The sequence below is a fragment of the Chryseotalea sanaruensis genome, assembly GCF_003990915.1.
GTDB lineage: Bacteria > Bacteroidota > Bacteroidia > Cytophagales > Cyclobacteriaceae > Chryseotalea > Chryseotalea sanaruensis.
In genome coordinates this window covers 229,383-643,474 of sequence record NZ_BHXQ01000003.1, presented here as the reverse complement: position 1 = coordinate 643,474, position 414,092 = coordinate 229,383, and the positions used below count along the sequence as shown (strand labels likewise).

357 protein-coding genes, 5 tRNA genes and 2 other RNA genes (1 of these 364 only partly in view) are annotated in these 414,092 nt (G+C 38.8%); 162 read left to right on the top strand and 202 right to left on the bottom strand.

Translation table 11 applies throughout. The features are described from left to right. The 6 genes from SanaruYs_RS10795 to SanaruYs_RS10770 form a co-directional block, all read right to left on the bottom strand. Positions 1–256, bottom strand: a 256-nt coding sequence (locus SanaruYs_RS10795) for a GIY-YIG nuclease family protein (RefSeq protein ID WP_127122554.1), incomplete at its 3' end; no start/stop codon positions are given. A 122-nt stretch (positions 257–378) separates the two neighbouring features. Beyond that, complete coding sequence (locus tag SanaruYs_RS10790) at positions 379–639, bottom strand: GIY-YIG nuclease family protein (protein WP_127122553.1); 261 nt, start codon at positions 637–639, stop codon at positions 379–381. 36 nt (positions 640–675) lie between these two features. Next, positions 676–753: transfer RNA gene (locus SanaruYs_RS10785), tRNA-Pro, on the bottom strand. A 113-nt stretch (positions 754–866) separates the two neighbouring features. Beyond that, a tRNA-Ala gene (locus SanaruYs_RS10780) sits at positions 867–940 on the bottom strand. Between the two features lie 211 nt (positions 941–1,151). After that, positions 1,152–1,721: a redoxin domain-containing protein gene (locus SanaruYs_RS10775; RefSeq protein ID WP_160118638.1), complete on the bottom strand. Its 570-nt coding sequence runs from the start codon at positions 1,719–1,721 to the stop codon at positions 1,152–1,154. A 13-nt stretch (positions 1,722–1,734) separates the two neighbouring features. Further along, complete coding sequence (locus SanaruYs_RS10770) at positions 1,735–2,355, bottom strand: 4'-phosphopantetheinyl transferase family protein (protein ID WP_127122551.1); 621 nt, start codon at positions 2,353–2,355, stop codon at positions 1,735–1,737. A gap of 97 nt (positions 2,356–2,452) precedes the next feature. Between SanaruYs_RS10770 and SanaruYs_RS10765 the strand changes: the two genes are divergently transcribed. The 3 genes from SanaruYs_RS10765 (at position 2,453) to folB (ending at position 4,538) form a co-directional block, all read left to right on the top strand. Continuing rightward, a complete protein-coding gene (locus SanaruYs_RS10765; protein ID WP_127122550.1) occupies positions 2,453–3,364 on the top strand; it encodes a WD40 repeat domain-containing protein in 912 nt (303 codons plus the stop codon). 92 nt (positions 3,365–3,456) lie between these two features. Next, positions 3,457–4,179, top strand: a complete 723-nt coding sequence (locus SanaruYs_RS10760) for a DivIVA domain-containing protein (RefSeq protein WP_127122549.1) — start codon at positions 3,457–3,459, stop codon at positions 4,177–4,179. Beyond that, positions 4,176–4,538 (top strand): dihydroneopterin aldolase, encoded by a 363-nt coding sequence (gene folB / locus SanaruYs_RS10755; RefSeq protein WP_127122548.1) that lies wholly within the window; start codon positions 4,176–4,178, stop codon positions 4,536–4,538. Before SanaruYs_RS10760 ends, folB begins: the two co-directional genes overlap by 4 nt. On the opposite strand, the gene SanaruYs_RS10750 is transcribed toward folB, so the two are convergent. Continuing rightward, positions 4,535–5,131 (bottom strand): TIGR04282 family arsenosugar biosynthesis glycosyltransferase, encoded by a 597-nt coding sequence (locus tag SanaruYs_RS10750; RefSeq protein WP_174842768.1) that lies wholly within the window; start codon positions 5,129–5,131, stop codon positions 4,535–4,537. The two genes, folB and SanaruYs_RS10750, sit on opposite strands and share 4 nt — an antisense overlap. A gap of 51 nt (positions 5,132–5,182) precedes the next feature. On the opposite strand from SanaruYs_RS10750, the gene SanaruYs_RS10745 reads away from it, so the two are divergent. Continuing rightward, on the top strand, positions 5,183–6,760 hold the full coding sequence (locus SanaruYs_RS10745; RefSeq protein WP_127122547.1) for a GAF domain-containing protein: 1,578 nt from the start codon (positions 5,183–5,185) through the stop codon (positions 6,758–6,760). Between the two features lie 198 nt (positions 6,761–6,958). Then, positions 6,959–7,741, top strand: a complete 783-nt coding sequence (locus tag SanaruYs_RS10740; protein ID WP_218022417.1) for a carboxylesterase family protein — start codon at positions 6,959–6,961, stop codon at positions 7,739–7,741. 121 nt (positions 7,742–7,862) lie between these two features. On the opposite strand, the gene clpB is transcribed toward SanaruYs_RS10740, so the two are convergent. Continuing rightward, complete coding sequence (clpB, locus tag SanaruYs_RS10735; protein WP_127122546.1) at positions 7,863–10,472, bottom strand: ATP-dependent chaperone ClpB; 2,610 nt, start codon at positions 10,470–10,472, stop codon at positions 7,863–7,865. A 185-nt stretch (positions 10,473–10,657) separates the two neighbouring features. Between clpB and SanaruYs_RS10730 the strand changes: the two genes are divergently transcribed. Beyond that, positions 10,658–14,632, top strand: coding sequence for an AAA domain-containing protein (locus SanaruYs_RS10730; protein WP_127122545.1), 3,975 nt, complete (start codon positions 10,658–10,660; stop codon positions 14,630–14,632). Between the two features lie 300 nt (positions 14,633–14,932). Here the strand turns inward: SanaruYs_RS10730 and SanaruYs_RS10725 are convergent, their stop codons facing one another. Next, on the bottom strand, positions 14,933–16,243 hold the full coding sequence (locus SanaruYs_RS10725) for an ammonium transporter (protein WP_127122544.1): 1,311 nt from the start codon (positions 16,241–16,243) through the stop codon (positions 14,933–14,935). A 218-nt stretch (positions 16,244–16,461) separates the two neighbouring features. Between SanaruYs_RS10725 and SanaruYs_RS10720 the strand changes: the two genes are divergently transcribed. Together SanaruYs_RS10720 and SanaruYs_RS10715 are read left to right on the top strand one after the other, a co-directional pair. Continuing rightward, positions 16,462–18,423: an ATP-binding protein gene (locus SanaruYs_RS10720; protein ID WP_127122543.1), complete on the top strand. Its 1,962-nt coding sequence runs from the start codon at positions 16,462–16,464 to the stop codon at positions 18,421–18,423. A 130-nt stretch (positions 18,424–18,553) separates the two neighbouring features. After that, positions 18,554–19,231, top strand: a complete 678-nt coding sequence (locus SanaruYs_RS10715) for a response regulator (RefSeq protein WP_127122542.1) — start codon at positions 18,554–18,556, stop codon at positions 19,229–19,231. A gap of 209 nt (positions 19,232–19,440) precedes the next feature. Here SanaruYs_RS10715 and SanaruYs_RS10710 read toward each other — a convergent pair whose 3' ends face one another. After that, the gene (locus SanaruYs_RS10710; RefSeq protein WP_127122541.1) at positions 19,441–20,865 is read right to left on the bottom strand and encodes a DUF4403 family protein; all 1,425 of its coding nucleotides are present in this window, start codon (positions 20,863–20,865) and stop codon (positions 19,441–19,443) included. Positions 20,866–20,907: 42 nt separating this feature from the next. On the opposite strand from SanaruYs_RS10710, the gene SanaruYs_RS10705 reads away from it, so the two are divergent. The 3 genes from SanaruYs_RS10705 to SanaruYs_RS10695 all read left to right on the top strand — a co-directional run bounded on the left by SanaruYs_RS10705 (position 20,908) and on the right by SanaruYs_RS10695 (position 25,151). Beyond that, complete coding sequence (locus tag SanaruYs_RS10705) at positions 20,908–22,494, top strand: amidohydrolase family protein (protein ID WP_127122540.1); 1,587 nt, start codon at positions 20,908–20,910, stop codon at positions 22,492–22,494. Position 22,495: 1 nt separating this feature from the next. Then, the gene (locus tag SanaruYs_RS10700) at positions 22,496–23,419 is read left to right on the top strand and encodes a tetratricopeptide repeat protein (protein ID WP_127122539.1); all 924 of its coding nucleotides are present in this window, start codon (positions 22,496–22,498) and stop codon (positions 23,417–23,419) included. A gap of 73 nt (positions 23,420–23,492) precedes the next feature. Beyond that, entirely contained in the window at positions 23,493–25,151 is a 1,659-nt protein-coding gene (locus tag SanaruYs_RS10695; RefSeq protein WP_127122538.1) for a glutamine--tRNA ligase/YqeY domain fusion protein, read from the top strand. Between the two features lie 180 nt (positions 25,152–25,331). Here SanaruYs_RS10695 and SanaruYs_RS10690 read toward each other — a convergent pair whose 3' ends face one another. The 10 genes from SanaruYs_RS10690 to SanaruYs_RS10645 form a co-directional block, all read right to left on the bottom strand. Then, a complete protein-coding gene (locus SanaruYs_RS10690) occupies positions 25,332–25,898 on the bottom strand; it encodes a DUF4256 domain-containing protein (RefSeq protein WP_218022424.1) in 567 nt (188 codons plus the stop codon). Between the two features lie 5 nt (positions 25,899–25,903). Continuing rightward, complete coding sequence (locus SanaruYs_RS10685) at positions 25,904–26,401, bottom strand: SRPBCC domain-containing protein (protein ID WP_246011889.1); 498 nt, start codon at positions 26,399–26,401, stop codon at positions 25,904–25,906. 17 nt (positions 26,402–26,418) lie between these two features. Beyond that, complete coding sequence (locus SanaruYs_RS10680) at positions 26,419–26,802, bottom strand: DoxX family protein (RefSeq protein ID WP_127122536.1); 384 nt, start codon at positions 26,800–26,802, stop codon at positions 26,419–26,421. A gap of 6 nt (positions 26,803–26,808) precedes the next feature. Further along, entirely contained in the window at positions 26,809–27,276 is a 468-nt protein-coding gene (locus tag SanaruYs_RS10675; protein WP_127122535.1) for an SRPBCC family protein, read from the bottom strand. A 1-nt stretch (position 27,277) separates the two neighbouring features. Further along, positions 27,278–27,601 carry an ArsR/SmtB family transcription factor gene (locus SanaruYs_RS10670; RefSeq protein WP_127122534.1) on the bottom strand — a complete coding sequence of 108 codons (324 nt, stop codon included), beginning with the start codon at positions 27,599–27,601 and terminating at the stop codon, positions 27,278–27,280. Between the two features lie 234 nt (positions 27,602–27,835). Beyond that, positions 27,836–28,576, bottom strand: a complete 741-nt coding sequence (locus tag SanaruYs_RS10665; protein WP_127122533.1) for a Dph6-related ATP pyrophosphatase — start codon at positions 28,574–28,576, stop codon at positions 27,836–27,838. Between the two features lie 195 nt (positions 28,577–28,771). Further along, positions 28,772–30,982 carry a sensor histidine kinase gene (locus tag SanaruYs_RS10660; protein ID WP_127122532.1) on the bottom strand — a complete coding sequence of 737 codons (2,211 nt, stop codon included), beginning with the start codon at positions 30,980–30,982 and terminating at the stop codon, positions 28,772–28,774. Between the two features lie 203 nt (positions 30,983–31,185). Continuing rightward, positions 31,186–32,466 carry a DUF5690 family protein gene (locus tag SanaruYs_RS10655; RefSeq protein ID WP_218022415.1) on the bottom strand — a complete coding sequence of 427 codons (1,281 nt, stop codon included), beginning with the start codon at positions 32,464–32,466 and terminating at the stop codon, positions 31,186–31,188. A gap of 109 nt (positions 32,467–32,575) precedes the next feature. Further along, complete coding sequence (locus tag SanaruYs_RS10650; protein WP_127122531.1) at positions 32,576–33,043, bottom strand: hypothetical protein; 468 nt, start codon at positions 33,041–33,043, stop codon at positions 32,576–32,578. Between the two features lie 231 nt (positions 33,044–33,274). Then, complete coding sequence (locus SanaruYs_RS10645) at positions 33,275–34,729, bottom strand: TlpA family protein disulfide reductase (RefSeq protein ID WP_127122530.1); 1,455 nt, start codon at positions 34,727–34,729, stop codon at positions 33,275–33,277. Positions 34,730–34,992: 263 nt separating this feature from the next. Here SanaruYs_RS10645 and gldA point away from each other — a divergent pair, with 263 nt between their 5' ends. From gldA to dnaN, 5 genes are all read left to right on the top strand, one after another. After that, on the top strand, positions 34,993–35,931 hold the full coding sequence (gldA, locus tag SanaruYs_RS10640; RefSeq protein WP_127122529.1) for a gliding motility-associated ABC transporter ATP-binding subunit GldA: 939 nt from the start codon (positions 34,993–34,995) through the stop codon (positions 35,929–35,931). Next, positions 35,928–36,656: a gliding motility-associated ABC transporter permease subunit GldF gene (gldF, locus tag SanaruYs_RS10635; protein ID WP_127122528.1), complete on the top strand. Its 729-nt coding sequence runs from the start codon at positions 35,928–35,930 to the stop codon at positions 36,654–36,656. The genes gldA and gldF overlap by 4 nt, the downstream gene beginning before the upstream one ends. Beyond that, complete coding sequence (gldG, locus tag SanaruYs_RS10630; protein WP_127122527.1) at positions 36,650–38,341, top strand: gliding motility-associated ABC transporter substrate-binding protein GldG; 1,692 nt, start codon at positions 36,650–36,652, stop codon at positions 38,339–38,341. The genes gldF and gldG overlap by 7 nt, the downstream gene beginning before the upstream one ends. 12 nt (positions 38,342–38,353) lie before the next feature. Beyond that, entirely contained in the window at positions 38,354–39,271 is a 918-nt protein-coding gene (locus tag SanaruYs_RS10625) for a DUF4340 domain-containing protein (RefSeq protein ID WP_127122526.1), read from the top strand. A 76-nt stretch (positions 39,272–39,347) separates the two neighbouring features. Beyond that, complete coding sequence (dnaN, locus tag SanaruYs_RS10620) at positions 39,348–40,472, top strand: DNA polymerase III subunit beta (protein WP_127122525.1); 1,125 nt, start codon at positions 39,348–39,350, stop codon at positions 40,470–40,472. Positions 40,473–40,524: 52 nt separating this feature from the next. Here dnaN and SanaruYs_RS10615 read toward each other — a convergent pair whose 3' ends face one another. The 9 genes from SanaruYs_RS10615 to rpsT all read right to left on the bottom strand — a co-directional run bounded on the left by SanaruYs_RS10615 (position 40,525) and on the right by rpsT (position 48,709). Continuing rightward, a complete protein-coding gene (locus SanaruYs_RS10615) occupies positions 40,525–40,809 on the bottom strand; it encodes a GNAT family N-acetyltransferase (RefSeq protein ID WP_127122524.1) in 285 nt (94 codons plus the stop codon). 148 nt (positions 40,810–40,957) lie between these two features. After that, on the bottom strand, positions 40,958–42,529 hold the full coding sequence (gene rny, locus SanaruYs_RS10610) for a ribonuclease Y (RefSeq protein WP_127122523.1): 1,572 nt from the start codon (positions 42,527–42,529) through the stop codon (positions 40,958–40,960). A 56-nt stretch (positions 42,530–42,585) separates the two neighbouring features. Continuing rightward, positions 42,586–42,873, bottom strand: a complete 288-nt coding sequence (locus SanaruYs_RS10605; protein ID WP_127122577.1) for a cell division protein ZapA — start codon at positions 42,871–42,873, stop codon at positions 42,586–42,588. 14 nt (positions 42,874–42,887) lie between these two features. Then, positions 42,888–43,184, bottom strand: a complete 297-nt coding sequence (locus tag SanaruYs_RS10600) for a hypothetical protein (protein WP_127122522.1) — start codon at positions 43,182–43,184, stop codon at positions 42,888–42,890. A 48-nt stretch (positions 43,185–43,232) separates the two neighbouring features. Then, positions 43,233–45,647: a phenylalanine--tRNA ligase subunit beta gene (gene pheT / locus SanaruYs_RS10595; RefSeq protein ID WP_127122521.1), complete on the bottom strand. Its 2,415-nt coding sequence runs from the start codon at positions 45,645–45,647 to the stop codon at positions 43,233–43,235. Between the two features lie 87 nt (positions 45,648–45,734). Continuing rightward, entirely contained in the window at positions 45,735–46,352 is a 618-nt protein-coding gene (locus SanaruYs_RS10590) for a DUF1684 domain-containing protein (protein ID WP_127122520.1), read from the bottom strand. A gap of 46 nt (positions 46,353–46,398) precedes the next feature. Beyond that, positions 46,399–47,643 (bottom strand): serine hydrolase domain-containing protein, encoded by a 1,245-nt coding sequence (locus tag SanaruYs_RS10585; RefSeq protein WP_127122519.1) that lies wholly within the window; start codon positions 47,641–47,643, stop codon positions 46,399–46,401. Continuing rightward, positions 47,640–48,341 (bottom strand): RadC family protein, encoded by a 702-nt coding sequence (gene radC / locus SanaruYs_RS10580; RefSeq protein WP_127122518.1) that lies wholly within the window; start codon positions 48,339–48,341, stop codon positions 47,640–47,642. The genes SanaruYs_RS10585 and radC overlap by 4 nt, the downstream gene beginning before the upstream one ends. A 113-nt stretch (positions 48,342–48,454) precedes the next feature. After that, a complete protein-coding gene (gene rpsT / locus SanaruYs_RS10575) occupies positions 48,455–48,709 on the bottom strand; it encodes a 30S ribosomal protein S20 (protein ID WP_127122517.1) in 255 nt (84 codons plus the stop codon). A 91-nt stretch (positions 48,710–48,800) separates the two neighbouring features. Between rpsT and SanaruYs_RS10570 the strand changes: the two genes are divergently transcribed. Next, positions 48,801–49,766: a zinc dependent phospholipase C family protein gene (locus tag SanaruYs_RS10570; RefSeq protein WP_127122516.1), complete on the top strand. Its 966-nt coding sequence runs from the start codon at positions 48,801–48,803 to the stop codon at positions 49,764–49,766. Positions 49,767–49,911: 145 nt separating this feature from the next. Here SanaruYs_RS10570 and SanaruYs_RS10565 read toward each other — a convergent pair whose 3' ends face one another. Both SanaruYs_RS10565 and SanaruYs_RS10560 read right to left on the bottom strand, forming a co-directional pair. Beyond that, a complete protein-coding gene (locus tag SanaruYs_RS10565) occupies positions 49,912–51,324 on the bottom strand; it encodes an inorganic phosphate transporter (RefSeq protein ID WP_127122515.1) in 1,413 nt (470 codons plus the stop codon). A 136-nt stretch (positions 51,325–51,460) separates the two neighbouring features. Continuing rightward, positions 51,461–52,660, bottom strand: a complete 1,200-nt coding sequence (locus tag SanaruYs_RS10560) for a porin (RefSeq protein WP_127122514.1) — start codon at positions 52,658–52,660, stop codon at positions 51,461–51,463. Positions 52,661–52,749: 89 nt separating this feature from the next. Here SanaruYs_RS10560 and pdeM point away from each other — a divergent pair, with 89 nt between their 5' ends. Continuing rightward, positions 52,750–53,406, top strand: a complete 657-nt coding sequence (pdeM, locus tag SanaruYs_RS10555) for a ligase-associated DNA damage response endonuclease PdeM (RefSeq protein ID WP_127122513.1) — start codon at positions 52,750–52,752, stop codon at positions 53,404–53,406. Positions 53,407–53,480: 74 nt separating this feature from the next. Further along, positions 53,481–54,815, top strand: a complete 1,335-nt coding sequence (locus tag SanaruYs_RS10550) for a CapA family protein (RefSeq protein ID WP_218022414.1) — start codon at positions 53,481–53,483, stop codon at positions 54,813–54,815. Between the two features lie 64 nt (positions 54,816–54,879). On the opposite strand, the gene SanaruYs_RS10545 is transcribed toward SanaruYs_RS10550, so the two are convergent. From SanaruYs_RS10545 to SanaruYs_RS10470, 16 genes are all read right to left on the bottom strand, one after another. Further along, complete coding sequence (locus SanaruYs_RS10545) at positions 54,880–57,042, bottom strand: glutamine synthetase III family protein (protein ID WP_127122512.1); 2,163 nt, start codon at positions 57,040–57,042, stop codon at positions 54,880–54,882. Positions 57,043–57,352: 310 nt separating this feature from the next. Further along, positions 57,353–58,009, bottom strand: a complete 657-nt coding sequence (locus SanaruYs_RS10540) for a 3-oxoacid CoA-transferase subunit B (protein WP_127122511.1) — start codon at positions 58,007–58,009, stop codon at positions 57,353–57,355. Positions 58,010–58,059: 50 nt separating this feature from the next. After that, the gene (locus SanaruYs_RS10535) at positions 58,060–58,476 is read right to left on the bottom strand and encodes a four helix bundle protein (protein ID WP_246011888.1); all 417 of its coding nucleotides are present in this window, start codon (positions 58,474–58,476) and stop codon (positions 58,060–58,062) included. Positions 58,477–58,560: 84 nt separating this feature from the next. Beyond that, the gene (locus SanaruYs_RS10530) at positions 58,561–59,259 is read right to left on the bottom strand and encodes a CoA transferase subunit A (RefSeq protein ID WP_127122510.1); all 699 of its coding nucleotides are present in this window, start codon (positions 59,257–59,259) and stop codon (positions 58,561–58,563) included. A 19-nt stretch (positions 59,260–59,278) separates the two neighbouring features. Continuing rightward, a complete protein-coding gene (locus tag SanaruYs_RS10525) occupies positions 59,279–60,205 on the bottom strand; it encodes a bifunctional riboflavin kinase/FAD synthetase (protein WP_127122509.1) in 927 nt (308 codons plus the stop codon). A gap of 12 nt (positions 60,206–60,217) precedes the next feature. Then, positions 60,218–60,898 carry a tRNA pseudouridine(55) synthase TruB gene (truB, locus tag SanaruYs_RS10520; RefSeq protein ID WP_127122508.1) on the bottom strand — a complete coding sequence of 227 codons (681 nt, stop codon included), beginning with the start codon at positions 60,896–60,898 and terminating at the stop codon, positions 60,218–60,220. Beyond that, positions 60,898–61,689 (bottom strand): undecaprenyl-diphosphate phosphatase, encoded by a 792-nt coding sequence (locus tag SanaruYs_RS10515; RefSeq protein ID WP_127122507.1) that lies wholly within the window; start codon positions 61,687–61,689, stop codon positions 60,898–60,900. Before SanaruYs_RS10515 ends, truB begins: the two co-directional genes overlap by 1 nt. Before the next feature lie 36 nt (positions 61,690–61,725). Further along, positions 61,726–61,935, bottom strand: coding sequence for a DUF3098 domain-containing protein (locus SanaruYs_RS10510; RefSeq protein WP_246011887.1), 210 nt, complete (start codon positions 61,933–61,935; stop codon positions 61,726–61,728). 22 nt (positions 61,936–61,957) lie between these two features. Further along, on the bottom strand, positions 61,958–62,842 hold the full coding sequence (locus tag SanaruYs_RS10505; protein WP_170177233.1) for a cell division protein FtsX: 885 nt from the start codon (positions 62,840–62,842) through the stop codon (positions 61,958–61,960). Between the two features lie 148 nt (positions 62,843–62,990). Further along, complete coding sequence (locus SanaruYs_RS10500; RefSeq protein WP_127122505.1) at positions 62,991–63,866, bottom strand: anti-sigma factor; 876 nt, start codon at positions 63,864–63,866, stop codon at positions 62,991–62,993. 4 nt (positions 63,867–63,870) lie between these two features. Then, positions 63,871–64,431, bottom strand: a complete 561-nt coding sequence (locus SanaruYs_RS10495) for an RNA polymerase sigma factor (protein WP_306307931.1) — start codon at positions 64,429–64,431, stop codon at positions 63,871–63,873. Between the two features lie 55 nt (positions 64,432–64,486). Next, positions 64,487–64,909, bottom strand: coding sequence for a DUF2147 domain-containing protein (locus SanaruYs_RS10490; protein WP_127122504.1), 423 nt, complete (start codon positions 64,907–64,909; stop codon positions 64,487–64,489). An 83-nt stretch (positions 64,910–64,992) separates the two neighbouring features. Continuing rightward, positions 64,993–67,308, bottom strand: a complete 2,316-nt coding sequence (locus SanaruYs_RS10485) for a sodium-translocating pyrophosphatase (RefSeq protein WP_127122503.1) — start codon at positions 67,306–67,308, stop codon at positions 64,993–64,995. Between the two features lie 170 nt (positions 67,309–67,478). Then, complete coding sequence (locus tag SanaruYs_RS10480; RefSeq protein WP_127122502.1) at positions 67,479–67,853, bottom strand: hypothetical protein; 375 nt, start codon at positions 67,851–67,853, stop codon at positions 67,479–67,481. A 2-nt stretch (positions 67,854–67,855) separates the two neighbouring features. Next, the gene (locus SanaruYs_RS10475) at positions 67,856–68,383 is read right to left on the bottom strand and encodes an acyl-CoA thioesterase (protein ID WP_127122501.1); all 528 of its coding nucleotides are present in this window, start codon (positions 68,381–68,383) and stop codon (positions 67,856–67,858) included. A gap of 129 nt (positions 68,384–68,512) precedes the next feature. After that, positions 68,513–69,163 carry a protein-L-isoaspartate(D-aspartate) O-methyltransferase gene (locus SanaruYs_RS10470; RefSeq protein WP_127122500.1) on the bottom strand — a complete coding sequence of 217 codons (651 nt, stop codon included), beginning with the start codon at positions 69,161–69,163 and terminating at the stop codon, positions 68,513–68,515. 66 nt (positions 69,164–69,229) lie between these two features. On the opposite strand from SanaruYs_RS10470, the gene SanaruYs_RS20545 reads away from it, so the two are divergent. The 3 genes from SanaruYs_RS20545 to SanaruYs_RS10455 all read left to right on the top strand — a co-directional run bounded on the left by SanaruYs_RS20545 (position 69,230) and on the right by SanaruYs_RS10455 (position 72,551). Further along, on the top strand, positions 69,230–69,685 hold the full coding sequence (locus SanaruYs_RS20545) for an HYC_CC_PP family protein (RefSeq protein ID WP_502697142.1): 456 nt from the start codon (positions 69,230–69,232) through the stop codon (positions 69,683–69,685). A gap of 156 nt (positions 69,686–69,841) precedes the next feature. Next, positions 69,842–70,207, top strand: coding sequence for a heavy-metal-associated domain-containing protein (locus SanaruYs_RS10460; protein WP_127122498.1), 366 nt, complete (start codon positions 69,842–69,844; stop codon positions 70,205–70,207). A gap of 10 nt (positions 70,208–70,217) precedes the next feature. Continuing rightward, positions 70,218–72,551, top strand: coding sequence for a TonB-dependent receptor (locus tag SanaruYs_RS10455; protein WP_127122497.1), 2,334 nt, complete (start codon positions 70,218–70,220; stop codon positions 72,549–72,551). Between the two features lie 48 nt (positions 72,552–72,599). On the opposite strand, the gene argH is transcribed toward SanaruYs_RS10455, so the two are convergent. From argH to SanaruYs_RS10410, 9 genes are all read right to left on the bottom strand, one after another. Beyond that, positions 72,600–73,931, bottom strand: coding sequence for an argininosuccinate lyase (gene argH / locus SanaruYs_RS10450; RefSeq protein ID WP_127122496.1), 1,332 nt, complete (start codon positions 73,929–73,931; stop codon positions 72,600–72,602). Positions 73,932–74,157: 226 nt separating this feature from the next. Beyond that, positions 74,158–75,213, bottom strand: a complete 1,056-nt coding sequence (locus SanaruYs_RS10445) for a M20 family metallo-hydrolase (RefSeq protein WP_127122495.1) — start codon at positions 75,211–75,213, stop codon at positions 74,158–74,160. A gap of 11 nt (positions 75,214–75,224) precedes the next feature. Further along, a complete protein-coding gene (argB, locus tag SanaruYs_RS10440) occupies positions 75,225–76,013 on the bottom strand; it encodes an acetylglutamate kinase (RefSeq protein ID WP_127122494.1) in 789 nt (262 codons plus the stop codon). A 9-nt stretch (positions 76,014–76,022) separates the two neighbouring features. Further along, positions 76,023–76,976 carry an N-acetylornithine carbamoyltransferase gene (locus tag SanaruYs_RS10435; protein ID WP_127122493.1) on the bottom strand — a complete coding sequence of 318 codons (954 nt, stop codon included), beginning with the start codon at positions 76,974–76,976 and terminating at the stop codon, positions 76,023–76,025. Further along, positions 76,973–78,094, bottom strand: coding sequence for an aspartate aminotransferase family protein (locus SanaruYs_RS10430; protein ID WP_127122492.1), 1,122 nt, complete (start codon positions 78,092–78,094; stop codon positions 76,973–76,975). The genes SanaruYs_RS10435 and SanaruYs_RS10430 overlap by 4 nt, the downstream gene beginning before the upstream one ends. Positions 78,095–78,154: 60 nt before the next feature. Continuing rightward, positions 78,155–79,132, bottom strand: a complete 978-nt coding sequence (argC, locus tag SanaruYs_RS10425) for an N-acetyl-gamma-glutamyl-phosphate reductase (protein WP_127122491.1) — start codon at positions 79,130–79,132, stop codon at positions 78,155–78,157. 36 nt (positions 79,133–79,168) lie between these two features. Continuing rightward, positions 79,169–80,365 (bottom strand): argininosuccinate synthase, encoded by a 1,197-nt coding sequence (argG, locus tag SanaruYs_RS10420; RefSeq protein ID WP_127122490.1) that lies wholly within the window; start codon positions 80,363–80,365, stop codon positions 79,169–79,171. Between the two features lie 4 nt (positions 80,366–80,369). Then, complete coding sequence (locus tag SanaruYs_RS10415; protein WP_127122489.1) at positions 80,370–81,140, bottom strand: GNAT family N-acetyltransferase; 771 nt, start codon at positions 81,138–81,140, stop codon at positions 80,370–80,372. A gap of 452 nt (positions 81,141–81,592) precedes the next feature. Then, complete coding sequence (locus SanaruYs_RS10410; RefSeq protein ID WP_127122488.1) at positions 81,593–81,994, bottom strand: TerB family tellurite resistance protein; 402 nt, start codon at positions 81,992–81,994, stop codon at positions 81,593–81,595. Positions 81,995–82,140: 146 nt separating this feature from the next. On the opposite strand from SanaruYs_RS10410, the gene SanaruYs_RS10405 reads away from it, so the two are divergent. After that, positions 82,141–82,821 carry a head GIN domain-containing protein gene (locus SanaruYs_RS10405; protein WP_127122487.1) on the top strand — a complete coding sequence of 227 codons (681 nt, stop codon included), beginning with the start codon at positions 82,141–82,143 and terminating at the stop codon, positions 82,819–82,821. A gap of 11 nt (positions 82,822–82,832) precedes the next feature. Here the strand turns inward: SanaruYs_RS10405 and SanaruYs_RS10400 are convergent, their stop codons facing one another. Then, complete coding sequence (locus SanaruYs_RS10400) at positions 82,833–83,798, bottom strand: hypothetical protein (protein ID WP_127122486.1); 966 nt, start codon at positions 83,796–83,798, stop codon at positions 82,833–82,835. Between the two features lie 33 nt (positions 83,799–83,831). Here SanaruYs_RS10400 and SanaruYs_RS10395 point away from each other — a divergent pair, with 33 nt between their 5' ends. Both SanaruYs_RS10395 and SanaruYs_RS20100 read left to right on the top strand, forming a co-directional pair. Then, positions 83,832–84,821 (top strand): LuxE/PaaK family acyltransferase, encoded by a 990-nt coding sequence (locus SanaruYs_RS10395; RefSeq protein ID WP_127122485.1) that lies wholly within the window; start codon positions 83,832–83,834, stop codon positions 84,819–84,821. Positions 84,822–84,911: 90 nt separating this feature from the next. Further along, on the top strand, positions 84,912–85,028 hold the full coding sequence (locus SanaruYs_RS20100; RefSeq protein ID WP_160118636.1) for a lipoprotein: 117 nt from the start codon (positions 84,912–84,914) through the stop codon (positions 85,026–85,028). 8 nt (positions 85,029–85,036) lie between these two features. Here SanaruYs_RS20100 and SanaruYs_RS10390 read toward each other — a convergent pair whose 3' ends face one another. The 17 genes from SanaruYs_RS10390 to SanaruYs_RS10310 form a co-directional block, all read right to left on the bottom strand. Beyond that, the gene (locus SanaruYs_RS10390; protein ID WP_127122484.1) at positions 85,037–86,188 is read right to left on the bottom strand and encodes a sigma-54-dependent transcriptional regulator; all 1,152 of its coding nucleotides are present in this window, start codon (positions 86,186–86,188) and stop codon (positions 85,037–85,039) included. A gap of 77 nt (positions 86,189–86,265) precedes the next feature. Beyond that, positions 86,266–86,650: RNase P RNA component class A (gene rnpB / locus SanaruYs_RS10385), an RNA gene on the bottom strand. Between the two features lie 18 nt (positions 86,651–86,668). Continuing rightward, positions 86,669–87,085, bottom strand: coding sequence for a YybH family protein (locus SanaruYs_RS10380; RefSeq protein WP_127122483.1), 417 nt, complete (start codon positions 87,083–87,085; stop codon positions 86,669–86,671). A gap of 185 nt (positions 87,086–87,270) precedes the next feature. After that, the gene (locus tag SanaruYs_RS10375; protein ID WP_127122482.1) at positions 87,271–89,946 is read right to left on the bottom strand and encodes a CHAT domain-containing protein; all 2,676 of its coding nucleotides are present in this window, start codon (positions 89,944–89,946) and stop codon (positions 87,271–87,273) included. 2 nt (positions 89,947–89,948) lie between these two features. Further along, complete coding sequence (locus tag SanaruYs_RS10370) at positions 89,949–90,896, bottom strand: hypothetical protein (RefSeq protein WP_127122481.1); 948 nt, start codon at positions 90,894–90,896, stop codon at positions 89,949–89,951. A 171-nt stretch (positions 90,897–91,067) separates the two neighbouring features. Beyond that, positions 91,068–92,048 carry a M23 family metallopeptidase gene (locus tag SanaruYs_RS10365; protein ID WP_127122480.1) on the bottom strand — a complete coding sequence of 327 codons (981 nt, stop codon included), beginning with the start codon at positions 92,046–92,048 and terminating at the stop codon, positions 91,068–91,070. 18 nt (positions 92,049–92,066) lie between these two features. Next, positions 92,067–93,122 (bottom strand): oxygen-dependent tRNA uridine(34) hydroxylase TrhO, encoded by a 1,056-nt coding sequence (gene trhO, locus SanaruYs_RS10360; RefSeq protein ID WP_127122479.1) that lies wholly within the window; start codon positions 93,120–93,122, stop codon positions 92,067–92,069. Positions 93,123–93,811: 689 nt separating this feature from the next. Continuing rightward, positions 93,812–95,275: a TolC family protein gene (locus SanaruYs_RS10355; protein WP_127122478.1), complete on the bottom strand. Its 1,464-nt coding sequence runs from the start codon at positions 95,273–95,275 to the stop codon at positions 93,812–93,814. Beyond that, a complete protein-coding gene (locus tag SanaruYs_RS10350) occupies positions 95,268–96,647 on the bottom strand; it encodes an ABC transporter permease (protein ID WP_246011886.1) in 1,380 nt (459 codons plus the stop codon). The genes SanaruYs_RS10355 and SanaruYs_RS10350 overlap by 8 nt, the downstream gene beginning before the upstream one ends. A 1-nt stretch (position 96,648) precedes the next feature. Continuing rightward, positions 96,649–97,971 (bottom strand): efflux RND transporter periplasmic adaptor subunit, encoded by a 1,323-nt coding sequence (locus tag SanaruYs_RS10345; protein ID WP_127122477.1) that lies wholly within the window; start codon positions 97,969–97,971, stop codon positions 96,649–96,651. A gap of 333 nt (positions 97,972–98,304) precedes the next feature. Then, positions 98,305–98,646 (bottom strand): DHCW motif cupin fold protein, encoded by a 342-nt coding sequence (locus tag SanaruYs_RS10340; RefSeq protein ID WP_127122476.1) that lies wholly within the window; start codon positions 98,644–98,646, stop codon positions 98,305–98,307. 223 nt (positions 98,647–98,869) lie between these two features. Next, complete coding sequence (locus tag SanaruYs_RS10335; RefSeq protein ID WP_127122475.1) at positions 98,870–99,322, bottom strand: DUF6438 domain-containing protein; 453 nt, start codon at positions 99,320–99,322, stop codon at positions 98,870–98,872. A 42-nt stretch (positions 99,323–99,364) separates the two neighbouring features. After that, positions 99,365–100,204 carry a substrate-binding periplasmic protein gene (locus SanaruYs_RS10330; protein ID WP_127122474.1) on the bottom strand — a complete coding sequence of 280 codons (840 nt, stop codon included), beginning with the start codon at positions 100,202–100,204 and terminating at the stop codon, positions 99,365–99,367. Positions 100,205–100,305: 101 nt separating this feature from the next. Beyond that, positions 100,306–100,923: a hypothetical protein gene (locus SanaruYs_RS20095; protein WP_160118635.1), complete on the bottom strand. Its 618-nt coding sequence runs from the start codon at positions 100,921–100,923 to the stop codon at positions 100,306–100,308. A 2-nt stretch (positions 100,924–100,925) separates the two neighbouring features. Then, positions 100,926–101,933 carry an amidohydrolase family protein gene (locus SanaruYs_RS10320; protein ID WP_127122473.1) on the bottom strand — a complete coding sequence of 336 codons (1,008 nt, stop codon included), beginning with the start codon at positions 101,931–101,933 and terminating at the stop codon, positions 100,926–100,928. A gap of 89 nt (positions 101,934–102,022) precedes the next feature. After that, positions 102,023–102,316 carry a putative quinol monooxygenase gene (locus SanaruYs_RS10315; RefSeq protein ID WP_127122472.1) on the bottom strand — a complete coding sequence of 98 codons (294 nt, stop codon included), beginning with the start codon at positions 102,314–102,316 and terminating at the stop codon, positions 102,023–102,025. A gap of 201 nt (positions 102,317–102,517) precedes the next feature. Beyond that, a complete protein-coding gene (locus SanaruYs_RS10310; RefSeq protein ID WP_127122471.1) occupies positions 102,518–103,291 on the bottom strand; it encodes an SAM hydrolase/SAM-dependent halogenase family protein in 774 nt (257 codons plus the stop codon). 89 nt (positions 103,292–103,380) lie between these two features. On the opposite strand from SanaruYs_RS10310, the gene SanaruYs_RS10305 reads away from it, so the two are divergent. The 12 genes from SanaruYs_RS10305 to SanaruYs_RS10250 all read left to right on the top strand — a co-directional run bounded on the left by SanaruYs_RS10305 (position 103,381) and on the right by SanaruYs_RS10250 (position 117,491). Then, positions 103,381–104,334: a PhoH family protein gene (locus SanaruYs_RS10305; RefSeq protein WP_127122470.1), complete on the top strand. Its 954-nt coding sequence runs from the start codon at positions 103,381–103,383 to the stop codon at positions 104,332–104,334. A gap of 245 nt (positions 104,335–104,579) precedes the next feature. Beyond that, positions 104,580–106,610 carry a ComEC/Rec2 family competence protein gene (locus SanaruYs_RS10300; RefSeq protein ID WP_160118634.1) on the top strand — a complete coding sequence of 677 codons (2,031 nt, stop codon included), beginning with the start codon at positions 104,580–104,582 and terminating at the stop codon, positions 106,608–106,610. Continuing rightward, positions 106,607–107,380: an enoyl-CoA hydratase/isomerase family protein gene (locus SanaruYs_RS10295; protein ID WP_127122468.1), complete on the top strand. Its 774-nt coding sequence runs from the start codon at positions 106,607–106,609 to the stop codon at positions 107,378–107,380. The genes SanaruYs_RS10300 and SanaruYs_RS10295 overlap by 4 nt, the downstream gene beginning before the upstream one ends. Before the next feature lie 88 nt (positions 107,381–107,468). Further along, positions 107,469–108,326, top strand: coding sequence for a substrate-binding periplasmic protein (locus SanaruYs_RS10290; RefSeq protein WP_127122467.1), 858 nt, complete (start codon positions 107,469–107,471; stop codon positions 108,324–108,326). Positions 108,327–108,875: 549 nt separating this feature from the next. After that, positions 108,876–110,789: a RecQ family ATP-dependent DNA helicase gene (locus SanaruYs_RS10285; RefSeq protein WP_127122466.1), complete on the top strand. Its 1,914-nt coding sequence runs from the start codon at positions 108,876–108,878 to the stop codon at positions 110,787–110,789. Positions 110,790–110,973: 184 nt separating this feature from the next. Then, positions 110,974–111,756, top strand: a complete 783-nt coding sequence (locus SanaruYs_RS10280) for an abortive infection system antitoxin AbiGi family protein (protein WP_127122465.1) — start codon at positions 110,974–110,976, stop codon at positions 111,754–111,756. 124 nt (positions 111,757–111,880) lie between these two features. After that, on the top strand, positions 111,881–112,345 hold the full coding sequence (locus SanaruYs_RS10275) for an RDD family protein (protein WP_127122464.1): 465 nt from the start codon (positions 111,881–111,883) through the stop codon (positions 112,343–112,345). Between the two features lie 199 nt (positions 112,346–112,544). Beyond that, positions 112,545–113,087 (top strand): hypothetical protein, encoded by a 543-nt coding sequence (locus SanaruYs_RS10270; RefSeq protein WP_127122463.1) that lies wholly within the window; start codon positions 112,545–112,547, stop codon positions 113,085–113,087. Between the two features lie 158 nt (positions 113,088–113,245). Further along, positions 113,246–113,869, top strand: coding sequence for a hypothetical protein (locus SanaruYs_RS10265; RefSeq protein WP_127122462.1), 624 nt, complete (start codon positions 113,246–113,248; stop codon positions 113,867–113,869). Positions 113,870–114,086: 217 nt separating this feature from the next. Beyond that, on the top strand, positions 114,087–114,641 hold the full coding sequence (locus SanaruYs_RS10260; protein ID WP_127122461.1) for an REP-associated tyrosine transposase: 555 nt from the start codon (positions 114,087–114,089) through the stop codon (positions 114,639–114,641). Between the two features lie 118 nt (positions 114,642–114,759). Beyond that, positions 114,760–115,830 (top strand): fatty acid desaturase family protein, encoded by a 1,071-nt coding sequence (locus SanaruYs_RS10255; protein WP_127122460.1) that lies wholly within the window; start codon positions 114,760–114,762, stop codon positions 115,828–115,830. A gap of 455 nt (positions 115,831–116,285) precedes the next feature. Then, entirely contained in the window at positions 116,286–117,491 is a 1,206-nt protein-coding gene (locus tag SanaruYs_RS10250; protein ID WP_127122459.1) for a TPR end-of-group domain-containing protein, read from the top strand. 384 nt (positions 117,492–117,875) lie between these two features. Here the strand turns inward: SanaruYs_RS10250 and recN are convergent, their stop codons facing one another. The 4 genes from recN to SanaruYs_RS10230 all read right to left on the bottom strand — a co-directional run bounded on the left by recN (position 117,876) and on the right by SanaruYs_RS10230 (position 121,968). Further along, positions 117,876–119,528 (bottom strand): DNA repair protein RecN, encoded by a 1,653-nt coding sequence (recN, locus tag SanaruYs_RS10245; protein ID WP_127122458.1) that lies wholly within the window; start codon positions 119,526–119,528, stop codon positions 117,876–117,878. Between the two features lie 90 nt (positions 119,529–119,618). Then, entirely contained in the window at positions 119,619–120,347 is a 729-nt protein-coding gene (rnc, locus tag SanaruYs_RS10240; protein ID WP_127122457.1) for a ribonuclease III, read from the bottom strand. 88 nt (positions 120,348–120,435) lie between these two features. Beyond that, the gene (gene fabF / locus SanaruYs_RS10235; protein ID WP_127122456.1) at positions 120,436–121,689 is read right to left on the bottom strand and encodes a beta-ketoacyl-ACP synthase II; all 1,254 of its coding nucleotides are present in this window, start codon (positions 121,687–121,689) and stop codon (positions 120,436–120,438) included. 39 nt (positions 121,690–121,728) lie between these two features. Beyond that, complete coding sequence (locus tag SanaruYs_RS10230; RefSeq protein ID WP_127122455.1) at positions 121,729–121,968, bottom strand: acyl carrier protein; 240 nt, start codon at positions 121,966–121,968, stop codon at positions 121,729–121,731. A 107-nt stretch (positions 121,969–122,075) separates the two neighbouring features. On the opposite strand from SanaruYs_RS10230, the gene SanaruYs_RS10225 reads away from it, so the two are divergent. Further along, a complete protein-coding gene (locus SanaruYs_RS10225) occupies positions 122,076–122,498 on the top strand; it encodes an IPExxxVDY family protein (RefSeq protein ID WP_127122454.1) in 423 nt (140 codons plus the stop codon). Between the two features lie 5 nt (positions 122,499–122,503). Beyond that, positions 122,504–123,934 carry a pyruvate kinase gene (pyk, locus tag SanaruYs_RS10220; protein WP_127122453.1) on the top strand — a complete coding sequence of 477 codons (1,431 nt, stop codon included), beginning with the start codon at positions 122,504–122,506 and terminating at the stop codon, positions 123,932–123,934. Between the two features lie 739 nt (positions 123,935–124,673). Here pyk and SanaruYs_RS10215 read toward each other — a convergent pair. From SanaruYs_RS10215 to SanaruYs_RS10205, 3 genes are all read right to left on the bottom strand, one after another. Further along, the gene (locus SanaruYs_RS10215) at positions 124,674–126,233 is read right to left on the bottom strand and encodes an NFACT RNA binding domain-containing protein (RefSeq protein ID WP_127122452.1); all 1,560 of its coding nucleotides are present in this window, start codon (positions 126,231–126,233) and stop codon (positions 124,674–124,676) included. Positions 126,234–126,318: 85 nt separating this feature from the next. After that, the gene (locus tag SanaruYs_RS10210; protein WP_127122451.1) at positions 126,319–127,080 is read right to left on the bottom strand and encodes an MBL fold metallo-hydrolase; all 762 of its coding nucleotides are present in this window, start codon (positions 127,078–127,080) and stop codon (positions 126,319–126,321) included. Next, complete coding sequence (locus SanaruYs_RS10205; RefSeq protein WP_127122450.1) at positions 127,077–127,349, bottom strand: hypothetical protein; 273 nt, start codon at positions 127,347–127,349, stop codon at positions 127,077–127,079. The genes SanaruYs_RS10210 and SanaruYs_RS10205 overlap by 4 nt, the downstream gene beginning before the upstream one ends. Before the next feature lie 117 nt (positions 127,350–127,466). Between SanaruYs_RS10205 and miaA the strand changes: the two genes are divergently transcribed. Further along, on the top strand, positions 127,467–128,378 hold the full coding sequence (gene miaA, locus SanaruYs_RS10200; protein ID WP_127122449.1) for a tRNA (adenosine(37)-N6)-dimethylallyltransferase MiaA: 912 nt from the start codon (positions 127,467–127,469) through the stop codon (positions 128,376–128,378). Between the two features lie 46 nt (positions 128,379–128,424). On the opposite strand, the gene SanaruYs_RS10195 is transcribed toward miaA, so the two are convergent. From SanaruYs_RS10195 to SanaruYs_RS10185, 3 genes are all read right to left on the bottom strand, one after another. Next, on the bottom strand, positions 128,425–128,703 hold the full coding sequence (locus tag SanaruYs_RS10195) for a hypothetical protein (RefSeq protein ID WP_127122448.1): 279 nt from the start codon (positions 128,701–128,703) through the stop codon (positions 128,425–128,427). 334 nt (positions 128,704–129,037) lie between these two features. Next, complete coding sequence (locus SanaruYs_RS10190; RefSeq protein WP_160118632.1) at positions 129,038–129,622, bottom strand: OmpA family protein; 585 nt, start codon at positions 129,620–129,622, stop codon at positions 129,038–129,040. 337 nt (positions 129,623–129,959) lie between these two features. Further along, the gene (locus SanaruYs_RS10185) at positions 129,960–130,397 is read right to left on the bottom strand and encodes a hypothetical protein (protein WP_127122446.1); all 438 of its coding nucleotides are present in this window, start codon (positions 130,395–130,397) and stop codon (positions 129,960–129,962) included. A 74-nt stretch (positions 130,398–130,471) separates the two neighbouring features. Here SanaruYs_RS10185 and SanaruYs_RS10180 point away from each other — a divergent pair, with 74 nt between their 5' ends. Next, entirely contained in the window at positions 130,472–131,413 is a 942-nt protein-coding gene (locus tag SanaruYs_RS10180; protein ID WP_127122445.1) for a DM13 domain-containing protein, read from the top strand. 2 nt (positions 131,414–131,415) lie between these two features. Then, positions 131,416–132,255 (top strand): hypothetical protein, encoded by an 840-nt coding sequence (locus SanaruYs_RS10175; RefSeq protein ID WP_127122444.1) that lies wholly within the window; start codon positions 131,416–131,418, stop codon positions 132,253–132,255. Between the two features lie 31 nt (positions 132,256–132,286). Here SanaruYs_RS10175 and SanaruYs_RS20455 read toward each other — a convergent pair whose 3' ends face one another. Together SanaruYs_RS20455 and gap are read right to left on the bottom strand one after the other, a co-directional pair. Continuing rightward, positions 132,287–133,486, bottom strand: coding sequence for a J domain-containing protein (locus SanaruYs_RS20455; RefSeq protein ID WP_127122443.1), 1,200 nt, complete (start codon positions 133,484–133,486; stop codon positions 132,287–132,289). Between the two features lie 174 nt (positions 133,487–133,660). Further along, the gene (gap, locus tag SanaruYs_RS10165; RefSeq protein ID WP_127122442.1) at positions 133,661–134,659 is read right to left on the bottom strand and encodes a type I glyceraldehyde-3-phosphate dehydrogenase; all 999 of its coding nucleotides are present in this window, start codon (positions 134,657–134,659) and stop codon (positions 133,661–133,663) included. Positions 134,660–134,952: 293 nt separating this feature from the next. Here gap and fabF (SanaruYs_RS10160) point away from each other — a divergent pair, with 293 nt between their 5' ends. From fabF (SanaruYs_RS10160) to SanaruYs_RS10145, 4 genes are all read left to right on the top strand, one after another. Continuing rightward, positions 134,953–136,197 (top strand): beta-ketoacyl-ACP synthase II, encoded by a 1,245-nt coding sequence (fabF, locus tag SanaruYs_RS10160; protein WP_127122441.1) that lies wholly within the window; start codon positions 134,953–134,955, stop codon positions 136,195–136,197. A gap of 17 nt (positions 136,198–136,214) precedes the next feature. Beyond that, positions 136,215–136,445, top strand: a complete 231-nt coding sequence (locus SanaruYs_RS10155) for a hypothetical protein (RefSeq protein ID WP_127122440.1) — start codon at positions 136,215–136,217, stop codon at positions 136,443–136,445. 122 nt (positions 136,446–136,567) lie between these two features. Next, positions 136,568–136,804 (top strand): hypothetical protein, encoded by a 237-nt coding sequence (locus SanaruYs_RS10150; protein WP_148115042.1) that lies wholly within the window; start codon positions 136,568–136,570, stop codon positions 136,802–136,804. Positions 136,805–136,838: 34 nt separating this feature from the next. After that, the gene (locus tag SanaruYs_RS10145) at positions 136,839–137,468 is read left to right on the top strand and encodes a hypothetical protein (RefSeq protein WP_127122438.1); all 630 of its coding nucleotides are present in this window, start codon (positions 136,839–136,841) and stop codon (positions 137,466–137,468) included. Positions 137,469–137,499: 31 nt separating this feature from the next. On the opposite strand, the gene bamJ is transcribed toward SanaruYs_RS10145, so the two are convergent. Further along, entirely contained in the window at positions 137,500–138,231 is a 732-nt protein-coding gene (gene bamJ / locus SanaruYs_RS10140; RefSeq protein WP_218022412.1) for a BamJ family beta-barrel-assembly machinery protein, read from the bottom strand. Between the two features lie 287 nt (positions 138,232–138,518). Between bamJ and SanaruYs_RS10135 the strand changes: the two genes are divergently transcribed. After that, positions 138,519–138,827 (top strand): hypothetical protein, encoded by a 309-nt coding sequence (locus tag SanaruYs_RS10135; RefSeq protein ID WP_127122437.1) that lies wholly within the window; start codon positions 138,519–138,521, stop codon positions 138,825–138,827. Between the two features lie 130 nt (positions 138,828–138,957). On the opposite strand, the gene SanaruYs_RS10130 is transcribed toward SanaruYs_RS10135, so the two are convergent. Further along, entirely contained in the window at positions 138,958–140,301 is a 1,344-nt protein-coding gene (locus SanaruYs_RS10130; protein WP_127122436.1) for a sensor histidine kinase, read from the bottom strand. A gap of 83 nt (positions 140,302–140,384) precedes the next feature. Then, a complete protein-coding gene (locus SanaruYs_RS10125; RefSeq protein ID WP_127122435.1) occupies positions 140,385–141,770 on the bottom strand; it encodes a sigma-54-dependent transcriptional regulator in 1,386 nt (461 codons plus the stop codon). Between the two features lie 373 nt (positions 141,771–142,143). Between SanaruYs_RS10125 and SanaruYs_RS10120 the strand changes: the two genes are divergently transcribed. The 6 genes from SanaruYs_RS10120 (at position 142,144) to SanaruYs_RS10095 (ending at position 152,423) form a co-directional block, all read left to right on the top strand. Beyond that, the gene (locus SanaruYs_RS10120) at positions 142,144–143,391 is read left to right on the top strand and encodes an efflux RND transporter periplasmic adaptor subunit (protein ID WP_127122434.1); all 1,248 of its coding nucleotides are present in this window, start codon (positions 142,144–142,146) and stop codon (positions 143,389–143,391) included. Between the two features lie 162 nt (positions 143,392–143,553). Then, positions 143,554–144,243: an ABC transporter ATP-binding protein gene (locus tag SanaruYs_RS10115; RefSeq protein WP_127122433.1), complete on the top strand. Its 690-nt coding sequence runs from the start codon at positions 143,554–143,556 to the stop codon at positions 144,241–144,243. A 237-nt stretch (positions 144,244–144,480) separates the two neighbouring features. Further along, entirely contained in the window at positions 144,481–146,886 is a 2,406-nt protein-coding gene (locus SanaruYs_RS10110; RefSeq protein ID WP_127122432.1) for an ABC transporter permease, read from the top strand. A 157-nt stretch (positions 146,887–147,043) separates the two neighbouring features. Further along, positions 147,044–149,473: an ABC transporter permease gene (locus tag SanaruYs_RS10105; protein WP_127122431.1), complete on the top strand. Its 2,430-nt coding sequence runs from the start codon at positions 147,044–147,046 to the stop codon at positions 149,471–149,473. A 174-nt stretch (positions 149,474–149,647) separates the two neighbouring features. Beyond that, positions 149,648–152,065, top strand: a complete 2,418-nt coding sequence (locus SanaruYs_RS10100) for an ABC transporter permease (protein WP_127122430.1) — start codon at positions 149,648–149,650, stop codon at positions 152,063–152,065. Positions 152,066–152,147: 82 nt separating this feature from the next. Then, positions 152,148–152,423, top strand: a complete 276-nt coding sequence (locus SanaruYs_RS10095) for a hypothetical protein (protein ID WP_127122429.1) — start codon at positions 152,148–152,150, stop codon at positions 152,421–152,423. 41 nt (positions 152,424–152,464) lie between these two features. Here the strand turns inward: SanaruYs_RS10095 and SanaruYs_RS10090 are convergent, their stop codons facing one another. Genes SanaruYs_RS10090 through SanaruYs_RS10070 form a run of 5 tightly spaced genes read right to left on the bottom strand, consistent with a single transcriptional unit; the run spans position 152,465 to position 156,749 of the window. Beyond that, a complete protein-coding gene (locus SanaruYs_RS10090; protein ID WP_127122428.1) occupies positions 152,465–153,163 on the bottom strand; it encodes a lycopene cyclase domain-containing protein in 699 nt (232 codons plus the stop codon). Between the two features lie 11 nt (positions 153,164–153,174). Continuing rightward, positions 153,175–153,669 carry a sterol desaturase family protein gene (locus SanaruYs_RS10085; RefSeq protein ID WP_127122427.1) on the bottom strand — a complete coding sequence of 165 codons (495 nt, stop codon included), beginning with the start codon at positions 153,667–153,669 and terminating at the stop codon, positions 153,175–153,177. Position 153,670: 1 nt separating this feature from the next. Continuing rightward, positions 153,671–154,228: an SRPBCC family protein gene (locus tag SanaruYs_RS10080; RefSeq protein ID WP_306307930.1), complete on the bottom strand. Its 558-nt coding sequence runs from the start codon at positions 154,226–154,228 to the stop codon at positions 153,671–153,673. Beyond that, positions 154,191–154,901 carry a hypothetical protein gene (locus SanaruYs_RS10075; protein WP_127122426.1) on the bottom strand — a complete coding sequence of 237 codons (711 nt, stop codon included), beginning with the start codon at positions 154,899–154,901 and terminating at the stop codon, positions 154,191–154,193. The genes SanaruYs_RS10080 and SanaruYs_RS10075 overlap by 38 nt, the downstream gene beginning before the upstream one ends. A 21-nt stretch (positions 154,902–154,922) precedes the next feature. After that, on the bottom strand, positions 154,923–156,749 hold the full coding sequence (locus tag SanaruYs_RS10070; RefSeq protein ID WP_160118631.1) for an LTA synthase family protein: 1,827 nt from the start codon (positions 156,747–156,749) through the stop codon (positions 154,923–154,925). 371 nt (positions 156,750–157,120) lie between these two features. On the opposite strand from SanaruYs_RS10070, the gene SanaruYs_RS10065 reads away from it, so the two are divergent. Beyond that, positions 157,121–158,827, top strand: coding sequence for an amidohydrolase (locus tag SanaruYs_RS10065; protein WP_127122424.1), 1,707 nt, complete (start codon positions 157,121–157,123; stop codon positions 158,825–158,827). Between the two features lie 62 nt (positions 158,828–158,889). On the opposite strand, the gene SanaruYs_RS10060 is transcribed toward SanaruYs_RS10065, so the two are convergent. The 16 genes from SanaruYs_RS10060 to SanaruYs_RS09985 form a co-directional block, all read right to left on the bottom strand. After that, on the bottom strand, positions 158,890–159,480 hold the full coding sequence (locus SanaruYs_RS10060; RefSeq protein WP_127122423.1) for a YdeI/OmpD-associated family protein: 591 nt from the start codon (positions 159,478–159,480) through the stop codon (positions 158,890–158,892). 33 nt (positions 159,481–159,513) lie between these two features. Next, positions 159,514–159,861, bottom strand: coding sequence for a hypothetical protein (locus SanaruYs_RS10055; RefSeq protein WP_127122422.1), 348 nt, complete (start codon positions 159,859–159,861; stop codon positions 159,514–159,516). A gap of 150 nt (positions 159,862–160,011) precedes the next feature. Beyond that, positions 160,012–161,106 carry a DUF6544 family protein gene (locus SanaruYs_RS10050; RefSeq protein WP_127122421.1) on the bottom strand — a complete coding sequence of 365 codons (1,095 nt, stop codon included), beginning with the start codon at positions 161,104–161,106 and terminating at the stop codon, positions 160,012–160,014. Next, entirely contained in the window at positions 161,103–161,573 is a 471-nt protein-coding gene (locus tag SanaruYs_RS10045) for a hypothetical protein (protein ID WP_148115041.1), read from the bottom strand. Before SanaruYs_RS10045 ends, SanaruYs_RS10050 begins: the two co-directional genes overlap by 4 nt. 164 nt (positions 161,574–161,737) lie before the next feature. Continuing rightward, positions 161,738–162,613: an SRPBCC family protein gene (locus SanaruYs_RS20090; RefSeq protein WP_160118630.1), complete on the bottom strand. Its 876-nt coding sequence runs from the start codon at positions 162,611–162,613 to the stop codon at positions 161,738–161,740. Continuing rightward, positions 162,610–162,939, bottom strand: a complete 330-nt coding sequence (locus SanaruYs_RS10035) for an ArsR/SmtB family transcription factor (RefSeq protein ID WP_127122419.1) — start codon at positions 162,937–162,939, stop codon at positions 162,610–162,612. The genes SanaruYs_RS20090 and SanaruYs_RS10035 overlap by 4 nt, the downstream gene beginning before the upstream one ends. A gap of 168 nt (positions 162,940–163,107) precedes the next feature. Then, positions 163,108–163,683 (bottom strand): protein-disulfide reductase DsbD domain-containing protein, encoded by a 576-nt coding sequence (locus SanaruYs_RS10030; RefSeq protein ID WP_127122418.1) that lies wholly within the window; start codon positions 163,681–163,683, stop codon positions 163,108–163,110. Between the two features lie 373 nt (positions 163,684–164,056). Further along, positions 164,057–164,485, bottom strand: a complete 429-nt coding sequence (locus tag SanaruYs_RS10025; protein WP_127122417.1) for a DUF6326 family protein — start codon at positions 164,483–164,485, stop codon at positions 164,057–164,059. A 149-nt stretch (positions 164,486–164,634) separates the two neighbouring features. Next, positions 164,635–165,258, bottom strand: coding sequence for a hypothetical protein (locus tag SanaruYs_RS10020; protein WP_127122416.1), 624 nt, complete (start codon positions 165,256–165,258; stop codon positions 164,635–164,637). A 190-nt stretch (positions 165,259–165,448) separates the two neighbouring features. Beyond that, positions 165,449–166,366 (bottom strand): NAD(P)-dependent alcohol dehydrogenase, encoded by a 918-nt coding sequence (locus tag SanaruYs_RS10015; RefSeq protein WP_127122415.1) that lies wholly within the window; start codon positions 166,364–166,366, stop codon positions 165,449–165,451. 15 nt (positions 166,367–166,381) lie between these two features. Continuing rightward, positions 166,382–166,999 carry a hypothetical protein gene (locus tag SanaruYs_RS10010; RefSeq protein WP_127122414.1) on the bottom strand — a complete coding sequence of 206 codons (618 nt, stop codon included), beginning with the start codon at positions 166,997–166,999 and terminating at the stop codon, positions 166,382–166,384. Positions 167,000–167,113: 114 nt separating this feature from the next. Beyond that, positions 167,114–167,602 carry a hypothetical protein gene (locus SanaruYs_RS10005; RefSeq protein ID WP_127122413.1) on the bottom strand — a complete coding sequence of 163 codons (489 nt, stop codon included), beginning with the start codon at positions 167,600–167,602 and terminating at the stop codon, positions 167,114–167,116. A gap of 106 nt (positions 167,603–167,708) precedes the next feature. Further along, positions 167,709–168,521 (bottom strand): SDR family NAD(P)-dependent oxidoreductase, encoded by an 813-nt coding sequence (locus SanaruYs_RS10000; protein ID WP_127122412.1) that lies wholly within the window; start codon positions 168,519–168,521, stop codon positions 167,709–167,711. 2 nt (positions 168,522–168,523) lie between these two features. Beyond that, a complete protein-coding gene (locus tag SanaruYs_RS09995) occupies positions 168,524–169,102 on the bottom strand; it encodes an SRPBCC family protein (protein WP_127122411.1) in 579 nt (192 codons plus the stop codon). A 67-nt stretch (positions 169,103–169,169) separates the two neighbouring features. Then, the gene (locus SanaruYs_RS09990) at positions 169,170–169,739 is read right to left on the bottom strand and encodes a Crp/Fnr family transcriptional regulator (protein WP_127122410.1); all 570 of its coding nucleotides are present in this window, start codon (positions 169,737–169,739) and stop codon (positions 169,170–169,172) included. Between the two features lie 21 nt (positions 169,740–169,760). Further along, the gene (locus SanaruYs_RS09985; protein WP_127122409.1) at positions 169,761–170,933 is read right to left on the bottom strand and encodes an MFS transporter; all 1,173 of its coding nucleotides are present in this window, start codon (positions 170,931–170,933) and stop codon (positions 169,761–169,763) included. A 190-nt stretch (positions 170,934–171,123) separates the two neighbouring features. Here SanaruYs_RS09985 and SanaruYs_RS09980 point away from each other — a divergent pair, with 190 nt between their 5' ends. From SanaruYs_RS09980 to SanaruYs_RS09945, 8 genes are all read left to right on the top strand, one after another. Continuing rightward, the gene (locus SanaruYs_RS09980; RefSeq protein WP_127122408.1) at positions 171,124–171,330 is read left to right on the top strand and encodes a hypothetical protein; all 207 of its coding nucleotides are present in this window, start codon (positions 171,124–171,126) and stop codon (positions 171,328–171,330) included. A 272-nt stretch (positions 171,331–171,602) separates the two neighbouring features. Continuing rightward, on the top strand, positions 171,603–172,652 hold the full coding sequence (locus SanaruYs_RS09975) for a sensor histidine kinase (protein WP_127122407.1): 1,050 nt from the start codon (positions 171,603–171,605) through the stop codon (positions 172,650–172,652). Then, entirely contained in the window at positions 172,642–173,358 is a 717-nt protein-coding gene (locus SanaruYs_RS09970; RefSeq protein ID WP_127122406.1) for a LytR/AlgR family response regulator transcription factor, read from the top strand. Before SanaruYs_RS09975 ends, SanaruYs_RS09970 begins: the two co-directional genes overlap by 11 nt. Next, positions 173,358–174,452 (top strand): serine hydrolase domain-containing protein, encoded by a 1,095-nt coding sequence (locus SanaruYs_RS09965; RefSeq protein ID WP_127122405.1) that lies wholly within the window; start codon positions 173,358–173,360, stop codon positions 174,450–174,452. The genes SanaruYs_RS09970 and SanaruYs_RS09965 overlap by 1 nt, the downstream gene beginning before the upstream one ends. Before the next feature lie 239 nt (positions 174,453–174,691). After that, entirely contained in the window at positions 174,692–175,189 is a 498-nt protein-coding gene (locus SanaruYs_RS09960) for a hypothetical protein (protein WP_127122404.1), read from the top strand. Positions 175,190–175,244: 55 nt separating this feature from the next. Then, complete coding sequence (locus tag SanaruYs_RS09955) at positions 175,245–175,814, top strand: Crp/Fnr family transcriptional regulator (RefSeq protein WP_127122403.1); 570 nt, start codon at positions 175,245–175,247, stop codon at positions 175,812–175,814. Positions 175,815–175,890: 76 nt separating this feature from the next. After that, positions 175,891–176,238 (top strand): YciI family protein, encoded by a 348-nt coding sequence (locus SanaruYs_RS09950; RefSeq protein WP_127122402.1) that lies wholly within the window; start codon positions 175,891–175,893, stop codon positions 176,236–176,238. 4 nt (positions 176,239–176,242) lie between these two features. Continuing rightward, positions 176,243–176,668 (top strand): hypothetical protein, encoded by a 426-nt coding sequence (locus SanaruYs_RS09945; RefSeq protein ID WP_127122401.1) that lies wholly within the window; start codon positions 176,243–176,245, stop codon positions 176,666–176,668. A gap of 151 nt (positions 176,669–176,819) precedes the next feature. Here SanaruYs_RS09945 and SanaruYs_RS09940 read toward each other — a convergent pair whose 3' ends face one another. The 5 genes from SanaruYs_RS09940 to SanaruYs_RS09920 all read right to left on the bottom strand — a co-directional run bounded on the left by SanaruYs_RS09940 (position 176,820) and on the right by SanaruYs_RS09920 (position 181,986). Continuing rightward, complete coding sequence (locus SanaruYs_RS09940) at positions 176,820–179,303, bottom strand: cation-translocating P-type ATPase (RefSeq protein ID WP_127122400.1); 2,484 nt, start codon at positions 179,301–179,303, stop codon at positions 176,820–176,822. Positions 179,304–179,544: 241 nt separating this feature from the next. Then, positions 179,545–179,994, bottom strand: a complete 450-nt coding sequence (locus SanaruYs_RS09935) for a hypothetical protein (RefSeq protein WP_127122399.1) — start codon at positions 179,992–179,994, stop codon at positions 179,545–179,547. Between the two features lie 2 nt (positions 179,995–179,996). Then, entirely contained in the window at positions 179,997–180,425 is a 429-nt protein-coding gene (locus SanaruYs_RS09930; RefSeq protein WP_127122398.1) for a helix-turn-helix domain-containing protein, read from the bottom strand. Beyond that, on the bottom strand, positions 180,422–180,901 hold the full coding sequence (locus tag SanaruYs_RS09925; protein ID WP_127122397.1) for a hypothetical protein: 480 nt from the start codon (positions 180,899–180,901) through the stop codon (positions 180,422–180,424). Before SanaruYs_RS09925 ends, SanaruYs_RS09930 begins: the two co-directional genes overlap by 4 nt. Before the next feature lie 296 nt (positions 180,902–181,197). Continuing rightward, a complete protein-coding gene (locus tag SanaruYs_RS09920) occupies positions 181,198–181,986 on the bottom strand; it encodes a hypothetical protein (protein ID WP_127122396.1) in 789 nt (262 codons plus the stop codon). A 113-nt stretch (positions 181,987–182,099) separates the two neighbouring features. Here SanaruYs_RS09920 and SanaruYs_RS09915 point away from each other — a divergent pair, with 113 nt between their 5' ends. Beyond that, entirely contained in the window at positions 182,100–182,930 is an 831-nt protein-coding gene (locus tag SanaruYs_RS09915) for a hypothetical protein (protein ID WP_127122395.1), read from the top strand. A gap of 134 nt (positions 182,931–183,064) precedes the next feature. On the opposite strand, the gene ssrA is transcribed toward SanaruYs_RS09915, so the two are convergent. Both ssrA and SanaruYs_RS09905 read right to left on the bottom strand, forming a co-directional pair. Next, positions 183,065–183,457, bottom strand: a transfer-messenger RNA (tmRNA) gene (gene ssrA, locus SanaruYs_RS09910). Between the two features lie 88 nt (positions 183,458–183,545). Then, on the bottom strand, positions 183,546–186,782 hold the full coding sequence (locus SanaruYs_RS09905) for a sensor histidine kinase (RefSeq protein WP_127122394.1): 3,237 nt from the start codon (positions 186,780–186,782) through the stop codon (positions 183,546–183,548). A gap of 147 nt (positions 186,783–186,929) precedes the next feature. Here SanaruYs_RS09905 and dnaX point away from each other — a divergent pair, with 147 nt between their 5' ends. Beyond that, entirely contained in the window at positions 186,930–188,042 is a 1,113-nt protein-coding gene (dnaX, locus tag SanaruYs_RS09900; protein ID WP_127122393.1) for a DNA polymerase III subunit gamma/tau, read from the top strand. Positions 188,043–188,305: 263 nt separating this feature from the next. Continuing rightward, complete coding sequence (locus SanaruYs_RS09895; RefSeq protein ID WP_127122392.1) at positions 188,306–188,641, top strand: DUF8439 domain-containing protein; 336 nt, start codon at positions 188,306–188,308, stop codon at positions 188,639–188,641. 137 nt (positions 188,642–188,778) lie between these two features. Here SanaruYs_RS09895 and porD read toward each other — a convergent pair whose 3' ends face one another. The 7 genes from porD to SanaruYs_RS09860 all read right to left on the bottom strand — a co-directional run bounded on the left by porD (position 188,779) and on the right by SanaruYs_RS09860 (position 196,460). Next, a complete protein-coding gene (gene porD, locus SanaruYs_RS09890; RefSeq protein ID WP_127122391.1) occupies positions 188,779–189,708 on the bottom strand; it encodes a type IX secretion system protein PorD in 930 nt (309 codons plus the stop codon). Further along, positions 189,701–190,900: a bifunctional phosphopantothenoylcysteine decarboxylase/phosphopantothenate--cysteine ligase CoaBC gene (gene coaBC / locus SanaruYs_RS09885; protein WP_127122390.1), complete on the bottom strand. Its 1,200-nt coding sequence runs from the start codon at positions 190,898–190,900 to the stop codon at positions 189,701–189,703. The genes porD and coaBC overlap by 8 nt, the downstream gene beginning before the upstream one ends. An 87-nt stretch (positions 190,901–190,987) precedes the next feature. After that, entirely contained in the window at positions 190,988–191,311 is a 324-nt protein-coding gene (locus tag SanaruYs_RS09880; protein ID WP_127122389.1) for a DNA-directed RNA polymerase subunit omega, read from the bottom strand. 4 nt (positions 191,312–191,315) lie between these two features. Continuing rightward, a complete protein-coding gene (locus SanaruYs_RS09875) occupies positions 191,316–192,128 on the bottom strand; it encodes an outer membrane protein assembly factor BamD (RefSeq protein ID WP_127122388.1) in 813 nt (270 codons plus the stop codon). Positions 192,129–192,455: 327 nt separating this feature from the next. Continuing rightward, on the bottom strand, positions 192,456–193,148 hold the full coding sequence (locus SanaruYs_RS09870; protein WP_127122387.1) for a T9SS type A sorting domain-containing protein: 693 nt from the start codon (positions 193,146–193,148) through the stop codon (positions 192,456–192,458). Between the two features lie 137 nt (positions 193,149–193,285). Then, positions 193,286–194,794, bottom strand: coding sequence for a M20/M25/M40 family metallo-hydrolase (locus tag SanaruYs_RS09865; RefSeq protein ID WP_127122386.1), 1,509 nt, complete (start codon positions 194,792–194,794; stop codon positions 193,286–193,288). Between the two features lie 88 nt (positions 194,795–194,882). Further along, complete coding sequence (locus SanaruYs_RS09860; protein ID WP_160118629.1) at positions 194,883–196,460, bottom strand: OstA-like protein; 1,578 nt, start codon at positions 196,458–196,460, stop codon at positions 194,883–194,885. Between the two features lie 49 nt (positions 196,461–196,509). On the opposite strand from SanaruYs_RS09860, the gene tilS reads away from it, so the two are divergent. Both tilS and mdh read left to right on the top strand, forming a co-directional pair. Continuing rightward, a complete protein-coding gene (gene tilS, locus SanaruYs_RS09855; RefSeq protein WP_160118628.1) occupies positions 196,510–197,835 on the top strand; it encodes a tRNA lysidine(34) synthetase TilS in 1,326 nt (441 codons plus the stop codon). A 121-nt stretch (positions 197,836–197,956) separates the two neighbouring features. Next, positions 197,957–198,886 carry a malate dehydrogenase gene (gene mdh / locus SanaruYs_RS09850; protein WP_127122383.1) on the top strand — a complete coding sequence of 310 codons (930 nt, stop codon included), beginning with the start codon at positions 197,957–197,959 and terminating at the stop codon, positions 198,884–198,886. Between the two features lie 111 nt (positions 198,887–198,997). On the opposite strand, the gene SanaruYs_RS09845 is transcribed toward mdh, so the two are convergent. After that, a complete protein-coding gene (locus SanaruYs_RS09845; protein ID WP_127122382.1) occupies positions 198,998–199,393 on the bottom strand; it encodes a DoxX family protein in 396 nt (131 codons plus the stop codon). Positions 199,394–199,615: 222 nt separating this feature from the next. On the opposite strand from SanaruYs_RS09845, the gene SanaruYs_RS09840 reads away from it, so the two are divergent. Beyond that, positions 199,616–200,122: a GNAT family N-acetyltransferase gene (locus tag SanaruYs_RS09840; RefSeq protein ID WP_246011885.1), complete on the top strand. Its 507-nt coding sequence runs from the start codon at positions 199,616–199,618 to the stop codon at positions 200,120–200,122. 277 nt (positions 200,123–200,399) lie between these two features. Then, positions 200,400–202,106, top strand: a complete 1,707-nt coding sequence (locus SanaruYs_RS09835) for a TonB-dependent receptor (protein WP_127122380.1) — start codon at positions 200,400–200,402, stop codon at positions 202,104–202,106. 17 nt (positions 202,107–202,123) lie between these two features. On the opposite strand, the gene SanaruYs_RS09830 is transcribed toward SanaruYs_RS09835, so the two are convergent. From SanaruYs_RS09830 to asnS, 4 genes are all read right to left on the bottom strand, one after another. Next, positions 202,124–202,738: an FISUMP domain-containing protein gene (locus tag SanaruYs_RS09830; RefSeq protein WP_127122379.1), complete on the bottom strand. Its 615-nt coding sequence runs from the start codon at positions 202,736–202,738 to the stop codon at positions 202,124–202,126. Positions 202,739–202,937: 199 nt separating this feature from the next. Further along, positions 202,938–203,402, bottom strand: a complete 465-nt coding sequence (locus SanaruYs_RS09825) for a GNAT family N-acetyltransferase (protein WP_127122378.1) — start codon at positions 203,400–203,402, stop codon at positions 202,938–202,940. A 149-nt stretch (positions 203,403–203,551) separates the two neighbouring features. Further along, complete coding sequence (locus SanaruYs_RS09820) at positions 203,552–204,526, bottom strand: peptidoglycan DD-metalloendopeptidase family protein (RefSeq protein WP_127122377.1); 975 nt, start codon at positions 204,524–204,526, stop codon at positions 203,552–203,554. A gap of 245 nt (positions 204,527–204,771) precedes the next feature. After that, positions 204,772–206,205 carry an asparagine--tRNA ligase gene (gene asnS / locus SanaruYs_RS09815; RefSeq protein ID WP_127122376.1) on the bottom strand — a complete coding sequence of 478 codons (1,434 nt, stop codon included), beginning with the start codon at positions 206,203–206,205 and terminating at the stop codon, positions 204,772–204,774. 569 nt (positions 206,206–206,774) lie between these two features. Between asnS and rpoN the strand changes: the two genes are divergently transcribed. The 4 genes from rpoN (at position 206,775) to SanaruYs_RS09795 (ending at position 210,681) form a co-directional block, all read left to right on the top strand. Next, entirely contained in the window at positions 206,775–208,280 is a 1,506-nt protein-coding gene (gene rpoN, locus SanaruYs_RS09810) for an RNA polymerase factor sigma-54 (RefSeq protein ID WP_127122375.1), read from the top strand. Between the two features lie 40 nt (positions 208,281–208,320). Further along, positions 208,321–208,944 carry a hypothetical protein gene (locus SanaruYs_RS09805; RefSeq protein ID WP_127122374.1) on the top strand — a complete coding sequence of 208 codons (624 nt, stop codon included), beginning with the start codon at positions 208,321–208,323 and terminating at the stop codon, positions 208,942–208,944. A gap of 9 nt (positions 208,945–208,953) precedes the next feature. Next, on the top strand, positions 208,954–209,736 hold the full coding sequence (locus SanaruYs_RS09800) for an enoyl-CoA hydratase-related protein (protein ID WP_127122373.1): 783 nt from the start codon (positions 208,954–208,956) through the stop codon (positions 209,734–209,736). 66 nt (positions 209,737–209,802) lie between these two features. Continuing rightward, entirely contained in the window at positions 209,803–210,681 is an 879-nt protein-coding gene (locus SanaruYs_RS09795; protein ID WP_127122372.1) for a patatin-like phospholipase family protein, read from the top strand. On the opposite strand, the gene SanaruYs_RS09790 is transcribed toward SanaruYs_RS09795, so the two are convergent. Both SanaruYs_RS09790 and SanaruYs_RS09785 read right to left on the bottom strand, forming a co-directional pair. Next, positions 210,647–210,913: a hypothetical protein gene (locus SanaruYs_RS09790; protein ID WP_127122371.1), complete on the bottom strand. Its 267-nt coding sequence runs from the start codon at positions 210,911–210,913 to the stop codon at positions 210,647–210,649. The genes SanaruYs_RS09795 and SanaruYs_RS09790 overlap by 35 nt on opposite strands. Then, entirely contained in the window at positions 210,900–211,466 is a 567-nt protein-coding gene (locus SanaruYs_RS09785) for an RNA polymerase sigma factor (RefSeq protein WP_127122370.1), read from the bottom strand. Before SanaruYs_RS09785 ends, SanaruYs_RS09790 begins: the two co-directional genes overlap by 14 nt. A 112-nt stretch (positions 211,467–211,578) precedes the next feature. Here SanaruYs_RS09785 and SanaruYs_RS09780 point away from each other — a divergent pair, with 112 nt between their 5' ends. The 7 genes from SanaruYs_RS09780 to SanaruYs_RS09750 all read left to right on the top strand — a co-directional run bounded on the left by SanaruYs_RS09780 (position 211,579) and on the right by SanaruYs_RS09750 (position 225,462). After that, positions 211,579–212,085, top strand: coding sequence for a hypothetical protein (locus SanaruYs_RS09780; RefSeq protein WP_127122369.1), 507 nt, complete (start codon positions 211,579–211,581; stop codon positions 212,083–212,085). A gap of 479 nt (positions 212,086–212,564) precedes the next feature. Beyond that, positions 212,565–215,531, top strand: coding sequence for a ligand-binding sensor domain-containing protein (locus SanaruYs_RS09775; protein WP_127122368.1), 2,967 nt, complete (start codon positions 212,565–212,567; stop codon positions 215,529–215,531). Further along, positions 215,515–216,147, top strand: coding sequence for a response regulator transcription factor (locus SanaruYs_RS09770; RefSeq protein WP_127122367.1), 633 nt, complete (start codon positions 215,515–215,517; stop codon positions 216,145–216,147). Before SanaruYs_RS09775 ends, SanaruYs_RS09770 begins: the two co-directional genes overlap by 17 nt. Positions 216,148–216,427: 280 nt before the next feature. Further along, positions 216,428–219,250 carry a TonB-dependent receptor domain-containing protein gene (locus SanaruYs_RS09765; RefSeq protein ID WP_160118627.1) on the top strand — a complete coding sequence of 941 codons (2,823 nt, stop codon included), beginning with the start codon at positions 216,428–216,430 and terminating at the stop codon, positions 219,248–219,250. Positions 219,251–219,277: 27 nt separating this feature from the next. Continuing rightward, the gene (locus SanaruYs_RS09760; RefSeq protein WP_127122365.1) at positions 219,278–220,726 is read left to right on the top strand and encodes a hypothetical protein; all 1,449 of its coding nucleotides are present in this window, start codon (positions 219,278–219,280) and stop codon (positions 220,724–220,726) included. 130 nt (positions 220,727–220,856) lie between these two features. After that, complete coding sequence (locus SanaruYs_RS09755; RefSeq protein WP_127122364.1) at positions 220,857–223,322, top strand: zinc-dependent metalloprotease; 2,466 nt, start codon at positions 220,857–220,859, stop codon at positions 223,320–223,322. Between the two features lie 208 nt (positions 223,323–223,530). Beyond that, complete coding sequence (locus SanaruYs_RS09750; protein WP_127122363.1) at positions 223,531–225,462, top strand: tetratricopeptide repeat-containing sensor histidine kinase; 1,932 nt, start codon at positions 223,531–223,533, stop codon at positions 225,460–225,462. A gap of 101 nt (positions 225,463–225,563) precedes the next feature. On the opposite strand, the gene SanaruYs_RS09745 is transcribed toward SanaruYs_RS09750, so the two are convergent. Together SanaruYs_RS09745 and SanaruYs_RS09740 are read right to left on the bottom strand one after the other, a co-directional pair. Continuing rightward, positions 225,564–226,685 (bottom strand): DUF2911 domain-containing protein, encoded by a 1,122-nt coding sequence (locus tag SanaruYs_RS09745; RefSeq protein ID WP_127122362.1) that lies wholly within the window; start codon positions 226,683–226,685, stop codon positions 225,564–225,566. A gap of 81 nt (positions 226,686–226,766) precedes the next feature. Then, positions 226,767–227,663: a diacylglycerol/lipid kinase family protein gene (locus SanaruYs_RS09740; protein ID WP_127122361.1), complete on the bottom strand. Its 897-nt coding sequence runs from the start codon at positions 227,661–227,663 to the stop codon at positions 226,767–226,769. 161 nt (positions 227,664–227,824) lie between these two features. Here SanaruYs_RS09740 and SanaruYs_RS09735 point away from each other — a divergent pair, with 161 nt between their 5' ends. Beyond that, the gene (locus SanaruYs_RS09735) at positions 227,825–228,157 is read left to right on the top strand and encodes a YopX family protein (RefSeq protein WP_127122360.1); all 333 of its coding nucleotides are present in this window, start codon (positions 227,825–227,827) and stop codon (positions 228,155–228,157) included. Between the two features lie 7 nt (positions 228,158–228,164). Here the strand turns inward: SanaruYs_RS09735 and SanaruYs_RS09730 are convergent, their stop codons facing one another. From SanaruYs_RS09730 to SanaruYs_RS09695, 8 genes are all read right to left on the bottom strand, one after another. Further along, complete coding sequence (locus tag SanaruYs_RS09730; RefSeq protein WP_127122359.1) at positions 228,165–228,401, bottom strand: acyl carrier protein; 237 nt, start codon at positions 228,399–228,401, stop codon at positions 228,165–228,167. A gap of 92 nt (positions 228,402–228,493) precedes the next feature. Beyond that, on the bottom strand, positions 228,494–229,207 hold the full coding sequence (locus SanaruYs_RS09725; RefSeq protein ID WP_127122358.1) for a head GIN domain-containing protein: 714 nt from the start codon (positions 229,205–229,207) through the stop codon (positions 228,494–228,496). A gap of 69 nt (positions 229,208–229,276) precedes the next feature. After that, a complete protein-coding gene (locus tag SanaruYs_RS09720; protein WP_127122357.1) occupies positions 229,277–230,626 on the bottom strand; it encodes a sensor histidine kinase in 1,350 nt (449 codons plus the stop codon). Further along, positions 230,616–231,962 carry a sigma-54-dependent transcriptional regulator gene (locus tag SanaruYs_RS09715; RefSeq protein ID WP_127122568.1) on the bottom strand — a complete coding sequence of 449 codons (1,347 nt, stop codon included), beginning with the start codon at positions 231,960–231,962 and terminating at the stop codon, positions 230,616–230,618. Before SanaruYs_RS09715 ends, SanaruYs_RS09720 begins: the two co-directional genes overlap by 11 nt. 160 nt (positions 231,963–232,122) lie before the next feature. Further along, complete coding sequence (locus SanaruYs_RS09710) at positions 232,123–232,908, bottom strand: hypothetical protein (RefSeq protein ID WP_127122356.1); 786 nt, start codon at positions 232,906–232,908, stop codon at positions 232,123–232,125. Next, on the bottom strand, positions 232,908–233,669 hold the full coding sequence (locus SanaruYs_RS09705) for a UDP-2,3-diacylglucosamine diphosphatase (RefSeq protein ID WP_127122355.1): 762 nt from the start codon (positions 233,667–233,669) through the stop codon (positions 232,908–232,910). Before SanaruYs_RS09705 ends, SanaruYs_RS09710 begins: the two co-directional genes overlap by 1 nt. A gap of 193 nt (positions 233,670–233,862) precedes the next feature. Further along, entirely contained in the window at positions 233,863–235,776 is a 1,914-nt protein-coding gene (acs, locus tag SanaruYs_RS09700; RefSeq protein ID WP_127122354.1) for an acetate--CoA ligase, read from the bottom strand. Between the two features lie 185 nt (positions 235,777–235,961). Continuing rightward, entirely contained in the window at positions 235,962–237,344 is a 1,383-nt protein-coding gene (locus SanaruYs_RS09695) for a sodium-dependent transporter (protein WP_127122353.1), read from the bottom strand. A 160-nt stretch (positions 237,345–237,504) separates the two neighbouring features. Here SanaruYs_RS09695 and SanaruYs_RS09690 point away from each other — a divergent pair, with 160 nt between their 5' ends. Further along, positions 237,505–238,932 (top strand): TonB-dependent receptor, encoded by a 1,428-nt coding sequence (locus SanaruYs_RS09690; RefSeq protein WP_127122352.1) that lies wholly within the window; start codon positions 237,505–237,507, stop codon positions 238,930–238,932. A gap of 3 nt (positions 238,933–238,935) precedes the next feature. Here SanaruYs_RS09690 and ruvC read toward each other — a convergent pair whose 3' ends face one another. Continuing rightward, positions 238,936–239,496, bottom strand: a complete 561-nt coding sequence (ruvC, locus tag SanaruYs_RS09685) for a crossover junction endodeoxyribonuclease RuvC (RefSeq protein WP_127122351.1) — start codon at positions 239,494–239,496, stop codon at positions 238,936–238,938. A 26-nt stretch (positions 239,497–239,522) separates the two neighbouring features. Here ruvC and SanaruYs_RS09680 point away from each other — a divergent pair, with 26 nt between their 5' ends. From SanaruYs_RS09680 to SanaruYs_RS09655, 6 genes are all read left to right on the top strand, one after another. Further along, positions 239,523–240,650, top strand: coding sequence for a glycosyltransferase (locus tag SanaruYs_RS09680; RefSeq protein WP_127122350.1), 1,128 nt, complete (start codon positions 239,523–239,525; stop codon positions 240,648–240,650). A gap of 15 nt (positions 240,651–240,665) precedes the next feature. Then, positions 240,666–241,886, top strand: a complete 1,221-nt coding sequence (locus SanaruYs_RS09675; protein ID WP_127122349.1) for a GAF domain-containing SpoIIE family protein phosphatase — start codon at positions 240,666–240,668, stop codon at positions 241,884–241,886. A gap of 192 nt (positions 241,887–242,078) precedes the next feature. Then, the gene (locus tag SanaruYs_RS09670) at positions 242,079–242,708 is read left to right on the top strand and encodes a polysaccharide deacetylase family protein (protein WP_174842767.1); all 630 of its coding nucleotides are present in this window, start codon (positions 242,079–242,081) and stop codon (positions 242,706–242,708) included. Then, positions 242,701–243,762, top strand: coding sequence for a glycosyltransferase (locus tag SanaruYs_RS09665; RefSeq protein ID WP_127122348.1), 1,062 nt, complete (start codon positions 242,701–242,703; stop codon positions 243,760–243,762). Before SanaruYs_RS09670 ends, SanaruYs_RS09665 begins: the two co-directional genes overlap by 8 nt. Positions 243,763–244,119: 357 nt before the next feature. Further along, positions 244,120–244,881, top strand: a complete 762-nt coding sequence (locus SanaruYs_RS09660) for a TatD family hydrolase (RefSeq protein ID WP_127122347.1) — start codon at positions 244,120–244,122, stop codon at positions 244,879–244,881. Next, positions 244,878–245,939: an asparaginase gene (locus tag SanaruYs_RS09655; RefSeq protein ID WP_127122346.1), complete on the top strand. Its 1,062-nt coding sequence runs from the start codon at positions 244,878–244,880 to the stop codon at positions 245,937–245,939. The genes SanaruYs_RS09660 and SanaruYs_RS09655 overlap by 4 nt, the downstream gene beginning before the upstream one ends. 35 nt (positions 245,940–245,974) lie before the next feature. Here SanaruYs_RS09655 and SanaruYs_RS09650 read toward each other — a convergent pair. Then, positions 245,975–246,061, bottom strand: a tRNA-Ser gene (locus SanaruYs_RS09650). 244 nt (positions 246,062–246,305) lie between these two features. On the opposite strand from SanaruYs_RS09650, the gene SanaruYs_RS09645 reads away from it, so the two are divergent. From SanaruYs_RS09645 to SanaruYs_RS09625, 5 genes are all read left to right on the top strand, one after another. Then, positions 246,306–247,118, top strand: coding sequence for a MotA/TolQ/ExbB proton channel family protein (locus tag SanaruYs_RS09645; protein WP_127122345.1), 813 nt, complete (start codon positions 246,306–246,308; stop codon positions 247,116–247,118). Between the two features lie 6 nt (positions 247,119–247,124). Next, positions 247,125–247,442 carry a hypothetical protein gene (locus tag SanaruYs_RS09640; RefSeq protein WP_127122344.1) on the top strand — a complete coding sequence of 106 codons (318 nt, stop codon included), beginning with the start codon at positions 247,125–247,127 and terminating at the stop codon, positions 247,440–247,442. Next, positions 247,442–247,996, top strand: a complete 555-nt coding sequence (locus SanaruYs_RS09635; protein WP_127122343.1) for an ExbD/TolR family protein — start codon at positions 247,442–247,444, stop codon at positions 247,994–247,996. Before SanaruYs_RS09640 ends, SanaruYs_RS09635 begins: the two co-directional genes overlap by 1 nt. 1 nt (position 247,997) lies before the next feature. Then, positions 247,998–248,459: an ExbD/TolR family protein gene (locus tag SanaruYs_RS09630; RefSeq protein WP_127122342.1), complete on the top strand. Its 462-nt coding sequence runs from the start codon at positions 247,998–248,000 to the stop codon at positions 248,457–248,459. 227 nt (positions 248,460–248,686) lie between these two features. Beyond that, the gene (locus SanaruYs_RS09625; protein WP_127122341.1) at positions 248,687–249,994 is read left to right on the top strand and encodes an MFS transporter; all 1,308 of its coding nucleotides are present in this window, start codon (positions 248,687–248,689) and stop codon (positions 249,992–249,994) included. Positions 249,995–250,090: 96 nt separating this feature from the next. Here the strand turns inward: SanaruYs_RS09625 and SanaruYs_RS09620 are convergent, their stop codons facing one another. Next, positions 250,091–250,861, bottom strand: coding sequence for an AMP nucleosidase (locus SanaruYs_RS09620; RefSeq protein WP_127122340.1), 771 nt, complete (start codon positions 250,859–250,861; stop codon positions 250,091–250,093). 22 nt (positions 250,862–250,883) lie between these two features. On the opposite strand from SanaruYs_RS09620, the gene SanaruYs_RS09615 reads away from it, so the two are divergent. Continuing rightward, positions 250,884–251,327: a type I restriction enzyme HsdR N-terminal domain-containing protein gene (locus SanaruYs_RS09615; protein ID WP_127122339.1), complete on the top strand. Its 444-nt coding sequence runs from the start codon at positions 250,884–250,886 to the stop codon at positions 251,325–251,327. Between the two features lie 510 nt (positions 251,328–251,837). Here the strand turns inward: SanaruYs_RS09615 and ald are convergent. Continuing rightward, a complete protein-coding gene (gene ald / locus SanaruYs_RS09610; RefSeq protein WP_127122338.1) occupies positions 251,838–252,950 on the bottom strand; it encodes an alanine dehydrogenase in 1,113 nt (370 codons plus the stop codon). 143 nt (positions 252,951–253,093) lie between these two features. Between ald and SanaruYs_RS09605 the strand changes: the two genes are divergently transcribed. From SanaruYs_RS09605 to SanaruYs_RS09595, 3 genes are all read left to right on the top strand, one after another. After that, on the top strand, positions 253,094–255,502 hold the full coding sequence (locus tag SanaruYs_RS09605; RefSeq protein ID WP_246011884.1) for an alpha-ketoacid dehydrogenase subunit alpha/beta: 2,409 nt from the start codon (positions 253,094–253,096) through the stop codon (positions 255,500–255,502). 358 nt (positions 255,503–255,860) lie between these two features. Beyond that, positions 255,861–257,507 (top strand): S41 family peptidase, encoded by a 1,647-nt coding sequence (locus tag SanaruYs_RS09600; RefSeq protein WP_127122337.1) that lies wholly within the window; start codon positions 255,861–255,863, stop codon positions 257,505–257,507. 43 nt (positions 257,508–257,550) lie between these two features. Next, positions 257,551–258,438 (top strand): alpha/beta fold hydrolase, encoded by an 888-nt coding sequence (locus SanaruYs_RS09595; RefSeq protein WP_127122336.1) that lies wholly within the window; start codon positions 257,551–257,553, stop codon positions 258,436–258,438. Here the strand turns inward: SanaruYs_RS09595 and pyrE are convergent, their stop codons facing one another. Then, the gene (pyrE, locus tag SanaruYs_RS09590) at positions 258,439–259,080 is read right to left on the bottom strand and encodes an orotate phosphoribosyltransferase (protein WP_127122335.1); all 642 of its coding nucleotides are present in this window, start codon (positions 259,078–259,080) and stop codon (positions 258,439–258,441) included. It lies immediately after the preceding gene. Positions 259,081–259,180: 100 nt separating this feature from the next. Between pyrE and SanaruYs_RS09585 the strand changes: the two genes are divergently transcribed. Beyond that, a complete protein-coding gene (locus SanaruYs_RS09585) occupies positions 259,181–259,861 on the top strand; it encodes an NUDIX hydrolase (protein WP_127122334.1) in 681 nt (226 codons plus the stop codon). 189 nt (positions 259,862–260,050) lie between these two features. Here SanaruYs_RS09585 and SanaruYs_RS09580 read toward each other — a convergent pair whose 3' ends face one another. The 3 genes from SanaruYs_RS09580 to SanaruYs_RS09570 all read right to left on the bottom strand — a co-directional run bounded on the left by SanaruYs_RS09580 (position 260,051) and on the right by SanaruYs_RS09570 (position 263,771). Beyond that, positions 260,051–262,606 carry an aconitate hydratase gene (locus tag SanaruYs_RS09580; RefSeq protein WP_170177232.1) on the bottom strand — a complete coding sequence of 852 codons (2,556 nt, stop codon included), beginning with the start codon at positions 262,604–262,606 and terminating at the stop codon, positions 260,051–260,053. 105 nt (positions 262,607–262,711) lie between these two features. Next, complete coding sequence (folE, locus tag SanaruYs_RS09575) at positions 262,712–263,401, bottom strand: GTP cyclohydrolase I FolE (RefSeq protein WP_127122333.1); 690 nt, start codon at positions 263,399–263,401, stop codon at positions 262,712–262,714. After that, positions 263,361–263,771 carry a 6-pyruvoyl trahydropterin synthase family protein gene (locus SanaruYs_RS09570; RefSeq protein ID WP_127122332.1) on the bottom strand — a complete coding sequence of 137 codons (411 nt, stop codon included), beginning with the start codon at positions 263,769–263,771 and terminating at the stop codon, positions 263,361–263,363. The genes folE and SanaruYs_RS09570 overlap by 41 nt, the downstream gene beginning before the upstream one ends. A gap of 160 nt (positions 263,772–263,931) precedes the next feature. On the opposite strand from SanaruYs_RS09570, the gene SanaruYs_RS09565 reads away from it, so the two are divergent. Then, the gene (locus tag SanaruYs_RS09565; RefSeq protein ID WP_127122331.1) at positions 263,932–265,515 is read left to right on the top strand and encodes a Na+/H+ antiporter; all 1,584 of its coding nucleotides are present in this window, start codon (positions 263,932–263,934) and stop codon (positions 265,513–265,515) included. On the opposite strand, the gene SanaruYs_RS09560 is transcribed toward SanaruYs_RS09565, so the two are convergent. From SanaruYs_RS09560 to ffh, 8 genes are all read right to left on the bottom strand, one after another. Further along, a complete protein-coding gene (locus tag SanaruYs_RS09560; protein WP_127122330.1) occupies positions 265,516–266,475 on the bottom strand; it encodes a succinylglutamate desuccinylase/aspartoacylase family protein in 960 nt (319 codons plus the stop codon). It abuts the gene before it with no gap. 151 nt (positions 266,476–266,626) lie between these two features. Further along, positions 266,627–267,091 carry a hypothetical protein gene (locus SanaruYs_RS09555; RefSeq protein WP_127122329.1) on the bottom strand — a complete coding sequence of 155 codons (465 nt, stop codon included), beginning with the start codon at positions 267,089–267,091 and terminating at the stop codon, positions 266,627–266,629. Between the two features lie 49 nt (positions 267,092–267,140). Then, positions 267,141–268,049, bottom strand: coding sequence for a 30S ribosomal protein S6--L-glutamate ligase (gene rimK, locus SanaruYs_RS09550; RefSeq protein ID WP_127122328.1), 909 nt, complete (start codon positions 268,047–268,049; stop codon positions 267,141–267,143). A gap of 16 nt (positions 268,050–268,065) precedes the next feature. Further along, positions 268,066–268,518: an ATP-dependent zinc protease family protein gene (locus SanaruYs_RS09545; RefSeq protein ID WP_127122327.1), complete on the bottom strand. Its 453-nt coding sequence runs from the start codon at positions 268,516–268,518 to the stop codon at positions 268,066–268,068. 163 nt (positions 268,519–268,681) lie between these two features. After that, positions 268,682–269,062 (bottom strand): DUF2911 domain-containing protein, encoded by a 381-nt coding sequence (locus SanaruYs_RS09540; protein ID WP_246011890.1) that lies wholly within the window; start codon positions 269,060–269,062, stop codon positions 268,682–268,684. Continuing rightward, positions 269,023–269,193: a hypothetical protein gene (locus SanaruYs_RS20335; RefSeq protein WP_160118626.1), complete on the bottom strand. Its 171-nt coding sequence runs from the start codon at positions 269,191–269,193 to the stop codon at positions 269,023–269,025. The genes SanaruYs_RS09540 and SanaruYs_RS20335 overlap by 40 nt, the downstream gene beginning before the upstream one ends. A 151-nt stretch (positions 269,194–269,344) precedes the next feature. Continuing rightward, entirely contained in the window at positions 269,345–269,893 is a 549-nt protein-coding gene (locus tag SanaruYs_RS09535; RefSeq protein WP_127122325.1) for a PepSY-associated TM helix domain-containing protein, read from the bottom strand. 24 nt (positions 269,894–269,917) lie between these two features. Then, a complete protein-coding gene (gene ffh / locus SanaruYs_RS09530; protein WP_127122324.1) occupies positions 269,918–271,249 on the bottom strand; it encodes a signal recognition particle protein in 1,332 nt (443 codons plus the stop codon). Positions 271,250–271,531: 282 nt separating this feature from the next. Between ffh and SanaruYs_RS09525 the strand changes: the two genes are divergently transcribed. From SanaruYs_RS09525 to SanaruYs_RS09515, 3 genes are all read left to right on the top strand, one after another. Then, positions 271,532–272,323 carry an ion transporter gene (locus SanaruYs_RS09525; RefSeq protein ID WP_127122323.1) on the top strand — a complete coding sequence of 264 codons (792 nt, stop codon included), beginning with the start codon at positions 271,532–271,534 and terminating at the stop codon, positions 272,321–272,323. Between the two features lie 187 nt (positions 272,324–272,510). Beyond that, positions 272,511–274,958 carry an ABC transporter permease gene (locus SanaruYs_RS09520; RefSeq protein WP_127122322.1) on the top strand — a complete coding sequence of 816 codons (2,448 nt, stop codon included), beginning with the start codon at positions 272,511–272,513 and terminating at the stop codon, positions 274,956–274,958. A gap of 85 nt (positions 274,959–275,043) precedes the next feature. Beyond that, a complete protein-coding gene (locus SanaruYs_RS09515) occupies positions 275,044–277,410 on the top strand; it encodes an ABC transporter permease (protein WP_127122321.1) in 2,367 nt (788 codons plus the stop codon). 185 nt (positions 277,411–277,595) lie between these two features. Here SanaruYs_RS09515 and SanaruYs_RS09510 read toward each other — a convergent pair whose 3' ends face one another. The 7 genes from SanaruYs_RS09510 to SanaruYs_RS09480 form a co-directional block, all read right to left on the bottom strand. Continuing rightward, positions 277,596–278,966, bottom strand: a complete 1,371-nt coding sequence (locus SanaruYs_RS09510) for an alpha-amylase family glycosyl hydrolase (RefSeq protein WP_127122320.1) — start codon at positions 278,964–278,966, stop codon at positions 277,596–277,598. Positions 278,967–279,408: 442 nt separating this feature from the next. Beyond that, positions 279,409–280,107, bottom strand: coding sequence for a potassium channel family protein (locus SanaruYs_RS09505; RefSeq protein WP_127122319.1), 699 nt, complete (start codon positions 280,105–280,107; stop codon positions 279,409–279,411). 10 nt (positions 280,108–280,117) lie between these two features. Then, the gene (locus SanaruYs_RS09500) at positions 280,118–281,866 is read right to left on the bottom strand and encodes a TrkH family potassium uptake protein (protein WP_127122318.1); all 1,749 of its coding nucleotides are present in this window, start codon (positions 281,864–281,866) and stop codon (positions 280,118–280,120) included. 384 nt (positions 281,867–282,250) lie between these two features. Beyond that, positions 282,251–283,102, bottom strand: coding sequence for a helix-hairpin-helix domain-containing protein (locus tag SanaruYs_RS09495; protein WP_127122317.1), 852 nt, complete (start codon positions 283,100–283,102; stop codon positions 282,251–282,253). Further along, positions 283,095–283,472, bottom strand: coding sequence for a VOC family protein (locus tag SanaruYs_RS09490; RefSeq protein ID WP_127122316.1), 378 nt, complete (start codon positions 283,470–283,472; stop codon positions 283,095–283,097). Before SanaruYs_RS09490 ends, SanaruYs_RS09495 begins: the two co-directional genes overlap by 8 nt. Before the next feature lie 174 nt (positions 283,473–283,646). After that, positions 283,647–284,039: a hypothetical protein gene (locus SanaruYs_RS09485; protein WP_127122315.1), complete on the bottom strand. Its 393-nt coding sequence runs from the start codon at positions 284,037–284,039 to the stop codon at positions 283,647–283,649. 215 nt (positions 284,040–284,254) lie between these two features. Next, entirely contained in the window at positions 284,255–284,452 is a 198-nt protein-coding gene (locus SanaruYs_RS09480) for a helix-turn-helix domain-containing protein (protein ID WP_127122314.1), read from the bottom strand. 98 nt (positions 284,453–284,550) lie between these two features. On the opposite strand from SanaruYs_RS09480, the gene SanaruYs_RS09475 reads away from it, so the two are divergent. Continuing rightward, positions 284,551–284,844 carry a hypothetical protein gene (locus tag SanaruYs_RS09475; protein ID WP_127122313.1) on the top strand — a complete coding sequence of 98 codons (294 nt, stop codon included), beginning with the start codon at positions 284,551–284,553 and terminating at the stop codon, positions 284,842–284,844. 181 nt (positions 284,845–285,025) lie between these two features. Here the strand turns inward: SanaruYs_RS09475 and SanaruYs_RS09470 are convergent, their stop codons facing one another. The 6 genes from SanaruYs_RS09470 to SanaruYs_RS09445 all read right to left on the bottom strand — a co-directional run bounded on the left by SanaruYs_RS09470 (position 285,026) and on the right by SanaruYs_RS09445 (position 296,950). Beyond that, positions 285,026–286,543 (bottom strand): ATP-dependent nuclease, encoded by a 1,518-nt coding sequence (locus tag SanaruYs_RS09470; RefSeq protein WP_127122312.1) that lies wholly within the window; start codon positions 286,541–286,543, stop codon positions 285,026–285,028. 346 nt (positions 286,544–286,889) lie between these two features. After that, positions 286,890–289,934, bottom strand: coding sequence for a TrlF family AAA-like ATPase (locus SanaruYs_RS09465; protein WP_127122311.1), 3,045 nt, complete (start codon positions 289,932–289,934; stop codon positions 286,890–286,892). Between the two features lie 572 nt (positions 289,935–290,506). Next, positions 290,507–292,825, bottom strand: coding sequence for a TonB-dependent receptor (locus tag SanaruYs_RS09460; RefSeq protein WP_127122310.1), 2,319 nt, complete (start codon positions 292,823–292,825; stop codon positions 290,507–290,509). Positions 292,826–292,964: 139 nt separating this feature from the next. Next, complete coding sequence (locus tag SanaruYs_RS09455) at positions 292,965–293,654, bottom strand: nitroreductase family protein (protein ID WP_127122309.1); 690 nt, start codon at positions 293,652–293,654, stop codon at positions 292,965–292,967. 140 nt (positions 293,655–293,794) lie between these two features. Then, the gene (lolA1, locus tag SanaruYs_RS09450) at positions 293,795–294,436 is read right to left on the bottom strand and encodes an outer membrane lipoprotein periplasmic chaperone LolA1 (RefSeq protein ID WP_127122308.1); all 642 of its coding nucleotides are present in this window, start codon (positions 294,434–294,436) and stop codon (positions 293,795–293,797) included. A gap of 33 nt (positions 294,437–294,469) precedes the next feature. Next, the gene (locus SanaruYs_RS09445) at positions 294,470–296,950 is read right to left on the bottom strand and encodes an FtsK/SpoIIIE family DNA translocase (RefSeq protein WP_127122307.1); all 2,481 of its coding nucleotides are present in this window, start codon (positions 296,948–296,950) and stop codon (positions 294,470–294,472) included. A 52-nt stretch (positions 296,951–297,002) separates the two neighbouring features. Here SanaruYs_RS09445 and SanaruYs_RS09440 point away from each other — a divergent pair, with 52 nt between their 5' ends. The 11 genes from SanaruYs_RS09440 to SanaruYs_RS09390 all read left to right on the top strand — a co-directional run bounded on the left by SanaruYs_RS09440 (position 297,003) and on the right by SanaruYs_RS09390 (position 315,560). After that, the gene (locus SanaruYs_RS09440) at positions 297,003–297,803 is read left to right on the top strand and encodes a helix-turn-helix domain-containing protein (RefSeq protein WP_127122306.1); all 801 of its coding nucleotides are present in this window, start codon (positions 297,003–297,005) and stop codon (positions 297,801–297,803) included. An 87-nt stretch (positions 297,804–297,890) separates the two neighbouring features. Further along, on the top strand, positions 297,891–299,924 hold the full coding sequence (locus SanaruYs_RS09435) for a tetratricopeptide repeat-containing sensor histidine kinase (RefSeq protein ID WP_127122305.1): 2,034 nt from the start codon (positions 297,891–297,893) through the stop codon (positions 299,922–299,924). Between the two features lie 50 nt (positions 299,925–299,974). Further along, on the top strand, positions 299,975–300,607 hold the full coding sequence (locus SanaruYs_RS09430; protein ID WP_127122304.1) for a response regulator: 633 nt from the start codon (positions 299,975–299,977) through the stop codon (positions 300,605–300,607). A gap of 239 nt (positions 300,608–300,846) precedes the next feature. Continuing rightward, the gene (locus SanaruYs_RS09425) at positions 300,847–302,028 is read left to right on the top strand and encodes a glycosyltransferase family 4 protein (RefSeq protein ID WP_127122303.1); all 1,182 of its coding nucleotides are present in this window, start codon (positions 300,847–300,849) and stop codon (positions 302,026–302,028) included. Continuing rightward, positions 302,021–303,082, top strand: a complete 1,062-nt coding sequence (locus SanaruYs_RS09420; protein WP_127122302.1) for a hypothetical protein — start codon at positions 302,021–302,023, stop codon at positions 303,080–303,082. Before SanaruYs_RS09425 ends, SanaruYs_RS09420 begins: the two co-directional genes overlap by 8 nt. 8 nt (positions 303,083–303,090) lie before the next feature. Further along, the gene (locus tag SanaruYs_RS09415; protein WP_127122301.1) at positions 303,091–304,233 is read left to right on the top strand and encodes a glycosyltransferase family 4 protein; all 1,143 of its coding nucleotides are present in this window, start codon (positions 303,091–303,093) and stop codon (positions 304,231–304,233) included. Beyond that, the gene (locus tag SanaruYs_RS09410; protein ID WP_127122300.1) at positions 304,166–304,735 is read left to right on the top strand and encodes a hypothetical protein; all 570 of its coding nucleotides are present in this window, start codon (positions 304,166–304,168) and stop codon (positions 304,733–304,735) included. The genes SanaruYs_RS09415 and SanaruYs_RS09410 overlap by 68 nt, the downstream gene beginning before the upstream one ends. Further along, complete coding sequence (locus SanaruYs_RS09405; RefSeq protein WP_127122299.1) at positions 304,732–305,559, top strand: hypothetical protein; 828 nt, start codon at positions 304,732–304,734, stop codon at positions 305,557–305,559. Before SanaruYs_RS09410 ends, SanaruYs_RS09405 begins: the two co-directional genes overlap by 4 nt. Positions 305,560–305,709: 150 nt before the next feature. Then, positions 305,710–306,612: a PorP/SprF family type IX secretion system membrane protein gene (locus SanaruYs_RS09400; protein WP_160118625.1), complete on the top strand. Its 903-nt coding sequence runs from the start codon at positions 305,710–305,712 to the stop codon at positions 306,610–306,612. 60 nt (positions 306,613–306,672) lie between these two features. Next, positions 306,673–313,332 carry an Ig-like domain-containing protein gene (locus tag SanaruYs_RS09395; protein ID WP_127122297.1) on the top strand — a complete coding sequence of 2,220 codons (6,660 nt, stop codon included), beginning with the start codon at positions 306,673–306,675 and terminating at the stop codon, positions 313,330–313,332. A gap of 59 nt (positions 313,333–313,391) precedes the next feature. Then, positions 313,392–315,560 (top strand): S9 family peptidase, encoded by a 2,169-nt coding sequence (locus tag SanaruYs_RS09390; RefSeq protein ID WP_127122296.1) that lies wholly within the window; start codon positions 313,392–313,394, stop codon positions 315,558–315,560. Positions 315,561–315,816: 256 nt separating this feature from the next. Here the strand turns inward: SanaruYs_RS09390 and SanaruYs_RS09385 are convergent, their stop codons facing one another. After that, positions 315,817–319,920 (bottom strand): hybrid sensor histidine kinase/response regulator transcription factor, encoded by a 4,104-nt coding sequence (locus SanaruYs_RS09385; protein ID WP_160118624.1) that lies wholly within the window; start codon positions 319,918–319,920, stop codon positions 315,817–315,819. A gap of 232 nt (positions 319,921–320,152) precedes the next feature. Between SanaruYs_RS09385 and SanaruYs_RS09380 the strand changes: the two genes are divergently transcribed. The 12 genes from SanaruYs_RS09380 to SanaruYs_RS09325 all read left to right on the top strand — a co-directional run bounded on the left by SanaruYs_RS09380 (position 320,153) and on the right by SanaruYs_RS09325 (position 337,423). After that, entirely contained in the window at positions 320,153–321,199 is a 1,047-nt protein-coding gene (locus SanaruYs_RS09380; protein ID WP_127122294.1) for a glycoside hydrolase family 130 protein, read from the top strand. A 2-nt stretch (positions 321,200–321,201) separates the two neighbouring features. Beyond that, a complete protein-coding gene (locus SanaruYs_RS09375; protein WP_218022410.1) occupies positions 321,202–322,524 on the top strand; it encodes an MFS transporter in 1,323 nt (440 codons plus the stop codon). Then, positions 322,521–324,251: a hypothetical protein gene (locus tag SanaruYs_RS09370; protein ID WP_127122293.1), complete on the top strand. Its 1,731-nt coding sequence runs from the start codon at positions 322,521–322,523 to the stop codon at positions 324,249–324,251. Before SanaruYs_RS09375 ends, SanaruYs_RS09370 begins: the two co-directional genes overlap by 4 nt. 21 nt (positions 324,252–324,272) lie before the next feature. Beyond that, entirely contained in the window at positions 324,273–327,332 is a 3,060-nt protein-coding gene (locus SanaruYs_RS09365; RefSeq protein ID WP_127122292.1) for a SusC/RagA family TonB-linked outer membrane protein, read from the top strand. 11 nt (positions 327,333–327,343) lie between these two features. Next, on the top strand, positions 327,344–328,825 hold the full coding sequence (locus tag SanaruYs_RS09360; RefSeq protein ID WP_127122291.1) for a RagB/SusD family nutrient uptake outer membrane protein: 1,482 nt from the start codon (positions 327,344–327,346) through the stop codon (positions 328,823–328,825). Positions 328,826–328,870: 45 nt separating this feature from the next. Further along, complete coding sequence (locus tag SanaruYs_RS09355; RefSeq protein WP_127122290.1) at positions 328,871–329,941, top strand: LamG-like jellyroll fold domain-containing protein; 1,071 nt, start codon at positions 328,871–328,873, stop codon at positions 329,939–329,941. A gap of 81 nt (positions 329,942–330,022) precedes the next feature. Continuing rightward, complete coding sequence (locus SanaruYs_RS09350) at positions 330,023–333,112, top strand: LamG-like jellyroll fold domain-containing protein (protein ID WP_160118623.1); 3,090 nt, start codon at positions 330,023–330,025, stop codon at positions 333,110–333,112. A 5-nt stretch (positions 333,113–333,117) separates the two neighbouring features. Further along, complete coding sequence (locus SanaruYs_RS09345) at positions 333,118–333,984, top strand: ROK family protein (RefSeq protein WP_127122288.1); 867 nt, start codon at positions 333,118–333,120, stop codon at positions 333,982–333,984. Positions 333,985–334,001: 17 nt separating this feature from the next. Beyond that, positions 334,002–334,517, top strand: coding sequence for a cupin domain-containing protein (locus SanaruYs_RS09340; RefSeq protein WP_127122287.1), 516 nt, complete (start codon positions 334,002–334,004; stop codon positions 334,515–334,517). A 100-nt stretch (positions 334,518–334,617) separates the two neighbouring features. Further along, a tRNA-Arg gene (locus SanaruYs_RS09335) sits at positions 334,618–334,689 on the top strand. A gap of 247 nt (positions 334,690–334,936) precedes the next feature. After that, positions 334,937–336,364 (top strand): ATP-binding protein, encoded by a 1,428-nt coding sequence (locus SanaruYs_RS09330; protein WP_127122286.1) that lies wholly within the window; start codon positions 334,937–334,939, stop codon positions 336,362–336,364. A 423-nt stretch (positions 336,365–336,787) separates the two neighbouring features. Further along, a complete protein-coding gene (locus SanaruYs_RS09325) occupies positions 336,788–337,423 on the top strand; it encodes a hypothetical protein (RefSeq protein WP_127122285.1) in 636 nt (211 codons plus the stop codon). Positions 337,424–337,661: 238 nt separating this feature from the next. Here SanaruYs_RS09325 and SanaruYs_RS09320 read toward each other — a convergent pair whose 3' ends face one another. Continuing rightward, positions 337,662–338,129, bottom strand: a complete 468-nt coding sequence (locus tag SanaruYs_RS09320; RefSeq protein WP_127122284.1) for a RidA family protein — start codon at positions 338,127–338,129, stop codon at positions 337,662–337,664. A gap of 128 nt (positions 338,130–338,257) precedes the next feature. On the opposite strand from SanaruYs_RS09320, the gene SanaruYs_RS09315 reads away from it, so the two are divergent. From SanaruYs_RS09315 to SanaruYs_RS09305, 3 genes are all read left to right on the top strand, one after another. Further along, positions 338,258–338,734 carry a hypothetical protein gene (locus tag SanaruYs_RS09315; protein ID WP_127122283.1) on the top strand — a complete coding sequence of 159 codons (477 nt, stop codon included), beginning with the start codon at positions 338,258–338,260 and terminating at the stop codon, positions 338,732–338,734. 116 nt (positions 338,735–338,850) lie between these two features. Continuing rightward, positions 338,851–339,681 (top strand): outer membrane beta-barrel protein, encoded by an 831-nt coding sequence (locus tag SanaruYs_RS09310; RefSeq protein ID WP_127122282.1) that lies wholly within the window; start codon positions 338,851–338,853, stop codon positions 339,679–339,681. A gap of 106 nt (positions 339,682–339,787) precedes the next feature. Further along, positions 339,788–340,693, top strand: a complete 906-nt coding sequence (locus SanaruYs_RS09305; protein WP_127122281.1) for an EamA family transporter — start codon at positions 339,788–339,790, stop codon at positions 340,691–340,693. A 77-nt stretch (positions 340,694–340,770) separates the two neighbouring features. Here SanaruYs_RS09305 and SanaruYs_RS09300 read toward each other — a convergent pair whose 3' ends face one another. The 4 genes from SanaruYs_RS09300 to SanaruYs_RS20410 form a co-directional block, all read right to left on the bottom strand. After that, the gene (locus tag SanaruYs_RS09300; protein WP_127122280.1) at positions 340,771–341,577 is read right to left on the bottom strand and encodes a glutaminyl-peptide cyclotransferase; all 807 of its coding nucleotides are present in this window, start codon (positions 341,575–341,577) and stop codon (positions 340,771–340,773) included. 333 nt (positions 341,578–341,910) lie between these two features. Continuing rightward, positions 341,911–342,633: a head GIN domain-containing protein gene (locus SanaruYs_RS09295; RefSeq protein ID WP_160118622.1), complete on the bottom strand. Its 723-nt coding sequence runs from the start codon at positions 342,631–342,633 to the stop codon at positions 341,911–341,913. 166 nt (positions 342,634–342,799) lie between these two features. Beyond that, a complete protein-coding gene (locus tag SanaruYs_RS09290) occupies positions 342,800–343,450 on the bottom strand; it encodes a pyridoxamine 5'-phosphate oxidase family protein (protein WP_127122278.1) in 651 nt (216 codons plus the stop codon). A gap of 176 nt (positions 343,451–343,626) precedes the next feature. After that, on the bottom strand, positions 343,627–343,758 hold the full coding sequence (locus SanaruYs_RS20410; RefSeq protein WP_262708675.1) for a hypothetical protein: 132 nt from the start codon (positions 343,756–343,758) through the stop codon (positions 343,627–343,629). A gap of 479 nt (positions 343,759–344,237) precedes the next feature. Here SanaruYs_RS20410 and SanaruYs_RS09285 point away from each other — a divergent pair, with 479 nt between their 5' ends. Beyond that, the gene (locus SanaruYs_RS09285; RefSeq protein ID WP_127122277.1) at positions 344,238–345,110 is read left to right on the top strand and encodes a glycosyltransferase family protein; all 873 of its coding nucleotides are present in this window, start codon (positions 344,238–344,240) and stop codon (positions 345,108–345,110) included. A gap of 79 nt (positions 345,111–345,189) precedes the next feature. Here the strand turns inward: SanaruYs_RS09285 and SanaruYs_RS09280 are convergent, their stop codons facing one another. The 6 genes from SanaruYs_RS09280 to SanaruYs_RS09255 are packed head-to-tail and all read right to left on the bottom strand — an operon-like array spanning position 345,190 to position 350,098. Then, the gene (locus SanaruYs_RS09280; RefSeq protein ID WP_127122276.1) at positions 345,190–346,260 is read right to left on the bottom strand and encodes a branched-chain amino acid aminotransferase; all 1,071 of its coding nucleotides are present in this window, start codon (positions 346,258–346,260) and stop codon (positions 345,190–345,192) included. A 54-nt stretch (positions 346,261–346,314) separates the two neighbouring features. Further along, positions 346,315–347,706: a pyridoxal phosphate-dependent decarboxylase family protein gene (locus tag SanaruYs_RS09275; protein ID WP_127122275.1), complete on the bottom strand. Its 1,392-nt coding sequence runs from the start codon at positions 347,704–347,706 to the stop codon at positions 346,315–346,317. Between the two features lies 1 nt (position 347,707). Next, positions 347,708–348,157 carry a DUF1572 family protein gene (locus SanaruYs_RS09270; protein WP_127122274.1) on the bottom strand — a complete coding sequence of 150 codons (450 nt, stop codon included), beginning with the start codon at positions 348,155–348,157 and terminating at the stop codon, positions 347,708–347,710. A 30-nt stretch (positions 348,158–348,187) separates the two neighbouring features. Further along, positions 348,188–348,739 (bottom strand): GNAT family N-acetyltransferase, encoded by a 552-nt coding sequence (locus SanaruYs_RS09265; RefSeq protein WP_127122273.1) that lies wholly within the window; start codon positions 348,737–348,739, stop codon positions 348,188–348,190. Continuing rightward, on the bottom strand, positions 348,696–349,208 hold the full coding sequence (locus SanaruYs_RS09260) for a GNAT family N-acetyltransferase (protein WP_127122272.1): 513 nt from the start codon (positions 349,206–349,208) through the stop codon (positions 348,696–348,698). Before SanaruYs_RS09260 ends, SanaruYs_RS09265 begins: the two co-directional genes overlap by 44 nt. Further along, a complete protein-coding gene (locus tag SanaruYs_RS09255; RefSeq protein WP_127122271.1) occupies positions 349,184–350,098 on the bottom strand; it encodes a DMT family transporter in 915 nt (304 codons plus the stop codon). The genes SanaruYs_RS09260 and SanaruYs_RS09255 overlap by 25 nt, the downstream gene beginning before the upstream one ends. Positions 350,099–350,205: 107 nt before the next feature. On the opposite strand from SanaruYs_RS09255, the gene SanaruYs_RS09250 reads away from it, so the two are divergent. The 6 genes from SanaruYs_RS09250 to treF all read left to right on the top strand — a co-directional run bounded on the left by SanaruYs_RS09250 (position 350,206) and on the right by treF (position 359,139). Then, positions 350,206–351,642 (top strand): aminotransferase-like domain-containing protein, encoded by a 1,437-nt coding sequence (locus SanaruYs_RS09250; protein WP_127122270.1) that lies wholly within the window; start codon positions 350,206–350,208, stop codon positions 351,640–351,642. Positions 351,643–351,856: 214 nt separating this feature from the next. After that, on the top strand, positions 351,857–353,188 hold the full coding sequence (locus SanaruYs_RS09245) for a M24 family metallopeptidase (RefSeq protein ID WP_246011883.1): 1,332 nt from the start codon (positions 351,857–351,859) through the stop codon (positions 353,186–353,188). A 137-nt stretch (positions 353,189–353,325) separates the two neighbouring features. Then, a complete protein-coding gene (locus SanaruYs_RS09240) occupies positions 353,326–354,051 on the top strand; it encodes a lysophospholipid acyltransferase family protein (RefSeq protein ID WP_127122268.1) in 726 nt (241 codons plus the stop codon). Next, positions 354,041–354,328 carry an Asp-tRNA(Asn)/Glu-tRNA(Gln) amidotransferase subunit GatC gene (gene gatC, locus SanaruYs_RS09235; protein WP_127122267.1) on the top strand — a complete coding sequence of 96 codons (288 nt, stop codon included), beginning with the start codon at positions 354,041–354,043 and terminating at the stop codon, positions 354,326–354,328. Before SanaruYs_RS09240 ends, gatC begins: the two co-directional genes overlap by 11 nt. Before the next feature lie 66 nt (positions 354,329–354,394). After that, positions 354,395–357,337, top strand: a complete 2,943-nt coding sequence (locus SanaruYs_RS09230) for a hypothetical protein (RefSeq protein WP_127122266.1) — start codon at positions 354,395–354,397, stop codon at positions 357,335–357,337. Between the two features lie 194 nt (positions 357,338–357,531). Continuing rightward, the gene (treF, locus tag SanaruYs_RS09225; protein ID WP_127122265.1) at positions 357,532–359,139 is read left to right on the top strand and encodes an alpha,alpha-trehalase TreF; all 1,608 of its coding nucleotides are present in this window, start codon (positions 357,532–357,534) and stop codon (positions 359,137–359,139) included. Positions 359,140–359,234: 95 nt separating this feature from the next. Here treF and SanaruYs_RS09220 read toward each other — a convergent pair whose 3' ends face one another. After that, complete coding sequence (locus SanaruYs_RS09220) at positions 359,235–359,738, bottom strand: SET domain-containing protein (RefSeq protein WP_127122264.1); 504 nt, start codon at positions 359,736–359,738, stop codon at positions 359,235–359,237. A gap of 94 nt (positions 359,739–359,832) precedes the next feature. Beyond that, positions 359,833–360,264 (bottom strand): RrF2 family transcriptional regulator, encoded by a 432-nt coding sequence (locus SanaruYs_RS09215; RefSeq protein ID WP_127122263.1) that lies wholly within the window; start codon positions 360,262–360,264, stop codon positions 359,833–359,835. 450 nt (positions 360,265–360,714) lie between these two features. Here SanaruYs_RS09215 and SanaruYs_RS09210 point away from each other — a divergent pair, with 450 nt between their 5' ends. The 4 genes from SanaruYs_RS09210 to SanaruYs_RS09195 all read left to right on the top strand — a co-directional run bounded on the left by SanaruYs_RS09210 (position 360,715) and on the right by SanaruYs_RS09195 (position 362,926). Next, on the top strand, positions 360,715–360,966 hold the full coding sequence (locus SanaruYs_RS09210; protein ID WP_127122262.1) for a GIY-YIG nuclease family protein: 252 nt from the start codon (positions 360,715–360,717) through the stop codon (positions 360,964–360,966). Further along, a tRNA-Leu gene (locus tag SanaruYs_RS09205) sits at positions 360,954–361,035 on the top strand. The genes SanaruYs_RS09210 and SanaruYs_RS09205 overlap by 13 nt, the downstream gene beginning before the upstream one ends. Before the next feature lie 158 nt (positions 361,036–361,193). Then, positions 361,194–361,826, top strand: coding sequence for an ABC transporter ATP-binding protein (locus SanaruYs_RS09200; RefSeq protein ID WP_127122261.1), 633 nt, complete (start codon positions 361,194–361,196; stop codon positions 361,824–361,826). Then, complete coding sequence (locus SanaruYs_RS09195) at positions 361,823–362,926, top strand: hypothetical protein (protein ID WP_127122260.1); 1,104 nt, start codon at positions 361,823–361,825, stop codon at positions 362,924–362,926. The genes SanaruYs_RS09200 and SanaruYs_RS09195 overlap by 4 nt, the downstream gene beginning before the upstream one ends. A gap of 100 nt (positions 362,927–363,026) precedes the next feature. Here the strand turns inward: SanaruYs_RS09195 and SanaruYs_RS09190 are convergent, their stop codons facing one another. The 3 genes from SanaruYs_RS09190 to SanaruYs_RS09180 all read right to left on the bottom strand — a co-directional run bounded on the left by SanaruYs_RS09190 (position 363,027) and on the right by SanaruYs_RS09180 (position 367,484). Then, entirely contained in the window at positions 363,027–363,980 is a 954-nt protein-coding gene (locus SanaruYs_RS09190) for a hypothetical protein (RefSeq protein ID WP_127122259.1), read from the bottom strand. An 83-nt stretch (positions 363,981–364,063) separates the two neighbouring features. Then, the gene (locus tag SanaruYs_RS09185; protein WP_127122258.1) at positions 364,064–364,612 is read right to left on the bottom strand and encodes a helix-turn-helix domain-containing protein; all 549 of its coding nucleotides are present in this window, start codon (positions 364,610–364,612) and stop codon (positions 364,064–364,066) included. A 31-nt stretch (positions 364,613–364,643) separates the two neighbouring features. Next, on the bottom strand, positions 364,644–367,484 hold the full coding sequence (locus SanaruYs_RS09180) for a CHAT domain-containing tetratricopeptide repeat protein (protein ID WP_160118620.1): 2,841 nt from the start codon (positions 367,482–367,484) through the stop codon (positions 364,644–364,646). A 69-nt stretch (positions 367,485–367,553) separates the two neighbouring features. On the opposite strand from SanaruYs_RS09180, the gene SanaruYs_RS09175 reads away from it, so the two are divergent. From SanaruYs_RS09175 to SanaruYs_RS09130, 10 genes are all read left to right on the top strand, one after another. Further along, positions 367,554–368,744, top strand: coding sequence for an RsmB/NOP family class I SAM-dependent RNA methyltransferase (locus SanaruYs_RS09175; RefSeq protein WP_127122256.1), 1,191 nt, complete (start codon positions 367,554–367,556; stop codon positions 368,742–368,744). A 497-nt stretch (positions 368,745–369,241) separates the two neighbouring features. Further along, complete coding sequence (locus SanaruYs_RS09170; protein ID WP_127122255.1) at positions 369,242–371,677, top strand: ABC transporter permease; 2,436 nt, start codon at positions 369,242–369,244, stop codon at positions 371,675–371,677. A 320-nt stretch (positions 371,678–371,997) separates the two neighbouring features. Next, positions 371,998–372,747 (top strand): hypothetical protein, encoded by a 750-nt coding sequence (locus tag SanaruYs_RS09165; protein WP_127122254.1) that lies wholly within the window; start codon positions 371,998–372,000, stop codon positions 372,745–372,747. A gap of 128 nt (positions 372,748–372,875) precedes the next feature. Next, positions 372,876–373,436, top strand: a complete 561-nt coding sequence (locus SanaruYs_RS09160; RefSeq protein ID WP_127122253.1) for a hypothetical protein — start codon at positions 372,876–372,878, stop codon at positions 373,434–373,436. Between the two features lie 146 nt (positions 373,437–373,582). Further along, the gene (locus SanaruYs_RS09155; RefSeq protein ID WP_127122252.1) at positions 373,583–374,134 is read left to right on the top strand and encodes a hypothetical protein; all 552 of its coding nucleotides are present in this window, start codon (positions 373,583–373,585) and stop codon (positions 374,132–374,134) included. Positions 374,135–374,934: 800 nt separating this feature from the next. Continuing rightward, entirely contained in the window at positions 374,935–375,192 is a 258-nt protein-coding gene (locus SanaruYs_RS09150) for a hypothetical protein (protein ID WP_127122251.1), read from the top strand. An 87-nt stretch (positions 375,193–375,279) separates the two neighbouring features. Next, positions 375,280–376,101, top strand: a complete 822-nt coding sequence (locus SanaruYs_RS09145) for an AraC family transcriptional regulator (RefSeq protein WP_127122250.1) — start codon at positions 375,280–375,282, stop codon at positions 376,099–376,101. A 74-nt stretch (positions 376,102–376,175) separates the two neighbouring features. Next, positions 376,176–376,667, top strand: a complete 492-nt coding sequence (locus tag SanaruYs_RS09140) for a VOC family protein (protein ID WP_127122249.1) — start codon at positions 376,176–376,178, stop codon at positions 376,665–376,667. A 216-nt stretch (positions 376,668–376,883) separates the two neighbouring features. Then, positions 376,884–377,405 (top strand): MepB family protein, encoded by a 522-nt coding sequence (locus SanaruYs_RS09135; protein WP_218022408.1) that lies wholly within the window; start codon positions 376,884–376,886, stop codon positions 377,403–377,405. 100 nt (positions 377,406–377,505) lie between these two features. Then, positions 377,506–378,024 carry a pentapeptide repeat-containing protein gene (locus SanaruYs_RS09130; protein WP_246011882.1) on the top strand — a complete coding sequence of 173 codons (519 nt, stop codon included), beginning with the start codon at positions 377,506–377,508 and terminating at the stop codon, positions 378,022–378,024. A gap of 194 nt (positions 378,025–378,218) precedes the next feature. Here SanaruYs_RS09130 and SanaruYs_RS09125 read toward each other — a convergent pair whose 3' ends face one another. The 7 genes from SanaruYs_RS09125 to SanaruYs_RS09095 all read right to left on the bottom strand — a co-directional run bounded on the left by SanaruYs_RS09125 (position 378,219) and on the right by SanaruYs_RS09095 (position 389,193). Beyond that, positions 378,219–381,164, bottom strand: a complete 2,946-nt coding sequence (locus SanaruYs_RS09125; RefSeq protein WP_127122246.1) for a GH92 family glycosyl hydrolase — start codon at positions 381,162–381,164, stop codon at positions 378,219–378,221. Beyond that, entirely contained in the window at positions 381,154–383,667 is a 2,514-nt protein-coding gene (locus SanaruYs_RS09120; protein WP_127122245.1) for a beta-mannosidase, read from the bottom strand. Before SanaruYs_RS09120 ends, SanaruYs_RS09125 begins: the two co-directional genes overlap by 11 nt. Before the next feature lie 4 nt (positions 383,668–383,671). Continuing rightward, entirely contained in the window at positions 383,672–385,273 is a 1,602-nt protein-coding gene (locus SanaruYs_RS09115) for a beta-N-acetylhexosaminidase (RefSeq protein ID WP_127122244.1), read from the bottom strand. A gap of 43 nt (positions 385,274–385,316) precedes the next feature. Then, on the bottom strand, positions 385,317–386,240 hold the full coding sequence (locus tag SanaruYs_RS09110) for an ROK family protein (RefSeq protein WP_127122243.1): 924 nt from the start codon (positions 386,238–386,240) through the stop codon (positions 385,317–385,319). Beyond that, on the bottom strand, positions 386,209–387,666 hold the full coding sequence (locus SanaruYs_RS09105; RefSeq protein WP_127122242.1) for an MFS transporter: 1,458 nt from the start codon (positions 387,664–387,666) through the stop codon (positions 386,209–386,211). Before SanaruYs_RS09105 ends, SanaruYs_RS09110 begins: the two co-directional genes overlap by 32 nt. 206 nt (positions 387,667–387,872) lie before the next feature. After that, positions 387,873–388,835, bottom strand: a complete 963-nt coding sequence (locus SanaruYs_RS09100; RefSeq protein ID WP_127122564.1) for a sodium-dependent bicarbonate transport family permease — start codon at positions 388,833–388,835, stop codon at positions 387,873–387,875. Between the two features lie 40 nt (positions 388,836–388,875). Beyond that, entirely contained in the window at positions 388,876–389,193 is a 318-nt protein-coding gene (locus SanaruYs_RS09095) for a hypothetical protein (RefSeq protein WP_127122241.1), read from the bottom strand. 91 nt (positions 389,194–389,284) lie between these two features. Here SanaruYs_RS09095 and SanaruYs_RS09090 point away from each other — a divergent pair, with 91 nt between their 5' ends. Further along, positions 389,285–390,208 carry a LysR family transcriptional regulator gene (locus SanaruYs_RS09090; RefSeq protein ID WP_127122240.1) on the top strand — a complete coding sequence of 308 codons (924 nt, stop codon included), beginning with the start codon at positions 389,285–389,287 and terminating at the stop codon, positions 390,206–390,208. 25 nt (positions 390,209–390,233) lie between these two features. On the opposite strand, the gene SanaruYs_RS09085 is transcribed toward SanaruYs_RS09090, so the two are convergent. Together SanaruYs_RS09085 and SanaruYs_RS09080 are read right to left on the bottom strand one after the other, a co-directional pair. Then, complete coding sequence (locus tag SanaruYs_RS09085) at positions 390,234–390,590, bottom strand: endonuclease domain-containing protein (protein WP_127122239.1); 357 nt, start codon at positions 390,588–390,590, stop codon at positions 390,234–390,236. 196 nt (positions 390,591–390,786) lie between these two features. Beyond that, complete coding sequence (locus SanaruYs_RS09080; protein WP_127122238.1) at positions 390,787–393,411, bottom strand: valine--tRNA ligase; 2,625 nt, start codon at positions 393,409–393,411, stop codon at positions 390,787–390,789. Positions 393,412–393,541: 130 nt separating this feature from the next. Between SanaruYs_RS09080 and SanaruYs_RS09075 the strand changes: the two genes are divergently transcribed. After that, positions 393,542–394,663, top strand: coding sequence for an MFS transporter (locus tag SanaruYs_RS09075; RefSeq protein WP_127122237.1), 1,122 nt, complete (start codon positions 393,542–393,544; stop codon positions 394,661–394,663). A gap of 166 nt (positions 394,664–394,829) precedes the next feature. Here the strand turns inward: SanaruYs_RS09075 and SanaruYs_RS09070 are convergent, their stop codons facing one another. Further along, positions 394,830–396,203, bottom strand: a complete 1,374-nt coding sequence (locus SanaruYs_RS09070; protein WP_127122236.1) for a methyltransferase RsmF C-terminal domain-like protein — start codon at positions 396,201–396,203, stop codon at positions 394,830–394,832. A 344-nt stretch (positions 396,204–396,547) separates the two neighbouring features. On the opposite strand from SanaruYs_RS09070, the gene fahA reads away from it, so the two are divergent. Continuing rightward, positions 396,548–397,813, top strand: a complete 1,266-nt coding sequence (gene fahA / locus SanaruYs_RS09065) for a fumarylacetoacetase (RefSeq protein WP_127122235.1) — start codon at positions 396,548–396,550, stop codon at positions 397,811–397,813. Positions 397,814–397,887: 74 nt separating this feature from the next. After that, on the top strand, positions 397,888–398,709 hold the full coding sequence (locus SanaruYs_RS09060; protein ID WP_127122234.1) for a flavin reductase family protein: 822 nt from the start codon (positions 397,888–397,890) through the stop codon (positions 398,707–398,709). A gap of 149 nt (positions 398,710–398,858) precedes the next feature. Here SanaruYs_RS09060 and SanaruYs_RS09055 read toward each other — a convergent pair whose 3' ends face one another. From SanaruYs_RS09055 to gldC, 3 genes are all read right to left on the bottom strand, one after another. Continuing rightward, on the bottom strand, positions 398,859–400,400 hold the full coding sequence (locus SanaruYs_RS09055) for an SGNH/GDSL hydrolase family protein (RefSeq protein ID WP_127122233.1): 1,542 nt from the start codon (positions 400,398–400,400) through the stop codon (positions 398,859–398,861). Between the two features lie 19 nt (positions 400,401–400,419). Beyond that, positions 400,420–403,413 (bottom strand): TonB-dependent receptor, encoded by a 2,994-nt coding sequence (locus SanaruYs_RS09050; protein WP_127122232.1) that lies wholly within the window; start codon positions 403,411–403,413, stop codon positions 400,420–400,422. 152 nt (positions 403,414–403,565) lie between these two features. Beyond that, positions 403,566–403,904 (bottom strand): gliding motility protein GldC, encoded by a 339-nt coding sequence (gldC, locus tag SanaruYs_RS09045; protein WP_127122231.1) that lies wholly within the window; start codon positions 403,902–403,904, stop codon positions 403,566–403,568. 546 nt (positions 403,905–404,450) lie between these two features. Between gldC and SanaruYs_RS09040 the strand changes: the two genes are divergently transcribed. From SanaruYs_RS09040 to SanaruYs_RS09025, 4 genes are all read left to right on the top strand, one after another. Next, entirely contained in the window at positions 404,451–405,137 is a 687-nt protein-coding gene (locus SanaruYs_RS09040) for an SIR2 family NAD-dependent protein deacylase (protein ID WP_127122230.1), read from the top strand. 95 nt (positions 405,138–405,232) lie between these two features. Further along, on the top strand, positions 405,233–405,673 hold the full coding sequence (locus SanaruYs_RS09035; protein WP_127122229.1) for a hypothetical protein: 441 nt from the start codon (positions 405,233–405,235) through the stop codon (positions 405,671–405,673). Positions 405,674–405,751: 78 nt separating this feature from the next. Continuing rightward, complete coding sequence (gene xerD / locus SanaruYs_RS09030) at positions 405,752–406,657, top strand: site-specific tyrosine recombinase XerD (protein WP_127122228.1); 906 nt, start codon at positions 405,752–405,754, stop codon at positions 406,655–406,657. A gap of 58 nt (positions 406,658–406,715) precedes the next feature. Then, complete coding sequence (locus SanaruYs_RS09025) at positions 406,716–407,750, top strand: quinone-dependent dihydroorotate dehydrogenase (RefSeq protein WP_127122227.1); 1,035 nt, start codon at positions 406,716–406,718, stop codon at positions 407,748–407,750. 221 nt (positions 407,751–407,971) lie between these two features. On the opposite strand, the gene SanaruYs_RS09020 is transcribed toward SanaruYs_RS09025, so the two are convergent. Then, positions 407,972–408,658, bottom strand: a complete 687-nt coding sequence (locus SanaruYs_RS09020) for a MarR family winged helix-turn-helix transcriptional regulator (RefSeq protein ID WP_127122226.1) — start codon at positions 408,656–408,658, stop codon at positions 407,972–407,974. Between the two features lie 125 nt (positions 408,659–408,783). On the opposite strand from SanaruYs_RS09020, the gene SanaruYs_RS09015 reads away from it, so the two are divergent. Both SanaruYs_RS09015 and SanaruYs_RS20330 read left to right on the top strand, forming a co-directional pair. Further along, positions 408,784–411,225: a TonB-dependent receptor gene (locus tag SanaruYs_RS09015; protein ID WP_127122225.1), complete on the top strand. Its 2,442-nt coding sequence runs from the start codon at positions 408,784–408,786 to the stop codon at positions 411,223–411,225. Between the two features lie 398 nt (positions 411,226–411,623). Further along, positions 411,624–412,082, top strand: a complete 459-nt coding sequence (locus tag SanaruYs_RS20330) for a cold-shock protein (RefSeq protein ID WP_127122224.1) — start codon at positions 411,624–411,626, stop codon at positions 412,080–412,082. Between the two features lie 130 nt (positions 412,083–412,212). Here the strand turns inward: SanaruYs_RS20330 and SanaruYs_RS09005 are convergent, their stop codons facing one another. Beyond that, positions 412,213–413,277, bottom strand: a complete 1,065-nt coding sequence (locus SanaruYs_RS09005; protein ID WP_127122223.1) for a 3-oxoacyl-ACP synthase III family protein — start codon at positions 413,275–413,277, stop codon at positions 412,213–412,215. Between the two features lie 393 nt (positions 413,278–413,670). Between SanaruYs_RS09005 and SanaruYs_RS20405 the strand changes: the two genes are divergently transcribed. Together SanaruYs_RS20405 and SanaruYs_RS08995 are read left to right on the top strand one after the other, a co-directional pair. Beyond that, on the top strand, positions 413,671–413,829 hold the full coding sequence (locus tag SanaruYs_RS20405; RefSeq protein ID WP_218022406.1) for a PhnA domain-containing protein: 159 nt from the start codon (positions 413,671–413,673) through the stop codon (positions 413,827–413,829). Between the two features lie 7 nt (positions 413,830–413,836). Next, a protein-coding gene (locus SanaruYs_RS08995) for a DUF3817 domain-containing protein (RefSeq protein ID WP_127122222.1) crosses the window boundary here: on the top strand, positions 413,837–414,092 show its 5' portion. It continues 56 nt past the right edge of the window; only the first 256 of its 312 coding nucleotides appear in the window; it begins with the start codon at positions 413,837–413,839; its stop codon lies off the right edge, out of view.

The window sequence follows — 414,092 nt, the reverse complement described above, 5'->3', positions numbered from 1 at the left end:
GAAAAATAAAGTAATCTTTAAATTTTTCCTTTATGAATTCTTTGTTGCGTATGGTTTTAAGGTGTTTCTCAAAACGCAATGCTCCTGTTTTATCAAGAAACTCACGTTTAAAAATCAACTTCCAGGGACCTTTGAATCTGGTATACTTAGAACGGTTAGATTGATGATCTTTAATTCGTTGATCCAGGTCTTCAGTGAAATCATAGTACCATTTGCCACTGGACTCCGATTCAATAATATAAACGTAGGAAATCATTGGTTAAAAAAAGAGGTTGTCAGTAACAACCTCTTGTGGTCGAGGTGAGATGATTCGAACATCCGACCCTCCCGACTCTGTCGGGATGCGTTAGCGGGGCTGGGCAAGATTCTGTACGAGGGTTAGTGAAAAATAAAGTAATCTTTAAATTTTTCCTTTATGAATTCTTTGTTGCGTATGGTTTTAAGGTGTTTCTCAAAACGCAATGCTCCTGTTTTATCAAGAAACTCACGTTTAAAAATCAACTTCCAGGGGCCTTTGAATCTGGTATACTTAGAACGGTTAGATTGATGATCTTTAATTCGTTGATCCAGGTCTTCAGTGAAACCATAGTACCATTTGCCACTGGACTCCGATTCAATAATATAAACGTAGGAAATCATTGGTTAAAAAAAGAGGTTGTCAGTAACAACCTCTTGTGGTCGAGGTGAGATGATTCGAACATCCGACCCCCACGTCCCTAACGTGGTGCGCTAACCGGGCTGCGCTACACCTCGAAATTTTCCAGTTAATTTTTTACTTCTCAGTTGAATCAAATGTAAAATCTCCATCTGACCCTCCCGACTCTGTCGGGATGCGCTAACCGGGCTGCGCTACACCTCGGAAAAAGTGGAGAATATCGGAGTCGAACCGATGACCTCTTCCATGCCATGGAAGCGCTCTAGCCAGCTGAGCTAATCCCCCTTTCCTAACCAAATAAGCATTTTTCTTATCCGGGCTGCAATTATACAAACTTAGTTTTGAATCCCAAAAGTCATTGAGCCCGATCTACAGCACTGAAATCAGGTTTGTTCATCTAGAAAGAGTCTGGACGGTGGGGTACTCGAATCATTTCACTTTGACCAAAAGCACTGAAAAATCAGAGCTTTTTTCGGTTGCTATAAGGGCGTGAAAATCACTTCTTCCTTATATAGCAACCAACAGGTCTGGCACTGGGCTGAACTATATTTTTACCACTCAATAAATTCACAATAGCATCCTTCAGATAGGTTTGTTTCACACCAGTTTCAGCCTGGGCATTATCATCAATAGCACCATGATAGGCAACAGTAAACTGACCGTTGGTATTTTTTAAAACAAAAGCTTCAGGACTTCTTTGCGCATTCAATTGTGTCATTAAGACCTGATCTTTATCACTTAAGTAAGGCAGTGTAAGTCCATTGGCTTGAGCAGTTTTAAGCATCCACTCTTCAGCCTCTGGCGCTTCTGTGTAAGAATTCACCAAAAGTATGGGGAGTTTTCCACTATACTCATTTTGTAATTCCTTTAATCTGTTACCATAATAGCCATCGAAGGGGCAGGCTACGCTGGTAAATATGATAACAAGACCAGGTGCAGAAGAATAATCTTTTAATGAGATCTGCTTGGCGTCAACTACATTCTTCAAGTTAAAATCGGTCAGTGTTTGTCCTTGAGTAACAGAAACAAAAGAAACCAGAGCGAATAGAAGAATAATCTTTTTCATAATTGCATCATTATTAATTGTGTACCAAAACAAAATCCTCATGTACAAGATAGTGTAAAGCATAATATTTTTCATGTCCAATTCTACTTATTCTACCTGTGAAATTGCCTTTCGTATGAAAGGAGAAAGGATCTATTGTAATTTCCTCTTTCAGCTTAAGGTCTTTTTTGCCATATAATTTTATAAGTGTCTCTTTTGCACACCAATAAACACATAATTTCTTCAAGTCATTTCCTGTTTGCGCCAGCTCGGCTGAGTTAAATACGCGAGGAGCCACAATGGCAAGGTTTTTCTTAGGTTGTTCAATATCTATACCAACATTCGCTTCAGCTGAAATAATAACAGCCACATAAGGAAACGAGTGACTTTGACTAAGGTGAAATGAGGAATTTTTAAGAAAGGGTTTGCCATGTTCATTCTTTATAACACCTTCATAAGTATGACCAAACTCTTTTAGTAAAAGTGCTGTTGTAACTTTACCAGCAAGTACCTCCGATCTTTTATTAGGGTGAGTAATAGAAGCTGGAATGGGGTCATGAATGGTGAGTAAATTTAAAAGTTGATCTTCCTGCTCTTCGATTTTCCAAATGGCAACAGCAGATTGGTTATCTTTGGTAAGGCTAAGTAATGGCATTGGAAACAAAGCTAAAGCTTTACGCTTTTAAACACTATTCAGGTTACTTTTTTTGGATTTAAGTTTAGTCATTTTTTGCAACCGATAATTAAGATTCATGCCCATTGCCGTACAAAAACTGGCGAGTTATCGCGGTCATAACGATTGTGTTTACACACTTGCCCATGGCGACCAGCCCAATTTTTTTTTCTCAGCAGCTGGTGATGGAATGATTGTGCAGTGGGACTTAACCAAACCTGATGAGGGACAGCTTATTGCAACGCTTCCTAAATCAGTGTATACGTTGCATCGACATGAAGACAGTAACTTGTTAATAGCAGGACATAATTACAGCGGCATACACATAATTAACTGGCAAGAGAAACGAGAGATAGCTTCGTTACAATTAACAGATGCGGCCATATTTGACATTACCTCAATCGACAACTTATTGCTGGTGGGTACAGGTGATGGTTCTTTAATTAGTGTAAACCTAAAAACAGCACAGATTGTAGACCAAATCCGCGTAAGTGAGAAAAGTATTAGAACCATTGTTGTTAACCGAATTTCGAATGAGGTTGCGGTTGGTTATAGTGACAATTTTATCAGGATTTTTGATTTGCACGACCTTACATTAAAATATGCATTTGAGGCACATACTAATTCAGTTTTCACCCTTCAATTCACAAAAGATGGCCATTACTTAATGAGTGGCTCGCGCGATGCTCGCTTAAAAGTATGGGATGTGAGAGGAGGATATAAACTGGTAAACGAAGTAGTGGCACATTTATTTGCCATAAATGACCTGGTTATAAGTCCGGATGGCAAGTATTTTGCTACTGCCAGTATGGACAAATCAATTAAGGTTTGGGATGCAGAAAGTCAACAACTATTGAAGGTTATTGACAAATCGAGGCATGCCGGGCATGGCACCTCAGTAAACAAATTATTGTGGTCAAGCCATGAAAATCAGGTAATTAGCGCAAGCGATGATAGGACAATATCAATTTGGAGTATTATATTTGAATGAAATTGCAACAACAGCCTTAAAACCGGAGTTGTATTCTAAGTTGGAGGGCGGTGAAATTCCGTTCTATATTTTTACCACTTAATCGAAAAAACATGAGAGTCACACCACTGGATATCCGCCAGAAGTCGTTCGAAAAGAATTTTCGAGGCTACGACAAAGATGAAGTCAATGCCTTTTTGCTTACTCTTTCACAAGAGTGGCAGCGCACCCTCGATGAGGTGAAAGAAATGAAGCTTAAGCTTGAAGGTGCTGAAAAAGAAGTGGCTAAACTACGCGAAGTAGAGAGTTCACTTTACAAGACACTTAAAACAGCCGAGGATACTGGTGCGAATGTAATAGAACAAGCCAGACAAGCGGCAGACCTGCACTTACGCGAATCTAATATGCGTGCAGAGGCCATGTTGAGTGAAGCCAAGAGCAAAGCGAAAGATACTATTGAAGAGTCAGATATGAAGGCTAAAGAAATTTTAGCCGAAATGGAAGATCGCCTTAAGCTAATGGTTGAAAACTATAAGCGATTGGAGACTTCACGCGAAGACTTGATGGCAGACATGAAACGTATTGCCAATGATGCAATCGAGCGGGTTGAAAGAGCTAGGGCTCAAACAAAATCATTTGATGCAGACCAACATCTAAAAGTAGTGCGTAGTCAGCTGAAGAAACAAAACGTACCAATGGCTGAAACGAAACCTGAGATCATATCGCAAGAGGTTAAAGAAACACTTATTCATAAAGAGGTAGTTGTTGAACAAAGCACAGTTTCTATGGCAGGTGCTAAGCCAGTGTTCAAATCATTTTTTGACGAAATCGGATGAAAGGAAAAATAGCACTGGAAGGCCTGGAGTTTCATGCCTTCCATGGTGTTTACCCGCATGAACGTGAGTCGGGCAATTACTTTACTGTAGACATTTCAGTTGAAGCAGATTTTTCGAGAGGTGCATCCTTAGATGATTTAGAGGGCACCGTTAATTATGAAGTACTTTTCCAGATTGTAAAAACCGAAATGGAGAAACCTTCTAAGCTACTAGAATATGTAGCAGATAAAATTATGCAAGAGGTATTTGTTCAATTACCCTCCGTTGATCAAGTTGAAATAAAAATTGCTAAGCAGAACCCACCCATTGGAGGTAAATGCAAGAGAGCAGTAGTTAGTGTTTCGCGCAAGCGCGCTTAAAGCAATTGGCCTTTCAGGTCTTCTTCAACATCCACATCACTTAACAACGGAAGTAGGTGTACGGATGCTTTAAGATGCAAAGTATCCAGCAGAGTGTCGTGCATAACCGTTTGGGTACTCCAGTTTTTGTTACTGAAAAAATCTGAGTGTGCTTTTTTCATTCCTAACAGGTAATAACCACCATCTTTTGCAGGGCCAATAACTACATCTTGTTGGTCCAATGCTTCAAAGGCACTCTCAATTATGGAAGTGTTAAGTTCAAGGCAATCTGTACCGATAATGCATATGTGATTGTAGCCTTGATCGAAGCCATATTGAAAGGCATTTAACATTCTCTCGCCTAAATCCTTACCTGCTTGTGGAGCTTTCTTAAACTTTTCATTTAACCAATGATCCTGATTTTCTACTGTATCTGAATAGAAAACCACCTTATCTGCCTTTAGACCTTCCGTTATGTTTAGGGTGTGCGCTGCTAGCTTTAAATAAATAGAAAGTGCCTTTTCGTTGCCTAACGTGGATGCTAGCCTGGTTTTAACTTTTCCTAATTTAGGGTTTCTATAAAAAATGAGAAGAAGATTACTGTTCACGGTCATTTTGTTCTGATTGTTTTTAGGTTAAATTTATCAACTGTTTTAGTCTGGCTCATGTTACCTACCGAGGTATTTGCTTCTTTTCTATCTAAACGCATTGGGGAGCTTTCGGCCGAAAGTTACCGAAGGGCAAGTTTACTTGCTACTGCCTTACTATTAGCTATTTTATTCTCTGTCGTTTACATTGGAATTACCTTTATAACTGGTTTTTTGGCAGCTCGCTATACCATGATGGCTTCTCTCATTGTGCTGGGTTACTTTTTGTGGATACTCAACGCTAAAAACTGGAAACTGATAGCACATGGTTATGTGTTGATAGCCTTTTCTCTAACGACTCTACTCATATATTTTTCGGGATCAGCATTTTTTGCCATGTTACCCTGGCTCGGTTTAACACCACTTTTGTCGTTACTTATACTTGATCATAAATGGCAGCGGGTGTGGACAGTTTTTTCTATTTTATGTGTCGCTGCATTTTTTTATTGGCCTATCCCTGTAACCATTTGGACCTATACTGCCGGCTCATCAGCTTTTTATCAAGCGAGCTTAATTATTGGTTTTATTTTGTTAGTCTATTGGATTTCAAATGCTTTTAAAACACAGCAATATCAATCATTAGAGAAGTCTGAATTGCAAAACGAAGAATTACGAGCAGCCGAAGAGGAACTGCGTCAGAGTATGGAAGAATTATCGGCTACACAGGATGCGCTGAGTGAGCAAAATGCGATTATCGATAAGCAGCGAAAGAAAAACGAGCACTTTTTAAATGTGCTGATCAACCTTGCTATGTGCCGTGGCATACTGGAAGGTAATAAGGCAATGTCCTATGTGGAAATTTTGTCTGTTACCGCAAAAGCATTAGCTACCTCTCGTGTAAGTATTTGGCATTATCATGAAAATCAAAACTGTATAGAATGTATTGCGCAATACAACAATGGTAATGTTGAATTGCAACCGAGCATTAAACTTTATCAGGCCGACTATGCACCTTACTTCGAGGCTATATTGGAAGAAAAAGTAATCGTAGCACATGATGCCCGCATGCATCCTGCCACATCGATATTTACAAAGTCTTACTTAAAACCATTAGATATTTATTCCTTGCTAGATGTGCCTTACATTGAGAATGGCAGATTTCAAGGAGTGATTTGTTGCGAGCAACAAGGAGAAATGAAAATGTGGGATCAGGAAGATGTGGTATTTGTTAAATCAGTTGCTGATTTAGTTTGTATGGCTATTAACTCTGCACAACGAAAGGTGGCTGAGCAGGAAATAATAGAACAGAGAGAGCAGATTCTTGAACAAAACCAACAACTTACTCGCTATGCGAATGAAATAAAAGGTATTAATGAATCGCTGGAAAACAGGGTGCAGGAAAGAACCGCTGCGCTCAATGAACAAAATATCAGATTGACAGAATATGCGTTTGTAAATGCCCACTTATTACGTGGGCCGCTCAGCAGAATTTTAGGGCTGGTGGAGTTAATAAGAATGACTAAGCAGTTAGATGAACTAATGACCTATATTGAGCTACTAGACCAGTCCACTAAAGAACTTGACAAAGTAGTTCATAAAATTACAGACATTTTGCATGAGGGCAGAACATTGGACAGGGGTACCTTAAGTGAATAAAAAAACCCCGGGGAACCACCCCGGGGCATCCAACCAAACCCTCCTTACCAACACATCTCTCTGTTACAAGAGAATCACCAATCCTTAAACCATTATAATAACAACGATGCAGCCTCAGTGGTTCTGGTTATCTGCAATTTTTTTATTTTTAGTTTTAAATTTTGTTCAACGACCAAGCTATTGTTAAAACCCTTTTAGATGAAAAAAATACCGCTTATACTCTTGATGATATTAGTACAGATTAATACTTTTTCGCAGACACCTGGGGAATTTCTGCCCCACACTTACATAAACGAAAAAGCAGATACTTTATTGTACCAGTTGCTAAGTCCGCAGGTTACGAATGGAGGCCGAAAACTGCCATTGATTATTTTTTTACATGGTGCAGGCGAAAGAGGTTCTGATAATACGAAGCAGTTAACACACGGGGCTTCAATATTTTTAAAAGAAGAAAATCAAAAGCAGTTTCCTGCCTATGTTCTTTTTCCCCAATGCCCTGAAGATGATTATTGGGCTTCTGTTAAGGTAGACCGATCACAAATGCCCTTACTCCTGGATTTTAATTACAACAGACCTTTAACTAAATCATTAGCACTAGTGGTATCGCTTATTAAAAAGTTAAAGCAAGAAAAACCAATTGATGCCAATCGAATTTATGTTGTTGGGTTGAGTATGGGTGGCATGGGCACTTTTGAAATTATCCATCATTATCCAGAGTTATTTGCAGCAGCAATGCCCATCTGTGGAGGAGGAGATGAATTACAGTTTAACAGGAAGGCCGCAAAACTACCCCTGTGGTTATTTCATGGCGATGCAGATGGTGTTGTAGAAGTTGACTATTCAAGAGCAATGTTAAATCGAATACAGAAATTCAATAAAAATGTACGTTATACAGAGTACAAAGGGGTGAACCACAATAGTTGGGAATATGCATTTAAGGAGCCTGAATTTTTAAGCTGGCTCTTCGATAAGCGGAAGTAGTAGTATTTAAGGGATTAAATGTATTTACATTCAAATAAATACGCCACAGATTTTACAAATATTCACAGATAACAAAATTTTACCTCTGTGTGAATCTGTGAAATCTGTGGCGTTCAAACTTTTACACCACTACTGCTGCCTGAATATTCTCAAACACGAAATCAGTATGATTTTTTAGATCAACGTAAATCACTTCGTCTTTTTTTACCCTTCCTGCCAACAGCTGCTTAGATAATTCATTCAGAATTTCACGTTGAAAAACTCGCTTCAAGGGTCTTGCGCCAAATTGTGGATCAAAACCTAGTACAGCTAATCGTTCTCTGGCATCAGAAGATATTTCCAACTTCACACCATTTTCTTCAAGCCTTTTTATAATCAAGTCAGATTGAATATCAACTACCTGACGAATGTCTTTTTTAGACAAAGGCTGAAACATAATGATCTCATCAATACGGTTTACAAACTCAGGACGAACTGATTTTCTTAACAAGGCAATTACTTCATCTTTTGTTTGTTCTACCACATCGAAATAATTGGCCTCAGTAAGTTTTTCAAAATTCTCTTGTATAATCTGAGAACCAATATTGGTTGTCATGATGATGATCGTATTCTTGAAGTTAGCCACTCTTCCTTTGTTATCTGTAAGTCGTCCATCATCTAACACCTGTAGTAAAATATTAAATACATCAGGGTGTGCCTTTTCAATTTCATCAAGTAAAATTACTGCATATGGTTTTCTGCGCACGGCTTCTGTCAATTGGCCACCCTCATCATAACCAACATAACCTGGAGGGGCGCCAATCAATCTGCTTACGCTGTGCCTTTCCTGATACTCACTCATATCGATGCGAACCATTGCGTTTTCATCGTTGAATAAGTAATCTGCTAATGCTTTTGATAGTTCGGTTTTACCTACACCGGTAGTTCCCATAAAGATGAAAGAACCTATCGGACGTTTTGGATCTTGCAAACCCGCACGACTTCTACGAACTGCATCAGACAAAGCCTTTATGGCTTCCTGTTGGCCAGCCACACGTTTGCTTAATTCATCTTCCAATGAAAGAAGCTTCTCTCTTTCACTTTGCATCATTTTGGAAATGGGTATGCCCGTCCATTTGGCCACAACTTCAGCAATGTCTTCACTATCTACTTCTTCTTTTACAAGTGATTGTCCGTTAAGCGATTTGACATTGAGCTGAAATTCATTCAGACGTTTTTCGGCTTCAGTAATTTTTCCATAGCGTATCTCCGCTACTTTTCCATAATCACCTGCTTTTTCAGCCTGCTCAGCTTCAAACTTAAGTTTGTCGATATTCTCTTTTTCTTTTTGTATACCGTGAACAATGTTTTTCTCGCTATCCCATTGTGCTTTAAGCGTATCTCTCTGTTCACTTAAATCAGCAATTTCTCTGCTTAATATTTTTTCTTTTTCCGAATCCTTTTCTCTGCGAATTGCCTCACGCTCAATTTCCAATTGCATGATTTTCCTATTCATTTCATCCAACTCTTCTGGAAGTGAATCCATTTCAATGCGCAATTTAGAAGCAGCCTCATCCATTAAGTCAATGGCTTTATCTGGCAGAAAGCGATCACTGATATAACGGCTGGATAGTTCAACGGCTGCGATAACAGCATCGTCTTTTATACGTACACCATGGTGCAACTCATACTTATCCTTTATGCCACGTAAAATTGAAACAGAATCTTCAACAGAAGGTTCATCAACCATTACAGCCTGAAAACGTCTTTCGAGTGCCTTATCTTTTTCAATGTACTTTTGGTATTCTTTTAAAGTTGTGGCACCGATGGCATGAAGTTCACCACGTGCTAGCGCAGGTTTTAACAAGTTGGCTGCATCCATGGCGCCTTCTCCACCACCTGCACCTACCAAGGTGTGTATTTCGTCAATGAATAAAATAATCTGACCGTTAGCATCTATTACTTCTTTGATAACGGCTTTTAATCTTTCTTCAAACTCACCTTTATATTTTGCACCGGCTACGAGTAAACCCATGTCAAGTGACACTAATATTTTTTCTTTCAGGTTTTCGGGCACATCGCCATTAACGATTCGCTGTGCCAAACCTTCAACAATAGCAGTCTTACCTACACCAGGCTCACCTATTAAGATAGGATTGTTTTTTGTTCTGCGCGAAAGTATCTGAAGTACCCTCCGGATTTCTTCATCACGACCAATTACAGGATCTATCTTACCTAACTTTGCTAACTCATTTAAGTTTTTAGAGTAACGCTCTAGCGATTTGTATTTAGCTTCTGCATTTTGGTCAGTAACACGCGCATTACCTCTCAACTCCTTGATAGCCTTAATCAAGTTTTGTTTTTCGAGCCCGGCATCTTTTAATAGTTGTGAAGCCTTGTCTTTTGTAGACAAAAATGAAAGCAATAGGTGTTCAACGGCAATAAACTCATCATTGAATTCCTTTAACTCCTTTTCAGATTGTTGTAGTAAGCTGTTGGAGGACGTAGACAAGTATGCCTGCGAACCGATAACCTTAGGGTAGGAGGCAACTAGTTCTTCCAGCTTGGGTTTAAGCAAGTTCTGATTTACATCCAGCTTTTTAAACAGAAAAGAAGCCACGTTTTCATCAGTTTCTAATAGCGCCTTGAGCATGTGCCCCGGTTCTATTGCCTGCTGCTGATTCGCTTGGGCGATCTCTGCGGACTTTTGCAGAACCTCCTGCGCCTTTATGGTGAATTTCTCAAAGTTCATAATAATTTTCTCTATTACCTTCGTTCATCAAACAGCAATCCAGCTTAATAAGATCACTTTTTTAGGAAATTTTGGCAGTTGAATATCGTGATTTTAATCATTAATTGGACAGAATGACCTATAATCTGTAAAATAGACACAATAGAAATGTTTAGAATTCAACTAGCTTTCGGATTGATTTGAACATGCAATTAACAAGCACCCTTCAGCATTTTTTACGCAGGCTTACAAACCTTAGCGGCAGCAACCGCTCGCTTTTTTTGCCGCGACTGCATGCCGAACAACTTTTAGATTTCCAGGCTTTTAGTTTTTTAAAAGGGTACAAATCCTTTTCAATAATTGAAGCGATGATAGCGGGTAAATCAATTGCGCTAGGCCAGGTGCTTGATAGCCGCATGGAAAGTAACAACGTGATGAGCGAACGCATAAAACGTTTGCAACGTGTGGATCATTTTTTATTCGAAGAGAGGGGTTCAACTGATCTTCATATTGGCTGGCCCTTTGTGCAGGGCAAATTTAAAGATGGCACTTTGGTGCGTTGCCCATTACTATTTTTTCCGGTAAGTATTGCACAAGTCAATAACGATTGGATGTTGGGCTTGCGTGAGGATGCAGGTGTCACTTTCAACAAATCGTTTCTTTTGGCCTATGCGTATTTTAACCAAATAACATTAGACGAAGACTTACTTGATTTTTCTTTCGAAGATTGGGATAGTGATAGCACAGTTTTCAGAACTCAATTGTATCAGTTGTTAAAAGATAAGCTTGAGCTTAATTTTAATACTGAATTATTCATAGATGAACTTGTTGCATTTAAAGAATACAAAAAAAGTGAGTTTGATGAAGCACATCAGCAAGGCGCATTAAAGTTATATTCAGAGGCCGTATTAGGTATTTTTCCGCAAGCTGGTTCTCAATTATTGCCCGATTATACAGCCCTTATAAAACAGGGTAGCTACAACAACCTTGAACACTTATTTACCAGTAAATTAAATCTTGAGGACAACCAGCGGCAGGTAAGGGAAGAAAATACTTTTACGCCTTTGGCCATAGACGAATGGCAGGAGCATGCTGTACAAAAACTTAAACTTGGCAATTCAATTGTAATACAAGGTCCTCCGGGCACAGGCAAGTCGCAACTGATTAGTAATGTAATTAGTGATGCGATTGCAACTGGTAAAAAAGTACTTTTGGTTTGCCAGAAAAGAGTTGCGTTGGATGTAGTGCATGAACGATTAAGTCAGTTAGGGCTTAAAAATTTTATAGGTCTGGTTCATGATTTTCGTAATGATAGAAAAACCATCTATACCACCATTGCAGCACAGGTAGATGCGATACAGGATTTTAAAAATCAGAATAGAGGTATTGATGCCATACAAGTAGAGCGATCATTTAATCAGTTAAGCAGAACAATAGAAACACTTTCAGACACTTTAGAGGAATATAGAACAGCGCTTTTTCACGATGAAGAATGTGGTTTGAGTGCAAAGGAGCTCTACCTGACGAGCAGCCCAAAGATGGAGAGCATTAACGTAAAACAGGAATACGCTTTTTTTGATTTCAAGGTACTGCCTGCTTTTGCAACAATTTTGAAACGCTATGTACGCTATGCCAATCGTTTTGAAGATGACACTTATGCCTGGAAAAACAGGAACTCATTTGCACACCTGAGTTTCCCTTACCTTAAAATTATTCATGATTGCATTGATGAACTTATTGAGTTTAAGAAGCAATTTGAAAAGGAATCGCATGCAACATTAGGTACTGTCATGAAGGTTGAGACAGCCGAAACCTTGCTGGAATCGGTTGGTATGTTAGATGAGATGCGAAGACAGCTGAGTTCTGATGACGTTTATCATTTCTTCAATCATATGCTGGCAGAGCGTGATGATGATACAAGTTTACTATGGCTGGATAATTTGCGTTTACGTTGTATGAACTGTTTTGATGGTGATGGTGTGGAGCATTCACTTCCATCTGATCAGTTAGCTAAATTTCAGGCAGTACTATACAAGCGAATGGAGGCACGTAAGCGAAGCTTTATTCGTTTACTTCAGTGGGAGTGGTTTTCGGAGGATAAGTTTTGGTTGAAGCGTGTAATGGTTGCCAATGAACTCGATTATAACCGGAAGGGTTTTCAACGTTTGGAAGCCCGACTTGATAACCGACTTAATCTTGAACATCATTTAACAGCATTACGTGCTGCAAGTTGGTTAAAAAATACACCAACAGCCATTGACTCAACGCTATTGCTGAATTGGTTTGAAAGCCAGAAAAGTGCTATCCGAACAAAGTTGCTTTTCAACTCGGTACGAGAATTAAAAAGCTATGCTAATCCATCAAAAATATCGCGCTACGAATTTTTTCAGTGGATGGATCAGCTCAAAGAGATGCTTCAAAAAATTCCTGTCAGACGTCATCAATGGGAACAGCATCTTTCAGGATCTCAAGTCAGAAATTTACTTAGTGATGAATCGCAGGCTGCTTTGCTAAAGGAAACTTTGCAGCATGATTTTGAAGACTTAGTAGCTTTTGATGCTTTAAAAAATTCCTTATCAGTAAATGAGAAGGCTGTAATCGAAAAATTGTGGCAAGCTGTAGAACAGTGGGATGTTGCAAAATTTGAGGCGCTGCTTCAAAATAGTTTACGCCTTGAATGGCTCAATCATTTAGAAACGAAATATCCGGTGCTGCGATTAATCTCAACACAACAATTTGCCGATATGGAGCATGAGTTGATGGAGGCCGTAACTGAAAAGCAAAAATTATCGAAGCAGCTTTTAATAGTGCGCGCCAGAGAACGGGTATATGAACACATAGAATTTAATAGACTGAATAATCCAATTACCTATCGGGATCTTGAGCATCAGGTGACTAAGAAAAAGAAAATATGGCCGTTGCGAAAAGTGATATCCACATTTCATCACGAATTATTTGATTTGATGCCTTGTTGGATGGCATCTCCGGAATCTGTTTCAGCAATATTTCCATTAGAAGAAATTTTTGATCTGGTTATTTTCGATGAAGCTTCGCAATGTTTTGCCGAACGCGGTATACCAGCACTAGCGCGAGGTAAACAAGTTATGGTGGCTGGGGATGCACAACAATTGCAGCCAAGCGATTTATACCAAACACGATGGGATTGGGAAAGTGATTTGCCCGACACAGAAGTAGCCTCTTTATTAGATTTGGCAGGAAGATACTTGCCATCCATTCATCTTCAAGGACATTATAGAAGTAAGTCGAATGATTTGATAGAGTTTTCGAATAAGCACTTTTATAAAGGCAGACTAAAAATGCTGCCTGACTTTAATGACCTTGCAAATGATGAGCCCGCAATAGAAGTTGTGCCTGTAAACGGCATATGGGAACAACAAACTAACCTTGCTGAGGCAGAAATGGTTGTAGAGCGTGTTTTAGTATTGCAGAAAACAAAACCAGAGAAAAGTTTAGCAGTGATTACGTTCAATGCAACACAGCAACAATTGATTTATGACAAACTAGAGAAGGCTTTTGCGGATGAAAAAATTACATGGCCACATCATTTACTGGTTAAAAATATTGAGAATGTTCAAGGAGATGAGCGAGATATAGTCATCTTCTCTATCGCGTATGCACCCGATAAGAAAGGCATTATGCATTTACAGTTTGGTAGTTTAAGCCAGGCAGGAGGTGAAAACAGATTAAATGTTGCCATAACCCGTGCGAGGGAAAGGATTGTTATCGTAACTAGTATTGAGCCTGAAATGCTACAGGTCGATGAGGTTAAAAACGAGGGGCCACGTTTGTTACGTAAATACCTTGAGTATGCTGGCATGGTGGCATCCCGTCAGCAACGTATTGCACTTGAGGATGCTCAGACTGAACATGCCCGTGAGTGGTATTTAAGCGCGAAGCTTCATTCAGAATTTGTGCGCACAACACCTTTTCCGTTTTCAGATATGGTAGTTACCCACCTCGATCAAAGAAAAGCTTTGGTGCTCACCGATGATGAGTTTTATAGGAATGCTTTATCAGCTAAAGCGGCACATGTTTATCAACCCTTGTTATTAGAGAAAAAGGGTTGGCGTTTTATTCGTTTATTCAGTAGGAATTATTGGCTGGATAAGAATAAGGTTTTGTTTGATTTGCAAAAATTAGCAAATCATAAAGCTAGCTGAGTGTTGTCAACCTGATGATCTGGTAAAAAGTGAAAATTTACTTGCTCCTTTAATTGCTGTGCATTTCTAGAATGCCCTAATGTCGACAAGCTCGTAGCTGGTGGCGAGCAATTAAAACAACTTATTGTGTCCAATGGTCGTCTCCGAAGGGGCGATGGTTTACTTATATTTCACTTCATCCTTGTTAAACTATTGATGAGATGAAAACATAGTCTTTATTAAATGTATCCATTCCGCCAATGTCTAGAGGCTCGTAGCTAGAAGCTAAAGGCTAAAACAACTATTCATTAGATCCTAACATTAACCCACTCTTGTCTCCATAGTTTCTGCATGCTGACTGAGGTCAAGCCCAATCGATTCTTCCTCTTTAGAAACCCGCAGGCTGGTTATACTGCCAACAATTTTAAAAATAATCCAGGATCCACCGAAGGTGAATACACCTACAATTACTAAAGTGAGTAAATGATATTGAAGGGTTTCAAAATTACCACTCATGGCGCCAACATCTTTAGCAAATACAGCGGTGAGTATCATACCTACAATTCCACCTACACCATGGCATGGGAAAACATCCAGGGTGTCATCCAATGAAGTTTTGTTTTTATAATATACAGCAAGGTTGCTAATCATGGCGGCTGCAAATCCGATAAAAACACTTTGTCCGATACTTACAAAACCTGCTGCTGGTGTAATGGCTACCAAACCTACAACGGCACCTATGCAGGCACCCATCGCAGAAATTCTTCTGCCAACTAATCCGTCAAACAACACCCAGGTAATCATGGCGGATGCCGAGGCCATATTAGTAGTCGCGAATGCCTGCACCGCTAAACCATTTGCGGCCAGTGCCGACCCTGCATTAAATCCAAACCAACCGAACCACAACATACCAGTACCTAAAATAATAAAAGGTATGTTGGCAGGTTGGTGCACTTTGTTTTCTCTTTTACCCAATACATAAGCCCCGGCCAAAGCAGCAAAACCAGCTGACATGTGTACAACTGTGCCCCCGGCAAAATCGAGTACACCCCATTGTCTTAAAAAACCTTCAGGATGCCAGGTCCAGTGGGCTAATGGACAATAAATAAAAAGAGAGAAAAGCACCATGAAGAGTAAGTAGGAGGTGAACTTAACACGCTCTGCAAAACTTCCCGTAATCAAGGCAGGAGTAATAATGGCAAACTTCAATTGGAACAATGCAAAAATCAGAAATGGTATAGTAGGTGAAAAGTCAGCGTGAGGTGCAAGTCCTACGTTTTTAAAGCTGAAGAAAGTTAACGGATTACCAATAAGACCGTGGTAGCTATCGCCAAAAGCAAGACTAAAACCTACCAGATACCAAAGCAGACTGATAACGCCCAGCGCAATAAAACTTTGTAGCATAGTCGATATAACATTGCGCCAGCTGACCATACCGCCATAGAAAAATGAAAGCCCGGGTGTCATAAAAAGCACAAAAGCTGTGGCCACAATCATCCAGGCCGTATCCGCTTTATCAATACCGGCAGCATCATCAACCGAAAAGGAAGAGGATGAGGTGAAAGCAGATATAAGTTGCAGAACAACAAGTATTAAAAAAATGACAATCCAGCGTGTTTTTGGTTTCCCCATAACCCTATTATCGAATATTTTGACTCAATTTTATAAAAATAGCATCAAAAAATACCATAATATCAAAATATTATTAACTAAATCGATTTAATTGCTCTAAAATTGATCTGATACTTAAGCAGTTTATAAAAATCATTCTAAAGTTGGCTGGTATTCTATTCAACTTTACGTGTGCTGCACTTTAAGAAAGCATTATATTGTGTCTACCTAATCTGTCTATGAGAGCCCTCCCTGCATTATTGTGCCTTTTTTGCTATTCGCTACTTTCAGCGCAACCACAAGATAGTCTTGAGTTATTACTGCCTGGAACCAGTGGAGTTGAAAGGGCTAAGTTGTACTATCAGCTTATTTCTTTCTACCAGCGAAGTAATTTAGAGAAGGTTAGTCGCTATGCTAAAGAAGCAGAAAGTTATGCTAAAGAAAATCCAGAACCTCTAATTAAAGCTTATGCAAACATTTGCTTAGGTAGTTACTATAGTTCAACAGGCAAAATAGATAGTGCAATTTTATTATTCGAGAAGGGCTATGCCGAAGCAGAAGTAGCTAAGGATACAGTTGTCTTGATAAAAATTGTTGGCAGTTTAGGGCGCACCCTGATTAGTGCCGGTAGAGCTAAAGATGCACTGGAGTATCTTTATACGAGTTTGCGTTGGTTGGAGCGTTATCCGGATGATGCAACCAATTTTAGAATCAGAACAAATATTACCTGGGCGAACCTTGAACTGAAAAGGTATAAAGAAGCGATTTCATTCGGACGAAAAAGTCTGACCTTAATGGAAAATGAACAGTGGGAGTGGATAGCAGCCTACACGTATAACAATCTTGCAATCTGTTATGGTGTCACTGGCAATCTTGATTCAGCCAGGTATTTTGTTGATAAATCGCTAATTGTAACAGAGAAGAGTGGCGATAATTCACTAAAAGCAAATGCCTATTTTATTCTGGGTAAAATTTATTCAGAATCGGGGAAATTGGAATTAGCTCTTGAACAATATCAATTTGCAAGAGCGCTGCGAGAAAAGATAGGCAATCCATTTTTTATTGTTTCAGACCTTTATGTAATCGCGGATTTATATTACCAACTTGGTGATTATAAAAAGGGAATAGAGGCAGGGACGGAGGCCTTAACGCTTGCAGAAAAACATGACTTACTACTTAAGTTTGACGGCACATATTTGACATTAGCTAAAAATTTTGAAGGGCTAAAAGATTTTAAAAATGCTTCCAAATATTATTATCTCTGGGCAATAACAAAAGATAGTTTATATCAGCAATCCCAGGCTGAAGCTATTGCAGAAATGAGCACTAAGTATGAAACAGAAAAAAAAGAACAACAATTGGTACTACAACAATCTCAACTTGATCAGCAACAATCTCAACTGACTAAAACTTACGTTGTCGTGGTGGCACTGGTAATTATTATAGCGTTGATAATTGTTATTCTGTATCTTGTTAGTAACAGACATAAAAAGCAACAACAGCTGGCTGATAAAAAGAGGCAATTAGAAGTAAGGGAAGCTTACATAAATGCCACCATACAATCACAGGAAAGTGAACGAAAACGAGTTGCACAAGATCTTCACGATGGCATGGGTCAACTTATTTCTGCATTGAGTATGTATATGAGTAAGTTAAGTCCTAACACACCTCAAGAGGAACGCGTTACTGTAGTGGAGGAAGCTGAAACGATACTTAAAGATATGCATAGAGAAGTAAGGGCTGTGGCTTTTAATTTAATGCCACAAACTTTAATTCAGCACGGATTAGTAGCGGCTTTGCAGGAGATGGCCTATCGCCTTAATGAATCTGGAAAAATTAAAGTTGAGATTACCAGTTTTCAGATTCCTGAACGGATGACTGAAGTTAAAGAGATTTCATTGTATAGAATTTTACAAGAATGGGTTACTAACATTATCAAGTATGCAAAGGCTACAAAGGTTGCCATCAACTTGGTTGACAATGAAGATGAAATAAGTGTTACTGTTGAGGATAATGGTGAAGGCTTTAATGTTGCAGAACTTGATAAAGGAAGTGGAAACGGTTGGAAAAATATACAGTCAAGACTTAACCTGCTTAAAGGAAACATAGAGATTGACTCCAAAATAGGAAGAAACGGAACTACACTTGTTTTAGGTATACCGAAAGAGCATGAACTGGTTGTGTCTGAAACAATCAAGTAATTTACTTTAACGTTAGCGATTACTTTTATAAAGTCATTAACGGTATGTTAGTAACTATACCGCGCTGTCGTCAGCTAAATACCCATCAGTACGGATTATTTGTATTGGGCATTAACCATAATTTAATGCCATGCTTTTCAATAGGATTCCCTATCTTTTCCGAAACAATCAACAAAAGTCAGATAGGCGCATGCGCATTGTTTTAGTAGACGATCACGGGATCATTATAGACGGAGTTAAGAGTATCCTTTCGAAAGAAAGTGAATTAGAGGTTGTGTTTACAGCTAATAAAGCCTCAGATATTCTCGATTATTTAAAACAACATACTTGTGATATGTTGATTACGGATTTCAGCATGCCTGAAATGGATGGGTTATCACTGATACGCACAGTGAAGCGCATATTGCCCGGTGTTAAAATTATTGTATTAAGTATGCATGACGAGGTTCATTTGGCTAAAGAAATTCTGAAAGGTGGCGTAGATGGATATGTACTTAAGAAGGACACACAACAAGAATTACTTAAAGCCATTCAGGAAGTTAGAGCAGGCAGGGTTTATCTGAGTAGCGATATCAATAAGCTGCTGATTATGAATCTGGATAATCCGGATGAAGGTAGATTGCTCACTGAGAGAGAGCGGGAAATTGTAAAGCTAATAGCCAAGGAGTACAGCAATAAACTGATTGCAGAAGCACTGTTTATCAGCGAAAGAACTGTAGAAACACACAGAAAAAACATTTTCAGGAAAACAGGCACCAATTCCTTAGTGGGATTAATAAAATTTGCCTATGCCAACAACCTCATTTAAGCGGAATATATCCGTGTTAGCGGGTATGGAAAATACGTAAATACTGGTATTGTTCACACGTTCTAGGGGTTGTAGATTTGGTAAAGTAAAACAGTACTTTAGTTAATTACCAAGATATAGGTATTGTTTAGTTAGGTATCAATGGCCTAATTGCACGTAAATGCCCCGTTGGTCGATCAGCATACAGCTTGGGGAGTATGTCTGTGAGGTCAACGGGTTTTTTGTTTCTTTTTAGCAAAAACTTCTTTTTGCAAACCAATCACAGCTTTACCTTTTACCTTTAATAGTAGCTGAACATTATTTTTAGTTAATAGTAATTGTTGTGGTTGCACATCCAGCGAAGTAAGGAATAATTCAAGCTTGTCTGCCGATTTCCCTTTTTCCGTTGCATTTTGAATCACCTCAGGAAGTGCTGCCAGGATCGGTGAAAGATTTAAACTGAATTCTTCTTCCACAAACTTTAGGGCATCTTCATGCAATAACCAATCTGCTGAGTGCAATAGCGCGTTTTCAGAATCAACATCAAAATCAAAATCTTTTATGCTAAGTGTTGCATTTAGAGTGTCATAACTTGGTCGTCCCCGCATGTAAATGCTGCCATCTGCATCTCCACGAACATCTAGCTTTACAGCCAATCCATCATCAGTAGCATAAGTATTTACTCCTTTAATTGTGGTGGAGTAACCATTACTACTAATAACTTTGCCTTTCAACTCTTCATTTAAAATTCTGTTGATAAGATCAAATGAAGTGCTTGCCAGTAAGAAAATTTCTATGCTATCCTTTTTTTCACTCAAGTGCTGGTAGGGTGGTAGTATCTGAGTGGTAGCAGGCATATCAATGCTGTCAGCAACAACTCTTACGTTTGTGAGGAGCCGTACATCTAAACCCAAATATTTTCCATCCTGCAAGAGATTAACCGCTAAATCCTGAGCACTATGCTTAAGCCATACAACTTGCTTGATATTGTTGATGATGATAGGTTTCTGAATATCCAGCCATAGTTTTTCAAGGATGGCCTTTGTGTCTATAACATTGCTTATTTCACGATCAACAATGCTTGTTAAAACGCCATTATTCTCTTCTAAAAATTTATCTAATCTTTTACGCAGGTTAATATTGATAAATGCTACTCTTAATACAGGCTCTTTTTTCCAGATAACCTGTTTTAGTTTGGTTGAAGAATTTAAACTCCAATCATTGGCAAAAGAAAGTTGTGTTACCATATCCAATACAACCTCTAATGCTACTGGTGTTTCATTTTTAAGTCTGATATTTTTACCAATATGTTTTATAAACTTACCCTCCAAGTGTAGTGGAAAGCTGTAGTGCAGAGAGTTATTAATCCATCTTATTTTAATCTTACTCTTTTTAGTTAATTCAATGTAAAGACTATCATGATTTTCATTCACTTCAATCCATTGTTTTACAAAAGTTCCGGTAATTTTATTGTTAATGATTTCTTCCAGACTATCCACATGGTAGCGTATTGGGATTATTAGCGATGAAAGAGGCACATGAAGTGCCGAATCAAGTGCCGTGGGTTTTGGAGGCACGGGTCTCACTCGCTCACAACCAAAAATGGCCATCAGTATGTATAAAAAGCAGCCTATGGATGTGATGGTGAATTTCACGATGATTTGTAGTATTGTTGTATATAACCTATAGCTAAAAATATGAAGAAGTTGTTTATTTCCATCATTGTACTTGGCTTTACTGCCACTTGGGCATTTGCTCAAGATCGTGTACTTCGTGCCCCAGAGGTAAAAGAAGGTGATGGACCCCACACGCAGCTCATCATTCGTGGTATTACTTTAATTGATGGTACGGGGGCACCGCCCATTGGTCCCATCGATATTGAAATAAGAGGAAATAGAATTACAAAAATTCAAACTGTAGGTTATCCTGGAGTGGCCATTAATGCTGATGGCAGACCTAAACTTGAAACTGGCGGCAAAGAATTGAATTGTGAAGGAATGTATGCCATGCCTGGTTTTGTAGATATGCATGGACACATTGGTGGAAGTCAGGCCCCCATGGCAGAATATGTATTCAAGTTGTGGATGGGACATGGTATTACGACCGTGCGCGATCCTTCAGCGGGTAATGGCCTGGAGTGGGTGCTTGATCAAAAACAAAAGAGTGCTAAAAATCTGATCACAGCACCACGCATTCATGCTTACACTGCTTTTGGAATGGGCTCGAAGGAGAAAATAACCACAGCAGAACAAGCTCGAGCCTGGGTAAATGAAAATAAAGCTAAAGGTGCTGATGGTATAAAGTTTTTTGGAGCCTCACCCGTGGTGATGGACGCTGCCCTGCGCGAGAACAAACGTTTAGGGCTACGTTCTGCCTGCCACCATGCACAAATGGATGTAGCCAGATGGAATGTTGTAAAATCTGCTGAAGCAGGATTGACTTCTATGGAGCATTGGTATGGTTTACCAGAAGCCATGTTTACCAACCAAACTATTCAGAATTATCCCCTTGATTACAATTATCAGAATGAACAGCATCGTTTTGAAAATGCCGGTAAACTCTGGCAGCAAGCGGCAGCACCTTATTCTGAAAAGTGGAACCAGGTAATGGATCAACTCCTGAAGCTGGATTTCACACTTGATCCTACTTTCAACATCTACGAAGCCAGTCGCGATTTACATAAGGCCAGAAGAGCAGAGTGGCATGAAGAGTATACAATTCCTCAGCTATGGACTTTCTTTCAACCCAATAAAAAAGCGCATGGCTCATATTGGTTCAACTGGGGTACTGAACAAGAGGTAGAGTGGAAAAAGAATTATCAGTTATGGATGACTTTCGTGAATGAATATAAAAACAGAGGAGGCCGCGTGACCACTGGTTCAGACTCCGGTTTCATTTTTCAAACCTATGGTTTTGCTTATATCCGCGAAATGGAATTATTGCGCGAATGTGGTTTTCATCCTTTAGAGATTATTCGCTCAGCAACACTGTATGGCGCACAGGCTTTAGGCGTTGATAAGGATTTAGGGTCTGTTGAAGTAGGTAAGCTGGCCGATTTAGTAATTATTGACCAGAATCCATTGGCAAACATACAAGTACTTTATGGTACAGGTGCTGTTAAACTATCAGATGATAACACCGTGCAACGTGTGGGTGGTGTTAAGTATACAGTAAAAGATGGCATTGTATACGATGCTAAAAAATTATTAGCTGATGTTCGTAAACTCGTGGCAGACGAAAAAGCAAAAACAGGTTTTGAAATTAAACAACCAGGAATAAAATAAGATGATAAAATACCTCCCCAGTATTTTTTGTCTGACCATATTATTGGCAGGCTGTAAAGAAAATCCTAAACCAGTAGTAATAGGATTGGATGGTCGTGAATTTTTTGAACCGGAACGCTCACCTGAACAACAATTTAAACTTGAAAAGGAACTTGAAGAAGCCAGGCACGACTTCGATAATGATGCTACAGAAAATAACTACATCTGGTACGGAAGGCGTGAAGCATATTTGATGCACTTCGATAAAGCCCTTGAGATTTTCTCTGAAGGAATCGAACGTTATCCGGAATCTTTCAGTTTGTACCGGCACAGGGGGCATCGCTATATTACCATTCGGAAATTTGACATGGCCATTGCCGATTTCAGAACTGCCGTTAAGCTAATGGATGGAGCACCGGTACTGAGTGAAGAAGATGGCATACCCAATAAACTGAATATACCCGTTTCAACAGTTCAGTTTAATGTTTGGTATCACCTGGGGCTTGCGCACTATCTAAAAGGCGAGTATGAAGATGCAGCCAAAGCCTATGAAACCTGCTTAACCTATTGTGATAATGACGACTTGCTTATTGCCACTGCCGACTGGCTATTTATTACCTACAACCGTCTTCAGCGCAAAGAAGATGCTGTTGCTGCATTAAATAAAGTTCCTGAAAAGGTTACCATTATCGAAAACGAAACTTATCTGAAGCGCTTGAATATGTACAAGGGTTTAAATCCACCCGAACTACTCTTAGCTGTTGAGGAAGGTTCTGAAAGCGCAGACCTGGCTTTTGCCACGCAGGGTTATGGCGTTGGTAACTGGTATCTTATCCAGGGTGACACAACAAGGGCTAAAGATGTTTTTAAGCGTGTGGTTGAGGGACCCTATTTCAGTGCTTTCGGTTTTATTGCAGCCGAAGCTGAGCTACTCAAATTAAAATAAATACAGGCGTCCGGGGCTTTTTCCTGTAATGCAGGCTGTTTACCTTTGCTGCTTGTATTAAAGGTAATCTGCTATGTCAGAAGAGAAGAGTTTAAATTTTATCGAGGAAATAATTGAAAAGGATTTGAAGGAAGGCAAGCACACTACCATTGCCACCCGTTTTCCTCCTGAACCCAATGGTTACCTTCATATAGGTCATGCTAAGAGTATAGCATTAAACTTCGGTCTGGCCCTGAAGTATGGTGGAAAAACCAACCTTCGCTTTGACGATACAAATCCTGTAACAGAAGAAACCGAATATGTTGAAAGCATAAAAGGTGATGTAAAATGGCTTGGTTTTAACTGGGCTGAAGAGTTATATGCTTCTGATTACTTTGATCAGTTATACCATTTTGCTGTAAAGCTTATTCAGAAAGGTTTGGCGTATGTAGATGACAGTACAAGCGAAGAAATAGCCGCTCAGAAAGGTACACCTACACAACCGGGCACAAACAGTAAATTCAGAAACAGAAGTATAGATGAAAACTTACAGCTTTTCAGTGATATGAAAGCGGGTAAGTATAAGGATGGTGAAAAAGTATTACGAGGAAAAATTGACATGGCGCACCTCAATATGTTAATGCGCGATCCTGTTTTGTACCGCATTAAACATGCACATCATCATCGTACAGGAGATGCGTGGTGTATTTATCCGATGTATGATTTTGCTCACGGACAAAGTGATGCGATTGAACAAATAACACATAGCATTTGTACGCTTGAGTTTGTGCCGCACCGTGAGTTATATAATTGGTTTATTGAAAAACTGGAGATTTATCCTTCACGTCAGTACGAATTTGCACGCCTTAACATGACGTACACCATGATGAGCAAGCGCAAGCTTCTGCAATTGGTTAACGATAAGCATGTAAGCGGTTGGGACGATCCGCGTATGCCAACTTTAAGTGGTGTGCGCAGAAGAGGTTATACACCCGAAGCGATTCGCGATTTCTGCGAACGCATTGGCGTAGCTAAACGCGATAACCTGATCGACATCAGTCTGCTGGAATTTTGTGTGCGCGATCACCTTAACAAAATTGCTGACAGACGTATGGTTGTTTTCGATCCACTGAAAGTAATAATTACCAATTACGAGGAAGGCAAAACGGAAGAACTACCCAGTGAAAATAACCCTGAAGCACCTGAACGTGGAGTTCGTAGCATGCCTTTTGGCAGAGAGCTGTGGATAGAGCAGGAAGATTTTATGGAAGTACCACCTAAAAAGTATTTCCGTCTGGCGCCAGGCCAGATGGTGCGACTAAAGAGTGCTTACATCATTAAGTGCGAGGAGGTAGTAAAAGATGCTACTGGTAAGGTGGCTGAATTGCGCTGTACCTATGTACCGGAGAGCAAGAGCGGATCGGATGTTTCAGGCATACATGTGAAAGGTGTTATCCACTGGGTAAATGCCAAAACAGCTCTGCCAGTTGAGGTAAGGCTATACGATCGCTTGTTTACAACGGAGGACATGGGTGCAATTGAAGATGATTTCACCAATCATTTAAATACGAATTCGCTTGAAGTGAAAACAGTATTTGCTGAGCCTTCATTGACTACTGCACAGGTAGGTGAGCATTTTCAGTTTTTACGTATGGGGTACTTTTGTTTAGATCCCGATTCCGCTGCTACTAAACTCATCTTTAACCGTGCCGTTACGCTTAAAGACATGTGGGCAAAGGAGATGAAAAAATAAGTTAATGAGTTGATATGCTGATTCGTTGATTTGATAATTTGAAGATTTGAAAATTAGTAAGTGTTGCGAGGAATGAAGTGTGTGCTCTATAATTACGAAGTACTCTGTTATGATTCATTATAATTTCATAATATCACAATCCAGCTTCAAACCTCCAACCTCTGACCTCTGACTTCAAGACTAAACAAACAAAATACCACGGAATGCTCTTGCCCCATAATAGGACTCCGCACCATTATGGTAAGTAAAAACATGTCCGAAACGGAAATCGCAAAAGATAGCACCGCCAAGTTTTCGAATGTCTGTAGGCGTTTTCACCCAACTGGAAGTCTTTGCATCAAAGGCTCCAAGTTTCTGCAGTTCGCGGTATTGTTCTTCAGTTAATAAGGCAATACCCATATCCTCAGCCATCTGCACTGCACTATTCCCTGGTTTATGCTCTTTTCTGGATTCTAATGCTTCATGATCGTAACAGATACTTCTGCGCCCCTTCGGACTTTCAGCAGCGCAATCCACAAACATGTATTCACCACTTTTTTTATCGAAGCCGACAACATCAGGCTCACCACCTGTTTTTTCCATTTCAGCAAGAGACCAAAGTTTCTCTGCATTTTTATCAAGTCTGGCTTCCACCTTGGCCCATTCTATGCCTTTGTGGCGCTTCATATTTTTATCGAAACGCGTTTTCAAAATCTCCAGTAACTCTTCGCGTTGCTCTTTCGATATTTTCTTTTTGGCACTGCTCATTTTGCTCATACTGTTCGTTTTAAATAATTTTCAAGCTTTTCTACATTTTGATACAAGCCTTCATCGGCTTTAAATACTTTAACTACAGTTTCAAATAGTTGATGTGTTTCAAACACCATTGACCAATCTATTAATGTTTGATCTCCTTCAGAAGTAAAAATAATAGTGGCTATGTAATTGGGATTAAAGTGCTCAAACACAATTTTTTCGTGATGAATGATTTCCAGAAACTTACTTCTGTTCGGATATGTTTTTCCATCAGGCCCATGCATAGTCAAACGCCACTCGCCTTCAGGCATTACTTCCATGGTGTGGATGGTATTGGTAAAGCCATCGGGGCCCCACCAGTCTGCAATTTGTTCGGCTTTTGTCCAGGCATCCCAAACCAAGGCAAGGGGAGCAGATAATACTTTTGTAATGCGTATTCCCTGCTTTGTTACTTCATTGTTCAGACTTTCCATATCAGATTGATAATACTTGTAGTTCAATATACAGATCATCATGCAAAAACTCTTTGCAATTATGAATGAGCAAGCATAATTTTTCTTTCAGCCGGCCTGAAATACCAGGATATTATTGTCAACACCAGTAACAAGGAAGAGCCGAAAAATTCCGCTGGAGCGCTATTGCTGGCAAAATGTGAAAAGAGGGCGCCAGACATAGCAAAGAAAAAACCCGCGTAAGCCCACTCTTTAAGTAATTGTAATTTAGGAATAAGTATAGCCACTACACCCAGAATTTTCCAGACGCCCAGTATGATTAAAAAGTATTCCGGGTAACCCAATTGTGTTATAAAAGCTGTTTCTTCTTTCATGTTAAGCAATTGTACAATGCCAGTGGAAGTCATGCCTAAGGCAAGCCACAAGGTTGCAATCCAATAAATGATTTTGTTTCTTTTTGTCATGGTGAGTTATTTTAATTTTGTTACAATGTCTTGAAGTCGGTTGTGTGCCATGTTAAGACCTTGTGCAAAAGGCAGCTTAAGCATTTGATCCCTAAGCGCTACTGATCGATAAATGATCTGCATAGTTAGTTTGCTTGTGTCGGCTGTGAGCGCTTCAAAGTCAAGAAATTCCAGCTGTGCATCAAAGCCTGTATTTTCGATTTGGAAAGTCCGGATAATCTGGCGCTCGGGAATAAAATCATGGATAGTACCATTTGCTTTAAATACCACATTTCCCTTTGGATCAGACGTTTCAAACTGCCAGCTGCCGTGTTTTTTATTTTCCAACTTCAACACTTTTGTTCCCATCCATTGCTCAACAATATCTGCCTCAACATAGGCTTTAAAAAGTAAAGCCAATGGTAAATCAAATTCTCTGGTAATAACTATTTCCTGTTTGCCGTCTTCGGCATGGACTTTTGTTTTTGCTTCCATTTTATTTGCTTTTATATTTTTTCATAATGCTTTCTAACTTGTTAAAGCGCTCTTCCCACATGTTGCGGAATGGCTCAATAAAATCTGCCACCTCTTTCATTTTTTTTGCATTAATATGGTAATAGATTTCTCTGCCATTCTGCTCCTGTTTAAGTAATGAGCATTCAGTAAGTATTTGCAAGTGTTTTGAAACCGTAGGTCGGGCCGTGTCGAAGTTTGATGCAATAGCACCAGCTGTCATGGAGTGCGAAGTGGCTAATAGTAGCAAAATTGCCCTTCTGGTGGGGTCTGCAATGGCTTGAAAAACATCTCTGCGTAAATTCATTGTGTAGCTATTTGACTACAAATATATGCGTAGTCATTTAACTACGCAAATTTTATTGTAAAATTTTAAGATTGAATTACCACGATTTGAGTGGGAATAGTAGGCTTGAAAGTGAGGCCAGGTAAAAGAATTAATTTTCAACTGTTAATCAAAACCAATATTAACTTAGGTTATTGTTTTTGATTTTACAATGATATTTAAGCTAATACTTTTTTGAAGATGAGATAGTGTAACTCACAACAGATCGCAATACCAAAAGCCATTGTCAAAGGGATTATCTGCATGGTTTTTATAATCAATATCTTCATCGTTCGAATCTTTAATTTGAACTGAAGAAGTATATTTCCGGTAAACGATCTCCCCCTTCTCGAATGAAATAGGTGTTTTAAAGATGGGGCCATCGAATACAAAAGTGTGAAATTCACCATTTTCCCCACAAGGGTCAACATGAGGAGGTAAATCTTTTATGAAATCAGAATCAATGATGCGGCCAACAAAACTTTTATCCAAGTACTTGTCATTGACACAAACAGTAATGGTTTTAAATCCAGCATCAATAAATTCATGAATAAGTTCTTTAGTGGATATTTTCCACAAGGGGAAATATCCAGTCATATTTAATTCAGAGAGTTTATCTTCTCTGTATTTTCTCAGGTCTTCTAAAAATATATCACCAAATACAGAAATGTTGGCACCTTTGTTTTTTAAATCAATTAAAATATTTCTCATGGCTTCTTCATAAACCTGTATGGTAGGCATATCGGGAATTTCAATTTTGAATAAGGGTAAGCCAATACTTTTGGCCTGAGCTTCTAATAAATCAACCCTGACACCATGCATGGAAACTCTCTGATATTGTGCACTAACACTGGTCAACAAACACATCACTTCATACTTCTCTGATAGCAGTATTTTATGCAAAGCTAAAGCGGAGTCTTTGCCACCACTCCAGTTAAAAATTATTCTTTCTTTCAATAGAATTATGATTTTGATTAATTTACACTCTTGTTAACTATTCTCTTTATGATATTGGATTGTCAAGTAAGTAACAAACAAAAATGGAATTGTTGAAAAAAACATTTTTATAGTTTATGCTTATTGTGCCAATTATAAAAATAGAGAATAGTGTAATTGGTGGATTTGAAATGGAGGAGACTATTTTAAAGAAGACTATTCATTTTCAATCTTGTTGAGTTGATCGTCAGTTTTAAACACGTGGCCTGAATTCTTTTTGGGATTTTTTATATCAGGTAATTGAATAGTAATATTTATCCCCATATTCGGCTTACTCCGTAGATTAATTTCACCACCCATTGCTCTTATTTGACTTTTAATAAGGAACAATCCTAATCCTTTGCCATCTGAGTTTGAGTGAAACTTTTGAAATGGCTCAAAAATCTTATCTTCATAATTAGCGCTTTCAAAACCAACGCCTTTATCCTTATAATTAATTACAACATTATTTTCATTTTTTTCTATGGTAATAGAGATTTTATTGTCCGTATCAAAACTCCTGTATTTTAAGGAATTTGAAATCAAATTAATAAATATATTATCAAAATATTCAGGTATTACATTTATTGTTTCTGCAGAAATATTGAATTCAAGGATAAAATTTTCTTTCTTTAATTCATTCTGGAACTGTTTAAGTATTTTTTGAATTGACTCCTCAGGATTAATTCTTTTGTAATTTTTGTCATTTTGTGATTGTATATCTAACACAAGGATAAGATCATGAATTATAATATCAAGCTCTCTAGTTGAGTATTTAAGTTTTTCAATAATCTCATAATTGATGCTATCTTTAATTGGTTCTTCCTTTTCTACAAGCATGCATAGACCTAAAATTCTGGCAACTGGCCCTCTAAGATTATGCGCAGCGATGAAATTGAATCTTTCAATTTTTCTTAAATTATTTTTTAATTCTTGATTTGAATCAGCAAGTTCAATAGTTCGTTTGTTTACTGCTGACTCCAGATTTTGATTTTGTCTTAGGACCAACTCCCTTAGTTTTTCATATGCCCTGTTTTGAGATTCAAGTCTTTCATTTTGTATCTGTATCTGATCCTGGTTTTTTATTAGTGCCTCATTTTGTGCAAGTATCTCTTCGGTGCGCTCTGATACCATTTGTTCTAATATTAATTTTTGATTCTCAATAATATTTAGATTTTCATCCTGAACTGAAATGATTTGTTGCTTAATTAAATTATAGCGATAGCCAAGCGCAAGCGAAAAAATGACAACCTCCCATGCAAGACAAACTTCTACACCATGCAAACCAAAAATTTCTGTGTATTTAATAAAACCAACTGTCATTATTGAGTTAAACACAGTAACAATAAGCATAGGGGTCCATCCTAGTAAGAAGATATAGATTATTTTCTCCTTTAGTTTTGCTAGTCTTAAGATTAGGAATACATAATACAAGGGAAGAATTATCGCAAAACTGAAGATTAAAATTGAGCTCAACGTAATATTTGTAAATGAGGTGATCAGTATAATCAGACTTATGCTTATAAAGCTCATACATATCTTTCTAACCTTTGGCAGAAAAGTATTTATTCGAAGCATTTGGCTAATAAACACCAATTGGGTGATAAAATAAATCGCCATTGGCCACGGGTATTTGTTATAATTCGGATTATTAGGCCAAAACCATTCGAACAATAACCCATTAAACCAGGCCACTATTAAAATAGAAGAAGTTAAATATCCGCTATAGTAGAAATAGAGTCTGTCTCTGGTAACAGTAAATAAACTTGCATTGTAAAAAAGCATGACAAGTAATATGCCAAGTATGGTCATTGTTAATGACTCATGAAATCTATTATAATTTAGAACTGATTTTAAATCACCAAGCTCCCCTCGTACAAATGTAGGAGCACTTTCATCTATTTTAATGGCACACATTACAAGGTGTTTTCCTGTAATATTGGAGCTGGGAATTTCAATGATATAGCCACCCGAGCGAAAATCTTTTGTGTGGAAGGGGAGGGAAGCACCTGTTACCTTACTTGATTGTATTTGATTATTTACTTTTGTATAAACAGTAATTTTTTGAAGAAAGAAATTTCTGAAGTTTAGATATAAAGATGAATTTGTCGTATTTTCGATTTCTATAGCTAGCCAAACTGTTCCAATACTATGGGTGAAATTTAGATTTTCTGTGGTTAGTTGCTTAAAATCATAAGCCCTATATTTATCAAAGGCTTGAATAGCATCCATTTTTGAGTAATCGTCAAAGTAAAATTTGCTATAATCTTCAATGGCATATTTTTCTTCACCTGTTTTAATAACTATCTGCCTAGATTCGTTTTGCCCTATAACCTCTTGGGCTTGACATATCACTATTAATAAGAATATAGTTTTTAATATATTCACAATTACTGTTGAGAATGAGTTTCTGGCATACTCTTTTTAGTTAAAGCTGATTGATAACTGGTTGGTGAAATCAGCGCTGCTGCTTTTTTTTTATACGGTTACCAACTTATCTATAAAGTTATCTATACCTTACTTTTAAGGCATTAAAATTTAGTCCAAATGGTGTGCTTATTGGCTCTAGCTTAGATTGAGGTCTAACAAACTCAAGTTTGAAGACTTTTAAACTTGTTTCTGAAATAGAAAAGTGACAGGATGATAAGTAAGCTGCCCGCAACCGAAACGAAATAGCCGCCTGCCATAAAAAATTCAAGCCAGCTTAATTGTTTCTGTCCAAACTCCCTGTAAAAGAGTACTGAAGCACTTCCCAGATAGCCAATTGAATCGGCCAGGTAGATTAAGAATCCAACAGTACTTACATATTTAAAGGTTGCTATTAGCCTGTCAAAAAATATACTGTTAAATTGAATGTAACCGAAGTACAAGCCCATACCAATCAATACCATCCATGTTGGCGCATTAATCCATTTTTCCTGAAAGGCATAAGTACTTAATCCAACAGTAATAAAACCAATAAGAACTATAATATGATTGACGATAAGTGCTTTGTAATTGTTTTTGATCACCATTAGACTAGCAATGACAATAAGCACAACAATGGTTACAGGTATTTCTGTAGAACTAAAAATGGATGGTTTGTCGCCATAGCCGAGTGATATCCATATTTCGGAAGAGAAATTATCTCGAAAATCGCGATACACCGTTAGAAGGGTATATGCCAGAATCAATAAGATTAGGCCGGGGAGAAAAGTTATTGCAAAGCGAATTCTCTCTTGTCGCGACATAGGTGCCCGCTTGGTGCGAAGTGCTTCGTCTTCTGCTGTAGGCGGTGGAATTTTATTGAGCAACCAGAGAAATACAAGCAATGGAATAAAGAATATACAGACTGATACAAAGGGCATCCAAAATTCAGAAATGCCAGCCTGAAGAATTAATCCACCAACTGTTTTCGCAAAGCCTGATGAGAAAATGAAACTGACTGATAAGCTTGCACCAAGTACTTCAGTAAACTTGCGACCTTCTAAATAGCCAAAGACCATACCCCACACCATGCCGAGTGGTAAACCATTGAAGAAAAGAAAAATTAAATTATAGGGTGTAGGTGTGATGGCGAAGAATAACCAGGAAATTCCGGCAATACTTACCATAATTAAAATGCCCTTTGCGCGTGCATGTGCCCCTAGTTCAGATACGACTTTTATGCCGATGAACTTGGAGAGCATATAGCCTATCAGTTGGAATATGACCATCCACACTTTAAAGTCAACACCAGCGACAACATTATCTTCGTATGTTGCTACACCAAAAGTTTTACGTAAGGCAAAAATGCAGGTGTATAAGCAAAAAGCAGTAATTGCGGTGTAGCATGAAAACCAAAAGCCGTTTGTTCTACTAAGCCATTGTGTAATTGGAGAAACTGCTTTCAAGTTGCATAGGTTTGCTTAAAGGTATCATTTATCTCCTGTATCAAAAAGAAAAACCCTTTCGTACCGTCTGCAGAAAGGGTCATTCAAACCTAAACCTATGAAAGGTATCTTATAGAATTACACGACTACGCCCGGCCTCAAGCACGGCATAATCTTTCCAATTTTTAAATGTAGATGAGTCGAGCACTTCATTTGCAGAACCTGATTGTTCAGGAGTAAAATTACCCTGACTTTCCCACCATTTTTGTGCACGTGTTCTTGCTTCTTTCATATCTACACTTTCCTCAAACAAATTCATGCAAGAATCTGAAACCATCCAGGGTTTTTCCATTGATGAGTATTTCTCGAATATGATAGTGCGCATATGAGTGCCGCTGCTTTGATTTTTGAAATGAGAGACAGTGTAGGACATCGTCTCTGGCTCTGTCATTACCATATCCCAATATTTTTTGGAAGAAATAACTTCTGCTGTGGTCAGCATATAGCCATAACCAGCGTCAATGCTCTCTTTTGTGATTGGACATTGTGCTTTTAAAGCAGGTTTTTTCTTTGCGAATAGGGTGTCTAGGAATGCCATACAAAACAATTTACTTCTTAGATACTCCTAGAAGGGTAAATAGTTGCATGTAAAGCCAAAAAAAATGAAAAAAAATGATGAAACGGGACTTTCGTGTGATGAAACGGGTGTTAGGGTACCGCTGAGCTTCAATTGTGTTTGGAGAGGAGATTACTAATATTCTAATGAAAAAGCCCTACATACCTGAATTACAGTTATGTAGGGCTAATGTTAAATTTGTATAGATTAACCTTACGGAGATGTTTTGCTTGAAGCAGCTTTAGCTTTTACTTCTTGAAACTTCTCATATCGTTCTAGGAACGGCCCAATTTCCTCTGCAGCAGGAATTTTTCTACCTATAATTTTTTTCTCTTTATCGAGTATATAAATGGTAGGTGTTGTTTCGGCATCATATAAATCGCGATAAAGTCCTACAGCACTGTAGTAGAAGCATGTGTTAACAAACTTCTCCATTTTCATTTCTTTCACATACTTCTGTGTTTTGGTCATAGAAGTATCGACTGAAACTGTGTAAACACCGACATCGAGTTTAGTAGTATTTTTGAAATCGACCAGCTTGGGTGTTTCTTTCTTGCAATGTCCGCAATCTGGATCATAGATGAAGAGCACTGTATACTTATTGGCCATGCTGTGCAGCGAGCGCATGTTGCCGTTAATATCTTTAAGAATTAGGTTATTTGATTTTTTACCTAAAGCACTGGAGCGAATACGATCCGCTTGATCCTTTAAATTTTTCTTAAGCTGATCATTAACCCAAAAATTCATTTCGCCAGATGCAAAATATTTATCGAAGAGATTAACATACACCTGGTCAAGTCCCATATACTTAGGTTGCTGGTATTTCAATAAGCAAATCCAGGTCAGGTATTTGTAAGCCTCCTGATTCTTCTTTGTCTTGGCAATAAGTTTGTTGATGGCCGCGGTTATAGTGTCTGCCTCCGGCACAAATAACTTGTCAAGGTATTCGTCTACTTTTTCTTTGTAAATATTTCGTGGCAAGCGGATTAACGCTTCATCACTTAAATCGAAATTATCGAAGTAGTGATCTCTATAGTAGCGTAACTGAAAGGTAGAGTCAATACTGCCATCTGCTCGTTTAGGCGGCTCTGGCACATCAATCTTTTTGGTGGTCTTAAAAAGCTTGGCAGTAAATGATTCAGGATATTTGGCTATGATGCCGTCCTGATAAGCGATTACTTTATCGTTTATTTTAGTGAGTGCTTCTCGTGCTGTTTTCTTAGCTTCTTCACCAGCGGTGGTGTCTTGCATCACCTTAACATATGGTTCAGCCTCAATATTTCTCTCAACATTGAAGCGCATGTTTTCAAAAAACAATTGGTTATCATAATCGCCAGTTACTTTCATGTTGGCAACATAATCCTTGGTGGAAGTTGTCATCTGAAACTGCTGATTATTACCAATTAAAAGCTCGAATAGCTTGATTTTACCCTTGATAATAAAGTAAACTCCCGGAGGAAGTGTTTTTTTGCCATCAAAGCTAAAAACACCATTCACCGATTTGGCGGTGTCTTTGGCATAAGTGCTTTCGCTGTAGTAATGCCCCAGCAACAAGGTGGTATCGTTAAGCCCATCAATTTTGAAGTCGAGCTTATAGGCAGGAGCTTGAGCAAAAGTGGCTACGGTAGTTGAAATTGCGATAATGACTGAAAAGAAAAACCGTTTCATAAGTTTGGTTATAATAACGAGTTAATTTAATGGCAATAAATAGGCCATACGGTGCGAAGGTAATCGAAAAATGAAAAATGAGTGTAATAATGGGCTCACTTAACACTATTTAACAGAAATTTGAAGTGATTTAGTTTTGAAGGCGGCATTAAAATTTGATCCTTAAACCGCCATCTTTGCAACTTGTTGCTGTATAAAATTGATGCATGGTTATCTTTACGTATAGCAGTATAATTTTGATAGTTTTGTGCGTTTAAACAGCCATGTCCCTCTCAGTAAATCAGCTTACTAAAATCTATGGCGCCCAACACGCCCTCAACAATATCTCCTTCTCGGTGAATGAGGGGGAAATTTTGGGTTTTTTAGGGCCAAATGGAGCCGGCAAGTCAACTACTTTTAAGATTAGCACGGGATTGATTCCGCCATCTGAAGGTACTGTACATGTTGCAGGCTTTTCGGTTTCAGAACAACCCCTTGAGGTAAAAAAGTTAATTGGCTATCTGCCAGAACACAACCCACTCTATCTCGACATGTTTGTGCATGAATACCTGCAATTTATGGGGAGTCTTCATGGTTTAAAAGGCGCGAACCTGAAGCTGAAGGTGGGGGAGATGGTAGAAAAATGCGGATTGATAAAAGAGCAAAACAAAAAAATAGAAACTTTATCGAAAGGGTATAGACAAAGGGTTGGTTTGGCACAAGCACTTTTACACGACCCTAAGGTTTTATTATTAGATGAACCAACCTCGGGGCTGGATCCTAATCAATTAATAGAGATAAGAAAACTGATCAAGGAAGTAAGCCATAACAAAACCGTAATTTTTTCAACACACATTATGCAGGAAGTAGAGGCTTTGTGCGAACGTGTTGTAATTATTAACAAGGGAGAGATTGTAACAGACTCGCTATTGAAGGACTTACTCGATAAAAAAGATGGCAATATTTATACAGTCGAATTTGAGGGTGACGTTGAGGAAGCATTACTAAATACTATTGCCGGAATAAAAATGGTGCGTAAAATTTCAGCACCAGCTGAAGCCACCATTAAGTTTAGAGTAGAAAGTGAGCCTGGTGTTGATGTGCGCTCAGCTTTATTCAGAATAGCAGCAGACAAAAACTTATCATTGCTCAGCCTTAAACAAGAGCAACAAAACCTTGAACATATTTTTCAGGAACTTACTAAACAGACTATTGAAACATGAGATCAGTATTTGTTAAAGAGTTCCGTTCCTTCCTAAATTCACTAATCGCTTACCTGGTAATGGTTGTTTTCTTAACCGCCATGGGTTTGCTGGTGTGGGTTTTCCCTGACACTTCTGTGCTCAATTATGGTTTTGCAGACATGCTCACGCTTTTCTCATTAGCACCTTATGTTTTTATTTTTTTAATACCCGCCATCACCATGCGCTGTTTTGCTGAAGAACGGAGAAATGGCACGCTCGATTTACTCTTTACAAAGCCCTTGGGCGAATGGGAAATTATTTTTGGAAAATTTCTGGCCTCGTTAACATTAGTATTCATTACCCTGATGCCAACTGTTATCTATTATTTTTCGATTAGTGCGCTGGGGAATCCAACAGGCAATATTGATGCTTCGGCAGTGACAGGATCTTACATAGGGCTTCTGCTACTGAGTAGTGTTTTTTGTGCTATCGGTCTTTTGGCTTCATCTGTTACAACTAATCAGATTGTTGCCTTTATAGTCGCGGCTTTTCTCTGTTTTATCTTTTTCAGCGGATTTCATTCTGCCGCTTCCCTCGCTTCATCTGCAAATATTTCATTGCTTATTAAGCAGGCAGGTATTTTGTATCATTACGAAACATTAAGCCGGGGCTTGATTGATAGTCGTGATGTTCTGTATTTTATCAGTCTCTCGTTTTTTATGTTACTGATTACTAAAACCATTTTATCCTCACGTTCATGGTAAATTGGAAAAGTAAACAACTGGGTGATGTATTGTTATTGGCCAACGGCTTTGTGCTGTTGTTGCTCGTCAATTTATTGGCATCCTATTATTTTGTAAGACTTGATCTTACTGAGGAGAAGCGCTTTAGTATTAAAGCACCAACCAAAGCATTGCTTGAAAAACTTGAAGCCCCAGTTTACATAGAAGTATTTTTAGCAGGAGATTTAAACCCAAGCTTCACCCGCTTTCAGCGTTCGATTAAAGAAATTCTGGAAGAGTTTCGTGTCTACTCAAATGGCAAGGTGCGTTTTGTGTTTACCGACCCGGGCACTGCTCTTGGAGAAAAAGCACGTAATGAATTCATGCAAGACCTGGCTTCCCGTGGTATTCAACCCAGAAATGTTATTGACAACAGAGATGGTCAGCGACTTGAAAAAATCATTTTCCCTGGCGCACTTATTTCTTATGATGGTTTTGAAACTGGAGTAAATCTGCTAAAAGGCAATAGCGCAGAAGGTGGTTCTGAAGGTGTAATCAACCAAGCTATAGAGGGAGTTGAGTACGAATTAGCCAACGCGATTTATAAGTTGAGTAACACAGAGCGCAAACAAATTGGATTGGTGAAAGGCCATGCTGAGCTTAGTGGAGCAGCCATCAGCAGTTTAACCAGTGCTTTGCAGGATAAATTTGATGTTGAAGAAGCGTTATTGAATGATACAAAGGTTCTTGATGCTTTTGATGCTTTGATTATTGCCAAACCTCAACAAAGGTTTACTGAACAGGAGAAATTTTTATTAGATCAATACTTGATGAAGGGTGGCAATCTGATGTTCCTTATTGACAAACTGGAAGCTTCAGCAGACAGTGCTTCCCGCGATGACTACTTTGCTTTCCCTTATGATCTTAATTTGGATGATCAATTATTTAAATATGGTTTCCGCATAAACCTGGATTTAATACAAGACCGTGCAGCAGCTTTATTTCCAGTAGTAACAGGTATGGCGGGTAACAAGCCTCAAATTCAGTTAGTGGATTGGCCATTTTTTCCGTTAGTCAATCGCTATGCCGAACATGAAATTACTCGTAACATAGATGCTGTGCTTACAAGATTTGTCAGCAGTATCGACACTGTTAATGTAGCTAACGTAAAGCGTACGCCTATTTTATTTAGCTCGCAATATGCCAGAACATTGACAGCACCCGTTCGGGTAAGTATAAACGACATTAGAAATAATTTAAAGGCACAAGATTTTCAGCAATCCTATTTACCGATTGCTTATCTGGCGGAAGGTTCTTTCCCTTCTTTATTTAAAAATCGTTTTATTCCCGAAGGTATTGATGAAAGCACAACGATACTTGAAAGTAGTAAGCCAGCCAGAATGATTTTGATTTCAGATGGGGATTTGGCATGCAACGATGTTAATCCACGTACGGGTCAAGCGCAAACATTAGGCTTCGACCGTTTCTCTAATTACACTTTTGCTAATTTAGATTTACTGGTAAATGCAGTGTCGTGGTTAGTAGAAGATAATGGTTTGCTAACTGCTAGAACCAAAGAAGTTAAAATACGACCGTTGAATAAAGAGAAAGTAAATCAAGAAAAATTGTATTGGCAAATGTTAAATGTGGCAGGGCCAATTGTATTAATTGTATTATTTGGTATTGCCTGGGCATTTGTTAGAAAGAAAAAATTTGCCAGCTTTTAATCATTAACTGAGATGCAAGAGAAAAGAAATAAACTGTTGTTTGCCGTACTGTTGGTTTCAGTTGCCATTACAACAGTTATTTATTTTTTGGGTAATGAAACTAGTAGCGAAGTAAAAAATAAAGATCTGTTTCAGGTAACTGAAAGTAAAGTAATTAACCGTGTTGAGTTAGCATCAGCTTCGGGAAAAGTCACATTATCCTTTAACGGAACGCGTTGGATGGTGAATGAAACAGAAGCCGCTGACCGCGATATGATTGATGTTTTGTTTGCAACCGCATTGCAGGCAGAAGTGAAACGACCAGTAGCTGAAAATAGAAATGATTCTGTTGCGGTAGAAGTAAAAGCAACCGGGGTTAATGTTAAATTTTTTGAAGGTGATGTGCTACGCAAAAACTTTACAGCCGGTGGCAACAATAAGAAAACTGAAGCCTACTTTATTGATGAAACCGGTAAGGCTTACTTAATGAACATTCCCGGCTACCGTGTCTATGTTTCTGGTGTTTTCGAGCTAACAGAAAAGCAATGGTGGGATAAATATGTGTTTCCTTTCAATTGGTCGAACGTCAGGGATTTGGCTGTAATGTATCCGAATAAGGTTGACAATAATTTTACAATAAGCCTGCAGGAAGAAAACTTTGCCATCGACAATCTGCCTACCGATACGACCAAGCTCAACGATTTCCTGTTTGCAGTTTCTCTATTAACCGTGGATGAGTTTATAGAAATAGATAGTTTGAAGGATGTTGAGCCTGTTCTCACTGTTCAGGTAAGCGACATCGCAAACCGTATTTATACTCTTTCAATTTTGCCGTATGTACAGGCTGGTAAAACAGCCTGTCTGGTAAAACAAAATCACCTGGCCTGGATTGACAACCGCAAGTTAGCTCGCCTTGTAAAAAACCGCGAATTTTTCCGAAAAAAGGCCTAAGGGGTTTTTAAAAGCAAGTTTTAAAATTGCCATTTCTTTCTAACTTTACGCCCTCTAAAACTTTAACCAACTCAGCATGAAGTTTATTGTTAACTCGGCTTATCTGCTTAAGCAGCTTTCTAATATTAACGGGGTAATTACCACTAACCCGGTAGTGCCTATCCTTGAAAATTTTCTTTTCGAATTGGAAAAAGGAAGCCTGACGGTGACTGCTTCTGACTTGCAGACCTCCATGATTACGGAGTTGCAGGTTGAGTCTAAGGAAAAGGGCAATATTGCCGTTCCTGCTAAAATTCTTTTGGAAACATTAAAGAACCTGCCAGAGCAGCCTGTAACCTTCTCTATTGATGAGTCTACCTACAGCGTTGAAATTATCTCTGATAATGGTCGCTATAAGCTTTCAGGTGAAAACGCAACAGATTTCCCTAAAGTACCTACTGTATCGAATGACTTCTCAGCTGAGATTTCTTCGGAAGTAATGTCTCGAGCGGTTAACAATACCATTTTTGCTACCAGCAACGATGAGTTACGCCCTGCCATGACGGGTGTTTACGTTAACTTGGGTGAAAAGAACACCACTTTTGTAGCTACTGACGGTCACCGTTTGGTTCGCTACCGCAGAAATGACATCACTTCTGATAATGGTAATGCCATCATCATCCCACGCAAGGCTTTAAACTTATTGAAGGCAACATTGCCATCAGAGAACATGCCGGTAAGTATCGACTTTAACATGTCAAACGCTTATTTCAAGTTCGGTAACATTAAAATGATTTGCCGCTTGATTGACGAGCGCTACCCTGATTACGAAAATGTAATTCCAAGTGTTAACAACATTAAGATGACCATTGGTCGTACGGACTTGTTAAGTGCTTTGAGACGTATATCTATTTACGCCAATAAGACCACCCATCAGGTGCGTTTAAAAATTACAGGCAGTGAATTACAAATTTCTGCTGAAGATTTGGACTTCTCTAACGAAGCGAATGAGCGTCTGTCATGCGAACATGAAGGTGAAGACATCGAAATCGGCTTCAATGCCAAGTTCATTATTGAGATGTTGAACAATATTGATACAGATCAGATTAAATTAACCATGTCGGCACCTAATAAGGCCGGTGTAATTTTGCCTGTAGAAAAAGATAAGAATGAAGATATATTGATGTTGGTAATGCCTGTGATGTTGAACCAATACGTTTAACTCTTAGCTAACCAATAATAAAAAAGCCATCGAGAGATGGCTTTTTTATTGGCTACGCATTCAGTACGTCTTTGTACTCAGGTGTTTTGTCGAATACCGATTTAGCGAAGGGGCAAAGCGGTAATATTTTGATTTGATGTTGACGGGCGTAATCCACAGCAGTCTGTAATAATTGTTTGCCTGCACTTTTACCTTTTAGTTTTTCACTTACTTCTGTATGGTCTATGATGATGAGTTTATCTCCGGCTTTACTATAACTCATCTCCGCCAGTTTCTCATTATCGATTTCTATATAGAATAAGCCTTTGGATCCGATTTCTCTGTGTTTTACTTCCATACTTTAAGTTAAAGACTAATTTGATTATAAGGCATTTTGAATAATAAAAAAAGCCTCGTTTTACGAGGCTTAGTCTATTTAAAAATCCGCGTAACGAAATGTCCAAGATCTTTTTACTACCGTAAAAAGATCTTGGACATTTAAAAGTCTATTTCGCGTAAGCAACAGCTCTCTTCTCGCGAATTACTGTTACTTTAATCTGACCAGGGTATTGCATGTCGCGTTCAATCTTTTGAGAGATATCGAAGCTTAACTGGCCTGCACGCTCGTCTGTTACATTCTCAGCATCTACCAATACACGTAATTCACGACCAGCCTGTATTGCATAGCATTTTTCTACACCATCAAAACTTAAACCTAAGTCTTCTAACTCTCTAAGGCGTTTGATGTATTGTTCCATCACCTCGCGTCTGGCACCTGGTCTTGCACCGCTAATGGCATCGCAAGCCTGAATGATAGGCGAAATGATGTGTGTCATTTCTATTTCATCGTGGTGGGCACCAATGGCGTTACAAATGGCAGGATGTTCTTTGTATTTCATGGCCAGCTCCATGCCTACAATCGCGTGAGGCTTTTCCAATTCTTCTGGCCATACTTTACCAATATCATGGAGTAAACCTGCACGTTTTGCCTGCTTTACATTTAGGCCAAGTTCGGTGGCCATTATCGAGCAGAGGTTAGCTACTTCGCGTGAGTGCTGTAACAGGTTTTGTCCATAGGATGAACGGAAGCGCATGCGTCCAACCATCTTCACAAGTTCAGGGTGCAAACCGTGAATGCCTAAATCTATAACAGTACGCTCACCTGTTTCAATAATTTCATCATCAATGTTTTTAGCTGTCTTGGCAACAATCTCTTCAATGCGGGCAGGATGAATGCGTCCGTCTTGTACTAATCTGTGTAACGACAAGCGGGCAATCTCTCTTCTTACCGGATCGAAACCAGAAATGATAATGGCTTCAGGCGTATCGTCTACAATAATCTCTACCCCGGTTGCAGCTTCCAGCGCACGGATGTTACGGCCTTCACGACCAATGATTTTACCTTTAATATCATCGCTTTCAATATTGAAAACGCTTACACAGTTTTCAATGGCGTGTTCAGTAGCCGTACGTTGAATGGTATCGATAACGATTTTCTTAGCATCTTTTGTGGCTGTAAGTTTGGCTTGTTCTACAATGTCTTTAATGTAAGAAGATGCTTTAGTCTGGGCTTCATCACGTAGGGAGGTAATAAGTTGTTCACGGGCATCATCAGCGGTAAGCTTAGAAATGTCTTCCAGAATTTTGATTTTTTGCTGGTTGAATTTCTCCAGTTCTTCTCTTCGTTTCTTAATTACTTCACCTTGCTGAAGCAAATCCTGCTTTAGCTCATCAATTTCAGTCTCTTTGCGCTTTAGGTTCTCCAGTTCTTTGCTAATGGTTTGCTCGCGCTGCTTAATCTTTTGTTCGTTGGCGATAATGATGTTTTTCTTCTTATTAGCCTCTTCTTCGAATTCTGTTTTCATTTTCAGAATTTTCTCTTTGGCTTCCAGAATTTTGTCTCTCTTGAGGTTTTCAGCTTCGATTTCTGCTTCCTTCAAGGTTAGGCTTGCACGTTCCTCTACCGCTCGCTGCTTTTTGGCAAATTTGCGCTTGTAAAGTAAAGTGCCTATTATCAGGCTAAGGCCAATAGTGGCAATAGCGCAGATAAGTATGGTTATTATAGTAGTTGCCGACATAAGAATATTAATTAGGGTTTATATGTCCCTAACGGCAGCAACAGAATTGAAAAAGATTAAAGTATAGACTGGGAAACCAGTTGATTAAGTTGATGCACCTTTTCGAAAACAGTTTGATCTATTTCCTGATGGCTCTCTTCGACTGTCATTTTATCAACAAGACAATCGAAAGCAACCATCGCGAGCAGGTCTTGCTTATCGTCAATACCGAATTGCTCTTTGTAAGTCTTCAGTTTTTCGTTAATCAACCTTCCGGCAGTACGGACACGCTCTTCATCGTGTCTTTTTACCTTCATCGGATACTCACGGTCGGCAATTTTGATTTTTATTGAAAGATCCTCCATCAACACACTTACAATTATCGGCTCAAATACGCTATACATCTATCCACTTCGCGGATATACTCTTCTACCTTCTTCTTTAATTCCGAAGAACTACCGTCTTCCGGGTTTAAATTATCTACAATTTTAGAGATTTTTATCTGATTTTTAAAATTGAGCAATTGCTCATCACGGCTTCTCAGCCCTGATTTAAGTTCCTGATTCTCTTGTTTTAACAGAGTAACCTGTTCTTTTAGATTTCTATGCTCTCCTACCAGTATCTGCAGTTTGCGCTCTAGACCTTGCAGGTTGTTTTTTAGAGTATCCTGATTCATTTATACTGTTTTCTAAGGGTAAGCTTGGTTAGCCCTTCAATTTATCAATTATTTTCTAATTACAGCTCCGATTTTTGTTTCGTAAGCCTTAATAAGGTTATTCATTACATTTTCAATCTCTACATCTGTAAGGGTTTTCTGCTCATCCTGCAAAGCAAAAGACAGTGCATAGGCCTTTTTACCAGCTTGTAGCTTATCTCCTTCATACACATCAAACAGGTTTACATTTTTCAACAATGCTTTAGTCGTTTGGTGTGCTATAGTCTCAACGGTATCGAAAGTAATATTTTTATCGATAACAAGCGAGAGGTCTCTGCGTACTTCAGGGAACTTAGGCACCTCTTTAAGGCTAATAACCGGATTCGATCTATCGAAAAGGGATGCATAGCTTAGATCGGCATAGAAAACCTCTTGCTTTATGCCCATATCGCGTTGCAAGGTTGTTTTTACTTTGCCTATTCTACCAATCTCCTTTTTGCCACTATTAACACTTACTGCAAAATCGAAAAGTGGATCTTCAATTTTTTCAAGGTTAACATTGGTAATAGCGCTTCTTTGTAAGATCCCATTTACAATTTGTGCCAGGTCGTGGTAATTGAGGCTTTGCAATTTGTGCTGCCAGCTCTCTGCTTCACTATTGCCCGACATATAAATGGCAAGACGCTCGGTCTCTTCGTATTTACCATTCCTGTTTGTGTACACTTTACCAAACTCAAAAAGCTTCAGGTCTTTTTGCTTGCGGTTAATGTTATAGGCACAAACTTCCAAACCTGTAAAAAGCATAGTTTGACGTAAAATGCCTTGCTCTTCGCTCAGCTTATTAAGCATTTCAACAGCTTCACCTTCAAAAGAGATGTTGTGCTTCTGTTGGTAGGCTGCGTTGGTAAGTGAGTTGGTAAGGATTTCATAAAAACCATTAGCCACAAGTTGTTGACCAAGTGTATTTCTAAACTTGTTAATATCTTTTGCTGGGAATGAAGAAATAAAATCTGATCCTGCGAATTCTCTCAGCTCAATGTTGTTAAAACCATAAATGCGAAGAATTTCTTCGATCACATCAGCTTCCTGCATTACATCCACTCTGTATGGTGGAACGGAAACAGTGTATTCGTCACTTTTACTGTCGATTACTTTAATATCAAGCCTTTCCAGTATTCCTGTAGCCTCATCGCGTGTAAGCGCTTTACCGATCAGGCGATTTACATTCTTGTCTTTTACGCGAATAATTCTGTCTTCAACCTTAACAGGATAAACGTCAACAATATCAGAGCTGATGCCACCGCCAGCCACTTCTTTAATCAGCAAGGCTGCGCGCTTCAATGCGTATACAGTGATGTTGGGATCGGTGCCACGCTCGAAGCGGAAAGAAGAATCTGTTTTAATACTGTGATGCAAAGAAGTTTTACGCACAGCATCCGGTGCGAAACAGGCACTTTCTAAAAATATTGAAGTAGTAGCATTGCTAATACCTGAATCGGCTCCACCAAAGACACCGGCAATGCACATGCCTTTACTTGCGTTACAGATCATTAGATCCGTGCTTTGCAGTTCACGTTCTTTTCCGTCAAGCGTAGTAAATTTTGTTCCTTTTGGAAGTGTCTTCACCACAACTTTGTTACCTTCAATTTTAGTAGCATCAAAAGCGTGCATGGGTTGCCCCAGTTCATGGCAAATAAAATTAGTGATGTCTACAATGTTGTTGATTGGTGAAATGCCGATGGCCAGCAATTTATGTTTAAGCCAGTCAGGAGAATCTTTTACCGTAAGGCCCGTCATGCTCAAGCCAGAATAACGCAGGCAAGCTTCTTTATTCTCAATGTTTACTGAGATATTCAGGTTATTGTTGTCAACCTTAAATGCATCTACCGCAGGTAATTTTAATTCTCTTTTTTGCGATGCTTTAATATCGCGGGCCACACCAATATGCGAGGCAGCATCAACACGGTTGGGTGTTAGACCAATTTCAATTACGTAGTCGCTTTGGATATTGAAGAATGAAGATGCAGGTGTACCATTTGGTACATTGGTTTGCAGCACAATAATACCTGCATGACTTTCACCTAAACCAATTTCATCTTCAGCGCAAATCATGCCTTCGCTTACTTCGCCTCTTATCTTAGCTGATTTGATGGTGAAAGGTTCGCCCTTGCTCGGATATAAAGTGGCACCAGGCAAAGCAACCACCACTTTTTGTCCGGCAGCAACGTTAGCAGCACCACAAACGATGGGATGAATTTTTCCGTTGCCTACATCAACTGTGGTTAGCGATAATTTATCGGCATTGGGATGTTTGGCACAAGTAAGTACTTCACCAATGACAATGTCTTTTAATCCGCCTTTAACCGTTTCAAAATGCTCGACACTTTCAACTTCTAAGCCGGTTGAGGTTAAAACCTTTCCGATTTCTTCTGCACTTTCGATTATGCTAATATATTCTTTAAGCCAGTTGTAAGAGATTTTCATAAACTAAATCAGGTGATCTACCCAACGCACTATTTTATTGAAAGGATGGGTGATGATTATCTTTCAAAAATAAGGCTTTTACCTGAATTATTGATAGGTCTTTTCGCCCGCCCGTATAGCTACGTTGAGGATATTTTCTTTAGGTGGAAATGGGCATGAGAAACTGTCGTTATAAGCGCAATAAGGGTTATATGCTTTATTAAAGTCAAGTGTAATGGAGGTGCTGCCTGGTACTTTATTGATGTCCAGGTAGCGACCGGCTCCGTAGGTTTCGTTGGCACTGGTAGCATCTGCAAAGGCCAGAAATAAAGTGCCGCGTGTTGGTCCCATGTCCATAATTTCGAGTATGAGTAGTCGGCAAGCTTCTCCGTCAAAACTAAATTCAGCATGGGCGTATTCTAAATACCTTGTTTCGAGGCCATCACTGGTGGGTAAGAGTACGGTTTTTTTATCCTTAACGGGAATGAGGTTAGCGGAAATTCGGAAGCGCTCATCAGGTTCAAAATAGGAGAGACCTTTGAATGTGGCTACGCTGTCTGCAAAAGGTGATTCAGAATTATTACGCATGTAATCATCACGATCTTTGCGTGCTGAGGTGATTTGTTTTTTATATTCTTCGCTAGTGCCTGCGGGTTGCATAGCATAGAAAACGATTATTAATCCTACGACAACCAACAGAATAAGTAGTATATTTTTTTGCTTCATGATAATCTTTTATAGTGATGCTCAGTCTTTGTGCTTGAGGGGTAATTTAATTTTTAATTTCTGGTTTCCATTCTTTTATGGCTTCTCTATGCTTATCAAAAATCTGAAAGAAAATGGGGAGACTTGTATCGGCAACCCTTCCTGGTGCATTGGTAAGAACACAAATAGCAATTTTTTCAGATGGAAGTAAAGCTACTTCACTTCGATAACCGGTAACATAACCACCGTGGTAAACCATGGTGTCATTGGTGAAATTAATAATGCGCCAACCTAAACCATAGTGTGCTTTTCTCACCCTTTGCCATTTATAAAAATTTCTGTTTCTTGAGTTGGCTAGTACTTGTGGCGTAAAAAGTGAATCGATGGTGCTTTTTTTAATGATTTGTTCTCTGTGACCCAATAAAGCTTTCAACCATTGCGCCATATCGTTAATGCTCGCATTAACACCGCCAGCAGGGGCAACGTTGTAATATGTGTCTCTGATAGCAGTGGATCGAAATTTCCCACGATTGAAAATGTGGGGTTGGGCTATGTTATCGTTATTAACAAAACTCAGGTAATCAGTAGAGGCATCGATCATGCCTAAAGGTGTAAAAACCTTTTCTTGCAATTGTGTCTCGTAGCTTTTGCCAGTAGCTTCACTCACTACTTTACCTATCAGGCTATAACCAACATTTTGATAACTATACAAAGTACCCGGTTCGCTAATTAATTTTATGTCGCGCAGATAACTTAAAAGTGTATCAAAAGGCAACGCCTCTTCAATCATGTTAGTGTAAGTGTGATAAGGTAAACCTGTTGAGTGTGAAAGTACGTGACGAATGGTTACGGCTTTTGTGTAGTCAGAGGATTTTAGTTTGAAGCCGGGCCAATGTTGCAATACTGTTTGATTCCAGTCTAGTATTTGATCTTCGACAAGAATGCCCGTTAAGAATGATGCAAAGGGTTTTGATACAGACGCTAGTCTGTATGCGGTGTGCACATTTATACTATCAGTGGTGCCAACTTCTTTAAAGCCGTACCCTTTTAGTAAAATAATGACAGAATCATAAACAACAGCAACAGACGCACCTGGTTGATGATGTTTATTCATCAGTAACTGAAAAGCAGAATCAAACTCATTAGCTAACGCTACCAGATGTGGATTGGTGGGAGCATCAACGCTAAGCCTATTGGTTTTAGTTGATGTATCTTTTTTTACACTTTCGAATTTATTGTTCAGTAATGTGTACAATACAAAAAGTGCAACCGCAGAGATAATGAGAACAATAATCTTTCTTTTTAACTTCATAGCATACCCTCATCTGCAAAGCTAAAATATCTTTTGCCTGCGACAATGATATGGTCAAGTAGTTGTATTTCCAGCAGAACACCTGCTTCTTTTATTTTTTTGGTCAATGCAATATCAGCCTGGCTTGCATTTAAGTTACCAGACGGATGATTATGAGCCAGGATCAAGCCACTTGCTAACTCAGCCACAGCTAATTTGAAAATCATTTTAGGGTCTGCCACTGTACCTGCCACACCTCCAGAGCTTATTTGTTGTTTTTTAACAATGCGATTTGCCCTGTTAGTAAGTATTATCCAAAATTCTTCATGAGGTAGATCCATCAAATCGGCACTTACTTGATGAAAGGCATCCTTTGAGGAGGTTATTCTGGGTTTTTCAATGATTGAAAGTTCTTTTCTTCTGCGCCCAAGTTCTAAAGCAGCCACTATTGTAATGGCCTTGGCTTCACCTATTCCTTTTGTTTTGATTAAATCTGTGATGTTCAACCTTGCGAGTTCATCAAGGTTGTTACCGGTAGTCTGAAGTACCTTTTTGGCTAGGTCTAATGCGCTGAGTGAAGCAGTGCCAGTACCAAGTAGAATGGCAATTAATTCTGCATCCGTAAGTGAGGCTTTCCCTTTTAAAAGAAGCTTTTCGCGTGGTCGGTCTTCGGCTGCCCAATTCTTGATCCCCAGCGCTTTATCTTGAATTTCCTGCATCCTTTAAAGTTAAGGATCATAGGATTTTCTGAATATGCTTAAAAGCTCAGGTTTAGATAATAAAAAATCCTTTCTGACTGTATCAGAAAGGATTTTGCATATTAAACCAGGTATTAAGCCAGTTTATTTACTTGCTTAGCCAGTCTTGACTTCTGGTTAGCTGCTTTTTTCCAATGAATGACGTTTTTCTTTGCAAGCTTATCAATCATTGCGGAAACCTCTTTTAAAAGACCTTCAGCTTCTGCCTTAGTCTTAGCTGCACGAAGACCTTTCACCGCAGTACGGGTGGTCTTATGCTGATAGCGGTTTCTTAAACGTTTTGTTTCGTTTGCACGAATTCTTTTCTCTGCTGATTTGTGGTTTGCCATATCTTTTAGCAATAAGGAGTGCAAAGGTAAGGTCTTTTGTGGGAATTGCAAAAGTAGTGGAGAAAATTGCTGAAATTCCTACCTTAACCATATGAAAAGATGGGCTCTTTTACTCGTATCAGGCATTTTATGTGCTTTTTCAGCAAATTTTTGGGGTTTTTATGGACATCCTAAAATTAACAGGCAGGCGGTTTTCTCATTACCACCCGATATGGTGGGCTTTTATAAGGCGAATATTCAATATTTGGCTGAGGCTTCGGTAAATCCCGACAGGAGAAGACTTGCAGTGGTGGATGAAGCGGCACGACATTACATTGACTTGGATCACTATGGCGATAGTGCTTGGTTCAGTATGCCACGTTATTGGAAGCAGGCGGTTGAAAAATTTTCTGAGGATACATTAAAGGAATATGGCATTGTGCCATGGCATGTCAATACCATGTATTACCGACTTAAGGATGCTTTTATGATACAGGATCCATCGGCAGTGCTAAAAATATCTGCCGAACTCGGCCATTATATTGCGGATGCGAATGTGCCTTTGCACACTACCGAAAATTATAATGGTCAGTTAACTAATCAATATGGAATACATGGTTTTTGGGAATCACGGTTACCCGAATTATTTGCTAATGAATATAATTTTTTTGTAGGGAGAGCAGCATACTTAGATAAACCTCAGCAAACTATTTGGGACGGTATTGCCGGTGCGCATTTGAAAGTTGATAGTGTTTTAAGTATTGAGCGCAATTTGTCAGCCTCTTTCGGTGACAGAAAGTATTCCTTTGAAACAAGGGGTAAGCAAACCATTAAAGTTTACTCACAGGAGTTTTCGAAAGCATACCACGCAGCGCTTAATAAAATGGTTGAACGGCAGTTGCGTATTGCTATTAAAATGATTGCGGATTTTTGGTACACGGCTTGGGTAGATGCCGGCCAGCCTGATTTGAGAAAGTGGATTAATTATAAACCCACAGAACAGGAATTAGCCATGAGAAAGGAAGAATTGAAAACATGGAAAATAGAGCAGTTAAAAGTAAGGTCTCATGACGAGTGACACCATGGACTAATATCCAAAGATTTTAAAGTTTAAAAACACCTATGAAGCCTGTAAGTGTTTTAAAGCGCTAAGGCATTTGATAGAAAATCAAAAACTCAAAATGATAAACCAGCTTTTCACTTTTACTATGAAATACAAATCATCAAAGCAGTAATCTGAATAAAAAGAATAATGTCCCTGACAGGATTAAGACAACAGGCAACGTTAAGAACCAAGCGATTAAAATATTCCTTACAGTATCACCCTGAAGATTTTTGATGCCCTTGCTGGCCACCATAGATCCTGCAATACCTGATGACAATACGTGTGTTGTACTTACAGGTAAGCCTAAACCCGAAGACAAACCAATAGTAGCGGCAGCTACCAATTCTGCTGAAGCACCTTGTGCATAGGTAAGATGCTCTTTGCCGATCTTTTCACCTATCGTTTTTACAATACGTTTCCAGCCAATCATAGTACCAAGACCTAGAGAGAAAGAGACCATTAACACAACCCATTGAGGAGCAAAATCAGTGATAGTTCGAACAGATTTCAGTTCACTTTTTAAGATTGCCTTGTCTTTGTCGCTTAACCGTAATTCTTCTTTTTTCAGCATACTTTCAAGATTGCGGTTCATTACCATTATATCTTTTCTAATAGCAAAACGCTCACTTTTCGGAATTACTGCAACAGATGGAGTGCTACTGAGTTTGTTAACCAGACGTGCATGCATCGCTTTAGTGTCGGCAAGGATAACTCTATCGGGTGCAGACAATGTAGAAGAATCCATCACCCCCATAACTTGCTCAATCTTAACGAAGGACCCATTTAAAGATTCAGGTGAAACTGATTCGCTTAACGCAAAATAGCCTGGGACGATACCAATCAAAATAAGCATGATTAAGCCAACACCTTTTTGGCCGTCATTAGAACCATGAAAGAAGCTTACACCGGTACAAGTAGCAATAAGAACAGAACGTATCCACAATGGAGGTGGAGCATTTTTCTTAGGTTCTTTGAAAAGGCTGTCTCCATACTTGGTCTTTTTCGTAAAGGATCTGAGTAAGAACATCAAGACTATAGTCATTGAAAAACCAAAAAGCGGAGAAACTAATAAAGACATTCCAATTTCTTTGGCTTTGCCCCAATTAACTGCTGCTGCGTTTACATCTGGCAATAAAGAATAGGCAATACCAACGCCTAAAATGGAAGCAATAAGTGTATGAGAGCTGGAGCAGGGAATGCCCAGGTACCAAGTAATTAAATTCCATGATATAGCACTAATAAGAAGTGCCATTACCATGGCTATACTCTGCCCCATGCTTTGGTCTACGAGCGATTCTACTGGCAACAAATAAACAATACCCATGGCCACGCTAATGCCGCCAAAAAGTACGCCTATAAAGTTCCAAATACCTGACCAGATTACGGCAATCCATGGCTTTAAAGAGTTTGTATAGATTACAGTTGCTACTGCGTTGGCAGTGTCGTGAAAGCCATTGACAAACTCAAAACCGCAGGCGGCTAAAAGACAAATGACTAGGAGAATGGAGTAAGATAACTCTAATTCAAACATATAATTGAATTGGCGCGCAATCTACGGTTTAATGCTTTTGACAATGTTAACCGAATGTTAAGCTTTTTTTTATGAAAGAAGCCATATAAATTTTAACTATCTGAAAAACAAGTGTTTAAAAAACAAGATAATCAAATTAAATTCCGGCCTCAACCTGAAACCGTACCTGCCAGTTTTTGCTATCAGGTTGTATATCACTCAGCCACTTTCTGTGTTCCAAAGTTACATCGCATTGGAGCTTAACTCTATGTCCTTTCATGTATTTTGTGGTACCAATTGTGTACTGTTTAATATAAGGTGTAAAATCAGCCAGTTCCATATCGGGTTTAACTTCAGAAAAGCGGCTTACCAGTTCCAAGTTATTTTTGAACAAGTAACTGCCCTGAAGATTGAAGCCATGTCCTTTGTAGATAAATGCGTAATCGGATTCAATGGGATCAATAAGAATCAAAGGGTCAATTGTAGACCTGTTTAAATATTCTGATGCCAGCGCCCATCCATTATACTTAAGCAAAAAATCAACCATACCTGTTTCTATATCTCTTTGTTCACCCGGGGGCAAAAATACACCAAGTTGCCCGCCTGTTCGGGTAGCATTTTCGTTATCGGAATAAGTAAGTCCCACCGACACCTTTGGTTTCGGTTCACGGCTCAAATCACCTTCAAAGTAATCACCTCCGTTAGTAAAATAGCCAAAGGGAAGTAATTCAAGCCTACCTGTATAAGCCAGACCACGATCAGACTTGGTAACGTTTCTTCCTTCGCCAGAAGTGATGGCTCCCCTGACCACGTAAGTCATGAAACCAATCTTGTTGTTGTAATAAAATTGTAAACCAAAATCACGATCTACATTAAAGGTAGAGTTTACAATTGAGCGATCTGGTAGTTGTAAGTCACCAGAAGAGTTTACCCTTTGTCTGTTGCCAGGAAGTTTGGTTTGCCCCAGTCCGATGGTGAAGTGTTCATTAACACTGTATAAAACAATGGCGTCACGCACTACATTAGGAAAACCAGTATCATCAAAATCCATGTCTCCTCTGGAGAAAGAAAGTTGAATAACATAGGTGAGTTTCGGATTGTAAATAAAGCCATCAAAACGAAGTCGCAACCTGCGCACCCTGGCTTCAACTTCTTTGATGTCCAGGTCTTCTAAACTTTCGGTAGCAAAAGCAAAGCGGTTTTGTATGCGAAAACGAATATTGAGCATGAAAAGGCTGTCGGGTGAGGTGATGCCAAGCCCTTTACCATATGAAAAGTAAGGGGCAATCGCATTTTGTGCTTGCAAATTTGTACTCATCACGAAAGTCAGGATAAATACAGACAGGAGCTTCTTCATAACTTGAATTTGGGCGCAAGGTAAAAATATACCTTTCAGCTTGTACACCTGTGCACAGGTTTCAGGCTCTTTATTACCTTGCCGGATCAATGAAAAGCCTTAGTCAGTCAGTTTCTTTTACCATAGCCAATGAGTTGCTTCATCTATGGCCTCAACGAGCCCTTTTCTGGCCTGCCAGAGAAACCTTACTACTGGCCGATTTGCACCTGGGCAAGATCAACCACTTCAGAAAATCCGGTGTACCGGTTCCTGTTAAAGCGGATGAAAAAAATCTTGAGCAGTTACTTGAGTTAATTCAGAAAACACAAGCAAAACGGATTATTTTTCTTGGCGATTTATTTCATAGCCATTACAATGATGCTTGGGAGGAGTTTGGACAGCTAATTAAGCATTTCAGAGAAAAAACTTTCGAGTTGGTGTTGGGTAATCATGACATTTTAAGTAACCATCAATACGAAAAGCATGGTATTGTACTTCATGAAAAATTAGTATTGGAACCATTCTTGCTCACACATCATCCTATAGAAAATTACGAGGGCGAATTGTATAACATGGCCGGACATATTCATCCGGGTGCACACATGGTGGGAAAGGGGAAACAAAGATTAACCCTACCCTGCTTTTATTTTGGCAGTAAGCAATGTTTATTACCGGCTTTTGGTGCCTTTACAGGATTGGCGCGCATTACACCAAAGGAAAATGATCAGGTTTTTGTAATCATTGAAAATAAAATTTTGAGAGTTTAATTAAGATAAAAGTATCTGCTTACTGCGATACAAAGAGTATGGTAAAGATAGTTAACAATAAGCATTGTAAAATTTTGAAACTAGTTTTTGTATTGCTAATTATTGGTTTGAATGCGGCTGCGCAGGACACAACGCGCTTGTCTTTATTATTTACTGGCGATGTAATGGGACACGATTCACAAATTGCAGCAGCCTATAATGCAAGTACTGGCAGTTACGATTATACAAGTTGTTTTCAATTTGTAAAACCCTATATCGCTGCTGCGGATTTAGCAATAGGAAATCTGGAGGTTACGCTTGCGGGTGCTCCATATAAGGGGTATCCGGCATTCAGCTCACCAGATGCACTTGCAGTTGATTTACAGGATGTTGGTTTCGATGTATTGGTTACAGCCAATAACCACTCCTGCGATAAGGGTAAACGTGGTATTGAGCGTACTATTGAAATGCTGGATAGTTTTAAGATTGTACATACAGGTACTTTTACAGATGAAGCTAGCCGATTGAATGACTATCCACTCATACTTGAAAAAAATGGTTTTAAACTGGCACTACTTAATTATACTTATGGAACCAATGGCATACCTGTGCCCAAACCGACCATTGTAAACGCAATTGATACCGCACAAATCAGAAAGGATATAACACAGGCAAAACTACCAAACCCAGATTATATCATTGCTTTTATGCACTGGGGCAGCGAGTATCAGTCCCAACCTAATGCCTATCAAAAAGTATTGACTAAGTATTTATTTGATTCTGGTGTTCAATTGGTGATTGGTGCACACCCACATGTATTGCAACCGATGCAATTCAATAAAGAGAATCAGCAGTTAGTAGTTTATTCGCTGGGAAATTTTGTTTCCGGACAACGTGACCGCTATAAAAATGGTGGCGCTATGGTGCGGATTGATCTTTCTAAAATTCGTAACGACTCTGTTATCACCAAACATATCGATTCAGTCAACTATATCTTGCAATATGTACATCGCGATGCACAAAAAAAATATGTGGTACTTCCTGTGCCTACTTTTGAGAATGATACCACCGGTTTTATAAAAGATGAGCTTTCGAAGCAAAATTTTAAAACTTTTATCACCGACTCCAGACTACTCTTTAGCAAGTACAACGCAAATGTTAATGAAAGCAGACTTCTGCATTTCGATTCAACAAGTTATAGCATCAAATTATTTACGGTTGAAAAAACAAATAGCAGGGTGCCGGTACCACCTTTGGATACTTTCTATGGCTTGCATACAAATGAGACAAAAGATGGGAAGGTTGATTATTATTTAGGCTTTTTCAAAAGCCGGGAAGAGGCGGAACGTATTCTGGAAAATGTTAAAAAAAGTATGCCTTATCACGATTCTTCAATAGCTATTTTTTATAACAGTAAACCTGCTGAATAGCCTAAAAACAGAAAAGGCGATATCGATTGCTCGATATCACCTTTTCATAGGTTTAGGTTTAGGTTTAACGAAGGAACAAAAGTTCTCTGTATTTTACAAGTGGCCAGTCCTCATCATTTACTAAAAGTTCTAAATCATCAACTGCTTCACGGATAATTTCGAAGTATTTCTCCTTCACATCCTCACAATAAGCAGTTGCTTTTTCATGGGCATCAGTCATTTTATTAATTCGCTTACGCTCCTCAATCATGTTGTGCACATTGGTTTTAATGGTTTCAATGTGTCCGCTGATCTCCTGAATGGTTTTTACCACTGCTTTATTGTCGATACCTAAGCCTTTCAAGCCATTAGCATTGTCTATTAACTTACTCTGGTAAGCGATAGCAGTAGGAATAATATGATTGATAGCCAGATCTCCCATAACACGAGATTCTATTTGCACACGTTTAATGTAAGATTCCAATTTAATCTCTTGACGTGCTTCAACCTCTTTATGGTTATAGATGCCGTGGCGTTCAAATAACTCAATTGATTTTTTAGTCAAATAAGCCTTAACCGCTGCTGGCATGTTTTTGTGGTTAGACAAACCGCGTTTTGCAGCTTCTTTAACCCACTCATCACTATAACCATCGCCTTCAAAACGAATAGTTTTGGATTCTTTAATATAACGTCTTAATACGTTTACGATCGCTAATCTTTTTTCAGTTCCCTTTTCAATATCTTGGCTTACTTCCTCATGCAGTTTTTCTAACTGATCAGCTACAATTACATTCAAGGCCGTCATAGCTGTGGCGCAATTGTCGCTTGAACCAACTGCACGAAACTCAAACTTATTACCAGTAAAGGCAAAAGGCGAAGTACGGTTACGATCTGTATTGTCAAGTATAATTTCAGGTATATGATCAATACCCAACTTCATATACATGTTATCACCTTTCTCAATTTTAACGTTACCCTTGCTTTCTAATTCATCAAGCACAGCACTCATTTGCGAACCCAAGAATGTAGACATGATAGCCGGAGGTGCTTCATTGGCACCCAAACGGAAATCATTCGCTGCTGTGGCAATACTTGCTCTTAATAGATCAGCATGTTCATGCACTGCTTTTACAGTGGTAACAAAGAAAGTGAGGAACATGAGATTATCACGTGCGCTACTGCTAGGGGCAAACAAGTTAACGCCAGTGTCAGTAATCAAAGACCAGTTGTTATGCTTACCACTACCATTTACCCCTGCAAAAGGTTTTTCATGGAATAACACGCGTAGATTATGTTTCTCTGCAACACGCCCCATCACATCCATTAATAATTGGTTGTGGTCGTTGGCTACGTTTACTTCTTCAAACATAGGGGCTACTTCAAATTGGCTAGGAGCCACTTCGTTGTGGCGCGTGCGCAATGGAATACCAAGTTTCCAGGCTTCAACTTCAAATTCTTTCATGAAGTCGTAAGCACGTGCAGGGATAGAACCAAAATAGTGATCCTCTAACTGCTGACCACGTGCAGGTGCATGACCAAATACTGAACGACCAGCCATTACCAAGTCAGGACGAGCCATATATAAAGCTTCATCTACAAGGAAGTACTCTTGCTCAATACCCAATGATGCAGTAACCTTTGTAATCTCACGGTCAAATAACTGAGCAACTTTAGTGGCAGCTTTATCAACAACTTTTATTGCTTTTAATAATGATGCTTTTGTGTCTAATGTTTCACCTGTGTAAGAAACAAAGATGGTAGGGATACATAAAGTCTTTCCATACAGAAACATTGGTGAGGAAGGATCCCAGGCTGTATAACCACGGGCTTCGAAAGTGCTACGGATACCACCACTGGGGAAAGAAGAAGCATCAGGTTCTTGTTGAACTAATTCACTTCCTTTAAATTTTTCAATTCCAGAGGTGCCATCAAAGAAGCTATCATGTTTTTCAGCGGTACCACCTGTTAGGGGTTGGAACCAGTGTGTAAAATGGGTAGCACCTTTAGTAATAGCCCAGCTTTTGGCTGCTGAAGCTACTGCATCTGCAGTCACTTCATCAATTTTTTCACCATTGCGGATGGCTTGACTTACTTTTTTAAAGACAGCTGGAGCTAAAGTCGCTCTCATTTCTTCAATAGTGAAAACACTCTCACCAAAGAAGTCGGAGATCTTAGCAGAAGGCAATTCAACATTAATTTTAGGCCTGGTGGCCAATTGGTCAAGGGCTTTGAAGCGCAAATGTGCCATAAGTGGTATGTTTTTTAAGCAGTTTCGGCTGCAAAAGTATGCATTTAATCAAAGATGGGTTAAAAATGAGGCTATTTTTATTTTGGATTGATAAATTCTGATGAAAAAGCGTATAAAATAAGCCTTTAAGCGATACGAAAGGTGAATTTTGAACTGATTGAGGGCTTTATCTAAATATATTGCTCCATTCCTCGGACTGTGTCCTCACAGACCGAAATGTGATGGAATCGATTTGAAAATTTGATGAGTTTTTGCTGTTCTTTGAAGACACAGACCAGGGATTTAGGATGACAAAGACAAGTGATTATTTCTAGATACTCATTTCTTTAACATCACCCTCTATGATAAGTCGTCCTGCTGTTGCATTTTTTATTTGCTCAACAGAAACACCTGGAGCACGTTCTAACAACTTAAAACCGCCTACAGGTAATACATCCAACACAGCCAGATCACTCACTATTTTTTTCACGCATCTGATACCTGTTATCGGAAGCGAACATTCTTTCAACAGTTTGGATGCGCCATCTTTACTACAATGCTGCATGGCTACAATGATGTGTTTGGCCGAAGCAACTAAGTCCATAGCACCGCCCATGCCCTTCACCATTTTGCCAGGTACTTTCCAGTTAGCAATATCTCCCCGCTCAGATACTTCCATGGCACCGAGAATAGTTAAATCAACATGACCACCACGTATCATGGCGAAACTTTCGGCAGAATTGAAAAGTGCCGAGCCAGGCATCATGGTAATGGTTTGCTTACCCGCATTAATCAAATCTGGATCGACTTTGTCTTCAGTAGGGAAGGGGCCGATACCTAGCAATCCATTTTCTGATTGCAGTACAACATTAAGGTCTGCAGGAATGTAATTAGCCACAAGTGTAGGAATACCAATACCTAAGTTGATATACATACCATCTCTAACTTCTTGTGCGATACGTTTTGCTATTCCGATTTTGTCTAACATAAATCTAATTTGTTGATGTGCTTATGTGTTGATATGATGATTCGTTGATTTTAGTTGGGCTTTGCCTTAGAAGATGATATTATTTTTGATAACACTTTTTTAATGCTGAGTATTTGTGAAAGTAGCTCATCACAATTTGGATAGGATTCAGTTTCATGACAAATCTCTAACCAATATTCGGTTTCGTCCGCTTCTTTCGCTGCTAGTTTAATTTTGTGAATAAAATCAGCTCTTGATTCTGCATTTTGAGCCTCACGAACATTTGCGCCAATTGAAGTTCCAGATCGAATTAACTGATTAGCTACGGCAAACTTTCTATTGCTCTCAAGTATTTCAGCAAATTTTACAATAGCCAATGCAAATTGAAAGGTAAGAGATACAATTAGATTCTCTTTTAGTTCAGGGTTATATTTCTTAGTTACCTCCATATAAAAAGGACTTTTGAATAAATCACTTAATACGTTCATCAGTAAGCTGTGTTTAACACGAGAATTTCTTTCTTATCAACGAATCACCACATCACCGAATCATATCTTCAAATCCTTTAATCCTTAAATCTTGGTTATGGTCCTCTGCTCAATCCTTTTCTCATAATCTTTACCCTGAAAAATACGTTGAACATAAATTCCTGGTGTGTGAATATTATTAGGATCTAATTCGCCTAGGGGAACAAGTTCTTCTACTTCTGCTACTGTAATTTTTCCTGCGGCTGCCATCATCGGATTAAAGTTGCGTGCAGTACCTCTGTAAACAAGATTACCTGCAGTATCACCCTTCCAGGCTTTTACAATAGAATAATCAGCGCGTAGCCAACGCTCCATCAAATACATCTTGCCATCGAATTCTCTTGTTTCTTTTCCTAGCGCAACTTCGGTACCATAGCCTGCTGGTGTAAAGAAAGCCGGAATACCAGCTCCACCTGCTCTTACTCTTTCAGCCAATGTACCTTGCGGGATCAGCTCTACTTCTAATTCTCCTGAGAGCAACTGACGTTCAAACTCTGCATTTTCACCAACATAAGAAGAAATCATTTTCTTTACTTGTCTGGTCTTGAGTAACAAGCCAATACCAAAATCATCGACACCCGCATTATTAGAAATACAGGTTAAACCTTTCACACCTTTTTTCAGTATGGCCGAAATACAATTTTCTGGTATACCGCTAAGTCCGAAGCCCCCTAACATCAATACAGCATTATCACTCATGTCGCGTAAGGCTTCGTCTGCATCTTTAACAACTTTGTTGATCATAGCATTTATCTTAATATCATTAATTTAATAAGCGAAGCGCATCGATTTTATCTAATGCCAATTGTTTGCTGAGTCCTTCTAAATCACTGAACTTGCTGTCGTTTCTGATCAGGTGGTGGAAGGAGATGGTCAAGGTATCACCATAAACATCCTGATTGAAATCAAAAATATTCACTTCAATATTTCTTTTAATACCATTTACTGTTGGTCTGTTGCCAATATAGAGCATGCCTTTATAGACTATATTTTGGTAATGAACCATAACTGCGTAAATGCCATCAGCGGGTACTAATTTAAACTTAGTGTCCATCTCGATGTTGGCGGTAGGAAATCCCAACAGTCGGCCTAATTTATCACCAGGCACAACACGTCCTGTCAGTTGGTAGTTGCTGCCTAAAAAATGATTAGCGGTTGCAATGTCACCAGCTTCTAATGCTTTTCTGATTTTAGTAGAGCTGACGCCTACATTGTCGACATCTTGTCGAGATATCTCCTCTACTTCAAAGCCGTAGCGTGGTGCATTCTCTTTCAACTGTTCAAAACTGCCCTCACGATTTTTGCCAAAATGATGATCGTAACCAATGACAAGTTTTTTCGTACCGATTTTTTTAACAAGAATTTCTGTGATAAATTCTTCAGAACTCATTTGTGAAAATTCTTTGGTAAAAGGAATACGTATCAGGTGTTTAACACCATGTTGACTCAACAACTCAGCTTTCTCCTCAAAAGTATTTAGCAATTTCAATGAATCGTCTTCAGGGTGCAACACGAGGCGTGGATGTGGCCAAAACGTGATAACCACTGTTTCGGCTTTGTGTTGTTGTGATACTTCCGATAAGCGATTTAAAATCTTTTGATGACCTATATGAACACCATCAAAAGTACCACTGGTGACTACTGCAAAAGGCAGCGTTGAGAAATCAGCTATACCGTGGTAAATCTTCATGCGTAAATGTATCTATTCTGAAGTTAGCGTCTGCGGTGGAGGTAATACTTCTTCTACTTGTAATGCATCTTCTAATTTGAAAGTGCCAATACGTGTTCGGCATAAGGCAGATAAATAAGCCCCTACGCCAAGTGATTCACCAACATCGCGTGCCAGACTTCTAATGTAAGTACCTTTGGAGCATACAACGCGAAAGTCTATGCGTGGTAAGTCAATTGCGACTATTTCAAATTCTTTTATCTCTACTTCACGTTTTTTTAACTCAGCCGCTTCACCGGCACGTGCCAGTTCATAAGCACGTTTGCCATTTACTTTTATAGCAGAATGTAGAGGAGGTGTCTGTTGTATTAAGCCGATAAAGCTTTTTACCACATTTTGAACAGTCCCTTCGTTGATGTGTGTTATATCGACAGGATCAGTAGGGGTTGTTTCTAAATCATAAGAGGCTGTGGTTTGCCCAATGACTAAACTACCTGTATACTCTTTCTCCATGCCCATAAAGTCGTTGATGCTTTTGGTCATTTTACCGCTGCAAACAATGAGGAGGCCCGTGGCTAATGGATCAAGCGTTCCGGCATGCCCAATCTTTTTGATTTTTAGTTTGTATCGTAGTTTTTTAACAACATCGAACGAAGTCCAATGAAGCGGTTTATTAATAAGTAATACTTGCCCCGGTTGCTGAATTGTTTCCATTAAACAATAGATAGTTCTACACCACTGTACAAGAGAATTAAAAGAATAACACCAAGGATAATGCGGTAATAACCAAATACTTTAAAGCCATGCTTTGTTAAAAAACTTATGAAGGAACGAATGGCCAGTAGCGCGACTACAAAAGCCACAACATTACCAATAACTAATAAGGTGATTTCGGAGCTTCCAAAAGTGGCGCCACTGTCGAAGTACTTATACATCTTGTACAATGTAGCAGCAAACATGGTGGGTACAGCCAGGAAGAAGGAAAACTCTGCTGCTGTTTTTTTATTTAAGCCTTGGGATAATCCTCCAATGATTGTGGCTGCTGATCTGGAAACACCCGGCAACATGGCAATTACCTGAAAGAAGCCAATGCGGATGGCCATAAAATGATTGATGGATTTTTCCTTCTTTTCATTTTCTTCAAAAATTTTATCGATAAAAAGAAAGATAACACCACCTGCAATAAGCATATAGGCAACAATATCAACACGTTCCAGTAATTGATCGATGTAACCGTTGAACCAATAACCAATAATGGCTGCAGGTAAAAAAGCCACAAAAAGTTTTACATAAAAATCGATGGTTTGAAAGAATCTTTTCCAATACAAAACAATTACGGATAAGATTGCACCAAACTGTATAGCTACTGTAAACATTTTAGTAAATGGATCTGAAGCAATACCCATTAGCGAAGAGCCGATAATCATGTGCCCGGTTGATGAAACCGGCAGGAATTCTGTTAGCCCTTCAATAATGGCTAGTATAATAGCATGAAAAATCTCCATGTTGAATTTTTTTACAAAAGAAAAAACAGAAGAAGTTTATGAAGGCTTCTTTGGTGAATAAAGAATAGCAACGATACCCATGATAAACCCAGCCATCACTACGATTGGTCCTAGGGTGATGCCAAGGAACCCAAAACCAAATGGTTCCGAATCAATAGACATAATGATAAAACCCGTTACCAGTGTGATGAGACCTGCAATCATCAATTGATAGTTTTTTTTGCTGAAAGGAAGTTTTGAATCCACGGTTTGATGATTTAGTTAATAACTAGAATAATTCGTCTAAAGATAAATGCAAATATTTGCGAATCGAGAAGAAGGAACTGATCACTGAGATGAGTATACCAGTTAAAGCCATACTTCCACCCAGAATAAGAAAATGTTCCTGATTGTGTAACAATACTAAATCTTCGATTTCGGATTGTGCGTAATTGATTACTGAAAATAGCAGTGCAATAGCGAATATGGAACCAATAAGACCAAGCATAGCGGCTCTAAGCAAGAATGGTCTTTGAATAAAACTTTGTCGAGCACCCACTAGTTGCATACTGCGAATTAAAAAACGTTGAGAGAACAGCGCGATGCGCATGGTATTATTAATCAGGAGTATTACTGTGACTAGCAATAGACTTACCAACCCTAGCAGTATTAATCCTATTTTTCGTATGTTTTGGTTAATAGATTCGATAAGCCCCTCCACATAAGAGGCTTCAAACACCCCGTTTATTTTTTCAATGTCTTTCTTTATTTTTTCGATCTCCGTTTTTGAATGGTATCCCGGATCGATGCTAATGAGGAAAGCATCCTTTAAAGGATTGTCGCCAATGAATTGGGTGAAATCTTCTCCTGTTTCGCCAATAAACTTTTTAGCTGCCTCTTCTTTAGATATGTAAGCTATCCCTTTATTGTCTCCGTTTTTGTTTACGAAGTTCATGGAAATGATTTTATTCTCTATCTGCAGTCTTTGTGTTTCTGTAAGATTGCCATTTAAGTAAACCTGCATTTTCACATTTTCTCTCACTACCTTTTCTAATTGTACTGAGTATATGATAAGCAAACCAAACAAGCCAACAACGAATAGCGCCAGTGTAATGCTTACGATTACACCTATAGTGGGGTAGCTGCCTAGTTTTTTGCGCGAAGTATACTTCATGACTTCCAAAGGTATAGTTTTTAGAAGCATGCCCAAGCGGGGGTGGTAAAAAAATAGAAGGAATCAAGGCTGTACGCCTTGAATAACAGGTTATTCTGTTGCGAAACTATTTAATAAAAGGAGTATTCGCGCTTTTTGACTGAACTGCCTAGTTCTTGGTTCTGTATTTCCTTAGTTTGTTAAGCAGGGCAGGGTCTTGTACCGGGGTAAGCGCTAATGTCTTGTCTGTCTCCTTTAGGAAGTAGTAAGAGTTTTTATAGTATAAGAAGGCAGTTCGTTTATTATCGCTTATGAATTCGAGAATTTCAAAAAGATTTTTCTCGAATGGGCCATACAGCAACAAAGCATCTTCTTCCAGTTTGTAATGGAAATTATGTCTACGACTGGTAGAGTCAACGGTCACCAATATGCTAGGCTCAAATGTTGAAGGAATATCATCATTTGTAAGAATCTCCGATTCGTGAGGTTCATTAGAGCCGTCCTCTAATTCAGCGGTAGGATCGAACACCTCAATTTGAGGGTCGGCAACGGGTGCTGGGGGCACCTCTTTTCTTGCCTTTTTCTTGCCGTTTAATGGTTGTGATTTTTTATTATCCTCTTCTTCGATAATTAAAGGTTGCTCAGTTCCAGGCTGCGGTTCCTCTTTACCTGGAGCAGGATTTTCGTCAGGGACCTCTGCCACTTCCCTTTGACTTGGCTTAACTACTTCTTGTTTTGTTGGCTGATTAAGGAAGTAGTAAATAGAAGTTCCTATTAATGTGCTAATGGCTATACCTGCTACTACCTTAATAATTACAGTGCTGTTGCTGGCGGGTAGATTGTTGACAGGTACATTATTGAGCATGTTCTTTAGCTCAGCCATGCGTGCATTGCGCAGAGAGGCTACAACGTTGTTTTGTAGCTTTATTTCTTTTTGAAGCGCTGGTTCATTTTCAATTCTTTTTTCAAAGGCAACACGCTCCTCTACCGGCATTCTGTTTGCTAGGTAATCATCCATCAATTCTAAATCCCTTTCTATTGCCATGACATCAATCCAGAAAATCTTGCTCGCTGTATTGTGATTTCACTAATTCATCAAGCTTTTGTTTACACTTATATTTTTTAGTCTTTGCCGTATCTGTGTTAGCGAAGCCAAGCTTGTCTGCTATTTCCTGCATTGAAAGTTCATCGAAATAATAATACATCAATACTTTCTTACAAGTTTCGCCTAACTGATCAATACAACGCGCTATAATCTTTTCTCGTTCAGCCGATTCTGTGTCAATAGCCACCGGCAGATCTTTTTCTTCGTTAGAGAGTCGCTTTTTTCTTTCCAGCTCTTTTCTCCACAGATTTTGACAAATGCTATAGATATAAGTGCTGATTTTAGAAGTCATCACCAAGTTGCCGGATGTACACTTTTGCCAGAATACAATCAGCGCGTCTTGATAGATGTCGCGAGCCTCATCTTCAGTACCACTGTTCGTGATAACCATTTTGGTCATCATGCGGTAGTACTTTTTATAGAGAAACTCCAGAGCTTTTTCATCACCGCCTTTTATACGGTCAAAAATCTCTGTTTCGCTCATCTCAGTCGACTTAGATGCCATGTCCGGATTAATTGTAACCAGCCTCGTTATTTAATTGTTGAATTTATCTTTGAATCTACTTGAAAGGCAGCCAGGTTTGCGTTCTGTAGAATGGACCTAAATATCCTCTTACCTTTAATTCACTTCCTTCTAACCATATTCTGCATCGGTAAACCTTGCCATTGTTGGGATCAAGAATAGTTCCTTCGGAAAATTCAGTTCCGTCCTTTTTCATATCTCTTATGATCTCCATCCCAATAATTTTCTTTTTGAAGCGGTCATCCTCTTCATCACATTCCAGACAAACAGGATCCTGATCTTCGTTTTTATTACGGAAAAGCCTGGTTATTTTACCATATACCTTTCCTCCTTTTTCGAAAATCTCTACAACCGATTTTTCCTTATTAGTCTCATCATCAATGGTTTTCCATTTACCCAAAACAGAAGTCTGTGCATAACCAGACGCAGAAATGAACAAAAGTGCCAGTAATAATCTCATAAAATCTTTATTCAGTTGATCAAAAATAGCAAAAGCCCCGACAATTGCTTGTCAGGGCTTCCGGATAACGTATAAGAGAATGTTTATTGCTGCTCTGTAGCGCCTTCAACGCCCTCAGAAACTTCTTCAGCGGGCGTTTGGCTAACCACCTCAATAGCAGGCTTTACTATCTCAGTAGTTTTAGGTTCTTTGTCAAGGGCGATTAGTGGAGCTATAACAAGAGCCACCACCGACATTAACTTTAATAAAATGTTCAATGAAGGTCCAGAAGTATCTTTAAAAGGATCTCCTACAGTATCTCCAACTACGGCTGCCTTATGTGGTTCAGATTTCTTGTAGTACATCTGACCATTAATTTCAACACCTTCTTCAAAGCTCTTCTTGGCATTATCCCATGCACCACCAGCGTTAGATTGGAAAATTGCCATCAATACACCCGAAACAGTTACACCGGCTAACATACCACCCAAAGACTCAACTCCGAACCCAGGTAAGAATGCAATAATAACCGGAACAACTACTGCCATTAAACCTGGTAATACCATTTCGCGGATCGCAGCTTTGGTAGAGATGTCAACACATTTCGCGTATTCTGCTTTGCCATCGGCATCCTGGAAAGTCTTCTGATCTTCAGCCGACCAGTCTTTCATTTCCTTGTCACCGTTTTTACGCATGGCTGCCAAGGCAGCCTTTAGTTCAGGAATTGAAGCAAATTGTCTTCTTACTTCTTCAATCATACTCATGGCCGCACGACCTACTGCACCCATAGCCATAGCTGAGAATACAAAAGGCAACATACCACCAATGAACAAACCAGCCATTACATTAGCCTTAGATACGTCAATAGTGGTAAGGTTGGCCGTAGTCATGAATGCACCAAACAAAGCAAGGGCTGTGAGCGCTGCTGAAGCAATGGCGAAACCCTTACCGATTGCGGCAGTAGTGTTACCTACAGCATCCAACTTATCGGTACGTTGACGAACTTCTTTAGGGAGCTCAGACATTTCAGCAATACCACCGGCATTATCAGAAATAGGACCGTAAGCATCTACTGCTAATTGAATGCCAAGGTTTGAAAGCATACCTACCGCTGCAATAGCGATACCATATAAGCCACCAAAATGGAAGGCACCAATGATAGATAGCGCGATAATGATAATAGGAAGTGCTGTTGACATCATACCCACGCCTAAACCAGCGATGATATTTGTTGCAGCACCTGTAGAAGATTGACGAACAATTGAAAGTACAGGCTTCTTGCCCATGGCAGTGTAGTATTCCGTAATAAGACCTACTAACAAGCCGCCAATCAAACCAATTACAGTAGCCCAGAAAATACCAAGTGCTGTATAATGATTACCTAATTCAGGATTTTCCCAAGCATACAATGGATCTTTAAACCACCATTCTGCAGGAAGCATATTAGTGATGATGAAATAAGAGGCTGCAATCATTAAGGCAGATGAGATGAATTCACCTCTGTTTAAGGCTGCTTGAGGATCGCCACCTTCTTTTACTTTAACGAAGAAAGTGCCTAAGAATGACATAACGATACCCACACCTGCTAGTACAAGGGGAAGTAGTACAGATGAAAGTCCGTTGAAGTTATCTACAAAACCAGGTACCATAAAAGCAGCACCTAATACCATAGTACCCACAATTGAGCCTACATAAGATTCGAATAAGTCAGCACCCATACCAGCTACATCGCCCACGTTGTCACCAACGTTATCAGCAATAGTTGCAGGGTTCAAAGGATGATCTTCTGGGATACCCGCTTCTACTTTACCAACAAGGTCGGCACCTACGTCAGCAGCTTTGGTATAAATACCACCACCTACGCGAGCAAATAGCGCAATTGAAGAAGCGCCAAAAGAAAATCCGGTTAATACTGTAATCACCTGCGTAAGGTTGGCTTGTGTATCGATACCGAAAACCTGAGAATAGATTATGAATAAAGTACTTAAGCCTAGTACACCAAGACCAACAACACCCATACCCATTACAGAACCACCTGTAAAGGCAACTTCTAAGGCTTTACCCAATGAAGTGCGGGCAGCATTGGTCGTGCGAACGTTAGCTTTAGTAGCTACACGCATACCAATAAAACCTGCTAAGGCCGAAGTGAAAGCACCCAACACGAAGGATACAGCAACAAGCGGAGAAGAGGTTTCGCTGCTGGCAGTTAAGCCTAATAAAACTGCTACACAGGCAACGAAGATGACGAGTATTTTATACTCAGCTTTTAAAAAGGCCATAGCACCATCTGCTATGTGTCCGGCAATTTTTTTCATTTTATCAGTGCCGGCATCCTGTTTAGCGATCCAGGCGCTCTTCCATATTACGAAGAGAAGACCCAGCGCCCCGAAAACAGGCAAAGAGTACAGAACATTTTCCATGATACGTTAGGTTTTCAGTTTATGTTAAAACCACCCTCCCGATGTAATCGAGAGTAAAGTGGTCTTTTTAAAGCGTGGCAAAGATAGGAGAACTGACAAAACAGACAAATGCGTTTTTATATCACTTATAAAGTTGATAATCAGCTTTATGCAAATTAAGAAAGCAATGATCAGGTAAACATCTGCTTCAGAGCACCCCAAAGATTCTTTTTCTTTACATCATCCAATGCAGATAAGGTATCTGAGGTAATGAAGGAGGTATTGCCTTGCTTTTGATTCTTATAAGGAGCTTCACTTTCGGAGATTATGGTTCCAAAGGCGATTATCCTCGAAGGATTATACTGGCTTAACTCTGTGAGACTTATTTTACCAGCCTCAAGAATTGTTACTTGTTCGATGGAAATTTTAACGGAGCCAAGAATTTTGCTTAGTAAGACCTTGTCAGCTTCACTTATTGTTGTCCAAGATTGATCAATCAAGATTATTGTAGCATCCGTGGCCTGATAAAGATCTTCCTGGTATAAGAATTCATATGCATTACTCATGCTTAAACTTCTTTAATATCGAAGAGTGATTTTAATTCGTTGGCCTCGCTTGGTTTCATACGACCCGCCAGGATAAGGCGAAGTTGTCGTCTGCGTAAGGCACCATTGTAATATTCTTTTTCGAGTTCGTTTTCTGGCTCTATCTCTGGTACATCTATAGGTCTTCCACTTTGATCTACCGCAACAAAAGTAAAGTAGGCACTATTGCTTTCTACTTTTTGATTGGCTGGTATATCTTCGGCATCTACATCGATTCGTACTTCCATAGAAGAATTGAAGGCGCGAGTCACTCTTGCTTTCAACGTTACAACATTGCCAAGGCGAATGGGATGTTTAAAAGAAATATTGTCGACCGAGGCCGTTACCACAATTCTATTAGAGTGCTTTTGCGCGGAAATGGCCGATACAATATCCATCCAATGCATTAGTCGTCCACCCATTAAATTATTAAGTGTATTGGTATCGTTAGGCAGCACAAGTTCAGTCATGCTTACAAAGGATTCGCTGGGGGTCTTTTTCTTTTTTGCCATTTTAAAAATCAGATAGGTTCTATTCGCTTCAGAATATTAAAATTCAATATTCAAGGTTCAAAATTGCATTAAAATGTGCACCTACCGTAATTATTTCAAATTTTGAATCTGAATTTTGGAATTAAACCTTCATTTATTCCAACCCTGTTCACCTAATAAAGGAACAAAGGCAAAATAGTCATAATCCTCCTGGATTAGTTTGCCATTCTTTTTACGAATGCGCACCATCTTCTGCTTATCCTTGTCGCCTATGGGTATTATCAAAATGCCACCCTCAGCCAACTGATCAGTCAATGCATCGGGTAGGACAGGAGCCCCGGCTGTCACTATAATTTTGTCAAAAGGTGCTTTGGCGGGTAAACCTTTGGAGCCATCGCCATGAAAAAAGTATGGCTTATATCCCAATTCGGGAAGAAATTTTTTAGTCCTCTCAAACAGTACTTTATTATACTCAATTGTATAAACAATGGCTCCTAATTCAACTAAAATGCAGGCTTGATAGCCCGAACCGGTGCCAATTTCCAAAACCTTGTCTTTTGGCTTTATTTCCAACTTCTCACTTTGAAAAGCCACCGTATAGGGCTGAGAGATGGTTTGGCCTTCGCCAATCGGAAAGGCCTTGTCTTGGTAGGCATGTTCCAATAAAGCGTTCTCAAAAAAAACGTGTCGGGGGACTTTTGCGATGGCTTGTAATACGCGTAAATCTGTAATCCCCTTATTTTCAAGGACTTTCACTAATTTGTTGCGTAAACCGCGTGTTTTATAGGTATCTGGAGCCATGCTATTTTGGCACGAAAAAAGCCAATTTTTCCGCTTTAACAAAGTTTCTAAAATTCTTTAGGAAAAGTGAAACCTACCCCGTTATTTTATGGTTCTCTCCACACAGTGATAAAGCTTTTTGCCATAGCGTTCACATGTGTTTACCTGCACCTGTCAGTAGGAGTGGTTAAAACCACCCACTACTGCATGGGCAGGGAGAGTTCCTCTATTTTCTATACTTTCGAGGCTAAACGATGCGGTTGCAGCCTGTTTCTCTCAAATTTGGAAAAAAATTCATGCTGTCACGATGTGTCTGAACTCATTGTGATAGACAATGACCAAACTGCAACTTCTGCACTTTCATTAACAGCACCTGTTTACTTTCCAATCGCAGAACTTTACAATACAGGTTTGCAAATAACCTCCTCATTGGCTAACAATGAGTCAGATTTTCACCTGAATAATAATTTACCCCCACCTAAAGAGCCACTGTACAAAATATTCTGTGCTTATACCCTTTACGAAGAGGAGTTGACGTCTTAAACATCAGTTAATATACTGATATGCCTTTGGCACATTTTTTACTTATAAAACAATTAGACTAATTCGATTTCGTACAATACATGCTTCTGCCAGTTCAATACGCTCTCAGACGCATACAGAAGTTAGAATTAGTAGATAAACGTTAACTTAGCATTTATGAAAAATACATTCATTCTTATATTCTCCTTATTGTTATCCCTAACATCTTTTGGCCAGTCCTCTAAGGTTGTTAAAACTGAAATTAAAGTTTATGGCAATTGCGGTATGTGCAAAGCACGCATCCAAAAGGCTTTAGATCGAACCGGTATTAAGACAGCAAGTTGGGATGCAAAAACCAAAAATCTTTCTGTCGTTTATAATTCTGATAAACTAACGGAACTCGAAATACATAAGTTTATTGCAGAGGTTGGGCATGATACCGACAAAGCCAAGGCAAAAGATGAAGTGTATGCTAAGCTTCCATTCTGCTGCTTATACCGCGACCACGATCATAGTGGTATGGAAGATGGCGACCACCGTTAATTTATAATCCATGCGATATCAATGGATAAAATCCATTCCCGTTTTGATGGGGATGGTATTGCTCATTTCCCTGGAGGGTAATGCGCAAAAATTAATGGGATTGGTAACAGAGAAAAATGCCAGTGGCGTAGATCAGGCATTACCTGGTGCTAATGTGTATTGGCTGGGTACAAGCAAAGGCACCAATACCGGAGAGAATGGTGTTTTCATGATCGACCTTGTTGAGGGTTCCACAAAATTGGTCATCAGTTTTGTGGGTTATAAAAGCGATACACTTACCATTACCAGCCAAACAAGTATAAAGGTAGTACTCGCTTCCGATCAGGTGTTGGATGAGGTTACTGTACAAGGTTGGCGCTCCTCAAGTGGACTTGATCAATTGAAGCCTATCAATACCGTTGTGATGACAGAGAAAGAACTGTTTAAAGCTGCTTGTTGCAATCTTTCAGAAAGCTTTGAAACAAATCCTTCTGTTGATGTAGCTTTTACTGATGCCATTACTGGAACACGACAAATTCAAATGTTAGGCCTGGCAGGGCCAAACACGATGATCTCTATCGAGAATATGCCGGGGGTACGTGGTCTGGCTGGAAGTCAGGGTATACAATTTATACCAGGTACCTGGATTAATTCCATTCAGGTAACGAAAGGTGTAGGTTCTGTCGTGAATGGTTATGAAAGCATTGCAGGACAAATAAACGTTGAACTGAAGAAGCCTGAAGAGAGTGAAACTTTTTACCTGAATGGTTATGTAAATGAATCAGGGAGGAGTGAGCTGAATGCGAACGTGACAGCGCACCCCAGTAAGAAGTGGGCAACAACTTTGTTGCTTCATGGTAGCACGCGCCCTTTTGAAATGGATCAGAATAAAGATGGCTTCCTTGATTTTCCTACAGGCTCGCAAATCAATTTTATTAACCGATGGGTGTACAGCAGTGGCACTGGCTGGTTAGGTCAGTTTGGTGTAAAAGCTTTACGCGATACCAAGCAAGGTGGGCAGACTGATTTTACGGATGAAGACAAGTTCACCACAAATCGGTATGGCTTTGAAATCAATACAGATCGCTACGAAGCCTGGGGAAAGGTCGGCTATCAATTTAAAGGTCAGCCTTACAAGAGTGTAGGCTTGCAATTGTCAGCCACACAACATCAGCATGACAGTTACTTTGGTTTTAACATTCACGAAGCCGAGGAACGTTCTGCCTATGCGAATTTGATTTACCAATCAATCATTGGTAATAACTCGCATAAGTTTAAAACCGGACTTAGCTTTTTATACGATGATTATGATGAACAGTTTGCTGTAAATACAGTTAACCCTGCATCATTCATTATTATTGAAAACCAGGATGGCAGCACGGATGTAACACAAGAAGTTGATTTCGGCAGAACGGAAAATGTAGCGGGTGCATTTTTTGAATATGATTATGACAACCATAAAAATATTCAAGTAATTGCCGGCATGCGTGTTGATTACCATAATTTATTGGGTACTCTTTTTACACCACGTGTGCATACACGTTTCTTGTTAACAGAAACTACAGCACTGCGTGCATCTGCAGGTCGTGGCATTCGCTTGGCGAATTTGTTAACAGAGAATACAGGTGTGCTGGCTTCAGCACGCCAATTGGTTTTCACAAAGCTGCAATCTGATTATGCCTATGGGTTTAAACCAGATATGGCCTGGAACTATGGTTTGAATTTCTCACAGGATTTTACCCTTGATTACCGTTCGGGTAATATCGTGATCGATTATTTCTATACTGACTTTGAAAATCAGGCAGTGGTTGATTTTGATAGGTCTACAAGACAGGCTAATTTCTTTGGTTTAACAGATAGATCGTTTTCACACAGCTTACAATTTCAAGTTGACTACGAATTGATACGCAGGTTAGATATTCGATTAGCCTACCGTTGGCTGGATGTGCAAACTGATTATCTGGATGGCAGATTGCAGAGACCGCTCATTCCTAAACACCGGGCATTTGTAAACCTGGGTTATGAAACACGCAATGGCTGGAAGTTTGATTATACTGTTCAGTGGTTAGGTGAGCAACGTATACCTGATACTTCTTTGAACGAAGTACAGAATCAATTGCCCTCTGTTTCTCCTTCCTATGTGCTGATGAGTAGTCAGGTGACTAAGGATTTTAAAAAACCCTGGAGTGTTTATTTAGGCGTTGAGAATTTGAGTGACTATACTTTGGATAGCCCGATAGTAGGGGCTAATGATCCCTTTAACGCAAACAATAATTTTGACACGTCAATGGTGTGGGGTCCTATTTTTGGAAGAATGTTTTATGCAGGATTCCGCTATAGAATAGGCGAAGCACATCAGGATTAATAATTACATGAGTCTTTAGTGTGTAGTGCACTAAAGACTCATGTTGTTTTAACTCACCAACTTGTTGATGGCTTCATTTGTTTTCCTGAAATTAAATTCAGCCACAGCTTTCTCCATCAGCGTCTTAATTTCTTCGGTGCAAAGGTTACCAAGACTACCTTCATGGGTATGGTTAATATTTTTGGCGGGATTATATTGATTGCTCTCTATATCCTGACCAACTTTTTTATAGGCATCTCTGAAGGGCATGCCGCCAAGTACTAATTTATTAACCTCCTCTACACTGAAAAGAAATTTATATTTCTCGTCCTCCAGAATATTTTCCTTGATGACTACATTAGCTAACATCAGCTGAATCATCTGTAAACAATCTTTGAGGTTTTGGATGGCTGGGAAAAGCAATTCCTTGATCAATTGTAAATCGCGATGATAACCTGAAGGAAGATTTGCAGTCATCAGGGCAATCTCATTTGGCAATGCCATTAACTGATTGCACCTGGCCCTTACGAGTTCAAAAACATCCGGATTTTTTTTGTGGGGCATGATGCTGGAGCCGGTAGTCAGTTCATCAGGAAAAGAAATGAATCCGAAATTTTGATTCATGAATAAACAAGCGTCCATCGAAAGCTTGGCCAAAGTCGCTGCTACATTTGAAAAAGCGGATGCAACAATACGTTCGGTTTTCCCTCTTCCCATTTGCGCATACACTACATTATAGTTTAGGTCTTCAAAGCCCAGCAATTGAGTGGTTAGTGTTCTGTTGAGCGGAAAGGAAGATCCATAGCCTGCAGCCGAACCCAAAGGATTTTTATTGGCGACTTTGTAAGCACTTTGTAGCACCAACACATCGTCCACCAGACTTTCGGCATAAGCACCAAACCACAAGCCAAAGGAGGAGGGCATGGCCAATTGTAAATGTGTATAGCCAGGAAGTAAGTGCACCTTATTTTTTTCACTTTGCTCCAATAGAAGCGAAAAAAGTCTTTGAATTTCAACGACTATCGTTTCTATTTCAGATCTGAGGTAAAGTTTGATGTCAACCAGGACCTGATCGTTCCGTGATCTGCCGCTGTGAATTTTTTTTCCAACATTGCCCAATATTTTGGTGAGTTCAAACTCAACTTGTGAGTGTATGTCTTCAATTCCCTCTTCAACTGTGAATTTCCCAGCTTTAATCTGTTTATAAATACCTTTGAGTGCATCAGTCAGCATGTTCAACTCTGATTGATTGAGCAATCCGACTTGTTCCAGCATCTGGATGTGCGCCAACGAACCGAGTACATCGAAAGGGGCAAGAAACATGTCCATTTCCTGATCTTTACCGATGGTAAATTTTTCGACAGCCTTCAATGCGGTTTTATCTTTTTGCCAGAGCTTCATTTGTTTATAATTTTTAATGTGAGGATAACTAGATATCCCAATAATGATTAATGCTAATTTGTGTCTTTACCTAAAATCCGTCTGACCGCTGTTTACATCCGCATTCAGCGGTCTGACGGATTGCCTGATGGTTAAATTCATGTTGTTTTAAAACCTAGTGGTTTCAAAACAGATTAACATTTAACAAATAGCTACGCTTGTCTCATAGATTTTATTATCCATTTCATTATATGATTTCGTTTAGCAACTTGATGTAGGTTTCAATGCCCTGTTGTATTTCTTTTACATAGATAAACTCATCTGCACTATGCGAGCGGGCGGAATCACCAGGGCCTATTTTTACTGAGGGTGTCGGTATTAATGCCTGGTCGGAAGTAGTGGGTGAACCGTAAAGGTTAATATTAAATTTTTTAGCAGCCACTACTAAAGGATGATTGAGTGCAATACCAGATGGTTTCAGCCTTATCGAACGTGGTTTGATTTCACTTTTACAATGCTTTTGAATTGTTGCGAGTACTTCTTCCATACTGTAAGCATCGGTTAGTCGTACATCAACGGTGAAACGACATTCAGCAGGCACTACGTTGTGCTGTTGCCCGGCCTGTATAATGGTTACACTCATTTTAACAGGGCCAAGCGTTGTAGACACTTTAGGAAATTGATAAGACTTAAACCAGTTAATATCCTCGATGGCTTCATAGATGGCATTGATGCCCTCTTCTCTTGCTGCATGTCCGGCTTTTCCGTGTGCAATGCAATCGAGTACCATCAAACCTTTTTCAGCAATAGCCATTTCGCATAAGGTGGGCTCACCGACAATAGCAAAATCTATAGCGGGCAATAATGTCCAGATACTTTCTATGCCTTCGGTTCCTGAAATTTCTTCTTCGGCAGTAGCAGCCACTACTATATTGTACTTCAAATTTTCCTTGTTATAGAAATGAAGAAAGGTGGCAATGAGTGATACTAAAGGCCCTCCGGCATCATTGCTGCCTAAGCCATACAGTTTTTCTCCCGCAATGCTTGCTTCAAAAGGATCTCTGGTGTACTGAGAATTGGGCTTAACGGTATCGTGATGTGAATTAAGTAAGATGCTGGGTTTTGAAGCATCAAAGTGTTTGTTCAGTGCCCACACATTATTTCCTTTCCTTTGTGCAGGAATTCCTTCCTGTTCAAAAAAAACTTCCAGGGCTGCAGCAGTATTGTGTTCCTCCCTGCTAAATGAGGGTATAGTAATGAATTGCCTCAAAAGTTCAATTGCTTTGCCGCTCAATTCTTTCATAAATGATCTTGTCAAAGCGTGATAAGTGTACCTTCTGTTACCTGGCCGGTGTTTTTAAGCAGGTCGTTAGCTTCACCAATCAATACTTCTTTCACGCCTGATTTAATAGCTGAAAAAGCATTTTCTAATTTAGGAAGAATTCCGTCCTTCAATACATTTTGTTGAAGCAAACTGGTATAAGTATTTTGTGTGATGTGCCGGATTACAGAATTTTCATCTTCAACATGATGGAGCACGCCCTTCTTTTCGAAACAGAAAATTAACCTGATATCGAAATGTTTGCTGAGGGCAATTGACAAAACAGAAGCAATGGTATCAGCATTGGTGTTCAACATCTTGCCGTCAGCATGGGTAAGTGGCGCAAAAACCGGAATGGTATTTTGTTTTAGTAATACATGGAGCAGGGGTGTATTAACATCTCCCGGCTTGATATCACCCACAAATCCGTAATCAATATCTTTTACGGGGCGCTTCACCGCTTTAATCATGTTACCATCGGCACCGGTAATACCAATAGCATTGCAGTGCAGTTGCTGGAGTGTGGCAACAATTTTTTTATTAACTAAGCCACCGTACACCATTGTTACCAGATCAAGCGTGTGCTCATCAGTTATTCGCCTGCCATTAACGTAGTTAGATGCTATACCCAACTGGTTGCCTATATGTGTTGCGATTTTCCCACCACCATGAATGAGAATTTTGGGCTCACGAATTGAAGCGAAATCTTTTAGAAAGGAATTGAGCTGCTCAGGATTGTCGAGCACATTACCACCAATTTTTATAATAAATAACTTATTCATAATCTATTATTACTTCGCTTTTAATAATTCTGCCAACACGGTTTGAGCGGCCCATACTCTGTTCCCCGCTTGTTGTGTAACAATACTACAAGCACTGTCTAACACCTCATCGCTCAATTCGACATTTCTTCTTACCGGAAGACAATGCATAACTTTAGCCTGCTTGGTAGTCGCAAGTTTGGATCGTGTTAACATCCAGTTTTTATCTTCACTGAGTATTTTTCCGTATTCCTGATAAGCGCTCCAGTTTTTGACATAGATGAAGTCCGCATCTTTCAGGGCTGTATCCTGATTATATTCTATGTTGGCACCTTTTGTAAATTGTTCATCTAATTCATAACCAGCAGGGTGACTGATGACAAAATCTGCTTTACCCCAGGCATTGATCCACTGTGCAAAACTATTGGCGACACATTGCGGTAAGGCTTTTACGTGCGGTGCCCAGGTAAGCACAACTTTTGGTTTGCGCTTCTCTCTAAATAATTCTTCTATGGTAACAATGTCTGCCAGACTTTGCAATGGATGCAGCGTAGCACTCTCGAGACTGAGTATTGGAATGCCCGCGTACTTGATAAATTGCTGCAAATAGAATTCACTGTAGTCAGCTTCCTTGTCTTTTAAGCCAGGAAATGTTCTGACACCAAGGATATCAAAGTAGGTGCCAAGAATAGGAGCCGCGTCTTTGATGTGTTCCACACTGCTTCCTTCCATGATCGCGCCTTCTTCAAACTCAAGCATCCAGCCGTCCTGATTCACATTTAACACAATGGCTTTCATGCCAAGGTTTTCAGCAGCGATCTGTGTGCTCAGCCTGGTACGCATACTGGGATTAAGAAAAACTAAACCTATTCTTTTGCCTGCACCTATTTGCTGACTTACAAGTGGGTTCATTTTAAATTGTAATGCCTTATTTACTAAAGCATCAATGTCTTCAACATCGTTAACGGATAGGAAGTGTTTCATGCTACTTCTTTTTCTAATGCGTGTAGGAAAATATCTGCTTCTGCTTTTGTAACTGTGAGGGAAGGCAACAAACGAATGGTATTGGGTTTAGCTTCACCAGTAAAAATCTTATAGGCTTTAAGCAGGTTTGTTCTCACGGATTTTTTGTCGTCTGGTAAGTCAATACCAATCATCAACCCTTTGCCCCTGATTTCCAGTAGACCTTTTATCTGTCCGAGTTTTTCCAATAGATAGTCACCAACAATAGATGCATTGTCCATCAACTTTTCTTTTTCCATAACATCAAGCACAGCGATAGCTGCAGCACAGGCCAGATAATTGCCGCCAAAAGTTGTTCCCAACATACCACTCCAGGGCTTGATATCCGGATGAATCAAAACACTACCAATAGGGAAGCCGTTGCCCATACCCTTGGCAGTGGTAATCACATGTGGGTGAATATTTGCGAATTGATGCGCAAAGAATTTTCCGGTACGACCGTAACCACTTTGTATTTCATCGAGTATCAACAAGGTATTGTGTTGCTTGCATTTCTTCTCAATGTATTGCAGAAAGGAGTCTGTTGGCAACTGAATGCCACCTACACCCTGTATACCTTCAATGATAACAGCAGCAACATCTCCATCCATGACATCATCAAAAGCTTTCTCATCGTTAAGGGGTACGAAAGTGATGTTATGTCCGGCATTGAAAGGTGCTACTATTTTAGGATTATCAGTTGCCGCCACGGCTCCTGACGTACGGCCGTGAAATGCTTTTTGAAAAGCGACAATTTTTTTTCTACCTGTAACGAATGAAGCAATCTTCAAAGCATTTTCATTGGCTTCCGCCCCAGAGTTACATAAGAAAAGATTGTAGTCGGTGTATCCGGATAGCGCGCCTAATTTTTCTGCCAGTTGTACCTGTAATTTATTTTGAACACTGTTGGAGTAAAAACCAATGTTATTCAGTTGATCAGTAATAGCTTTTACATAATGTGGATGCGAATGACCAATGGAGATTACGGCATGGCCTCCGTAAAGATCAAGATACTTCTCACCTTTTTCGCACCACAGCCAGGAGCCCTGTGCCTTAACCGGATTGATATCAAAAAGCGGATATACATCAAAGAGATTCATCTGAAAATATTTTTAATGACAGTCAAACTGTCTTATGAATTTTGTTATGTTTTTTTTGTGTTAGAAGACAATGCTTTTAAGTTTAAGACCCGTGGTTTCGTTAAAACCAAACATCAGGTTCATATTCTGAACAGCTTGCCCGCTGGCACCTTTTAATAGGTTATCGATAGCTGTGTGGATGACAACTTTGTTTCCATCTTTCTCAATACCGATGATGCACTTGTTTGTGTTGACTACCTGCTTAAGATCAATTGTATCATCAGATACAACAGTAAAGGGATGTTGCGCATAGTAGTCAGCGAATAAATTTTGAATCTGTTTAAGTGTTAAATCTGTACTTATGACAGAGCTAACAAAAATACCTCTTGGGAAATCTCCCCGCCATGGAATAAAATTAATCGGTGCTGAGAAATGCTGTTGAAGTTGAGTCAGCGATTTTTTTATTTCTCCCAAATGTTGGTGAACAAGTGTTTTGTAAGCAGAGATGTTATTGGCACGCCAGGTAAAGTGTGTAGTGTCTTGCAATTTCTGTCCTGCACCTGTTGACCCGGTAATGCCGGTTGTGTAAACTTCACTTAATAATCCTGCATTCGCCAAAGGCAGTAACCCGAGTTGGATAGCGGTAGCAAAGCATCCCGGATTGGCAATTGATTTCGCCTGGGTAATGTTTTGCTTATTCAATTCAGGTAAGCCGTAAACAAATGATCTGTCACTAAAATTTCCATCGAGTCTGAAATCCTGACTCAGGTCTATGATATTTGTGATTGCAGAAATAGGATTCTCTTCCAGAAACTTCTTACTCTCACCGTGTCCTAGGCAAAGGAATAGTACATCGGCTTGCTCAAGCTTGTCCGTGAATGTCAATTCACTTTCGCCAAGCAAGTCACGATGAATGGCATGTATTTTTTTTCCGGCATTGCTTCTGCTGTGAATGAAGCTTATCTCAACCAGGGGATGATTCAGTAATAAGCGGATTGTTTCTCCACCGGTATATCCTGCTCCGCCAATAATGCCTGCTTTTATCTTTACTTCTCCCATAATTTTAAATTTTAAATTTGAAATTTAAAATTGCCGTTAATCCTTTACGGCTTCTTTTACCTGGTGGTAGATGGCAGTCTGGTTGCCAAATATTTTAGTAAAGCCTTTCACGTCATCACCTGTCCATCCCAGATTCATTTCACCATACTTGCCAAATTTGGACGACATCAGGTCGAAAGGTGATTCAATACCAAGAATTACAAACCTGTAGGGGAGTAGTTGTATATGTACATCACCAGTTACCTGTTGTTGTGTACTTTGTAAATAAGCTTCAATATCGCGCATGACAGGATCGAGGTATTGACCTTCATGCAGCCATGTACCATAAAATTGAGCCAACTGTTCTTTCCAGTTTAATTGCCATTTAGTAAGTACATGTTTTTCGAGGGCATGGTGTGCCTTGATGATCAGCATCGGTGCAGCTGCTTCAAAACCGACACGACCCTTAATACCAATAATCGTATCACCGACATGAATATCTCTTCCAATACCAAAAGGTGCAGCGATGTTCTGTAAATGTTGTATTGCCTCACTCGGATGTGCAAAAGGTTGGCCATTGACTTTAATCAGTTCACCTTGTTTGAAGGTCAGTGAAATTTGTTCACTCTCAGTTTTGCTGATAGGCGTAGGCCAGGCTTCTTCTGGCAGCATTCCCAGCGACTTCAGGGTTTCTTTTCCGCCCACAGAGGTTCCCCACAAACCTTTGTTAATGGAGTAAAGTGCTTTTTCAAAATTGAATTGTACACCTTTTGATTTCAGATAATCAATTTCGGCTTCTCTTGACAACTTCAGTTCGCGGATCGGGGTAATGATTTCCACGCCAGGCACTAATATGTTTAGCACCATATCGAAACGAACCTGATCGTTACCGGCACCGGTGCTGCCGTGTGCTACCGCATCGGCTTTTATTTTTTTTGCATAATTGGCTACAGCCAATGCCTGCGACATGCGTTCCGCGCTTACACTTAGCGGGTAGGTATTATTCTTTAACACATTTCCATAAATAAGGAAACGGATAACGGTGTCGTAATAATTTTTGGTTTCATCCACTGTTTGGTGGGAGGCCACACCGAGTGCTTTTGCCCTTGCCTCAATTTCCCCAATTTCTTTTGCATCGAAACCACCTGTGTTAACAGTAAGGGTATGCACTTCATAACCTTTGTCTTCACTTAAATACTTTACGCAGAAGGAGGTATCCAGACCTCCGCTAAATGCTAAAACAACTTTCTTCATGATGCTACCAGAATAGTGTTAGAAATGATTTCTTTTCAATGTTTGAGTTTTCGTTCTTCTTGCGAAGTGACTTAAGCAATACAAATTGCTTGAAGCGAATCCAGCGATCGAATAATTTAAAGTTACCCTTGAATTTCCTTCTGGGTTCTTGTGCGTCTTTTGCCAGTTGAGCAATCAATTCAGGCTTGCGTGAACTCTCTGCTTTACGCAACAATTCTGCAGCCATTATTTTTGCTTCTGCCGGATCAAACAACATACCTGTACAGATGCAATTCTTACGGCCTTTGCTCATGAGTATATCGTAATTCACGCAGCTTTGACAGCCCTTCCAGAATTCATCATCACTGGTAAGCTCTGAATAGGTTACGGGTTCGTAACCCAACTCTGAGTTTATCTTCATTACAGCCAAACCAGTGGTGAGGCCAAATATTTTGGCTTGTGGGTATTTCTGTCGCGACAACTCGAAAATCTTTCGCTTGATCTCAGTGGCTACACCGCTTTTTCTAAAAGCAGGAGCTACGATCAAACCAGAGTTGGCTACATATTTTTCGTGTTGCCAGGCTTCGATGTAACAGAAGCCTACCCACGTACCCTCGGTGGTTACGGCAATAACAGACTTACCTTCTTGCATCTTTTTTTCGATGTAAGCAGGCGAGCGTTTGGCGATACCTGTGCCACGCGCTTTGGCTGATTCTTCCATTTCGTTAGTAATGGTTTCGGAATAGCGGATGTCGTCAGCTGTTGCCAGTCTGACAATTATGGGTTGATTCTCCAATGTTGTATGAACAAAAGTGAAAGTAAATGATACTAGTGTGCAGCGCGAAGCATGCAAAAACACAAAGACACTACATCCTTGAGGCAGTGTGGTTAACTTAATAAGTAGTTAAAATGGTATCAGATACGCGCAAAGCGAGTCGCGCTTGGTCGCCTGGTCACCGTGCAGGCTTCTTTTAGGAACTGAGATGTTCTGCTAAAGGTTGGAGTAGTCGTAACTACTGTTGAGATGGTGATCGATGTTTTCAATTTCTTTCTAATGGTTAAGTAAAAAGCTAGATAAAAGGCATAATTGGTTTTTTAGTCCGGTACAAAGGTATAGTAAAATTATTTTTCCTAACGTAATTTTTTTATTGTTCAGGCGAACAACAGTTAGGTTCTTTGTTGGCAATGGTATAAAACAAAAAATCCGGCTTTGAGACCGGATCTTTTTCATCAAATCTTAAATGATGCTTATTTGAAAAACTTAGAAGCTTTTTTCCAAAGCATATCACGATCACTTGTAATAGATGGATCACTGTAAATGTTTGCAGACAATTCAGACACGACACCTTTTTTGAAGCCAAGTTTTTCAGCCATTTGCTCGCAGAAAATTATTTCACTTCTGAAAACCTGACCGTCCATTTTCATAAGTTGGATTAGGTAGTAAAGGTGCTCAAACTTTTCTTCCTGAGTCATACCATTGACATTGTGAATGGGCTTAGGGCTTTTGATCATCGACTCTACTTCTTCTTTGCTGATCCCGTTAGCCTTGGCAATGGTGTGGATAAGCTTGGCTTCTTTCTCTTCTACTTTGTTGTCGCTGGCAGCCAGGTTTATAAGGATGTTTAACTCTGATTTCTTATCGAATGTCATAACGTATAGTTGGTTTTGAGGGGCAATTTTGTTAATAAGGTTTAGAAATTTAATGAAATTTACACGGATTTTGTACATCCGAAGTAAAAAAATGAAAATATTGTGCAACCTAAGCCATAGCTTACTGTCTTTTAGAAAAATGAATTATGAAAAAGATTTTTTTCACCATATGTATAGGGCTTTTTAGTCTTGCAACCTTGGCTCAGGAATCTGAAACCAGAAAGCTTTCATCTTTTAGTGGCGTTAAGGTATCGGAGGGAATAGATGCCTACCTGAAAAAGGGGGGTAAAGAGGAGGTCAGGGTAGAGGCCACTGGTACAGAACTATCTAATGTAATTACCGAAGTATCTGGAGATTACCTTAAAATTCACATGGAAGAGGGTGTCTTTAGAAATCGAACCGTAAAGGTATATGTTACCTATGTTTCTATTAATAGTATTGGAGCCAGCTCAGGAGCGAATGTTTTTCATGAAGGTATTTTAAAGACGGATGACCTTACCCTAAAAGCCTCCAGTGCTGGTACGATTGAGTTGAAAACGGAGTCTAAAACCATAGATGCTGGCGCAAGTAGCGCAGGTGAAATTGTAGTTGAGGGAAGTGCAGGTACCGTAGAGTTAGATGCAAGTAGTGCAGGTGAAATAGATGCCTATAACCTTACATGCGATAAAGCTGAGGCAGAGGCAAGCAGTGGTGCTTCTGTTAAATTAATGGTAGTTAAAGATCTTGAGGCACGCGCCAGTAGTGGGGGAAACATACGTTACAGGGGTAATCCTGAACGCTCAAATACAAACTCGAGCAGTGGTGGGTCAGTTAGAAAATCAAACTAAAATGACAGATGCTAATTCAACAGAATTTCATTCGTAAATATCTCATTACTCTTGTTCAATTTCCGGTCTTTAATTGATACTTTAAGTTTAATTCTTTTGACACCAAATATTGTTTTGAAACCTGTTGAGGTCATATTGTAAGTAAGTATACCATCTAATGGTGTTGAAGAATCGCTTAGCTGAGGGAAACGTCCATCGTAAGTTGTACAAAACTCCTCACGCCAATTGTATTCTCTAAAATCATTGTCATTGCCATTAGCAAATTCTTTTACAAAAAAGTCTACTTCAATGTTGTAATGATTCGGGTTGATTTGAAAGTAAAATGTATCTTTTAAATGTAGGAATTGATTCCTGAATGCATCTACTATAGTGTCTTTAATAGGGTAACGTTCATCTACAATTTGTGCGTCTCCGCTGAAACCATAGTAATTTCGTAAATCATATTGATCATTTTGATTGCCCTGATTTAGGTTACCTATAAAAATGAAAAGATCGCGTACGGTAAAATCAAAACACTCTATTCGAGTATTATCAAATGTTGGAAGTTTAGTATAGTTTGCATAGTTTCTGTAGGTAATGAGCTTCCCATTATTATTTCTCCGGCTAATTACTTGAAGTGGAACAAACTCGGCTCTGCCATTTTGTAAAGTATCGGTGTAGAAAGTAACAGTTCCAACTTCTTTTTCTAATTCTCCACCCTCAGACAAATAAAAGTTTGTGTCATGGAAGGGATCATCAACATTGGTAATGAAATCACCCCCTGGAGTAACAATAGTACCTATACCTAAATCTCCGTCACCATCTTTGAACCTGATTTTCAAAATCAGGGAGTCAGGGTCAGAAAAGCCACCAAATTCTACAAATTCAAGGCTCTCAAATTCGATCGTAGGTGTCTCAGGAAACACAGGAGGATCAAAACAACTGCTAGTGGCAGAAATTATGAGTATGCTACCTAAAAATTTATGAGCTAATTTCACGGGCTATTATTAAACGGTTAAGATACAGAACGCTTGGATACTTTTAAAAGTTTTGAATTGCTTCTATCTTCTCTAAACGCACAAAGTTTGGATGAAATTGCCTTGCGCTTGTTTAGGTTTCAGGCCAGTGAAAATCTTGTTTACAGCCGATATTTAGAAGCTTTGCGTGTTAATCCTAATAAAATTGATAGGATTGAGGATATACCATTTTTACCCATTCGTTTTTTTAAAGACCAGACAATAAAAACGGGAAATTGGACTGAAAAGCTGTTTTTCGAAAGTAGCGGTACAACAGGCATCCAAACCAGTAGACACAGTATTAAAAATATTGAAGACTACTTGAGTCATGCTGAACATATTTTCGAGAAAAACTTTGGTTCACTAACTAACTATCATCTACTGGCATTGTTACCTTCTTATTTTGAAAAGGGTAATTCGTCTTTGGTTGCCATGATCGATCATTTCATAAAAAAAACAGGCTCGGATCACTCAGGTTTCTACCGCAATAATTATGAAAAACTGGTTGAAGATGTTGCTCGACTCAAGGCATCATCAAAAAAAATAATTGTGTGGGGTGTTACCTATGCATTACTGGATGTTGCAGATTTATACAAACCTGACTGGCGGGATGTATTGGTATTTGAAACAGGAGGAATGAAGGGACGCAGAAGAGAAATTACGCGCGATGAATTGCACTATCAATTGAAGGCCAACCTGAAGTTGGATAAAGTTTATTCTGAATATGGCATGACCGAATTGCTTAGTCAGGCTTATACACAAGGAGCTCACCTTTTCTACCCGTCCCACAGTATGAAAGTAATTATTCGTGAAATCACGGATCCGTTCAGAAAGGGGCTGATTGATGAAACCGGTGGAATTAATGTGATAGACTTGGCTAATATTTACTCTTTGGCTTTTATTGAGACGGAAGATTTAGGAAAAGTCAATAAATACGGGAATTTCGAGGTTTTGGGCCGTTCTGATAACAGTGATGTGCGTGGTTGTAACCTAATGGTTGAGTAGTCGTATTTTACGTTAAGATGAATTATCTGGCCTTGAATTTGTTTTATAGAAGCTTAAGTTTAAATTTGTTCTTCCCTAAAAACCACTAGAATGAAGAAATTAGTTGTAGTTATCGTAGCAGTTATCTTTTTAGCTTCTTGTAGCCAGTACACTTGCCCTACTTACAGCAAGGCTCCGGCACCTAAAAAAGTAGAGAATAAGATCTAATTACCTCTTTAAAGGTATTTTTTTACATCCTCTGCTGTAATGGTCTCATCGGCCATTATTACCAGTCGCTCCACAACATTTCTTAACTCACGTATATTTCCTGTCCAGGAATGCGTCTTTAATAGGCCTAAGGCAGTTTTGTCAATAGCTTTAGCCTTAGTTCCGTAGTCTTCCGCTATATCATTCAAGAATTTCGGCACCAGTAAACTGATGTCTTCCTTCCTTTCATCCAGAGCAGGTACTTTTATAAGAATAACGCTCAATCGGTGATACAAATCTTCGCGAAAGCGATTCTCCTCGATCTCTTTTTTTAAGTCTTTATTGGTAGCAGCCACAACCCTTACTTTCACCGGTATTTCTTTATCGCCACCTACCCTTGTTATTTTATTTTCCTGTAGGGCTCTGAGTACTTTAGCCTGAGCCGACAAACTCATGTCCCCGATTTCATCCAGAAAAAGTGTTCCCGCTTCTGCCAGTTCGAATTTGCCAAGCCTTTGTTTGATGGCAGAAGTGAATGCACCTTTCTCATGACCAAACAATTCACTCTCGATTAACTCTGAGGGTATGGCTGCACAGTTTACTTCTATTAAAGGGCCACCAGACCGCTTGCTTAGCTCATGTAATTGACGCGCTACTAATTCCTTACCCGAACCATTGGGGCCTGTAATTAATACACGAGCATCAGTAGGCGCCACTTTCTCAATCATTTCTTTTACGGCCTGTATGGCAGCACTCTCACCTACAATTTCAGTTCGCTTTTGTACTTTTTTGCGAAGCACTTTAGTTTCTTCCACAAGCGTGGTTCTTTCTAAAGCATTTCGAACGGTGATCTCGAGGCGACTCAGATCAAAAGGTTTGGAAAGAAAATCAAAGGCGCCTTTTTTAACTGCCTCAACAGCCACATCAATGGTGCCGTGAGCAGAGATGATAATAAAGTTAGTAGGGATACCATTGTTCATGGCTTTGCTCAGTACTTCCATGCCATCCATCTTTGGCATTTTAATATCGCTGAGGCAAAGCTGATATTCTCCAGTTTCTAGTTTTTTATATCCTTCAACACCATCAGGCGCTTCATCAACCTGATGTCCTTTCTCTGCCAGGATTTCTTTTAAACTGTTTCGAATTTTTTGATCGTCTTCAATGATCAGAATTTTAGCCATGGTAAAAGAATTGAACTGTAATGATAGGAATAAAATGAGTAAAGCCGCTTACCTGTTCGGTTCAGCGGCTTTATGTTTAAAAATGCAAGTCTATAAGCCAGGTTCTGTATCCCCCGACCGATCAGTCAGGGGACTTCTACCATTTATCTAAGCGATCTACCCATTCCGATACTTCGACAAGTCGAAGGTTGGTTCAAGCACCCAAAATCGGAACTTATTTGATCTTACAACCCGCAAGGTTTGCCATGCAGCCGATGTTACCATCAAGCACGGTGGGCTCTTACCCCACCTTTTCACCTTTTCCCTGATCTCGACAAGTCGAGTTGGGGTAGTTTGTTTTCTGTGGCACTGTCTGGCTTCCGTGTTAGCGGAATCCCCTCCTTTCAAAGGGTGCGGTGCTCTTAGTTGCCCGGACTTTCCTCCCTCCCGATAAATCGAGACAGCGGTAGAACAACTTGCGACACAAAGGTAAACATAAAATCAACTCGTATGATCAGCCACAATAACCCATCGACCATCTATTTTCTTCCAGAGGAGTGTAAAATGTCCTTGTGGCTCGTCTTTAGTTCTTAGTAAATGCCATTTGCCTATTACCATGGCCGATTCATCCGAAAGTTTTTCTATGCTGATGATGGTAAAGGTAAGTTTACCCATTGCTTCCGTTGTTGGGTAGCCTTTTTTGTAGCCATCAAGCGTAGCTTGCCAGCCATAATTGATACCTCGGCTGCTGATAAATTTTAAACTATCAGATTTCCAATAACCCTGCATGAATGATTCGAGCTTACCACTATTCCAATCTTGCTGCTGTTGTGCCAAGACCTTACGTATGGCGGTAAAGTCTTGATCTTGTGCAGCAAGAAATGAGTAAGAGAAAAGGAAGAGTATTACAATTTTCATATACCGTATATTTAGGTAATCACTAACTGCCACAGATTACGCAGATTTGCACAGAATTAATGCGAGTTATCTGTGAACGTTTGTGAAATCTGTGGTAAATAACTTTTTATAACGTAAGTCCTGCCAGACCAAAGAATATCATAGTGCCTTGCCTGAGTATGCTAAAATGAAGCATAAGACATCCATTAAAACCCAATTAAAACAAAAGGTGCCCAGTAGTATGGTGAGTTGTATACCTTACTGTTAAGCATTTTTATTTTAACCTGTTGCAGCGATTGTGTGAATGTGCTCTTTGTTTGTAGTTTGTTCGTGTAAAAATCTTCCATTAGTAAGGCAGTAGACTCATCTGCAACACTCCAGAACGACACCATTATATTTTTTGCGCCAGCGTATATCAATGCTCTTGATAAACCAATTACACCTTCGCCTTTAGCTATTTTTCCTAAACCGGTTTGGCAGGCAGAAAGCGTTACTAATTGAGCATTAAGTTTAAGGTTATAAATTTCTCCACTGTACAAATAGCCATCTTCACCATTACTTGCCTTTAAAAATATTTTGGATAGCTCAGGATTTAATTCATCCACAATACCATGGGTAGCCAAATGAACGATATCAAATTTTTCAAGTTCATCAGATTTTATCCTTCCCTCACTGGCTTGTTCATTGGTTGCAATTGTGGCCTTAGCCAATGCCTGATTAAATAGTGTACCTATATTTTTCACCTCTTCATTAGTTCCCGGAAGTGAAGTAAGGTTATCGATTTCATTAAATGTTATTGGCGCACAAAGTAAAATGGATTGAATCGCTTTTTTATCAGCACCATGTTTTTGTAACGCTAATGATGCCGAGAATTCATAGCGAACTGCATATTGCTTAATAAGATAAGAAGGACTTGAAGTCTCATCTTTTACAGGCTTACTAATAAGTGCTTCGAATGGTATAACACCTAAACGACCTGTAGGAAAAATGACCAGGCTGTTTATATTTTTTGGCAGAGCCGGAACGAGCAGTTTGTATAGTTTATGAGCTACGGTATTAAGGGTTCTATTTTCGTTGTAATAAAGCGCGTTTCTGAATCCAGTCAGGTATTTATCGAAGGTAGCATCTAGTGTATGTGTTACAATGCTTAATTTCTTTTGTGTAATTACGAAAATGTAGAGACGTTTAGAGCTGTTTACTTTACTATCATCAATAAAATAACTCAACAGTGCAGTCTCATGATCAGTAATTTTTTGCAGATCGCTACCAGATGGTGTCTTTGTATTAAACTTCAGGTTATAGTAATCTGGATATTGTTGTTCCAGGGACTTAGTGAATTCAAGGTACTGCTTATTTAATGCATAAAGTGACTCACGCAAATACACTTCTTCTTCGGCAGTTGGCTTTTGTGCTAGTTTTTGTGTGCAAAGTGTTATGGCAGATTTAATATTTTCTTCATCCTCAAGGAGATTAGCCGGTATTCCTGCAAATGATTTTGCGTTTACATCGGAGATGGCTTCCAGCAATACTGCAGACTTACTTTTTTCTGAAAAGTAAAATGCTTTTTCTCTATAATCATCGCGATCACCAAAAGCCACATCGCTCATGGTTACCGCAATACGCACAGCATCAGCATAAACTTCGTTGGCTACCGCACCAAGTGTAATTTTATCTGCTTCATTATTACTTTGCTGGCGCAGCTCATCTATCAGCGAATCACACGCCATGAGGTATTGAAGTCCTGTACGTAGATCTGAAAATTTTAAAGTCTTACCAAAATAACGCGCTTCAAAAGTCTGCGCTTTGTACATCATAGAGTATAGCAGGTATTTTCCATTATAGAATTCTACTGCTTTAGGAATGTTGTTTACGTCAGGATTTGAATAGTTTTTTAAATTACTGATTAACGCACCATGAAAGTAAGTAAGTGCTTGCGGGTAATTGTCTTTCAGTCGTTCAAGATTACCCAATGCATTTAATACAGATGCGATATCCGGATGTTTTTCGCCATAACTTCTTCTGTACTCTTCTAGTGCTTTCAAATAATAGACCTCAGCATTTTCATTGTTTTTCATTTGCTGATAAGTGTAGCCAAGCTGAAAAAGAACAAAGGCCTTTCTTGGGCTAGGTATTTTTATAAGCGTATTCCAGACATTAAGTGCTTCTTCTAAATTATTTATGGCGTCACCATATAATTCAAGGTTACTGTAAATAACACCTGTGTTGGTATTGTTGATAGCAATTTTCGCATGTTCTTTTCCATGCAATGCTAAATAGATTGGTAATGCTTTTTCATAGTATGTTAATGCCTTGTCAGGATCGCTTTGACTGTAAACCAAACCAAGGTCGTTATACGAAGCAGCAATTAGTTCATGATTTTGGGGAAGTATTTTTGAGCGGATCGATAATGCCATAAGCAAGTGCTCTTCGGCTTGTTTTAATTTGGCATCGTTATAATAGGCTAGTCCTAGTCCTGTTAATATTTTTGCCATGGCTAAACCTGATGCCTGCCCTTCCTTAGTCAATATTTGTTCTGCTTCCACTAAAACTTTTTCAGCTTGTTCATTCTTTCCCTGGTAGAGTAGGAGGTATCCTTCCATTGATTTTAATTCAGCCGACAGTAATCCTGTTGCACCGTCTTGCTTAACAAGTTCAATTAATGCTTGTGCTTTATCGTATTGCTGAAGCGATAACCATGACTCTGCCATCTTGAGCTGCAGATAGGGCTTATCGTTAATGCTTGCTGCAGGTAAGGTTTCATTAAGCAGTTTAATAGCTTCTTCACCTTTGCCATCCAACAAGAGCGAATCAACTTTGGTGAGGCTACCTTGTGCCAGCGCAAAATGATTTATTACTAATAGAAGAAGTGTGACGAGTCTCATGGTTAGAATCTGTAATTGTAACTAAAAGTTGTCACCATCACTCTTGTTAATCCGTCAGGGTTGCGATCGCGTTGCACAATTTTATGACCGACTAATAATCTAATTGAGTTTCTAACATTTAGATTATAGCCCGCGGTAACAATTCCAGATAAAGCTAATCCTCTTGCACCTTCTGGTTTTACTCGTGTGCCGTTAGCATCTGTAATTTCATCGTTTGTAATTCTGTAAATGGGTAGTAATCCTGCAGAAAAATTGAATTGCGAGAATCTGAAATTCCTTTCAGCGCGCAACATAACATCAATACCACGTCTTAATTCTCTTGCTTGGCTATATTTTTCTAAATAAGACTGGTCAGGGTAGTCGTTCCATTCTTCCCACAAAAATTGATTGTTGTTTTGGTTTAAAGGAATTTGAATACCTGTAGCAAACAACCAGTTTTTTGTTAGTACAGAAATACCAGAGATTGCATCGTAAGTACCCAGACTTGTTTGATAGTACATGGGTAAAGGTTTGCCTTCAAATCTTCCCTTGGCCTTTAAGTTTGAATCATTGCTAGGTATTTTGGTGCCAATAGAAAGATTTATATCAAAACGCTCGGAGGTAAAAAGACTTCTTGTTAAGCAAAGCGAGATATCGCCCAAGCCACCAGTTTGGTCGAAAGTGCCACTCTGAACCGTCTGATAAGGTAATTTAATTTGAAAAGAATTTTTACTGTTTAGGCTAAAGCTCATATCGGCATTGGCAACGTAAACAATGGGTGTGGCAGTGGTAGTGCCTCTGTAGAAACTGATTTCCATTGACCTAAGTCTTACCTTTAATTTTTTATTAAAGGGTTGATCTGGTTTCATGGCACCCATGGTACAAAAGCCAGCATCGCTGCAACCTTGGGCATTACCCTCTATAATGACGAGCAAAAGAAAAACAGGTAGTAAAAATCGGGTAGTGCACATATTGGGGATTTAGCTTACCAAATTTATAAGAAAAATGGAATCTATCTTAATAGAAGATATTGGAGACTACGATTTGGATTAAATGAGGAGCTATAAAAAGACTTTTAGCCTTCAATTGACCATGTATAATGGTCAATAGTCATCTGTTTGTTAATAATGTCTCCTTATAATTTACATTCCTAGCGATTGATTCTCTACAGACGCTAATTCAATAATCTTCTCGTACTCTGCGGCAGACAAGTCGTTAAAGAAATAATGCACTGGATTGATGTGTGAGCCATTAAGCATTACTTCATAGTGTAAATGCGGGGCAGTAGATAAGCCAGTATTTCCTACATAACCGATTAAATCTCCTCGTTTTACGTTTTGCCCTTGGCGAACAGCGAAACCATGCATGTGCGCATACCGCGTACGGTAACCGAAGCCATGATCGATTTCCACCATTTTGCCATAACCGCTAAATCGTACACTAACCTCAACCACTTTACCATCAGCAGTTGCATAAATAGGTGTGCCGATAGAAGCAGCAAAGTCAATGCCGGTGTGCATTTTCTTTACTTTATAAATAGGATGCACACGTGGTCCAAAACCAGAAGCTAAAGCAATCAACTGTTTGTTGGCAACAGGTTGTATAGCAGGTACTGCGGCTAATTGCTTTTCTTTATTTTCTGCAAGATTCACTACTTCGTCTTGCGACTTTGATTCTATGTAAAGCTTTCTGCGCAGCATATCTACTTTTTCATGCAGCTCAAGGATTAAGTCTTTTTGAACAATGTTCTTCTCTTTAATATCGGTATAACGGTCTGCACCACCGACACCCGCATCTCTTACCGATTTATCAATAGGTTCAGCACCCAGCACTACACGGTAAATGTTATCGTCTCTGTGTTCTATATTTCCCAGAATTTTTCGAAGTTGCTCAACTTCCACATTTAAGTTGTTATAATAGAACTCAAGTTCTTGCACCTGATTTTTCAGCATTACCTCCTTGGGGGATGCAAAGTAATTGCTATACAAAATGAGCAAGCCAACGGCAAGAGAAAGCGTAAGTGATACGATACCAAGCGTATTTAAAACAATATCACTGTTCTTGGTTCTTACCCTTTCGTACTTACAAGTTTCTGTGTCGTAATAGTATTTTATGCGTGCCATGTTGTGGACTAAATTTCTTTACAGTATTGTGGATGATTGATGATTAACTTTTCTAAAAGCAATTTTTTCTGAACGTCCTTTTCTAAAAACCTGACGCCCTTTATTAATACCCTTCCTTAATTCTTTCTGAGCTTCAGCAGGCATTGCTATAATTTCCTTGCATTCGTCAGAGCAGCATCCGTTAAAGTGTCCAGCGCATTCTTCACATTGTATAAACAGTAAATGACAGCCATCATTTTTGCAATTGGTATGTGTGTCACAAGCTTTGCCACACTGATGGCAAACACTTACTATATCTTCAGAAATGCGTTCACCAAGGCGTTCGTCAAACACAAAGTTTTTGCCAATAAATTTGTTTTCAAGACCTTCGTTTTTTACTTGTCTGGTGTATTCAATTATGCCACCATTCAATTGAAATACATTGTTGAAACCCTTATGACGCATCCATGCACTTGCTTTTTCGCAGCGTATACCCCCGGTGCAATACATTAATAAGTTCTTGTCTTTATTATCTTTAAGAAGGTCTTCAGCAATTTGAAGTTCCTCACGGAAGGTATCAACATCAGGCAGTACAGCACCTTTGAAATGTCCGACTTCACTCTCATAATGATTGCGCATGTCGATGATGATAGTGTTGGGATTTTCCGCCAGTTTGTTGAAATCAGCTGCGTTAACGTGTTGGCCGGTCTGCGTTACATCGAATGATGTATCATCCAAGCCATCGGCTACTATTTTTTTACGAACTAATATTTTTAATTTAAAAAACGATTTTCCATTATCATCCACTGCAATATTCAGACGCACACCATTGAGAAAATCGATGGAGTATAATTTTTCTCTGAAGATGTCCAGGTTGGCTTTGGGCGCACTTATTTGTGCATTGATACCTTCATGGGCTACGTAAATTCTACCCATTACACCTAGCTGATCGAGCAGCGTGTATAACTCATCGCGAAAAGCTTTGGGCTCGGCAAGCTGGTGGTATTTGTAAAAGGAGATCGTGATGCGCTCTTCACTGGAGTGTTGCATCTTTTCTTTTAAAATCCGCTTATCGATTCTATTGTGCAGGGCCATGGTCTATGTACTTGAAAATCAACCCACAAAGATAAGAAAAAAGCCTGGAAATACCGAATCATTAACCGGGGTCAACAATCACAATTTATTGTAAAGTCATTTTTTTGCCGACTAGAATCATGGAATTTCGAACGAAAGTCATTGCACAGTTTAATCTTTGGCTTTAAGAGACTTTAGCGCTACCAATTCATTGAAAAATTGATGCTATGAGTATTCGTAAACATTGCTTTGAAAAGGAATACAATACCAATAGAAAATTGGTAGTCATATCTAAGATAAAATTGTGCAATGAAAAACGCCCTGTTTATTTTTCTTGATGTTTGGTAGTACAATGCTTGTGAATGCTCAAGAAGAGCATGTTCAACTTGAAGGACTCTACGACTTATTCATTGAAGACTTATTGAAATTGTTCGTGGCCTCTCCGTACCGCTGTTTGGCCCTAATGCTGTGACAGGTGTTATTAACATTCTTACAAGAAAATTTACAGAACCAAGGCAATCTCTTTTCTTAGCCAAAGTATAAGGAGCACATTTGACAATTGTAAATAATTTTCTCAATATGCTCGATTGATTTATATGTAGTACTAATCACCGATAATTGTCATGATAAAAGAGTAGACATTGTAAAGGAGTCTGCCTTCAACAATAAATCAAGAGACCATTCTCTTCCGTTTATAACTGAAAAGCGTTTTACTCTGCGGTATACAACAATTGCTTCACTACGAAATCGTAAAGGGTTAATCTTCTCAACTCATAGAATGAAGTCCAGAATGATTTGAGCGCCTGCACGTAACTTCTTTTGGCATTGTCTTTCTCAGTAAGTGCAATGTTAAGATTGGTAATGTCAATTTTACCAATCAGATAGCGATTTTGAGCAACCTTGTATCGTTCTTGTGCTACCTCGTCTGCTTTTTTAGTGATCTCAATTTGTAAGCGAAGCATTTCGAATTGACTCACCTTGGTAATAATTTCTTGCTCGAAGTTTACTTCATCTTGCGCTATCACATAATCGTTCAATTTTTTATTGGCAATGGCTGTTTGCATGCGCGATTTGTTACGGCCCCAATCGATTATCGGTACACTTAGCGATAGGTTAAATTGCTGTTGGGGCAGTTGTGGATTTTGATACACTTCATTAATAACTGTTCCGTCATTATTGAGACCAAACGAGGCTACCAGGTTACTTTGAAAGCGTTGTCCGCGCGCTTGTGCTACCTCTCGCTCTGCTTCTGTACGCCTGCGCTCGAAAGCGAGATAATCAGCCCGGTTATTACGGGCATGTAACAGTGCGTCATCAATTGATATTTCAAAGGAGGGTATTGATTCTGGTAATACTAGTTGGAGTGCTTCATTCTGTTGCAACCCAATGTAAGAGCGCAACTGAAGACTGGCTGTTTGCAGATTTAAACGTGCCTGTGCCACATCTTGTCTGGAACGAAGTAGCTGCAACTCAACCTGTAGTAATTTGTCTTGAGAAGTCGTACCGATGTTGTACCGTCCCTGCTCAATCTTATAAATGGTATCATTATTGGCAATATTGAAGTTAGCGATCTGCTGGTTGATTTGTGCTTCCAGTACATTAAAGAACAAGCCAACCGATTCTTGTGAGATGGCTTCCATCTGTTCTACATACTCACGTCTCGATTCCTCGTAGCGAATAGGTTCAGTTTTTTTATTCCAGCGTAGTGGATTAAAAGCGAATAGAGGCTGACTGAGTTGTACGTTTACCATGGTGCCACGCCATTGTTCATTGGGGGTACCAGGATTGAGATTATTGTAGTTGTTAATGTAGCCTAATAAAGAATTAACAGACAATGAGCCGTTAGTCCAGGGGATGGGTTGTGATAATGAAAGCCCCATATTGCTGTTCAGCTGATTAATGCCTGTGTTCACAAACGTTCCATCATTTTGTTCTATGGGTGAAACTATTTTATTGTATGGCAGGTTTCCGCTCAATCTTAATTGAGGGTTATAATCGCTTTTATAAAATCTATACTGCCAATACCTATTTTCTTTTCGAGTCTCTGCCTGTTTGGACGCGGGTGACTGCGATTTTGATCTGGCAATCAGTTCATCAATGGTAAGGGTTGTTTGTCCGAAGCTAGTCAGCGAGATCAGGATGAAGGCCATCCCACACATAATTTTTTTATTCATAACGTAATGAGGCTATTGGATCCTGACTTGCAGCTCTTCTGGCAGGGGCAATTCCGAAGATAAGCCCTACAGTAGCAGCAACACCAAAGGATAGTAAAATTGAAGTGAAGGTTATTATGGTAGGAATGCCAGCTACAGCCGACACAATGAATGCTAGTGAGACACCAAGGATTACTCCAATCAAGCCACCACCGATGCTGATCATCATGGCTTCGAAAAGAAACTGCTGTATTACGTCTGTTTTTTGTGCACCAATGGCAAGTCTGAGTCCGATTTCTTTGATGCGCTCCAGTACCGAAGCAAGCATGATGTTCATAATACCAATACCACCTACCAGCAGAGAGATTCCGGCAATAGCGCCCAACACATAATTAAAAATATCGTTAGTTCGTTGTTGTTGTTTTAAAAGGAGTTCGGGGATTTCAATTTCAAAGTCAATTACATCGTAGTGTTTACGTGCTAATAATCTTGATAGAATTTCGGCAGTTGATTGAAGTTTTTCTGTTTCTGATACTTGTATAACGAGTCTGTCGAGCTGATGATAGTTCTTACTATCGGTATCTTCTTCTTGATTACTGTTCCCATCAATAAACACCATTCCTCTACTGCGCATGGCTGCTTTACGTAAGGCTTCAGCTGTTATAAGATCTCTATTTTCATAGCGTATCAAAACGCTTTGCAAGGGTGCATAAACATCCATGTTAAAGTCGCGGATACCGAGTTTACTGATACTGGCTTGCGACACGGTTCGCTCACGCAGTACACCTATAATGGTTAGCCAGTGACTACCTACTTTAATACTTTTCCCGATAGGATTCTCTGTAGGGAAGAAGCGGCTTTTAATTCCGTAACCAATAACACAAACAGCGGCACCAAGTTTTCTTTGCTCATCATTAAACATTTGCCCTTCAAAAAGTTGAAAATCATAGATCTCGAAGTAGGTTGGTTCTACACCCACCAGTTTAGCGGAGCGCCTTATACCATTTCGGATTATATTGGTGTTCAATAAAATCTCAGGACTGACCGTAGTAAGACCTGGAATGGTGGATTGAATACTGGTAACATCGCGTACTGTTAGTCCAGGTGAAAATTTTTTCTTATCAGTTTTTCCACCAGTCTCTTCTAGTTTTTCTTCCTTCTGCTCAATGATGGGCTTGATAACAATGTTATTGACGCCCACCAGCTTGATTTGATTTAGGATTTCCTGCTGTGCACCGTTGCCAATGGCCAGCATGGCAATAACAGCGGCCACTCCGAAAATGATACCAAGCGCAGTGAGTAGCGAACGAACTTTATTTGCAAGCACGGCATCAATGGCCAATAGCAGGTTTGCCAGCAAGCGGGGAGAGAAAAAAGCAGACAAGAACTTCACGTTACTGGTTTACGGATTTAACTAAACTGGCGGTAACTTGAGCATCTTCCTTGTCTTTACTTCGCTTGCCATTCATCTCGGGCAATAGCTCAACAGATTTATTTTCCAAACCTGAGGGTACAGAAAGATAAAGTTTATCATCGGTAGTTAAGCCACTGGTGATAATGGCGTCATTGGCATTAGTCTCACCTACGACTACTTCTTTCTTAATAATGTCTAATCCTTTTTTTAAGAACACATATGTAATGGTGTCAGATTGGCTATGCAGGCTTTCGAGGGGAACAAAAATGGCATCATTAATAACGTTAGCAATAATTTTATTACTGGTGGTCATAGATGGGCGCAAGGTGGGGTCTGTTCCGTTTATTTCAACATTTACTTCAAATACTTTAGCATCTGAATTGGGACGTTGTTCGCCTACGTTCGCAACATTTGTTACAACCCCAGTAAGTTTCTTGTCAGGATATGCGTCTAATCCTACTTCTACCACTTGCCCTGCTTTTACCTTGCGGACGTCTACTTCGTTTACGTAGGTCTTCGACATCATTTTAGTAAGGTCGGGTAACGTAGCAACAGTAGGCTCCCACATTTGTATCTGTGATCCGGCTTTAATAGGTTTACCGTCCCAGCCTTTTTCATAAATTACCATTCCGTCTTCTGGCGCTAATACATTGAACGACTCCATTACTTTTATCATGCCGTCAAACTCCGCCTGCACTTTGCGAAGTTCGGCCGCCACTTCACGCATCTTTTCAATGTTCTGCTTCTTTTTGATCTTATTGTTTTCTACAGCTTGTTCATATGCGCGTTTGGATTTATCGAGATTGATTTCTGCTTGCTTAATGCTGGCAGGTGGTTCAAATTTGGATTGTTCTAATACAATCCGGGATTCATCTACCGAGTAGGCAAGGTTGATGAGTTCATCGCGGGATTGACGCATCGTAAGTGTCGTGTCTAGCTGTGTTTGGTTAAACTTGGAGGTGGCCTTGTCCAGCTCAATCTGCTTGGCGGTATATTTATTTTGAAACTCTGATCGGTCTAAGGTGGCAATCCAGTCACCCTTTTTTACAACAGTTCCTTCATTTATAATGTCCTGGATGGTAACCTGCCAAATCTGAAAGTTTCGGAGCGATTGAGGCCCCATAATCTTTACAGAGTTTTTAGCTTCTAATTCGCCTGTTGTCTCAATCTCTATGCGGAATTCGCCCTTATTAACAGATGACAAAATGGAGGCTGTTTCGCCATCGTTGCTCTTTATTATAAAGAAATAGACTAAAATTGATACGAGAGCCACTGATGAGCCAATGAGGATTTTCCGTTTCATGCTGCGGTAGAGGTAGGTTTATATTGACGGTTTTTAGTTATGCTTACCAATCTTAATTCAATAGGTTACAAAAAAGACACAATTCTTTAGATTAAGTTACCCACAAAATAGTTTTAGTGTTACTCTTAATATTTTGTGTATACCTGAGTAAAGTTAATGTTTGTTGAGTTTACACTGCAAGCTTAACGAACTTCATAGGATTTTGATATATCATCACCAAGGGTTTTACACTTTTTTACAGTTTAACAGCCAATAAGTCGTGGGAAAGAATAGTTGACATAATTGACTTTTTTAAAGCGTTCAATTATTTACCAACTTTTAATTAACAGTGTTTTAACTTTTTAAGAAATCGCCATCAACGATGAAAAGTTTTGCGCCATTTTCGGAAAATGCCCGGTGTGAGCTTAGGTCATCAGATACTACAAAACTCATACCTTGACTGAAAGTTATTTTCTCCATATTCCCTAACTCTATTATAAATTCTCCCTGCAAGCAATGCACGATATGGCCCTTCTCGCACCAATGATCTGCTAAGTAACCCTTTTTATACGCTACAATTCTCAATCTTAGTCCTTCAAATTGCATAGTCTGGGCAAATGATGTTCCATGTTCGCCTGGGTATTCTATTTTAGGAATGGTACTCCAATTGAGTGTCTGAAATAAAATATGACTCATTATTGTAGTAGTTTAACTTATTGTTTTAGTGTTTTTAGTTTTTACGCTCGATTTTTCCAGCGTTACTTAATTCCCATGAGCCTTCAGGTGTTCCCTGTCTGTTTACTTATTGCGCGAAAAGTTCTTGTGCTTCTTTTTGAAGAGTTTCATTACAACACTATTTGCAAAGAATGCCATGATTGCCTCAATTATAAATTCTATTATATGCATGTTATCAACTTCTCTATCTAATCTCTAATTCGAACTTTCTTAAAATGGACGACACACTTTTCAATTCGTCAGGTTGCTTGTTACGCATGTTTATAACTTTTACTTTACCATTAACTTTGATGGTTAAGGTAATATTTGAACCATCTAACACATTCATATCTGCATAATTATCTTTAAGCCTGAATATTTTGGCGTCACGTACTGCATCATACAACCTTTGTACGCCATAAGTGCTTAGGGTAAGTTTACGAATTGTGTTGTCGTAATTTCGAATAAGTTCAAATTGACCTTTACTTGCTGTTTGCCTGATCATCAAGGAGTAATTTCCGCCTCCCCCTGGCTGAATGGGTGAATTCTCTATTAGCACTTGAAAGTCTTCGGGTATTTGTTTGGGTAGTTGGGTGCAACCAATAGTAAATAGTGAAATAATTATTTGAAGGCTTGACTTGACTATCGGGACTCGCATAAATCTAATTACTAATTATTTGAAGTACAGATTAAAGACACATTACATCTCTACTAACGATAGAAAACTCGAACCCAGGTTATTAACTATGTGCTTTCGGTATTTTATAGATTGTTTGTATTCTGGTGTAAGAAATTCTTTCCAGGGCATTTGCCAGTCGTTATTTAGCTGCATAGCGAAGCCTAGCTCCTCATTTTTTTCAGTGATCTTAACAGCATGTCTTTTAAGCGGTAATTTTGAACGTACAGCATAGATATATTCAGTCAGATCAATTATTCCAAACGATTTTGGGTTTTTAGTCATCTCATCCATTACCTCTAAACCAGAACTGATTTTTTTTACAGCTAAGGTTGGGAAATATTTTTTTTTAATGGAAGCCATATACAGTTCATGTGTACTTTGGCCAATAACCAATGCGGTATAATCCTTAAACTTTTCTGAACACTGATCTAGTGCTGTAATGTCAGGAGCGCTTTTGTGACTGAGTAAAATAACAGGATTAGTCAGGTAAGACTCTGTAAACTGAATAAACTTTTTTCTTTCTGGAGTAATAGTAATGTTACCTAGGCCAACAATGTTTGGTGTGGTTTTGATTTTTTCCAGAAACGAACTAAAAACAGGCTCTTCGGCAACGTATTTAATGGTTATTTTCTTGCCGTATTTTTTATGAACAAAGTCAGCAAAGTCGTTAAGAATGGCAATACATAAGCCACTGAGTTCCCCTGTATTGTCTTTCTGAATTAATCCTGGCTGTTGATAATAGATAATGCCAAGTGTTCCTTCTTCTTTTTTAAGTACCTCGCTCCAACTTTCCTGACATACGGCTTCTGATGATAAAATAGTAAGCAATGTGCTTACAAGTAGCAGAATTGACTTTTTCATTTTTTCACTTAGTATTTGCTTGAATAGCAATTAGCTAAGTAGAACGCAAAAGAAATGCTTTAAATAGCCTAATGAATACCTAATTTAGCTCATAGAGTTCCTTATTGTTCAGCCAACTCACCTCTGATTAGTTTATTGTAGTTTTCGCATGTTAGCAAACCATGCTTGTCGCAGAAATTACAGGTTTTGTAGGAGTTACCAAAGATACCTGCTTTAACAATTACAGTGGTGCCCTTGCAAACCGGACATATTACTTTGCCACTTGGCCCACAATCAATATCATAGTTTTGTGAGAATACTTCTTCAAGTTGTGCTGTTTCTGTTTTTCGTTGCGCCATTAAGTCATTTTCTGCTTTTTGAAGCACTGCAATGGCATCTTGATAATATTGACCTGATGTACCCTTTAGTTGTACGTACTTGGTTAGCCAGTCAACACTTTGCTTGTATTTGCCAATGAAGTAAGAATTTTTCCCAAAGAAATACGCAAGCTCTGAAGGAACACTTTTTATGTTGTCAAGCGCATACTTTAATTTTTTGTCGGCTAGTTCGTATTCACCGATTTCCATATAGTATTTACCTGAATCGATTTCTCTCAATAATATTGTTTTACGGTATTGCTCTTCTTGTATTTGGTATTCCCTTGCTTTTTCTGAAGGTGTTTGAGCCAACAAAATGCAGGGTAAGTAAATAAAACTGAATAGAATAAGACAATACTTCATACTCACAAAAATCTTTCTTTTGGTAAATCAAGCCACGCTAACGTTGAGTTGTGAAAAATATCTTCTTTCACCGATTTATCCAGTGGCATGTCTTCAATAAACTTGCCAATTTCTAAATCACCAAGCGGAAAAGGATAATCCGAACCCAAAGTTATTTTTTTTGACCCTACCATTTTTAAAACATACTCAAGCATAGGCGCATCGTGTGTTATACTATCCACCCAAAATTGACCTATATATTTTTTTGGTGCTATCGGATTATCAATGGCAACCAGATCGGGGCGACACTCAAAGCCGTGTTGTATACGTCCAATAGTTGGTAAAAATGAACCACCAGCGTGCGCAAAGTTTACTCTTAATTTAGGAAGACGCTCGAAGATGCCACCAAAAATCATGGAGCAAACTGCACGCGAAGTTTCTGCGGGCATGCCTACCAACCACGGAAGCCAATAGCGCTGCATATCTTTTTGCCCCATCATATTCCACGGATGAACAAGTACAGCCATATTTAATCGCTGACATGCTTCAAAAATCGGAAAGAAGCGGTCTTCATTTAAATTCTCATCGTTAATGTTGGAGCCTATTTGAATTCCAACCAAGCCAATTTTTTTACAACGTTCTAATTCCTGAATGGCAAGATCTGCATCCTGCATGGGTACCGTTGCGAGCCCTATATAATTTTTAGGATACTTCGCTACAAGTTCAGCAATATGATCGTTAAGAAATTTTGAAACCTCCAGACAATCATTGGGTTTGGCCCAATATGAAAACATTACAGGAATGGTGCAGACAACTTGTACCTGCGTGTTAAAATTTGCGTATTCTTCAATCCGTATGTCTGGATCCCAGCAGTTATCTTTTATTTCTCTAAAGAATTGGTTGCCACGCATCATTTTAGCATATCCTGCTTTATGGTGTTGCAGGTAAATAAAATCTCCATAGCCAAACTTTTCACTCCAGTTCGGCAGGTCTTTAGGAATAATATGGGTATGCGAGTCTATTTTAAGCATTTCGGAAAATGGCAATCCCGAAATATCGTTGTTTTACATGAGTAAGTAAAATGCAGTTTCACAAGGCAACTGCTGTTGGTGTACATGCATTATAGTTCAATGTATTTTTCCAGCGAAAATGCCTGCGATCTTTCAGAAAATAAGGTTTTTACCTGCCCCCACACAGTACCAAAAAGTTCTGATTTTCTATAATTATTCAGGCATGCTTCATTTTGCCAATGGCTTAGGGTTGCAAAAGTATTGGGCTCATTAGCATCGCGCAAAAGTTGTAAATGGCTGCAGCCTTCAAAATTGCGGATGTCTTCTTTATTATTATTAAATATTTCCAGAAACTCGTGTACACCAGCTTCTGTAAAATGCATACGTACAACTCGGATTAACATAGGTTTGGGTGTTAGTTGGCTATTATTGGTTGTTGGTTGTTGGTTGATGGTTGTTCGTTGTTCGTTGTGGGTTGATGGTTATTTGTTTTATAAGTGTTAAGGTAACATAATACTATACCAAAGTAATTTGGTTGAGCCTTCTATTTGTCTCTGTTTAAAGAAAAGTATGTAAGCCTAACCATCAACCAACAACCAGTATCCCTATTCATCAAAAAGTATGCTTACCACACTGTCATATTCAAGGCCGAATAGTTCGGAAGCGTTGCCGCGATTAACGCCAATTTCTAATAATCCCAAACTATTAAAAAGAATAAAACAATCACCTTCTTCTACTTCCTGATAGGTAGTGTTGATGCGTCTGAATTTTTCCCCGCCAAATTGTATTGTAAAAACTTTCCCCTTACTTAGAATATCAAATGCTTCTTTTGGAATATTTGTGATAAGGTTTCCATAAGAATCCACTCGCACCACACTACCGGTAATTTGTCTTTTGGTGGCCTTAACCTGGCGATCGATCATTCGCTTAAAAGTGCCTAATGGTTTGCCCAAGTCGGTGAGTGAAACACCGCTGGCTAATTTTGCTGCGGCAGGAGCGAAAATATCCTTTTCGGGAAAAGTGGTATTTATTGGATTAATCGTATTGAGTTCTGCGATCTGTTGATGCGGTTTTTCGGTAATAAGCCCGAATAAACCATTATCTACACCTATAAAATAATGATCTTCCAGCTGCATAGCTATGGGAGCATCGCCCTTTTTGCCGATGGCGTCTACTGCAACAAGATGTATGGTGCCTTTGGGGAAGTCGCGAAACACTGATTTTAAAACAAAAGCAGCATGCCCGATATCGCAGGATGCTATTTTATGACTAATGTCTACGATTTTTATGCTCGGATTCGTGCTGAGTATCTTAGCTTTAATGGCTGCTACGTAGTGATCTTGTTCGCCCGAATCTGTTAGCAAGGTGACGATGGCCATGGTTGACGCTGCCAGTGATATTCTTTACTTTTGGCGAAGCAAAGTAAACATTTTTAACGCAGATTGTTTAAGATATAAATCATATACACTTGATAGAAAGAATCGTAGATCTCGACATAGTATCGTTGGTGGATTTTCTGGGAGAGGAGAATAAAAACATCCACACGCTGGCAGAAGCCTTTCCAAAAGCCAGACTAGTTTCCCGTGGTGACCAGATTATAATTAAGGGCAGCGCTTCGGAAGTAGATCAAATTGAAGAAATTTTGAATGAACTGATTGATCATTACCATGAATTTGGCAGGGTTACTCAGGAAAATGTAAAATCAAGGATTGGCAGAGAGGAAGAAGGTTTTTTGCCGGATGGGCCAACACCTCCAATTGGCGATGATGTGCTCCTTTTCGGAACGAGGGGAAATCCGATTAAACCCAAAACAGTTAACCAGTTAAAACTAGTGCAGATGGTTCGCGAGAACGACCTTGTATTTGCACTAGGGCCTGCAGGAACGGGTAAAACTTATATATCTGTGGCTATGGCGGTTAAAGCGCTTAAAGATAAGGTCGTAAAAAAAATCATTATAACGCGACCGGCTGTAGAGGCAGGAGAGAACCTTGGCTTTCTGCCGGGCGATTTGAAAGAGAAAATCGATCCGTATTTGCGCCCCATTTATGATGCGCTTAATGATATGATCCCTTTTGAAAAGCTGCGTTACTATATGGAACGTGAAGTAATTGAGATCGCACCACTCGCTTACATGCGCGGTCGCACACTCAACAACGCGTTTATTTTATTAGATGAAGCGCAAAACACTACACCCATGCAAATGAAAATGTTTTTAACACGCATGGGGCCTGAATCTAAAATGGTGGTGACGGGCGATGCTTCTCAAATTGACTTACCGCATAATCAAAAGTCGGGGTTAAAAGAAGCGTCAAGAATTTTAGAAGGTGTTAAGGGTATTGGTTTTGTTGAGCTGAATGAAAAAGATGTAGTAAGGCACAAACTTGTTCGCGATATCATTGAGGCTTACCAGAAATCTGTTTAGTTGAAATTTTTACTTGCCAAGGTTGGTATTGACACCAAGTTTTTTTTGCCACAGAGATCACAAATCAACACAGATAGATTCACTACTTCTGTGGAAATCTGTGATATCTGTGGCGCTTGTATCCTGTTGATCTTTATAGAATGATTTTAGGCCTGAGTTTTATTGCGGATTAGATCCAGCAAATTGTAATTGTGCCCATGTTCAGATGGGTTCCTTATGTGTTTGTAAGGTTTGCAATTTTCTTTATGGCTGGCATACTGCTGGCTATTTATTTGCCTGATAGTATTAATGAAAACTTCACCTTCTGGCTGTTATTCAGTGCAATCTTTTGCTATTTTTTTCTTTATGCTATAGCATTAATTAGAAATGTAAAGTTTAATACTGGCTTTGTTGGTCTTGTCATTATCTTTTTTGCTGGCTATTTGCTTGTGTTGCAAAAGACTGAAACCAGGAATAATCAGCATCTAATCCATTTTAAAGATACGATTTCACACTTCAAGGTAGTAGTAATCAGTCATGCGCAGGACAAAGCGAAGTCGTGGAAGATGGAAGCTCGTATTCAAAAAGTAAACACTAACAAGCAATGGTTGACTGTACAAGGAAAAGTACTATTGTATTTCTCTAAAGAATATTTCACAGAAGCTTTTCAGTATGGCGATGTACTGTTGATAGAAGGAAGTCCACAATTGCTAACGGCACCGGCCAATCCAGGAGAATTTGATTACAAGCGATTTCTCAGCTTTAAAAATATTCATCATCAGGTTTTTATAAGAGCAAATAATGTTTACCAAATTAATCATGAACCCGAATCGCGCATACTGGCTTATTCTATTAAGATTAGAGACTGGGCAGAAAAATCATTAAAGCAACATGTCAGAGGCGATCAGGAGCAAGCCATTGCTACAGCTTTGGTGCTTGGGATAACCGATGGACTTGATAATGATATCATGCATGCTTATTCTGCTTCAGGCGCTTTGCATGTATTAGCTGTATCAGGTTTACATGTGGGTATTATTTATAGCATTCTTCTTTTAATGCTAAAGCCTTTTAGTAAAAGACCTGGTGGTAAATGGGTAATCGCTGTAGTTGGTTTAATAGTGTTATGGATTTACGCTTTGGTTACTGGGTTGTCACCCTCTGTTTTACGGGCAGTTACTATGTTTTCATTTGTAGCATTTGCCAGGCCCTTGGGTTGGTCCACTAATATTTACAATACTTTAGCTGCTTCAGCTTTTTGTTTATTGCTGCAAGATCCTTTTCTGATTATGTCTGTAGGCTTTCAGCTTTCCTACTCTGCTGTTTTGGGTATTGTGTATTTGCAACGCCCTATCTATTTACTGTGGTATGCTCCTGGCTATTGGGCTGATAAGGTGTGGCAGATTTCAACGGTATCCTTAGCAGCACAGCTATCTACAGTTTCTTTAGGTTTACTGTACTTTCATCAGTTTCCGGTTTATTTTCTTTTCTCCAATCTTTTTGTAATACCTATTTCTTTTGCCGTACTCGTTTTGGGCTTGGCAGTATTGGCACTTAGTTGGTTAACTCCATTGGCATCTTTAGCAGGGTGGCTGTTAACAAAATGTATTCAGGCCATGAATGGTTCAGTGCTTTTGGTAGAAAGTCTTCCTTTTAGTTTATTAGATAATTTGTACATCACCACCACGCAATCATGGCTTATCATGTTTAGCCTGGGTTCATTGCTGTTGCTCTTTCAGTATAAACAATTCGCATATCTTAAAGTTGCTTTTGGTTTTGTGTTGTTGCTTGCTGTCAGTATGTGGTATCATTATCATGAGGCGGTAAACAAACATGAATGGATTGTTTATAAAGTGCCAGGATCCTCGGCTATGGATTTTATCAGTAGTGGTCGCTCCATCTTTGTGGCAGATTCGGCTTTGTTAAACGATGCTGCAAGAATTCGATTTCATATTCGACCTAATCGTTTAATCAATGAAGTAAAGGAGGTTGAGACGGTGGCTATAGTAAGTGGTGATGATTCTGTAAATGGTTGTAAATTGCTTCAGTTTCGAAATAAACGTGTTTTAATAATTAACGAAAACGTTACTAACCTACCTGAGATGTCGGTAGATTTTGTGGTGATTAGTCATAATGCTATAACAATAGAAAAGCTGGTAGAGAAGATTAATTTCGATCAGGTGATACTAGATAGCAGTAACTCTTTTTACTTTGCCGAACGAATGCTTGCTGAAGCTACGCAATTGAATAGAAATGCATTTTCAGTTTTGCATACCGGATATTTTAAACATACGATATGAATTATTTAAAGTACGAGGTAATCAACAGAATTGCCTTTATTACACTTAATAGGCCGGAGAAACGAAATGCATTAAGCCATGAATTGGTATCAGAACTCATGGAGGCTTTTGATGCTGCCTCAATTGACGAAGCAGCAAAAATTGTGGTATTGTGCGCTGAAGGAGAGGCCTTTTGTGCAGGAGCAGATTTAGCTTATTTACAAAAACTGCAGTCGTTTTCTTACGAAGAGAATGTTGCTGATTCTAATCATTTAAAGGATCTGTTTTTAAAAATATACACACTTAATAAAGTTGTAATCGCACAGATACAAGGTCATGCTTTGGCAGGCGGATGCGGACTAGCAGCAGTTTGTGATTTTTCTTTTACAGTACCTGAAGCAAAGTTTGGTTATACCGAAGTAAGAATTGGTTTTATACCAGCCATAGTAATGGTGTTTTTGTTAAGAAGAATTGGAGAGGGAAAAAGTAAGCAACTTTTGTTGAGTGGCGATTTGATCAGCGCAGAAGAAGCGTGTAACCTTGGACTAGTTAATTACTTAAGCACAGTTGAAAGTCTGGAACAAGATGTATTAGATTTTGCCAATAAATTAATTCGTTCTAACTCAGCTCAATCGATGGCTGCCACCAAGCAGATGGTTGCAGCAGTACAATCTATGCCTCTAACAGAAGCCCTCAATTATGCTTCATCGATGAACGCCAAGGCAAGAGGTAGCGAAGATTGTCAAAGAGGAATTGCGGCCTTTTTAAATAAAGAAAAGCTGATTTGGTAGAAATCTTACATAAAAAGTACTTCAATATTACTTTTTGGCCGAATAATTGGGGTTAATCCTTTAATATTAAATGATTAACGATTGACCAATGAAAACAATTAAACTTATTCCCCTCTTATTTTTGATTAGTACGGTTGGCCTGTTTGCCCAGGGTTATACGGGTGATACGTGGGCTCAGGTGAAAGCTACGGGCAAAGGCACAGTTAGTATGGCCTATGTTGAGACCCCCAGTTTTGTATATAAAGATGCCAGCGGAAAACTTACCGGTATCTGTGTAGATATTATGACGGACTTTGTAAAATGGACAAGTGAGAATAAAAAAGTTAGTCTTACTTCAAAATTTGTTGGTGATGGCAGTAGCTTCCGCGGCATGTACGACAAAACAAAAGCTTCTGTTGGTGGTGTGTTTGGTTTAGGTAATATCACCATTACAGATGAACGTAAGAAAGAAGTTAAATTCAGTCCGCCTTTCATTACCAATTTTGCCATTTTAATTACGCAAAACAGTGTGCCTACCTTGGCCAAATTTGAAGACTTGCCAAACACTTTTGGTAAACTAACAGGTTACACCGCAAAAGGCACATTAAATGAAAAGAGAATTCTGGAACTAAAGAAAACATACTTTCCAGCGATGAAGATTGCGTACACTGCCACTAGCCAGGAAACGCTTGAGAAGGTAATGGCTGATCCCAATGGTTTTGCTTATTTGGATCTGGGATTTTACCTGGAAGCTGTTAATATGAAAAAAAGCATAAAGCGACATCCAATTGCTGATAAAGCTGCAGAACAATTTGGTTTTGTGCTGCCACTAAATAGCGACTGGTATCCTGTTCTTGAGGAGTTTTTTAATTCAGGTGGTGGTTATTTAAACTCAGCGCAATACAGAAAAATTTTAGTCAAGCATCTGGGCGAAACCGGTGTTAAACTATTACAAAGCGCCAAGTAGTAATTGAATTACAATTGTAAAAACTGCTAATGCGCGTCTTTACCTAACATCCGTCAGATCGCTGTTTGCTTTCGCATTCAGCGGTCTGACGGATGTTTTTTTTCTCTTCCACTCATCTTCTCCGAAGGGACGATGAGGTTACCTCACGTTGAAGGTTGCGTATGGTAATTTTTTAACGTAATAAGTCTTTAAAAGCGTATCGTCCCCAACCGGGAGACGATACTTGACAGATAAAATCTTAGTAATAATTCTTTTAAAAATAGCCACCCTGAATAGAATGCGATTTTCTTGTGCTTACTTACAGCATGCTCAGACAAGGCATTATGCTATCTTTGGTCTGGCAGGGTATGTGCGCCTGCCTGCCGGTAGGCAGGGATAGCATACAGCCTTGAATGAGTATGCGAGGCCCAGCGGCCTGAGAGCGAATCACAATGGTTGCTACTTATTCGAAGTACTTTGAAAATATTCTCTTTTTCAGTTTAATCAACGAACATTACATTCTTTTATTTTCTAGCAATTCTCGTTGTATCTTAGTCGCTTTCCCATTGCGTGTCAACAGCCTTATCCATATTACAGCAGTATTGGAAGCATAGTCAGTTTCGACCTTTGCAGCAGGATATTATTGATGCTGTTGTGAATGGCCACGACACTTTAGCCCTCTTACCAACGGGTGGTGGTAAATCCATTTGCTTTCAGGTGCCGGCATTAATGATGGAAGGCGTTTGCATTGTTATCTCCCCGCTGATTGCCTTGATGAAAGATCAGGTAGAGCAGCTAAAGAAACGCGACATTCTTGCTGTAGCTGTTCATTCGGGCATGAATCGTTATGAAATAGATTTACACCTGAACAATGCCTTGTATGGTGGAATGAAATTCCTTTACGTTTCACCTGAGCGTCTGCAAACTGATATCTTCATTGAACGCTTTAAGCAAATGAAAGTCGCGCTGATAGCTGTTGACGAAGCACATTGTATTTCACAATGGGGTTACGATTTCAGGCCTCCGTATTTACAGATTGCTGAATTGCGCACCTGGCATCCTAAGGTACCGATCATTGCATTAACAGCTTCAGCAACACCACAGGTGTGCACAGACATTATCCAGAAGCTATCTTTTCAACCAAGTCATAAAATATTTCAAAAGAGTTTCGCAAGGGAAAATCTTTCTTTTGTAGTGCGAAAAAATGAAAGCAAGGAGAGAAAATTATTAGAAATTTTAACAAAAGTAAAAGGCACAGCCATTGTATATGTTCGTTCGCGGAAAGCCACCGAAGCGGTATCCAACATGCTTAACAGAAGTGGTATTGCTTCAACTTATTACCATGCAGGGCTCTCGCATGCCGTGCGGAGTAAACTGCAAGACGATTGGATTGCCAACAAAGTAAGGGTAATTGTGGCAACCAATGCTTTTGGTATGGGCATAGATAAACCGGATGTGCGTGTAGTAGTGCACCTGGATTTACCAGAAAACCTGGAAGCTTATTATCAGGAAGCGGGTCGCGCGGGACGTGACGGTATTCGTTCCTTTGCCGCTATACTTTTTCAGGAGGCTGATGCACAGGATTTGCAAACAAAGGTTGAGCAATCGCAGCCAGCTTTTGAATTTTTGCAAAAAATATATCAGGCCTTATGTAATCACTTTCAATTGGCAATGGGCAGCAGTGGGGGAGAGAGTTACGATTTTGACTTACAACATTTCTGTGACCGCTTTCAGTTTTTCCCCGGTGAAGTTTACCATGCTTTGCGTAAACTGGAGGAATCAGGCCTAATAACTTTTAATGAAAGTTTTTATGCACCCTCCCGCATTCATATGAGTATGGATAAAGGGGCTCTTTATCAGTTTCAGGTAGCTAATGAAAAATTTGATCCGCTGATTAAAATGATTTTGCGTTTGTATGGTGGTGAAGTGTTTGCAGATTTTACATCAATTGCCGAATCGTATTTAGCAGAAGGCTTAAAGACTTCTGCTAAAGTAATTAAAGAACAACTTACCCATCTTGATAAATTACAGGTACTTGCTTATCTACCACTGAAAGAGCAACCGCAACTCACTTTTGTATTACCACGACAAGACAGCCAGTACCTACCGGTAGATAAAAAACTACTTAAAGAAAGACGTGATTTGATTATCGGTAAGATGCAAGCCATGCTCAACTACGCTTCACAAGATCACCGTTGCCGTATGCAGGTAATTCAGGAATATTTTGGTGAAGAAACTTTTGATCAATGTAGTTTATGCGATGTGTGTGTTGATAAACGCAAAAAAGAAAATACACAATCTGTTGTTGAGCTAAGAGAAGAAATTATACGACTAGTAAAAAATCAACTTTTTACTGTTGATGAACTTGAGACAAGAATAGCCCCAGCGGATACTGAATTATTTGTTGAGGTAGTACGTGAACTGGTGGAGGAGGGGAGGATAAAGTATGATGAGGTTTGGAGGTTGGTGCCGGGGAAAGTATAATTAGTGTATAAGGAAAAGCTGTTTTAGTTGCTAGCTACGAGCCTCTAACCTCGAGCATCGAGTTATATTTGATCATTTTTCTTGCAGATATGTACAAAACCAGCCGATATTAGAGACTAATACAACAGTATGGGCTCGGGGTATTATATAGGCATGCGTTGGCTGCCATACGGTTCAAAAAAATATGGACAACCTAATTACATCTGACGAACTTTTTCACTTCACAAAATTTGAACACCTACTTGGGATTGCTGAGAATGGCTTTTATCCGAGATACAGATTTGAACACACAACATTGAGTGACCTTTTTCCAAGACCGGCAACTGTTTCGCTAATTCCAATGGTTTGCTTCTGTGACCTTCCAATTAACTTGACTGAAAAGCACTCGCAAAAGTATTCTCCATGTGCAATTGGACTTTCTAAGAACTGGGGTTATAAGAGAGGCTTGAATCCGGTAATTTATATTTCAGATAATTCGGCATTAGGTGACGCAATTGGAGCGCTTATTAATAGTTTTTCAAATTACCATTCATCGAAAGTGAAGTGCCTTGAAAGTAACACGGAGGTTGTTTCAATGATCTCTCAAGCAATGAAAGGTTTTATTCATCTTTCGACTTACGTTAAGCAATATGAGAACAATAGTGAAAGTATATTCTTAAATAAACGAGGACAGGCTATTGACATAGGGCGATTTTATGATGAACGAGAATGGAGATTTGTTCCAGTTGACAAATCGGGACTTCCCCCTGTCTTGATTCCCCACGAGGACTTTCAAGATGGACAAAAAATGAAAGAACATAATAAAGAACTGGAGAAATATAAACTTGAATTCGAGTTGGACGACATCAAGTTGTTTGTTGTTGAGAATGACGGACAAAAGAACGAATTAGAAAAAATAATTGCAAGTAGATTTAAAATATCAATAGGGGACATAGAAAGACACTTTCATATAAAGGTGTTGGTGTAGAACAGCAAGGGAGCCAACAGCGGCTATAAAGCATTGCTTTTGTTTAACTATTTTTTAAGGATAAAAGTAACGATTCAGAGCCAAGCGTTATCGTAAGCATTAACTAAGCCATAAAATAATAAAAATGCAAAATCAGAATGATGTCATTGATTACGAAGTAATTCATAATTCGAACAAAGAAATTAATGTGGAATTACTTCAATTTCCCTCACTATTATCAAGAGTAAAAGCGTTAATTTTAGATTCATTAGTAATACTTTTTGTATTTTCAATAGTGTCAGTTTTAATAAACTTACTAGGTGATATACCAAGCTTCCTAAAGGGTTTTATCTTGATATTTATGTTTTATTTGTATGATCCATTGCTCACATCCTTTTTTGGAGCAACTTTAGGACATCGAATTATGAGCTTAACAGTTCGTAAATACAATAACCATGATTTGAAAATTTCATTAGGAAAAGCATTGTTAAGATTTTTTCTAAAACTTTTCTTAGGATGGATTTCATTCTTGACAGTAACAAGTAGTAAGCAAAAAAGAGCAATTCATGATATAGTAAGTGGCTCAATCGTAATATACAAGAACAAATAATGCCTATTACTAACTAGGTGTATGCACTATTGCTTTCTCTATCTCGCCCTCGTCTGTAACGAGGGTGATCGAGATATGCGATTGCATCGCTTTTGATTTCGCATTGCAGCTGTGAAAACAGTAATGCACTAAAAGTGCTAAATTCGTACTTCTCATTGCAAACTAGGATGAGTGCTGGGCACAATTGTACTTTAAATTTATGAGATACGTTTTGACTATTTTTTTTAGTTTCTCCTTCTTAACAGGCCAAGGACAGACGATTGTTTCAAATGATACTCTTCAATGGAGAGAATCTCGGCCCATAACATGGGACGACTTTAAGGGCGAGCCAATGGAAGGACTGGGACTAGCAGGAGAAATATTTTGTATGAATCTTGCAAATTTCGAAAGACCTAATGCCTTTCAGAAAACAAAATTCAAGGTGGTGGCAATATTTGACAGAACAAAATCCTGGATTGATAGTAATGCAAGGACAGAAACAGGACTAATTTATTTTCTAGTAATGTTCAATATTTACGAGGTACATGCACGAAGCTTGAGAAGAGATTTAGCCACAAGTAAGTTTGGCTATGACCCAACACCTTTATTTCAAGAAAAGTATAATAATTCAATGACCAATTTGGCTAATGAGTTCAACCAGTTCAGACGTGAGACCAAAATGGGTGCTGACGTTAGTGCACTGATGACATGGAAGAAAAGGGTAGAAGAAGAATTAATTACATTGGAAGAATTCAGGCGTTAGAGCGACTAAGGCAAAATAAATTATTATAGTACGACTACTCCAACTTGCCCTGGTTTGCAACGAGGGTGAGAGAGGTACGAGTAGAAGCGATAGCGTGCATTTAGCGACAGATAATGAAGAGATTGATTATTATATTATCCCTGATAAACCTGCCAGCAATGGCTCAGGAAAGAATAATAACGAAGGACTACATAATTAGCGAATCAGAGATTATTTCGAGAAAGCTTCATAACCTGGAAAATGAATCCAATGACATAATTTATAGAATTTGGATTGAGCCAGACTTAATAATAGAAATTGGAAATAATGTGATTTTGACTTTGTACATCACTAATTACGATAAGAAAAAGAAACAAAGTGTTGTTGAAAATGTAGAAAATATAAGTCTGGATATTAATCCCAAACTACTGTTAAATCATTTTGATAGTTTAAAGCTAGATAAATGGAGGGACGCAAAAAGTCGTATTGATAATAAAGCTGTTTCAGAAATACACGATGGCCACCGAATATTGATTGAATTTTCATCAAAAGAAGAGTATAGAATTTTTAGCCTTTATGGACCTTTAACTGACAAGTCACAGAATTCGCGTAAGACTTTAGATTTGTTAAACTTTATTTCAGACTCAATAAATCCAGATATGCATAGAATGGAGTATTACCAAAGATTGTCAATGACAAATAAGAAAGTCAAACGGAGGCTTAAAGATATAATCGAGTATAAAGATTTTTTTAAAAAACAGATTGAAGATAATATATTCCCAAAAATGTGGGGTGATTTCTAATCACACCCCACTCGCCTTTCCTTGTAACGGATGTTAACCTAGTAAAATTTAATAGCTCATCGTGCCCCCCACTCGCCCTCGTTTGTAACGAGGGTGTGCGAGGTGTGCGATTGCATCGCACTTAAAGCTCAATTAATCTTCTTAAAAGTTTAATAAGCCTTAGCCATTGATTTACCAGTTGTCTTGTTGTGGGAAAAATCCAGATATTGAATTATAAATGTCAGGCGATAGATACTTTGTTAACGACCAGCATTCGCGATATTTTCTTACACTCACAGTTATTCATTGGATTGATCTTTTTACAAGAAAAGAATATCGAGATGTACTTGTCGATTCTTTAAAATATTGCCAGGCTGCCAAAGGCCTTGAGATTTACTCCTGGGTTATAATGTCTAATCATGTTCATTTAGTTGCGGCTTGTCACATGCCACACCGCATGTCTGATTTTCTAAGGGATTTTAAGAAATTCACTTCAAAGAAGATAATAAGTGTTATGGAAGAAATTAATGAAAGCAGAAGGGAATGGTTGTTAGATAAATTTGCTTTTGAAGCCAGGCGTACACAGAGAGCTAAAGATTTTAAAATATGGACAGACGATAATCATGCCATTGATTTAGATCAAATGAAGATTGATATGCTGAATAAAATAGATTATGTTCACAATAATCCTGTTGAAGCGGGGCTTGTTTATCGAGCAGAGGATTATGTTTATAGTAGTGCATTAGATTATTCGAGAAAAGGGAAGGGGCTTTTAAAAGTAACCGTACTATAGGCGAAATGGCACTGCAAGTGCCAACCTCAGGCGTCCTCGTTGCAAACGAGGACGAGTAGAGCTCATAAGCCGGGCATCATTTTTGTTAACCTGAATACAATTAAAATTCAAGGAAGACATGAAGATAAAATTCAAAAAGAAATCCTCGGAATTCTATCAGGAGTTGATTATGGAAACTAATTCTATATTAACGGAAACGGAATTAAAAAAAGCTAAATGGCTGCTTCAATTTAAATTTGTGTTTTATTTTCTGGTGTTTATTGCCTTATACATTAACCTATTCAACGCACTAATTATTCAGCATTGGGCATTGATTTATCTCAATTATATCTTTTTAGGGCTATTTGGTATTTTATTGGCATTTAATAGTTCTCATGATTGTGTCCATCACACTTTCTCCAATAATAAAAGGCTAAATCAACTCATTTATTACGTTACTTTTAACCTTCAAGGGGTTAATTCCAGGCTTTGGAAAAAGCGACATATTGCGTCACATCACATATTTCCAAATGTAGACGGCTGTGATGCAGATATAGATAATAATCCATTTATTCGATTATCGGAAAGTCATGAAAAAAAGGTGTTACACAAATATCAACACATTTACGCAACAGTCCTTTATTGTTTATACACTTTGCATTGGATCTTTGTGAAGGACATTATTTATTTATCAAAAAGTGAATTAGCAAACCTTAAAAATCAAACCTATTCCTTTTCCTTTATTGTTGAATTGATACTGTTGAAAGTTTTTTATTTATCTTATTTAATCGTTATTCCATATTTACTGTCGGACATTCCCTTGATTACGATCATCACTGCATTTCTGTTGATGCATTTTGTTATTTCAATATTTTTTGTGCTCACCTTGATCATTTCACACTTAACAACAGAAACTGAATTTCCTAAAACAGATAGGCATGGGTTTTTACCTTATGATTACTATGAACACCAACTTGCAGTTTCCCTGGATTACCATCCAGGGAGTAAATTAGCTAACTGGATTTTTGGCGGATTTAACTCTCATGCTGCGCATCATTTATTCCCGAAATTGCCACATACTACGTATAACTTAATTTCACCAACAATTAAATCACTAGCCATAAAATATAGATTACCGTATAATGAGATGAGTTTAATTGACGCTATATTTTCTCATTATAAATATTTAAAAAAATTAGGACAGCAGTAAGTAAGGTTTATACTGGTCTTTAGATTGCTTACACAGTGACTAAACAGGAATAACTTTACGAGGGGAGGCGCTCAGAGTTCGCCCCCTGGTCGTGGCGTCTCGCTACGACCCTTGAAAAGGCTAGCCTAAATTATTATTTTTATGTGTGGAATTTAGAAGACATGGTCAGATAGTATTTGTTCATGATAATCAGTAGCTTTATTTTATAACATTTATCGTCATTCCTTAGATCAAGGCTTTTATTCGGGAAGAATGCAAAGGCGTTCTGTACGACAAATAAAGAATAACTACGCAATTGTGCAGGTGTTTATTATGGAAGTAGAAAGAACGAAAGTGAATTGGTGTTTGTATAAACATGGAAAAGGTCGTAGCGAGACGCTACGACCAGTGAGGGAAACTCCCTCGGGTGACTCGACTGTGAACACATCTAGATCATAGAAAAAACTCTTTGACTTATGAGAAAAATAAGAAAACTAAGTATCATAATTTTTTGTCTCTCGTTCATTACGATATCTTTTGCGCAGGACAAGCTTCAAAGTTATTATACATTAGTTAATACCGCTAGTAAATACTATAAAGAAGGTGATTACAAAAAATCATTACAAGCTTATCAATCCGCATTTAGCATAAAAAGAGACAATGCCTCTGATTTCTATAATGCTGCCTGTAGCGCCTCATTAGCTGGCAAAAAGAGTGTGGCGTTTAATTTTCTCGATACATCATTATCTCTTGGTTGGAGTAATTCCGATCATTTGGAAAAGGACCAAGATCTTTATAATCTTCACGGGTCATCACAATGGAAAGACATTATTGTGAAGGCTAGACAAAATTCTGAAAATTTTTCTTTAAAATCTGTTATATCTCGAGTTGAATCTTTGATTCAATCAAGGAATACTAAAGATTTGCTAGGAATGTTAAAAATTGATTCAAATTTAGTTGACAAAATTGATTTCAAAAATAAAATAGAATTCGTTGAAGATTTTCTTGGAAATAACAGAATTAAAAGGTTGGATAATTTGGCAAAAGGCTCAAGTAATTCTTCTACATTAAAGGATGGAACATTAATTGAAAGGCATCAAAAGATTTATAATCTTATACCTAATTTTTTCGGTAAGCATACGTCTCAACTGTTTTTTAATCCATTGTGCTTTGAAGTTCAAATCATACTTGAAAAAATTAATGGGAAATGGAAACTTTATAATATTGAATTACTAGATAAGCGTTTTAAACAAGAGTACAACTTGGAGGGCGATATTGGGGATTTTTTGAATAAAACTGATTCTGTTTCTTTTAGATTTTTCGTGGGCAATGACACTAGGCAAATTGCCGGAGGTGGTACGATTAGTCTTTCAAATCTTGAATTTCTAAAAGGCAACCATGAACTAGTACGTCTAAATTTTGAGAAAATTGTTAACTACGAAGACAATTCCAACAACTACATAAGCTTAGTATTGATAAAGAATGGCCCTAAAAACAATTTGCCATTTCCGGATTTTTTTAATCAATCTAAACCAGTAATTAACAAACTCGAGTTTGTTTTCAGTCGGACAAATATGAAAGTGTGCTGGATTTCGAATGGGATAGGATATGACTTCTACGAAACAAATTTAACAACAGAAATTGAGAAATTTGTTAAATTGGAATTGTCTTCAATCAAGTAATGATAAATGACCCTAAGGCAATTTTTTAAACGACAACTAACGCACCAGCTACAACAAGGTGGACAAGTGATAGGCTTAACATTTATTGAGTATCAAAAATTATAATCTTGTTAATCCTCAGATCCTGACCATCCTGATACGGACAATTTTGTTTATCGGGCAGAGAATTTGTTTATAGCAGTGCATTGAATTATTTAAGAAAAGGCAAGGACTTTTAGCAGTAATTGCATTATAGACAAGATGGCACTGAAAGTGCTAACCTCAGGCATCCTCGTTGCACACGAGGACGAGGAGTGCGTAGTTAGCTTTTGGTGAATAGGATTTTAGCTTCTAACCTCTAACTTCTAGCATCGAGCTTCTAACTTCCAGCCTCGTTAATAACATTTAAAGCTTCATCAACTCTTTCGCGCTGTCCAATGCAGTTTTAGAAGGCTTGGCACCGCCAATCATTTCAGCAATTTTTTCGATGCGTTCTTTTTCATCGAGTTCTTTAATGATACTGATTGTTTTTGAAGATGAATTATCCTTATACACATAAAAGTGTGCATCACCTTTCGCGGCAATTTGTGGTAGGTGACTGATGGTAATGAGCTGATGTTTTTTGGCCATCTTCTTCATCATGTCACCCAACTTCAAGGCAATCTCACCGGAAACACCGGTATCAATTTCGTCAAGCACCAAAGTAGGCATAGCTTGTTTTTCCGCCATTACTTGCTTAATGCAAAACATGAGGCGTGCAAATTCACCACCAGACGCAACTTGTGCCAAGGGTCTTGGACTAATCCCTTTATTGGCACTAAATAATATATCAATTTTATCGGTACCAGTGGCGCCAGGGGCTATGCTGGTACTTTCAAATTCTATTACCGCAGTGGGTATGCCCAATTCCTTTAAGGGACTTGTAATTTCTTTAGCCAGTGCAGTAAAAACTTTATGTCTTGAGTCGCTTAGTTTTTTAGCAAGGGCTTTTAATTCTTTCTCTGCCTGTTCGTATGCTTTTTTCCGATTGGCGAGTGCTTCATCTACATTGTCAGTGATGTTTGCTTTTTCCTGCAGTTCTTCCTGTAGGGCAATTAAAGCAGCAACATCATTCAGTCTGTGTTTTTTAAGCAGGCGATATAATACGTTGATACGCTCTTTTACAAATTCTGCACGTTCAGCATCAAAATCAATGGAAGATTCTTCACGCTCTAATTCGTCAATAATGTCATCCAGCTCAATCAGAAGACTATCCACACGTGTGAAAAGTGTATTATACTTTTCAGCATAAGCATTTACCTGTTGTATAAGGCTGCGTGCTTCGCTGATGGAGTTACGAGAAGCATATTCACCATCCTGCAAAATGGCAAGCGATGCGCGAAAGCGTTGCTTTATCTCTTCAGCATGCTCCATTATTTTTGCTTCCGATTCCAACTTGGCCTGGTCCAGGTCATGCAAATCAGCCTTCACCAATTCATCTAACTGAAAGCGGATATAGTCCGATTCGGCCTTCAGTGTTTCAGCTTCTGCTTTTAGAGTTTCGTATTCTTTTTTGGTCGCCAGATAGGTCTTCCAGGCAAGGGCATACTCAATGCGTAAATTTTCATTCTCTGCAAAGGCATCTACCAAAGCCAGCTGAAAAGATTGTTGCCCGAGCAATAAGGTTTCGTGCTGTGAGTGAACATCCAGCAAGAGGCTGCTGATTTTCTTCATCACCTCCAGTGTAACCGGAGTATCGTTGATAAAGGCCCTCGACTTACCACCGGGACTAATCTCGCGTCTGATCACCGTGTTATTATCGTAATCAAGATCTTCTGATTTGAATACATCCTTTAACTTGTAACCCTTGATATCGAAGATAGCCTCAGTGACACATTTCTCATCGGCATTCCAAAGCACTTTGGTGTCGGCACGATTGCCCATGAGCAAACCTAGTGCACCCAGCATAATAGATTTACCTGCACCGGTTTCACCGGTAACAACTGATAAAGAATCTGAAGGTTTTAACTCTAGTTCTTTAATAAGGGCGTAATTCTTTATGGTAAGATGCTTAAGCATCGTATTGGTTTATTGGACAGTAAAAAAACAATAATTCTAGTGAAGATACTTAAGTCCGATAAAAAAATATTGACAATCAATGACAAAGTACTACTCAGTGTTTTGGATTTGCAGCAACTCGATGGTTTTAAAGGCTGCGTCTTGTTCGGCTTTCTTTTTGTTATTGCCATAGCCGGTTCCTTTTGCCTCATTATCAATCATTACCTGGGCGGTAAACTCTTTTCGGTTTTTAGACTTTTTCACCTCAACAATTTCAAAGCGAATGATTTTCCCCTCCCGTTGCGACCATTCTATGAGCTTGCTCTTATGGTTTGAGTTGGAGTTGACTATTTCATCCAAATCGTAATTAGGCGCAATCAGTTTATCTATTACAAATTTTTTGCAACGCAGATAGCCCTTATCCAGATAAACAGCCCCGACAATGGCTTCAAGGGTATTACCCAAAATTACTTGTTGCAGATGCAGGTTTTTATTGTCGAATTGCACAATGTTACCAATGCCAATTTTACGTGCCAGTAAGTTAAGTGCTTCTCTGTTAACAATACGCGATCGTATCTCTGTTAAGAAGCCTTCATCTTTGTAAGGAAATTTTTTGAAAAGGTAATCGGCAACAGCAGCACCTAAAATAGCATCGCCCAGGTATTCTAAACGTTCATTAGAGTCTTTTAATCCTTTGCTGTTTGGCTTTGCAATTGAGCTATGCAAAGTTGCTAGTCGGTATAGCTCTAAATTAGAAGGTGTAAAACCTGCAAAATTCCGGATAGCAGCTATAAGCTTTGTATCTGATTCCGATTTACTTCTGAGAATTTTCCAGACCAAACACTAATGCATTAGGTAAAACATCTTTTGCCAAGTCATAAACTTACACAAAGGATTTGAACGGTAAAAATGTGATTTTGAGGACTGCTTAACCTTTGTACTTCTTAAGGATAATTGAGAAGTTGTGTCCTCCAAAGCCGAAGGTGTTGCTTAAGGCAACATTCACTTCGCGTTTTTGGGCAATGTTAAAGGTTAAATTCAGATTTGGATCAAGCCCATCGTCATCCGTAAAATGATTAATGGTAGGTGGAATTACGGAATCGTTAATAGCCATAATACAAGCCAGGGCTTCAATTGCTCCTGCGGCTCCAAGTAAATGACCTGTCATGGATTTGGTAGAACTGATATTTACCTTGTAGGCATGTTCACCGAATACACGCTGAATGGCTTTGATTTCACCTATATCACCAAGTGGTGTAGAGGTTCCGTGCGTGTTTATGTAATCGACATCAGCCACGGTAAGCCCTGCTTCTTCCAAAGCAATTTGCATAACACGTGTAATGCCTAAACCTTCCGGATGTGGCGCAGTAATATGGTAAGCATCGGCAGTCATGCCTCCACCTACTACCTCTGCATAAATTTTAGCACCGCGTTTTTTTGCGTGCTCGTACTCTTCTAGAATGAGGGCCCCGGCACCTTCACCCAATACGAAACCATCGCGGTCTTTGTCGTAAGGGCGGGAGGCTGTTTCCGGAGAATCATTTCTTTCAGATAATGCTTTCATGGCATTAAAACCACCCACACCTGCTTCCGCTACTGCAGCTTCCGAACCACCCGTTACCATAACATCAGCCTTACCCAAACGAATGTAGGTGAAGGCATCATAAATGGCATTGGTAGAAGAAGCACAGGCAGAAACCGTAGAGAAGTTTGGACCACGGAAGCCATACTTGATAGAAATGTGGCCGGCACTTAAGTCGGCAATCATTTTAGGAATAAAGAAAGGATTGAAACGGGGCGTACCGTCTCCCTTCGCAAAAGATTTAACTTCTTCAGAAAAAGTAATCAACCCTCCGATGCCAGAGCCCCAAATTACCCCAACACGGTCGGGGTTGAGTTCTTGCAGCGGAAGGTTTGAGTCTTTAACGGCCTCATCGGCAGAAACCATCGCATACTGCGCAAAAAGGTCGAGTTTACGCGCCTCTTTACGGTCCATGAAATTGCCTATTTCGAAGTTTTTAACCTCGCAGGCAAATTTTGTTTTAAACAGTGTTGTATCAAATTTAGTAATGGGCGCAGCGCCACTTTTCCCCTCCTTCAGACCTTTCCAGTATTCCTGGTAAGTATTGCCGATTGGGGTAAGCGCACCTAGTCCTGTAACTACAACTCGTTTAAATGTCATGGTTTGCGGGATGAAATGGTCAAGCCTGGGCTTGAAAAATTATTTCTTTGCGTTTTGCTCTAGGTAAGAGATAGCCTGACCTACGGTAGCGATGTTTTCTGCTTGATCATCTGGAATAGAAATGTTGAATTCTTTCTCAAATTCCATGATTAATTCAACAGTGTCAAGAGAGTCAGCGCCAAGATCGTTAGTGAAGCTAGCCTCAGGAGTAACTTCAGATTCTTCTACGCCAAGCTTTTCGATAATGATCTGCTTTACTTTTTGTGCAATTTCAGACATGTTTGTAAGGTTTTGGATTTTAAAATCTGTGCAAAGAAAGAGATTTACCTCATAATTGTCAAATCTGAATATTTTAACTGTAAAATTGTTGCGGAGCCCCTTTTTGTATGAAAAAAACTAAGCTGGTTGTTGATTATGATTATGATTTTGTGCTGTTGGGCCTTGCCAGTAGTTTTAAAGGATACAAGCTGGCTTGGGAACTAAATAAGAGTCTGGGTCTGCACCTCGTAAAAAAAGAGGATATTTTAATGGGTTTTAAGGGGAATATAGAGCGCAGTTTTTCCTGCCATGTACACCAAACGAATACTCGTTTTATCCGTCTCATACGCAACAAACCGCAGGAAACGGATGGTGGAAAATACTTTTTGGCTCCCGAATATCCACATTTTGATTATTTGCTAGTGGTACAGGCTGGCGAACAATCGTTTGCAGAAAATTTATTAGATGCCGTTCGTCAAATTCCTTCGGTAGAACTGGCTGCTTTTATACCTTTGGATACTCTTAAATCAAAAGAGAATTTTATTTTCTAAATTTTATGTTCGAGAAAGTTTCGTACAACAAGACCAAGATAGTCGCCACGGTCGGCCCCGCTTCCAACAATAAAGAAATGCTGAGAGCCCTTATTAAAGAGGGTGTTGATGTTTTTCGCCTCAACTTTTCGCATGGTACACATGACGATCATTTGAAGGTTATAAAAGCTGTACGTGAGTTAAACGAAGAGATGGGCACACATGTGTGCTTACTTCAAGACTTGCAGGGTCCTAAAATAAGGGTGCAGGATATGCAACCGGATGTTGTTCTTGAGCGAGGCCAGGAATTTATTATCACTACTCGCGAATTAGTCGGTAACCGCGAGATTGCTAGTACTTCTTACAAGGCTTTGCCTAATGATGTTAAAGAGGGAGACTCTATTTTGATTGATGACGGCAAAATAGAACTTAAAGTAAAAGAGGTTAGAGACATTGATGTAGTGTCAGAAGTAATTTATGGTGGGCCTTTAAAATCGAAAAAAGGAATTAATCTACCGAACACCAAAGTTTCAGCGCCCTCATTAACGGATAAAGATTTAAAAGACCTTGAATTTGGTATAAAGCATAATGTTGAATGGATAGCATTATCCTTTGTGCGTAAAGCACATGACATTACTGTGTTGCGCAACATCATCGATCAGAATAAATCTAATGCTAAGATCATAGCCAAGATTGAAAAGCCAGAAGCACTAAGTAACATTGACGAAATCATTGAATTAACTGATGCCGTTATGGTTGCCCGTGGTGATTTGGGTGTGGAGATTTGGATGGAAGAAGTGCCTATGGTACAAAAAATGTTGGTGGAAAAATGTAATAAAGCCAGCAAGCCTGTGATTGTTGCTACCCAGATGATGGAGAGCATGATCGAAAATCCTCGCCCTACACGCGCAGAAACCAATGACGTTGCCAATGCCGTAATGGATGGGGCAGATGCCTTAATGCTTTCTGCAGAAACTGCCGCTGGTAAATACCCTATTGAAGTAATCCGCAGTATGGGACGTACCATTTCCTCTGTTGAAAAGAATAATAAGATTTATTATCGCTATCGCGAGTTAGATCCGACCAACGAATCTTACACAAACGATAGTTTAGTATTATCGGCTTGTAAACTGGCTAAAGATATCGGTGCTAAAGCAATAGTAGGTATGACATATTCAGGTCACACTGCTTTCCGAGCGGCTTCACACAGACCAAATACCAATATTTTTGTGTTTACTGCCAATACAACTATTCTAAACACGATGAGTTTAGTTTGGGGTGCTCGCACTTACTTCTATGATAAAATGTTTTCTACCGACCAAACTATGGATGATGTGGAAAATGTTTTGAAGCGCGATGGACACGTAAAAACTGGCGATACTTTTATTGTGTTGGCGAGCATGCCGATTCACGAGCGTAACAGAACCAATACGATTAAGGTGAATGTAGTGAAGTAAAAATTAATTGACTGTTGATAATGGTTAATTGACAATTAATAGTGCTTTGGATGGCTTGAAATTTCTTCAGGCATGTCGAAATAAATTTAAAAGAGAGCTGACAATGAACAACTTTAAGTTAAAACAGTTTGTTGTCAGCTTTCTAATTATTCTAATTCTAGGAATACTAATTAATTTGATTTTTTATAACTGGGAGCACATTAAATCAGGTTCGTCTTTTTCACAATATACTATTCCCAAAATCAGGATTATTAACTGGGCTATTCTAAGCTTAGTTATTGCTTTTTTAAGAACCAGAAGAGGAGATAAATAGACACGTACACCCACCATTGACTATCGTCCATTGACCATTGTCAACTGTCAATTAACCTGGGTTCTAACAAGCTGTTCGACATGTTAGCGCAGCGCATGTCGAACGCTTGATGTTGCGGGATTTTTAATCCCGTTTTGAAAAGCCTTGTCTTTCTTGGTGTTGCGCCCAATCTTGGTAAGGTGGCATCACTAACAAAGCAACCATCAATTTGAAATAAATTTAATAGGTGATAGTTTAATTGTTATTGGTGTAATCTCTTGGCTAGGCATACGCAACACCATTAAAAGTATACGGATTAAAAATCCGTTTTATTAAAAGTTCGACATGCGCTGCGCTAACATGTCGAACAGCGGGGTTTTTTAAGAACCAGAAGAGGAGATAAATAGACACGTACACCCACCATTGACTATCGTCCATTGACCATTGTCAACTGTCAATTAACCTGGGTTCTACTAAAATAACCTCTTCGCGCTCAACCACTACCAGGCCAGCTGGGTCGCCTTTTCTTTTTCTGACGAATTTCTTTGGTGTGTAAGCAACAGGTACCAGGCCTTCCGATTTTCTTTTTGAATTATAGGCAGCAAGTTGTGCTGCGCGCTCGATAACATCTTTAGGGAAAGCTTTTCCAGATTTCTGTTTTATGATTACGTGCGAACCTGCTACATCTTTGGCGTGTAACCATAAGTCTTCTTTACGACTGTGCTTAAGGGTAAGCAAATCGTTTGCTTGTGCATTTTTGCCAACCCAGATTATATAGTCTTTATATACAAACTCATGGAAGGGGAGTGTAATTACTTTTTCTTTCTTGTTGGTTGACGGATGCGTTGTTTGCAGCAATGCTCTAAGTTCTTTCAGCGAAGTAATGTTGCTCAGTTGTGTTTGCAAAGCCTCGCTTTTCTGCTTCTCTGTTTCTTTCTCATCAAGCGCTTTTTGCAGGCGTTCAATTTCTTGCTGCTGATTTTTAGATTTTCTGTAAAAGACTTCAGCGTTTTTTTGTGGACTTAGTTCTTGCTTGAGTTTGATCTCAATCAGTTGGTTGTTGTTGTAAAAATCAGGCAGGCTTACTTGTGTAGCACCAGGTTTTATGGCATGCATGTTGGCCATTAACACATCTGCCCAGATTTTGTAGTGCTGATCATGTGTAACCTCGTTAAGCTTGGCCCTTGTTTTACTGAGGTAGGCATTGGTACTCTTGAGTGTGGCACCAATGGCCTGCAGTGCTTTTGCCTTCTCCTGTTCAAACGCATTAAACTGTTGATAATGATTATAAAATTGTGTTAACGCAAGAATGACTTTGCCCTCCTGAAGAATGATATTACCTGTTGGTAGCAAGGATAGCAAGATGCTGCCTTCACTTTCTGTTATGTAGAATGCAGGAGACTCAAGTTGTAATTTTATTTCAAGCAATCTTTTCCACTGCATTTCCCGGGCTTGAGTAAAAAAGGATTCTTTTTCCAGTAACCGCCAAACCAATTTGCCCAGCGTAAAAAAATGTTTGCGAATGCCTTCGGCAAAATCTGGCATTGCCTCTATACGCCAGTCAATATTTTTGTCAAGATCAGCCATTGCAATATTTTCATCTGCCTCAAGGTTGTTACGGAAGATGGTATGCACCTGATCGCCTTCAAATAAAACTACATTAGATCTGTTGCCGTGCATTTTAAAAAGAAGAGAAAAGTTGTGGCTGAGTGCAATGGCAAAACTTCTTTCGTCATTGAATTGTCGGATACTTTCAACCGTTAGCCCTATGCAATCAGGAAACAGATCTACAGAGTTTTTTCTGGCCCGGTGAAATACTTCTGGAAAAGACAAACAGGAAAAACTGGGCTGAAGATTAGCTTTGATGTAGAATGACTGGTTTTTGATTTCAAAGCGAATGATTAATTCTTCTTTGTTCTGACTATAACACTCGGAAACAACACTCCTGCTGAGTAAAGGCTCGAGTTCTCGTGTGAGTTGTTTAAGTGTATAATAGTTGTTGTGCACGAGATGGTTGTTGGTTGTTTTTTATTCGTTATTCGTTGTTCGTCCTTACAGGTCTTATGACCAACTAACAACGATCAGCCTATATCTAAATATTTACCTGCAAGCCATCATAGGCAAGCGATATGTTATGAGGTAGTTTTCTTTCTATAACGCTGTGGAGGTCGAGCTTGTGACTGATGTGGGTAAAATAAGTTTTTGCCGGTTTTATCTTTTCAACAGTTGCAATAGCCTGCTCCAGATTGAAATGCGAAATGTGTGGTTCTACTTGTAAAGCATTTAACACCAGTACTTCTGTGCCTTTTAACAATTCAAAAGTTGTGTCAGGAATAAAGTTGGCATCTGTGATGTAGCTGAAATTATTTATCCTGAATCCCAGTACAGGCAACTTCATATGCATGACTGGCAGGGGTGTAATGTTTATTTTGTTTACTGTAAATGGCCTCTTGTCTATTTCATTCAATAACAATCTGGGAATGCCTGGGTATTTTATGTCAGCGAAGGCGTAGGCATACTCTATTTTTAGCTGTGCCAGCACTTCTGCAGTGCCGTAAACAGGCATATCCATAGACTGCATGAAGTTGTAGGCACGCACATCATCCAACCCTGCTGTGTGATCGCGGTGTGCATGTGTAAAAAATACAGCATCCAGACGTTGTATTTTTTCGCGCAGCATTTGTTGACGGAAATCAGGGCCTGTATCAATAACAAAGCTTTGGTCGTCAACAATAATGTGAACAGAAGTTCTGAGCCTTTTATCGCGGTAGTCTAATGACGTACAGATATGACAAGTACACCCGATTACAGGTACACCCTGAGAAGTGCCGGTTCCTAAAAAAGTAACAATCAATTGTTAACAGGCGTTTGCATTAATTCATCAAAAAGCTTCTGGCTTTTTTCGCTGAATTTAGAAGTGTCCAATTCTGTGCCTTTAAGAATGTCCAGCAAGGCATTAATCTTGCCCTCTGTGGTGTAGAATTTATTAACGATCATTATTTTTTGATCTTTTAGCACGCAATACCCTGACTTAAAGTTGCCTTTTTCATAGCGCAACATGTAGTCAGATTCACCGATCATTTCTTCGATCTTTAACAGGAATTGTGTTGTGTACTTAATCATCGTTTCTCTACTTTTCTGCGCCTGCAAGATAGGCAAATAGCATTAAAGTAAGTAAGGTTGGTAAGGCACTTCTGCGCCCGCTTTGCAGTAAATAGAGCAGGGTTTGTACCTTTGAGTGTGTCAATTCTCCAAAAAAGGCTTTTTGTGATTTCCGGGCCAACTGCTGTGGGTAAAACGGCTTTGGCCATTGCCCTAGCCAAGCAATTAGGCACAGAAATCGTTTCTGCGGATTCTCGTCAGGTATACAAGGAAATGGAAATAGGAACGGCTAAGCCAAGTTCTGAGGAGTTAAACGAAGTCAGGCACCATTTTATTAATTCCCATTCCATTCATCAGGATTTCAATGCAGGGCAGTACGAGCGGGAGGCATATCCTCTTTTGCAATCGCTTTTTAAAACACATGATCATGTTGTAATGGTGGGAGGAAGTGGTTTGTACATAAAGGCTGTAATTGATGGCTTTGACGAAATACCCGAAGTTCCAGAATCAATAAGAACATCAATTGAAGAGCAGTATTCTGAAAAGGGTATTGTTTGGCTGCAATCAGCATTGGCAAGACTAGACCCAGAGTTGTATCATACAATTGATAAACAGAATCCACATCGTCTGATCAGGGCTTTAGAGGTATGCACTTTCACCGGAAAATCTATACAGCATTTTAGAGGTAAGGTGAAAAGAGAACATGCTTTTAAGTTGATAAAAATAGGTCTTGAGATGGAACGACAGCAGTTATACGACCGCATTAACCTGCGTATGGATAAAATGATTGAAGAAGGTCTATTTGAGGAGGCTGAAAGGTTATTCCCGCTAAGACAATTAAATGCCCTGCAAACAGTTGGTTATCAGGAGGTTTTTGATTACTTGGATGGAAAGTATGATAGGGCAGAGGCGGTGCGTTTGCTTAAACAGCACTCCCGGCACTATGCCAAAAGACAGATGACCTGGTTTAAACGTGATCAGAATGTGCATTGGCTTGAAGCTAACATGGAAGTCGAAAATCTGCTACACACCATCATGGGTATAAAATGAAAAAGCGTCCGAAGACGCTTTTTCTAAAACTAAATCAATCTAAAAATTATCTGTATTTCAATTTGCTTCTATCTTTTACAACGAAGTTAGTTGTATTGGTGCGTTTAGCACTTAACAGCTGACAAGCATTTGCCATAAGGTTTACTTGCTTTCTGTAAGTTTTTCTTTGTCCCTCCCGCTTGTAATCTTTAGCATCAGCAGTGGTAGCAGAGATTATCATCCCAATTAAAATGGCAAGTATCAAAACAAAAATCTGCTTTAAGCGGCCTGAAACGTTTACGTTCCCTACTTCCTTCGAATTACCTTTCATGCTTGATGAGATCATGGTGTTGTGGGTTTTGTTGATACAAATGTCGCGCATCAACATGGCTATCTTCTGCGAAATAATCCTTACACCCTACATCAGTAGCTTTACCGCTAGTGAGTGAACCAATTAAATAAATTGTTAGGGATGCGCTAAAAAACGACTTTTTTGAGCTAAAAACATATATTTTCAAAAATGACCCAATGCCAAGTATGTTTACTGTATCATTTTTAAGGCGCTAAAAAGTAGAGGTATTGCTTCGTTTTAGTTAAAAACTTGCATGTCCATTACAGCTCAAAAATTAAAGAATGAAAATATAGCACTTGGTAGTAAGAGGTAATGAAGGGATAAGCTATTAGAAAGCTTTAAAATCAACCCTTCTGTTTTGTTGTTTACCCTCTTCAGTTTTATCTGTGTGGTCTGTAACCTCTTCACCATATCCGACAACAGAAATCTGATCGTCATGCACACCCATGTCTAGCATGAGCTGGCGTATTTTCTGAACACGCTTTATAGATAATTGTACATTGTAATCATCATTGCCTTGGTGGTCGGTATGGCCTTCAATTAAGATATGCTTGCCTTGCAAGGCAAATTCTACTGCAATCAGAAAGGGATCCATGTCAACCACTGCAAATTCATCTTCATCGAAAGTAAAATAAAGAGGTTCCAGCTCGATAGGCTCATTATCTGTTTTTTTGCCAATGGTATTAGATACCAATCTTCTTATTTCTTCATGTTTTTCAGAGGTGGGCTTAGGCAAATGATTGAATTCCAACACCTTGTCTTCCTTTTCATGAAGTTCATCGAGCAAGGTTTTGGGAACAGTAGGGGTAGGTGAGAAAGTCGGTTTACCGGTGGTAATCTTTGGTATGGGTCTAGGAGCAATGGAGGGAGTACTTTTAGAGGAAGCAGACACGGGAGGTCCTACTTCAGCCATAGGCTTAGGTTTGCTTTTTCGGGCAGCCAGGGATGGCACCTGCCTGTTTTTACCTGATTTTTTATTTTTTTTAACGATATCACAAGCCCGAGCCACAGAGGAATTGCCCTTTCTGTATACGCTTTTATAATACTTATGCTTGTTTTTATGAAAGTTTTGAGCCGATAAACCCCACGGAAGGCAAAGGACAGCAAAAAGCAATATAGCATAGCTCTTTTGAATGCCTGTTAAGCTGATTGACCGGTATGAGTTTAGAGAGGACATATGGAATCATTACAAAGAAAGCCATTTTTTTGGTAAAGTGTTAAAAACGACAGCTTTGCTTTGTTGCTGTCGGTTAGACTTCGTACACTTTCAGGAAATCCAGCACCTCTTGGCGAACGTCACGTTTCACACTATCATCATAGACAGCCGTGGCGATCGATTTAAATAATTCACTTACAAGATTTTCTTTAAAGCCAAGTTTAACAGCATATAGGGAGGCCACTTCCAGTTCCATGTCTTCTACCACCTGATCAAGGTAAATCATGTAAACAAGGTGATAGATGGACTCAAGCTTCTCCACTTTACTGTCTGGATCTTTATAGGCCAGTTCAGAAACATCCACATTAATGTGATAAAGATCTGCAGGAGAAAGGTGCAACTGAAAGCCCCATTTTAATAAACAGCGTAAGTAGGCACTTCTTACTTGTTCTTTCTCAAGAAAAAGTGCGAGCATGTTTAAATAGCTTTTCTTGATACTAATGAGCTGTTCGTGACTAAGTTCTGTATTCATGGGCTAAGGTCTTATGTCGCTAAGGCGACTCTAAATGTCAAATCACTTGTTGAATTTCGTAAAAAAAATCGGGTATGAGGCGATCAACGGTTATAATTTTTCTTTTGTTCAATTTTTCATGTGCTGGTGTTGATGTTTTAGACGACCCCATTGATCTGTTAAAGGGTAATACAATAGTATTCCTCAATACAGAGAGCAACATGTTGGCATTGCGAACAGGTGAGTCTTTTGAGGTCGAAGCTGTGTATTTTGATCAATATGGTATACAAAGAGACTACACACTTATCTGGCAAAGTGAGGATGAAAGTATCGCTACCGCGAATGATGGAAAGGTAGAAGGAAAAGAGGGGGGGAGCACAACTGTAGTTGTAAGCTATTTGGATGCTTCAAGTGCTTTACAAGTCACTGTAGTAAATAATGCTTTTGAGGTGGCTTCGGTAATTATTGAAACACCATCGAGTATATCGTTAAATTTATTAGAAGAAGTGCAGTTAGCTGCAAATGTCAGGAACATAGATGGCGAGACGCTACCAGATAAAACGATAGAGTGGTTTACAGAAAATGCAGCTATAGCTACTGTTTCTTCAACAGGTTTAGTAAAAGCTGTTGCAAATGGCGTGGTAGAAGTCCATGCAAAATCTGAAGGCGTAAAAAGTAATAGCATCATTTTTACCATAGGCAGTTCAAATGAACGTCTGGGTAGTTTTGTACCAGCCGGAGGTTATCAGGCAAAGGGTAGTGCAACACTTAGTAATATAGATGGTAAGCTTATCTTAAAGTTGAGCGATGATTTTCAGACCAGCTTTGCGTTGGGCACTTATATTTATCTGGCTAATTCAACTTCGGGTTCGCAGGTAAAAGCAGGTGGTTTTGAAGTAGCACAGATTACTACCAATGGTGCAAAAACATTTAATATATCCGATTTGAATGCATCCATTACAATTGATCAGTATAAATATGTGATTATACTCTGTAAGCCTGCATCGGTTACGTTTGGTTATGCTGAAATGAATTAGAAATGAAAAAGATATTACTATTAATCTTTCTTTTAACAAGTGTTGAAACATTTGCAGGTGGTGGATGGCCTGTAGGGAAAAAGAAGACTTATGTTAAGTTGGGACAAAATGCCATTGTCTCTCCGTTTTACTATTCACCAAGCGGTGAAATTGTGGACATACGCACCACAAGTTTGTTCACTACCTCTTTGTATGCAGAGTATGGTCTAGGTAATCGCCTGACTACTATTTTGTACTTACCCTTTTTTGTTCGAGCCACACTTAATGAAGTCCAATACAGACAAAGTGGAAGAGTTGATAAGAGTGAGACACTTAATGCGATTGGCGATACTGATATCAGTTTTAAATACAGTTTGATAAAGGATAAACCAATTGTAGTAAGCGCAACGGTATTGTTTGGCGTACCCTTGGGTGAAACCCGTGGTGGTACCAGTGGTATTTTACAATCAGGTGACGGTGAATTCAATCAAATGATTCGTGTAGATGCAAGTCACTCCTTCTACCCGAAACCATTGTATGTCTCAACTTATGTCGGTATTAATAATCGCACTAAAAGTTTTTCTGATGATTTTCGAACTGGAGCAGAAATGGGGTATACCTTTAAAAATAAATTTGTAGCTATACTTAAGCTCGATGTTGTGCAGTCGTTTTTTAATGGGAGCACCTCAGTTGCAGACAATGGTATTTTCTCCAATAACACCGAGTATGTCTCACCCTCTGTAGAATTTGCTTATGCAGTTAACCAAAGCTGGGGCATTAGTACATCGGCTGGTTTTGCTTTGGCTGGTAGAAATATTCTGGCATCGCCTAATATAGGATTAGGGATTTATCTAAAACATTAGCAATTGGCAATGGCGGTTATGTGAAGACAGATTAAACAGCACATCTTTTTTTCCTTTCTGCTTTAGCTTTAGCGTGACCAAGACTTTCGGCTTTACTTAAATCTTCGCAGGCACGATCATACTTTCGAAGTTTCAGTTCTACCTGCGCGCGATCATAATAGGCATCTGGCAAGTGAGGGCGGAGTATAATGGCCCAACTACAGTCTTTTTCTGCGTCATCTAATTTTTGTAAAGCCACGTTAACAGTTGCTCTTCTTCTGAAAATATCAAAGTATATATCATGTACGTAATCGGGATTCATCATTAACTCAAAAGCTTCACCATACAGATTGGTCATATACGTTTTAAAATTTTTACGACCCATGCTCAAATAGTTAAGCGCTTGGGGTAAGTCTTTTACATCGTCCTGATAGATTAGCGCAATACGATGTATTAATTCGATGTTGCCTGGTTGTTTTTGAAGAAGTAATTGCAAAATGTTGAGGGATTCTGCATACTGCCCAGTATAGTATTCGCATTCTGCTATGCGCTGATAGGTTTGTACACGAACTGGTCTTTCATATTGCTCAAGTAATTTAAATTTTCGCTTGGCATCTTCAAATTTAGCTTCACCAAATTCAACTTCTGCTTGTTTTCTTAGAGAAAGTATTAAGCTATCTTCAGCAAAAGAGAAAAGGTATTCCAGTGGCTCTTCTCTTTGGAGCTGTCGTATTCTTGTAAATGCTTCTTCTTGTTTACCGCTAAAGAAAAGGACATTGACCTGTTGGATTAAGGCCAGATTTTGTTGGTATGTTTCTGTTTGTTTCTTGTTATGCACATATTCAATAATGTTGATCACGCCAAAACAAAATCCTGCTATCAATAAAAACACGCCAATGGCTAAGCCTTGTATTTTAAAATAGCGTTTATCAAATTTATACGTGCTTTGTTGTGTTTGTCTCCATTGCTCGTAACGTTGCCTGTGATATTGCCGCCAGTAAGCCGAAGTGTCATGAGCAGAACTATGATAAGTTTGTTGGGGATAGGAGATGCCTAAATCATAAATCTGCCTTTTTTGTGGGTCAGCTAATACGTGATAAGCTTCATTGATAAGTTTAAATAATTCTTCGGCTTCTTTGTTTCCAGGGTTACGATCAGGGTGATAGAGCATGGCCAGCTTTTTATAAGCTGTTCGGATCTCTGTTGAGGAGGCATTTTGTTTAATGCCCAGAAGCTGGTAGTAATCTGCCATGTCCGACCTATTAACGTCTAAGATAGCTTATTCGTTTATACGATGCTCAATCTTTTTGTAAGCAGGTAAGAGTAGATAAACAAAAGCCGTGCGGATGGAAGTAAATCAGCGTGTGTTTATAAACAAGAAAGCCCCATTTGCGGGGCTTTCTAATTATCTAAAAGTGCTTATTACTTATTTCTTGGCCATTTCTTGAACCAGGTCAATCAATTTATTTGAATAGCCCCACTCGTTATCGTACCAGGCTACAACTTTCACAAACTTATCGTTTAAAGCGATACCCGCTTTGGCATCAAAAATACAAGTGCGTGCATCACCCAGGAAATCTTGCGATACAACTTCATCTTCAGTGTAACCTAAGATGCCTTTTAACTCACCTTCAGAAGCATCCTTCATTGCCTTCTTTATGTTTTCATAAGAAGCAGCTTTGTCAAGCTTTACAGTTAAGTCAACTACAGAAACATCTGCTACAGGCACTCGGAATGACATACCTGTTAGTTTACCTTTTAACTCTGGTAGTACTAAACCTACTGCTTTAGCTGCACCAGTTGAAGAAGGAATAATATTAGAGAAACCGCCACGGCCACCTCTCCAGTCTTTTGCTGAAGGACCATCAACTGTTTTTTGTGTTGCTGTTACTGCATGAACGGTACTCATTAAACCTTCTACAATACCAAAGCTATCGTTTAATACTTTAGCAAGCGGTGCCAGACAGTTAGTAGTACAAGAAGCGTTCGAAACAATAGTGTGCTGAGCTGTAAGGTTTTTGTGGTTAACACCCATTACAAAAGTAGGGGTATCATCTTTTGCCGGAGCAGACATAACTACTTTTTTAGCACCAGCCGTGATGTGCTTTTGACCATCAGCTTGTGTTAAAAATAGGCCAGTTGATTCGATTATAATTTCCGCACCTACTTCATTCCACTTCAGGTTGGCAGGATCTTTTTCAGCAGTTACGCGAATTTTTTTTCCGTTAACAATCAATGCACCATCTTTAACTTCAACAGTGCCATCAAATCTTCCATGCGTTGAATCATACTTAAGCATGTAGGCCATGTACTCAGGATCAACCAAGTCATTAATGCCTACAATTTCAATATCCTTGCGGTTAACTGCGGCTCTAAAAGCCAGGCGGCCGATGCGACCAAAACCATTAATACCAATCTTTGTCATAATATGTACGGGATTATTTTCTTTGAATTAAAAGCAGGCCAAAATTAAGACTTGCTAAAGTAAAACCAATAGCGGATAAGATAAATTCCATAGCTATTTTGCGAACTAATGTTTTTTAGTTAATTTTTTTTGAGTCGCACGTCCAATCCTTACTAAAGGAGAGGATGAATATAGAAGATTAACTAACGACATTGATTTTGCAAGCTTGAATGTCAGGTCATTAGCGAGCCCTCTTTCTTTAGAGGAACTCCTGTGATGACCAATTTGTAGTATATAGATTAAAGCCTCAGCATATGAAACAAAGAAGAGTGGTAGTGACTGGTATTGGTGCCTTAACCCCCCTTGGTAACACCGTAAACGATTTCTGGAAAAACCTGATTGCCGGTAAGAGCGGAGCAGCAGCCATTACCCATTTTGATACAACCAAGTTTAAGACAAAGTTTGCCTGCGAACTAAAAGGCTTTGATCCACTTAACTATTTTGAAAAATCTGAAGTGAAAAAGATGGACCCCTTTTCGCAATATGCAATGGCGGCCACAGCCGAAGCGATACAAGATTCAGAGTTAAACCTGGAGGCTATCGACAAGACCAGAGTTGGTGTTATCTGGGGTTCTGGTAATGGTGGTTTTCAAACTTTTCAAAACGAGATTATTGAGTTTGCCAAAGGCGATGGAACACCACGTATCAACCCTTACTTTATCCCCAAAGTTATTGTTGATATCGCTTCAGGCTGGATTAGCATGAAGTATGGTTTTATGGGGCCGAATTTTACAACGGTGTCGGCATGTGCCACTTCAACAACTTCTATTATCGAGGCCATGAACTATGTGCGTTGGAATAAGGCCGATATCATCATTACTGGCGGTTCAGAAGCTGCTATTAACGAAGCAGGGATAGGAGGCTTCAATGCTTTAAAAGCTTTATCAACACGTAATGATGATCCTGGTCATGCTTCCCGGCCTTTTGATATAGACCGTGATGGTTTTGTGATGGGTGAAGGTGCAGGTAGTTTGGTATTAGAGGAATATGAACATGCTATAAAACGTGGTGCAAAAATTTATGCAGAGGTTGCCGGTGGGGGTATGTCAGCTGATGCATATCATTTAACCGCCACACATCCAGAAGGTAAAGGTGCCATGTTGGGCATGCAGTGGGCGTTAGATGATGCAGGATTAAGTGTCAATGATGTTGATTATTTAAATCCGCATGCCACTTCAACACCGGTTGGTGATTTAAGCGAGATGAAAGCCACGAAGCAATTGTTTGCCGATAATCATAAAATGCATATCAGCGCAACAAAATCATCCATTGGGCATTTGTTGGGTGCTGCAGGTGCGGTTGAAGCCATTATTTGTATTAAGGCAATACAAGAAGGTATTATTCCTGCAACCATTAATACACAAAACATCGATCCGGCTTTACCACAAGGTTTAAATATACTAACGGGAAATGCATTAAAGAAAGAAGTGAGTGTGGCAATGAGTAATACTTTTGGTTTTGGGGGACATAATGCTACAGCAGTGTTCAAAAAAGTTTAATTACAAGTGACTATTGAATGAATACACCGGAACATCACCAGATAATTTTGAAACATGCTGTTGCTAAAGGTGGCACCGGCAATGTGATGGAAGCTTTGAAATGGGATGTTAGTCGTTTCGATGAAGGTTTTGCGATTGCCTTAGACATTCAGAACCTTGATTATGTAAAGTTACTGTATTCCAATTTCAATAAGAATTTGATTGTGGTAGAGCTTACGTTGGTGGGGTTAGCAATGGGGAGGGAGTAGGTAAAGGGTTGCTCTAAACAAAAGTCTCAATTATGTATTAGACTCGAATAAACTATCGTTAACGAAACTTAGACAAAGTTGAACAGATAAAATTGATTAACTTGTAATAAACAATTAAGCTTATGTCGACTGTGGAATTAAGAAAGCGATTAATAGATAAAATCGAAAAAACCGAAGACAAGCGAATCCTTGAAGAAATGTTTAGGCTTCTGGAAATTGAGACGGAAGACATTGAAATTTACACGCTAAATGAAGGTCAAATAATGGCGGTAAATGAGGCTAGGGAGCAAATTAAAAACGGGCACTTTTTTACTAAGGAACAAGTAGACAATGAGATTGACGAATGGTTAAAAAAGTGATCATGTCTTTTTAATAAATATTTAATACTTAAATATGAAAAAAAGCAACTTATTCATTTTGACTCCTTTGCTCACCATCACTATCGCCTGCACAGCACCACCAGAAAAAGAAATGGTGCCTATTGAGACATTATTAATTGAAGAGAAATCCACAGAAATTAAAAGGCGCGTTTTTTCAGATAGCTTACTTCAGCTAAATACAAATCAAGTTGAAGATGCTTTTCAACTTGAAAACCATCACTTCGGAGATTTCTTTTGCGACAGAGCTTCTTTTTATGTTATAGATGAGCCTGCCAATACATTTTATTCAAAGGAAGCATCCTCTATTACCCTTTTCTATATTGACGGAGCACTTCGACAAACAAAGTATTTATTGAAGGATGATATTAGCGGAGACCTTATTCGCTCCTATGGTAACTTTAAAATTGCAGGATTTGATGATAAGAACAAGCAGCTGATTAAAGCCAGATCTATACTGAAGAAATCTTATCATGGGGTGATAATAGAACCTGCACTGGATAACTATGAGTTACGATGGGTATTTAATGACAGAGAAATTAAATACAGAGTAAAGCGAGTGGGTGAGGAGGTAGAATTTAAGTTTGTGGAGCGTGTAAAAAACTTCGAAAAGGAATTTTCATCTATTGAAAAAATGTGCAGCTAGATTATTCAAAACCCAGCTGCACTTTAGCACTTTAGTTCACCTTAATTAATTCAATTTCAAATAACAACGTTGAGTAAGGTGGAATCTGAGCGCCACTGCCACGCTCGCCATAAGCGAGGTCGTAAGGAATGTACAACATCCACTTGTCGCCTTCTTTCATCAATTGTAAAGCTTCTGTCCAGCCGCGAATAACACCATTTACACCAAAAGTTGCTGGTTGACCTCTTTTTATTGAACTATCAAACGGTGTTCCGTCTATTAGCGTACCAGCATAATGAACCGTTACACGGTCTTGCGCAGTGGGTTGTTTACCGCTGCCCTGTTGCAGCACTTTGTATTGCAGGCCGCTGGCCGTTGTGATTACACCCTCTTTCGTTTTATTGTCGGCTAAAAATTGCTGACCTGCTTCTTTTGCTTTCTCAGCCTTTCTCATCATGGCTTGTTGCATGTAATTTTGCACAAGTCCCATGGCTTCATTTTGATCTACTAAAAGTGTTTTGCCTTCCAGTACATCTTTTAGACCAGCAGATAATGCTTCAAGATCAAGTGAATCTGCTCCTTGTGCTTTTACATTAGAAGCCATCAGCGTGCCCAGGGAATAACTGATTTTAACCATAGGGTCATTCATGTCTAAAACTCTAGGCTTTTTTAGTTCGGTTATTTCTGATTTTAACTTTTCAATCTCGGTTTGCATTTCTTTTTTGGATTGTGCCAGTATGCTGGTACTGATAGTAAATGTTAGAATGAAGATTAGCGTTCTCATGTTTTTCTTGTTTGGACTGCAAATAAAGTTAAAAAGAAGTTTATGGCATAGTGTCACTTTCAAAACAAGGCTTACCTACCGATAATTTAGGTTTAGCAATAAGAATATACTTGGCACGGTTGCTAAAAATTGTTTTCCTGTAGTTATCTTGACACAAAATATATCCTGTGGATCGTTATAAAAACATATTTAACCGCATCAGCTATCTTCAATATCCGTTAATGGTTTTCGGAGTGTTCTATTGTTACCGGCCTCTGTTCACAGATATATCAACCCTATTTGTTGAAATGAATAAGGCTCTTGTATTTTTGGGTTTGGGCATAAGTTTCTCTACCCTCCAGGACACAAAAAAAGTTCAGAATAATTTCTCAAAACGCATATATCAGAATCCCCGTTCAACAAAAATTTTTATTTTGATTATGTCAGGGATGGTACTCTTTTTCTGTTTGGCGGGACTAGCAGCATTTTTTATGTCAGAAAAGAATGCCTTCAGCGAACTCGCTTTTGGATTGATTTCCGTTGGAATTGGTATGATTGGTATGTTGAAGGCAGCTGTTGAAATGGCAGATTATCAGCAGAAGTTGGAAAAGATTTAAGAATTTTGAATTTTATAATAACCACACACTAATCTTTTCAATTAATAGGATTTACTGCTTAAAAATTGACCAGTGAAAAAAATCAAAATTTCTAAACTCTGACCTCTAGTCTACAATCTCGAACTTCGATTTAAAATTTCAGCGTAAAAACTGTTTTAACATCAGGTTCTGAAACTACTGTAATTGAGCCATTATGCAATTGCATAATTTGTCTTGATAAACTTAAGCCTATACCAGAACCACTGCGCTTGGTGGTGTAAAAAGGCACAAAGATATTTTCAATGGCTTCTCTAATAATACCAGGACCATTATCGGTGATATCAATTTTTACTGCATTATCCTGGAGGTATGCTTTTAATATAAGGCTGGCATCTTTCGTTTCTGCTAAAGCTTCTTTTGCATTTTTAAGTAAGTTGATAAGTACTTGTTCAATCATCTCCTCATCTGCTTGTATAGTAATATACTCAGAGGCACAACTCACTTCAAATTTTATGTTGGTACGTTTGAGTTCTTCTTTCATTAAAGTAGAAACCTTATCGACAAGATCTTTTAATCTTACACTTTTGAAAACCGGTTTCGGTAAGGAAGTATATTCTCTATACGCATCAATAAACTTGATAAGTCCTTTGCTTCTGTTTTCAATGGTTGACAGACCATCTTTTAAGTCGGTAGCGGTTTCGTCATTTATTTCAAAATGGTCATCTACTTTTTTGATATCATGTTCTAGTATCTCGCGTAATGTGGAGGTTAAAGAAGAAATAGGTGTGATGGAGTTCATGATCTCATGTCTTAACACCCTTGTCAGGTTTTGCCACGCTTCGGCTTCTTGCTTTTGCAATTCCCCTTGAATGTTTTGCAAGGTTAACAGTTTAACATCAACACCTCGTATCCTCAACTCTGTGCATTGTATGGTCAGTTGCAAATCGTTACTGGCTTTGTATAATTCACTTTTGCCAGCTTCAACAGAGTTAATATTGTGATAAAGTTTTGGGTTTGAGTCGATTAACTCCCGAATATTTTTAATGGTATTTGTGCCTATGTAACGTTTAGCATTGTTGTTAATCAATTGAATGTTGCCTTCACTATCAAATGAAATAATACCGGTACGAACCTGCTGTACAACTGTATTTAAGTATTGCCAACTTTCTTCTTTTTCACTTCTGGCTTTTCTGAAGGCTTCCATTACCTCATTAAAGGCAATATTCAAATCTTTAAAACTATTACCCAGTTTATGGTCAGCAGCAAAACCCGAAATAAAATCTGAGTACTTAATTGACTCCAAAAAGCGGGTAAGCTTACGGTTGGTCTGGCTTACGAATCTGAAAATTTCTGCTAACTGTGCAATAATTACAAAGCCCACCAATACTGAAGCAAAAAGCATATTGGGTTTACTCACCATATACATGAGTAACGCCATGCTTGTACCTAGCAGCAGGGTTCTTAATAAAGCACGGGAACGGAAGTCTTTTAACATTATTAATTCGTTTATTAGTTGATTCGGTGATGTGTTGATTGTTCATCAGCACATTATCAGATCAACACATCAGCATATCAAAATTAGAGTCCATGCTTTTCCAATCTTCTATAAAGTGAAGAACGCGTTAGGCCTAACTCACTAGCCGCTTGGGTAATATTACCATTGTATTTTTTTAATACTTTTCTGATTAAAAGTTTTTCTACTTCATCCAAGTTGTATTGATCCAGACTTAATTGTGGGTTTTCTTCTTTAGGTGCAGTTGCATTAAAGTTAAAATCTTCTGGTTGAAGTACACTGGCATTACTTAATATAACAGCACGCTCAACAGCATGTTGAAGTTCACGGATGTTGCCTGGCCAGGTATGCTTGTGCATGCGGGTCAATGCTGAGTCACTTATCTTGCTGATATTCTTACTGTATTTTTCAGCGTATTGTTTCAAGAAAAAATTAGCTAGTAAAGGAATGTCTTCAAATCGCTCTCTCAATGAAGGGAGTTGTATTTCGATGGTATTAATTCTATACACTAAATCTTGCCTGAATCTGTTTTCTTTCACCATTTCGTACAAGGGCATATTGGTGGCGCAAATCAATCGTATGTCAATATTAGTCTCTTTGTTTGCACCAACCCGGCTTACACGCCTGTTCTGAATAACCGTAAGTAGTTTAGCTTGCAATGGCATAGAGAGATTACCGATTTCATCTAAAAATAAAGTGCCACCATTGGCTAACTCAAAACGACCAGCACGATCTTCTTTGGCATCAGTGAAGGATCCTTTTTTATGACCAAAGAGTTCGCTTTCAAAAAGTGTTTCAGTAATTGATCCGAGATCTACGCTGACAAAGTTCTGATTTTGTCTTACAGAGTTTTTATGAATGGCTCGGGCAATCAATTCTTTACCGGTTCCATTTTCTCCAAGGATTAATACATTAGCATCTGTCTTAGCAACACGATCAATCGTTGCAAATATTTTTTGCATGACGCTGCTTTGTCCAATGATTTCACTGTAACGGTGATTGATCTCACGGTTGATTTCCTGATTTTTTACTTTTAAAGTTTCTACTTCATCGCGGGTTTCGCGCAATCGCATGGCAGCATAAAGTGTGGCCAGTAATTTTTCGTTTTCCCAAGGCTTTAACACAAAATCAGTGGCACCTGCCTTAATTGCTTTTACAGCCATTTGCACATCGCCATAAGCAGTAATCAGTACCACCACAGCCGAGGGATCGATCTGAAGTATTCGCTCCAACCACATATATCCTTCGTGCCCACTTACTACATCTTTTGTGAAGTTCATGTCAAGCAGAATAACATCATAGTCTTCCTGGTTGAGCAAACCCGGTATAGCTTCGGGATTTTTTTCAATGTCCACTTGTGCAAAATATCTTTTTAAAAACATTTTAGCTGCTTTCAACAAGTCTTCGTTATCATCAACAATTAATATTTTTCCGTGCTTTACTTCAGTCATAAATCAGTTTTTTCATATTTCGCTATGCTTCACTTTGCCATCATTTTACTAAGTGGTAAGTAGAACACGTTCACTATGCTAATGGCTTTGTCACAAAGGGCATACCGAAGCATGCAAGCCTTAAATGCCGCTCAAAAATGCATTTTTAAAGGTAATTATTCAGAAAAATTTGTTCGCAATCGGACAGGTACGTCCAGTTCTGAACTTAAGAACGAACGCTTTTCAGGGTTTTTGATGCTTTTTTCGCTGATTACTGCTTGGCACATTTGTTGGCAATAGAGGCATAGTTGATTTTGTGAATTGATAGCTGTCGGATCTTATACCATCAGTTTTTAATAGCGAAGACTAACCACCAACCATCAACAATTTTATAATGGATAAGCAGATTAAAAAGAAGACCTGGACACTTAAGCGTATAGCTACTTTTGGCGGTGGCGGATTGTTAGTTATTTTGATAGCTTACCAATTAATTTTTGCTGACAGACGTTCTAAACTGAAAGTTGAAAAAGATAAAATCACGATTGCTACGGTAAAACGTGGTGTATTCCAAGAATTTATACCACAAACAGGAACAGTTGAACCAAGCCGTACAGTATTTCTAGATGCTATTGAAGGTGGTAACATTAAACGTGTTGTGGCAGAGAGTGGCGCAATGTTGAAGAAGGGTGATGTGATTATGGAACTCAGTAACCTTAATCGTGAGTTGACTGTATTGCAGCAAGAAGCACAATTAAATGAAAGTATCACTCGTCAACGCGACACACGATTAGCCATTACCCGAAATGATTTGGAGCAACGTCAAACACTGGCCCTGATTGACAATCAGTTAGCGATTCTTGGTCCACAATATCATAGGCAGAAGCAACTATTTGAGAAAAAACTCATCTCTAAGCAAGAGTTCGAGAGAACCGAAGCGGATTATAAATACAACGTGGATCGAAGACGAATAACCTATGAAGTGTATAAGAATGATTCGGTGGAAAGAATAAGACAGTTGCGTGAATTAAGTTTCCGTGAAGCGAAAATGACAGAGAGTTTAGTTGGTGTGGGAAGAATTCTTGATAACCTGATAATTCGTGCTCCCATAGAAGGGCAATTATCAAGACCACAATTAGAAGTAGGCCAAGCCGTAAACCAAGGTCAGCGTATTGGACAGATTGATGTTGTTGGTAGTTATAAAGTAAGTGTACAAATTGATGAATTATATTTACCACGTATTTCTCAAGGACTGCATGCGACAACAAGTTTCAATAACAGAGATTACGAACTTCAGATCACCTATATTTATCCGACAATTGCCGGAGGTCGTTTTCAGGTCGATATGAATTTTGTTGGAGAAACACCTGACGGTATTCGAAGAGGGCAGTCCTTACGTTTGCGAATAGAATTAGGCCAATCTTCAGAAGAATTGCTCTTGCCTGTAGGTGGATTTTATAAAGACACAGGCGGTAATTGGGTGTATGTTTTAGATGGTGAGGATAAAGCCGTGAAACGAAATATACGACTTGGCCGTAAAAACACCGAGAACTTCGAAGTATTGGAAGGCTTGCAGCCAGGTGATAAAGTGATCACCTCTTCATACGAGAACTTTGGTAATAATGAGGTTTTGATCTTAAATTGATAGAAATAGAGATACAACCTTAGGGTGAGTTATAAAATAAATGTAAATTAAATTGTAACCATTAGCACAAAGCTGAGTCATATAGTGAAGTAAAACTTTTAATGAATAAGCATCATCCTACTGAATATATTAAACCAGAACTTAAAACTTTGAATTAAAGCCATGATAAAACTTAAAAATCTTGAGAAGGTCTACCAGACTGAAGAAGTAGAAACAACAGCACTTAACAACATCAACCTTGAAATAAAGGATGGTGAGTTTGTTGCGATAATGGGCCCTTCAGGTTGCGGTAAATCAACCTTGTTGAACATTTTAGGATTGTTAGATAATCCTTCCAATGGAGAATATCATTTTGGTGAACATGAAGTTGCCAGATACTCTGAACGCCAGCGTGCACAACTGCGTAAAGGCTCAATCGGTTTTGTATTCCAGAGCTTTAACTTAATTGACGAATTAACAGTTTACGAAAATGTGGAACTTCCATTATTGTACATGAAAGTGCCTGCTGACGAGCGCAAGAAGCGTGTTGAAGAAGTATTGGAGCGCATGAACATTATGCACAGAAGAAATCACTTCCCTCAGCAGCTATCGGGTGGTCAGCAGCAACGTGTGGCGATCAGCCGTGCCATTGTAGCAAAACCTAAAGTGATACTTGCCGATGAACCTACTGGTAACCTCGATTCAACAAATGGTGAAGAAGTAATGAAACTTCTTTCACAATTGAATGAAGAAGGAACAACCATTATCATGGTTACTCACTCTCCGTATGATGCAAACTATGCTCACCGCGTTATCAACTTATTTGATGGTAAGGTGATCACAGAAAATGTGAAAGAGCAATTTCATATTTAATAACTAATAGCAACTTTTAAAAGAAGCCGTCCGATCAAATCGGACGGCTTTTTGTTTTTGAGTCTTATAATATCCGAACACCGTACTGTACGTATTTGAACAATGCCAGAACAGTGTTCTTCGCTTTTAGCCCTCATTACCCTTTTCAATTTTTGGCATATAAATGGATTTGCTGGTAACACTGTGCAACCTTTTACTTCTAAAGCTTGTCTTTAGCTGTAACCAAAAAGCTCAACCATGTTCAAAAATTACCTTCTCATTACGCTTAGAAATTTATTAAAGAATAAGCTTTTCATCTTTATCAATGTATTTGGTATGGGGGTGGCCATTGCTTGTTGCATAGTAGCCTACCTTAACTGGGAGTATTCAGATAAGTGGGATGCCAGTTTTTCGAATACGGAAAATATTTACCGCGTTCAATTTTGGCGTGAGTTTCAAGGAGATAATCAACGCTATGGAATTATTCCCATGCCTGTAGCCGGTTATGTAAAGCAAAACATCAAAGACGTAGCGGCAGTTACGCGCTATCACACTACCTATAGTGACATGCGTATTGGAGAAGAAATATTTGGTACTCAGATGGCTTTTGCCGATTCTTCTTTCTTTTCTTTTTTCGACTATAAGCTTAAGTATGGTTCTTTTGATAACTTCTATGACAAAAGCCAGATTTTTATCAGTGACGAAACAGCCAGAAAGTATTATAATAAAGAAGATGTGGTAGGCGAAATGCTTACACAAATTATTTTGGATAAAAATGGCGTAAGAAATCCTAAAGAATTTATTATTGGTGGTGTTTTCGAAAAGAAGCCTTCTAACATAAGCTTCGGGTTTGAAGTGATTACCTTATTTGATAATTTCTGGGATGTAAATCGCGATCCTGAAATGAGCGAAACAAGCTGGAAGCGTTGGACGGGCGCTTTGTTTTTGAAAATTAATGACCCTTCGCTATTGAAAAGTGTTACAGCGCAATTACAAAGTTATGTTGAACCACAGAATAAGGCACGAGAAGATTTTAAAGTAACTTCTTACTACTTACAACCTTTTGTAGGTATGATGGCTGCTAATCGCGCCAATCCAAGATTGAACAGCGATTGGATGAATGGTGGTATTCCAGATGAAGCCGTTGTAGTGCCGGCTATTATGTCTGTTATGCTTTTATTATTAGCATGTTTTAATTTTACCAATACTTCTATAGCCATTTCAAGCAGACGTTTAAAAGAAATTGGTATCAGAAAAGTAATGGGTGGATTGCGACTCCAATTGGTAGTTCAGTTTTTGGGAGAAAATCTAATCCTATGCTTATTAGGTTTGATAGCTGGATTATTATTAGCAGAATGGTTAGTGCCAGCCTATGATTCACTATGGCCATGGTTAGATTTAAACCTGAGTTATACAGAAAATATTGGCTTCTTATTATTTCTTGTGTTACTGCTGATCATTACTGCGCTGATTGCCGGAAGCTACCCAGCTTTTTACATTACGGCTTTTGAGCCGGTTAGTATTTTAAAAGGCAAAGCAAAGTTTGGTGGCACCAATTGGTTTACAAGAATATTATTGGGCGGACAATTTGTGATATCGCTGCTATCCATCATTATGGGGGTAGCTTTCTATAATAATGGTGTGTACCAAAAAAATTATGATTTAGGTTTTGCTACCTCCGGAGTTATTTCTGCATGGGTAGGTAATGAAGCAGGCTTTAATACATACAGAGACGCACTTGCTTCAAATCCTGATATCGTAGCCATTGCTGGCACATTACATCATGTGGCAAACGGTTTTTATAACGATCCTGTTAAATATGAATCGCTGGAGCGCGAAGTGGATATTCTGGATGTAGGAGATGATTATTTTGATGCGATGGATATGACATTAGTAGCAGGAAGAAAATTCATCAAAGATTCTGAAACAGATATGAAGGAATCGGTAATTGTTACCGAAGAGTTTCTTAAAACCTTTGATTGGAAGGATGATGCTATCGGTAAAAGATTAGTATGGATGGATACTGTTCAATTATACGTAGTGGGCGTTGTAAAAAATATTTATAGTCGCGCATTATGGGAGCCAATAGAACCTACGATGATTCGCTATGCTTCACCGACTAAATTTCAACAGCTTGTTGTTAAGTCAGCACCTGGAAAAACAACTGCTGTAAATGAATACATGGAGCAAAAATGGAAGGAGGTTTTTCCTAACTCACTCTATACAGGTCAAATGATTGATCAGGAATTACAGGAAACAAATGAGATTAATGCCAATGTTACAACTATGTTTGGTTTCCTTGGTTTCTTTGCTGCATTGATGACTGGTATTGGACTGTATACATTGGTATCGCTAAATATTGTGAAGCGTATGAAGGAAATTGGTGTGCGTAAGGTATTAGGTGCTTCAGTTAGTAATATTGCAGGCGTAATTAATTTTGAATTTATTGTCAATCTGGGTGTTGCAACGCTGCTTGGAGGGGCTTTAGGTTTCTTTGCAGCCAATGCATTGATGGATTCCATTTGGGAATACTATTTACACCTAAATTATATTTCTCTGATTGTATCGGTAAGTGTAATGGTGGTTGTTGCTCTATTGGCTGTTGGTTATAAGACAATCTCTACAGCGATGTTAAACCCGACTAAAACACTACGGGATGAGTAAGCATCTTAATAGTATTAGCTTCGGTGAATTGACAGTTAATAATTGACAATTGACTAAGTAGCGTGTGGATGAAGTCAATTTTTATTTATAGAATCGTGTAACATCGAATGAAAACTAAGCGTCCAAGGAATGTAAAAGACTCTTAAACGAACTTCATATGTTAAAGAACTACATTCTGATCGCCTTACGTACCATTGGTAAACATCGCACCTTTTCCTTTATCAATATTTTCGGATTGGCCGTAGCCATGTCTATTTGCATGGGCATTATTATGCTGGTAGCCGATCAGATGATGGTTGACAGACATAATCCGTTAGCGGAAAGAATTTATAGAATTAACTCTATTCCTTATTATAGAGAGGAGGGTAATCTACCAGGTAATGAAACAGCTACTACAACTTTGCCTTTAAAGGAGGAGTTGCTTACCAAATATACGGGTGTTGAAAAAGCGGTAAGACTTATGCGCGGTTTTGGTAATAGCTGGATGGAGTTGGAGCCTGGCCACGATATTAACATACCTGTTAGTGGTTATTTTGCAGATCCTGAAGTACTTGAAGTTTTTAATCACGAATTGCTCTACGGGGATGCATCGACTGCTTTGATTGAACCTTATTCTGTAGTGTTGACGAAAGAAGCCGCTGAAAAATTATTTAAAGTAGAAAATCCCGTAGGTGAATCATTAAAGGTTGGCGACTTAGGCACCTACAAGGTTACAGGTGTAATTAAAAAAACAGAAAACAGATCGCACATTATTTCAGAAGCTTTTGCCAGCATGGCTACCGTTAAAAGTTTACAAGCTGCTAAGGTGTTAGACGGTAACCTTGACAATTGGAATAATCATTCAAAGGGATGGGTTTATGTAGTACTTGAAGAGGGAAAAACTATTGAAGCGATTTTACCTCATCTTACTAAAATCAATCAAGCTCATTTTGGCGATCTGCCTGCTGATACTGGTGTTGAGGTAAAATATGTAGCACAAAACTTACTGGATATACTGCCAGGTAGAATGATCAATAACCCAATTGGTCCTTTCATGCCTTGGTTCCTTATCTATTTTTTATCTGGTATTGCAGGCATTGTCTTGATCACTTCATGTTTTAATTTCACTAATTTATCAATTGCGCGTTCATTAACCAGAGCCAGAGAGATTGGTGTTAGAAAAGTGACGGGTGCGATGCGTTGGCAACTATTCACACAGTTTATTAGTGAGTCTGTCGTGATTGCACTTTTCGCCTTAGTATTTGCTATTGCCTTGATATATGCATTACGTCCTTTTATTGAAGACCTTGCTTTCGCCAGATTTTTAAAATGGAATTTATCAGCAAATTATATAGTGTACGGAATTTTTCTGGTGTTGGCAGTTGTGGTAGGAATTGTGGCGGGTTTGTTCCCAGCAGTAGTGCTGTCAGGATTTCAGCCAATCAAAGTGTTGAAAAATATGAACAACACAAGGTTGATGTCCAAGGTGGGATTAAGAAAAGCTTTACTGGTTATTCAGTTTTCATTGTCGATGATTTTTATACTCACCGTTATTGTGCTCTACAATCAACTGAATTTGTTTTTACACAACGACAATGGATTCACCACTGAAAATAAACTAATTGTTCCCGCTAACAGTACGTCACTAACAGCACTTAAAACAGAGCTGGAGAAAGAAAGTAATATTACAAGCGTATCAATTGTTTCGCATGTACCGCTTACAGGCATTGGTTATGGCCAGGATATAAAACTCTCAGCAGATGAGAAGGATTGGCGCAACATTAATTACTATGCCGTTGATGAAGACTATCTACATAATATGAATATCAAGTTAGTAGCTGGTAAATTTTATTCAAACGAACTCAATACTTCTAATGCAAATTTTGTTGTACTAAATGAAGAAGCGGTAAAATCATTCCAGCTAGGTACACCGATGGATGCCATTGGTAAGACCATTCTTTTTAGAAGAGACTCAACAGAGAGACAAGTTATTGGAGTAGTAAAAGATTATTTCTATGAATTTTTTGGCGATCGTATAAGTCCAATGGCTTTAATGTATAATCCCGAAGAGTTTAATCAATTGCAGATTGTGTACACTGGTGATTTTAAACAAGCTTCTGCTACTGTTGAAAAAGTATGGACAAGTATTAATCCAGGTATCAAAGTTGATGTGCGCGATTTTGAAGCTGAGTTAGGTGAGCTTTTTCAAATCATATTCGGCACACTATTGCGTGTTATCAGCTTTGTGGCCTTTTTGGCTATCGTAATTTCTTGTTTGGGTTTATTGGGTATGGCAACGTACACTATTGAAACAAAGAAGAAAGAAATCGCTATACGAAAAATATTAGGTACTAGTAATGGATCACTTGTATTTAATTTATCTAAAGGATATGTAATTATTTTGCTATTAGCCATTCTTATTTCAGTGCCTGCGGCTTACTTCATGAATAATTTTTGGTTACAGAATCTGGCTTATCATGTGAATGTCGATTTCGTAACTATATCAATTGGTATTTTGGTGTTGATTTTCTTCGGCTTGTTTACGGTAGGTTCGCAAACTATACAGGCGATAAGAATTAACCCTGTTGATAATTTGAAGAATGATTAAATAGAAAACTTCGAATCCATCTCTTGACATGAAATCCGTCAGACCGGTACATACGTAAGTATTCAGCGGTCAGACGGATTCTCTCCGTTCTAAATGGATTAGTAGAAAATTATATAAATAACAAGCAACCTTTGCAACCATTCAACCGTCTGAATACCACCAACCCTTACAATTATGTTGACCAACTATTTCAAAATAGCCATCCGAAATATAAAAAAGCATAAATTTTATTCGGCAATTAATATTTCCGGGCTTGTTATCGGTATTGCTTGTTGCTTACTGATTTTTGTTTATGTGAAAGATGAGCTTAGCTACGATCGTTTTCACAGTAATGTAGAAAATATGTACCGTATTGGTTTACATGGTAAAATTGCTGGTCAAGAAATTTTTACTACTAATTCATGTTTGCCGCTAGGGCCAACCATGCAGGATGAAATTCCTGGTGTAGAATCAATGACACGCTTAAACCCCTTTGGCAGAAACAGAGGTGTTGTATTTAAATATGAAGAGAAAATTTTCTCTGAATTTAATATACATTATGCAGACTCTAATTTCTTTGACTTCTTCAGTTTCGAATTATTGGCTGGTGATAGAGCAACGGCATTAAAAGAACCAAATTCAGTGGTCATTACTGAGTCGGTTGCTAAAAAATATTTTGAAAGCGAGCCCCTGGGTAAAATGCTTGTAATCGGAAATGGTAACGAGACCTTCAAGGTAACTGGTATTGTGAAAGAAGCACCAACGAATTCACATTTGAAATTTTCAGCTTTACTTTCTTTCTCCACTATCTTAGACGATCCTAATGAAATCTTTCCCGGCTGGACAGGTAACTCACTACAAACATACGTAACACTTAATCCACAGACAAAGCTCGAAGATGTAAATGCAAAATTGGAAGATGTGGTGGCCAAATACGTTGGCGTAGAATTGGAGCAAGGTCTTGGAATTAATTTTGATGAGTTTAAAAAGCAAGGCGGTATCTATAGTTATGTCGCTTATCCTATTGTAGATTCCCATTTACGAAATAAATTTCCGGATGATTTAGAACCAACAAGCGATATTAGATACGTCTACATTTTCTCCGGTATCGGTATTTTTATCTTGCTACTGGCTTGCATCAATTTTATGAATCTTTCTACAGCACAGTCTGCTGGTCGAGCCAAAGAAGTAGGCTTACGTAAAACACTTGGTTCTCAACGTGGAGAAATGGTGTGGCAGTTTTTGTCTGAATCATTTGTATATAGTTTAATAGCAGTAGTCATTTCTATTTTTGTTTGCTATGCTTCCCTACCATATTTCAATTTACTATCTGGTAAGCAATTGACTCTTGAAGCGTTGCAAGATCCCATGTTTTTTATATCTGCTGCAGGACTTGTTTTGTTAGTAGGTTTTTTGGCGGGCAGTTATCCAGCTATTTATCTTACTTCATTCAATGTGGTAGAAGTATTAAAAGGAAAGGTACGTGGTGGTATGAAAACCAAAGGCGTTCGTAGCTCATTGGTAGTGTTTCAATTTGCAGTCTCTATCTTTTTAATTATAGCCACCATGGTTGTGTATTTGCAAATCGATCATATGCAAAACAAGAACATGGGTTTGGACCAGCGCAACGTACTGGTATTGAAAAATGTAAATCGCCTGAATACACAACGACCTGCGTTTAAGAATTCTATCATTGAGCAAAGTGGTGTAGTGGGTGCATCTTACGCCAACAATACCTTTCCCGGAGCAAACAACATTAATGTGTTTCGTGCCAAAGGTGTAGAGGTAGATCATCTCCTAATGAAATATTATGCTGATTGGGATCATGAAGATGTGTTGAAGTTTACCATAAAGGAAGGTAGGTTTTTGTCGAAAGATTTTGCTTCCGATTCAATGGCTTGTATAATCAACGAATCTGCTATGCGTGAATTTGGCTGGACCGAGGGCGTAGGTAAGGAAATTATCGATTTTAATTTCGAAACACCACAAACGATTCAAGTTGTTGGTGTAGTTGAAGACTTTAATTTTGAATCACTAAAAAAGAAGGTTATGCCAGTCTTGATAAGACTTACCGAGCAGTCTTCTAATTTGTACATCCGTTATAATGGTTCACCAAAAGATGTCATCGCATCTGTAGAAGCTATTTGGAAACAATATGCACCAGGTGATCCTTTTGAGTATGTATTCTTAGATGAAAATTTTGACACCTTATTCAGAGAGGAACAACGTTTGCGTGATATCTTCACCGTATTCTCTTCACTAGCTATCGCCATTGCTTGTTTGGGATTATTTGCACTTGCAGCTTTTACTACAGAACAACGCACCAAAGAAATTGGTATCAGAAAGGCTTTGGGAGCCTCCGTTACAAACCTTTCGTTGCTATTATCTAAAGAATTTGTAATTCTGGTGCTGATTGCACTTATTCCAGCTATAGGCTTAGGTTGGTATTTAGCGAATTGGTGGTTAGCTGATTTTCCATATAGAATTGAATTAAGCCCCCTTATTTTTATAGGAAGTGCAATTGTATCTATTCTAATTGCATGGCTTACTGTGAGTTACCAATCTATTAAAGCGGCTTCGGCTAAACCTATCGACTCCTTGCGATATGAATAAGCCTCTTCAATGTTAAGTTTATGTTACCACACTTATTATTTACATAACATTGCATACATTGAGTGTTCATTTGCCACTTGTTATGGAGAAGAATAAATTGAACAAAAGAAAAATTGCATCAGACTTATCAGAAGCATTCAGTACCGCGATAACCTCAATTGAAGGAGCGCGTGCAGGAAGAAAGCTGAAAAAATTAGTTGCTAAAAGTGCAAAGAAGATTGCGGGTAGAATAGCTGAACAAATTAAGCGCGATCTGAAAAAAGCACAAGCCGCTTCAAAATCTATTACTAAAATGGAGGGTGCCTTAAACGGTGAGAAGAAGAAAAAGAAAGTGAAAACTGAAAAGGCTCCGAAATAGGAGCCTTTTTTATACAATCAATTTAAACGCAACTCGAGTTTTTATTTCGCTCCAAATCTTTTTTTGAAAGCTTCATACAAAGTTGTCACCATTAACAACATCAACATGTTGTAAAACAAATCATCAAATGGGATTGTGCCCATTCGTATATTTAGATTCTCTGCATTATTGTACCAAACCACTTCTTCATCAATGAAAGAACCGGTAAGCACTCCGTTTACCAGAAAGAATGGAATTAAAACAAAAATGTAAGCAAAGTAAAACTTTCCTAGATATTCGCTCTTCCACCAATACAAATGCATTAGTAGAAAAATACCAAGACTTATAAAAGTAACCGATGTATACCAACGATGCGTATTCAATACCCCCGTTATCAACACAAATCCTATTATTACCCAAGTGATTACAGTGCTATAAGGTTTTAAATAATCTCTGCTGGCGAGATGCTGCGAAGAAAAATAAATAAAAACACAAGCATAAGGAATGAAGAGGAAGAATAACACCTCTTCCAAAGGCAAACTACCAAGGTATATGCCGGTAAGATAACGACTATTGAACCCCCAAATACCCATTTGAGTGAACACTTCATCCCAGATTATAAAAATTAGTGCTGTTATTAGTAAGGCGGGAAATAAAAATTTCCATTCCTTAGAAAAATTTGCTTTATGATAAAAACTAAATAGAAAAGGAAATGAAATAGATCCTATGTCTAACGCGAGATATAAATAATGTTCGTTCAAAACTGTTGGATCTATTGTGTTGCCTGACGATCTTTTTTTAGTTCCAGGTGATTCACATCATATTTTTTTGGTGCTATTAAAAAACCAAAGGCTTCACAATCCTCTTTGGTGTGTTTAGCATGATGTATATAGTGTGCTTGAATCATTCTATTTAAATAATTGCTTCGCTTCTTTGGTCTCCACTTTATACGTTGGTGCACAATTACATCGTGAAAAATTAAATAGAATAGCCCATAACAAAGTATGCCCACTGCTACAGAAAATAAGTAGGGACTTTTGTAAACAGTTGTTGAAATAATAAAGAGTGTAATTGAAGGTATACTGAACACTACAGCAAACCAATCATTCTTTTCCACGGCATGATCATGTACAGTGTGGTGCGACTTGTGCCATGTCCATAAGAAGCCGTGCATTACATATTTGTGTGTAAACCAGGCAACAAATTCCCAAAACAAAAAAGTACCAATCGCAATAATGACACAAAGACTAATCGTAATCCAATCCATGTTAACTAACTTTTACTTTATCCGCAAAATACTCCTCTAACACCTTATAACGATGATCAAAAATAGCATTTACCGTGCGGCCTACAAACATCAGATTCGCTAAACGCCCTAGTAGCCCCAAAGGAATGCCATAATTTACCTCATCTACCATTTCAACCCCACCTGTCATCTCCTTAAACTGATGCTGGTGATGCCACAACGCATATGGGCCAAAACGCTGCTCATCTACAAAGTAATTGGGTTCTTGAACATGTGTAATTTCTGTTACCCAATGCATAGGTATAAACGGCAAACCATATACCTTATAACGGATAAGCTGCCCGGGATACATTTTCTCTCCTCCGGATCTATATAAAATATTGAAGCCCATGTGTTTGGGTGTAATCTTTTCTAAGTTGTTAGGCGTAGAAAAGAAATCCCAGGCCTCCTGAAGGCTTATCGGTAAAAACTGAGTGCGTTTTATGGTGTAAATTTTCATTGCACCTATAACACCAAAATCCTCTAATTGTTCTGCCTTTCTGCTATCTCCTTCTTCGTGGTTTGGCTTTAGCCTGACCACCACTGCTCATAAATACACCCACTGAAAACTCTAATCCAGTTAAGTCCATTTTGGCATCCTCATAATTGAAATCCTTAGTTTCAAGCGCAGCATTACCACCCGTATAAGAACCCTGCATAGCAAAACCTGCCGCGCCTGCCAAGTAATTAGTTTCTAACGATATACCTATCTGTTTTGTAACATTTACGGTTAATTCCGCACCAGCCATCCAACCATAACCTGGCTGACTTTTAAAACTCGCCTCGGCATTAGCAACTTGCCAGTTCTCCGCGGTGCGTATGGCTTTATCTAGGTGACCAAAGTTTAGTTTATTGGCAAAGGGCAAAAAGCCAAATCCACCACCCTTTATCTCGAAAGATGCACCATTACCCCTGAGTGCAAAAACGAGTTGCACGGGAACAAAAAGCGTGAAGTTAGGACCAACAATAGGTTCTTTTGTACTAAGGGGTATGTCTTTTACCATCAGACCCGACATGCGATAAAGCGAAGCGCCAGTTTCTAATGATATGTAGTTGTTAAAATTTACACCAACGCCTCTAAGTGAAAAGGGACTAATGGGTGTAGAGAAGTATCCATTCTTTGGAATGAAGTAAGAAAATGAAAGGCCAAAGTCTTGTGCTTGCGTTAGCGTACACAGTAGTAACAGAATGGATAGTGAATAATATTTTTTCATCTGAGCTACGATTGTTGTAAACTATCGTTTATTAAAATCTGAATACAATTTTTGCTGATAAGCTTTTCCTAATTCCATTTCAGCTTCGCTTACATTTTCAACTTTTACAAAAATTTTAGCGGTGTTGTCATAAACCATAAGCTTATTCTCTGGTAATACAAATCCAAAGCCATCGTGGAAGAAGAACGCTGCATGCTGATTTATCGTATTGGCGAAAAGATTTTTACTGAAGATAAATTCAGGTGAGGCAGCGTTTAATTGGGCCAGTAAGGTATTAGCAATATCAGTCTGACTCCCCACGGTATGAATAACAGAGTCCGTTTTGAGCGCACCACCTAAAAAGAGTAGCGGTATTTGGAAACGTTCTTTTGATTGCAAAATCTGATTGCCTGGCAAGGTATGTCCATGATCTGCAGTAAGGATTACCAAAGTATTATCCCAATCTTTTCTGGTTTTAAGTTTGTCTATAAAAGCACCAATACAACTATCTGTATAATGACAAGAATTGAAGAATCGATGGTCGAGGGTGTTGTCTGTAAACTTAGGTTTTGCAGGAACGTCAAAAGGCTCGTGACTACTTTGTGTTAACCATACTTTAAAAAATGGAGCCTGTGTTGTATCCAATTCTTCAAGTACTCGTAAACCAACAAAGCCGTCATGCACACCCCATTTTGAGTTATTTAAATCTCTATCAAAATCTTCATCTTCAGTAAGGGCATCAAATCCTGAAGCTGTTATGTAGGACCTGAAGTTGGCAAAGTCAGCATCACCACCATAAATAAATGAAGTTCTATAGCCTAGTGCTTCCATTTTTTTATTTAACGATGGGAGATTTTGTGTTTTACCCGGAAATTTAATGATAGAGGAATTGGGCTGAGAAGGATAGGCACTCAGAATACCGGTTAGTCCTTTATCAGTACGTGTGCCGCTGGCATAAAAATTATCAAAGATTATACCTTCTTTACTGAGTTCGTTAATGCGTGGTGTAACACCTGGGGCACCACCAAGAACTTCTATAACAGCTGCCGTATAACTTTCTATGATAACCAGTATAACATTGGGCTTTGGCGTGTTCAGTATGCTGTAGGTTGAATCGCTAACAGGATAAAGTTCTTGAAAATGTTTTTCAGTAAGTTGCTGATCAAAAAAAGTTTCAGGGTACACAACACGGGCACTACTGCTCAGACTTCTGAAGAAATTCCAGACGACATTTATTGCAGCATGGTTGGCATACATTTTTGTTGTATGAAAATAAACAAAGCCTGTGTTCATGGTAGCCACCGTAAAACTTCCTCTGATGCAGAGCACCATTGAGGCAGTCAGTAGCAGGAATATGAGAGCTGATTTTTTAGGGGCAGCGATTAAATTCCAGATAGTTGGTGCAATCCATCGTAAGTAAAGCCAAACAAGGGCAAAGGCTAATGCAGCACCAATTAACAATACTTTAATGGCTACCCATATATCAATGCTACCTAATGCACCAGAGCCCATGTAAAATAGGGGAGTGTTGTTCATGCGAAAACCCCAGTGTCTGTAAAGTTCAATATCGACTATAACTATTATGATTTGCAAAAACAAGGCAATCATGGATAGGCTAAAAAGTGCATAGTAAATCCAGCGGCCTTTAATGAGTGTAGATGCGGTTAAAAAAAGTCCTGACAAAAGCATAACATAGCCTGCCATACTTAAATCCATAGGCATGCCATATGCCAGCGACAACAGGATTTCCTTGAAAGTGAGCTGACTACTTAAATCGAAGTTATAGACGAGAAAACTAATGCGGATGACTGACATAAAAAGCATCCAGTAGAGCATTAGTTTAGCAAAAATCCAGAGACGTGCGCGCATAGATTGGTTAAAAACGCAAAGATACAGTTTTAGGATACGTTTAGTACCATAAATACGCATTTGTAAAACCAGAAAACTAGGTGAAATTTAACCATGCATCAATGAATGAATTTATTTTAAATCATTCGAGTGAATGACAATAACTGAGTTTTCGCTCTCAGACACCTCTTTTCAAGTATCTTCTCCCGTTAGGGGACGATACGATCTGTAGGATTTTTAGGGGATGGTTTTTTAACCATTAGCACATCACAGAATCAACCAATCAACACATCAAAATCGCTACCGCACAAATCATCTTATCGGCAACCACGGAATACTCAGATCATTTTTTAAAAAATATCCTTAACATTACAGTCTAAGCTTAAAACCCTATGCGCAATTACATTTATGTATTCATACTCGCGATGCTTTCATTCGCTTGTTCTAATCAGGAAACGGCAGATTTAGTCGTTAAAGGCGGTACCATTTACACCGCTGATGCCAATAACAGTACAGTTGAAGCAGTAGCAGTAAAAGGCAATAAAATAATAGCGGTAGGATCATTCGCTGATATCGAAAAATACATTGGTGAAAAGACTGAAGTAATAAACCTGGAAGGTAAAATAATGACACCCGGTTTTATTGAAGGTCATGGTCACATCATGGGTGTTGGTTATAACGAACTTAACCTCGACTTAATGAATGTGAAAAGTTATGAAGAGATGGTGGAGAAAGTGAAGGAGGCCGTAGCCAAAGCACAACCGGGTCAGTGGATTTTAGGAAGAGGCTGGCACCAGGATAAGTGGGATGTGAAGCCGGATAAAATGGTAAAAGGTTTCCAGACACATCAGTTGCTTAGCGAGGCTTCTCCGAATAACCCCGTGTTTCTGCGTCATGCCAGTGGGCATGCTGCTATTGCCAACGAAAAAGCTATGGAGTTGGCAGGCGTTAATCAATTATCGAAAGAAGCATTGAGCCAGACCTCAGAAGATGGTGGTGAAATTATAAAAGATGAATTAGGCAACCCTACCGGGATTTTTAATGAACGCGCCATGACACTTGTGGCGTCTAAGATTCCAGAGAATACTACAGAAACCGATAGACAAGCGTTGGAACTCGCCATTAAAGCATGTTGGCGCAATGGTATCACCAGCTTTCATGATGCAGGTGCTAGTCGCGAAAACATAGCCTTGTTTCAGAGCTTTCAGCAAGAAGGAAAATTGGGAGTACGCTTATACCCAATGCTAACAGGTTGGGATCTTGATTATGTTTACGAACTTTTTGAAAAAGGCCCGATTGTAGATAGCACTTACTTTTTAAATGTGCGTTCTGTTAAATTAAACTGCGATGGCGCCTTAGGGTCACGTGGTGCATGGTTATTAGAACCTTACACAGATCGTCCTGATTTCTCAGGTATGGCCACATACTCCATGGACACCGTGTTAAAAATTTCACGCAAAGCATTAGCTGCAGGCTTTCAGGTATGTGCTCATGCCATTGGCGACAGGGCCAATCAGGAAATACTAAATCGTTATGAGCAAGCCTTTACTGAAAATCCAGAAAAAGCAACAAACCATCGTTTTAGAATTGAGCATGCACAGCATTTGCATCCCAATGATATTGGGCGCTTTGCTAAGTTAGGTGTAATACCGGCTATGCAAGCCATACACATGAGCAGCGACAGACCTTGGGCTATTGACAGGCTAGGAGAGAAGCGCATTAAAGAAGGTGCTTACATGTGGCAAACACTATTGAAGTCAGGAGCGGTAATTGTTAACGGCACGGATGCACCGGTAGAACCTTTAACACCGATTCCATCTTTCTACGCATCTGTAAGTCGCATGACGTTGAAAGGTGAACCTGCAGGTGGTTATGAACCAGAAGAAAAAATGACGAGAGAGCAGGCTTTACGCTCTTACACTGTGGGCGCAGCTTTTGGTGAATTTGCAGAAAAAGTAAAAGGATCAATTGAAGTAGGGAAGCTGGCTGACTTCACTGTTTTTACGAAAGACATTATGAAAGTAAGTGAAAAAGAAATTCTAGAGGCAGAAGTAGCCATGACGGTTGTTGATGGGAAAGTTGTTTATAGAAAAGAATGAATCAGACGTTAGACGTAATATTTTAGATTTCAAATTTGAAATTTGAAATTTGAAATTTGAAATTACTTCGGAACATACTGATTTGCTTTTTCGTTTTTAGCAGCGAGTCTCACAGTTTCTTCAACTCTCTTCAAGCGTGTCTCTGGTCTTTTGGCGTTGTATATCCAATCTAGAATACCGCGTCTTGAGGATGGAGAGAATTGCTGCCAATAAGTATGAGCTTTGGTGTTTTTATCAAACAATACCTGAAGATCATCTGGTATAATAAGTTGATCGACTTTGTCTAACGCTTCCCAGGTACCATTTTGTTTGGCGATAGCTATGGCTGCATAGCCCGCTTCAGTTATCAGGTCTTGGGCAATCAGTTTTTCTACTTTGAGTTTGTTTACTTTACTCCAGTTGCTTTTAGGACTTCTCTTCGAAAAGAACTGGTAATAGCTTTCATCGTCTCTTTTGTTTGGCTTACTGTCTATCCAGCCAAAGCAGAGCGCTTCATCTACCGCTTCAGGGTAGTAGACGCTTTTTGTGGCACTGCTTTTTTTATAGATGATAAGCCAAACTGATTTTTTAGTTAAGTGATTTTTACGTAACCAATCCCGCCAGGTCTTTTGATTTTTGGCATAAAAGGCAGGAGTGCCATCATACGATTCCATGGCTTGCTTGGTATTATTAAAAGAACTGCGAATTTAAAGTGCTTCGAATTTCTTCTTTAATGATGGTGAAAGCTTTTCAAAATCTTTGAAAGTGATAACAACTACACCATAAGTACTTTCTCCATATGCAAGTGCATCTACTCCTTTGAGAACCTGAATTTCCTTGATGGTATTAGGGTCAATTTTTTCAAAACTTATCTCCTTCTTTTTCTCGTTATTGAAAACAAGCGTTTTATCGTCTACTTTTAAAACAAACGTAGGCTGCTGTGAACTGTGACTATAGGTCTTTACTCGGTCAAATATTCCTACTTCATCCTGTGCAAAACTCACGACAGGACTTAATAAAAGCAATAGTGCAAATAGAAGTAAGGTCTTTTTCATATAATTGGAGATCAGTTTAGAGTTAGGATTTTTTCTATTGAACTAATGTACCATAAAATTCCAAAATGATAAGCACTGCACTTTTCTTTTTAATAAGAATCACCTGAAATTTTGGTAAGCTTATTACAATCGCTTGTTTGCAACTTCAAATTATTTTTTATCCGTACAGTTGTATTTTACGGATGAGACTTCAAAAGTTCCATAGCACAAGTCTCTATCTGGATAGGTATAAATAGTTTCCGCATATCCAGCTAATTTGTAGCCATTCATTTCTCTATATCTCCCTAGTGGTGTCGACCATGGTAATTTCTTTCCAGCGTCAGTGTTGTATCTATCGTCAGATTTAAAGTTGATTAGTTCCCCAGCTTCATTAAAGAATAGAAATGCAGTAATGGTAATTCCATTATTAGTAAAGGCTGCTTTAACCATATTTTCGTCCATTACTTGCCACGATATTCGCTCATCAATCAAGGTTGCGGGCGCCATGCAACACATGTCATTAAAAAAAGTGACTGTTTCCGCTATGTCCATTTCAACACCATCTTTATACTGAACTTTAAAAAGAGAGAGCAGACGTATGTCCATGTAGGCATCTCCGTTTTTATAGAGATGATAACCCGCTATAGGAAGGCGCTTCATGACGGCTTTCATGAAAAACAAACGCGTGGGTATCTCCATAAAGTTATACTGCTCAGAAGTAAAAGGCATCCATTCTGTTTGTTCATTTTTCCTAATTTTTCCAGTAAACTCAACTTTGAAATTATTTACTTTTGGTTTACCGATAGAACCAGTATAACGAATGTATTTTCTCACCGGCTCTGGCAAATGCTGAATATCCATTTCGGTGAGTAGTGAATTTTGAAAATGCGCTTTCTGCTGCAAATTATTTTTAACGTCATGCTGATATTTGTTAGAATAACGCCAGGTACCATATCCAACAATGGATGTAATTAGAATGATCACATTTGCAATTGTTCCAAACTTTGCATCGTTCCAGGATAGTATGATTACAATTTGCGAAATTACAACTGCTGTAATGGAGAAAATGGTCCAATATTCTTTTTTTAGCATGAACAATGTTGCAGAAGTAACAAACAACAAAGTGGCTATTAACCATATTATGCCAACTGGTTTTGAAATGGCGATGGTTAACTGTTTTATTTCAACATATCGAAATGCATTTGCAAAACCCATCAAATGAATGAGGCCATGGAGTGTTAAGACTATTATAAATACTATTCTCACTTATCTTGTGTTTTGTGTATGTAGAAATTTGAGTTTGCATGAAGATTTGAATTATGGTCTAGTGATTTAAATGCACCTCTTAGAATCACTCCCAAAGTTATTAATGCTACACTGATGGAGAGCATTGAAAAATGAAGACCATTAAAGTCTCTTACTAAAATTACTTGAATTATTATCCAACCAGAAAGTAGTAATCCTTGTACTATAATTAGGCTCGCATAATATTTGCGCTTTCTTATGGTCAGGATGGCAACAATCACATTCATTAGACCATTTACTATAAGCAACGTTATTCCAGGAATCAAATAATTCAGGAAGGGAGAATTTGATAAATAGGATGTAGACATTCCCATTTTTTTTCCTGTGGGGTCTACTATGAATAAGATCCCCGCAATTATACCGTTTATGCCTGTTAAGAGAAGAAGACAAATAGATAAGATTCTTGATATTTTGAAAAGCTTTTTCATCCTTTTGATGGGAATCAAATAACTATTCTAAATGTATTGCTAACAAGATTCGTAAAAAATGATTCTCATCAGTTTTTTGAAATATTTCTACTACGCTCCGCTAACCTTGGGAGGTAACCAGTAGCAACTTTTGAACTGCATATATTTTGATTCCTTCGATCGATCTACTTACTATCTACCTTAAATGGCATTCCGGTACCGTTCTCTAAGAAGGATTTTAAGCTGTCACAAAACTGTCTCCAACCAGTTGAGCAAATTTCATAACATTCAATAGCCGAGCTTAACCCAATATGTGTAACTCGAATAATTGTAGCTGTCTTATCTTTTTTAAACTCCCAGACAATACGTGTATTTAACCATTCACGCTTATTTTTCAATTCAGGAATATCAATTAATGTGTCTGTTACAAACCAAACAATTTTTTCTTGAGGAACGAGCTCATCAATCCGCATTGTTTTGAAAACAGCAGAACCGAACCGAACTGTAAATGATTCACCTAGTGTATTTGATATTCCTTCAAACATTTCGGTCCACCAAAGTGGTATTTCATTTGTAATAGATTCAAACGCTTTCTCATTTGAAACGTCTACCAGTATTTCATATTTAAAATCTGCAGACTTTAAATAATTGTTTAAGGAATTATTTATGATTTCATTCCAACCTTCTTCAAAATTATGCAGTGCAAAATCTGGATTTTCATTGGGAAATGTATCAATGCCGCTGTGGGTTAACCTGAGCAATGTTTTATTTCCTTGTTCTAGAAGTTCAAATGTTACAAATGAAATGCCTGTATACCCATCATACTTCCAACTATAGCTAAGTTTTTTATTAGGAATTACCTCAGTTACTTCACATAGGTGTACGTATTGAATTCCTTCCTCGTGACCGCCAAGAAATGTGAATTGATAACCTATTTCTGCCTTAAAACCGGGAAGGTTAAAATACCAGCCTTTCATTTCGTTGCTGTCCGTTAGTGCTTTCCAAACACGGGTGGCAGGCACGTCAAATACTTTTTCTAAGACGATGGTATTATTCTTCATTTTTTCTTTCTTTTCGGTTTACGATTATTACTCAAATGCAACTCAAGAGCATCTAACTTAGTTGTCCAAAAACGTCTATAAGTGTTGGTCCATTCTGAGACCTCTGCAAGTGTTTCTAATCGCGCTTCGCAATAGCGTTCTCTTCCCATTGTCCTGATTTTAATTAGTCCACATTCTGTCAGAATTTTTATGTGTTTCGAAATAGCAGGCCTGCTTATTTGGAATTTTTCCGCTACAGCATTCAGGTTTAAGGTTTCAGTGGCTAGCAGATTTATTATTTCGCGCCTTGTTGGATCTGCTATGGCCTGGAACACATCTCGTCTCATTTATTAATATTTTAAGTAGCCGAACGGTTACAAAGATACCTGTAACCTTTCGGTTACGCAAATATTTTGAAGCTTTAAAATTGATTTGTTTTAGGGTGGGGATGTTATTTTAAGACGAAGCTAAAGTGCGAGTTTGACCAAGATCAATCGAGGTAGAACTTCAAACACTTATTTTGCCTGAGGGTTTCCTTTCACGTTAAAGGAAAATTCTTCATCGGATTTAACGCATTGGAAGTCATCAAGACAAACCATATAGTCGATGGTACCATTAATGGCGAAATCGTCAGTACTCATTACTTTTACTTTTTGCCTGAAGATTGCTTCATTTTCAAAATAGAGAATCTCCATTTCTAAATTAGGATCATACTTTTTGATTGATTTACCCTCTTCAGTAATTCCTACAAGTTTATAGTTAATCAAACTATCATAAGCAAATTCCATTCGGGGACCCTTATTGGGGATGTGCTGAGAATACAAATGCCATCCTGAATCAAGTTTCGCTGTACTTATAAGTATTGCTTCATCAGGAGAATTTTGCTCGACTGTATAAGTCCAATGACATGGGTGTAATATTTGACTTTTGCCTTTACTTACTTCACTCCCAAAAGGATTTACAGTTTCATTGTTTGATTCACTTTTATTTTTGCCACAATTAGACAATGTTAGGCAACATAAAAACAGCAATGCTATTAATAAATGTCTTTTGAAATTGTTATAGTGAGTGTATGCACTTTTCTTTTTCATTTTAAAATAGTTGAATTTTAGTCAATGAGGGAAGTATCCCTCGCCCTTGTTGGTGTTGTGTGTAGTGAATGCGGATTGCTCACCAATCCAAACAGTTAATGGTTATAAACTCCTTATGCTCCTTGGAGAAAAAAACTCATTCTTTCATGGAGTATAAAATTAATAAAAGTTTGTAATTTATTTAATCAACTTGTTGGTGACCCCACAAGCCAATCCTCTCGCGCAATACCAATAAGGGCAAAGAAAGGAAATAGAACTCTAGTAAGCAGGAAAATTATCAAAGCAAACTTTACATAAAAACTTGTTAATAATTTTTATGTCAAAGATAATATTGAATTTGTATGTTGAGACTTACACCTCGCTATAGCTCATTTCATATTTCAATACGAGGCCATTTCCATGCATAACGGATAATTAGACAAAGAATAACAACTTCCAGAACAGCACCAAACACCATGTGCATCCAAGCTTCTCCTGCCAGATTAAACAGTATAAAGGGTATATTCACTGCAGCAATAATAATATTTGCCCAGCGATTTACTTTAGCCTTCAGGGCAACAGAAAGAAAGATCATCAGTGCCGGAATTGTCACTAAGGCGAGTGCTCCCAAAAGAAATCCTTGCGTAATATCAAATACGAACACCTTCCCTTTCAGAATATCGTCTATAGTACTTGGCATGTATAAAGCGAAATAGTCAAGATAGATAATGAGAAACATCAAACTCGTCCACAGCGCAGCAAGCTTCAGTTTCACATTGACTTGGATGTCTTCCAGCGCATTTTGTTTTTTTTGTGTATTCATAAATTATCAGTGAGAAATTTTATACTAGTGCGTGTCTTTACCTAAAATCCGTCAGACGGTTTTTACTTCGCAGTAACGTGGTCTGATGGATAGTCTAACAGTTGAAATTTTGGTTCTTTCAAACTTAGTGGTATAGAAACAGATCTGCGTTAAAAATTAAATCCGATATGTAGCCCTGGTTCAGGCGTCCATTTTGGCCACTTGTCATCTTTTTCTTTAAATCCGGTGGGCATTTCCGTTTGAACAGCGCGACCGGCAACCCCAAGAGATGGTTCAATAAAAAACCTATCCTTAAAGAGTTTAACATGATAGCCAACTCGATAAGTGTTGAATATAATAAAAGCATCACCCACCTTATTACCGTTTTCATTCTTAAATGTTTGCCACATGGGCGTTGCATGTACTGCTACGTAAAGACTTTTCCAAATATACCTTTGATACGAGAGGCCAATTCCATATTCTCTTATATAGCCAGGAAATTTCTCTCCAGGTTTTCCATATGACTTATTATAAAATGGGTTGATACCAAGAGGCCAGGCATATTTCCAAGTTATTAATTCTATTGAAATTACATCCTTTCCTGTAATCCGATAACCTAAATTGAGTTGAGCGAAGCCAGGGGGATTTGTCTTATCAAAATTACCTAATAAAAACATAGTGCTACCAACGAACCACTTTTTGTAGGTACTGTCTGTTTCAGTATATTGTGCTTTGAGTTGAAGTGTACTTGTCATCATTAAGACAAAACCAATGAATAAAACTTTCTTTTGCATTTCTTTGCGTGTTTAAGTTAAACGCTACTGCAAAAGTGGATATGTGAGCTAAAATAACTCGTTCACTTAAGTGAAGAAATGAAGTTGCTCTACACTTTTTTTCAAAATAGTGGCTCTTAATCTACTCAGTGGTTGTGATGTTTGTTATACCTAAAAGTGCGTCACGACAGCACAATGGCTGGTGTTCTTGTTATTGACTAATTTTTAGTACTACGTTTCCCTTTTTTCGTCCCGTTTCGACATACCGATGTGCTTCTATTATTTCGTCCATCGTAAACATCTTGTCAATTACCGCCTTATACGTTCCATTTTCAAATAACTTCTTTAATAGCTGTAACTGTTGTATTGTTTCCGAAGCATTTACAGAACTTACATTCTTATAAATTCCGTTTTCGTTCAATAGTTTTTCACATTGTTTTTTGTTGGATTTACCAACGGCATCAAAAATTACATCAAACTTTTCTGTTTGTTTGGTGAAGTCTTCTTTGTTGTATAGAATAATGTTTTTCACCCCTAATTCAGCAACAAGTTTTTGCCCTTCGGAACTACAAACCGCGGTGACATCAGCTTTGTGATATTTTGCTATCTGGATTGCTGCCGTTCCTACTGAACCTGTTGCACCGATAATCAGTATTTTTTTCTTTGGCTTATCAGCTATTTTTACTTTATCCAAAAAGTAGATGGCTGTTTGTCCACCAAAAATGATGGCTGCGGATTCTTCAAATGTAGCATTATTGGGCATTCCAATTACGTTGCTATTTTGATTAACTACAATGTACTCTGCGTGTGTGCCGAAATTTAAACCTGTCATACCGAATACGTTATCACCTGCTTTGAACTTAGAAACTTTGTCTCCAACAGTTTCAACAACACCTGAAAATGCGGTTCCTAAAATAGATTTTCTTGGTTTTGAAATTCCTAAAACCAAACGCATTATTACTTTCAAAAATCCCTTAACATCAAGGCTTCTCACCCTTACATCAGCAGAGTTGACCGTAGCAGCAACTATTTTGACAAGAATTTGACCTTCTTTGGGCATCGGTTTAGAAACTTCCTTAATTTTCAAAACTTCAGGGGTGCCGTATTGGGTACAAATAACTGCCCTCATATAATAATTGAAGTTTTAAAACTTAAATCCAAAATCAAGCCCAGGTTGAATAAAGTAGTTAGGCCATTTTTGTTCTACTGCTTTAAAAGATTCTGGAACATTAGTTCTTACAGGCCAATAACTAATTCCAATAGCTGGTTCAAAGAAGAAGCGGTCTTTAAAAAACTTAAACTGGTAACCTAAATAGAAGTCTGTATATAATGTGAATCCATTTCCAATCTTCTTTTTATTCTCATCCATATATTTTTCAAAAGCATTCAATACGTAAACAGATGCATAGAGTCCTTTCCACCAAAACCGCTGGTATCCTATTTGAGGGGCAAGTATGCGTGCACTTCCTGGATAGTTTAGCCCGGGTGCATCAAAATCGGGTCCAAAAGGGATACCTAATGGCCAGGCATACTGAGATCTTTTAAATCGAATTTGAATAACATCTTTAGATGTAATCCGATATCCTGCATTAATTTGTATATACCCAGGATTGTTCGTGTTATCAAAATTACCTAATAGCAATAGAGTACTACCAACAAACCACTTTCTATAAGCACTGTCTTGTTTGGTATTTTGTGCATTCACATGTAAACCGCCTGCTAACACTAAGGCAAGTCCAATCCATAAAATTTTCTTTTGCATTTCTTTTCTTTTTATTTGAAACAATACTGCAAAAGTAGATTTTGGGAATGCCTTAATGCATTCACTTAAGGTAAGAAAGACGATTTAGCTCTTTATTTTTCATAGTGCCAGTTGTTATGAAATCACCTTAGCCTCTCCATCCGTATAATCTAGTATTTTAATATTGAGATTTTCTGCAACTGGAATCAATTTCTTTAAAATTTTTGCTTTGGTGTTAGAGCTTATTACATGCAGTTTTTCATCATCCGAAAATTTGAGATAAGCATCGTAGACTTCCTTAACAACTGTAGTATTGGCTGCTTTTAATCCCATCGTTTGGCTTACCCTGTTTGTTTTAATGAAAAAATACGCCAATGCATCGAAACTGTATTTTTTACCATCCTTTAAACCAAATATCCAAAGGTAATCGCGGTACTCTTTTTTCTCGAAATCAATTTTTAAGCGATAGTGTGTAGTAAAAATGATGGCGCAGACCAATAGAATAGCGAAGCCACCTAGAATACTTTTCGCAAAAACGACCAAAGCAATTATAACTAAACCCGCAGCCATGGCATGAACATGCCATGAAAAGTAATTCGAGGTTTTAAAGTCTACGTTCTTCATAAAGAAGCTTGATGCAACAGCACTGTAAATGGTTTTAGTTGCTAGAATTTTCAAATGAGATATGAAACTTACTATTTTTTTAGTATAATCTAAAATCTAAAATTGATTAACCCATTTGATGCTTTGTAAACTCTTTCATAATTGTTTCCATTATTTTTACTCTTAAAAATCGTGGGGCTGTTCTTAAAGAATTTACCAATACTTTACTAAGCAATCCTGGTAATACACTTTTACTCTTGCCAATTGCTTTTAAAATAGACTTAGCCACTTCTTCAGGATTCAACGCTGTGCCCATTTGCATATTTGCCCGTTGACCAAATCCACTTTCTACAGGACCAGGAATAGCTGCCAGCACATCAACCCCCATTCCTTTTATTTCCTGCTGAGTGCCTTCGGCTAAACTTTGCACATAGGCCTTAGTTGCAGCATAATGAGCAGCATAGGGCACACCCTGAAAGGCCACTATTGAACTTAGTAAAATGATTCCACCCTTTTTTCTATACACCATGTGTTGCATAAAGTAATGGGTTAAGCGTAGCACGGCTTCGCAATTAAGGCGTAGCATATTTACTTCTTCATGAATAGAACTTTGTAAAAAGTTGCCTGAAGTACCAAAACCTGCCGAGGCAACAAACAGACTAATGGTAAGCCCTTGTGTTTGTTGAATGAGTAGGTCTATGCTTTCTGCTTCGCTAAGGTCGAGCGCTATTACTTTAACATCTATGGCATAAGTCTTTTTTAAACGACTGGCTTGTGTATGTAGTTTATCCTCACTTCTACTGCAAAGGATCACATTGATGTTGCAGGAAGCAATCAGTTCACTTAAGGCCAAACCTATGCCGGAACTGGCCCCGGTTATCAGTGCCCAATCGCCATAGGCTTGCTTTAACCGTTGTTGTTCTTTTTTACTTAATATCATTTTTATTCAGCTTTAGTATTATCAATTTGTTCTGATCTATTTTTGATTTGTAGCAACCATGTATCATGAAGCTTACGAAGCTTGGTAGGTTGAAACACTTTTTCCATACCACTTAACCAGCCATGTTGAGCTTCTTCTGTTACTAACAGCGTTCCTTTATCGGTGGGTATAAGTAACCAGGCATGATAACCCTGTATACTTTTTTTATTCGACTCCCAACTCAAACTTTGATTTGGTTTATATTCTCGAACAGTAGAGATGAAATCCAATCCCATGGTTTTCCAGGTAAAGACGGAGTTAGCCTGTAGTCTACCCGTATCATTATCACTTACTTTTACATTTTCAGCGCCACTATAATAGCTTGGCCATTGTTCAGCTTCAATTAAGATGTTCCATACTGTTGAAGGTGAGGCCTTAATCTCGATGGTATTATGAACAAAAAAGTTAGACTCAACAGGTTTGTACGCTACAGGCCATTCAATAGCATCAACATGGGGTTTGGCTGAAGTAATAGTTTTTTTTAATGAATAACAACCACTCAGCAAGATTATGGATGTAAGGAGTAAAAGATTGTTTCGCATAGAATTTAATTTATATGCGAAGGTGGATGGTATTGGGTTCTTAAAGCGTTAACAAATGTTTAGATTTTCAATCATTTTCCTTTTTTAACCTGCTTAAATGAATAGGCGTAATGCCCAGGTAAGAGGCAATCATGTGTTGTGGTACTCGATTATGGATGTTTGGAAATACCTGCGTTATAGAGTTGTAGCGTTCTTTAGGACTGCGTATGTACTGATTATTGATTCTGTTATCCTGATAAATGAAATAAAATTCTGCAATCAGTCTTCCTAGTTTATCGCCTTGCTTCAACTCCCGATAACCCCATTCAATTACAGAGCGAGGCATAACTACACAGATCACAGCTTCCAGGGCTTGTAACGTATAGAGAGAGGGTTGATGTTGGATAAAGCAAGAATAATCAGCAATAAATTGGTTTTCTAATGCAAAATGAATGGTATGTTCGTCTCCAGCCGGGTCATTCACCAACACACGAATGATGCCTTCGTTGATGAAAAATATTTCGCTAGGTATAACACCCGGGTGACTAAGTATTTCTTTTTTCTTGAATTTTTTAATAAAGCAGAAACTGAGTAGATTTTTCATCTCATCATCTGAGATGTTGATCATATTCTTAATAACATTTCTAATTTGCTCCATGCATTTTTGCGCAGTTAAAAACTACTTCATCACTTTTTCTCGCATATTGATAAGTGACCATAATCCAAAAAAGGGGCCAATCGCCAGTAAGCTATAAACAAGATGTGGTGCCATGTGTTTTGATATACTATTGATAAATTCTATACTCAAAATAGTAATAGAAAAGCCAATGCAGTTGACGATAGTTAGGGCACTTCCCTTATTTTCGTTAGGAACATGTTTTGCAACAAGACTTGAAAACAAAGGTGAGTCTGCTATAACGGTTATGCCCCATATGAATAAAAACGCAAAGAATAGATAAGCGGAATTGTTTTGTAGCAAGAAGGGTGAAAGCAAGCAACACAAAAATGACAAGCTCAATGCTGCAAAGGCTATTTTTTTAGCACTAATCTTTTGAGATAATAAGCCTGCAACAACACAGGCAGGTGCCCCGACTGCAATGACTGTAAAAGAAAGTAAGGAAGTGGATAATTCTATTTCTGGATGTTGCTTTAAGTAATGACTGATCATGACAGGGAGAAAAGTCCAGAAGGCATAGAGCTCCCACATATGACCAAAGTAACCAAATGCCGCTGCTTTGAAATTTTTGTTTTTAAAACCTTTTCCAAAATCCGTAAAGCTTAATTTAGAACTTGTTTTTCGGTAAGGCCCATCTGGTACAAAGAGTAAGACCAATAATCCTCCGCAAAGTGATAAAGCTGAGGTGCTGTACACAACATATAACCACGAAACATCAATAAAACTACCCTTTACTAAATGAGGAAACGCTGTACCCAAAACCAACGCACCAACTAAAAAACCTAATGACTTACCAAGTCCATCTTTGAAATGATCTGCAGTAATTTTAATGCCAACGGGGTATATACCGGCCAGGCAAAAACCAGTCAAAAAACGAAGTATCAGAATATCTATCCCTTTTAATGAATCTAAACTAAGGGCAAGGTTGAAAATGGCAGCCAACAAAGAGCAAGTGAAAAATACATAAGAAGGAGAGAAGCGGTCAGCTACTGCCAATATTGCAAACAACATTGTGCCACTGATAAAACCAATTTGCACTGCGCTGGTAAGCTGGGCCAGTAGACTCACATCATTAGTAAGCGTAAAGGCTATATCAGTAATAACAACATTTCCTGCAAACCAGACTGAAGTGCAAAAAAATTGCGCAATTACAATAACCGGGAGTACTCGTTTCATTAAACTTTAGAACAACTACCTATTTAATAGCTTAAAGATATAGGATAAATGGTTGGTTTATGCCACCAATCGATTTTGACTTTTAAATATGCATATAAGGTAAAGCATTCAACCTCTATTATTTGCATTCGTGTATTTTTAATTAACCGACCTGCCATCATCGCGTATTTTAACTTAAAATTGGTAAAATATGATAAAGAAAATTATTGTGCTACTTATAGGGATTTTGGCTGGCTATCTGCTACTCATTGGCCTCGCCATGCATATGGGATTGGCATCAGGGGAGTTGGTAATTTTTCTCGGCCTTGGCTTTCTTTCGTCTTTACCTGTGCTCTTGCTAAGCGATGATAAAAAGAAGATCTGTAGTTATACAAAGGTTAAACAAAAAAGCTTATGACGAGTTATCAGGAATTAAGTCAGCAGAAAAGAAACAAGCTAGTAGGGCGTATAGGTTACAGCATTATGCTTGGAATTAGTTGCTTGGCAGCATTTTATCTAAAGGATTATAGCTTGTGTATGAGTGGACTGGGTCTGGCATTAATCTTCGACCCTTTTGATGCAAACGTAACTTTTGTTCAACGTCCATTATTTCAAAGGCTATGGCTGATCATTCATTTGGCAATATTGTATATACTACTTATTTATTTGCTGCTTACCTTTAATTAAGGTATGCCTCAAAATTCTGATAAGCGTAAAATATACTGGTTATGTCAACTCTTGGGTTGGGGTGGAATGGTGGCTATTGAAGTAACCAATTATACTTTTTTTATTATTAGAAGTTTTGATTGGTCATTCGTATTGCTATTTGGCTACGGAGCAATTGTTGGCATATTTGTCATGCATCTTTTTAGAATGGTAATCAGACGAACACCAGTCTTCAATAAATCCAATACGTACATCTGGTCGGTGGCGTTTATCTCTTCACTCCTTGTTTCCTTTATTTTAAATCTATTCAATCTTGGCCCTTATTACTTTTTTTCTGGAGGTACTTTTAGTGGTGCCTTTGAACCCATTTCGTTTTTTGCGGGAATCGTAAACTGGATGCGATATGCGGGTGTATGGATAATCATTTATTTTTTATACAATCTGTTGGAGAGAAAAAGAGAGATTGAAGAAAGTAAACTTAGAAGCGAAAATCTGGCGCGCACTACCGAGTTGGAGTTGCTTAAAACACAATTAAATCCACATTTCTTATTCAACTCCCTCAATAGCATTAAAGCTCTGGTTACGCTCGATCCAGAGAAAAGTAAGGATGCCATTGTTAAATTAAGCGAGCTGTTAAGATTTACACTTAACTACAGCATGCAGCAGCTTATACCTCTCAATGATGAATTATTAGAAGTAAAAAAATATCTGGCACTAGAGCAAATTCGTTTTGGAGATAGATTATTGATTTCTTACAGAGTAGAGGATAATGTGTTGAACAGATTAATACCGCCCACTATGTTGCTAAGTCTGGCAGAGAATGCTATTAAACATGGAATAGCTAAGCAAAGTGGTAAAGGTATTTTGATAGTGGAGTCTCTCTTATCTGATAAAATCTTGCTTATAAAAATGACTAATACTGGTACTTTAGTAAACAGTAACGACAGAGGCATTGGTCTGCGAAATGTGCGTAAACGATTAGAAAGTTTATATGGACATAAAGCTGGTTTAGATTTGAAGCAAGAAGAAGATAAAGTTGTAGTTACCATAAAAATAAATAAAGATGAAAATTAAAGTTGCTTTATTAGATGATGAAGCTTTAGCAATTGAAGAGTTAAAGTCCATGCTAAACGTTTATGATTTTATAGAAGTGGTTGCAACTTTTACAAATCCGCAAGAGGCACTTGATAAATTGCCTGATATGGAAGTAAATCTTGTTTTTTTAGATATTCACATGCCCGACATGAGTGGTTTTGATTGGTTGGAAAAGCTGGATCATTCGCCAGAAGTAATTTTTGTAACCGCCTATGATCAGTTTGCATTACGCGCTTTCGAAGTGAGCGCTCTCGATTATATTTTAAAACCTGTGAACACAGAGCGACTATCGGAAGCATTGGAACGTGTAAAAAAGCGATTGAGTCCGGATGCTGTCGAGGATAGTAAGCTAAGCATTGAGAAGAGAATTTTTATAAAAGATGGTGAGCAATGCTTTTTTGTGCCACTTTCAGATATTTTTTTGTTAGAGAGTGTAGGTAACTATGTAAGAGTTCATTATCAGGATAAAAAACCACTGTTACATAAGTCATTAAACTATATGGAAGAAAGACTACCGGAAGAATTTTTCTTCAGGGCAAATCGGCAGCACATAATTAATGTAAATTATATTGCTAATATTAATCCCTACTTTAACAGTACCCTTCAATTAGAATTGAGAAGTGGTATTAAAATTGATATTAGTCAGCGACAAAGTGTAAGATTTAAAGATAAAATGAGTGTGTAATGAAGAAGTTTAGTTTTAGATACTCCCTTATTATATTGGTTTGTGTCATGCAGCTACTAAATTCGTGTATGGTTGGTCGTTTTGTGTGGTATAATTTTTCCGACATCACAGACCATAAAATATTCCCGTCTCGTCCGCTCCCAAAATCAGCACAACCATTCCGTTTTACAGAGGCTCAGAGAAATGATAGAATCGGTAATGTGTCATTAACCATTTTGGATAGTTTGGTAGAAGCAAATAATTCAGTAGCCTTTCTTATTATAAGAAATGATTCTTTACTATTTGAGAAATATTATCAAGGATATGAAGAGACAACAACAGTAGCCAGTTTTTCTGCGGCAAAATCGTACACTTCAGCATTGGTTGGTGCAGCGCTAGCAGACGGATTCATTAAAAGTGTTGACGAAAGTATTGTTAATTACTTACCAGAATTGAAATCTAGTAAAGGTTTTGATAAAATTACGATTAAGCATCTGTTGCAAATGACGAGTGGCATAAAAGCTAATGAAAGTTATTATAACCCTTTTGGTCAAGCAGCACATTTATATTATGGCAGAAACCTACGCGCTTATATTAAGCGACTAAAAGTCGATTACGAACCAGGAACAAAATTTGCGTATAGAAGTATCAATACGCAATTGCTTGGTTTAATTGTTGAACGTGCAACTGGTAAGCCGCTTACTACTTATTTAAATGAGAGAATCTGGACAAAACTGCAACCAGAGTATGATGCCAGCTGGAGTATCGATAAGAAAAAGGATGGTTTAGAGAAAGCGTTCTGTTGTTTAAATGCCAAGGCCAGAGATTTTGCAAAGTTTGGCAGACTTTATCTGAATAAGGGCAATTGGAATGGCGAGCAGATTTTACCAGCACAATGGATCGAAGAATCGACTACCCCCGAAAAAGCACAAGGTGGTGCTTCTTACTATAAGTATCAGTGGTGGATGACAAAAAATGGATACGAGGCAAATGGTTTGCACGGGCAATACATTTTTGTTTGCCCTGAAAAAAATCTAATCGTAGTAAGGCTGGGAAAGAGAGGCGGAGATGTATCCTGGGGAGCCGTCTTCGATAGGCTGGCGGAGAAATTGTAACAACAATTTCTGAGAACCAATTTAGTTTTACTGCACTCAAGTTCTTTTTTCTTCAGTAGTGTACTTTCAGAAGGCTAGTTTTTGAATAAATGGGTTCTTTACTTCATAAACCCAAAGGAATATGAAAACGGAATCAAATTTTGTACTGCTACCAGTTGCAATAGGTTTGTTTCTTTTATTAGGTTATTTATTGGGTTCATGTTCGTAATAAGCACTAACCTGTATTTCTAATTACTGATATGAATTGGACAAAAGAAGGAGAATACTATAACCTGAGTACTGAAAAAGAGTCTTTGTTAAAGTTAAAATTTGACTTGTTAAAAACTACAACTTTTCAAATCGGTGATCAGGAATATATTATTGAAAAAAAAGGTTTCTGGCAGCCCTATTACCTTGTTCATAAAGGTGAGGCGCTCGTGGCAACGCTTCGCCATGATTTTTGGGGTAGTAAAGGACGCATAGAACTTACTAACCAAACCACTTATCAGGTTGAGTATAAATTTAAAAATACCTTAACGCTGAGGTTCCTTCATCAAGAGCAGGAAATACTAAGTTATCATGTAGAGACTACAGGAGCATTGAGCAAATCTGTTTTTCGGGTAGGGGTGGTAATTGTTGAGGAAGAATTATTACTGGTATTAGCAGCTATGGGGATGACTATTTTTTTGAGCATATTTAATGAATTCAAAGCGGATAGTGGAGATGCTTCTGTGTTAATAGCGATAGCAGCCATGTAAATTATTTAACTTTACTTTCATATCTATTGTTATAGCTTCGGTTATTCTAAAGTTTATGAAGGAGGTTTTAAGACAACATATTATTAAACGCTTGGGTAAAGAACCGGATGGATTAGAGAAAGTGCTGAATCATTTCGAGCCCCAAATTGCTAAACGAGGTGAACATTTATTACAACAAGACGAGTTGTGTCGATATGTTTATTTTATAGTAGAGGGCTGTATTCAGGTGTATGTAATTGATAAAAATGGTAATGAATCTATCCGAGATTTTTACCTTGAAGATTATTGGGTTAGCGATATTTTTGCTTTTCAGAATCAAAGCCCTGCATCGGAGAACATAAAATGTATAGAACCCTGTAAGTTATTAAGAATTCATTTTGACAATTTTCAAAGGTTAGCGGAGCAGCTACCACCCTTTGCAGGTATTTATAAGCGCCTGCTAGAAACCGCTTACAACAACACTGTCTACCGGTTAAATTCTTTAAACTCCATGGATGCACTTGATAGGATTAAGTGGTTAATGGAATACAAGCCTGCCCTTATGACCAGAATTTCAAGTAAGCTGATTGCCTCTTATCTCGGCATTAGCCCAGAAACCATGACCCGCCTTAAAGGTAAATTATAACTCTTGATATTTGTCAAGAGTTAAAGAGCTATAGTTCAACAGTTTTGTAAGAGTTAATCACTTAAACAAAACATGTATGAAAGAGTATCTCTTATTATTTTGGAACGAAACAGGAGAAGGTCAATATCAAATTGATCCTGAAAAAATGAAAGATGGCATGATGGCCTGGCAAAAATGGATTGGCAACATTGCTATGCATGGTCGTCTTATTTCAACCAAGCCCATTGAGTGGTCGGGCACGATCGTATCGAACAGCGGTTTATCCAATACACCAGCCATTAAAGAGAAGCAAATGGTGACTGGTTATTTGCTGTGCAAAGCCAACGATATTGAAGAAGTGAAGTTATGGGCTAAAACTTGTCCCATACTTTCCAGTCCATCAGGATTTACGGAGATAAGAGAAGTTTCACCTTTTGATATTTAAGTATATGGAAAAAATATTAAGCATCGGTCGCTATTTATTCCCCATATCATTTTTAATGTATGTGGGATTGCATGCAGGTAAACCAGATGTTGGTGCTGCGTTCGTTCCGGATTATTTGCCCTTTCCTTTGTTTTGGAATTACTTTACTATGGTTTGTATTTTGCTTTTTATTGTTAGTGCAGTATTGGGTAAGTTTGATAGACTTGCGTATACATTAATGGCATTGTATGTTTTGCTCATGGCTTTGCTGGTACATTTACCAAGAGCCATGGGACATGAATTGGGTACTGAAATGATGGCCGCTGACCTGGCCAGAGAGCAGGAATTGGAAATGGTGAATTTCTTTAGAAACATTATGGTAATAGGAGCGCTCTTAGGTTTTTCTCGATTCGTTGCAAAGGATAAGCGTATGAGTTTTAAAAGTAGTTAGCCACAAAAGTATAATGGTTAACAAACTACCTATAAAGATGCATTTGTATTGGGATAAGATTCTGTACAAGCATCTTTATTTTTTACACAAACCAGCCAGCGATGTATTCACAATCTTGAATATTATTTGGGTAATCTCAGAAAGCGTTTTTTCAAAATGTTTTTTTAGAATTTAATTTTAAAAATTTGTAAAGCTCTATCCAAATAGTTGAAGCTAAAGCAGTAAGTCCGCAGTAGACTAATTCCTTTAAGCCGAGTGATTGAATTTCAAAAAGGTTATTTAATGCGGGAACTTGTAGCATCAGGACAAGAAGCATGATAGAAATACCGATGATTATTGGAATTAAGTTATTTTTTCTTAGGATCGTTTTCACTATTGTTCTCGTAAAAGAACGGTTCACAAGGGTTAAGCATATATTAGATAAAATCAATGTTGTGAAGATCAACGTTCTTGTTTTTACTTCATCAAAACCTTGCAGATGGGCATAATATCCCATAAGTACACAGCCAGCTGTAATAATAAGGCCTTGAAATATAGTAAGCCAAAGTTGTGCTGAACTCAAGAGATTTTTGCTTGAACTGGTTGGTTTCATTAACTCATTTTTATCAGTTGGTTCGTTTTCATAGATAACAGAACAAGTCGGCCCCATTATTAACTCTAGAAAAATAACATGAATGGGAGAAAAAAGCATGGACGGTAAAAAAACTAAGAGGATGGGTAATAGTACAAGTAGAATAATTGGTATGTGAATAGAGATAATATACCTGATGGCTTTACTCAGATTTTCGTTAATACGTCTTCCTAAAAAGATAGCATCCACCATAGCCCCCAGGTTGTCGTTGGCTAAAATGAGGCCAGCAGCCCCCTTAGCTACATCGGTTCCTCTTTTACCCATAGCTATACCGATGTGTGAGGCTTTTAGTGCAGGTGCATCGTTTACCCCATCGCCTGTCATGGCAACTATGGCTCCGTTTTCTTTTAGGACATTTATTATTTTGAGTTTGCCCTCTGGATTTATGCGTGCAAAGATGCTGGTATGACCAACAGTTCTCTTTAGTTCTTCTTGGTTCAGACCAGCGAGTTCACTACCTGTTATTACATTTTCTGTTTTAATGCCTGTTTGATTTGCAATGGCAATAGCTGTTTCTTTATAGTCGCCCGTGATCATTTTTACTTCAACACCCGCCTCATAAAATTGTTGAATCACCCCAGCAATTTTAGGATCTGCAGGATCATCAAAAGTAATAAGTCCTAGAAATTGAAAATTAATATCTTCTTGCCCCTCAGGGAATTTAGTTTGTAGCCAGTTACCCTTGGCAACACCTAAAACGCGCAAGCCACGTTTGGCATAGTTACTTCCCTTATCTAAAATATTTTTTTTTTCAGGTTCATTTATTTTGCAAAGATTAAGTACGCCTTCCAACGCACCCTTACACGCTACTATAAAATCTTTCTCTTTATTTTGATACACATGCGTCATGACAGGTGGAGATCCTGCTAATGGAAACTCCTTTACCATGTGGTAATATTCTCTTTCATCGGTTGGTGATGTACTTGTATAAAAATGGTGAATAGATTTCTCCATTGGATCAAAAGGCTTGACTTCGCTGGCCCACATAGCGTAGTCCAGGATCACATTCGATTTATTTATGCTGCTAAAATCAGTTTCTTCTTGAGTAGTAAAATCGAAAGTGTGTGCAACCTGCATGAGATTCTTAGTAAGCGTTCCGGTTTTATCTACACAAATTACCGTTGCAGAGCCTAGCGTTTCTACCGTTTTAGGACTACGGGCAATGATTCCCTTTTTTAAAAGACGGTAAGCGCCCAACGCCATAAAAGTTGATAAGGCCACAGGTATTTCTTCCGGCAGTACCGACATGGCCATGGTTAATCCATGTAAAAGTCCATGAATCAGACTTCCACTTTCCCACCAGTTATAAGCCCATACAAATACAAAAGCGATGCTGCCTGCAATCACCATTACTTTTACAAAACTGGCTACTTTAAGTTGCAATGGTGTTTTTTCTTTACCTGTACTAGCAACCAATTCGCCTATACCAGATAACATTGTTTGTGATCCCACAGCTTTTACCTGTGCATAGCAATAACCACGTACTACAACGGTGCCCTGTAAGATTGTGTCGCCTTCAAATTTTTCAACAGAGACAGATTCACCGGTAAGTATCGCCTCGTTAACGGCAAAGTCGTTGGAAGAAAGTATAAGCGCATCAGCTGCAATAATAACCCCCTCTTCACAAACGATGATGTCATTTTGAACGACTTCATCAATTGGAATTTCAATAGGCGTTGAATCGCGTATTACTTTTGTTTTGCGCGCTGTTATTTTACTTATGGCTTTAACCGCTTTTTGACTCCTGAAATTCTGCAGCACATCAATACCCGCTACAAACAGAAGTGCTACCAGCATAGTGATAGCCTCTGCATACTGTTTAACTATAAAATAAACAAGGCAAGCGAGCAGCAGTAAAATGAACATGGGTTCTGTAGCCGCAGATTTAATGGTAGTTAGCAGCGTATTTTTCTCGCGTATGAGAAGGTTCGAACCAAAACGTACACGTTGTTCATCGACTTCTGCTTTGCTCAAGCCTTTTATATCGCTTTTAGGAGTTTCCATTTTATTAGGGAATACTTCAATATACGATTTGTCGAATACCAAATTTTATATGATTTACATATTAAAATAGGTTCAGTTCAGTAAAGCTGTTGGTAAGGTGCGGAGAATAAATCGGGAAAAGCTACGATACCCTTCTTTTTAATTCAGATTGTGCTTCTTTTGGACGGGGGCATGACTTGCCCTTGTTATCTGAACGAGGGCAAAAAATCAATGAATTTGCCCTCGTATCTAACTCGATGAATTATTTCTCCAGTCTGATTGAACCAGGAGGAAAGAAAGCCATAGGATTAACTATAGGAATAATAGCCTGTTCAAAGACAGTTCCTTTTGAAAGTAATTTGAGCATTCCACGTGTAGTTGAAATCTGTATACCCATAAGTGACGCCATTAACTGAATTGGCAACCTCGTTTTATCAACGACAACTTCATTAAAATTCTCAATAACCACCTCTCCCTTTGTGCGTATTGTTCCTAATAATTCTGTATGCGCTTCATTACTAAATATTTCAACTGAAGAGATTAGAATAACCTTCTTTTCCGCTTGGTTGATTTGAGAATCAACACTAAGTTGAAAATTGATCTTATTAAGATCAATTTTTTCTGCATTAGGTGCTCTCTCCTCTGCATTGAAAGAGATGAGGTCGAAGGCATGAAATCTCCAAACCACATTAATATTTTTTACGGTCTCCATAATCAGTTATGTTGATAGCAGAGCTGCTCTAATTCCACTGAAGTTTCGGATTCGGTATACAATTGATTGGTAGGCACCTGAACAGTCTGCTTGCCCTCAACAGCAAGACTTATATGATCAGAACTTCCATTAGACACTTTTAATACATATACTCCCTTACGCTGCTTTGATGTCACTTGTAGGATCGGTTCACCTAACACACCCTGCATTTTTACAATGGAGTTGGTTGTGAAATTATGTGTTCCTCTCATCCACTTGCTCACTTCGGATTCTTTCTTTCCCAACTTTTCAGCAAACTGACGCTGGGTCATACCCTTGCTTTCCAATATCTCGTGGATACGGTTAGCAATCGCAAAAGAAAATTCAACCGCATGTTTTACATCGGGTGAAATTCTTTTTCTGCGCGCTTCTAGTCCTGCATGTTTTTTCATAAGTCAATTGTAAATGTTAGTTTCCCTGAAAGGGTATTGTTTTGTTCCTTCTTAATTTTTCCCTGATCGTAATACCTTAGTAGTTTATTCCCTGCTTTCCTGACTATACGAACCATCTCCTCTAGATCTGAATCATCTTGAAACCTCCTTACGTGCTTTATCCCCCCACCGCCAATCAAAAGAAATATGTCGTCTATACGGAAACAGTAGAGTCTGAGCTTTTTACCAAGGTTAATAGGTATAGCCTTGACACGTTTGTCACCTTCCGGACGAAAATGTCTCTCCAGGACACCCTCTCGACCAATAATTTCGAGCCAACTTGCAATTGTATCCATCTCTGAGTCAAAGTCTGATTGACTATCAAACTTGTTGAAGAATTTATCGAATTCAGAGAGTTCTTCATCTTGAAAACGAAGCGTATAGAAGGTGGCCTTCTTGTGCTGTTCGAACAATTCAATACAAATTATACGCTTCACTTATAAGTTAAGTTCCAAAATTAATTGAATAATTTGATTTTGAACAAAAAATATTATAAACAACTGATATTCAAATAATTATAATCTAAACTTGTAGATCAAATTCTTGTTAATCCACAGCTCTTTCTATCCCAAACATTATACCTGGTCTGTCTAACATTATTGACCTTGAGAATTTTAGATAACGCTATTTAGACTGAACTTAAGTCATTTTATAACGAAATATGAAGAACAATAAAAATGCCACGGTATTAGCTAAACATCAACCATTCAATCTTCTAGATAAGAGAAAGAAATTAATTTGATAATTTTTTGTGAAGTTGGATTATTTTCTCGGTATATAAACGCATAAACATTAAGTCAGACAAAACGGATTCATCTCCAATAATTTTTATGGAATTTATAAAATCGGGCATAGATATAAGTTTTGAGATCTGATCATATTTTTCAACTAAAATTAAAAGCTCTATCCCGATATTGCTTTTAAATATGCTATAGTAAATGGACTTGTCTTCTTTCTTAAAATTAGAATTTGAAAGCATTGAATCTAGCGTTAGAAGTGAAGCCTCATATACTGTGAAAACTGTTTTAAGTTGCGGTGTGACAGAACGTAGAATATTAATATTTTTTTTCCCCCATTTGAAGGAAATAGGACTTTTCAGGTCACTTTCAAATAATGTTTCAACATTGTCATTTAGATAGTTAATTACTCTTGTGCCTTCTCTATCATTAAAAGATAATCTATCAATACTAAATTGTAAGAGTTCAATTTGTTTATAAATAATATTTGTTAATCTAATTTCATAGAATTCTTTTCGACTTAATGCTAACTCTTCTTGCTGAGTCTTTAAACTAATGTAGATAACAATGAATGCTAATGCTGAGAAAAGTGCGGTTAATCCTCCAAAACTATCTCCAAAGGAATTTGGTGAATCAATAGGGTTGTCAAATGAGTTACGTATTACAAGATAATAAATAATGAATGTAGATGCAGTTATAAAAATCCATATCACCAGCTGACTTGGTTTATACCATTTTCTATTTTTTAAAAATAGTATTTTAGATTCTATGATTTTCCCCATCATTCAGTAAATATAAGAATTGATGCCCACTTAATACTATAAGTATTCGAAATGCACCACGTATTTTAACTAACAAATGGTTTCATTATCTTCATCTATAAATCAGGAATTGAACCATGGGAAATAAAAGCGCCAGTTTGAAATCATTTAAAGATCAACTAAGTAATATTGCTCATGTTGCACCACTTATTGGTGCCTATTTCATTATTTATGGTACGTTAAAGCTTAAGGGTTATTATGGCTATTTTGGGTTGTCAATTATTGAGTTCATTGATTTTTCAGAACTGGTGCTTTATTTCATTACGGATCTAGATATAATAATTATTCTTTTAGTACATGCTATTCTGAATTTGTGGTCATCTACTAATACTGTTGGCATTGCTATAAGCAAAATAAAAACTATAAAAAGTAACGAGGCCAAGATTCAGGAATTAAATATATCAGAAAGTGATAATCTGGAGGATCAAAACAATTTAATAAGAGATAACGCAAAGCAAAGCAATCATCTTATGGTGCTTGGCTATTTAGCATTAGGTCTTCTGTTTATTTATGGCGGTGTTATATTATTTACAATGGTTCAAGCTATAAAAAAAGGAAATTTTGAAATGGCAGGAGTTATTCTTCTTTTTTTTGTTGTGTACTTCTCAATAACTAGAAAGTTGAAAGAGAAAATGAGTTCTACTATGATGGTTTTAATTTCTATTCTAATTGTGATGCCCCCAATGATTTACTTCAAAGAAAAAGATAGGGCAATTGAGGTTACAAATGGGAAAGGGAAGAAAGCTGAGGTATTTATGGGAAATTTGGCTTTGACGAATGATTCTACACGTTTCTACTTAGGGAAAACAAAGGAGGCAGTACTTATCTATGACAAATCTCAAAAAAAGGTTGATATCTATAGAACATCCGATGTTACAAAAATATCTTTCTTTCATATTTTCGACTGATATTAGATCATAGAAAATTAGTTTTTTATAAAAAACATTAGATTTTGCTAAATGGTTTATTGAGAAAGACATTAGTTAATACTAAAATATGATATAAAAACAAAAAAGCCCTCCTACGCAAAAGCTTAGGAGGGCAGTGGAGCTGCAGGGAATCGAACCCTGGTCCAGAGAAGGTGAAAATCGAGCCTTCTACATGCTTAGTTAACTTTAATTTTTGTGAACAAGCCGCCAGTTAACAACCAACTTATCCCTTAGTCACTTGATCTTAGCTGTGCTTAGTAACCTCGCGCAGAGCAGTTTTGCTGTTCGACACCGCTATACCAGCTCCCGCAAATCAAAGGAACTGAGCGATGATGGCCTCCGGCTTCTTAAGCGGGATAAACTTATCTAACGATTCGTTAGATTAAGCAGCCATGGCGTAAGTTGTTTCGCCACGTAATTGTTGGAACTATCTTTTAAGGCTCTCATCCCATGAGCCTGCATGCTTATACTCGTCTACACACGGCCTGTCAAAACCGGTCAGCCCCATAACCAACTGTTATGGTTATTAAAAGACAAATATAGTGTTTAAAAAGTTCCTGTCGAAAATCCACTTGTCAGCAGTATCAATTACAACTATTGCATAGGTAAAATAATTTCGAAAGTAGTATTCCACCCCGGCAGGTTCTTCAAATGAATTTGACCTCCTATTTTAGTAAGCGCTTCTTTGGCTATGAAAAGTCCCAGCCCTGCACCCTTACTTTTTTCGCTGCCCCGATAGAACATGGCAAAAATATTTTCGGAAATGGCTTCTTCTATACCTCTTCCATTATCTGAAATTTCAATTTGGAGGTTGTTCTGCTGACTATGACATGTGATATTTATTTTAGGATCTCTGCGGTCACTAAAAAGAATGGCGTTTTCTAATACATTTTGTAAGGCAACTTCAAGCAGATAGGCATCCGTTGCAATAGTGCAGCCCTGACTATTGCGCCCAATTTGAGTTGCCGTAAAATCTGGTAGGTTATCCAGTTGTACTAAAGCACGATCAACCACCATTGCAATTATTATTTTTTCCTGTTGCAGATTCCAGTCTTTAACTCGTTGGTAAACGAGTAGCTTCTGCAGAATTCTGTTGGTGGCATTTATTTCTACTTCCAACAAATTAATATACTGCAAAGCGGTTTTGTCCTGTACATCCAGCTTGGCAATATGGCAAAGGCCGAGTAAGCGTGTAAGTGGCCCTTTAATATCGTGTGAAGAGCGATAGATGAAAGTATCTAACTCTTGCTTAATGGCTAGTAAGTGTTCATAAGCATGCTGCAGTTCGCCTGTTCTGGATTCTACAATTTTCTCCAGGTTAACATTAATGAATTTAAGATTTTCATTTTGCTGCGCTATAACGCGGTTTGCTTCTTCAATCTCTTCACGACTCGCTTCAATCTCTTCTTTCTGTGCTTCCAGCAGTTGATTCTTATCTAAAATATCCTGATGCTGTTTTGTTATTTCATGGGTTCGTTCTTCTATATTTTTTTCTAGCCGCTGATTAGCAATCCTTAAACTATTGGATCGCCAACGAACGATTGATATTACAAGGAAGGTTCCACCAATAAAGTAGAATGCATAAGTCCAGACACTTTGATACCAGGGTACCTGTACACTAAAAGGCAATGTACCTTCCTCACTAACGATATTCTGAAGACTGCGGGCTTTTATCTTAAAAGTGTAATTGCCTGCTGGAAGATTTGTATATTCTTTTTGTGGAAGTAAATCATAGTCGGACCATTTTTTATCAAATCCTTCTAAGAAGTAACTGTATTCCATTTCATTGCGAGCAGTAAAACCCATGCCGGCAAAATGAAATCGAAGGCTATTTAACTCAGCAGGAATATTATTAAGTGTTGTTGACCCAAGCAATGAATCTTGTCGGATGGCAATTACAGAGCGTATGAGTACTGGAACTCTTTGTTGCTCTTTCTCCTGCGGGTTATAGTGAACAATACCATCGGAAGTGAGTAGATAAATATTATATTGATCTGCAATGTTAATGTCGTTGATTTTCAAACTATTGATTCGCTTGAAAATATCTTCTTTCACTACATAACCATCTTTTGATTTATGTCCACTAAAACCAATGGAATAGCGTTTACCTTTTTTTTGCAATATGTAAGTGCCCCATAAATTACCGATATCGTCTTGCTTAAGTAGTTCCACCCAGGTAAGCTTGTCACCAAAGAGCTGCTTGTTTAATGTTGGGTGTATTTCAAATTGTTGTAATTCCCGGTTAAATCGGTACAAACCTTTTTCTGTTCCAAACACCACTTCATTTTGCAATGCAAATGGTCTTACTCTAAAGGCAGAGGGTAATCCATCTTTTTCAGTAAACAAACTTAATTCAGGATCAGCGCTTATATCATTCTTAAAATCTAAACGATAAATTCCTCGCGTTGGACTGTTAATCCAAATCATACCATCCTCATCTTCCGCAAAGTAGTAGATCGACTCAGGGGTATATTTCAGTTTGCGATAAACGTTGGCATTCTTTCCATTTTTTTTCAGCAACACAAGACCTTCAACAGTATTAGCAAGTATGTAGTTTGGGAATTTCTTTAGTGGTAATAGATACCAGGCTCTATTACTAAAGCCAATGTTTAAAAGTTTATCGTTTTCAATACTAAAAATTCCAGTATTAGCCGAAACCAGCAGCATAGTTGAATCGCTGTACAAGTGCCATGCCTGAAAACCGATTTCGTTAATTGGTTTGAAGGGAACAAAACCTTCTGATGCTGAGCCATTACTTTTTTCTTTTTTAAACAGCCCTAAGGAACCAGCCGCAAAGAATGATGAAGCATGTGAAGTAAGATTGTAGAATTGACCGTTTACACCTGATCGCTCCTGAAAAGATGAAAAGGGAGATCCTAGTTCCACTAAACTAATTCCGTTATTACAGGCTATCCATAAGTTATGTGTAAACCTGTCTTCTTCTATCGACCATACAGACTCATCTATTAAACCTTGCTTTTTACCAATATGCTGTAGAATATTCCCATCATGATCAAGAATAATTAGACCCTTAGTACGGGTGCCAATGGCGTAATTGCCATTGCTTAACAATTTAGCAAAACTATTTTGGGTAATGATAAGCTGATTAGCAGCACTGTTTAAGGTGGTAAAAGTTTTACCATCATATAAGACTAGTCCTCTTTTTTCTGAGATAAGTAGTGTTCTGCCGTTTCCGTAATCAAATGCTGCATTAATAGATTCGTTTTTTAAAAACTCACCACCCGGAACTAATTCCAGGCTATCTTTTTTTAATCTTAATAATCCCACATCTTCTAACCTTACCCACACTTCACCATAAATAAAAAACGAACGATGCCTGGTAGTATTAAAAGGAATGGCTTTTATCGATTGAGCTTGTTTATTGTAGAGGTACAAACCTTTGGTAGATCTGAAAACCACTAAATCATTGGTTGGATGAATAGACCAGACATCATTAAAATCGTGATAGGCACTATCCAAAAGGTGTAGCAGCGAATTGTATTGTACATCACCATTATCACTTGTATGTAAATAACCAAAATCACCCTGCGCCCCAACATACATAGTACCATCTTCGTCTTGAGCCAAAGCATGAACCTCCGATTTATTGGTTATCGTTATCAAATTCCAATCCACACCATCATAAACCAGCAAGCCGTTGTTATTACCTATGTAGATAAGGCCTTCATTACTTTGTAAAACAGTGAAGTTTTGGGGGCCTTGCCGGTATGTTGAAGTAGGGAAATTGCTGACAAAAGGTAAGCCACTGTCAGGCTGCGCCATAGCGCAGTGCAGAACCATTACAGACACGATGCAAAAAAAATACTTCATAGGGGATTTGCTGAAGTGGACAATACGCCAAACTGTTAATACAATCTACAAAAACTTTATGCCCTATCCGCTTATCAATTAATAAATTACGAGGTTGGTCAATTTAAAACTTTCGATTTTTCTTTACTTATTCTATTTTGCACCCCAATGGAAGGATTTGTTGTATCAGCGCGTAAGTATAGACCCTCAGGTTTTGATGAGGTAGTGGGGCAGGAACATATCACAACCACCCTGAAAAACGCCATTGATAACAATAAACTAGCTCAAGCACTCCTTTTTTGTGGCCCCAGGGGGGTTGGTAAAACAACCTGTGCCCGTATTGTTGCCCGTTTAATCAATGGTTTTGAAGAAAAAGCTGAACAAAACTCACTCAATATTTTCGAGTTGGACGCAGCCTCCAACAACTCTGTAGAAGATATCCGCAACTTGATTGATCAGGTGCGTTATCCCCCTCAATTCGGTAAATTCAAAGTCTATATTATTGACGAGGTTCACATGCTTTCAAATGCTGCTTTTAACGCATTTTTGAAGACACTGGAAGAGCCTCCTGCTTACGCTATTTTTATTCTGGCTACCACGGAAAAACACAAAGTTATTCCAACGATACTTTCACGTTGCCAGATATTTGATTTTAACCGCATTCAGATAAGCGATATAGCCAATCACCTTAAAAAGATTGCTAAGGTTGAGAATATTCCAGCTGAAGATGAAGCACTTCATTTGATTTCGCAAAAAGCGGATGGTGCTTTGCGCGATGCGTTATCCATTTTCGATTTAATGGTGACCTACGCTGCCGGACAAGGTGTTACTTTTAAAAGCGTACTGAATAATCTGCACATCCTGGATTATGATTATTATTTCCAGGTTGTTGATTCACTGATGACGCAAAACCATACACAGCCTTTGTTGCTTTTTGATGAAGTGTTAAAGAAAGGTTTTGATGGCCAGAATTTTATTGTTGGACTTGCAGAGCACTTCAGAAATTTGCTCGTATCGCAAGATGCACGCACGGTTCAATTAATGGAAGTACCTGACAGTGTAAAGAAAAGCTATGCAGAACAAGCGAAGGCCTGCCCACCACAAATTTTATTAACATGGCTTAACATGGCCAGTCAGGCAGATATGCAATATAAAGCCAGCAAGAATCAACGTCTTACTGTTGAATTGGCTTTAATGAAGATGGCGCACGTGACGCATTTAATTAGTCCTTCTAGCCTTAACGCATCTGCCGCTGAGGCAAAAAAAAAAGTGATGGCGTAGAGGCAGTAGCCGAAAAGGAACAAGTTTCAACCTCAGAAGAGGAAAAGTTTGTTACTCAAGAAACGACAAAGCCGCAAGAAGAGGCACCAGCTTCAGGTTTTGTAGCACCCAAACCCGACTTCGCTGAGAAAACCAGATTTAAATCTGCGCCTAGAAGTATAAAGCTTAACGACCTGCTTAAGGTTGAAGAGAAAAAAGAGGAGAATGGCACTCAAACCTATCAGTCAACAGTTAAAGAAGAGAAAGCGTTTACTGATGAAGAGTTGAAAGAGGCTTGGACGACTTTCGCGGAGACGCGTAAAAAGCAACAGGCAGATTATTTTTTATTAGCTCAGCCCTACGAAAGAACCGACACACGAATAGTCATGCCTTTGTCTAACCCCATACAGGAGACAATGCTTAACGAATTCAGATTGGAATTAAATACTTTTTTGAGAGAACGTTTACAAAATTCAAGCATCCAGGTTGTGGGAGAGTTGCGCGTTGTGGAAGAACGAAAAATGATTTATACTCCTCGCGATAAATTTGAATACCTCTCGTCTAAGAATCCTATGTTCAGAGAACTTAAAGACCGTCTTGGTTTGGATCCGGATTTTTAATACTTAACTGCTTTGCAGTGTAAACTTATTTTAATTCAGTACAGAAAAACAGTTGAGGTAATGTACTGATTTATAGTTGGTGGATTTGCCGATATAAAATGCTGCATTGATAATTGGCAATTGTCAATTTTACAAAATCAATTTCCTATAATTTTCCCATACGATCCCTTATTGATTGGATCCATGGCTGTAATCAGGTCGTAGGCCTGTCTGCGTATCTGCAGGTTGCCATCAGAAAATACATTGCTAAGCTCTTTGGCCTTGGCATCAAAAAAGGAAATCACCAGTAGTGAAGATGGATTAATATCTCTTACCCGTTTAATATCTTTTAAACATTTTAAAATTACTTCACGACTTTGATCCGGTGTTTTATCAAAGCTATCCATACCCATGCGGTGATAAGTGTACATAGCTTTACGTAAATCTGTTAGTTGCCCATTTAACAAGTTCTCAGATAGCCAGTATCTATTCCTATTACCACCTAATGCCTGCCATCCCGTACGGTTTGCGGATTGCGCATTGTTTACTACTGCTTGCGCTCGTTGAAAATATGGTGTGCCACCTAAATCGCTGAAAGAGTCGTAATCCATACCTAAAATTATGTAAGCATAAAATGCGAGCATGGAAGTAAGGTTACTTGTATAGCCATTGTCGTTAAACTCTAGAGGCTGTGATTCTACATATTCAAATTCCCAATCACGGTCAGCGAAGTTTAATAAGAGGCTTGAGTAATTGGTATTATAAACCGGTCTTGCTGATTGTATTTGTACTGAGGCCTTGAATACACCAATAGAAGGCATCTCGTTAATGTTAATGAGAATGGAGCATGCTATTTTTTCATGTACTCGGTAGGCGTCATTCGTCCATTTACGTGTGTTTATGAATTGCTGAAAGGCATTCTTCATGTCTTTGAAAACATTGTTATCAGAAATCTGGACACGAGGTCCTGGATTTATCGTTACAAGACAATTAAGTTCTTGAGCGTTTGCTATATGTATCGATACCAGTAAGATGATTACTGGTAAATAATTTTTAACAAAACTAAATATGTGCTTTTTATCAAGCATGGATTAAGTGGCTAATGGCTTTTACGATGTCGTTGGCAACAGCTTTCTTGTCTTTCAATTCAAAGTTTTGTTCTTCCTGATTACGGTTAATAATAGTGATCTTATTTGTATCATGACCAAAACCGGCACCTTTATCGTTTAAAGAGTTTAACACAATCATGTCAAAGTTTTTAGACTCCAGTTTTTTAAGAGCGTTACTTTTCTCTTGTTCTGTTTCTAAGGCAAAACCTATAAGCAATTGACCATTCTTTTTTTGTTTACCCAGGGTAGACGCGATATCCACAGTTTGTGTCAGTTCAATATTCAGGCCTCCTTCTTTCTTTTTTATTTTCTGATCGGCCTGTACTAAAGGCTTATAATCAGCTACTGCTGCAGAAAGCACTGTTATGTCTTGTGCCGCGAAAATTGAAGCACATGCTTCATACATTTCTTGTGCAGCTGTAACGGCTATTAACTTAATATTCGAGTTTGTCAATTGTTGATGTGTCGGGCCGCTTACTAGGGTTACCTCTGCACCTTCATTGGCAAGACTTTCAGCAATGGCAAATCCCATTTTTCCGCTAGAATGATTTCCAATAAAACGAACAGGGTCTATGGCTTCGTATGTTGGTCCTGCTGTTACCAGTGCTTTCTTGCCGGTGAGTTTACCTTTTGAAAAATGTTTTTTAAGCCTGGTTACAATTTCTTCAGGTTCTGCCATTCTTCCATTGCCGACTAAACCACTGGCAAGTTCACCGTAACCGGATTCAATGAAGTAATTGCCAAAACTGCTAAGTGTAGCAATATTCTTTTTTGTGGCACCGTGTACTAACATATCCAGATCCATGGCAGGTGCTATCATAACAGGGCAGCGGGCTGAGAGATAGGTAGCCAGCAACAGGTTGTCGCATAAGCCATTGGCCATTTTTGCCATGGTATTGGCACTGGCAGGAGCTATTAACATCAAATCTGCCCAAAGTCCAAGCGCTACATGGTTATTCCATTCACCGGTTTTATCTTTTTCAAAATCAATGAGGACAGGATTTTTAGAGAGTGTAGCTAGCGTGAGTGGTGTAATAAAATCGGTAGCCGATTTTGTCATAATCACCTTTATCTCAGCTCCCTCTTTTACAAGCAGGCGAACCAACACAGCAGCTTTGTAAGCTGCAATACTGGCGCTAACACCTAATAAAATTTTTTTTCCTTGTAGCATGATGATAAAGGTAAAAAAAGAAAGGTTCAAAACATGTCGTGATTACGGCACATCCTGAACCTTTTCTGCTTTATAGCATATGTAAGATTAAATATCCAAACGCTCTTCAGCTTCACCACGTATGCGGTGATTTAACTTACCTTCAAAGAATTCTTCGATGGCAGTAGAAGTAGGTTTGGGCATACGCTCATAAAACTTTGAAATCTCGATCTGCTCACGATTTTCGAAAACCTCTTCAAGGTTATCAACTGTAGTAGCGAACTCAGCTAACTTGTTGTTCAATTCTTCTTTAATGTTGCTGGCAATCTGGCGTGAACGCTTTGAGATGATCACCACTGATTCGTACACATTGTTAGTGGGTTCGATCAGCTTTTCCATATCGCGGGTAATGATAGACGGATTTGTAGCCATAGTATTAGATGTTAATTTTTTTTAATCGATTTAGTTGTTCAAGACTTTCAGCATACATTTTTTCAGCTTCACGCAGGCGCTCGCTGGATGGATACTTGTCTATGAAATTTTTATAGTCTTCTATTACGTTTTCGTATCGCTCCTTTTGCTTGCTTAGGATACTTTGTTCAGCTAATTGAAATTCAGCATCAATAACTAAGAAATGTGCTTCTTCCAGGAATTTGCTATCTGGGAAATTTTTTGTGAAATTTTCCAGAGACGTAATAGCAGCCTTGTATTGGCGTACCCTGTAATAGTGCTTGGCATTTTCAAAGCCCTTTTTCTCCAGTTTTACCTGTATGGCCATAATTACCTCCGTTGCTTTTTCACGGAAAGTGCTTGTTTGAAAGCGATTTAGGAAGTCCTGCATCGCTGCCATAGCATTTACGCTCTCAGTCTGATCGAGGCTGGGGCCTGGAGATGACAAGTATAAAGAATACGCATACATGTAACGCGCTTCTTCAGCAGAGGCACTTCTGCCATACGTTTCATAGAATGTTTTGAAGTATTCTGCTGCAAAAAGGTAGTTTTTATCATAGTACTGGCAATATCCTAAGTAGAATTGCACACGCTCACCCTCAGGCAAACCCCTAACAATGGGTAACACTTGATCAAAAAGCACAGAAGCACGGTAGTAATCTTTCTTTTCGTAATAGCTGGTAGCGGCCTCGTATTTTACGCGCCAATCCTCGCTTTTTTCGATTTTCCTGAATTTACTACAGCCGAAAGCGACTAAAAGAACCAAAAAAAACAGTTTTACCTGAAATACCTTTAGCATAAGCTTGCAAATATACTATCCTTACAGATAGGACAAAAACGGAATTTATGAAGAAATGGTGTGGTTTGAATAAAATTAATTGGGAATACTACCAGTTTCAAAAACAGTAGAGATTTGATAGAAAACCCATCCGTCAGACCGCTGAAAGCGGAAGCAAACAGCAATCAGACGAATTTTAGGTAAAGACACGAATTAGCTAGAAATTATTAAATCAGAAAAGATTATAGGCAATAGACGCTACTGATTAACAAGTAAAGAGCGTAATTCATCTATGAAAAGTGGTGTAATCTGCCCCTCGGCAGGTGGATCTGTGGGTAACAATAAAGACTATTTTTTCACCATGATTTTGCGTGTCAGCACGCCTTCGCCATCCACATATAGGGTAAAAAAGTAGATGCCGGCATTCAGATCATCAGTACGCATTTTAAGTTTTGTTTCTGAAGCAGGCAGTCGGTAATCGCCCACCACATTGCCAAGCAGGTTGCGGAGTATGATGTTGTAACTAGGAAGTGTTTTATGGATTTTATAATCAACCTGAGCTGACTCGACAGCCGGGTTGGGATAGGCGTCAGTAAGTGTGATGAAATGTGAGTCGTAAATAGATTTACGCTCAGCAAATTCTTCTACCGAAAAATTCACATCAAACTCAACCGCTTCATTTTGGTTGTTTTTATTAACAACCACATAGCGCGCAGAACTAATTCCTGCTGCGAGGCCTGCATCAAAAGTAATAAGTAAATCGCTTGTACTCTGGCCTGGTTCCAAACGTAGACTTAATTCTTCAGCACAATTCCCATTAAGGCAAATTTGTACAAATTGCGTACTGCCCATGTTCGACTGAGATTTTCGTATGATAAGATTGAGTGCTTTGTTATCGTTATTGCGTATGCGAAGACCACTTTGTACAGTTTCACCGATTCCAGCCTTAAGTGTTTCAGTGGAGAGGTTTACATCAAACTGCTGCGCCTGGGTGCTGGCCCAGGAAAGTAGTACCGATAAAAGGAGGAGGTATACTTTCATACAGTTTAAGTGATGAAAGAAATTTACCCTATTTTAATTTTACTTCATAGAAAAAAGTAAAGTTTTTCTGAAAATAAGGCAATAACGATACAATGTCAGCGTTTAACCTACCCACTTTTAGGTAGAATTACTTAGTACTATATTTTCTCAGTTAATATGCAGATAAAAGTTTTTACGGCATCGATGTAATTGCCCAGCCGGATATTTTCATTCTCTGCATGCTGATTATTATCGGCATTTACGGTAGGTACCGCTACTGCAGGAATACCCAGCGTCACTACAAAAGGTGAAATGGGGATGGAGCCACCTGCAGTTCTAATTTTTATCGGTTCCTTTTGAAAAGCATTTTTCATAGCCTTATCTAACCACAAGCCAAGTGCTGAATTAAATGATGTTTGAAAGGCGCCATAAGAAATGGAGGATTGTATAGCTGCAATTTTGGGATATTTCATGCGCTCCTCTTCTGTAGGTTCAGTAGCTACTACGTGGTAGCCTTTGCTTATAACATGCTGACGAACTAATTCAATTAATCGATCTGGATTACTTGAGGGCACTAAGCGAATATCGATTTCAGCCGTTGCCCAGGCAGGTATTAATGTTCGTGCTTTCTCACCAATGTAAAGTGCATCCAGACCACGGATATTTAATGTTGGGTATTGCATGGCTTCCTGAAAGGTTGGTGCCACTTGGTCGGGTTCTGCGATACCCAAAAAATGCTTCAGCTCTTCTTCGTTATCAGGGACTAGTTTTAGTACGCGTTTCTCTTCATCTGTTAATACAATACCATCGTAAAAACCAGGTATGGTTACTCTGCCTTCATCGTCTTTCATAGAGGCCAATAGCTGCGATAAACGCAAGGCAGGGTTTGGTGCGTAATTGCCATAATTACCACTGTGCATATGCGCTCGAGGGCCAAAGGTGGTTAAGGTAATCTCGCAAATACCTCGGGCACCAAAGGTGAGTGTGGGCTGATTGCTTACATGACGTGGGCCATCAAAAATAATAAACCAGTCAGCACTTAATTCATTTTTGTAAGTAGTAACTGCGGCAGGCAGGCGAGGGGAACCTAATTCTTCTTCAAAGTCCATAATGACTTTGATGTTATAATTCGGCTCTTTCTTCAATTCTTTTAAGGCGTCTAATGAGGCTAGAAAAGCAGCTGCAGGACCTTTGGCATCGGAAGTGGAGCGTGCAAAAATCCGCCAGTCTCTATTGATGTCACCTTTAAGTTTATCATCGTTTATTATATTCCACTTGCCTTGATTATCCTGTTCTTTTAATACGGGTTTCCATGGACTTTCCTGATCCCACAACGCAGGGTTTACTGGCTGGCCATCAATTTGTAAATAGATAAGTACTGTTTTGGTGGCTTTTTTTACCTTCCGTTCTGCTAACAATAAGGGAACCGTTGCAGTATTAAGTCTTTGGCTTGTAAAACCTCTTTTAGCAAAAGCACTTTCGCACCACATTATATTTTTTTCTATGTCCTGGTGTTGGCTGGCTACGTTCGGCAAGCTGAGTAAATCATAAAATTCTGGTAAAGATGCTAATGCATTTTTTTTCGCCAGTTTATCTAAAGGGTTTTCCTGAGCTGTAACTGATATAGCCAGCAATAATAATGATGTAAAAAAAATAGTTTGCTTCATGGTTCAAGGCTTGTGTGCTTGTAAGATAAAGTTAATCATCCCTGAAACAAAAAGCACCCGCAACCGGGGGTATGTTGCTTTTAATTGATTAGCGAATCACGTCCTTTTTAAGCGGTCGCTTTTCGATTTGCCAGAGAAATCCGCGCAAGCGTTTGTCACCATCTAACAATTCGTGAGGAGGAATGAACTGTGCTTCGGGTTTTACATAAGAGCTAAAGGTGTCTACTTTGCCATCTTTAAAGCGGATGAGAATACGACTACAAATGATTTTATTCATACCCATCATAGAATTATCTTTCTCATCGAGTGCGAAATAGATATTCTCGGCATTACCATTTACATAAACACGATGCAGTTTCTGATCTTGAAAATCGGCAATCATCTTTTTTCCTTTAATCTGATTGAAGTCATGCAGAATGGTGTCTTCGGATATCACAAAAGCATTTGTGTTAAGGAAGATTTTACTAATTGTATTATTGGAAATTAGCATGCTGATAGAATCGGCAGATAATTGATTTTCGGTTGTCCACAATACAGGTTTCTTATAGAAGATAATGGTGGAGTCAGCAACACGGTACTCAACTGAATCAGCTATGCCCTGAAGATCATTTTTGAAAATGCGGACATTGTTGTAGGCAAGAATTCTTTTTTTAGTAGCGTCTTCGCTATCTATAGATACAAGGGTATCGGCTGTCATGAAAAGCGTATCGCCCTCATCGGTAATTTTAGCCATGTAAGCGCGATCATACACTTTGGAAATATTCTTTAGCTTGTACGCATCAGAAGCCTGTCCATAAATAATGAGGCTGTTTTCTTTGGAAGTCATCACAACATCACCCCTTATTCTGTAAATTTTATTCAGATCATCCAGGCTATAACTTTTTCCGGAAATGGTATAGTCCTCGTTTTCACCGACACCTTGCTGTAGATCGGATTTTTTCTGAAGAGTGTTGTAACTTCCTTTATCATAAACAAAGGTTGCACTGTCTTTATCTATAACAGTGGTGGGCGTGACGAAGTAAATTATTTTGGTTGCTGAATTATACTGTAAGCTATCGGCACTCATGGTATAGTCAGGGTTGGTTACCACCACCAATTTTTTAAAAGAAGAAAGGTTACTGTTTACATTATAATAGCCTTTGTTGCTGGTAAGCACATTGGTACTATCCACCAGTTTGCCGTTATTAAAATAATAGGCTGTGTTTTTTGTACGATCATAATCAAGAAAATCGGTATAGAGTGTAGCGGTCGCCAACTTGGTGAACACAACGTTTCCACGGAGTTTAGCTAAACGCTTATCGCCTTCATAAATAAGTGACTTACCGGTAACGGTTACAGAATCTCCTTCAGTAATTCTTATCTTACCAAAGGCTTCTACAATATTTGTTTTGTCAAACAAGTGGGCTGAGTCGCAATAAATGGTTGTGGTGTTTTGGGCTAAAATAACATTACCAATAAATCTCCTAAATTTTTCACCAGTAGCTGTCTGACCACCTTTTATTCTATCTGAATTTTTAATGTCGACCTTTGAGGAGCCCTTTTTCCTTTGAGCGAATGCCTGGTTTGTGTTACCAAGGATAAAAATGAATAAAATAATTGCCCCAAATGTGCTTGAAAGACTTGGCCAGGACGCAAATCTGAGAAGTTGTGATCTAACTGCATTCATATTTTGCTGCAAGCTACAATGTAAATTGTTAAGGTTGTAATTTGCAGTCGTGTTAAAGCAATTTATAAGCCACCTTTCCGATAAACACAATATCCAAGCTCCTGCCAAAGTATTACTGGCAGTCAGTGGTGGTTTGGATTCTATGGTTATGCTTGAGCTTTTCCACCAAAGCGGTTTTAGTGTCGGCATTGCACACGTTAATTTTGAATTGCGGGGAGAGGAATCTGATGGTGATGAAGCGCTGGTTAAAAATGTTTGTCAGCAGAAAAATATACCCTTTTTTACAACCCATTTCTTCACAAAAGACTATGCAAATGAGAAGGGTATTTCTGTACAAATGGCTGCCCGTGAGTTGCGCTATAAGTGGTTTGAAAGTCTTGCTGAAGAGCATAATTATGAGTGGATTGCTACTGCCCACCACCTGAATGATTCTATAGAAACGGCTGTGTTTAATTGGACAAACGCAGCCTCTCTTGCGGGTCTTTGTGGCATTGCCGCGCAGCACGGAAAAATCATCAGACCTTTATTATTTGCCAGACGAAAGGAGTTGGAAGACTTTGCGAAAGAGAATTCTGTGATTTGGCGTGAGGATAGCAGTAATGATAGTGATGTGTATAAAAGGAATTTTATCCGTCATCAGATTATTCCAAAGCTAAAGGAGCTTAATCCTTCTTTGGAATCTTCTTTCATGCGCGGCCAACGTAAATTACAAGGTGAGTTATCATTTTTAAATCATGCTTTGCAGCAATGGAAAAATCAATTCGTTTCAATTCAAAACGATGTAGTAAATATTGACAAAAAGGGTTTTAATGAAATAGATGCAGCTGCTATCATCTTATATAAAGTAGCTGAGCCTTTCGGATTTAATTTTGATGTCTGCGAGGAGGTGCTACAGGCTCTTCATGAGCAATCAGGTAAAAGATTTCTGTCGAACAGTTATCAAATGATTGTTGATAGAAGCAAGTTGCTTATTAGTAAGCAAGTTGATGAACTGGATGCTGTTCTAATTGAAAGGGATCAGACGGATGCTTTTTTAGGCAATTGGCATTTGAAGATTAGGGTTGGGACAAAACAGGTACCTATCAATGATCTTAATGTGGCTATGTTAGACTTTGCCAGGCTACAATTCCCTTTAAAATGGAGACAATGGCAAGCAGGGGATACTTTCTATCCTTTAGGTATGAAAGGGAGTAAAAAGGTGAGCGACTTGCTTATCGATAACAAGGTTTCACTAGTGGATAAGACGAAAGTCACCGTATTAACATCCGGTGAAGAGATTATTTGGGTTGTAGGCCACAGACTTGATGAACGATTCAAGCTTAGCGAAAATACCAAAGAGACACTCATTTTAACCTTAAATCCATATTTTACTTAATATCCTTTTTCTTTGAGCAATCCATTGATAAATTCACGCGCTCATTGGGACAAAATCGTAGAAAGACTCGTTCAAATGCAGTCTAATGTTTTGACTTTCAATAACTTAATCTAAAATCAATATGAAAATAACTGTCGTTGGCGCTGGTAATGTTGGCGCAACCTGCGCGGATGTGTTGGCCTACCGCGAGGTAGCAAACGAAATTGTGCTTGTCGATATTAAAGAAGGCTTTGCCGAAGGGAAGGCGCTTGATATCTGGCAAAAAGCACCCATCGATCTTTACGATTCTCGTACCATTGGTACAACCAATGACTATTCGAAGTCGGCTAATTCTGATGTAGTAGTGATCACTTCTGGTTTGCCACGTAAACCAGGAATGAGCCGCGATGATTTGATTAATACTAACGCTGGTATTGTTAAATCTGTGACTGAAAATGTAGTTAAGTATTCTCCTAATGCCATCATCATTGTGGTTTCAAACCCATTGGATGTAATGACGTATCAGGCACACTTAACTTCAAAAATGCCACGCACACGCGTAATGGGTATGGCTGGTATTTTAGATACTGCCCGTTACCGCGCATTCTTGGCAGAAGCATTAAACATTTCGCCAAAAGATATACAAGCAATGTTATTGGGTGGCCATGGTGATACTATGGTTCCGCTACCACGTTACACAACAGTAGCTGGTATACCAGTAACTGAGTTGATTGATAAAGACAAGTTGAACGCAATTTTAGAAAGAACTAAAGTTGGTGGTGGTGAATTGGTGAAGTTGATGGGTACTTCAGCTTGGTATGCACCAGGTTCTGCTGCAGCACAAATGGTTGAAGCTATTGTGAAAGATCAGCGTAGAATTTTCCCTGTTTGTATCAAACTGGAGGGTGAATACGGTATTAACGATTGCTACCTTGGTGTGCCTGTTGTATTGGGCAAAAACGGTGTAGAAAAAGTAATTGAGTTAGACTTGAATGCTGATGAAAAGGTATTGATGGAAGCAAGCCGCAAGGCTGTGCGCGAAGTAATGGATGTATTGGATAAGTTGGGGTAATTCTGATTTTTTTATGAAATAGGAAATGCCGCTTTGATTTTCAGGGCGGCATTTTTTATTAATTTGAAATTTGAAATGATCTTATTCAGATGTGTCCTTAACACCTCATGATTATTTCAAAGCAACGAGATCTCTCAGTTTTGCACTGCGCAAGTATAAACCTATCCAGATGAAGAGGGCCACATAAATAGGGAAAAGCACATGACTAAAAAGTGGATTACCAATACGAACATGTGTGGCAATGGCACCTCCTAAATATCCTGTTAAAAGTAAAGCGCCAAAGAATGAAGTCCGTGGGATGGTATAAAGTAGTGTGCAAACTAGAAGTATAACACCAAGACTACCAATAATCGTTTCAGGATAACCCAGTTCTACAGTTCCTTTAATAACCGCTTCAGGTTTTAAAAATTTTCCAACAATGTCGAACACAAGAAAGAGTATGGCAAATCCGCTTAAGCCCCAACCTATTCGGTGAGCTTTTCTTGATGGTAAGTTTTCCGTTTTCATATTTATATTATTTAATTAAGACCTTACAAAGGTCAGATACTTAACAGTTCTTTCTGTAGTGCATTCATGACATTTTACAGGTGTAATTGCGTCAATCTTTCAAATCTGGATCGATGAGTATTAATGAAGATAGAGTATGGAAGTACGATAAGATTTTATCTTGTAATTACTTTTTGTTTGAAAACCATTAGGTTATAAGTATACATTTTCTAGACTTGCATCATGAAGTACATAATCGAAACGGAAAGACTATACCTCAAAGAACTTCACTTGTCTGATGCTCCATTTATTGTTGAATTGTTAAATAGTCCAGGTTGGTTGCAGTATATAGGTGATAGAAATGTAAGTGATATAAAAAAGGCAGAAGAGTATTTAAAGAACGGTCCTTTAAAAAGTTATGTGGAGCTAGGCTACGGACTTTCATTGGTTGTGCTAAAGAATAGTAATAAGTCGGTTGGTATGTGTGGATTGCTTAAAAGAGAATACTTGGAACATCCGGACATTGGTTTTGCATTTTTGTCAGAGTTTATGGGAAAGGGGTATGCTTTGGAGATAGCGATGGCACTTAAGCAATATGCGGAAGTACATTGGCATGTAAAAAAACTTTGCGCTATCGTGCAGAGTGATAATGATCGTTCTGTTAAGCTTTTAAAGAAATTGGGACTGTCATTTAAGGAGAAGATAACCTCACCCACAACAAATGAAAAAATTGACTTGTATAGTAATTGAGCCAATGTCCTTGAATGGAGGCTTTTTTTTGCTTGTGTTAAAGAAGTATTCTAATCGGCCGCAGATCAATTGTTGTGCATAAAAGATCAAATTGAAATAGAGTGTTTTCTTCATTTAGAAGCACAATCTTGTATTTCGATTAATTAACTCGTTTTTCTTTCTCATTGTTTGTATGCAATCCAGATAATAGGCAGGTTCGTTTGACATGCCTCATTTGTTTGAATATTGCCTTGTTCTAATTTTGTTTTCCAGCCGCTATAACTCGTTGGAAATGAACATGCAAAAATTCATTCTATTTCTAGTGATGCAAATATTTTCAGTAAGCTTTGTTTACGGACAAGAACTAGATGATATCGGAAATGAGAAGCCGCTAGCGATTAACGGGTCTACCTCTTTCAGTCAATTGTTTTATGGTGTAAGTGGTATTGAATCCAGACGAGTGCCTTATACTTACTTTGCTAATGCAAGTTTGAATTTATCTATTTACGGATGGAGCATTCCGTTTAGTTTTTCGCTCTCTAACCAAAACACTTCTTTTCAGCAACCTTTTAATCAGTATAGTATTAACCCTAGTTATAAATTTGTTACTGCACACTTGGGCTATACGAGTATGTCTTTCTCGCCTTATACGGTTAGCGGACATATTTTTTTAGGTGCGGGCATAGATGTAGTGCCAGAAGGTAGGTGGTCGTTAAACGCATTACATGGTAGATTTCTAAAACCAGTAACGTATGATACAACCTATAGTGATGCAACACCTGCTTTTGAGCGAATGGGTACAGGCTTTAAGGCAGGTTATAAAGACGGTAAAAATTCAATTGACTTCATTCTTTTCAGATCGACAGATGATTTAAACTCAATAGGTGCATTGCCAGATAGCTTGAGTATTTTTGCAGAAGAAAATCTGGTAGTTAGTTTTGCGTGTGGCACCACTGTACTCAAACAATTTTTATTGCATGCAGAACTGGCTGGTAGTGCTTTAACACGTGATACAAGAGATACAGCTATTCACCAGAGTCATATTTTAGCGAGTCCTGAATTTTTGTTTACTTCCCGATCATCGTCAGCCTATTATCAGGCTTTTAAAGCCTCATTCAATTATCAGTTTTCCGGGCAAAGCATTGGATTGGGTTTTGAACGTATTGACCCTGGATACAGAACGCATGGTGCTTATTTTTTTAATAGCGATTTAGAAAATATTACAATCAATGTAGCATCCAGTTTATTGAAAAGTAAAATGCAAGTCAATGCAAGTGTGGGTACGCAACGTGATAATCTTGATCAGGAAAAACTAAGTAGCTTTAGAAGAATGATTGGGTCAATTAATGTGAACTATACTCCATCACAACAAGCTACTTTATCAGCTGCGTATTCCACTTTTCAATCTTTTGCCAACATACGTTCTCAGTTTGTTGATATCAACCAGCTAAGTCCTTATGATAATCTTGATACGTTGAACTTCACGCAGTTGTCGCAAAGTGCCAATCTTTCATTTTCATACTCTTTGGGGAAGAGTGAAGACAGAAAGCAAAACATGAGTGTTAATTTAATGTACCAAACCGCTGCGGATAAGCAGGGAGGCGTCAAGCAAAACGGTGGTACAGCATTTTATAATACAAATGTTGCTTACTCTATTAATTGGGTGCCCCAAAATATACTTATGAGCTTCTCTTTAAACACCTCAGTTAATAGAGGTTCAGGAATTGACTCACAAACATTTGGTCCTGTGTTGTCTTTATCGCACACTTTTTTTGATAAGAAATTCAGGTTAATGTTTTCAAGCTCGTATAACAATACAAATAATCAATTTACTTCTGGCAATGCAGTACTGAATTTTAAGACAAGTGGGGCTCTTACATTGAAAAAGAAGCATGTGCTTACTTTAAGTGCGGCTATGATTGAAAGGAAAACAAATAACGCTGAACAAAAATCTTTTACAGAGTTTACTGGCAATGTTGGCTATGTGTATAGTTTTGGGTTATAGATTGAGAGATTTAAGTTCTAATTATCTTTAACAAACCTTACTGTAAATCTGTAATCAGGACTGTCGTTACTATCGTAAACTACCATTCTTAGCGAAGTCATGTTAAGTCCTCCCTCTTGAATACTTAAGGATAAACCTTCTGTCATCCAGAACTCTGCAACATCACCATCGAGAGGCTGACCTGTACCAAAGATGTAACCAGTGGGATAGATATTAAATTTGGAAGTGTTGGTGCCATTAACATTTTTCCAATTGCTTACCGAAGTGAGTGTTTTTATTTTTTCTGTTTCCGTGCCATAACTGGGTATAGTAATGTTATGAAACGCTGCTAGTTTTTTAAAATCTTCGACTGTAGGTAAGCGCCAACCTTCAGGCAGAATAATAGCCTCTACCTCTGCTTTAGTATAGTACTTTCCATATTCAGGTTTAGAATTAGTGGCGTCAAAACTCAAACCACCAGTACCTGCGTAATTAACTATTGTCCATGTTTGATCACCAAAGGTTATGGTTGGGTAAGAATTATTTTCAATAGTAACACTAGTTGGGGTAGGTGTGATTGGTTCATCATCTTTACAGCTTATAAATGTACTCAGTGTTGTAATGAATATTAAAATTTTTGAGTTATGAAACATCAGTATAATTTTTTTGGTAACAATGCGATTGTAACGCTGGAACTTTTTTAAAGTTACGTTTCACCAAAGATGTTGGTAAAACTAATCTCGATTGATTAAGAACGCTCCCTTTATAAGGGTGAGATTTTTTAAAAGCAGTAAATTTTAATGCGGATAGTGGTGATTTGGTGCTGCTATTAAGACTGCAGAATTTTGATGCTTATAAATCTTTTGAAAGTATAATCATATCTCTGCATTCAATTCCATTTTCAATGATGGGTTCATCATAGTTATCGGTAAAGAAATCTTTTATTATTTTATTGATACGGAAGCCAACTTTTTGATATAGGCACAGTTGTGCCACGCTGGAGTTACCGGTTCCAATAAGTATTTTTTCGAATCCTTTCGTTTTGGCGATTTCAAAAGCATGATTCAATAAATGAGTACCAACGCCTTTACCTTGGTATGCAGGCTCAATTGCTATATTTTTTATTTCGATACTTTCACGATTTACGGATTGAAGCACATAGCAGCCGATGATGAGCCCTTCTTTTTTGACTGTATAAATGTCAGCGCTAAAAATGTATTTATTGATGTTTTCTTTTGAAGGATCAGCTAGTAAAAGCAAATTGAATGGAATTTCATCTTGTTTTTCTACTCTTTTTATTTTTATACCCGTTAACATGGTATTGATATCTTACAAGTATTGGCGGACTTAAAAAAATTCTTAATAACAATATCCCTTCGAAGGTTATAATCTTGAGAAGTTATTCTTCAGTGTGATCCAACGGTGATTTTCATGAGAGAACATTAGAAAATACCCTTTTAAATTCTCTATTGGTTTTTTACTTTTTGGTGTTGAATGGGTGAGTAGTTAGTCTTAGCCTCTCCATTTACAAGAATCTTATCGAAGTAGCATTTTATTCCGGTTGCCACATTCATATCCTCTACATTTTGGATATGAAAGTGTAAATGAGGCTCAGAGGAATTTCCAGAATTGCCACAGAGTCCTAATAGTTGTCCTTGATTTACTTTCTGCCCTTGTTTTACAACAATGGAGTTTTGTTTGAAGTGTCCAAAAAACAAATATTCATTATTAGCTGTTTTTATAATTACTGTATTACCTGGAACATACAATGGGTTTGAAGCTCCGGGTTCGTTGTCTTTTATACCATCTACAACTAAAACAACTGTACCATCGCAAGGAGCGATTAATTCTTTATTGAAGGCATAGTAATCTTCATTAGTTTTTCCATCCGTTTTATATGAATTCCCTTTTTCATTTTTGATGACCATATCAAAAGCATTTTTCTGAGCTTTACTTTCAACATGGTAGTTTATTTCTTTGGTATCTCCACCCCATACTACATGCCATTCGTCCTTAAATGGCAGCATTAACTTGGTAGTATTGCGCTCTGGTTTTGGTAGATTATCTTCTATAAAGGGTTTTATAAAAAAGCCATTTATTGCTGATTTATCGTCAACTGAGACTGTAAGGGCAAGAAGTGCTTTTTCAAAATTTGTTTTATAGACTGCATAGCTTTGCTCGTATTTTACAAATTCACGCTTGGTAATTTTTCCAGCCTGTTGTTTTAAGCTTGTTAGAAATTCTTTGGTTTTTTCTATAGGTAATGCTTTTTGCATTTCAGGTGAGAAGCCTGCAAAGATTGCATCGTAATTATCTGCATTGTAATTCTTTTCGAAGCTATCAGCAGCTGATTTGTATGTGGGTTTTTCTGTTTGCGCGAAGCTAAAAGTTGAGAGAAAAAACAATACTGAAAATGCTGAGAAAAATTTTATCTTTTTCATTTTGATGATGGGGTAAGTAATGTAACTATAATACTAGCTGGATTGCAAATCTCCATATAGTAAATAAAGATAATTGATTAGTAGCAAATTGCAATTAGCGTCAGATTAACTAGGAACAGGCAGGAATGGTCTGTGGGGACACAGACCATGGAGGAGGAGTTTGATTTCCTCAGCGTTGCTTTGCTAACGATGAGGAAGATTAGATGGTAATGGTCTGTGATGCACAGACCATGTATGAGGAATAATTAAAACTCAGCGCTGCCTGGGTAGCGTGGGTAAGCGATTACATCGCGGATGTTGGTCATGCCGGTAACGAACTGAATTAATCGTTCGAAGCCTAAACCAAAACCTGCGTGCGGAGCAGTACCGAATTTACGCAGTTCTAAATACCACCAAATCGTTTCTTCAGAGATGCCTAATTCTTTAACACGATTTATCAGGCGATCGTAGCGCTCTTCGCGTTGTGATCCACCAATGATTTCGCCAATACCCGGGAAAAGTACATCCATTGCGGCTACTGTTTTTCCATCTTCGTTCTGGCGCATGTAGAACGATTTGATAGCTGCCGGGTAGTTGTAGAGGATAACAGGTTTCTTAAAATGTTTTTCCACCAGAAAGCGTTCGTGCTCACTTTGTAAATCGGCTCCCCATTCGTTGATCAAATACTGGAATTTCTTCTTCTTGTTGGGTGTGGATTCTCTGAGAATATCAATGGCCTCTGTATAAGTAAGGCGTTGGAAATCATTTTCGACAACAAACTTTAGTCTTTCGATTAAACCTAGTTCGCTGCGCTGATCTTGTGGTTTGGCTGCTTCTTCTTCTTTAGCGCGCTTATCGAGGAATTCGAGATCTTCCTGGCAATTGTCTAAAGCATATTTACACAAGTATTGAATGAAGTCTTGTGCCAACTGCATGTTGTCGTTAATGTCGTAGAAAGCCATTTCTGGTTCTATCATCCAGAACTCTGCTAAGTGACGTGAGGTATTGGAATTTTCGGCACGAAATGTTGGGCCGAAAGTATAGATATCGCCAAGCCCCATGGCAAAAGTTTCGCCTTCCAGCTGACCGGAAACAGTGAGGTTAGCTTCGCGGCCGAAGAAGTCTTCTTTATAATTAATTTTTCCTTCTTCTGTACGTGGTGGTTTTTCCATGTCAAGCGTGGTTACACGGAACATATCACCAGCACCTTCAGCATCGGAACCCGTAATGATGGGTGTGTGTATGTAGAAGAAACCTCTGTCGTTAAAAAACTTATGCACAGCAAAAGCCATGTTATGCCTTACGCGGAAAACAGCACTGAAAGTGTTAGTGCGTACACGTAAATGGGCTATTTCACGAAGGAATTCAAGGGAGTGTTTTTTAGGCTGAAGCGGAAAAGATTCAGGATCGCTGTCACCATAAATCTCGATGCTCTCAACTTTTACTTCTACCGTTTGGCCTTTTGCTGGTGAAGGAATTAGTTCGCCAGTAACTGCGAGACATGCTCCGGTTGTAATGCGCTTGAGTGTGGCTTCGTCAAACTTACCCAACTCAACAACAGCCTGTAAATTATTAATGGTTGATCCATCGTTCATGGAAATAAACTGGTTGTTGCGGAAGGTTTTTACCCAACCCTGTACAGTAACATGTTGGTTAGCAGGGGTGGTTTTAAGTAAATCTTTGATTTTAGCTGTTCTCATAATCGTTTTGGCTGAATGCTGTTACAGATTTTGTAAGGCACACTTTCAATAAAGACCGCAAAAAACGTGAATTGGCAAGACTTGTCAAAATTGAAAAGGATGTGTTGTCATCAAAACGCCAGCTCGTTCAATGCCAATGCCTTGGTTCGTGTCTTCACGAACCAGTATTCTACTCCTCGGTCTGTGTCCTCACAGACCGAAATGGATGGTCTGTGAGGATAAAGACCATGTTAAAGAAGAGAGATGGTCTGTGAGGACACAAACTATGGGTTAAAATATTTTGTAAAGTGCTGAAATGCAGGCTATTTGAACTCGTGTTTAGTTTTTATGCCAGACTCATTTTTATGAAACCCTATCGGCCAGGGATAGTAGCGTAAATCCTTTTTGCCGCTGGGATTTGTGGGCTGGCGCAAAAAGATTGTAGCGAATAGCCCGGTTTGAGTACCTGCCTGTGCTTATGGTTTTGCAGCGGGAGGCAGGTACAAAAAAGCCGCCAAAAGAATTGATACTTGTGGCATGATTTTTTTTATGGCTTGCGTTGAAATGATAACTTTGTTTAGAATTCAGGTATGCAGAAACTAGGGTTAAATCAGTCGTTACAACAAAAGCTGTCTCCGCAGCAGATTCAGTTTATTAAACTGCTACAGGTACCTACTGCCGAGTTGGAGACAAGAATTGAAGAGGAACTGGAAATAAATCCTGCTTTGGAAGAGGGTGAGACAGAGACACCAGACACCACTGATGATAATACGGCAGAGGCTGAGCCAGAAGAATATGGTGAGACATCCAGTGGTGATGATGAACTAGACATTAATGACTACCTGCGAGATGATGACTACAGTGGGTATAAGATGCAGGGTGATGGCGATGGCGATGAGGACGATCGTGAGATGCCAATGGTGATGGGCACCAGTTTACAAGAGTTGTTGCTAACGCAACTTGGCTACCTGGGTCTTGATGAAAAGCAAAGCAATATTGGCAAACAACTTATTGGTAGTATTGAAAATGATGGCTACATAAGAAGAGAACTTGATGCTATTGTTAATGACCTAGCTTTCTCGCAGGGCATTGATACTACAGCTGAAGAAGTAGAAACTATTTTAAAGAAAATTCAAAGTTTTGATCCGGCTGGCATTGCTGCCCGAAATTTGCAGGAATGTTTGTTGCTGCAACTTGAACGTTTGAAGCAAAGCATTGAAGAAGATGATGCTGATAAATTTACGAAGTCGTATGTGGTGGAGAAAGCCATGCAGACGGTGCGTGATTGCTATGAGGAGTTTACAAAGAAACATTACGATAAAATTATTAAGAAACTTGATATAGCTGAAGAAGATGCTGATGATATTAAGGATATCATCACATTGATTTCAGGCTTGAATCCTAAACCGGGTGGTGTGAGTGCCACTACGGGTGTTTCTAAAAATCAGGTGATTATTCCGGATTTTATTTTAACGAACAACAATGGCAAGTTGGACTTGGCACTGAATTCTCGCAATGCACCTGAGTTGCGTATTAGTCGATCGTACACCGATATGTTTAAGGCTTACGACAAAGGCGATAAGAAAGACAAGAAATTAAAAGAGGCTGTAACTTTTGTAAAACAGAAGTTGGATGCTGCTAAATGGTTTATTGATGCGATTAAACAAAGACAACAGACTTTGTTGCGCACGATGAAGGCCATTGTTGATTTTCAGTATGATTACTTTCAGGAAGGGGATGAGACGAAGTTGAAGCCTATGATTTTGAAAGATATTGCTACGATGATTAATATGGATATCTCCACTGTTTCGCGTGTGGCCAGCAGCAAAGCAGTGCAAACTGATTTTGGTATTTTTCCGTTGAAGTATTTTTTCTCTGAAGGTATTGCAACAGACTCTGGCGAAGAGGTAAGTAGCAGAGAGGTGAAGCAGATTATTAAAGATTTGATTGTGGCTGAACCTAAAGGTAAACCACTTTCGGATGATAAGATTGAAAAGATTTTGAATGAGAAGGGGTATAACATTGCCAGAAGAACTGTGGCGAAGTACCGCGAGCAGCTTAATATACCGGTAGCGAGGTTGAGAAAGGAATTGTAGACAATTTGAAATTTCAAATTTCAAATTTAAAATTAATTGAATGAAGTTATTAGCCCAGTTCATTTCTGTTATTACTCATCCTTTACTCTTAGCCACTTATTTATTTTCCCTGTTTGCGTGGTTATATCCACCGGCTATGTTTCCTGTTAGCGATCGATCATTTCGCGGTGTTTTGATGCTGATTTTTATTTGCACATTTCTGCTGCCTGCTATTAACGTATATTTCTTTAAGGTGTTTGGTACGATCTCATCTATGAGTATGCCCTTACGAAAAGAGCGTATTGCGCCATTTTTGATGATTACGTTATTGTATTGTGTGATTACTTTTTTATTACATCTTAAATTGCATTTCGGCTTGCAAGATCCATTTATGAAGTTCTTGTTCATAGTTGATGCTTTGGTATTAGCTTCTTTTATCGTCACCTTATGGATGAAGGCAAGCATACATAGTCTGGCGATGGGTGGTTTTATGGTGATGCTGGTGATGTTGAATTCGATGACGGAGAACGGAGTACTATTTTATCCTTTACTTGTTGTTATTATGATTATGGGTGCTGTTATGACTGCTCGCTTATATTTACAGGTACATACAGTAAAAGAAGTGATGGTTGGATTTGGCGTTGGTTGTTTGGTGAGTACTATTGGGATGATCTATTTATTTTAATTAAAAAATATGGCTTATACTTTTTTGAAATATGATGTAGCAGAAGGTGTTGCTAGCATTACTTTAAACAGACCTGATGTTTACAATGCATTGAATGATGAGATTACTTATGAACTACAGGATGCATTGAAGGCTGTTGCCAAAGATGAATTGGTTCGTGTGGTGGTGTTGACAGGTGAGGGTAAAGCTTTTTGTTCGGGTCAGGATTTGAAAGCTGCTAGTGGTCAGCAGAAACGTTCGTTTATGGATTCTTTACACAAACGTTACAATCCGATTATTCGCGCGATGCGTAATTTACCGAAGCCCATTGTTTGTCGTATGAATGGTGTAGCAGCAGGTGCTGGTTGTTCTATTGCCTTGGCTTGCGATGTGATTGTTGCCAATGAGGAAGCACAATTGATTGAGATTTTTATCAATATTGGTTTGGTGCCAGACTCTGGTTCGTCTTTCTTTTTACCAAGAGCCGTAGGCTTTAATAAAGCTTTTGAATTGTGCAGCATGGGCAACAGGCTGAAAGCAAGTGAGGCTGTGAGTATTGGCTTGATTAATAAGGCTGTGCCAGCGGGGGAGTTAGATGCAGCGGTGAAAGGTTACACTGACTTTTACGCGAAGGCACCAACAAAATCGATTGGCTTAATAAAGAAAATGTTGAACAAAGCGCAGACAGCTTCCCTGGATGAGATGCTAGACTATGAAGCGTACTGTCAGGAAATTGCCGGTAGCTCTCAGGATTATAAGGAGGGTGTACAGGCGTTTTTGGAAAAGAGGAAGCCGAATTTTGTGGGGAAATGATGGAATAGAAGATAGAATATCAGATAAAGAATTAGAGTATAACTTCTGATATGAATTGATAAGTATATGAAAAATGTACGCTTAGTACTGGGTAGCGGTGGGGCTCGAGGTATGGCGCACATAGGCGTTATAGAGGAGCTTCAAAAAGCTGGTTTTGTAATTAAAGAAGTAGCAGGTTGCTCGATGGGTGCTATTGTTGGCGGACTCTATTGTGCAGGCCATATGGATGAATATAAACATTGGCTGATAAGCTTGAGTCGCTTTGATGTATTCAAGCTGTTAGATTTTACACTATCTTCTCAGGGTATAGTAAAAGGTGATCGTGTTTTCAAGGCAATTGAACAACTCATTGGTTACCACGAAATTGATAAATTCACTATTCCCTTTACAGCTGTTGCCTGTGATCTGATAGCGCGAGAAGAAATTTATTTTCGGTCAGGAAGTTTATTTAAGGCGCTTAGAGCATCTGTTGCTATTCCGACAATCTTCACTCCTGTTGTTGATGGACAAAGACAACTGGTAGATGGCGGTGTGCTTAATCCTTTACCCATGAATTTGGTTAAGCGCGAACCTGATGAATGGTTAGTAGCAGTTAATGTGAATGGAAATAAAGCTGATATAAAAAAAGTAGCAGCTCCTGTTGTAAATGAAGAGAAGGCTGCTTACCTGCGCATGCTCGATCATTTCAGAACACAGATTTTGCGCTTCGATAGTAAGGCAGAGGAGACTGTGGAGAAGCTTGGCTTTTTTGATTTGATGAATAAATCGTACGATATTACTTTGGATCGTTTAACCGATTTAATGATTGAAATGCATAAACCTGATTTGGTGGTTGAAATTTCGCGCGATGCCTGTGGTGTGTTTGAATTTTACAGGGCCAACGAAATAATTGAAGAAGGTAGAATTGCTTTTAAGAAAGCATTGGAGGCGAAGCAAGCTCAATAGCCTTTTTGGTATTGGCATTTAGATCTTTATTTTCCCTTTGTTCCCACCGTAATACGATAATTAATATGATGGTGAGAAAAGCTGCAATTAAAAAGTAAATGAATACTTTAAACATACGTTTCCACTTCTGGTCACGTTCGTGGCGTTCCATAATGTCACCGTAATTGCGATGTCTTGCAATATTGCCGGTAGTCATTCGCTGACGTCTTAACCTTATGTCATTTCTTGCCATCGTACTTAATACTCAGGTTAAATTGTTTACGTAAACGGTCAAGCGCTCTGTAGGTTCTCATTTTTGCTCCACTTTCTGTGATATCGAGAATAAACGCAATTTCTTTAAAATCTTTATCTTCGAAAAAGCGAAGTTCCAACACCTCTAGCATGTCTGTTGGTAGTTCTTTAAAATATACCAACAATTGTTTAATCAGGTCTTCATCCCAGCCTTCATTCCCCTGATCCATCAACTCTTTTATTCGAATTTCTTCTAAGCTGAAGACGCGATCCGTTTTCTTCTTTCTGTAATGTTTATTTACCTCATTGGCTGCAATTCTGTAAAACCAGGCAGATAGTGGCAGTCCCCTGAATTCAAAACGATTTAAATTGTTAAGTGCATTTAAAAAAGTCTGTGAGCAGAGGTCAGCGGTTAAATCTTCATCATCGGTTTGGCGATAGATAAAGTTGAAGATCCTGTCGAAGTACTTTTCATATAGAATGCCAAAGTGTTTTGAATCACGCTTAGCACGATCTAGTATTTCATACTCCTGCCGTATTTCTGCTTCGGTCATAGCCAGATTTCATTCGTAATTCGCCACAAGCTGAAAAGTCACAAAATTTACAGCAATACGGGTGATGTATAAGTTGTGAAAAGTAGTAAACTTTATCTAAATGCTAAAAACCATGAAATATTTATTTCTTCTCCTCTTAAGTTTACCCATTTTAGCTAAGGCTCAGCAAACTTCACCATGCATGAATATTGCACAAGCGCGTGAGTTTGATTTTTGGATAGGCGAGTGGGATGCCAACGTAACAGGTAGCGAAAAATTGGCCGGACACTCAAAGATTGAGATTGCTTCCGGGGGGTGTATGATATTGGAGAATTGGACTTCTGCCGGTCAGCCTTTTACTGGAAAGAGTATGAATTTTGTTGATCCTGCCACCGGCAAGTGGAAGCAGGTATGGGTAGGCTCTGGTGGCCTCAATGTTACTGAATTTCTTAATGGTGAATATCGTGATGGTGCCATGCGCTTTGAGTATGAAACATTATCACCAGCGGGCAAGAAACAATTTGTTAAATTCCATTTTTATAACATTAGTAAAAATGAAGTCAGACAACTGCACCAAACATCTGAAGATGGTAGTGTGTGGGTAACTACGTATGACTTTACTTACAAGAGAAAGGCGTAGCTTTATTTGTAGCAGCCTCACCTACCATACACAAGGCTTCATAAATTTCAATCGATTAAGTAGTCTTAACTTTCTTTAGGTAAGTAATGATTGTGCCAATCTCTATATAAAGCAAGTGCACCTCAATTTCTTCTTTGTGTAAAAAACCATAATAGCCACGGTAATGATAGAGAGCTTTTATAAAAAGTTGCTCACTTGTTGATTTTTATACCGTCTTTTAAAACACTTAATGGTCAAAATTGCTTAGTATTTTCAATGGGGGTAGGCTTTAGGACCAATTTATCGCATCTTTTCGCAATAGTTTACCGTATGTTGGGTTATATGGACTCAATTAAATAGCCCTAAATTGGCAGGATTAGAATTGAGTTTAAAATAATTTTATCCAAAAAGGTAATAGTACACTTTATGTTTTTGTAGCTAGGTATCAAAATCCGCCTCAGATATGCTGGTACATGACAATTTAAAATGATTAGTAACTGATGAAACAATTCATTGCATGTGTCCTTATTTTACTGACAAGCAGTTCAGTTCAGGCCCAGCAATACTCGCTTAAAAACTATAAGGCGATTGATGGATTGCCGCAATCACAGGTAAATATGGTTGTTGAAGACGCCCAAGGTTATTTATGGGTTGCCACTCAGGGGGGAGGGTTGGCTCGCTTTGACGGGAGTGAATTTAAAGTATACACAACTTTAGATGGGCTGTCAAGCAACATCATTAGTTTTCTAAAAATAGATTCTAAACAGAATCTTTGGATTGTCCATCCACGCGGAATAACAAAATTTGATGGGAGAACTTTTAAAGTTTTTGAGCAACCTGGAATGCCCGCAAACAATAAACGCTTAAGAAGAATTTTTCAACAAGGTGACTCTCTTTTTTTTCTCTCTTCACCTGGAACACTCGGAAAAATTTTTAATGACTCTGTTTATTACTGGGCTAAACATGTAAAAAAGAATAAAAATATAGCTTATTCACATTTGTTGCCATCAAAAGAAACCATGCTGTACCTCAACGACAGCTCATTTGTTATTCTTGGCAAAAGTGGAAAGCGTTCGTTTAATCATAGCAATGATTTTAACAGACTCTATTCCATGTTTACAATGAACCAGGAAACTTGGCTTTTTACCGACAGTGGATATTTCACCTTAGATACAGAAGCATTGATTTTCACCAAAAGAGATTTGAAAGTCAAGAACACTGTCCTCTTTTATGATTCTAATAAAAATATATTCTGGACCAGGTATAAGAATCATTTACTGAAGGAAACAATTACAACAACAACGCATAAGGTTGATACTATTAAAATAGAAGGGTCAATTGTTCAAATACTTCCAGATTCAGAAGGCAATACATGGCTGGCAACTAATGGTAATGGTTTATATAAATATTTTATTCAGGACTTTAATAAGTGCAGCTCTGATAACATGCGAAGTGTGATGGCCATTTTAAAAGAAGATGATGGCACCACTTGGATAGGAACCACTAATCAGGGACTGATCAGAATGAAAGGAACGAAAGTCGAACATTTTATAGATTCTAAGGAACCCTATAGAAATGCAATAACCTGTATAAAGAAATCGCCTGACGGTACAATATGGGTAGGAACTCAGTATGGTTTAGGACAGTACCAGTATAAGACAAAAACTTTTAAATGGTTTACCAGTAATGAAGGTCTAAGTGGTAGTTCTATCACTAGCATACAGTTTGATGAAAAAGGTAATTTGTGGGTTGGAACCTTTGGTGCAGGATTAAGCTATTATGACGGACAAAATTTTAAGCATTATACCATTAAAGACGGATTAAACAGTAGTAGCATCTTTTCATTGTTTTATAGTGCTCATTATAAATCCTTATTTATTGGTGGTGAGTTTGGAATTTCTGATTTGAAAAATGGTTTGATTTATCATCCTAATATTGCAGAAATTGGCAATACAAATATCTACTCCATTAATCCTTTTCGCGACTCACTTTTATTAATTGGCACTGGTGGCTCAGGTGTAGTATTATATAATCCGAGAACGATGTACAAAAAACGTATTAGTTCAAAAGAAGGGTTATCATCCGACTTTATTTATTTCGCAGCGGCTGATCCGCACGATGATATTTGGATCGGTACTGAAAAAGGGATTTCCAGGATCAGATTGGACAGTAATCTTCAAATTGAAAGTACGCTTCAATACGATCACACTAACGGACTTGAAGGTATTGAAGCAAACCAGAATGCTTTTCATTTAGCAAAAGATGAACACTATTTTGGTATGATTGATGGGCTATATGAATTCTATACGATTGAAAGCAAAGAGGCGAAGTCATTTCCTTTACATCTCACTGAGGTAAGTCTTTCTTATGGTAAGAGGGGTATTCAGTCATACTCAAAAGGGGTTGAAGGTTTTTTTAAAATTCCTGTAGATCTTAGTCTGCCTCCAGATGAGAATAATATTAGTTTTAATTTTAACAGGGTAGACAAGCGCTATCCAAAATCAGTTAAGTTCAAGTATCGTTTAGTCAACCACGATAGAAGTTGGTCCCTTCCTTCCTCTAAATACGAAGCTAATTATTCTAATCTTCCTCCAGGGTTATACACCTTCGAAGTTATTTCGACAAACAACATTGGTGCCTGGGATTTAACACCACTTAGATACAATTTTGAAGTTGAAGCACCATTTTATCAGACAGCTGGTTTTCTATTCACGATTACAGTTTTAGTCATTGGTCTTATTCTACTTTATTTTTATTTAAGAGTGCGCCATAAAGTTCAACGAGCTGTAGAGTTAGAACAAATAAGAGCCAGAGAACAGGAGATGCTTAGAAAGGAAATAGCCAGGGACTTTCATGATGAAATGGGCAACCAACTTTCGCGTATCATTAATTATGTCAGTTTGCTACGATTAAACGGCAAGAGTGGTATGTCCCAACAAGATTTATTTTCAAAAGTCGAAGGGTCTGCCAAATATTTATACACGGGTACTCGCGATTTTATCTGGTCTATAGATCCGGTCAATGACGAGTTATCGAAACTCTTCATTCACTTACGCGATTTTGGGGAAAAGTTATTTGAAGAGAAGTCTATCAGTTTCAGAGCCTATAACGAAGTACGTGAAAAAATTGTGCTTCCATATGGTTTCAGCAGGCAGGCAAATCTTATTTTTAAAGAAGCTATGACCAATGCCTTTAAATACTCTGAAGCGCAAAATGTTAAGCTTTCATTACAAAGAAGGGGTAATATGTTCATTATGTCTTTTGAAGATGATGGCAAAGGGTTTTCTGTACCGGACTTGAAAAGTACAAATGGTTTGCAAAATATTAGAGATAGAGCTAACCGTATTAAGAGTATTTTACGTATTAGCAGTACACCTGAAGATTTAAGCCAGGATAGAAAAGGGATTACAATAATTAGTTTAGAATTCAATAATATTAAATTAATAAAATATGGCATTACCGTTTAAAAAGAGAGTAGTACTGGTAGAGGATGACCAGGAAATAAGAAATAGTTTTAGTCTCATTGTTAATAGTTCGCCAAAATTTATTGTGGTGAATGGCTATGGAACAGGCGAAGAAGCTATTGCCAGTTTACAAAGGGATAAGCCTGAGATTGTGTTAATGGACATTGAATTGCCGGGCATGAATGGGATCCACGCTACAAAAACAATTAAGGATAAAATGCCTACTGCAGATATTATAATGGTTACTGTTTATGAAGATAGTGATCTTGTATTTGAAGCACTGAAGGCAGGCGCTTCTGGCTATATAACGAAGAGCGCTAATTATATGGAGCTGCTATCTGCATTAGAAGAAATAACAAAAGGTGGTGCACCCATGAGCAGCCGCATAGCCAGGATGGTAATAGATAACTTTCATGTTAATCCGAATTCACCACTCACTAAGAGAGAAACAGAAATTTTACAACTGATTTCAGAGGGTAAGACCTATACGCAAATATCAGAGGAACTGTTTATTTCTAAGGAGACCTCAAAAACGCATATCAAAAATATTTATTCAAAACTTCAGGTTACTTGTAAATCTGAGGCGATAGCTAAAGCAAATCTTGAAAAATTGATTTAAAGTATAAGTTTTTTTTTGGTTTGTCTTTTTTCTAAGAGGCTGTTTTATCAAGTTGTTTCATTACTTCAAAATGTTTTTTGAAGTAATGAATAGACTTTTAAAGCAGCTTTTTCATTTTTAAATATTTTTTTATTAATTCCAACCTCTACTATACCACATTAAAGGTTACTCTTTCTGCTTATTTATACCTCTTTGTCAGTCATTTTATTGGCAGTGAAAATTTTGACTTTTGGAATAACATGCTGCGTGTGCAGTAATGGATACCAAAAAGTTAAATGCCATGAAGAAAATTTTACAAACATGCTTTGTTTACCTGCTGATGATTACATCAGTATGGGCACAAGAGCGAACTGTATCAGGAAGGGTTACTTCCAAGGATGATGGAACCTCCTTGCCAGGGGTAAACGTTGTAGTAAAAGGTACCTCAATAGGTACAGTAACAGACGCGGATGGACGTTATACTCTTAATGTTACATCAAATAATGCAATTCTTGTTTTCTCTTTTATTGGATTACAAACGCAAGAGCTTGCAGTAGATGATAGGGCTATTGTTGATATTTCGCTATCCACTGATATTACTCAATTATCAGAAATTGTAGTAACAGGCCAAGGATATGGTATTGAGAAGAAAAGATTGTCAACTACCGTGGATGTTGTTGACAAAGCCCAAATTGATGCTGTGCCCGGTGGGCGATTAGATCAATTGCTTCAGGCACAACTACCTAATGCACAAATCAGATTAAGCTCAGGTCAACCCGGTACCGCTTCACTAATTCGTACAAGAGGTCCGGTGTCTGCAAACTCCTCTACAACTCCGGTAATTTATATTGACGGAGTAAGAGTGGATAATTTGAATTCTAATCCATCTTTAAATGTGGGTACAGGTGGAGCAAGTAGTAGTGCACTGAACGATATTCCTATTGAAAACATCGAAAGAGTTGAATATGTAAAAGGAGGTGCCGCTACCACGCTGTTTGGAGCTGATGCTGCAAATGGTGTTATCCAAATTTTCACTAAGAAAGGAACTGCCGGACAAAACAGAATCAACTTTGAAACACAACTGGGCGCAATCTCTGGAACGCGTGATTTTTTGAAATATAAAGAAACAGCGGATGTTTTATTCAGAACAGGTTTTACACAGAGCTATACCATTGGTGTTGATGGTGGTAAAGAAGATGTTACTTACAGCGTATCAGGAAGTGTAAGCTCTGATAATAGTTTTCGACTTGCCAACGATCAAAAGCGCTATAACTTCAGAACTGGTTTTTCTGCAAAGATTAATAACTGGTTAAAGTACTCTTCGTCAGCCTCTTTTGTAAGTACAAATTTCCAACGCGATTACAACGCTAACAATAGCTTCTCCTCTTTCGCAAATATAGAGGGTGGTGCATATGGTGATGTATCTGACTTGGATGAGCAGGGGTTTAGCGACTTAAAAGATGAAGTGAGAAACTATGTTGGCCTTACGGGTATAACTGAAACTGTAAAACGTTTTCAAAACTCTCATGGTTTTGAAATGAAGTTGAGCGATAAGATTTCGGGACGAATGAATTTGGGTATAGATTCACGAACTAGTAAGCAACAAGATATTCAAACAAATGCCTTCTTAATTGCCATTGGCGCAGTCGCAACAGGCACTACAGATCAAGGTTCTATTACAATTGCTGAAAGAAAGTTTACAGGTATTACAGGTGACTTAAACTTTCAATATCGCGAGAAACTGGGTAAATTTTCATTCATTACTACTGCCGGTGGGCAGTTCTTCAGAAATGTTGATGAACAATTATTGATTACAGCAACCGGTGTAACAGAAGGTTCTCGCTCAATTAATAACTCTTCTGAAACAGTAGCTCAAGATTTCTTGCGTACGGTAACTAATTACGGATTTTTTGCTCAAGAGAATCTGGGCTTTAATGACAAAATTTTCCTTGAATTTGGTGTGCGTCTTGATGGTAATTCGGCATTCGGTAAGGAAATTGGTTTACAAGCTTTCCCTAAAGTAGGACTCTCTTACTCTTTATCTGATGAAGAATTTTTTAGCAATGCAATCTCTGAAAACATTTTATCTAATGTTAAGTTGAGAGCAAATTATGGTGAGGCTGGTAACTTCCCAACACCATTTGTAAACGAAAGATTGATTGCGGTAAATCCATTCTTAGGTATACCAACCTACACTTTTGGTGTACCGGGTGATGTTAACTTAAAGCCAGAGAGAACAGCGACAACAGAACTTGGACTGGATCTTGGCTTCCTGACAAACCGTATTAATCTTCAAATAACAAAGTTCAATGCAGTTACAACTGATGCCTTATTCAATGCACCCTTTGCTTCTTCTGTAGGGCAGATAAATCAATTGCGCAACATTGGCGAGATTAGCAACGAAGGTTGGGAAATTGGAACTTCATTTGTGATCCTTGATAATGAAAACGTTGGTCTTACATTTAATGCTTCAGTAAACACTGTTGATAATAAAGTAGTGAGCAGTGGAGGCGCACCCGAATTTAACGTAGGTGGTTTCACTTTCTTGGGCTCATTTGTTAAAGAGGGTCTTCCTTTAGGATATCTTCGTGGAGGTAAACCAACTTTTGCGGCCGATGGATCATTAGAAAGTGTTGAGCAAAATGCAAACCTTGGTTCACCAATAGCTGATCGCTTTGGTACACTTTCATTAAACTTTAATTTTAAGAAAAGACTTTCGCTTTTTGTTAGTGGTGATTATCAACAAGGGGCACAAGGTGTGGCAGTAGATGATGTACTACGTTATTTTAATGGAGTACAGGATGAAGGAAGAATTCCCGATGCCGCTTTAAGTGAAAGCTTCTTTGATTTGGCAGGCGTTTGGGTAGAGGATACTGATTACTTTAAAATCAGAAACATCTCACTTTTTTATACACTTCCATCAAAATACTACGGCAAAATGTTTAAGAAAGTTGATCTTGGTTTTAATGTAACTAATCCTTTCAACTTCTTTAGCTCAAGCTTTGATCCTGAAGTTACAGGTGCTGGTATTGGAGCGCAGGGTGCTTTTGGCGCAGGTGGTTTTGGTTTTGGTACTGAATCAGCACCACGTACTTTTTTGGCCACTGTACGCGTAAGCCTATAATTTTTCACAATACTTAATCATTTAGAAATGAAAAGCTTATTAAAAATATCCGTTGTAACTGCATTATTGTCAATGACAGCATGCGAGTTATTCGATCCTACTGATGTTGTTAACCCTAACTTAACAGAGAATGCTATTTTAGGGACAGCAAATCCTATGATTTCATGGATTGGTGGTTGCGACAGGCAATTGGCACTCATTAGCAATGCATCTGTAACCATTACAGAGATTGCTTCTGATAACTATCAGAACACAAGAACATTTTTTAACCAGAATCTGGATCGACTAAATATCTTGTTCACAGATATAGACATGAATACCTTGCAGTTTGCCATTCACAGGTTGCGAGAAATGGCCGATTATGGTTTAACAACAGTTGCAGAAGCAGATCCGACTACCACAGAAGATCAATTAGCTAAACTTCATATATATAAAGGTTTATCAAGTTTACTGTCAGCTGAGTATTTTAAAGCTTTACCAGGTTCTCCTTCAGGCCCACTATTGTCACCGGCACAACACTTACAAAAGGCGGTAGATGAATTTACTACCTCTCTGACGCTGGCAACTGACCCGGTAACAATAGCAACTGCAACTTTAGCAAGAGCACGCGCTCATTATAGAGCAGGCAGTGCGACTAATGCTGTTAACGATGCACAAGCAGCTATTGCAGCATCGCCATCATTTTTGCTAACCGTTGAGTTTGATGCAACAAATGCTCCGACAAGCACTATTCAAAACGCACTATTCGACAGAGGTACATTCGATGATTTGCAACCGTTGCCTCGTTTGGATTTTCTTGACCCTAAAAGTTTCTTCATTAGTGCTTCACTTGAGAGCGCCACTCCCTTCTTAAAGATAGAAGAAGCACACTTAATTATTGCAGAGGCCCAATTAGCGCAGAATAACCTTGCAGGTGCAAAGACTACCTTAACCAATTTATTAAGTGTGGTAGCAGCCCGACCAGTTGTTAACGTTAACGACAATGTAGAAGGAAGGACAGAAGCTGCGCCTGGTTCTCGTCCGAATAACAATGCTGTTCAGGTTGCTGCAAGCGCAACGGATCCTTTAAGGGCAGGTTTAGTAAGAACGCGAAATGGTGCTGGTGTAACTGTTCCTGTTCCCACCGTTTCAGGAACCTCTGTTACAGCAGCAATGATTACTGCTTTGGCAAATGAAGATGAGGCTTTAGAAATGCTTTACTTAATGCGTCAGGAAATTTTTATTGCTGAAGGCAGAAGAATGACTGATATGGGTATTCGTCTTGTTGTGAGTGAAATAGAAGCATTAGCAAATAGTAATATTCCTACAGGAGATGCTTCTACCATATCAATCCTGCCTTCTTTTATTGACGGTATTAAGACGGAGCTTGACGCTTTTACTTACGATGCAAATACAAATACCTGCATAATTACACATAATGTTAATCGGATTTTAGTGCAGAATAAAACAGCATCTACTGTTTTGCCTTTCCATTAATTCGAATTTGGTATTATTAGTGCCTTTAGAGAGGTCGTTTTCACAACGACCTCTCTTTTTTTTGCCAGTTATCAAAAAATATTTGCGAACCCAACTTGAAATAAATAGCTTGAAAAAAACCTATTAACCTATGCTACGTATTTCACTCCTTTTGCTATTACTATTGTCGACTAATTTACTGTTCGCTCAAAAGAAAAATCAAGCTCAGGCACAAACAAACAATGCTGAGGGAGCTATAACAAGTAAAATTAAATCGTACAAATCCTATAAAGGCTATATAGAGTACTTCTATGATGAGAAAACAGATAAAATTTTTCTGCAAATAGATAAGTTGGATACTGAGTTATTATATGTCGTTTCATTGTCTGCTGGTATAGGTTCAAATGATATTGGTCTTGATCGCTTGCAACTGGGTGGGGAACGTATTATTAAATTTGCGAAGAGAGGCCCAAAAGTTTTAATGGTTGAACCCAATTATCGCTATCGTGCTATTAGTAATAACGCTGACGAACGCCAAGCTGTTGAAGAAGCATTTGCGCAATCTGTTTTATGGGGATTTAAAATTGAAGCAGAGGAGGGTAATAAAATTTTAGTTGATGCTACAGATTTTTTTATACAAGATGCGCATGATGTTTCAGGTACTTTAAAAAGCACTGGTCAGGGAAATTATTCAGTAGATAAATCAAGATCGGCATTCTACTTGCCGCGTACCAAAAATTTCCCTAAAAATTCTGAAATAGAAGTAACGCTTACCTTTACCGGACAACCTGCCGGAGGGTTTATTAGAAGCGTTACACCAACTGCCAGTAGCATTACCGTTAGACAGCATCATTCATTTGTTGAACTACCCGATAATAATTATAAGCGAAGAGTTTTTGATCCAAGAGCAGGTTATTTTAGCATGGGTTATTATGACTATGCAACACCTATCGATCAACCCATAGAAAAACGATTTATCACCCGCCATCGTCTTGAGAAAAAAGATCCGAATGCTTCTTTAAGTGAAGCCGTAGAACCCATTATTTATTATTTAGATCGTGGAGCGCCCGAACCGATACGCTCAGCTTTGTTAGATGGAGCACGCTGGTGGAATCAGGCTTTTGAAGCTGCTGGATACAAAAATGCTTTTCAAGTGGAGCTGCTGCCAGAAGATGCTGATCCTATGGATGTTCGTTATAATGTTATCAACTGGGTGCATCGCTCAACTCGCGGTTGGTCTTATGGAGCTTCAGTAACTGATCCGCGTACTGGTGAAATCATTAAGGGGCATGTTAGCTTAGGCTCGTTGCGTGTAAGACAAGATTATTTAATTGCTGAAGGTTTATTAGCTCCATATGAAGAGGGTAAACCAGTGTCAAAAGAAATGCAGGAATTAGCAGTTGCAAGATTGCGTCAATTATCAGCCCATGAGGTTGGTCATACTATTGGTCTTGCACATAGTTACGCATCAAGCACTGAAGATTTGGCTTCAGTAATGGACTACCCGCACCCTTATGTTTTTTTAAACAATGGGAAGATTGATGTGAGCAAAGCCTACGATGATAAAATTGGCAACTGGGATAAAGTAGCGATTACCTGGGGTTATCAGGATTTTCCTGAAGGTGTTAATGAAGAGAAAGCCCTGAACGATATTATTCAACAATCACTTAAAAATGGTCTTTCTTTCCTTTCTGATCAGGATGCAAGACCAACTGGCAGTGCACATCCGTATGCACATTTGTGGGACAATGGAAAAAATCCTGCTGATGAACTTACACGTGTGTTAGAGGTAAGAGCAGTTGCATTGAAAAATTTTGGAGAGAATAACATAAAGCCTGGTGCACCCATGGCAACGTTAGAAGAAGTTTTGGTTCCGATATATTTCTTTCATCGCTACCAAATTGAGGCAACAGCTAAAATGATTGGTGGTATAAACTATAGGTATGCATTACGTGGTGATGGTCAGTTAATAACAGAGATGGTCAGTAAAGAACAGCAACTTAAAGCACTTAACGCTTTACTAAGCACAGTAACACCAGCAACCTTACTGCTATCTGAAAATATTATTAAACAAATACCACCCCGGCCATTGGGATATGGCCGTCATCGGGAATTATTAAAATCAAGAACTGATCTTGCTTTTGATCCGCTCACTGCAGTGGAAACAGCGTCCGATATGACATTTGCTATGTTACTGCATCCGGCTCGTGCTGCAAGACTAATTGAGCATAATGGCAGAAACCAAAATCAACCCGGTCTTGAATTTATTCTGGATAAGTTAATTGAACATACTATCAATGCACCAGAAAAGATGGGAATTGAAGGACTGGCTCAACAACAAATCAATACTAGTTTTATTAACAATTTACTCAAATTAGCCACAGCCAATGAAAGTAGTGCACAAGTAAGAGGATCGGCCTTAAGAAAAGTGCAATCAATAGAATCTAGTTTGAACACAAAAAAATATACACAGGAATCTTGGCTTTCATACAGAGCAGCTGTTTTAGCTAAGTTGACAGATTTTAGGGTGAATCCTGAAAATTATAAGCCTCAGCAAGCACCACAACCGCCACCTGGACAGCCCATAGGGCAGGATTTCGCATGCGATTGGCATTAATACGTGTTATAAAATCGTACTGAATGCATTTTAGCAGTATAAGTTTTTGATATTTTCAAGGTTACCTAAGTAAAAATTGGGTTAATCACTCATTATAGGTGCTTTTTCTGCAATCGGACGTAGTCTAAAAACATGTAAGTTTTGCATTTATATTTTATCGGCTTTACATGCGCTGAACCCTACCTTTCGGGATAGTTTGGTTCTTTACATGCGATTGAAACATCATTTTTTAAGCTTTTTTATCCTGGTTACCTTATCATGGTCTGCTCAAGCACAATTGTCGTATAGAGACAAGTTGCAACGCATGCCTGAAGATACCTTAAAAGTTAAGGCAATACGAAATCTTGTTGATAGTTTGCGTGACAGAAGTAGTCGTGAAGCCTTACAACTGGCATTAGAAGGAAAGCTGCTTTCCGAACGCTTGAAGTACAAAAAGGGTATTGCCCGTATGCTGGAGAGCATTGCCTGGATGCACTACCGCAATAGTGATTTATCTGAGGCACTCCGCATTGCTAATGAAGCGTTGAATATGGCCAAAGAAATAAATGATAATAGTACCATCGCCAGTAGCCTCATTAGTATTGCTGCAATTTACTTTGACCAGAAGCAATTTGAGACAGCCATCGTACATTTTCGTGAAGCAGGTATGTTAAGTCAACAAGCAGGTGATTTTAAAACATATGGGAGAAGTCTCAATAATATTGGTTTCTCATTTATTCAATTGGGAAAATATGATTCAGCGACTTATTACAGTACGCTGAGTTATGATTTAGCTAAACGAGCCAACGAATTCTACGTGCTTGGGTTCTCTTGTCGGAACTTGGGAGAGATAGCAGTAGCACAAGCTAATTTCACAAGGGCGATCATTTATTACAATGAAGGCATATCCTTGGCAGATGCTTCCAATAATAATTACCTGAAAATTTCATTACTCTACCGCCTAGGAGCAGTCTACAATCATCTTAAAAATCCTGATAAGGCTATTCCACTTTTACAAAAAGCAGTTCAAATAGGTAAACAATATTCATATAGAGATGAGTTGGAGTCGTCATTAAGACAATTGGCAGAAAGTTATATTTTGCTGGATGATCCATTAACTGCCTATGCCTTTCAATCTGAATATATTGCATTACATGATTCCCTAACAAACAGAAGAAGAATAGAGCAGCTTAGTGTTGCACAAGCTAAATTTGATTCTGAACTGAAGCAGGCTCAAATTGAAGTACTCACCAGAGATGCTGCTTTGCAGCAAGAGTCTTACAACCAACAACGTCTTTTCACTTATTTGTCTATAGCCTGTGCAGTTGTATTTCTCATCTTTATGTTTGTGCTTTGGTATAATAACCGCAGAATTAAAGGTGCCAAGAAAGTTGTGGAGCATAGGAACGCTGAAATTAAAAAGCAAACCACCTTATTGCGAGAATCGAATGCTACAAAAGATAAGCTTTTCTCTATTATCAGCCATGATTTAAGAAGCCCACTTGGAGGATTAAAGGGACTTATGGAATTAATAAGTCGTGAGGGTTTAACCCACGAGGAATTCATTCATGTTTCTAAAAACCTTAGAAAAAATATCGATTCTGTTTATGATGACCTTGATAATCTTTTGCATTGGGCCCAGGCACAATTGAACGGTATTAAATCAAACAAAGGTTTGTTTAATTTGGCTGAATTAGTAAAAGATAAAATACATTTGTTTGAAGAGGTTGCCAGAAGTAAAGAAGTAGTTATTCTTAATTCAGTGGATGAATCAATATTTCTACAAGCAGACATTAATCAAATGGGTTTAGTTGTCAGGAATCTCATCGCCAACGCAGTGAAGTTTAGTCATATTCAAGGGCGTATCGAAGTCTTGGCTTTGAGAATAGGTAGCAATGTGGAGATAAGTGTTATCGATAAGGGTGTAGGTATGAGCGCAGCCGAAGTCGATAAACTTTTTCAAACAGAAACACATTTTACTAAACGAGGTACTCTTAATGAGAAGGGTATGGGGCTTGGTTTGTTGTTAGCCAAAGAGTTTGTTGAGGGTAATGGTGGAGAAATTCTGGTGACAAGTGAGCTGGGTAAGGGCACTACATTTAAAATTATCCTGAAAAATCAAAAGGCTTCTAAAGAACAAGCTGCTTTGGAAATAGTCTAAGCAAAAAGCCTTGAGTCTGTTAAATCAAACTCAAGGCTTTTAAAATATACAATGAAATAGTACTGCTTGTTTATTATTCTTATAAAGAAGCATCAAGTTTATTATTTCAACTTTTTTAATTCGCCTTCATAAAAGCCTAGATTTTGTTTCTGGTTTTCAGGCAGATTTTTAATAGCAAGTTCCCAATACTTAATAGCATTTTTCTTATCACCAACCGCAGTATAGCCCCTTGCTAAACCAACATTTACAGTAAATTTATCTTCAGGATGATTTTTAGCATTCAGTTTGAAAACTTCTAATGCTTTTTCGTTTTTGCCAGTTGTTAATAAGTTTCTTCCATATTGATGCACATTTTGAATGCTGGCTGTTGGATGAACTATTGCTTTACTCATTACTGCCTCTGCATCACTTTCTCTTTTTAATGCTGTAAGTAATTGCGCTTTGGTTGCCAACGCATTAAAATCTTCACGTCCCACAAATGGATCTGTAAGTCCATAATCTGCCCACTGCAACCCTTGTTCTAATTGAACATTATTCTGAGCGCAAAACTGGGCAGCCTGAATGTAGGCTTCGTGTGTAAATCCGGTAGTTGTTCCTTTAAGTACATCTTTGATAGCATCTACATAAATATCGTTGGTATTGGAAACTGCTATAGGTAAGGCCACTTTCTTATTTTCCCATTGTAAGTAAAGTGAAGCAGTATTTCTTTTCCTGTTTTCAAAACCATAATTTAACCACTCGCTAAAAGCAGCATCTTCGGGATTTGCTTTCACGCGTACAACGTCCTTTTGTGCATCGTAGAAATAACTTCCCCAACTGCTAATATCTTTATTAACAATCCATGTCCATGCACCCTCTTTTTGTACTTCAAGGAATAAAGAATAAGTACCTGCTTTTACAACGGTACCACCCAGCGTAACATCATGGGAAAAAGTAATGAGGGTATTTTCGTTAGCCCCGGCTCTCCATGGCGCTGCTTTTGATGTGCCAAAACCTTGGTCGATGTATCCATAGTGAACTACTTCTCCCCAGATTTTGCCCGTTCGGTCTTCTCCGTTAGGGCCGTGTACATCGGGGCTGTTGTAGTCTACAGTTACTTTTACAAGTCCAATCATTTGCGACACACTTGACTTTTGATTATCACCACTCGGTGGTAGGGGTAACTGTGCCTGAGCCACCATTATTCCAATAAGGAATAAGGCTAGTGTAATAGTTTTTTTCATAGGATTAATAGTTGGTTAATCTCTATTTTACGAAAATCTGATAAGAAGGGTCTAACCCGCCTAACGGTATTTATCTAAAAATTAGTATTTAGAAGTTTGTTGGGGCACAGTAATACTGAGCGAATGTGGCTGCAATTTTATATTGAATTGATTATCATAACCTGTTGGCTCACCATCAACATGAAAGGGCTGCTGTTGTTCAGTGTTGATAATAATGTTTTTACCCGATAAAGTTTCACAATAAGCAGATCGATGAACCTGACCTGCAAACATTTTAATCATGAAGGGTATACTCATTTGTGATGGCACCTTTTTTAAAATAGAAAGATGCAATAGCTCATCAGTAACAGAAGCTAATGGAGCAATGCGTGCATTGTTTCCATACTGAGATGAATTGGCAATAGCAACTATAAAGGAATTGCTATTTTGTTCTTTACCATCAATATTGATGGTCATAGGAAAATTCTTGAATCGTAAGAATTCTTTTAAAGTGAGTTTAGCATAACCTATCAAACCACGCTTCCCATCTTTGCCAAAAAGATTAGCAACATGTCCATCAAAACCAATACCTGATACATTTAATGAAAGTCTGTCGTTGATCGTAAAAGTATCCATGCGAAGAACTTTACCTGTAAATATATTTTCAACAGCTTTTTCAAAAGCTAGTGGAATACCTAAGTGTCTGCTCAGTCCATTACCCGATCCCTTAGGAACAATGGCCATTATTTGTTCTGTATTCACAAGTGCTCTGGCTACCTCATTAACAGTACCATCGCCACCAACTGCTATTATGCTGTTAAAATTTTTATTAATTCCTTCTTGTGCTAAAACTGTCGCATGGCCTCTGTCTCGGGTAAACTCTATACTACATTCTATATTATGCTTAGCACAAATGTCTAGAATTTTACCTTCAACTTTAGGTTGAAAACCGCCACCGGCAAACTTGTTAATAATAAAAAGCGCAGACTTGCTTGCCATTGCGCTAAGTTAGTGTTTCTTATTTGAATCTTTATCCTCTGCTAAGGCCTGGTTACGCTAGTAAAATAACCTAGGAGGAGGATGTCGTAAATATCACCAAGGTCTTTTGACTTTAGTTAAAAGACCATTCAGGTATTTTACAAATATGATTAACTTTATTTATGGAAATTTTTACTCCGCGTAAGTTGAAGTTTAAAGCCTGGAATCAGGAAGAAAAATTATTGATGCGACTTAATAGTATTGACTGTAATAGAGGTGAGCTTTTTAAAAAAAATCACATACTCCTACAATTTACAGGTATGCTAGATAAGCAGGAAGAAGAGATTTACGAAATGGATATTCTTTTAAAAGGAAATGTAAAATATCTGGTAAGGTGGGATGAAGTTAATACTGGGTGGTGTTACTCCCTGGCAAGTGTACCTGAAAACTATAAACCACTTCTCGCTAAAGAAGCAGCAGAGTTTATACGCTTAAAAAGTTATTTCGAAGATTAGTTTAGGGCTATGCGAGCTTCGACTCGATGTACTTTACAGCCTGGCCGTAGGTTTGCATTTTCTCGGCATCCTCATCAGGTATACGAATGTTGAAAGACTGCTCAAACTCCATGACAATCTCTGCGTAATCAAGAGAGTCAATACCAAGGTCTTTAACAAAATTTGCGTCCGGAGTTATTTCAGATTCTGCGATACCAAGTTTCTCAACAAGAATCTCAGTTACACGCTTAGCTACATTCTGCATATGATCAAAAAAGGTTTGGCAAAAGTATCAAAACGAATGAAGCCTTCCAAACTTGTTGAAAGGCTTCAGGAAATGAGGTTTAAACAAACGTTTTAGTCGCGTTGTAATGAGCTGCCTCCGCTTACATCTTCACTAATAACAGGGTTTCCACGGTAAATAACGGTACTGGCACCACTTATTGTAGCCACAAGGTTGTCGCTTACGGTTATCTTCGCCACGCTGGCACCGCTAACATTTAAAGTAGCATTTGTCACGGGCAATGAAAAAGCCTTTATAGAGGAAGCTCCAGATACTTCCGCATCAAGACTTAAAGCCTGCCCACGTAAATCTGCTACTGATGCGCCTGATAGATTTATGTTTAGTTGTACTGTTTCAACATCAATTTGCGAAACTGAGGCACCAGACAATGAAATGTTAACCAATTCAAGGTCATCAAAACCCGTAATAACGGAGTTGGTGGCACCTGAGAAAACGGCTGCGCTAATGCTAGGCATCACAATATCTACATACGTTTCATGCTTTCTGCTCTCGTATCTATCATAACGTACTACCAAGGTGTTACCGCTTTTGTACACCTCTAAATCGTCAAGGTTTCTGCGGTCACCACGTACTTCAACACTAAAGTAGCTGCCCTCCGTAACACGGATAATAAAGGCATCACCGATTTCAAGTCTGTCAAAGTCTGTAAGTGTAAATCTTTCTTCTTCATATTGAAGAGGCCCTTCGTCTTCATAATCAAAGCAGGCCGTAAGGCTTATAGCTAAAAAGCCAATTGCTATGGTGTTTCTTAAAAAGCTGGTTTTCATGTCTTTTCTGGTTGTTTTGTACTTAGACAACCAGAAACCCACGCACCCCTACGCTAATTTTTAATTTTTTTAAAAGCGCATAAAAAACTCGGTGCCTTCACCCACCGTGGATTTCACGGTAAGGCTACCCTGATGTTGTCGCATAATCTGGCGTGAAAGACTTAACCCTATGCCGGAGCCATTTTTCTTAGTAGTAAAGAAGGGTATAAAGATTTTCTCCAAAGCTTCTGGATCAATGCCGGTGCCGTTATCTTTTACTGAGATAATAATTCTTTGCTTATCATTTTGGTAGGCCTTCACTTCTAGAATCCGATTATCCGGTCGGTCAAATGCCTGCATAGCATTTTTGATTAGGTTAATCACTACCTGCTCAATCTGACTTTTGTCGGCATGAATTGATAAATCGTGAGGACTTACGTTCATGCTTACCTGTATATTGGCATCGGCCATTTCTTTTTTATGCAGTTGACACAATTCGTCTAATAGGTCTTTTAGGTTAATATCCGACATGCGTGGCTTGGGTACCATCGCCAGGCTTCTGAATTCTTTTACAAAATTGATTAGGCCTTCACTTCTTTTGCTGATTGTCTTCAGCGATAAATGAATCTCTTCTAATTGATCTTTAGTTACAGGTTGGTCGCTATTTCTTTCCAGGTGCTTACCCAAATCCTCTTCTACCATATCCGAAAGCGATGATATAGGTGTTACTGAGTTCATAATCTCATGCGTAAGTACACGCACCAGATTTTGCCAGGCTTCCATTTCCTTCTCCTCCAATTCACTTTGAATGTTCTGAAGAGAAATCAGCTTGAGGTTTTCATTACGCAAGGTAAGCTCTATCGCATAGATCGAGAGTTGTAGGAGGTCTTCACCTATTTTTATACGGGTAAGCTCTCTTCCACCCGTTCGAAGTTTTGTGAATACTTCTACCAGATTTTCGCTTACTTCTTTCAAATCAGAAATTTTATCAATACGGTTTACACGTAGTAATTTGCGTGCAGCACTGTTAATGATTTCAATCTTTCCATTCTCTTTAAAAACGATTAGACCGATACCCACATGGGTTACTATATTTTTAAAAAAGAGCAAGTCAGCATCTTTTTCTTTTCTGTTATTTCTCAGGTTAGTGATGGCCTCATTAAGCTCGCCATGCAGTCTTTGCACAGTTGGGTCCTGACTGTCGGTTTTAAAGCTGGCCGACAAATCATCAAAGCGGATAGAATCTAAAAATGAAGCAATATTTCTGTTAGAGCTGTCTAAATCGCGGACAAGCAATTTTATTTGATAAGTACCTATCCCTGCGAATAAAAGTGCAAACCAAAAGTCGCCCGCTTTGAAGGCAAAAAAACCAAACGCAATCCATGTAGCCGTGAGTATGCCTACTCTTGGTACAATCGGTGAGCGCCAGTTAAAGTCCATATTTTTCCATTCTACGGTAAAGTGAGGCGCGTGTCAGGCCTAACTCGTCTGCTGCCTTGGATATATTTCCCCCATGCATACTGAGCGCTTTTACAATAGCAGTTTTTTCTACTTCATCCAAGTTTAGTGTATCGTTGGTAGAAGTCATGTTATTCATACTTCTGCTAAACAGAAAATCACTTTCTTGTAGAGAAGCTGAATCAGTCATGATTACAGCACGTTCTATAGCGTGTTGTAATTCACGGATGTTACCAGGCCAAGGATAACGCTTTAATTTATCCATTGCTTCTTGTGCAATGGTGGAGACGTTTTTATGGTATTTCTTTGAGTAATAATTGAGGTAATGCTTTGCAAGCAATGGAATATCATCCATACGCTCACTTAACGGTGGCACCTGTAACTCCACTGTGTTAATTCTATACAGAAGATCTTGACGGAAGGTTCCTTCCTGAACCATCTTCTGTAATGGCATATTTGTAGCACAAATCAATCGTATATCAACTGCTAAAGCCTGGTTAGCACCAACACGTGTTACCTCTCGTGATTGTAGAGCGCTTAGTAATTTACTTTGAAGGCTCATGCTTAAATTACCGATCTCATCTAAGAATAGTGTACCTCCATTAGCCAATTCAAATCTACCTGGTCTGTCTTCGCGAGCATCAGTAAAAGCGCCTTTTTTATGACCGAAGAGTTCACTTTCAAAAAGTGTTTCAGTAATGGCGCCCATGTCAACCGACACAAAGCTTTTGTCTTTGCGCAACGAACGCTGGTGAATAGCACGTGCTATTAATTCTTTTCCGGTTCCATTCTCACCAAGAATCAAAACATTGGCATCAGTCTTGGCAACTTTATCAATGATGGTGAACACGTCTTTAATAGCCGGACTATCACCAATAATGTCTCCGAAAGGTTTAGAAATTTGCTCTTCAAGCATTTCTTTCGCTTTCTTCAGTTTGTCTACTTCAAGGTAAGAGTGTTTTAATTTGATGGCGGTGTTGATTGTGGCGATTAGCTTCTCATTTTGCCATGGTTTTAACACGAAATCAGTGGCACCCATTTTAAGGGCTTTAACTGCCATCTCCACATCGCCAAAAGCAGTGATCATAATCACTACTGCATTGGGTTCGTGACCCAATATCTGTTCGAGCCAGTAAAAACCTTCTTTACCGCTTGTAATGTCTTTGCTGAAATTCATATCCAGCAAAATCACATCATAAGTATCGTTGTGAAGCAAGAAAGGTATCTTGTTGGGGTTCTTTTCAATTAGAACCTGATGGTTCTGTTTTTTGAGCAGCATTTTGGCTGCCAACAAAACATCTTCATCATCATCAATCATTAGTATTTTGCCACCTTCTTGACTCACAGCTTAGGTTTTTTAAAATGTAAAGATGCTATATAGGAAAAATCTATGCCAAGTGCTTAACACTTGATTTTCAACGTTCTAATGTGAACACCTCGACCGGAAAGGTACAAAAATGTTCAAAAACGAACATTGCTTATTGGGGGTTGAACAGAAATATTTCTACACTATCCTTTTTGATCCCAAAAAGCCTCTCATCAGTAAGAAAGACTTTAGTAAAAACAGAAAAGGCAGAGACTTCACGGTTATCTTCTGTAAATAGACTACTCATATTCAATTTGTCGCCTTTTAAAATGACCAGCTCCTCACCGAAGAAATCAAAACTTTGTTCAGGCATTATGTTTATCTCTTTTATGTGACGCCCCATGGCGCTAAATACATGTAAAGCACCAGTAGTCCGTATAAATAAAAAGCGCTGGTATTCACGCATGCCTATTACTAATTCTTGGTTATCAAAAGCCAGCACAGCCTCATCAATAATAACCTCTTGTGTTTTGTAATTTACTTTTTTAATACTCTTATCGGCTTTGTCGAAAATCCAAAAGTGCTGCTGATCAAAAGATGCAGCAATCCATTCAGGTTCAATAGCAAATACGGAGTCAATCACAAAGGAGTTACGCAGGTCGAGTATGGGGTTGTAAATTTCTACAGTTTGTGTAGCTCTGTAATAGAGTACAAGTTGCGTTAAATGCCAGGCATCAAACTGGGTAACCTCATTAGCTTTAGTGAATTTTATTTCGTGCGTTACTTTTCCATCTTTGTCAAAACGGTTTATTTTTTCTTTTGATAAAGCAAATAACTCGCCTGCCGGGTTAATACCAACATGATAAAGTTTGTTGAATTGTAAACTGACAATAGGTTTATTTTGAGCCAAAAGCTCGTTGAAGCAAAATAGAAAAAATAATAACGGCAGAATTCGCATTATGGTTTAAAAGTTTTAAGTTCAACTGTTTGGCCGTCATACACTGCATAGGTATTAAAATGCACCCATTCTCCAAGATTAATGTAACGGCTATTTTCTCCAACTTTCAAATCAAGTGGCAAATGCCTGTGTCCGAATATATAGAAATCGTGATGTGCAGTTTGTTCCACTTCTTTACAATAGGTTAGCAAAAACTCATTTGCTTCACCTTGAAATTTCTCTTCACGCTTCATGTTGCTGATTCTGCTCTTGTGCGACCAGAAGTTTGCAAGCCCTATGCCAAAGTTTGGATGGAGGCGTGCAAAGAGCCATTGACAGACTTTACTGTTGAAAAATTTCTTCAGGAGTTTATAAAAATGATCGCCAGGCCCAAGACCATCACCATGTCCTATCATTAATTTTTGAGAGCCGATTTCAAGTAACTGTGGATTTCTATGGATAGGTATGCCTAATTCTGTTGGGAAGTAATCAAACATCCACATGTCGTGGTTACCCGTAAAAAAACTTATAGGTATGCCTGCATCTCTGAGTTCTGCCAATTTTCCGAGCAAACGAATATGTCCCCTCGGAATAGCGTGTTTGTACTCGAACCAAAAATCAAAAATATCACCCAATAAGTAAATAGAATGCGCTTCATGTTTAATGGACTCCAGCCAGGCGATAATACGTTTTTCACGATCTACACTTTCGGCATGGTTAGGTACACCCAGATGAAAGTCAGAGGCAAAGAATATCTTTTTTGAATCTAAAGCAAGCTTCATTTTTTTGAGATCACCAAGCTGTAAATATAGCTACAGGCCACAAGCTTTACGCTACAGTCTTGTGGCTTGCAGCTTGAAACTTGAAACCTTTTTTAACTTATACCTCTTGCCAATCAGTGTCTCCGTAGGAACGCTGATTATTTATGCTACAACCATGTCTTGTCCTTTAGCTCGCCAACTTGGTCTAGTTATGTTAAATTTTCCCCTCTTTTATCTCTTCTACTACGTTCGGATCCAGCAGGGTGGAGGTATCACCTAAATTAGCGAAATCGCCTTCAGCAATTTTGCGTAAGATTCTACGCATGATTTTGCCACTTCTAGTTTTAGGCAAGCCTTTTACAAATTGAATTTTATCAGGCTTTGCTAATGGCCCAATAATTCTACTTACAGTTTGTGTAATGTCTTGTCTTGATAAATTTTCATCACCATGATTACCGGAATAAATAACAAATGCATATATGCCTTGTCCTTTTACGTCATGCGTGTAGCCAACTACAGCACTCTCCACTACACCCGTGTGCATATTGATGGCATTCTCTACTTCAGCAGTGCCAATCCGATGTCCGCTTACATTTAGTACATCATCTACACGTCCAGTAATTCTATAGAAGCCATTTTCATCGCGTAAACAACCATCTCCAGTGAAGTAAAGATTAGGATAAGTAGCAAAGTAATTTTGTCTGCACCGTTCGTGATCTCCGTAAGTAGTTCTGAGAATACCCGGCCATGGAAACTTTATACATAGATTGCCACTTACATTATTGCCTTCAATCTCTTTACCGTTTTCATCAACTAACAAAGGTTGAATGCCCGGTAGAGGTAGGGTTGCATAACTTGGTTTAGCGGGGGTTACACCTGCCAAATTCGAAATAAGCACACCGCCTGTTTCAGTCTGCCACCAGGTATCTACTACAGGGCATTTCTTTTTGCCAACATGTTCATAATACCAGTGCCAGGCTTCTTCATTAATGGGCTCGCCTACAGTGCCCAATACTTTTAGTGAAGTAAGATGCTTGCCTTGCAATGGACCTAAGCCAAAACCCATCAAACTTCGAATAGCTGTAGGAGCAGTGTATAAAATATTAACACGATACTTATCTACAATATCCCAGAAGCGACCTGCATCAGGCCAGGTGGGCACACCTTCAAAAATAAGAGTAGTAGCACCTGCACTGAGTGGGCCATATAGAATGTAGCTGTGCCCGGTAATCCAACCAATATCGGCTGTGCAAAAATGAATGTCATCAGGTTGATACTGAAATACATTTACAAAAGTATAAGTAGTCCATACCATGTAGCCCGCACAAGTGTGGACAACACCTTTTGGTTTTCCCGTAGAACCAGAAGTATATAAAATAAAAAGCGGATCTTCTGCATCCATGGCTTCTGCCGGGCAAGGTGGGTTACCTTGCGTTTCAACTTTTTTGATTTCATCTTCCCACCACACATCTCTCCCCTTAATCATACTTACCGGTATTCTGGTGCGGGTAAGTACAATTACTTTTTTAACAAACCGACATTGCACCAAAGCATCATCGATTACACTCTTCAATGGTATTTCCTTGTTACCACGGTAAGCACCATCACTGGAAATAACAAACTCAGCTTGCGCATCAATCAACCGATCGGCAATGCTTTGAGCACTGAAGCCTCCAAATACTACAGAATGAATTGCGCCAATGCGGGCGCAAGCCAATACAGCAATGGCCAGTTCAGGTACCATACCCATGTAAATACACACCCTGTCACCTTTTTTAACACCATTATTTTTCAGAACGTTACTAAACTGCTCTACTTTAAAATGCAGGTCGCGGTAGGTAAGTATTCTATGATGATCTTCAGGATCGTTTGGCTCCCAAATCAAAGCGGGTTTATCACCATGGGTTGGTAAATGTCTATCAAGACAGTTTTCTGAGATATTCAGTTTAGCTCCTTCGAACCATGAAATTTTTGGATCCATGAAATTCCAGTCCAAAACCTTATCCCACTTTTTTTGCCACACAAAAGAGGAGGCCACTTCTGCCCAATACGCTTCTGGATCTTGTACACTTTTTTTGTAAGCCTCGTCATAGGCTTCGCGCGATGTAATTTGAAATGGATAAGACATGCCTCGGTTTTAGTCAACCAATTTACACATACTTCAAAACGATCACTAACGTTTTTGTAAAAGTTAGATGAATGGTTAACTGATTTTGATTCATGATGGCCAATCGTACACTCAAAAAGGGTAAAGCATAAAAAAGCCCTTCCGGGTAAGAAGGGCTTTTGGTCAATATCGGGACTTAAGGTTAATTAAAACACATTATTCAGCCCGAAGAATTTATCAATGATAATGAGGATAGAAAGTATTCCTAATAATATTGGACACACAAAGCGTATTGTATAACTAAGGTAAGTTCTTAAGAAAGAATTCATGTATCCTGCATTACCAATGGCTAATTCATTATCCATGTTTTTAATATTCCACTGATAAGTAATAAACACACACATGAGACAACCACCTACCGTAAGTGTAAGGTCGCACATGTCCGCAATAAAGGTCAAGAAGTCGCGCCCTTGGTAAAATGGTAAGCTATTGAGTGTAGGAATCATGCCCTGACTCATCATGCTGGGTAACCCCAATACGAAGATTAAAAGGGCTAGTCCCCACACAACAGAGGTGCGTTTTAATTTTTTCTGGTCAACCAGATAAGTAGTGGGAACCTCCAATAACGAAATAGTGGATGTCAAGGCAGCAAAGCAGAGTAACAAAAAGAAGCCACCACCTACAACACGACCAAGTATTGGTCCCATATCGCTGAATACTTCAGGTAAAACCATGAACACTAAGGCTGGACCTTCGGTAGGTGACATGTTTTGCGAAAATACAAGTGGGAAAACCATCAATCCCGATAAGAACGCTACAGATGAATCGGCTATGGAAATTACAGCTGCTGATGAAACAACATTTTGTTGTTTGTTAACATAGGATCCATAGGTAATCAAGGCACCCATACCAAGTGATAATGAGAAGAAAGCCTGCTTCAAACCATCAAATATGGTTTGTGCATTAATTTCACTTAGTTCTGGAATTAAATAAAATTTCAAACCTTCAATAGCATTTGGAAGTGTAAGACTATAAATGATCAACAAAACCAGGATGACATAGAGTGACGGCATCATAATTTTGTTGGCCGCTTCAACTCCCTTTTGAATACCTCGAGAAACTATTAGAGCGGTAATCACCATGAAACCTAGTGAGAACCAAAGGTTGTCACTAATATCATTTACATAAGATCCAAAGAATGAGCCAAAGTCAGGTTCAGCCAAAAGACCTCCGAAAGAGATTTCAAGAAAATAGCCAAATGCCCAACCAGCTACCACATTATAAAATGACAGAATAAATACACCAGCCAGAATACCGAACAGGCCAAGATAACCCCAGCGTTTATTGCCCAATTTGGTATAAGAGCCCATAGCGTCACTTCCGGCTGCACGACCAATGGCGATTTCACCGACCATTACAGGGAAACAAAGCAAGAAGATACAGATCAGGTAAATCATCAAAAAAGCTGCACCACCATTTTGACCTGCCAAATAAGGAAATCGCCAGATGTTACCCAATCCTACAGCAGAACCTGCAGCGGCTAAAATGAAGCCTATTCGGCTTGAAAAGTTACCTCTGTTACTTGACATACGTTTTAAGTTCAAAAATGTCGGGCAAAATAGGCGCTAAACTTTAATAATCAAATTCTCGTTAATTTCTTGCGGCAGTGTTTATCGTTTTGTTTTATGAAGTATTGAAGATTTAGCATCCAGTTTTAATGTGTAACGACTAACTTCGCAGCAGCATTTTATGGAAGAATACAGAAGACTTACTACACAAGAGAAAGCGCTTCAGATTAACCTCGATCGCAGTATTTATGGTTCTTTTGCCGAAATAGGTGCCGGCCAGGAAGTTGCAGCTAACTTTTTTAAGGCAGGAGGCGCCTCAGGAACAATTGCAAAAACAATCTCCGCCTACGACATGAAATTCAGCGATGCCATTTATGGGCATTGCGAGCGTTACGTATGCGAAGATCGTCTGGGAAAAATGCTGGATCACGAGTACGATTTATTACCAGAAAGATTGCCTCATAGAGTCGAAAACACTTGTTTCTTCGCTTTTGCCGATACCGTGGAAACGCTTAATTACGATAGAACCAACCAGGCACATGGCTGGATTGGTCTACGATTTCAGCTAAAACCAAATGGACCTATTAACGATTATGTTATCCATGTAAAAATGCATGATAACGATCCACTTCAGCAACAATATGCTTTGGGTATTGTAGGTGTTAATATGGTTTTCGGTTGCTACAAAATGAGCGACCCTGAGCAAATTATGCTTTCGCTTCTCGATGGTTTAACATCTCGTAGGATTGAGATAGATATGTTTCGCCTCGAAGGTCCCGACTTTGAACATATCGACAATCGATTGATGGCGCTCAAACTGGTGAAAAATGGTTTGACCAAGGCTGCCATGTTTGGTCCCGATGGTAATGTGATGCAACCCTCAGAAGCACTTTATAAAAAGAATGTTTTAGTGCTACGTGGACGTTTCAGGCCACCAACGCACGTAAACGTTGATATGTTACTGGCCTCACGAAGGCATTTCAAAACTGAGCCGGATGTAGATCGATCGAAGATTATGCTGGTGAGTGAGTTAACACTTAACGACCTTAGTCCTGACGGTAAAATAGATGAAAATGACTTTCTGCACAGAGCCGAAATTCTTTGCTCGCTTGGGCAAAATGTACTTGTCTCTAATTATTTCGAATACTACAGGCTTGCAGAGTATCTCTCTAAAATTACCAAGGGTAAGAAGATTGGTATGATCATGGGCGTGTATGCATTGCAAAAAGTTTTTGAAGAAAAAACTTATGTAAATATACGCGGTGGAATTTTGGAATGCTTCGCTTCACTCTTCGGTTCGAACATAAAGCTATATATCTATCCAGCTGTTAAAACAGACAGTGAGTTATTTACTTTAGATACTTTCGAAAAGGAATTGCCCGCCAATCTTAAAAGTTTGTTCCGCTATTTGATGGATAATAACAAATTACAAGACGTAGAGGACGCCAATATAAATAACCTACATATTATATCTGATAATGTGCTGGCTATGATTAAAAAAGGTGAAGAAGGTTGGGAAAAATTTGTACCACATAAAGTGGAAGAAGCGATTAAGGAACAAGGTCTGTTCGATTATCCTTTGGTAAAAAAGGAAGAGCAGCTTAATTAAAGCTTATTTTGATTTTATGCGCTTTGGGTTTTCAGTGACAAAGGCCTCCCATGATTTGTTTTTCGACTCTGGCTTTCCTTTCTGATAATGATGGCAAAGTGCTACTGCCAGGGCATCTGTTGCATCCAATAGTTTTGGTGCTTCCTTAAATTTGAAAATAGTCATGAGCATGGCAGCCACCTGTTCTTTAGATGCATTACCGTTACCAGTTACTGATTGCTTTACCTTCTTCGGGGCATATTCTACAATCGGAATGTCTCGTGCCAAAGCAGCCGACATAGCAACACCTTGTGCTCTTCCCAACTTTAGCATCGACTGAACATTTTTGCCAAAGAAAGGTGCCTCCAATGCTACTTCGTCAGGGTGATATTCGTCAATGATGTGTGTAACACGTTCAAATATTTTTCTAAGCTTCAGTTCGTGACCCTCGTATTTACTTAGGTGGATAACGCCAAATTGAAGCAATTCAACCAATGAGTTTTTTACAGAAATTAGTCCGTAACCCATTACATTCGTTCCGGGGTCAAGACCAAGTATAATTTTTTCTTTTACTATCTTACTCACACTTGTAAACTTACACGAATTTAAGCTTGAACATCCTCATCTCAGTTTTTTTTATTCTCTATATCTTTCTGCTCGTCTGGTTAAGAATAGGTTGGAACAAAAGTGTGCACAATAAGCGCAAAATAAACCCAGTCAAACCTCTTGTATCGGTAGTGGTTGCTATGCGTAACGAAGAAAAAACAATAGCCAGACTCCTGACCGACATAAAGAACCAGGTATATCCTTGTTTTGAAGTGATCATTGTTGATGATCATTCTGATGATGGTAGTCGCGGAGCTGTTGAAAACTGGCTTACCGAAAATGCAGGTAAAACAGGTTTTCTCAGGCTGGTAAATAATGAAGGAGTGGGAAAAAAAGCTGCATTAGCACTGGCCGTTCAAAAAGCAAAGGGGGAACTCATTATGACCACCGATGCCGATTGTGAACTGCTCCAAAGTTGGATAAGTAAAACAGTTGAACAATTCGATGATCAAACAAATCTCATTGTAGGGGCTGTACGCATGAAGGGTAAGCAGTTCACCGACCATTTGCAACAACTTGAGTTTGCCAGTTTGATTGGTTCAGGAGCTGCCACCCTTGGCTGGCAGAGACCAACCATGGCCAATGGCGCTAACCTGGCTTTTCGTAAGTCGGTATTCAATGCAGTGGGAGCATATGAAGGCAACAGTCACATTGCTTCAGGTGATGATGAATTTCTGATGCGAAAAATTCATCAGCGTTTTCCAGGCAGTATTTTTTTTAATCATAACTCCGATACTGTAGTAGATACCGCTGCGCACCAAAATTTTAAATCATTTACTAACCAACGTATCCGCTGGGCAAGTAAGTGGGCCTTGCACCAAAGCTACTTCAGTAAATTGTTAGCGCTGCTGATCTTCAGCTTTCAACTGGCGTTCTTACTTAGCCCATGGCTGATGTACTTTGGTTACTTGAATATTAACCTGGGTCTTAGTCTGATCTTAATCAAAGCGGCTGTTGAGTGGTTCTTTTTCATTCCGGTACTGCGTCTGTTGCGACTGCCCATCAACTTGGCTGCTTTTATCACACTGCAATTTATTTACCCTTATTACGTTGTAACCATCGGGCTACTGGCCAATGTAGTGGGTTATCAATGGAAGGGAAGAGGTTATAATAGTTCTAAATCTGCTCACTAAGTTCTATTTTTGTCTATGCTCGACCTGCCGCTCCAACATAAATTTGATCGTAAAAACCTTGAACTCAATGCTTTATTAGAAGTAACACAGTCTATTAATGCAAATAAAACGGAGGATGAGCTTTATAAAATTTTCAATTTTACGGTTCGTGCCAACTTGCAAGTTAAAAAACTAGCACTCTTTGTATTTGATGAAATCTGGAGTTGCAAGGTTAATTATGGCACTACAAAGTCACTCAATAAGTGCAAGCTTCCTTTGATTTTTCACAAAGAAACAGGCATTAGAAGAATAGTTGACTTTAATGAACCTGAATTCACAGAGTTCGAAATGCTCATTCCGGTGGTGCACAAAACAGAGGTGTTGGCTTTGGTATTTGTTGGCGGACTTGAAACGCATAACCTTGATTTTGAAGACGGTTTAAAATTTTTACAGGCTCTCAGTAATATCACAATTGTTGCCATTGAGAATAAAAAGCTAGCCAGAAAACAATTGGAAAGAGAGGCGTATCGTAAAGAATTGGAAATTGCCAGCGATGTACAACAATTCCTCTTTCCTGAAAAGCTGCCTAATACCGAGCGCTTAAAAATGGAAGCCAGTTACTTGCCACACGATATGGTGGGTGGTGACTACTACGACTTTATACCGATCAATAAAAATCAATTCTTGATATGTGTGGCCGATGTTAGCGGAAAGGGGGTAGCAGCGGCATTGATGATGTCTAACTTTCAAGCTTCACTAAGAACATTATTAAGACAAACACCTAACCTGCGTGAAATTGTTGAAGCATTAAACTTTCAGGTAATGGAGAATGCGAAGGGTGAGAAGTTCATCACCTTCTTTGGTGCTATCTATGATCTTGAATTGAAAACACTGGTTTATATCAATGCAGGTCATAATCCACCTATATTAATAAAGTCATCAGGTGAGCAGGTATTGTTAGAAGAAGGCTGTATTGTGCTGGGTGCTTTGCCTGAATTACCTTTTATCAATGAAGGCTTCATAACCGGATTGAACGATTTTCTTCTCTTTTGTTATACTGATGGCGTTACTGAAACTTCAAGTGAAAACGGTGAAGATTTCGGTCAGGAAAGTTTATTGAAATATTTCAGCAAAAAGGAAAACGTATTAAAAAACCTAAGCACTATTCATCAGGATTTAATTGTTGCCCTCGACACGCATAAAGGTCGCAACGCATATCATGATGATATTACGATGCTCTCGTGTAGAGTAAGTTAATTCGTTAATTCGTTGATTCGTTGATTTGAAGATTTGAGAATTTGAAAATGAAAACACGTCATTGCGAGGAATTGCGTTGATTGTGTGTTAGCATGACGAAGCAATCTTAATGATGTGCTGATGAGTTAATTCGTTGATGTGCTAATTAATTTGATAATTTGAGATTTGATAATTTGAAAATATACTGCAGTCATGCTACACCGTACGCCCTTCTTTCTTCCAATACTTTACCCCGGCTTACTTTGGCGCATGCCCTCCGATAAAAAAGAAATCTATTTAACATTTGATGACGGCCCAGTGCCCGGCCCAACAGAATTTGTATTAGATGAATTGAAAAAACACAACCTTACTGCTACCTTCTTTTGCATTGGTGATAATATCCATAAGCATCCTGAATTATTCAAAAGAATAATGGAAGAAGGTCATACCGTAGCAAACCACACATTTAATCACCTTAAAGGCTGGCAGACTTCCTTGTCAACTTATATTGATAATGTTAAAAAATGTGATCAGGAGATTGCAATAAATAGTTCTTCGCCTGTTGTTTCTTATTTCAGACCACCCTACGGTCGGATTACACGAGCACAAATAAAAGCGCTTGATAATAAAAAGATTGTCATGTGGGATGTACTCACCCGCGATTATGATGCGACTCTATCACCAGAACGTTGTTTGAAACAATCATTAAACGCTACGCGCAATGGTTCTATTGTTGTATTTCACGATAGTATTAAGGCAGAAAAAAATCTTAGATATGTGTTACCCAAATATATCGAAGCTTGCTTAATCAAAGGTTATACATTTACATCATTCCATGGGTAAACGCATTCTTATAACACCTTTGGATTGGGGACTTGGTCATGCCACACGATGTATCCCCATCATTCAGGAATTGTTAGATCAAGGCAATGAGGTGATGATAGCAAGTAGTGGTTTAGCACTTAATTTATTAAAAGAAGAATTTCCAAGACTTACTTTTTTTGAACTGCCTTCCTATAAAGCCACTTATGCCAAATGGTTGCCTTTAATGATTAAGGTTTTCTGGCAAAGTCCTTATTTCTTTTATGTAATCAGTAAAGAACACACTGTAGTAAAAAAAATAATTGACGATTATAAAATTGATGTAATTATCTCTGATAACCGTTATGGTTGTTATTCAGAGAAAGTGAAAAGTATTTTCATCACCCACCAACTCACCATCCTGATGCCTAAAGGCCTTGTCTGGTTACAAGGATTGATTAATTACTTTAATCATAATCTAATTAAACGTTTTGATACTTGTTGGGTACCGGATTTTCCAGATCAGCGATTAACAGGAAAATTAACAATAACCAGCCTGCCAGTATTTTTTATTGGATCAGTTTCTCGTTTTACTAAAAGCCCCCCAAATCCAGTAAAACTTTACCAACTTTTAATTTTGCTTTCAGGTCCTGAGCCGCAGCGTACTCTGTTGGAAGATAAGTTGATACACCAATTAGAAAATTATCAAGGTAAGGTGATGGTTGTAAGAGGACTACCCGGTGTTCTGACAAACATACTACCACATCCTGCTCATGTTGAAGTTGTTAACCATTTAAAAGCAGGTGAGCTTCAACAAGTAATAGAAAAAAGTGAGATAATAATATCACGATCCGGGTACACTACAATAATGGATTTATACGCATTAGAAAGCAAAGCAATATTTATCGCAACACCCGGTCAAACCGAACAAGAGTACTTGGCAGAAAAACTAAAGCAAGCAAATGTTGTGTATAGTGACAATCAGGATAGATTCAATCTTAAAGAGGCAATTGATAAAGAAAAATCATATAAAGGTTTTCAGCAAAGTGAATTAGGAAGGCAATTTTTGTTAGACGCAATAAGGATGATGAGTTGACTCGATGATGTGCTGATTTGAAGATTTGAAAATGAAAAAAACTAGTCTTTGTGAGGAATGAAGCTTGGCATAACTCATCCAAGCAAGTATTTTATAAATTGAATTTCCTATGCTTCATCACAGCATGCTCAGACAACGCATTATGCTATCTTCGGTCTGGCAGGGTATGTGCGGATAGCATACAGCGTTGAATGAGTATGCGAGGCCAAGCGGCCTGAGAGCAAGAACTATAGTGTTATAGCTGCAATAATTAATTTAATGAAACCCAATCTAAGTTGTTTTGCTTATTCGTTTATGTGTTAATTGATCTGAAAATTCTAAATTCTAAATTTACCTTCGCAATTATTATCATTTAAAATGATCGATACCCACGCCCATATCTACCTTGATGACTTTAAAGAAGATCGCCACGCCTTACTGGATCGTGCGCGTGAAAGAGGTTTACAAAAAATTTTAATGCCTAACATTGACAGTTCATCCATAGACGATTTACTAGCGCTTGAAGCATCAGCACCAGATCTTTGTGTGGGTATGATGGGACTTCATCCATGTTATGTTAAAAAGGGATTTGAGAAGGATTTATATGAGGTAGAGTCCTGGTTAGCTAAAAAGAGATTTTGTGCAGTGGGGGAGATCGGAACTGATTTGTACTGGGATAAATCACTTTGGGCCGAGCAGCAGGAAGCCTTTCAAATACAATTGAATCTAGCCAAACAGCATACTTTACCGGTTTCAATTCATTCACGAGAAAGCACAGCGGAAGCATTAGCAATAGTTGAAAAACTTCAGGATGGCAAGCTGAAAGGTGTATTTCATTGCTACAGTGGAACAATTGCACAAGCTGAAGAAGCTATTAAGTTAGGCTTTTACCTTGGTATTGGGGGAGTGGCCACCTTTAAAAAGGGTGAGCTTAACGATCTGCTTAAAACAATCGATTTAAAACACCTTGTTTTAGAAACCGATAGTCCTTACCTGGCACCCGTTCCATATCGTGGTAAAAGAAACGAACCATCTTACCTGCATTACATTGCCGAAAAGATTGCCCTTGTTAAAAACATTAGTGTTGAGGAGGTAATCGCCCAAACTACAACCACAGCAAAAACTATCTTTACGGTATGAAGTTGAATAAGACTTTTATCAATACAGCATTGTCAGGCAAAGCCAGGGCGAAAGTACTCATTATATATACTGGTGGAACTTTCGGAATGATGCGAAATGAACAAGGCGTATTGGCACCGTTCGATTTCTCCAACATATTGGAACACTTGCCAACCTTGCGTAATCTCGCCCTTGAGCTTACTGTTATCTCGTTCGATAAACCCATCGATTCTTCTAATATTCAACCGGAGCATTGGCAGGTAATGGCTGATGTTATCGAGCAAAACTATATACAGTACGAAGGCTTTGTTGTATTACATGGCACAGATACCATGGCCTACTCAGCTTCAGCTTTGAGTTTTATGCTTCAAGGTCTAAGCAAGCCTGTTATTTTTACAGGCGCTCAACTACCCATTAGCGAGCCCAGGTCTGATGCGCGTGAGAACTTAATTACCTCGCTAGAAATTGCAGCAGCAACCATTGATGGAAATCCAGCTGTGCCTGAGGTATGCATTTTCTTCGACTTTGTTTTATTGAGGGGTAATCGTTCCAAAAAAGTAGAAAGTATGCAGTTTGATGCTTTCGACTCAGGCAATTATCCTCCTTTGGCAAAGGCAGGAGTAAAGATTGATTACGATAGAAGCGTTATTCATAAAGCTGACAGCCAATCGCTTAGATTAATGAAGAACTTTGACACCCAGGTAGCCGTCCTTAAATTATATCCGGGGCTCAACCTTAATACTGTCAGGGCTGTATTGAATACGCCTGGCCTTCAGGCGCTCATTATAGAAACGTATGGTAGTGGCAATGCCCCATCAGCTTCTTGGCTGGTTGATGAGTTTAATCAAGCCATTCAAAAAGGGCTTATTATTCTTAATATATCCCAATGTTCGGGGGGTCGCGTTACTCAAGGCAAGTATGAAACATCTAAGGCATTGGCTGAAATTGGAGTATTAGGTGGAGCAGATATGACTGTTGAAACCGCCTTGACCAAGCTGATGTTGCTCTTGGGTAATTACCAAAAAGCAGAAGTGAAAGAGTTAATTGTTAGGTCGTTATCAGGAGAATTAACACTTTGAGCCAACGAGTGTTAGCTCAAAGTTTTTGATAGTTGCGGAGAGGGCGGGATTCGAACCCGCGATACCCTTTCAGGTATACACACTTTCCAGGCGTGCTCCTTCAACCACTCGGACACCTCTCCAAAAAAAGTTTGCAAAACAATCGATAAAATAACCCGAAAACAAGCCTTGGTTTGAAAGTTCTGGACTTAAAAAAGAAATACTACCCCAGACCGTGTGACTTTCTGTTTTGTAACGAATTAGGGGTATAGTTTATGGTTAATGTGGCCATTCACAGAAAAATATGTTGAAAAGTGTTTATGAATCAACAAAACCTTTAATTTTGGCACTTTCAAAAACGCTATAAGCATACTTAAACCTTTAACTATGAAAAAACAACTTGCGATTTTCGCTATGGTGGGGGTTCTTTTCTCCACTACCCTTTTCGCACAGGAATCAACAACAGTAGAAGATTCAATTGCAACAACCACTGAGGCTGCTGCTGTCGAAGCACAACCTGAAGCTGCTCCCGTAGATGAAACAGCCCTTGCTGAAGAAGAGACTTCTTTCCATCAAGTATTGAAAGACAAATTTATACAAGGTACGCCTGCCTACATGTGGCCAATTCTAATCTGTTTGATCTTGGGTCTTGCAGTATCAATTGAGAGAATTATCACTTTGAATTTGGCGACAACAAACACTAAGAAACTTTTAGGCTCTATTGAGGATGCCTTAAGCAAAGGTGGTGTAAACGCTGCGCTTGAAGTAACAAAGAATACAAGAGGTCCAGTGGCGTCAATCTTCACGCAAGGTTTAATGCGCTACCACGAAGGCGTTGACATGGTTGAAAAATCAGTTATGTCTTACGGTGGTGTTGAAATGGGTCGCCTTGAAAGAGGTTTGATCTGGATTTCACTTTTCATTGCTCTTGGTCCAATGCTTGGTTTCTTCGGAACTGTTGTGGGTATGGTGCAAGCCTTCTCAGACATCGAAGCTGCCGGTGATATTTCCCCTAACATCGTTGCGGGTGGTATGAAAGTGGCCCTTTTAACAACAGTTGGTGGTCTTATTGTAGGTATGATCCTACAGGTTCTTTACAACTACCTTGTTTCGAAAATTGATTCATTAGTTAATAACATGGAAGATGCTTCCATATCATTAGTTGATATTTTAGTAAAGCACAAACTGGTTTCTAAATAAACAACCATGATTGATATTGGCTTGTATATTACCTACTTCCTTTTTGCAGTTGCCGTAGCGGCAGCGGTAGGTATGCCATTGGTCAACGCGGGTAAATCTCCGGGCTCTATGAAAAAGTCCCTGATTGCCGTTGGCGCATTGGTAGTATTATTCGCAGTTTCCTATGGTTTGTCAGGTTCAGGAGTTACCCCTGAACAGGCCGTTAAAGGAATCACTGAATCTAGTTCTAAATTAATTGGTGCCGGATTAACGATGCTTTATTTGTGCATGGGTATATCTGTAGTTGCCATTATCTATTCTGAAATCTCTAAAGCAATAAAGTAATGCCAAGAGCTACACCGGATATTCCAAATGCATCGATGGCCGATATCGCCTTCTTGTTGCTAACCTTTTTTTTGGTAACAACAACGGTGGCCAATGACAAGGGCTTAACACTCCAATTACCCCCACCTCCAGAGGCTTTGCCTCAGGATTTGGAAATTAAAATTCCGGAGCGTAACCTTTTCAAAATTCAGATTAATTCCTTTGATGCATTACTTGTAGAGGGTGATCCTTATACAGGTAGTATGCGGGAGCTGACTGATATGATCAAGATGTTTATTCAAAATAATGGATTAGATCCTGAATCATCTGAAAGCCCTATTAAAGCGATCGTTTCTTTTAAAACCGACCGTGGTACTACGCATAAGAAGTTTGTAGAGGTATTGGACGCAGCACAACGCGCCTACTATGAAATTTACGCTTCTAATCTTGGCGTAACAGCGGATAAGTGGAGAGACATAGCCTCCGATCCTGATAGAAGGGTGGAGTATAATAAGTCAAGGGAAGGTTATCCAATGAACATATCAATTGCTGAACCAACTAAAGTAGGAGGGTAATATGTCGAAGTTTAAAAAGAAAGCAAACGTAAAGCAGGAGATCCCAACTTCTTCTATGCCAGACGTTGTATTCATGTTGTTATTCTTTTTCATGGTGACAACGGTAATGCGCGATTCAAGCATTATGGTGAAGCAAAAAATGCCTCAAGCTACGCAGTTGCGTAAACTGATGCGTAAGTCATTGGTTACTTACTTGTACATTGGTGAGCCTAGCAAAACCGAGCAGTACGGTAAGGAACCTAAAATTCAAGTAAATGATGTTTTCATCGAACCTAAGGATATTATTCAGTGGGTAAATGTTGAGAAAGCAAAATTGAACGAATTTGAACGTGATCAAATAACCATTTCCATGAAAGTGGACAGTGATGCAAAGCGAGGCATCATTTCCGATGTGGAAACGGAGTTGAGACGTGCCAATGCACGTATCATAAATTACTCTTCTGTTAATAAGAAAGAGATTTAACATTGTTTTTTCAAAAGGTTAAAGCCCCTACGGTAAACGTAGGGGCTTTTTTATTTTTAGGACACGCGAAAGGTTTTGTAATAGCCAACTATATTAAAGACTCCATCTCATCAAATCAACTACCGAATTAACTCATTACCGAATCATCTAATCAAGGAATCAGCACATCAACGAATCAACTCATCATATTTATTCTATCTTCGTCCTGCCCTTTTTTGGCTTTAATTATGCAACAACTCAATAATGCTAAAGTAGTTCGCTCCTGGTACATGTATGACTGGGCTAACTCTGTGTATTCTTTGGTAATTACATCAGCAATTTTTCCTGTTTACTATAAAGCAGTAGCAGTTAATAACGGCTCAGATATCGTCAACTTTTTGGGTTTCTCAGTTCAGAACTCTGTGCTATATTCTTACGCCTTATCTTTTTCCTTTTTAATGGTGGCTTTGATGTTACCCCTCTTATCAGGAATGGCGGATTATACAGGCAAGAAAAAACAGTACATGAAATTTTTTGTATGGTTGGGTGGACTATCGTGTATGGGGCTTTACTTTTTTGATGATGTAAACCGACTTGAATTAGCCATTGTTTTTTCAATTTTAGCCAGTATAGGTTATTCAGCGAGTTTGGTTTTTTACGATGCTTTTCTTCCTGAGATTGTTACTGAAGATAAATATGACATTACAAGTGCTCGTGGTTATTCCATGGGTTACTATGGTAGTGTTATTATGATGGTCGCGTGTCTTGTAATGATTATGAATTATGAGGCATTCGGTTTTTCGGGTGAAGGTGCGGCAACACGTGTTTCTTTTCTTTTAGTTGGTTTGTGGTGGATAGGTTTTTCTTTTATTCCCTTTCGTTTTTTACCTGAAAGCGTTCGCGTAAAGGATTCAACTTTGGGAAATACCTGGCATAAAGGTTATCAGGAAGTTGTAAAGGTCTGGCACAGCTTAAAAAATTTACCGGATTTGAAACGCTATTTGCTTGCTTTCTTCTTTTACAATTCAGGTGTGCAAACGGTCATGTATCTGGCAGCCTTATTTGGTACAGATGTTTTGCACTTAGAGAGTAGCAAGTTGATCATGACGGTTTTGTTAATACAACTAGTGGCTTCAGTTGGTGCAGCGCTTTTTGCACGCTTATCTGCCTGGCAAGGAAATCGTTTTTCACTTTCAGTCATGATCGCCATTTGGATAGGCATTTGTATTGTTGCCTACTTAATTACAACGGAATATGAGTTTTATGGATTAGCTGTTGTAGTGGGTATGGTAATGGGCGGCATCCAAGCTTTGTCAAGAGCAACTTACTCCAAGTTAATTCCGGAGAATACTATTGATAATACTTCATACTTCAGCTTTTACGATGTCACCTACAATCTATCAATTGTGGTAGGTACATTCTCTTTTGGTTTCATCAATCAGATAACTGGCGATATGCGCAATAGCGCACTAGGACTGGCTGTATTTTTTGTATTGGGCATGGCTGTGCTGATGACAGTAAAAGCAAAAGATGTAGTAAAGAACAAATGGGTTTAAATGAAAACGCTCAAGAATTAGACCCTGAGCGTTTTTACTTTTGCTGAACTGTTTTTATTCTTAGAGATTTTTTAATCAATGAAAACAACTGCTTGTTTAGTAACGCAGGTGTTTTACTGTCATACCATTGTTGATCAATTGTTTTAACGAATCGATACCGATTTTTAAATGTAAGTCGACATAACTTTTGGTTACTACTTTGTCGCTTGCCTCTGTCTTTACACCATCGGGTGTCATCGGTGAATCCGATACCAGTAAAAGTGCTCCTGTAGGAATTTTATTATAAAAAGCAGTTGAGAAAATGGTGGCTGTTTCCATATCAATGGCCTGCGCACGAATTTTTCTTAAATAATTTTTAAAATCCTCATCCCACTCCCAAACCCTGCGGTTGGTTGTATAGCACGTACCAGTCCAATAATCCTGGTTGTAATCACGAATGGTAGTTGAAATAGCTTTCTGTAATGCAAATGATGGAAGGGCGGGTACTTCCGGTGGAAAGTAGTCATTGGAGGTACCTTCGCCACGTATAGCCGCGATAGGTAAGATCAGGTCGCCAATTTCATTTTTGGCTTTTAGTCCACCGCACTTACCTAAAAACACACATGCCTTTGGTTTAATGGCCGACAAACAATCCATAATGGTAGCTGCATTCGGGCTGCCCATACCAAAATTGATAATGGTGATTCCCTGTGCAGTAGCACAACGCATAGCTTTATCTTGCCCCACGACTGGTACGTTATTCCATTCTGCAAACATCTTCACATATGTGTCGAAGTTGGTAAGAAGGATGTATTCGCCAAATTTATCCAGTGCCAGGCCGGTATAACGCGGCAGCCAGTTATTAACAATATCTGCTTTGGTTTTCATAGTTTTATTTCTTCATTTACGCATGCTTCCCAAACTTAATCTCCCTCCATTACAGGCAAGGCTTCAGGAAAGCGATGGAAAAATATGGATTTTTGACGTGATACGGAAAAAGTTTGTAGTACTAACGCCCGAAGAATGGGTAAGACAACAATTTATCAACTTTTTGGTAACAGAAAACTATCCCAAATCACTTTTTAAAATTGAAGGCGGTTTATCTGTAAATGAGTTAAGAAGACGAAGTGATATCGTTGTCTTTAACCGAGAAGGGAAGGCATGGATGCTGGTGGAATGCAAGAATCCTTTAATCAGAATAAATCAAGCAACCTTAGATCAGGTAGGTAATTACAACAGCACGATGCAGGCAAAATATGTAGTGGTTACTAACGGCATGGAGCATTATTATTTTGAAACGAATTGGGAAGATAAAACGGTTAAACGATTGGCTGCACTTCCATCTTTTGAATAAGAGTTGATGTGTTGATGAGCTGATTCGCTGATATGCTAATTTGGTAATTTGAAGATTTGAAAATGGAGAACGCGTCATTGCGAGGAATTAGCAAGGGCTGTGGGTTGCAATGACGAAGCAATCTAGATTGATTTGATGATTCGTTGATGTGCTGATGTGCTGATTTGTTGATATGATCATTTGTAAATAAAAAGACCACTCTTCCAATCATCGTCCGAAGGGACGATGATTGGAAGAGCTACTTCCTAAACAATAAACTCTATCCCTTTAAGAGGTCTACAAGGCCCCGCGGCCTTAGAGCAAAAACTTGATTATTGCTATTTGATCAAATGTTTTAGTGAAATTCCTTCTTTATAAAAAACGTATCGTCCCCTAGCGGGAGACGATACTTGACGAATTATAAAAATCATATATCCCCTAAAAGAAAGACGATGCCTGACGGATCAATTCAAAATAAAAAAGGGGTTGCTAAATACTTAGCAACCCCTTTCATCAACAGTCAAATAATGACTACAAATATTTCTTTACATCAGTGTAAGGCAAGTTAAATGCATCAGAAACACCTTTGTACACAACATCACCAAACATTACGTTTAAGCCATTGCGCAACTCAAGACTTTCCTGACAAGCTTTCTTCCAACCCTGATTCGCCAACTTAATAGCATAAGGTAAAGTCGCATTAGTCAACGCCAAGGTTGAAGTATAAGGTACTGCACCTGGCATGTTTGCTACACAATAGTGAACAACGTCATCAATAATGTAAGTAGGATCTTCGTGTGTTGTGGGGCGACAAGTTTCAATACATCCCCCCTGATCAACCGCCACATCTACCAATACTGTACCAGGACGCATCGTCTTCAACATATCTTTAGTAATCAGCTTAGGCGCTTTAGCACCTGGCACTAACACACCACCAATAATCAAATCATGATCTTTCACCATTTCACGAATAGCGTATTCGTTAGAAACCATCGTGTGTACATTCTTTGGCATTACATCATCCAAATAACGCAAACGGTTAAGGTTCAAATCCATAATAGTAACATCAGCACCCATACCAGCTGCAATTTTAGCAGCATTAGTACCAACAACACCTCCACCCAAAATCAATACTTTGGCAGGCTTCACACCTGGTACGCCACCTAACAAGATACCGCGACCTTTCAAAGGTTTTTCAAGGTATTTAGCACCTTCCTGAATCGACATACGTCCTGCTACCTCCGACATAGGGATAAGGAGTGGTAAGCTGCCATCAACACGCTCAACAGTCTCATATGCCAAACAGATGGCTCCGCTGGTAATCATGGCCTTAGTAAGCGGCTCATAAGAAGCAAAGTGGAAATAGGTGAAAACAAGTTGATCTTTCTTAATCAGTTTATATTCTTGTTCGATAGGCTCTTTCACCTTCATGATCATTTCAGCCAGGCTAAACACTTCTGCAGCCTTGTCAATCATTTGAGCACCAGCCTTTAAATATTCTTCATTGCTAAAACCGCTGCCTTCACCGGCATTAGTTTCTACATATACAGTGTGCCCGCGCTTAATAAGCTCTTGCGCACCGGCAGGAGTTAAGGCGACACGATTTTCGTTATTCTTGATTTCTTTTGGAACACCTATGATCATAACATTGATTTAGAGCCGCAAATATAGCAATCCGAACGCTTGGCAGGTAGTTTTTGCAAAGGTTTGCAATCGATATCAAAGCAAGTTTTAGGGGAAAGTCTATTTCCGTATTTTTACCCCTTGAACCGTAAAACTGATATACTGTGAGTGCAACGAAAGAACGCGTGAGGTTTTCCCCGGCTAAAATCAAGGAAATTTTGGCAGATTACAGGTTAGCTTGTGAAAGCAGGGAGGCCAGTTTAATTGGCCGAAAGGAAGTATTTATGGGAAAGGCCAAATTTGGCATTTTCGGAGATGGTAAGGAAGTGGCCCAATTGGCCATGGCCAAAGTCTTTAAAAATGGCGATTTTAGGTCAGGTTACTATCGCGACCAGACTTTTATGTTCGCCATAGGCCAACTTAGTTTGCAGCAGTATTTTGCACAATTATATGCCCATACCGATATAGAAGCCGAGCCAGCCTCTGGCGGACGCCTGATGAATGGCCATTTTGCCACCCGAATGCTGGATGATCAGGGTAAACTCAAGAATTTAACGGAAAGTAAGAATAGTAGTGCCGATATTTCTCCTACGGCAGGTCAGATGCCGCGCCTATTGGGAATGGCCTATGCTTCTAAACTTTTTAGAAACAATAAAGCCCTGCACAGCTTTACTAATCTATCCGTTAATGGAAATGAGATAGCTTTTGGTACAATCGGCAATGCTTCTACCAGTGAGGGCATGTTCTATGAAGCCATGAATGCTGCAGGAGTACTGCAAGTACCTATGCTGATGAGCGTATGGGACGATGCTTATGGTATTTCAGTTCCGCAGGAGTACCATACAACCAAGGGCAGCATTTCAAAAACTTTGGCAGGATTGCAGCGTAACGAACGCGAAAAAGGTTTTGAGATTATTAACGTGAAGGGTTGGGATTATCCAGCACTTGTGGAGGCTTATCTGCGAGCAGAAAAAATTTGTCGCGAAGAGCATGTGCCTGTATTGGTGCATGTCGATGAAGTAACACAACCACAAGGTCACTCTACTTCAGGCTCTCATGAGCGATACAAATCTAAAGAACGGTTAGCGTGGGAGGCAGAGCACGATTGCCTGCGCAAAATGCGTGAATGGATTATTGATGAAGTAAATATTTTACCTGATGAGCTCGATGATATTGAAGTTGAAGCTAGAAAAGTAGCGAAGGAGGCAAAAGAAAAATCATGGAGAGCCTTTAATGAATCCATGCAAGCTGATTTTAAAGAGGCTTTGTCATTATTGAAAGAACTTTCTTCGAGTACCGTTGCAAGTAATGAACTAAATGCATTAACAGAAGCTTTAGAAAAAACACAGAATCCTATTCGTTTAGATGGCATTAAAACAGTGAAGAAAGCGTTGCGTCTTGTTCGCAATGAAAGTAATGCTGCTAAAACGAATTTAATTAATTGGTTAAAGCGTGTTGAAGAAGAAAACGAAAAGCGTTACAGTTCATATTTATTAAGTGAATCAGAAGAAGCTGCGTTAAAAGTTGAAGAGATAAAGCCAAGCTATAAAGAAGATGCACCAGAGGTAGACGGACGTGAAGTAATGCAGGCGTTTTTTGATATTGCTTTAGCACGTGATCCCCTTGTTTTTGCTATTGGTGAGGATGTTGGTAAGATTGGTGATGTGAATCAGGGATTTGCCGGGTTGCAAGAAAAATATGGAGAATTGCGTGTAACGGATACAGGTATTCGTGAGTGTACTATTATTGGTCAGGGTATAGGGGCTGCGTTGCGTGGTATGCGTCCCATTACAGAAATTCAATACCTGGATTACCTTTTGTATGCTTTACAAATTATGAGTGATGACCTCGCTTGTTTGCAATACAGAACCAAAGGCGGACAAAAAGCACCATTGATTATTCGTACCCGCGGTCATCGCCTTGAAGGTGTTTGGCACTCCGGTTCTCCTATTGGTATGATGTTGCATAGTTTACGTGGTATGCATGTGCTTACACCACGTAACATGACACAGGCAGCAGGTTTCTATAACACTTTATTGCAATCAGATGAGCCAGCTATCATTATTGAATGCTTAAATGGCTATCGTTTAAAAGAGAAGATGCCTTCAAATCTTGGAGAATATACTGTGCCCCTTGGTGTGCCAGAAATTTTGAGAGAGGGAAGCGATGTAACTATTGTAACCTATGGTTCTATGTGCCGTGTTATATTGGATGCAGCACAAGAGTTAGATAAAGTAGGAATTTCTTGCGAAGTAATTGATGCGCAAAGCTTATTGCCTTTTGATGTTCATCACAGCATTGTGGAGTCTGTTAGAAAAACAAACAGACTAGTATTAGCAGATGAAGATGTACCAGGCGGAGCCAGTGCATATATGATGCAGAAAGTAGTTGAGGAGCAAGGCGCTTATCGCTACCTCGATTCTCAACCATTAACTATTGCAGCTAAAGAACATCGCCCTGCCTACGCATCTGATGGAGATTATTTCTCTAAACCTAATCCCGAAACTGTTTTCGATAAGATTTATGCAATGATGCAGGAAGCAGAGCCAGAGCGTTTCCCGGCTATCTACTAAAATGACGTATAAAAAAAGGCAGTCATCTTTTGGTGACTGTCTTTTTGTAATCCAGGTATTATATAAGTTATTTAGTTCTAATCCAATGTCGTTTGGTTAAGCTTTAAAACGGCATTGAATTTCAAATCACCCATTTTCAGGGATGAGAAATGCCATTAACTAAGTGGCTTTGTAAAATCTGAGTTGGTAATGAAAAGCGTAAAAATCAATATTTTAATGGTTGTTGTATAATTAAACAGCTAAAAACGACACCTGTGCAACCATTAACAGAATTCCTCAGTTTTTTTGAACACGAATTGCTAACTTTTACGTTGTAAAGTATGGTTCTGTTGCGAGAACCTATTTAATAGAAAGATTTATGAGAAGAAGATTGTTGATTGTAAGCAGTTTAATGGCGGTAATTCTTTTAGTTGCTGCTAATTCACCAAGTGAACGTTACTTCGAAATTGCCAAGAACCTCGATATTTTCGCAACGTTGTTCAAAGAGGTTAATGCACTCTATGTTGATGAAGTGGATCCAGGTAAACTCATGCGCACGGGTATGGATGCCATGCTCGCCTCACTCGATCCGTACACTAATTATATTTCTGAAGATGAAGTAGAAAACTTCCGAACGGTAAACACAGGGCAATACGGAGGCATTGGCGCTGTAACAAGACAGATTGGAAAAAGAACAGTAGTAACAATGATAATGGAGGGCTTTGCTGCCCAACGTGGCGGATTAAAAATTGGTGATGAGGTTCTGAAAATTGATCAGGTAGAATTGGCTCGCGTTACCAGTGAAGAAGCAGGGGCACTCATGAAAGGTCAGCTAGGTACAGCGGTTAGTCTTACCATTAAAAGACCAGGAGAATCCGAGCCGATAACACTTAGCTTTAAGCGCGAAAAAATTAAAGTCAATAATGTTCCTCATTTCGCCATGCTAAATGAGGAAACAGGGTATATCCAATTAACTGACTTTACACCTGATGCAGGAAAAGAAGTCAAGAATGCACTTGTTTCTCTAAAAGAAAAAGGTGCTAAGAAATTAGTGCTTGACCTTCGTGGTAATCCGGGGGGATTATTAATGGAGGCTGTAAATATCTGCAATCTTTTTATACCGAAAGGAAAGTTGGTGGTAAGCACCAAAGGCAAAATGCCGGATCATAATTTTTCTTATGAAACTTTAAATGCGCCCATTGATACGGAGATACCACTCGTTGTTTTAATTGATAGAGGAAGTGCATCTGCATCTGAAATTGTTGCTGGTACGTTACAGGATTACGACCGTGCTGTAGTGGTTGGAGAAAAATCTTATGGAAAAGGATTGGTACAAATCAGTAGACCTCTTTCTTATAAAGCACAATTAAAAGTAACTACTGCTAAGTACTATACACCAAGCGGTCGTTGTATACAGGTATTAGATTATTCGCGCAGACGCGAAGATGGAAGTGTTAGCTCTGTACCAGATTCACTTAAAAAATCGTTTAAAACAACAAAGGGACGAGTTGTGTATGACGGTGGGGGCATTGATCCTGATCTGCTTACAGTTAATCAAACATATCATCCCATTATACAGGTATTATTTGAGTCAGGTTACTTGTTTGATTACGCCACATCGTTTACTGCTAAGCGAAGTGCACCAACTGATATAAAGTCGTTTCAACTAACTGATGCAGATTACAATGCATTTGTTCAGTGGATGAAAGACAAACCTTACGACTACACAACAAACCTGGATGAAGATTTGCACAGAATAAAAGAGCAGGCTAAGCGTGAAAAGAATTATGATGATATTAAAGTCATGCTCGAGAAAATTGAAAGCACTGTGAACGAGAAAAGGAAAAACGATTTGTTGGTTTATAAAGACCAAATCAAACAAGCACTTGAAGCAGATATACTTTCTCGCTATTTTCTGGAGAAGGGCTACGTTGAAGCAGGTTTTAAGTATGATGAAGAATTAGCCAAATCAATTGAATTATTGGCCAAGACCGACAGCTACAATAAAATTCTGATGAACAATTAGGTTTATAGTCTGTTCTAAAGATCAGAAGTGTAATAACCTTATTGTGAAGATTCGAAAACCACGATACATCATTTCTATAGCTTCCTTTGCATTACTTATGGTATTGCTGCATGCCTGTATGACCTTTAGGATGTCTGAAAAGAAGATAGCTAAACATTTTAAAGAGAAGAATATTGCTGTAAAACAGGATGCACTTAAAATCGATAAACGCACACAACATTTTGTCACCACCGGGAAAGAAGATAATCCCACGGTTGTATTTGTTCATGGCTCGCCCGGTTCTCTTAGTGCTTTTATAGATTTCCTTTCAGACAGTCTGCTTTTGTCAAGAGCACATTTAGTAACAATCGACAGGCCTGGTTTTGGCTACTCAAATTTTGGTAAGGCGGAGCCTTCTTTAAAAATGCAGGCAGCATTACTTCAGCCGCTGCTTGAGCTAAGAAAACAACACAGGCCTATTATTCTGGTCGGGCATTCTTTAGGAGGTCCTGTAATTGCACGCATGGCTATGGATTATCCAGATCTTGTTGATGGTTTGATCATTGTGGCAGGTTCTATAGATCCTGAACTCGAACCCAATGAACGCTGGTTCAGGGTGCCATTGGCAACACCTTTTTTTAGTTGGCTAATGCCGTTATCTTTCAAAGCTTCCAACGATGAAATTCTTGAAACGAAAAAGGAGCTTGAACTAATGCTGCCATTATGGAAGGATATTAAATGCCCTGTTATCATATTACATGGCATGAAGGATAAATTAGTTCCTCCGGGAAACGCAGATTTCGCTAAACGTATGCTAACGAATACTTCAGTAGATGTTGTGCTCAGAGAAGATGTTAATCACTTTATTCCCTGGACACATCCGGAGATGATTCAACAGGCTATCCTTCAATTATTGGGTCAATTTGAACGCAATGGATTGGCTAAGCAATAATCAGGCTTTCCAGTTAGCTGGATCAAAGCGCCATGATTTTAGTAACATCAGTTGATCGTCAGAAATTTTCTTTGAAGTCAGAGCATAATCAATCAAATGATTGTAGTCACTCAGGCAAACCAATGGGATATCTGCCTTTGCAAAACTCTGCTCAGCTACATCAAAGCCGTAGGTAAACACTGCCAGCATTCCTTCAATAACAAAGCCTGCATCACGCAATGCTTCAGCAGCCTTTAGGGAGCTTCCTCCAGTAGACACTAAATCCTCAATGACTACCACGTGCTGGCCTTTTACAATTTTGCCCTCAATCAGGTTTTCCATGCCATGATCCTTTGGCTTGGGTCTGACATACACAAAAGGAAGATTGAGTGCATCGGCTACCAAAGCACCTTGTGGAATGCCAGCTGTAGCTACTCCCGCAATCCCCTCAGCCTTTGGAAAATGTGTTTTAATGGCTTGAGCCAAAGAATTCTTAACCAATGTTCTCACTTCAGGAAATGACAGAGAAAGACGATTGTCGCAATAAATAGGGGACTTCCAGCCAGAACTCCACGTAAATGGCTTTTCTGTGTTCAATTTTATAGCTCCAATGCTTAAAAGAGCTTCTGATACAGGATGAGCAGTGCTTTGTACAATCGTCATATCTTGAAATTTGATAGTGCGAAAATGGTAAAAAATACAGAAGCACTTGCCAGCTTGGAAATATTTTATTCTTTTGCAGAGGGTTAATCCCAACTGCCTGATGGTTCTATTTGTAAACGACATACGCCTCACCATTTATAAACCAGATGAGCAACCTGCTCTTGGCCAATACAATCATAAAGTTGACGCTCAGATAGAGCCAATAACGTCAGCAGGGCTACTTCACCACGTGTGGATACAAAATGCAGATGATAAGCATATGAACGTGCTGCTGGAATTACTCAATTCTAAAGTGCCTTTGAATGTATTATCTGTGCATTTATCGGTTAAAGATTACGATACCATTCAGGATTTTCTTTATAGCAAGTTTAAGGTGGTAAAAGCAGCTGGTGGACTTGTTCGTAAAAAGGATAAGGTCCTGATGATCTACAGATTAAAGAAATGGGATTTACCTAAAGGTAAAAAGGAGAAAGGGGAGAAGTATAAACAGACCGCTGTTCGCGAAATCGAAGAAGAGTGTAATGTAAGTGTTAAGCTTGGAACCAAGCTCTGTACGACCTGGCACACATACACCATGAACAAGCATGCCATGATAAAAAAGACAAAGTGGTATGTGATGGACATTATTGACGACAGTAAAATGGCGCCCATGGTGGAGGAAGATATTGAAGAGGTAAGATGGATGAATCCTAAAGAAGTATATCACTCACTTCATAATTCGTATAAATCAATACACTATGTATTTGAGCAGTACTACGCGCTTAAAGAAGTTATTCGGTAATTGATTTGAAAATTTGGTGATTTGATGATTTGAAAATAGAAGAGCTCGTCATTGCGAGGAATTAGCGTTTGGTAGTGCGCTGGTATGACGAAGCAATCTGAAATTGATGAGCTAATCCGTTGATTTGAAGTAAAACAAAAAGCCAGGCATTATACCTGGCTTTTCTTTATACTGAAAACTTAACTAAGCTTACTTTTTCTTCTTAGCTACTTTTTTAACAGACTTCTTAGCTGCCTTCTTTACCACTTTCTTATTGGTAACTTTCTTCACCACCTTTTTCTTAGCAACCTTCTTCACTACTTTTTTCGCAGCCTTTTTCTTCGCTACAGGTTTAGTAGTTTTCTTGGCAGCTTTCTTAGCCACTTTTTTAACTACCTTTTTAGCAGTTTTCTTAGCCGCAGGTTTAGATGATTTCTTCGCAGACTTAACAACCTTTTTAGCAACAGCCTTTTTCTTAGCGACTACTTTCTTTTTAGGAGCACTTGCTTTGGCAGCGTTCATAGCATTTAATGCAGAACCAGCCTTAAACCATTCAATTTGGTTGGCATTGTAAGTATGGTTAACCATAATGCTTTCTTTGCTTCCATCGCTATGGTTTAATACTAACTCTAATTGCTTTTCAGGAGCAAAATTGGTTAAGCCAATTATGTCTAACACATCGTCTTCACGAATTTTATCGTAATCAGCTTTGTTGGCAAAAGTAAGCGCTAGCATACCCTGCTTTTTCAAGTTGGTTTCGTGGATACGTGCGAATGATTTAACAAGTATTGCGCGTACACCTAAATGACGTGGCTCCATTGCTGCGTGTTCGCGTGATGAACCTTCACCATAGTTTTCGTCACCCACTACGATTGAACCAATGCCTTGTGCTTTGTAAGCACGCTGCACTTTAGGTACTTCATCGTAAGCGCCTGTTAAATTATTCTTAACGCTATTGATTGATTCGTTGTAATAGTTGGTAGCACCAATCAATAAGTTATTTGAAATATTATCCAAGTGCCCGCGGTATTTTAACCACTTACCTGCCATAGAAATATGGTCGGTTGTACACTTGCCTTTTGCTTTAATCAATAAACGCAGGCCTCTTAAGTCTGTGCCTTCCCATGCTTTGAAAGGTGCGAGTAATTGTAAGCGATCTGATGTAGGGCTCACACTTACTTTTACTTTGCTGCCATCTTTAGCAGGTGCCTGGAAGCCGGGATCTTTTACATCGAAGCCTTTCATCGGTAATTCATCACCGGTAGGTGCTTCAAGTTTTACTTGTTCACCATGCTCGTTGGTTAAATAATCAGTAATAGGGTTAAAAGTTAAATCACCAGCAATCGCTAATGCGGTTACTAATTCAGGGGAACCTACAAATGCGAAGGTATTCGGGTTGCCATCATTACGTGACTGGAAGTTACGGTTGAAGGAGTGAACGATAGTGTTTTTCTCTTTCTTGTCTGCACCAACACGATTCCACATACCAATACATGGTCCGCAGGCATTGGCAAATACTTTAGCACCAATTCTGTCAAAAGTATTGATGAAACCGTCACGCTCGATTGTATAACGCACTTGTTCTGAACCTGGTGTGATGGTAAATTCTGCTTTCGTTTTTAGTCCTTTGTCGGCAACTTGTTTTGCTAAGCTGGCAGCGCGGGAAATATCTTCGTAAGAAGAGTTGGTACATGAACCAATCAAACCTACTTCAATTTTTGTTGGCCAACCATTTTTAATGGCTTCATCTTTCAATTTAGAAAGGGGTGTAGCCAAGTCTGGTGTAAATGGACCGTTAAGATGTGGTTCAAGTGTTGATAGGTCAATTTCAATTACCTGATCAAAATATATTTCGGGGTTCTCGTAAACTTCAGGATCAGCAGTTAAATGCTCTTTGATTTTATCTGCCAATTTAGCCACATCAGCGCGGCCGGTAGCTACGAGGTAGCGTGACATTGATTCATCATAACCGAAAGTAGAAGTGGTAGCTCCTATTTCTGCACCCATGTTACTAATAGTACCTTTTCCGGTACAGCTCATAGACGTAGCGCCTTCACCAAAATATTCTACGATAGCACCTGTTCCACCTTTTACAGTAAGAATACCTGCTACCTTCAGGATAACATCTTTTGCGGAAGTCCAGCCGTTAAGCTTACCGGTAAGTTTTACACCAATTAGTTTTGGAAACTTTAATTCCCAGGCCATGCCTGCCATTACATCAACAGCATCGGCACCGCCAACACCAATAGCGACCATTCCTAAACCACCGGCATTTACCGTGTGCGAGTCAGTTCCGATCATCATGCCGCCAGGGAAGGCATAATTTTCTAGTACAACCTGGTGAATAATACCTGCACCTGGTTTCCAGAAGCCGATACCATATTTATTTGAAACAGAAGCAAGGAAATCGAATACTTCTTTGCTTTCATTATTAGCAGCAGTTAAATCATCTTTAGCACCTGTCTTGGCTACAATCAAGTGATCGCAATGAACGGTAGAAGGTACAGCCACTTTAGGGCGACCGGCTGACATGAATTGTAACAAAGCCATTTGAGCGGTAGCATCTTGCATGGCTACGCGGTCAGGCGCGAAGTCCACATAAGACTTTCCTCGGCCAAAGTTCTCCAGCTTTTGATCGCTGTGTAAGTGAGAGTAGAGTATTTTTTCTGATAGGGTAAGCGGTTTGCCAACGGCTTTTCTGGCTTTGGCTATGCGGCCTGGCATGGCTGCATATAACGCTTTAATCATGTCTAAATCGAAAGTCATAACTCGAAAAATTTTAAGGTACTAAGTTACGGATTTCTGCGTCAAAAATCCCTCATTTCGGGTCAATAAAAAACCCCGCTGGGGGCGGGGTTATGGGGGCTTCAATTACTTAGCATTTATATAATTGAGAAACTCTCGCTTCACATTGTCATCATCTTTAAACTTGCCTGAAAAATAGGCCGTTCCTGTTTTACTGTTGGTGTCGCTTACTCCTCTGGAAGCCACACACATGTGGTTGGCATCCATCACCACAGCAATAGATTGCGTCTGTAAGATGCGTTCTAATTCCTTACCAATTTGTACGGTTAAGCGCTCCTGCACTTGTGGCCGCTTAGCAAAGTACTGTACAATGCGGTTGATTTTAGAAAGGCCAATTACTTTACCGCTGCTAAAATAAGCAACATGTGCTTTACCATAAATAGGTACAAAGTGGTGTTCGCAATGCGAGTAGAAAGTAATATCTTTTTCTACCAGCATCTGGTCGTAATTGTATTTGTTTTCGAACAGTCGTGCTACTGGTTTGTTTTTTGGATTTAAACCACTAAAGGCCTCTTTTACAAACATCTTAGCTACACGTTTCGGAGTGCCCGCTAGACTGTCGTCTGTAAGATCAAGACCTAAAGTTTCCATGATCTGACGAAAATGAGATTCTATGCGTTCGATTTTTTCCTCATCGCTGAGATCGAAAGCGTCTTTACGCATGGGTGTCTCTACTGATGAAGAGTGGTGATCGTCATCTTCATCATCAACTGGCTTAAGAGGCCGGATATTCAACGAAATTTCTTTCTGTCTCATAAAGGGTAATTTTCAATTCAAATTTGGGGTCTATTTGTTGCCTCAAAATTCTCCAGATGACCAGTGCTATGTTTTCAGCCGTTGGATTGAGACTGTGAAAGTATTCAGTATCTAAATTTAGGTTTTTATGGTCGAGTTTCAGCAATACATTTTCTTTAATAATGTCGCTGAGTTCCTTTAGATCATATACGTAGCCTGTGGTAGGATCGGGTTCTCCAATGAGGCTCACAATCAGTTCATAATTGTGCCCGTGGAAGTTGGGATTATTACACTTGCCAAAGATTTTGTCATTTTGTTCGTCAGTCCAATCTGGATTATAAAGACGGTGTGCTGCGTTGAAATGTTCTTTTCGGGAGACTTTAACCTTCATTGTATTTCAAGAACAGAGAAAATGTTGAATAGTTCAAGATTTTCTTTAAATAACTAAACAAAACACCTTTAAAGACGGATGTTTTTGAGAACTATTTCAATTTTACTTCCGTTAGCCTACATTCTTTTTAATATTTTCAAGATTAATTAATGATTGAAAAATGAGTAACCTGGCCGTCATTATTATTTTGTTAACGGTAGTAACCGCGTTGGCTGAGGTTACCGACAAGATTCGCATACCTTATCCGATCTTGTTGGTGCTGGCAGGTATGGGCATAGGCTTAATTCCAGGCTTGCCCTCAGTTGAGTTGCATCCAGATATTGTGTTCCTGATATTTTTGCCACCAATTTTATATGCAGCAGCGTGGACAACCTCATGGCCTGATTTTAAACGTGCTAAAAGGCCCATTACTTTATTGGCTATTGGTTGTGTGATTTTTACCACCTGTGCAGTAGCGGTAGTAGCGCATTATTTTATTCCACATTTTTCATGGGCTGAGGCTTTTGTATTAGGTGCCATCATTTCACCTCCCGATGCGGTAGCAGCAACGGCAGCTACTAAAGGTTTGGGTGTGCCTAAACGTGTGGTTACTATATTAGAAGGAGAGAGTTTGGTGAATGATGCAACAGGATTAATTGCATACAGGTATGCAGTAGCAGCTGTAGTAACGGGTGTATTCAGTCTTTCAGAAGCGGGTATTCAATTTTTTTATGTCGCAGGTGGTGGAATAGCATTTGGGTTGGCACTTGGTTTTATTTTTAAATGGATACACAAGATCACACCAGATAATCCAACAACCGATACAACACTTACTTTTTTGGTTCCCTTTATTGCTTATTTAGGGGCAGAAGAATTTCACATGTCAGGGGTGCTGGCTGTGGTAGCCTCTGGATTATACCTGAGCTGGAACTCATCTGATATTTTTTCGCAACGCACCCGCCTACAGGCTAATGCCACCTGGGATACGGTTATCTTTTTATTGAACGGTATTATTTTTATTCTGATTGGCTTACAGCTACCCGTTATACTAAAAGATATTGATCATTCTTCTTTAGTTAAACTGATTGGTTATGGCGCTATTGTTAGTCTTGCAGTAATTGTGGGCAGAATTATCTGGGTATATCCGGGCGCATACCTACCCCGTTGGTTATCTAAGAAAGTAAGAGAGCAGGAGCCAGACGCTGATGTAAGATTGGTAACAGTAATTGCTTGGTCAGGTATGCGTGGTGTTGTATCCTTAGCCGCAGCATTAGCGTTGCCACTAACCCTTGCCGATAATCAACCTTTCGAAAACAGAAGTCTGATTATCTTTTTAACCTTCTGTGTTATTTTCTCGACACTTGTTATTCAGGGTTTGAGCTTACGACCAATTATAAAATGGTTAGGTATTAAGCCGGATGATCGAGAGCACCAGGATGAATTGGATGCAAGATTGAAAATTGCTTCTGCGGTGATTGAAAAAATTGAAGAAGAATATTCTTTAAGCTTAAGTGAAGATGTACTTAATCAGATTAAAACCAAGTACGAAATCCGCATTCAGCGTGTTACTAAAAATAAAATAAGAAGCAGACTAGATGATGCGCAACTTATAGAATTTCATCGCATACAAGAGGAGTTACTTAAAATGGAGCGGCAACATATAATCACCATGCGCAGGTCTGGTAAAATAAGCGATGAGGCACTTCGGAAATTAGAGAATGAACTTGACCTGGAGGAGGCAAGGCTTATACTGGACAAGCGGTAATTATGCTAATTTACAAAAGCTATCCATTCCCAGGTGCATCAGGGCATCTCCAGCATTCACTACAGGTATGTTATTCAATCCAATAACATAAGCAGTTTCTTTTGCGATTACTTTTTCAGTGAATTCTCCAAAAGGATCAGTAATAGTTCCAATCCAGTCACCTTTATGTACCAACTGACCGGAAACAACCTGTGTTTGAAAAAGCCCTGCTTGTTTGGATCTTACCCAGGATGAGTGCCAAATAATGCGATTGGTTTCTTTTGGTGCAGGAGCGTCATCAATCATGTTTAAGTATTTCATTAATCGAAGTGTTCCTTCTATCCCCTCTTCAATAGCGTGCTGATCGAAGCGTAAAGATTCACCTGCTTCATAAACGATAATATTTTTATCTTTTTTAGATGCTTCTTTTCTTAATGAGTTGGGGCGAAAAGGTGCATCAAGTGTAAAGGGTGCGCAAAAAGCTTCAGCCAACTCAACATTTTTTTTATCACTCAATGTGGCGCGTACTTGAGGATAGTTAGTACGCATAGCACCACCTGTATGGAAATCTATACCATAATCGATGTTGGGAATGATATCGTGTGTAACGTGGTAAGCCACGCGAGAAGCCAATGACCCTGATTTGCTTCCGGGAAAAGAACGGTTTACATCTTTACCATCAGGTACATCTCGTGAGAAATTTAAAAAGCCATACACATTAATAATAGGTATGCATATTATTGTACCACGTTTGGGTTGATGAAGGTTTCGTTCAATTATTCTACGCACGATCTCCATGCCATTAATTTCATCTCCATGCATGCCGGCCATCAGCGCCAATGTTGGTCCTTCTTCCTGACTGCGGGAAACGTAAATAGGTGTGTCTATTTGTGTGTGGGAGGGTAGGCGTGCGATGTTAATGTTGATCTCCTTAAACTCACCAGGTTTAATTTCCTGACCTGCAATTTGTATTTTTTTCATATTCGGATTGTAGTCATTAACGCTTGGCTACATAATGAGCCGGTTTTATAAGCACGTTTGTGTCCCACACTACTAAGTGAAGTTAAGAGTTTGTCTGAACTTGGCAAGTATTCACCTTGCATTACAAAAGCTTTTATTGGCATCATTTTTATCATTTTATCATTTCTGGATGGTATTTAGAATAATCATGCTGAGGTTCCTTCTCCCAAATAAATTTATATCCTGTCTCGTGTATTTCTGATTCAAAATCCATGTGAAGCGTATAAATGTTGTCCGAATTACTTCCAATTAAAATCATGACAACAGATAAAAATCCGGATATAATCAATAGGAATATTGTTAAGGTTTTGTTCAGTTTAATTTTTACAATGAATTGGTGTATGATGAAAGTTAGCATGAACCAAAAGGCAAAATATGTCAAAAGGTCAATGATTAAACCGAGAACAAAAATTTGTAATGAGAGTGAAGTGTGCCATCCACGGCACATATAGGGTAATGGAAAACCAGTTAGAATTTCATCAGACCCATCAATAATATGAACATACCACCATTTGGAGAAAATTGTGAATGAAATAATCGTCAGGGGTAATATTAATTTCCATAGTAACTGTTTCATGACAAGAAGAGGAATCGACAGACTACTATTTCGCCCCAGACCATTACAATCAGGCATTGATTTTATCCTTCTGAATTTTTTTCTTCATGGCATTTTTTTCCAGGTATTGAATAATCTTACCGGCAATATCTACTTTGGTTGCACCTTCAATTCCTTCCAATCCGGGAGATGAATTGACTTCAATAATAAGCGGCCCCCTCGCAGATGGCAGCATGTCTACACCTGCTACGCCCAGCCCCATTTTTTTTGCTGCAGTAATAGCCGTTTGTTTTTCTAAAGATGTTAGTTTGATCAATGTAGCTTTTCCGCCTCTGTGTAAATTAGAGCGAAACTCACCTTCTTTTGCCTGGCGTTTCATGGCACCGACTACTTCGCCATTTACAATAAAGGCGCGTATGTCTGCCCCTTTAGATTCTTTTACAAACTCCTGCACCATGATACGTGTCTTTAAACCATGAAAGGCATCAATTACTGATTGGGCTGCTTTTTTATTTTCAGCCAGTACTACACCAAGACCTTGTGTGCCTTCAAGAAGCTTAATAATTACTGGTGCGCCACCGACAGCTTCAACAATACCTTCCGTGTCTTTGGTGTAATCCATGAACATGGTTTTAGGCAAACCGATGCCAGCGCGTGAAAGAATCTGTAAACTTCTGAATTTATCTCTCGAACGAATCAGCGCCTGCGATTCTACAGCAGTAAAAACTTTCATCATTTCGAATTGACGAACAACAGCTGCCCCATAAACGGTTACTGAAGCACCAATGCGTGGAATAATGGCATCGAAATAATCGAGCTTGCGACCATTGTATAATACCATAGGGCTTTTTTTCTCCAGGTAGAGCACACACTTCATGTGGTCAATAATTTCTACGTTGTGACCGCGTTTCTCCCCGGCTTTTTTTAACCTTTGGGTAGAATATAATTTAGGGTCGCGTGATAAAATGGCGATATTCATATACTTGGGTAGGCAGTTATTTCTTTTTATTCAGTCTTTTATTACGCAATGATTGTTGCTTAGCTTTATACGAAAGATTTTTTTTCTTAACATCAATCAGGTAGCGTGCTTGTAAAATCTTTCTTCCTAATAATATCGGGAATTTAAGTAAGCCTCTGTTACTTAAGGAGAACTCAGCTGTTATTTCTTCGTTAAAAATTTTGATGGTCGTTGTTATGACATAACGCCTTTCAACCTCCCCAAATGAATTCTTGATGTCACGTTCGTGAAAAGTATCTGCTGTAAACTTCATGCCAGTAAACTCTGGATGTTCTTCGTCCAGTAGTACAAATTCTAGTTTACCATTTACAACTTTAGCGCTTTGGCAATGTAAACTACTACGATAAGCGCCCGTATCTACCTTAGCATGAATATTTTTTAATCCCAGGCCGGGTAAATCAACACGATCGTAACGGCCTAGAACCTCCATTATTAAAGGTTGTAAAAAAAACAGGCCTTCGCAAATTTAGCCATCATATAAAAGTAAAAAACCCTTGCCGACATGCCGACAAGGGTTTTTAATGTAGTAATCCAATTTCGTGCCTTTTAAAAAGGAGAGATGGGTTGCCCCGTGAAGAATTGGAATTAGTAGTTTAGCCTTTCTTTACTTTGAAAGAGGCTGATGTGTTTTCCCAAAGGATATTTACTGAACCTTTATCAACTGAGATTGTAAATAATTCAGTGAATTCGGCTTTACCAGGCTTTACATTTACACGTAAAACGTCATTTTCATCATTGTATTTGTAAGCACCCCATTGTTTTGCTTCGCTGTTAAAAATAATAGTCCATTCATTTTCAGTTGGGATTGTGAAAAGACTATAAGTACCTGCTGCTAAAGCTTTTCCTTCTATTGTAACGGCTTTGTCGAAAGTTATGGTGGTGGCATCATTTGCACCGGTTCTCCAAACTTGACCAAAAGGAACCAGATCGCCCATTACTTTCCGGCCTTTAACTGAGGGGCGGTGGTATACAATTGTAACTTTAGCACCATCAATAGTGTACCTTCAGCGGTTTCTTTAGGGCTGGCAGGTTTCTTATCCTGCGCCAGGCTTTCTACACTTACAAATGCCATCAACAGTAATGATAAGGCAATTAATTTTTTCATGATGTTAGGTTTAAATGAGTTTTAACTATTGGTGTAACGCGAAAATGCTCCGAACGTTCGGAGCATTTTCTATCATTAATTATATACCTGTAACTACTGGAACAACGGGTTAAGGGCTATAAAAGTTTCCAAAATTGAGCGCTTTTTTTACTTAAGAAAGCAAGAATAAAAATATAAGTGGGAAAATGATGCCGATTAAGGCTAATTTCCACCCTCGACTTCTAAAACTATTTTCACCTTTTTGAATAAACATACCTGTAAATGCAATGACTAGCATTCCAATACCAAATAAATCAGAATAATATATCCACCATTTGCTGGTATCAACGTGTAGTTGAGTCATTTGGCCAAGTATAGGGGTAGTGCGGTACGCCTCAATTTTTCCTTTACCTGTGCTAAGGTCAATTTTAACATCATGTTTTTCGTAAGAAATGCTCAGTTGGTTTTTGTCGATTACAAATCTTCTCAGATTATCTTTAATGCCTTGCGTTTCTGTAAAAGTTTCAATGTAGGCATCATTAACTGTGCTATCAGGTTGAGTAATAGCAGGTACAGTTATTTCAGTTGCACTATAAGTATACCGTCTGGGATGCCAGTCGCGTCTATGATTAAGAAAAATGCCAGAGAAGGAGAAAGCGATGATAAGACCTAAATAAAAATAAGCAAAATCGCGGTGTACAGAGCGGGCAGTTGGTTTCATGAAAAATTAAGTATGCGTTGAATATTATTTTCCAAAAGGATTTAAGGCACTTAGCGCACGTTTACCACCACCCATTTTATTCATGGTCTTCATCATCTTGCGCATGTCGCCAAATTGTTTTAGTAATTGATTGACCTGCTGAATAGAAGTGCCACTCCCTTTAGCTATACGTTCTTTGCGACTACCGTTAATGACATCCGGATTTTCACGCTCTTTCGTAGTCATTGATCTAATGATGGCTTCCACTGGTTTGAAAGCATTGTCATCGACATCAACACCCTTCATGGCTTTACCAACACCGGGTATCATGCTCATCAGGTCTTTGATATTGCCCATCTTCTTTACCTGTTCAAGTTGGGTAAGGAAATCGTTAAAATCGAATTGATTTTTGCGAAGCTTGGCGTTTAATCTTTTGGCTTCATCTTCATCAAAAGCTTGTTGTGCTTTTTCAACGAGTGTTACCACATCCCCCATGCCTAAAATTCGACTGGCCATACGGTCAGGATAGAAGCGATCTAGTGCTTCCATCTTTTCACCCATGCTTATGAACTTGATAGGCTTTTCTACTACTCTGCGAATAGAGAGGGCCGCACCACCACGTGTATCACCATCTAATTTAGTAAGAACAACACCATCAAAATTCAGTCGATCATTAAACGCTTTTGCAGTGTTTACAGCATCCTGACCCGTCATGGAGTCAACCACAAATAATGTTTCGGAAGGAGCGAGCGCTTCTTTTAATCTGGCGATCTCATTCATCATTTCCTCGTCAACAGCCAAACGACCGGCAGTATCGACAATAACAATGCGATGATTATTCTTTTTAGCATGCGCAATGGCAGCTTTGGCAATTTTTACAGCATCTTTATTTTCTGGTTCAGCGTAAACCTCTACACCAATTTGTTCGCCAAGTACTTGCAGCTGTTTAATTGCAGCTGGTCTGTATATATCGCAAGCAGTAAGTAAAACTTGCCTGCCTTGTTTTTTTAAATAGCTGGCAAGCTTGCCTGAAAAAGTAGTTTTACCAGAACCTTGTAAACCAGCTATAAGTATGATGGCAGGATTACCTTCTATGGTGATGTCTACACTTTCGCCCCCCATTAAATGGGTTAGCTCATCGTTGGTAATTTTAGTAAGCAATTGACCAGGAGAAATGGATGTAAGCACATTTTGCCCCATTGCTTTTTCTCTGATGTCATCAGTTACTTCTTTAGCAACTTTATAGTTAACATCAGCATCGATTAAAGCTTTGCGTATTTCCTTAACTGTGGTTGCTACGTTGATTTCCGTAATGCGTCCCTGACCTTTAAGGGTTTGAAAGGCTTTATCCAGTTTTAAACTTAAATTATCGAACATGTGCGGAATTTTTAGAAGTAGATACTGTCAGTTAGCAATACAATGTCATTTAGTTTAGCCCTTTCTTGGCCCTGCTTTTAGAAGAGGATTAGTATGGAAGCTTAACTTACCGACATGGATTTTGCCACTGGGTTTTAACAAACAGGGTGCAAAGTTAATTCGATTTTTTATTTGACCTACTCTCAAAGGGTCTTCTGAAATGGGCTTAAATGCTTTTTTTGAAAGAAAAGAGGCTATATTTAGACTTTAATCAACGTATTTGTTGTTTACCTGATTTAACCTATGTCCTTTCGGAAAAGAGTTTTTGAACAACTGGAGCCTGCGGTATCTGGCTTGCGCAGTGCCAGGATAATTGAGTATTTTTTTATTGGATTGATCATCTGCAACATTGCCGCCATTCAATTAGAAACAGTTCCCCGGTTCTACGAACGGTACCAACGTTTCTTTGATAATTTCGAAATATTTTCAGTCGTGATCTTTTCGATTGAGTATGTGTTGCGCATCTGGACTATTACTGAAATGCTTCGTTATAAAAATCCTATGAAGGGAAGGTTTCGATACATTATGTCTCGATCGGGTTTAATCGACTTATTCTCGATACTTCCTTTTTACCTTAATTTTTTACCGATTGACTTAAGGTGGTTGAGAATATTCAGGTTATTTAGGTTACTGCGCATGTTAAAAATTGCACGCTACCTGTCAGCCTTGAATTTAATTTTTGCCGTAATAAAAGACAGGCGTGAGCAGTTGATGGTTGTGATCATGTTTATTTTTTTTCTGTTGGTTATCATTGCTACGGTAATGTTTTATGTTGAAGGTCCGGCACAACCAGAAGTATTCTCCAGCATTCCAGCCACGATGTGGTGGGGGATTGCAACACTTACAACGGTTGGTTATGGAGATATGGTGCCCATTACTGCCTTAGGTAAATTTTTAGCTGGTATTATCGCCATTATCGGAGTGGGTATGTATGCACTGCCAGCCGGTATTTTGTCTGCTGGTATTTCAGATCATTTGAATAGCCATAGAACAAACAAAGAAAAACGTTGTCCACACTGCGGTAAAGACCTATGAGTGATCCAACGGACCTTTACAATTGACAATATGCGTGCATTGTTCTCTGCGTTTAAACCGACCGAATGCGGACGCTCACGTTCGGTTTTGTATTTTAAAATTATATCAAAACTTACTTTGCTTATTAAATAAGCACTTTTTGATGTGGCATTGATGTTGGTATACACCTAATTTCAAAGCCGAGACTATGTTCAAAAATTATATATCCATCGCGGTACGCAATCTTCTTAAACACAAAGTTTTCTCCCTTATCAACATAGCAGGATTGGCTGTTGGTATTGCTTGCTGCACCTTACTATCACTTTACATCAAAGACGAGTTTAGTTACGAAGAGCATTTTGCAAAGGCAGATCAGATTTATCGGATAACAAGTACTTTTAAAACTAGTGATGGTGATATGCATAATCCGCGAACTTCACCACCGATTGCAATGGCTGTTCGTGCTAACCTGCCGGAAGTGGAGCAGGCAACACGCGTTGTGAGTCCTCCAGAAGTTGAGCAACATTTTATCCAATACAAAGAGAAATCCTTTTATGAACGCAAAGGCTATTTAGTAGATTCTACTTTCTTCGAGGTTTTTGATTATGATTTTAAAGAAGGGAGTTCATCAACAGCCCTTCGCACTGCATCATCTGTTGTGCTAAGTGCCTCTGTTGCGGCAAAAATTTTTGGTGATCAACAAGCGCTTGATGAATTGCTCGTGATTACCAGTGGAGGTTCTGTAGACACATTTCGTGTGAGTGGTGTGCTACAACCCCTGATGCAAAAGTCGCATGTTGATGCAGACTTTTATATGAGCATGAATAGTAAGGGCTGGGGCCAATGGATTGGTAGTATTAACACATGGGCGGGACAGAATTTTATTCAGTCATATGTATTGCTAAAAGAAAATGCCTCAGTAACTGAAACAGAAAGTAAATTAGCTGCCCTATTAGAAAAAAATGGTGGTAAAGAATTACGTGAAATGGGTATGGACAAAACGCTTCATCTACAAGCGCTCACAGATATTCATTTACATTCCTCTCAATATCAAGGGGATTTGGGCGAAAAAGGAAACATTACTTATTTGTACATTCTTTCTTCTATTGGAATTTTTATCTTACTTATTGCGTGCATCAACTTTATGAATCTTACTACTGCTAAAGCTAGCCAGCGCGCGGGTGAGGTTGGTGTGCGAAAAACAATGGGAGCCACTCGCGCTAGTTTAGTTTACCAGTTTTTGGGTGAGTCTATTCTTCTTGTGCTTATGGCAACTTTATTAGCTGTTATCTTGGTTCAGCTTTTATTACCATTTTTTAATTACGTTACTCAAAAGGAACTTAGTTTAACAGGTATTAATTTACTATTTCTTGTAGGTTCACTTTTTGTAATAGCATTGGTTACTGGGATTGGTGCTGGTAGCTACCCTGCTTTCTATCTATCCTCGTTTCAACCAGCTGTTGTTTTAAAGAATAAGCGTCTCAGTGGGGGCGGAAGTAATTGGTTACGCAAAGGCTTAGTAGTAGTGCAATTTGTAATATCAATAACACTCATCTCTGCACTGACTATTATCTATTCACAGATGAGATTTATTCAATCTCAATCACTTGGATTTAATCCTGACTACAGTGTTATTATTCCACTGCGTACTATTGAAGCCCGAGATTCGTACGATAACTTAAAAAATTCACTTCAAAATTTAAGTGGCGTATCGGGTATTTCTGCTTCTACAAGTTTACCCGCAACCCCACTCCTTCGAGATTTCTCGGTGTACAAAAAGGGAAGCTCGATGCAGGAAGCTGTTCACCATTTTGTTGTATTTAATGACGAAAACTATTTTAAAACATTAGGAATCAAATTAGTAGCAGGGCGCGAATTTATTTACAGCAGCGATTCTGCACAATTGAATGCTTCAAAAGTAAATGTATTAGTTAATAGAGAAAGCTTGAAGCAGTTAGGTATCGCTTTAGAGGAAGCCATTGGCGCAACAATATTTACAGAATGGCGTGGACAAATTAAATCACATGAAATTGTAGGTGTGGTAGAAGATTTCCATCAAATGTCTCTGCATAGGAAAATAGAGCCTTTAATTTTTCAACTACCTGCTTCACGTAGTGAGTATGTTTTTGTTACGGCCAGTATTCCAGCGGGTAACTATGAGTCCTTTATTGAGGAAACGCAGGAAGTATGGGCTGACTTAAACCCTAATACTCCTTTTGAAAGTATGTTATTGAGCGAACAAATAAAGCAGCAATACGAAGCTGAGAATCGCATGGCCATGATGATAACCTCTTTCACCTCTATTGCCATTATTATTTCGTGTTTAGGTCTGTATGGACTATCTATTTATGTAGCGGAAAGAAAGACTAAAGAGATTGGTATTCGCAAAGTAATGGGGGCGTCTATTTCAAGTATTGTAAGTATGCTCTCTACTGATTTTTTAAAATTGGTGGCCATTGCTTTTTTTATTGCTGTGCCTATCAGCTATTATTTTATGAGTGAATGGTTAAAGACTTTTTCGTTTAGGATGGAAATGAGTGCATGGATTTTTATTGCAGCGGGTATGCTTTCATTCTTAATTGCTTTGTTTGCCGTAGGTTTTGAATCTTTAAAGGCAGCCGTTAATAACCCTGTCAATTCTTTGAGAAATGAGTAAAAGTGTTAAAGTGTTAAAGTGTTAAAGTGTTAAGGTGTTAAAGTGTTAAGGTGTTAAAGTATTTGATATTATTAAGCAAAGCATCATGTTAATAAACTATTTTAAAATAGCCATAAGAAGTCTTATTAAGAATCCTTCTTATTCTTTTATAAACATTGGCGGTTTAGCCATTGGTATTGCTTCCAGTATTTTAATACTGCTTTGGGTGGCCGATGAATATTCGTATGATCGCTTTCATAAGAATTACCACAGCATTTACAAACTATACCAAAGTCAGCAGTGGGCTCAAGGTATTGGTACTGGTACATCCATGCCGTATCCGCTTAGAGAAACCTTGCTCAACAAAACGAACGAAGTGAAATACTTGGTGATGACTAACTGGGGGGAAGGTAATACGTTGCAAGTAGATGAAAAGAGTTTAACTAAATTTGGTCTTAGTGCTACAGAGGATTTTTTTAACATGTTTAGCTACGACATGATAAAAGGTGATCCCGCTTCAGCGTTGAAGGATCCAAACTCCATTGTGATTACAGTGTCTACCGCTAAAGCACTTTTTGGGGATAGTGAGCCCTTGAATCAATTAGTACAAGTTGATAACGGACAAGAATTAAAAGTGACAGGTGTTATAAAAGATTTGCCTGCGCAATCATTTTTCAGCTTTGATTATGTACTGCCCTTTGCTTACTATAAAGCGACCCAAGGTTGGGTGCGCAATAGTGTGAATAACTGGGATAACAATTCTTTTCAAATGTATGTGCAGCTTCAACCGAACGCAACACAGGCAAGTGTTACAAATAGCATAAAGGACATTATAAAAGACAGTAATCCAAAGGCACCGACCGCACAACTCTTTCTTCACCCCATGAGCAAATGGCGGTTATACTCTAAATTCGAAAATGGAAAAAATACTGGAGGAATGATAGAGTATGTTCAGCTCTTTACTATCATCGCTATTTTTGTGATGATCATCGCCTGTATAAATTTTATGAATTTGGCCACAGCGCGCAGTGAAAACAGAGCACGTGAAGTGGGCATTCGAAAAAGTGTAGGTTCTAGAAGAAAGCAATTAATATTTCAGTTTTTGGGAGAGTCCCTTGCTATTACATTTATCTCTTTTCTGTTAGCTATTGTGCTGGTAGAAATTACTTTGCCGTTTTATAATACTTTAGTGAATAAAACTATTGTGATTAATTACAGTAACCCAATGCTGTGGTTAATTGGTTTGGCTATCATTTTTGTTACTGGTGTTATTGCCGGCAGTTATCCAGCTTTTTATTTATCATCCTTTAAGCCTGTAAAAGTTTTAAAAGGAAAGGTAAATGTGGGTAAAGGTGCAAGTACACCACGTAAAGTATTGGTAACACTTCAGTTTGGTTTTTCTATTTTTCTTATCATTGGCACACTAACCATCTATCAGCAGATCATGCATGTTAAAGATAGAGATATGGGCTATGATCGTGAAAACCTGATGCAGATTTGGACAAACAACGAATTGGAAAGAAATTTTCAAACCGTTCGAGACGCGTTAGTAAATACAGGTGCAGTAAAATCAGTTTGTAAAAGTAACAGCCCTATTACATCTATTTTTTCCAGTAACGAAGTGAAGTGGGAGGGGATGAATACGGAAGAGCGCGTATCTTTTTCGACTATCGCTACTGAATACGATTACATAAAAACGATGGGTGTTAAAATGGTTGAGGGTCGCGATTTCTCGCGTGATTTTCCAAGCGATTCTATGTCAGTAATCATTAATCAGGCAGCTGCTGATTTTATGGGAATGAAAGATCCAATAGGTCAAAAAATAATTTACAATAAGGATCCACATGAGATTATAGGTGTAACTGCTAATGTTGTGATGGACTCTCCATATCAACCTGTAGAACCTTTAGTCATGATCTTCGACCCTAGTTGGTCAAGTACGATTACTGTCCGACTGAACCCAACCGAAAATTTGCAAGCATCAATTGATCAAGTGGAACAGGTATTTAAAAAACTAAATCCCGCTTACCCATTTGCTTTTCGCTTTGCAGATAGTGATTTTCAAGCAAAGTTTTCATCTATTAATTTAGTAAGCAAGCTCTCTTTTATTTTTGCCGCCTTGGCTATTGCCATTACTTGTTTTGGATTACTAGGACTAGCAGCTTTTACTGCTGAGCAAAGGACTAAGGAAATTGGTATCCGCAAAGTATTAGGTGCAACAGTTAGTAGTATTGTGATTTTAATAACCAGCGATTTTTCTAAACTAATATTTGTCGCATTTCTTATTGCTTCACCGATAGGATGGTGGGTATTAACAAATTTTTTAGAACGCTATCCGTATCGCGTGGGTATTTCTGGCTGGATATTACTAGCGGCAGGAGGTATTTCGCTAATACTTGCACTATTAATAGTCAGCACACAGGCATTACGCGCAGCCATTAGTAATCCTACAGATTCTCTTAGAAGCGAATAATAAGATTTGTAAACGTGCATACTATTTTAAAAAAGCGCAAACGTTTTGCTTGCGCTTTTTTATTTCTGAGTGTCTGATAATGTGTTTTTAGTTAATTGATAATTGCGCAAGTGAGACGCTTGCACCTAAGGGCTGCATGGCTCACCAGCATGTTTGGTTTGTGTATGCTTATAGTGTAGCACGTTTTACTTGGTAAACACGAGATATTCCCAGGGCTTTAGTGATAAGGCTTGTCCATTAATACTATAAGTTTTGCTTGAAAAGAATTCAATATAAGTCCCGTAGGCAGCTGTATTCGTAATGTTAACTGATTGGCTATCTCCCGAGAAGTTAAATACGCCAATGACGGTGTTACCTTCCACTTGCCGGATGAAAGCAACAACATTTTTATTATCCCCAATTGAGATAGGAAAGCCACCTGCATCGCTAGCCCAGATTGCAGGATTGTCTTTTTTCAATTTTATAAGTGATTGATAAAATGCCTGTAAACCTAATGAGTCTGTCCAGTTGATGGGATCTTTTTCAAAAAACTTAAGTCTCTTGGAAAGACCAACTTCCTGACCACTGAGGATGAGCGGAATACCATAAGCGGTAAAAGTGAAAGCTGCGAAAGCTTTATGCTTATCGCCAAAGCGTTCAAAAACTGTCCCTACCCAGGAGTTCAAATCATGGTTTGTGGTGTAGGTCATTCGGTACGCAGAGCGCCCATGTTTAAACATATCTTCCTCAATCCATTCGAACAAAGTTTCTCCTGGTTTTTCGCCAGCTGCAACTTCCCTCATACGAAACTCAAACTGATCCGCATAACTTCCATCTAAAATAAAAGTTTCATGTCCACATTCTGCCAGCCAAAATAATTCTTTTATCGGGTCAAGTTGGGCTCTGGCTTCTTCCCATAAATACAAAGGAATCTTATCGCCACATCCATGGTCAAGTCTAAAGCCATCTATTCCCAGATCTACCCAAAACTGCATAGCATCGATCATTGCCCTTCTGGTATCTGGATTGGTATGATCTAAAAGCGCTGTATCCCACCATACATCTTCCGGGCTCATAGACTCATAGGTAATTTCGCCCTTCTCGTCTCTGATATAAAATTCCGGATGCTCTTCAGTCCAATGATGATCTCTACCTGTATGGTTAGGCACCCAATCAAGAATTAAATAAAAACCCATTTCATGTGCTTTGCTCAATAAAGCCTTGAAATCCTCTAAAGTGCCAAACTCCGGATTAACATCTTTATAGTCCTTAGGAGCATAGTAGCTACCCAAAGTACCCTTCCTGTTCTTCTCACTAATGGGGTGAATAGGCATGAGCCACAAAATGTCTACGCCAAGCTCCTTAAGCCTTGGAAGGTGTTCAGCAAAGGCATTGAATGTCCCTTCCTCTGTAAACTGCCTTATATTAACTTCATAAATAGTTGAGTTGGGAAGCTTATTGGAAAAAGGTCTTGCTTTAGATGCAAGATCCTGTTTGTTATCAATATTAGAAGTTGGCTTGGTACTGCACCCAAAGGTTAGTGTGAGTAAAAATATGCAAATGGCAAAAGCTCTCATGGTAATATTTTTGGTTTCCTTACTAAGCAGACTTTGGTACAACTAATTTTAAATTCATAGCGTACTTTAGTACCCATGTAATAATTCAGGTTCTTAAATTAGTTAGAAAATAGGATTATGAAAATAGTAGAAGCAGATTTCAGTGATTTGCAGTTGTACATTGGGATAGATTCACCTACACAAGCGTAAGCGTATGCTTTTAAATTTCTGAGCATCTGATGTTCTGCTTTTAGTTAATTATTAATCGCACAAGTGAGACGCTTGCGCTTGAGGGGGATGAGGAAGTGAACTTGTTGGTGATCCTACCGCGTTAATCCCTGCACACAACACCAACATGGGCTTAAGATTGTTTTAGTAGAATAGAAGTGAATAAGTACTTTAAGTAAGATAACTTTGTTGTAACTAAAAATTAATTGACGCTGAGAAGTGCCACTGTTGAAGTCTACATGTCGTTTTGTTTTTGCTTTAAGAATTCCTGCAGGTCAATATTGGAGCCGTACAACACCAAAATGTCAGTTTGCTCTAACTGTTGATCAGGTGTGGCAATTCCTTGTATGTTTATTTCCGTTCTACTTTTGCCGAGTAGACTTTTCACCTCTGATTTTTTCATAATGGTGAGCACCAGAAGATTGAAGTTTCTTCTAAATCCTATTTCACGTACGGTCTTTCCAACATATTCTGAAGGAACATTCGCTTCGATAATGCTGAAGTAATCATTGAGCTCGAAAGAGTCAACTACATTTTTAAGACAAAGCTTTTTAGCTAAGCGCTCTGCTGTTTCTTCTTCAGGGTGTACTATTTCGTCAACACCAATAGCCTCCAACACTTTTTCATGGAGTGGGTTAATCGCACGGCTCATAAGCTTTTTAACCTGCATGTTTTTAAATAATGCAGTAGCCATAATATTTGCACCTTGATTCTCTCCAATCGCAACAATAACAACATCTGTGTCTTTAAGCGGAAGACCTGAAACAGTAAACTCATCTGTTGCATCCATGCAAATCGTATGAGAAATTTTTTCTTTGTACAAGTCGACTTTTTCCATTCGTGTGTCAATACCAATAACCTCATTTCCTTGAATAGTCAATTTTTGTGCTAATGAGGCGCCAAAATTTCCAAGTCCTACAATTATGTACTTCATATATCAATTTTTAGTTAATCGTTATTTCCTCCGTAGGATAACGATAATTTTTATGTTGAACCTTTTTGAAAATGGCTACGATAATGCTGAGCATACTGACTCTGCCTACAAACATGATAAAAATAATAATCAGCTTGCTTGCATTTGAGAGATCAGCGGTAATGCCCAAACTCAGTCCTACTGTACTGTAAGCAGAGAAACATTCAAAGCCAATATCCATCAGACTTTTATCTGTATCAAATATTGAAATCAGCATAATGCCAGAACCGATAACGATAAGTGAGAGAGAAATTATGGCGAAAGATCTCCTTACAGAAATATCTGCTATTTCTCTGCGAAACACTTCAATTCTTGTTTTGCCTTTTGCTAAACTGAAAATATTGAGTGTTGCAATGGCGAAGGTACTTGTTTTAATACCACCACCCGTTGAGGAAGGGGAGGCTCCAATCCACATCAACAGAAAGATCATCATAGTAGTAGGGAACAGTATTGATGCTGTATCAATTGTGTTAAACCCTGCAGTGCGTGGTGTCGTTGCTCCAAAGAGTGCGGTAACCACCTTGCCAAACCCTTTATGCTCTGTTAAAGTATTATTGTATTCTAGTGCAAAGAATGCAAAGAAAGCAATTGCAGTTATGGAAAGTGTAGTAATGAGTGTTATTCTACTGTTTAGATTTAACACCCAAGGTTTGTAACCTACTTTATTCCTTCCGAATGATAGTAGTTTTTCTAAGCGATACTTAAGATAGTTTATGATATTCGAAACAATTGGAAAGCCTAATCCACCAAGGACAAATGTTAGGATTATTGTTAACTGAAGAAAGTAGTTGTACTTAAATCCATTATCATATAAGTTGTTAGATAGCGTTGAGAATCCTGCGTTACAAAAAGCGGAAATAGCATGGAACACCGAAAAGAAAATTTTATCATATTCTGATTGAAAATTTTCAGCATCGAGACTGCTATAGATGAGTAGTCCTGAAATGAACTCAATACTAATGGTGATTAATATAATGTACTTAAGCGTTGAAAATACTTCTCCGAGTTTTTTGGAGCTTGTCATGTCACTTAACACAAGTTGATTTTCATATGTAGCACCTCCTTTGAAGAAGTAACTGAAATAGCTGGCAAAGGTAAGTATACCTAAACCACCTACCTGAATAAGTGTCATGATAATAATTTGTCCGAACTCAGTAAAATAAGTGCCGGTATCAACAACGATTAATCCTGTAACACATACTGCGCTTGTGGAGGTGAAGAAGGCATCAATAAAAGATAGCTTGTGGTGGGTTGCGTTAGGAAGCATAAGTAAAAATGTTCCCACCAGGATTATTGCTAAGAAACTTATTACAAAAAGTTGCGCAGGGTTTAGCAGTGTTCTTTTGTAGTTGATTTTGACCTCCGAAAATTCGCGAATAAAAGTGAGGACTACAGCTATTTTTAGCCAAATCGGATTTTCAAGTAGCAGGTCTGTTTCGAAGGGTACACCAACAAAGAGATACATGTAATAGATCCATAAGGTGAATGAAATGGACAGGAAGTCAAAAACAAAGACTTTTCGCTTGATCAGTTTGTGTCTACTAATATATCGGGCAAAGGTTGAAGCGATACTTAATGCAAGCACAATAAAATAAAAAGCATCAAACAGCTTTTGAGAAGTTCCGCTTTGAGAAAATCCAAAATTAGAGATAAAGGCGATTGTACCAAGAATGCTCGCCCATAAGGCAATTCTATAGAGTAGTTTTAAATCCAGCTTCATTTTACCATTTTCTCCATTCTATGCGGTTTGCTTGACTTAAAGATCGTACTTCAGTATGCTTGCAACTTGTGTAAAGATGCATTTTGTTGTGTGGTTAATTTCTACACTCCATATAGATGAAGATGCTCACGAATATCGTGAGGTTTTAAGCAGTTTTGCAAATAAATGGCCATGTAGTTTCATTTTGCTAGATTATTCAATCAAATGATAAGAAGTGATTATGGTTTTGAAGTCATGCTTTATAAGAGTAGGCATTTGATTTGGCTCAAGATTACCCAAAGGGAACACTCAACTTGACAGCCATCAGCTAGCATACCAAAGGGTTTGGAGAGCTTGCTGTAGATCTTTAGCGCCAATACACACACAACACCAAGGGCAGAGTAACTATAACTTCTTTTTGCTAAACTCCTTCCGATAAGACATCGGAGTCATCCTAAATTCTTTTTTGAATAAGCGTATGAAGGCACTTTCATTTTCAAAACCGCATTGAGGCACAATGTTGCCTATGGAGGTATTTGTCTTTTTTAATAATAGAGATGCTTTCTTTAATCGTAGTCGAGTGAGATATTGCAGCGGGGTAAGTTCGTAGGCGCTTCGAAAGCAGCGTATGAAATGATACTGGGAGAGATGTGCTAAGTTTGCCAATTGGGCGATGGTCATACTTTTTTCAGGGTGTTTGACCATATAAGCTAATGCAAGCTTTAGCTTTTTATGTAAATCTTTTTGTGTAGACTCATGAGTAGCGGGTATTTGTTTGGCCGTCTGGTATTGAGGTAACTCAAACCACGGCTTCTTTGGTCGGTTAGCAGGATAGCCGTTCTTTTCACGAAAGGCTTTGCGTTCGGGTGTAAAGTTCCACCAGTTGAGTTTGCTATCCGGATGATTGGCAAAATGCACCACAAGCCGAAACTGATCTTCAACACACGAATCTACCCAAACACCTTTTTGCTTTTCGTATTGATCGGTAAGTTTTGCTCCGTCTTTTCTTTTTAAATCATGTAATGAATAATAGCCCATTCCGATGAGGTCGTGTGCAAAGCGTATTCCTATAGAGGGGAGGCTCTGAAACTGGGAAAGCGCAAAGAGTTCCATCGCTCTGATCTTGGATGTGTTGAGCAACTGCTGTAAGGTATCTACTGTGTGCAGATGGATTTCACGCTTCTTGATTTTAAGTGCGCGCAGTTTCCTTACTTCTGCTGGCGTTACTCCCAGTGGATTGAGTTCCTCTTTACTCATGTTCTGCGAAAGTTAGTAGATAATTATTATTGTCGATGAGTGAAAATTCAGTAGCACCATAAAATGTTTTGTTCAACTCCGTGAGTCCATCAACCTTGCCTTTGATCTGATCATAATACTGACGAATGTTATCGACACTGATATATAAGAGGAGCGATCCCCCATTACTACGACTCACCATTGGGTGTATGCCTTCAATGCTGGCAAGGGTTTGAAACATGAAAGTAACACTTCCGTTCTTCATCAGGGCAAATATTTTTTCCCCATCAGGTGTGGTCACTTCATCAGCTAGGGTAAAGCCTAGCGTTGAATAAAAGGTGATGGTGGCTTTAATGTCGTTGACAAAGATATTAGGCGAGATCGATTTCATAGGTTGAATGAGTTTTAAGTTCATTCAAAATTATGGAAAAGCGTGATGAGGAAATGTGCTGAAATTGCTAAAGTGAATTGGCTGCAGAGCTTTTGCAAATATATTTAATTAGCTTGTTGCTAATCCCACACACAAGCCCTAACGCTCAACACCAAGAGGGGTGTAGTGTATCAGTTATTTTTTTCTTTTATGAATTAGTTTTGTATTCTCTTTTCTGGGATGGCCAATTCCAGTCCAGATTGTCTGGTCATGGTCGAAGGTTACTTTCCACTCGCTATCATCGTCATCAATTTCACTATCAATGTATAAAATGGAATTGTTGTTGTCAGCTGTCCAGCTTCCTGTATTTCGTCCAAATGGTGCTCCGTCACTAACAAATGAGCCATCGGTCTTAAACTCAATCCATCGGTTATTTTCTGGATTATGATTATCTGTCACATCATTATCATATTCATAGACTTTTTCCATTGTCCATGTTCCAATAATTTTAACATCCAGTTTTTCTGATTGTTTGCAGGAAGTGGTGATCATCACTGCTAGAAGAAGAATTGTGAATCTATTGTTCATGCTTATGTCTTTATGGTTAAAGTTAATTTAGTTATTGGAACCAAGAGAATTGTCTGTAACACTTAGTTAGGTGTTTCTCCCTCGCCCTTGTTGGTGTTGTGTCTAAGGTTGGCGTGTGGCTCACCAACAAGTTCACAGATACTTACTAATGAGCCACGCGCTTGCCAACACACAACACTTTGCGTCTGTTGTGAGAGTAATTCCTACGCCAAAACTCAGCTATTGATCAGTTCCTTCGGGTCGACTTTCAGGGCTGCCGCAATGCGGAATAGGTTAGTGAGAGACGGCTCTACTTTATTATTTACATATCGATTAATAGAGTTATACGTAATCTCGGTCTCCTGGGCTAGCCAATAACCAGATTTTCCTTTCTCTTTCAATACTTCATTGATGCGATGTAGCCGTTTTGCCATATATCAAAAATAGGGCATGTATACATGAGAAATATATATCTTATATGTTGCTATATCTTTTGTGTAGTTATATATTTGTTTTATAATCAAGATAACCTATGTCAGCTGCCATTAACACCACCGACCACATCATTTTTCTCATTGGTGAAGAGCTTAAATCGCGTAGGTTCTTCAACACGTTTCAGGAACTGGGTCTAGATGATTCATACTTTCAGCCCCATCTTGATGAGGCCATCATGACCTGCCTCGGACTCGATGACTCAAACGCCACCCTTGATTTCTACTTTGCTGTTATGAACGAGCATGCCAGTAAGATCGGAATCAAAAGTGAGTCAGTGGCGGAGGAGGCGAAGCGTGTTTATGAAAAGCTTGTAGCGAATGGGATGGGATAGTATTTGGCAGCTACGAGAAGTTGGCGATTTTTAGTATCAAACTGTCTGCGGAGCATTGAACCCCAACCTAGCGAAAGTCTTCAGCTTGTGGGTATGTATGAGCGAGACACTAGCTGGTTGCTAATGGGGCACAAGTGAGCTACACGCTTACCAACAAACAACATTTGTGCAAGATGGTTAGTTAGCCTTGGTTTAGTTCTCTTTTAATTGACTTAAGAACTTCGATGACCTCTGCAGCACTTATCTTAAACTCTTCTTTGGCTTCTGTTTCATGATTAACAATCCAAGTCTTAACTTTTATTAATAGATTTTGCTTAGCAATTCGTTTTTCTTGTTTACTAGTTAAAGCTAAAGCTTTTTCTACTTCTTCTTTGAATCTATTAGGATAATATTTTTCAAAGTTATGTTGACTAAATTGATTAAAATTTTTCTCACTCCAACCAGAGGCAGAATATACCTGTTTCATATCAGAAATAATTTCAGTTTCTTCATCTCCTCCATCTATATAAACCCATACTTTATTTTTATAACTTGGTTCAAGGTGAAGGAAAACGAATAACCTGTTGAAATCTTCAAATTTGGGTTTTACTTTACTAGTTGATCCTGCAGAGAACGTCCGAAGCTGAAACTTTAGTTTTGGAACGAACCATTCCATTAAATAGTCTCTTATGATTACTTCTGCGGATGATTCCTCTAAAAAAAGCCAAGCTTTCCACAAATCAAGATCAAAGAAATCATAACCTAATTCTTCGAGAACTTTTAATCTATCAGTGGGCGTGTTCGGAACTTCACTTATAGAGGATTTTTTAAGATTGGTTCTTAACGAATCTGATTCATAATTAGTAATCTTAAATACCTTTGACCCAATTACAGAACCTAAGTATTTCATGACTATGTTAGAGTGTGTTGAAATAAAGAACTGATTTGAGTTCGATTTTTCGGCAATTAGATTTAAAAGAGCTTTTAAAGCTTTAGGATGAATATCATTTTCAGGTTCTTCAATGAGAAAGATCTTATTCTCTGCAATACATAAATCTGTTATTAACCCTAGGATGTTTGCTACTCCTTCTCCCATTGCTGTTAGTGGTATATGCTCGAGATTATGAACAAAATACACAGCCTCTTTTCCTCCTCCTTTTGCTAAGGAGGACATCTCAAAACCAAGAATATCATTGCATGCTTTTATATATTGTGAATTTCCTGGTTGAAATTGTGGAGTTACTAAGCGGTCTATCTTTGAATATAGATTGGTTAAATTTCCATTTACGGAATTTGCATTCTCTTCATTTATTGAATTGACATATCCACCAACTTTTCGTTTAGAAAGATAAGGATATATCAAATTATTGGGTTCTTTTTCAGGAAAGGTGTTTAAAGTTAATGATAATGCTGAGCTATTGAGGACGCCATAACTCCTTTGATTATTGGTGAGATTTAATGTAAATCTGTCAAACGGACTATTATTCGGTATTTGATTATGCTGGCCTTTGAAGTAGATTTGAATAATGCCCTGATTTTTACCAATTGTAATATCATTCTTACTAAGAACATTTCTTTGAAGGTGAAAAATTGAATTTAATATTGTTGATTTACCTGCATTATTCGGCCCGATTAGAATATTTATTGTATCTGAAAATTCTGTTTTTCCAATTTCTTGAAACCCTCTGACATTTTGTATTTCAATTGCTGTTATTTTCATAAAAAAAATATAAATTTCTTTTTTGCAATAGAAGAATTCTAGTCAATCATAATTCAAATCTTGATTATAATTACTTTAAGATAAAATTTGTAAGGATTTTATTACAAAAATCTGCATTTTTATTATTTAGATAAATTAACTTTCCCGTTAAGGATTGTTATTATTCTTTACCTACTTTAGATTTGCCAAACTTAAGCAAGTTTTCAATATGTGGGTATGTATTTGCGAGACACTAGATGTTTTTAAATGAGGCAAAAGTGAGCCACACGCTTGCCAACACACAACACTTGCGCCAGTTGGATGGGTGTTGTTAATGTCTCTCTACTTCTCATCAAGTATTTGCTTCTTATCTTTTAGTAACTTTATACTTTTCAGTTCTATTATCAAAAGCAGGGAAAGTTCCTTCAAGAATTTCAACAACACTGTTATTAATCGTTGGATTCTCGATTGCTCCTGTAGTATAACTGACTTTATTAGCATCTTCTTTGGTTATTTTAATGTGAATAATTTGCTCGGCATCGCATACAATTGCCAAATTAGGGTTGTGTGTAACAATAATTATCTGACGCTTATCTTTTACTTGCTTTATGAATTTCCCAATGATTGTATGGACGCTTTGATTGTCTAAATTTTCCTCAGGTTGGTCAATAACTAAAGGGATATTATCGTTGTCAAGTAAAAGGTAAAAGATCAGAAGTAAAGCACCTCGTTCACCCGGAGAAAGTTCTGATAATTCTTTATCACCTAATTTTAATTTATAAATTGGATTTAGATAGTCCATTGAGAAAAGGAAATTGTAGAAATCTACAGGGCCATAGCCTTTCTTTAGTTGATCCTGAAGATTGCGTGAAGCATTGTCTTGGTCCGTCCTTCTGTCATAAAAAAGATGGGTAATTAGTTCCTGAATAAAAAGTATAAATCCTTCTTTTGTATTGAGCTCAGAAACTTCGATTATTTGTTCCAATTTTTTATAGCCATCTTCTTTCCCAATAAAACTTCCTTTCGCACCAACACTTATATGGTCGAAGAACTTTTCAATGAATCCTTGAAGACGCAAGGAAACATCAAGCTTAATTTTATAATTATCCGTTAAATTGTTATCCGCGTGAATAAAATCTGTTACTGGTTTAAAGAGCTGTCTATATAGGCTTATAATTTCGTTTTTTTTGTCATAGAGATTTTCTACAAGGGCTCTACGTGCATTTCTAGCGGTTTCAAATTCGGTCTTGAGATCATTATCTATGTAGCGTAATACTTCTTCGAAATACGCAAGAGTTCCTTCAACTTGTTTTTCTCCTACAATAGCAGCTCGGCCTGTTTCCCAAACTTTAAGATTGCTCAAATATTGTTGGTGCAATTTGGAAGGCTCGTCTAATTTCTCCTTTAATGTTGTGATCTCATCAAGTATATTTTTTATTTGAGACGGTAAGCTGTCATCTGAATTGCCTAATGAGTTGTTTACGGAGATTAATCCTTTCTGCTTTTCAGAAATTAGTGATGTTATTGGCTCGCTGTTAATATTAAGAGTAACTATGTCATCAAGTTGAATGTTGTACTTTTCATAAATTGGCTTCTGAGAGGCTATAAAGGAGTTAAATTCATTGGATAGATTCGATATTGCTTGATCAGCTTTAGTTAGTTCGTTTATAGAAACATTTAAATCTGTTTTTTCTTGATTTTTTTCTACTATTGTTTTTTCAAGCTGAAGGAGCTTTTCTCTAAGAGTTTCTATTTGTTTGTTTATAGCTTCTTGAAGGCCACTGTTTTGTGGCGCAGGTACGGCATTAGGTTTAATTTTGTCATGAGCTTCAAGTTCTATCTTTTTCTTATCATGTGAGTCTTGTATTGTTTTTCTATAATTAGGATTTCTTTTAGATTCAATATCTGCAATTTTATTATTTAGTGTTGTGATTTCATTTTTGATTTTGTTTACACTCTGTTGAATAACCTCACTTTTATTCGATATTAATTCATCAAGTGAGTTAGCTCCAATTCTATCACTTTGTGGGGTATGTGAGAAGATGATTTTCCTAAGTTCTTTTTCGAAATCTATGCCATCTTCTACAGAACATAATGTTTCGAGAAAATTTTGTGGAATATATTTTACCCTCTCTGTCAAATTGCGATCGACATCCTCACTAAGTCGCTTTGTATTGGTCGTTCCATTTCTCCATGTCAAAGTAGCTTCAAACTCTTCTGCTTTATTTGATGGCTTCCTTTTTTTAAACTTTTCACTATTTAAGAAAGAAAAGTTGTCAGCATTATGGGTGTTTCCGCACAGCCCAATAATATCAGCCAATGCACTTTTACCATTTCCTTTATTACCAATAATGGCAACTAACCCCGCATTAAGAGATATATCTAGCCCGTCAAACCATAGTTCATTAAGTGGAGAATTTGGAATTCTTGTTATACTAATTTTTTCAATGAATTTGGTTGGATTACCCTCAATTCTATTTATTAGTTCGGGTTTTTCCCCAATGAAGACTCTATCACGTTCATGTAGGATTTGTTTTAATCCTTCGAAAGAGGGGTCAGATTTTATCCAAGTATAGCATTTCCCTATTCGATCTTTCATTTTCGTGCTCGAATTATGATGAGCATCACTGCAATCCAATAAGAGATTATTTACATGTTGTTCTGTTAATTTTTCCTTACCCTTATAAAAGGCTGGAATGCTTTCCGATGATGTAAAAACTATATGACATTTATTGATTGCATCTTTCTTTTCTGCAATACTATTATCATTCCAAGAAAAAGCATCCCATTCAGTTTTACCAATTGCAATTAGAAATTTATCCGTGAAATATGTCGAGTTTTCTAAGAAAGAAATGATTTCGTCTTCATCACAGTTAAGATTATTAAAGCCCTCCTCTAAATCCGATCCAAAATGTTGCAGTTCATGAGCTGGGACTCCGGCTTTGATTTGGCGACCAAGATCGAGCAAACTTTCAGAGGTGATTAATCCGCCCCATGAAATTCCACCATTTAACCCTGGTGTCAAGCTATATTTAGCACTTAATCCATTCAAGAATTGAGCTTGAATAATTTCTGGTGTAACCTCTTCAGAGAATATTATATGCAGATTAATACGCTTGAATTGACGATGTCCAGCAAATTTCTTTATTCTAAATTCTATTACAGGAAGTATAAGTTGAATATTCGATAATCGACCCTTGGATTTATAATCAAGAACTTTCCTGTAGCCATCAATAAAGATATAGTCGTTTATTCCTAGGACTTGGATTTCTTTTGGAAGACTTTCAAGATCTTTAATATAGGTTTCCCATACATCATTATCCCCATCTGCTTTGAAGGATTGAATAAGAGAAGCTGGAGTATGAACATGTAAGTCCCATTTTCGCCATTTAGAGCCTCTTTTATCATTCATAGTGTTAATTTATAGTGGACCATTTGTATTAGGGATGCTACAGGAAAGTTGTATAATCAAAGAGCCCTTAACTTTCATTTTTGTTCATAGTTTCGATATGATCCAGCTCCCAAAACACTATTTACCGTGACGCTTGGAGCTTGCACATAAATACTAGCTACATACAATAATTAGATATATTTCGTTTTTAGAGCCCATCGATGTGTGTATAGTTACTAATATCGGAAGGTTTTGTGCAGAATAGCAAATCCTGGCTGCTATATTGAACAGGGCTTTTTTTGTATACCTTAAAAAGGGTAACTAACGGATACAGTATAAACAGCTATTCATTCGACTAACCACCAGTAATTTTCAGATTGCTTCGCTCGCCCTACACACAAGCCAACCCTCTCACTCGCAAAGACGCGAATAGTTAGAGTTGCTTTAAGGGATTTGTAGGTTTTAGATTTTATTCGTATTGGGCATGTCAAACCGAACAACTAACAACGGTCAACCAACAACGATGTTAGATTTTATTCGTCTTGGACTAGTTAATGCGAACAACTAACAACGATCAACCAACATCGATTTGACTAGATTTTAAAACCCAAACTCACCAGAAAAATCCTGCTCTGCGGTTTTACAAAACGCTCTTGTCGGAAAGAGTCAGCGAAGGAGGTGCCACCATAGCGCAAAGTGTTAAATACATCTCTGGCGGAGATACTGATTTTAGCCTTACCATCTTTAATGGACTTAGACATACTTAGGTCTACATTATACCGTGCTACATCTGTGCCCTGCGCTTCTATTTCAGGAGATTCGTAATTGCCTGTTATTTGAAACTTAAAGGAAGCGGGTAATAAGAAGTCTGCTACTGCCTTTGTGTTCCAGGCGAGATTGCTGTTTACAAACTCTGCACTTACGTTAGAGCCATCTACATTGCGCTGAAAGAGTGAGTAACCAACGTTTAAGCTTAACCAGGAGGTTAGGGGAGACACTGCTATAAATTCGAAGCCCAGGTCATAACCGTCATTTAAGTTTTCTGGTCGTCCATAGGCGATGCCATCTTCAAGCCGCACGATATAATCGATTATGCCTGTGGTGTAGCGATAGAAAACTGTTGTTGTTAAATCTATTCGACCTAGTGTAAGATGTTGACCTAATTCAAAAGACTGTATGTATTCCGGTCTTAACTCTGGATTGCCGGTGCGAATATTCAAAGAGTCTGCAATATCCGGGAATGGATTTAAGCGCCATCCTCCTGGCCTGTCTATACGCTTGCTATAAGTAAAGCGCAGCTCTTGTTTTTTATTGAGTTTGTATTGAAAGTTTGCACTAGGGAAAAAGTTGGCGTACTGTTGTTTGTTGCGTTGGTTGTTATTAAACAATCTGGTTTGGATGTTGGTCATTTCCATACGACTACCCACAGCAAAAGAGAAGCGTTCAAACTTTTGGCTATAACTGGCATAAGCAGCATACACTACCTCTTGGTACTTGAAGCGGTTACTTACAGTGTTATCTTCAATCCAGTTACCGCTGGTATTGTCCAAGTTTTCAAAATTGAAGTCATTATCAAACATTCTAAAAACTGTTTTATAACCGGTTTCCAGTTTGTTATTGTTATTGAAGGGATGAACATAGTCCGCTTGTAAAACACTAATGTTTCGAACTTCGCGTGTAGCACTTCTTTGGTCAATACCTTCTTCCAGCACATTGCCATTCATGCGGTCGGTTTCAACCATTTGTTTTTCTGTGTTGTCTCTGCCAGAATTGCTGGCTACTATTTTTAGCGATTGCTCTTCATTCTCAAAACTGCGCTCGTAGATCAGGGCATTATCGTAAGAGAATCCATTTTCTGTTTCGCGGTTATTTCTTAGAATATTTTCTTCACCATCATTATCAACGATGTTGCTTATTCTGTTTTCTGTATCATCATCTTTACCGTTACCAAAAACACCTTCGTAGGTAAACTGATTTTTACCTAAAAAGTAATCACCACCTAATTTAATATTCTGATTAAGTGAACTTCTATCAAAGGTTGCATTCTGTCTTAGCGTTTGTGGGTTTTCACCAAAGCTTTGTCTGAAAATACTTGAGACACTTGGTCTTATTGGTCGTTGTATGTCGTAGCCACCGTAGATATTATACTTGACAGTTTGATGACTCAATTGGATTGCGCCATTATATCTACCTGCAGTGCCCATAGTAAACTCTGCATTGCCATGCGTGCCAAGATCATCACCCTTTTTTAGTTCTATGTTAATAATACCGCCTTTAGCATCAGCATCATATTTAGCGCCTGGGTTGTTCACAATCTTAATACTTTTAATGGCACTCGCTGGAATCTGATCGAGGTTGGCGCTGATGGATGAGTTGCGACCGTTAATCAAAATATTGGTAGAGTTACTTCCACGCAGTGAAATGCCGCCTTCTGCATCAACATTAATAGAGGGTGTGTTGCGCAACACATCAAGGGCGCTACCTCCTGTATTGGATATATTTTGATTAGGATTAATGGTCATGCCTTCTGCTGTAATTTCTACAGGCTTTCGAATGGCTTCACCCTTTACTACAATTTCGTTTAGTACAGTAGTTGATTCAAGCAAATTAATGGCACCTAAATCCATGTTTCGTTGAACATTAACGTTGCTCAATTTTTTAGTTTGGTAACCGATTACCTGTATTTCAAAGGTATATGTGCCTGGTGCTAATTTTAGTATAGTGAAATTGCCATCTAAGTCGCTGCTTACGCCTCCATTAAGTCCCTTTTCTGTATACACTGCAATATTGGCGAAGGGGACTGGATTTTGCGTAGTTTGTTCTGTCAGTTTTCCTTTTACAGAGAAAACCTCCTGGCCTTTTGCTGAAAAGCCACATAAAAGCGCTAAAAAAATAAGTAAGTTAGATTGCACAGCGTTTTGTTAGTTGTGTTGGTGTTATTGTGCAAAGATAACAAGGCTATGGCTGATTTGTTCTAACGGAATAGGGCAGTGGTGTTATGTACATGTTAAGAGTCGTTGTATACCTTGAATGGTTTATTTCATTTCATCGCTACTCGTAAAAAGTGGCAAATTCATCAAGTGATTTTCTTTCCAGTTTGGGTACATACGTTTCTTCTGCAGCGTAACCAACCGGTATAAGTAAAAATGGTCTTTCATTTTCAGGTCGTTTTAAAATCTTACTGACAAAATTCATCGGACTGGGTGTATGTGTTAATGCCACTAGCCCAGCGTTGTGTATTGCTGTCAATAAAAATCCACAGGCAAGTCCTGTCGATTCGGTTACGTAATAATTGTTTCGTTTTTCATTTTGATGACCCAGATCATACACTTTTTTAAAAACAATAATTAGATAGGGAGCAGTTTCTAAAAATGGTTTATGCCAGTCGGTGGCGAGTGCTTTTAAATCGTCTTTCCATTCTTCACTCATGCGGCCATTATAACTTTCAAACTCTTCCTGCTCTGCTGCTGCTCTGATTTGTTTTTTAATCTCAGGGTTACTCACTACACAAAAAGTCCAGGGTTGTTTGTGCGCACCTGATGGGGCAGAAGAGGCAGTAAGTAAAATATTTTGAATTACTTCTTTTGGTATGGGGCGTGATGAAAAGTCTCTTACTGTTCTACGCTGATTAATAAAGGTATAGAAATCCTGACTTCGTTTAATGAGTTCATCAGCTTCGTACGGCTGTTGATAGTAACGTAAAAACGGATAGCCATTGATTATTTTTTCTTCGGGATTCATTTCCAGTATTTTATGACAACGAATGTAAAGAAAGACGTGGATAAAGTTGTTGTATGGGCGACAAAGGAGTATTTGCTGCTGTTGCGTATGCATAAAAAAAGCTGACCCGGTGGATCAGCTTTTACTAGAAATGAAATTATTTATCGCAAGTCAATTACTTCAATACCTGGATATTTCTTTGCATCGAAAGTGAAGAAAGCATCGGTAATGGCAGCGTTTGGCGTGAACTTGTTAATGGTGTATTTATACTTGTTGCCACTCTTGTCGAACATAGTCCAACTTTGGATATTCTTATCTTTCTTGCCGATCATCATTTTAATCTTAAAATACTGAGCATCTCTTTTTTCAGGAATTAAATCAATTTCCTCACACAAAACACCATTCTCTGTTTTATCAGTCAGGTATATATATTTAAAACCTTTTTTATAGGCTTCGTAAATTTTCGAAGGATTGATTTCGTCAGACCCTGGATCGTAGTTATCGATGTTAACTTCCTTGGCGGCAGGCAGGTAAGTCCATACGGTTACACCGTTGTTAATAATTTCCTGATCTTCGAGTGCTAACCTGAATTTATCGCCTTTAACAGTGATTTTGCCTTTAAATTCCTCTTTTATACCCTCAGTTTCATTAGTCATGGTTGATGTAATATTGGCTTCGAAGGCAGGAATAGCTTTATATTTTTTGCTCATGGCCTCAAGTGTTTCGAGGGCCTTGGCATCGTATTGAGAGAATGCAAAAGTGACTGTAAAAAGGGCTAATGCCGTGAAAATCAGGTTTTTCATATTGTTGGCTCTGTTAATGAAAATGCAAAGATATTATTGTCCGTGTTTTTCGCGAAGAGAGGACAATAATTGTTCCAAACTCATCTCATCTTTTATTAAAACTTCTCTGGCCTTACTGCCCTCAAAAGAGCCGACAATGCCAGCAGCCTCGAGTTGGTCAATCAATCGGCCAGCACGGTTATAGCCTAATTTCAGCTTTCGCTGGATGAGGGAGGTACTGCCTTGTTGGTGCATCACGATAAGCTTCGCAGCATCTTCAAATAAGGCATCTCTTTCGCTCAGGTCAACATCAGAAGCGCCACCTTCATCATCGCCTTCGTATTCAGGCAGCATATAGGCAGAATCGTAACCGCGTTGTGACCCAATAAAATCGCAGACTTTATCAATTTCGGGTGTATCTACGAAAGGACATTGTAAGCGGATAACATCATTTCCGTTTGACAATAACATATCACCCTGACCAACCAATTGATCGGCACCACCTGCATCGAGAATAGTACGTGAATCGACCTTGGAGGTAACACGGAATGACAAACGAGCAGGGAAGTTCGCCTTGATTACACCTGTAATAACATTTACCGATGGACGCTGCGTTGCAACTACCAAATGTATACCAATAGCGCGTGCCAACTGTGCCAGACGTGCAATCGGTGTTTCCACTTCTTTGCCTGCTGTCATCATCAAGTCGGCCAACTCATCAATAACCAAAACGATATAAGGCAAAAAGCGGTGACCTTCTTTTGGATTAAGTTTACGGGCTACAAACTTGGTGTTGTATTCTTTAAGGTTACGAGCACCTGCATCTTTTAAAATTTCGTAACGGTTTTCCATTTCAATACACAATGAATTGAGTGTATGTACAACCTTACGGGTATCAGTAATGATGGCTTCTTCACTGTTGGGAAGTTTAGCCAGGTAATGACGTTCTATTTTTGAGAAGATGGACATCTCCACTTTCTTCGGATCGACTAATACAAATTTTAAAGTACTTGGATGGCGCTTATATAATAAAGAAGCGAGGATGACATTTAAACCAACGGATTTACCCTGACCTGTTGCACCTGCCACCAGTAAGTGAGGCATTTTAGCCAGATCGATAATGTGCACTTCGTTGGAAATTGTTTTACCTAAAGCAATAGGTAATTCGTAATCAGATTTTTGAAAGCGCTCGATACTTAGCACGGAACGGATGCTTACCATCTCGCGGTTTTTATTTGGCACTTCTATACCAATAGTTCCCTTGCCGGGGATGGGGGCGATAATACGAATACCAAGTGCTGATAAACTCAGGGCAATATCATCTTCCAGGTTTTTAATACGCGAAATTTTAATGCCGGCATCGGGTACAATCTCGTATAGCGTTACCGTTGGGCCGATAGTGGCTTTGATACTTTGTATACCAATCTTAAAGTTGACGAGTGTGGCAACAATACGGTCTTTGTTTTGGTTAAGTTCTTCTTGGGTTACTTGTACTTTACCCACTTCATATTCTCTCAGTAATTCAAGTGGTGGAAACTTGTAATGGCTGAGTTCAAGTGTAGGATCATAAGCACCTTGTTGCTCTACCAATTGTTCAGCCAGTTTATCGGTTTCTAATTGCTCCTCTATGGTGAAAACAGGTTCTTGCTTGGGTGTATTTTTAGCGGGTTCAGATTTTTCGATCTCCAATTTTATTTCGCTGGAAGAAACTGCGGCAGGTGCTACTAAAACAGGATCAGGAATTTCTTCTGATTTCAAATCATCTACCCACACATCTTTGTCGTCAGTGTAAGTAGGAATGATCTTGTCGTCTCCCTGCTTGTCGCTTTCAATATCATTTTCCTCTACGAAAGCAGCATTGCCGATGGATTTCTCTTTAGGTTGAAAGGCATTGATGGCTGTAACATTAAAATAAAAGATGATAAATATGAGCAAGGTTAATATTAAGACTAGAAATGTTCCCCATCCAAAAATACTATCACTTACTAATGCCAAATTATAACCTAAGCCACCACCCAGAAAACCCCACTCAGATACGCCATCGCTTTGAAGGGTGATGTATCCAAACATGAGGCTTAACCATAAAATGGAGAAAATTGAAAAAATGGTGGTGTTAACTAAAGAAGCAATACTTCTTTTAAAAACCATTCGAAAGCCTGCAATGAAAATAATGGGGGGAATAAAAAAAGCGGCAATACCAAACCAACGAAAAATAAAAGCATGAGAAACTATAGCGCCCCACAGACCTACCCAGTTATCAGTTTCCATTCCAGCTTCAAGTATGCTGTCGGTAGCCAATGCTTCAATAACACTTTGGTCCGCTTTGCCAGTAAACAAATAGGATAAAAAACTGGCGAATAAGAAAAGTGAACTTACGATTAATACAAAACCAGCCGCGAGTCTAAATCGTGGATCTTGTAAAAATGAGAAGAAAGGCTTTTTGTCGGCAGTGTTAGCCTTTTTACTCTTCTTCTCCTTGTCTTTTTCCTTTTCAGGTTTCTTGAAAGTGTTGCTTTTGTAGGTATTCTCTGCCATGTAGTTTAAAAAGTGGTTAAAATTAATGAATCTCTTGAATTATATTTAGTGTATGGTTTTTAACTTCTATGCTCCCTCGAAAATACTTTTACCCTATATTCAGGGTTATTTGGAGGCAAATAGTGTGAATGCCACCGCAGGAGGGGAGCACAAGCTTTTCCCAAATGGATTCTCCGGGGTATTCTTCAACTTCGGCAAGCCGGGGAAACTGATACTTAAGCGGGAGTACACAACAGCCCCCGTAAGTATCTACGGGCAAATCGACCATCATTTTACAGCAATACATTATCCTGGATTTTATTCGTTGGGTGTGTTGTTAAAACCCACCATGCTTTCAAAACTATTGCACGTAGATATGGGTGAGTTTACCAACAAGGCTTTTGACGGCATACTTATTCGCGGGGATCTAAAGGAGTTACATGCAAAACTGGAGGAAGCAGATTTAACAACATCAAAAATTGCATTGTTGAACGATTATTTCATAAAAGCCTTTACCAATATTCACACAACCGATACCCTTGCAGATGCAACGTTGCACAACATCCACCGAAATGCAACTGTATCGATTGAGAAGTTAGCCAAGGACCTTCGTGTCAGCGAGAGATATTTAGAAATGCAGTTTAAAAAATATGTGGGGTTGTCTCCTAAAACCTATTCGCTGATATTACGCTTTAAGCGAATAGAACAACAGTTGAATGCAAGCGCAAAACCAAGTTGGCGACAGATGGATTTTGTGCAAGATTATTATGATCAGAATCATTTCATTAAAGATTTTAAGCGGTTCACTGGTCATACACCTTCAGCCTATCTCTTAAACAATGTGGAGATGGGGCGATCTTACCTGCTTAGCTGAAAGAAACAGACCTGTTCGGATTTTTACTATACCTTTCAGGTGCATCCAAGTACTTTTAACGCTTATGATTTTTAATTAAACATAGTTGTGAAAAAGATACAGGCAATCATTGTCTTATTACTGACAGCCACAGCGGTTTTTCCGCAAGTGACTCTACCTGATAGTACCCTAAAGCGTTTAAAACTTGATAGTGCAGTTCAGATAGTTAAGCAACACAAGGGAGATACTACAGAAATAAATACACTGATCTGGCTTGCCTTTGCTACCGAGGGGAATAATACAAAGCAGTCGATTCAATATCTCAATGATGCGCTACAATTATCGTTCAAATTAGAATCGAATAAAAGCATCGTTAAAGTATATAATGAGATTGGTACGCTTTACCATGACAGAGGTCAATATGATTCATCTATTTACTACTACCATAAAGCGCTTAGGCTATGTAATAATAATGCAGGGCAATGCTCTGAAGCCTATCAGGGTTTGGCAGTTAATCTGCTTTGGTTAACACAACATGATTCTGCTAAATATTATTTGTCGTTGGCTGAGGTGATTTCCAAGACTAGTAAAAATTTTGAGGATCTTGCCGGCATTTATAATAGTCAAGGAAATATATTTTTACAAGAAGGAAATTACGAGCAGGCGCTAAATTGTTACATACTTTCAGCAAAAATTCAAGACAGTTTGTTGCATGACCCTGTTGCACAGTCACGCGCTTTAGCAAATATTGGTAATGTTCAATATCTCATTGGAGATTATGGTAAAGCGCTGACCTATGCAAAGGAGGCACAAAGTATAAGTCAAAAGCACAATCTTCAAAAAAACCTTGCCTATATATCTCAGCTCATCGGACGCATTTACCGAAAACAAAAAATGTTGGATGAAGCCTTACTTGAATATAAGAAGGCATTGGATAGTTATCTTAAACTTGGCTATGTTCGAGAAACTTCTGAAACCTATTCCAATATTGGCAATATATATTTCGATAGAGGAGATTATGAGATGGCGCAAAGTCAATATGCGAAAGCAATAGGTATTTCTAAAAAGAGTTCCAACGACCAATTATTAGGACGTGTATATACCGCCATGGGATATACCTTTCTTCAATTGAAACGCTATCAGGTTGCCATTGCTTATATGGATTCAGCACAAGTCATTGCCAAAAAAATTAATGATCCTTATACCATTTTGGATTCGTATGAAGTGCTTTCGGATATTTATGTTGGGCAGAAAAAATTTGAGGAAGCGTTGCAATACTACGAATATTTTACGCAGTTAAAAGATAGTTTAAATGAAGCAAGTAATGTTAGTGAAATTCAGGAGTTAGAACTGAAGTATCAAAACGAGAAGAAGGTTGCTGAGATTGAGTTATTAAAATCCAATCAACGGGTTCAAGACCTTACACTCAGTCGTCAGCGATTATTAATAAGTGCCATTGTTATCTTGTTAATTGCAAGTTTATTCATAGGCTTTTTGCTTGTAAATCGTTACCGGGTTACGAGTCGCACGAAGAGACTTTTGGAAATAGAAAAGGTGCGCAATAATCTTGCACGCGATTTACATGATGACATTGGTTCAACGCTTTCCAGTATTAACATTTTAAGCCAGGTAGCGCTCAATGAAAAAAATGGTAATGTGCAAAACTATCTACAACGAATTGGTGACCAATCTGCCCGCATAATGGAAGATATCGGTGATATGGTGTGGTCTGTTAATCCACACAACGATTCAATACGTGAAGTAGTTTCGCACATGCGGGAGTTTGCTTCAGAAATACTGGAATCGAAAAATATAACGTATCACTTTACTGAACAAATTTCTCAAGGAGTAAAGCTGACACCAGAACAGCGTAAAAATCTTTTTTTAGTATTTAAGGAAACAATTAATAATGCTGCAAAATATAGCGAAGCAAGTCGTGTAGACATTAAGTTATTACAAGCCGAGCAAAATCTAATTATGCGTATCACTGATAACGGTAAAGGTTTTGATACGAAGCATGTAAAGTCAGGTAATGGTTTACGCAATCAAAGGGAACGCGCAAACGAAGTAAAGGGTGAGTTTTCTGTTAAAAGTATTGCGGGGGAGGGAACAATAGCAGAACTTCATTTGCCTATCGCATAATGATGTGATGGTAATTTATTAAAAGACTGCGATATTTACTTAATTCTATAATGGCCTACGCAATCTTACTTTATGAAGACAACCTGCTGCTGAGCGAGAGCATACAAACGATGCTTCGCTTAAATGCGAATATTGAATTAGTCGGAGCATTCGAAAGTCCGGTAGCGGTAAGCGCCCATCTTAAAGAGTTTACCCCTGATTTATTGATCATGGATATTGATATGCCAGTTATGAATGGTATTCAGGCAGTAGAGCATGTCAGGAAGATCGATAAAAATATTCCTATTCTTATGCTTACCGTGTTTGATGATAATCAACATGTATTTGATGCCATCTGTGCAGGTGCTTCAGGTTATATTTTAAAGAAGCATATATCCACCAGGTTATTTTCCTCCATAGAAGAAGCCATGGACGGTGGCGCTCCTATGTCGCCAAGCATTGCGCGGATGGTAATAGCCGCCATGCAACAGAAGCCTAAACTTGATAATCCTTATCAACTTACGGCTCGTGAGCAAGAGGTGCTGACATCACTCAGTAAAGGTAACAGTTATAAGTTGATTGCTGCTGAATTTGCTATTAGTATGGACACCGTTCGCAGTCATATAAAGAAAGTATACGAAAAGCTGCATGTACATTCTCAAACGGAAGCTGTGAGTAAAGCTATACACGAGAAGCTTGTTTAGGTTTAAAGTGCTGAAGTGCTGAAGTGTTAAAGTGCTAAAGTGTTAAAGTGCTACAGTGCTGAAGTGTTGAGAGGTAATAACTGGCATGCTTGTAGGATGGCAAAAGCTAATATGTAGCAGGGCATTTAAAAAAACGCAGGTCAAGGCGTTTGCCTTGGTTAAGTTTAAAAAAGTTTTTTCTAACTTTTAAGGCCGTATCAAATAAGCTTCGTATTTTTCTTTAAAAATTGCATCATTCGATGTCGCATTTTAAGTCAGTTTATATTGCTTTCGATCAGCATCCTTCTTACAAGGGAGCATCTACACATATTGCGCATATGTGTAAAGTGTTGAGCGAATCTTATGGACCAACGTTGTTGCTCACAGTAGAAGGGCCGTTACCAAAGATTGAGAGTAAGCATATAAGCCAGCTTTGTTTTTTAAGTGAAGAGCAGAATGTGCTTAAGCGAGCCTTACTTTTTTCGTCATGGGTTAAAGAAATTTTGGATAAACAGGATACGCTTCTTGTTGGGCACTTCAGGGATGTATGGGGAGGTATGGCTGTGTTATCGCATCCGCACATTCTACCTGTATTCGAAGTTAACGGTTTGCCTAGTATAGAATGGCCTTACCGATATCCACAGCTTACAAATGTAACACATGAGAAGCTTAAACATTTGGAAGATTATTGTCTCAAGGAGTCAGCACTTGTACTCACACCTTCTCAGGTTATAAAAAAACACCTGTGGAACCGTGGGGTGGCAGAAGAAAAAATAAAGTTGTTAAGTAACGGAGCCGATCTGCCAGCAAACATATCAGCAACACCAGTTATTTCAGGTGAATACATTTTGTATTTCGGAGCGTTGCAAGCATGGCAAGGTTTAGATGTATTGTTGAAAGCGATGCGCTACCTGGAGGATAAAGCAAATTTGAAGCTTATAATTTGTGCATCACATACAGAACATCATTGCAAAGCGTACAGGAAGTTTGCAGAGAAAATTGGTATGCAGGAAAGAATTGTGTGGTTGTATCAGCTTGATAAAGAGAAGTTGCAAAATGTAATCAGTCATGCATACGCCAGCATTGCGCCATTAGTCGAATGTAGTCGCAACCTTGAACAAGGTTGTTCGCCTTTGAAAATTTTTGAAAGTATGGCATGTGGAACACCTGTAATTGCTTCGGATTTGCCTGTTGTCAGAGAGATTATTCAACCACAGATAAACGGTGTATTGGTGCGACCAGGAAGGCCTGCAGAGTTGGCAAGAGCAATTAGGATTCTACTCGATTATCCGCAACAACGTGATTTACTAAGTGAAAACGCAAAACAAACAATAGCAGACCACTTCTCCTGGGATCATATTGAAGGAAATCTTGCTCAACTTTACGAACAGGTTTATACATTCTCTTTTGGCTATTCAAAAAACAATTTACGCTATGGCTAATGCAAAGAAATTTTACGATGGCTTATCACCGCAGGAAAAACGCTTTATTGATGATAAAACAATGAGTACAACCTGGACTGTAAAAAACTGGATTACTTTTTTACAGAGAGCCAGTGCTTATGATGCGTACCGGGATAAGCATGCAAAAGGTTCGGTTGCAATGATAGTATTATTCATTATTCTGACCATCATCTCCTCCATTGCTTATTACCAACTGCAAGATCCTTTGATCATTATTGCACCAACCTCGTTGGCTATCATAACTGTCTGGCTATTTATGCGTATGAGTACGATAAAAAGTCGTGACCTGAATAATTATTTGCGCTTGTTTTTTATGCCATTACTTAATGCTATGAAAGACCTGGCCGGAGAGGAAGCAAAGCTATCAGCCGCTGTGGACTTTCGCGATCCGCTGAGAAATGTTAAACCAATGGCCAGTAAGGTAAGTGGTAGAAACATAAAAACATATGAGGCTAAATATATAGCCGCGAAGATTTTGCTTCGTGATGGTGCCTACCTTGAAACAGTGGTGGCGGATGATATTAAGGAAATAAGCTATCGGAATCCCAGGGGCAAGTATAAATCAAAAATGAAAACTGTCCATCATTATTTTCAAAGACTTACACTGCCTAAGAGTACCTATAAACTGAAAGGGCTGAAGTTACTGAGTAATATGCAAATGGAGGAAACTGCTGATGGTTATGTTTTCAAACTAAAAGGAAAAGGAAAAATTTTGAATTACGATGTCCTTACCCTTAAGGAGTACATGCAAGGCATCAAAAACATTTATAATCAGGTGCAAAACATTAATGAGCCTCCTGCAGATTTAAATAAGCCCGTCAATACACCACTGCCAAATTCATCCAACGCACCTGTTAATAAGATTAGTAATGCGGGCGTAGGAGGTGCCGATGCTGGTATTGATCCATTGTTACCTGCTTATATGATGTCAAGCGATTATTTTGATAGAAATGATTTCGATTCCATGCGTGACAGAGATGATATGAATAGACTGTCGGATGATGATACTAAAATGAATATATTCGATAGCTGAGATACTTTATGCAAATTTGTTTTCTTACAGAAAATTATCCTCCTCAACGCGGTGGTATGTCGCAATCCTGCGACAGGATAGTGGATGGACTTAGAAAAAGAGACTACGTTATCGATGTTGTTCATTTTGCTAGTAGAACAGGTTTGATTAAAACTACCCAACAAATTAACGGTGCTTACATCAGTGTTCCTTTTGAAGATAGTGAAGCGCATACTTTGAATCTTACATGGAATTATATAGAAAGACAAACTTATGATTTGCTGATTTGTTTTGGTGGATATTTACCAGTGCTGGCTGCACCTGTTTATGCTAAATGGATGGGCTTGCCTTTGGTTACAATGTTAAGAGGAAATGATTTTGATGCAGCTATATTTACACCACGCAAGCGAGATCTGTTGCAGGACGCCTTACTTGCCTCAAGTCATGTTTGTGTAGTAAGCAGAGATAAAAAGCAAAAGCTATCAAAACTTTTTCCTGATGTTAAAGTTAGCTATGTTCCTAATGGAATAGCATTAAGTTCATGGCATCCCAGTCCTAGTGAAATAAGTATGGCGAAAGCATGGCGTGCTGAGCACACAAATGGAAAAGTTTGTATTGGTGTTTTTGGTCAATTGAAGGCAAAAAAGGGTCTTGATCTTTTGTTGCGTTCATTATTATCGCTGGAACGAAATCACGAATTTCATTTATTATTGATTGGCGAAATAGGAGAAGAGATGCAGGAAATGCTGATAAGTTCAGCCTTAAGCTATTCTCACTTCTCATTTATGGATCGTTTTGAATTGATAAAATATTATTTGTGTTGCGATGCAGTCGCTATTCCTTCTTATTATGATGGTATGCCCAATGTATTGTTAGAAGCGAGTGCCCTGGGTATTCCTGTTTTGGCGGCTAAGATTGATGGAATGAAGGATTTAATGCAGGGTGTAACGGATGAACTTTTGTTTGAACCGGGCGACCATAAGGATTGTCGACATGTGCTTTCAACTTTCTTGAATGCAGAAATAATCCAACGATTAAAATGGGGGAGTGATTTAAAAAATATCATTGAAACTAAATTTACCAATCAACATGAAACAGATGCTTATGAAAAAATTATCGCTACTCTGCCTGGGTTTAGTAGCAGTAGTCTCAGGTTGCAATCCGGCCAGTGAGTCTGCTAAATTTTCGGTACATGATGCTAAGCGTGAACAACTCGCATCCGTTAGTGTAGGTGGAGAGGTTATTATTGATACACCTGAACTTTCGCTGACTGGTATTTTTAAAAAAGAGAAAAGAAAATATTACGATGCAGGCAATACAATGCAATACGCTGTTAAATATTCAGATGATGGTTTTAAATTAAGAGACTATCGTGAAGAACTGCTTTGGAAGGTAAAACTTTACGATGATAAAATTAAAATTGCCAATAATGAAGAAATGAGCAATGCCTATGAAATTAAATTGAGAGACGAAGGTAAAATCAAATTGGAAAGAAATGATGCTTTGGTAACAGAGTTAAGAATGAATAATGAAGCAGAATGGTTTCAGGTAAATGACGCTTACACAACACGAGGTGCAGGTTTATCGCTGGCTCCTGCTTTACTATTAATTGAAGAACTAAAAGATATGGAGAAGTTTATTCTGATGGCTGAACTTAAAGCTAAGGGTAGGTGACACTTTTTTATGTAATGGGGGGAGGTATGGGGCACTTGTTCCGTACCTCTGTTTTTATTAAACAATTTGCGATTGAGGATTACACAATCATTACTTCTAATCCCTTGGTCTATACTTTTTTTACTGAAACAAAGGTGATCTTTGTTGCACCGGATGATTATGATCAGTCATGGAAATCGTTTATAGATGAAAAATTACCCGGACTTAGTATCCATGAATTGTATATAGATAGCTTTCCTCATGGCTTACTAGGCGAATTTGCCGTTTGGCCTAAGGTAGATTATCCGGTGTACTATCTGGCCAGACGATTGAAGTGGGAGAACTACAAGCATCATGTTCAAAAAATGAGGTTAGGTTTTGAGGTTGTCTATCAATTAGAGGAATTGGAAGATGAACACCTGTATTTTGTAAGGAACATTTCGAGAAAAATTGATCCGCTAACTTTGGCATATCCACTTCCGGAGTCAGTTAATCCAGCAGCTTTTAATGTGCCATTGGATAAGCCTTTGTGGCTGGTAGTACATTCTTTTAATCAAGATGAACTGGAATCTTTATTGCAATACGCGGTTGCAGCAGCGCATCAAGAAAAGTGCGAGGCTTATTTTTTAGTTATAAGTGACAAATGCATTGAAGTAAGTAACGGGGTCTGTATACGTTATTTTCCGGCAGCAGACTGGTTCCCACTGGCAACGCGTATTTTTACAGGAGCCGGTTTTAACACCATGCAACAGATAAAACCATTCCTGAGTAAAGCCACGCTGATTCCATTTCCACGACAGTACGATGATCAGGTGTGGCGAGCCAGAGTATTAAATACGAAGTAAATGTGGTGGTAATCTCGTTTGATTTTCATGAATCAAGCGCTAAGTGCCTAAATGGTGCTAACAATTGCAAACCATTTGCAAAAATGTCCGTTAAACTGCATCGCATATTCATGTGATGTTGTCTCACTCAATTATTATGATCTTTGGTATATGAAGAAATTGCTCCCCTGCTGCTTTCTCTTGTTAAGTTACTGCCTACAGGCACAGCAAGACCCCCTCTATTCGCAATACATGTTAAATCCTTTGTTGATTAACCCAGCCTATGCAGGCTTGAATAATAACTTCAATGCCATGCTGGGTTACAGAACGCAGTGGGTAGGACTTGAAGGAAAACCAACAACGGTTAATGTCAGCGCTCACTCATCACTCATGGCTAATAAACTAGGTGTTGGTGTAATGGTGATTCAAGACAAAATCGGGAACATATCAAATACAGAAACTAATTTTTCGGCTTCATATAAGATCAACTTTAAAGATCAGATGTTGAGTTTTGGTATGCAGGCCGGTATCCAGAATTACCAAACTGATTTTTCTGAGCTTAATATTTTTGATCCCGGAGACAATGCTTTTGTAGGAGGTGAAAGAGGTACGCGTGTAAACATTGGCGCAGGAGCAATTTTAAAAAGTGAAAAATATTTTATTGGGCTTTCAGTTCCACGATTGATGCCATCCAAATTTGAAAATGGAGGTCAGGAGTTTGAGTTATACAATCAACATTATTATCTGGCAGGATCGTATGTGCATTATTTAACCAGCAAAATACGGTTAAAGCCTTCACTATTATTTCGTGGTGTAAAAGGCGCACCAGCCTCAGTTGATCTGGCCTTTAATGTTAACCTGAATGGTATTCATACGGCAGGATTGTTTACCCGCAATTTTAATACGTATGGACTATTGGTTCAAACCCTGTTGAAGGAGCAATATCGTTTTGGTTATGTTTTTGAATTGCCCACTAATAAATCAGTAGGTAGTAACGTAACTACACACGAGATTACTTTTGGTGTTTTACTTTCTGTGCTTTCTTTTCACGAGCGTTCTTTGAGTAATTTCTAATTGAGTAAATGACATTTATGTCATGAATTGTTTATACCCCTCTCTAAACTATTCCATATCATGCGTTTATTAATATTATTCTTTTTTATCGTTATATATTTTACAGCAGATTTACTTTTTGCACAGGCACCGACTACCGGGGCTACTAATTTTTCTGTCAGCAATAACGATGGTAATAGGTTACGTGTTAACTGGACACGTGGTAATGGAAGTCAGGTAATAGTAATAGCGAGTGAGAGCCCTACCTTTAATGATGAAGGAACTCCTGTAGATGGAACTGATTATACAGAAAATGCTCAATTTGGAATTGGCAATCAGGTAGGCACAAACAATTTTGTTGTATATAAGGGAGTTGCTACAAATGTTACTGTTACAGGACTTGTACAAAACACAACTTATTATTTTAGGATAATTGAATTTAACGGAACTGGAGCAGGCACTCTTTACACTACCTTATTATTGTCAGGCAGTGGTAACACAGTATCAAAGCCTACAAATGGTTCTACAGCAATGGTTGCCACACCTGCAGGCAATTCAACTTCACTTACATGGACTCGTGGCAACGGTTCTCGTGTTCTTATTATTTTGCAAGAAGGTAGTGCACCTGACAACCCAGTAGATTATACAAACTATTCAGCCAGTTCAAATTTCGGATCAGGTTCTGCGTTGGGTAGCGGCCGGGTGGTTTATTTCAATACTAATAATACCGTTAACATTACCAGCCTTCAACCCAACACAACCTACTTTTATAAAGTAGTGGAAAGCAATGGATCAGTGGCACCAGTTTATGATTTAACCTCATCATTGACAGGATCATTTACTACCGAAGGAACTCCTTCTGTGGCAGCTACTAATTTTACAGTTAGTAATTTAGATGGTAGTCGCTTTCGAGCTAACTGGACACGGGGCAACGGAGGAAAAATTTTAGTTGTAGCAAGCTTGAGTGCAACATTTAATGGAGCAGGAGTGCCGGCTGATGGAACTGATTATGATGCCGATGCTACGTTTGGTTCAGGTAATTCTATTGGAGCCGGGAACTTTGTTGTGTATGAGGGTACAGGTACCAACGTTACTATAAATGGTCTTGTGTTTGGTACCACCTATTTTTTAAGGATGTATGAGTTTAATGGCACAACGTTTTCTACACAGTATAATACAACTGGTGTGCTATCAGGGAGTGGTACTACATTATCCCCGCCCACAATAGGCTCAACAGATTTAGTTGCTACTACAACAGGTAACACGGCTTCACTTACCTGGACGCGCGGTAACGGTATGCGTTCATTGGTAATTTTACAATCAGGCTCTTCACCCGATAACCCTGTAAACTATACTAACTACTCAGCCAATGCCTCTTTCGGTTCTGGCTCGACTGTGGGCACTAATGGGAGGGTGGTTTATTTTAACACAAGTAATACGGTGAACATAATAAACTTGCAACCTAACACACAGTACTTTTATAAAGTAGTCGAGGCCAATGGCCCATCTACACCTGTGTTTGATGTAAGTAATGCGCTTGTGGGTTCGTTTACCACTAGTGGTGCACCTACTGTAGGCAGTACTAATTTTACTACCTCATCTTTTCAGGGCGACCGTTTTACGATTAGTCTTACACGTGGTAACGGAACCAATCGTCTGGTGGTAGCCAGACAGGACGAGGCGGTACTTTGGACACCAGTAGATGGTATAGACTACAATGCAAATGCTGCTTTTGGTCTTGGTGATAACTTAGGCAACAATACATTTGTGGTAGGTGATATGACGAGCAGTTCATTAACCATAACAGGGCTTACCCCTGCTACTACTTACCATATTTCAGTATTTGAATATAATGGTGCTGCTACTAATACTGTTTATCAGACTTTGTCTACACTTGTGCTAACCGGGCAAGGGTCTACACTTTCACCGCCTGGCACTTCTGCAAGTGGTCTGTTATTTACCAATATTTCAGGACACAATGCAACAATAGCGTTTACAGCAGGCAATGGTACCAGTCGCCTCGTACTGGCCAGAGCCGGATCGCCCGTAACAGATATGCCTGTTAACCTGGTGAATTATTCTGCAAGTGCAAATTTTGGTGTGGCGCAGTCATTGGGTACTTCCAAAATTTTGTATGAGGGTACTGGGACTGGCTTCACCGTTCAAGCCTTGCAACCAAATACCACATATCATTTTGCTGTTTTTGAATATAATGGTTCTACTGCACCTGTATATAAGCAGGTTGATCCGGGTATTGGTTCTTTTACTACCCTTGGATTGCCTACCGTTGCTCCAACCAATCTCACATTTTCAGGCATGCAGGGCGATCGTATGTCGCTTAGCTATACTACAGGAAATGGATTTGGTCGAATCGTTATCGCTAAAGAAGGCGCTCCCGTTGATGTTTTTCCAACAGACTTTACAACCTATACTGCCAATCCAAATTTTGGTAATGCAGCTGCGCATTTAGGCAATGGTAATTATGTGATAGAAAACGATGCGCAAGTAACAGGCAATTCATCAACATTCATTGGTAATCTGGCTATTGGGCAGACCTATCATTTTGCAATCATAGAAACAAATGGTACGGGCACCGAACGTATTTATATGAATAGTGCTGATGCCCTTACCGGAAGTCAGAGCACACTGTCTGCACCAACTTTACAGGCAACCAATATTTCATTCTCAAACATCACCGCTAATACCATGACGGTGAATTGGGAAAATGGAAACGGGAATGCACGTATTGTACTTATACGCGAGGGTCAAGCTGTGCAGGATATGCCTGCCAATCTGATAAATTACAATGCTAATTTTAATTATACGAGTGCGCCTAGTTTGGGCTCAGCTAAAATTGTTTATGATGGCACGGGTACTTCGGTATCAGTATCCTCCATCCCACCAGGTGAGTATCATGTGGCTGTGATAGAATACAACGGAGGTTCGCAACCAGTGTACCGAACAAGTGATCCACTGACTGGGATAGTTAACGTAGGAGCCAAGCCCATTGTGCCTGCCTCCAATCTCTCCTTTAGCAATATCAATGGTAACTCAATTTCTTTAAGTTGTACGCGGGGTGACGGACTATCACGCATGTTGATTGTAAAAGCTAATAGTGCAGTGGATGCCTGGCCTATAGATTTTACCGGCTACACAGCTAGCAGCAACTTCGGAAGCGGTTCAGATTTGGGAGGAGGAAATTTTGTAGTAGCAGCAACTACTAGTGCAGTTTTTAATATTGGTAATTTACAACCCTCTACCACTTATCATTTTGCAATTGTAGAGTATAATGGCAGTGGCGCCAGTGCATTCTATCAGTTGTCAGCTACAGCTGCAACAGCCAGCAGTACCACACTCTCAGGCCCTGTAGTGACTACCTCAAACTTTTTTGCTAATAATATTATTGGCAACAGTATGCAGGTAACGTGGACCAACGGAAGCGGAACAGGGCGGTTAATCGTAGCTAAGGCGGGTTCAGCAGTTGATTTTGTGCCAAATAATTTGACGGATTATAACACTAATAACTTCTTGGGTGCAGACTTGGGAAGTGGAAACTATGGAGTATACGATGGCGCTGGCGATAATTTTATACTGAACAACCTGCAACCGGGTACCACCTATCATTTTGCAGCATTTGAGTACAATGGTTTCTCCAATGGGAAAGTGTACTTAACGAGTGTTGTCGGACGCACCTCCTTCACTACTGCACCACGTCCTTCTGTGGCTCCAAAAAATTTAAATGTGGGAAGTGTAAATGGCGATCGATTTACGCTGAGTTTTAGTGTAGGTAATGGTACCAGACGTTTGATTGTTTTACGCAAGGGCGGATTGGTAGATGCTGTTCCCACCGACCTGACAACCTACACACCCGCAGCATTTGGTCTTGGTTCAGAAATAGGTAGTGGAAATTTTGTGACAACGCTAACAACAGGTTCTTCACTTAATATTACCGGTCTGGAGCCTAACGAATCATATGGGGTAGCTGTTTTTGAATTAGATGGAGCAGCAGGCAATGAGCGGTACCTGATCACATCCTACATCAATCAAATGGTTGAAACATCAGCCACTCCGACTATTCCTACTTTTTCTTTGCTCTATAATTCTATAGGCAGTAACTCCATCAACCTAAGTTGGACAATCGGCAACGGCAATGGTCGCATAGTGGTACTCCGCCCGAATCAGCCAGTAACGTTTTTGCCAACCAACCTGAGTACACATGGTACTGCGAGCACTAACTATTCATCAGCAGGAGTATTGGCTGTGGATCACAGACTCATTCTACGTGGCACTAACACAACAGCTACCATTACTAACCTGGCTCCAGGCACTACTTATCATGTAGCCATTTACGAATACAATGGTTTCTCACAACCTGTGTATACTTCAGAGCCACTACGCGGATTCTTTACAACTTTACCCACAAGTGGTTTGGCCATCGGGGGTTTTGATGCGATTACTTTTTGTCCTTCACAACAGGTTGATGTGCCGTACGTTTTTACAGGTGTATTAAATGCCGGCAATGTGTTGTCGGTTGAGCTATCAGACATCAGTGGAAGTTTTGCAACACCATTGATATTAGGAACACAAAGTACAACCAACAGCACCGGTTTCATTACATCAAATCTTCCCGCAAGTTTAACAGAAGGTGTGGGTTATCGCTTGCGTGTGCGTGCAAGTAATCCCAACGAACTTAGTGCCGATAATGGAGCAGACCTGCAAATCGTTACTTCCGTACAGCCAACATTTACAGTTGTAGATGGACAAGTAAGCAGTTGTGGAACACCGATAACGTTAAGCACATCGCAGTTGGGTTATAATTTACAATGGTTCAAAGACATACAACCTATTCCTGGTGCTACTAGCTCAACCTATCAGGCTCAGGAAACAGGCAATTACCAGGTTAGAATTACCGGTGCTTCCGGAGGATGTGCATTATTTTCAACCGGTACAACCTTAACCATAACACAAGAACCGACTTTCGATTTTCAATTCCCCTCACTCTATTGCGAAGGAGAGATAAGTGATCTGCAGACACAAACTACACCAACGGGAGGAACATTTACAGGTGCAGGTGTCACTGGTGGTTCCTTCAATTCTGCAAACGCTGGTATTGGTCAGCATTTACTACAATATACTTATGTAGATGCAGTCTCTTCCTGTTCATACTTTGAAACAAGGCAAGTACAGGTGGTTGGTATTCCTGTATCGCCCGCAGTTAGTGGAGTTACAGTATGCGAAGGAAGTCTTGCCGTACTTACTGCTTCAGGTGCTGTTGATGGTGAATACAGGTGGTACGATGTAGCCAGTGGTGGAGTTGCTATTGCCGGTGCAGTTAATAGCACACTATCAATACCTGCATTAACTAATGATGCTACCTATTACGCAGTGATCAATGATGGCGTATGTGAAAGTAGCAGAGTATCGGTAACGGCCACTGTTATAGAAGTTCCAGATGCTCCTGTCACCACAGGTGAATCAGTATGTGATAATGGTTCACTTGTTCTTACAGCGACTGGTGGCACCAATGGGCAATACAGGTGGTACACAACGTCTTCAGGCGGAACTGCTTTAACCGGAGAAAATAATGACAGTTATACAACACCAGCATTAAACACTTCTACAACGTACTATGTATCGGTTAACACCGGCACTTGCGAAAGTGCCAGAACACCAGTGGTAGCAGAGATTGTGAATACACCTGCCTTACCGGTAGTGGTTGATGCGGCAGCTTGTGGAACATCTTCACTTTTATTATCAGCGTCCGGAGGATTGGATGGTGATTACAGATGGTATGAGAATGAGACTGGGGGTACTGCTTTGGCAGGACAAACTGCAACTACCTTCACTACACCGCTTCTTACATCAAGTACAATATATTATGTGTCACTTCTTAATGGAATTTGTGAAAGTGTACGCGTACCTGTTACAGCCACCATTAATTCGATACCAGCTCAACCGATAATTCAATTCTCAGGGAGTGCTGATTTTTGCGATGGAGAAACGTTAACATTAAATGCTCCTATGGCTGCCAGCTACTTATGGTCAACTGGAGCAACAACGCAAAGCATAGATGTAAACACAGCAGGATCATTTACTGTAAGTATTACAGATGCAAATACCTGTACTAGCCCTCTTTCCGAGCCGGTCGTGACTACACTTCGAAACTGTAACAATCAACCCCCTGCTATTGATACTACTCCTTTGTCAACACAAGTTGGCAGTGTCTTAACTTTTAATCTGCTTTCCTTACTTACCGATCCGGATGATAATCTCGATCTAAGTACACTGCAAATTATTTCACAGCCAGAGAGCGGTGCCTTGGCTAGCATTGAAAATGGTAACCTTCAGATAGATTACGTGAATGTAAGTTTTACAGGCATAGACAGACTAATTATACAGGTATGTGACGAGGAGGGTAGTTGCACGCAGCAACAATTAGAGATTGAGGTAGTAGGTGATGTCGAGATTTACAATGCCCTTTCGCCAAATGACGATGGATTAAATGATACATTCATTATTCAGTATATTAACAGTTTGCCGGAGACATCAAAGAATAAAGTAACCGTTTATAACCGTTGGGGCGATGAAGTATTCAGCGTTGCTGATTACGATAATGACCAAAAGGTTTTCAGGGGACTGAGCAATTCAGGAAAAGAGCTGCCAACAGGTACCTACTTTTACAAAATAGAGTTCAATTCCGGACGTTCAGGCAAAAGTGGCTATTTATACCTTAAACGTTAATGTAATTCTTCTTTCTCTTTTCCTTTCTCCTCTTTAGATTGTAGCATAAATAACCTTATATGCATTTATCCTCTATTGAAATGTATGCAGCCCTGGCACTCATTGTAGTTGCCACGGCCTGCAGCAGTAACAGCGAAAAGAAGACAGAAGACATCCCCACACCAGTGGCCGAGAAACAACCATTTGAAGTTACTTCAAATGGACATAAGCGAGTAGATAACTATTTCTGGATGCGTCTGAGTGATGAGCAGAAAAACGCAGTAGAGAAGGATGAACAGACACAAAAGGTGTTGACTTACCTCACCGCTGAAAACGATTATCTGAAAGCTAAAACCAGCCACACAGAGGCTTTACAAAAGAAGCTTTATGATGAGATGGTTGGACGAATCAAGCAAAATGATGAGTCTGTTCCTTATAAAAGCAATGGTTATTGGTATTACAATCGCTACGAGCAAGGGCAGGAATATCCTATCTACTGTCGTAAAAAAGGGTCACTAGAAGCTCAGGAAGAAGTGCTTTTGAATGTCAATGATATGGCCAAAGGCCATGCTTACTATCAGATTAGTGGTGTTAGCGTAAGTGAAGACAATAACTTGCTTGTGTTTGCCGAAGACTCAGTAAGTCGCAGACGTTATACCGTATATGTAAAAGATTTACGCTCAGGGAAGATCATTGGTCAACCCGTTCTGAATACTGAAGGTTACGCAGTATGGGCTAATGATAATAAGACACTTTTTTATACCCGTAAGGATTCCGTTACCCTACGCTCTCGCTGGATTATGAAACATACTCTTGGTTCTGATCCGTCTAAAGATGTAAGTGTATTTGAAGAAACAGATGACACCTATTACATCGGTGTGTATAAAGGAAAGTCGAAGAAGTATATTGTTATTTATTCAAACAGCACCACTACAGATAGCTATCAGATTCTGGAAGCGAATAAACCTGATGGTAAATTCAGGGAATTTACACCGCGCGAAAAAAATCACAAATATTCAATCGATCATTTTCAGGATAAATTCTTTGTGGTTACCAATGATAATGCGCTCAATTTTCGCTTAATGGAAACTCCTGAAGTGAAAACTGATAAAAACAATTGGAAAGAAAAAATAGCACATCGCACTGACACTTTGCTTGAAGGTATTGATGTGTTTAAGGACTATCTGGTTTTAAGTGAGCGTGCAAAAGCAAGCACCTTAATCCGCATAATTGATCAACGGACAGACAACAGCCATTATTTGAATTTTGGTGAGACAGCCTACACAGTTTACTCATCGGTTAACCGCGATTTTGATACTGATCTATTCAGGTATGGTTATACTTCTATGACAACACCGTTTTCTACCTACGACTACAATATGAAAACTAAGCAAGCTACTTTATTGAAGCAGAATGAAGTGGTGGGTGGTTACGATCCTGCCAATTATGTAACTGAACGGATATGGGCTACCGCTGATGATGGCACACAGATACCGATGTCAGTTGTATATAAAAAAGGACTTAAGAAAGATGGTAAAAATCCTTGTTTGATTTATGCCTATGGTTCTTATGGTTCAAGTACTGACCCAACTTTTTCGAGTACCCGTTTAAGTTTATTAGATCGTGGGTTTGTGTATGCTATTGCTCACATACGTGGCGGACAAGAAATGGGTCGCCAGTGGTATGAAGATGGTAAGATGTTTAAAAAGAAAAATACTTTCACCGATTTTATTGACTGTACAGAACATTTGATTGCAGAAAAATATTCAAGTACAGATAAAATGTTTGCCAATGGTGGTAGTGCAGGCGGTTTATTAATGGGTGCTATAGTAAACATGCGCCCTGATTTATATAAAGGTGTTATTGCAGAAGTTCCTTTTGTAGATGTGGTAAGCACCATGATGGACGAAACTATTCCGCTAACTTCGGGTGAGTGGGATGAGTGGGGAAATCCGGATGATGTAGAATCATATATGTACATGCTTGAATATTCGCCATATGATCAGGTAAAGGCACAAGACTATCCCAATATGCTTGTTACAACAGGTTTACACGACTCACAAGTGCAATACTGGGAGCCAGCTAAATGGGTGGCTAAGTTACGCGAAATGAAGACCGACAATAACACGCTGCTTTTGCGCACTAACATGGAAACAGGACATGGTGGAGCGAGCGGTCGCTTTAAAGTATATGAAGAGCAAGCGCAAGAGTATGCTTTCATTCTGGATTTAGCGGGAATAAAGGAGTAGCATATAAAAAATGCAATATCATTTAGTTAAGCTTCGACATTCATCCTCTCCTTCGTAGAGAATTGGAAGTAGGCCTGCCTGCGCGTAGCCGTTTCGGCAAAGGCAGGGCCAAAAAAATGGCTTGACTAAAAGGTATAGTATTCAAATAATCAAATTTAAAGTGCTGCTGACGTAAGTCAGTAGCACTTTTTATTGAGACTCATTATTGTTCGACTAAAACTTGATTTTATTTTTTTAAGTCTGATACTACTTACTTTTAAATTGCTTTTGCACCACCAAAATCTTTAGGGTGGCAATGGTACATTTCATTAAAGGACTTATAGAAATATGAACGACTGTTAAAGCCAGTCTCATAAATTACTTCAGAAACACTCATCGTAGAATGCCTTAATAAATCAGCTGCCTTGCGAAGTCTATATTGTTTGATCAAGCCATGAGGTGTTAATCCCATAGTCGCTTTCACCTTTTTATATAATGATGCTTTACTCATACCCACTTCTTCGGCCATTGTGTCGGCACTAAATTCAGGGTTGCTCATGTGCTTTTCTATGCAGCGGGTAATGCGTGCGAAAAACTCATCATCTTTTTCTCCTATACCGGTAGATATTTTCTCCAGTTCAACATCAGCAAAATTCTCAAAGCGCTTTTTAATTTGTTCTCTGCTTTTAATAAGTTTTTCTATGCGAACAAAAAGATGCTCGGGGTGAAATGGCTTGGGAATATAAGAATCGGCACCTACTTGTAAACCTTCAATACGATCCTCTATTTCCGCTTTTGCGGTAAGTAAAATTACAGGGATATGACTCGTGTGAATATCGTCTTTTATCTTTTGACAAAGTGTAAGTCCATCAATACCTGGCATACGAATATCGCTGATGACAAGATCAATTTTCTTTTGTTCAAGGATATGTAATGCCTCTTGCCCATTATTTACTGTAATAATTGAATATTGATCAGACAGTATATCTTGCAGTAAAATCAAAATTTGCTCATGGTCATCGACAACCAAAATGGTGTTGTTTCTTTCAGTTTCCGGCTCGGTTGACTTTAGTGAGAAGCTGTTGGTTAAAAATTCAAATTCCTGCTGAACTTTCTCAGTTAAGTTAGTGAAGGGTTGAATTGTCGTTGTAGGTTCGTTGACATGATTTTCATTATTTGAGCCAATAGGAATGGTTACAGTAAACACTGATCCCTTATTGATTTCGCTATTAACACGTATTTCGCCTTTTTGAAGTAACACTAAGCTTTTTGTTAACGCTAGACCAATGCCAATGCTATTTTCCGGTTCTTGTTCGTTAAAGGTTGTTGTTGGTTTGTGGTAGAAGTTTTCAAAAATGCGGCTATGATCTTCGGTAGCGATTCCAACTCCTGTATCCTTTATGATAAATAAAGCTTTACCCTCTGCTTCTTTAAGCATAACCTCTACTGCACCACCTTTCACATTGTACTTGATGGCATTAGAAATAAGATTGATGAGAATTTTCTCTGTTTTCCTTACATCTACAAGCCCGTATAATACTTCTGTTTCAGGAATAAACTCAAGCGTTACTTCATGGTCTTCGGCATGTTGCTGAAAGGTCTCTACAATTTCATGGGTGAGTTGTATCAGATCAGTCTTATGTAATAATGGTGTTTCTTTTCCACTTTCAATTTTTCTGAATTGCAATAATTCCTCTAATAGCTTTTGTAGACGCAAGGAGTTGTTATAAATTGTTTTTAGTTGCTGCTTTTCCCAGGCAGAAGTAGCTTTTTTTATCAAGGCACTGACCGGGCCGAGTATAAGGGTTAAAGGAGTTCTGAATTCATGTGCAATGTTTGTGAAGAACTGGAGTTTGTAATCATTCAGTTCTTTAAGTTGCTGTATTTTGAACCGGTCAATCGCTGCGGCACGTTTAACCCTTGCTCGTTGCCGTATAATAAGTACAATACCAATTTGCAAACCAATGAGCAGTAAAATATAGGCAACATATGCCCACGTAGTTCTCCAGAAAGGTGGATGGACCACGATGTCAATTTTTTTCTCAACAGGGCTCCATACTCCGTTTTCATTAGTATAGTTAATATGGAGTATGTATTTGCCAGGAGGAATATTCGTAAGATTAACAACTGATTGTTGACCTATGTAATTCCAGTCTTTATCAAAGTTTTCCAGAAAGTAGGCATATTGACTTCTCTGTTTATTCCAGTAGTTAAGCGTAGTAAAATGGAAGCTGATAAAATTTTGGTCATGCCGAAGCGACAGTGCTGTGGTGAAGTCTATGTGTTTATTCAAGATGCTGCCAGAGTCACTGGCTGTAATGTGTACATTGTGAATCTCAAATTCGCTGATGGTAAGTCGTGGAAAATAGTTGGCTGTATCTAATTGTGTTGGATTAATAACATCAAGGCCGTTAATGCCACCAAAGAATAATCGCTCAGATGTAGATGAACTAAAGGAGGCGCCATCAGTAAATTCATTATTCTGTAATCCATCGTTGGTATCATAGTTTCTGAATTTTTTTGTTTCAGGATCAAAATGTACCAGTCCGTTATTAGTTGACAGCCAAAGTAATCCTTTAGGATCTTCCTGAATGGAGTGAATGGTATTGTTAGGCAGACCATCACGCAAGGTAAATTGCGTAGAAGCTACATGCTGTCTTTGCAATGGAATGGAAGTTAGCCCACCACTTGTTCCAATCCATAGTTTTTCGTTTTTACTAATATAAAGACTGATCACATCATCGTTACTCAATAACTTTGAACCTGTACTGCCAGTGTGAATATGTTCAACAATCTGTTTGGTCAGGGAGTTATACCTGTAAATACCCGAACCTCTGGTGCCAAACCAAAGTATATTAGGGCTTTCTTCTATTATGGAGTAAACTACATTACTATTAAGGGAAGTCGCTGTGTTGGGTGAATAGGTTATTTGTTCTTCTTCTGCTAAATGATAACCACTGGTGGTTTTTGTAATGCGAAGTTTAATAACACCATAACCACTAGTACCTAACCACAACGTTCCATATGCATCAATACAAATGGCATAGACGTAACCGAATTGCAGTTGTGTTTTGTTTTCAAAATCTTTCGGAAAGTGAAACAAACGACCGGTCTTATTTTCCAACATGTCTAAACCATTACCATCAGTACCAATCCATAGATTGCCGGCTTTGTCTTTGTTTAAGGCTAGCACAGCATTATTACTAAGTCCCTGAACGGTAGTTATTACTTTAGTGGGTTTTCCTTTTGTTAAGATATTAAGTCCACCACCTCGTGTACCGACATATAGTGTGCCACTGGTATCTTCATAGACAGAGCGAACAATAGTATTGGAGATACCCTGCTTGTCTTCACGCCCGGTACCAATAGAAGAAAAGGGTTTGGGTTTAGTTAAAAACTTAAAGACACCGTCACCATCAGTACCTATCCATAGAATATCCTGCTTACTTTCTGTAATGCTTAAAATTTTTCGCTGCGCCTTATACAAAGACGGAAAAGTATTAGCCATATCATAGGCTGAGAATACACCATTTATTTCTGTGAGCTTGAAAATGTTGCCTAAATCAGTACCGATCCATATTTCAGTATTGGTTGCATTGGTGGAGATACACGAGATTGGGAAGTTAGACAGTTTAATCGTAATGGGTTGTTGGGCAAAATCAGTAAGCGTGTAGATATTAATACTACCTTCATTAGAAGTTAAGGCCAGGTAAGGTTTTCCGTTTAGCTGAAAAAAGGAGTGGAGCTTTATAGAAGATAAAAGCTGACGGGTATACACTACTTTATTTTGCAGGACACAAACTAATTTCCCATCATTGCCAAGCAAGTAAGTAAGTTGGTTGTTACTACCAATGCCAACGATTTGCTGAGTCCATTCTTTTTTTAAACCTTCTATAGAGACAGCTACAAAAGTATCTTTGGTTTTGTCATATTGGTTAAGCCCTTGGCCAATTAAACTTACCAACAGCACAGAGTCAGGTCCAAGGCAGGCCCGCATATTATATTCCAAAAACGGAATGTTATTATTCGTTGAAAAGAAAGATTTAAATGAATCGGTATTGCGGTTATATCGGTTAATGCCTTTGTGGGTCACTATCCAGAGATTTTTTTCTTTATCCTCCAGAAAATCCCTTACAATATTATTACTGATGGTAGTAGCAGAGAATGCCTCAGGTTTATAAACGCGTATATCGCTACCGTTGTATCTATTTAGTCCATCCCAGCTGCCAAACCATACATAATCATAATTATCCATGTAAACGGATGTAATGGCACTGTTAGAAAGACCATTTGTTTTACTGATATGCTGATAGGGGAGCGGTGCAAGAGAATCTTTTGCAAAAGACGAAAGCAGCATTGAAATGATAAAAGCAGTGCTCATAACATTATTAGTGTCGAAACTTAGAAAACGATTGCATGCAAACCTATGCAATGTGATCGTGAGAAAGCTGGAAAAGTTGTCCTCCCCATCCTTTTTTGTCCTCTGGATTCTCTTTTTGTGCATTTAAGTGAACAAAGTGGACTAAATAAAAAATCTGGCGGACGGCTTAAATCTGATTTCAGGGCATTATTGCAAACGATTTCTGAAATAATAATTTGCTATTAGCTGACTGATGGACATTGCCATAAGAAATAATCAAAATCCCTTATTAAAGCCTTCTACTATTAAACCTAGCATGGAGGGAATGAAGATTGAATGTCTTCTTAACCCCGGTGTATTTGTTTTTGAAGGAAAAACGTGGCTTTTGCTCAGAGTTGCTGAAATGCCTCAGCAAATTGAAGGAACAATACAGGTGCCGGTATATAATGAAGCCGGTAAAATCGAAATACTGACTTTTCATAAATCTGACCCTGAATTGAATTTTGCAGATCCTCGCGTGATTACTTATAAGGGAAAAGACTACCTGACTACATTATCTCACCTAAGATTGGTTTGCAGCGATAACGGAGTGGACTTTTATGAACCAGAAGGATACTCGCCAATTTTTGGAGCTGATAAACTAGAGGCCTATGGCATTGAAGATTGTCGTGTTGTTAAAATTGAAAATGCATTTCACTTAACCTATACACAGGTATCTTCTTTTGGTGTAGGTGTTGGACATATCGAAACTGAGGATTGGAAAACATTCAAACGACATGGAATGATATTTCCACCGCACAATAAGGACTGCGCCATCTTTGAAGAGAAGATAAATGGCAAGTATTATGCACTACATCGTCCGAGTAGCCCTCAGTTAGGTGGCAATTATATCTGGTTAGCCGAATCACCCGATTTGATTCACTGGGGGAAACATACATGCATTGCTACCTCAAGAAAGGGTATGTGGGACAGTGCCCGTGTTGGTGCCGGTGCCGCTCCGATTAAAACAGAACATGGCTGGCTGGAGATTTACCATGGTGCTAATGAACAACATCGCTATTGCCTTGGGGCCTTGTTGCTTGATCTGCACAACCCTTCCAAAGTATTGGCAAGAAGCGAAACACCAATAATGGAACCAATGGCTGAATATGAACTGAAAGGTTTTTTTGGCAATGTAATATTCACTAATGGACATACCGTTGATGGCGACACCCTTAAACTTTACTATGGTGCCAGTGATGAGGTGATTTGTCTTGCAGAATTGTCCATCAAGGAAATATTATCAACGCTGAAATTTTAAAGATGATGGAGAAAACAACTGAAATTGAAATGAATGCAGCCACGCCAGGTGCTAAACCATTACTTTCAAAAAGAAGTATTTGGCAGCGGCCGCATGACGAATTTGCTTTTTTTCTCACAATGCCACGCGCTATGCGTGTATTACTGGCCACCAATCTGATTTATGCATTCGTGTTACCAGTAATTGAAATTTTTGTTGGTGCTTATGTGATGCGAAGTTCTAACGATCCTTCCATTGTAGCACTCTATCAACTTACCGTTTATACGGGTATTCCCATTACTTTTTTGTTGAATGGTTTTTTACTGAGCCGCATGAAGATTACTACCCTTTATAGCTTTGGTATGTTGCTAAGCGGACTTTCAATGTTAATGATGATGCGTCTGGAAAGTCTTTCTGTAATAGGTGTTGGCGTTGCAGGCATATTAATGGGTTGTTCTTTTGGATTCTTCTGGGCGAACCGAGACTATCTGGCTTTATCCACCACAAATGATTCGAACAGAAATTACTATTATGGCTTAGAAACATTTTTCTATACAATCACTTTTATAATAGTGCCATTAGGCGTTGGTGCTTTTTTGGCAAAAGCTGACGATGGCACCTGGTTCTCTGGTAATGTAAATACAGCCTATCAGGTAGTAACAGTATTTGTCTTTATCCTTACCATAATATCGAGTATTGTTGTACACCAACAGAAATTTAAGAACCCGGAGCAGAAAAAATTCCTGTATTTCCGCTTCCACTCTTTGTGGAATAAAATGCTTGTACTGGCAGGCCTCAAAGGTTTAGCGCAAGGCTACCTGGTAACAGCTCCCGCCATTCTCATTATGACTTTGGTTGGTAACGAAGGCTCACTTGGAACAGTGCAGGCCATCAGTGGTGTGGTAACGGCCATTATGCTTTACTTATTAGGTCGGGTTACCAAACCTAAACACCGCATTTATATTCTTACTATCGGTTTAATTATTTTTTTAATAGGCACGTTGGCAAATGGCATCTTATTTTCTGCCGTGGGTGTAATAGCCTTTGTTTTATGTAAAGTGTTGTTCCAACCTTTGCATGACATTGCTTATTTCCCCATACAAATGCGTGTCATTGACGTAGTAGCTAAAATTGAAGGACGCAACGAGTTCGCTTATATATTTAATCATGAATTTGGCTTGTATATCGGTCGCTTTTTAGGACTTGGCCTTTTCATTGTGTTGGCCACCTTTGTATCTCAGACTTTCGCACTTAAGTATTCGCTTATTGTCATTGCGCTGTTGCAAATCGCTTCTATCCCTTTAGCAAAGCATATCATCCGAAAATCAAACGAACTAAGTAAATGAGAAATTTCTTTCTACTCTGTACAATTGTAATTGCCGCGATCTCCTGTAGCAAGCAACCTGAACCTGTTCAACAACTGAATATTTCCAGGGTAGACTTAATGCCTGCTTTTCCCTCACCTTATAAAATGCTCGATTGGAAGGAGAAAACAGTTCAGTATGATCAATACATATTTAACACAACCCACACCGGCAAGCACCTTCCTTTTGTCTGGATCGACAGTGTGAAACGAAACTTTGACCAAAATACATTTGGTATGTTCACAGTTATAGGTGACGTACGCCAGGGAAAAAATGGTAGTGTTGAATTTCATGAAGCACTTAACGCCATGGGTGCATTGATGTCTGCAGGGTTAGTCGGCATTGATAAGACAAATCAAAATGGATTTAATTATGTTCGGATGGCGCAAAATTATTTCAATACAGAGAACGGCTGGAACATCATGATGAATAATACACATCCTTCTGTGGCGCTGCTTGGTGGTGGTTATGGCAGAGACTGGTGGTATGATGTGTTTCCGAATGTCCTGTACTATGCTGTGTGCGATTTATATCCGAACGTTCCGCGCGCAGATAGTTTACAACGCATCATAGCCAATCAGTTTTACAATGCAGATTCTGTCTTAAACGGAAATTATAATTTCTCATTCTTCGATTATCAACAGATGAAAGGTGTGGTTAATACTATTCCACTCCAACAGGATGTGGCAGCTGGCCACGCTTATGTCTTGTATAGCGCCTATCAAAAATTTGGTGATGAAAAATATCTGAGAGGCGCCATGTCGGCAATGAATGCCTACGACAGTCAGTCAGAGAGCAGGTTCTATGAAGTGCTAATGCCTTTTGGCGCACTCATGGGTGCTAAGTTGAATGCCACACAGGGAACAAATTATGATATACAAAAATATTTGAACTGGACTTTTGATGGATGTAAAGCTGCTGATGGCCGCACAGGCTGGGGTGTAATAGCTGAGCGTTGGGGTGACTATGATGTGCACGGCTTGCAAGGCAGCATTACTGATGGTGGTGGTTATGCTTTTCTGATGAATTCATTTGACCTGGCTTGGCCTTTAGTGCCTATGGTGAAGTATGATACACGCTACGCACTGGCTATTGGTAAGTGGATGTTGAATGTATCCAATGCAGCACGATTGTTTTATCCTTATGAAATTGATGATGCGCATCAATGGTTGCCCGAGCATAAAGAGATCACCAAAAATGTAATCGCTTATGAAGGTCTCAGAAAGTTTGATGACTATGGTAAAGAAAATTTAAAAGGTATTTCACCTGTAGCTATCGGTGACGGACCAAAGTGGGTGAAAGGCCAGCCGCAGGAAAGTATGTTTAGTCTCTACAGCTCATCACAGGTTGGAATTTTCGGTTCAATTATTGAAAAGACTAACGTTGAAGGTATTCTGCAATTGAATTGTAATGCTACTGACTTCTATGCAGCCAATACTTTTCCTACTTATCTCTACTACAATCCGTATGCGGAAGCAAAACAGGTAAGTATTAATGCGCCAACTGAATCTGTTGACTTGTATGATGTGCTCACACAACAATTTTTAGCGAAAGCTATTACTGAGGAAACAACATTTACCATTCCATCCGGTGCAGCGCAACTGATTGTGGTGCTGCCCGCAGGAAGTGATCCTGAGAAGAAAGACAATAAAATTCTGGTTAACGATAAGGTGATTGCCTATCTGCCATCATCCACAAAACAACAGTAAACACATATACAATAAAAAACTATGAAAAAATACTGTTTACTATTGCTGATAACGATTGCGCTGACAAATGTTGCTTATGCGCAGCGTTTGGTGCGTGGTAAAGTTTCCGATGGTACAGGTGCATCTTTACCCGGTGCGAATGTATATATCAAAGGAACTTCGCTTGGTACTTCAACAGATGCAGAAGGTCGATTTGCTTTGCAGATACCTGCAGAATACAACAATGCAATCATTATCGTTTCCTTGATTGGTTACAAAACGCAGGAGCTTACTGCTGGAGATCAGCCACTGGAAATTGTGCTTCTTGAAGATACAGAAGTACTGGAAGAAATTGTAGTAACTGGTTATAGTGCAGAACAACGAGAAAAAGTAATGGGTGCCGTTAGCACAGTTCAGTCAGCTGCATTAAATAAACTACCTGTACCAACACTTGACATGGCTTTACAAGGAAGAGCAGCCGGTGTTGTGGTTACACAGAATACGGGTGCACCCGGTGAAGGTGTATCTGTTCGTGTGCGTGGTGTAGGATCCATTAACAGTGGTAACTATCCGCTTTACGTAATTGATGGTATACCAACATTAGACATTAGTGCTTTCTCTTTACAGGATGTAGAATCACTTACTATTTTAAAAGATGCCAGTGCTGCAGCGTTGTATGGTTCTCGTGCAGCAAATGGTGTTGTTGTAATTACTACTAAAACAGGAAGAGGAAGTAGACCCACTGTGCAAATTAATACGCAGTTTGGGGTACAATCACCCACGCGTTTGATTGACATGACCAATACTGCTGATTATGTAACGCTCTATAATGAAGCAGCAGCAAATGATAATGTTGGTAAAACAGGAATTTTCCTCCGCCCGTTAATCACTGAATCCATGGCACAGAATTTTGATGATGCAGACCATGTTGATGCCATTATGCGAGATGCAATTTTACAAACACATAGTTTTTCAATTGCCGGTTCGGAGGGGAAAACGAGTTATGCATTATCAGCAAGTTATTTTAATCAGGAAGGTATCATCAAGTCTAGCGACTATGAACGTGTTACAGCCCGCATTAACCTTGAATCGGATGTTAAAGAATGGCTGACAGCTGGTGTAAATTTTAATTTGTCAAAATCTACCACCAACCTTATCCCAAGCTCCGGTGATGGCGCAGGTGGCAATGGAGGCAGTGTAGTACGCTACGCTTTCTTCAGAACACCGGCAATTTCTGTCTATGACGGAGCAGGCGATTTTGTTGACCGACCTGCTTTATTTCAATTCCTGGGTGATGGTTACAATCCAGTGGGTATGCTAGCCTACAATAACAATAAACGTATTAATGATCGGCTATTCGGAAAGTTGTATTTCAAACTAAACCTTATGGAAGGTTTGTCCTTTGTATCAAATATAGGACTGGATGTAAGCACACAAAATCAAAGACGCTTCGATAGAAACTGGGGTACCTTAAATCGTATCAATAATCCCAATCGCTTAACAGTAATTGATTCAGATTTTCAGGGCTTAACCTTTAGCAATTTTGCCACTTACGAAAAATCTGCGGGAGAGCATACTTTGAATTTTTTGCTGGGTACTGAAGCTATTAAAAACCAGACTTATGTATTTAATGCTACTGATAATAATTTTCCGGATCAGGAAAACAGCCTTGTCTATTTAGGGAATGGTCAGGGAATCAAAACGAATTCAGAAGGACGTGTGGGTAATGCCTTGCTTTCATTTTTTGGAAAAGCTGGGTACGAATTTAAAGAACGATATTTGGTTTCAGCCACATTACGCAAAGACGGATCATCACGCTTTGGTCCGGATAATCGCTGGGGAACTTTCTATGCCGGATCATTGGGCTGGCGCATGGAACAAGAGAATTTTCTCACGGACGTTTCCTGGTTAAGTAAACTTTTTGTTCGTGCAGGCTACGGATCAATTGGTAATCAGGAAATCGCAGACTATGCTTATGTTGATAAAGTGGGTAACACATATTACTATCCTTATGGTAACGCAGTAGCGGTTGGTTACGCGATTAATCAATTAGGCAATAGTAAAGTTAAATGGGAAACCAGTAATCAATTGAATGCCGGAGTTGATGTGGAAATTGCCAATGGTGCTTTTGCTTTCTCTATTGACTATTTCAATAAAGTAACTTCAGACCTTTTGGTTAATCAACCGATTGCTTCATCTGCCGGAACTGCTGCACCTGCTATTATTAACAATGGTACAGTCTTGAACCGCGGTATCGAATTATCTGTAACACATACTAAAAACATTCGCGATTTTAATTACACAGTAACACTGAACGGAGCCACGCTTTACAATGAAGTGTTGGAAGTTAATCCTGTAATACCCGGTGGCGCTATAGGCTCTGATAATATCACGTTAGTAGAGAAAGGTTATCCGATTGGTTCCTTCTATCTCTATGAAATGCAGGGGATTTTCCAGGATGCAGCAGACATTTTTACACATGCCAATCAAGGTAGCGATATTGAACCGGGCGATGTAAAATATAAAGACCAAGATGGTGATGGTTACATTACTGGTAAAGACAGAGCACATTTGGGTAGCCCGATTCCGGATTTCACGGCTGCATTGAATGTGTCACTCGCATATAAAAACTGGGATATGTCTATGTTTTTCCAGGGTGCTTACGGTCAGGAAATTTTTTCAGTGCTTAATCGTGACATCGAAGGATTTTACAGACCCTTCAATGTAACACAACGCTACTTCGATAACAGGTGGACAGGAGCAGGCACCAGCAATCAACACCCACGTGCTTCATGGGATGCTTCAGGAAATAACACTAGATACTCAACACGCTTTCTCGAAGATGGATCTTATACACGATTAAAGAATTTACAAATAGGATACAAACTACCAGCCGGTATTTTGGAGCGCTACGGTTTTTCAGCAGTTCGCATTTACGTGTCAGGTACCAACCTGCTCACCTTTACCAAATACCAGGGTATGGATCCTGAGATGACTGTCAGTGATAATGCTTTAGGACAAGGTGACCGGGCAGCGGGTATGGACTGGGGAACATATCCGTCAGCCAGGTCTTTTAACATGGGCTTAAATCTAACTTTCTAATCAGTATGCATATGAAATATATTTTTCGCACTTGTATCATACTCATTGCTTTGACATGTAGCAGTTGTGCTGATTTTTTAGAAGAAGAGTTGGAAGGTACTTATTCCAACGAAAATTTTTATAAAACAGAAGAGCACGCCTTACTTGCTATTACAGGAGTATATAACATTGCCTCATTTACATCCACAAATAATGCCTTGTGGGTATTTGGTGATGTAGTATCAGATGATGCTGTAAAGGGTGGAGGTGCAGGAGACCAAAACGATATTCAGTTTCTGGATGAGTTTAACTACTCGAGAAACAATGGTTTCCTGGAAAAAATTTGGAAACATTATTATGAAGGCATCACACGTGCCAATTACCTGCTTTACTATGCCGGAGGTATCCAAATGGATGCAAGTAGAAAGGCATCAGTAATAGCAGAAGCCAAGTTCCTTCGTGCATACTTTTATTTTCAATTGGTTAATATTTTTGGTGAGGTACCCCTTAAGCTTACTCCACCCATTAACCTTGATGCGATTAATGTTGGTAAATCATCAGTGGCCAGCATCTATGATCAGATTGAAACCGACTTAACAGATGCCACTCCGGCTTTAGAAAGCGTATCAACTTTTGGAATAGGCAGAGCAACAAAAGGTGCTGCACTAGGTCTTTTGGCCAAAGCACATTTGTATCAGGGAGAGTGGGAATTAACATTAGATGCCATCAGTGATCTGGATGCTTTAGGCTTATATGCACTCGAGCCGGTTTATAAAAATAATTTTATAGACTCCACACAAAATAATACAGAATCGATTTTTGAAATCCAGCACCTGAGCGGCAGTACACCTAAATTGGGAAGTCATCTGAATCAATGGTTCGGTTCACCTGCCGAGAATGGGTATTACTTCAACGTGCCGCTGCAATCTTTTGTAGATGAATTTGAAGTAACCCTCGGAGGCGTGGCAGATCCGCGTCTGGATTATACTGTTGGTCGTGAAAATACAAAATGGATTAACGGAGAAGATTTTAGTCCGCTGTGGTCACCAACAGGCTACCTGCAGAAAAAACATTTGCAACCAACCCGCGAAGAACCCATCATCGGAGATGCCAGCCTGAATTATGTATACCTGCGATATGCCGACATTCTATTGATGAAAGCAGAAGCATTGAATGAATTGAATCGCACAACAGAAGCATTAGACCCATTGAACGAAGTTCGTAAGCGTGCACGAGAAAGTTATCTATACGATGAAGGACTGGACGGTTTTGGCGTGATTCCAATTAATCTATTACCTGATGTCTCAGGAACACAAACGCAGGTGCGTGAATCTATCCGACATGAACGCAGGGTAGAACTTGGCTTTGAGTTTCACCGCTATTTTGATTTGATGCGCTACGGACAGGCTATTGCCGAAGCTGCATTGAGCAGTACAGGTTTTAGTTATGCAGATGATAGATATTTTTTAATACCTCAATCAGAAATCGATACAAACACTGCAATTGACGAATAACCAATAATCTCTTTTAATAAATTTTTTAACTAAACAATTCTAATTATGACACACAAATTAAAAAACATGGCCTGGGCGCTTGCATTAATGGCAGGTACCGTGCTGGCTGTTTCTTGTTCTGATGACGATGATGGACCGAATGCGGATAAGACTGCTTTACAAACCACGATTGATGAGGCTATCGAGCTTCTGGAAACAACAGAGGAAGGAAGTCAGGAAGGACAATATCTTGCTGGTGCTAAAGAACCACTTGAGGTTGCTGTAGATGCAGCCGAAGCTATTGTTGCAAGTAATGCAGTAACACAAGTACAGGTAGACAATGCAAATGTAAATTTGCAAGAAGCCATTGCTGAATATGAAGCTGCCATTATTGAGCCTATTGCTCCTGCAAACCTTGTAGCGCACTGGCGTTTTGATGAAGGTACGGGTACAACTGCCAACGATGAATCATCAAATGGATTGGATGGTACACTGAAGACAGGACACGAGTTTTGGGGTGCAGGTGTACCGAGTTGGACAACTGATCGTTATGGGGTAGCCAATAAAGCAATTTATTTCGATAAAGGTGCAAACGTTGAAGTTCCATATAACACTAAGTTGAATCCACAAACCATGACTATCTCATTGTGGATGAAGCAAGATGTAAACGATCCAATTCTTAACAATCAATATATGGTTGCATTAAACCGTTGGAATGGCTGGAAGTTGAACATGCAAGCTGATCCAAAAGCTTTCATGACAGTAAAGGCAGATGTTGCTGGTTCTCCTGATCCTGCCTATTATGACAGAGACAACGCAGATCCTATTCTTACGCAAAACTCATGGTATCATGTAGTAGTTACCTTTGGTAATGGGCATATGATATTCTATGTAAATGGTGTTAAAGTAAGAGACTGGGATAACACGCCAGGTACAGCTATCAACTTATCTGCTGCACCGGTAAACTTAACTATTGGTCAGGATTTACCAACCAATGGTTACTCACTTAACGAAGCTGACCCTAACTATTTGAACTGGGGTGGATTCTTTGTAGGTAGAATGGATGAAGTTCGTATTTACAATGCACCACTTACTGAAACTCAAGTAGTAAGCTTGTACAACATCGAAAAGCCATAATCAACTTTTGAAATTCATCACCCCGGGCACTCCATGTTTGAGTTGCCCGGGGTGATTTTTCATTTTTTTAATATTATAACAATGCATGCAAAAGTAATTTTATTTATCTGCCTTCTTTTTTCCATCAAAGTGTATGCTCAACCCGGACAAATAAATATTGCACGCATTGAGCAAATGCCAAATATGCCGCTTTCGTATAATATGCGCGATTGGAAAAAGGTGGCTGCAGATTATGATGCATTAGTATTTTCTACTTCAGCGACCGGCCAACATTTGCCGCTGGTATCATTTAAAAATGAAGGGATAAACTATCCTTCACTAAGTCCTGTGTTGTTGCAAACCTATGTAGGAACCAATAGCGCCAATCAGGCAGAGGCTATTAACATCATCCCCGCTATTGTGGGAGCTTCATTAATGGGTATCAACAAACAAAATCAGAACGGAATCAACTGGGTTGAAAAAACCAAAGACTTTTTTAATAAGACCAATAACCAAAACGTATACCTGAATGGTTACAACACCACTACCGGAAATGACTGGTGGTATGATGTAATGCCTAATATTTTCTTTTATCAGTTGTACTCCCAATATCCGAGCACGACTGATTATGATCAGCAATTTATTTCCGTTGCAGATCAATGGCTTCGCGCAGTGAAAACCATGGGTGGAAATGCTACACCATGGTCAGTACCAGATATGAATTACCGAGCCTGGAATTTAATTACTATGACGGGTAATACACAAGGTGTAAAAGAACCAGAGGCTGCCGGTGGTATAGCATGGTTATTATACAATGCCTACCAAACTACCAGTAATCGCGAATACCTGTATGGTGCACAACAGAGTTTAGAGTTTCTAACCAACCTCAACTCAAATCCCTCTTACGAATTGCAATTACCCTATGGTGTATTGGCAGCTGCGAAGATGAATGCTGAGTTAAATACACATTATGATGTAGAGAAAATGCTTTCCTGGTGTTTCAATCGTGGTCCTTTGCGGGGTTGGGGTTCAATAGTAGGCACTTGGAACGGCAACAGTGTCGATGGGCTTATTGGTGAAGCCAACGACAATGGAAATGACTATGCTTTTGCCATGAATGGTTTCCAGCAAGCTGCAGCACTCGCTCCTGTAATACGATATGATAAACGCTTTGCACGTTCATTGTCGAAGTGGATATTAAATGTAGCCAATGCCAGTAGACTTTTTTATCCTGCTTATCTGCCACCAGCAAGTCAGGACGATTATAGCTGGAGCAATACGAATGACCCGGAGTCATGTATTGCTTATGAAGCACTCAAAGAAGTTTGGGAGGGAAAACCTTTATACGGTACAGGCGATGCTAAACGAAGCGGTTGGGCAGCTACAAACCTGGCGTTGTACGGTTCTTCGCATGTGGGTTATTTAGCCGCCATTGTAGAAGAAACGGATGTGGCCGGTATTCTTTTGATTGATCTTACTAAAACGGATTTCTTTTCAACCAGCACATTAAAATCTTACGCACTTTATAATCCACATAATACAATGCATCAGGTGAGTTTAACTTTACCCGCTGGTTCTTTTACAGTTTATGATGCAATAACGGAGTCGGTACTGGCAACAAACGCTACCGGAACGGTAGTGATTGATATTGAGGCGGATCAGGTCAAGTTGCTGACATTTGTTCCGACTGAGATTGCATTAGAGGAGAAGAATGGAAAACTCTTTGCCAATGATGAAGTAGTAGACCATCATTACGGCTATGATTACACAACCAAGATGCGCATAAAAGCCCTGAGTACGAATAATACTACAGTTGAGTTTAATGAAGCACTTTCATTTTTTGTAACTACAGAAAACATACCGGTTGAAGCCGCATACAATTGGCACTATGATGATGAATTAATTTCTTCAGAAAATACCAGTGAACTGGACTTTATTATTCCCGCAGTGGCAGGAATTAAAAAATTACGGTTAGAGATAATGGCCGATGGTATTACAATACGTGACAGTCTTCTGCTTAAAGTAGTAGAAAATATACCTGAGCCCCCTGTTGCTAGTGCCATTCTTCCAGAGCAGAAAATATTCACTGTATCAGCGAGTGAAATATTTCAATGCCTGGCTACAGATGATGATACAGAAGTGTTAACATACGAATGGTCAGTCAATGGCGGGACATTAAGCAATCAAAATAGTGCTTCAGTCAACTGGCAGCTACCTGCTACAGAAGGCATCTTTACTATTATTTGTGTTGTGACGGATCAGGATTTGCTTACGACTCAAATCAGCAAAGATGTATTGGTGAAAAGTGTGGACGTTGAAGATACATCAGCACTTGCTTACTTTCCATTAGATGGAAACACCCTTGACTACAGCGGCAATGGCTTTCACGCCACCGCATCAGGCGTAACATTAACCGATGATGCACGCAGTGAATCTGATAAGGCTTACTTATTCAATGCAGGAGATGATATCATTTTTGTTCCTGCGGATAGTCGGTTAAATTTTCAAGACAAAGTCACAGCATCACTGTGGGTTTACTTGCAAAGTGTACCAGAGGAAGTATTCCTCCTCTCGCACGGGAGTTGGGAGCAGCGCTGGAAAGTGTCTATTACACCTGACAAATATTTAAGGTGGACAATTAAAACAAGTACAGGTACTAAAGACCTGGACAGCTCTTCACCACTTCAACTCGGTCGCTTCTACCATATAACAGTGGCCTATACTGGTTTTTCAATGGAGGTTTATGTTGATGGAATACTGGATACTTTTACTGCACACATAGGTGCTATTGCTCAAACCAATAAATCTTTAACCTTTGGTCGAAAGGAAGAAGGGGAGAGTAATTATTTTCTCAGGGGAATATTAGATGAGGTACGCTTATACCAGGCTGCACTTTCGCCCCAAGTAATTCAGCAACTTCCTGAAATGTGGACTCCGGTAACTGCCATTGATGAACAATCTATAACACTCACAGTTTTTCCTAATCCTGCTAAAACTATTTTTTATGTATTAGGTGCTTCATTAAATAGTTCATTTAATCTAACTGATCTTAACGGAAATTTTATTTCCATTGAATCAAAATTAATAGATGATAAATTTGCTATTACCTTGCCTCAATTATCAACAGGCATGTATTTGCTAAAGGTTAATACAGGTGAACAGCTTAAAACGATAAAACTTTTAATACAATAAGTTTGATGAAAAACGCTACACACGTATTAGGGGTTGATATTGGAGGTTCACACCTTACTGCAGCACTAATTGATATGGAAAGTAATGAACTGCTGCAACCAAGTTATGTGCGCATTCGGGTAAACAGCAAAGGTTCAGCTTACGAAATACTTAATACATGGTGCGAAGCTATTGAATCAATCTTTGAAAAATTTCCTCAGGCATCATTAAAAGTAGGATTTGCCATGCCCGGTCCTTTTGATTACGAAAGAGGTATATCAAAAATTACAGGTCTGGATAAATATGAGGCACTCTATGATTTACCAGTTAAAGAGTTCCTGGCCGGACGATTGAAAATTGAAATGGATAACATACGCATGATGAATGATGCAGCGTGTTTTCTAAAAGGTGAAGTAGCAGCAGGTGCAGGAATTGGTTATCAACATGTAATCGGCTTGACGCTTGGAACGGGTACAGGCACTGCAACCTATCACAATGGTATTACAAAGGATGCCAACCTTGGCCCGTCACCTTTTATGGATAGTATTGCAGATAATTATTTTTCTACACGTTGGTTTGTTAATCAATACTATCAGCGAAGTGGCAAACAGGTTAAAGATGTAAAAGAACTGCTCACCCTACATTCATCGGATATGCATGTTTCACAACTATTTGCAGACTTTACTTCTAATATGACCCTCTTCCTTAAAGATTTTATACAAAAAGAAAACCCGGAGTTGATTATAATGGGAGGAAACATTTCCCAAGCCGCTTCGTTATTTTTACCACAGGTTATGGCTAACTTGTCCCAACATGGTATAGCAGTCACCATAGTGTGTGCAGCACTTGGAGAAGAGGCTGCTTTGTTGGGTGCTGCAAATCTTTTTCAATAAATAGTATTAGATAAACAATGATTGACCTTAAACTCACCACGACAAACCGTGAAGACGTATTCACAGAAATACAAGACTGTTTAACCAGCCTCAAACTCAATGTTGTCGCCAAAGACTTTACAAGACCGTGGGGTGGTTTTTTTGTGTTAGATGAAACGCAGGCAGAACTTTTTGCCAAGTTGTTTTTCCCTAATGTGGCGCTAGCGTCTTTGCGTATAAGCGGTAAGTTGAGCCCTAAAATTTTAGTGGTAGAACCCGGTAAACGATTATCGTGGCAGTACCATCATAGACGTGCAGAAATCTGGAGAAGTGTGGCAGGTGTTGTAGGTGTGGTTACCAGCCTTACCGATGTGGAAAGTGAAGAGCATATCTTAAATCCGGGGGATGAGATTCGACTGGCACAAGGCCAGCGTCACCGTTTGGTGGGGCGCAAAGAATGGGGAGTATTGGCCGAAATCTGGCAGCATACTGACGCTACAGCTCCCTCTGACGAGAATGACATCGTCAGGGTTCAGGACGATTTTGGAAGATAATCGAAGACAACAAAAGATGGCGAGAGCCATCTTTTTTATTTGATGTAAGCGAAAAGCTTTACTTTTGAAACACGATCTTGTTTATAAGATTACATTACCTGGTTCCGTAGTACAATGGATAGTATTTCAGATTCCGATTCTGAAGATGCAGGTTCGATTCCTGCCGGGACTACAAAAAGACTTTCAGCTGAAAGTCTTTTTTATTTAATCCACTTCCCTTAAACAGGTATACTTCCTCATCAACGGAAAATTGTTAGTCGAGCATCTTAATAAAGAATTCTCAGTGCTGGATATGGCTGCCGAGCCGGATGCTGCGCTGAGGTAAATAAGATAATTTTTATTAAAAATAATGCTTAATATCCATATTTTAGTCAAATAAGGTTTTTTATTTTACCTTATTTTTCTATTTTTAGTATTATATGGCATTAAACCCTTTTTCGGAAGATCAAATTATTGCGCGTCTCCAGTTCGAAAATCCCTGGTGGGCAAGTGGCAGTTTGGAGACGTACTATAAAACGTTCCGCCCTCGGCTCTACTTTAATCTTTTCTACCCGCTCGTTAAAAATACCACTGTGCATCGCGCCACAGTATTGATGGGGCCAAGGCGTGTTGGCAAAACCGTGATGTTATATCACACTATTCAGCAGTTGATTGCTGAAGGTGTGCCACCACAAAAAATTTTATATGCCAGCATAGAAACACCCATCTACAACAACATTGCGCTGGAAGATCTTTTTGCCATGGCCAGAAAAGCATCGGGTCAGGCCGAGACTTCGGGTTGGTATGTTTTCTTTGACGAAGTGCAATACTTAAAAGACTGGGAAGTGCACCTAAAAACATTGGTAGATAGCCACCGCGAAACAAAATTTATCGCCAGCGGTTCTGCGGCAGCTGCCTTGAGACTGAAAAGCAATGAAAGTGGTGCAGGCCGTTTCACCGATTTTATGTTGCCACCGCTCACCTTCTACGAGTTCATTCACCTCAAAAACCTGGATACACTCATCAAGCCCGACACCATTAACTGGAAGGGAAACATAGCGCTCTTTTCATCTGCTACTAACATTACCGAATTAAACAAACACTTCATTACATATGTGAATTTTGGCGGTTATCCGGAAGTGATCTTTAATCAGGAGATACAAAGCAACCCTGGTCGATTTATGCGTGCAGACATTATCGACAAAGTATTGCTTCGCGACTTGCCTGGTTTGTACGGTATACAAGATGTTCAAGAGTTGAACTCATTATTTACTACTATTGCCTGGAATAGTGGTCAGGAGTGCAGCATCGATGAGTTGAGCAAAAGCAGTGGCGTTAAAAAAACAATATTGCGGCAATACCTCTCATACTTGGAGGCGGCCTTTTTAGTGCACATTGTAAAACGTGTTGATCAAAAAGCAGGACGTTTTCAGCGAGACAACTTCTTTAAAATTTATTTAACCAACCCCAGCCTTCGAAGCGCGCTCTTTGCACCAATCACAGCCGAGGCTGATGGTATGGGTGCCATTGTGGAAACCGCTATCTTTAGCCAGTGGATGCAACGCACGCAGTTTATACCGTACTATGCCCGGTGGAAAAACGGTGAGGTAGACTTGATAAATATCAGTCGTAAAACAAACCGCCCCGATTGGGCAGTGGAAATTAAGTGGAGTAACCGCTATTTCGAAGCGCCTAACGAGTTAAAAAGCCTCACCACCTTTTGCCAGGAAAATAAATTAGCCATGGCCTTGGCCACCACTATTGACAAATCGGGAGTTAAAGAATACAATAACATTCAAATTCAGTATTTGCCCGCCTCGATATATGCATATAATGTTGGCAGAAACACATTGGAGAGTCAGAAATAATTTACGTTGCAATCTTCAAAAGGAGGTTGAGAATACTTGCCGATCTATGTGGTACTGTAAATGGTCCTCGATAGTGATCGGGCGGAACATTAGGAGAATTTTTTTTGACGTCTTTTACTTCAAAGCGTCAATCAGCCCAATTAAAGACACGTCCGCCTGATAAAGCCCTGTTTTAACGAGTAAGAATCTTACTCAATAGATACTTTCATTAACTTGATAGAGTATTAGAATGCCGTTGAAGTTTTACTAACGGTTCGACAACTGTCTGTTTGCGAGGGCAGGCTTAGGAGTTTATTGAATCCATTAACTCCAGCCGATACCAAATAGTCGACTATTGATACTCCCTGAAACCCTATTACTTATGTTTAAAAAACGTTTTTAGATTAAAAGAGCGTAGGAGTATGTTTAAAAAATGAAGTTGATATGATGAAGTTGAAAAGAACGCTGAAGTTAATGATGCCTCACTGGATGTTTACTATAGCGAAAGAGATGTATGCTAAAATCAAGATTTACAAATGGAAAAGTAACGGTGCACTTTTGCCTCCCCCTCATATTGTAAAACAAATGACGATACGAGAATATCAAAATCGATATCACTATAATATTCTGGTGGAAACAGGAACCTATTCGGGTGAAATGGTGGAGGCACAAAAGAAAAGATTCAAGAGAATTTTTTCGATAGAGCTCGGTGTGGATTTATATAAAAAGGCCACTACACGATTTAAGAATGATAAGAATGTTACCATTCTTCTGGGTGATAGTGGTAAGGAACTTACCAAAGTTTTATTAAAAATTACTGAGCCAGCCATATTTTGGTTGGATGGTCATTATTCTTCAGGTACAACAGCAAAAGGAGAAAAGGAATGTCCTATAGTGGAAGAATTAGCAGCCATTTTTAGTAGTAAGAAATTCAATCATATTTTGCTTATTGATGATGCAAGATGTTTTAGTGGAGAAGGCGATTACCCAACCATTGATCAATTAACTAATTATATAAAAAGTAAAAATGCAAACTATCGCGTTGAAGTGAAAGACGATATTGTTCGATATGTTATTTAATTACTGTGCGGCCTTAGTAAATTTAAAGCTATGAAGAAACCTGCCTTGCCTCCTGCTTGGCACTATAACTTATAAAAAATTTGACAAACCTATTCCTTAATTAACCAACTGAAAATGTTCAATCACATCAGAACCTATATTACTTAATCATTCATTGTTGTGAAGTTTTTTCTGTACAAGTGTATCAAGTCCAATGAATAAATTATTTGGTGAAACAAACTGGCAAGTAAAATAATTATCAATTCCCTTTATCAGGGATAACAGCTATCGCCTCAATCTCAATCATGTAATCGGGATGAGCGAGTGCCTGCACACCAACCAATGTACTGGCTGGAGGATTTTCTTTAGATAAGTAACCCTTCCTTACTTCACGCACAATGTCAATATCGCTTGGTTTATAATTAACCACATAAGTTGTCATTTTTACCACATCCTCAAATCGGGCACCAGCAAATCGTAAGCAATACAAAAGGTTATCATAAACCTGTTTTGTTTGTGCCTTTAAATCACCTTCACCAACTACTTGTCCGGCTTCATTAACAGGTACTTGTCCTGAAATATAAATGGTTCTTCCAGATGCACTCACTACAGTATGTGTGTAGCCACTGGGCTTTATTCTGAAAGGATTGATGAATTCTTTATCAACCTGTTGCGCGAATGTAGTATTTACGATGGTTATGAATATTATGGTTATTAAGTATTTCATAGCTGTATTTTTAATTAAAATCATAGTCTTTTGATAGTTGAGCTTTTATATAAATCGAATGTATGCATTAATGTATCCTTCCTTGTTTAAACATAAAATTATACTTTAGAGTAAGAAAAATCTATGCCATGACTTCACTTTTCAAAAAAATGAACTTTAAAGATCACGAAGCCATTTTTGCTATTCAAGCGCCAGAGAGCTTTTTACCTGAGTTAAAAGAAATGGGCCAATTGGCTAGTGTTAAAACTTCTATGAAGGGGGCTAAAACTATTCCTTTTCTAATAGCCTTTGTCACTAAACAAAAGGAGGTCGATGATTTAGCAGTGTTGATTGGAAAGTTAGTGAAAGCAGATGAGGTGATTTGGTTTGCCTACCCCAAAGGGACTTCTAAGAAGTATACTTGCGAATTTAATCGCGATAATGGCTGGAAAGTATTAGGTAAGCTAGGGTTTGAAGGTGTGCGTATGGTTGCTATTAATGAAGACTGGAGTGCGTTGCGGTTTCGCAAAGCAAAGGATATTAAAACCATGACACGCTCCTTTGCGATGTCGGATAAGGGTAAAGAAAAAGTGGCAAAAACTTCAAAAAAGAAGCTAAAAAAATAGTGTTTTAGCGGTTTCATTCTATTGAAATTCTTTTTTTTGACCGAATAACATGCATCTACTTTTAGAATGGTTACCACTTTTAGATCTTGCGCATCAAGGCTAAACGATTTAAACCTATGACTAAACCCCTTTACATTTTAGCACTTTTTATTTGCCTCGCAACGGTACCTGTATACGCCCAGATACATTTGGGCGCTACCTCCGCTTACAATGCAACTTTTGTATTGGATAAAGGCTTGAGCGAAGACCCCCGCTATAACTCAACGTATACCTATCAGTTAGCGCCCGTGGGTTTCAATTTTGGTGTAGATTTCGGAAAAAAATTCGGTTTACAACTGGAATCCATTCTATCAAATCAAGGTCAGATTTATGAGTTGGTTGATGTTGCCGGAAAGATAGCAGGTGAACGTAAAATCGATCTGCAGTATATTAGCATTCCTATGATGATGAAATTTATGGGAGGAGGCAATGGCAAGGCAAGAACTAATTTTAATTTTGGCCCTCAGCTTTCCTTATTAAGCAAGGCTAAAGAAACCTTACAAGCTGATGGAGGCAGTACGTTTACAATTCCTGAAGGACTTGCTTTTGAAGATGTGGAGGCGGATTTTGAGGGAGCAATCAATAATGGAGATGGTACCTACAGTATGCCTCAGGGGTCATCAAATCCTAAAGATTTATTATCTAAAGAAGCTAATGATTTTCGTAATGCTGAATTTCAATTAGCTATGGCTTTTGGTTTTGATCTGGATTTAAGTAAGCACTTATATTTGTCTGCTCAGGTACGCGCCAACTATAGCTTAACAGATATGCGTAATGGCGATGTAATAGACAGGATTAAAGCAGGCAACGCAGGTGATATTTTTGGATCTAGAGCAAACTTGTTAGTAGGTGTACAAATGGGTTTACATTGGTACTTTGGAACACTACGTTCATTTAAAAATAAATAGAAGTAAACTACAGGATGAATTTTAAAGCCATCTCCATCAGGAGGTGGCTTTTGTTTTTTGTCTTAAGTGTTAGGCATAATCTAAAGCCGTATATTCGCCCCAATCTATGCAGAGTTCAAAACATGTAGCGTCAGGTGTCGCTGCCTTTCTTATTTGGGGCTTTTTTGCCATTCCTTTACGGGCACTAAGCGATTATTCTGCTGGACAAATTTTGTATTTCCGCATCCTATTATCACTTGCCATTCTCATTGTAGTGGTGGCAGGATTCAGACGTAAACAAGTAGGGGAGGCGTTGCAACTGCTCAATAGTTTCTCTAAGCGAAAACGCTGGTTGGTTATTTTACTTACTCTTGGTGGAGGCCTGTTACTGACTATTAACTGGCTCACCTTTATCTACATTGTTAATAATATTAACATTAAGACAGCATCCTTCTCCTATCTTATTTGTCCGGTTATTACAGCCGTACTGGGGAGTTTACTTTTGAATGAATCATTAACTCAAAGAAAATGGGTGGCCGTTGGCTTATGTGCGCTGAGCTGCGTGTTAATCGGGCTTGGTTCGGCTCTGGAGCTTGGTTATAGTTTTCTCACTGCTATTACGTATGCCCTCTACCTAATCTCACAGCGTAGAAACCAGGGCTTTGATCGGATGATTACTTTAGCTATACAAGTTGCTTTCTCTTTATTGGTGCTTAGCGCAATGCTACCATACTTACTGACTGAAGTTCCATTCACTACTGATTTTTACCTGATCATCTTTATTGTAGCGGCAGGCTTTACAGTGTTACCACTTTTTTTAAACCTCTTTGCGTTAAATAAAGTAGATGCGGCAACGATTGGTATTATCATGTATATTAATCCTTTGTTGAACTTTACCATAGCTGTAACAGTTTTTGATGAAAAACTCAGCCTTATTCAAATTATTGGTTATTCTACAATTTTACTGGCTTTGATACTGTTTAATTATTCAAGCCTTAGTAGATTATTTCAGCCCTCTGCTGTAAAGAATTAAGCTGTCTCCATTTCAAACGTAAAACGCTTATTGAAAATTTTATGCTCTAGTTAATGTGGATTTGAAGAGACAATACCCTATAGGTTTTCTGTCTCCTTGAATTTTAGAGAATAAATAAATGGCCAGTACTTACCGGTAACCAGCATAGACTTAGTACCTGCATGCCAGGCTATTCCATTTAATACATCCATAGAAGGATTAACCATACTGGCTTGTGACACTAAGTCAGACAGATCCATAAGCCCCACTACTTTGCCATTGCTAATATCAATTTTTACAATGCTGCTGGTTTGCCATACATTTGCAAAGACAAAACCATCAATATATTCCAACTCATTTAATTGGTTTAGTACTTTGCCTTCGTAAGTAACCGGTAATGATTTCACCAAACTTAAATTAACGGTATCCAGAAAATATAATTTGTCACTACCATCACTCATAATAAGATGCTCATTGTTGTGTGTGATACCCCAACCTTCTGTCGCGTAGTTAAAGTCTCTTATTTTTTCGAATGTATTTAGATCATAAACAAAGCCTAACTTACTCTGCCAGGTTAGCTGATATATTTTATTGTTTAGAATGGTAATTCCTTCTCCAAAATAAGTGCTCGGTAATGTTATCTTTTTTTCTGCTTCACCTGTGGTAATATTGACAATCCCTATCCATGAATTATTCTGCCCTGTGCTTTCGTACAGCTTACCTTTGTGAATGGTAAAACCTTGCGTAAAAGATTTTGTGTCGTGAGGGAAACTACGTTGAACGCTGTAGGCTATTCGAGGTGTTTGGTTTGTTGTAATGGTCTCCTTCTTTTCTTTATCGGAGGACGAACAGGCACCTAGTATCCATGTAGAGAGAAAAACTAATGCGAAGAGACGATTTAACATGGTAAAAAAAATTATGGCTATTTCTAATGCAAGCTAATTTTTTGTTTGTGATAATAAAATAGTACGAGGTATTTAATGAAGCCAGGTTGCTTTCCTTTCAAGTATCGTCTCCCGATTAGAGGACGGATAGATGTCGTGTTTATAATAAGAGAATAGTTTAAAATCACTCGAATAAATATTAATAGCTGATTTTTTGCTCTCAGGCCGCATGGTCTTGGCTGAGCATGCTTTGAGGAAACATAGGAAATTCAACTTTAGCAACACTAAAAAGCCTTCGAACTATTCTGTTACCAGTTAGTCCGAAGACTTTATTTTCAATAACTAAGAAGTTTTTTAATAAGCTCTTTCTACAGCACCTGAGCCGTAAATCTTTTTAGTGGTATTTTTTGTATTGCCTTTATGCTTCAGACTGCCGCTGCCCAACACCTGCGCATCTAAGGTAGTGGTTACATTAAGTTCACAACTACCAGAACCGCTAAGTTTTGCCTTGGCTGTTTCCAGGGGGCAATCAAATGCATAGATATTACCTGAGCCACTAATAACGGCATCAAGGTTAGTGGCGTAACCTTTTAAAGTCAATTTGCCTGAGCCGCTTACTTCCGCTTTTACCTGATCACCTTTTACATCAACATCAATGCTACCGCTACCAGAAACTGCCAAAGTAATATTGGTTGCTGCGATGGAATTTTCAGAAATAATTTTTCCGCCACCATTTACTTGTAGTTCGCTAATGCTTTTTACACTAACATAAACCTTCATAGTGGGATTAACTTTTATATCATCAATTTTTGCCCAGATGCTTTTGTTAGGTGCCTCTGGTTTGCGTTCAATGTTAATAAGGAGCACACCATTTTCTACTTTAATATCGGTGAGGTCATAAATTTCTGTAAGGGCTTCAACTGTTACTTCCTGCTTGTTGGTTTGCTTTAAGTAAACAGTGTAGTTGGAATTAACAGCGATGCTTTTAAACTCTGGTAACTCAAGGGTTTTCTTGGTTACTTGTGCCAAACCAAGTATGGGCAACAAAAGAAATAGGAGGATGGTTTTTGTTTTCATAGTCGAATGATTCATATGGTTAAATTACAGTTTAACGGTAAAAGGAAACCGGAATTTATCGATAAAAAAGACGGTTTATCTCTTTTCTTTGAAGATTGCCCTATAAACCAATATGAAAACTACCAGACCGACACATAGGGCAATGGTGTTACCAAGGGTTAAAAATTTAATCGCGTGCATATTTGAGGTACTCTGGTAAAGGTACACTTAATTTCATTTCAGGATCAACAATTGGTGCTTTTCTCTCGACTTGTAATGGCACTACGCCCGCCCATATGGGCAAGTTGTAATCTTCCTCATCATCTTTTGGGGCACCTGTTCTTACCTTGGCCGAAGCTTCTTCAATCTTAAACTTAAGCACCATGGTTGCCTTCCATTCATTGTCGGTTGGCTTGCGTACATCAGCCCAACGGCCAGGTTGCATTTTATTGGTAAACACTTCAAGCGATTGATAGATCTCCTCTTTATCGTCAACACGAACAGCCTCACTAAACATAACTACTGAGCGATAGTTAACCGAATGATGAAAAGCAGAACGCGCCAACACTAATCCATCGATGTGCATAACACTGATGCACACTTTCGATTTGTGCTCTGCTAAGTGGCGCATGTAGTGACTACCTACAGAGCCATGAATGTAGAGTTGATCACCGATTCTGCAAAAGCCTGTAGGAATCTGGAAAGGCTCATTGTCTTGCACAAAGGCAATAGTGCAGACGAGGGCATCATCTAAAATTGCATAGATACTGGCTTCATCATATACACCACGCTTGGATAAGCGTGTAATGGAAGTCTTGTCGGTCTTTTTGATGGTCATGGTTGTTGGTTATGATCTTAGTATATTTTAGATGTTTCCAATATATACATTAATAGATTTCCTTTGAAGTAGTTGGTAAAACAATTGTTAATGGACTTATATCTCTTGAGTCGGTAATTAAAATTTATACTTATCAAAGAGTCTGATTATTGGGGAATCAAATATCTATTCAATTTTTATGCTAAGCTATCAAAAGACCTGACAGCATTACCTTTGTCAGCTATTGCTAAAAAGACATTGTCAGCCGTACAATCTATGTCAACGATAATTCCTCTTTGCAAGTCTATATTTGTTGAATCCTTTTTCATTAAAAACCTGGTTTGCAATAATTGACGATAAGCAGCAACAGATCTTATGTGCTCGATACGCAATTAACTTTTTACTAAAGTATGAATTTACAACTAGCAAAATTATTTGAGTTTTTGGGGATTGTGATGATGGAAATACACACTTTTTAGGATCACAACAGTCACCATTGTTGCAGGTGTAATTAATGTTGCCTGCTGCGCTTACATCTCAATGGCATGGCGGCTTTGCTACAGTTGTAAACATTCAGGGGAAATAGACCAAGCGCTGCCTAGGTGCTGCGGTACGCAGGTTGCAGGCTTAGTCCTTATAACGTATGCCTATCGGTAGAGTAATGAATTTTTGACATTGTTAACTAAACACTATTGACATTAATTTCTAGTTAGCCCAATACGACTAGTATAGAAAGTTCAATTTTATTTACATTTGATCAAATTCCATAGTTGGTAATTAAATTCAGAGAGTTAAATTTTTCAGGTAGATGTTTGTAAGTGGTTTTACTTTTATTCGCAATGCTGTCAAGTTGGATTACCCAGTGGTGGAGTCTATTAATTCAATTATTGATATCTGTGATGAATTTATTGTACTTGTTGGTAATTCCGATGACGAAACAGAGCAATTGATCAGAGGTATTAATAATGAGAAGATTAAGATACACCATAGTACATGGGATGATTCGATTCGTGTAGGAGGAAGAGTTTTGGCTAAAGAAACAATTAAGGCATTTGCGCATATCTCCCCAAAAGCAGATTGGGCTTTTTATTTGCAGGCAGATGAGGTTGTGCATGAACAATATCTGGAAACAATCAAGGCAGCAATGTTGCAATACAAAGACGATAGTCTTACAGAGGGCTTATTGTTTCACTATGCACACTTTTATGGATCGTATCATTTTCTGGCAGATTCAAGAAAGTGGTACAGAAAAGAAATTCGTGTTATAAGGAACGATAAGCGTATCCGTTCTTACCGCGATGCGCAGGGCTTCAGGAAAAGCGATAAGAAATTATTGGTTAGACAGATCGATGCTTTCATTTATCACTATGGTTGGGTTAAGTCACCCGAAAAACAGCAGATTAAGCAGAGGTCCTTTAACAAATTATGGCATAGTGATGAATGGGTCGATACTAATTTGAGTGATTCAAGAAACTATAATTATGCTGAGATTGATTCGCTGAGTAAGTTTACAGGTACCCATCCTGAAGTGATGAAGAAGCGTGTTGCTTTACATAGCTGGAATTTTGATTTTGACCTTGATCAAAAAAAACTGTCTCTCCTGGAGAAAATTTCTTTTGCAATAGAGCGTGCATTTGGATGGCGTATAGGTGAATATAAAAATTACAGGATAATCTCCTGATTTTTATGTACCAACTCCTTAAACCTCTACTCTCAAAGATATATAATCCCGAAGCACTATTCAGGAGTTTTTGAATTATCTACCGCAGTGTAAAATTCCATTCATGGTTATCTTTCTCCAAACCCAAACGCATGTTGGTGAGTTTCTTTTTTACGCGTGCTTGAATACTTCCTTCTGAGGTAGGAGGGAGGGTGTAATCTTTACCATGAATATTAATAGTAGCAATGGGTGCTACAATGGCGGCAGTGCCTGCGCCAAAGGCTTCGGTTAGTGAACCTTGCTTATGTGTTTCAATTAATTCTTCAACACTTACTTTTCGCTCTTCCACCACTATATCCATTTCTTTGGCAAGCGTAAGAATAGAGTCGCGCGTAATGCCGTCCAGTATAGCAGTGGTTAGTCGAGGAGTAACGAGTTTACCATCAATCACGAACATTACATTCATGGTTCCGGCTTCATCAATATACTTATGTTCTTTGGCGTCAGTCCAGAGTACCTGATCGAAGCCTTCTTTTCTTGCCATTTGTGTAGGGTAGAAAGACACTCCGTAGTTACCGGCACATTTTGCAAAACCTGCTCCACCTTCGGCAGCGCGCACATAGGTTTCTTCTACTTTAACGCGCAGCGGTTTGCTGTAATAAGGCCCAACCGGACTGGTCATGATTACAAACTTGTATTGATCTGAAACTTTCACACCCAATCGTGCCTCTGATGCAAATACCACAGGACGAATATAGAGTGAGGCACCTTCGCTGGTTGGAATCCAGTCACGGTCCACATCAATTAAAGTGGTCAGACTTTGTTCAAATAAGTTGTAAGGTATAGGAGGCATACACATACGCTCAAGCGATCTGTTCATGCGCTCGTGGTGGCGTTTAAGTCTGAAGATGGTAATAACACCTGATGAAGTTTTATACGCTTTCATGCCTTCGAAAATGGCCTGACCATAATGAAGCGAAAGAATAGCGGGCGACATAGTCATTTCTCCGTAAGGAAGTACCGATGCTTCCCCCCATTTACCATCAGCATATTCGGCCACAATCATGTGATCGGCAATGTGTTGGCCAAAGGCAAGATTACTGAAATCGATTTCTTTTAATCTTGATTGACTGGTACGTTGAACACGTATGGAGTTTGACATAGTTTCCATGGAGATTTATTTTAATGAAGGTAAACTATTCTCTTGTTTTTAAACTACTGGTACTCACATTTTTTTAACGACTTCTTGTAAAACATGGAATGCCTTATCCATATGATTATTGTCAGTCAACCAATTAGAAATAGCAGCTCGGATGGCAGGTGTACCTTTGTATACAGTAGGCGTAAAAAATACTTTGCCATGGTCTCGCACCTGACTCAGGAAATGGTTGATGCCCTGAGAACTTAAATTCTCTTCATTAAGTGTGAAACAAACTATGTTAAGGCGTACAGGTGCAAGCAGTTTAAATTCAAACGATTGTTTAAGTAATTCTCCAAAATGTTCTGCGGCTTCGCAATTTCGTTTAACAATTTCAGCATGACCTTCTCTACCATATGCCATTAAAGTAAACCAGGTAGGTAGTGCTCGCCAACGTCTTGAATTTTCAGGTGTGTAATGAAAGAAGTCAGGACTGACACTCGCATCGCTAAGGTAAGCAGCAGTATTTTGAAATACTTTTCCTTGTAATTTTTTGTACTTGGTAAACTGCATAGCAGCATCGTAGGGTACGTTGAGCCACTTGTGCGCATCAATGGTAATGCTGTCGGCATAGTTAATACCTTGCATGAAATGCTTATGCTTTTCAGAAAGTACAGCAAATCCTCCAAAGGCAGCATCGACATGTAACCAGAAGTTATATTTTTCTTTAAGCTTGCCCAATGCAATCAGGTCATCAAAATCGCCTGTGTTAACGGTGCCGGCATTGGCAATTACTATTATGGATTGCTTTGTATGACTGCTTAAAAAGCTTTCGAGTTTGTCCACATCAATAGCCTCACGTTCAGGTAGTGTATCAATGCTTTTCCAATTCTTACGACCTATACCCAGCATAGAGAGTGCTTTGATGCTGCTGGAATGTGCCGTGGCACTTACAACCTGTAGGGATAGGGTTGTGGCTCCATCCTGGCTTACATCTTTGCCTTGTTGTTCGCCTGCCCATTGTCTGGCAATGGCAAGGCTCACAAAATTTGACATGGTTGCACCAGTAACAAAGCTGCCATCAAAACTTGCATCAAGATCAAAAAGTTGTTTTAAGAAGGCTATGGTTTGGTGTTCGATTAAGGGTGCAATGGAGTCATGACTACCAAAAGCATTTTGATCGAAAATACTTACCAGCTGATCGCCAATGACTGAAGCAGGCGTTGAGCCACCTGTTACAAAACCAAAATAGTTGGGGCCGGTGGAGTGAGCCAGTTTTGGAATAATGTTTTCTTTAAAATACTGCAACACGTTTTCTGTGCCTGCACCTTTATTGTTTAACGGTTCGTTTTCAATTTTGTCAACATAACGACCTGGCCTTGCAATTTCGATCTTATTAAAATGATCGATGGCAATTTTTTTCACTTCACCTAAAAGTGTTGAGAGTTTTTCAAGATCGCTTTGTAACAGCTCGTGCATTTTATTCCTTATCAAGTAATCTTCTGTGATAATTGATTTGCCCTAAGTGATAACTGAAGTGTGCGGTAAGATGAACCAGAAAAAACTCAGTTGTCATTTCCTTTTCAAGTACAATAAGTGGATAATTTTTAGGTAAGATACTGTCATCTAATGTATCCATAACATCACTGATCATTTTACTCGTGCCATCAATTTTATCAAGCAACTCCGTTCGTGATATATTCTTTAATGAAAATTCTAAATCACGGTGACGGACATAACCAGTATTACCCAATGTTGCACCGATGTAGGTGTTTAGATTACCAACCAGGTGAAGTACGAGATTGCCTGCCGGATTACTGATGTTTGGAACAACTGCCCAGATATTTTCTTCTTTTTTGTAAAGCGTAATTTCTTGGCGAAGCTTAAGCAAGTCGCGCAGTAGGATTTGTTGGAGGGTTTGTATTAGCATTTTAACTTAAAATTTGAAATTTGAAATAATTTATTCAATCCTCTTCTTCATTAAAATATCTGTCTGTGTATCATATCCCAACGTGAAAGATTGTTCGCCAAATTTTTCAAATCCCCATTTTTCATAAAAGGCAATAGCCCTTGGGTTGTATTCCCATACACCTAGCCATAGCGTATCAAAACCCATAGCTTTGGCCATTTCTAAACTGTACTCCATTAATTGTTTACCAACTTTTTTACCTTGATAAGATTGTCTGGCGTAAATACGTTGAAGCTCAAGGGCTTTATTGCTATTCAGTCCAGATGGATTTTTAGAAGAGCGCAATTTGGCATAGCCTGCCAAACGATCGCGCTCAAAGGCCATTAAAAATATAGTTCCTGGTTCTTCTAATTCGATCAATAATTGTTTTTCGGTAAAGGCTTTGCTCACATATTGTTGCATGTCTTCCTTTGTGTTGGCATGCGCGAAAGTCTCCGCGAATGTCATCTTACCAATAGCGGCTAATTTTGCGGCATCATTTGCACCTGCTTTTCGAATGTTAATTCCTGATGCCAAGAGCGTGAGTGGATTTTGTAAAGTCATTGTTTAAAAGCGTCAATTTCATTTTTATGTTGCTTCGTTTATAAGGTCCATCCAGGGGTACTTCAACGAAGCCAAGTTTTCTGTAAAGCTCTATGGCATTTTTCAAAGCAGTGTTGGAATACAGAATAATGGCTTGTGCCTTTTCTTCTTTTGCTTTTTTGATAGCGGCTTCAGATAAAGCTCTCCCAATTTTCAGGCCTTGATACTTTTCATCAACCGCCATTTTGGTAAACTCGTACAAACCTTCCTCTACAAATTTTAGTGCAACAGTTCCAACAATCTGTCCTTGGTAACGTGCCATTAAGATCTTACCTCTACTACGTAAAATATGTACTTCTGGTTCTTGCAGTACTTCAAAGTCGATGGGTTCCATCCAGAAGTATCTTTCGATCCAACTGCGGTTAAGCTGTTCAAACCAGGGTTGATGTTCCGATTGGTAATCAATTATTTCGAGAACTGGGCCTTCCATAGATTTTTCAATTGATATCCTCTATTAACTAAATAAATTCCTGCAATGGTAATGAGCATAGCTATACCTATTCTTATGTTCAACACTTCATCCAAAACCAACCAACCTAATACTACAGCAACCAGAGGATTAATGTAGGCATACATCGATACAATTGTCATGGGGAGTTTGCGAATTGCGTAGGCATAACAGGTATATGCGATTAATGATCCGAAGATAACGAGGTAGAGCATAGCGTAAAAGGCCTCTTGCGACCAGTGAACATTGCTTAAGTCATCTGTTAGAGGGCTTAAGATTAACATAAACAAACCGCCAAAAAACATTTGCAAGCCAGCATTGACAAATGGATTGGTATTAATGTGTTGCTTTTTAATCCACACGCTTCCACAGGCCCAACCAGCTGTTGCCAATAAGGTCATACCAATACCCAATAAGTAGTTGCTGTTTGTTAGGTCACTCAGGTTATTTCCAAAAATGAGTACAATACCAAGTAAACCAAGTACTGTTCCCGCTAGTATGGGTAGGGTTGGTTTTTCGCCTTTATCAATAGAAACATTTATAAGAATAACCCAGATGGGCATTAACGAGCATAAAATGGCGGCAATACCACTAGGAATATGCATTTCTGCCCAGGCGACTAAACCGTTTCCAAGCGTCATCATTAAGAAACCGGCAATAGCTTGTTGCCAGAGTATAGATGTAGAAGGAAGCTTTTGCTTGCCCAGCGTTAACATAAAGGCCAAAAGAATGAGGCCCGCTGTTGTTTGTCGTATGCCAGAAAACAGAAAAGGCGGAAAATGTGTAACTGCTATGCGAAGCGCCAGATAAGTAGTGCCCCAAATAATGCAAACAGCGGCTAAAGCCAGATAAGCGAGGAAATCTTTTCTCATGTTGTAAAAATGATGAACAAATTTGTGGATAATACGTGTAAAAAACAGTTTCAGTTTTATTAATTTTAACCATATCAGTTTAGTGTGTCGATTAGCCACCTGTCATTATGGAAGAGGTATTAATAAAGGAAGATCATAAATATGTTGAAGTGGCCGATCGTATTGAAAGGCTTATTGAAAATGGTGCTTTAAAGGTGGGGAATAAGCTATTGTCGGTTCGGGCACTAAGTAAAGAGCAAGGCATTAGTGTGAGTACAGCTTTTCAGGCTTACTACCAATTAGAGAGTAAAGGTCTTATTGAAGCAAGACCGCAGTCGGGTTACTATGTAAAATTCTCACCCTTGCATGTATTAGACTTGCCCAAAGTAAGTAGTCCCGTAAATGATGCTGTACCCGTAAGCGTTGACGAAATGATTGACAGCGTTTATAGCGATTTGAATAATGAAAAACTGATTCACTTTTCATTAGGTGTACCTTCTATTTCTTTGCTGCCGGTAGCACGACTTAATAAATCATTGCTGCATGTTACACGCGACTCAAAAAGCAGTTGCCTGAATTATGAACACGTTCAGGGCAATGCATCGTTGCGCAGGCAGATAGCAAGGCAAGCATTTAATTGGGGAGGAACGCCCTCTGAAGAGGAGGTGGTGGTAACTGCGGGTTGTGTAGAAGCTTTATCACTTTGTATTAAGGCCATTACTAAGCCCGGTGATGCTGTAGCGATTGAGAGTCCGACTTACTTTGCCATTTTTCAGGTATTAGAAAGTCATGGATTAAAAGTTGTAGAGATACCAACGGATCCTCTCACGGGAATTGATCTTGCCTATTTAGAAAAAGCTATTCCTCGATTTGATGTAAAGGCTTGTCTTTTTGTAACAAACTTTAATAATCCTTTGGGCAGTTGTATACCAGATGAAAAGAAGAAACAACTGGTTGAGATGTTGGCTAAAAAAGAAATACCATTAATAGAAGATGATATTTATGGTGAAATGTACTTTGGCAAAACCAGACCAAAGACTTGTAAGACTTACGATAAAAAAGGATTGGTTCTTTATTGTTCATCTTTTTCGAAAACACTGGCACCGGGTTATCGTATTGGCTGGACTATTCCGGGAAGATTTAAGGAGAAGATTATCCAACTGAAAAGAATGCACACTGTTTCTACCAACACGCTGACTCAAGCAGCCATTGCACACTTTTTAGAAAACGGAAGATTTGAGTTACACTTAAGGCATTTGCGTAAAGCATTACACACCCAATCGTTGCGCTACATACAAGCGGTATGCGAATACTTTCCCGAAGATACACGCATGACCAGGCCGCAGGGAGGTTTCGCGTTATGGATAGAAATGAATCCGCGTGTGGATGCATATAAGTTGCATAAGAAAGCGTTGAAGCAAACGATAGGAATTGCCCCCGGACAAATTTTTTCTTCCCAGGCTCGCTTCAGCAATTGTTTTAGAATGAGTTATGGCGAACCGTGGAGTGACAGAATTGAACAAGGAATAAAAACATTGGGTAAGCTTATTGTGCAATCGATGTGATTTCTCTTGATAAGCGGTATACTTGTTTCTAACAAACCTTGTATCTTCCCACTTAAATAATTCAATGTTAATCCGTTTCTATTCAACTAAGCGTGAAGTAACAAAAAACTTAACCCGCTTGACTATCCGCCAGACCGCTCTGTTGCATAGCAAACAGCGGTCAGATGGATTTTAGAAAATAACAAAGGACCTATTTAATAACATGTTAAATCTTATGAAATTTAAATTACTCTTCCTTTTATTACTACTGGTGCAAATTTCTTTTGCTCAGTATCCTGTTATACTTTCTCAACGCGAGCAGGCTCGTGTTATTGACGAATTACTTGAGGATCGTTTAAGAAATGTATTGCCGGGCTTAATGCGCAATACAGGTATTGATATGTGGGTGGTAATTTCACGTGAGTACAATGAAGATCCCATAATAGAGACCTTGTTGCCTGCTACCTGGTTTGCAGCCAGACGCACTACCATGTTGGTTATGTTTGATAGAGGGAATGGTGCTGAGCTTGAGTATTTGGCAGTTGCCCGTTACGATGTAGGTAAAGTTTTTAAACGCGCCTGGGATCCGGATGCACAACCCGATCAGTGGTTGCAACTGGCTAAGATTATTGAAGAACGTAATCCGAAAAAAATTGCTGTTAATAAATCGGTTCATGTTGGTCTGGCGGATGGTATTACCGCAAATGATTATGAGCAATTGCTAAAATCATTGAAGAAAAACTTTCAAGGAAAAGTTGTTTCTGCTGAACCATTGTCTGTGGCCTGGCTGGAAACAAGATCAGAAAAGGAGATGGCCATCTATCCGCAGATTTGTCGTATTGCACACAACATTATACAAGAAGGTTTTTCTGAAAAAGTAATTCATCCCGGCATAACCACTACCGATGATGTAGTATGGTGGTACCGCGAGAAAATTAAGGAACTAAAATTAGATACATGGTTTCAACCCTCAGTTTCTATATCGCGTAACGAGTCTGACGCCATTTTTACAAAACGACCTACACCTGTAGTGATACAGCCGGGCGATTTATTGCATGTTGATTTTGGCATTACCTACCTCAGATTAAATACCGATACACAACAACATGCCTATGTGTTAAAACCTGGTGAAACTGATGCTCCAGATTATTTGAAGAAGGCACTGGCCATAGGTAACAGACTACAAGATATACTAACAGGTCAGTTTGCACTTGGTAAAAGTGGAAATGAAGTATTGGCCGCTGCGCGTGCACAAGCCATACACGAAAGCATCGTACCCAGCATTTATACTCACCCGATTGGTTTTCATGGACATGCGGCTGGCACCACCATTGGCATGTGGGATATGCAGCAAGGTGTGCCACACAATGGCGATTATACCTTACACTACAAAACAGCTTACTCTATAGAATTAAATGCTACAGTAAAAATAACGGAGTGGAATAAAGAGATACAGATAAAGCTTGAAGAAGACGGCTACTTTGACGAGAGTGGCTTTAGGTACATCGATGGGAGACAGAAAGAGCTATTACTCGTGCAAACTCCCAGCTCAATTAATAGACAATAATCAATTTTGTTTAGTTAAGCTTCCGTATTGGCCTCACCTCTAGTCCTCTTCAAAGGAGATGATGACAAAGGAAACTTAACTAAATCATATTGAAGCAATAAGTGTAAAATATTCCGATCTTTGGTATTTACCCTGACATGACCTTTCTTCGCTGGCTGTATACTGCTTACGTTTCTGTACTCTTTGTACTGCTTTTTATCTTATTGTTTCCCTTTTTTCTAATCCCAATATTTTTTCCCAGGCTTCACGCTTTAACAGGTGTGCTTAACCGCGTTTGGGCTTACTTCTTCTTTACGTTGATTGCTATGCCTTTCAGCTTGGAAGGGAAAAAACGACTAGATCGCAATCGGCAATATATTTTCGTAGCTAATCATTTTTCTTATTTGGATATCGCCAGCATGGGCTTTAATCCTGTTAACGCTGTTTTTGTTGGTAAAAACGATATGGAAAGTGTACCCTTATTCGGTTTTATGTATAAGAAACTTCACATAACTGTAAACCGAGGTAGTCTTTCGAGTAGGGTAAATACCTTGAAGCGTTCTATGCAAGCCATAGATGACGGAAAGAGTCTGGTTATTTTTCCGGAAGGAGGAATTTTAACGCATCAGGCGCCCCATATGACGAGGTTTAAGGATGGAGCCTTCAGGGTAGCTATCGAAAAGCAAATAGCCATAGTACCCGTTACCATTCCGAATAATTGGATAATTTTACCAGATCAAAATCCATTGTTATTGCGTTGGGGAGTAATGAAGGTTGTCTTTCATGAACCAATCGAAACCAAAGGGATGACATTGGATAATTTGACCAAACTGAAAGAAGATATTTTTAACACTATCGATAAAAAACTTAAGCATGAAAGTTGATCGCGAAACCTTGGATAAAATGGCGCACCTTTCTCGTCTGCATGTTGAGGAAAAGGATGCAGAGAAGATGATGGAGGACATGTCGAATATTTTAAACTGGGTAGGAAAGCTAAATGAAGTCAATACTGACGGTGTAGAACCCTTAACCAATATGAGTCATGAATTTAATGTAATGAGAGAGGATGTTGTAAAAACAGACATCAGCAAGGAAGATGCATTAAAACAGGCGCCCTCAAAAGATGCAGATTTCTTTCGGGTACCCAAAATGTTAGAATAGTCTGTCATACTTGAATTGATTGAACTGCCCCGAAAACAGGGGCTTTATTTTTACTAAGAAGTACTTATGAATAAGCTTTGGTTTTGGAAAACCTGGAATACATCCTATAAGCAACATACCTATTTGTTGATGACTCTAATGGTTATCTCATTCGTGTTTTTTGCATTTTATTATTTCAAAGGTGTTGACAGCGTAATCGGTTGGGAAAATTTCCAAGAACAGAAAATTGTAGAAACCAGTATCCACGAATTTCAGTTGGGTCCTTTCGAAATTACTGTTCCTGTAAATGTGTATTTACTTTTTGAATTTTTTCAGGGAGGTAAGCTTCAGCCTAATCTTTACATTTCATATGTATTTGTATTAGTATTGACCATAGCTTTTGTTTACCTGGTTACCATTTTTTCTGCGCTCGAAAAATTCTGGTACTTTATTGCCAGTGGTTTAGTAATTCTTTTTTTAGTAAGCCTTAGGTTAGATGTGTTGCAAGTAGCAGGTTTAGGTAACAGTTGGTTTACAATAGGTACCATTGCTGTCTTTCTGCTGCCCAGTTTTTATTTCAATGCCTTTAATAAAACAGCAACATTCCAGTTCAGACTACTAATTTTTGCATTGATTACATTATTGGTGTCCATTGTAATTTATTTCATGGCCGGTGTAAAACTGCCATTCATGTATTTGAGTGTAACGGCATATGTACCGGCAATGGTGCTTACAGTGATTTTCATTGTAATGGTGGCGCATGAAGTGCCTGCAGGTTTCTTATACCTTACTACACAAGCGCAAGCATCAACAGGCCTCAAACATTTTTTAGTCATCACTATTATTTATTTGTTAAACCTTGTCTTGATTTACGGTAATGATCAGGGTTTCATTACATGGAATATTCTTTACCTGGATATTTATTTAATCTTTAGTGTTACCGTATTCATTGGTTTTTGGGGCTGGAAGCACAGAGAAGTTTTGTATCAGGGACTAATGCCTTTTTATCCCTTCGGTGCTTACTTCTACCTGGCGATGGCAAGTATTGCGCTCATCACTTTTGCTTTTTTATTTGGAACCTCCAATGATGCACCACTGGAAGCGTTACGAGACATCCTTGTATTTTGTCACCTGGGTTTTGGTTTGATTTTGCTTTTATACGTTTTTTCAAACTTTTTAAAACTTATTGATCGGGATTTATCCGCGTGGAAAGTTTTGTACAGGCCCAATAGAATGCCTTACGAAACTTTCAGACTAGGAGGTATTATTGTAGTGGTGAGTTTAATGATCTACAATGACTGGAAAAGTTATGTGAATAATTCTTTTTCAGGATTTTGGACTTCCATGGCAGATTTATATGTAGCCATAGGAGAGGAGGATGTGGCGCAACTCTATTATGAACAAGGTAGAACCTATGGTTATGCCAACCATCATGCTAATTATGCTAAAGGTTATTATTATTCAGGTGAGTTTCAGTGGCAACAAAGTCATGATTACTATACACGCGCCAATTTAAAACGCCCTTCTGCTTATGCCTTGGCCAATGATGCCAATGTATATAATTGGGAAGAGAATAATTTTAAATCCATTTTCAGCCTAAAGGATGCATTGAAGCAGTTGCCTGATGATCCTTACCTGACCAATAATTTAGGACTTTTTAAAGGTAAAATACATGAGTTGGATTCTTCCTTCTTTTTATTGGGCGCCTCACGCAATTATGCAAAAACAAAGAATGCAGCTGAAACTAATTTTACCGGTATAGTTGCAACAGAGCTCCTACCAATTTCACCAGATTCGCTCGCATCACTTTTTAAAACTGAAAATAAAGGTGTGAATGCAAATTTGTTGGGGCTGTCTGCTATAACACGCATGCCTTTAAACAAGGAAATAAATGTTATGAAAGAGGGAGTCTTAACCTTGCATGAGGCAACCTTACTCCACAACTTTATTTTGGCCAAATCATTAACCATCACAGCTACAGAACTTGATAAAGCTGAGGTGCTGGCGCGAGATAGTGTAAACTTAGATTATGCTGAAGCCTTAAAAGTAGCCTTGGCACATGCGCATTACTTACAGGGCAATGTAGCAAGGGCTTTACAACTGATGAGTGAGTTATCATTTGTGAGTGCCTCCAATCAAGGGAAATACAATTTTGTGATTGGCTTGTGGTTATTGGAGCAAGGAGATCCTGAGGCGGCAGCACTCGCTTTCCGTTATGCCTTCAATTATAATTATAAAGATGCCCAATTCTATATGGCTATAGCCGAAACAGAAAGTGGTAACCTGGGTGATGCCCTCATCTTATGGGAAAAATTGCTGAGTGCTGCGGATGAAGGTGAGAGAAGTCTGGCGAATACCATAACACAAGTGTTAAGCATGAATTTACAGGAGGCCATCAAAAGTACTGACGCCATCAAATACCAATACAGTCGCTACAGATTAAGTACCAGAGATACTACCATGCTTACTGTGTTGGTCAATAGCATGGAGGAGGCAAATTACAAAGCGCAAAGCCTTACAGAGATGGCAGTACGACAACTTGAAGCAGACAGACCTGCTACAGCGCAGCGTTATATACAAGAGGCGCTTAGCCTTAGCGTTAATAGTCCTGCGGTTAGAACCTTCAGACAGTTTACACAACTAAGGGTGTTGGCATCTCTTGGCGAATTGGATGCATTAGCAACGCAATTGAGTGATGTTACCTTCTCATTGAACCGTAAATTAGATAAAATGTATTACGAAGGTTTACTGAATGATGCAGGTGGAGAGAAAGCTTTGGCAGATAAAGCATTTGCACAATTAGCACATGCCAATCCTTTCTTTGAAGAAGGTGTGATTACAGCTGCAGAATATGCGCGGAAATTTTCGAAGGACAATGGAGAAGCCTATGCTATTCTTTCGGAGGCAGTTCAGGTGAATAAATCTTCTGTTCGTTTATGGAAAGCTTATATAGGCGAAGCACTCAGACTGGGTTACGATGATTATGCAGCCGATGCGAGAATATCGCTTCAGCGGTTGATGTTGAAATAAAATATTAAGGTTTACTGAATAGGTGGGTTTGGTTGTGAGCTGCTAGATGTGGTAAATCGTTCTAAATTTCAATTTACTTAGGACATTAACTGGACCCTCAGTTTAGGAAAGTTGGGATCAAAAATATTTTGGATAGAGTGTGAGCAGCAGCTGGTAAATAAGAATAAGTCTCTATTAATTTAGAAAAGATCAAGATGAAGTTTAAAACCTCAAATATATTAATCATTGCTTTGGTTGTATTTTCAACCTGTAGCCAACCTTCTGGAGAAAATAATTCAAATTTTAATTTTTATGCATCAGCTATTTTTAAAGAGGTGCAGCTTTCGGGTATTTATCCAGATTCAAAAACGTTTGTGGACTGTATACCTAAGCGTAAGCTCACCACTATCCTCCAACTCTATCACCAAAAAAAAGATCAGACTGGCTTTAGCCTTGAAGATTTTGTAGCCGAACACTTTGAGCTGCCGGTGACTCCGGCTACAGGTTTTAACACAGATGCCACCAAAAATGTATTTCAGCATATCATGTCTCTTTGGCCTGTGCTGACAAGGCAACCTGATGAGTATGATCCACGGTCTTCATTAATGCCTCTTCCTAAGCCTTACATTGTGCCTGGAGGCCGATTTCGCGAAATTTATTACTGGGACAGCTACTTTACCATGGAAGGATTGATGGAGTCTTCCCAGCGTGAAATGGCGATAAATATGGTTGATAATTTTTCATTTCTGATCGACTCCCTTGGCTTTATTCCCAATGGGAATAGAAATTATTATGTAGGGAGGTCTCAACCGCCTTTCTTCTCCCTAATGGTAGATTTGGTGGCGTCCGACCAAAGAGATCTTTATAATCAGTATTTGCCAAGGTTGGTTCGTGAATATAACTTTTGGATGCATGGAGCAGATTCCCTAAATGCTGAATCTCCTACATTTAATATGGTGGTTCGTATGGCGGATGGCGAGGTTTTAAACAGGTATTGGGATAACTATGACTTCCCCAGACCTGAATCATTTAAACAGGATTATGAGTTAGTGAACAATAATAATTTGGACCCATCTAGTACTTATAGGCACTTACGAGCCGGAGCCGAATCGGGCTGGGACTATAGTAGCAGATGGTTTAAAGATCATAAATCTCTTGAGACCATTCATACTACAGATATTGTACCAATTGATTTGAACGCATTGTTGTACCACCTGGAGTTGAAAATTGCCCAAGGGTATAATTGGGTTGATGATCTACAAAAATCGGAATACTACCTTTGCAAAGCAGGAGAAAGAAAATATGCCATTGATAAATATCTGTGGGATAAACACGAGAATTATTATGTAGACTATGACTATAAAATGCTCCAACCCACTGGGGTTTTATCATTGGCAGGAGCATATCCTTTATTCTTCAGCCTCTCATCTAAAGCCCAAGCAAAATCGGTGGTAGCGAGGTTATTATCAGATTTTTTAAAACCCGGAGGATTCGTTACTACTCTAAATGAAACAGGTGAACAATGGGATTCACCCAACGGATGGGCTCCCCTGCAGTGGATCACCATAAATGGATTGTATAATTATGGTTATGGAAAAGAGGGCAATGCGGCTGCTGAAAGATGGCTCAATCGTAACATAGACGTTTATAAAGCCACTGGTAAAATGATGGAGAAATATAATGTAATGGACACTATGCTTTTTGCTGGAGGAGGCGAATACCCACTGCAAGATGGTTTCGGATGGACTAATGGTGTTGTTATTGCACTTCAAAAGATTTTAGCAAAAAAGGAAATGGTAGAAAATATGCAGACAGAGGAGTAGATCTGATGCTTTCTGATGGCTTTTTGATTTTAATAAGTAATGAGCTGAAAAAAATTAGTGAGCAACCTATGGATTAAATTTGCTCTATCCTCAAACTATTTTTTCTTCTTCGAAGATTTTTTGCCAGTATTCTTCTTTTCACTCTTGACTTTCTTGCTTTTGACTTTCTTGTTTTTTGTCTTTCTCTCTTCAAGCTTGATATTGTCTTTAATGGTTTTCCAGTAATCAGCGCTATAGCTCACCAAAATCTCAGAACCTGCTTCAATGTCCTTCATGGCATCGATGTAGCAACGTCCCTTGCTGATGATATATTCTGCATTGTTACGAATGCCATCTACCTTAGACATGCCACGTGCGTCATTGGCATAACGGCCTAGTGCTTCTTTATGGGGTAGGGCATCAATCACATTGTTTCTGGTGATGTAAAAAATGTAGCCGTTTTTTCCGTCATCATCCTCTACCTCAGTCCAGGTTGTTCTTGTACCTTTGTATTCGACAATGCGTTTACCTTTTGGGATGTCTACAGTCGTAAACAAGCCTTTACCGGCTCCGGGCAGGGTTGACTTTTTTACCAATAACTTCTTTTCAAGAAATGCCATGTAATCTATTTTGCTAAAGCCGCGCAAGATAGAACTAGAATCGGATAATAAAAACAGCCCTTGACGGACGGTGATTTACTTTTATGGTTTGGACTCAGATACCAAGCTGTTTTTGTCTTTTGAGAATGTGTGCCAGTGTACTTTTCTCGAGTACCTTAAGGGTTTGGTCACGCACTTGGATAAACGCATCTCGTATACCACAAGTGGGTTCATTCTGACACTCATCACAGCGTTCGTAATAGTTTAGCGAAACGCACGACAACATAGCAATGGCTCCATCCATGTGGCGGATGATATCGATCATATTAACATCTTCAGGCTTTTTGTAGAGGTAGTAACCACCACCTTTACCCTTCTTACTTTGTAGAATTTTGGCGTTGCGAAGTTCAAGTAAAATGGCTTCGAGGAACTTCTTGGGTATTTTTTGTTTCTCGGAAATCTCTTGAATATGTACTGGACCTTGCTCGTAGCGCTCAGCCAGGTATATCAATGCGTGAATGGCGTATTTACATTTTTTAGAAAGCATGCTTGGCAAGATAGGCTTTAGCTTAGAATAGTAAAAGTTTTGAAGGATTCTGGGGAGGGCCGTAAATTATAAAAGCTGCCTCCGCCTGAGACAGCTTTTACACTCGTTGTGCAGCAATTAGGAAAATTTAGATGGGCTCCTAAATGCGGAACACTAAGGTATGGATATCTTTTTCATAAAGTCAAGTGATATTAAGAAAAGTTTATCCTGAGTTAAGTAATTGTTTATCTCTGTAAAGCTTTTTACATTTGCGACCCGCTAAAATGGAGTTTTAGCATAGACTCAGGTGGTGAACCTGCCTTTTTGCTGATACTTGATTTTAGAAGAGTTTGTTTTGAATTGTATTTGCCCAGGGGTGAACCTGCCTGCCGGCAGGCAGGATTGGTAGACACGCCACTTTGAGGGGGTAGGGGAATGTGATTTGATAAACAGAATATATATCTTTTGCATATGTTTTTTGTTTATGCATTAAAGAGTTTGTCGCGGGCTTACATTTATGTAGGGTTAACAAACGATGTTGATAGGAGGGTGGGAGAACATAATACTGGCCAAAATAGGACAACGAAAGCTTATCGACCATTCGATGTAGTTTTTGTAGAAAGTTTTCCAACAAGAGTAGAAGCTAGGAAGCGTGAGATATATTTGAAAAGTGGGATAGGAAAGGAGTTTTTGAAAAATTTAAAAACATTGCCCAGGTGGTGAAATTGGTAGACACGCCACTTTGAGGGGGTGGTTCCGTAAGGTGTGCTGGTTCGAGTCCAGTCCTGGGCACAAAGCCTCATCTGTCCGATGAGGCTTTTTTTATTGCCTTAAACCTAGATATGCCTTCCAAAACGAATGGTTGAATACATCCATTACACTTTTGTGCGCTGCCTGCTTAACTATACGAACAGCTATCTTTTAGTATTTTTAGGAAATACGATAAGTTGATGATTATTCTTAGTCATATTAAAAAAGATTATAGTTCAAGAACCATTCTAAACTTTGCTCATCTTGAAATACCTGAAGGTATTCATTGGTTGAAAGGTGGTAATGGGTCAGGTAAAACCACTTTGATGAAAATCATAGCCGGAATTAATCCCTTTGATGGTGAAGTTAGTGTCGATAGCGTAAACTTAAAGAGCAAACCCATTGCCTATCGAAAGTTGGTTTCTTATGCCGAAGCTGAACCGCTGTTTCCAGAATTTTTAACAGGAACTGAATTGATCCGCTTTGTACAGCAGACACGACAAGCTTCTAATCAACAAGTGGACGATTTACTGGCTCACCTTGACATCGCTGACTTTATCAAGTATCCGGTGGGAACTTATTCAAGCGGTATGCTAAAAAAACTTTCTTTGCTAATGACTTTCATTGGTGATATGAAGCTGATTCTGCTTGATGAACCATTAATAACCATAGATGATGAGTTTATGCCGAAACTGCTTTCTTTAATTAGTCAACGGTGCGAGGCTGGTGTATCCTTCATCATCAGTTCGCATCAACAATTGCCGGAGACTCATTTTGTCTGTAAAGGTGTTTTAAAAATTGAAAACCACAGCGCAAATTTTACATTGCTATGAATATGGTGTTGCATCTATTGATCAGGAGTCTGGCAACTCCTTTTTATAAAAGCCATGCTGGCATTTTCTTTTTTGTATTTTTTATCATGTTCGGGGTGGTCGAATCATCGCAGGTAGTGTATTATCACCAATCCCTGATCTATGGTGTGCTCACATCCACAATATTTTTACTAGTAGTATTGGCATTATGGCTGCTGTATCAAGTAAAAGTATTATTATTTTTCCTAAAACTCCTTAATCAAAATGATTACCAGATATTGAATGAACTGGCCCTATTATCAAAAACAAAAAACTTCCTATACTTCTTTATCTTATGTTCCCTCACGTTTTTGCCGGTATTTCTTTATAGCATTGCCATTTTTTCTATTGCACTTGTAAATGGATTTTATTGGCAGTGTCTGACTATTTTTTCATTTCAAATTTGTCTTCTTGCAATCACTGCCTACAGTTTAACTTCATTTTTTCATAGAAAGCATATTCCTCCCTTTATCAAGCTTCCGGTTTTCTCTTTTACATTTTTAAAAGGACTGTCGGGCATTTATTGGAATTATCTATTGCACAAAGAGAAGATGGCTATTGCATTGAGTAAGTTTTTCTCCATCGCTTTGATTTATGTAGTAAAAGAAACATTAGTGGAAGGAGATGACTTTCGTATTATCGCTCTTGCATGGCTCTTTGCTGTACTTTCACATACTTTTATTGCGATTAAACTGAAATCATATGAAGATCTGAAACTTACATGGACAAGGAACCTGCCAATATCAAGGTTTAGAACCTATTCATCGTACTTTTTACTTTATACTATTCTTTTTATACCGGAAGTAATCTTGTTGGTAGGTACACTTGGGCGAGGTATTAATCTCTTTCAACTGCCATTGCTGGCTCTATTATCGTCTTGCTTTCTACTATGTTTCCATACATACCTTTATAAAAGCAACCGAAATCCGGACTATCTGATTCATTTTATAATGGTGCTGTTTATTTTTTGTTTTATGATGGTTCTTAGCAAGCTGATTGTGCCATTGGCGGTTTGTTTAGTAAGTATTTCATTTTTCTCTTTTCATCATTACTACTACCGTTATCAGCCGAAGATTGAGTAATTAATGAATCACTGAATGTTAAAAGTCTCTGGTATAATACCAGATATACCAGAGACTTGAGTGAGAAATGATTTTTAGAAATTGGCGCTACTATTGTAAATTATTCAATAATGGCAAATTTCTCATGCGCACAATTCAACACAACTACTTTGTCTTTGAAAAGTTTGTTACCAATCATTCCATCCATTTCGGAAAATCGCATGAGTAAATTTTGCAAGAATGAAGTTCCTTCAATAAAAGTAACGTTTGCTATTGGTGTGATGGTAGAGCCAAAGTCAATTACTTTATTTGACTCCTTAGTATGAACAGTTAATGTATTGCCCCACGAATTGCCAGTGCTTAAAACTTCATTACCGTTTTTAGTTGAATATTTTTCAAAAAGATTCTGACTGGTAATCAGTGAGTATGCACTGGTTCCTGTATCAAAAAGAAATGACATTTCTTCCTGATCGATTTTTCCAGGTAACATAATTCTTCTTTTTTTGAACGTAAACTGTTGAAGTTCTGCTTCTTCAATACCATCAGGCATGGCAGTTGTGAACGCACAATTATTGTTTTTGAAATCCAGTATGGTGATTCGCTTTTCCATCAGATCAGTACCAATAGTTCCAATAATGTGTATAGAATCAGGAGTGTCTGCATTTATGGCTTGACCATATTCTATCATAGCAAACTGATTGGATGAAATAATTAAATTGCCTAGTGTATAGGATAATGATATGTGGTGTAGACTATCTGCTGGTTGAATTGATGCTGGAAAGTTTAGCATAAGGGACTCCATTGCTCGGGAATAAAATATTGTATTAGGCGAACCACAGTCCAACTGCATATACAAAGGAATGTTTACGCCCTTAATTTTAACAGGTAAAAGCAAGGCTGACATATCACTATCCTGACTACGCTCCCAAAAAATGGGAATGTAACCACTACTATTCTCTACTGTGAGGTTATTGATTTTGGGTGTAAACTTCTTCTCGAAATAGAAATACCCTCCGAATAGTGACAGCACAATAAGGCCTGCCACAGCAATTAAGATCCTTTTGATGATTTTCATACTTTTTTTGGCAATGCTCATCAAAAGAAATTGTTTTGAGAGCAAAACCGTTGCGTCAATTAAGCGCCAGTTTTACGCCAGATTCACAACAAGCTGTATTTCAGCAGTATGTAAGGTTTGCCGCTTCTGTTCAACTCGATGGCATTTAATATGATGATGAAAGCATTTAAGCAAAACATAGAAAAGAGAACCACGAAAATAATGGGGACAGTTGTTGCAAGCCTGACTTGTATAGCCGGACTAAGCAAAAGCAAGGCTGACGTTAAAAGCGTCCAGAGTATTTGGATACTCAACATGTTCAATCCGATTTTCCGCGTATCGCTGCCAGATTGTTTGTAGATCAGGATTGATGGCACAATAATGTTTCCGAAAGGCAATACCCAATAGGCCAATGACGCAATGTTTATCAGTTTCGCTTGTGCAATATCAACACTGGTATCAGTAGTGTGCTCTTCCAATAGATCAGTGCTTTCTATCTCCAATGCCTTAGTAATACTTTTTAGCGTAAAACCTTTGGGCTCCAACCCGGCTTCGATGCGTTGTATTGTTCTTAGCGATAAACCAGACTTCTGTGCAAGTTCAGATTGCGTGAGGCCTAGTCTGTTACGGTAATGCTGGACTTTATTATTCATGAATACACGAGACTGTTGCAACCATTTCTGTTTAGTTACCAATCATAATAAAAGCACCCCAATAATATGGTTCTTTGTATTTAGTCATGAGCTGTAGTTGTGCCTGCTTAAATGCTTTTTGTTTATCACGTAGCTTTATCCAGTTTGTGTAGAAGTTAGTCATCAGCAGTTGGGTTGCGGCATCATCTACTTTCCACAAGCTCATAATCAAGGCGTCCGCACCGGCCACTAAAAAAGCACGTTGTAAACCGTAAACGCCCTCGCCATTCTTAACATCGCCTAAACCTGTTTCGCAGGCACTCAAGATTATTAATTGTGTGCCTTCTAAATTCAAGTTCATGGCCTCGTAGGCAGTAAGCACTCCATTGTCGTTACTTTCCAAACTAGGTGCACTTGCACCGCTTACTGTTTTACTGGCACCGGCCAGCATCAAACCTGAACGCAGCAGTGGATTCTCTAATGCATTTTCAGCACTAATGCCATAGGCATCGTCTTTACCTTCTACATCTTGCAAGAAATAACCATGCGTGGCAATGTGTAGTAATTCCGGTGCTTTGATGTTTTTTAAGTTTTTCTCGCTTGCTTCCTTTTGCGTAAACTGTATAACCTGGTAGCCATTTAACTTCAGCATTTTATTGATGCCATCGAGTTCTGTTTTGGTTCCTGGTAAGCTTGTTAGTTCCGGACCGCCATAGTCGGGGAAGCCAATCAGGAAGGCATTCTTTTTAGGTGTACTTGCTTTACGACTTTTAATCGCGATCAGGTCTTTGGAATTACCCAACAAGATCATCTCGTACTTCTTAACTAAATAATCACCATCAGCTTTCTTAAGTGTGTTTAGATTCAGTTGGTTGTAAGCGCCATCTAACGACAAGTACAGAATTTTCTTACCGGCCAATGCCGGTTCTATTTTACTCCAGTATTGTTCGTAGGAGACATTGTCTGGCTGCTTTTGTTGAATAGTGTTTCGGTAGTATTTAGCATAACGCGTTTCGAGTTGATTCCCATTATTAAGTGTAATTAAAACGGGTTCCTTTGCTCCCCTGGTTAACACAAGTGCCAGGTAGGCAACCTGATCGGTAAAGCTTTGGTTGTAAATACGCACACGTACAATTTCTACAATGGCCTCTTGATCGTTTAGTAGAGTACTTAATTGAGCATGGGTAATTTTTTGGTTGCTAAACCCTGCTGAAAAATCTTTAGAACGTTCAGAAATTCTCTTCTCCAACGTATTGGCTGCACGCTCGGTGGAGTCGAGGTTAATTTTCTGCTCTTTCAGTTCTTCTTTTGTATAAGCATAATAACGGGCCAGCGTTTCTTTTTGATCGAGCCATTTGAAATAGTCTGTTATTAGCACTGCATCTTTACTGGCAATAATACTCTGCTTAATTTTATTGGTGGAACTTAGTAAAAGTGCTTTAGTAGCGATATGGTAATCGTATAAATCTTTCACCACTTCTTTGTTGGTGGCTGCAGATGCATTGGCAAAATTGTAGAAACGTTGAAAACGCGGTGAAAGCACATCCCAATACTTGGTTTTTTCCGCTTCGCTCATGGGTGGAAAGTATTGATTAATAAACTCAAGCGATTGATCCATCACCACTTTATACAAAGTATAGGCTTTATCAATTTCGCCTTTTTTCCAATAGTGTATAGCCAGGTCCTCCTGCGACTGGGCATATAAGGGATGCGTTGTACCCAATGCTTTTTCACGAATACTTAAAGCCTTAGTTAAAAGTGGTTCTGCCTCTGCATAGCGCTCTTTACTTCTGTAGAAGTTTCCTAAGTCGTTAAGTGTTTTGGCATATACCGGACTTTCATCGCCTACATTACTTTTATAAATGGCCAATGCCTTTACCAATGGGTCTTCAACTTTTTCATCTTGCCCCATTGCACGATATAACAATGCCAAATTATTCAGGAGCGCTGCATAGTCTGGACTGGTCTTGCTGATTCTACTTTGCGCACTTAGATAAAGTGCTTCTGCCTCTGGGTATTTGCCTGTTTGTTGGTAGAGTAGTGCGAGATTTGAAACAAACTTCAAATGGTTTTTAGATTTGCTGCTTTGTAATTTTTCAGAAATGCTCAACACTTCTTTCAGATCTTTGATGGCATCATCAAAGCGCCCGATGGTTTGTTTAAGCATGGCCAGGTTGTTAAGCGCAATGGCATATTGCATGGCATCTTTTAAATTGTTTTGCGTTAAAATGGCCAATGCTTGTTCTATATCTTTTTCTGCTTCATTGTATTTACCCAAATTATAACGCAGTACAGCATAGTTGTTATAAGAAGCTGCTACACCTGCGTTGGTTTCACCAAGTTTGGTTTTACGCAAATCTAAAGCTTCAGCAGTATAAGTTTCAGCCTGAGTGAAGCGCCCCATGGTAGCATATAGCAAACCCTGATTGGCAATGGTTTTCAGATATCCAATATCATCTGTGCCGCTTCCGCTTTCAAATAATTCACGCGCTGAGGTAAATCGGTTTTCAGCCGTAGTGTATTTATTTTGTGCATAGAAGATTTCACCGAACTCCAGATGGGCTCGTGCTTTTTCAATTTCAGTAAGCTCATCATTTTGCATGAACTTATTATAAAGATTGGCGCTGGTAATCAGCTTGGCATTTCTTTCACCTTTTTCCTTTACATCGAATAGCCCCGAGTTGTCTGTGACAATGATAGAATAATCGAAGTCTGTTGAGTCGAATTGTGCCCTTGTTTTATCGAGGTCATTAAGCAACAGGGTAGTAGCCTTGTTCAGGTTTTCTTTACTGGCAAGTCCTTTGGCTTTATCCAGGGCTGCTTTTTTTAAACCTTGCAGCGGACTTTGTGCAACCACACAAACGGGAAATAAGAGGATGAATAGGTATTTCATTTTAAGAAACATATAAATTCGATGGTAAAGTTATGAAACAAAGCACAATTACTATTTCTATCTTGCAGCGTGAAATTGTATAAAAATACCACCCAGGCCGTTATTGACTCGCTGACACAGATTTTTGGTGACAAGAAATATGCCGATAAAGTAATTGAGAAGATTCTGAAGCAAAATTCTAAGTGGGGTGCACGCGACAGGCGCTTTATTGCTGAAACAACCTACGATATCGTACGCTGGTACCGTTTGCTGATGGAAGTTACGCCTTGTGGACCGCACGACTACTGGAAGTTGTTGGGCGGTTGGTGCGCCATGAACGAGCAGGAATTGCCGGATTGGGTAGAGTTTGAAGGCTTGAACAGGAAGGCAATTTTGCGCAAGTGGGAGGAAGTAAAAACCGTGAGAAAAATCGCAGAATCTATTCCGGATTGGATGGACGAGCAAGGGGAAAAAGAATTGGGCAGAATCTGGCATGATGAGCTTAAAGCCCTGAACGAAGAAGCGCGTGTAGTGTTGCGTGTGAATAGCTTGAAAACGAATGTTAAGAAGTTATACAGGGAATTCTCCGAAGTAGAGGTAGAGGTAACGTTGGATGAACGTTATCCTGAGGCCTTGATTTTGGCACAGCGACAAAATGTTTTTAAGCTCCCACAATTTAAAGAAGGTTTATTTGAAGTGCAGGATGCCGGCTCGCAGGCTATTGCCCCTTTTCTACAAGTGGAACCAGGTATGCGTGTGATCGATGCCTGTGCCGGAGCAGGAGGGAAGACACTTCACCTGGCTGCCCTGATGCAAAATAAGGGACGTATTATTTCTATGGATACGGAAGAATGGAAATTGACAGAGCTGAAATTGCGTGCGAGACGTGCTGGTGTTGGCAATGTAGAAACTAGAGTGATTGAGTCTACTAAAACCATCAAGCGCATGGAAAAGATGGGCGATCGTGTGTTGCTGGATGTGCCTTGTTCGGGACTTGGTGTACTTAGGAGAAACCCGGATGCAAAATGGAAATTGTCCACTGAGTTTATCGAAAAAGTAATAGACCTGCAGCAAAATATTTTGCACGATTATAGTATGATGGTGAAGCCCGGTGGCAAACTGGTATACTCCACCTGCAGTTTGATGCCAACAGAAAATGAAAAACAGGTAGCAAAGTTTTTAACCAATAATCCTGATTTTACACTAGAAGAAGAAAAACACATTTGGCCGAGTGAAGGCTTTGATGGTTTTTATATGGCCAGGGTGGTGAGAAAAGCCTAAAGGGAATTCTCAATTGTTAAGCTCTGTTCAGCTTGTTACAAGTTTAATAGGAATTGATAATTTACAGTGTACAATTGACAATTGTTTTAGGCATAGGGTTAAATGCTTAAATTAGCCGACTAAGCTTTTATTTAACGACTCAGGCTATAAAGGTGCCTTTGGTAAAAAAGCCGGGGTGGGTCAGAATCCCATCACCCTATCAACTATCTGCCACTAACGAACAACCACCAACGATCAACGAATTACAATCAACTAATTCTGATCAATCGACCATTTTCTGTAACCTTTACCCTTTCCTGCGGTATTCCTGTTATTATTTTCTGCGCAATAGAACTAATTACTTCTCTTGTGCATCTGGTGGTATGAGAAATTAGTTTTGTAACATCCCACTGTATGTGACATAGGGAAAATGTGCAGCACTGATGTAAATTCTCCAAGTCTTGTCAATTTAAAATGCGCACAATTAATTTAAGGCTACACTAATTATTATTAATCCCATGCTACAAAACTATCTTACACTTGCTATTCGTAACCTCCTGAAACGGAAGCTCTATTCTTTTATTAATATTTTCGGGCTTGCCTTAGGTGTAGCAGTCTGTCTGGTTATCCTTCAATATGTAGATTTTGAGCTGAGTTACGATAGCTATCATACCAAGGCGGAGCGCATCTACCGCACTACAAGTTCTTATTATCAAGCAGGAGAATTCAGGGGCTCGGGTATAGTGTCCGGTTACGCACAAGGGCCGGCAATGTTGGCCGACATACCGGAAGTAAAATCGTATGTGCGGACACACCCTATGTACGGTGGCGCAGTGGTGAGTTACAAACGCGAGACGGGCGACCCTTCCACATTCTTTGAAGAGAACATGCAGTTCGTTGACTCTACCTTTCTCGACATTTTTACTTACAAGGCTATTCAAGGCGATCTGAGTACGGCATTAGACAATCCTAAGTCCATTGTACTCACTAAAAAGATGGTGGAAAAGTATTTTAAACGTGATGAAGATCCGCTTGGAAAGATTGTACAGATATCCGGTGGCTGGGCTGATGGCGAATATGAAGTAACTGCAGTACTGGAAGGCGTGCCACAGAACTCACATTTCCCATTCGAGATACTTTTACCAACACATAATTTATTAGAAGGCGGCCAGTATCAACAAGATGATGGTTGGGGTTGGAATAATTTCATCACCTATGTAGAACTGCACGAAAATGCTGATGTAAAAAAAGCAGAAGAGAAGCTTCCTGCTTTTGTAGATAAATATCAAGGAAAAGATTTAGCAGAATCGAACAGCAAGAATGTTTTAGCATTCCAACCTATTCGCGATATCCATTTGAGTCCCGGACTCCGACATGAATCAAGTGCTACAATTAGCGTTAATACAATTTATTTCTTCATTATCATTTCAATTTTCATTCTCGCCATAGCCTGGGTTAACTACATCAATCTTTCTACGGCTCGCGCATTAGAGAGAGCTCGCGAAGTAGGTATAAAAAAATCCATTGGTGCACACCGCACACAATTGATGATGCAGTTTATTTTTGAATCGGTTTTGGTTAATTTTTTTGGTGTAGTGCTGGCGGTGCTTATAGCCTTAGGTTTGTTGCCTACGCTAGGTGAAATTGTTGGGAAGGATTTCTATTTCAATTTTAGTGACCCTCGTTTTTGGATGGTTCTTACCGGATTGTTTTTAGTAGGCTCATTTATTTCTGGAGCTTATCCGGCCTTTATATTATCATCTTTTAATATTACAGAAGTAATTAAAGGAAAAGTTGAAAAAGTGGGTGGAGGTTTTTCATTGCGCAAGGTGTTGGTTGTGTTTCAATTTGCTTCCTCACTGATTTTGATAGCCGGCACATTTGCCATCTACCGACAAGTAATGTTTATGCGCAGTCAGGATAAGGGACTTACCATGGAACAGATGCTGGTGGTGAATGGTCCCAGTGTACTCGAGCGGCAAGGAGCGAGGCAGCGACTCATCTCATTGAAAAATGAGTTTAAGGAAATTCCTGGTGTAAAAAATGTAGCAACATCGGGTGCCATACCTGGTGGTGGTTATAACTGGGGAACAGGTATGCGCAAAGATGGTGCTGCTGCTGAAGAAAGCAAAACCGGAAGTGTGGTGTGGGTAGATCCTGATTTTGTGCCAACCTATGGCATTACGGTATTGGCTGGCAGGTCATTTAATCCAGCAATTGTTTCGGATATGGAATCGGTGTTGGTGAATGAGGCAGCTTTAACTGCTTTTGGATTAGGTACGCCAGAACAAGCATTAGAGGAACGGATAATTCTAGGTGGCGACACAGTGGCCATTGTAGGTGTACTTAAAAATTATCATTGGAACTCACTAAAGACTGAGCATTCTCCCTGGTTGTTGAAGGCGGATAGTATTTCACGCAGAAGTTTTTCTCTGCACTTGAGTAGTGATAACATGCCGGAAACTATACGACAGGTAGAGGCTAAATACAAAGAAGCTTTCCCGGGTAATCCATTCGATTATTATTTCCTTGATGACTTCTTTAACAAACAATATAAAGACGACCAGCAGTTTGCAAGCATCTTCAGTTTGTTTGCCATACTGGCTATACTGATTGCCTGCCTAGGGTTGTGGGGTCTGGCTTCTTTCACGACTTCACAAAAATTAAAAGAGATTGGCATACGTAAAGTATTAGGTGCATCCGTGAGTAGTATTATGTCGCTGCTATCGTGGCAGTTTTTTAAACTGGTATTAATTGCCAGTGTGCTGGCCATACCACTCACCTGGTACGGAATAGACTCATGGTTAGACAACTTTGCTTTTCGCATAGGCGTGCAATGGGATATGTTTGTAGTGCCCATTGTAGTACTCAGTGTATTAGCAATAGGTACTGTTAGCTTACAGATATACCGTGGTGCCAACATTAATCCGGCTAAGACCTTGCGCTCGGAATAAAATTTCTAAAAATAAAAGCTAGTAACTTGGCTGCGAACTGCACCTTACGAGAGTAGGGTGCAGTTTTGTTTTATTGAAGTGTTTGGAGATGTGAAGGAAAAATATTTACATTAGTAAAGCGAGAAACAATGGGCTTATAGATACGTGTAGCACAAAAGCAGATAATATTGGTGAGTATATACAATGGAAGGACTATACAATCGAAGTAAATGAAAAAGTATGTATATAGCCGAGCGTTGGTAGTAATGTTGCCTGACCAATTAGACCTCTGAAAAAGAATAAACAGACATTGTACATTCCCCATAATTGAGTTAATATCTATGGAAAAAAATACTGATGAAGGTAAACAACGGAAACAATTCAAACAATACTTATTTGAAGGGTTAATGATTTTCCTTGCAATAACTCTAGGCTTTTTTGCCGATAATATGCGTGAATCTCTTGGACAAAGAAGCAGGGCGAATGAATTAGCTATATCTATGAAGCAAGACCTTGTAAAAGACACAATTATAATTGATAACCTAATTGATTTTCAATTTAAGCGTATAACAATTAACGACAGCCTGTTTAGCATGATTGCTAGTAATCTAGAACAAATTGATCAAAGTCAATACTACATGGCAATCCGATCTATGACTGGGACAACTTTTTTTAAACCATCTGGAATCTCAGCCTCCAATTTAAAAGAACTCGGACTTTTAGACGTGTTAAATGACCAACAGCTTTTCCACTTAGTGGTAAAGTATGATAGCTTATTTGAAGATTATTTAGGTATTAAGAATCTTGAAATGTCGTATCAATTAAAATATATGCAAAGTATTAATCGTGTTACCGATCCAGATATTTTGCGTAAGACATACCGACACAATATAAATAGGGATTTTATTACTACCCCGAGAATTATACCGAACGGGAAAGGAGTGCCATTATTAAACCCAGATGACGTGACTGAATTCAAAGGAATGCTGACTTCAATTCGATTTATAAGCACTTCTACGATATACGAATTTCAAGATATTAAACGCGTTGCTCGAGAAATGATTCAACATATTGAAAATAACTATAACTAAGTGATTACAAAGAAAGGATTGTTAATATAGAGACACTACTGCCAACAAAGTGTATGCGCAATTTAAATTTGTTAATATTATATAGGAAATTTAAACTGCGCATACACAAACGTTGGCGGTAATTTTTTATGACAAGGAAACTCAACGTAAAATCTGACAAAAAAACGAATCAATGGAAATCATTGTATAAGCTGACATTCATAGTAGGACTCGTATTATTGACACTTCAGATATTTATTTATCGAAAGACAATTATTAACATCTCCATTCCAATAGCCATAATAATGACAGTGGGGGTAGTTACATTTCTCATCAATCGAAATCATTTTAACAAGACTAATAACACAAGTGTAGTATTTTATGCATTACTTCAAAACACATGTTCTTGGGTATTTATTACATGCTATTTGTTTATGGCGACAAATTACTACTTTGCCGACACTGAACTTAAAATTGAAGGATTTGAAATAAAATCAAAGAGTTCTCTACCAGGACGAAGAATGCATAGGTCCGCAAGGAAGCCAACCATTCAAATAAAGTATTACGGCTTGAATAAGGAATTAGTATTTAAAAACTCAGAAACAGAAAAAGTTGAAAGAGCAGAAAAAGTAATTTTGACTATTAGAAAAGGACTTTATGGGTACGAAATTCTTGAAAATTACGATACGGTTGACAAAGGGAAACAATAAAAGTGTAGACAAAAACTATCACCAACAATAGCCACCTGTCATGCCGCGGGACAGTTTGCCAATTACGCACAAACTACTAAATTGGCTTTGCAACGCTGGAAACAATCGTGCTTCGCTAAGCGGCACGGCATGTAGCCCAGTGTTGTGTGAAAGCCGCAAAAAAAAGTATGACAACTGAAGAAATTGAGAAAATTATACTGAACATCTTTGAGCGGACACGACAAAAGCCGAAATCAACTTATGACAGGAATCATTTTCTCGACTACCTAATTACTCCTCCAGCGACAAAAGACAACATTAAAAATTCATTCAAGGGAGTCCGAAAGTATTATATGTTTTTTGAGGCCGTTGAACAAGCGTTTGGAATATGCTTCACATTATCAGACCAAGACAGATTTTATAGTGTACAAAATTTTGTATTAAAGACAAAAGAACGAATTGGAAACGTGAGAGGTAATAAAATCATTATCCGACAACGAATTTCCGAGAGAGAGACTTATTATATTGAATTCATGCTTACAATGACTTTAATATTTATTGCCGCATTTTTCAAAGTTCACATTGCTTCATTGATTGTTACAATTTTATGGGGAATTGCGATGTGGTGGATCATCGGAAGTAAAATTCGCGATAGAAGACATAATAAGCGGCTGTTTAAAAGGCTAGTAGGAAATGGGACAACGAAAAAGGATGAGTGATGCGGCCAGCACACAACAACGGCTATAATGCATTACTTTTAATTAATTATTTTTAAAAGGATAAAAGTAATGCTTCATAGCCCAGCTTAATGCAGTTGAAACAAGAGATGTATGAATTTGAAAAGTACAAATTGGAAATTACTGGCTTTGGTTATCACGGTTATCCTGCTATTAAGTATAATCACTAATGCTTTAAATTATTATCATTATAGGTATCTCAATCTTAGTCCAATAATTCCTGAATGGGTTATGGTCCAAGCTTCCAGACCTTATCTCGTGGCGACAATTGTTGCAATTCTTGCTACAATTACTTCATGGACATTTTATTATTTTGCTAAATACAGGATTAGTGTGATCGTTGGAGTTATAACCTTCATATTCGATTATGTGAATTTTTTTATAATCGGAGAATCTTGGGACTTTTAATAATGCAAGTGGACAAGTATTTGCTCTTCGGACAACAACAGTTGCACCCTACAGGCGCAAGCGTTTCGATTGTGCTAAAAGCGAACTTGTCAAAGAAATGAAGAAAATTTAATATGGAGCTTAACTGCATTTTACGTATAGTAGATGCTTTTTTGTTTTGCTGAACCTTTTACCTATTTGGATAAGTGTGTAAAATATTTTGATATTAGTAAAAGCAATGTACAGTATAGGTTGAAAGGAAAATGTAGAGGAGGTACTTATCTAAGTTAACAAAGACTAGAGTTAATTGATATAAACTCTTAAAGAGCCTTGAAATAATAATGTTCATTATTGCGATGACCTAATGAATTTGATTTATAAACTTAACAAAGACAATGACTGCAAAGAAAGTATTTGGTTATATTTTTATAGTTGTTGCCATCTTTTTGACGTTGGTAACGGTAGCACTAATTCCTAAACTGCTTGGTGCGATTATTGGATTTTTCAAAATCTTCAACGGGTCATTGGATAACTACGAAATCGGGAGGGTTATAGGAAAATTGATTTATTGGGTGCTTCATTTTGCATTGACAATAACACTTTGGGTATACGGAAGACGTTGGATTAAGAACAACAGATCAGATGACTTCTGAAAGAAAATGTATTTTTGGCTAGTAAAGCGCTTGCACTTACAAAATAACTTCACTTTAAGATACGTAAGCAAAAATTGAATCTCATCAATGAACTATCAAACATTCCAACCCCATCCAAATTTAGAAGCACTTATAAAATGCTATTGGACCTTAGAAGTTCCGGTAGAATTTGATGCCCCAAAACAAAGAATAGTTTCAGATGGTTGTCTTGAAATGGCATTTTTGCTTGGAGACGAAATAAAGCGATATACATCGGAAACGACATTTATTCTCCAGCCGCGATCTATGGTAATAGGTCAAATCATTGAACCGTTTTTTATTCAACCTATTGGGTATGTTAATACCTTTGCCATACGGTTTTACCCTTACGGATTTGCTAATTTCGTAAACACACCAATAAAAGATTTATCAGATAAAGAAACACCGCTAGCCTCATTATTTGGCGAGAAGGTATCCCAAGAATTAGAGCAAAAAATTGTACAAGCATCCGATACAAAAGAGCGAATAGCCATTGCAGAAGATTTTCTATTAAATACGCTGAATAATAAAAAAACTATTGACAAAATTGTTAGGGACACCGTTGATTCACTTATATCAAGCAGTGGGAATACATCTATTAATAGTCTAGTAAAAAGTGATTCGACTAAGAGGAGACAACTTGAAAGAAAGTTTGTCAAGCAGATAGGACTTAGCCCAAAACAATTGGGGAAAGTATTAAGGTTGCAGGCGTCCCTGAAAATGTTGTTAAGCGAGAAATCTGATAAGCTTTCCAATATTGCCTACGAGGGTGAGTATTATGATCAGGCGCACTTTAATAGAGATTTTAAGGAGTTCACAGGGACAAGCCCAACTGCGTTTTTGAACGATAAAAACATGGCGCTTTCTTCTCTGATTTACAAAAATGATTAGTTGTGTCGCATTTGTACAATAAAAACATTGCAACTAGCAATAACTTTATTGCATTAATTTAAATAGCAATAGTTATGAGAAGAGTATTCATTAGCATAGTCATGTTATTTGGTCTGGGTTTTATAGCTTGTACAAATGCAGATAAATCGGATGAACAAGCACAAAATGTAGCAAGTATAACCAAAAGTGAAAATCAGATGAATAATTTAGTTTCAATCGTGGAAATACCGGTAATTGATTTTGCCAGAGCTACTACATTTTACAAGAATGTATTAAATACAGTTATTGAAGAAGTGGATATGGGAGGTACGCAAATGGGCGTGCTGCCAAATGATGTTGGTACTGTTAATGTTGTATTGGTAAAAGGAAGTGACTACATACCAACTACTGACGGAGTTGTTATTTACCTGAATGCTGGTAAAGATTTACAGCCTATGATAGAGAAAATAGAAAAAAATGGTGGAGAGGTAATTGTTCCTAAAACTGAAATCAGTCCAGAGATGGGATTCTTTGCACTATTCATTGATACAGAAGGCAATAAATTGGGATTGCATTCAAGTAATTAAGGAATTACTGTTACAAACAGCAGTTTGTGCCCTTATAAAGTATAAAATTTTGGATAAAAATGGTAAAGTACTTGATTCAGCTTTAGTTGTGAATATAATCTAGAAAGGCGGGTAAAATTTAAAGTTAATTGACTCAATAACACAAAATGTGTCGTGTTAGAAGATTTGATTTTTCGTATTATTGAAAGCACAAATTGATTCGTGGCACTAATGAACATGAAGAACGCTGATGTTGGTGATACTATTCCCTATGAATTGGCGACTGCTATTGATCTATGCTATAATAAATATGGCTTAAGCATAACTGAAATTAGAAGAGAAAACGAAAGTAAGGAATATGATGCTTGTCGCTTCATGATTAAAGACAAACATATTATATTCAGATCGGCCAAGACCACACCAACAAAAACAGGGCAATTTGTAGCAATTTGGAAGAGGAATAGCAAAGGAATCACGCAACCCTTTGATGAATCCGATGCAATAGATTTTGTTATAATCAGTTCACGAGATGGTAAAAACTTTGGTCAATTCATTTTTCCAAAAGCTATACTACTTACCAAAGATATATTGGCAAATAGCGGCAAGTCAGGCAAGCGTGGTATACGCGTTTATCCACCCTGGTCTGTTGTAACCAGTAAACAAGCTAATGATACGCAAACCTGGCAAACGAAACATTTTGTAAATATTGAACCCAATAATGAGTTCGATCAAAATAGGATGGAGACATTATTCGGATAGAATCCAAAATAATGTATTAAAGAAGGTTTCAACAAAGACTACGATGAAGTATATCGAAGACCAGACTTTTGAAAAGATTAATTTCCAAACTGAACAGTTTTTGAAAGGCGAATATGAAAAATGTCACTTCATTCAGTGCGATTTATCGAATACAGATCTTTCAAATTGCAGGTTTACTGAATGTGTTTTTACGGCTTGTAATTTAAGCTTGGTTAAATTGAATAAAACTGCTATTCAGGATGTGACATTTAAGGAATGTAAAATATTAGGTTTGCATTTCGAAAACTGTAATGAGTTTGGTCTTTCTTTTAATTTCGAAAATTGCCAGCTTAATCACACTTCTTTTTATAAGCTTAAAATTAAAAAGACAGTTTTTAAAGACACTAAGATTCAAGAGTGTGATTTCACCGAGAGTGATTTAACAGCTGCTGTGTTTGATAATTGTGATCTTACCAGGACATTATTTGAAAATACTATTTTGGAAAAAGTTGACTTTACTTCGGCTTATCATTATTCAATTGATCCTGCAATAAATCGTATCAAGAAAGCTAAGTTTTCTCTTTCAGGTTTATCAGGTCTGTTAAACCAATATGATATCATAATTGAGAATAACCTTTAAAAGTCTAGCCTAAGCTTTTCAAAAACGGCATCGTCCTTGCCGAGAAGATGCGCGAAGTGTGAGGGCGAGTGATGAAATGCAAAACCTTCAAGTATCGTATCACGCAGCGGAAGATACGATTACGTTGATCCCTGTTAAAGATGAACAAAATGTTTTAACTAATCTCCTTTAATTTAAACTCAACAACGAGTCAATTACTTTACCCAAACCTCATCCGTGAAAATATAAGCATCACCTGAAAATGGATAACCCTGATGCCAAGCTGGCAGCTTGCCATAGTTATGTGCAATTACTTTTAAGTAACGGCCTTTTACTTTTGATACCAGTGCGCTAAAGTCTTTTGTCTGCTCTTTATAATCGTCAGCGGCAACCATGTTTTTTACCTCAGCTATTTTTTTAAAAGTTTTACCATCAGTTGAAATGAAGAATTCAACCGAAGTTGGCATTAAAATCCATGCACGGGTGTCTTGTAAAAATCCTGCTCCTACTTCTTTAAGTTTTTGTGATTTTCCCAAGTCAACAATGGCTTCAAAGTCTTGCTTCTGATAACCTTGCCACTCACCTTTGCGCCAGTTTACGTCACCACGTATACCATCAATAATGCCTTCATCTCCACCAGCAGCGTATTGTGCACTATAGGTTGACTTTATCTCGACTTTTCTATTGGATGGCATTTTATAGAAATCAGCCTTTACAACACCGCTCACTACCTTAGACTCATTAACTGCTATGGCTCTTAGAGACGTGGTATTGGTAATTTCAATCGATTTTTGATAGCGCGATGATTGCAGACTGGGTTGTGTTCCATCTACAGTGTAATAAATTTTGGAATCAGGTGAAGCACTGATCTTAACAAGTGTGTTTTCTTTGAAGCTTTTAGAAGTTGCTTCAATAACCGGCAGACTTACCCAATCTTTTATATCCACCTCAGTAGCGGGTATGTCTTGTTTATTTTTTCCAAATAGTGAAGAGGGTTGACTACTCATTTTAAAACTTAGATTACCACCATTCAGCAATTGCTTGTAGCTTATGTAGCTTTTAGTGTAAGCCTGATTGTTGAGACTTACTTGCTGAATGTATTGATCTTGTTCGTTTGTTCTTTGTCTGTCAATAACGAGTGTGGCACCATCTTCAAACTTAATAGTACTTTTATTAAAGAGAGGATAACCAAAAGTAAAATCAGGTTTACCTGGTGTTACCTGGTAAATACCAAGGCTACTCAGTACAAACCAGGCACTCATTTGGCCGCAATCTTCATTACCGGATAATCCGTCCGGTGCGTTGTGATAGAGTTCGGTCAAAATCTGTTTGATGCGTACCTGTGTTTTTTCTGGTTTACCTATATAGTTGTATAAATAGGCCATGTGATGGCTGGGTTCATTGCCATGTGCATATTGACCAATCAAGCCTGTTATGTCTGCCTGATCTCGGCCAGTAGTCTCGCTGCTTTCTGTAAATAATTTATCGAGTTGTGCTTCGAAACGCTCAATGCCTCCCAACATAGCAATGTGCCCGTTGATATCATGTGGTACAAAGAATGAATATTGCCATGAATTAGCTTCGGTAAAATGATTGTTGACTTCTCGTGGTTCAAAAGGAGAGAGCCAACCACCATTTTTACGTGGACGCATCAGTCCTGTTTCCGGATCAAGTGTGTTTTTATAATTGAGCGAACGTTGCAGAAATTGTTTATGTACTTCTTCATTGCCGATTTGTTTTGCGAACTGCGCAATACACCAATCGTCATACGCATACTCTAAGGTTTTAGAAACAGATTCGTGTTCATCGTCAATACTGATTACACCATTGGCCATATAGGCAGGTAAACCTAAATGAGACCATGTTGCACTTTTTACCATAGCCTCTAATGCTAATTTCTTATCGAAGTCAGTTATGCCCTTACTCATTGCATCATTAATAACGCTTACACTGTGGTAGCCAATCATGCAATCCGTTTCATTGCTGGCCAATTCCCATACAGGCAAGCGACCACCTTGTTCGTACATGTTCAGAAATGTGTGTACAAAGCTTCGAGTGCGTTCACGATCAATTATACTAAGGAGTGGGTGTAAAGCACGGAATGTATCCCAAAGAGAAAATACGGAGTAATGCGTATAGCCCTCAGCTTTGTAAATCTTTTTATCCATGCCACGATAGCGGCCATCCACATCACTGGCAACGTTAGGGTGTATCATGACATGGTATAACGCTGAATAAAATTTAATCAGATCATTTTTATTTTCACTTTCCACCAGAATTTTATTCAACTCCATGTTCCAACTGATCTGTGCGTTTTGTCGAACAGTTTTGAAACTCCAGTGTGGTAGTTCTGCTTCCAGGTTTTTTTGCGCTCCATCAGGTCCAACAGGAGAGAGGGCAACTTTAACTAAAATGGGTTTGCCATCACTAATGAAACGGAAGTTAATTTTGGCATTGGGATCTGAAATACTTTTTTCTGTAGTTGATATTCCTTTTTTATTAGTAACTGTAAAGTCTTCAAAGGGTTTAGAGAACTCCATGACAAAGGCAATGTATTGGTCAGTAGCCCAGGCTTTGCTTTTTCTATAACCAACAATGCGGGAGTTACTCTGTACCACTAACAAGGTTTCCATACACAGATCACGGTGCATAAGGTCAAATACAAGATTTGCACTATCCGTTTTGGGAAAAGAATACTGATGCATACCAACGCGGGTGGTACTGGTTAGTTCTACTTTTACTTTATTGTCTAGCAGAACACTGTAATAACCTGCCTCTGCTTTTTCATTTTTGTGACTGAAACCTTGTGCATAGTTTTCAGGAAAATATTTGGCCTTGCCTATTGTGGGCATTAGCATAACATCACCGTAATCGCTTACACCCGTTCCGCTTAAATGTGTGTGCGAGAAACCGTAGATGATGCTATCGGAATAATGGTATCCCGAGCAGCCATCCCAGCTGCCATCAATTCTTGTGTCGGGTGAAAGTTGCACCATGCCGAATGGTGTAGTGGCACCAGGAAAAGTATGTCCATGACCACCAGTGCCAATGTAAGGATTTACATATTGCGCAAGATTTCTTTGTGCGGAAACAGAATAGCTGAGCAATGAAAGTGTGAACAAAATGATGACGGATGATATGTGATAATGCTTAGTGTTCATAAGTATCGTAAAGGCTCTTTAGTTGAAGATGCTTTTTTATTTCTTGCACGGGAGACGATGTAGTAAAATTAACACGAATTGACTTACCAGCACCTAAATCGAAATAGTTTTTGCTGAATTCCACCAATGGATTAGCCATAATTTGTACATTCTTAGCGAGTGCATCACCATTTTTGATAATGATGGTTTTTTTCTTCAGGTTAAGTGACCAAGTGAGTTGAGGTTTCTTTAATTCTAAATCTTTCGGTTCAACAAAGTAAAAATGATTTGTGTCAACAATATTACCTTTAGCATCCGATACATTAGCTATCAGTACCAAATCGGATAGATTGTAGTTTTGTAATAAACTTACACTATCTTTTTGATACACGACCTTCGCAAAGAGTGGTTCAGATTTAATTTTGCTGGTTTCTTCCCATATTTTTTCACCATTTAATTTTAGCAATGATATGGTTAATGAAAGCGCTTCTGAGTGATCAGTGATGAGGTAAACCTTATAATAATGTTCTTCTTTAAGAATTGATGTAATGTTGGATGAGAAGGCGCGCGTTATTGCATAATGGCTTGCTTTAGGAATATTCAGATGATCTATACTGCTCCAGGAAGTAACAGGCCAGCAATCATTCAATTGCCAGTACAAGCTCCCCATGCAGTAGGGCTGATTTCTTCTGTGGGCTTCAATAGCGATTTTCATCCCATCCGCTTGTACTAATTGCGAGACATAACCATAGTCAGTAAATTCTTCAGGTGCTTTGTAAGATTCTCTCAAATAGTGATCAATAGTCTCAAAACCAGTCGGATGCTTTTGATGATGTTTTACAACAGGCGACTGAAGGTTAATATTTTTTTCGTTGGTGATGTTAGTATAAACTTCTTGTGAAGGCATTCCCTGAAATCCATACTCGCTCATGAAGCGCCCGATTTTTTCGTCATAAACGGAGAAAGGTTGCATACCCCACCATACACCCCAGTAATGTATGTCGCCCTCTAACAGACTTTGCTTACGACCCCAGCCATACTTCGGAGAAGATGGCCAGTAGACTGCAGGTTGATCATATTGATTGACTACTTCAGGTAATACTTTTTCAAAGAGCTTCAAATAATCGTTCCAGATTTTTGAAGAGTCGTTTTTACTATATCCCAATTGTTTTTGCCATCCCCAATTGTACCAACCTTCACTTATCTCATTGTTTCCACACCATAAAGCGAGACTTGCATGGTTGCGTAACCTGATAACTTGTTCAGTGGCTTCCTGCCTTACGTTGTCTATGAAATGATCGTCACCAGGATACATAGCACAAGCAAACATAAAATCCTGCCATACTAATATGCCTGCTTCATCGCAAGCTTCATAAAATGCATCATCAGCATAAACACCACCGCCCCAAACGCGCAACATGTTCATATTAGCTGCTTTGGCACGCTCAACAATTTCTTTATACTTTCCTTTCTTAATGCGCGGCAGAAAATTATCCGGGGGAATATAATTGGCACCTTTACTAAAAATTGGTTTTCCGTTCAATTTAAAATAAAAGCTTTTACCCAGACTATCCCGCTCTTGTACCAGTGTTATGGTGCGTAAGCCTACGCGCATTTCCTGATCCTGCCTGGTTTTGGTGGGCAGATTTTCTATTACAATTTTAAGTGTATATAAATTCGGTTCTCCATAACCATTACACCACCATAGTTTAGGATTACTTATGATAATATTGGTTTGAACGATACTGTCCTTACTTACTGCGTGCGTACTGATGCCCAACAACGTATTGTTAACCTTATCAAAAACAGAAATTTTTATTGTTGAAGGTTCACTTATTCGAACCGCAGATTTCAAAAACGCTTTTGCTTCTTTTTCAGTAAGTTCCTGAATCAGAAATTGATGATGATCGATAATAGGGTGGTCACTTTCGATTTCAAGGCTTACAGGTTTCCAGATACCGCAGGTTACAAAGCGCGGTCCCCAATCCCAACCATAATGATAAGCCGCTTTACGTGTAAATACTTTTTCATCACCCGGCAATGTGTAGTTTAGTTTTTTAACTTCAGCTTTCCCAATGCTGGATGCAGGTTGAAAAATTATACGGATTGTATTTTTGCCCGCTTTAATATTTTTAGTGACATCAAATTTCCAGGTACGAAACATGTTGTCTGTGTTACCAATAGGGGAGTCGTTGAGGTAGATAGTGGCATAGGTATCAAGCCCTTCGAAGTTTAGGTACACTTTTTTATGTTTCTTATTAAATGTGTAAATAAACGCTGTCTGGTATTCCCAGCTGAGGGTATCAATCCATTGGAGTGCCATTTCATTTGTTCCAAAGAAAGGATCTTCAATTTTTTTATTGGCTAATAAATCAGTGTGAACAGTTCCCGGCACGGTAGCAGGCAGCCATTCCTGTTTGCCTGTTTGTCTGAATTTCCATTGTTGATCAATACTTACTTTTTCTACTTGGCAGAAGGCACTAATTGTCGGCAGATAACAAAGCAGAATAAGTATGTGTCTCATCTCATTAGGGCTTGCTGTAGCTTAAAAAGTGTTTGGCATAATTAGCTTTTTCTACATCCAGCACTTTCGCATGTTTTTGCAGGCGAAACATAAAAGCATTATAATCTTTTTGGCCGGAGTTTGTCCAGAGTGTTTCTGAAAGAGCGCACATACGTGGCAAAGCCATATACTCTACCTGTTTAAAGTCTGGTATGTATTCTGTCCATAAATTAGCTTGAGCGCCTAGTATATATTGTTGCTCCTCTTGGTTTAGTTCTGCAGGCATAGGGTTGTAAGTATACACAGCCTCCAACGAATTGTAACCGCCAAAGGCGAGTGGTTCTTTATCTTTTTCCTTTACCTGATAATGATCAAAGTAGCAAGGTTGACCGGGTGACATCACCACAGGGTGTTTAAGTCTGGCAGCAGCAATGCCACCTTCTGTACCACGCCAACTCATTACAGATGCATTGGGAGCAAGACCTCCTTCGAGTATTTCATCCCATCCAATAATTTGTCTCCCTTTACTATTCACAAACTTCTCTATACGCGTAATGAAATAGCTTTGCAAATCATGTTCGTCTTTTAAATTTAGCGCATTGATTCTTTGCTGACACTGCTTACATTCCTTCCATCTTGTTTTAGGACATTCATCACCGCCAACGTGAATGTACTTGCCCGGGAATAAGTCAATTACTTCAGCCAAAACATTTTCGAGAAAAGTAAAGGTCTCATCCTTGCCTGCACAAAACACATCATCAAAAACACCCCATGTTATAGCAGATTGGAAAGTGCCATCTGTACATGCCATTTCAGGATAAGCTGACAAAGCAGCCAATGCATGACCTGGCATTTCTATTTCGGGTACTATAGTTATGTGGCGTGCTTTTGCATAGGCGATCACTTCACGAATATCTGCTTGTGTATAAAAACCTCCATACGGAATATTGTCACTTGGAGCTGTTGTTGAATAGGGCCCAATAATTGTTCCGCTACGTTTTGATCCAATGGTGGTAAGCAGCGGATATTTTTTAATTTCAATTCTCCAACCCTGATCATCCGTTAAATGCCAATGGAAAGTGTTGAGTTTATGCAATGTCAGATAATCAAGATACTTCATCACTTCTTCTTTGCTGAAGAAATGCCGACTTACATCTAAGTGCATACCTCTCCATTGGAAAGAGGGTTGATCTTTAATTTGCAGGTATGTTAGTGTTATTGTATTGGATGCTGATTCCTTACTATTTACCATTAACTGATAAAGCGATTGTAAGCCGTAAAATATACCTGCAGGTTTACCGCTGATAACAATTCCCTTTTTCGAGATATCGAGTGTGTAAGCTTCGGCATGGGGTAGCTTGTCATCAAACAAAAGCTGTACAGACTTTTTACGTTTTTTACCTGTCTTTAAAGTAAAACCAAAAGCCTTGTTTATTTGTGTATTAAAAATTGATATTTCATTACTGAATAAATTATCCTGATCGACTATTGTGAAATCCTGGTTAAAAATAAGGTTACCTTCTTGTACAACAACTGAAGCAGGTTGAGGAATGATGTTAATGTTTTGCTGAGCTAAAGCCGCTATTACTAAACAAAGTAACGAGGCTAACAATGCAATCTTTTTCATACGAAAATAATTTTAAGGGTAAGGGACAAAAAACCAACCACTATCATTCATTTTGCCAGACAAGTGAAGCAGCGCCTAATATAGCCGCATCGCTTTCATTGAGTGTTGAAGTAAGTAATTTTACTTTTCCACGATAAAGGTTATGTAAATTCGCTTCAAAATATTTCTCTGTTGGCTTCATTAACAAATCCCCAGCTCTTACTAACCCACCAAAAAGAATAATAGCTTCCGGGCTGGTGTAGGCTACTGCATTGGCTAACGCAAGCCCTAAGCGCTTTCCTGTTAATTCAAAAGCCTGTAATGCAAGTTCATTTCCTAGGCTAGCTAGCTGATAAACCTTACGAGCAGTTAATGAAGATTCTTCACCACTTAACTCCTGATATGTTTTAACAATACCGGTAGCAGAACAATACGTTTCCAAACAACCTTTACGCCCACAGCCGCAAGCCCTTCCTTCGTTCTCTACAATTACGTGTCCTAATTCTCCTGCAAATCCGTCATGACCATATACCAATTGACCATGTACTACTAAACCACTGCCAAGGCCTGTGCCAAGTGTGATTAAAATAAAATCATTGAAAGGTTTAGCTGCACCATATAATTTTTCACCAAGCGCGGCCGCATTAGCATCATTCGTTACAATACTATTTACCTGAAGTGCTTGTTTAAAAAGTGCGGCAACAGGCACAATGCCTTTCCAGACTAAATTGGGAGCATATTCAATTGAGCCGGAATAATAATTACCGTTAGGTGCACCAATACCACAACCGATTAAGTAAGCGGAACTGATTTGCTGAACAGCAGTTTTTATTACTTTAGCAGCATGTGATACAAGCAAGGTGAAATCATCAAATTGTTTCGTTGAGAAACTGTCTTTCCAGATGATCTCGCCTTGCTTATTTACAAGCCCAAGGGCAACATTAGTGCCTCCAATATCAATGCCCGCTACCAGTGCTTGTTGTTGCATCGTAGTCTATTCCTTGCGATTTTAAAATGCCACTGACTTTCCATGCATAGTATGCGAGGTAAGCAAAACAGGCTACACCTACCAGATAACTCCACTGAATGCCTAGTAAATAATCAGACACTACCCCTTGTAACAAACTAATTACACCACCTCCCATAATCATCATAATTAAAAAGCTTGAGCCTTCGTTAGTGTGTTTACCCAAACCAGCTACCGCTAATGTGAAGATACATGGCCATAATGTGCTACAGAACAAGCCCACGCTTATAAATGCATAAACACTTACCATACCATCAGTCAACATACCAACAAATAATGCTGTTATACCCATTAGTGAAAATATAAGTAATTGGGTTGCCGGATTGCCCTTGCTCATGTAATCACCCACAATCATAACCAGGATAACCAATGCATAAACATAGAATGGCGTAATGTCATGATTTGCTATTTTAATAACGCCCAGGAAGAAGGCAAAAGCTACATAAGGCATGATAAAACGTAGTGCTTTCTTAAAACCATCACCAATGTTAAAGGCACCTACCGATCCGGTTAAACGACCAATCATTAAGCTTGCCCAATACAAAGAAACGAAAGGTGCGATTCGATCAGTTGGTGTCTTAAGATATTGCTGCATAAACTCAGGAAGATTACTTGCTGTGGCTACTTCAACACCTACATATAAAAAGATCGCGATCATACCCATCCATAGTTGAGGGTATTTTAAAGCACTCGACTTCTCGGCTGCTACAGGAATGTCTCCGGTTTTTATATCATCCGTTACTGCATGAATTTTATTGGGGATATTCGAAAATTTGAAGATAACAGCGACTATAATAAACGCTGCTCCCAAAATGAGGTAAGGGGTTTTTACACTTTCAACACTGGCAACTGAAGCAACACCAGTTGTTGATAAACTACCGAATATGGCAAAGCTTACAATGAGTGGGCCAATTGTTGTACCCATATTATTAATACCACCAGCCAGACTTAGTCGCTGTGATCCTTTTTTAGGATCGCCCATAACAATAGCCAGAGGGTTAGCCGCTGTTTGTTGTAAGGAGAATCCCAGACCAACCACAAAAAGTCCGGTAATCATTAAATTAAAAGAAGCCGATTCCGCAGCTGGGTAAAACAAGAGTGTGCCTAAAGCAGATATGATCAGACCGATGGCAATACCATTTCTATAACCGATGCGGTTAAGAATATCACCACCAGAGGCTTTGGAAGCAAAGAAGTAGATAATAGAACCTACAGTATAAGCAACATAAAAAGCAAACGAGATCATTTGAGATTGCCATTGCTCAAGGTTTAATTTCTCTTTAAAAACCGGAATCAGAATGTCATTACTGGCCGCTACAAAGCCCCAGAAGAAGAATACTGAAATTAGCGTGAGGAGTGCTACGTTGGTCGATTTATTTGAAGACATGAATTAACAGGGTTTAGAGCCTGTAATATATCTAAATAAGTTTGAGAAATAAGGAGGATTTTCAGGAATGGTCTGTTCTATTGCTGAACATATTTAGAACGAATGTCCCTACGTCATAGTCGCTAGGTTAAAATGTTTACTGTTCCACTTTCTGGAGATCGAGAAGATGAGTTTTGAAGACGTAATCCATAGACTCTATACCCAAATTAAAAGGCACGAACGAGCGATAGGTAAACAGGTAAACCAATTGTTATATTTAGTGGGAACGTAATGGCAAGTGCCATCGGAAAATAAATGCCTGGATTTGCTTTTGGCGCTGCAATCTTCATGGCGGCAGGCACAGCGATGTAAGAAGCGCTGGCTGCAAGGACTGCAAGAATGAACCTGTCGGCATCTTGATTGGTTACAAAACTGCTGATGGCTGCAACAATGGCTCCATTCAATAGAGGTATTACAATAGCAAAAACTGTGAGGAAACGCCCACTTTTTAAAAAGTCGCTTAGTTTCTTGCCGCTCACAATACCCATGTCAAGTAAGAAGATCGCTAAAAATCCTTTGAATAAATCTGTTGTGAAGGGTTTAATCCCTTCGGCTTGCTGATCGTTTGCTAGCAAGCCAATGACTAAACTACCCAAGATTAACAGTACGCTACCATTGGTAAGAGAGTGTTTGAGTATGCTGCGCATTTTGGGAGTCTGTTGATTCTTTTCACTGCATAACCGTATCAGCATTACACCTATGACAATGGCTGGTGCCTCCATTAGGGCCATCACGGCAACCATGTGTCCACTTGATTTTAGATTTTGAGTTTCAAGGAAGGAGAGTGCAGTAACGAAAGTAACTGCACTGACCGAACCATAGGCAGCAGCAATTGCCCCAGCATTTTCTGTACTTAATCTTTTCTTTAAAATTAGAAAAGTATAAAGCGGAATCAGACATGCAATGGCTATTCCAAAAAGAATGGACCAGACTATACCAATAGAAAAATTGCTATGCGCTAATTCCTGGCCACCCCTGAATCCTATTGAAAATAAAAGATAGAGAGAAATGAATTTAGAGGAGTTGGGCGGTATCTCAAGATCGCTCTTTAGTCTTACAGCAAGGATGCCTAAAACGAAGAAAAGTAAGGCGGGATTTGTTAGGTTGTCAATGAGCAGCTTATAGTCTATCATGCTTCCTATTAAAAAGATTTAATTTATGCCACCTGTACTAAATTAGCTCGATGGTGATAGGGCAATTAATTTTTATATCGAGGTTGTTTTTCTCTGCATGAAGTAGTACTTTTTTCAGTACCTCAATGGTATCCAGGAGTTCATTCATCCTGATTTCAGATGGTGTGGTATTGCCACCCGAGTGTTCTTGTATTCTGTGAATTTGTCTACAATGAAAATTTACTTTGTTATTAAGCATTTCCAGCAGAATTCTTTTTGCGTCTTCTGCTTTAAAAGTGCCATGAATAAGTTTGAATTCGTGGATTTTGGAACCACGTTGCTGATCGATGGATGATAAAAGTTCTTCAATGTTCATAAGCGTCTATTTTAGTTTGACGCTGCAAAACTGAGAATCTTTAAACATATATTTTTATATATATTTGTAATGATTAGTATAAAGAATATTTATGAATTATACACTTCATCAGCTTCAGGTTTTTCTAAAGGTTACGCAAGTGAAAAGCGTTACCAAAGCGGCACAAGAACTACACCTAACGCAGCCAGCAGTTTCTATTCAATTAAAAAACTTTCAAGACCAGTTTGACGTGCCTTTAACTGAAGTGGTGGGCAGAAAGCTTTATGTGACTGATTTTGGTGGTGAGATTGCAAAAGCAGCAGAAGATATCTTAGATAAAGTGAATGCCATTAATTTTAAGACTGTGGCTTTTAAAGGTCAGTTGAGTGGGAGATTGAAAATATCTGTCGTGTCCACAGGTAAATATGTAATGCCCTATTTTCTTACTGATTTTTTAAAAGCAAATCCCGCAGTAGAATTATTGTTGGATGTAACCAATAAAAGTAAGGTAATTGATGACCTTGAAAAAAACACGGTCGACTTCTCGTTGGTTTCAGTTCTTCCCCAACATTTGCAAATAGAAAGAATTGAGCTTTTGCAGAATAAACTTTTCATGGTAGGGAATAGTGAACAGAAATTTAAAAGTAAAGTTTACGATAAAAAGATTTTTGAGTTGTTGCCACTTATTTATAGGGAAGAAGGTTCGGGCACGCGTTATGTTATGGAAAAATTTATTCAACGGAATAATCTACCTGTGAGAAAGAAGATGGAGTTGACCAGTAACGAGGCCGTGAAGCAAGCCGTATTGGCCGGGCTCGGGTATTCAATTATGCCATTGATTGGTATAAAGAACGAACTACAAAATGGTGATTTGCAAATCATTCCAGTGAAAGGGTTTCCAATTAAATCTATATGGAATTTAATTTGGATTAAGGGCAAAAACTTTTCTCCTGTTGCCAAAGCTTTGTTGACGCATTTAAAAGCAGAAAAGACTCGAATAGCGAAAGAGCAGTTTGAATGGTATGAGGCTTATTAGTTTGTTTTATGAAATGTAAGCTACATTAAAGATGCATTCTTATTTGGTCTAGCACCAGCGAGATATCTTCTAGCTCCTCATTTTTAAATCTAATCACTTTATACCCCAGTTCATGAAGTACTATATCGCGTGCTTCATCGTACCTGCGCTGATCTGGAAGTTCATGAATGCCACCATCTAACTCAATAATGAGTTTCTTTTCTGCACAGTGGAAGTCAGCTATATATGAATAGCGTTTTGTTCCTTCAACTTTATAAACAATAGGATATTGTCGTGTAAACTTCTTACCCCCTAATTTTCTATTCCTGATGAAATACCAAAGTTTAGCTTCTGCTTTAGTTTGATTTTTTCTTAGGGACCGGGCCAGCGAGGTAATACTCAAGCGTTGAAAGTATAATTTTCAACACACTTTTGAAATTCTTTAGTTTAATTATTACCCAAAAGCTTTAGTTGATCATTTGGATATAATCAATCTTTATTTCATTTAAGCTTTTATCATACGAATTTGACCTATGTACAATATTTCTACTCACCCCTGCCCCTCTCTACTTGTAGAGAGGGGCAGGGGTGAGTCAGCACTACAACCTACTCAAACTTTCTTCAATTGCTTTGATCTTCGCTTCTGCATCTGCCTTCTTCTTCCTTTCGTTATCCACAATTTCTGGTTTGGCACTGCCTACAAATTTTTCATTAGCCAGTTTCTTCTCAATCGAGTTCAAAAATCCTTTTTGATACTCAAGATCTTTTAACAAAGTATCTTTCTCTTTGGCTGCGTCAATTTTGCCTTCCATCGGAATGAAGAACTCCATTGATCTAATTACAAAAGAACTTGAGTTGCTTACACTTGCAGCTGTCATCTCAACTGCATTCAAATTTGCCAGCTTTTTAACGATTGGTAAAAATACATCCAGCTTTTCTGAACCATTGTTTTTAACGTGTAACGCCAGCGCTTGTTTAGGCGACATACCTTTGGCATTGCGCATGTTGCGTATTTCTGCAATCACTTCAAAAGCAAGATTAGCTTCAGCTAAAATACCTGGATCAAAAGATTTTACCTTTGGCCATTCTGCCACAATGATATAATTGTCGCTAGTACGCTCACGTAATTCCTGCCATAATTCTTCTGTAATAAACGGCATGAAAGGATGTAATGCCTTTAGCAATGTTTCAAAGTACTGAACTGTTTTTTCATAGCTGGTCTTGTCAATAGGTTTACCAAATTCAGGTTTTACCATTTCTAAATACCATGCACAGAAATCATCCCAGATTAGTTTGTAGATGCACATCAAGGCATCGGACATTCTGAACTTACTGAAGTGATCATTCAGTTCTGTCAATGATGCGTGCAGCTTTGATTCAAACCATTCAATGGCTACTAAATTTTCCTTTGGTGTGGGTGTATCAGTCACTTCCCATCCTTTTACCAGGCGGAAGGCATTCCATATTTTGTTAGAGAAGTTTCTGCCTTGCTCTACTAATTTCTCATCATATAATAAATCATTTCCTGCCGGTGATGAAAAGAGCATACCTGTACGAACTGCATCAGCACCGAAGTTGGCAATTAAATCTAAAGGGTCTGGTGAGTTGCCTAATGACTTGGACATCTTGCGACCTTGTTTATCGCGAACTATACCGGTCAGGTACACATTCTTGAAAGGCATTTCGTTGCGGTACTCATAACCGGCAATGATCATACGTGCTACCCAGAAGAATAAAATTTCTGGTGCCGTTACTAAATCATTGGTAGGATAGAAGTAATTCAAATCTGCATTACCCTTGTTACCATCTTTAAAAACAGAAGCATCGAATACAGCAATCGGCCAGAGCCAGCTGCTGAACCAGGTGTCCATCACATCTTCGTCCTGACGAACAATTTCAAATTTTAAATTTTGAATTTTGAATTTTTCTTTTGCTTCAGCCTCAGTCTTTGCAACCACTATTTCTCCATCTTCATTATACCAGGCCGGTATGCGATGCCCCCACCAAAGCTGACGTGAAATACACCAGTCGCGAACGTTGGCCATCCAATGATGGTAAGTATTTTTGAATTTTGGTGGGATCAACTGAATATCATCATTCATCACATGCTCAAGCGCTGGCTTGGTGATGGTATCCATTTTCAGAAACCACTGTAATGATAAACGCGGTTCAATAACAGCATCTGTTCTTTCGGAGAAACCTACACTGCTTTTATAATCCTCAACTTTTGCCAGGTGTCCTTTCTCCTCTAATTCTTTAGCAATCTTCTTACGCGCAATGAAACGGTCTTCCCCTATGTAAAGCTGTGCCTTTTCATTTAGTGTCCCGTCATCATTTAAAATATCAATCACTTCTAGCTTGTGCTTCTGACCAAGCTGGTAGTCATTCATATCGTGGGCAGGCGTTACTTTCAAACAGCCTGTTCCAAAATCCATGGTCACGTAATCATCCTCAATAATCGGAATGCTTTTGTTGATTAAAGGGATGATGGCACGCTTACCCTTTAGATGCGAGTATCTTTCATCTTTCGGATTAATACAAATAGCACTATCCGCCATGATGGTTTCCGGGCGTACAGTAGCGATGGTTACAAATTCATTACTGCCTTCTATTTTATACTGGATGTAATAAAGTTTTGACTGAACATCCTTGTGGTTTACTTCATCATCAGCCAAAGCAGTTTTTCCGAGTGGATCCCAGTTTACCATACGAAGCCCGCGGTAGATATAACCTTTTTTATGCAGGTCGATGAATACATCAATTACAGCTTCATAATAATCTTCATCCATGGTAAACTTAGTACGGTCCCAATCGCAGGAAGCACCAAGTTTTTTTAATTGCTCAAGGATGATACCACCATATTTCTCTTTCCATTCCCATGCATATTTTAAAAACTCTTCTCTGGTCAGGTCAGACTTTTTAATACCACGCTCCCTCAGCATAGCTACAACCTTCGCCTCCGTTGCAATCGAGGCATGATCCGTTCCTGCTACCCAAAGCGCTTCTTTTCCATCCATGCGTGCCTTGCGGATTAGCACATCCTGAATGGTGTTATTCAGCATGTGTCCCATGTGGAGCACACCTGTAACATTTGGAGGCGGAATAACTATAGTATAAGGCTCTTTGTCCGGATTAGGCTTGGCTTTAAAGAAACCGCGCTCTAACCACAGCTGATACCACTTATTTTCAACTTCTGACGGATTGTATTTTGTAGATAAGGACATGCTAAAACGATAAATAAAGGGCAAAAATACAGAAAAATGCCCGAAAGGAGGATTTTTAAGCGTGAACAAAATCCAAAAGCATGAGCATCTTCGTAAGTTGATTCATTAACCCCAAAAAACAGCTAAAAACATGGAAGCAACTATTTCAAAACAAGGTGAACAGGACGAAATTCAGTGGAAACAACTCTGGAGCCTCGCAGCACTTTATGGTTCAGTAGTAATCGGATGGATTGCCTATCAACGCTACCAACCTAAACTACTTGTACAATTTGAATTTACGGATTTCACCTTTCTACTTATTGCTGTTCAGGGTATTATCCTAACCATTACACCCATGATTGCCGGTCGTATTGGCGATAGGTACCGTTTTGAACGTGGCAACAGATTGCCCATTATTAGTGCGGGGATCTCATTTGCAGCCATGATTTTTATGGCAGTTGCTTTTACTTTATTAGGTAACCCAGGCGAGATATTTAAGTGGATTTTGCCTGTGCTAATTGTATTATGGTTGATGGCGATGAGTATTTTTACAAGCCCTGCGCTTTCTACCATTGAGTCATTTATGCCGGTTGAAAAATTACCAAGAGCAATGGCAATTCTAACCATTGTGGGTAATCTATTGTATGCATTAGAACCTGTTATTGTTGATATCATTGATTTCTTGGGCGCACCTGCAACTTTTATAACGGGCGGTGTAGTGGTATTTGTTTCTGGTTATGCGCTTAAGAAAAATGCAGCCGCTTCTCTTTTGAAATCTGACAATAAAGATGCTGTTGCAAATAAGATTGATTCTCAACCTTCGCAATATGGTTTTATACTGTTAATGGGTATTGCCCTTGGTGTTGCTACATCATGTCTGTTCAATGTTTTTCCTTCAATTATGGATGCAAAACTGGCCGATGTATTAAAGGGTAACAATGGAGGTATTATTTCAGTTGGTATTTTGATCATATCAGCACTGTTATCATTGCCTTTTAGTACGCTTGTGACCAACTATGGTTTGATGCGTTCTTTCTGGATCAGCTTTATATTGGTATTACTAAGTCTGGCAGGTATTTTATTCTTGCAATCACCTTTAGCAGTGCTATTGATGACAGCCATTTTCGCCATAGGCTTCACAGCACTTTCTGTTAGCTCATTGCCACTCGCTATTGGTAAAGCTAACTACTATCAAAAAGTATTTTGTGTGGGTGTATTCTTTGCCGGGGTAGAAGGTGTAGAAGCGATTATGGATATTTTTCAAGGATTATAAAAAGTTGTGGCTCTCCTCGGTCAGTGTCCTCACAGACTGAAACGGCATGATTAAAATTTGTAAAGAGTCTAAATTCTTTTGTCCTCCGTTATCTATCTTGGGGAAATGGTAAGGAGGATAAAAACAATCCAATGTTTACGGGTTGGTTGAATGGCCGAGCAGCTTTTTAGTTGCCGGCCATTCTTATTCTCCAGTCAGCCGGATATAAATTATTAAGTCGATTATCTAAAACATTCGCCCAGCCTAAAGTGAAGTTTTCATATTGAATTAATGAAAAGCCTTTAGTGAGCCCTTCTTGCCAGAAAACATCTTTTCGTAAGTAAGCAATCGCTTCTTCGTAACTCGCTTCAACATGTGGAAAATTTTCTTTGTTCAATACTGTACTCATAGCGAGTGCATGATCTGGAATAAGTTTGTCATGTTTAAGTGTGCCCATTGTAGTGCCTGCTGAAACTGTCTTTAAATTCGAACAAACAAAGGTAATAGCTTCTTCCTGCTCTGAGGGAATAGTCAATAAAAATTCTCTGAACTGTGTAAGCTTTACTTCACTAGTGTTAAGCCACTGTTGATAACGCACTGCTGCATTAGGCACTTTCGTGAAAACAGTTTTTCCTCCACGCATACGTCCACTTGACTGGGTTTCTTTTTTTCGAAGTATAGCGATGTAAAAACCTTCTCCCTTTACTTTATCAGGAAAACACTGATAGCCATGGTCAAGTGCTTGGACGCCCCAGTTTGGATTGATGTCGAGCGGCAAGATTTCTGCATTAAGTTCTTGCGCAAATCGTTCAATGTTTTTGTTGTTTTCTTCGGGATTATAAGTGCAGGTACAATAAATCAAAATACCATTTTCCTTCAGAGCAGGCCATACATCATGAACAATACGCTGCTGTCGCATAGCACATAGGTTGGCATTTTCGACTGACCATTCTTTCATAGCTTCCGCATCTTTACGAAATAAACCTTCGCCTGAACACGGAGCATCAACTACCATCAGATCAAAAAAACCTTTCAGCTTTTCAAAATCTTCCGGATCATTATTGGTAACAACGACATTGGCATGACCCCACTTGGTAATATTCTCTGCTAAAATATTTGCTCTGCTGCGAATCACCTCATTGCTTACCAACAAACTATTTGTTGAAAGTAAACTGAGCAGGTGAGTTGATTTACCACCGGGTGCTGCACATAAATCAAGAGCACGTATGTTTTCTTTGTTATCGAAGTATTGAAGGATAGCCTGTTCGAGTAGCATAGAGCTCGCCTCCTGTACATAATAGGTGCCTGCATGAAAGGCTGGGTCTAATGTGAAACTGGGGCGCTCATTTAGATAGAAGCCATGTTTTGTCCATGGCACGGATTGAATATCGGGTGAAGCCTGCTGTTTAAATAAAGCATTGTGGTTTTTTGTTTTCGCAGGATTCAGGCGTATGCTCACTGGAGAAGCCTCACCATGGATAGCTGAGAAAGCTTGCCAGTCATGACCGCGTTGTGAGCGTAGTCTTTCTTCAAATTCATGCGGAAACAAAAAACGTTGCATGAGACAAAGTTAAACCACTATTTAGATTGTGCCTATTCTTATTCAACTCACATTTATTTCCGAAGCACTGTCCCCCGTCTGTGAGGCGGGGGTAGGGGGTGGTGGTAGTTGTTAAGGTTCTGATATTTGTTTGGGTAAGCAGACCTCCCCCTGCCCCCTCCAAAGGAGGGGGACAATGCGCATAAAAGAAATTTGTCCATAGAAATTATAATTCAGAGTATAACAATGTTAATAAAGAGATGGCAATATCTCAGCGAATCTTGGCGTCCTTTGCGTTTATATTGTGTTTAAACACATTACTAATACAATCTGCACAAATGCCCAATAAACATTAACTTGCCATCATGATTGACGCAAACCATCCTGCTCTTAAAAGCTGGGTAGAAGTGCCGAAAGGCTCTGACTTCCCTATACAAAACCTTCCCTTTGGTATTTTTAAAACAAAGTATTTATCAGCCGTGGCTGGTGTAGCTATTGGCAATCATGTGCTGGACCTGGTTTACCTCCATGAAAATGGCTATCTTGATGGGCTGGGCTTACCATCAGGCATTTTTAATCAAAAATATTTGAATGATTTTTTTGCGCTTGGTAGAAAAATGATTTCGACAGTGCGTAACCGCGTTTCGGAATTATTAAGACACGACAGTGATGAACTGAATGCAGCTGTGCGCGAAATAGCCCTGGTGCCCATGAATGAAGTGCAGATGTTAATGCCAGTACGCATTGGCAACTATACCGATTTTTATAGCAGCGAGGAGCATGCCACCAATGTAGGGTCTATGTTCCGCGATCCTAAAAATGCCTTATTACCAAACTGGAAACATCTACCCGTGGGCTATCATGGACGCGCTTCGTCTATCGTTGTTTCAGGTACTGATCTGCACAGACCAAAAGGCCAGGTAAAACCAGTAGACGCAGAGTTGCCAGTATACTGTCCTTCGCATAAGGTTGACTTTGAATTGGAAGTGGCTTTCATTACCTGTACTGAAACAAAATTAGGTTCATCAATTTCTACCAAACAGGCAGAAGAGCATATAGCAGGATTAGTCTTGTTTAACGATTGGTCTGCGCGCGACATTCAGCAATGGGAGTATGTGCCGCTTGGTCCTTTTCTGGCCAAAAATTTTGGTTCAACGATGTCACCTTGGGTGGTAACACTGGATGCCTTAGAACCCTTCCGTGTAAAAGGCCCTGATCAGTTACCTGAAGTATTGCCTTATTTATCATACGATGGCCCACGCAACTTTGATATTCAATTGGATGTTTTCTTGCAAACCGAAAAATCCGAGGCAACTACCATCAGTAGATCAAACTTTAAATATATGTACTGGAATATGTGCCAGCAGTTGGCGCACCACACCGTAAATGGTTGCAACATTCAGGTTGGCGATGTGTACGCTTCAGGAACTATCAGTGGACCATCACCAGGCTCTTATGGTTCTATGTTAGAGCTAACGTGGAATGGTCAAAAGCCATTACAAATGCCAGATGGTAGCGAGCGTAAATTTATTGAAGATGGAGATACAGTATTGATTAAGGGTTTTGCAGAGAAAGATGGTGTACGCATTGGTTTTGGTGAATGTAAAGGGAAAATACTTCAAGCAATATAGGGTTGTTGGTTGTTAGTTCTTTGTTGTTCGAACTGACCACCACCAACCACCAACGATCAACTACCAACAAAAAAATGATAATAGATCCTAAAGAAGTTACCGTAGGCAAAATGCACAGCTACTTACTGGGTGCTATTGCTCCACGTCCAATAGCTTTTGCAAGCACTATAGATAAAGAAGGAAATGTAAATTTGAGTCCTTTTAGTTTCTTCAATTGTTTTGGTGCCAATCCACCCATCATTATTTTTTCTCCGGCACGCAGAGGTAGAGATAATACCACTAAACACACATATGAGAATGTATTAGAAGTACCAGAAGTAGTTATCAATATTGTTAATTATGATTTGGTACAGCAGATGTCGTTGGCAAGTACGGAGTATAAAAAAGGAGTTAATGAATTTATAAAGGCTGGATTAACACCAGTTGCATCATCTAAGGTAAAACCTCCAAGAGTAGGAGAGGCACCGGTTGCTTTTGAGTGTAAAGTACTACAGGTAATTCCTACAGGGCTCGATGGTGGAGCCGGTAATCTTGTGATCTGTGAAGTGATACTGGCGCACATTAAAGATGAAATATTGGATACAGAAGGTAAAATTGATCCATTTAAATTAGATGCAGTAGCCCGCATGGGGGGAGATTGGTATTGTCGTGCCAATGGTGAGGCATTATTCACCGTACTCAAACCACTCGAAAAAATTGGAATTGGGATAGATCAAATACCAGAGGTTATTAGAAAAAGCACAGTGCTTACGGGTAATGATTTGGGCATGTTGGCAAATGTTGAATCCTGCAATAATCAAGCAGAATATTCAAATGACTTGGCAAAGCATCGAGCTGCCCAATTACTTTTAAAAGATAAAAAAATTGGCGAAGCCTGGGAAGCACTAAAAGAGTAGTGAGAATACTTTAAGTGAAATTACTATTACTGGCTTAACGTATAAATTTATACTTCATTCTCATTTCTACTTACTTGTGTAAGATGTCTATAAATTAAAAGAGGGTATCAAATCGATACCCTCTTTTAATTTTATATATCACTAAATGATTAAGGTGTTGGTAAAGCATTACCAATGAAATCATTTGGGTTACACAATGGAATCTTAGCTCCCCACTTGCTATTAATAGCTTGAATGAAAACATTGGCTATGTAAGCAGAACCTCTTGGATTTGGATGCACACCATCTAAAGAGAATGCACCAAATGGAGGAGTTATGCTGGCAGTTAATGATGATCCACTAATGGTTACAATACCAGCTCTCACATCACGAAGTGCTTTGTTAGCATCAATTAAAACCAATCGTTCTGCGTTAGCCTGAACAACATTCGCAATAGTTGTATTAAAACCATCAATTGAGTTTTGAACCTCTGTCTGTTCTGAAGGGATTAACACCCAGTTGTCAGCTAAAGGTATGGATACACCATTTACCAGTAAAGGATTACCGCCAACTGTTGTACCAATAAAAGAAGCTGCAGGTAGAACGATTAAATCGCCTACAACCTCAGTTGTGGTCAATTTTGCTTGTCTCGCAAAGCGATAAGGCTCTAAACTGGCTCTTTGTTCAGGGGTCATTTGACTTGCACCCACTAGCATATCCCAAAGAGGGCCTAGATCTCTTGCTGTTTCATCATTAAGAATTACGCGATTACCGGCACCAGCAGAAAATACAATCTTTCTGCCATCCATTTCGGCAGCTGGAATATTAAATGGGGCACCTTTAAATGCATCAAGGGTTGCATTGAAGCCACCAAAATTTGAGTTAAGTGCTGTTGCATTAGCAGCAGGAAGTGTTACCGGATTCACAGGTATTGTTGTGAAGTATGGTATACTAGTTACGTTGGGAATGTTTGCAACGGCACCTTTTGCATCAGCCTTAGCAGTTAACATGGTATTAATAGCAGCTGTAAAAGCAGCGGTAAATACCGGTTGACTGGTTAGTATGCTTGGATTGGACGCGCCACCCGTTGCATAACCCAATACATCGTTGTTACCTAACCAAAAAGTGAAGAAAGTACCACCATTTGCCAAAGATGCTGCGGCATCACCTACAAGTGTTGAGGTTCCTGCGTTAGAAGCAATCCTTGCATAGTAAGGACTGAAAAAAGGATTAGCAGTCGAGGGTCCGCCTAATAAAGGTGTTTGCGCAGTTTGAATAGTAACGCCTGGAACCCCCCAGTTATTTAAATCAGTTTTAGAACCAGTGTATGGGGCAAAAACAGCACCACCATCACCAGTAGTAGGAGCAGGAGCAGCAGCGCCTGTCGTTAAATTCAATTTTAGTACTAACCTGCCTTGTGTACAGCCGCCAGCAGGATTGAAACATCCATTAGCTGATGTTACAGTGGGCTGGGTAAAACTGCCACCACCAAGTAGAGCAGCCTGACTTGCCAAAATGGAAGGGAAGGAGTTTGCCTGGCTTGTTGCATAAAGTGCTCCATCCATGTAACCAGCAGTTAGTGAGTTACCAACTGAAACCATTTTAGTAAAATCAGCACTTCCTGTTGTTGGCTCAGTTGATTCTGGGAAGTCGTAAGTACAGGATGCTACAAATAATGTGGCAAATCCGAATATCAATAATTTATTTCTCATAATATTTTTCGTTCTATGATTATTTCATCAACTGATCAAAGGTGACTGAGATATAGTAGATGCCGCCAATGGTTGGTCCACCATAATTCATGACATAGCGTTGATTACCAATGTTAGAGGCACCAAGTTTAACAATTGACTTCATTTCCTTTACACGGTAGCTAATTTGTGCGTCAACTGTTGCAAATGCAGGCACTAAGCCTTGTGCAAAAGATGATTCCCATAAGAATTCATCTTGCCAACGATAAGCTACATTGAAGCCAAGTTTTTCAGTAAGTTTTCTATTACCAAAACTTAAATTGAATTTGTTCTCTGGTGTATTAAACTCTGCAAGGAATCCATCAGCTGCAAGTTGAGCAGCATCATCAAGTTTGTTCCAGTTGTAGTTACCTCCTAATTTATATCCCTTTGGCAAGCTATAATCCAGGCCTATCGCAAAACCTCTTGCTGTTAATTTTCTATCAACATTGGTAGGAATTGAGAAAGTGTTTTCACGACCAATAGTGGTTATTGGAGTAAGTAAAGTTTGAGCATTTCTGATGTTTTGCTCTGTACGAGGATCGAAGTTGTATGTTACGTAAGCAGGATTATTTGGATCTGTAATCATGTTTGAGATATCAATAACACCTGAGGCTTTACGTACAAATTGTGCTGCGATGAAATCATTGTAAGTGTTTTGATAGTAGACAACATCCAACAACAAATTCTTTCCTAATAAACTCTTATATCCAAGCTCTAAAGACTGAACTTGTTCTGGTCTTACAGGGTCTATTGTACTGATGGGGCGTAGCAATGCAAGATTTGCCGGAGCACCAATTGCAGTAGGATTAGCATTGTTAGCCGCAACAGCTGCTGTATAGGCAACTACTGATCTTAAATCATAAGCATATTGCAAAACATTGCGAGCAGCAGCATATTCTGGTAAACCGCCTATCAAGCGAGAACTAACAGCATTCAAATCAATATGCTGGTTTTGTGTGGTAGGCATTCTGAAACCTGTTTGATAAGATGCTCTGAAGTTATTTTCGCTATTGATTGAATAAACTGCAGAAATTCTTGGATTGATCTGGGCATCAAAGTTTTCGTTTTTATCCCAACGAACAGATCCTGTAAGTTTTAACTTATCATTAAGAATTTTCTTTGAGCCTTGCAGATAAGCACCCATCTCTTGAATAGTAATGTCATTACCTGCAGTATCGGCAAAAATGGTTCCGTTAGAGTTTAGGTCGTACAAGCGATAGCTGGCACCAATCATCAACTCCATAAACTTGATTTGGTTTTTGAAGTTGTATTGACCTTCGAAGTGGTACAATTTAGTTTGGTCATTGAATAATGAACCTTCAGGTATGGTTTTGCTTTGAGCAGTTCTTTTGGCTTCCTCGAACTCAGGTGTACCTGGTATTAAACGAGTTCCAAAATCACCGGGTCCATCTGTATCTGTGTAATCTGCATATTGTCTTGCTGCAATGTGCGCAAGTTCTTGCTGAGCTGTTGTGGGTGCTACAGCAGGATTATATTGGCCTGCGCCCGCTAAACCCGCAAGTTGTGTTAGGTAACCAATTGAATAGTCTCTGAACCAATTAGAGTTCGATTTCCATTGATCATTAATCTTAATACCAGTTAAGTCAGCGATATATGAATCACCAGAATCTTCTATTGTAGTGTAACCTCTTACAAAGAAGTTAGATCCTTTTAATTCTAATTTATGTTGCTGGATGTTAAAGTCTTTCAATGAGTAGCGTTGTGCACCAGTATACACTGAAGTACCGGCTCCATAGTTTAATAAATAGACTAACTCAACATTATCATTAATCCTGTAATTAAGTCCGATGTTGGCCTTAAGGTTTTTAGCATTGTAGTCAACTAAATATTGTTCTTCATAAGGTGTTCTTGATACAACCTGATCAGGCAGCCATTGAACAAATGGATTTAGTGGTGTACTGGCAAGAGCCGGTGCCAGAGATAGTTTTACAAGTCCTAAACTATTAGCCACCTCATCTCCGTATGCATGTACTCTGTCGGCACCTGGGTTGAAGCTAAGATTTCCTTGTGTCTGAGTGTTTTTGTCCTTTAAGTTTGTGCCATACCAGTCAGTAGCCTGACTGTAAGATAGTGCAACTTTAAATGCGAATTTGTTATTGAAAGCTTTAGCATAACGCAATGCACCTTCAAACATTGGCTGTGCAGAAGTTGGGCCAATAGGACCACTTGCACCTGCATTATCAAGAGTAGAAGCACCATCAATATGGTTCATGCTATACTTAGCAAGCGCACTAAGACCTTGATACTCAAATGGGCTTTTGCTATTTACCAGTAGAATACCGTTAAAAGCATTTGGGCCATACAAAGCTGATGAAGCTCCTGGTAAAAATTCAACGCTCTCTACATCAAGTTCAGAGGGGCCATTCAAGTTACCAATGGGGAAGTTTAAGGCAGGAGCCTGGGTGTCCATACCATCTGTTAACTGTACAAAACGCGTATTACCTGTTGAGTTAAAACCGCGTGCGTTTATAATTTGAAAGTTGATACTACTTTGCGTCATATCAAGGCCTTTCATATTCACCAACCCTTTGTAGTAGTTTTCTGAGGGTGTGGATTGTACGGAAAGGATATCCATTTTTTCGATGGAGACTGGTGACAGCATGATGCTTTCCTCAGCGCGAGAAGCAGAAATTACCACCTCTTGACCAAGTAAAGTCTGTTCCTCCAGAGAGATATTTATTCCAGATGCTTTAGTGGCATCAGTAATCTCTAACTCCTGGCTTCTGTATCCAATAAATGAAAAGCTCAGGGTAAAGGGAGGTTGATCATTCACTTTAAAGCTGAACTTGCCATCTGCACTTGTGATGGTGCCGACAACCCGGCCCTTCACAACGATATTAACACCTGCTAAATTTTCGCCAGTGCCACCATCCTTTACAACACCAGAAACGGTGGTCTGGGCATAACTGATCGTTGCAGCCATTAAAAGCAGGGCTAATGGCATCAGCAAACGTTTGTAGAAATTTGTCATACGGTCATTTAAGGTTTGTTGAAATAAAAAATCGCAAAAGGCACCATAATCCGAAGAAAAGGCAACACTTATTAATTTGAAAAGTACGAAAATTTGGCAAAAAACAAGAAATCGATTGCGGAAATATTCGTCTTGCCGAATAAATTTAAGTTTTAACCTTTTTTGGCTTCTTCTTCCAAATGCTTCACAAGGCGCTCGCAGAGTGCGTTCATTTCGGTACTCATAACCTCATCGCCCGTAGCGCCTAATACACTTTGCGCCAATCCGCCAATGCAGTCAACATAGAAACGCTTCATTTCATTTACGGGCATATCCTTGCTCCATAGATCTATACGCAAGGTGTTCTTTTGCTTGTGGTCCCATAGGGCAACACTAATGGATTTTGTCTCGCTAAGGCCTGCTTCGGGTTTATCTGTGGCATCCCACATGATTTTTTCAGGCACATTATTGTTATCGAGCTCTATAGCGAAGGATATCTGTGTTTTTCTCATAGTAGTTGTTAGTTGATGGTTGTTAGTTGTTAGTTGATGGTTGTTCGTTAGAATAGATGGGTGACATATTGGATAAGTGTCCCGACCAACCAATAACCAACAACCATGTTGAACCACATTTCCGCAAAGAAAATCAATTTTATCCGGCTCACAATCGGGTTTTTTTCTTGTTTCTATTCCAAAAATAGAAATGAAATTCCAACCATGTATTACTGTATTTCTCTGCGAATTAATGTTCGTTCTAGTATATAGTTTTTTACCTTTGCCCTAAGTCCACTCGGGTTTGGGACACGTTTGCTGAACCTAACAATTTATACAATACCGAGCGAAGCTAGCAGACAAAATCAGGCCTCATCCCGACTAGTCGGGACCTCGCCCAAAAAGCAGGTTAACAGAAGAAGATTGCGGCTGTAGGCAGCTCAAAACTTGTCTTTTCTGGGGTTCAGAAACACCTCACCAAACTGAGTGGATTTTTTTATTACCTCTGATAATCAAAAGGTTAGATTCGAAATTAAGCCTACAACACTAAACTGCCCACTAATAGTTATGAAAAAATTAGTCGTACTAACCGGTGCAGGTATTAGTGCTGAAAGTGGTATTCCTACTTTTCGTGCCAACGATGGTTTATGGGAGAATCATCGGATTGAAGATGTAGCCACCCCGGAAGCCTGGCAACGAAATCAGGCTTTAGTGCTGGAGTTCTACAATCAGCGCAGGAAAAAAGCGCTTGATGTCAAGCCAAATCGAGGCCATGAGATTCTGGCTGAGTTAGAAATGCATTTCGAGGTTACCGTTGTTACGCAAAATGTTGATAATCTGCACGAAAGAGCAGGGTCGAAGAATGTCATACATCTACATGGTTCATTGTTCGAATCCAGAAGTTCTGTGGATGAGACCCTAGTCTACCCAATTAATAGCAGTGAATTAAATATTGGTGAAATATGCAGTAAAGGTTCTCAGCTTCGACCTAACATTGTTTGGTTTGGTGAGGCAGTACCCATGATGGATGAAGCGATACGGCATGCAGCCGGTGCAGATATATTTATGGTAGTAGGTACCTCACTACAAGTGTATCCTGCGGCTGGCTTAGTCAGGTATGTTCCCTATGAAGCAAGTAAGTTTATAGTTGATCCTAAGTTGCCTGACTTGCCTGCTATTCCTTATCTGCAAAGTTTTGAAGAGACCGCAAGCACAGGCTTGGCCAAGGTGAAAGAAATCTTACTTACAAACTGATTTGATGTTTTCTTAAGGATTGTTCATCACTTCCTTACAACTATTTAATACCTAATCTTGTCTAATAACCGAATGAGATTAAACCCATATTAATAATGAAAAGATTTTGCCTTGTAATCGGGTTAATTGGTTTTTTACTTTCAGGCTGTTTTAATGCTCAACAAAATAATGAAAGCCCTTGTATGGTAAAATGGCAGTTGATTGAAATGGCCGGCAACATGTCTGATGTTCCACCACAAAAAGGTGAAGACATGAGCTGGCAAGAGTATTACACATTACAACCTGATTCAACTTTCACAAAAGTAAGGAAGACAGACAAAAAAATGGTGGCCTCAGGACGATATGCATTTGTTAAAATTGAAGATGAACAGTATGTAGAATTCACCTACGATTCCCCGAATGAGATTATTGGTTCTTGTTATGCCGAAGCAAAGGAAACATTACGTTTAGTTAATGGTAAAATGTTTGGAACCTGGCAGGCATGCGATGGCCCTGGGCTTACTTACGAACGCGTAACTGTTAACTGTGAAGAGTAATTGTATTTAAATAGGGTCGGTTAATTTTTTTATAATGCTTAGCAAGTATTGCGCCTCTGTTCTACCTTGCTTTGGCATATGTGGACTAGCTATATCAAGCAATTTGAAACTTACCTGAAGCTGGAACGATCTCTTTCCTCAAATTCTATTGAAGCCTACAGTCGCGATGTCGAAAAACTGGCACAGTTTACTGAAATGACTTATCCGAACACTTCGGCATTGAAGTTAAGCTATCCTCAATTGCAAGCTTTCATCCAATACATTTCCGAATTAGGTATGAGTGCGTACAGTCAGGCGCGTATTCTTTCTGGTATAAAAGCCTTTTATAAATTCCTGATTGCAGAAGAATTAATCAACGATGACCCCACTGCTTTGTTGGAGGGTCCTAAACTTGGTCGCAAGCTGCCAGACACACTTAGCGTAGAAGAAATTGATAAATTGTTCGCGGCCATTGATCTGTCCACACCCGAAGGCCAGCGCAACCGTGCCATATTAGAAGTATTGTACAGTTGTGGATTGCGTGTTTCAGAATGTGTGGAGTTGAAGATCAATAATTTATACATGGAAGAAAAAGGTGTTGGCTTCGTGCGTGTAATCGGTAAAGGCAATAAAGAAAGACTGGTGCCAATTGGCCAGGATGCTACTAAATATTTAAATATTTACATACAACAAATAAGACCATCAATACCTGTGCAAAAAGGTTTTGAAGGACACGTATTCCTCAATAGACGGGGCAAGAAACTTAGTCGTGTTATGATCTTTACAATTATTAAAAATCTGGTTGCAGCCATTGGTCTAAAGAAGACAATCAGTCCGCACACGTTCAGGCATTCATTTGCAACCCATCTGATTGAAGGAGGTGCCGATTTGCGCGCTGTGCAGGAAATGCTGGGGCATGAATCAATCACCACAACAGAAATCTACACGCATTTGGACAGAGATTATTTACGCAGTGTGGTTCAGCAGTTTCATCCTAGGAGCTAATTCTCAATTATCAATTGACAATTGACAATTAAGGAATCATCATTCTTATATTTGTGCAATGTATAAGCAGTTCATCCGCCCCATTCTCTTCCTTTTCGATCCTGAGAACGTTCATCATTTTACATTTCGTCTACTCACCTTAAAAGGAAAAGTGCCTGGTTTTAAAGCAATTGTTTCCAGCTTATTTAACTATGAGAATACAAAACTGGAGCGCACGGTCTTTGGTATTACGTTTAAAAATCCTGTTGGACTAGCAGCAGGTTTTGATAAGGACGCCAAATTGATTGATGAACTGGCCGCTTTTGGTTTTGGTTTTATAGAGATTGGTACGCTTACGCCTAAAGCACAACCCGGTAATGATAAGCCGCGCTTGTTTCGTTTGCCTAAAGATCAGGCCATTATTAATCGCATGGGTTTTAATAATGGAGGTGTTGCTGAAGCTGTAGAACGTTTGAAGAAACGATCTTCTAAAATTATTGTCGGAGGTAATATTGGTAAGAATAAAATAACACCTAATGAGAATGCATTAGATGATTATGCTTATTGTTTTGAACAACTTTATGCACATGTCGATTATTTTGTAATCAATGTGAGTTCTCCGAATACTCCTGGTTTACGAGAGTTGCAAGAAAAGGAACCTTTACGAAAGCTATTATCTTATGTAAAGGGTTTGAGCCTCGCAAAGTCCACACCCAAGCCAGTATTGCTTAAAATCGCTCCGGATCTTACAGAAAGTCAGTTGAATGATGTAATTGAGATTTTGAAGGAAACTAATACAGATGGCATCATAGCAACTAATACCACTATATCCAGAGAAGGATTGAGCACTTCTGCTGCCGAAGTGGAGGCGATGGGAGCAGGTGGTTTAAGTGGTAAGCCGCTGACACAACGGTCGACTGAAGTAATTGCTTATTTAAGAAAAAATTTTGGACCCACTTATCCAATTATTGCTGTTGGTGGTATTATGACACCACAAGATGCCATTGATAAATTGAAAGCAGGCGCAGATCTGATTCAAGTGTACACAGGTTTTATTTATGAGGGGCCAAGCTTTGTAAAACGAATCAATAAAGAGTTGATTAAGATTCTTTGAAAAGAAAATAGAATCGCTGCTTTCTGTTGTTAATTATTTTCCTGTCTCCCGCTTTTCATCATAGCAGCAATAAGGAAGTTGGTCTTCTCTGTAATTATCTAATTCAATGTCATTTAGTTAAGCTCTCTTAGTCATCCACTCCTTTGGAGAGGACTGGAGGTGAGGCAATAAAAAAGGCTTAACTAAACGGCATTGGTTACCTAATTCCTCAGCGTCATTCTCTATCTATCATCAATCTGTTGGTGATATACTTTCGTATGAAAGTTGTTAAGTCGATCGATCATTCTCATAAAGATCAAGCGTTCTTCAGTGTTCATGTCAGCCATAACATCAGCTGATCCTTCAGGATCTGAGAAAAGTTGAAACAACTTCTGTTTACCCAAATCGGTTGCCAGTAATAGTTTTTCCCGCTTATCTTCCGGATTCTCCTGCTCACCTACCAAACCCTGTTGAATCAATCTTTTAATGATATCGATACCCGTAGGTATGTCAGTCATGTTGGTTCTGCATAAAGTCTTCTTGCTGATATTGTTTTTCCAACTAAGTGTGGCTAAAAACAAAAACTCCTCAAGGCTTTTAAAGCCATGCTTTTGCAAAGTAGGCTTAAAGTAGAAGCGTATCGCTTTAAACAAACGTATTACAATGTGTATAGCCAAACCCTGACTGGTAGGAATGGCAGGATAATCGCCCTGCAACTGCGCCTCTTGTAACAAAGGGTCATAGAAAGGTGTTGTGTTTTTTGTGGGTATTGATTCAGGTTTTTCTTTAAGTAAAATCCATTTAGCAAAGTCATCAACAGTTGTTCCTGCCTTTGCTTTCACAAATGCTTCCCATTGTTCTACTAACGGTAATATGGAAGGTTGATGACTCATTTCAATATCTAAAGGTATCAAATAAAATGATAACATTTTAAATTTTCATAAATATTTATTTTTAAATATCTGTAAATCAGTATTTTAAATTTTATTGAAATGTTTTCATTTTAAAATTATAATCCGTTTAATATGTTTGCATCCTATTTAATTTCAAATACATGAAAAACATACTAGGCATAGCAGTAAGTTTTCTGCTTCTCTTAAGCTTAACCGATATAGCATCGGCACAAAGCGGAACAATTTCAGGTAAGATCAAGGATGCTAACACGCAGGAGGCACTAATTGGTGTTTCCGTTGTTATTGAAGGCAGCAACCCGATTATTGGCACCTCTTCAGATATTGAAGGCAACTATAAGCTAACAGCACCAACGGGTAGCTATACGCTAAAAGCTACTTTTGTGGGTTATCGCGAGGTGAAAAAGTATAATGTCGTACTCACCTCTGGTAACATTGCCATTATCAACTTTGAGCTACAGGAAGAATTAACCACACTAAACGAAATAGTGGTGAAGGCTGGCAAGACCGCAGCCGTGGCAACATTGGAAACACCCTTGTCTATCCAAAAACTCTCAACAGAAGAAATCAAGAGTAATCCGGGCGGTAATTTTGATATATCGCGGGTAATACAATCGCTACCCGGTGTTGGTGGAGGAACGGGTGGTACGGTGCGTAACGATATTATTATACGTGGTGGAGCGCCAAATGAAAATGTTTTTTACCTCGATGGTATTGAGGTACCCATTATCAATCACTTTACTACGCAGGGTAGTTCCGGTGGGCCACAAGGTATTCTCAATGTCTCCTTTATTGAAGATGTTACTTTAAGCACAAGTGCTTTCAATGCGCGCTACGATAATCCGTTATCATCTGTATTTCAGTTTAAACAACGCGATGGTAATTCAGAAAGAATTCAAGGTAACATTCGTTTAAGTGGAACAGAGTTGGCTACTACATTTGATGGTCCGATCTCATCTAAAACCACTTTTCTAGCTTCAGCACGCAGGTCTTATTTACAGGCCTTTTTTAAACTGATCGATTTACCGATTCGTCCCAGCTATTGGGATTTTCAATATAAGGTTACCCATAAGTTTAATGCTAAAACATCACTAACAGCTATTGGCATCGGTGCCATTGATGAATTCAGTTTTGCTGTTCCAAAAGAAAGTACACCCGAAAAAGAATACACGCTGCGATCTAATCCTTTTATCAACCAGAATAGCTATACCCTAGGTTTTGCCTTAAAGCATTTACTCAACAATGGTTATTTGAATGTTTCGGTTAGTAGAAATTATTTAGACAACAGACTTGATAAGTTTGAAGATGGCAACAATGGAGATGAATCCTTGCGTACCCTCAAAACGCGTTCCGATGAAATTGAAAATAAATTACGAATAGACGTTAACAAATCTATTGGTGCGTGGAAGTATGCTTACGGGGCAATGTTTCAATATGTTCAATTTAAGAATGATGTTTTTAGCGTTTTACAAAAAGAATTAAGAGATGAAAGTGACAATTTGATTCAACCACAAATTCTGCTTGATTTCAATACTGAATTAGATTTTTTGAAATATGGTGCCTTTTTCCAAACTACCCGTTCATTTTTTAATAATCGCTTTAGCGTATCGGGTGGTGTGCGTACCGATATGAACAGCTTCACCGATGATGGTAACAATCCATTAGAAACATTATCGCCAAGGGTTTCTTTATCCTACGCTATCAACAACCAGTGGAATGTAAATGCTTCGGTTGGTAGTTATTACAAAATACCAATTTATACCGTACTAGGTTACCAAAATACGCAGGGTGATTACATAAATCGCAGCAACAAATACATACAGTCAGACCATTATGTAGGTGGTGTAGAATTTTTACCGAACGAGAGTTTACGATTTACATTGGAAGGCTTTTACAAATCATACAGCAATTATCCTGTTTCAATCAGCCGTGGTATTTCATTGGCTAATGAAGGGGCGAGCTTTGGTGCTATTGGTAATGAAGCGGTAACAAGCACTGGAGAGGGAAGAAGCTTGGGCATTGAACTTTTCGCACAGAAGAAGCTTACTAAAAGTTTGTTCTATGTGTTGGCCTACACTTATTACAAAAGCGAATTTGCTGGAACTAATGGTGTATTTGTTCCTTCGTCATGGGATAACCAACATCTTGTTTCAGCACTGCTAGGTAAAAAGTTAAAGAAGGGCTGGGAATTGGGACTCAAATTTCGTTACGCAGGTGGGGCACCATACACACCTTTTGATCTGGAAGCTTCGCGAGCTAATTACCTAAGCCAGGGGGTAGGTGTACGTGATTTGGCATTACTCAACACGCAACGACTTAATGCTTTTAACCAAGTAGACTTACGGGTAGATAAAAAATGGAATTATAAACAGTTCACTTTCGATTTGTACCTGGATGTACAGAATGCATTCCGTAGTGCTACCCCGCAGGCTGCAGAATATACTTTTGAACGAAATACGGATGGCAGCTATACTACTACTGATGGTTTACGGGTAAAACAGGATGGCTCAAATGCAATTCCATTATTGTTGGATGACGATTCGCCCTTCTTTGTACCAACCATTGGCTTTATTATTGAGTTTTAAAATTAGCGATTTAGCTAACCCTGCCCTTGCTTAAAATCCGTCCGGCTGTTGCTTTTTATAAAGAAGACAGTCGGACTGTTAATACTTAGGTATAAGTTTAGGCCTGTTCAATGCAGGTTGAGTTATGAAAAGGTTAGGCGTACTAAAATGGTTTGCATTAAACACCTTGTCGGGGTTTAGAAAGATTCTTAATTGATTTTTAAAGTCAAAAGTGAAAATTTTAAGAAAATCCTGTGGTTTAGATGTTGTGGAGGGCGGTTATGGCATTTTTGCTTTAGCAATAATCACTTAATTCAAGTACCTTGCAGTTCCTTTCTTTATTTGAGGGAATTATCTCCCGACTCCCATCTCATCTGCAAGGAAAACATTAAAAATAAAGTGGAACATCAAAATTAAGTATGGCAAGATCACAAGAGACCTTTAGCAAAAAAGAAGCAGAGAAGAAAAAACTTCAAAAAAGAAAAGAAAAAGAACAACGTAAAGAGGATCGTAAAGCCAATGCAAAAGATGGCAACAACCTCGATGAAATGTTGGCCTATGTGGATGAGAATGGTAACATTACATCTACTCCCCCAGATCCTACCAAGAAAAAAACAATTATTCGTGAAGAGGACATTGTGTTGGGAGCACGTAATAATGTAGAACTTGATCCGGCTGATGCCATTCGCAAAGGAAAGGTTACTTTCTTTAACGACTCTAAAGGTTACGGTTTCATTAAAGACTTACAAAGTCAGGAAAGCATTTTTGTGCACATCAACGCACTTACTGGACCAATCAAAGAAAACGACAAAGTTACTTTTGAAGTAGAGCGTGGACTTAAAGGCTTAAACGCAGTACGCGTAAAGGTTACGCCTTAATTTGTAAATACGCGATGTTCGCGTATCCACTAGATGTACGCGTATCCACGCGATGTTCGCGTATCCACACGATGCTCATGTTACCACCCGATGCTCGCGTCTGGTAGACACAAAAGCATTGTGTGTCTACCTAGAATTGGTAAACAATGGCATTAATATTCATACCCGCACCTACAGAGGCGAAAATGACTATATCGCCTTCATTTATTTTTTGATCAGGCATTTTATCATTGAGAATTAGATCAAGCATGGTAGGAATGGTTGCGACTGAACTATTACCTAACCAACCGATGGTCATTGGCATAATACCCTTTGGTACTTCATTTATGTCAAAGAGTTTATACAATCGAAGTACAATGGCTTCATCCATTTTTTCGTTTGCCTGATGAATCAGGATTTTTTTAACATCCTTCAATGCTACACCAGCTTTATCGAGTGCAACTTTTATGGCCATTGGTACATGGCTTATGGCAAACTCGTATACACGCCTGCCATTCATTTTAATGTATAATTCTTTCTTCGAGTTGTCTGCGTAAGATTCGCCAAGCGTAAGTAAGTACGCATGTTGAGAGGCATACGTCTGTGTCTTGTGCGATAGCAGGCCTTTGCTTTTGTTTGGCCGTGCTTCAATAATAACAGCACCAGCGCCATCGCTATAGATCATCGAGTCACGATCATGCGGATCAAGCATACGCGATAAAGTGTCGGCACCAATTATCAGGCAGCGCTTTGCATCACCTGAACGTATATAATAGTTGGCTTGAATAAAAATCTCTACCCAACCCGGACAACCAAAGGGTACATCATAAGCAACGCAATCCGGATTTTCTATGTGCAGCTTTGCTTTAATTCTAGAGGCAAGTGAAGGGAGTATATCAGTTTGATTACTGTTATATCGTACGTCACCAAAATTATGTGCAACAATAATATAATCGATACTTTCTTTATCAATTTGTGCATTGGTAATAGCTGCCTGTGCTGCAAGCGTTCCAAGATCTGATGCATTTTGATCTGGTTTAGCATAGCGCCTTGCTTTAATACCAGTAATCTCTGAAAATTTATCAATGATACTTTGATTACTTTTTGAAGAAGGTTCTCCGGCCTTCTCGTAAAAGGTATGTTGTAAAAAATCAGCGTTTGATATTTCGATTTCAGGTATAAAGGAACCAGTACCTATAATAACAGATGTGTACATTAAACAGGGTAAAATTTTAAAAAGTAATTACGTCCTGCAATAAAAAAATCTGCAACAGTTAAGCATCAGTATCTTATATGCAGTGGTGCAAAGATAGATTCTTTGAAAAGAGTAACAGCCGTTAGGTGATAATTATCATGTTTAATTTAAGCCTAACGAACGATAGTGATATGTGATTGAGTAACCTTTATTCATCTATGTTATTACTTCACTTTACACACCTTACATTTTATTCTTCTAATTACTAATTGGTTATTGTTTTTAAAATTGTTGAGATGTGTTACTCAAAATCACGAAAAGGGATTTACAACCGCTGTAGCGCTATAAGTAGACGTTTAATCAAATTAAATTTTGATTTTCTCATTCTTTAAAATTTCGTTGCTTTGCTGCCAAATGAATAATTTCACTATGGACGTAAGAGACAGCAACAGCACAGTGCTACAAGACAGTAATTCAGTAACTGTTATAAAGGATTTAGAAGTAAGCGGTTTTTCTGGTGTGATCAAACGTGATACCATGGTGTTAAGAAAAGCGTTTTCTAATAAAGCCTGATTCGACCATGTATTCAGAAATAGCTTCTTCACCTGCACAAAAGCGATTCAGACTTATAGCTAACATTGAGGGATGGTCTTATATCATCCTTTTATTTATAGCCATGCCACTTAAGTACCTTGCAGATTTGCCAATGGCTGTTCGCATTGTAGGTATGTTACATGGTGTTCTTTTCGTTGGCTTTTGTATCAGCTTAACCGAAATGGTTATTCACTTTAGATGGGGACTACTTAAAATAATTCTTGTTTTCCTCTCAAGCCTTT

Coding starts and splice junctions, on each gene's coding strand:
- SanaruYs_RS10790 (WP_127122553.1), bottom strand. CDS start 639: ATGATTTCCTACGTTTATATTATTGAATCGGAGTCCAGTGGCAAATGG.
- SanaruYs_RS10775 (WP_160118638.1), bottom strand. CDS start 1,721: ATGAAAAAGATTATTCTTCTATTCGCTCTGGTTTCTTTTGTTTCTGTT.
- SanaruYs_RS10770 (WP_127122551.1), bottom strand. CDS start 2,355: ATGCCATTACTTAGCCTTACCAAAGATAACCAATCTGCTGTTGCCATT.
- SanaruYs_RS10765 (WP_127122550.1), top strand. CDS start 2,453: ATGCCCATTGCCGTACAAAAACTGGCGAGTTATCGCGGTCATAACGAT.
- SanaruYs_RS10760 (WP_127122549.1), top strand. CDS start 3,457: ATGAGAGTCACACCACTGGATATCCGCCAGAAGTCGTTCGAAAAGAAT.
- folB (WP_127122548.1), top strand. CDS start 4,176: ATGAAAGGAAAAATAGCACTGGAAGGCCTGGAGTTTCATGCCTTCCAT.
- SanaruYs_RS10750 (WP_174842768.1), bottom strand. CDS start 5,131: ATGACCGTGAACAGTAATCTTCTTCTCATTTTTTATAGAAACCCTAAA.
- SanaruYs_RS10745 (WP_127122547.1), top strand. CDS start 5,183: ATGTTACCTACCGAGGTATTTGCTTCTTTTCTATCTAAACGCATTGGG.
- SanaruYs_RS10740 (WP_218022417.1), top strand. CDS start 6,959: ATGAAAAAAATACCGCTTATACTCTTGATGATATTAGTACAGATTAAT.
- clpB (WP_127122546.1), bottom strand. CDS start 10,472: ATGAACTTTGAGAAATTCACCATAAAGGCGCAGGAGGTTCTGCAAAAG.
- SanaruYs_RS10730 (WP_127122545.1), top strand. CDS start 10,658: ATGCAATTAACAAGCACCCTTCAGCATTTTTTACGCAGGCTTACAAAC.
- SanaruYs_RS10725 (WP_127122544.1), bottom strand. CDS start 16,243: ATGGGGAAACCAAAAACACGCTGGATTGTCATTTTTTTAATACTTGTT.
- SanaruYs_RS10720 (WP_127122543.1), top strand. CDS start 16,462: ATGAGAGCCCTCCCTGCATTATTGTGCCTTTTTTGCTATTCGCTACTT.
- SanaruYs_RS10715 (WP_127122542.1), top strand. CDS start 18,554: ATGCTTTTCAATAGGATTCCCTATCTTTTCCGAAACAATCAACAAAAG.
- SanaruYs_RS10705 (WP_127122540.1), top strand. CDS start 20,908: ATGAAGAAGTTGTTTATTTCCATCATTGTACTTGGCTTTACTGCCACT.
- SanaruYs_RS10700 (WP_127122539.1), top strand. CDS start 22,496: ATGATAAAATACCTCCCCAGTATTTTTTGTCTGACCATATTATTGGCA.
- SanaruYs_RS10695 (WP_127122538.1), top strand. CDS start 23,493: ATGTCAGAAGAGAAGAGTTTAAATTTTATCGAGGAAATAATTGAAAAG.
- SanaruYs_RS10690 (WP_218022424.1), bottom strand. CDS start 25,898: ATGAGCAGTGCCAAAAAGAAAATATCGAAAGAGCAACGCGAAGAGTTA.
- SanaruYs_RS10685 (WP_246011889.1), bottom strand. CDS start 26,401: ATGATGATCTGTATATTGAACTACAAGTATTATCAATCTGATATGGAA.
- SanaruYs_RS10680 (WP_127122536.1), bottom strand. CDS start 26,802: ATGACAAAAAGAAACAAAATCATTTATTGGATTGCAACCTTGTGGCTT.
- SanaruYs_RS10675 (WP_127122535.1), bottom strand. CDS start 27,276: ATGGAAGCAAAAACAAAAGTCCATGCCGAAGACGGCAAACAGGAAATA.
- SanaruYs_RS10670 (WP_127122534.1), bottom strand. CDS start 27,601: ATGAATTTACGCAGAGATGTTTTTCAAGCCATTGCAGACCCCACCAGA.
- SanaruYs_RS10650 (WP_127122531.1), bottom strand. CDS start 33,043: ATGGCATTCCTAGACACCCTATTCGCAAAGAAAAAACCTGCTTTAAAA.
- SanaruYs_RS10645 (WP_127122530.1), bottom strand. CDS start 34,729: ATGAAACGGTTTTTCTTTTCAGTCATTATCGCAATTTCAACTACCGTA.
- gldA (WP_127122529.1), top strand. CDS start 34,993: ATGTCCCTCTCAGTAAATCAGCTTACTAAAATCTATGGCGCCCAACAC.
- gldF (WP_127122528.1), top strand. CDS start 35,928: ATGAGATCAGTATTTGTTAAAGAGTTCCGTTCCTTCCTAAATTCACTA.
- gldG (WP_127122527.1), top strand. CDS start 36,650: ATGGTAAATTGGAAAAGTAAACAACTGGGTGATGTATTGTTATTGGCC.
- SanaruYs_RS10625 (WP_127122526.1), top strand. CDS start 38,354: ATGCAAGAGAAAAGAAATAAACTGTTGTTTGCCGTACTGTTGGTTTCA.
- dnaN (WP_127122525.1), top strand. CDS start 39,348: ATGAAGTTTATTGTTAACTCGGCTTATCTGCTTAAGCAGCTTTCTAAT.
- SanaruYs_RS10615 (WP_127122524.1), bottom strand. CDS start 40,809: ATGGAAGTAAAACACAGAGAAATCGGATCCAAAGGCTTATTCTATATA.
- rny (WP_127122523.1), bottom strand. CDS start 42,529: ATGTCGGCAACTACTATAATAACCATACTTATCTGCGCTATTGCCACT.
- SanaruYs_RS10605 (WP_127122577.1), bottom strand. CDS start 42,873: ATGGAGGATCTTTCAATAAAAATCAAAATTGCCGACCGTGAGTATCCG.
- SanaruYs_RS10600 (WP_127122522.1), bottom strand. CDS start 43,184: ATGAATCAGGATACTCTAAAAAACAACCTGCAAGGTCTAGAGCGCAAA.
- pheT (WP_127122521.1), bottom strand. CDS start 45,647: ATGAAAATCTCTTACAACTGGCTTAAAGAATATATTAGCATAATCGAA.
- SanaruYs_RS10590 (WP_127122520.1), bottom strand. CDS start 46,352: ATGAAGCAAAAAAATATACTACTTATTCTGTTGGTTGTCGTAGGATTA.
- SanaruYs_RS10585 (WP_127122519.1), bottom strand. CDS start 47,643: ATGAAGTTAAAAAGAAAGATTATTGTTCTCATTATCTCTGCGGTTGCA.
- radC (WP_127122518.1), bottom strand. CDS start 48,341: ATGCAGGAAATTCAAGATAAAGCGCTGGGGATCAAGAATTGGGCAGCC.
- rpsT (WP_127122517.1), bottom strand. CDS start 48,709: ATGGCAAACCACAAATCAGCAGAGAAAAGAATTCGTGCAAACGAAACA.
- SanaruYs_RS10570 (WP_127122516.1), top strand. CDS start 48,801: ATGAAAAGATGGGCTCTTTTACTCGTATCAGGCATTTTATGTGCTTTT.
- SanaruYs_RS10565 (WP_127122515.1), bottom strand. CDS start 51,324: ATGTTTGAATTAGAGTTATCTTACTCCATTCTCCTAGTCATTTGTCTT.
- SanaruYs_RS10560 (WP_127122514.1), bottom strand. CDS start 52,660: ATGAAGAAGCTCCTGTCTGTATTTATCCTGACTTTCGTGATGAGTACA.
- pdeM (WP_127122513.1), top strand. CDS start 52,750: ATGAAAAGCCTTAGTCAGTCAGTTTCTTTTACCATAGCCAATGAGTTG.
- SanaruYs_RS10545 (WP_127122512.1), bottom strand. CDS start 57,042: ATGGCACATTTGCGCTTCAAAGCCCTTGACCAATTGGCCACCAGGCCT.
- SanaruYs_RS10540 (WP_127122511.1), bottom strand. CDS start 58,009: ATGTTAGACAAAATCGGAATAGCAAAACGTATCGCACAAGAAGTTAGA.
- SanaruYs_RS10535 (WP_246011888.1), bottom strand. CDS start 58,476: ATGAACGTATTAAGTGATTTATTCAAAAGTCCTTTTTATATGGAGGTA.
- SanaruYs_RS10530 (WP_127122510.1), bottom strand. CDS start 59,259: ATGATCAACAAAGTTGTTAAAGATGCAGACGAAGCCTTACGCGACATG.
- SanaruYs_RS10525 (WP_127122509.1), bottom strand. CDS start 60,205: ATGAAGATTTACCACGGTATAGCTGATTTCTCAACGCTGCCTTTTGCA.
- truB (WP_127122508.1), bottom strand. CDS start 60,898: ATGGAAACAATTCAGCAACCGGGGCAAGTATTACTTATTAATAAACCG.
- SanaruYs_RS10515 (WP_127122507.1), bottom strand. CDS start 61,689: ATGGAGATTTTTCATGCTATTATACTAGCCATTATTGAAGGGCTAACA.
- SanaruYs_RS10505 (WP_170177233.1), bottom strand. CDS start 62,842: ATGAAGTATACTTCGCGCAAAAAACTAGGCAGCTACCCCACTATAGGT.
- SanaruYs_RS10500 (WP_127122505.1), bottom strand. CDS start 63,866: ATGGCAATAGAAAGGGATTTAGAATTGATGGATGATTACCTAGCAAAC.
- SanaruYs_RS10495 (WP_306307931.1), bottom strand. CDS start 64,431: ATGGCATCTAAGTCGACTGAGATGAGCGAAACAGAGATTTTTGACCGT.
- SanaruYs_RS10490 (WP_127122504.1), bottom strand. CDS start 64,909: ATGAGATTATTACTGGCACTTTTGTTCATTTCTGCGTCTGGTTATGCA.
- SanaruYs_RS10485 (WP_127122503.1), bottom strand. CDS start 67,308: ATGGAAAATGTTCTGTACTCTTTGCCTGTTTTCGGGGCGCTGGGTCTT.
- SanaruYs_RS10480 (WP_127122502.1), bottom strand. CDS start 67,853: ATGAGTAATGCATATGAATTCTTATACCAGGAAGATCTTTATCAGGCC.
- SanaruYs_RS10475 (WP_127122501.1), bottom strand. CDS start 68,383: ATGGCAAAAAAGAAAAAGACCCCCAGCGAATCCTTTGTAAGCATGACT.
- SanaruYs_RS10470 (WP_127122500.1), bottom strand. CDS start 69,163: ATGGCTCCAGATACCTATAAAACACGCGGTTTACGCAACAAATTAGTG.
- SanaruYs_RS10460 (WP_127122498.1), top strand. CDS start 69,842: ATGAAAAATACATTCATTCTTATATTCTCCTTATTGTTATCCCTAACA.
- SanaruYs_RS10455 (WP_127122497.1), top strand. CDS start 70,218: ATGCGATATCAATGGATAAAATCCATTCCCGTTTTGATGGGGATGGTA.
- argH (WP_127122496.1), bottom strand. CDS start 73,931: ATGAAGCTCTGGCAAAAAGATAAAACCGCATTGAAGGCTGTCGAAAAA.
- SanaruYs_RS10445 (WP_127122495.1), bottom strand. CDS start 75,213: ATGAAAGAATTGAGCGGCAAAGCAATTGAACTTTTGAGGCAATTCATT.
- argB (WP_127122494.1), bottom strand. CDS start 76,013: ATGAATAAGTTATTTATTATAAAAATTGGTGGTAATGTGCTCGACAAT.
- SanaruYs_RS10435 (WP_127122493.1), bottom strand. CDS start 76,976: ATGAAACACTTCCTATCCGTTAACGATGTTGAAGACATTGATGCTTTA.
- SanaruYs_RS10430 (WP_127122492.1), bottom strand. CDS start 78,094: ATGAATCTCTTTGATGTATATCCGCTTTTTGATATCAATCCGGTTAAG.
- argC (WP_127122491.1), bottom strand. CDS start 79,132: ATGGGAGAAGTAAAGATAAAAGCAGGCATTATTGGCGGAGCAGGATAT.
- argG (WP_127122490.1), bottom strand. CDS start 80,365: ATGAAGAAAGTTGTTTTAGCATTTAGCGGAGGTCTGGATACCTCCTTC.
- SanaruYs_RS10410 (WP_127122488.1), bottom strand. CDS start 81,994: ATGACATTCGATAAGAAATCAGAGTTAAACATCCTTATAAACCTGGCT.
- SanaruYs_RS10405 (WP_127122487.1), top strand. CDS start 82,141: ATGAAAAAGATTTTTTTCACCATATGTATAGGGCTTTTTAGTCTTGCA.
- SanaruYs_RS20100 (WP_160118636.1), top strand. CDS start 84,912: ATGAAGAAATTAGTTGTAGTTATCGTAGCAGTTATCTTTTTAGCTTCT.
- SanaruYs_RS10390 (WP_127122484.1), bottom strand. CDS start 86,188: ATGGCTAAAATTCTGATCATTGAAGACGATCAAAAAATTCGAAACAGT.
- SanaruYs_RS10380 (WP_127122483.1), bottom strand. CDS start 87,085: ATGAAAATTGTAATACTCTTCCTTTTCTCTTACTCATTTCTTGCTGCA.
- SanaruYs_RS10375 (WP_127122482.1), bottom strand. CDS start 89,946: ATGAGACTCGTCACACTTCTTCTATTAGTAATAAATCATTTTGCGCTG.
- SanaruYs_RS10370 (WP_127122481.1), bottom strand. CDS start 90,896: ATGTGCACTACCCGATTTTTACTACCTGTTTTTCTTTTGCTCGTCATT.
- SanaruYs_RS10365 (WP_127122480.1), bottom strand. CDS start 92,048: ATGGCACGCATAAAATACTATTACGACACAGAAACTTGTAAGTACGAA.
- trhO (WP_127122479.1), bottom strand. CDS start 93,122: ATGGCCCTGCACAATAGAATCGATAAGCGGATTTTAAAAGAAAAGATG.
- SanaruYs_RS10355 (WP_127122478.1), bottom strand. CDS start 95,275: ATGAATAAAAAAATTATGTGTGGGATGGCCTTCATCCTGATCTCGCTG.
- SanaruYs_RS10345 (WP_127122477.1), bottom strand. CDS start 97,971: ATGAAACGGAAAATCCTCATTGGCTCATCAGTGGCTCTCGTATCAATT.
- SanaruYs_RS10340 (WP_127122476.1), bottom strand. CDS start 98,646: ATGAGTCATATTTTATTTCAGACACTCAATTGGAGTACCATTCCTAAA.
- SanaruYs_RS10335 (WP_127122475.1), bottom strand. CDS start 99,322: ATGCGAGTCCCGATAGTCAAGTCAAGCCTTCAAATAATTATTTCACTA.
- SanaruYs_RS10330 (WP_127122474.1), bottom strand. CDS start 100,204: ATGAAAAAGTCAATTCTGCTACTTGTAAGCACATTGCTTACTATTTTA.
- SanaruYs_RS20095 (WP_160118635.1), bottom strand. CDS start 100,923: ATGAAGTATTGTCTTATTCTATTCAGTTTTATTTACTTACCCTGCATT.
- SanaruYs_RS10320 (WP_127122473.1), bottom strand. CDS start 101,933: ATGCTTAAAATAGACTCGCATACCCATATTATTCCTAAAGACCTGCCG.
- SanaruYs_RS10315 (WP_127122472.1), bottom strand. CDS start 102,316: ATGTTAATCCGAGTTGTACGTATGCATTTTACAGAAGCTGGTGTACAC.
- SanaruYs_RS10310 (WP_127122471.1), bottom strand. CDS start 103,291: ATGGCCATCGTCACCTTGCTAACAGATTCGGGCGAACAAGATCACTAC.
- SanaruYs_RS10300 (WP_160118634.1), top strand. CDS start 104,580: ATGGCTGGCATACTGCTGGCTATTTATTTGCCTGATAGTATTAATGAA.
- SanaruYs_RS10295 (WP_127122468.1), top strand. CDS start 106,607: ATGAATTATTTAAAGTACGAGGTAATCAACAGAATTGCCTTTATTACA.
- SanaruYs_RS10290 (WP_127122467.1), top strand. CDS start 107,469: ATGAAAACAATTAAACTTATTCCCCTCTTATTTTTGATTAGTACGGTT.
- SanaruYs_RS10280 (WP_127122465.1), top strand. CDS start 110,974: ATGGACAACCTAATTACATCTGACGAACTTTTTCACTTCACAAAATTT.
- SanaruYs_RS10275 (WP_127122464.1), top strand. CDS start 111,881: ATGCAAAATCAGAATGATGTCATTGATTACGAAGTAATTCATAATTCG.
- SanaruYs_RS10270 (WP_127122463.1), top strand. CDS start 112,545: ATGAGATACGTTTTGACTATTTTTTTTAGTTTCTCCTTCTTAACAGGC.
- SanaruYs_RS10265 (WP_127122462.1), top strand. CDS start 113,246: ATGGCTCAGGAAAGAATAATAACGAAGGACTACATAATTAGCGAATCA.
- SanaruYs_RS10260 (WP_127122461.1), top strand. CDS start 114,087: ATGTCAGGCGATAGATACTTTGTTAACGACCAGCATTCGCGATATTTT.
- SanaruYs_RS10255 (WP_127122460.1), top strand. CDS start 114,760: ATGAAGATAAAATTCAAAAAGAAATCCTCGGAATTCTATCAGGAGTTG.
- SanaruYs_RS10250 (WP_127122459.1), top strand. CDS start 116,286: ATGAGAAAAATAAGAAAACTAAGTATCATAATTTTTTGTCTCTCGTTC.
- recN (WP_127122458.1), bottom strand. CDS start 119,528: ATGCTTAAGCATCTTACCATAAAGAATTACGCCCTTATTAAAGAACTA.
- fabF (WP_127122456.1), bottom strand. CDS start 121,689: ATGACATTTAAACGAGTTGTAGTTACAGGACTAGGTGCGCTTACCCCA.
- SanaruYs_RS10230 (WP_127122455.1), bottom strand. CDS start 121,968: ATGTCTGAAATTGCACAAAAAGTAAAGCAGATCATTATCGAAAAGCTT.
- SanaruYs_RS10225 (WP_127122454.1), top strand. CDS start 122,076: ATGAAAAAAACTAAGCTGGTTGTTGATTATGATTATGATTTTGTGCTG.
- pyk (WP_127122453.1), top strand. CDS start 122,504: ATGTTCGAGAAAGTTTCGTACAACAAGACCAAGATAGTCGCCACGGTC.
- SanaruYs_RS10205 (WP_127122450.1), bottom strand. CDS start 127,349: ATGATTAAGTACACAACACAATTCCTGTTAAAGATCGAAGAAATGATC.
- SanaruYs_RS10195 (WP_127122448.1), bottom strand. CDS start 128,703: ATGATCTCATCAAGCATGAAAGGTAATTCGAAGGAAGTAGGGAACGTA.
- SanaruYs_RS10190 (WP_160118632.1), bottom strand. CDS start 129,622: ATGGCTGAAGTAGGACCTCCCGTGTCTGCTTCCTCTAAAAGTACTCCC.
- SanaruYs_RS10185 (WP_127122446.1), bottom strand. CDS start 130,397: ATGAATACAGAACTTAGTCACGAACAGCTCATTAGTATCAAGAAAAGC.
- SanaruYs_RS10180 (WP_127122445.1), top strand. CDS start 130,472: ATGAGGCGATCAACGGTTATAATTTTTCTTTTGTTCAATTTTTCATGT.
- SanaruYs_RS10175 (WP_127122444.1), top strand. CDS start 131,416: ATGAAAAAGATATTACTATTAATCTTTCTTTTAACAAGTGTTGAAACA.
- SanaruYs_RS20455 (WP_127122443.1), bottom strand. CDS start 133,486: ATGGCAGATTACTACCAGCTTCTGGGCATTAAACAAAATGCCTCCTCA.
- gap (WP_127122442.1), bottom strand. CDS start 134,659: ATGACAAAGATTGGTATTAATGGTTTTGGTCGCATCGGCCGCCTGGCT.
- fabF (WP_127122441.1), top strand. CDS start 134,953: ATGAAACAAAGAAGAGTGGTAGTGACTGGTATTGGTGCCTTAACCCCC.
- SanaruYs_RS10155 (WP_127122440.1), top strand. CDS start 136,215: ATGAATACACCGGAACATCACCAGATAATTTTGAAACATGCTGTTGCT.
- SanaruYs_RS10150 (WP_148115042.1), top strand. CDS start 136,568: ATGTCGACTGTGGAATTAAGAAAGCGATTAATAGATAAAATCGAAAAA.
- SanaruYs_RS10145 (WP_127122438.1), top strand. CDS start 136,839: ATGAAAAAAAGCAACTTATTCATTTTGACTCCTTTGCTCACCATCACT.
- bamJ (WP_218022412.1), bottom strand. CDS start 138,231: ATGAGAACGCTAATCTTCATTCTAACATTTACTATCAGTACCAGCATA.
- SanaruYs_RS10135 (WP_127122437.1), top strand. CDS start 138,519: ATGAATAAGGCTCTTGTATTTTTGGGTTTGGGCATAAGTTTCTCTACC.
- SanaruYs_RS10130 (WP_127122436.1), bottom strand. CDS start 140,301: ATGTTAAAAGACTTCCGTTCCCGTGCTTTATTAAGAACCCTGCTGCTA.
- SanaruYs_RS10125 (WP_127122435.1), bottom strand. CDS start 141,770: ATGACTGAAGTAAAGCACGGAAAAATATTAATTGTTGATGATAACGAA.
- SanaruYs_RS10120 (WP_127122434.1), top strand. CDS start 142,144: ATGGATAAGCAGATTAAAAAGAAGACCTGGACACTTAAGCGTATAGCT.
- SanaruYs_RS10115 (WP_127122433.1), top strand. CDS start 143,554: ATGATAAAACTTAAAAATCTTGAGAAGGTCTACCAGACTGAAGAAGTA.
- SanaruYs_RS10110 (WP_127122432.1), top strand. CDS start 144,481: ATGTTCAAAAATTACCTTCTCATTACGCTTAGAAATTTATTAAAGAAT.
- SanaruYs_RS10105 (WP_127122431.1), top strand. CDS start 147,044: ATGTTAAAGAACTACATTCTGATCGCCTTACGTACCATTGGTAAACAT.
- SanaruYs_RS10100 (WP_127122430.1), top strand. CDS start 149,648: ATGTTGACCAACTATTTCAAAATAGCCATCCGAAATATAAAAAAGCAT.
- SanaruYs_RS10095 (WP_127122429.1), top strand. CDS start 152,148: ATGGAGAAGAATAAATTGAACAAAAGAAAAATTGCATCAGACTTATCA.
- SanaruYs_RS10085 (WP_127122427.1), bottom strand. CDS start 153,669: ATGGATTGGATTACGATTAGTCTTTGTGTCATTATTGCGATTGGTACT.
- SanaruYs_RS10075 (WP_127122426.1), bottom strand. CDS start 154,901: ATGAAAAAATATTATTCACTATCCATTCTGTTACTACTGTGTACGCTA.
- SanaruYs_RS10070 (WP_160118631.1), bottom strand. CDS start 156,749: ATGCGCGCACGTCTCTGGATTTTTGCTAAACTAATGCTCTACTGGATG.
- SanaruYs_RS10065 (WP_127122424.1), top strand. CDS start 157,121: ATGCGCAATTACATTTATGTATTCATACTCGCGATGCTTTCATTCGCT.
- SanaruYs_RS10060 (WP_127122423.1), bottom strand. CDS start 159,480: ATGGAATCGTATGATGGCACTCCTGCCTTTTATGCCAAAAATCAAAAG.
- SanaruYs_RS10055 (WP_127122422.1), bottom strand. CDS start 159,861: ATGAAAAAGACCTTACTTCTATTTGCACTATTGCTTTTATTAAGTCCT.
- SanaruYs_RS10045 (WP_148115041.1), bottom strand. CDS start 161,573: ATGAAAAAGCTTTTCAAAATATCAAGAATCTTATCTATTTGTCTTCTT.
- SanaruYs_RS20090 (WP_160118630.1), bottom strand. CDS start 162,613: ATGAAGAATAATACCATCGTCTTAGAAAAAGTATTTGACGTGCCTGCC.
- SanaruYs_RS10035 (WP_127122419.1), bottom strand. CDS start 162,939: ATGAGACGAGATGTGTTCCAGGCCATAGCAGATCCAACAAGGCGCGAA.
- SanaruYs_RS10030 (WP_127122418.1), bottom strand. CDS start 163,683: ATGAAAAAGAAAAGTGCATACACTCACTATAACAATTTCAAAAGACAT.
- SanaruYs_RS10025 (WP_127122417.1), bottom strand. CDS start 164,485: ATGAATACACAAAAAAAACAAAATGCGCTGGAAGACATCCAAGTCAAT.
- SanaruYs_RS10020 (WP_127122416.1), bottom strand. CDS start 165,258: ATGCAAAAGAAAGTTTTATTCATTGGTTTTGTCTTAATGATGACAAGT.
- SanaruYs_RS10015 (WP_127122415.1), bottom strand. CDS start 166,366: ATGAGGGCAGTTATTTGTACCCAATACGGCACCCCTGAAGTTTTGAAA.
- SanaruYs_RS10010 (WP_127122414.1), bottom strand. CDS start 166,999: ATGCAAAAGAAAATTTTATGGATTGGACTTGCCTTAGTGTTAGCAGGC.
- SanaruYs_RS10005 (WP_127122413.1), bottom strand. CDS start 167,602: ATGAAGAACGTAGACTTTAAAACCTCGAATTACTTTTCATGGCATGTT.
- SanaruYs_RS10000 (WP_127122412.1), bottom strand. CDS start 168,521: ATGATATTAAGTAAAAAAGAACAACAACGGTTAAAGCAAGCCTATGGC.
- SanaruYs_RS09995 (WP_127122411.1), bottom strand. CDS start 169,102: ATGCGAAACAATCTTTTACTCCTTACATCCATAATCTTGCTGAGTGGT.
- SanaruYs_RS09990 (WP_127122410.1), bottom strand. CDS start 169,739: ATGGAGCAAATTAGAAATGTTATTAAGAATATGATCAACATCTCAGAT.
- SanaruYs_RS09985 (WP_127122409.1), bottom strand. CDS start 170,933: ATGAAACGAGTACTCCCGGTTATTGTAATTGCGCAATTTTTTTGCACT.
- SanaruYs_RS09980 (WP_127122408.1), top strand. CDS start 171,124: ATGATAAAGAAAATTATTGTGCTACTTATAGGGATTTTGGCTGGCTAT.
- SanaruYs_RS09975 (WP_127122407.1), top strand. CDS start 171,603: ATGCCTCAAAATTCTGATAAGCGTAAAATATACTGGTTATGTCAACTC.
- SanaruYs_RS09970 (WP_127122406.1), top strand. CDS start 172,642: ATGAAAATTAAAGTTGCTTTATTAGATGATGAAGCTTTAGCAATTGAA.
- SanaruYs_RS09965 (WP_127122405.1), top strand. CDS start 173,358: ATGAAGAAGTTTAGTTTTAGATACTCCCTTATTATATTGGTTTGTGTC.
- SanaruYs_RS09960 (WP_127122404.1), top strand. CDS start 174,692: ATGAATTGGACAAAAGAAGGAGAATACTATAACCTGAGTACTGAAAAA.
- SanaruYs_RS09955 (WP_127122403.1), top strand. CDS start 175,245: ATGAAGGAGGTTTTAAGACAACATATTATTAAACGCTTGGGTAAAGAA.
- SanaruYs_RS09950 (WP_127122402.1), top strand. CDS start 175,891: ATGAAAGAGTATCTCTTATTATTTTGGAACGAAACAGGAGAAGGTCAA.
- SanaruYs_RS09945 (WP_127122401.1), top strand. CDS start 176,243: ATGGAAAAAATATTAAGCATCGGTCGCTATTTATTCCCCATATCATTT.
- SanaruYs_RS09940 (WP_127122400.1), bottom strand. CDS start 179,303: ATGGAAACTCCTAAAAGCGATATAAAAGGCTTGAGCAAAGCAGAAGTC.
- SanaruYs_RS09935 (WP_127122399.1), bottom strand. CDS start 179,994: ATGGAGACCGTAAAAAATATTAATGTGGTTTGGAGATTTCATGCCTTC.
- SanaruYs_RS09930 (WP_127122398.1), bottom strand. CDS start 180,425: ATGAAAAAACATGCAGGACTAGAAGCGCGCAGAAAAAGAATTTCACCC.
- SanaruYs_RS09920 (WP_127122396.1), bottom strand. CDS start 181,986: ATGATGGGGAAAATCATAGAATCTAAAATACTATTTTTAAAAAATAGA.
- SanaruYs_RS09915 (WP_127122395.1), top strand. CDS start 182,100: ATGGGAAATAAAAGCGCCAGTTTGAAATCATTTAAAGATCAACTAAGT.
- SanaruYs_RS09905 (WP_127122394.1), bottom strand. CDS start 186,782: ATGAAGTATTTTTTTTGCATCGTGTCTGTAATGGTTCTGCACTGCGCT.
- dnaX (WP_127122393.1), top strand. CDS start 186,930: ATGGAAGGATTTGTTGTATCAGCGCGTAAGTATAGACCCTCAGGTTTT.
- porD (WP_127122391.1), bottom strand. CDS start 189,708: ATGCTTGATAAAAAGCACATATTTAGTTTTGTTAAAAATTATTTACCA.
- coaBC (WP_127122390.1), bottom strand. CDS start 190,900: ATGCTACAAGGAAAAAAAATTTTATTAGGTGTTAGCGCCAGTATTGCA.
- SanaruYs_RS09880 (WP_127122389.1), bottom strand. CDS start 191,311: ATGGCTACAAATCCGTCTATCATTACCCGCGATATGGAAAAGCTGATC.
- SanaruYs_RS09875 (WP_127122388.1), bottom strand. CDS start 192,128: ATGCTAAAGGTATTTCAGGTAAAACTGTTTTTTTTGGTTCTTTTAGTC.
- SanaruYs_RS09870 (WP_127122387.1), bottom strand. CDS start 193,148: ATGAAAGTATACCTCCTCCTTTTATCGGTACTACTTTCCTGGGCCAGC.
- SanaruYs_RS09865 (WP_127122386.1), bottom strand. CDS start 194,794: ATGAAGCAAACTATTTTTTTTACATCATTATTATTGCTGGCTATATCA.
- SanaruYs_RS09860 (WP_160118629.1), bottom strand. CDS start 196,460: ATGAATGCAGTTAGATCACAACTTCTCAGATTTGCGTCCTGGCCAAGT.
- mdh (WP_127122383.1), top strand. CDS start 197,957: ATGAAAATAACTGTCGTTGGCGCTGGTAATGTTGGCGCAACCTGCGCG.
- SanaruYs_RS09845 (WP_127122382.1), bottom strand. CDS start 199,393: ATGAAAACGGAAAACTTACCATCAAGAAAAGCTCACCGAATAGGTTGG.
- SanaruYs_RS09840 (WP_246011885.1), top strand. CDS start 199,616: ATGAAGTACATAATCGAAACGGAAAGACTATACCTCAAAGAACTTCAC.
- SanaruYs_RS09835 (WP_127122380.1), top strand. CDS start 200,400: ATGCAAAAATTCATTCTATTTCTAGTGATGCAAATATTTTCAGTAAGC.
- SanaruYs_RS09830 (WP_127122379.1), bottom strand. CDS start 202,738: ATGTTTCATAACTCAAAAATTTTAATATTCATTACAACACTGAGTACA.
- SanaruYs_RS09825 (WP_127122378.1), bottom strand. CDS start 203,402: ATGTTAACGGGTATAAAAATAAAAAGAGTAGAAAAACAAGATGAAATT.
- SanaruYs_RS09820 (WP_127122377.1), bottom strand. CDS start 204,526: ATGAAAAAGATAAAATTTTTCTCAGCATTTTCAGTATTGTTTTTTCTC.
- asnS (WP_127122376.1), bottom strand. CDS start 206,205: ATGAGAACAGCTAAAATCAAAGATTTACTTAAAACCACCCCTGCTAAC.
- rpoN (WP_127122375.1), top strand. CDS start 206,775: ATGCAGAAACTAGGGTTAAATCAGTCGTTACAACAAAAGCTGTCTCCG.
- SanaruYs_RS09805 (WP_127122374.1), top strand. CDS start 208,321: ATGAAGTTATTAGCCCAGTTCATTTCTGTTATTACTCATCCTTTACTC.
- SanaruYs_RS09800 (WP_127122373.1), top strand. CDS start 208,954: ATGGCTTATACTTTTTTGAAATATGATGTAGCAGAAGGTGTTGCTAGC.
- SanaruYs_RS09795 (WP_127122372.1), top strand. CDS start 209,803: ATGAAAAATGTACGCTTAGTACTGGGTAGCGGTGGGGCTCGAGGTATG.
- SanaruYs_RS09790 (WP_127122371.1), bottom strand. CDS start 210,913: ATGGCAAGAAATGACATAAGGTTAAGACGTCAGCGAATGACTACCGGC.
- SanaruYs_RS09785 (WP_127122370.1), bottom strand. CDS start 211,466: ATGACCGAAGCAGAAATACGGCAGGAGTATGAAATACTAGATCGTGCT.
- SanaruYs_RS09780 (WP_127122369.1), top strand. CDS start 211,579: ATGAAATATTTATTTCTTCTCCTCTTAAGTTTACCCATTTTAGCTAAG.
- SanaruYs_RS09775 (WP_127122368.1), top strand. CDS start 212,565: ATGAAACAATTCATTGCATGTGTCCTTATTTTACTGACAAGCAGTTCA.
- SanaruYs_RS09770 (WP_127122367.1), top strand. CDS start 215,515: ATGGCATTACCGTTTAAAAAGAGAGTAGTACTGGTAGAGGATGACCAG.
- SanaruYs_RS09765 (WP_160118627.1), top strand. CDS start 216,428: ATGAAGAAAATTTTACAAACATGCTTTGTTTACCTGCTGATGATTACA.
- SanaruYs_RS09760 (WP_127122365.1), top strand. CDS start 219,278: ATGAAAAGCTTATTAAAAATATCCGTTGTAACTGCATTATTGTCAATG.
- SanaruYs_RS09755 (WP_127122364.1), top strand. CDS start 220,857: ATGCTACGTATTTCACTCCTTTTGCTATTACTATTGTCGACTAATTTA.
- SanaruYs_RS09750 (WP_127122363.1), top strand. CDS start 223,531: ATGCGATTGAAACATCATTTTTTAAGCTTTTTTATCCTGGTTACCTTA.
- SanaruYs_RS09745 (WP_127122362.1), bottom strand. CDS start 226,685: ATGAAAAAAACTATTACACTAGCCTTATTCCTTATTGGAATAATGGTG.
- SanaruYs_RS09740 (WP_127122361.1), bottom strand. CDS start 227,663: ATGGCAAGCAAGTCTGCGCTTTTTATTATTAACAAGTTTGCCGGTGGC.
- SanaruYs_RS09735 (WP_127122360.1), top strand. CDS start 227,825: ATGGAAATTTTTACTCCGCGTAAGTTGAAGTTTAAAGCCTGGAATCAG.
- SanaruYs_RS09730 (WP_127122359.1), bottom strand. CDS start 228,401: ATGCAGAATGTAGCTAAGCGTGTAACTGAGATTCTTGTTGAGAAACTT.
- SanaruYs_RS09725 (WP_127122358.1), bottom strand. CDS start 229,207: ATGAAAACCAGCTTTTTAAGAAACACCATAGCAATTGGCTTTTTAGCT.
- SanaruYs_RS09720 (WP_127122357.1), bottom strand. CDS start 230,626: ATGGACTTTAACTGGCGCTCACCGATTGTACCAAGAGTAGGCATACTC.
- SanaruYs_RS09715 (WP_127122568.1), bottom strand. CDS start 231,962: ATGATTGATGATGATGAAGATGTTTTGTTGGCAGCCAAAATGCTGCTC.
- SanaruYs_RS09710 (WP_127122356.1), bottom strand. CDS start 232,908: ATGCGAATTCTGCCGTTATTATTTTTTCTATTTTGCTTCAACGAGCTT.
- SanaruYs_RS09705 (WP_127122355.1), bottom strand. CDS start 233,669: ATGAAGCTTGCTTTAGATTCAAAAAAGATATTCTTTGCCTCTGACTTT.
- acs (WP_127122354.1), bottom strand. CDS start 235,776: ATGTCTTATCCATTTCAAATTACATCGCGCGAAGCCTATGACGAGGCT.
- SanaruYs_RS09695 (WP_127122353.1), bottom strand. CDS start 237,344: ATGTCAAGTAACAGAGGTAACTTTTCAAGCCGAATAGGCTTCATTTTA.
- SanaruYs_RS09690 (WP_127122352.1), top strand. CDS start 237,505: ATGGAAGAATACAGAAGACTTACTACACAAGAGAAAGCGCTTCAGATT.
- SanaruYs_RS09675 (WP_127122349.1), top strand. CDS start 240,666: ATGCTCGACCTGCCGCTCCAACATAAATTTGATCGTAAAAACCTTGAA.
- SanaruYs_RS09670 (WP_174842767.1), top strand. CDS start 242,079: ATGCTACACCGTACGCCCTTCTTTCTTCCAATACTTTACCCCGGCTTA.
- SanaruYs_RS09665 (WP_127122348.1), top strand. CDS start 242,701: ATGGGTAAACGCATTCTTATAACACCTTTGGATTGGGGACTTGGTCAT.
- SanaruYs_RS09660 (WP_127122347.1), top strand. CDS start 244,120: ATGATCGATACCCACGCCCATATCTACCTTGATGACTTTAAAGAAGAT.
- SanaruYs_RS09655 (WP_127122346.1), top strand. CDS start 244,878: ATGAAGTTGAATAAGACTTTTATCAATACAGCATTGTCAGGCAAAGCC.
- SanaruYs_RS09645 (WP_127122345.1), top strand. CDS start 246,306: ATGAAAAAACAACTTGCGATTTTCGCTATGGTGGGGGTTCTTTTCTCC.
- SanaruYs_RS09640 (WP_127122344.1), top strand. CDS start 247,125: ATGATTGATATTGGCTTGTATATTACCTACTTCCTTTTTGCAGTTGCC.
- SanaruYs_RS09635 (WP_127122343.1), top strand. CDS start 247,442: ATGCCAAGAGCTACACCGGATATTCCAAATGCATCGATGGCCGATATC.
- SanaruYs_RS09630 (WP_127122342.1), top strand. CDS start 247,998: ATGTCGAAGTTTAAAAAGAAAGCAAACGTAAAGCAGGAGATCCCAACT.
- SanaruYs_RS09625 (WP_127122341.1), top strand. CDS start 248,687: ATGCAACAACTCAATAATGCTAAAGTAGTTCGCTCCTGGTACATGTAT.
- SanaruYs_RS09620 (WP_127122340.1), bottom strand. CDS start 250,861: ATGAAAACCAAAGCAGATATTGTTAATAACTGGCTGCCGCGTTATACC.
- SanaruYs_RS09615 (WP_127122339.1), top strand. CDS start 250,884: ATGCTTCCCAAACTTAATCTCCCTCCATTACAGGCAAGGCTTCAGGAA.
- ald (WP_127122338.1), bottom strand. CDS start 252,950: ATGATCATAGGTGTTCCAAAAGAAATCAAGAATAACGAAAATCGTGTC.
- SanaruYs_RS09600 (WP_127122337.1), top strand. CDS start 255,861: ATGAGAAGAAGATTGTTGATTGTAAGCAGTTTAATGGCGGTAATTCTT.
- pyrE (WP_127122335.1), bottom strand. CDS start 259,080: ATGACGATTGTACAAAGCACTGCTCATCCTGTATCAGAAGCTCTTTTA.
- SanaruYs_RS09585 (WP_127122334.1), top strand. CDS start 259,181: ATGGTTCTATTTGTAAACGACATACGCCTCACCATTTATAAACCAGAT.
- SanaruYs_RS09580 (WP_170177232.1), bottom strand. CDS start 262,606: ATGACTTTCGATTTAGACATGATTAAAGCGTTATATGCAGCCATGCCA.
- folE (WP_127122333.1), bottom strand. CDS start 263,401: ATGAGACAGAAAGAAATTTCGTTGAATATCCGGCCTCTTAAGCCAGTT.
- SanaruYs_RS09570 (WP_127122332.1), bottom strand. CDS start 263,771: ATGAAGGTTAAAGTCTCCCGAAAAGAACATTTCAACGCAGCACACCGT.
- SanaruYs_RS09565 (WP_127122331.1), top strand. CDS start 263,932: ATGAGTAACCTGGCCGTCATTATTATTTTGTTAACGGTAGTAACCGCG.
- SanaruYs_RS09560 (WP_127122330.1), bottom strand. CDS start 266,475: ATGAAAAAAATACAAATTGCAGGTCAGGAAATTAAACCTGGTGAGTTT.
- SanaruYs_RS09555 (WP_127122329.1), bottom strand. CDS start 267,091: ATGAAACAGTTACTATGGAAATTAATATTACCCCTGACGATTATTTCA.
- rimK (WP_127122328.1), bottom strand. CDS start 268,049: ATGAATATCGCCATTTTATCACGCGACCCTAAATTATATTCTACCCAA.
- SanaruYs_RS09545 (WP_127122327.1), bottom strand. CDS start 268,518: ATGGAGGTTCTAGGCCGTTACGATCGTGTTGATTTACCCGGCCTGGGA.
- SanaruYs_RS20335 (WP_160118626.1), bottom strand. CDS start 269,193: ATGAAAAAATTAATTGCCTTATCATTACTGTTGATGGCATTTGTAAGT.
- SanaruYs_RS09535 (WP_127122325.1), bottom strand. CDS start 269,893: ATGAAACCAACTGCCCGCTCTGTACACCGCGATTTTGCTTATTTTTAT.
- ffh (WP_127122324.1), bottom strand. CDS start 271,249: ATGTTCGATAATTTAAGTTTAAAACTGGATAAAGCCTTTCAAACCCTT.
- SanaruYs_RS09525 (WP_127122323.1), top strand. CDS start 271,532: ATGTCCTTTCGGAAAAGAGTTTTTGAACAACTGGAGCCTGCGGTATCT.
- SanaruYs_RS09520 (WP_127122322.1), top strand. CDS start 272,511: ATGTTCAAAAATTATATATCCATCGCGGTACGCAATCTTCTTAAACAC.
- SanaruYs_RS09515 (WP_127122321.1), top strand. CDS start 275,044: ATGTTAATAAACTATTTTAAAATAGCCATAAGAAGTCTTATTAAGAAT.
- SanaruYs_RS09510 (WP_127122320.1), bottom strand. CDS start 278,966: ATGAGAGCTTTTGCCATTTGCATATTTTTACTCACACTAACCTTTGGG.
- SanaruYs_RS09505 (WP_127122319.1), bottom strand. CDS start 280,107: ATGAAGTACATAATTGTAGGACTTGGAAATTTTGGCGCCTCATTAGCA.
- SanaruYs_RS09500 (WP_127122318.1), bottom strand. CDS start 281,866: ATGAAGCTGGATTTAAAACTACTCTATAGAATTGCCTTATGGGCGAGC.
- SanaruYs_RS09495 (WP_127122317.1), bottom strand. CDS start 283,102: ATGAGTAAAGAGGAACTCAATCCACTGGGAGTAACGCCAGCAGAAGTA.
- SanaruYs_RS09490 (WP_127122316.1), bottom strand. CDS start 283,472: ATGAAATCGATCTCGCCTAATATCTTTGTCAACGACATTAAAGCCACC.
- SanaruYs_RS09485 (WP_127122315.1), bottom strand. CDS start 284,039: ATGAACAATAGATTCACAATTCTTCTTCTAGCAGTGATGATCACCACT.
- SanaruYs_RS09480 (WP_127122314.1), bottom strand. CDS start 284,452: ATGGCAAAACGGCTACATCGCATCAATGAAGTATTGAAAGAGAAAGGA.
- SanaruYs_RS09475 (WP_127122313.1), top strand. CDS start 284,551: ATGTCAGCTGCCATTAACACCACCGACCACATCATTTTTCTCATTGGT.
- SanaruYs_RS09470 (WP_127122312.1), bottom strand. CDS start 286,543: ATGAAAATAACAGCAATTGAAATACAAAATGTCAGAGGGTTTCAAGAA.
- SanaruYs_RS09465 (WP_127122311.1), bottom strand. CDS start 289,934: ATGAATGATAAAAGAGGCTCTAAATGGCGAAAATGGGACTTACATGTT.
- SanaruYs_RS09455 (WP_127122309.1), bottom strand. CDS start 293,654: ATGAATCCCGAAGAAAAAATAATCAATGGCTATCCGTTTTTACGTTAC.
- lolA1 (WP_127122308.1), bottom strand. CDS start 294,436: ATGAAAAACCTGATTTTCACGGCATTAGCCCTTTTTACAGTCACTTTT.
- SanaruYs_RS09445 (WP_127122307.1), bottom strand. CDS start 296,950: ATGGCAGAGAATACCTACAAAAGCAACACTTTCAAGAAACCTGAAAAG.
- SanaruYs_RS09440 (WP_127122306.1), top strand. CDS start 297,003: ATGGTTTTTAACTTCTATGCTCCCTCGAAAATACTTTTACCCTATATT.
- SanaruYs_RS09430 (WP_127122304.1), top strand. CDS start 299,975: ATGGCCTACGCAATCTTACTTTATGAAGACAACCTGCTGCTGAGCGAG.
- SanaruYs_RS09425 (WP_127122303.1), top strand. CDS start 300,847: ATGTCGCATTTTAAGTCAGTTTATATTGCTTTCGATCAGCATCCTTCT.
- SanaruYs_RS09420 (WP_127122302.1), top strand. CDS start 302,021: ATGGCTAATGCAAAGAAATTTTACGATGGCTTATCACCGCAGGAAAAA.
- SanaruYs_RS09415 (WP_127122301.1), top strand. CDS start 303,091: ATGCAAATTTGTTTTCTTACAGAAAATTATCCTCCTCAACGCGGTGGT.
- SanaruYs_RS09410 (WP_127122300.1), top strand. CDS start 304,166: ATGAAAAAATTATCGCTACTCTGCCTGGGTTTAGTAGCAGTAGTCTCA.
- SanaruYs_RS09400 (WP_160118625.1), top strand. CDS start 305,710: ATGAAGAAATTGCTCCCCTGCTGCTTTCTCTTGTTAAGTTACTGCCTA.
- SanaruYs_RS09395 (WP_127122297.1), top strand. CDS start 306,673: ATGCGTTTATTAATATTATTCTTTTTTATCGTTATATATTTTACAGCA.
- SanaruYs_RS09390 (WP_127122296.1), top strand. CDS start 313,392: ATGCATTTATCCTCTATTGAAATGTATGCAGCCCTGGCACTCATTGTA.
- SanaruYs_RS09385 (WP_160118624.1), bottom strand. CDS start 319,920: ATGAGCACTGCTTTTATCATTTCAATGCTGCTTTCGTCTTTTGCAAAA.
- SanaruYs_RS09380 (WP_127122294.1), top strand. CDS start 320,153: ATGGACATTGCCATAAGAAATAATCAAAATCCCTTATTAAAGCCTTCT.
- SanaruYs_RS09375 (WP_218022410.1), top strand. CDS start 321,202: ATGATGGAGAAAACAACTGAAATTGAAATGAATGCAGCCACGCCAGGT.
- SanaruYs_RS09370 (WP_127122293.1), top strand. CDS start 322,521: ATGAGAAATTTCTTTCTACTCTGTACAATTGTAATTGCCGCGATCTCC.
- SanaruYs_RS09365 (WP_127122292.1), top strand. CDS start 324,273: ATGAAAAAATACTGTTTACTATTGCTGATAACGATTGCGCTGACAAAT.
- SanaruYs_RS09360 (WP_127122291.1), top strand. CDS start 327,344: ATGAAATATATTTTTCGCACTTGTATCATACTCATTGCTTTGACATGT.
- SanaruYs_RS09355 (WP_127122290.1), top strand. CDS start 328,871: ATGACACACAAATTAAAAAACATGGCCTGGGCGCTTGCATTAATGGCA.
- SanaruYs_RS09350 (WP_160118623.1), top strand. CDS start 330,023: ATGCATGCAAAAGTAATTTTATTTATCTGCCTTCTTTTTTCCATCAAA.
- SanaruYs_RS09345 (WP_127122288.1), top strand. CDS start 333,118: ATGAAAAACGCTACACACGTATTAGGGGTTGATATTGGAGGTTCACAC.
- SanaruYs_RS09340 (WP_127122287.1), top strand. CDS start 334,002: ATGATTGACCTTAAACTCACCACGACAAACCGTGAAGACGTATTCACA.
- SanaruYs_RS09330 (WP_127122286.1), top strand. CDS start 334,937: ATGGCATTAAACCCTTTTTCGGAAGATCAAATTATTGCGCGTCTCCAG.
- SanaruYs_RS09325 (WP_127122285.1), top strand. CDS start 336,788: ATGATGAAGTTGAAAAGAACGCTGAAGTTAATGATGCCTCACTGGATG.
- SanaruYs_RS09320 (WP_127122284.1), bottom strand. CDS start 338,129: ATGAAATACTTAATAACCATAATATTCATAACCATCGTAAATACTACA.
- SanaruYs_RS09315 (WP_127122283.1), top strand. CDS start 338,258: ATGACTTCACTTTTCAAAAAAATGAACTTTAAAGATCACGAAGCCATT.
- SanaruYs_RS09310 (WP_127122282.1), top strand. CDS start 338,851: ATGACTAAACCCCTTTACATTTTAGCACTTTTTATTTGCCTCGCAACG.
- SanaruYs_RS09305 (WP_127122281.1), top strand. CDS start 339,788: ATGCAGAGTTCAAAACATGTAGCGTCAGGTGTCGCTGCCTTTCTTATT.
- SanaruYs_RS09300 (WP_127122280.1), bottom strand. CDS start 341,577: ATGTTAAATCGTCTCTTCGCATTAGTTTTTCTCTCTACATGGATACTA.
- SanaruYs_RS09295 (WP_160118622.1), bottom strand. CDS start 342,633: ATGAAAACAAAAACCATCCTCCTATTTCTTTTGTTGCCCATACTTGGT.
- SanaruYs_RS09290 (WP_127122278.1), bottom strand. CDS start 343,450: ATGACCATCAAAAAGACCGACAAGACTTCCATTACACGCTTATCCAAG.
- SanaruYs_RS20410 (WP_262708675.1), bottom strand. CDS start 343,758: ATGAAAAAGGATTCAACAAATATAGACTTGCAAAGAGGAATTATCGTT.
- SanaruYs_RS09285 (WP_127122277.1), top strand. CDS start 344,238: ATGTTTGTAAGTGGTTTTACTTTTATTCGCAATGCTGTCAAGTTGGAT.
- SanaruYs_RS09280 (WP_127122276.1), bottom strand. CDS start 346,260: ATGGAAACTATGTCAAACTCCATACGTGTTCAACGTACCAGTCAATCA.
- SanaruYs_RS09275 (WP_127122275.1), bottom strand. CDS start 347,706: ATGCACGAGCTGTTACAAAGCGATCTTGAAAAACTCTCAACACTTTTA.
- SanaruYs_RS09270 (WP_127122274.1), bottom strand. CDS start 348,157: ATGCTAATACAAACCCTCCAACAAATCCTACTGCGCGACTTGCTTAAG.
- SanaruYs_RS09265 (WP_127122273.1), bottom strand. CDS start 348,739: ATGACTTTACAAAATCCACTCACGCTCTTGGCATCAGGAATTAACATT.
- SanaruYs_RS09260 (WP_127122272.1), bottom strand. CDS start 349,208: ATGGAAGGCCCAGTTCTCGAAATAATTGATTACCAATCGGAACATCAA.
- SanaruYs_RS09255 (WP_127122271.1), bottom strand. CDS start 350,098: ATGAGAAAAGATTTCCTCGCTTATCTGGCTTTAGCCGCTGTTTGCATT.
- SanaruYs_RS09250 (WP_127122270.1), top strand. CDS start 350,206: ATGGAAGAGGTATTAATAAAGGAAGATCATAAATATGTTGAAGTGGCC.
- SanaruYs_RS09245 (WP_246011883.1), top strand. CDS start 351,857: ATGAAATTTAAATTACTCTTCCTTTTATTACTACTGGTGCAAATTTCT.
- SanaruYs_RS09240 (WP_127122268.1), top strand. CDS start 353,326: ATGACCTTTCTTCGCTGGCTGTATACTGCTTACGTTTCTGTACTCTTT.
- gatC (WP_127122267.1), top strand. CDS start 354,041: ATGAAAGTTGATCGCGAAACCTTGGATAAAATGGCGCACCTTTCTCGT.
- SanaruYs_RS09230 (WP_127122266.1), top strand. CDS start 354,395: ATGAATAAGCTTTGGTTTTGGAAAACCTGGAATACATCCTATAAGCAA.
- treF (WP_127122265.1), top strand. CDS start 357,532: ATGAAGTTTAAAACCTCAAATATATTAATCATTGCTTTGGTTGTATTT.
- SanaruYs_RS09220 (WP_127122264.1), bottom strand. CDS start 359,738: ATGGCATTTCTTGAAAAGAAGTTATTGGTAAAAAAGTCAACCCTGCCC.
- SanaruYs_RS09215 (WP_127122263.1), bottom strand. CDS start 360,264: ATGCTTTCTAAAAAATGTAAATACGCCATTCACGCATTGATATACCTG.
- SanaruYs_RS09210 (WP_127122262.1), top strand. CDS start 360,715: ATGTTTTTTGTTTATGCATTAAAGAGTTTGTCGCGGGCTTACATTTAT.
- SanaruYs_RS09200 (WP_127122261.1), top strand. CDS start 361,194: ATGATTATTCTTAGTCATATTAAAAAAGATTATAGTTCAAGAACCATT.
- SanaruYs_RS09195 (WP_127122260.1), top strand. CDS start 361,823: ATGAATATGGTGTTGCATCTATTGATCAGGAGTCTGGCAACTCCTTTT.
- SanaruYs_RS09190 (WP_127122259.1), bottom strand. CDS start 363,980: ATGAAAATCATCAAAAGGATCTTAATTGCTGTGGCAGGCCTTATTGTG.
- SanaruYs_RS09185 (WP_127122258.1), bottom strand. CDS start 364,612: ATGAATAATAAAGTCCAGCATTACCGTAACAGACTAGGCCTCACGCAA.
- SanaruYs_RS09180 (WP_160118620.1), bottom strand. CDS start 367,484: ATGAAATACCTATTCATCCTCTTATTTCCCGTTTGTGTGGTTGCACAA.
- SanaruYs_RS09170 (WP_127122255.1), top strand. CDS start 369,242: ATGCTACAAAACTATCTTACACTTGCTATTCGTAACCTCCTGAAACGG.
- SanaruYs_RS09165 (WP_127122254.1), top strand. CDS start 371,998: ATGGAAAAAAATACTGATGAAGGTAAACAACGGAAACAATTCAAACAA.
- SanaruYs_RS09160 (WP_127122253.1), top strand. CDS start 372,876: ATGACAAGGAAACTCAACGTAAAATCTGACAAAAAAACGAATCAATGG.
- SanaruYs_RS09150 (WP_127122251.1), top strand. CDS start 374,935: ATGACTGCAAAGAAAGTATTTGGTTATATTTTTATAGTTGTTGCCATC.
- SanaruYs_RS09145 (WP_127122250.1), top strand. CDS start 375,280: ATGAACTATCAAACATTCCAACCCCATCCAAATTTAGAAGCACTTATA.
- SanaruYs_RS09140 (WP_127122249.1), top strand. CDS start 376,176: ATGAGAAGAGTATTCATTAGCATAGTCATGTTATTTGGTCTGGGTTTT.
- SanaruYs_RS09135 (WP_218022408.1), top strand. CDS start 376,884: ATGAAGAACGCTGATGTTGGTGATACTATTCCCTATGAATTGGCGACT.
- SanaruYs_RS09125 (WP_127122246.1), bottom strand. CDS start 381,164: ATGAACACTAAGCATTATCACATATCATCCGTCATCATTTTGTTCACA.
- SanaruYs_RS09120 (WP_127122245.1), bottom strand. CDS start 383,667: ATGAGACACATACTTATTCTGCTTTGTTATCTGCCGACAATTAGTGCC.
- SanaruYs_RS09115 (WP_127122244.1), bottom strand. CDS start 385,273: ATGAAAAAGATTGCATTGTTAGCCTCGTTACTTTGTTTAGTAATAGCG.
- SanaruYs_RS09110 (WP_127122243.1), bottom strand. CDS start 386,240: ATGCAACAACAAGCACTGGTAGCGGGCATTGATATTGGAGGCACTAAT.
- SanaruYs_RS09105 (WP_127122242.1), bottom strand. CDS start 387,666: ATGTCTTCAAATAAATCGACCAACGTAGCACTCCTCACGCTAATTTCA.
- SanaruYs_RS09095 (WP_127122241.1), bottom strand. CDS start 389,193: ATGAACATTGAAGAACTTTTATCATCCATCGATCAGCAACGTGGTTCC.
- SanaruYs_RS09090 (WP_127122240.1), top strand. CDS start 389,285: ATGAATTATACACTTCATCAGCTTCAGGTTTTTCTAAAGGTTACGCAA.
- SanaruYs_RS09080 (WP_127122238.1), bottom strand. CDS start 393,411: ATGTCCTTATCTACAAAATACAATCCGTCAGAAGTTGAAAATAAGTGG.
- SanaruYs_RS09075 (WP_127122237.1), top strand. CDS start 393,542: ATGGAAGCAACTATTTCAAAACAAGGTGAACAGGACGAAATTCAGTGG.
- SanaruYs_RS09070 (WP_127122236.1), bottom strand. CDS start 396,203: ATGCAACGTTTTTTGTTTCCGCATGAATTTGAAGAAAGACTACGCTCA.
- fahA (WP_127122235.1), top strand. CDS start 396,548: ATGATTGACGCAAACCATCCTGCTCTTAAAAGCTGGGTAGAAGTGCCG.
- SanaruYs_RS09060 (WP_127122234.1), top strand. CDS start 397,888: ATGATAATAGATCCTAAAGAAGTTACCGTAGGCAAAATGCACAGCTAC.
- SanaruYs_RS09055 (WP_127122233.1), bottom strand. CDS start 400,400: ATGAGAAATAAATTATTGATATTCGGATTTGCCACATTATTTGTAGCA.
- SanaruYs_RS09050 (WP_127122232.1), bottom strand. CDS start 403,413: ATGACAAATTTCTACAAACGTTTGCTGATGCCATTAGCCCTGCTTTTA.
- gldC (WP_127122231.1), bottom strand. CDS start 403,904: ATGAGAAAAACACAGATATCCTTCGCTATAGAGCTCGATAACAATAAT.
- SanaruYs_RS09040 (WP_127122230.1), top strand. CDS start 404,451: ATGAAAAAATTAGTCGTACTAACCGGTGCAGGTATTAGTGCTGAAAGT.
- SanaruYs_RS09035 (WP_127122229.1), top strand. CDS start 405,233: ATGAAAAGATTTTGCCTTGTAATCGGGTTAATTGGTTTTTTACTTTCA.
- xerD (WP_127122228.1), top strand. CDS start 405,752: ATGTGGACTAGCTATATCAAGCAATTTGAAACTTACCTGAAGCTGGAA.
- SanaruYs_RS09025 (WP_127122227.1), top strand. CDS start 406,716: ATGTATAAGCAGTTCATCCGCCCCATTCTCTTCCTTTTCGATCCTGAG.
- SanaruYs_RS09020 (WP_127122226.1), bottom strand. CDS start 408,658: ATGTTATCATTTTATTTGATACCTTTAGATATTGAAATGAGTCATCAA.
- SanaruYs_RS09015 (WP_127122225.1), top strand. CDS start 408,784: ATGAAAAACATACTAGGCATAGCAGTAAGTTTTCTGCTTCTCTTAAGC.
- SanaruYs_RS20330 (WP_127122224.1), top strand. CDS start 411,624: ATGGCAAGATCACAAGAGACCTTTAGCAAAAAAGAAGCAGAGAAGAAA.
- SanaruYs_RS09005 (WP_127122223.1), bottom strand. CDS start 413,277: ATGTACACATCTGTTATTATAGGTACTGGTTCCTTTATACCTGAAATC.
- SanaruYs_RS20405 (WP_218022406.1), top strand. CDS start 413,671: ATGAATAATTTCACTATGGACGTAAGAGACAGCAACAGCACAGTGCTA.